This is a genomic window from Klebsiella sp. 10, assembly GCF_018223925.1.
GTDB classification, from domain to species: Bacteria; Pseudomonadota; Gammaproteobacteria; order Enterobacterales; family Enterobacteriaceae; genus Klebsiella; species Klebsiella pneumoniae.
Genome location: NZ_JAGRRB010000001.1, coordinates 171,350 through 571,261, shown reverse-complemented (window position 1 = coordinate 571,261; position 399,912 = coordinate 171,350). Strand labels below are relative to the sequence as shown.

Here is a 399,912-nt window from a genome sequence, read left to right as displayed (position 1 = left end):
CCCCATCCCCGCCGCCGTTCTCCAGAATCAGCGCCATCGCCACCTTCGGATGCTGATAAGGGGCAAACAGGGTGTAGAAGATATGGTCGCGCAGACGCACCGGGATCATTTTGGCGTTATAGGTCTGGTTTTGCTTCAGGCTAAAGACCTGCGAGGTCCCGGACTTCGCCGCGATCTGATACGGCGCAGTATGAAACAGCTTATAGCCGGTGCCGTTGGGCTGATTCGCCATCCCATACATGCCGTTGCGCACAATGCCCCAGTACGGCGATTTCGGATCGCCTACCTGCGGCAGGTTCGCCGGCTGCTGATAACGTTCCACATGGTTGCCCTGCTTCATCGAATAGAGCAGATGCGGATCCTGTACTTTACCATTGTTCAGCAGGGTGGTGAGCGCCTTCACCATCTGAATTGGCGTGGCGATCCAGTACCCCTGGCCGATGCCGACCGAGATGGTGTCCCCCTGATACCAGGGCTTTTTATGCACCCGCTGTTTCCACTCCCGGCTGGGCAGCACCCCGGCGTACTCCTCATTAAGGTCGATGCCGGTGGACTGGCCGTAGCCGAACTTGCTCAGCCATTCATGGATCCGGTCAATGCCCATCTCGAAGGCGACCTGATAGAAAAAGGTGTCCGCTGACTCTTCGATGGCTTTAGTCACGTTGAGCATGCCGTGGCCGGTTTTCAGCCAGTCGCGGTAGCGGCGTTGCGTGCCCGGCAGCGTCCACGTCGGCGCCCCGAAGAAGGTGGTGTTCGGGGTGATGACCCCAGCGGAGAGCGCCGACAGCGCCATATAGGGTTTGACCGTCGAAGCCGGAGGATATAGCCCCTGGGTGACGCGGTTGATCAGCGGCCGGTCCGGATTCTCCAGCAGCGATTTATAGGCCTGATAGCCGATACCTTTGACGAACGGATTAGGATCGTAGCTGGGACTGGAGACCATCGCCAGCACGCCGCCATCCCGCGGGTCGACCACCACCACCGCCGCCCGCTGTCCCTTCAGCACCGACTCAATATACTGCTGGAGATGAAGGTCGAGAGTCAGATAGAGGTTTTTTCCGGCCACCGGCGGCACCTCTTTCAGTAGACGCACCACCCGGCCGTGGTTATCCACCTCCACTTCCTGATAGCCGGTGGTGCCGTGGAGCGCTTTTTCATAATAGCCCTCGATGCCCTGCTTACCGATATTGCGGTCGGCGGCGTAGTTCTCCTCTTCGCCGTTTTTCGCCAGCCGCTGCAGATCGCTGTCGTTGATTTTCGACACATAGCCCACCACGTGCGCCAGCTCTGCGCCGTAGGGGTATTCCCGTTGTTGGTAGCTCTCCACCGTCACGCCGGGGAAACGGAATTCGTTGACCGCGAAGCGGGCCACCTCCACATCGCTGAGGTCTGACTTGAGGGTGACCGCTTTGTAGCGGCTGGTGTGGTGCATATCGTCGCGAAAGCTGGCGATGTCGTCCGGCGTCAGGTCGACGATAGGCGTCAGCTGCTGCAACAGCGCGGCCATATCGGGAATTTTGCTCGGGATCACCTGCAGGCGATACAGGGTGATATTCTGCACCAGCGGAATGCCGTTGCGATCGAATATCAGCCCGCGGCTGGGGGCGATGGGCAGCATTTTGATGTCGTTCTGGTTTGACCGGGTCTGGTAAAAATCGTGCTGCTCCACCTGCAGATGGTAGAGGTTAACGATCAGCACGCCAAAGCAGACCACCACCAGCAGAAAAGCAATTGCGGCCCGGCGGATAAACAGCATCTCTTCCGCGGAGTGGTCGCGAATTTCATCTCTCAAAAGGGGCATTAGCGGTACATCACCTGAATCACTGGAAAAGCCAACGGCGTAACGGCCGGGAAGCATAGCCTTATCGCAGCGCCAGCCCTACTGAAAGGTTGCTAATGATCTGGCAGAAATGTTTCAGCATGTTAGAGGGATCGTTATTCTTAACCTTGCCCGTGACGCGTCAGGCTATATTCACGATGCCCGACGCGTCGGCGCAGCTCACTGTTCTGCGCGGGCCGCCTCGTGGGAGGTAGCCGACTTCCCTGAGGTGTAGATTAAGTACAGCGCGAGGGCCAGACATATCACCGCCGCCAGTCGCGCCGGCGAGAACGCCATCGTGCTATTGCCCAGCCAGCCAAAGTTGTCGATCAGCAGGCTCATCGTCAGCTGGCCAAAGATCACCGCCACGGTAGCCGTAGCGGTGCCTATCCGCTGCACCGCCAGCACCATAATGACGATGTAGGGCACGCCGCAAAAAGCGCCCAGCAGCTGCCACTTAGGCACCTGTAGCAGGTTTACCGACGTCGCTGGAGCAAAAAACAGGATCAGCAATCCCGTCACCAGCGCGCCGGTGGCGAAGGTTAAAAAGGCGCTGCGCAGCACCCCCACCTGGCTGCCAAGACGGCCATTTATCGCCGCCTGGACGCTAAGCAATGCGCCGCCGCACAGTGCCAGAATGATCACTATCGTATCCATTTCCCCTCCTTAACCCAGAGCCACCAGCAGTAACGCCGCCATAATCAACATCAGCGCCATGGCGCGCCGCGGATCGATTTTGCGCCGTGGGCTGCCGAATAACCCGTAATGGTCGATCGCCAGGCTTTTCGCCACCTGACCCGCCAGGATGCCGATCATGGTCATGGCAATACCAATCACCGGCGTCGCCACGGTCAAGATCACCACGTACCCCGCCCCCAACAGACCACCGGTGAGTTGCCAGCCGGGCAGAGAAAAGAACGACGGGCTGCTACGCGGGCTGAAAAAGAGCATCAGAAAAAAGGTTAACACTGCGCCAATCCCAAAGATGCTCATGGTTGCCCACAGATCCCCCACCTGGCTCGCCAGCGGCCCCAGCAGGCCGGCCTCGACCGATAATCCCATGCCGCCGGCAATCACTAATAAAATGAATAATAACGCCATTACTGCGCCTCCTCTGTACAACAGGCGGCTGAGGATAAAACAGCGTGCTGATGCGATAAACGGTATAATGCAGAAAACACTATTGCAGGAATTGCACAGATGGCCGATGCCAGCAGCGTCGATTTTCGCGCCCTTCAGCTTTTCATCGCGGTTTACGATAACCAGAGTTTTTCCGTAGTGGCCCGCCGCGAAGGGGTCTCTCCCTCGCTGATCTCGCGAACCATCCAGCAGCTGGAAGATGCCCTCGGGCAGCAGCTGTTCTACCGCAACACCCGTGCCGTGGTACCGACCGAAGCAGGACGCTTTTTCGCAGCGTCCGCCCGCGAACTGCTGGGACAGTACGCCGACGCGCAACGGGCGTTACAGGATCGGGCACAGGTCCCCGGCGGACTGGTGCGGATCAATGCGCCGGTCTATTTTGGTCAGCGTCATATCGCCCCCTGGCTTCCGGAACTGGCGGCCCGGCATCCCAAACTGCAGTTTGACCTGATGCTGACCGACGATTTTATCGATCCCCATCGCGATGCGACGGATATCCTTTTTCGCATCAGCAGCCTGCCGGACGCGGGCTATCACGCCAGAGTGTTTGGCAGCCAGCGCTATTACCTGACCGCCTCCCCGGAGTATGTTTCACGGTACGGCAGCCCGACTTCGCCGGAGGCATTGCATCAACATCGCACGCTGGTGTATGGCGGTTCGCAGGGAGCCAACCGCTGGCTGTTTCGCCAGCGCGAAGAGGCATGGGTGCACTATCCGTTGACCCCGCTCATGACCTCGAACAATGCCGATGCCCTGCTCACTTCAGCCATCGGCGGGATGGGGATCGTGTTATTTCCCGACTGGATGGTCAGCGGGGCGCTGCACAACGGGACATTAGTCACGCTGATGGATCGCTATTCGGCGGCCATCAGCCACACGCCATCGTATATCGCGGCGATTTATCCTTATACCCGCCATCCCTCTCTCAACGTGCGGACAGTGATTGACTATTTTGCCGACGTGTTTGGATCGCCGCCCTACTGGCAGCGCTAATGCGAGATTCGTAGTAAAACTTGTCATATCTCAAACAATTAGCATTCCTTCGCCCAGCTTGACGCGAATCGTTTCCTTTGCCGCCTCGTTACGGCTATGGTTACTAATGAGGTTAATCTCAATCTCCAGGCCGACACGGTCCCACCAGGGGGTTGCCTAACCCTTCATTGAACGGAAATAGCTATTAAATCCGTAGATTCATTCAAATATCGCTTATTGGTAGCAGTGTATATCGTAACGGCATTCACAAAAGCAAACGGAGCCTGATATGAGCACGTCTAACGACCCATCCAACAATGCATCCGCCGGGAAGTGCCCTTTCCACGCCGAGACGCCAAAACAGAGCGCCGGCAGCGGCACCGCCAACCGCGACTGGTGGCCGAACCAGCTGCGTGTCGATCTGTTAAACCAGCACTCCAATCGCTCCAACCCGTTGGGTGAGAATTTTAACTACAGGGAAGAGTTTAAAAAGCTCGATTACTCCGCGCTGAAGGCTGATCTCAGAGCGCTGCTGACCGATTCGCAAGAGTGGTGGCCGGCAGACTGGGGTAGCTATATTGGCTTGTTTATTCGTATGGCCTGGCACGGCGCCGGCACCTACCGCACCGTTGACGGTCGCGGCGGCGCAGGTCGTGGACAGCAGCGCTTTGCCCCCCTGAACTCCTGGCCTGACAACGTCAGCCTCGATAAGGCCCGCCGTCTGCTGTGGCCGGTGAAACAGAAATATGGCCAGAAAATCTCCTGGGCCGACCTTTACATGCTGGCGGGTAACGTCGCTCTGGAAAACGCCGGCTTCCGCACCTTTGGCTTTGGCGCCGGTCGCGAAGACGTCTGGGAACCGGATCTCGACGTCGACTGGGGCGATGAGAAAGAGTGGCTGGCCCACCGTCATCCGGAAAGCCTGGCGAAACAGGCCATCGGCGCCACCGAAATGGGTCTGATTTATGTCAACCCGGAAGGTCCGAACGCCAGCGGCGAGCCGCTGTCCGCCGCGGCGGCCATTCGCGCCACCTTCGGCAATATGGCGATGGACGATGAAGAGATCGTCGCGCTGATCGCCGGCGGCCATACGCTGGGCAAAACCCACGGCGCCGCAGAAACCAGCCACGTCGGCGCCGAGCCGGAAGCCGCGCCGCTGGAAGCGCAGGGTCTGGGCTGGCACTCCAGCTACGGCAGCGGCGCAGGCGCGGACGCCATCACCTCCGGTCTGGAAGTGGTCTGGACGCAGACGCCCACCCAGTGGAGCAACTACTTTTTCGAAAACCTGTTCAAATACGAATGGGTGCAGACCCGCAGCCCGGCTGGCGCGATCCAGTTCGAAGCCAAAGACGCGCCGGAGATTATCCCGGATCCGTTTAACCCGGAGAAAAAGCGCAAACCGACCATGCTGGTCACCGACCTGACCCTGCGCTTCGACCCGGAGTTTGAAAAAATCTCCCGTCGCTTCCTCAACGATCCGCAGGCCTTTAACGAGGCGTTCGCCCGGGCGTGGTTCAAGCTGACCCACCGTGATATGGGGCCAAAATCCCGTTACCTCGGGCCGGAAGTGCCGAAAGAAGATCTGATTTGGCAGGATCCGCTGCCGGCAGCGACCCATCAGCCGAGCGCGGAAGATATCGCCAGCCTGAAAAGCGCCATCGCCGGCGCCGGCCTGTCGGTCAGTGAGCTGGTCTCGGTCGCCTGGGCGTCCGCCTCCACCTTCCGCGGCGGCGATAAACGCGGCGGCGCTAACGGCGCGCGTCTGGCGCTGGCCCCGCAGAAAGACTGGCCGGTTAACGCCATCGCCAGCCGGGTGCTGCCGACCCTGCAGGCGATCCAGCGCGCCTCCGGCAAAGCGTCGCTGGCCGATATTATCGTGCTGGCCGGCGTGGTCGGCGTTGAGCAGGCGGCCGCTGCCGCCGGCGTCAGCGTCAATGTGCCGTTTACCCCAGGCCGCGTCGACGCTCTGCCTGAGCAGACCGACGTCGAGTCGTTTGATCTGCTGCAGCCGCTGGCGGATGGCTTCCGCAACTATCGCCGTATCGAAGGCGGTGTCTCGACGGAAACCCTGCTGATCGATAAAGCGCAGCAGCTGACGCTAACCGCCCCGGAAATGACCGTGCTGGTCGGTGGCTTGCGCGTACTGGGCGCGAACTACGACGGCAGCAAACACGGGGTGTTTACCGACCGCGTCGGCGTGCTCAGCAATGACTTCTTCGTCAATCTGCTGGATATGGCTACCGTCTGGAAAGCGGCCGATGATAACGCGGAGCTGTTTACCGGCAGCGACCGTAAAACCGGCGAAGCGAAGTACAGCGCCACCCGCGTGGATCTGGTGTTTGGCTCCAACTCGGTACTGCGCGCCCTGGCGGAAGTGTACGCCTGCGCCGACGGGCAGCAGAAGCTGGTGCATGACTTCGTTGCCGCCTGGACCAAGGTGATGAACCTCGACCGCTTCGATCTGTAATCCTCTCGCCCCGGCTCCCGCCGGGGCGTTTTTCTTATACCGCCCGCGGCAGCTGTTGCAGGCGACTCCGCGTTCGTTGAATATCCTCCAGTTCCACCCCTGCCACCAGCGTCTCCAGGTCGCAGCGGGTCACCAACAGCAGGCGGATCTGCTTTTCATACAGCACATCAATCACATTGATAAAGCGCTGCTGGGCCGCCGGCCCCACCGTAGCCAATGGCGGCACCTCGTCCAGTAGCCAGACGGCATAGCTTTCGCAGAGCGTCAGATAGTCCATCACCGCCGTGGCGGCCTGACAAAGCTGGGTAAAGGTGAAGTGCAGCAACGCGGGCGACGCCGCGGCCGCCAGCAGCGTGCGATAGCCTACCGTCAGCGAAACCGGTTCGCCAGGCAGCGACGGCAGGTCATACAGCTGACGCTGTTGTGCATTCGGATTAACCCACATCCGCCCGCTGCAGAAGGCGTTATCCTGGCTCAGATGCCGTTCGCGATAATCCTCCTCGCCGTTCAGCGCCACCACCGTTAGATGGGCGCGGATCAGCGCGATCGACGGTAAAAAGCGATCGTGATACAGCGGATTGGGCAGCAGCATCTCCGGTGGGTAGTTTGAGGTGGCCAGCAGCACGATACCGTGTTGAAAGAGATGTTCCAGCAAGGCTTTAATCAGCATGGCGTCGCCGGGGTCATGCAGATGAAATTCGTCGAAGCATAGCAGGCGGCAACCGGATGTCATCTGCCTCATCACCGTCTGCAGGTCGGGCGCTCCGGGGGCATTCAGCCGCTGGTGCAGTTCGCGGAAGAAGTGATGAAAATGGACCCGCCGCCTGGCGGCGAGCGGCAGGCTGGCGAAAAAGTGGTCGAGGATAAAGCTTTTCCCTCGCCCGGTACGTCCCCAGACGTATACCCCCTGCGGCCTGCCTGTCGTGGACACCAACTGCTGACCGAGGGCGTCAAGGCGGGCGATGAGTGACAGCTGATCGTCGTCCAGCGTCAGACGCGCCCGCGCCGCCTGCTCGGCCATCACGCGGGTAAAACGAAAATCAGCCGTCACCTCTGTGGGACCAGATTCCGAGGGTACACATCCATTATTTAACATTCTTATAACCTCCTGCGAGGAGGCCATTCTAGCCGCTTTCCCGCGGGATGGCGAATCGCGCGACGAGCGGCCGTTTCCGCTGCTCCGCCGCCAGCCCTACGCCTCTCCGACACGCCAGTGCACCGATGTGACGTTCTGCTGAACGCCCATCTGCGCCATAATTTGCGCCAGCGTTTTTTGGTGCTGCTTATGGCTAATCAGCTGCGCGCAAATCTCCAGATGGTCCGCGGTGTCCGCCGCCGCCGACTGCAATCCCTGCAGGGTAAACCGCTGCTGCTGCGCAATATTCAGCAACAGCTGACGTACGGCATTTTCATGTTCGCGCAGACAGGTGACGCGTAAGACATAGCGTTTCTCTTCGTCACCGGCCCCCGGCAAGGCATGAATGCGCTGCGCCGCCTCGCGCAGCAGGATATTGGCGCACAGAATAATCAGCGTAGCCGCCGTCGCGTTCCAGAACTGTCCCAGGCCGCAGAGTACGCCGATCCCGGCCGAACACCACAGCGTGGCGGCGGTATTGAGGCCGCGGACGTTCATGCCATCGCGCATAATCACCCCTGCCCCAAGGAAGCCGATACCGGAGACGATCTGCGCCGCAATACGCCCCGGGCTGTCCGGCGAGGCCGACATCGCGCTGAGAATAAACACCGCCGCGCCGGTGGCCACCAGGGCATTGGTGCGTAAACCGGCCATACGTTGCCGCCACTGTCGTTCCGCGCCGATCAGCGCCCCCAACAACATTGCCGCGAGTAAATGTGTCATATAAGGAAATACCATCGCGCCTTCCTCCAGAAAACAGAAAGCCAAAAAATACAGATGTAGCGCTCAGCCGCGCCGGGCGATTAGCGGGTGGATGATGGTGGAGGAAATAAGGGTCTGGAAAACATAAACATAACGCTGCCTCTCGCGCTCAATGGCGCATAAATTATTGAGGGAGGCAATCCGGAACTGAGAGATTGCTGCCCGCCGGGACGGCAAGCAGCGAAATGATCGCGTTAGCTTGCCGGAAAATCGCAATAAGGGTGACTGTCCAACGTATGACTCCTGAATAAAAGTGGGCACATTATAGCCCGGGGTAATGATGGGTAAAGCACGAAAACGCCGCCGGTGACGATTCGTTTAGTTTGTCTTTCGCGGGTCCTGCGTAGCGTGACATCGCCAGGCGACTAAAATGCCGTCAGCGGTGATTTACTTCAATTCCGTCGCTGGGATGCGGCGAAAACCAGCATGAATATCAACTTTATGTCTCCCCAGCGCGATCTTACGCTAAAGAATGTCGCTAAGGCTAAGGATTAAAAATTTAAAACTATTAACAATCAATTAACATTAGCAGGCAAACCATTCTTCCTGAGGAACACAACACCATGTCTACCACCCAGGTTCTCGGCGAAACGCCCTATGCTTCGCCAGGACAACCGCACGCCAGCTTAACCGGACGCATTGATGCGCTGCCCGCCTCATTTGGGTTATGGTCGTTTATTACCCTGCTCTCACTTGGCGGCTTCTTTGAGCTCTACGATCTCTTCCAGACCGGGTATATCAGCGCGGGCCTGCTGGCGGAGGGCATTTTCCACACCGGACAGGCGGGCATCTTCGGCATCGCCGACCAGGCGGCCTTCGCCTCCGCCACCTTTATGGGGCTGTTTATCGGCGCCAGTCTGCTGGCGCCGCTGGCGGACAAACTGGGCCGCCGCCTGACCTTTATGGTGGCGCTCGCCTGGTACGGTCTTTTTTCGCTGCTGATGGCGACGCAGAGTAGCGCGGAAGGGGTGATCTTCTTCCGCTTTCTGGTGGGGATCGGCCTCGGCATTGAGCTGGTGACCATTGATACCTATCTCAGCGAATGGGTGCCAACCCATCTGCGCAATAAAGCCTTTGCCTTTGCCTTCTTCATCCAGTTCCTCTCGGTTCCGGCGGTGGCGCTGATGTCCTGGATGCTGGTGCCGACCACCCTGTTCGGCCTCAGCGGCTGGCGCTGGGTGATCATCTTTGGCGCACTGTTCTCGCTGGCGATCTGGTTTATCCGTAAAAAGCTACCGGAGTCAGCCCGCTGGCTGGAAAGCAAAGGGCGGCATGATGACGCGCATACGGTGATGTGTGAGATGGAAGCCCGCTGCGGCCTGACGCCGTCGCCAAAGCATGCGCATGCGGCACAGAGCGTCGTCAAACGCGGCACCTTCCGCGAAATCTGGGCGCCGCAGTATCGGCAGCGCACCCTGATGCTGATGGTGATGAACTTCTTCCAGGCGATCGGTTTCTTCGGCTTTGGCAACTGGCTGCCGGCGCTGCTCTCCGGTCAGGGCGCCAGCATCACCCATAGCCTGCTGTACGCCTTCTTTATCACCCTCGCCTATCCGCTGGGCTGTCTGTTCTGCACCCGCTTCGTGCATCGCTTTGAAAACAAGTGGCAGATTGTCCTCTCCGCGCTGATGACCGTTATCTTCGGCACCCTGTTCGCTCTGCAAAACAGTCCGATCCTGTTGGTGATCTGCGGGTTTATGATCACCTGGTCCAACGCCTGGCTGACCATCAGCTACCACGCCTACCAGGCCGAGGTCTTCCCGACCCATATTCGCGCCCGCGCCGTCGGCTTCTGCTACTCGTTCAGCCGGCTCTCGACCGCGGTGACCAGCATTCTGATCGGCATTATTCTGCAATACGCCGGCACGCCGGGAGTAATTAGCTTTATCGTCGTCAGTATGCTGATGGTGATGCTGTCGGTGGGGATCTTCGGCCCGAGAACGCGGGGCATTCGTCTGGAGAATATCTGATGGCGGTCGCCGCCGAGGGTGCCGGCGGCGACATATTTTATCAGTTGTGATGTTGCAGCTGGCGCTGAACCTCAATAAACTCCGCGATCAACTCCCGCGCGAGCATAGAGGTCATTATATGATCCTGGGCATGTACCAGAATAAGATTAACCGGTACTTTGCCACAGCCCTCATCCATACCAATAAGCATGGTTTGTACATCATGCGCGCGTTTTGCGGCATCTGCGGCGTCCTGCATCAGCCTATCAACGTCCTGCCACACTCCTTTTCTGGCGGCTTGCAGCGCCTGCATCGCCAGACTGCGGGACTCACCGGCGTTAATGATGAGTTCCATGACGGTTGCTTCCATATCCATACGGTTTCCCTACTTGTTGAGTGAATGACGGCTGTTGCCATAGTTAATATTTGTGATGTGTACTGCAGGAGGGATAAAAAATTGTCATTAAGGCTTGTAACTTCTGGACAGCATTAAGCGGCGCCGCAATACCACTTTTACCAACGGTCCAGCATCACCGGGGCTATATTGACACTCTCCCATCAGAGGGTCGTTTAGGCATTTTAGTGACAAGCCGCCAGGTCGGCGGCCCGGCCTCAGCCAAATATCCCCTGCGCCTCGGCGAAGCATTTTTCCGCCAGGGTCGAGACTGGTTCCTGCTGGCGCATAATCAGCGCCAGCTGTGAATCAACATGGGTTTCGGCGATCGGCAGAATTTCAAGATTATCGCTTAGCGCTTCGAGGCCGTTGTTAAGCGGCATAATGGCGCAGCAGATCCCCGCCTGCACCGCCTGGATAATCTGAAACGTCGAATCACTTTCAAAGACATACCTTGGCGTTAGCCCTTTGGCCTTAAAGCTGATTTCAATCGATTCCCGGTAATACATCCCCTTGGTCAGAAAGCCGAGGGGCAGCGTCGCCAGCGTCTCCCATCCCGGCGTCCCGGCGCTGAAGTCGAAATGGCGTTTATCGTGCAGGAGCCCCATCCGGGTTTGCGGCAAGCGAGCAATCTTGAACTGACCTTCATCCAGATGCTGCAGATAACAGATCCCCAGATCCAGCTGATTACGGCTGACGCCATCGATAATCTGCTCCGAGGTCATCGACAACAGGCTGAACTGCAGCGCCGGATATTTCTCCGCCAGGGGTTTAATCAACTGCATCGGATTGAGGCTCGCCAGCGGCACCATACCGACCCGCAGCTGGCCGACCATCTGCCCGCGACAGATGGCCGCCTCTGCCGCCAGGCCGTCATGAGCGGCCAGCACCGCCCGCGCCCAGGCCAGGATCCGCTCTCCCTCAGGGGTAAAACCTTCAAAGCGTTGGCCGCGCTGGATCAGCGTCAGGTTCAGCTCCTCTTCCAGGTTACGAATGCGCATGGAGAGCGTCGGCTGGGTAATATGACAGGCCGCCGCCGCCTGGCCAAAATGGCGCGTCTGATCGAGCGCGATCAAATACTTGAGTTGCTTAATATCCATTCTCTTTCCCGTTTGAACCCCGCCGTTCACCCCCGGGGCCGCGCACAGGTTACCAGAATGTTAGTTTCGCTAGCGATAAATTCAAGCGAGGACACCACGAGGTGCTGCGGGGCGCAGGACGGCGCGACGCCGCTCTGCGCTATACCTTTTTAGCGCCCGCCGGCCAGCGGACGGATCTCTTTCGAGCGCAGCGTCAGGCGAACGGGAACCGACTTATACGAAGGGGTGCCGCTCTCTTCATCCAGATAGTTCAGCGGCACCAGCACGTTGGCTTCCGGATAATAGGCGCCGACGGTGCCCGGCGCAATGCCGTAGGCCACCACCGTGATATCTTCCAGCGTCAGCGCGCTTCCCGGCAGCGCGGTATGGATATCCACCCGATCGCCATGCTCCAGACCCTGGGCGGCCATATCCTGCTCGTTCATAAACAGCACGTCGCGGCGGCCAAAGACGCCACGGTAGCGGTCATCCATCGCGTAGATGGTGGTGTTGTACTGGTCATGACTGCGCAGCGTCACCAGGCGCATCACGTCCTCACCCTCCACCACCACGTTCTCATGCACCCCTTTAAATACCGAGAACATGGCTTTACCGGTGGCGGTAGGCCAGATGCGCTCGGTCGGCGGCAGCGGCATGCGGAAGCCTCCAGGATGGCGAATGCGCTGGTTATAATCCTCGAACCCAGGAATGGTCTGTTCGATCAGATCGCGAATGCGATCGTAGTCTTCCACGAGGTACTGCCAGTCCACTTTGCTGGCGGGCAAGGTGGCCTTCGCCAGACCGGCGACAATCGCCGGCTCCGAGCGCAGCATCGGCGAGGCGGGCTTAAGCTTGCCCGACGAAGCATGCACCATCGACATCGAATCCTCGACGGTGATCGACTGCCGGCCGCTGGCCTGCAGGTCAAGCTCGGTGCGGCCCAGACACGGCAGAATAAAGGTCTCTTTCGCCGTCAGGAGATGTGAGCGGTTGAGCTTGGTGCCGACGTGAACGCTGAGCTCAAGGCCGCGCATCGCCGGGAAGGCGCGTTCGTGGTCCGGCATCGCCACGGCGAAGTTGCCCCCAAGGCAGATCAGCGCTTTGGCTTCGCCGGCGATCATGGCCTCCAGGGCTTTTACCGCATCGTGGCCATGATGCCGCGGCGGCGTAATCCCCATCACCCGCTGCAGGCTGTCGAGGAAAGCCGCGGAGGGTTTTTCGCTGATCCCGACAGTGCGGTTACCCTGGACGTTCGAGTGACCGCGCAAAGGACAGATCCCGGCCCCCGGCTTGCCGATATTGCCGCGCATCAGCAGCAGGTCGGCAATCAGACGCACGTTGGAGGTGCCTTTGTTATGCTGGGTGATGCCCATACCGTAGGTGACGATGGTGGCCCTGGATTTGGCGTAAGCCGCCGCAACCTGGGTCAGGGATTCGCGCGTCAGGCCAGACTCCTGTTCGATGTCCTGCCAGCGGGTGGCGTGGAGGTCATCGGCGAAGGCGGTGAATCCCTGGGTATGTTGGGCAATAAACGCGTGGTCGAGCACATTGCCCTGCTCCTCCTCCAGCTGCAGCAGCGCTTTGGCGATCCCTTTCAGCGCCGCCGCGTCGCCGCCGGCCCGTACCTGGTAGTAGGTCGAGGCGATCGGCGTCGAGCGCCGGGTCGCCATCTCCATCACGTTCTGCGGATCGGCAAAACGCTCCAGCGCCCGTTCACGCAGCGGATTGAAAACGATAATCGGCACGCCGCGGCGGGATAGCTCATGCAGGGTGCCCATCATCCGCGGGTGGTTGGTGCCCGGATTATGGCCGATGGAGATCACCAGCTCGGTCTGGTCAAAATCGTCGAGAGAGACTGTGCCTTTACCAATGCCGATCGACTGTGGCAGGCCCACGCTGGTGGATTCATGACACATGTTGGAGCAATCGGGGAAGTTGTTAGTGCCATACTCGCGGGCAAACAGCTGGAACAGCCACGCCGCTTCGTTGGAGGCTCGGCCAGAGGTGTAGAATTCAACCTCATCCGGCTGCAGGCCGCGGAGGATCTTGCCGATACGGGCGAAGGCTTGCTCCCACGCCACCGGGCGCAGGGTATCGCTGTCCCGGTCGTAAACCAAAGGATGGGTTAAGCGGCCGTAGCCCTCCAGTTCAAAATCGCTTTTTGCCAGCAGGGAAGATACGGTATTTGCCGCGAGGAATGCGGGCGTCACCCGTTTGGTGGTCGCCTCCCAGGTCACGGCTTTGGCGCCGTTTTCGCAAAACTGGAAGGTCGATTTATGTTCTTTATCCGGCCAGGCGCAGCCCGGGCAGTCAAAACCGTCCGGCTGGTTGGTACGCAGCAGCGTGGCGGGCGCCTCAAAGGCATCCATCTGGGTGCGCACGGCGATGGCCGTGGCCTTCAACGCGCCCCACCCGCCTGCCGGACCGTCATAGGGGTGAACACCGGGAACCGCGCGTCTTTTATTGGTCATCTCTTTACTCCTGCTGCTCTGTTCTGGCTGTCGCTAGCCGAAAAAGGCGTACGACAACCCCGGCGACGAAGCGTGAATCGCATGGCGTCACCTGAAAAGAATGCTGTTTCTCAAGGATAGTACGATGGGAAAGCGTAGGTACTGCGTTTGTTAACTGAATAATAACATACACCTCAATTCTGTATAATTGATGTTATCTATCAGGTGTTAAATTTAACTTATTTGCAAATTTTGCGGTTTTCACCGCGGTGCTGTGACGGATAAATTGCTACGGAAAGTGATGACCGGGCAGCGAAACCGCCCGGTGGGCCAGGCTCAGGTCAGATTGAAGTAACGGTCCGGACGCAGCGTCTCCGGCAGCGGATGCTGACCGGTCATGTCGAGCAGATTGCGCTCGATGGTATTGCACATCGCGTTCAACGGCAGGTCATTGGCTGCGGTGCCGAACGGATCTTCCAGCTCTTCCGCCAGCGAATCCCACGATAAAAAGGTGTAAGAGATAAAGACCGAGACAAACGGCGTCATGTAGTGCAGATCGCCGACCAGGGCGAACGGCAGCAGCGTACAGAACAGGTAGACGGTACGCTGCAGGATCAGGGTATAGGCGAAAGGCACCGGGGTGGTGGCCAGCCTTTCACAACCGCCCAGCACGTGCGCCAGCTCGTCGAGTTTGTTGTCCATCAGCCCGTAAGTGATGTCGCTGAGCTTGCCCGCCTCCCGCAGCTGGCCAATTTCGTTGCCGGCCAGCAGCAGGATCCGGTTGGTGGGCATTGAGCTGGCGAGGATCTCCGTCACCCTCTCCTCCGGTAGCAACCGCCGCAGGTCAGCCGTCGGATCGGTTTTGCGCAGCTGGTGCTTCAGGCTCCAGCTAAAGGCCACCAGATAGCTGACGATGCGGCGATGTGCATCGTGTTCCGCCGGCAGGATATTGCGCAGCTGACGCACCAGCGTGCGTTCGGCGATAAGCACCGTCCCCCACAGATTGCGCGCCTCGACGAAGCGGCTGTAGCTGGCGCTGTTGCGAAAGCCGAGGAAAATCGCAATCGCAATCCCCAGCAGGCTGAACGGCGCCACGGTTAAGTGGATCCCCAGCTGTTCGTACCATTGATAGCTGATAATGGCGATGATCGACATCAGCACATTTAGCAGCAGGCGAAAGATGATTTTCGACAGCACGGAGCCGTGCCAGTCAAATAGGCGAAGAAACCAGTGTTGTTCTGGCCGAATGATCATTGTCTGACTTCCTGAATTACCGCTCTGGTCATTATCTCTGAATACAGAATAGAGATTATCTATGAGCCGATTGGTTTATTTTATCGTTAACTGCGATGGGCAGATCTGCGCCATTATTTAGCGATGGTAATGGCGTTTTTAGTATGGGCCTTTTTTATATTTCAGGCAATCAATGCGCCAGCAATAATGGCTCAGAAGAAAAAATAACCGCTGAGCCAATTCATTTTTCCGCTTATGCTACCGGGTGTATCAGACCGCTTTCGTCAACCCCTGCGCTTCGCAGGGATCGAGATGCACCATCACATTAAGCACCGGATGCTGCGCCAGCACCCGCTCCCGCGCGTGACGGGCAATCTGATGCCCTTCGGCTACCGACATCTCGCCAGCCACCTCGAGATGGACATCCACCAGCACCAGATCCCCCGCCTTACGGGTTTTCAGATCGTGGAGGCCCGCCACGCCCGGCGTGGTTCGCAGCGTATCGGCGATCGCCTGCTGCATCTCTTCATCAACCGCACGGTCCATTAAATCATGCAGCGCGCTGACGGCGAAACGATAGCCCATGCGCGCAATCAGCAGCCCCACCGCCAGCGCGGCGAGCGGGTCGAACCAGGCGAACCCGGCCAGATTACCGATAATCCCCAGGGCCACCACCAGGGAGGATGCGGCGTCAGAGCGGGCATGCCAGGCATTGGCGATAAGCAGCGACGAATTCAGCCGACTGGCGGCCGCCAGCATATAGCGAAACAGCCCCTCCTTGACGGCCAGCGCCACCAGCGCCATCCACAGCGCCGCGCTGTGCACCGGCGGAATAGTTTGCGGTTGCGCGAGATGGCCCGCCGCGGACCATAGCATGCCACCCCCGACGAGCAGCAGCATCGCGCCGATGATTAGGGAGGCGCCGTTCTCATAGCGCCAGTGGCCATAGTGGTGATCGTGGTCAGACGGTCGACGGCTCTTTTTATTCGCCATCAATACCACGCCATCGGCGACCAGATCGGAAAAAGAGTGCATTCCGTCGGCAATTAATCCCTGAGAGCCGGAAAATATTCCCACGACTACCTGTAAGGCAGAAAGGAAAATATTAACCACCACGCTAACAAGGGTACTCTTTCGCGCCTGCACCGAACGCTCATGATATTTATTATCATTTTCAAAATTATGTTGTGTCATTATTTCTCTCCCTTTGTTAGCGGGAAGAATAAACTGACAAACTGAGTTTATGCTTAACAATATAAAAGCCATTGCCTTGCCGTTTAACGATATCGCGGCGGTCGGTAATGACTATTTACTGTATGTGCCGTTGGAACGCTGCAACCTTGCGCCTATGAACTATCTTTTGAAGGGTGGCCACAGGTCGGGCCACTTTAGCTTAGCCACCACAGGAGTCAGCGATGTCACATAACAAACCATCCCGGCTGCGTTTCGCCATTAATCTGGGCAATGCGGTCCTGGCCCATCTCGGGGAGACAGGAAAGCCCGCGGGCATCACCGTCGAGCTCAGCCATCGGCTGGCGACGCGCTGGGGCGTCAGCGCCGAATTCGTTCCCTATCCTGCCGCGGGTAAAGTGGTGGCTGACGCCGGTGGCGAGCACTGGGATATTGCCTTTCTGGCCATCGATCCGGCGCGGGAAGCCACCCTGCGCTTTACCTCGCCCTATATCACCATCCAGGGTACCGCGCTGGTCAGCGTTGATTCGCCCTGCCAGAGCGTGGCCGACATGGATCGCCCGGCAACCACCATTAACGTCGGACAAAACGCCGCATACGATCTATGGCTAACCCGCCATCTGCAGCACGCCAGCCTGCATCGCCTTCCCTCTTCGCAGGAGGCAATCGACGCCTTCCTCGCCGGTGAAGGGGATATGGTCGCCGGCATCCGCCAGCCGCTGGAGGCGACAGCCCGTCAGCACGCCGGGGTGCGGGTACTGGCGGATAATTTTACCGAGATCCAGCAGGCCATCTGCGTCGCCCGGGCGGACGTGGACCGTTTTCACGCGGTAAACGACGCGCTTAGCGAGTGGCGGGCGGATGGCAGTCTGCAGGCGCTGATTGCCGGTCACCTGGGCCAAGCGAACTGAATCACGCCTCCGTCATCCGGCGCATGGCGCAATGCCAGGCGCCGTTGCGTACCGAGGCGCGCAGTACGCGGGCCACGCCATGCACCATCAGGCGCGTCGTGCGCCGCTGCAGCGGCGTGAGCGACAATCCCAGCATCTCCTGCGCCCATTCCGGCAGGAGGTCAATTCCTGCGTTCATCATCACCCGGCCGACCGGCTGGCTCATCCGCCCCGGCAGACGGGTGGAGAGCAGCACCTCGGCTACCTCCCGGGTACGTTCGTCGCAGCGCAGTCGCGGGCGCATCGCCTCGAGATAGTCCGCCACCTCCTGCGGTGTCTGAGGGATATCCCGAGCCCCCAGCCGCCGGGCGATTTCCGCCGACTCACGAAAATAGTCCTCCTGGCGCTCGGGACTGACCACCGTCCGCTTGTAGCGCAGGTGGGAGGCCATAAAGCAACTGCACTCGGCGACGTGCACCCAGGTTAACAGCGCCGGGTCGCTCGCCTGATACGGGGTTCCGTCCTTATCCACCCCGGCGATCCGCTGATGGATCCCCTGTACTTTGGCGATTAGCCGTTCGGCGTCGGGGGTAGTGGCAAAAGTGGTGGCAGAAATAAACTGGCTGGTGCGGCGCAGGCGGCCCAAAATATCCTCGCGAAAACGAGAGTGATCCCAGACGCCGGCCAGCGCCAGAGGATGCAGCATCTGCAGCAACAGCGCGCTAATGCCGCCGCAGAGCATCGAGGTAAAATCGCCGTGCACCTGCCAGATGGCCGACTGGGGACCAAACAGCCCCGGCTCTCCTTTGGGTCGTTCAAAGTCGATCTCTTTTAGCGCCATGCCGGTCAGGCCGAGCACCTGCGCCTCGATCATCCGGCGAATGCCGATCATGATGGTATCCCTTACGTGCAACTAAAGGACAAAAGATACCACTGTTGGACAGCATTGGGAGAGATATTGCGGAAAGAGTGCCCGCAGCACGCGGGCACGACGGCTTACGGATTCAGCTGGTAATCGAGGGTAATGTTGGCCTTCAGCACCTGCGATACCGGGCAGCCTGCTTTCGCTTTCTGGATGATCTCATCGAACGCCGCCGGAGACACGTCCGGCAGGACGATCTGGCTTTGCAGCGCGATATCGGTAATCGCAAAGCCGCCGTCGGTTTTATTGAGGGTGACCACTGCGGTAGTGTCAATGGACGTTGCGGTATATCCCTCTTCGCTGAGCATCAGCGACAGGGCCATCGAAAAGCAGGCGGCATGTGCAGCGCCGATCAGCTCCTCAGGGTTGGTGCCCTTCACCCCCTCAAAACGGGTGTTAAATCCGTAGGGCTGCTGGCTCAGCGCCCCGCTTTCTGTCGACACGGTGCCTTTGCCATGCTTCAGGTCGCCTTCCCAGTGCGCTAGCCCTTTCTTATGAATCGCCATTTGATTCCTCCTGTAGTGATGTCGAACAAAAAGTATAGTGCGTGATGCCGAAGCTGCGTCTTTTCGCAGCCTCTGGCCCCCACGTTCCCCTGGTTTTCGTGTCGTTGGTGACGCTATCGGCCATCCTGCGGATGCCAGGGATCGGATTTGTCATCCTTGCTGTCGTCCCGTTTACGCGGAACTTCGCCCTGCTCCCCGGGCGCCTCACGGGCAGGTTGCTTACCGCGCTCTTCGTCTTGCGAGTGAGAAAAGGTGCTCATATCGACGTGCTCCGCTTACTTAGGCGACTGCTTGAGCAGACGATCGATTCGCACGACCGGCGGCGTCATTTTGCGATCCAGACTGCCGTTGATATTGACCAGATCGTCTGGCTCTACGTGTTGTTCGTTAAACGCGGCGACCGGGATAATAACGGTGATGGTGCCGCTTTTATCACGAAACTGATAACGGTCATCTCCCTGCCGCTTGAGCAGATTGCCGCGCAGCGAAACGGTCGCGCCATCGTGCATGGTTTTCGCCTGCTCAACGGTCATGATCCGGCCATCCTCGACGCCGCGATAGCCGTCATCGAGTTTGTGCGGCGGCGGCGGCGCTGCATCCTGGCTAAACCCTCCCTTATCGTCCGCCTGCGCGACACCTACGGCAAACAGACATGCCATGGCCAATGCTAGTTTTTTCATCATGCCTCCGTTTTTTGCTGACGATGAGAATAAAGCCTGGCTGAGGCTGGCCATTTTTACAAAGTCAATTGTTCTGATATCGTCTAATATAAGAATGTCCTTATCGTTACGCTCCTGGCGAAACGAAACGCGGGGAAAATATTAATGATTAAGAATCAACAGCCTTGTCCTATCGTCGATGAGAATGAACGCTCCTTACGCTTTGAATATCGCTTCCGCCGCTATGGGATAATTGTTTTGAGTCTCATCATTCTTACCGCGTTAAGCGGCCTGTGGTCCTCCGGTTATTTCAGTGAAACACACCGGGAAACCAGTGGAGGCGAATTAAGCGTCGATTATCAGCGCTATGCCAGGCTGATGAGTGAAACCGAGCTTAATATTCAGATTAAACCGGATACGGCCAGCGACACCATTATCAGCTTCGCCGCCCCGTTATTAACCCGCTACCAGATCGGTGATATCCGTCCGCAGCCGGATAAAATGTATAGCGCCGACGGGAAATTACATCTCGTCTATCAGCGGTCGAACCCCCCTTCACCGATATCTGTGTGGTTAGCCGTTACCCCAAAAACGGCCGGTAATATCTCTCTGCAGGCGGTAGTTAACGATCGCTATTCTGTAACCTGGCAGCAGTTTGTCTATCCGTAGGAGTCGCTATGGAAATGGTCCTTAGAGCCGCAGCAATCTATCTGATCCTGTTGATTATTTTTAAGATTGCCGGCAGAAGAACCCTGATGCAATTAACCAACTTTGACCTGATACTGTTGCTGATTATCAGCGAAGCCACCCAGCAGGCAATGCTCAGCACAGACTATTCGGTTACCGGGTCGATGCTGACTATCGTCACCCTGGTTAGTATTGATATTTTGTTCGGCTATATTAAGAAAAAATTTGCTCAGGCAGAAAATTTTCTCGATGGTACGCCGGTTATCGTGGTGGAAAATGGTGCTGTCATCGACGAGAAGATTAAGCTCGTCAATATCTCTGTCGATGATATCCTGCTGGCGGCCAGGCAGCACCATGGCATTTATGAATTGAAAGCGATCAAATTCGCTATTCTCGAGCGTAACGGCCAGATATCCATTATTCCTGAGCAGGAATAGTATCGGCTTCGCTATTTATCACGCTCCGGTTGTTTATCACCTGATTCCGGAGCGCGAGTGGCGTCATCCTCTTCTTTTTCACCGTTAACAACGTTCAACATTAACATTTTTCCTCCTCGCTGGTTGTCAGGGATCCTACAAATTATAGAACGCCTTCGCCGAAGTATGTAGGATCTGCCGAAACTAACCAGGAGATGCCGCCTGATTCACACTGCGCTTATTCCAGGATATTTCCCACCTCGTCATTGCCGTTGGTGAGAAATAATTAACCGATCCGTACAGTCAATATTGTGAAAGCCAAAACATAATGAGGTCACTATGTCTGTGATGGTTATTACCGGTGGAACCGCGGGAGCGGGCAAAGCTACCGCGCTGCGTTTCGCCCGCGCTGGATATCACGTGGCGCTGATCGCCCGAGACGAAACGGGTTTACAGGAGACGCGACAGGCCTGTGAACGGTTTGGCATTAAAACGCTGGCTATTAGCGCCGATGTCGTCGATGCCGGGGCGCTGCAGCGCGCCGCCGCCGAGGTGGAAACCACCCTCGGGGCAATCGACGTCTGGATCAACAACGCCATGACCACCGTGCTGGCGCCCTTTCGTCAGATGAGCGAGGAGGAGTTTCGCCGGGTGACGGAGGTGACCTATCTCGGGTACGTGAACGGCACCCGCGCGGCGCTGGAGGTCATGATCCCCCGGGATCGGGGGGTGATTATTCAGGCCGGCTCGGCGCTGGCCTGGCGTTCAATCCCACTGCAGTCGGCTTACTGCGGAGCGAAAGCGGCGATCCGCGGCTTTACCGATGCCGTGCGAACCGAACTGATGCATGAGAAAAGCCACATCCAGTTGACCATGGTGCAACTGCCGGGGATGAACACCGCCCAGTTTGGCTGGGCGCGAAACAAAATGGATCAGGCCATGCAGCCGGTGCCCCCGGTCTATCAGCCGGAAGTCGCCGCCGAGGCTATTTACAGCGTCATCCAGCGCCCGGTCAACGAGCTGTGGGTCGGAAAAAGCACCATCCAGTCGATCCTCGGCCAGGTCTTCTTCCCTCGCCTGCTCGATCGGCTGATGGTGAAAAAAGCGTGGGAGGGACAGTTTACCGGTCAGCCAAAGTCGTCAGACCAACAGGACGACCTGTTCACGCCGGTGCGCGGCAATCATCCGGGCCACGGCCCCTTTAACGATGGCGCACGGCGTAAAGCAGTCACCATCAGCGCCGATCTCCCGGGTAAAGTCGCCGCCGGCGTCGGGGTAGCGGTGGCGACGATGGCGCTGCGGGCGTTGTTCCGTCGTTCCGGAAAACGGCGCTAACTCAGGCTGCGGCTGAACCAACGGTAACCATACCCGGAGAGTGCCAGCCGCGCATCTTTCCCGCCGTGCAGCCCATCCTGATAGAACTTATCTTCCAGAATTGGGCTCCAGTAGCCCTCGGCCAGCGGCGGGAGCAGGACCTCTACCGCCTGCTGGCTGCAGTTGGCCAGCATCAGTACTTCCCGCGATTCGCTGCGATAGAGCAAGCCCAGCACCGCGTCGGGCTTTAGAGTAAGGAGAGTAAAAGGGAGGGATCCCGGTTCAGTATATTCCGTGCGCGCCAATACCATATTGCGTACCCGATGCAGCAGCGACCTGGGATGGCGCAGCGCCGTTTCGACATTGATCCGTTGGTAGCGGAACCGCCCGCTGGCCACGGGTTTTACCGGCAAATCATCCCGCGCCGCCCGGGAAAAGCCGGCGTTGGCCGCGGCTGACCACTGCATCGGCGTTCTGACCGCGTAGCGCTCCGGTAAGGAGAGATCGTCACCCATGCCAATCTCGTCGCCATAGCGCATCACCGGCACGCCGGGCAGCGCCAGCAGGATAGCATGGGCTAAGGCTATGCGTCGGGTATCGCCGTCCAGCATCGGCGCCAGTCTTCGGCGTACGCCGCGCTGGTAAACGGACATCGATTTATCAGGGGCAAAGGTGCGGATAACCTGGCGCTTGTTGCGCTCGCCAATCCCCTCAAGATCCAGTTCATCATGGTTGCGCAGCCAGTTGACGAAGCAGCACCCGTCCGGCGGGGTCACCATCGCCTGCAGGGCCTTCACCACCGGCGCGGCGCGCTGCTGCGCCAGGCTGAGGTAGAGGTATTTGTTAAGCCAAAAATTAAGCACCATCTGCAGCCGATCGCCCTGGCCGAAATAATGACGGTAATCTTCTACCGCGACGTCCACTTCACCCAGGAGTATCGCATCGGGATTGAGGCGCTGTACAACCTGCCGGAGATGGGTCAGCAGCGGGTAGCCGCGCGTCTCGTCGCCCTTTCCGGCCTGCTTGACCAGATGTGACGCGGCATCGAGACGAAAGCCAGACACCCCAGCCTGCAGCCAGAAGGTGATAATGTTTTCGATTTCAGCGATCACCGGCGGATGGGCGAGATTCAGGTCGGGCTCGTGGTGATAAAACATGTGGCGATAATATTGCCCAGCCTGTTCGTCCCAGCGCCAGACGCTCTCCTCAACGCCGGGAAACATGGGAGGATCGTCGTTTTCCGGCGGCCGATCGGCCCACAGATAATACGGCCGCCACGGCGACCGGGGATCGCGTCGCGCCGCCTGGAACCACGGGTGCTGCGCGGAGGTGTGCTGGATCACCAGCTCAACGATCACCCGCAGTCCCAGCTCGCGGGCGCGGGCAATCAGCTCAATCACGTCAGCGATAGTGCCGAACCGCGGATCGGGCTGCAGATGATCGCTGATATCATAGCCATCATCCTGCAGAGGAGTGAGATAGAACGGAGTCAGCCAGAGCACCGTCGCTCCGAGGCTGCGAATGTAGTGTAGCTTTTGGCGAATGCCCGCGAGATCGCCAAAACCATCGCCATTGGCATCATAAAAGAGCGAACTGTCAACCTGATAGATGACCGCTCTGTGAAACCACTCTTCCCGTTGCATCACTCTCACCTCGCGTTCTGCCCGTCCCTGTCAGCCGCCTCAGCGCGATCCGGACCCCGCCCTGGCCTTCGCGCGCGGTTTGCCGACAGGCGATACGGGATTGCGTTCCGCTGGTAGCATCCTGTTCGCTACCGCGTCCACCAGCGCCTGCTGCCTGGCGGTTAATACCAGCGGAACCTCTTCCTCGGCGGCGAGGAGCGCGATGGTTTGCCGTTTGACCATAGCGTTCTCCGGCGGCTTAATGCCCGGCCTCAACGCCAGGCATATCGGTATCCATAAGATATTGCCCGGTCAGCGCTGGCAGATAATGGAGCAGCCAATCAGCCATTCCTCTCTCTTCAGCCAGGATACCCTCCAGTGTATGCATCGCGCTGTGGTCGCCTACTCTTTTCGCCGCCGTTAATAAAGCGGTATAGCAGGCGACCTCAAAATGGGCAAAAACGTAGGCAGTGATAATCACTTTAATAACCTCATCACCGGGCAGCATGATGCCAATGGTCTGTCCTAACGCCGCCACCCGGCTCATCGCATCCTTCAGCGCAGAGCGGGAAATATGGTTGCGGGCGATGATATCCTGCAGGGCGGACAATTGCCGTCGGGTTTCATAGAGATGTTGTTCAAGGCGGGTGCGTAACTGCGGTTCATTATCGAGGCGTCTGATGGTGGCCACCAGCAGCGACTCAGCCTGTTTTTCCATGGCATGCGCATCGCGAAGCCAGTTGTGATAATTTTCAATATCCGTCATATACACCTCTGATCATTAACCTTTTATTTTGACGTGGAATCTTCACTCTCTTCCGCCGCCTGGTCAGCTCGCGCTGCGCTATATCCGGATAAATGGCCAACAATATTGGCATAAATACTGATGAGAATGACCCACAGTACGCTGTCTTTCCACCAGATCAACGAGGGTATCGCCAGACCCACCCACATAACGGCGGCGACAAGATGACAGCGCTTAATAAACACTGGCGTCAACTTCATTTTATTACCTTAGGACCGAACAATATTGAGCGACCATTTTATCGACGCTCTGACCGCAGCGTCAGGCGCTAAACCTTACGCTGAAAATGACTTTCTTTTGCCTAAGCATAAAAAAGAAAGTAGCGTTGCGTATTGTCCCGTTCCGTTATTTTCTGTCTTTACCGTCCGGCTAATTTATTGCCGCTGCGGCCGTCTTTTATTGCTAGTGATGCGGCGATTTCCTCCTCACCTTTTAGTTTCCCCACATCGCGGATAATGAATGTCGTTATAGATAAATAAACCCTGAATATGCAGAAACCTGCGGACCATCTGGCCCACAGGTTTTGTCTCAACGCCGATTTGTCGGCGTCACAGCTCATCAGTCGCTAGCTGTCACCGGATTTACGACCGCCGCCATGACTGTTCTTACCACCCTTCTTACCGGCTTCGGATGCACGTTCAGGATCATTTTTAAAGTTCCCGCCGCTGTGCTGTCCGCCTTTACGCCCGGCTTCGGATGCTTTCTCACGATCTTCTGCAAAATTACCTGAACCGCCTCTATGCTCTGCCATAATTTTCACCTTTGGTTTGATCAATATCGGTTGGTAAATGGAAAATGACCCTGTTACAAATCATCGCCCTCGATATCTAACACTAGAGGAATGCCTGCAGGAGTCAAATTAATTTCAGATACCCATCCGCGCACTGACAAAATAAAGCTTTACTAACGAAGCGGTAAGATAAAATATACCTCACACAACTCCTTTATTTGACGTAGGTTATGTTCACCGGCGGGTAAAACAGAAACGTCCAACGGCCGTTTGTAAAAAAATGCAAACGATTTAATGAATAAATATTTCTTTATCCCGCGGAACACAACCCCAGGAATATTACCCCTAAAGAGGTATCAACTTATAGGCCATGGTTTGCGAATGAACATCTTCATCGTTTATTCAGGCAGCACCTTCATCGTAACTTGAGAAAAAGATCATGCGCGTTACGAAAATAGCCCTTGGTCCTTGATTAAGGATGGAATAATCCTAATTTAACGTCAGCAATAATAACGCAACGCTATCCCCCGAAATACGCCAAGGATCAGTCGGTTAAGGCATACCGTTACGCCTACGGTTGGCCATTGACTGCGATGTTGCGAGTCATCCAGGGTCTGTCGCCAGGAGAAGCTGACCTATTCTTAGAGCTGGCCCGTTCTGTCTGAAGGAGATGACTATGCAAGATGAAAAACCGCCAATGAAGAAGTTACCCACCTCCATGTTGCCAGAAGAGACGGCTCCACGTCCGGAGTTCCCGGAGCAAGAACAAACCCCGCCGGGTCTGGATGCGGAAATGGAGCCATCCCCGGACCACGGTGAAACCAGCTACACCGGCTCCGGGCGACTGGCCGGTAAGAAAGCGTTAATTACCGGCGGCGACTCCGGTATTGGCCGTGCGGTGGCGATCGCCTTTGCCCGCGAAGGCGCCGACGTCGCGATAAACTATCTGCCCGAAGAGCAAAAGGATGCGGATGAAGTTATCGCCCTGATCAAAGCCGAAGGGCGCACCGCGGTGGCCCTCCCGGGTGATATTCGCTCCGAATCCTTCTGCCAGTCGCTGGTGGCCGACGCGGTGGAACAGCTGGGAGGTCTGAGCATCCTGGTTAATAACGCCGGGCGTCAGCAATACTGTGAAACCCTTGAGGAACTCACTACCGAAGATTTCGACGCTACCTTTAAAACCAACGTCTACGCGCCGTTCTGGATCACCCGCGCCGCACTGCCTCACCTCCAGGCCGGAAGCGCGATTATCAATACCACCTCGGTGCAGGCGTATAAACCCAGCCCGATCCTGCTCGATTATGCGCAGACCAAAGCCTGTCTCGCGATCTTCACTAAATCGCTGGCTAAACAGGTGGCGAAACGAGGCATTCGCGTGAACGCCGTAGCGCCTGGCCCTTACTGGACGGTGCTGCAATCCAGCGGCGGCCAGCCGGACGAGAAGGTGAAACAATTTGGCAAAGACACGCCGATGGGGCGCCCGGGACAACCGGTAGAGATCGCCCCGCTGTATGTCACCCTGGCATCCGATGCCTGCTCATATACCTCCGGACAGGTGTGGTGTTCTGACGGCGGGGATGGTGTGGTCTAAGCCTCCCGGCATACCGACGCGCGCCAGCGCGCGCCGGTATTTTCCCGGCCAACCCTTGCGGCTATATACTGGCCCCTCGCCTCCCGGTTGCGGCAATTTTTTCTTTCCTCCACTCCGCTACTCTGGCCGCATGCTATGATGTCCGCCCGCCGCTGTGCGCTAACCCTGGCCCCGACGCCACCCCTGAGGACGACAGATGAGTAATGACATCCCCCTGAAATTTTATGACATCGTGGACGAATACGAGACCGAAGCGGCTGCGCCGGTAAAGGATGAAGAACGCGATGCGCTGGCGCGCTATTTCCAACTGCTGATTGCGCGGTTAACTAATAACGAAGAGATTGACGAAGAGGCGCAGCGAGAAATGGCCCGCGAGGCGGCCATTAACGAAGACCGCATTGACGATATCGCTAATTTCCTTAATCAGTGGGGCAACGAATAAAGCTCAACGTCAGCCTACCGGCGGAATTGCCTTCCGCCGGTGCTGTCAGGGCGCGAAGCGCCAAGACTCAGCCGTGGCCAGTCTCCTCTCCCAGACGCCTCTGCAGCGCATCAAGAAATAGCGGTAATCCGTCAGGTTGATAGTCGCGGGAAAGATAGATGCCGTAAACGCTCAACGCCTTCGGCGTCCACTCCGGAAGCACCACCTCCAGCGTGCCGCTGGCAATCGCGCCCCGGGCCTCCAGTTCGGGAAGCATCGCAATGCCGCACCCGGCAACCGCCGCCTCCAGCAGCAATGAAGATATCCCTGCGCTCAGATTACCGTTCACCGCCACCGACGCTTCCCGCCCCTGCGCATCGCTGAACTGCCAGTGCTGGCTGGCGAAATGGCTGTATAGCAGGCAGTTATGTCGTTGCAGATCGTCGGGCGTCGTCAACGGGCCATGCTGGCGCATCCAGCACGGCGCGGCGCAGAGCAGCGAACGGCACACTCCGAGGCGACGAGCGATGGCCCCCGCTTCCGGGTTGTCGGTAATGCGAATAGCCACGTCGATACGCTCGCCGATCAGGCTGACCGGATGGTTATTGATATCCAACTCCAGGCGCAGCAGTGGATAGCGGGCGAGAAAGTCCGGTAGCAGCGGGGAGATCAGCTGCATGGCGGTAAAGTGCGCGCAGGCGACGCGCAGTGTGCCGCTGGGATCGGCCCGCTGACGCTCGCCGGCGATTTCATCGGCGATCCGCGTCAAACCGCGGGTCTTGAGCAATACCTTCTCCCCGGCCGGGGTCAGCGTCAGCCGCCGGGTTGAGCGATGGATCAGCCGGGCGCCGGCCCAGCTCTCCATTTGTTCCAGATAGCGGCTCACCATCGGGCGCGACATCCCCAGCGCCCGCGCCGCGGCGCTAAGACTTCCCAGCTCGCAGATGCGCAGATACACCTGCGCAGCAATCACCCTGTCCATCACTCCCCCTGATCTGCACGTTTTATGAAACTCAGCATCTCTTGTTTCAGGAATTTTATCAAATAGCGAAATCCGTACAATGGAACGCATTCACCTGTTACTGAGAATAAATCATGAAATTATCTGCCCTTGCTGTTGCTACCGCCCTGTTCAGCGGCGCGGTCTTCGCGGCGCCTCTGACGCTGCAAACTTACAACCCGCAGGAAAAAGGACTTTTTGCCGTCAACTCGACCCTCGTTTCCGGTCCGCATGAAGCGGTACTTTTCGACGCGCAGTTCAGCGTCAAAGATGGGGAAAAGCTGGTGGAGATGATCAGGAAAAACGGCAAACCGCTATCGCGGATTGTGATCACCTCTGGCGATCCGGATTTCTATTTTGGTCTTGAGCCGCTGGTAAAAGCCTTCCCGCAGGCGGAGGTGGTCGCCACGCCGGAGGTCGTCAAACATATTGCAGCCACCAAAGCGGCCAAACTGGCGTACTGGGGCCCGCAAATGAAAGACGGCGCGCCGACGCAGGTGTATGTCCCGCAGGCGCTGGAGGCCAACAGCTTTACCATCGATGGCGAGAAAGTGACCATCATGCAGCCGCATGACTACGCGGCGTTCGTCTGGATCCGGGCGAACAAAACGATCCTCGGCGGCACCGGCGTGGCGTGGGGTATGCATCTCTGGACCGCCGACACCCAGACGCCGGCCAGTCGTCAGCAATGGCGTAATACGCTGGACCAGATGATCGCCCTGCACCCGCAGCGGGTGATCCCGGGTCATTATCTCGGCACCCCGCCGGAGGGAGACAGCGCGGTGCGCTTTACAAAAACTTATCTCCAGCAGTTCGAGCAGGCGCTGAAGACGCATTCGGATTCGGCCGGGGTGATCAAGGCGATGGAGGCACAGTGGCCGGGCCTGGCGGAGACCAGCTCGCTGGAGTTAAGCGCCAAAGTTAATACCGGTGAGATGAAGTGGTGACCCCTGCGGCGCGCAAGGAGGACTGTTCTTAATCTGGCTCCCCAGGGTTGCTATTACCGAGAAAATGGACCACCCTACCTGTGGCCGCACAAAAAACGCGCGGCCGACTTTGGGTTACATTTCATCCGGTCATTACCGGGTTTGCCCTTGAAACCAGAACAGGATAAAGGAGTCAGAATGAAATCGAACCATCAGGCACGTCATCTTCTCGGTCTGAACTATAAGCTTTCCCGGCAGAAAAAAGTGGTGCTGGAAGGCGATGAAGAAACCACCATCAACCACATCCATGCTACCGGCCGCAAACGCCGCGGTGGTTAATTTTCAGCCTGAGTGATGATAAACAACACCGTCCTGTTGCCAGGATGGTGTTTTTTTATGGCAATTGACTGCTTGTTTACCCGCTTGAAGACCTTCTGCTCTATACTCTGCCCGCTGCTTTCCACCCGCCCTTCGCTTATCGCCGCGCCGGGACTGTGGTCATGATCAAGGAGTTAGTGCGATGCAATTTACCCATAAGAAAAACCGTTCCCTGTACATCCCCTACGCGGGTCCCGTTCTGCTTGAATTCCCCCTGCTCAACAAGGGAAGCGCCTTCAGTATGGAAGAGCGCAGCAATTTCAACCTGCTCGGCCTGCTGCCGGAAGTGGTTGAAACTATCGAAGAGCAAGCGGAACGCGCCTGGATCCAGTATCAGGGATTCAAAACTGAAATCGACAAACATATTTATCTGCGTAACATCCAGGACACCAACGAAACCCTGTTTTATCGCCTGATCGGCAACCACCTTGAAGAGATGATGCCGGTTATCTATACCCCGACGGTAGGCGCGGCCTGCGAACGTTTCTCCGAGATCTATCGTCGCGCCCGCGGCGTCTTTATCTCCTACCAGAATCGCCATAACCTTGACGACATCCTGCAAAACGTCCCGAACCACAACGTGAAAGTGATTGTGGTCACCGATGGCGAGCGCATTCTCGGCCTTGGCGACCAGGGGATCGGCGGAATGGGGATCCCGATCGGTAAACTGTCGCTGTACACCACCTGCGGCGGCATCAGCCCGGCTTACACCCTGCCTATCGTGCTGGACGTCGGAACAAACAACCAGCAGCTGCTCGACGATCCGCTGTATATGGGCTGGCGCCACCCACGCATTACCGACGACGAGTACTATCAGTTCGTTGACGACGTGATCCAGGCGATTAAGGCCCGCTGGCCGGACGTGCTGCTGCAGTTTGAAGATTTTGCGCAAAAGAACGCCATGCCGCTGCTCAACCGCTACCGCAATGAAATCTGCTCGTTTAACGACGATATTCAGGGCACCGCGGCGGTGACCGTCGGGACGCTGATCGCCGCCAGCCGCGGCGCCGGTAGCCAGCTGAGCGAGCAAAAAATCGTCTTTCTCGGCGCGGGTTCGGCCGGCTGCGGTATCGCTGAACAGATTATCGCCCAGATCGTCCGCGAAGGACTCAGTGAAGAAGAGGCCCGCCAGCGCGTGTTTATGGTTGACCGCTTCGGCCTGTTAACCGACGGCATGCCTAATCTGCTACCGTTCCAGAACAAGCTGGTGCAAAAGCGTGAGCAGCTGCAGAGCTGGGATACCACCAGCGAGGCGCTGTCCCTGCTGGACGTAGTGCGCAACGTGAAGCCGAACATCCTGATCGGCGTCTCGGGTCAGCCGGGACTGTTCACGGAAGAGATTATCCGCGAGATGCACAAGCACTGCCCGCGGCCGATCGTGATGCCGCTCTCCAACCCAACCTCACGGGTGGAAGCGACGCCGCAGAATATCCTGAGCTGGACCGACGGCGAGGCGCTGGTCGCCACCGGCAGCCCATTCTCCCCGGTTACCGTGAAAGGCAAGCAGTATCCCATCGCCCAGTGCAATAACTCCTATATCTTCCCGGGTATTGGACTGGGGGTGATCGCCTCCGGCGCGTCGCGGGTCACCGACGAGATGCTGATGGCTGCCAGCGAAACCCTGGCGCAGCACTCGCCGCTGGTCAACAACGGCGAAGGTCCGGTGCTGCCGGAGCTGAAGGATATCCAGACCGTCTCACGGGCGATTGCCTTCGCGGTGGGCAAGGTGGCCCAGGAGCAAGGCGTGGCGGTGAAAACCTCCGCCGAAGCGCTGCTGCAAGCGATCAGCGATAATTTCTGGTTACCGGAATATCGCAATTATCGCCGCACCTCGATTTAATCACTGTCACCGGGTCGACATATCGGCCCGGTTATTAATAACGTCAGAATAATATCTCCAGCCACGGAAACATCTTTTTCGCCCATATTCATTCATCGTAAAAATAGAAAACAGATAGCATTTGCCGCACGCCCTTTGCTGTGCAAAATAGTTGCCTCTCCCCTCACAACGGAATGTGAAATGCAAAAATTAATCCCAGGCACAAATAAAACAATCGCTATTCTGATCCGTGTTATTTTATTGCTTACGGGCGGGTCCGCCATCATCGCCGGCCTGTGCCTGTTTGGCGGCGATATGTGGATGCTCACCCCGCGGGCTGAACAGTATCAGCCCGCCACCGGCGATCTGGTGGATGTCGTCATCTATGAGCCGAGTAAATTTTTCTTCGCCCTGCTCTACGTGTTTATTATTACCCTGGTCTGGCTACTGGCGGTACGTAAAATCCCCTGGCGGCCGATACAGCATCCTATATTACCGCTGATGGTACTGATTGCCGCCGGGATATTTATTTTCCTCCACCCGGAGGTCACCCCGGGTCGGGATGCCAGTATTCAGTACGGTAAACACAACATTTCTTACACTGCCATTTTCTGGAGCAAAACGAATTCAGATCGACATGTCACTCAACCCTCTAAATATGAAATTTTTGTTGAAGCGAAAGATCCCCGCTGGCTTATCGACAGAAACAATCTTGGCCGCGCCTGGCGCTGTGAAGTCAAGCGGCATACCCAGTTTTACACCCTGTCATTCAATGAGGGCTGGTTTCCGGACGGCGATCCGCAGGTCATGGCCCGCCAGTGTACTCAGGTAAGCGATCTGAATGCGCTCAGTGAAACGGCAATCATGATTGCCCGCCCGATCGCCACCGTCCCTGTGGAGGCACCGTAAATGAGCCAGCAAAAAAATGGTTCTGCAACCATGTTCTGGCAAACACATAAGCCCTCTGCGCCAACCCGGCATCGTAGACAAAGGCGGCGCAGGTGACAGCTGGCGGGGCCCCCTGCCAGTTTTGTCACTGGCGCGCTTTCCCTTTCCCCACTACACTGCCATCACCCATCCACTTACTGAATAAAAAAGGAGGCCCCCCATGCTGTATTGTGAAATGTTTATTGTTTCACATGCCTTAGGCAATTGCGCCAGCTCAAGCGTTATCGGTATCGTGCTGCGATAACTATGGCTTGAGCGAAGACCCTTCACGCAATCCCTTCTCTCCGGCTTACCGGGTTATCGTCAGCGAGTTTTGACGAGGCATTTGCATGCCTGTAACTCTTGAGTAAGTTGACTATGAGTACATTACTAACTGCCCATGCGCTCCACGTGGAGACGGCTTTTGGGCCGCTGTTTAACTCCCTCTCCTTCACCCTGAAGAAAGGCGACCGGATCGGTCTCATCGGCCATAACGGTTGCGGCAAAAGCACCCTGCTGCAAGTGCTGGACGGCACCCTCGCGCCCACCTCGGGCAGCGTCTCGCTCGCCGGTCAGTGTCTGATGGCCCGCGTTGAACAGCATCTGCCGGAGGCGCTGCATACGCAGTCGCTGCTGCAGGCGGTGCTGGCCCCATTACCCGCCGACGCGCGGGAAGCACAGCGCTGGCTGGCCGAGCGCCTGCTGGCGCAGATGGGCTTTACCCCGGCGGTGATGGAGCAGCAGACCGCCACCCTGAGTGGCGGCCAGCACACGCGTCTGCTGCTGGCCCGGGCGCTGATCCGCCAGCCTGATCTGCTCTTGTTGGATGAGCCGGGCAACCATCTCGATCTGCCCACCCTGCTGTGGCTGGAAAGCTTCCTGCAAACCTGGCAGGGGAGCTTTGTACTGGTGTCACACGACAACACCTTACTGGATGCTGTAACTAATGCGAGTTGGATCCTCCGTGACCAGACGCTACATTGCTTCGCCTTGCCCTGCAGCGCTGCCCGTCAGGCACTGCAGGAGCAGGATGAAAGCGCCGCGTTACGTCATAAGGCGGAGCAAAAAGAGATCGACCGGGTCAGCGCCAGCGCCCGGCGGCTGGCCACCTGGGGTCGGGTCTATGACAATGAAGATCTCGCCCGCAAAGCCAAACAGATGGAGAAGCAGGTCGCCCGCCTGAAAGACGAGCAGACCGAGCTCAGCGTCGGCCCGCCGTGGCGCCTGGTGTTACAGGGGGACGCCCTGCCGGCCGACCGCCTTTTGGAGATGGACACCCTTCCCGTCTCGCCCGCGCCGGGTCAGCCATCCCTCTTCACCACCGGCGTGGCGCGCCTGCGCAGCGGCGATCGCGTGGCCATCATGGGACGTAATGGCGGCGGCAAATCGTCCCTGCTGCGCCTGCTGTGGCAGCAGATGAACAAGGCATCGCCTCTCCCGGGGCTGCGCCTGCATCCCCGGTTGCACCCCGGCTACTATGACCAGACGCTGGCGCAGTTGCCGGACGAGGCCAGCCTGCTCGAGGCCCTGACGCCGTTTGCCCCGTCGGCGGACACCCGTAAACGGGCGCTGATCGCCGCCGGGTTTGGCTGGGCGAGACATAGCCAGAAGATCAGCACCCTCAGCGGCGGCGAGCGATCGCGGCTGCTGTTCGTTGGCCTGTCGCTGGCGCGCTACAGTCTGCTGCTGCTGGATGAACCCACCAACCATCTTGATATGGAGGGTAAAGCGGTGCTGGCGCAGACGCTGCGCGATTACCCCGGCGGCGTGCTGCTGGTCAGTCATGACCGCCAGCTGATTAGCGAAAGCTGTAACCGCTTCTGGCTGATTGACAGTGCCGGGCTAACGGAGTGGCACAGCCTGGAGGTGGTCTATGCCCGTCTGCAGGCCGTGGCGCCCGCCCCGGACAGTCGGCTCGCTTTGCAGAGTACACCCGCCGGGGCTGACGATGATGAGGAGGCGCTGCTGGCGCGGCTGATTGACCTGGAGCAGTGGCTGGCTGACGACATGGCCCGCAAGCCAAAACATCAAAAGCCGTCGCTGCAGGCACAGTGGCAAGAGGAGATTGCCCGCCTGCTTAACCAACTGACGTAATCTCCATGTCCCCCCACCGGCTAAGGCGCAACACCCTTAGCCGATGTTTCCGGACCGGGTAAACTGCTGCTCGGTCATTACCTTTCCCCACTGCTCCCCCTGCCATTCGCGGATTAACGTGAAGCCAAAGGATTCATACAGTTTGCGGGCCGCGTCCAACCCTTTAAAGGTCCACAGCTGCACCGCGCTAAACTGGCGACTATCGCAGAAAGCCATCGCCTCGCTGAGGAGCCGCCTGCCAATGCCGGTTCCCCGGCAGCTGTCATCGAGAATGAACCAGCGCAAATGCGCCTCCTGCTGGCCGAGGTCCTCGCCATCGATAGCCAGCGAGCCGACGATTTTCCCTTCGCGGATCGCCAGCCAGATCTGGTTGGCCGGGGAGGAGAGCCGGGTGGCAAATTCCGCTACGCCGCTGGCGACCTTGCCTTCAAAAAAAGCGCCAAAGTCATGATGACGGGCGTAATACTCCCCGTGCATCTGGGCTATCCGGCCGATCATCCCCGGCTGGTAGCCGGTCATCAGCGAAATTTGCGGAGCCGTATCCGCAAGCGCGCTATCCCGACACTGCGCCAGCGCCCGGGCATAGGCCGCCAGTCCAGTGGCGACAGTTTGCTGCTGCGTCTCATCCAGATGGTCTAACGCCTCCACCACCTGACGGGTACCCCAGGCGTTAATTTTCGCCACCGTATCGTGCCCCTTTGCCGTCAGGGCGAGTGATTTCGCGCGCGCATCCTCCGCGCAAGGACGCTCCTCCAGCTCACCAGCCGCCAGCAGACGAGAGACCATCCGGCTGACGCTTGATTTTTCCAGTCCCAGCAACGTGACCAGCTGCGCGGCCGTCATCTCCCCCCTCATTGATACCTCAAGCAGGGTGTGCACCGCCGAAGGTGAATAATGGGTGGCGGCCAGCGTGGTGCTCATAAAGCCCAGCTCGCGCACCATTAACCGCGAGGCGGTACGAATCTGTTGGATTAAGGGGGTATCAGGCATGGCGGCGGGTCCAGAAAATGAAATGGTTGTACAATACAACCATCGCCTTCATCCTGCGTCAAGATGCAATATGGTGGGATAAGCGTTGTCGTGTGACGTGTGACGTGTGATTTTGCCGCCACAGGGATCGTGAAAGCGAATGCCGCGGGCGCCGGACAGCGCCCGCGATGAATATTATTGCGGGTTCTTCGCCTTCCAGGCCTCCCAGGCCGATTTGATCTCCTGCTTCGCGGCCGCGGCGTCATTAAAGCCGGCCAGCTCGACCTTTTTACGCCCCTCCGGCAGTTCTTTATAGACCCGGAAGAAGGCCTCCAGCCGCTGCTGTTCTATTTTCGGCAGATCGGAGATGGTCTTGATGTCGTCGTAGGTCGGGTCAATTTTACTGGCCGGTACGGCGATGATTTTGTCGTCTTTCTCACCGCCGTCTATCATCTTCAGCACACCAATTGCCCGCAGCTTAATCAGCGTGCCCGGGGCCATCGGCGCGCGGGTATAAAACACCACGTCCAGCGGGTCGCCATCCCCGGCCAGCGACTGGGTCAGCGAGCCGTAGTTCGCCGGGTAGGCCACCGGCATCGACTGAAAGCGGTCGGCGACGATAAACCCCGTTTTAGCATCGGTTTCGTACTTAATGATCCCGCCCGTCGGGATCTCAGTGACGGCGTAAAATTCTTCCGGGTTGTTTTCCGGCTGGGGAAATTCCAGCACATTGTGGGCCTGGGCGGCGGCGGACAAAAGCAGACCGGCGGTGAGGATGGTTTTTACCAGATGCATTGTTGTATCACTCTGTTGTTATAAGAAATTGATGCGCAAAACAATAGATTCGAGTGATGACAAAAACATGACCATTCAGCGTCAATATTATTACCTACCAAATATAGCGATATTGTCTGAATTTTGTGCTATCTCTGTAGCAAAAAGCCACATTCTGTACTAAGCGCCTTGTATTTTACCACTCAGCGTCTAATCCTTATTGGGTACTATTGCATTAATTATGTTAATCAATTCCCCCACAAGGAGACAGGCATGAAGGCAGCTGTTGTTACCCACGACCATCAGGTTAACGTCACGGAAAAAACGCTGCGCCCGCTGGAATACGGCGAAGCGCTGTTGAAAATGGAATGCTGCGGCGTGTGTCATACTGACCTGCACGTGAAAAACGGCGATTTTGGCGATAAAACCGGCGTCATTCTCGGCCATGAAGGGATCGGGGTGGTACAAAAAGTCGGCCCGGGCGTCACCTCCCTGAAGCCGGGCGACCGCGCCAGCGTGGCGTGGTTCTTCGAAGGCTGCGGCCACTGCGATTACTGTAACAGCGGCAACGAGACGCTCTGCCGCTCGGTGAAAAACGCCGGCTATACCGTCGATGGCGGCATGGCGGAAGAGTGCATCGTCACCGCCAACTACGCGGTAAAAGTTCCGGACGGCCTCGACTCCGCCGCCGCCAGCAGCATCACCTGCGCGGGCGTCACCACCTACAAAGCGGTCAAGGTCTCCCACATCAAACCGGGCCAGTGGATCGCCATCTACGGCCTCGGCGGGCTGGGTAACCTCGCGCTGCAGTATGCGAAGAATGTGTTTAACGCCAAAGTGATCGCTATCGACGTCAACGACGGACAGTTGGAGCTGGCGGCCTCGATGGGCGCCGACCTGACCATCAACTCCCGCAATGAAGATGCGGCGAAAGTGATTCAGGAAAAAACCGGCGGCGCCCACGCTGCGGTAGTAACCGCGGTGGCTAAAGCGGCCTTTAACTCGGCGGTGGATGCCGTTCGCGCCGGTGGCCGCGTGGTTGCGGTGGGCCTGCCGCCGGAGGCGATGAGCCTCGATATTCCGCGTCTGGTGCTGGACGGCATCGAAGTGGTCGGTTCGCTGGTCGGCACCCGTCAGGATCTGGTGGAAGCCTTCCAGTTTGCCGCCGAAGGCAAAGTGGTGCCGAAAGTCACCCTGCGTCCGCTGGAAGATATCAACGCTATCTTCAAAGAGATGGAGCAAGGTCAGATCCGCGGCCGTATGGTTATCGATCTGCGTAGCTAATCACCCGCGCCTCTCCCGTGCGGGAGAGGCGATCCCCCTGGCACGTCCTCTCGCTTCCCAACCCGGGAAGTAAATGCAATTTCCGCAAATGCTTAGCGCAATTCCTTGGTTCCTTTGTTTTTAGCCGCGCCCGATGATGGCAACACAATAGATAACAAAGGAATTCACCATGCATCGTCATTTTCGCCTGCCCGCGCTGGCCGCGCTGTTTCTCACCGGCGCCTTTTCCGTCTGGGCCGCCGACACGCCGGTTAAAGGCGGCACCTTAATTTATCTGGAGCAGCAACCGCACACCAATCTCTATCCGCCCGCCGGCGGCTTTTACCCGAATGGCGGGATTCTCAATCAGATAACCGACAAGCTCACCTGGCAGAACCCGAAAACGCTGGAGATTGAGCCGTGGATCGCCGAGAGCTGGACCAGCAATGCCGATAAAACCGAGTACACCTTCCACCTGCGCAAAGGGGTCACTTTCTCAGATGGCACACCGCTGGACGCCGCCGCCGTCGCCAAAAACTTCGATACCTATGGTCTGGGAGATAAAGCCCATCGTCTGCCCGTCTCGGAGGTCATCAATAACTACCAGCGCAGCGAAGTGATCGACCCGCTGACGGTAAAATTCTACTTCAACAAGCCGTCGCCGGGCTTCCTGCAGGGAACCGCCACCATCGGCTCCGGTCTGGTATCTCTCAGCACCCTGCAGCGTAATTTTGAAGAGCTGGGCGATGCCCGACATATTATCGGCTCCGGCCCCTTCGTCGTGCAGGATGAAAAACCAGGCCGCGAGCTGACGCTGGTGGCGCGCAAGGATTACCAGTGGGGGCCGAAAAACATTGCCCAGCAGGGGCCCGCTAACCTCGACGGCATCACCTATATTGTGACGCCGGAAGACAGCGTGCGTATCGGCGCGCTGCTGGCAGGTCAGGCGGGCTTTATTCGCCAGGTGCAGGCCTACGATGAAAAGCAGGCTACCGATCAGGGATTTAAGATCTACGCTGCCCCTACCCGCGGGGTCAACGACAGCCTGAGTTTCCGCCCGGATAACCCACTGGTCGCCGACCTGCGGGTGCGTCAGGCCCTGCTCCATGCTACCAACGCCAGGCAGGTGGTGGAGACGCTGTTCTCCGCTAACTACCCGCAAGCCACCTCCGTGCTGGCCAGCTCTGCCGCCGGCTATGTCAATCTCAGCGATAAACTCACCTTCGACCAGGCCAAAGCCCGGCAGTTGCTGGATGACGCCGGCTGGAAGCCCGCCGCCGACGGTATTCGCAGCAAAGACGGTCAGCGGCTGGCGCTGACCGTCTATGAGTCGCTGCCGCAGCCGCAAAATAAGGAAGTGCTGCAGCTGATCGCCCAGCAGTGGCGCCAGGTGGGTGTGGCGTTGACGGTCAAAGCCGGGGATGCCGGTAGCCGTACGCTGGATAACCTCGACCCGCAGAAAACCCCGCTCACCGTCTCAGAAGTGGGCCGCGCCGACCCGGATGTGGTGAAAAGTATGTTCTTCCCCAACAACCGCGATGCGCTGCTGCAGAAAGGCGGCTCCAGCGATAAAGTGCAGCGCTTCCGCGATGATAAGCTCAATGACCTGCTGACCGGCATCTCCGCGGCGGTAGAGCCGCAGCAGCGCTTGCAGTTAACCGGTGACGCCCAGCGCTATCTGATCGATAACGCCTATGTGATCCCTATTTTCGAAGAGCCGCAGGTGTTCGCCGGCGCGCCGTGGGTCAAAGGCGTCAGCTTCGAGGCCGTCGGTCGTCCGTCGTTCTACGGCGCGTGGCTGGACAAGCACTAAGAGGCCGGTTATGAGCGCTTATCTTCTGCGACGATTCGGCCAGGGGCTGCTGGTCCTGTGGGCGGCCTTTACCCTCACCTTTTTCCTGCTGCAGGTCCTGCCGGGGGATGCGGTGCTGATCAAGTTTCAGAACCCGGACCTTGGCCTGAGCCCGGCGCAAATTGCGGAGATGCGGCTGGCCTACGGCGCCGATAGCCCGCTGTGGCGCCAGTACCTGCACACGCTGCTGGCGATGCTGCACGGCGACTTCGGCTATTCCCTGCAGGCGGGTCTGGCGGTCAGCAGTCTGATTGCCAGCAACCTGCCGGATACCTTAAGCCTCGCGCTGCCGGCCTTCCTGCTGGCGGTGGCGCTGGCGTTCGCCCTCGCTTTCGCCTCGCGGCTGCCGGGGCTGCGCTGGCTGAGCAATTTTCTGCAGTCGCTACCGGTGCTGTTTATCTCTCTACCTACCTTTTGGTTGGGTATCGCCCTGATCCAGCTCTTCTCGTTTCAGTTGCGCTGGATCCCGGTGATCAACCCCGGCCCACTGGAAGGACTGATTTTACCGGTTATCGCCGTCGCACTGCCCATTTCCGCCCCACTGGCGCAGATCCTGATGCGCAGCATGGATCAGGTGGCGGTTCAGCCCTTCGTCGCGGTCGCCCGCGCCAAGGGCATGAGCGAAACGGGCGTCCTCTGGCGCCATGTGATGGGGAATGCCCTGCTGCCGGCGCTGAATATTGCCGGGCTGCTGCTCGGCGAACTGATTGCCGGGGCGCTGATCACCGAGACCGTCTTCGGCCGCAGCGGCCTCGGCCAGCTGACCCAGCAGGCGGTCAATAACCAGGATATCGCCGTACTACAGGCGGTGGTGATGATCTCCGCCCTCGGTTTCGTCCTGATCAACCTGCTGGTCGACCTGGTCATGCCGCGACTGGACCCCCGACTCCATTTACAGACCGGAGGTGCGAAATGAGCCTGGTCGACTATACCATCGCGGTTCGCCGCCGCCCGGAGTGGCGTAGAGTGCGCCTGCAGCCTGGCCTGTGGCTGGCGTGGGCGGTGATGATCGCCGCCCTGTTAATGGCCATTGCCCCACAGTGGTTTACCTCCTCTAACCCGCTGGAGGGGATCCCCGGCGCTCAGCGCCTGGCGCCGCAGGCGCACTACTGGCTGGGTACCGACCAGCTGGGGCGCGACCTGTGGACGCGGGTGGTTTACGGCGCGGTGCATTCCCTGTCGGCGGCGCTGATCGCCGTCGCCATCGGCCTGGTGGTGGGTACCGCCCTTGGCACCCTCGCCGGGGCGCTGGCCGGACGCGTGGAATCCACCATCATGCGCCTGGTCGATGTCCTGCTGGCTATCCCCTCCCTGCTGCTGCAGCTCACGGTGATTATTCTGCTGGGTTTCGGCACGGTAAATGCGGCGGTGGCGGTTGGCGTCGCGGCTATCGCCAGCTTCGCGCGCCTGGCGCGAGCAGAAGTGGTACGCGTGCGCCACAGCGATTACGTCGAGGCGGCCCGGGGCAGCGGCGGCACTTTTTTCGCCGTCTTCTGGCGCCATATTCTGCCCAACTCGCTCACTGCGGTGCTTGCTTTCGCGACGCTGCAGTTCGGTCAGGCGATGTTGGCCCTGGCCACCCTCAGCTTCCTCGGCTACGGCACTCCGCCGCCGGTCCCGGAGTGGGGACTACTGATCGCCGAAGGTCGCAATTACCTGTCAACCGCCTGGTGGCTGACCACCTTCCCCGGCCTCGCCGTGGTCGCCGTGGTCCTTGCCGCCAATCGTCTTAGCCGCCAGTGGAGTGGAGTACGCCCATGACCGTTCTGTCCGTTGAAGATCTACGCATCAGCTACCGCTCGCGGGGCGAATGGCGCGAGGTGGTGCACAACATCAGCTTTTCCATCCAGCGCGGCGAAATGCTGGCCTTCGTCGGAGAATCCGGCTCGGGGAAAACCACCACCGCGCAGGCCATTATCGGCCTGCTGGCGGATAATGCCCGCCGGGATGCCGGGCGGATTGTCCTCAATGGCGAAGTGATTAGCGACTGGTCGGATAAACGCCTGAACCGCCTGCGCGGAGTGAGCATCAGCCTGGTCCCGCAGGATCCCGGTAATTCGCTCAACCCGGTAAAAACCATTGGTCAGCAGGTGGAAGAGATCCTGCGGCTGCATCAGTCCCTCTCCGCCGCTGAGCGCCGACAGCAGGTTCTTAACCTGCTCGCTAAAGTCGGTCTCAGCCACCCGGAACAGCGTTTTGACCAGTATCCGCATCAGCTGTCTGGCGGGATGAAACAGCGGGTGCTGATAGCCATCGCCATTGCCCTGCAGCCGGATCTGATTATTGCTGACGAGCCCACTAGCGCCCTCGACGTCACGGTGCAGAAGCGCATTCTCGACCTGCTCGATATCCTGCGTCGCGAGTCGGGTACCGCCGTGCTGTTTGTCACCCACGATCTGGCGCTGGCCGCCGAACGCGCCGACCGGATCATGGTGTTTCGCCAGGGAGAGATTCAGGAACAAGGCGCCACCGAGACGATTGTCCAGCGTCCACAGCATCCTTACACCCGCCAGCTGCTCCACGACCTGCTGGATGCGCCGTTGGGGCTGGCGGCGGCTCGTCACCGGCCGCTGGCCACGCCGGCCATTCGCGTGGAGGGGATCAGCAAACGCTTCTCGCTGGGCAAACAGGCGCTGCAGGCGCTCGACAGCGTCAGCTTTGAAGTCAGACGCGGCAGCACCCATGCGCTGGTGGGCGAATCCGGCTCCGGGAAAACCACCCTGGCGCGGATCCTGCTGGGCTTTGAGCGCGCCGATGCCGGACAGGTCATCATCGACGGTATCGACGCCGGGCATCTCAGCCGCGAGGCACAGCGTCAGCTGCGGCGCAAGATCCAGTTTGTCTACCAGAACCCCTTCGCTTCGCTCGACCCGCGCCAGACGCTGTTTGCGATTATCGAAGAGCCGTTAAAAAACTTTGAGCGCCTCAGCGCGGCGACGCGTCGCCAGCGTGTGGAGAGCGTTGCCGCCCGGGTGGCCCTGGCCCCCGAGCTGCTGTCGCGTACGCCGCGGGAGCTTTCCGGCGGCCAGCGCCAGCGGGTGGCGATTGCCCGGGCGCTGATCCTCGAGCCGGCGATACTGGTCCTTGACGAAGCGACTTCGGCGCTCGACGTCACCGTTCAGGCGCAGATCCTCGCCCTGCTGCAGCAGCTACAGCAGCAGCTGGGACTGAGCTACCTGTTCATTACCCACGATCTGGCGACGGTCAGGCGGATCGCCGACAGCGTCACGGTTCTGCGCGCCGGCCAGGTGGTGGAGCATGGCGACGTAAACCGCCTGTTCGCCGCCCCGCAGCAGGCCTACACCCGCGAACTGATCGCCGCCATTCCCCAGGTTTCCTCCCGCTTAGCACAGGCCCACACGGAGAACGCATAATGCCAAAACGCCTCGGTTTTTTTACCCGTCTGCTCGATCAGGGCTCCGCGCAAACGCGCTACCGGCTGGCGGCCGAACAGATCCGCCACGCGGAGCGTTTGGGCTTCGACAGCGCATGGATTGCCCAGCACCATTTTCATGAACAGGAAGGCGGCCTGCCATCGCCGCTGGTGTTTCTCGCCCACGTCGCGGCACAGACCGACCGGATCCGTCTCGGCACGGCGATTATCACTCTGCCGATGGAAAATCCGCTGCGCGTCGCCGAAGACGCGGCGGTACTGGATTTACTCACCGACGGACGTCTGGAGGTGGGTTTTGGCTCCGGCGGCACGCCAACCTCGTTTCTGCCCTTCGGCCTGACCAGCGAGCAGCGCGGGGCGGCGTTTGCCGACCATCTGCACCTGATCCATAGCGCCTGGCGCGGCGACACGCTAAGCCACCCGGACAACCGTCTCTATCCGCCGGCGCCGCAGTTGGCGGAGCGTATCTGGATCGCCACCTTCTCTGCGGAGGGCGCCATCCGCGCCGGTCAGGCGGGACACGGGTTGATGCTGTCCCGCACTCAGCCACGGCCACCCGGCGAGCCACGTCTGCCGCTGGACGCCATTCAGAACCCGATCATTGACGCCTACCTGGCGGCGCTGCCGGACGGCGTTGCGCCGCGGATCCTCGCCTCGCGCACCGCCTTCGTCGCCGACAGTCACGCCCACGCCCTGCAGGTCGCCGAGCCCGGTCTGCGCAAGCAGGCGACTCAGCACCGGGCGGCGGGTCATACGATAGAAGGTGACAGTGTCACCGACTATCTGCAACAGCTGGATGCCCACGTTGGCGATCCTGAGCATGTTATTGCCTCCCTGGCGCAGGACAGCGTGCTGGCCCGCGCCACCGATATTTCGTTTCAGGTGCACTCGGTCGAGCCTTCGCACCGGGATACGCTGCGTTCCATTGAGCTGATCGCCCAGCATATTGCCCCCCACATCAGATAAGGAGTCCCCATGACGCTGAGTCAGGATATTCTGGCCGAACTGGCGGAGATTACCCCCGGTTCCCCGCTTTATCAGGCGCGCGCCGTCCGCGATGCCGCCACCCGTCACGCCCAGGGAAGTTATGAAGTGCTGTTCCGCCAGCAGGACGCTGACTTTCCTCTTGATGAACGCTTCGCGGTGGCCGCGAAGGTGGCGAAACTGCACCAGGCGGACGCGCTGGCGGCGCACTATGCCGGTTTCGGCCTCGCCGATCCGACCACCGATCGTCTGGTCCCGGCGCTGGCCTTTGCCCGCCTGCTCACCTTCACCCCCGTTGAAGCCACTCCCGGCGCGCTGCACACCTTAACCAGCGCGGGCTGGAGCCTGCGGGGCATCGTCACCCTGGCGCAGCTGGTAGCCTTTGTCAGCTTCCAGAGCCGACTGCTGCTGGGCCTGCGGGCGCTCAACCATAAGCCCATCGTCAGCGCAGATACGCCGCTGGTCGCCGGATACTGGCATACCACCCCGTACGCGCAGAGCGGCAAAGCGGCCCCGGTTCGCTTCACCCGCGACGAGCTGCACTGGGAACCCTGGCTGGCCGATAAACCGCTGGCGGAATTCAACGCTGAAGAACAGGCGATTCTGGCCAAATATGGCCATAGCGACTCCCCCTACTTTCGCCTGCTGGCGCGCAACCAGCCGGTGCTGGAGCAGCGGACCCTGACCGATAAGGGCATTTTCTATACCGCGGGAGGATTGCCGCGCGCCGAACGCGAGCTGGCCGCCACGGTCGCCAGTAAAATCAACGGCTGTATTTACTGCGCCTCGGTGCATGCCCGCAAAGCGGCGCAGCTGGCGAAGGACGAGACCGCCGTCGACACGCTGCTGGCGGTGACGCCGGGAGAGGATCTGCGCGACGGGCAATCGCCGCGCTGGCAGGCGGAAATCGACGCCGCCGCCGCGCTATCGGTGACGCCACCCGCGTTAAACGCCGATCATCTGGCGGCGCTTGATGAGCAGGGCTTAGATACTCTGGCCCAGCTGGATCTGCTGCAGTCCGCGGCCTTTTTCGCCTGGGCCAACCGCCTGATGCTGACCCTGGGCGAACCCTGGCGTGAGTAGGCGTCGTTAGTAAGCTTGTCGCCGCTGATGACAGCCATAGATGAGCAAGGCGCTCATCGCCAGAAACGACAGCGCGGCGGCGGGGAGCGCCACGCTGTTCCAGCCAAAGCCCTGGGCGATCATCATTCCGCCGCAGAAGGCGCCGATGGCGCTGCCGAGGTTAAAGGCGATCTGTCCCCCGGCCGCCCCCAGCATCTCGCCGCCTTTGGCGTTCTGCAGCAGCAGGATCTGCAGCGGCGCTGACAGGGCGAATAGTCCCGCGCAGCAGAGAAACGCCAGCGCCAGCGAAGCGACTTTCTGTTCACCGAAGGCAAAGATCAGCAGCAGCGTCACGGCAATGACCCCGTCGGTCATGGCCGCAATGCGCAGCGGGCTGTAGCGCCCGGAAATTTTGCCGCTGAACAGATTGCCGACCACCATTCCCAGCCCCGCCAGCATCATAATCAGCATCATCTTGCTTTCAGCAAAGCCGGATACATTGAGCATAAAGGGCTTGATATAGCTGAACCAGGCAAACACGCCGGCGTTACCGAACATGGTGGCGGCGAAAATCAGCCACGGCGCCGGGGAGGCAAGAAAACGGAACTGCTCGCGCAGCCGCGTGCTGGCCCGGTCATAAAGCGTGGGCACCCAGCAGAAGATCGCCAGAAATACCGCCACGTTAAATACCGCGATAAGCGCAAAGGTATAGCGCCAGCTGAAGTGATGCCCAAGCCAGGTGCCGCCCGGGACGCCCACCAGGTTAGCGATCGTCATGCCGCCAATCATCCCCGCCACCGCGGCGGTCACCTTCCCCGGCGGCGCGATTTTCGACAGGATAATCGCGCCGACGCCAAAGAACGCCCCGTGGGGAAACCCGGAAACCAGCCGGCCAAGCGCCAGCATGGCGTAGCTACTGGAGAAGGTAAACAGGGTATTGCCGAGAATACACAGGCCAGCCAGGAACAGCATCACCGATTTCAGGGAAAACCGGCTGGAGAGCAGCGCCATGATCGGCGCGCCGATCACCACGCCGAAGGCATACCAGGCAATCATATTGCCGGCGGCGGGTATGGATATTCCGACATCGTGCGCCATATCCGGCAGCACGCCCATAATGCCAAACTCCGCCATGCCAAGTCCAAAGGTGCCCAGCGCCAGTGAAAAAATCGTTTTTTTCATACATCTTATAGGGGTATTGAGAGCCGGCCGGCATTATTTACCATCCCGCCCCGACACACCAGCTAAAAACGCCCGACGGCAGTTTCCTCCATACAACAGCCTGATTCGTTCATGTTCCCCAGCCGCGTGGCATACCGGCGGCGTGGTTTCGTAGAAACAATCCCCTATCAAAATCAGTGAGCTCAAAGAGATAAACACCTCATTGATCTCAAGTTAACTTGAGGTTGTAAAGTCAAAACATCGTTCACCTTGGGAGAATTATCCATGCAAAGTGTTGATGTCGGTTTTACTCATGTCGCCTTTACCGTCCGCTGTCTGGCCAGCAGCATCGATTTTTATACCCGCTATACCGCGATGACCGTCATTCACCAGCGCGAGCCCGACCTCCCCTCGGCGCGAAAAGTGGCATGGCTCAGCGACCGCACCCGGCCTTTCGCCCTGGTGCTGGTGCAAAGTGACGATCCGGCCGATACGCCGCTGGGACCGTTCGGCCATCTCGGCGTCGCCTGCGCCACCCAGGCCGAGATCGATGAGAAAGTGGCCCTCGCACGGCGGGAAGGTGTTTTACGCCGGGAGCCGGAGCAGCTGGGCGATCCGGTGGGCTATTTCGCTTTCTTTGCCGACCCGGACGGTAACACCCTGGAGCTGTCGTGGGGGCAGCGGGTGGGACTGGAAGTCATCCTGGCGGGAAAACCCGGCGAATAATTTTCCACCGCCTCGCCGGGGGAGGATTACACTTCAAAGGGATACCTCGGCAACACGGAGCATGGCGATGGGCAACAAGAAAAGCGGTAATCCGGTCGACACGGCGGCAAAAATCGCGCCGCTCGACAACAAAGCGTACGAGAAAGCGCTGCGCAAACTCCACGTTGAGCTGGTGAAACTGCAGCGCTGGGTAGTGCACAAAGGACTGAAAGTGTGCATTGTCTTTGAAGGCCGGGACGGCGCCGGGAAAGGCGGCACCATTAAGGCCATCACCGAGCGCGTCAGCCCGCGTATCTTTCGGGTCGTCGCCTTACCCTCGCCCACCGAGCGCGAAAAAAGCCAGCTCTACTTTCAGCGCTATATCAAGCATCTCCCGGCGGCCGGCGAAATCGTGATTTTCGATCGCAGCTGGTATAACCGCGCCGGCGTCGAACGGGTGATGGGCTTTTGTACGCCGGAGGAGGTGCAGAAGTTCCTCGACGGCGCGCCGATGGTGGAGCGCGGCATGGTCGAATCGGGCATTATTCTGCTCAAGTACTGGCTGGAGGTCTCTCCGCAGGAGCAGGAGCGCCGTCTGCGGGATCGCATCGACGACGGGCGTAAAATCTGGAAGCTCTCGCCGATGGACATTAAGTCTTTCAACCGCTGGGATGAATATACTGCTGCCCGCGACGCCATGTTCGCCGCCACCGATACCGCCTGGGCGCCGTGGTTCGTCGCCCGCTCGGAGGATAAAAAGCGCGTGCGTCTGAATATCATCACCCATCTGCTGTCGCAGATCCCCTATGAAGCTTTACCGGTGGAGCCTGTGACGCTGCCGAAGCGCAAAATTGGCAAAATGAAACAGACCAATTTTCCTTTCCGCTTCATTCCAGAGAAGTTTTGATTATTTCCCGTCGCGCTGGTTAATGCCAGCGCCAGGTTTATTACTATAACCATGAATATTCCAGGCTGTTACTTCCCTCTGGAAGCTGTCTCGCAAAATAAATATTAAACTTACTGCTGGTATTTATTTTTTAGTGGGTAAAGTAAATAATCACAGAACCAACCGCAAGGAGCCTATGATGAAAAGTAATACGCTACGTAAAAGACCCACTGACGTACCCGTCCAGAAGGCGTCAGAACAGCCAGGTAAGGATTTACGAGAAGCAGATAAACAGCGACAGCACAAGGAATTCATTGCTGCAATGAATGAATTTATTGCAAAAGGAGGCACTCTTACTGATGATGAATTTTTCAGGGTGCTATGATGCTTGAATAATTCAATGTTTATCGAAATTGTTCTGCTCAGACAAATAAAACCCTGCCATATTATATGATCGTGCAGAATGATTATTATGCAGACCTGGCCACGAGAGTCATTATTCCTTTAATGCGACCACAACAGTTACCACGCTGGCATCAGCATGCCGTACCAAGGATAAATATAGAATTTGACAGCTTTTTACTTTGTACGCCAATGAGCAGTAACTTAAATAATAAACGGATCCCGCCACAGGATTTCGTCTGCAATCTGAGTCATGCGCGCCAGGGCGTTATCGATTCAATCGATACACTTATCACGAACTGCTGACTGCCGGGAACCCGCTCCGACATCTCCGGAGCGGGTTTCGCGCCGTGAAGGCTTACTTCATCCCTTCACGATTCTCTTTCATCGCTTCCAGGCGTTCGACATCGCGATACCAGCGCGGGTGGTGTTTCTTCGCCCAGCGGCGGCTCACCTTGCCTTCAATCATTCCCTTAATCGACCCCTTCACCCAGAACGCCATATACATATGGATAAGGATGGCGTGGATCAGAATGATGGCCGACGTCGCATGAATCAGCAGGCTATAGCGAATCACCTGCATCGGGAAATATTCCGCAAAATATGGGCGCCAGATAATCACCCCGGTCACCAGCAGCACAAATATCATGCTCATGATGGTCCAGAACATCATCTTCTGCCCGGCGTTATACTTACCGACGCGCGCCACCTTATGCTCGTTGCCTTTCAGCACCTCGACGATGCCTTTCAGCCACGGAATATCCTGTTTATCAGGGATGTTGTGGTGGACAAAGCGCACGAACATGAACATCAGCGCGACAAAAATCAGCACCCCAAAGAACGGGTGCAGAATACGCCCCATCTGCGGCGTGCCGAAGGTTTCCGTTAGCCACTGTAGCGTCGGAAAGAAGAACGATATTCCCGACAGCGCCACGAGGAAGAAACAGATAACCACCGTCCAGTGACAGGCGCGATCGATAAACGTTGTGCGCACAATCATCTTCGATTTACTCATCATGCTTCTCCTCGTCGTCGTCAACTTCCTTGTTCGGCCCGATACCGATGTAGTGGTAAATCAGCCCGGCGAAGGTGGCGATAAAGCCCGCCGCCGCCAGCGGTTTCAGCGCCCCCTTCCACAGACTGATACTGGTATCGATCTGCGGTTCCTTCGGCAGCTTGTGATACAGCTCCGGCTGGTCGGCATGATGCAGGACGTACATCACGTGGGTTCCGCCGACGCCCGGCGGGTTGTAAATCCCGGCGTTGGCATAACCGCGTTTTTTAAGCTTAGCCACCCGCTCCTCGGCCACCTCCAGCATCTCTTTCTTCGTACCGAAGTGGATCGCGCCGGTAGGACAGGTTTTCACGCAGGCCGGTTCCTGGCCGACGCTGACCCGATCCACGCACAGGGTGCATTTATAGACCCGGTTATCCTCTTTATTGAGGCGCGGGACGTTAAACGGACACCCCGCAATGCAGTAGCCGCAGCCGATGCAGTTTTCCTGCTGGAAATCGACGATGCCGTTGGCGTACTGAATAATCGCCCCGGCGGATGGGCAGGCCTTCAGGCAGCCCGGCTCTGCGCAGTGCATACAGCCATCCTTGCGGATAAGCCACTCCAGTTTGCCGTTCTGTTCGGTCTCGCTAAAACGCATTACCGTCCAGGATTTGGCGCTGAGATCCGCCGGGTTGTCGTACACCCCGACGCAGTGCCCCACGTCATCGCGGATGTCATTCCACTCGGAACAGGCCACCTGGCAGGCTTTACAGCCCACGCAGGAGGAGACATCGATAAGCTTGGCGACTTCCGCTTTATAGTCCCGCGCGCGCGGCGCGGGGGTGATCGGGTTGGTCGCGGAGCGTTTAATAATGTCTTGGGTTTCCATCGCCATTGAATCGCTCCTTACGCTTTCTCGATGTTGACCAGAAACGCCTTGTATTCCGGCGTTTGCGAGTTGGAATCGCCAACGTTAGGCGTCAGGGTGTTGGCGATGTAGCCTTTACGGGCCACGCCTTCAAAACCCCAGTGCAGCGGGATCCCGACGGTCTCCACCTGCTGGCCGTTGACGTTCAGCGTGCGCAGTCGGCGAGTCACCACGGCAACCGCGCGAATGAAGCCGCGCTTGCTGCTGACTTTCACCCAATCGCCGTTAGCGATACCTTTGCTTTTCGCCAGCCCTTCGCTGATTTCGACAAACTGTTCCGGCTGCGCGATGGAATTGAGCAACGCATGCTTGGTCCAGGTGTGGAAATGCTCGGTCAGACGATAGGTGGTCCCGACATACGGGAATTTATCCTTCTTACCTAAGCGAATGGCGTCCTCTTCATACAACCGCACCACCGGGCTGGAGACCACCTTCGGGTGCAGCGGGTTAGTGCCAAGCGGGGTTTCCATCGGCTCGTAGTGCTCCGGGAACGGCCCTTCCGCCAGTTTATCGAGCGCAAACAGGCGACCCAGCCCCTCCTGCTGCATGATAAACGGCCCGGTGTTGCTCCCTGGCGGCGCGGTATTGAAGTCCGGAATATCATTCCCGACCCACTTGCTGCCGTTCCACTGGATCAGCATCCGCTTCGCATCCCAGGGCTTGCCGTTGATATCGGCCGAAGCGCGGTTGTACAGCACCCGACGATTGAGCGGCCACGCCCAGGCCCATCCCAGCGTATTGCCCAGGCCCGAAGGATCGGCGTTATCACGATTCGCCATCTGGTTACCCTGCTCGGTCCAGCTGCCGGTATAGATCCAGCAAGACGACGCGGTGCTGCCGTCATCGCGCAGCAGCGCGAAGCTATTGAGCAGTTGGCCTTTTTTCGCCAGCAAAGTGCCATTTTGATCGTAGAGATCCGCCAGCGCGTAGCCGTTGTTCTCTTTTGCCACCTCTTCCGATTCCGGATGGTCCGGCTGCTTGTAGCGCCAGCTCATCTTCAGCAGGGGTTCCGCGCCCTTCCCGCCTTCGGTGCGGTACAGTTCGCGCAGGCGATGGTAAATCCCGGCAAGGATTTCGCCATCATTGCGCGCTTCACCTGGGGCATCCTGACCTTTCCAGTGCCACTGCAGCCAGCGGCCGGAGTTGGCGATCGAACCGTCCTCTTCGGCAAAGCAGGTCGACGGCAGACGGAAGACTTCGGTCTGAATCGCCGACGGGTCGACATCATTAGACTCGCCGTGGTTCTGCCAGAAGGTCGAGGTTTCGGTCACCAGCGGGTCGATAACCACCATATATTTCAGCTTGCTGAGGCTGCGAACCACTTTGTTTTTGTCCGGGAAGGAGGCAACCGGGTTAAAGCCCTGGCAGATATAGCCGGTGACGTTGCCGTTATCCATCATGTTGAAGTATTTGATAACGTCGTAAGCCTGGTCCCACTTCGGTAACCACTCAAAGCCCCAGTCGTTCTCTTTTTGCGCCGCCTCGCCGTAGAAGGATTTCATCAGGCTAACGAAGAATTTCGGGTAGTTGCTCCAGTAGTTCACCTGCTCGGGCAGGGTCGCCTTCGGCGTGTTGGCGCTGAGGTAGCTTTGCAGATCGGTCTGTTTGTCCGATGGCAGCGTCAAATAGCCCGGCAGACTGGTCGACAGCAGGCCCAAATCGGTCAGCCCCTGAATATTAGAGTGGCCGCGCAGGGCGTTGACGCCGCCGCCGGCCATCCCCATATTGCCGAGCAGCAGCTGGATCATCGCCATGGTGCGGATGTTCTGCGCGCCGACGGTGTGCTGCGTCCAGCCCAGGGCATACAGGAAGGTGGTGGTGCGGTCCGCGGCGCTGGTTGAGGCCAGCACGTCGCACACTTTAAGGAAGTCCGCTTTCGGCGTACCGCAGATGTTTTCGACCACCTCGGGCGTGTAACGGGAAACGTGCTGCTTCAGCAGATTCCACACGCAGCGCGGGTGGGTGAGCGTTTCATCGCGTTTGGCGTAGCCGTTTTCATCGAACTGGTAGTTCCAGGACGATTTATCGTACTGGCGTTTTTCCGCATCGTAGCCGCTGAACAGCCCCTCTTCGAAGGCAAAATCATCCCGCACCAGCAGGCTGGCATTGGTGTAATGCTTAACGTACTCGGCATTGATCTTATTGTTTTCGATCAGGTATAGCAGCACGCCCGACAGGAAGGTAATGTCGGTACCGGAACGAATCGGCGCATAGATATCGGCCACCGACGCGGTGCGCGTAAAGCGCGGGTCGACGACGATCAGCGTGGCGTCGTTATTGTTTTTCGCCTCCATCGCCCAGCGGAAACCCACCGGATGGGCTTCGGCGGCGTTACCGCCCATCACCACCACGACGTTGGCGTTTTTGATATCCACCCAGTGGTTGGTCATCGCACCGCGACCAAATGTTGGAGCAAGACTTGCTACCGTTGGTCCGTGTCAGACGCGCGCCTGGTTGTCTACCGCCAGCATACCCAGCGATCGCACAAATTTTTGCGTTAGCATGCCGGTCTCATTGCTTGCCGCCGAGGCGCACAGCATGCCGGTGGAAAGCCAGCGGTTAACCGTCACGCCCTGTTCGTTCTTTTCAATAAAGTTGGCGTCGCGGTCGGCTTTCATCAGTCGGGCGATGCGGTTAAAGGCTTCATCCCACGAGATGCGCTGCCATTTATCCGAGCCCGGGGCGCGGTATTGCGGATAACGCAGACGGTTTTCGCTGTGGACATAGTCCAGCAGGCCTGCCCCTTTCGGGCACAGCGCGCCGCGGCTCACCGGATGGTCCGGGTCCCCTTCGATATGGTAGATCGCTTCTTTGGCGTTTTTCGCACCGTCGCCGAGGCTATACATTAATAGCCCGCAGCCCACGGAGCAGTAAGTGCAGGTGTTGCGGATCTCTTTCGCACGCAGCAATTTGAAATTGCGTGCCTGAGCCAGCGCCATTTTAGGGGCAAAGCCCAGGGCGGCGGCGGTAGTTCCGGCCATACCGCCTGCGCAGATCTTAAAGAACTTTCTGCGGCTGACGTCCATTGCATTCCTCCATGCAGGATGTTGATTCATCGCGCGGAGGAAACTAACAGCAAAATCCCGGGAAAATTTGCGTCAAATCAAGGAGGAAAACCTTCGCCCCCTTAATCGCCAGCCCTGGCCATTTTCGCTAATCCCTAAGGGTTAGCAACGGCGGAAAATTTCGCCCCTCACCGATAAAAAGATGATATATATGCCGGCTGCATTTGCGTAACCATCAGGAAAAGCATGGAGAAAAAGAGAGCCACGACCATCGGCTTCGCCGCCATTATCTTATGGAGCACGATGGTCGGATTGATTCGCGGCGTCAGCGAAGGACTGGGAGCGGTCGGCGGCGCGGCGATGATTTACAGCCTTAGCGGCCTGCTGCTGATCTTTACCATCGGCTTTCCCAACCTGCGCCAGATCCCGCGTCGCTATCTGCTGGCCGGCAGCGTGCTGTTTGTCAGCTATGAAATCTGCCTCGCGCTGTCGCTGGGCTATGCCGCCAGCCGCCAGCAGGCCATTGAGGTGGGGATGGTCAATTACCTGTGGCCCAGCCTGACGATTTTATTCGCCATTCTCTTTAACGGCCAGAAAAGCAGCTGGCTGGTGATCCCCGGCCTGATTTTCGCCCTGCTGGGCGTTGGTTGGGTGTTGGGCGGTGAGCATGGGCTACAGCCCGATGAGATTATCAGTAACGTCATTTCCAGCCCGCTTAGCTATCTGCTGGCCTTTGTCGGGGCGTTTATCTGGGCCGCCTACTGCACGGTGACGGCCAAATATGCCCGCGGTAAAAACGCCATTACGCTGTTCGTCCTGTTAACCGCCCTGACGCTATGGCTGAAATTTCTCGCCAGCGACCAGCCGCCGATGCTGTTTAGCTGGCCGGTGGTCATTAAGCTGATGACGGTCTCCGTGGCGCTGGGGCTGGCCTACGCGGCGTGGAACGTTGGCATCCTGCACGGCAACGTCAGCCTGCTGGCGGCGGCCTCCTACTTCACGCCGGTGCTCTCCTCTGCGCTGGCGGCGATCCTGCTGAGTGCGACCCTGTCGTGGTCCTTCTGGCAGGGGGCCGGGATGGTATGTCTCGGCTCCCTGCTCTGCTGGTACGCCACCCGCCGTTAGCCGAGATCGCCTCCGGCTACCGGCAGCGTCACGCCGGTGATATAGCTGGCCTCATCGCTGGCGAGAAACAGGATCGCATTCGCCTGTTCCGCCAGCGTGCCGTACCGGTGCAGCAGACTGCTCGCCACCGTCTGATCGACGACCTGCTGATACCACGCCTTTTCCTGCTCGCTCGGCTGCTCTTCGTTACGCGGCGTCAGGCGCGGCGGCGCCTCGGTCCCGCCCGGGGCCACGGCGTTAATCCGAATACCGCTGCCGCTGTACTCCATGGCAATCGAGCGGGTCAGCGCGTTAACGCCGCCTTTCGCCGCCGAGTACGGCACCCGATTCACTCCCGCCGTCGCCACCGACGAAATGTTGACGATGCTGCCTTTGCCCTGCTTCAGCATCCATGGCAGCGCCGCGCGGCAGCCCCACAGCGTGGGGAACAGCGAGCGGCGGATCTCTTTCTCAATCTGCTCCGGCTGATATTCGGCAAAGGGGCGCGCCCAGATGGTGCCCCCAACGTTGTTGATCAGCACGTCGATACGGCCAAAATGAGCGACCCCGGCGGCAAACGCCTGCTCGGTACTTTCCCACGCTTCCAGATCCGCCTCCAGCGCCAGCACCAGACAGCCGGATTGCGCCAGCGTCGCCGCCAGCTCATGGACGTATGACGAGCGATCGATGAGCAGCAGAGCCGCGCCTTCTGCAGCCGCCTGCTCCGCCGTCTGGCGGCCAATGCCCTGCGCCGCGCCGGTGATGACGACGACTTTATCGGTAAAACGCATTTTGTCTCCTTATGCCGCCGCGCTCTGGCTGGCGATAAATTTCTCATACCAGAACCCCGCCGGGGTGATCCCGCGGTCGCGCAACGCCATAGCAACCGCGTTAACCATCGGCGGCGGGCCGCAGAGATAGATGTCCACGTCGCCGTTGTTCAGCATCGCGTCGTCGAGATGGTCGGTGACAAAGCCGCGCTGCGGGCAAGTGCTGTTTTCATCGGCCACCACCGGTAGCCAACGATACCCCGTCAGCTGTTGAATAAAGGTATCCAGCGCGTCGGTTTTCACCAGATCGCAGTCACGAGTAACACCGTACAGCAGCATCACCGGACGCTGGCTGCCCTGTGTCTGCAGGGTATGGAGCATGGAGAGCAGCGGCGCCAGGCCGGTACCGCCCGCCAGCATCAGCAGCGGACGTTCGCCGTGGCGCAGATAGAAGCTGCCCATCGGGCCGCTGAGGGTAAGACGATCGCCGGGCCGCGCCCGCTGGGTTAACCACTGGCTCATCATCCCGCCAGGCACGTTACGGATCAGAAAACGCCCTTCGAGAGAACCCGGCAGCGAGCTAAATGAGTAGGCGCGGACATGAAGCGTGCCCGGCACCTGAATGTTGACGTACTGCCCCGGCAGGAAGGCCAGCGGCTCATCGAGGGCGACCACCAGTTCGATGGCGGTATCGGACAGTAAATTCACCTGTCGTACCTGCGCCCCGAGCGTCGCCAGGGCCGTTTTGCACTGGGCAGCGGCCACCGGCACATCGATCACGCAGTCGCTGGTCGGGACCATCTGACAGGTCAGCACCTGACGATTCTGCGCTTCGTCGTCGCTTAACGCCTCGTCGAGATAATCTTCGCCCAGGTCGTACTCACCGCTGGCGCAGTGGCATTTGCAGGTACCGCAAACGCCGTCCGAGCAGTCCATCGGCAGATTCACCTTCTGGCGATAGGCGGCATCCAGGACTTTCTCTCCGGCATTGCACTGAATAAAACGGGTTACGCCGTCCTCAAAATTAAGAGCAATATTGAAGGTCATAAGCGCCTCTTAAATGTGGTAAACATCAATCACCTGACGGATATAGTCGTTATTCAGGCGCACAGTTTTACGGATGATTTGCGGTCTGCCGTCCTGTTCGATTAGCGTGCAGCAGGTAGAGCCAAAATAGGCATCCGTGTGCTGATAGCGATGGCTCCAGGTGACCCAGCTGTAACGCACCTCCAGACCCTCGTCGCTTTCGCCCATCAGCTCAACGTTGCTGATGATATGGGTGGTCCGCGGCTCTGGCGTACTGGCCCCGGAGCGCTCGGTTTTAATGCGGTAGACGCGATCCTCCAGTCCTTCGCGGTTGGGGTAGTAGATAAGCGAAATCTCTTTTTGCGGGTCTCGGGTCAGCTGGTCATCGTCGCCCCACGCCGGCATCCAGTAGACCACCTGCGGGCTGTAGCAGCTGAGCCATTCGTCCCACTGACGATCGTCCAGCAGACGGGCTTCGTAGTAGAGAAACTGGCGAACCTGTTCGAGGTTAAGCATCAGGCCACCTCCACGCGCTGGGTAATGGACTGGTCGTAACGCTGTTGTTCCTGTTCAATGGCCGCCAGCATCAGCGTCTGCCAGTGGTGGTGATGGGCGATGTACAGCGCTTCGTCCTCCGATTTCACCCCGCTTAACCGCGGCGAAAAGCCGGCATGTTGCGCATGCTCATCCGCGCCATCGACCCAGCGCAGCGCGCCGCGGCTGAGGTCGCTCCATGGCAGATTTTCGCCGAGATAGCCGCGCTGACAGGCGCTGAACTCTTCGAGGTCGTCCGGCGTCCCCATCCCACTGACGTTAAAGAAATCCTCGTACTGGCGGATTCGCAGCGCTCTGGCCTGGTCGGATTCCCCTTTCGGCGCAAAGCACCAGATGGTGACTTCGGTTTTATCCACCGCAATGGGGCGGATTACGCGGATTTGCGTCGAGAACTGATCCATCAGGTAGACATTGGGGTACAGGCACAGGTTGCGGGTTTCGTTGACCATCTGGTCGGCACGGCGTTCGCCAAATTCCGCCTGCAGCCGTTCGCGGTGGGCATAGACCGGGCGCACTTCCGGGTTGAGCGCCCGGGTCCACAACAGCATATGGCCGTTATCAAATCCATAGCCGCCGCCGAGGCTTTTTGACCAACCGTTGGCATCCACCGCGTGCGTCCCTTCCGCTTCATAGTTGCGGCGTGACATGGTAGAGGCGTAGTTCCAGTGGACCACGCTGACGTGATAGCCATCGGCGCCGTTTTCCGCGCCCAGTTTCCAGTTGCCCTCATATACATAGCTCGACGAACCCTTAAGTACCTCGAGCCCCTCCGGCGCCTGGTCGACGATCAGGTCGATAATCTTGCAGGTTTCCCCGAGATAGGCCTCCAGCGGCTGCACGTCGGCATTGAGGCTACCGAATAAGAAACCGCGATAGGACTGAAAACGCGGCAACTTTTGCAGGTCGTGGGAGCCGTCTTGTTTAAAGCTCGGCGGATAGCCGCCAGTGCTCTCATCTTTGGCTTTTAATAATTTGCCGTTATTGCTGAAGGTCCAGCCGTGAAACGGACAGGTAAACGAATTTTTATTCCCGGTTTTGCGTCGACATAACATGGCGCCGCGGTGGGCGCAGCTGTTAATTAGCGCGTGCAGCTCATTCTTTTTATCGCGGGTAATAATAACCGGCTGCCGTCCCAGCGTCAGGGTATAATAATCACCCGGCTGGGGAATTTGACTTTCATGAGCGAGAAATACCCAGTTACCTTCGAAAATATGCTTCATTTCAAATTCAAACAGCTGCGGGTCGGTAAATATAGAGCGGTGGCAGCGGTAAATATAATTTTCACGGTCGACAACTAAGGCATTATTGATTTTGTCTTTGAGCGTCGAGAGCGTTTTTTGCATGAGTCGGTCCCTCCTGCAGGATTCAGGATGAAAGAAACAGGGTGAATTCTTCGTTTTCGAGTGCAATATCTGGCCCGGGCAGTAGCGTGCCCGGGGCCGATAATGCCGCTTACTCTTTGGCGCGCACGCGGATCCCGCGCTGCTCTTCGTCGGCGCTCAGCGCTTTACACAGGGTGAAATCAAAACAAACCTCGGTGTGCTCTCCCTCAAGATTGCGCTGCGCGATGATCTCGCGGTCGGTCACTTTTACCGGATCGGCAATCAGGCCGTCGCGGGTGGCAAAGGCAAAATCGTCCCACAGGTATTTATCGCCATTGAGGTTAATCTGGCTGGTCAGATGTTTATGACCCGGCGCGGAGACGAAAAAGTGAATGTGCGCCGGACGGTTGCCGTGGCGACCCAGTCTGTCCAGCAGTTTCTGGGTTGGGCCATCCGGCGGGCAGCCGTAGCCGGAGGGCATGATGCTGCGCACGCTGTAGCGGCCATCGGCGCCGGTGCGGATCCGCCGGCGCAGGTTGTACTCACTCTGGCCTGGGTCGAAGAAGGAATAATTTCCGAGGGTGTTGGCGTGCCAGATATCAACAATAGCGTTGGCCACTGGCCGGCCTTCGGTGTCTTTGACTTCACCGTGCAGCCACATCACTTCTCCGGCGTCGGCGCCGTCATCCATGCGGGCGTGACCCTCGGCCAGCGGCGCATTAGCCACGTACAGCGGCCCTTCGATGGTGCGCGGGGTGCCGGTTTCCCGATGCGCTGCCGCGTCGATGGCGTCCTGGCGCAGATCGAGGAAATGCTCCAGTCCCAGTCCCGCCGCCAGCAGCGCCGCCTCCTGACGCCCGCCCAGCTCGTGCAAATAGTTTACCGCGTGCCAGAACTCTTCTTCCGTAACGTTATAGTCGTCGATGAGCGTGCAGATATTTTCCAGCAGACGATGAATAATCGCCTTAAAACGTTCATCGCCGCCGGCAACATCTAATCCGGCACTGTCGCGTAATAATTTTTGAATAGCTGGTTGTTGTACGAATACATTACTCATACTGGTTCTCTCTTATATTTTGCAGGGTATACGCCGGTAATACCGGCGTGAGGTCAGATATTATTATTAGCGATCGTCATCGCGAATTGATGACGGATGACGACAGAGGGCTTCCACTTTTATCGCCATAAAGGGATATAGCGGCAATCCCATTAATATTTGATGCAATTCTTCGGCATCTTGAACATCGAAAATACTGACGTTGGCATAAAGGCCGGCAACGCGCCAGATATGTCGCCATTTGCCTTCCCGCTGTAATTGTTGCGAATAGGATTTTTCGCGTTGTTTTATTTCCTCCGCCTCGTTGGCGGGAAAGCCAGGCGGAATATTGACGGTCATCTCCACTTTAAATAACATTTTTTCTCCTGTTCCCCGCTACGGCTGGCGGGTATAAAAATGCAGTTTGTCTTCATCCAGCTCGACGCCAAGTCCCGGCGTTTGCGGCAGCGCCACCTGACCGTCGGCAAAGGTGAGCGGCACGCTGACAATATCGTCTTTCAGCAACAGCGGGCCGAACATCTCGGTACCCCACTGCAGCGGCAGCGTCGACCAGGCGTGCAGAGAAGCCACGGTCCCTACGGTGCCTTCCAGCATGGTGCCGCCGTACAGGCCAATCCCTGCCGCCTGCGCGACGCGGGCCAGCGCCAGCACGCTGTTCGGCCCCCCGGCTTTGGCGATTTTCAGCGCGTAAGCGCCGGTAAAGCCCTGCTGCGCCAGCTGATAACCATCGTAAGCGGTCGCGACCGCTTCATCCGCAAGGATCGCGGTTTCAATTTGCTGGCTTAGCCGCACCAGGGCGGCATTATCGTGGGCGCTGACCGGCTGTTCGATAAGATCGACGCCCATCGCCGCCAGTTCGCGGCAGCCTTTCGCGCCGGTGGCGGCGTCCCAGGCCTGATTGACGTCGACACGGATGCTGGCGCGGTCGCCTAACGCTTCAACGATGGCGCGGGTATGACGCAGGTCGGTGGCGAGTTCACGCGCGCCGATCTTCAGTTTGAACGCCCGGTGGCGGCCTTCGGCCAACAGTTTTTCTCCTTCAGCGATATCTTTCGCGGTATCGCCGCTGGCTAAGGTCCACAGCACCGGCAACGCCGTTTGCAGCGCGCCGCCGAGCAGGGCTGATACCGGCAGACCTAAGGCTTTGCCCTGGGCGTCGAGCAGCGCGGTTTCGATGGCGGACTTCGCAAAGGTGTTGCCTTTAATGGCGCCGTTCATACGGGCGGTCAGCGCATTCAGGTTATCGGCCGACTGCCCTTTCAACAGCGGCGTCAGATAATGGGTGATCGCCGACGAGATGGCCTCGGGGCTCTCAACGCCATAGCTCAAGCCGCCGATGGTGGTGGCTTCGCCGATGCCGCAGATGCCGTCGGAACGGGTAAGGCGCACAATCACCAGCGACTGGCAGCCCATGGTGGTCATCGACAATTTATGCGGCCGGATGGTCGGGACATCCACAATCCAGCTCTCGATTTGCTCTACGGTGGCAGTCATTTTCTGTTCCTGATGAGATATATAACTTTTTGTACCCACATCCATAACGGGGGTCTGTGCCATTGACAATAGGGTTCAGCCTGGCGGATGGTCAACGGCGATAATCGAAATGTTGTGCGATTATCGACGCGTTTGTTAAAAGACGGTTATTAATGTGATCATGGTGGTAAAACCGGCACAATTCAGCGCGCCCCATTTTGCGCAAGGTATAGTGATCTGCCGTGAGCTTTACGCTGCAACGGAGAAGGATGCGATGAGCGACAATATCCCCAATACGCTGAGCGCCAGGCAGGCCGAGCACGACCCTAACTTTATGCTGTCTCTGGCCCGCGGGCTTGAGGTCCTTAACGCCTTCACCCCCCAGCGCCAGCGGCTGACCATTTCCCAGCTCAGCCAGAAAACGCAAATCTCGCGCGCGGCGGTACGCCGCTGTTTGTATACCCTCGCCGCGCTGGGCATGGTGCACAGTCCGGATGGCCGTAGCTATGAACTGCTCCCCCGGGTGCTGGCCGTCGGCCACGCCTATCTGGCAGGCACGCCGCTGGCCAAGGTGGCGCAGACGGCGCTGGATAATCTTGGCAAAGCGCTCGGCGAATCCTGTTCGGCGGCCACGCTCGACGGGGATAACGTGCTCTATATTGCCCGCGCGGCGGTCAATAATTTACTGAGCATCGATCTGGGGCGCGGCAGCCGCCTGCCGGCGTGGGCCACGTCGATGGGGCGGGTGTTGCTGAGCGCGCTGCCGGAGGAACAGCTGGAAGTGACGTTGTCACGAGTTACGCTTATTCGCTACACTCCGCATACCCTGTGCGATTTGTCCGGTTTACGTGCAGAGATCGCCCGGGTGCGCATGCAGGGCTATGCCCTCGCCGACCGGCAGATCGAGGTAGGCTTGTGCTCGCTGGCGGTACCCGTGCTGTCGCGTCACGGTCAGGTGGTGGCCGCCCTGAATGTCGGGGTACCTGCCGCGACGGTCAGCGCCGCGGCGTTAAAAGAGAAGGCTCTCGCCCCGCTACGGCGCGCGGCGATGGATCTGTCGCTGCAGCTATAGCGCCGACTGCGGTTTCGCCACGGTGGCGAGGCTGCGCCAGATCCCGGCGGCCAGCAGCAGAAGCAATACACCCGCCGTCGCCAGCACCAGGCTATGAGCCTGAATAAAAGCCGTCTTCGCCGCCGCCATCAGCGCCTGCGCCACCCCGGCGGGCAGCGCCTGGGACAGACTCACCGCCTCGCCAATCGATGACGCCGCCTGCTGCGCCATGGCGCCACTCAGGCCAGACGGCAGCGCAATAGAGGCGCTGTAGCTGCGGGTCAGGATCAGGCCGAACAGCGCTATGCCGAGACCGGCGCCCAGCTCATAGGCCATGGTTTCAATCGCCCCCGCGGCCGCCGCTTTCTCCTTCGGCGCTGCCGCCATAATCGCGGAACTGGAGGCCAGCAGCGCGCTGGCCACGCTAAAGCCCAGCAGCGTCATCAGCCCCCAGGCCAGCCACTGCTGGGTACTGAAATCGGTCAACGCCAGGCCGAGAAAGCTGAAGGCGCTGAGCAGCATCCCGCCGGTCGCCACCTCGCGCAGCCCAAGCCGCGACACCAGCAGGCCGGCAATCGGGCCGCTGAAGCCGCTGGCCACCATTACCGGCAGCATAAATATCCCCGCCTCGAACGGCGTTTTCTGGTGCACAAACTGCAGCTCCTGGGCCATCAGCAGCTCAAAACCGACCAGGGTAATCAGGGCCGTCATCGCCATCATCACCCCGCTTAAGATTATGCGATGGGTGAACAGGCGCATATCCACCATCGGGCGGGCCGCCGACAGCTGCTTGCGGATAAACCAGGTTAACATCGCCGCCCCGCCGAGCGCCACCAGCGCGGTGAGCCACAGCGCCAGCTGGCCCTTCAGCGCCGATTTCGCGCTAAACACCAGCATCAGGATCGCGGCAATCAAAACGAGCGCCTGCAGTAGATTGAGCGGCTGTTCGCGGCGCGCGGGCTGGCGCGGCACCACTTTCGCATTAATCGCGATAACCACCAGCACGATCGGCACATTGATCAGGAACACCGACCCCCAGTAGAAATGCTCCAGCAGGATCCCGCCCACCAGCGGGCCGAAGGCTGCGCCGCCGGAGCCGACCGCTGCCCACAGCCCCAGCGCCATATTGCGCTGGCTGGCCTCGGCAAAGGTGCTGCGGATCCCGGCCAGCGTCGCCGGGACGATCATCGCCGCCCCCACCGCCAGCAAAGCGCGTGAGGCAATCAGCGTCATGGCCGTCGGCGACAGCGCGGCGCACAGCGAGGCGATGCCAAAAATGGCGCTGCCGAGCAGCAGCAGGCGCTTAAAGCCGATCTTATCGCCAAGGGCGCCCATCGGCAGCACCATGCCGGCCATCACTAATGAGTAGATATCAATGATCCACAACAGCTCATTGCCGCTGCTACCCAGCGCCACGCTGAGGGTCGGCGCGGCCACATGCAACACCGTAGCGTCAATCGCCACCGGAATATAAACCAGCAAAATCGCCATCAGCGTCATCCATTGCCGTGACATAGCTTGTACCTCAATCAATATTGAATATTGGACACACGTCCAGGATGGCGATCCTGCCGGATTGTTGAACACATGTCCAACTTTTTGTTACACTCGGCCAAAGCCAGATGACAGTGGGGTTCTATGCACTATTTACAACGTGATGCGCGACGGGAAGGGATTATGCAGGCCGCCATGCGCCTGGCGCTGCGCGGCGGCTTTGCCGCCATGACCGTGCGGCAGATCGCCCGCGAAGCCCAGGTGGCCGCCGGGCAGCTGCACCACCACTTCACCTCCATCGGCGAGCTGAAAGCGCAGGTTTTCATCCGCCTGATCCGCGAGATGCTCGACATGCCGCTGGTGGCTGAGGACGCCAGCTGGCGCGAGCGCTTGTTCTCGATGATCGGCAGCGAGGATGGCCGACTGGAACCCTATATCCGCCTGTGGCGCGAAGGCCAGGTGCTGGCCGACAGCGATCCGGACATCAAAGCGGCCTACCTGCTGACCATGAATATGTGGCATGCCGAGACCGTCGCCATCATCGAGCAGGGCCTCGCCAGCGGCGAATTTCGGTCGGCTGAGCCTGCGGCGGATATCGCCTGGCGCTTTATCGCCCTGGTGTGCGGCCTCGACGGGATTTATGCGCTGGACGCGCAGGCCCTGGATGAGGCGGCGTTTAGCCGCTATGTAAATAAGATGATTACGCTGGAGTTGTTTTAGGCATATTTACATTTAGTAACAATTAATTCCGCTACGCTTACCACGTGCTCTCTGTCAGCACGTTTTTTTTATCTACGCTTCATAGATAACGCAAATTAAGCGTTATTCACTATCCCCTTGTATTCAGCTGTTGACCTTATTTATTTACTCCTTTCCGGGCAAGTAGAGGGCAATATGTCGGTGCAGAATGATAAAGATAATCATTACCTTTTGAACAACTGGCGGCCTGAAAACAAGGCGTTCTGGGAAAATAAAGGCCAAGCCATTGCGCGAAGAAATCTATGGATATCAGTGACCTGCCTGCTGCTTGCTTTCTGCGTATGGATGTTATTCAGCGCCGTAGCGGTCAATCTCAATAAGGTCGGTTTTCATTTCACCACCGACCAGCTTTTTTTATTAACCGCCCTGCCTTCACTTTCCGGCGCGATATTACGGGTCCCCTACTCCTTTATGGTACCCCTTTTTGGCGGGCGCTACTGGACCGTATTAAGTACCGTTATCCTGATCGTGCCTTGTATTTGGTTAGGGGTGGCAATCCAGAATATTACTACTCCGTTCTGGGTATTTATTATTATTGCGCTGCTGTGCGGTTTTGCCGGAGCGAATTTTGCTTCCAGCATGGGAAATATCAGTTTCTTTTTCCCAAAAGCGAAACAGGGCAGCGCGCTGGGAGTCAACGGCGGCCTTGGCAATCTGGGCGTAAGCGTGATGCAGATGGTCGCCCCGGCGGTCATCTTCCTGCCGCTCTTCACCTTTCTCGGCGTCCATGGCGTCACCCAGCCCGATGGTTCGACAATCACCCTTAGTAATGCGGCGCTCGTCTGGGTACCGCTGCTGCTGCTCGCCACCGTCGCGGCATGGTTCGGCATGAACGATATCGCCGGTTCAAAGGCCTCGATTCGCGATCAGCTTCCCGTGCTCAAGCGACCGCATATGTGGCTGTTAAGCCTGCTCTATCTGGCGACGTTTGGCTCGTTCATCGGCTTTTCCGCCGGCTTTGCCATGCTGGCGAAAACCCAGTTTCCCGCGGTCGATATCCTCAAGCTCGCCTTCTTTGGACCGTTCATCGGCGCGCTGGCGCGCTCGTTCGGCGGGATCATCTCCGACCGTCTCGGCGGCGTGCGGGTGACGCTGGTTAACTTCGTCCTGATGGCGCTGTTTACCGGCCTGCTGTTTCTGACCCTGCCAGGCAGCGGCTCCGGCAGCTTTCTCGCTTTCTACGTGGTGTTTATGGGGCTCTTTTTAACCGCCGGTCTGGGAAGCGGCTCCACCTTCCAGATGATCGCCGTCATCTTCCGCCAGCTCACCATCGACAGCGTAAAACAGCGCGGCGGCAGCGATGAAGAAGCGCAGCACGAGGCGGTCACCGATACCGCTGCCGCGCTGGGCTTTATCTCGGCGATCGGCGCCATCGGCGGCTTCTTTATTCCGAAAGCCTTCGGCACCTCGCTGGCGATGACCGGCTCACCGGTTGGCGCAATGAAAGTCTTTTTTGTCTTCTATGTGGTTTGCGTGCTGGTGACCTGGCTGGTCTACGGCCGCCGTAAACCCGCTTAACCATAACGATTTATCTGCCGGATAGCGGCTTACGCCTTATCCGGCCTTACGAGTTCGTTCGCTCATCCGGCCGGGTGGCACGATGCCGGACATCATCGGAGCAGGAGAAATGTCATGAGTAAACTTCTGGATCGCTTTCGCTACTTTAAGCAGAAGGGCGAGACCTTTGCCAACGGCCACGGCCAGGTCTACAACAACAACCGTGACTGGGAAGATAGCTACCGTCAACGCTGGCAGTTCGACAAAATTGTCCGCTCCACGCACGGTGTGAACTGCACCGGCTCCTGCAGCTGGAAAATTTACGTCAAAAACGGCCTCGTTACCTGGGAAACCCAGCAGACCGATTATCCGCGCACCCGGCCGGATCTGCCAAATCACGAACCGCGCGGCTGCCCGCGCGGCGCCAGCTACTCCTGGTATCTCTACAGCGCCAACCGCCTGAAGTACCCGCTGGCGCGTAAACGACTGATTGAGCTGTGGCGCGAAGCCCTGGCGCAGCATCCCGACCCGGTGCTGGCATGGGATAGCATCATGCAGGATCCGGCAAAAACCCGCAGCTATAAAGCGGCGCGCGGCAAAGGCGGTTTTGTCCGCTCCAGCTGGAAAGAGCTGAACCAGCTCATCGCCGCCGCCAACGTCTGGACCATCAAACACTATGGCCCGGACCGCGTCGCCGGCTTCTCGCCGATCCCGGCGATGTCGATGGTCTCCTACGCCGCGGGCACTCGCTATTTATCGTTGATTGGCGGCACCTGCCTGAGCTTTTATGACTGGTACTGCGATCTGCCCCCCGCCTCGCCGATGACCTGGGGCGAACAGACCGACGTGCCGGAATCCGCCGACTGGTACAACTCCAGCTACATTATTGCCTGGGGCTCCAACGTGCCGCAGACCCGAACCCCGGACGCCCACTTCTTTACCGAAGTGCGCTACAAGGGCACCAAAACTATCGCCATCACGCCGGACTATTCGGAAGTCGCTAAGCTCTGCGACCAGTGGCTGGCGCCGAAGCAAGGCACCGACAGCGCGCTGGCGATGGCCATGGGCCATGTGATCCTCAAAGCCTTCCACCTCGATAACCCGAGCGATTACTTTCTCAACTACTGCCGGACCTACACCGACATGCCGATGCTGGTGATACTCGAGCCGCGCGACGACGGCAGCTATACGCCGGGCCGTATGCTGCGTGCTTCCGACCTGCTTGACGGTCTCGGAGAAAGTAATAACCCGGAATGGAAAACCGTGGCTTATAACAGCGACGGCGAACTGGTGGCGCCGAACGGCTCCATCGGCTTTCGCTGGGGCGAAAAAGGCAAATGGAATCTCGAACAACGGGCAGACGGCAAAGATGTCGAGCTTAAGCTGTCGCTGCTGGATATTCGCGACAGCGTGGTGTCGGTGGGCTTCCCCTACTTTGGCGGCAACGAAAACCCGCATTTTCGCAGCGTAGCGCAGTCACCGGTGACCCTTCACCCGCTACCGGCTAAACAGCTGACGCTGGCCAGTGGCGAAAACGGCCTGGTGGTCAGCGTCTATGACCTGATTCTGGCCAACTACGGTCTGGATCGCGGGCTTGACGATGTCAATGCGGCGAAGGATTTCGCCGAGGTCAAAGCCTATACCCCGGCATGGGCGGAGCAGATCACCGGCGTACCGCGTCAACATATCGAACAAATCGCCCGCGAGTTTGCCGATACGGCGCATAAGACCCACGGCCGCTCAATGATTATCCTCGGCGCCGGGGTGAACCACTGGTACCACATGGATATGAACTACCGCGGGATGATTAATCTGCTGGTATTTTGCGGCTGCGTCGGCCAGAGCGGCGGCGGCTGGTCGCACTATGTCGGTCAGGAGAAACTGCGCCCGCAGACCGGCTGGCTGCCGCTGGCGTTCGCCCTGGACTGGAGTCGTCCGCCGCGGCAGATGAACAGTACCTCTTATTTCTACAACCACGCCAGCCAGTGGCGCTACGAAAAACTGACCGCGCAGGAGCTGCTGTCGCCGCTGGCCGACGCCAGCAAATTTAGCGGCAGCCTTATCGACTTCAACGTCCGTGCGGAACGGATGGGCTGGTTACCCTCTGCGCCCCAGCTCAACGTCAACCCGCTGACCATTAAGCAGCAGGCCGAGGCCGCCGGGCTCTCCCCCGCGGAGTTCACCGTCCAGTCGTTAAAATCAGGCGATATTCGCTTTGCCGCCGAGCAGCCGGATAGCGGCAAAAACCATCCGCGCAACCTGTTTATCTGGCGCTCAAACCTGCTGGGATCGTCCGGTAAGGGGCATGAGTACATGTTGAAATACCTGCTCGGGACCGACAGCGGTATTCAGGGTGATGAACTGGGCGCCAGCGATGAGGTAAAACCTGAGGAAGTCGAGTGGCAGACCGCGGCGATTGAGGGCAAACTCGACCTGCTGGTGACGCTGGATTTCCGCATGTCCAGTACCTGTCTCTTCTCCGATATTGTCCTGCCGACCGCCACCTGGTATGAAAAAGACGATATGAACACCTCGGACATGCACCCGTTTATCCACCCGCTCTCCGCCGCCGTCGACCCGGCCTGGGAGGCGAAAAGCGACTGGGAGATCTACAAGGATATCGCTAAATCCTTCTCGCAGGTCTGCGTCGGCCATCTTGGCAAAGAGACCGATGTGGTGCTGGTCCCGCTGCAGCATGATTCCCCCGGCGAACTGTCGCAGCCGTTCGAGGTGCTTGACTGGCGCAAGGGCGAATGCGATCTGATCCCCGGGAAAACCGCACCGTCCATTGCCCTGGTGGAACGCGACTACGCGGCCACCTGGGACCGCTTCACCTCTCTCGGCCCGCTGCTCGATAAGCTCGGCAACGGCGGGAAAGGCATTGCGTGGAATACGCAAAGCGAAGTCGATTTCCTCGGCAAGCTTAACTACGTCAAGCCCGACGGTCCGGCCAAAGGCCGGCCGCGGATCGACAGCGCCATTGACGCCTCCGAAGTTATTCTTAGTCTCGCCCCGGAAACCAACGGCCAGGTGGCGGTGAAAGCCTGGCAGGCGCTGGGAGAGTTTACCGGCCGCGATCATACCCATCTGGCGCTCAATAAAGAGGATGAGAAGATCCGCTTTCGCGATATTCAGGCGCAGCCGCGCAAAATTATCTCCAGCCCGACATGGTCGGGACTGGAAAGCGAGCACGTCTCCTACAATGCCGGTTATACCAACGTGCATGAGCTGATCCCATGGCGCACCCTCTCCGGCCGCCAGCAGTTGTATCAGGACCATCCGTGGATGCGCGCTTTTGGCGAAAGCCTGGTAGCCTATCGCCCGCCCATTGATACCCGCAGCGTCAGCCAGATGAAGGCCGTGCCGCCAAACGGCTTTCCGGAAAAAGCGCTGAATTTCCTGACGCCGCACCAGAAGTGGGGGATCCACTCCACCTATAGCGAAAACCTGCTGATGCTGACGCTGTCGCGCGGCGGGCCGATCGTCTGGCTTAGCGAAACCGACGCGAAAGAGCTGGGCATTGAAGATAACGACTGGATTGAAGCGTTCAACGCCAACGGGGCTCTCACCGCGCGGGCGGTGGTGAGCCAGCGGGTGCCGCCGGGGATGACCATGATGTACCACGCTCAGGAACGGATTATGAATATCCCGGGTTCGGAAGTGACCGGTCGTCGCGGCGGCATTCATAACTCGGTAACCCGCGTCTGTCCGAAGCCAACGCACATGATTGGCGGCTACGCCCAGCTGGCCTATGGCTTTAACTATTACGGCACCGTCGGATCGAACCGCGACGAGTTCATCATGATCCGCAAAATGAAGAATATTGCCTGGCTGGATGACGAAGGTCGCGATCAGGTACAGGAGGCGAAAAAATGAAAATCCGTTCTCAGGTTGGAATGGTGCTGAATCTGGACAAATGCATCGGCTGTCACACCTGCTCGGTCACCTGTAAAAACGTCTGGAGCAGCCGCGAAGGCATGGAGTATGCGTGGTTCAATAACGTGGAGACCAAACCGGGCATTGGCTACCCCAAAAACTGGGAGGACCAGGATCAGTGGCAAGGCGGCTGGATCCGCGGCATTAGCGGTAAGCTGACGCCCCGCCTCGGCAATCGGGTCAGCGTGTTATCGAAGATTTTCGCCAACCCGGTGCTGCCGGCGATCGACGATTACTACGAACCCTTTACCTACGACTACCAGCACCTGCACAACGCGCCGGAGAGCAAATATCTGCCGACCGCTCGCCCGCGCTCGCTGATCAGCGGCGAGCGTATGGATAAGATTAGCTGGGGCCCGAACTGGGAGGAGCTGCTCGGCGGCGAATTCGAGAAACGCGCCCGCGACCGTAACTTCGAAGCCATGCAAAAAGAGATGTACGGCCAGTTCGAAAATACCTTCATGATGTATCTTCCGCGCCTGTGCGAGCACTGCCTCAACCCGAGCTGCGTGGCCACCTGCCCGAGCGGCGCCATCTACAAGCGTGAGGAAGATGGCATCGTACTGATCGATCAGGACAAATGCCGCGGCTGGCGGATGTGCATCAGCGGCTGTCCGTACAAAAAAATCTACTTTAACTGGAAGAGCGGTAAGTCGGAAAAATGCATCTTCTGCTATCCGCGCATTGAGTCCGGGCAGCCAACGGTCTGCTCAGAAACCTGCGTCGGGCGCATCCGCTATCTTGGCGTACTGCTGTATGACGCCGACCGCATTGAAGAGGCGGCCAGTACCGAACATGAAACCGACCTCTATGAGCGCCAGTGCGAGGTGTTCCTTAATCCAAACGATCCGGCGGTCATCGAGGAAGCGCTAAAGCAAGGGATCCCGCACAACGTCATTGAGGCGGCGCAGAAGTCGCCGGTCTATAAGCTGGCGATGGACTGGAAGCTGGCCCTGCCGCTGCATCCGGAGTATCGCACCCTGCCGATGGTCTGGTACGTGCCGCCCCTGTCGCCGATCCAGTCGGTTGCCGACGCCGGCGGCTTACCGAGCAACGGCAACATCCTGCCGGCGGTTGAGAGTCTGCGCATCCCGGTGCAATACCTGGCGAATCTGCTGAGCGCCGGCGATACCGGACCGGTCTTGCGCGCGCTGAAACGGATGATGGCGATGCGCCACTACAAGCGCTCGCAAACCGTCGAGGGCGTCACCGATACCCGCGCCATTGAAGAGGTGGGCCTCAGCGTTGAGCAGGTCGAAGAGATGTATCGCTATCTGGCGATCGCCAACTACGAAGACCGCTTCGTGATCCCCACCAGCCATCGCGAACTGGCGGAGGATGCCTTTCCGGAACGTAACGGCTGCGGCTTTACCTTCGGCGATGGCTGCCACGGGTCAGATACGAAATTCAACCTGTTTAACAGCCGGCGGATCGACGCCATCGACGTCAGCGGCGTGCGTAAGCATGGGGAGGGCGAGTGATGCGGATCCTGAAAGTGATCGGTCTGCTGCTGGAGTACCCCGACGAGTTACTGTGGGAGAACCGCGACGACGCCCTGGCGCTGATCAGGGCCGATGTCCCTTCCCTGACGCCGTTTGTCGGTGAACTGTTGACGGCTCCGCTGTTGGATCGCCAGGCCGAATGGTGCGAGGTGTTCGAGCGCGGGCGCGCCACCTCGCTGCTGCTGTTTGAACATGTGCATGCCGAATCCCGCGACCGCGGCCAGGCGATGGTCGACCTGATGAATCAGTATCAGCAGGCGGGTCTGCAGATCGATTGTCGCGAGCTGCCCGACCATCTGCCGCTGTATCTGGAGTATCTCAGTATTCTACCTCCCGCGGAGGCTCGGGAGGGGCTGCAGAATATCGCGCCGATTCTGGCGCTGATCGGCGGCCGTCTTAAGCAGCGAGCCTGCCCGTACTACCAGCTGTTTGACGCCCTGCTGGCGCTGGCTAAAAGCCCGCTCACCAGTGACAGTGTCACAAAACAGGTGGCGGGAGAAAAGCGCGACGATACCCGTCAGGCGCTGGACGCCGTGTGGGAAGAAGAGCAGGTGAAGTTTATCGAAGATAATGCGACCGCTTGCGATAGCTCGTCGATGCAAGCTTATCAACGACGCTTTAGTCAGGATGTGGCGCCGCAGTACGTTGACATCCGCGCCGGAGGCCCGAAATGATCCAGTATCTGAACGTCTTCTTTTACGATATCTACCCTTACCTGTGCGGCACCGTCTTTCTGGTGGGCAGCTGGCTGCGCTACGATTACGGGCAGTATACCTGGCGCGCCTCATCCAGCCAGATGCTGGATAAGCGCGGGATGGTGCTATGGTCGAACTTATTTCATATCGGCATTCTCGGCATCTTCTTTGGCCATCTCTTTGGCATGCTGACCCCACACTGGGTCTACTCGTGGTTCCTGCCGATGTCCCAGAAGCAGCTGATGGCCATGATCCTTGGCGGCATCTGCGGCGTGCTGACCCTGGTAGGCGGTATCGGCCTGCTGATGCGCCGCCTGACCAACCCGCGAATTCGCGCCACCTCCACGACCGCGGATATTTTGATCCTGTGCATTCTGCTGATTCAGTGCGCGCTGGGGCTGACAACCATCCCCTTCTCCGCCCAGCATCCGGACGGCAGCGAAATGCTCAAGCTGGTGGACTGGGCGCAGGCGGTGGTCACCTTCCACGGCGGCGCCTCGGCGCATCTGGACGGTGTCGCATGGATTTACCGCGTCCACCTGGTGCTCGGAATGACCATCTTTCTGATCTTCCCCTTCACCCGCCTGGTTCACGTCTGGAGCGCGCCGGTGGAGTATTTCACCCGGCGTTACCAGGTGGTACGCTCCCGGCGCTGAGCGCTGGCGGCGTTTACCATTCATCCTTACCGGTAGCCCGGACGAGGCCTTCGCGCCAAGTCCGGGTATTTATCGTACCTGACTCCAGGCTTTATGCCGGATGGCGGCTACGCCTTATCCGGCCTACAGGGTCCTCTCACAGGCTCAAACCTCGCAGGCCCGCGCAAGCGCAGCGCCGCCGGGCAAGATATCAGACACGGTACCTGTAATTTCGCCGGGTGGCGGCTGTCGCCTGGCCCGGCCTACAGGGTCCTCTCACAGGCTCATACCTCGCAGGCCCGCGCAAGCGCAGCACCGCCGGGCAAGATATCAGGCACGGTACCTGTAATTTCGCCGGGTGGCGGCTGTCGCCTGGCCCGGCCTACAGGGTCCTCTCACAGGCTCATACCTCGCAGGCCCGCGCAAGCGCAGCGCCGCCGGGCAAGATATCAGGCACGGTACCTGTAATTTCGCCGGGTGGCGGCTACGCCTTGCCCGGCCTACAGGGTCCGCTCACAGGCTCATACCTCGCAGGCCCGCGCAAGCGCAGCGCCGCCGGGTAAGATATCAGGCACGGTACCTGTAATTTCGCCGGGTGGCGGCTGTCGCCTTGCCCGGCCTACAGGGTCCTCTCACAGGCTTATACCTCGCAGGCCCGCGCAGGCGCAGCGCCGCCGGGCATGGGGAGATTTACTTCCCGGCTTCCGGATGGGTAGCGAACGCCGCCATCACCGCCGCCAGCGCCGCTTCGCTGAAGCCATGTTTAGGATCGTCCACCACCAGGCCGAAGCGGGTCTGCAGCCCTTCATACAGCGCGGAGACATCGGCAAAATCGATCTTCTCCACCACATGGTTATTCTCCCAGTGGGTAAAGTGGAAGTTGGTGAGGGTCATTTTGCCGCCGTCCGGCAGATGACGACACATCAGCAGATGGTGACGGAAGTGGGACTGCGGCCAGTGCGCCGACCAGAAGTTGCCCATCACATAATCAGATGCATACTGGCGGCCTAAATCGAAATGGTACATCGACTGCCAGTGTTCGTGATGGTTGAACTGCAGCGTCCACTCATCCCCTTCATGCACCAGACGATAGCTGCCGTGCGGCGTTTGCTGTGGGATATCGGCCAGCAGTTTGATCGGCGCGGTCAGCGTCTGGCCGCCGAAGCCGACGTCGGCGATCCAGCGCTCCCCCGCCACCTCCACCAGCAACAGACGGTGAGTACGCGGCGGCATCTGCGGCGGGTTGGCCAGCACCACGCGGCCCAGCAGGCTGCGGACGTTAAAGCCTATCTCGCGCAGCGCGCGCTCCAGCAGGCCATTCTGTTCAAAACAATACCCCCCGCGGCGGGCGGCGATCAGCTTCTCTTCCAGCGCCCCATCGTCAAGGTGGATTTCACGCGGCAGCAGGACGTCGAGGTTTTCAAAGGGGATGGCGCTGTTATGCTGCAGATGCAGTTCCCGCAGGGTATCAATGGAAACATCAGGCTCACCCGTCCAGCTCAGACGGGAAAAATAGGCGCGTAAAAAGGGACTCATCAGGGCCTCCAGCTGTAGGTGTCCGACATTTATAGCCTATTTTTCCGCGCCGACCGTCTTTTTTGTGCGCTTAGCGTTAACCGCGCGTGCGGCGCTGCATCAGCGCCAGCGCCGTCAGCATCAGGACCAGACCGGTCAACAACGTCAGGCTGGCCATCGCCATGCCCTGACCGACGGAACCCTGTTCGAACTGGCGCCAGATAAACACCGCCACGGTTTGCGTACCGGCCGGAGAGAGCAGCAGCGAGGTCACCAGCTCCCGGGAGGCCACCGCGAACACCATCAGCATCGCCGCCAGCAGCGCCGGAAAGACCAGCGGCAGGACAATCAACCGCAGCGCCTGCAGTGGCGACGCCCCGTGCACCCTGGCGGCGGGCTCAAGGTTCGGGCCCAACTGGCGCAGCGCGCTGCCGACATAGCGCACCGGCCAGGGCAACAGCAGGCAGCAATAGGAGAGCAGCAGCATCCACAGCGTGTTATAGGGCGAGCGCGGCCAGAAGGGCTGATTCCACAGCAGGATCAAACCGACCCCCACCACCACGCCCGGCAGCGCCGCCGGCATCAGCGACAGCGCGTCCACCATCCCGCGCCCTTTAATCTTCTGCACCATCACCAGCCAGGCGGCCAGCAGGCCCAGCGCGCCGACGATTAGCGCCGAACCCAGGGCCAGCGACAGGCTGGTGCCGAGGGCCGACAGGGCATCTCCCTGCTGGTCAAACAGCGCCGCGAAATGACGCAGTGTGACATTCTCAACACTCACGCCACCGGAGAGCGTGCCCATCACGCTGGTGAGCATCATCGAGACGGCGGGGACGCCGACCGCCAGGCCGCCTACGGCCGCCATCGCCAGCACGGCGGGCAGCATCATCCAGCCCAGCGATGCCCCGTGGTTCTCCCCCGGCTTACCGGTGACGCTGGTGACCTCTTTCTCCCCCACCAGCCGCCTTTGCAGCCACCAGGCGAACAACGCCACCGCCATCAGCAGCAGCGACAATAGCGCGGCGCCAGGGAGATCCACCGGCCAGTCGGCCAGCTTTTTCTCAATACCGACCGTCAGCATCACCACTCCCGCCCGGCTGCCCAGCGCCGCCGGTACGCCAAACTCCTCGATGGCGAGGGTAAACGCCAGCAGCATCCCCGCCGCCAGCGCCGGAGAGAGCATCGGTAGCGTCACGTGCCAGAAGGCGCGCCAGGCGCTGGCACCATGGACGCGGGCGACCACCGCCAGCCGGGTCCCGCTCGCCAGCAGGCTGCGGGAGACGGCAAAGTAGACCACCGGAAATATGCTAAAGGTCATCACCAGCACGATCCCGCTGCGGCTGAACAGCAGATCGTTCAGCTGCCAGCCGGTCAGCTGCTGCAGATAGCCCTGGCTTTGCAGGGCCAGCATCCAGGAGAGCGCCGAGATATAGGGCGGCGTCAGAAAGGGGATCAAAAACAGGAGATCCCACAGCCGGGGCAGCGGCAGCGAAAACATACCGCGCAGGATGCCGAGCGGCAGGCCAATCATTACGCTGACCAGCGCCACGCCGGCGGCGATCCACAGCGTACCGCCGAGCATCGCCGGCAGCTGAGGGTCGGCCAGCAGCGCCGGGATGCCGCCAAAGGCGTCCCCGAGCGAACCGGCGCTAAAATGGGGAAAAATCGCCTGCAGCAGAATAAACACTAACGGTAACGCGACCAGCATCACCAGGGCGGCAAGGGTCGCGCCGGAAAGGAATGTTTGTTTCACAACCGGTTCCTGAAGCTGAGGGTCCTCCGGCGGCCAGCGCCGGAGAAACGGGATCAATTACTGCGCGTACAGCTGACTGAAGCGGGCGAGCACGGCGCCCCGCTCGCTGCTGCCCTCGCTGGTGGTGGGCAGCACCTTCAGCGCGTCCAGTAGCGGACGTTTAGCCGCCACGTCGCGGCGGGCGGGCATCAGCCAGGCGTCGGCGACCTTCGCCTGACCTTCCGGCGACAGCACGTAATCGATAAAGGCTTTGGCCTCGCCGGGATGCTGGCTGGTTTTGAGGATCATCATCGGGCGCGGGGCAATCACCGTTCCGCTGGCCGGGAAGATCACCTTCAGCGACTCGCCCTGCTGAATATTGCCGTAGGAGACATAATCCACCGCGCCAAACACCGCCGCTTTCGCTCCCTGCATCACCGGCGTCACCGCCTGGGCGTTGGGTCCGCTGACTACCATGCCGTTCTTTTTCAGATCGTCAAACAGTTGCCAGGCCTGGTCGCCCATGCTGTTTTGCAGCCCGATCAGCAAATCCAGCGACGCGCCGGAGAGCGCCGGGTCGGGGGTTGTCACCTTGTCTTTAAACGCTGGCTGGGTGAGATCCCGCCACTCTTTCGGTTCCGGGGTGCCGCTTTTACTGTTCCAGACAATACCCAGGGCGGAGACGCCCTGGGCGATATAGTCCGCCGATTTCAGGTTCGCCGGTACCTGGTCGGCGTTGGCGCTCGCAAAAGGCAACAACCAGCCCCGCTGGTGCAGATCTTCGGCGGTATCCCACGAGGCGGAGATCAGCACATCCGCCTGCGGGTTGGCCTGCTCGGCCTCCAGTCGGGCCATCACTTTGCCGGTGGTGGCCTGAAAAACGGTCACCTTCACCCCGGTCTGTTGTTCAAAACCGCTGGCCAGGCTTTTCGCCAGCGAGCCGGGTCCGGCGGTGTAAACGGTCAGCGCATGGGCGCTGGAGAGCATCATGGCGGAGAGAGCCATCGCGAGTACCACTCCTTTCTTAACGGTCATAACGGTGTTCATGCAACTTCCCCTGAGGTTGGCGTAACGGCGCGGACAGCGGCCACGCGGCCCGCGGATAAATAGACAATCTGGTCGGCTAACAGCTCGGCTTCATGTCGGTCATGGGTGACATACAGGGCGGTGATGCCGAGCTGTCGCAGCAGGCGGCTCATTTCGCCACACAGCGATTCGCGCAGTTCGCTGTCCAGGTTGGAGAGCGGTTCATCAAACAGCAGCACCCGCGGCGCGGCGACGATCGCCCGCGCCAGCGCCACCCGTTGCTGCTGACCGCCGGAGAGGCCTGAAGGCTTACGTTCGGCAAAGCCATTGAGGCCTACCCGCGCCAGCGCCTCGTTGACCCGGCGCTCGCGTTCGCTGCGGGAGACGCCGCGCATGCGCAGCGGAAAGGCGACGTTCTGCGCCACGCTCATATGCGGCCAGAGGGCATAATCCTGAAAAACCATGCCGATATCGCGCTGCTCCGGGGGCAATCCCCATCCTGCGCTGGCGACCAGCCTGTCGCCAAAGCGGATTTCGCCGCTGGCCGGCACGCTCAGCCCGGCCAGCAGACGCAGCAACGTGCTTTTGCCGCAGCCGGAAGGGCCCAGTAGCGCCACGATGCGGCCGGGTTCGATATGCAACGTGAAGCGGTCAAGAATAGGGGTCTCTGCGAAGGCGAAAGAGACCTCCTGCAGGGTGATAGGGGTCAGCGTGCGCATCATCGCCCTCCCTTTCGGGACAGCGAGACCAGCCCGGCGGTCGACATCCGACGGGGCACGCTCACCTGGGATAGCATCAGGGGAGCCAACATATTGTGATCCTCTTTGGGACTTAGTGCTGGCGACTATAGTCAGACGAGATGACGTATTGATTACATTTTCATTGCGGCTTAACGTGTTACCTGCCAACCGACCCATTATTCAAGGAACGCCTATGAGCCGCTTTCGCCACGTTGAACTGCAGTACGCCAGCCGCCTGCTCAACCACGGCCCAACCATTTTGATCACCAGCTACGATGCCCCGTCCGACCGGCGCAACGTTATGGCCGCCGCCTGGTCAATGCCGGTGGAATTCGCCCCGCCGCGGGTGGCTATCGTGGTGGATAAAAGCACCTGGACGCGGGAGATCATCGAGCGCAATGGCACCTTCGGCATTGTGGTTCCCGGCGTCGCAGCCGCCAGCTGGACCTACGCCGTCGGCAGCGTCAGCGGCCGCGATGAGGACAAATTCAATGCCTGGGGGATCCCGGTAGTGACCGGCCCGGAGCTGGGGCTGCCGCTGATCGAGGAGAAATGTCTGGCATGGATGGAGTGCCGGTTGCTGCCGGCGACGGGGGCCCAGACCCAGTACGATACCCTGTTCGGGGAGGTGGTCTCTGCCGCCGCCGATGAGCGCGCGTTTGTCACCGGACGCTGGCAATTCGACGACGATAAGCTCAATACCCTGCATCATCTTGGCACCGGCAATTTTGTCGCCAGCGGCCGTCATGTGCGGGCAAACTCCCTCGACGAATAAGCATGACTTGCCGCGGGCGGCAGGTTTTTCACCTGCCCGGCCTGCGGCCCCCTTTTAACCCGGTGGGCGGCGGCGATCGGCGCTGGGGGTCAGGCCAAACACTTTTTTATACAGGGTGGTAAAGTGGTTGCTGTTGGCAAAGCCGCACAGATAAGCCACTTCGGTAATGGTCATCTCCGTTTCGCGTAATTTGACCCGCGCGGAGACCAGCCGCAGACGTTTCAGATAATTATCCGGGGTTAATCCGGTGGCCTCTTTAATATGGCGAAACGCGGTGCGGGTGGTGAGATGAAATTGCTCCGCCAGCTGCTGCCAGTTATGTTCTTCGAAACAGTGCTCCTGAAGCCAGGTGAGTAATTTATGCAGTTTATAGCGAGTGCTGCTATATTCGGCTTCCGACTCGGCTGTGAGAATGGTGGTCACCAGCTGGAAAAAGAGAGACTCCCGTAGCGGGGTATTATCCGCCGCCCTCAGCGCCGGGGAAAATATCTTTTCCACCAGTTCCCGGCAATAGCTGCGAGTCTCCGGCGCTAGCCAGCCATAGCAGGCGGCGCGCTGCGCGGATAATTGCTGCAGCAATCCCTCCATCTGCTGTAAATAGCCAAAGGCCACCGCCGGATTAATTAAGACATTAATCAGCTTCAGCGTCCCCAGCTCATCATAATAATGCACATCGCCAGGCTGGACGTAAAATACGTCTCCCTGTTGGATATACAGCGGGCGACCATTAATAACGTGTAACCCATGCCCCTCCTCGACGATCACCAGTTCGGCAAATTCATGGCCGTGCTCCTGGCTATTATCCTCCGGGTCACTGGCGTACATGCCGAGCTTATCCTGGGAATGGGTGAAATAATACTCAACGGTCAGTGTCATCATTACAGCAAATCCTGAACAACCTATGGCGCAGGAGCACGATAATCTATTCCGGCCCTCGGCACGCGCCCGATGTGCGGATTTGTGATCGCCAGCGCCCCCACCTCATTATTCCTGCCATTTTCACTGACGGTTTGGCATTGCCAGAGTGGTAGCCGCGCCGGACGACGGCCTATGCTGCGCCTAACCTAACGGAGAGGACGCAGTATGTCACAAGCAATTCAATACAATTCCAGCGTAGCGATGATCCGTCACCCGCGCTTTTTACAGCGTGCGGCCGACCTGACGCCCGCGCTGCAACGCCTGCGCCAGACGCCGCAGGCCATCGTCGAGGCCGTCGCTGAACCAGGAGCGCTGAACGGCTGGCGGGGGAATACCGTCTGCACGCCGGAGCAGTTTTATCAGCAACCGCTCAACGTCGGCGACAGCATCATTATTGATTTTGGCAGCCATTTTGTTGGCTACCTGCAGTTCAGCTGCCGCAGCGTCGGCAGCCCGCCCGATGCCCCGGCCCATCTGCACTTCACCTTCGGCGAGACGCTGAGCGAAGTCTGTGAGCCGTTCAGCGAATACCAGGGATGGCTGAGCAGCAGCTGGTTGCAGCAGCAGGATCTGTGGCTTGACGTCCTGCCCGCCCGGGTCGCTCTGCCACGTCGCTATTGCCTGCGCTACCTGAAGGTGGAGGTCAAAGCGCTGTCGCGCAAGTTTCGTCTGCAGTTCGATGAGATCGCTCTGGAAACCGTCACCTCTGCCGGCAGCCCGCACCCGGCGGTCATCGCCGATCCGCAGTTGAAAGCCATTGATGACGTTGCCGTTCGTACCCTGAAAAACTGCATGCAGGAGGTGTTTGAAGATGGGCCGAAACGCGACCGTCGGCTGTGGCTGGGCGACCTACGCCTGCAGGCGCAGGTGAATGACGTGACCTTCGGCCACCACGATCTGGTCCGCCGCTGCCTGTATCTCTTTGCCGCCCATACCCGGGAAGATGGCATGGTTTCCGCCAATGTCTTTGTTCAGCCAGAGGTACGCGCCGATGACACCTTTCTGTTTGATTACTCATTGTTTTTTGTCGACGTGCTTTATAACTACCTGCAAAGCACCGGCGACACGGAAACCGTCGGTGAGCTGTGGCCTACGGCGCGGCGGCAAATCGAGCTGGCGCTGACCCGCTGCGATTCTCAGGGGCTGGTGCGCGACAGCGATGACTGGTGGGTATTTATCGACTGGCAGGCGGAGCTGAATAAACAGGCGTCGGCGCAGGGGGTGCTCATCTACTGTCTGCAGCGCGCCCTCTGGCTGGCGCAGCGTTTTGAACCGCAGCGGGTACCCGACTACACTGCCACGCTCTGGCAGCTGAAGGAGGCCGCCCTCCACCACCTGTGGGACAACGATCGGCAGGTGTTTATCAGCGGCGCCGTGCGTCAGGTCTCATGGGCGTCGCAGATCTGGCTGGTGCTGGCGGAAGTTGGCACCGCCGGGCAGCGTCAGGCGCTGATGCGCCGCTTGCAGCAGCAGCCGCCCGCCATTGCCATGAACACCCCGTACCTGCGTCATCATCACATTGTTGCCCTGCTACAGTCCGGCCTGCGCGAGGAGGCGGTGGCGGAGATCAAAGCCTACTGGGGGGCGATGGTCGCCTACGGCGCCGACACCTTCTGGGAAATTTTCGACCCCCAACATCCTGACTTTTCCCCGTATGGCAGTAAGCTTATCAACAGTTACTGCCATGCGTGGAGCTGTACCCCGGCCTGGTTTATTCGCCAGTACGGACTTTAACAACAACGATAAGCGAGTGATTTATGGCAGAAACAACGTTTACCCTGTGGCGGCAGCGCCTTGGCTATGGCATTGCCGATCTCTCCTGCAACCTTGTATGGCAGATGATCTCTCTGTATCTGATGTTCTTTTACACCGACGTCATGGGTCTCCCGGCCTATTATGTCGGCCTGATGTTCCTGGTCACCCGGCTGGTAGACGGCGTGGCCGACGTGCTGATGGGGCTGGTGATCGACAATACCACCACCCGCTGGGGGCGCTGCCGCCCCTGGCTGCTGATCGGCGCCCTGCCTTTTGGCCTGCTGTGTATTCTGGCCTTTTATGTGCCGGATTTCGGCACCACCGGCAAACTGCTGTACGCCTTTGTCACCTATCTGTGTCTGTCGTTCCTCTACACCCTGGTGAATATTCCGTTCTGCGCCATGCTGCCGTTTTTAACCAGTGATTCCGCAGAACGCACCACGCTGTCGGCGGTGCGCATTTTGCTGGGCTCCCTTGGCGCCACCATCGTCGCCGTGGCTACGCTGCCGCTGGTCGGCATGCTAGGCAAAGGCAACCAGCAGCAGGGATTCCTCTATACCGCGGTGATTTTTGGCGTACTGGCGGCCTTTTTCCTGCTGGTGAGCTTTCGCAACGTCGAAGAAAAGATCACCCTTACCGGGGAGCGCATGACCCTGAAACGCGCCTGGATTAGTCTGCGCGCCAATCGTCCGTGGTGGGTCTTCGCCAGCAATATCTTTCTGATGTGGGGTGCCTTTTTCTTTCAGACCGGGGCCCTGGTGTACTTCTTCCATTATTACGTCGGGAATACCGAGCTGACGGCGGTTATCGCCGGGATCTCCACCTTCGTTCCCCTGCTCGGCACCCTCACCGTCCCGCTGCTGGCCCGACGCATGAAAAAACGTCATGTCTATCTGGTGGCCAGCGCGGTCAATCTGCTCGGGATGGGGATTATGATGGTGTCTGGCGCCCACGTTCTGGGACTGATCGTCGGGGCCGTGATCCTCTCCCTCGGCGCCGGCCAACGCACGGCTATCTATTTCTCGATGCAGGCCGACCCGGTGGATTACGGCGTGTGGAAAACCGGGATTAATACCGCAGGGATCCTGACCTCGATAAACGGTTTTCTCGGCAAGGTGGCGATGGCTGGTGCCGGGGCTATCACCGGCGTGCTGCTCTCCTCCAGCGGCTATATCGCCAACCACACGCAGAGCGACAGCGCCCTGTTGGCCATCAAGGCCTGCTATCTATACATTCCGGCGCTATTGATCCTCGCCTCGATGCTGTGGATGGGCCGCTTCTACCGCCTCGACGATCAGTATGAGCAGATTCGTGCCGACCTTGATGCCGGACGCGGCGCCTCGCCAGCCCCGGCCCCGACCGCCGGAGAATCCCCCGCCATGTAAGGCGCCCCCGCTGATTTAACCTCTGGATAAATTAAGGATTTTTATGCGTATCTCTGTGATTAGCGCAGCGGTTTGCTGCGCCCTTTTTCCGCTCATCAGCGTCAGCGCCGCCGGCTTGAGCGTGGAGCAACGGCTGGCGCAGCTGGAAGCGCGCCTCAATCTCGCTGAACAGCAGGCCAGCGAGGCCAGCCGCCGCGCGCAGCGGGCAGAACAGCAAACTGCCGCCGCCGAGCAGCGCGCCGCGGCGGCGGAGCAGCAGGTGCAGGCGCTCAGCCAGCAGACCACGGCTCGCGAACAAAAACAGCAGGCCACTAATCAGCAACTGAGCGAGCAGCTGGCGAAGCGCGCCCCGGACGATGGGTTTACCTTTAACGCCTACGCCCGTTCCGGGATGTTAGTCAACAGCCATGGTAAAGGCGCCCGCGGCGGGCCGGGCGTCTCCCCGGCCAGTTCGCTCAACGGCGATGCCCATGTCGGTCGTCTCGGTAACGAAAAAGATAATTACGCTGAGCTGAGCTTTGGCAAAAAGCTCACCTTCAACGATGGTTCATGGGCGCGCTTTAAGACCATGCTCGCCGACGGGGCCACCAACCCCGATCCGTGGGTTCAGGATAACGACAGCCACCATCTGAACATTCGTCAGCTGTACGTCGAGATGGGTAACTTTGCCGAATTCACCGGTCCGTTAAAACGCGCCTCAATTTGGGCCGGCAAGCGCTTTGATCGGGATAACTTCGATATCCACTTTACCGATAGCGACATCATGTTCCTCGGCGGTACCGGCGGCGGGATCAATGATGTCGACTGGGGAAGCGGCCTGCGCGGCGACTATTCGGTGTATGCACGTAACTTCGGCGACCTTGGCAGCGATAATTACGCGGATAATGACATCCAGAATCTGCTGTTCACCGCCAACCATTTTTACGGCAACTGGCAACTGATGACCACGGTGATGACCGCCCAGGGCAACGATGATCTGAAAGATAATACCTCGACCACCGGGAGCTATGCCCTGCGCAGCGATAACACCGCCAAAAACGGCTACTACGCGATGCTGGCCCTGCACGACAAACAACAGTTCTACGGCCTGGCGCCGGGGGTGTCTGAAAGCGCCCTGCAATACGGCGTCGGGCTGGGCGCCGAAGCGCGTCAGCCGGGGAGCGATGGCGATCTGACCGAGAACGCGGCCTCCCTGCGCTTTGCGTCGTATGGCATCCTGCCGTTGGGGAAAAACTGGCAGCTGGCGCCGTCGGTGATAGCCCAGCATAGCGAAGACCGCTATCGCGACGGCGACCGCTACGACTGGGCGACGTTTAACCTGCGGGTATCACAGGGGATCTCCGCTCACTTCGCCCTGCTGTATGAGGCCTCGTGGCAGTATATGGATCTCAATCCGAACGGGCGCAGCTATCGCTATAATGACAACGTTTATCAGTATCAGGCGGTGCGCGGTGATTTCTACAAGCTGACCTTCGCCCCCACCTTTAAAGTGGGTGATGTGCTGGATATCAAGGCGCGGCCGGAAATCCGCTTCTTTGCCACCTGGATGAACTGGGATAAAGCGCTGGATCGCTACGCGATAAATGACGATTTCGGCAGCAAAGGCTTTACCGCTGGCGGGACATGGAACTTCGTCGTGCAGACGGAGATTTGGTTTTAATCAAACGGCCCGTCCGGCTCAAATGCCAGGACGGGTTGATTTAAATACACGCTGTTACTTTGTCACTATGCCAGTGCTGTATGAAGTAATATAAACTTATAAAATAAAAACCATAACAGGCTAAAAAGATAAAGGTTGTTTTTATAATTCCAACAGGTGACTTTCGTTTTTTCTCAACGATGAGAAGATCGTGAAACCTTTCTTGCTGTTGTTCTGGTGTTAAATTATCAACTATTTTATTTTTTATATCATCGTGAATCTTTTTAAACGTTCGCTTTTCACCTGGAAAGCTACCGTGTAGAAGAAACAAAAAAAATAAAGAAAAGCATAACGAACGCTAATATCCGAATACTGGGCTCAGTTACCCCCCAGCATCCAAGGGTAGCAATAAACAACCAGATACCATGAGTGTTTGCTCGTGCTCTAAACCTATCAATATGAGCGCTGTATTTCTTGATTTGTTTCAAAATAGAATCGTTGGTTTCCATACGTAATGCACTCCTTTTTAAAGGCCCCGGTTACGAAAGAGGGCAAACTCTGCCATTTTTCTTGCGAAGAATAATCTTTCAAACAACCTTCAACAAGTTGATAATCAATGGATTACCCTGAAGCAATAAAAGCAGTTTTCTGGCTGCACCGGTTGGGTGACGTCGTTTCGTTTCCCAGCTTTTAACCAACTCGTAGCTAACGCCAACGGCCGCTGCAAAGTCCTGCTGTTTTAAACCTGTGGCTTCACGTATCGCTTTCACGTCAATTTCGCTGAAGGTATGAACGTGCTGCTCCATCAGCATTTGTTCACCTTTCTCGATCCTGACCATTTCTTCTGCACTCGCCAGCAGATCGGCAAACAATTCGTCTTTCATACCCACCTCGGTTGGCTCTCTGGCGCTTAGGATAGATGAACATGCTGTTTCTCTCAGTGCGTCGCCGGAGAAGCCCCTCCCCGGGGGCGGCGCAAAGCGCCTTGCCCGGGCTACGGAACTGCAGACCGCTGAGAACGCGTAGCCCGGACAGATGCGCAGCATCGCCTCCGGGTGCCGGGTTACATGCTATAACCCGGCTGCTTAATCAACTGCGCCATCTGCGGGGCGATCTCACTGTCCCACACCGCCTGCCACGCGTCCGGTTCAAACTGAGTGAGTGCGACGCTGACGGCGCTCTCTTTGCTGTTCAGATGGCGGATCAGCACCTCGGTAATGTCGGCGGCCAGCGCGGTTTTTTGTTCATCAGTCAGTTCACGGGGAAAACATTTAATATCAACATGCGGCATAGCAAAGACTCCTTGTGATGAGAGCCATAACGCTACCACAGAATGGCCGTTCTGGTTGGCATCGCGTGCGTTAAATCAGCTTGTTACGGCGTAGCGCCGCGGCCAGCTCCGGTCGCTGACAGAACGCCCGGGCGATGGCGGCGAATTTTGGCGCGTGGTCGTCAAACCACGCCTGGCGGGGTCCCCAGCGGTACATCGCCGCGATATAGCAATCCAGCAACGTTACCGACGCGCCCAGCGCCCACGGCCCGGCGGCCAGCTGCTGTTCGAACCAGAGATAGAGATTTTTCCGGTACTGGCGACAATTCTCCACCAGCTGCTCCGCGGCGGCGGGCGCCCAGCGTTCCGGGTAATCGGCATAGGTAAAGGTAGGATAGACATTGGCCACCAGCCAGACCAGCAGGCGCTGAAACTGCGGACGCTGTGGCGTCCCCGGCGCGGGGGCCAGATCGGGACGCTGGTCGAGGATCATCAGCGCGATGGCGGCGGTTTCGGTCATGATGCTCCCGTCGGCCAGCCTCAGGGTGGGCACCTGGCACAGCGGATTAATCTGCCGCAGACGCTCGCGCGCCGGACCGGGCTGGTCAAAGCCCTCCACGTCAACCACCTCGTAGGGAATATCGGCCAGGGAGAGCATCAGCTCGCTAATCGTCGAGCCCCATCCCGGCACACCATAAACGGTTATCATGGTCTGCCTCCAGGGTAAAGCCTAAGTGTAGGCAGAAATTTGCCGCTCACCCACCCGGCACACCATGCCCTGAAAAGCCTGGCCTACGCCGATTCTCGTGCCACCAGCTGAAAGCCGATATCTATAATCACCCCGCTTTCTTCTCCCCCTTCGATGCGGTCAGCCAGCAGCGTGGCTGCCCGTTCACCGATGGCATGGCGATCGACGCTGACGGTGGTGATGGCTGGACGATTGCTGGCGGCGAAATCCAGATCGCCAAAACCGATCACCGCCAGATCCTGCGGTACGCGTAGCCCCCGGCTTTCGGCTTCCATAATCGCCCCCTGGGCGAGGGTGTCTGAGCTGCAGATGATCACATCAAACTCGCCGGCGGCCAGCAGCTCCGCCAGACCGCGTCGCCCCAGCGCCAGCGACGCCGGGAGCGGCACTTCAACCTGAGGCGCATCGTCCAGCCCTTTTTTAGCCAGTCGGGCACAGAGCCCCTGCTTACGCAACATCGCGCGCGCATCGCCCGCCCACAGCAGGCCTGGTCGCTGGTAGCCTTTCTCCAGCACGTACTCGCCAATGGTTTCGCCAACTTTTTCATGGGAAAAACCGACCAGCATATCCAGCGGCGTCGGGGTGAGATCCCAGATTTCCACCACCGGCGTGGCGGCGTTAAGAATCGTTTTCTTTAACAGCGGTGCATGCTGGATGCCGGTTAACACAACGCCATCAGGGCGCCGCGAAAGCAAGGTGGAGACCAGCTCGGCTTCGGTCTGCCGGTCATAGCCCGCTACGCACAGCAGCATATGGTAGCCGCGCGCCGCCAGGGTATCGCTCAGCGCCTGGATGGTATCGACAAACATATTGTTATTGATTTGCGGTACCACGACCGCCACCAGCTTGCTGCGCCTGGAGGCGAGGCCGCCGGCCAGCGCATTGGGGATATAGCCCGTAGACTGCACCGCCTGCATCACTTTCTCTACCGTTTTTGGCCTGACCAGTTGGGGCGTATTCAGCGCCCGACTGACCGTCATCGGCGACAACCCGGCGCTGCGGGCCACATCCTCCAGCGTCGGCGCCCGCGTCGGTTTTTTGCTTTTCACGGCTAAGCCCCTGTGTTAAGTCGTTTCCTGTGGGCATTATTGATGATGCCCCACGCAATTGCCAGCGCCCGCCGCGTCTCCCCTAACAGAATCAAAGACCTGCAATACTAAATGTTATCGCTATCATTTTTTCTTGTCACTTTTCACAAACTGTTTTGGATCGTGACTTGGACAACATAATTTACACCTTTATAACGGCCAATTGTGATCGTTTGTACAAATTAAAACCACTAATGTAGCGTCAAAATCATTTCACCATTACAAATGATAGCGCAATCATTTTATTACCAAAAAGGACACCATTATGACCTCAAGCGCCAATTCCGAGTCCGTAACCTACGCCAAAGCTTTCGGCGTCAAAACCGCCGCAGAAACCGGTGACCGCATTGAACACGTCAAGCTGTCGCTGGCTTTTCTGCCGTTGGCCACTCCCGTCAGCGATGCCAAAGTGCTGACTGGTCGCCAAAAACCGCTGACCGAAGTGGCGATTATCATCGCGGAAATTCAATCCCGGGATGGATTCACCGGCGTCGGCTTTAGCTACTCGAAACGTGCGGGCGGCCAGGGCATTTACGCTCACGCCAAAGAGATAGCTGATAATCTGCTTGGCGAAGATCCAAACGACATCGACAAGATCTACACCAAACTGTTGTGGGCCGGAGCTTCCGTCGGCCGTAGCGGAATGGCGGTACAAGCTATCTCCCCTATCGATATTGCCCTGTGGGATATGAAAGCCAAACGCGCCGGTCTACCGCTGGCCAAACTGCTGGGTTCACATCGTGATTCTGTGCAGTGCTACAACACTTCCGGCGGCTTCCTGCATACCCCACTGGATCAGGTGTTGAAAAACGTGGCTATCTCCCGTGAAAACGGCATCGGCGGGATTAAACTGAAAGTCGGTCAGCCTAATACTGCCGAGGATATCCGTCGTCTGACGGCAGTGCGCGAAGTGCTGGGCGATGACTTCCCGCTGATGGTCGATGCCAACCAGCAGTGGGATCGCGAAACCGCCATCCGCATGGGACGCAAAATGGAGCCGTTCAATCTGATCTGGATTGAGGAGCCGCTGGATGCCTATGACGTTGAAGGACACGCGCAGCTGGCCGCCGCGCTGGATACGCCGATTGCCACCGGCGAGATGCTGACCAGCTTCCGCGAACATGAGCAATTGATCCTCGGCAACGCCAGCGACTTCGTGCAACCGGACGCCCCGCGCGTCGGCGGGATCTCCCCGTTCCTGAAAATAATGGATCTGGCCGCGAAGCACGGCCGCAAACTGGCCCCGCACTTTGCCATGGAAGTGCACCTGCATCTCGCCGCCGCCTACCCGCTGGAACCGTGGCTGGAGCACTTCGAGTGGCTGAACCCGCTGTTTAACGAGCAGTTAGAACTGCGCGATGGCCGGATGTGGGTTTCCGAACGCCATGGTCTGGGCTTCACCCTCAGCGAGCAGGCCCGCCGCTGGACCCAGCAAAGCTGCGAGTTTGGAACACGCCCGTAATGTCTTTTCCCGGATGACGGCGTCCACGCCTTATCCGGGCTACCGGTCCGCAGACCACTGAGGACCCGTAGCCCCGATAAGCGCAGCGCCACCGGGGATAAACCTCTGCCCCGTTGTACTCGCAATACACGAAATCCGTCAGCAAGCACCAACGCAGCATGAAAGATGACGTGTCTTCACAACCCTGCAAAGGAGTTGAATAACATGCAACAGCAAATAAAACGCAGCAACGTGCGTTACGGTATATTAGTTTTTTTATTTCTTGCGACCGTATTTAATTATGCAGACCGGGCCACCTTGTCTGTTGTCGCGCCGATTATGAGTAAAGAGTTAGGTTTTGACCCTGAAGCAATGGGCCTGGCCTTTTCGGTGTTTGGTATTTCCTATGTTATTATGCAAATACCCGGCGGCTGGCTGCTGGATAAATATGGTTCGCGGTTGGTCTACGGCTGCGCACTGATTGGCTGGTCGGTCGTCACTATGTTTCAGGGCACTATTTATCTGTTTGCCAGTCCGCTGGTAGTGCTGGTGATCCTGCGTCTGATGATGGGCGCCATTGAAGCGCCCGCTTTTCCGGCCAACAGTCGCCTGAGCGTCCAGTGGTTCCCCAATAAAGAGCGTGGATTTGTCACCTCGGTCTATCAGGCCGCGCAGTATATTTCGCTGGGAATAATTACGCCGCTGATGACCATCATTCTGCATAATTTAAGCTGGCACTATGTCTTTTATTATATTGGCGCTATTGGGGTGGTACTGGGAATATTCTGGCTATTAAAAGTTAAGGATCCTTCACATCACCCTAAAATTAACCCACAGGAGCTCGATTATATTCGTGAAGGCGGCGGCGTACCGGAATTAGGTAGCCAAAAAACGCCGCAAAAATTAACTCTCGCGCAGATTAAAAGTGTCTGCGTCAATCGTATGATGATCGGGGTATATATCGGTCAGTTCTGCGTCACATCGATTACCTGGTTCTTCCTCACCTGGTTTCCGACTTATCTCTACCAGGCCAAAGGCATGTCAATCCTTAAGGTCGGGTTTGTCGCCAGTATCCCGGCGATTGCCGGATTTATCGGCGGCCTGTTGGGCGGCGTATTTTCGGACTGGCTGCTGAAACGCGGTTACAGTCTGACCACCGCCCGTAAGCTCCCGGTGATCTGCGGCATGCTGCTCTCCTGCGTCATTGTCGTCGCCAACTACACCTCTTCGGAAGTGGTGGTGATCGCCGCCATGAGCCTGGCGTTCTTTGCCAAAGGTTTCGGGAATCTCGGCTGGTGCGTGCTGAGCGACACCTCGCCGAAAGAGATGCTCGGTATTGCCGGCGGCGTGTTCAATATGTGCGGCAACCTGGCGAGCATCATTACCCCGCTGGTCATCGGGGTGATCCTCGCCGACACCCACTCGTTTGATTACGCCATCCTCTACGTCGGTTCCATGGGCGTGCTGGGCCTGTTCTCTTATCTGTTTATCGTTGGACCGCTGGATCGCTTGACGCTCACTCCGCGCACCGTTTGATTGATGACCCTGGCGAGCATTCGCCTCCGCTGTTTCGCATCGTACTCCGGCGAAACAGCGGTTTTTTAGTAGGTTATCCCCGGCGGGTTGACCACCGACTGCGCCACCGCTTCGCCCTGCTCCCCCCAACGCGCCAGCACCTGCTGATATTCACCGCGGGCAATCGCCCCGTCGAGAGCCGCCTGCAGGGCATAGACCAGACCGTTGCCTTTTTTGGTGGTTGTCGCCACCCACGCTTTTTTCGGCCCCAGGCCCACCACCCGGGTCTGACCGTTAAGCGCCGCTTTATAGGCTGCCACCGACTGCGGGCCGAAAAAGATATCCGCCCGCCCGGACTGGATATAGAGGTTGCCGGAGGCATCATCGGTCAGGTAGACCGGCTGGGCCTGCGGCCGTCCGGCGGCGCGGTTGTCCTCGTTCCAGCCCAGCAGGATCCGCTCCTGATTGGTGCCGGACCCGACGATCACTTTGCGCCCGGCAAGGTCGGCGGGTCCGTTTACCGCGGCGATATCGCTGGTGGATTTCACCGAGAAGGCCAGGGAGTCCACCCGGTAAGTCGCAAAATCGAACTTCTCTTTGCGCTTCTCGGTTACCGCGATATTGATCAGCGCCACATCGTAGCGGCCGGAGGCGATGCCCAGCGGCCAGTCCTCCCACGCGGTGGGCACCAGCCTGAGCTTCAGGCCAAGGCTTCCGGCCAGCAGGCGGGCTATATCCGGGTCGCTACCGATCCGCGTGCGGTTGTCGCTGGCCAGCAGGGCCAGCGGCGGCGAATTGAGCGCCGAGATCGCCACCGTTAGCGTCCCCGGCTCGACGAAGCGATAGCCCGGCGGAATTTTCGCTATCGCCTGCGGGTCGCGGGTGACCGGCAATGGCTGCTCATTGGCGCGCAGATCCAGCGCCGCGTAAGCGCTCATGGCAAAAGCGCTGAGAACAAGGGTCATTAGCGCTCTGTTCATGACGGCAGCACCCTGGATAAAAACTGCCGGGTACGCGGATGCTGCGGATGGTTGAGCACCTCGTCGCTGCTGCCCTGCTCGACGATCCTGCCGTCGACCATAAACACCACCTGGTCGGCCACCTCGCGGGCAAAGCCAATCTCATGGGTGACCACCACCAGGGTGGTGCCCGATCGCGCCAGCTTCTTGATGACATCCAGCACCTCGCCCACCAGCTCGGGATCCAGCGCCGAGGTGGGTTCATCAAACAGGATCACCCGCGGGTTCAGCGCCAGCGCCCGGGCAATGGCGATACGCTGCTGCTGGCCGCCGGAGAGATGCCGCGACCAGGCGTCGGCTTTATTGCGCAGTCCGACGACGTCCAGTAGCTCATAGGCGCGGGCAATGGCCTCTTTGCGCGTGACCTGCTGGTGGGCGATCGGCGCCTCAATCAGGTTCTCCAGCACCGTCAGGTGCGGAAACAGGTTAAAGTTCTGGAACACGTAGCCGACGTTGATCCGCTGGCGAAGAATTTCCTTTTCTTTCATCTCATACAGCTTGTCGCCTTTGCGGCGATAGCCGATATAGTCGCCGTCAATCTGAATAAATCCCTCATCGACCCGTTCGAGGTGATTTATGGTGCGCAGCAGCGTGGACTTGCCCGAACCGGAAGGGCCGAGGATCACCGTCACCGTGCCCGGGGGGATCTCCAGCGACACATCGTCCAGCGCCTTGTGGCGGCCATAGTATTTGCTGACTCCGGTGATAGAGATATGGCCATTATGAGAGCTGGGCATGAGCGGCCTCCTGCGGCTGTGGTTGACGTGCGGGTTGATTCAGACGGCTGCTGCGGGCGCTGTTTACCGCCGAGCGGCGCTCGCTGCGCGCCAGGCCCCGTTCCACCAGATACTGAAAGGCGGAGAGGACGCTGGTGATCGCCAGATACCAGGCGGCGCCGACCATCAACAGCGGGATCACCTCCTGGGTACGGTTGTAGATCATCTGGATGGTGTAGAACAGTTCCGGCATCGCCAGGACATACACCATCGCCGTTCCCTTGGCCAGACTGATGATCTCGTTGAAGCCGGATGGCAGGATGGTGCGCAGCGCCTGCGGCAGAATAATGCGCAGCGTGCGCCGCCAGGCGGGTAGCCCCAGCGCGGCGGCGGCTTCATACTGCCCGTGGTCGACGCCGAGAAAGCCGCCGCGAATAATCTCCGCGGTATAGGCGCTCTGCACCAGGGTCAGGCCCACCACCGCCGTGGAGAATTGCCCCAGCACGTTAATGGTCTGATAGCTGGCCCAGGTCACGCCGGTAAACGGGATCCCCAGCGACAGGGTGTCGTAGAGATAGGAAAAGTTATAGAGAATGATCAGCACCACAATCAGCGGCAGCGAGCGAAACAGCCAGATATAGCCCCAGGCGAGACTGCTGAGCAGCCACGATGAGGACAAACGGGCCAGCGCCAGCAGGCCGCCGAAGATCACGCTTAGCACCGTGCCGAGCAGGGTCAGGAGCAGGGTTTGCCCCAGCCCCTCGAGGATCACCGGGTCGAAGAACCAGCGGGCGAAGACGCCCCACTCCCAGCGCGGGTTAAAGGCCACCGACTGGATCACCACCGCCAGCACCAGCAGGGCGACCAGAGCCCCGACCACCCGCAGCGGATAGCGCGCCGGCACCACTTTGATCGTTTCAGATGAATGCATAATGCCTCCTCAGGCGCTGTGGCTGTAGGCGCTCACCGCCAGCGCTTTAGTGAACCGCAGCCGGCCATCGTACGGCGGCTGACTGTACTCTTCCGGGTCTCGCGTGAGGTCAAACTGCGCCTCATACCCCTGGCTGAGATAGAGCTTTACCGCCTCCGGCTGACGGAAACCGGTGGTCAGGTAGATATGGCTGTACCCGGCCAGCACCGCCCGTCGCTCCAGCTCCTGGACCACCTTCGCCGCCAGCCCCTGCTGGCGCAGACGGCGGTGCGTCCAGATACGTTTGATCTCTGCGGTGTGGCGATCCTTCGGCTTATACGCGCCGGTGGCGATAATTTCGCCCTCACGCTCAAGGACAATAAACAGCCCCTGCGGCGGCACATACCACTCACTTAACTCCACTTCCGCATCGCGGGAAAAATAGTCGCCGTAGCGGGCGGCATATTCGGCAAACAGCCCGCTAATAATCGGCTGCAGCTCCGGAGCCTCCGGAGAAATATCGCGGAATGCTTCGCTCATCGCGCCTCCTGTCAGTCGCCCAGTCCGGGCGGATTGATTTCCGATTGCGGAATGCTTTCCACCCCTTCGCCCCAGCGGTTAAGCACTTTGGCGTAGTCCCCGCTGGCGATAGCCCCGTTCAGCGCCGCCTGGACGGCATTCACCAGCCCGCTGTCTTTTTTCAGCGTTACCGCGATATGCGCCGCTTTCGGCCAGCCGCCATCGACGCTGCCCACCAGTTTGGTTTTGCCGGTCAGCGCCGCCTTCCACGCGCCAATCACGTTGGGGCCGAAGAAGGCGTCGGCTCGTCCGGTCTGCAGGGCCAGCGTCTGGGCGGCATCATCTTTGGTGTAGACCGGGATAAACGGCTTCAGCCCCTTCTTGACGTTCTCCGCGTTCCACGCCAGCAGGATCGCCTCCTGGTTGGTGCCGGAGCCGACAATAATCTTTAGCCCGGCGATATCTTCCGCTTTGTCAATCTTGCTCAGCGGGCTGGTGCTTTTGACGTAGAAGCCCAGCGAGTCTTTGCGGTAGGTGGCGAAATCGAACTTCTCTTTCCGCTCTTTGGTGACGGTAATATTGCTGATCGCGGCATCATATTTGCCGGAGGTGACCCCCAGCGGCCAGTCTTCCCATGAAGTGGGAACCACGTTTACTTCCAGCCCGAGGCTCTCCGCCACCAGCCGGGCGATATCCGCCTCGCTGCCGAGCAGGGTTTTGTTGTCATCGGCAAAGACCGTCAGCGGCGGAGAGTTCAGGGCCGCCACCGCGACGGTGAATTTCCCCGGCACCGCCAGATGCAGATCTTGCGGCAACAGGGCAATGGCCTGCGGATTTTTCGCTGTGTGAATCGGCGTTTTGTTGGCCTCCTGGCTCACTCCGGTGCCATTGATCTTGACGTCCTGACCCCACGATGAGGCGCTAAATGCCAACGCGACGGCCAGCAAGAGTGTTGTTTTCTGCATAGCGTGATTCTCTTTTATTATTTTTGGAATTGATTAGCGGGTAGCGCCAGACCCAGACTTTCCCGCAGGGTGGTGCCCGGATAGTCGCGACGGAACAGTCCGCGCGCCTGTAACAGCGGAACCACCTCATCCACAAAGCGCGGGAAGGTTTCCGGCGTGCCGCCCTGAATAATGAAGCCGTCCGCCGCGTGCTGCTCGAACCACAGTTGCAGGCCATCAGCGACATCGCTGGCGGTGCCGGTAAAGCGCGGACGCGGGCTGGCTGCCTCCAGAGCCACCTGGCGCAGGGTTAAGCCCCGCTCGCGGGCGTGACGTTTAATCTCGTCGGTGGTACTGCGGAAGCTGTTTTGTCCGAGGTCGCCAATATCCGGGAACGGTTCATCAAGCGGGTACTGCGAAAAGTCATGGTGTTCGAAATAGCGCCCGAGATAATTCAGGGCATCCTCGATGGAGACCAAGGCCGCGGTGGTCTGGTACTGCCGCTCCGCGTCCTCGGCGTCATCCCCGACGATGGCGCTGACGCCCTGGAAAATATGCAGTTGGTCCGGACTGCGCTGATATGCGGCGAGTTGGCTTTTGACATCCCGATAAAATGCCTGCGCCTCGGCCAGCGAGTCCTGATGGGTAAAAATGGCATCGGCGTGGCGCGCGGCTAATTTTTTGCCGTCATCCGACGCGCCGGCCTGGAAAATAATCGGTCGGCCCTGCGGCGTGCGGGCAATATTTAGCGGCCCGGCAACTTTAAAGAAATCACCGTGGTGGTCGAGCGTATGCAGTTTATTTTTATCAAAGAACTGACCAGTCTCCTTATTGCGCACAAAGGCATCTTCTTCCCATGAATCCCATAAGCCTTTCACCACCTGCAGATATTCATCGGCAATGCGATAGCGCAGCGCATGATCCGGATGTTGGGCCCGGGAGAAGTTTTTCGCCGACCCCTCCAGCGGGGAAGTGACCACGTTCCACCCCGCCCGTCCCTGGCTTAAATGGTCAAGGCTGGCGAACTGGCGGGCGGTGGTAAACGGCTCGCTGTAAGAAGTCGATAACGTCCCCACCAGCCCCAGTCGCCGGGTGATCGCGGCCAGCGCGGAAAGTACCGTTAAAGGTTCGAAGCGATTTAAAAAATGGGGAATCGATTTTTCATTGATATATAACCCGTCGGCGACAAAAATAAAATCCAGCTTCCCCTCTTCCGCTTTTAACGCCGTCTGCGTGACAAAGTTAAAATTAATACTGGCGTCCGCCTGCGCCGCCGGATGACGCCAGGCGGACATATTTCCCGATGCGCCATGTAATATCGTTCCCAGACGCAATTGTCGATTTTCAGACATAGCTACCCCTCCCCCTGTCATTCGTTAAATGTGTTGTAACGCTTCTTCCGCGAGACGGGCGAAATAGTGCGCCGCGGGCGCAATCAGCCGTTCATCCGGATTAAATGCCGGATGGTGCAAACCATATTCGCTGGCGCTGCCGATGCTGACGAACGCCCCGGGAATATGCTGAAGATAGACCGCAAAATCTTCGCCGCCGAGATGCAGATCGGCATGATGGGTGCGGTACCCGGCCCGGGCTGCCACCTCGCTGGCGAAGTCGGCCCAGCGGGCGTCGTTGACCAGCGCCGTCGGGCCGGCGTACCAGAAGACGTCAATCTGCGCGCCAAAGGCGCTGGCGAAACCGGCGGCAATCTCGCTGACCCGGGCCTTGACCCGCTGCTGCACTTCACTGCTGTGGGTGCGCAGCGTCCCCTCCAGCTCGACGCTCTCCGGCAGCACGTTCCAGGTATTGCCTCCCTGGATCCGCGTCACGCTGAGCACCACCGAGTCGAGGGTGTTCACTTCCCGGCTGGCCACGCTCTGCAGCACCGTCACCAGCTGGCTGGCCAGCAGGATCGCATCCTTTCCTTCATGTGGGCGGGCGGCATGCGCCCCCTTCCCGGTCACTTTGAAGACGAAGCGATCGACGTTGGCGTAGAACGCGCCGCCGCGGGTGGCAAATTCGCCCACCGGCAGGCCGGGCTCATTGTGCATACCAAAGATCGCCGACACCTCCTCCAGCGCCCCGGCGCGGATCAGGGTTTTCGCCCCGCCAAAATTTTCCTCCGCCGGCTGAAACAGGATCCGCACCCGCCCCGGGAGTTCCGCTTCCCGCTCCTTCAGCAGCAGCGCCGCCCCCAGCATCACGCTGGTGTGAATATCGTGGCCGCAGGCATGCATTACCCCTTGATTCTGCGAGCGGTAAGGCAGACCGGTCGCCTCCTCGATGGGCAACGCGTCGATGTCCGCCCGCAGGGCAATCACCTTGTCGCCGCTGCCGACTTCGGCGACCAGCCCGGTTTTCAGATCGTAGGGCAGCAGGGTCAGCCCGCCGCTCTGCAGCCAGTCGCGGATCCGCGCGGTGGTGGCCACCTCCTGCAGGGAGAGCTCCGGGTTCTGGTGCAGCTCGCGCCGCCAGCTAATCAGTTGTTGTTCAAAGGACATTCAGCACCTCCTTGCCGTAGTGAGCCTGCGCCAGCAGGCGCAGGGAGTGCAGGCGCGCTGGCCCGTCGCTAATGGGGGTATCAATGATGAGTTCATCCAACTGTTCTTCCGCCTGCAGCGCGTCAAGCCGGGCTTTAACCTGTTCGGGAGTACCGGAGATCAGCGAAGATTCACGGCGGGCAATGCGCGTCGGTCGGCTGCCGGCCTGGCGGGCAAAAGCGACGGCCTGCGCCTCACTGCCGACGGTCACCCGCTGGCCGTTCTCCAGCTCGACGCCCCACACCTCGACCTGCTGCGCCAGCGCGGCGGCGGTGGCCGGATCGTCAGCAACCACCACCTGGACGGCGACCATCGCCTCACGCGGGCTGAGCTCGCGCCAGCGGTTGAACACGGCACGGCGCAGCGCGCTGTCGCCATTGAGATGGGCGGCAAAGACAAAGTTCCAGTCAAGGCGGGCGGCCAGTTCAGCACTCTCCAGGCTGGCGCCGAGCAGAAAACCGTCTGCCCGGCGCGGCGGGATCGGCGTGGCGCGTAGGCTCTCCTCTCCCCCGGGCTCAGTCAGCGACAGCCAGTTATCCAGCTGCGCCAGCTGATCGGCAAAGGTCCCTTTCTCCTCTTGATGCAGGCCCTGCTGCAGGGCGCGGGTGGAGAGCGGCAGGCCGCCAGGCGCCTTGCCGACCCCGAGATCGATGCGGCCCGGCGCGAGGGCGGCCAGCAGGTTAAAGTTTTCCGCGACCTTATAGGGGCTATAGTGCTGGAGCATGACGCCGCCGGACCCAAGACGGATCCGCCGGGTGTGGCCCAGCAGCCAGGCGATAACCAGCTCCGGCGAGGGGCTCGCCAGCTGATCGGTATTGTGGTGTTCAGCGACCCAGAAGCGGTGGTAGCCCCAGGCTTCGGCGTGTTGCGCCAGCGTTAATGTACGCGCCAGCGCCTGCGCGGCGGTTTCCCCGGCGGCAAGCGGACTTTTATCCAGAATACTGATTCGATAAGACATTTCGCAGGCTCATATGAAAGTACGTGCCTGCATTATTAAAATCTCTGCTAACTATTGAGAAACAATTAATTCACATGTGTACTGCTGAAAATTAGATATGCCCGGCTGAACGCTGCGCTTCCAGCTCGCGTAGCAGCGCCTCGGCCTGCCGCGGATTGCGCACCCGGACGAAGCGAATATGACGATATTGCGGATCCTGCATATCGGCCAGATAGCGTCGGCGATGCTGCCGCCAGGTTTTCAGCGTCCAGAGGATGATGGATTCCCGGCTGCAGAACGAACGGCGAAAGCTCTCGCAGTTGCCCGTGCCCGGCCACAGCTCCTGATGTCGCCACGCCCGGCTCGCCGCCCGCCATACCGCCTGGCGCAGCGTGCGCCAGAAACCATAATCTACCCAGATCACCAAATCCACCGCACTCCATTTAACGCTGCGGCTGCGATTGTAATTGCCATCCAGCACCCAGCCCGGCGTGGCCGTCGCGGCGGCAATGGCGGCGAAAAATGCCTCATCCGGCGCGCCCTGCCAGTTCGGCCGCCAGTACAGGCGATCGAGCTCGATCCAGGGTAGTCCCAGCCTGTGCGCCAGGCGCCGGGCCAAAGTGGATTTGCCTGAGCCGCTGGTGCCGACCACGTTGATATTCATCTCTGTTTCTCCCCGGTTACCAGACTCTGCCTGGCGATACTCTTGAATCATCTTTCGGGCTGCCGTCCCCCCGGTCATGCCGCGCCAGCGAATGTCGGTTCACCTGGCGCTGGCGTTTTTTGGGCCTACTACAATACCTGCCCTGCACAGAGGAATAAATCATCCGCCATAACCATTCTGCTCCACTGCGTCCGGCCATCAGGCTGGCACAATCCTCAGGCCGGGCATACACTCTGCGTACCTGTGAGCAGTATTCATCAATCCGGAAAGATTATGCTAAAAGAGAACGTAAACGATCTGCTCTCCTTTATGGTGGTGGCGCGTGAACGCAGCTTTACCCGCGCGGCGGCCCAGCTTGGCGTGTCGCAGTCGGCGCTCAGCCATGCCATGCGCCATCTCGAAACGCGGCTCGATGTCCGGCTGTTGACCCGCACCACCCGTAGCGTGGTGCCGACCGAAGCGGGCGAGCGACTGATTCAGCGCCTCGGTCCGCATCTGGAAGAGATCGAGCAGGCCCTGGCTGCATTGCGCGACACCCGAGAACGCCCGGCGGGCAACCTGCGCATTACCGCCGGGGAGCATGCCGCCAGCGCGGTACTCTGGCCGGCGCTAAAGCCATTTATGCTGCAATATCCTGATATTAACATCGAAATCACTGTTGATAATGGGCTCACGGATATCGTGGGTGACCGCTTCGACGCCGGGGTGCGTCTCGGCGAACAGGTGGCAAAAGACATGATTGCCGTGCGCATCGCCCCGGATATGCGGATGGCGGTGGTGGGTTCGCCGGCCTATCTGCAGCGGGCCGGTACGCCGCAAACGCCCTGGGATCTTGCCCAACATCGCTGCATCAATCTGCGCCTGCCGACACGAGGGGGACTTTACGCCTGGGAATTTGCCCGCGATGGCCGGGAGATTCAGGTGCGGGTGGAGGGACAGCTGATCCTCAACAGCCTGCCGCAGCGCATCGACGCGGCGGAGGCGGGCCTCGGGCTGACCTACGTTCCGGATGACTGCGTGGCGGCGGCCTTAGCCAGCGGCCGGCTGGTGCGGGTGCTGGCAGAGTGGACCCCCGCCTTCCCCGGCTACCATCTCTATTACCCCAGCCGGCGCCAGCATACCAGCGCTTTCACGCTGTTACTGGAAACTCTGCGACGCTGATCTCATTGATAAATCTGTCAAATGCTATCGGTAAATGTTTTAGGTGCGTAACTATTAGGTTACGTGTAGGATTCAGCGCCATGTCTGAGCTTATCTCCTACGTCAGAATGATGAGAAAGCCAGCATAATGTGCCAGCCGTCCTCCATTCCGGCTGCAAACATGGGCATTGACAGGAAACTGATACATCAATGAATACGAAACACGAAAATGCAGCGGAGCATCATGCTGCAAAACGCCACTGGCTTAACTCACATGAAGCGGGTTATCACAAAGCGATGGGCAACCGTCAGGTACAGATGATCGCCATCGGCGGCGCCATCGGTACCGGTTTGTTCCTCGGCGCCGGGGCACGTTTACAAATGGCAGGGCCAGCGCTCGCCCTGGTCTATCTGGTCTGCGGCATCTTCTCCTTCTTTATTCTTCGCGCCCTCGGCGAACTGGTCCTCCACCGCCCCTCGAGCGGCAGCTTCGTCTCTTATGCAAGGGAGTTCCTCGGTGAAAAAGCCGCTTACGTGGCCGGCTGGATGTACTTCGTTAACTGGGCGATGACCGGGATTGTCGATATCACCGCCGTGGCGCTGTATATGCACTACTGGGGCGCGTTTGGCGATGTGCCGCAGTGGGTCTTCGCCCTCGGCGCGCTGGCTATCGTCGGCACCATGAATATGATCGGCGTGAAGTGGTTCGCCGAAATGGAGTTCTGGTTCGCGCTGGTTAAGGTGCTGGCGATCGTCGCCTTTCTCGTGGTCGGCACCATTTTCCTCGGCTCCGGTAAGCCGCTGGACGGCAATGCCACCGGCTTCCATCTGATCACCGATAACGGCGGCTTCTTCCCGCACGGCCTCCTGCCGGCGCTGGTGCTGGTGCAGGGGGTGGTCTTCGCCTTCGCCTCCATCGAGCTGGTGGGGACCGCGGCCGGAGAGTGTAAGGATCCGGAGACAATGGTGCCGAAGGCCATCAACAGCGTGATCTGGCGTATCGGTCTGTTCTATGTCGGTTCGGTGGTGTTGCTGGTGCTGCTTCTGCCGTGGAACGCCTACCAGGCCGGACAGAGCCCGTTCGTTACCTTCTTCTCAAAGCTGGGCGTGCCATATATCGGCAGCGTGATGAACATCGTGGTGTTAACCGCGGCCCTCTCCAGCCTTAACTCGGGTCTCTACAGTACCGGGCGTATTCTGCGCTCGATGTCGATGGGAGGCTCCGCGCCGAAGTTTATGTCGAAGATGAGCCGTCACCACGTCCCTTACGCCGGGATCCTGGCGACGCTGGGGGTATATGTAGTCGGGGTTTTCCTCAACTATCTGGTGCCATCTCAGGTATTTGAGATCGTACTCAATGTCGCCTCGCTGGGGATCATTGCCTCCTGGGGCTTTATCGTGGTGTGTCAGATGCGTCTGCGCAAAGCGATCAAGGAAGGGAAAGCGGCAAAGGTCAGCTTCAGAATGCCGGGGGCGCCGTTCACCTCCTGGCTGACGCTGCTGTTCCTGTTCAGCGTGCTGGTGCTGATGGCCTTCGATTATCCGAACGGTACCTACACCATAGGATCAATTCCCCTGCTGGCGGTATTGCTGGTGGCTGGCTGGTTTGGTGTGCGTAAACGCGTGCATGAGATTCACAGCACGGCGCCGACGCTGAGGAAGTAACTGGCAGGACTCCCGGTTTGTCCATCGCGGGCAAACCGGGAGGTCAGAACTTAATTATCTTCAACCAGCTGCGACACATCGCTGCTGTTAATTTCCCGCTTATTACCTGACTCATCGATATAGCTGGTCATCCCCGTTTCTTTATCCAGCTGCGGCTTGCCGTGGGTAACGATAGTTTGACCGCTCTTCGTGGTCATAACGTAGTTTGACGAACAACCTGCCAGCAGCGCCAGTATCGCGCCGGCGCAAATCACCATGAATGGCTTTTTCATTTTATCTCCACTGATTACCACTGCCCGCACGTGGCGGGAAAGGGTTAAGTGTATAACCATCTGGTTTGTCAGGCCAATAGGCGTTTGTAACAGAGGGTGAGTCGCCGGGCCTGGCCCGGCGGCATGCGGAGCGCGACCACCGTTTTCCGGTTTCGTCGCGCTGAGGTCTTACAGGGCGATGCGGATCACATCGTCCGGCGCGGTGGCTTCTTTCTCACGGCTGGAAGCCTGTTTCACGCTAACGTACAGCGTTTTGCCGTCCTCGGAGAGCGCCAGGCTGTTGGGGTGAGTCGGCGTTTTAAAGGTCTTCACTACCTTGTAGCTCTTGCCGTCGATAACGCTGACTTCCCCGGCCTTACGATGCGTCACATAGGCTTCGTTGCGCGCCGGGTTAAACAGCACCGCCAGCGACTCCGGCGCGGCGATTTTCTCCAGCACCTTGCCGTCGCGGGTATCGACCACCAGCACTTCCGGCTGCTTGCTGTCGGTAATAAAGGCACGATGGCCGGCGGTATCGAGACTCAGGTTAAGATAGAAATGCGCTTTGCCGTCATCCTGCAATTTTTTTCGCGACGCAATCGTGTTGCTCTCGCTGTCGATGGTCAGCAGTTCGCCATCGGCGTTGGTGGTATACAGACGCTTAGCCTGCGGATCGATCGCCAGACCCGTCGCCATTGCCCCGGTACCGGTAATGGTCGTTTTCAGCTTCAGGGTCGCGCCATCTACCACCCAAATCACGCTCTCTTTGCCCAGACCGGTAATGTAGACCGTGTTGGTCTGCTCATTGACCGCCAGCTCGCGCGGCTGCAGCGGACGCACGGTTTCGCTGCGTTGACGCTCGTCCAGCACCAGGCGCCCCTTCACGGCGCCGGTTTTGGCGTCAATAGCGGTGACAGTGCTGTCGACGGTATTGCCAAACCACAGCGTGCCGGTGGCATGGTTGATAGTGGCGCCGAACGGCTTCAGATCGTTGTGAATAATCTGCGTCACGTCGAGGGTGGTGGGGTCAAGACGGTAAACCACCCCGCCTTTGTCCAGCGAACGACTCTGTGATGTGGCGACCCATAGCGCATTCTCCTGCTGGCTGTAGGCCATTTCGTAGGCCCCTTTTCCGACGGCCTTGCGCAGCATCTCTTCCGCGGCGTGGGCGCTAAAGCTGCCTGCCAGCAGCAGAGAAGTGACGAGCAGTGAATGGCGCAGACGCGGCGCGGCAAAATGACGTAATGACATGACGACTCCCTTTGATAAACCAGTATGTGCTGACCCGACATCGCTTCCGGCGGTAAAGTCCTGGCTTTACCCTTATTTTTGAATGCGAATAGTAATCATTATTTATCTCAAAGTGGAGCGCTAATTGTTGTTGTGCGGTAAATTCATGCCTGGCGAGCACTATCCGTTAACCAGTAGCAGTTAATAATTTTCAAATATTTTACAAACGAGGTAACATATATACATATGTTCCATTTGGTTCGTTTTGAGTATTATCGATGAAAATCCTGTCCGTGCGTCACGCCGCCCTCCCGGCCCTGCTCTTGCCGCTCATTGCCGCAGCCCAGGCCGCTGATGAACAAACCATGGTGGTGACCGCCGCGCCAACCACGGTTTCTGAACTGGATACCCCCGCCGCCGTCAGCGTGGTGAATGGGGATGAGATGCGCCAGGCCGCGCCGCGCGTCAATCTCTCTGAATCGCTGGGCGCCGTGCCGGGCCTGCAGGTGCAGAACCGGCAAAACTATGCCCAGGATCTGCAGCTGTCGATTCGCGGCTTTGGCTCGCGCTCAACCTATGGCGTGCGCGGACTGCGCATCTATGTGGATGGCATTCCGGCCACCATGCCCGACGGCCAGGGGCAGACCTCAAATATTGATATCGGCAGCGTTGACACCATTGAGGTGCTGCGCGGCCCCTTCTCTGCCCTGTACGGTAACTCGTCCGGCGGGGTGATCAACGTCACCAGCCAGACCGGCACCCAGCCGCCCACCGTGGAAGCCAGCAGCTACTATGGCAGCTTCGGCACCTGGCACTACGGGATGAAAGCCACTGGCGCCGTTGGCGACGGCAGCCACGCAGGCGATGTGGATTACACGGTCTCAACCAATCGCTTCACCACCCATGGCTATCGCGATCACAGCGGCGCGCGCAAAAATCTGGCGAACGCCCGGCTGGGGGTGCGCATCAACGACGTCAGTAAGCTGACTCTGCTGCTGAATAGCGTGGATATCAAAGCCAATGACGCCGGTGGCCTGACCGCCGATGAATGGCGCGATAACCCGCGCCAGTCGCCGCGCGGCGACCAGTATAATACCCGCAAGAATACCCGACAGACCCAGGCCGGCCTGCGCTATGAGCGCCAGCTCAGTGCCCAGGACGATCTCAGCGTTATGATGTACGCTGGAGAACGTGAAACCACTCAGTTCCAGTCGATCCCGCGCGCGCCGCAGCTGAAGCCGAGCCATGCCGGCGGGGTGATCGACCTTACCCGTCACTACCAGGGGATTGATACCCGGCTGACCCATCGCGGAGAGCTGCTGGTGCCCGTCACGCTCACCGCCGGTCTCGACTACGAGAACATGAGCGAGCGGCGCAAAGGGTATGAAAACTTTGTGATGGTCAACGGCGCGCCGCAGTATGGCGAACAGGGCGCGCTGCGCCGTAACGAACGCAACCTGATGTGGAACGTCGACCCCTACCTGCAGACCCAGTGGCAGCTCACTGACAAACTCTCGCTCGATGCCGGGGTTCGCTACAGCTCGGTATGGTTCGACTCGAACGACTACTACATCACCCCAGGCAATGGCGATGACAGCGGTGATGCCAGCTATCACAAATGGCTGCCCGCGGGCTCGCTGAAATATGCCCTGACCGACGCGTGGAACGTCTATCTTTCCGCCGGCCGCGGCTTCGAGACGCCAACCATTAACGAACTCTCCTACCGCTCCGATAACCAGAGCGGCCTCAACTTCGGCCTGAAACCCTCCACCAACGACACGGTGGAGATCGGCAGCAAGACGCGGATCGGCAATGGGCTGTTCACCGCCGCCCTGTTCCAGACCAATACCGATAATGAGATTGTGGTCGACAGCAGCAGCGGCGGGCGCACCAGTTATAAAAACGCCGGCAAGACCCGCCGTCAGGGGATGGAGCTGGGGCTGGATCAGCAGTTTGGCGAGAGCTGGCGTCTGAAGGCGGCCTGGACCTGGCTGGACGCGACCTATCGCACTAACGTCTGCGACGACGCCAGCTGCAATGGCAATCGCATTCCGGGGATCGCGCGCAATATGGGCTACGCCTCCTTTGGCTATCAGCCGGAGCAAGGTTGGTACGCCGGGAGCGATATTCGCTATATGAGCGATATCATGGCCAATGACGAAAACACCGCCAAAGCGCCCTCCTGGACGGTGGTTGGCCTGACGACCGGCTATAAATGGAGCTACGGCAGGATGGATATGGATCTGTTCGGTCGCATCGACAACCTGTTCGACCGGGAGTACGTCGGGTCTGTCATCGTTAACGAGTCTAACGGACGTTACTACGAGCCTGCCCCGGGACGTAACTACGGCATCGGCCTGAACCTCGCCTGGCGCTTCGAATAACGCGCCCCTTCCCCGCCGATGGCTCTCGCGATCGGCGGGCGAAGCGCTTTTCCTTACCGTCTATTCCACCGCCAGGCGGACACCCGCCAACCACCCGCGCTTGACACTCCACCCCCTTCGTAGTCAGATAGCCACCACATAATCACCATGGTTACTATTTATATTGATCGGCACTTTTATCAGCCAGGGAGGGATAAATGGATAATGTCGTTTATGCGGACTGCGTATTGATTAACGGCAAGGTCGCCACGGTGGACGCACATTTTAGTTTTAAGCGCGCCATCGCGGTGAAGCAGGGATGGATTATTAACGTTGGTGAAGACCAGGAGATTCAGCAGCATATTGGTCCCCAGACGCAGGTCATTGACCTTGGCGGCAAACTCATTTTACCCGCCGCGCATGACTCACATATCCATATCGGCTGGCTCGCTGACAGCTGGCATTGCCTGAACTGCCAGGACGTGCGTTCCCTGGCAGTACTGCGGGAAAGACTGCGCGACCAGGCAGCCCGCACTCCCGCCGGGGCATGGATTCGTGTCTGCGGTCTGGATCCAAACGCAATCAAGGAGTGCGCGGCCGAGCAGCGCTCTCTTACGCGCTGGGATATTGACGACGTCACGGCCGATCATCCCACCCTGCTCGCCCTGTGGGACGGTCACTCCTGCATCGTCAACAGCCGGGCGCTGGCCCTCTCCGGTCTTGACGCCAGCACCCCTGATCCCCTCGGCGGACATATGGGGCGAACGGCCAGTGGCGAACTGGACGGCAATTTCATCGACCTGCCCGCCCTGCATCTCGCATCCGGCACGATGCCCCGTCTGACCGTAGCGGCCCTCAAAGAGAACCTTCTGGCAGCCCAGCGCCTGATGAACAGCGAAGGGTATGCCAGCTACACGGAAGGCGCCATGGGTCCGGGGGAAAACACGCGCGAGGTGGGCGCTGCGGGGGATCGCGCCATCGCCGCCTACCGTGAACTGCAGGATGAAGGAAAACTCACCGCCCGGGTATCCATCGCCTTTTACTCTGCCGAGCGGGGGGTTCAATCCTGCGCCACCCTGAAGCGCGATCTGGATAGCTTTGATTTCTCCCAGTTCACCGACCGGGACTGGCTGGACTGTCGGACCATAAAACTGTTCTGCGATGGCGTTCCCACATCGCACACAGCGTGGATGAATCAGGATTACGCCGACCGGCCGGGATATCGCGGACGCTCGGTGTTTGGTGGCCCCGAGGCGACCGAGGAAGCACAAGTTGAGGCGCTACAGCAGATGATTCTGCTGGCTCACCAGCGCGGTTTTCAGGTGGCAGTCCATGCGGTCGGCGATAAGGCGGTAAAAGTCACGATTAACAGCTTCGTGCAGGCGATTCAGCGCTATCCGGGGGAGAGCCGACGGCATTATGTGCTGCACGGCTCAATGGGCGATCGGCAAGATTTCGTGACGGCGGCAAAATACGGCATTCTGCTTTCCGAACAACCCTCACCCGGCGGCCCGGCATATGACTATGAACAGCGCGCCCGCTACTGTGGCATCAAGGGGGAAATCTGCAAAGGGCTACGGGATATCATCGACCTTGGGGTCATCGTCGCCGGCGGGTCAGATGGCATTATGGCGCTGGTGAACTGGCGCAAAATGGTTCAGGCCACGGTCACCCGCAAATCATCTTCCAGCGGCAACGTTATCCGTCCGGAACTGGCAATTAGCGTGGCGGACGGCGTGCGGATGTACACCATCAATGCGGCCTATCAGGAAGGGAAAGAAGCGGTACGCGGATCGATAGAGGTCGGCAAAGTCGCTGATTTTCAGGTGCTGGACCGCGATATTTTCGCCGTAGCCCATGAGGAGATTGGCGCCAGCCGCGTGGTGATGACCATGGTTGGCGGAAACGTCGTCTTTCAAGACTAACCGCGCTCACCCGGCTCTGGTCACCGGGCGGGCAGCGTGCTGCTCCAGCGGAAGGCGTCTGCCCGTCAGGGGCAACGTTCTTCCGCTACAGGAGCGAATTAAAGCAGATTTCGCAGGGATAACTCGAAAATGATCTTTTCTGCCTGGCAGGAGAAGGCGATGGAGAGGTCGAGTTTCACCGCGTCGCCAGCGGCGACGATGGTGTAATCGACCTGCGGCGGTTCACTGGCCGGCGCTGCGGCGGCAGCACGTTCGCGCACGGCGGCTACGGTGGATTCCGCTTCTTCGCGGCTTGGGAACACCTTCTCGGCCCGGTAGACGCAGTCCTCGTTATCAATGATCGTCCCGACATCAATGGCGCAGCCTTTGGTGCTGCATTTATCTACTACATCTTTCATCGTAATAACCTCTTGAGTTTTCTTAAGGATAAGAACCCGCCCGCCGAAAAGCAAACCATTAATATCCGTAAGGATTAGCAATTTTTCTATTATATCGCGCCGCGCCGGTCGCCATCTTGCGCCACCGCAAAACGAGGCGCCATGTTTACGGACGGTCGTGTAACGATACGCGTTGCCTCGCAGCAATCGTGGTCTCCATCACACTATTCTGCACACCATCTCGTCTGCCTCGACTCGCAGCGTTAGTCTGGTCACAGAACATCGCCAACAAGGAGCTGCTATGGCACTGCCGATTATGATTGATTGCGATCCGGGACATGATGACGCGATCGCCCTGGTCCTCGCCCTCGCCTCGCCGGAGCTGGAGGTGAAAGCCGTCACCGCTTCCGCGGGCAACCAGACCCCGGAGAAGACCCTGCGCAACGTGCTGCGTATGTTGACGCTGCTGAACCGGCCGGACATTCCGGTTGCCGGCGGCGCGTGGAAGCCGTTGATGCGCGATCTGATCATCGCCGATAACGTGCACGGCGAGAGCGGACTGGATGGCCCGAGCCTGCCTGAGCCGGCCTTTGCGCCGCAGAACTGCACCGCCGTCGAGCTGATGGCTAGCGTGCTGCGGGAAAGCCAGGAACCGGTGACCCTGGTGGCCACCGGGCCGCAGACTAACGTGGCGTTGCTGCTCGCCAGCCATCCGGAGCTGCACGCGAAGATCGCCCGCATCGTGATCATGGGGGGCGCCATGGGGCTGGGCAACTGGCAGCCTGCGGCGGAGTTTAATATTTACGTTGATCCGCAGGCCGCGGAAATGGTCTTTCAGTCCGGGATCCCGGTGGTGATGGCGGGCCTTGACGTCACCCATAAGGCGCAAATCCTTCCCGCCGATATCGAGCGATTCCGCCAGATTGGCAACCCGGTGTCGACCATCGTCGCCGAGCTGCTCGACTTCTTTATGGCCTACCACAAAGATGAAAAGTGGGGCTTCGACGGCGCGCCGCTGCACGATCCCTGCACCATCGCCTGGCTCCTCAAGCCGGAGATCTTTACCACGATCGAACGCTGGGTTGGCGTAGAAACGGAAGGCAAATATACCCAGGGGATGACGGTGGTCGATTACTACCATCTGACCGGCAATCGGCCCAATACCACCCTGATGCTGGATGTGGACCGCGAAGCCTTTGTGGATCTGCTCGCCCAGCGGTTAGCCTTCTACGCCTGACCTCTATGCCAGGCCCCTTTTCCCTGGCGGGAAAGGGGCCTGTTAAGTCGAAGCCCGCCAGGCTAGTCGTCCGCCGCGACGCGGATCACTACCTTACCGAAGTTCTCACCTTTTAACAGGCCGATCAGCGCCTGCGGCGCCTGGTCCAGACCGTCGATCAGCTGTTCGCGATATTTAATTTTCCCCTCCTGCACCCAGCGCCCCATCTGCTGCTGGAATTCGGCGATCCGATGCCCGTAATCCTGGCCAATAATAAAGCCCTGCATCCGGATGCGCTTTTTGAGGATGGTCGCCATCAGCAGCGGCAGACGATCTGGCCCGTCCGGCAGCCCGGTGGCGTTATAGCCGCTCACCAGCCCGCAGACGGGTACCCGCGCTGCGGTATTCAACAGCGGCAGCACCGCGTCAAAAACCTTGCCGCCGACGTTTTCATAATAAACGTCAATACCCTGTGGGCAGGCCTGGGCCAGCTGTTCGGCAAAATCATCCGCACGATGGTCAAGGCAAAGATCAAAGCCTAACGTCTCAACCGCATAGCGGCATTTTTCCGCGCCGCCAGCGATGCCGACGGTGCGACAGCCCTTAATTTTGCCGATCTGTCCAACCGTGGCGCCAACCGGCCCGGTCGCCGCGGCGACCACCAGCGTTTCGCCCGCCTTTGGCTGGCCGATGTCCAGCAAACCCATGTAGGCGGTGAAGCCGGGCATCCCCAGAACTCCCAGCGACCAGGACGGGTGTTGCGGATTGTTACCCAGCTTCACCAGTCCGCTGCCGTCGGAGAGTTCATAATCCTGCCAGCCGCTGTAGCCCAGCACCCAGTCGCCGGGTTGATAATCGGCATGATTTGAGCTGACCACGCGACTCACGGTCCCTCCCACCATCACCGCGCCAATGGCCACCGGCGGCGAATAGGACGGCGCGTCGCTCATGCGCCCGCGCATATACGGGTCGAGCGATAAATAAACGGTACGCAGCAGCACTTGACCCGGGCCTGGCGTCGGCACTTCGCTCTCTTCCAGGCGGAAATTCTCTGCCGTCGGTTCACCATGGGGACGGGAAGCCAGCACCCAGCGGCGATGGCGTTGCGGTTGATCTGTCATAGCAAACTCCTCTTGTTAGCAGACTGTACTGAGGCTAGCTGCTTTATGCGCAACGTGCTTTACCATTAAGAGCCGGATGGCGATTGATTAAGGCGAACCACCAGATAGACGCAGGTCTCTGCGGATTCATTAATAAAGCGACAATCGTTGGGCGGGCCAAGTTCCAGACAATCCCCCGCCTGCATCTCATGGCGGGTATTGCCTTCGACAAACACCAGCTCGCCCTGTTGCAGCCAGATTAGCTGGCGGGCAAGCGCATAGGACGCGGCGGGCATCGGCACATCGCTACCGGGCGGCAGCTCAATCTGCACCAGATCGATCGGCAAATCGCTGCGCGGCGAAACGTGGCGGCGTAGATAGTGGCTTTGCGGGTCGCGCCATACCGGCTGGCTGGCAAAGCGCAGCAGCTTGCCCTCCTGCATTTCCGCGCGGGCGATCAGGGTCGACATACTGATGCCGAAGGCGCCGGAAAGGCGGCCCAGCATCGAGGCGGTCGGGCTGCTTTCGCCGCGCTCGATTTTATGGATCATCGCCCGCGAGGCGCCGGCCCGTTCGGCGAGGTCGTTCAGCGACCAGCCGCGGGACTCGCGCTCGATGCGGATGCGCGCGCTGATGCGCTGATTGAGGTTGTCTTCTATAGTATTCATAACGTAACACTATAGTGTGCGCCCCCCCATTACACAACCATCCACCGAGACGCGTTATTCCCGGGTTAGCCGTTAAAATTATGCTGAAAACGGATGACAGCGTGACGTTCATTATTGTAATAATATTGTACTACTATAGTGTACGAAAAATTGAGGTTTGCTATGTCTATTCGCCCTGCCATTAAAGACGACTGCGCGGCGATCGCCGAGATCTATAACCATGCCGTCGTCCATACCGCCGCCATCTGGAATGATAAAACTGTGGATACCGACAACCGCATCGCCTGGTTTGAAGCCCGCCAGCTGGCTGGATTTCCGGTACTGGTGAGCGAGGAAGACGGCGTCATTACCGGTTATTCCTCGTTTGGCGACTGGCGGGCGTTTGACGGCTTTCGCCATACCGTGGAGCATTCGGTGTACGTTCATCCCGAACATCAGGGGAAAGGGTTGGGCCGCAAACTGCTGGTCGCCTTGATCGCCGAAGCGCGACGGCTGAATAAACATGTGATGGTCGCCGGCATCGAGTCGCAGAATCACGCTTCGCTGCATCTGCATGAAACGCTGGGCTTTATCACCACCGGGCAGATGCCGCAGGTGGGCACCAAATTTGGCCGCTGGCTGGATCTGACCTTTATGCAGCTGCAGCTGGATGCGCGTCAGGACCCGGACGGCGAAGCATGAACGCGTCGCTCACTCTCGCCTGCCTGATCGCCGCCGGCGTTGGCCTGGTAGTGCAGAACACTCTGATGGTGCGCATCACCCAGTCGGCGTCGACGATCCTTATCGCTATGCTGCTCAATTCGCTGGTCGGGATCGTTATCTTCGTGACGATGTTACTGCTGCGCCAGGGCGTCGCCGGCTTTCAGGAGCTGGCCCTGAGCGTGAAGTGGTGGACGCTGATCCCCGGCCTGCTGGGGTCCTTTTTCGTCTTCGCCAGCATCAGCGGTTATCAAAACGTTGGCGCGGCGACGACCATTGCGGTACTGGTGGCCAGCCAGCTGGTGGGCGGGTTGATCATGGATTTAGTTCGCGCCCACGGCGTGCCGGTGCGGGCGCTGATCGGACCGTTATGCGGGGCGGTGATGCTGGTGGTGGGCGCCTGGCTGGTGGCCAGACGCCAGTTCTGAGCGCATCTTCAGAGGATCGCGCCGCCTTTGGTCAACTGCTCGCGGCGCGCGTCCTGCTCTTCCTGATGCTGTCGCCCATGATGGGCGATGGCGGTGCGCAGACGCTGCTGTTGGATATAGCGTTCCTCACGACTGAGTTGCGCATCATCACTCAGGGCGATTAGCAGCTCATTCATATGCGCGATAACGCCCTCGGCCAGGGTGTCATCGACTTTGACGATAACCTCATCCAGATGTGCCATCCTGTTCTCCTTTCGCTTAATTCAGCTTCGCTTTGGAAAAATCGCTCCCCATCATGCTGACGGTGTAGCCGCTGACGTTGCTGCGCGTCGCATAGAAGGTTTTCCCGGTCGCCAGGGTAATCCATGGCGCCTGCTGATAAAAAATCTCCTGCGCCTGTTCGTAGAGTTTGGCCCGCGCCTGCGGATCGCTCACCAACAGCGCTTTCTTTACCAGCGCGTCATAGGATTTATCACACCAGCGGGCGGCGTTGGAGCCGGTCTGGATATTATCACAGCTGAGCAATGTGCCAGCAAAGTTGTCCGGATCGCCGTTGTCCGACATCCAGCCATACAGGGCGCTGTCGTGCTCCCCTTTACGCATACCGGCAAGGTATTCGCCCCATTCATAGCTGACAATTTTGGCTTTCACCCCCACTTTCGCCCAGTCGTTTTGGATCATTTCGGCAATGCGTTTTGAGTTTGGGTTGTAGGGGCGCTGGACCGGCATTGACCACAGGGTCACTTCCGCGCCTTGCTCCAGACCCGCCTGCTTGAGCAGCGCTTTGGCTTTCTGCGGATCGTAGTCATAGTCCGGGAGATCTTTCTTATACCCGAGCATCGTCGACGGGATCGGTGATTTCGCCACGCTGCCGGAATCGAGGAATACCGCCTTGACGATCGCCTGCTTGTCGGTAGCGTAGTTTAACGCCTGGCGCACCAGCACATTATCAAACGGTTTTTTCTCGGTGTTAAACGCCAGATAGCCGACGTTCAGCGCCTCAACCGCATGCAGCGCCAGATCTTTATTGCCCTTAATCACCGGGAACTGTACCGGCGACGGCGCGGGAATAATCTGGCACTCGTTGGTCTGCAGTTTCGCCAGACGGGTCTCGACGTTCGGCGTAATGGAGAAGATTAAGTGCTTGGTCGGTACCTCGCCTTCCCAGTAGTGGGGATTGGCAATATAGCGGATTTGCGAATCCACTTTATACTGCTGCAGCGCATACGGCCCGGTACCGACAGGCCAGTTATCAACGTTTTCCGGCGTTCCTTTCTTCAGCATCGCCTCACCATACTCTGCCGACAGAATAGAGGCGAAGTCCATGCCCCAGTCGGCAAGAAACGCCGCGTTCGGCTCGTTGAGCTCGAACTGGACATGGTAATCATCCACCTTTTTCACCGATTTAATCAGCTTATCGAGGCCCACGTCGTGGAAGTATTCATAGTTCCCCTGCGACACCTTGTGATAAGGATGCTGAGGATCCATCTGGCGCAGCACGGAGAACAGGACGTCGTCGGCGTTAAAATCGCGGGTCGGTTTGAAGAATTTGTTGCTGTTGAACTTCACCCCCTGACGCAGAGTAAAGGTCCAGGTTTTGCCATCCTCAGAGACGTGCCACTCGGTGGCCAGCGACGGGATCGGCGTATTTTTCACCGGGTCAAAGCTCACCAGACGGTTATACAGTACCTGCGAGCTGGCGACGAACGACGGACCGGAGCTGGCGATCTGCGGATTGAAGGACTCCGGAGAGGCTTCTGAGCAGTAGACCAGAGTGTCATTGCCTGCGGCCCAGGCGGCGCCGGCGGGCAGCAGTGCGCTCAGCAGCAGCGCCAGCGTGGTTTTCCCTGTAGACATGGTTATAAGTCCTGATTATTGATTATAAGAACGGTAATAACAGCACAGCCGCCTGACGGCGGCAAATAATCAATGGCTATCACCTTATGCAAAACGCGTGGAATTTGCTGGTTTAATCGACGTTGCGCTGCTTTTTACGCCAGAGGGCTTCGGGATGTTGTGAGCCACACAAAATTCCTGCAAAAAAATGTGCGATAACCGCCCGGCTCACGCTTCCCGTCAGTGCCGCCCGGTACACTGGGGGAACCGCAGAACAAGAGGTTTCCACCATGACAATCACCTGCAATCTGTACATTAACGGCCAGTGGCACGATGCCGAAGGCCGCCGCACCTTTACCCGACGCCACCCGGCCCACGATGAGGCAGCCTCGGTGGCCGCTGCCGCCAGCCTCGCCGACGGCAAACGCTGCGTCGAAGCCGCGGCCTGCGCCTTTCCGCTGTGGCGCGATACTGCGCCGGCGGAACGACGTCGCTTACTGCTCGAGGCGGCGGAACAGATGCTGTTGCGGGAGGCGAAATTTATCGCCGCCATGGCGGCGGAGACCGGCGCGACCGCGCACTGGGCCGGATTTAACATTCATCTGGCGGCAGATATTCTGCGTGAAGCGGCGGCGCTGACCACCCAGATTGAAGGGCAAATAATTCCGTCCAACGTGCCGGGTAACCTGGCGATGGGCGTCCGCCAGGGGGCGGGAGTGGTGCTGGGCATGGCGCCGTGGAACGCGCCGCTGATTCTGTCCACCCGGGCCCTGGCGACGCCGCTGGCCTGTGGCAACACGGTGATCCTTAAGGGCGCCGAACTTTCCCCCGCCACTCAGGGACTGATTATCGACGCCCTTGACGCGGCGGGCTTCCCGCCGGGCGTGGTGAACTATCTTACCTGTGCGCCTGAAGATGCGCCGGCGCTGGTGGAATCGCTGATCGCCCACCCGGCGGTGCGGCGCGTTAACTTTACCGGCTCCACACCGGTGGGGCGCATTATCGCCCGCACCTGCGGACAGTATCTAAAACCAGCGGTGCTCGAGCTCGGTGGAAAAGCGCCCCTGCTGGTGCTGGACGATGCTGATATTGAGCAAGCGGCGGCGGGCGCTGTTTTTGGCGCCTTCGCCAACGCCGGGCAGATCTGCATGTCCACCGAGCGCATTATTGTCGACAATGCCGTAGCGGAGGCGTTTATCCCGCTGCTGGCCAGGCGCGCCGCCGCCCTGCCTGCCGCCCTCACGGGCCCGGTTGTCGATATGAACACCATCGCCCGCTGCAACGCGCTCATTGACGATGCGTTAGCGAAAGGCGCTCGCCTGCTGACCGGTGGTAAAGCCAACGATACCCATATGAGCCCGACCCTGCTGGACGGCGTGACCCGCGAGATGCGGCTGTGGCGTGAAGAGTCCTTCGGTCCGGTGAAAGCGATTATTCGCGTTCATAGCGAAGAGGAGGCGCTGGCGGTGGCCAACGACAGCGAGTATGGTCTTTCCGCTGCGGTCTACAGCCGCGACAGCGCCAGAGCGTGGAACGTAGCGCAACGTCTGCATACCGGGATTTGCCATATCAATGGCCCAACGGTGCATGATGAGGCGCAAATGCCGTTTGGCGGCTGCAAAGCCTCCGGCTATGGCCGCTTTGGCGGCCGGGCCGGGATCGCGGAATTCACGGAGCTGCGCTGGATAACGATCCAGACCCAACCCCGCGAGCTTCCCTTCTGAGGCCCAGCGCCTCTTAACTATGGCTGGCGATAAGCTGCGCCAGCCCCTGCGGGTTTTCCCACGCCATCGAGTGTCCGGCATGGGGCACGATGCCGACCGGGATCCCTTGTGCCTGAACGAGGTCGCTATCCGCATAAGGGAGCGACCGCTCTCCGACGATCAGCATTTTCTGGCAGCGCAGCTGGCATAGCTGGGTAAACCAGGGCGTGTCGCTGCCGCGTATCAGGCTGCTGGCGGCCCGCCAGACGGCCCAGGGGGCGCTGTTTTGTAAACAACCCGCCCACGGCGAGCGCTCCTCCGCCAGCAGCCTGGCATAGCCGTCAGCGACAAAGGCTGTCTCTGACTGCGCCGCAATGCGCCTGCTGTACTCGCCGCCGCCGGCGAACAGGTTGGGTTCCGAGACCAGCAGCGTGGTCACCCGCTCGCCCAGTAGCCCCGCCGCTTCGATGGCGATGCTCCCTCCCATGCTATGCCCGAACAGCGCGAAGCGCTGCAGGCGCAGGTGGCTGAGGAACTGCTCCAAAACTAAAGCCTGCTCATGTATGTTGTAACTAAACACGCGCGGTTTATCGCTATAGCCGAAGCCCGGCAGATCGATGAGTATTTTGCGCCGTTCGCGGAGCGCGGGATCGCTGGCAATGCGGGGATAATCGTAGGATGACGCGCAGCCAAGGCCGTGGATAAACACCACCGGAAGGCCATCTCCCGGGAAATCGTGCCAGCGCAGCGTGGCGCCAGCGACGGACGAATAAAAACCGTTCACCTGTATGCCTCCATGATAAGGTTACTGTTTTTTTATACAGTAACCTTATCCTTTGTGCTACCCTTTTCTGCCGTCTAGCGCCTGAGGGTTAAAACAGCGAGACGAGCAGCGCCATCGGGAAGCTGAACGGCCAGGTGGCGCCGATCAGCAGGGCCGCCAGCAGGCGGATCATCCGGCTCTCTTTGGTTAAAAACCAGCTAATCACGGCGCATATCACGCCCATAATGGCGTAAAACACCAACATTTTTTGATATAACGTCATTCTTACTTTTTCCTTCCCTGAGGGCGTTCCATGGTGGGATGATTATCTGCCATGACGTCGTGATTCAGAGATACTTGTATAACAAAATCAGAAACGGGCTGAATATTCAGAATAAAGCCTGATTCGTCTTAATCTGATAGCGCAACCGCTGGCGTCGTACTATACCTTTAGGACTTACTCATTAGGGTGGCGCTATGGATGTCTCCAGTAAAACCGTCGTTATGATTAATGTCTGCGCCGCGTTCGCGCTTATCAGCCTGCTGTCCGTAAGATTTGGCTGGTTTTAATCATTTAATTCAGCAACGAAACCTAAAAAAGCAGCCCCGAAGGCTGCTTTTTTACGCGCGAACAACAGAGTTGTTATCTTGCTGTCGGGCGGCGGGGGCTAACTGCGCGGCAGCTATTACCTTATTAAGAGTAGGGTTATAGCGCGGCAGTACGTTGACTTTTTCACTATCCCATTCGGCGGCGGCGCAGACGGCCTGCCCTACGCCCATCTTCTCACAGCTTTGGATTCGTTTCGCCGGGGCATTACCATAGCTCAGCGCCACAGCGCCGATAGCCAGCAGAATAAAAGCAAAAATTTTCACAGCGACATCAACGTCAAAACCTAATATGCCCTAAATGATCGCATGAGCGGCGGCGGAAAGTCAAACCCGGGGCGCGCTACCGGGCGGCATCCGGTATTTGCCTCTGCCTCAGGGCTATAAAATATTCAGAACAAATATCATGCGATAACCGTAAATATTAAAAGCTTATCTCTAGCCGTGAAATACTTTCTGTTCAGGGGAGTTAATTTCGCTAATAAGGAAAATATTTCGCCGTCGGCAAGGGGAAAAGGATCGCCGCCTTCGCCACAGGCGCAATATATCGCGCGGGCCGTCATCGTAAGAAGATAAATGGCGATGGCAAGCCGTTGTAACATAACCTCTTCATCTCCGTCATCACGGATAAGAGCCAGAAATAGCGCTAAATGACAACAAATATCATTTGCCTTCGCGTCAGATAATACTTACATTCATAACCATTGGTAATGCTTTAGCGCAGTTCGCGCTTTGAATTTCGAGGTGGATATGTCCGGAATCATCACGCTGGTCATCGCGCTAATCCTGCTGGTCGCGGCGGTGTATAATCTTATTTCCTACATTCGTGACCGGCGCAGCGCCAGCCTGCCCAGCAAAAAAACCAAGCGCTGAAAGTAATTAAAGCGGTATTCTCGTTACCCCGGCGCGACTGGCCGGCTCATCTCTTCGCTCTTCTGCGAGCACAAAAAAGCCCCTGCCGACAGACAGGGGCCGCAATTCGGTCGCGAACCGCGATGTTGCCGCCCCACCCGCCGGGCGCTGTGCGCCCAGGGTGACTGGCGGACCCCATCCGGCGCTTATCTCCGGCACTCATGATGGCTTAGCTCTTGAAGGGGCATCAGAATAATCTCATATCCCCTGGGTTGAGTTTTGACAATTTTTGCCATTGTGACTATTAGCGGCCTAACACACCCATCGCGCAATAGTCGCCTGGCGCTAAATGATCAATCCTTTAGCTATGCTTAACCATCACATGGCGGACCACGGTATAATCCTCAAGGCCATACATCGACATGTCCTTGCCGTAGCCTGACAGCTTCTGGCCACCGTGCGGCATTTCGCTGACCAGCATAAAGTGGGTATTGACCCAGGTGCAGCCGTACTGCAGCCTGGCGCTAAGACGATGGGCGCGACCGACATCTTTCGTCCATACCGAGGAGGCCAGGCCATACTGAGAGTCATTCGCCCAGCTCAGGGCCTGCGCTTCATCGCTGAAAGGCGTCACGCTGACTACCGGACCAAACACTTCGCGCTGGACAATAGCGTCTTCCTGCCGGGCGCCGGCGAGCAGCGTCGGCTGGAAGTAATAGCCCGCGCCGTCAGCCCGACTGCCGCCGGTGACCACCTTAATGTGCGGCAGCGCCCTTGCGGCTTCCACCGCCGCGCTAACGCGCTCAAGATGGGCCAGCGAGCTCAGCGGACCCAGTTCGGTGGCAGTGTCCTCCGGCGCCCCCATTTTCAGGCTGGCCACCGCCGCCCCAAGTTTCTCCACCAGCTGGTCATAGATACCCTGCTGGGCGTAGATCCGGCAGGCGGCCGTGCAGTCCTGGCCGGCGTTGTAAAAACCGAAGGTCCGCACCCCATCCACCACCGCATCGATGTCCGCATCGTCAAAAACGATCACTGGCGCCTTACCGCCCAGCTCCATGTGGGTGCGTTTAATCGACGAGGCGGTATGGCCGATGATATGGGCTCCGGTGGCAATCGATCCGGTCAGGGAGACCATTCGCACTTTAACGTGGGCGGTCAAGGGGTCGCCCACCGTTTTACCGCGGCCAAACAGCACGTTGATAACCCCCTCCGGGAAGATATCTTTTGCCAGCTCCGCCAGCTTCAGCGCCGTCAGCGGGGTGATCTCCGAGGGTTTTATCACTACGCAGTTGCCCGCCGCCAGCGCCGGGGCCAGCTTCCAGGCCGCCATCATCAGCGGATAGTTCCACGGCGCGATGGAGGCCACCACGCCCACCGGATCGCGGCGGATCATTGAGGTATGCCCTTCGAGATACTCTCCGGCCGCCATCCCCGGCAGGCAGCGAGCGGCGCCGGCGAAGAAGCGGAAGACGTCGGCGATGGCCGGCATTTCATCATTAATCACGCAGTGCAGCGGCTTGCCGCAGTTCAGCGACTCCAGCTGCGCCAGGGTTTCAGCCTGCGCCGAGATGGCGTCCGCCAGCTTCAGGAGGCATTCCGCACGCGTCTTCGGCGTCGTCTGACTCCAGGCATCGAATGCCCGGTCCGCCGCCTCAACGGCGGCATCGACCTGGGCCGCTGTCGCTTCGGCAATCTCCAGGATCACTTCGCCGGTTGCAGGGTTATATACCGGAACCTTCTCGCCTTCACCTGCCACTAACTTACCGTTTATCAATAGGTTGTGTTGCATAGCATTATCCTGTTTCATGGTTTTATTTCCCGTTTCCGGCGTCGTTATCGCCGTCGCGGGTGAGCCACCAGGCCCCTAAGATTGGTATCGTCGTTACCAGCATCACCAACAGCGCGACAACGTTGGTGACGGGCACATCTCGCGGCCGCCCCAGCTGATTCAGCAACCACAGCGGCAAGGTGCGTTCATGCCCCGCGGTAAAAGTGGTAACGATAATTTCATCAAACGACAGAGCGAATGCCAGCATTCCCCCCGCCAGCAGCGCCGACCCCAGATTGGGCAGCACTACGTAACGAAAGGTCTGCCAACCGGTAGCGCCTAAATCCATCGAGGCTTCCACCATACTCCACGAAGTCCGGCGGAAGCGGGCGATGACGTTGTTAAACACCACCACCACGCAGAAGGTCGCGTGCCCCACCACGATCGTCAGCAGGCCAGGCTCAAGGCCGACCGCTTTGAACGCCGTCAGGAGTGCCAGGCCGGTAATGATCCCCGGCAGGGCGATAGGCAGCAGCAGCAGTAGCGACACCGCATTTTTGCCAAAAAAGGCGCTGCGCCACAGGGCTCCTGCAGCCAGCGTGCCAAGCACTAAGGCAATGGCGGTCGACAGGGCCGCGATCTTAAGTGACAGTGTCACTGCCTGCAGAATGTCGCTGCGCCCGGCCGCCTCGCTGAACCAGCGCAGCGTCAGCCCCTGCGGCGGAAAGCTAAAGGCTGCATCTTCCGTATTAAAAGCATAGATGGCGATAATCAGCAGCGGAAAGTGGAGGAATATCACCCCGCCCCAGGTCGCCAGTCGCAGATACCAGGGCGCGCGTTCAGAGTGCATCGAAGGCTCCCAGACGTTTCACGAACGCCAGATAGAGGGCAATCAAGACGATAGGCACCAGGGTAAACGCCGCTGCCATCGGCATATTGCCGATCGCCCCCTGCTGCGAGTAAACCATATTGCCGATAAAGTATCCCGGCGGGCCCACCAGCTGCGGCACGATAAAGTCGCCTAGCGTCAGCGAAAAGGTGAAGATCGACCCAGCGGCGATGCCGGGAATGGCCAGCGGCAGCACCACGTAGCGAAAGGTCTGCCGCGGGGCCGCGCCGAGATCGGCCGAGGCCTGTAGCAACGATCCCGGAATACGCTCCAGCGCCGCCTGCACCGGCAGGATCATAAACGGCAGCCAGATGTAGACGAACACCAGAAAGCGTCCAAGGCCGGAGGTGGACAAGGTATTGCCGCCGACCGCCGGGACGCTCAACAGCGCGTTCAGCGCCCCTTCCAGTCCAAGATGACCGAGGAACCACTGCGCCACGCCATCTTTCGCCAGCAGCAGCACCCACGCATAGGCTTTGACGATATAGCTGGCCCACATTGGTAGCATGACCGCGATATAAAAGAAGGCCTTCATTTTGCCGCTGGTGTAGCGCGCCATATACCAGGCCATCGGCAGCGCCAGCAGCGCGCTGGCCAGCGTGACGCACAGCGCCATCACCAGGGTCCGCACAATAATGTCGTAGTTGGCAGGGTTGAACAGCGCCCGCAGGTTAGCTAGCGTGAAGTCGCTGGTCACCGACATGGTGAAGTCGTCAAAGGTATAAATGCTCTGCCACAGCAGGGTCAGCAGCGATCCCAGATAGACGATGCCAAACCACATCAGCGGCCCGAGCAGCAGTAAAAACAGGCCCAGCGCCGGTCGGCGCCAGAAGATCCCCGATATGCGCCCGGTCTGCGCAGGAATTATTGCCATGGTCATCTCAGCCTCCGCTTTCCAGCGGGGTCATCGCCGAGCGCGACCATGACGCCTGTACTATTTCCCCGGTTCGCGGAACGCTGGCCGCCGCCGCGCCATCGATGTTGGCCTGGCTGACCAGTAGTTTGTCGCCATCCGCGAGGCGGAGCTCGATCCGCGTCGCCGCCCCCTGATACTGCACCGCCTGCACCACACCCTGCACCTGCACCTCGCCGCCGCCCTGCAGGCGAACATGCTCCGGACGCAGCGACCAGCTGCCCGCCATCCCGCACAATCGTCGGGCCGCCTCGGCTGCAAAAACGTTGGCGGTGCCGACAAAACCGGCCACAAATGCGGTCCTGGGGTGCAGATAGAGATCCTGCGGGGCATCCACCTGCTCAATGCGCCCGTTGTTAAACACCGCCACGCGATCCGACATCGACAGCGCTTCGCTCTGGTCGTGGGTCACGAAGATGAAAGTGATCCCCAGCGACTGCTGCAGCTTTTTCAGCTCCACCTGCATCTGCTCGCGTAGTTTCAAATCCAGGGCGCCCAGCGGCTCATCGAGCAGCAGCACCCGCGGCTGGTTCACCAGCGCCCGGGCAATCGCGACCCGCTGCCGCTGGCCGCCGGAGAGCTGGGAGGGCTTGCGATGATGAGCAAAGCCAAGGGCCACCTTCTCCAGCGCCTCCTGGGCGCGGGCATGGCGCGCTTTCTTCGCCATGCCTTTGACCATCAGGCCGTAGGCGACGTTGTCAAGGATCGACATGTGGGGAAATAGCGCGTAGTCCTGGAACACGGTATTCACATCCCGCTGCCAGGGCGGCAGTTCGCTGGCCGGCTGACCAAAGATATGGATGGTTCCGCCGGAGAGCTGCTCAAAACCGGCAATCAGCCGCAGGCAGGTGGTTTTACCCGAGCCGGACGGACCCAGCATCGAGAAAAATTCTCCATCGCGTATGCCAATGCTAACCCCATCCACCGCCCGCACATCGCCATACAGGCGCGATACATTCTGGAACTCGACCGCGTACGTCATTGTTTGCCTCCGATCCTTAGCGGCCGCCCATTATCGCAATATAGTCCTGAGTCCAGCGGCTATAGGGCACGTATTTCCCGCCTTCCGCAACCGGCGTTTTCCAGAAGTGAATGCGGTTAAACTGCTCATAGCCGTTGGTCTCACAGCCTTTATCACCGAGCAGCGCGCTGGCTTTACAGCCCTCAGGCACCACCGGCAGCGAACCGAACCATGCCGCCACATCGCCCTGCACCTTCGGCGTGAGCGACCAGTTCATCCATTTATAGGCGCAGACCGGGTGCTTCGCCTCGCTGTGCAGCATGGTGGTATCCGCCCAGCCGGTTACCCCCTCCTTCGGGAACACGGTGGCGACCGGCTGGCCTTCCGCCTTCAGGCCGTTGGCTTGATAGGGCCACGAACTGGAGGCGGCTACCCCTTCGTTTTTGAAGTCGTTCATCTGTACGGTGGCGTCATGCCAGTAGCGATGGATCAGCGGTTGCTGGTCGCGCAGGACTTTCAGCACCGCGTTGTACTGGGTTTCGGTCAGTTGATAGGGGTCTTCGATCCCCAGCTGCGGCTGGGTGGCTTTGACAAACAGCGCGGCGTCGGCGATATAGATCGGGCCATCATAGGCCTGCACCCGCCCCTGGTTGGTTTTACCATCCGGTAGATCCTGCTTGACGAACACCACGCGCCAGCTGTCCGGCGGCGTCGGGAATACGCGGGTGTTGTACATCAGCAGGTTCGGCCCCCACTGATACGGCGTGCCATAGACTTTACCGCCGACGTTAAACCACGCCCCCTTCGCAATACGCGGATCAAGGGAGCCCCAGCCGGCAATCAGCGCCGTGTTGATCGGCTGCACGCGTTTGCCCATGATCAGGCGCAGCGAAGCATCACCCGAGGCGGTGACCAGATCGTAGCCGCCTTTGGCCATCAGACTGACCATCTCGTCAGAGGTGGCAGCGGTTTTGACATTAACCTGGCAACCGGTGTCCTTTTCGAACTGACTCACCCAGTCGTACTGTTTGTCGGTCTGACCGCGTTCGATATATCCCGGCCAGGCAATAATATCGAGCCGCCCTTCCGGTTTATCCAGCGAGGTGAGCGGCTCTGCCGCCTGAACGGTCAAACAAGCCATACCCAGCACATAAAGGCTGCAACGGGCAATTTTTTTGCTCATCAGGTGTTACTCCTGTCACAAAGGAATTAGCGGCAGCCGTGCCGTAAAAATATCTCCTGAAATAAGGGTAGTCAGCGGATTAACGCCCCCAGGGGAATTTATTCAGGTTGTGACCCGGGACGCATTACGTAAAAATCGCCAACACAAGCAGGACTTTATGGATTATAGACAACGAGTTAGGGAATGAGGAGGGGTATGCATATTTCCTATGGTGAGCGCCGGTAAAATAATGACCGGCCTCGATAAAAATCCTCTTTCGCTTATTTTCGCAGAATGTTTATGATGAGAAAAATAAACGACAGGGTCAGGCAAGCTGTTCGCGAATAAGCTCCCCCAGGCGCTTCACCCCCTGCTCTTCGCGTTCCCCCCAGCCCCAGGCGGTATTAAAACGGAAAAACGAGGTCCAGCTGTCGGAGGTGGAGAACATTTTCCCTGGGGCAATGCTGATGTGCGACGCCAGCGCCCGGGCGCTAAGTGCGCTAGCGTCGGCCCCTTCCGGTAGTTCGATCCACAGAAAGTAGCCGCTGTCGCTGTGGTGGACGACGACCTCCGGCGGCAGATGGCGCAGCAGCGCCTGCCAGGCCTGCTGTTTACGCTCCGCCAGCTGACGACGTAGACGGCGCAGGTGGGCGTCATAGCGCTTGGTGGACAGGTAATCCACCAGGGCTAACTGCATCGGCGAACTGGTGGAAAGCGTACTCATCAGCTGGAGCTGCTGGATCCGCCGCGCCTGTTTGCCGGCCGCCACCCAGCCGATACGAAAGCCGGGTACCAGACATTTTGAGAACGAGCTGCAGTGCAGCGTCATCTCCTGGCGATCCCAGAACTTCGCCGGTAACGGCTTTTCGCGGCCAAAATAGAGCTCGCTATAGACATCATCTTCGATCAACATCACGTTATAGCGCGCCAGCAGCGCCACCAGCGCCGCTTTTTTTTCAGCGCTGAGGGTGAAGCCGAGCGGATTCTGGCCGTTGGTCATCAGCCAGCAGGCCTTCACCGGATAGTTTTGCAGGGCCGCCTCCAGCGCCGTCAGATCAATGCCTTCCCTGACGTCAGTGGCCACCGACAATGCTTTCAAACGCAGCCTCTCCAGCGCCTGCAGGGCGCCGTAGAAGCAGGGGTTTTCCACCACCACCCAGTCTCCCGGCTCGGTCACCGCCTGCAGGCTGAGGTTAAGCGCCTCCAGCGCCCCGGCGGTGATGACGATCTCGTCCGGCGAGACATTCATCCCCTGCAGGGCATAGCGACGGGCAATGGCATGCCGAAGTTCTGCATTGCCCGGCGGCAGATTCTCAATGACGCTCATGGCGGTGGCGGTTTTACTTACCTGCGCCAGCGAGCGGTTGAGCTGCTGCAGCGGGAAGAGACGCGGGTCCGGAAAGGCCGAGGCAAAGGGCAGCATCGACGCCTGGCGGCTGGCCTGGAGCACCTCAAAGATATAGGTATTGATATCGACGGCTTCATCGCGAGTGACCTGGGCAGGCGGCGCCGGCTGGCGGAGCTTCACCGGCTGGGGGGCAACATAATAACCCGACTGCGGACGGGCGACGATGCGCCCCTGGCTTTCCAGCAGCTGATAGGCATGGCTGACGGTCATAAAGCTCATGCCGCTGCTGATCACCTGCTCGCGCAGCGACGGCAGCCGATCGCCAGGCAACCAGACGCCAAGGGCGATCTGCTCGGTCAGTTGCTGCGCCAACTGTTGATACTTTTTCATTGCGGCCGTCCCCGTACGATAACGTCCCATTATCATATATCAGTTTTAAAAAAATCATAGTTTCCTGTAACTGTTATATCTGCAGCGGCGGCCGCGTCGCCGTGATAGCACGGGATGGGTTTAAAATATCACCACCCAGAATAGCGAGATTAAAACAAACCAGAAGATAATCATTACGCCAAGCGTAATGCACAGACTCTGTAATCCTTTTTCAGACATTGGCATTCCCTTTTATTTATTCCCGAGCTCATACAGTACAAATTAGCCGCGGAGCCGACAATTTATTATTATTTAATTTACGATTAACCGGCTCAGCGTTTTTACTTATTCTCATACTAATGAGTGACAATAAATCAGAGTAAAAATCCGTGGCGGATTTCGTAAGCCAAAATATGAGCTACGGCGGGTGGTAAGGATATATTATGCCGACCAGGTGACTACGCCATACCGGCGGCAGGGCCGCGTAGCCAGCCGTTAGCAATAATATGACAGACAGCGGAATAGACGCCTAATCACCTTCCGCAGGGATTAATCAAGGTTGCGCAAGGATATTTTCTCGCCCTGGCAACAGCTGAAAAATCATAACAGCGGCCAACTGTTATGATAAAAAATGGCGTGACTGCCTCTGCCCCTCAGTCGTCACCCCACCTAAAATTGCGCTGAATCAATTTTGTTGTGGAGTCCTGCATGTTCGGTCTTGATGCATTCCATCTGGCGCGAGTTCAATTCGCTTTTACGGTCTCATTTCATATTATCTTCCCCGCCATTACCATCGGACTGGCCAGCTATCTGGCGGTGCTCGAAGGCTTATGGCTAAAAACAAAAAATCCCGTCTGGCGCTCGCTGTACCATTTCTGGTCGAAGATTTTCGCCGTCAACTTCGGTATGGGGGTCGTTTCCGGGCTGGTGATGGCCTACCAGTTCGGCACCAACTGGAGCGGTTTCTCACAGTTTGCAGGCAGCATAACCGGCCCTCTGCTCACCTATGAAGTCCTGACGGCGTTCTTTCTGGAAGCGGGCTTCCTCGGGGTGATGCTTTTCGGCTGGAACCGCGTGGGGCCGGGGCTGCACTTTTTCGCCACCTGCATGGTGGCGCTGGGTACTATCATCTCCACCTTCTGGATCCTCGCCTCTAACAGCTGGATGCAGACCCCGCAGGGGTTTGAGATCGTTGATGGCCAGGTCGTGCCCGTCGACTGGCTGGCGGTGATCTTTAATCCGTCGTTCCCCTACCGATTATTGCATATGACAGTAGCGGCATTTCTCAGTAGCGCGCTGTTTGTCGGCGCCTCGGCGGCCTGGCATCTGCTGCGCGGCAATCAGTCGCCGGCGATCCGTAAGATGTTCTCGATGGCGCTATGGATGACGCTGCTGGTCGCCCCCGTCCAGGCGCTGATCGGCGATATGCATGGCCTGAATACCCTGAAGCACCAGCCGGCGAAAATCGCCGCCATTGAGGGGCACTGGGAAAATCCGCCGGGTGAGCCAACGCCGTTGCTGCTGTTTGGCTGGCCCGATATGGACCAGCAGCGCACCCGCTACGGGCTTGAGATACCGGCCCTGGGCAGTCTGATCCTCACCCACAGTCTTGATAAACAGGTGCCGGCGTTGAAAGAGTTCGCTCCTGAGGAGCGCCCGAATTCTACTGTGGTGTTCTGGTCATTTCGCCTGATGGCCGGGCTGGGCATGTTGATGCTGCTGCTGGGCGTGCTGGCCCTGTGGCTGCGTCGCGGCGACCGGCTATACCACTCGCGGCCGTTTCTGCGTTTTGCCCTGTGGATGGGGCCATCCGGCCTGATCGCTATTCTCGCCGGCTGGGTGACCACCGAGGTGGGCCGCCAACCCTGGGTGGTGTATGGCGTTCAGCGCACCGCCGATGCCGTTTCCGCTCATGGCGATCTGCATATGTCGGTCAGTTTATTGACCTTTATCGTAGTGTACAGCGCCGTCTTCGGCGTCGGCTACAGCTATATGCTGCGCCTGATCCGCAAGGGGCCGCAGGAGATGCTCCCGGCGACAACCGGTACGCCAGCCCGCCCGCTGTCCGCCGCCACTGAAGGTTATCTGCAGAAGGAGTCCCGCTAATGGGTATCGAATTATCGGTGATCTGGTTCGTGATTATCGTCTTTGCCACGCTGATGTACATCGTCATGGATGGCTTTGATCTGGGCATCGGCCTGCTGTTCAGCACGGTGTGGGGCGGCGGGGATCGCGACGTAATGGTCAACAGCGTCGCGCCGGTATGGGATGGCAATGAAACCTGGCTGGTGCTCGGCGGCGCCGGCCTGTTTGGCGCCTTTCCCCTCGCCTACGCGGTGATCATCGACGCCTTGTCGATCCCCCTGACCCTGATGCTGATCGGCCTGATTTTTCGCGGCGTCGCCTTTGAGTTTCGCTTCCAGGCTACGCCGTCGCACCGGCCATTCTGGGATCGCGCCTTTTTTGGCGGCTCCCTGCTGGCAACTTTCAGCCAGGGCGTGGTGGTCGGGTCGGTGATCAACGGTTTCACCGTCAGCGGTCGCGCCTTCAGCGGCGGCATGTTTGACTGGCTGACCCCGTTCAGCCTGTTCTGCGGACTCGGACTGTGCGTGGCCTATGCGCTGCTCGGCGCCACCTGGCTGGTGATGAAAAGTGAAGGCGCGCTGCAGCAGAGAATGCGCAGCGCATCGCGGCAGTTGCTGGGTGCCCTGCTGGCGGTGTTTGCCGTCATCAGCCTGTGGACTCCGCTGGCGCACCCGGCGATTGCTGCCCGCTGGTTCAGCCTGCCGAATCTCTATTTCCTGCTGCCGGTACCGCTGCTGGTGATCCTCGTTAGCGGCTGGCTGTGGCGCACGCTGCATCAGCGCGACCGCCATGTTTCGCCCTTCACGCTGACGCTGGGCCTGGTCTTTCTCGGCTTCAGCGGACTGGGGATCAGCATCTGGCCGCATATTATCCCGCCGGCCATCACGCTGTGGCAGGCTGCCGCTCCCCCGCAAAGCCAGGGCTTTATGCTGGTGGGCGCCCTGCTGATTATTCCGGTCATTCTTGGCTACACCTGCTGGAGCTATTACGTGTTCCGCGGCAAAGTTCAGCCTGGGGAGGGATATCACTGATGCGTACTGCCTGGCCTAAACGTCTGCTGTGGCTGATCGCGCTCTGGGGAGGCAGCGTACTGACGCTGGCCGCCATAAGCCTGCTGTTTCGCCTGCTGATGACCGCCGCAGGGCTAAAAGTCTGAGTGGGATGCAGAGAGGTCCGAAAAGGGACTTCTCCATCTTATCTTCACTTTTGCCTGATGAAATACGGCGATACATCTGAAGAAAGGATATTGCTATGAAGAAGTTAGCTTTACTCTCCGCCGTAATGACGCTGGGAATGTCGTCATGGGCTTTTGCTGCCGACAACCCGCCGCCGCCGCCGGAAAAAGGCGCGCAGCATCAGGGTAAACCGCCGGTGAAAAACGGCCAACACGAAGGTAAGCAAGCGCAATACAACAGCAAACAGCCACAACGAGACGGCAAACAGCCGCAGCACGACGGCAAACAGCCGCAGCACGACGGTAAACAGCCGCAGCACAACGGCAAGCAGCCGCCAAAAGGGAGCGAGCACAGCGGGAAACCGCTGCCGCCGAAAGCGTAACACTCTGGCCTGGCTTCCGCGTCAGGCCTTTTTTCATCCTTCGTCAGCCATCGTTGACAAACTCTTGCCGTTCTTTGAGATGCCCGAAAAAAAGCCTGCATTGCGCCTGACATAGTATGTCCACGCCATTGTTCCGTCGAGAAAAGGTATGTTAAAGAGAAGCATAAGCGCCCTGCTGTTGCTGTGCACATTATTTTCCGGGCATCTGTTGGCCCATCGTCAGGGACACGAGTACTTTCCGGTGCAAAGTCTCGAACAGCAGCTGCTGCACGAAGCGGATAGCGATGAGCTTCGCAGCCAGCACGAGGAGGCCGCCGCAGACCTGCGCGAACATCACCGCTGGCAGGACGACCGTAAACCGCGGGCATCCTGCCAATAGCATCGACTCGAATCAGGCCCCTTTGCGCTTCGGCAGCGTCTTCATCAGATCGTCCGGGCTGACGGAGGCCACAATGCTGCCCGGGTGCGGCATTTTGAGGATATGGTTTTTGATCTTGCCGACCACGTGCATTTCGCACGGACGGCAGTCAAACTTCAGGGTCAGGACCTCATCGCCATGGATCAGCTGCATCGGCGTGGCTTTCCAGCTCTTGATGGAGCCTTTCGCCTGCTTCGGGCAGAGGTTGAAGGCGAACCGCAAACAATGCTTAGTGATCATCACCGGCACATCGCCCTTCTCTTCGTGCGCTTCATAGGCGGCGTCGATCAGCTGTACGCCATAGCGCTGGTAGAACGCCCGCGCCTTGTGGTTATAGACGTTGGCGAGGAAGGAGAGATGGGTCTCAGGGTAGACCGGCGGCGGTACGGAGACCGGCTTGCGGGTGCCGCGCTGCCAGGCGTTGAGGCGCGCTTCATCCAGCATCTCCGCAGTTTCCCGACGCAGCTGGTTGAGCAGGCTGTTGGGCACAAACAGCGGCGGCAGATTAACCTGCACCTCGCGCGCATAGTAGATGGTTTGCCCCAGTTTTGTGACACCGTCACGCAGGTTGGCCAGCGCTTTCTCCGCCTGGTTAGCTTCGGCGAACTCCCCGTCAAGGGTGTGGGTCACGCTGACGCCATCTTCACAGGTCATGGTGAGAACCAGCTGCTCCTGCCAGCCGCTCAACGTCACATCTACCGCGATGCGGCGTTCGCTGGAGGTCTTTAGCAGCGCCTGTTGCCAGTTATGATCGAGGTTGCGGTTGAGCGGCTGATGGGGGCGCACTTTATGCAGATCCGCTGGCATCTCGTTCGGCCATACCCGATAACGGTTTTCGCCGGTTTTTTCCACGGTATTAGCACGGAAGCCCACCACTTCGCGCTTAATCATCACGTTGAGACCATCGCCGTTGGTTAACGGTTCACTGACTTCAACGTCGAGATGGTCTTTGCCTACCTTCAGAACTTCACCTACCGGCAGGCCGATAAATTTCGGCGAATCAAAGGCGCCGATATCGCCTTTGCGGGCATTAACAAAGTAGTCAGTGCTGCCCCGGTGGAAGGTTTTATCCGTGGACGGGATAAAGAAATGCTCAGTGCGTCCAGCCGAGGCGCGCGCCAGGTCGCCGCGATCTTCGATAATGGCATCCAGCATTTGACGGTAGTGCGCAGTGATGTTTTTCACATAACTCATGTCTTTGTAACGGCCTTCAATTTTGAAGGAGCGTACGCCAGCGTCGATCAGCGCCGCCAGGTTGGCGGTCTGATCGTTATCCTTCATCGACAGGAGATGTTTCTCATAGGCCACCACCCGCCCCTGATCGTCCTTCAGGGTATACGGCAAGCGGCAAGCCTGCGAGCAGTCGCCGCGGTTGGCGCTGCGTCCGGTCTGGGCGTGCGAAATGTAACACTGCCCGGAATAGGCCACGCACAGCGCGCCATGGATAAAGAATTCGATGGTGGCGTCAGTGTGGTCGTAAATGGCTTTGATTTGACTGAGGTTCAGTTCGCGCGCCAGCACGATCTGACTGAAGCCGGCGTCGGAGAGAAACTTCGCTTTTTCCACGCTGCGAATATCGCACTGGGTGCTGGCGTGCAGCTCAATCGGCGGCAGATCCAGCTCCATGATCCCCATATCCTGGACGATAAGCGCATCGACGCCTGCGTCGTAGAGATCGGTAATCAGCCGCTGCGCCGGCTCCAGTTCATCGTCATGCAGAATGGTGTTCAGCGTCACAAATACCTTTGCGCCAAAGCGATGAGCGAAAGGCACCAGCCCGGCGATATCGCTCAGACTGTTGCTGGCGTTGTGGCGGGCACCAAAGCCAGGTCCACCGATGTAAACGGCATCGGCACCGTGAAGGATCGCTTCGCGAGCGATACCGGCGTCGCGGGCAGGACTAAGAAGTTCAAGACGATGATTGTGCAGGCGCATACGCGTGTTGTTATCCAGTATAAGGGGGTCGAAATGGCGGCTATTGTAGTCAGAACCGGGCGCAGACGAAAACCTTTTCCGCCGTCACACGACGACGAATTTTCACTTTTCAACAAAGTATTGACGGAAAAGATATTTCCCTCAAATGACGGCGAAGAGTACTGTCATCACGTATTCCGGATTTTCCTCGTCACGTTGTGAGTGGTTATCATCAGTCATCTTGTCTGGCCGCGGGTTCGCTCGCGGTTTTTTCTTTTGGATAATGGATAAGAGAATGGAAATGGGCCGCCTGGGCGCCGCGGTTACGATACGCATGCGTCGCGTCGCCGGCGAAACGCCTACCCTCACCCGCCTGCAGCGAGTGCCACTCCCCTTGTAAGCACAAATCCAGCGTACCACTTATCACTACCACATGCTCAATCACCCCTTTCTCATGCGGCGTTGATTCGCTCAGCGCGCCGGAGGCAAGGGTTATCGAAAAATGGTCAAAGCGCAGCTCGGGATCCCACGGGAATACTGGCGTCACCACCATCGCCTGCTGCTGCGGATCAAACGCGGAGGGCGCGGCGCTGGCGTCCGGGACGATGAACGCCGAAAACGGTACGTTCAGCCCGGTGGCAATCTTCCACAGCGTCGCCACCGTTGGACTTGATTCATTCCGCTCAATCTGCCCGAGCATGGCTTTCGACACCCCGGTCTGTTCCGCCAGTCGCGACAGGCTCCAGCCTCGCTGCTGGCGCAGGGTTTTAAGCGTTGCCGCCAGATGTTGCGCAATATTCATCCTTCCTCCTGTTTTTACTGCGCAAAGTATACCGCCATTTGTCTGATTTTTTCAGGACGTTTAACGGCATCGTACGCCACTGGCGGCGAGTTTTTCTCCCAGGGTAGCTGCGCGAACCACCGCTTGTGCGTTATAACGCACAATGATACAGTGAATGGATGTTATAACGCACATGAGAATCATCGATGCGCTCGTTTAGTCTTCCGCTTCCCACTCTGTTCGCTGGCTTCGTCGCCGTGTTGGTGGGGTACGCCAGCTCCGCCGCCATCATCTGGCAGGCCGCCGCCGCGGCCGGCGCTACCCCCGGGCAGATCGCCGGCTGGATGACGGCTCTTGGCCTCGCCATGGGCATCAGTACTCTCGCGCTGAGCGCCTGGCGGAAAGTTCCTGTGCTCACCGCCTGGTCAACGCCGGGCGCTGCGCTGTTAGTTAGCGGCCTGCAGGGGGTGACCCTCGCCGAGGCCGTGGGGATCTTTATTTTCGCCAACGCGCTGATCGTTATCTGCGGCGCCACCGGACTGTTTGCCCGGCTGATGCAGATCATTCCCCATTCGCTGGCCGCCGCGATGCTGGCTGGGATCCTGCTACGGTTTGGTTTGCAGGCCTTCGCCGGCTTACAGGATCATCTGCCGCTGTGCGGCGGGATGCTCGCCGCCTGGCTGCTGTGTAAAGCGCTGTGCCCCCGCTTCGCCGTGGTGGCCGCGCTGGTGATTGGAGCGCTGATTGCGGCGGCGTCCGGGGATGTGGCTAGCGCCGCCGTGCCGCTAGCATTTGTGACGCCGGAATGGGTCGCCCCGCAGTTTACTCCGGCGCTTTTGCTCAGCGTCGGTCTGCCGTTCTTCCTCGTCACCATGGCCTCGCAGAACGCTCCGGGGTTCGCCACCCTGCAGGCATCAGGCTATACCGTACCGGTCTCCGCACTGATCGTCGTTTGCGGGGGGTTGGCACTACTGCTGGCGCCGTTTGGGGTTTATTCCGTCTGCATCGCGGCGATCACCGCCGCCATATGCCAGAGCCCGGAGGCGCACCCGGATCCGAACCAGCGCTGGCTGGCGGCCATAGCCGCGGGCGGTTTTTATCTGCTGGCCGGTCTGTTCGGCGGGTCAATCACCGCCCTGATGTCGGCCCTGCCGCCGGCGTGGATCCAGATGCTGGCGGGTCTGGCGCTGCTCGGCACCATCGGCGGGAGTCTGTTTCAGGCAGTGCATCAGGCCAGTGAGCGCGATGCGGCGGTGCTAACCTTCCTGGTCACCGCCAGCGGGGTGACGCTGGCGGGAATTGGCTCCGCCTTCTGGGGCGTGGTGCTCGGCGGGGTGAGTTACGGCGTGCTATCCGCGCTGCGCCGCCCGTAGCTGGGAGGGCGTCAGGCCGGTGGCGGCTTTGACCCGATGGCTGAAATGGCTGGGGGAGCTAAAACCACAGGCCAGCGCTATCTCGGTTAACGGCAGCGCGCTATGGCAGATCAGGTTTTGCGCCTTCGCCATTCGCTGCTGCATGACGTACTGATGCGGAGCCATATTTAGCGACTGACGAAACATACGAGCAAAATGAAACTCACTCAGACCCGCCTGCTGCGCCAGGTCGGCCAGGGTCAAGGGCTGATCGAGATGAGCATCGATCCAGGCCAGTACGTGACGCTTTACGCCTGGCGCAAGCCCGCCGGTGACCGTCGGCAAACGCCACTGCACGGTGGAATAGTGCTGGATCAGATGGGTAAGCAGTAAGCTGCTGGCAGCGCTGAGGGTCAGCTGGTTCGCCGGCTGCCGCCAGTCGTTAGCCAGCAAAAACTGACGATACACTGCGGTGATTTTATCATCGCTGGCGAAGGTCTTTTCCTGCAGGGTGAAGTTCGCCGGGCTGCGGTCCCACACCTCCTCGCCGACGCGACGCAGGTGCGCATCGGTACAGTAAAGATGCACAAACGACAGATCGCCGCGGATATCCCATACGCTTTCATCGCCTTTCGGCATCAGACAAAAACGATCCGGGCCGCCGCCATTTTTCCAGCCGTGCGGCGTCTTTTGATAGCTTTCGTAGCCATCAGCCACGTACAGACTTAAAGTATGATGGTCGCTGCGCACCGTCACGGTATCGCAATTGTTATACCAGGCGGCCAGTTGAATACCGGAATTCAGCTCCACGGTTCCCTTCAGCACCGCGTTCTGTCGCCGTAATGTTTCAAATGTCCCGTAACCCATCGTCTTCACACATTGTCTGTAAAAGCCCTAGTCTAGGGAGACTACGGCGCGGTTTCCAGTCCTCACCGCCAGCGGATAGCAAATAAGCGCAAGAATTTGCAAGCCGACAACAAACCGGTGAAAGCCGCAGCAGGCGGCAGCCGGCATACTCCTCCCATCAACAGGTAGAGGAGAACCAGGGTGAACGCATTACTCTATGCACTCGTTGTCGTGATCTGGGGTACAACGTGGATCGCGATTTTTTTACAACAGGGACCGGTGGCCGCGCCGGTATCGATTTTCTGGCGTTTCGCCGTAGCCAGCGTCACGATGCTGGCGATTCTGCTCGTCACACGACGCCTGCGGCCGCTGGGCGCGAAAGATCATCTCTGCTGCCTGCTGCAGGGCTGCTGCGTCTTCTGCTTTAATTTCTGGTGTTTTTATACCGCCGCCGCCTGGATCAATACCGGTCTGGAATCGGTGATCTTTTCGATGGCGGTACTGTTTAACGCCATCAACAGCTTTCTCTTTTTTCGCCAGCAGCCGCCGGGCCGCTTCTGGGCCGCCGCCGCGCTGGGTCTCGCCGGTATCGTCATCCTGTTCTGGGACGACCTGCTGGCCAACGGACTGAACGCCTCGCTGCTGTGGGGGATCGGGCTGAGCGCCCTGGGCACCTACGGTTTTTCGCTCGGCAATATGTTCAGTATTCGCCACCAGCGCCGCGGGCTGGAAACGCTGACCACCAACAGCTGGGCGATGCTCTACGGCACGCTGGTGATGGGGGCGATCGCTCTGCTGCGCGGCGATAACTTTATGCCAGAATGGACCGTCAGCTATCTGGGCGCCCTGCTTTACCTGGCGCTGTTCGGCTCGGTCATCGCCTTTGGCGCCTATTTCACTCTCGTTGGGCGCATCGGCGCCAGCAAAGCCGCCTACAGTACGCTGCTGTTTCCGCTGGTCGCCTTATCCATTTCCACCGTCTATGAAGGGTATGTCTGGCACAGCAGCGCCGTGATCGGGCTGGCGCTGATCCTGCTGGGTAACCTGGTGATGTTTGCCAAACCGGAACAGCTATTGCTGCGCCGAAGGCTGGCCTGAGGAGGCTGAAGAAAACCAGCGCCGTCGTCAGACGGCGCTGGCACGATTAACGCTGAGAGGGATCGAATTTAACGGCGTCGACCGCCATATCATCGATAACCTGCTTCAGGGTATCGACGGTCAGCGGTGTATTCTCATTCGCCAGGGTTTTGCCTTCCCCTTTACGTACGACCTTGATGACCGGCTTATTGGTGCTGGCGTCAATGACCTCCGCCTCAAAGTACAGATCGGTGTCCATGGTACGATGGCCGGTGGCGGCCTGGGTGCCGGCGACAATCATAGCGACCGGGATCACTTCATAGAACTGCAGCCCCTCTTTGCTGGAGTCCACCCCGGTGATCGCCCCGCGGAAGATGAGGCTGCGCTTGCCGGCGGTAGTGGCCAGCGGTTTACGCTCGGAAATAGCCTGTTTCAGCTCTTTGTTGGTGTAGTTAAGAATATCCTGCAGCGCCTTCTCCCCTACCTGGGTGGTCGGCTTCGGTACCGGATAGTAGGTCACCGGGTGATAAACGATATTGTCATAGTTGGCCGGATTGAAGTTCGGATCGATCCAGCGCAGCTCCGGCTTGCCGGAGGCAGAGGTCGTTTCTTTCAAACTGGAATAATCTTTTAAGAAGCCCGAATACTGATCCGGTTGCGCCACTTTCGCCGCACAGCCGGTCAACGCCAATATTCCCGCCAGAGCGGCGACTTTCAGTAAAACGCGAGTACGCATAGAGAGATCCCTGTAAATGCAGTTTTTTTTCGGCAGACGTTATAGCAAATAGGACTCACTAGTTTTGTGACAAAAAAAGGGCTTCGTCAAGGAAGATTTATAAATATTGATGGCCTGAACATTACGTTAATAAATAATCACTTAAAAGGGGTATCGCGCGGTTTTCCAGGCTCATTTTCGCCGCAACGGGTCTCTGTCTTGCCCAGGCTCTGGCGGGGAATGCGGCGCGGGCCATGCTCAGCTTCCCACGCCGCGGCGAATCAGGCAGGCTTGCGCGCCAACAGGGTGGCGAAGCGCAATTTGATGCGATTGCCGTTGGCGTCGGTGCGATGCAGCTCACCGACGTCCTCATTGTATTTCAGCAGCTCCCAGCCCTGGTAATAATCACGAAGCTCATCAGGTTTAAAGGCAAACGGGAAGCCGACGGTGCAGGGATAGTCTTCGGTATCCATCGCCGCCACAATCAGGTTATAGCCGCCGGCGGCGGTGCAGCGCTGCATATTGGCGATCAGGCCGGGGATGGTGTCAGGCTCGAGGAACATCATCACTACGGTGGAGAGGATCAGGTCATACTCGCCGTCAAAGCTCAGGCTGTTGAGGTCTTTCACCGCCGTTTGCAGATTATCCAGTCGCTCGGCGGCGCGAATACTTTCCAGATTGTTGACGCTCATCGGATTTTTATCCCACGCCGTCACCGCGAAGCCGTTCGCCGCCAGATAAAGGCTGTTACGCCCGTTGCCGCAGCCCAGATCCAGCGCCCGCCCCGGCGGCACAATCGTCGCGGCATGCAGCACCTCGGAATGGGTGCGGGTCAGGCTGTATTTTTGACTAAAATAATCCGCGTCACGCTTTGTCATGATCCTTCCTTCTTATTCAGGAGTGTTTCCCGGTCGACCTGGAGCAACAGTTTCCCGCTGACCAACAGCAACGCTGTACGCAGCAGCAGCAGGCCGACAACCAGATTGCTAAAAATAAATAGCGGCATCGCCAGATGATGAAAAAAGCCGTCTCCCCTGGCCTGGCCGAGATGCAGACCGGTGGTGGCCAGCGCGGAAATGCCGAACGAAAAGCTCCAGAAAGAAGCATTGAACGGCTGACGAAGATACCAGGGCATCAGACGGAGCATAAACAGCAGCTGCAGCAGGCCGTAACCAAACAGCAGCTTAGCGAAGGTATCGGCCTCCCCGCCGTTGACGCTGAGCCAGGCGCTGCAGGCCACCAGCGCAGGCGCCAGCTGGATCCCCAGCGAGGTGCGCAGCGGCGTCGGCAGCTCGCCTGCGCTGCGCAGACGCTGGAGGATCGCCGGCTCGAGGCTCAGCCAGGAGAAGACCCCGGCGCCGAGGAACACCAGTCCGGCATCGGAAAATCCCAGCGCGCCGCAGGCCATCGCGCTGATAAAATTATTGGCTACTGTCGGCAGATACAACCCCGGCGTGGTGGCCTCGCGAGGATGGTTCCCCCGCCATAGCCCACCGCTTTGCCAGGCGGCATAGGCGAGCTGCAGCGCCACGCCCGGCACAAACAGCCCGATCGCCAGCGGCCTGCACCAGGGAGCCAAACCAATCGCCACCAACAGCGTGGTGGCCGGAAACAGGCTGACGAAGCTGCTGCTCACCGGATGACGCATCTCCCGCAGCACGCTCGCCGGAAAGCGGATCGCCCGGCTGATAAACGCCATGCTGAGCAGGACCCACATCGCCATCGCCAGCGTCACCAGCCCATCACCAATGCTGCGGCTGACCGGCCAGAGGGTGCTGGCGTAACGCCAGGCGAAGCCCATTCCGATAGTGCCGAGCACCATGCCAAAATAACCCGCCGGCAGGTTTAGCACCTGCCGCGGCGTTTGCGTTTTATTCATTTTATTGATGATATCAATTTAATTTGAAGTTGCATTCTAAAGGAACCTTATCCCGCGCGCTATGGCGATCTTTGCTATGTTTATGTTAACCATAAGTAATAAGGATCGGCCATGCGTAAATACCGTCTCAGCGAACAGACCCGGCAGTATTGTTATGAGGAAGAGCATGGCAAACAAAGCGTCACCCTGCGCCAGATCGTGGCGCTTATTGATTTCGCTGACGTTAAAGCGGGCAGCGAAGGCGGCTGGGTGGATGAGGAATGCGCTCTCAGCCAGCAGGGGGAGTGCTGGATCTACGATGTCAACAGCGTGGTCTTCGCCGGGGCGCGCATCCGCGACGACGCCCGCTTAACCGGGTTCTGCGTGGTCAGCCATGAGGCCACCATCGGCGGACGGGCCTGCATTCACACCTCGCAGATCAGCCATCACGCGCAGATCAGTGACAACGTCACGGTTACGCAGAGCCAGGTGCGCGGTTATTGTCGCCTTGCCGACGAGGCGCGTCTTCTCCCCCACTGCCAGGTGATTGCCGCGCGCGGGTTAACCGCCGATCGCGACAAAGTCCTGCAGATCTATCAGCGAGCCACCGTCAGCGCCTCGCGCATTCTCCACCAGGCGCAAATCTACGGCGATGCCTTCGTTGAGCATGCGTTTGTCGAACATCGGGCGGAAGTGTTTGACCAGGCAAGACTTGAAGGGAACGAAGAAAACGACGTCTGGGTGTGCGATAACGCCCGGGTATACGGGCACGCGCGCCTGATCGCCGGTCGCGGAGAGGATGCCATTCCCACCGTACGCTACAGTTCGCAGGTGGCAGAGAATGCGGTGATTGAAGGCAACTGCCTGCTGAAGCATCGGGCGATGGTCGGCGGCGAGGCGCAGCTGCGAGGTGGTCCGATTCTGCTCGACGACGATGTGCTGATCCAGGGGCGGACAGTCATCATCGGCGATGTGATCGTTGAGCACCAGGTCTCCATCAATGACGAGGTGCAGATTGCCGCACAGGAGGGAGAGGCCATTCATCTGCGCGGCCCGAAAACGCTTGACGGCCAGCAGCACATCACCCGCACGCCGCTGTTAGGCGCGCTTTAATGCCTCATCGCGGTCAATAATGCGGGCGTAGATATTCTGATCGTCATAGCTACCGTTCAGATACTCGGCTTGTCGGAGACAGCCTTCCAGAACAAACCCGTTGCGCAACGCTACCTGGTTGCTGCGGGTGTTCGCCACCCGGCATTTGATCACAAACCGGCGCACCAGCCCGCTGGCGGCATAATGGCGGATAAAGGCCTGTAATGAACGGGAAAGCAGCCCTTGCCCCTGGTGCTCTTCATCGATCCAGTAGCCAATATAGGCCGTTTTATTCTGCGGCTCGATCTGATTGAACGACAGTACCCCGACTAGCTGCTTATCGAGAAACAGCAAAAACATTTTGGCGTAATCCCGCTGATGCAGCATCACGTTACCCTGCACATGGCGGCGGGTCTCGTCTTCGCTGCGCACCTCGGCGGGCCAACTGAGCGACTGCTGTAGCCAGCGCTGGTTTTTGACCACCAGCTGGTGCAGGTCGCTAACGTAGCGCTCATCAATGGCGATTAGCGTCAGCGCGTCGGTTACCGGGATCGACTCAGGTACTGCTGGGATATCTGCGGTCATAGCGCTCTCTTCTGGCCCGCAGGGACTGCCTGCGGGCGTCGGGTGACTCAGGGTTATTTCATGATCCGGTCGTCAACGTAGTTGCGTTTATCTGCTGCCGGCGGGAAATACTGATAGAGCCAGGTTTCGCTGATGGCTTCTCCCTGACAGCGCAGGAACAGACGCATCTCCACCGGGTCGGTTGAGTCGGTGGTCGGATACCAGTCGAAAAGGATCCGGTAGCCATCGAACGGCTCGACGTAGAGGATCTCAATCTGCTTCGCTTCCCCGCTGGAGAGGGTGATCACCGGTTCAATACCGCGCGGCGCGGCCGCCTTCAAATCGCCGCCGACAAAGTCGATGGCAAAACGACGCGCCCACTTATCCGGGTAGTGTTCACCCGGCGCCCATCCCTCGGGGAAGCCCCCCATCCCGGTGCGGGTGGCCAGAACGCGCGCCAGCGGAGTGCTCACCGGCGGCTGCGCGCTCCAGTAAAGACGGTAGCGGAAGTCCAGTTCGTCGCCCGCCTTCACCGCCTTTTCCGGCTGCCAGAAGCAGACGATATTATCCAGCGTTTCGCCGGTAGTTGGGATCTCCATCAGGCTGACCGCCCCTTTGCCCCACTGGTTACGCGGCTCAACCCACAGGCTGGGACGCTTGTTATACCAGCCCATCACATCCTGGTAGTGGGAGAAATCACGGTCCAGCTGCAACAGACCAAAGCCGCGCGGGTTCTTGTCCTGGAAGGCATTGAACTGCAGCTTCTGCGGGTTATTCAGCGGCCGGCAGACCCATTCCCCGTTGCCCAACCACATTGACAGCCGATCGGAGTCGTGGATTTGCGGATGGATGGTGTCGCACATCCGCCGCTCATTATTGCCGCAGCTGAACATACTGGTCATCGGCGCGATACCCAGCTGTTTGATATCCTTGCGGGCGTACAGGTGGTTTTCCACGTCCATGATAACCTGGGTATCCTGGCAGTGGATGGTGAACTTGTAGGCGCCAGTGATGCTCGGGCTGTCCAGCAGCGCGTAAACGGTAAACACCGTGGCGTCCCCTTTGACCGTTTCGAACCAGAACGACGTAAAGTCGGGAAACTCTTCCGGGGTATCGGTAAAGGTATCCACCGCCAGACCGCGGGCCGACAGGCCATACTGATAGGTGCTGTCTACCGCGCGGAAGTAGCTGGCGCCGAGGAACGCCACGATATCGCGGCGCGCCAGCTCCGGCGCTTTAAACACCCGGAACCCGGCGAAGCCGAGGTCAGACTGTCCTTCCAGCTGACGGGTATCCACACCGGCGTCATTGTACTTAAACAGCTCCGGACGGAAGTGGATCTCGCGCGCCTGCTGGGTGCTGGCGTCTAAAGAGAACATCCGCACGCGGCGACGGAACCCCATCCCGACGTGGAAAAACTGGATGTCCAGCTTACGCTCTTCAATATTGTTCCACAGCGAGTGGTTGGCATCATACTGGATGCTGTTATAGGCCTGCGGGGTGAGATTGGCGAGCGTCGGCGGCAGATCGCGCGGGGCGCCGCCCCACGGCTGGCGCGCCAGATCGTGAGCCATCGCCTGCAGAACAGCATAATCAAAACGACGCGTTTGCCCGTCGGCAATGCCCGCGTCTTCGGCAAAAGCGGCCTGACTGAATAAGGAAGCGACTCCTGACGTTCCGCATACGGCGGCAACAGCCATGGAAGATTTAAGAAAACGTCTGCGGTTCATGCCTGAGAAAGCGTCCTTCTGCACGGGTGAATTGATTCGCAACGCGTCATCACGCTGCGTGATAATTTCCGCCCACTCTAGACAAAAACGATTAATAATCCAATTGTTGCCAGCAGAAAAAAGGTAAAAAAGCCCTGTCCAGAGGAACAGCCTGTTTTTTTCATTTCCTCTGACGTGTAGCCTGGGCATACACGCTGCCTGCCGCTTTTTACCCCTGACTATTCAAGGGAAATCTATTCTCCAGTGCTGAATATTCACCCCATGTATCGCTCCTCGCCGCGCGCGTTTTTTAGGCACGATTCGCGCAAATTTCCATCGCGCCTGGTGCTAACTTTTCCCCGATAACCGCTATCTTTCTTCACGTTAGCGGCCAACAGGGGAGAGCCGTTCGGGCTGTCCCGCCACGCTCTCCAGGGAATTCATTCAGGAGTCATGCCATGCAAGTGAAAGCAGCCGTCACGCTGGGCTACCAGCAGCCTTTTGTCATCAAAGACGTCGAGGTCGCCCCGCCGGGGAAGGACGAGATATTAGTGAAAATTGTCGCCACCGGCGTCTGCCATACCGACGCCGTGATGCGCGACAACCCCGGGGTGGTGCCTATGCCGGCGATCCTCGGCCATGAAGGCGCCGGGATCGTTGCCAGCGTCGGCGAGGCGGTTAGCGGCATCAGGGTAGGAGACCACGTGGTGCTCAGCTACGCCGCCTGCCACCACTGCGAAAATTGTTTAAGCAACCACCCTTCGGCTTGCGAAGATTTTAATACGCTTAATTTTGGCGGCCGACGCGAGGATGGCACCACCCCCTACCGGCTGGGAGACCAGGATCTGTCCCTGTTCTTTGGCCAGTCGTCTTTCAGCCAGTATGTGGTCACCCGCGCCAGCAACGCGGTCGTGGTCGACCCGGAGGTTGATCTCACCCTGCTCGGCCCGCTGGGCTGCGGTATCCAGACCGGTAGCGGGACGGTGCTCAACCGCCTGAAACCGGTGGTCGGCGAATCGCTGGTGGTGTTTGGCTGCGGCGCGGTGGGGCTCAGCGCCATCATGGCAGCGAAATTAACCGGCTGTTCACACATTATCGCGGTGGATATCCATGCCAGCCGCCTCGCCCTGGCGGGCGAACTGGGCGCCACCCATCAGATCAACGGCAAGGAACAGGATGCCGTCGCCGTGATTAAACAAATCACCGGTAAAGGCGCCCACTACGCGGTGGAAACGACCGGCGTCTCCGCTATCGTTCTGCAGGCCGTACACGCGGTGAAACCGCTGGGAACGGTGGCGATTGTGGGCTTTACCGGAGATATCACCCTTAACGTGCAGAACGACCTGATGGCGGAGGGAAAATCGCTGGTCGGGGTGATTGAAGGCGACGCCGTGCCGGCGCTGTTTATTCCGCTGTTGGTGCAACTCTATAAACAGGGAAAATTCCCTATCGATAAGCTTATCGCCCGCTATCCGTTGGCCGATATCAACCAGGCCTTCGCCGATTCGGCGTCCGGCAAGGTGATCAAGCCGGTGGTGGTCATGTGAGATAACGTCGCCACCGGTCGGTGGCGACAGTTGCGCATTATGGGATTTATTCCAGCGTCACGTGATGCTTCATCACCCGGCGAAACAGCGCCAGTCTGGCGCGCATAAAGCGGTTCTCCACTTTAAACCCGGCGCGCTTATGCAAGCCAATGCGCAACAGGCGATCCCGCCCGCGCAGGCACGCCGGCCAGCGCACCGCGCCGGAAAGCGTCTGCTCGCCGCTGGCGAGGCGGGCAAACTGCGTCCAGTAGTCAGCGACCTGAGCGGCGAAGGCCAGATCCGCTTCGCTGGCGTACTGCCGCACCGGGTCGGTCAACCGCAGGTTATCAAACACGTAGGGCACCTCGTTGCCATGCCAGGCCCCATGCGGGTAGGCGTCATGCTCCGCTTCCGCGACATAATCAAACCAGTAGCGCCAGCACGGCTGACCCACGCACTGTTGCGCCTGCATCACTACATAACCAAGGGTGGTGAAGGCCATGTCGCGGCATACTTCCCGCCCCAGCGCTTCATCGCCCTTCACGCCGGGATAGAGGAGTTTGATCAGCCCCAGCCCCAGACGGCGCTCTCGGCGCAGCTTCTGGATCTGCCCGGCAATATCGACGCCGAACACGGCCATCACGCTGGCTTCATCGCTATTGGAGCCGATCATCACCGGTATCGGATGCTGGCGGCCGGCAAAGAAGGTCTCCAGCATCGGCTGCGGCAGCACCGCGTCTCCGGCAATAGGCGCAGGCCCGGTATTCAGCGGCGCGGTGAGCGACCAGAAGGCCTCCGCCGGGATCGCCCGCAATTCCTCAGCGCTGGCTTGCGGTAAGGCGAAGTGTTCCGCCAGCAGGCGCCCTTTTTCCAGCGCTTTTTCCCGCGGCAGATCGGGTAGCGTATACCCGCTCTGAATAATCGCTTTATGAAACAGCCCTTTCGCTTTCGGGGAGGCCATTAGCGACAGCACGCTGCGCGCCCCGGCGGATTCGCCAAACAGCGTGACGTTGGCGGCATCCCCGCCGAAGGCGTGGATATTCTCCTGAACCCACTGCAGAGCGGCAATCTGATCGAGCAACGCGAAATTATAGAGACGTTCGCCCGCCTCTTCTTCCAGCGCCGGATGGGCGAAAAAGCCTAGATGGCCCAGCCGGTAGTTAACTGTCACCACCACCACGTCGCGGCTGGCAAGCGCTTTGCCATCGTAAGGCGGCAGGCTGCCGGCGCCGATGGTAAACCCGCCGCCGTGCAGCCAGACCATCACCGGCAGCGGCTGCGCTGCGCTGGCCGGGGCCCAGACGTTGAGATATAAGCAGTCTTCGCTGAAGGCGCCAGGATCGCCGCCGCCGAGCTCGCGGCAGTAGTCAATGTCCTGCCAGCTGGCGGCGGAAAAGGTCTCGACTGGACGTACCCCCTGCCAGCGGGCGGCTGGCTGCGGCGCGCGCCAGCGCAGCGGGCCCACGGGCGGCGCGGCGTACGGAATGCCGCGCCAGATATGAATCCCCTGTTCTGCGCTCCCGGCCAGCGTTCCCTGACGGGTTTTCGCCAACGGTTTCGACGGATGTTGCATAACCTGCTCCCTGTAAGGCTGATGCCAGCAGGGTACTGATTTTACAGCAGACCGCAACGTCGTTTGCTGCGCTCCTCCGCCTGTCGGTATAGTTCAAACTCATCCTGCACCGGGCAGCCCAGAGCTGCCTCAAACGCCTCGCGACTGGCGTTCCCGTGGCTGCGCGCCTGGGTTTCGTTGCCCAGATTGGACTGAAAAATGCCCGCCGCGCTGACCGGTAAAAAATCTTCATAAATAATCGGCTGGGCGACCACCCACCCGCGCTCAATCAGCGGCTGCGGATCGTCGCCCGGGCGAAACGCCTGGCGATGTGCCTCACCCGTGGGCGTCAGGCGGTAGCGAAACCAGGCCAGCCCCTGCTGACGGAGCAGAAATTCGCTGTCGGGAAATTCGCTAAACACCTCCTGTAGATGCTGCTGGTGGCTGAGATTGTCTTTCCCGGTTCCTGCCGCCTGCAGCAGCCGATCGTACAGCGCGCGCCCTTTCGGCGTCAGCGCCACGCCCCGCTGCTCAATTTCGCCAAAGCGGGCGCTATGGGTGCCTCGGTGTTCTCCGGCGAACATCACCGGCTCCTCAAGCGCCTTAAAGCTGGTCTGCCGCAGGAGGATCGGGACCTCCCGGCGCGGTGGCCCTTCAATCAACGCTTTGGGTTCAATACCGCACTCCGGCATCAGGGACTGGACGCGGTCAATATCCAGCGTCCGCGGCGTGAGATGGTTGATATGACACCCCGGGAAACAGACCACATCGGCAATCAGGCGGTGCTCGCGATGCAGAGCATGGTAAGTCTCCTCATCGACGGTGGCTTGCCGGTGCCAGCGGAACGTCTCCAGCGCCTCCTGGACAAACTCGCGCGCGTCGGCAGAGGTGAATTCGCCCTCTGCTTCATACTGCGCAATCAGCGCCAGGCAGCGGGGGGTGAAGATTTTGCGCCGCGCGAGGATCGCCTCGGCCCGCTCGCGCAGGGCGCGATTTTCAATCAGCTCCAGGCGCAGCAGCGAGGTGAAAATCCGAAATGGATTGCGCGCCAGCGCGGCATCGTCGATGGGACGAAACGCCGTGGAGTGGACCGGCACGCCGGCCTGCGAGAGATCGTAATAGCTAACGGGATACATCCCCATGATGGCAAACATGCGACGGAGCGTCGCCAGTTCTTCCGCTGTGCCCACGCGAATCGCGCCGTGGCGCTCCACGTTTAAGCGCGCCAGCTCGTCAGCGTTAGCGAGCTGTTCATGCAGCTGCGGATTATTTTCCAGTACCGCCAGGTTGACGTCAGCCACCAGCTCCAGCAGCGTTCCGTACTGCGGAACTTCCTGCTGGTACATGGCCGACATGGCCTGCGAAAAGTGCTCCCGAATCTCATCAGCCGTGATGGTGTTCGCCATGATGTGTTACCTCCAGTGAATACTTCCTGGAGTGTAGGAAAGCTGCCTCGCCGCGGGGGGAAGAATTTACAAACTGTGATGGCGATAACCTGCCGCCGGTCCAGGTCATTGCGCAAAACATAACCCATAGTTATGAAAAACACCCGGTAATTTCACTTTAAATTAACAATACATTTACACACACTGCTTCTGGCGACATTACAACAATATGCCCCTCTACCGTCTACACGGAGTACCCTATGAACGACAAATGGTCCCCACGTGAGGTTGTCCATCGCGATTACAGTAGCCACCCGCCCGCTTACGCGCCGGGCTATAAAACCAGCGTCCTGCGCTCGCCAAAAAACGCCCTCATCTCTCTGCAGAACTCGCTGTCAGAGATCACCGGCCCGGTATTTAGCCGCGACGACCTCGGCCCTCTGGATAATGACCTAATCCTGAACTATGCCAAAGAAGGCCTGCCTATCGGCGAGCGGATCATCGTCCACGGTTACGTGCGCGATGGATTCGGCCGACCGATGAAAAATATGCTGGTCGAAGTCTGGCAAGCCAATGCTGGCGGTCGCTACCGGCATAAAAAAGATCAGTATCTGGCGCCGATTGACCCGAACTTTGGCGGTTGCGGCCGGGTGCTTACCGATGAAAACGGCTATTACTGTTTTCGCACCATCAAACCCGGCCCCTACCCCTGGCGCAACCAGGCCAGCGACTGGCGTCCGGCGCATATCCATTTTTCTCTCTCGGGCGACGCCTGGGCCCAGCGCCTGATCACCCAGATGTATTTTGAAGGCGACCCGCTGATTAAGCAGTGCCCGATCGTCAGGACTATTAAGAATGACGACGCCGTGCGCACGCTGATCGCCGAGCTGGACATGCACGCCGCCGTACCGCTGGATTGTCTGGCCTACCGCTTCGACCTTGTTCTGCGCGGCCACCGCGCCACGCTGTTTGAAAATCGCACTCAGGGGGCCGCCCGATGAAAGAGTATCTGCCTGAAACCGCCTCGCAGACGGCGGGACCCTATGTTCATATCGGCCTGGCGCCGGACGCCGCAGGCTTTCATATTTTTGAGAAAAATTTTGGCCCGGTCCTCACTACCGCCGATACCGCCGGGGAGCGCATCACCATTGAAGGCCGGGTTATCGACGGCTCCGGGACGCCGGTCCGCGATGTGCTGCTGGAGATCTGGCAGGCCAACGCCGCGGGTCGCTATAACCATCCTGACGATCGTCAACAGCAGAAAGCCGTCGACCCGGCCTTCCGCGGCTGGGGGCGTACCTGCTCTGATTTCACCTCCGGCATTTGGCGCTTTGAAACCATCAAGCCGGGCCCGGTGGTCGGTCGCGATGGCCGGCTGATGGCGCCGCACGTCAACCTGTGGGTGGTGGCGCGGGGGATCAATATTGGCCTGAATACGCGGATGTACTTTGCCGATGAACACGCGGCCAACGCCAGCGACCCGGTGCTGAATCTCATCGAGTGGGAGGTGAGGCGCAAAACCTTAATCGCCGAGCGCGAGGTTCGCGGTACGGAAGTGGTCTATCGTTTTGACATTCATCTGCAGGGCGAGAACGAAACCGTCTTTTTCGATATTTAGCCGTCGCGGTGACCACCACCTTCGCCCCGGTTCTGCGGGGCGAAGGCGTTTTCAACCACAGGGAAAGATCTTGTCATGTAACCAACTCAAATGTTAATAATATTTTGCTATCTGGTTATCAAATTTAAACAAGTCCGCTTGTCTCTTTCACCGCTGTGTTTTTAACATCATCTTACTATGGAAAAAAATGGTCTCTTCAGTCAGCGCATTCGCTTGCGCCATCTACACACCTTCGTGGCCGTCGCTCAACAGGGAACGCTGGGGCGCGCGGCTGAAACATTAAATCTGAGCCAGCCAGCACTCTCGAAAACGCTTAACGAGCTAGAACAGCTGACCGGTACCCGGCTGTTCGAGCGGGGTCGTCTTGGGGCGCAGCTAACCCTGGTCGGCGAACAGTTTCTGACGCATGCCGTTAAGGTGCTTGACGCCCTTAATTCGGCCGGCCAGGCGCTGAACCGCAAAGAGGGCCTGAATAACGACATCGTGCGCATCGGCGCGCTGCCCACCGCCGCGCTGGGGATCCTGCCGACGGTGATCGGCCAGTTTCACAAGCAGCAAAAAGATATCACGCTGCAGGTCGCCACTATGAACAACACCATGCTGCTTGCCGGCTTAAAATCCGGGGAGATCGACATCGGCATTGGACGTATGTCCGACCCGGAGCTGATGAGCGGGCTGCATTACGAACTGTTGTTCCTTGAATCCCTGAAGCTGGTGGTTCGCCCGGGACATCCCCTGCTTCAGGAGACGGTGACCCTTAGTCGGGTGATGGAGTGGCCGGTGGTGGTCTCACCTAAAGGCACCGTGCCGCGGCAAAACGCCGAAGCGCTGCTCCAGAGCCAGGGCTGTAAGATGCCCGCCGGCTGCATCGAGACCCTCTCCGCCTCCCTGTCGCGCCAGCTGACGGTGGATTTTGACTATGTCTGGTTTGTCCCTTCCGGGGCGGTAAAAGACGATCTTCGCCGTGGCGTGCTAACCGCCCTGCCGATCGCCACCCAGGGCGCCGGAGAGCCCATCGGCATTTTAACCCGCGTCGATGCGACACTGACTCCGGGTACGCAGACGCTGCTCAGCGCTATCCGTAAGTCCATGCCTGCCTGACCCCCTTTCTCCCCGGCCCGCAGCGGCCGGGGAACCTGCAAACGCGCCGACGCCGCTCCCCATAACGTTAGACATATTCGGCAAAATAATCATTTAGTGCGAAATTATTTATTAACATTTGCGCAAACTTCTTTAACAGATCTATCATGTCTCGATTTCACCAAATGGTTCACTCGAAATCTAATCAAGCAACAAATACAGTTTTATGAAGGTTAAAACCACTTCATTCAAAAATGATTCAATAGAAACATGTTTCATTTGGTTCACAGTGAGGTGGCTAGTGTGGTTAAGGAGATTACATGGCAACTGGCAATGCGCCGCGCGGATTCCCCCGGATCCTGCAGTGGCTTCTCGCCGGACTGATGCTCATCATCGGTCTGGCTGTGGGTATTCTTGGGGCAAAACTGGCCCTCGTCGGCGGTACACTGTACTTCGCGCTGATGGGCGTGGTCATGGTCATCGCGGCGGTGTTGATTTTCCGCAACCGCCGCGGCGGTATTCTGTTATACGCCGTGGCGTTTATCGCCTCGGTGATCTGGGCGATTAGTGACGCTGGCTGGAACTACTGGCCGCTCTTCTCGCGCCTGTTTGCGCTCGGCGTACTGGCCTTCCTGGCCGCCCTGGTCTGGCCTTTCCTCGCCAGCCCACCGGCGAAAAAAGGCCCGGCCTATGGCGTCGCCGCCGTTCTCGCCGTGGCGCTGGCGGTGAGCTTTGGCTGGATGTTCAAATCCGCACCGCTGGTCAGCGCGACTGAAGCGGTACCAGTCAAGCCCGTCGCGCCAGGCGAACAGCAGAAAAACTGGGCGCACTGGGGTAACACCACCCACGGCGACCGTTTCGCCGCCCTCGACCAAATCAACAAACAAAACGTCAACCAGCTGCAGGTTGCCTGGGTAGCGCATACTGGCGATATCCCGCAGAGCAACGGCTCCGGCGCGGAAGATCAGAACACCCCGCTGCAGATTGGCGATACTCTCTACGTCTGTACCCCTTACAGTAAAGTGCTGGCGCTGGATGTGGACAGCGGAAAAGAGAAATGGCGCTATGACTCCAAATCCTCTTCACCCAACTGGCAGCGCTGCCGCGGCTTAGGGTATTACGCAGATAGCCAGGCGCAAACCGCGCAAGCGTCAGGCACGCAGCCGGCCGCCTGTTCCCGTCGTCTGTTCCTGCCGACCATCGACGCCCGCCTGATCGCCATTGATGCCGATACCGGCAAACTGTGCGAAAGCTTCGGCGATCGCGGTATTGTCGACCTCAGCGTCGGCATGGGTGAAGTGAAAGCGGGTTACTATCAGCAGACCTCCACCCCGCTGGTGGCGGGCAATGTGGTGGTGGTGGGCGGCCGCGTCGCGGATAACTACTCCACTGGCGAACCGCCGGGCGTGGTCCGCGCGTTTGATGTCCACACCGGCAAACTGGCATGGGCGTGGGATCCGGGCAATCCAGCGCTGACCGGTGTTCCGCCGGAAGGCCAGACCTACACGCGCGGTACGCCAAACGTCTGGTCGGCGATGTCCTACGACGCGAAGCTGAATCTGATCTATCTGCCCACCGGCAACGCCACGCCAGATTTCTTTGGCGGCGAACGTACCGCGCTGGACGATAAATACAGCTCCTCTATCGTGGCTGTGGATGCCACCACCGGCCAGGTGCGCTGGCACTTCCAGACCACACACCACGATCTGTGGGACTTTGACCTGCCTTCTCAGCCGCTGCTGTACGATCTGCCTGACGGCAAGGGCGGCACCACCCCGGTGCTGGTGCAGACCAGCAAGCAGGGCATGATCTTTATGCTCAACCGCGAGACCGGCGAGCCGGTGGCCAAAGTGGAAGAGCGTCCGGTGCCGGCGGGCAACGTCAAAGGTGAACGCTACTCGCCGACGCAACCTTACTCGGTAGGGATGCCGATGATCGGCAACCAGACGTTGACCGAGTCCGATATGTGGGGAGCGACACCGATCGACCTGCTGCTGTGCCGTATTCAGTTCAAAGAGATGCGCCATCAGGGCGTCTTTACCCCGCCAGGTGAAGACCGTTCCCTGCAGTTCCCGGGCTCGCTCGGCGGCATGAACTGGGGCAGTGTTTCGCTGGATCCAAACAACAGCCTGATGTTTGTCAACGATATGCGTCTGGGCCTGGCCAACTATATGGTGCCGCGCGCGAAGGTGGCGAAAGACGCCAGCGGGATCGAGATGGGCATCGTGCCGATGGAAGGCACGCCGTTTGGCGCGATGCGCGAACGTTTCCTGTCGCCGCTGGGCATTCCGTGCCAGAAGCCGCCGTTCGGCACCATGTCCGCGGTGGATCTGAAAACCGGGAAACTGGTGTGGCAGGTGCCGGTTGGCACCGTAGAAGACACCGGGCCGCTGGGCATACGTATGCACATGCCAATTCCAATCGGCATGCCGACCCTTGGCGCATCGCTGGCAACGCAGTCCGGACTGCTGTTCTTCGCCGGCACCCAGGATTTCTACCTGCGCGCCTTTGATACCGCGAACGGCAAAGAGATCTGGAAATCGCGTCTGCCGGTCGGCAGCCAGTCCGGCCCGATGACCTACGTCTCACCGAAAACCGGTAAGCAGTACATCATTATCAATGCCGGCGGCGCCCGCCAGTCACCGGATCGCGGCGATTACATCATCGCCTACGCGCTCCCAGACCATCACTGATCGACATACACAAAAGGGCCCATCCGGGCCCTTTTTTTATGGGTGACGATTCGCCTTCAGCGTCGGGGATTACTGGTCTCCAAAGTGGATCACGGTGCGAATCGATTTACCTTCATGCATCAGATCAAAGGCCTCGTTAATCTGCTCCAGCGGCAGGCGATGGGTAATAAACGGATCGAGGCGAATTTTACCCGCCATGGCGTCTTCCACCATGCCCGGCAGCTGACTGCGCCCTTTTACGCCGCCGAAGGCGGAACCGCGCCACACGCGGCCGGTCACCAGCTGGAACGGACGGGTCTTGATCTCCTGCCCGGCGCCGGCTACACCGATGATCACGCTCTCACCCCAGCCTTTATGGCAGCACTCCAGCGCCGCGCGCATCACATTTACATTGCCGATGCACTCGAAGCTGAAATCCACCCCGCCGTCGGTCAACTCAACGATCACATCCTGAATCGGCTTATCGTAGTCGTTCGGATTGATAAAATCGGTCGCGCCCATCTCTTTAGCGAGAGTGAACTTATCCGGGTTGGTATCAACCGCCAGAATGCGCCCGGCCTGCGCCTGCACCGCGCCCTGGATCACCGCCAGACCAATGCCGCCCAGACCAAAGACCGCGACGGTATCCCCGGCCTTGACCTTCGCCGTGTTATGCACCGCGCCGATACCGGTGGTTACGCCGCAGCCCAGCAGGCACACTTTATCCAAAGGCGCCTGCGGATTGACTTTCGCCAGCGAAATCTCGGCGCAAACCGTATATTCGCTGAAGGTGCTGGTGCCCATATAGTGATAGATCGGTTCGCCATTGTACGAGAAACGAGTGGTGCCGTCCGGCATCAGTCCTTTACCCTGGGTGGCACGCACCGCCTGACAGAGGTTGGTTTTACCCGACTTACAGAATTTGCACTCGCCACATTCGGCGGTATACAGCGGAATGACGTGATCGCCCGGCTTAAGGCTGGTGACGCCCTCGCCTACTTCCACGACAATCCCGCCGCCCTCATGGCCCAGCACCGCCGGGAAGACACCTTCCGGATCGTCACCGGAGAGGGTGAAGGCATCGGTATGACACACCCCGGTGTGGGTGATTTTCACCAGAACTTCGCCTTTTTTCGGCGGCGCGACGTCGATCTCAACGATTTTTAACGGCTGACCGGGGCCGAAGGCCACTGCTGCGCGTGATTTCATAACTGTCTCTTCCTCGTCGTGATGTTATTTTAAATAGGATCGTAGCAGATGACCGACCTCTGCCATTCTCGCGGCCCGCTGCTCAGGGGTGGTGTCGCCGCTGACCAGCTCGTCCTGCAGGTGGATCTCCACCATTTCGCCCATCAGGCCGTTCGCCGCCCCGCGAATCGAGGCGATCTGCTGCAGAATAGTCATACAGGGCTCGCCGGACTCCAGCGCGCGCTCAAGGGCTTCGACCTGGCCGCGGATGCGTCTTACGCGGCTGAGCGCCCGTTTTTTATCTTCAGGTGAATGTGGCACGATTACGCCTCCGTATCATATAGGGGGGTATACTATATTCTATTAGCGGTGAAGGCAAAAAAAAAACCCGTCGCGGGACGGGGTCAGGAAGTGAAAGAGGATGATTTAGCGCTTACGAGGCATCATTCGCAGCAGAGTATTATCCTTCCACCAGTAATGATGGAGCAGCGCGGCGAGAGCATGCAGGCCAATCACAAAGTACCCGGCATTGGCCAACCATTCATGGATCGCCTTCAGGGTATCCACCCGCTCAAAATCGCTCTGCGGGGCATACGGCATGGTCAGACCAAAGGCATACCAGGGGTTACCGCGCCAGTACATCATCACCATGCCGATCAACGGCAAGGCAATGAACAGCAAATATATCGCCAGGTGACCAAGATGGGCGAAACCGGTCATCATCGGCGATGGTTTCGGTACGATCGGCGGCGCCGGCGATTTCAGCCGCACCAGCAGACGCGCCACCATCAGCACGAAAATGGTGATCCCGCAGGAAACATGCACCATATTAATCAATGGCCGCTCACTGCGGGGGAAAAAACCGCGCAGCTCCATCGCCGCATAGGCTACTACTACCAGCAAAAAAACCAGCCAGTGAATCCCAATCTGCAGGCCGGAATATTTATCGCGCATGGCATATCCTTTATGGAAAGTATGATGCTGCCAACATAGCGGCGTTCCCTTAAATTTTCATTAACCTTTACGTAGAATTAACAATTGATTACCGCTTTCTGCCGAGCCGCTATACCACGCTTAGCGCACGCTCTTTCCTGGCCGAACGACAAACCGTCCACCGGTCATTACAAAATTACACAGTTTTGTTACTTACCGCGCTACTGCCGCCGCTATAGTACAGAATGTCTGGCAGACCACACGGCCCTGGGAGATAAGAATGAAGGAAATCGGCTTACCGTTATTGCTACTGACCGCGCTGGCCAGTCCGGCTTTTGCTGCAGACTGTCAGCCAAACGGCATTGGCGGCTCTTTTTGCATTAACGATGACGGTACGACTACCGACACGGTGCCTAACGAAGTCAACGGCATGGATACGTACTCGAATAATGGCGGCTATACCAGTTCCCTGCCCGATCGGTCAGGGGCGGATGAAGCACTGGAAGGTTCATCGCTGTCGACGCAGCAAGGCGTCGGCAGCGGACAGAGCGACAGTGCGCTGGCGGGTCGCGACTGGCATTCGCCCGCCAATCTGAATGATGGCGCCGCCACCTCCAGTATGAGCCTGCTGGATAAACCCTGAGGCCAGCGGCTAAGCGAGACTCCAGCCTGCGGCGCCGATGGCGAGGGCGAAAAGCAGGCAGGCCAGCGCCGTCTTGCGTAACAGCATGGTATAGAATGAAATTGCGACGCCAATGAATACCACCAGCAGAATCGGCCACATGCTTAATAACAACAGCAGAAAACCCTCAATATTGTTATGGATTACGCTCTCCACACCCGCATCCTTGCCTCATCGTCGATAAAGTAAGCAGAATTTAATATGTAACATGAATACATTCAAATAAAATATAATTGTAAATGGTTATGCACCGCCTCCTGCAGTTGGCGGTGGGTCACTTTCACGCGTCCGGAGCTTTGGCATCAGAAGCAGTTCGCAAAAAAACACGTCAGGATTGTTCCATGACCCTTTAGCGGTACGCTCGTATTATCGCTGGTATCCTGCAAATTCTTCACGCCATTATTCATTCGGCGCGGGTATCGGACACAATGCGCCGGCGATGACAGTCGCCTGGTTGCAGTTTATCCCCCTGAGCGGAACGCACATCCAGATACTGAAGGGGCTGGCCGTGCGCGTTATCCAGCAGGACCGAATAGGTTTCCCCTTGCTCAAACATATAACGCTCTCCCCATTGCCGCAGCGCCACAACAATGGGAAACACGGAGCGCCCCTTTTCAGTCAGGACATATTCCTTGTATGCGCTGCCATCCGATGCCGGTAAAATCTCGAAAATACCGATATCAACCAGATGCTTCAGCCGCGAGGCAAGGATATTTTTGGCCAGCCCCAAATTTTTTTGAAACTCGCTGAATCTCCGCACATCGTCAAATGCTTCGCGGATAATCATCAGGCACCAGCGTTCACCAATTGATTCCAACGTTCTCGCCACCGGACATTCACTGGTTCTAAGTGATTCATGCTTTGCCATCTGCGCGCTCCTTATCAATTTATCTACTGATCTAGCTTAATCCTCACCTTTACCAGTTGCAAAAAAAAACCAGCAAGGCTAATTCTATAGGTACACTAGTTTTAAAAAGCAACCAGACAGAGGGTCTCTTATGAAATGTAAGGCAAGTAGATGTACCGGCCAAAGGATCCAAACTGCGTCAGTCCCTGACACGATGCTGACCACAGGGATAACGGCGTTGTTTTCACTAACCTGCGCGCTGGCAGTAGCCAATGTTTATTCAGCACAGCCTTTACTCGACTCGATGGCGGTCAGCCTGAAGGTGTCGCCAGGCATGATTGGCAGCGTCATCACCGCTACGCAGGCGGGCTATGCCATTGGCCTGCTGTTCCTGGTTCCGCTCGGGGACTGGTTGAACCGTAAATACGTGGTGATGAGTCAACTGTTGCTTTCAGTAGCGGCGTTAGTCGCGGCAGGGTTATCCCCCAATATAGCAACGCTGCTTGGCGCCATGCTGATCGTCGGCCTGATGGCCGTGGTGGTGCAGGTGCTGGTGGCCTGGGTGGCAATACTGGCGACGCCGCAGAAACGAGGCCAGGCGGTGGGTACCCTGACCAGCGGCATTGTTTCAGGTATCCTGTTATCTCGGTTTATCTCAGGCGCGATAGCCGATATCGCCGGCTGGCGAGCCGTGTATCTCACGGCTGCCTGTCTGATGTTGGTGATTGCAGGGGTCGTCTGGAAAATCATGCCTTCGCCCCCGCAGCAGCCGCAGCCGCAAAAGCCGACTTACCTTTCCTTATTGAAGTCCGTGTTTCAGCTGTACCTCACCGAGCCGCAACTGAGAAAGCGCGGGATCCTGGCGCTATTTATCTTCGCCGCTTTCAGCATGCTATGGACGACCATGGTCATGCCGCTCACCGCCCTTTCCCTCTCGCACACCCAGACGGGGATGTTTGGCTTAGCCGGCTTCGCTGGCATGCTGGCCGCCGCCAGAGCGGGCAAGTGGGCTGACCAGGGATGGGCTCAGCGCACTACCGGCCTGGCGCTGGCGCTGCTGACCATCTCATGGCTTCCTATCGGCTATGCCGAAACCTCTCTGCTTTGGCTGATAGCTGGCGTCATTGCGCTGGACTTTGCGGTACAGGCCGTTCATGTCTCCAGCCAGAGCCTGATCATTGCCGCCAGGCCTGCAGCGGCAAGCCGCCTGGTTGGGGCTTACATGTGTTTTTATTCGCTGGGCAGCGCGACAGGGGCTATCGTTGCCACACAGCTTTATTCCCACTGGGGATGGCAGGCGGTCTGCCTTGCGGGGGCCGCGGTCAGCGCGTGTGCATTTCTGATCTGGTCAGGATCGCGTCAATCATGATATTCGTTCTGCGTTTTAAAGGGGCCAGTCAAAAAGACCGTAACGCTGACCTGATTGCTGCCAGCTATTTGTATCGCATACATTTTTTCAATGCTTTTAAACAGTTATGTTCATGTTGTATAATGACGTGCACTTTAACTAAAAAAGAGTGCGACCATGATTGATTCCTCATTGCCATTAACCGACATTCATCGTCATCTTGACGGTAACATCCGGGCCCAAACCATCCTCGATCTTGGCCGCGAATTTAATATCGCTCTTCCCGCAACCACCCTCGACACGCTGCGTCCCCACGTCCAGGTCACCAGCCTTGAGCCCGATCTGGTTAGTTTCCTCGCCAAGCTCGACTGGGGGGTAAAGGTCCTGGCCTCGCTGGAAGCCTGTCGCCGCGTGGCGTATGAGAACGTCGAAGACGCGGCGCGAAATGGCCTGCACTACGTTGAGCTACGCTTCTCTCCCCGCTATATGGCGATGACCCACCGGCTGCCGGTCGACGGCGTGGTAGACGCGGTAATTGCCGGGGTTCAAGAGGGATGCCGCGATTTCCAGGTCGACGCCCGGCTGATCGGTATTCTGAGCCGCACCTTCGGCGAAGCCGCCTGTCAGGAAGAGCTGGCGGCGCTGCTCGCCCACCGCGAGGGCATCACTGCCCTCGACCTCGCCGGCGATGAGCTAGGCTTCCCGGGTACGTTGTTCCGCAACCATTTTAACCAGGCCCGCGACGCCGGGTGGCATATCACCGTCCACGCGGGCGAAGCGGCCGGCCCGGAAAGTATCTGGCAGGCCATTCGTGAGCTGGGCGCGGAGCGCATCGGCCATGGGGTTAAAGCGGTAGAGGATCCAGCCCTGATGGACTACCTGGCCGAGCACCGCATCGGGATTGAATCCTGCCTGACCTCGAACGTGCAAACCAGCACCGTGGCCTCCCTGGCCCAGCATCCGCTGAAGCAGTTCCTTGAGCACGGCGTGCTGGCGAGCCTCAACACTGACGATCCGGCGGTCCAGGGTGTGGACATCATTCACGAGTATACCGTGGCGGCGCCGGCGGCAGGGCTGAGCCGGGAGCAGATCCGTCAGGCGCAGATCAACGGCCTGACCCTGGCGTTCCTCGGCGAACAGGAAAAAGCCGCCCTCATTCAGCGGGTTGCCAAAGGCTGATAACCGGCCCGGCAGCCGTGCTGCCGGGCTCCTCCTCAGACCAGGCTGAGCGTGGCGCGATGTCTGGCCGACTCGATACCCAACTCAATCAGGGTCATTATCTGAATCGCCTCGCTGGCCGGGACCGGGTTTTCCCCTACGCCGTTAAGCGCGTCGCGGATAGCGGCATAGTAGGCGGGATAATTACCCGGTAGCGTCAGCCATTTCTCCTGACTACGTTCATCCCCTTCGGCGCGGGTCAGGGTACCGTCGCGCATATCATATCCCCAGTCCTCCTGCGGCAGCCGTTCACCGTTTTTTAGCCGCTCCTCCTGCGGGTCAAGACCGTACTTAATATAGCTGGCCCGCGAGCCGTGGACGATAAAGCGCGCGCTCTCCGCGGCGGCGAGTAACGTACCATGCAGTACTACCCGCCGCTGCGGATAGGCCAGCACGGCGTGAAAATAGTCGGTGGATTGCGCGCCGGGCCGAAGCTGCGCGAGGTCCACCGTGATGCTTACCGGCAGGCCAAACAGCACCACGACCTGGTCGAGCAGATGCGGCGCGAGGTCATACCATATGCCGCTGCCAGGACCTGCCTGCTCACGCCAGCGCTGGCGCACCTGTGGTCGGAAGCGATCGAAATGCGACTCGAAGTAACACACCTCCCCCAGCTGACCTTCGTTGATCAACGCGCTGACCGTTAAGAAATCGCTGTCCCAGCGCCGGTTATGAAACACCGAAAGTATCCGACCGCAGTGCTTCGCCAGGCTTTCCAGCTCGCGAGCTTGTGACAGTGTCACGGTAAAGGGTTTATCCACCACAACATGCTTTCCCGCCTCCAGCGCCGCTTTCGCCAGCGGAAAGTGGGTGTCGTTCGGGGGTGGCGATGACCACCAGATCGATATCCGGGTCGTCCAGCAGATCCCCCGGCGCACTCATTACCTTCACGCCAGGCCAATCGGCATGGACCTTATCGGCGTCGCTGCTGGCGACCGCCTTCAGCGCCATACCCGGCGTGCCGCCGATCAACGGCGCATGAAACGTTTTGCTGGCGTAACCGAACCCCACCAGCCCCACCCGGATCGCATCGCTCATCTTACCGCCTCGCTTATGCAACTGATATCAACACCAGGTTAATGAGAATAATTTTACAAACCGTGAGCAAAACTTATCATTCCTTACTTTGCGACTTACATGCAAGGGTGAGAAATCAGACAGATACCCCTTGTGATCTGCTGACCATCGAGTAACATTTCACGCTGTGTTCAAAGGATATTGAAGTGTTATGACAACTGTTTTTACCCGTATTGTAGAACTTATTGGCTGGGTTGTTTTTGGTATTTCGGCACTGCTTTTGGTTATCGCACACCATATAGATAACTATCAGTCCCCACCGCCAACGGATGTGGTGCACACGAAGTAGCTCCGCGTTAAAACAGTGACCCGCCTCGCAACTGTGCAACCGGTTTCAGAAACCGGTTGCACGTATGCTCGCGCTTTTATTACACTCCCTTTATCATCAGACAGGGAGCTTTTTCATGGCCGCTTTTCCGCACAATTTCTTATGGGGTGCCGCTACCGCAGCGTATCAGGTTGAGGGAGGACACGACGCCGACGGTAAAGGACCGTCAATCTGGGATATCTACTCTCATCTGCCGGGTACCACCTTTGAAGGCACCACCGGCGATATTGCCGTCGACCACTATCACCGTTTTCGCGAAGACGTGGCGTTAATGGCCGAGATGGGCCTGCAAAGCTATCGATTCTCCATCTCCTGGCCCCGCCTGCTGCCCGCTGGGCGCGGTAAGGTGAATGAAGCGGGAGTCCAGTTTTACAGCGATCTGATCGACGAACTGCTGGCGCACAATATTGAGCCGATGATCACCCTCTATCACTGGGATCTGCCGCAGGCCCTGCAGGATGAGGGCGGCTGGGAAGCGCGCACTACCGCCGAGGCCTTCGCCGAGTACGCCCGCCTGTGCTATGCGCGCTTTGGTTCACGGGTGAAGCTGTGGGCTACCTTCAACGAAACCATTGTCTTCATTGGGCACGGCTACATTAACGGCCTCCATCCCCCGGCGGTCCGCGATCCGGCGCGCGCCATTCAGGCCTGCCACCACGTATTTATCGCCCATGCGCTGGCGGTGAAGGCCTTTCGCGAGATGGCTGTGGCCGGCGAGATTGGCTTCGTCAACGTACTGCAACCGCATACCCCGCTCACCGACAGCGAGGCGGACATTAAGGCCACCGAACTGGCTGACGCCATCCATACTCACTGGCTGTACGATCCGGTGCTGAAAGGCACCTATCCGGCCGACCTGCTGGCGCAGACCCAGGCGCTGTGGGGGGTACCTCGCTTTGCTCCAGGCGACGACGCGCTGCTCCGTGACAACCGCTGCGACTTTATCGGTCTGAATTACTATCGCCGGGAAACGGTATCTGCCCAGCCGCCTGAGATCGCTACCGGCGGCGAGCCTGGCGTGAAGGGATTATTCTATTTCGTGCGTAATCCCAAGAGTACATATACCGAATGGGGCTGGGAAATCTGGCCGCAGGGGCTAACTGACGGCATTATGATGATTAAGGCGCGCTATGGCGATATTCCGATATATATCACCGAGAATGGCCTCGGCGCGAAGGACCCGATTATTGACGGGGAAGTGGTCGACGACCCGCGGATTGATTATCTCAGCAGCCATATTGGCGCCCTCGAAAAAGCGCTGGCGCTGGGGGCAGATGTGCGCGGCTATTACCCCTGGTCATTTATCGATCTGCTGAGCTGGCTCAACGGCTATCAAAAGCAATATGGTTTTGTCTATGTCGATCACCAGCAAAATCTGGCGCGGAAACGAAAGAAGAGTTTTTATTGGTACAAATCTGTTATTGCCAGTCACGGCGAACAGCGTTAATCTTCTCTTGCGGGCGCCATTCGGCGCCCGGTCTGATTTTAGAATATTCTTAAACTTCTCCCTGCTCTTCAAGGCTGGCTTTGCCCCTTGTCATGGGTTTATATAACCTGATTCATTCCACGCGGCCCCAGCAGAAGGCGCCGTTGGTTGAGAGTAGGTTTAGTGAATGCTGATAATATTCAACGCAATAATTCCGATTATAAAATGGATACGAAAATGACCGTGCTGGACTACTTATTAAAATTTCGCAAAATCAGTTCGCTGGAAAGCCTTGAAAAACTATTTGATCACCTTAACTACTCCCTGACTGACACCCAGGAGATCGTGAATATGTATCGCGCCGCCGATCATCGTCGCGCAGAGCTGGTCTCCGGTGGTAAATTGTTCGATGTGGGCCAGGTTCCTAAATCCGTTTGGCGATTCGTGCAGTAAGGCTGTCATCCTTCACGCCAGTTGCTTATACTTCCCGGCCTGATTTTATTCACTGGCGTTGAATAGGGGAGAAACATGACGTCTCAATCTGCAGAGCGCATCGGCGGATGGCTGCTGGCTCCGCTGGCCTGGTTGCTGGTGGCGCTGCTGAGCGCCTCGTTATCGCTGCTGTTTTTTGCCAATGCGCTGATGTCGCCGCAGACCTATACCCTACTGCGCGCCATGAGCGCGGGCCATATGGCGCTGTGGGTCGCCTCGCTGCTGTTTGCCCTCGCCATGTGGTATTACACGCTCTGGCTGACTATCGCCTTTTTCAAGCGGCGCTCGGTGGTGCCGAAACACTATATTATCTGGCTGCTCATCACCCTGCTGCTGGCGATAAAGGCTTTTGCCTTCTCGCCGGTCTCGGATGTGCTTGCCCTGCGTCAGCTGCTGTTTCCGCTGCTGGCCGCTGCGCTGCTGGCGCCCTATTTTCGCCGTTCGCAGCGGGTAAAACGGACTTTTGTTAATCCGTAATACCCCCACACTTAACCTGTTGTCGCTGGTATCGTTTTATTCGATAATAAGCGGCTTTTTTTCGTTTCAGGTCGCATGATGGCTGATTATTTACTGCTCTTTATTGGTACAGTCCTGGTCAATAACTTCGTTCTGGTGAAGTTTCTTGGTCTGTGCCCGTTTATGGGGGTTTCCAAAAAGCTGGAAACCGCAATGGGGATGGGGCTCGCTACCACCTTCGTGATGACCCTGGCCTCTATTTGCGCCTGGCTGATTGATACCTGGATCCTTATCCCGCTAAATTTGGTTTATTTGCGTACCCTGGCCTTTATTCTGGTTATCGCCGTGGTGGTTCAGTTTACTGAGATGGTGGTGCGTAAAACCAGCCCGGCGCTCTATCGCCTGCTGGGGATCTTTCTACCGCTGATCACCACCAACTGTGCCGTACTCGGGGTAGCGCTGCTGAATATTAATCTGGGCCACAATTTCCTGCAGTCGGCGCTGTACGGCTTTGCCGCCGCCGTCGGCTTCTCGCTGGTAATGGTGCTGTTCGCGGCGATCCGTGAACGGCTGGTGGTGGCCGATGTCCCCGCGCCGTTTCGCGGTAATGCCATCGCGCTGATTACCGCCGGTTTAATGTCTCTGGCCTTCATGGGCTTTAGTGGTTTGGTGAAGTTGTAATGAGCGCAGTCTGGATAGCCGTGATCGCCATCAGCCTGTTAGGGCTGATTTTCGGCTTAATACTGGGATACGCCTCGCGTCGTTTCGCGGTGCAGGACGACCCGGTGGTGGAAAAAATTGATGAGCTATTGCCGCAGAGCCAGTGTGGGCAGTGCGGGTACCCTGGGTGTCGCCCCTATGCGGAAGCAGTCGGCGTACAGGGTGAGAAAATAAACCGCTGCGCGCCGGGTGGCGAAGCGGTGATGTTAAAAATCGCCGCCTTGCTGAACGTCGACCCGCAGCCTGTCGACGGCGACGCACAGGAAGCGGAGCCGGCCCGCATGCTCGCGGTAATTGACGAGCCGAACTGCATTGGCTGTACCAAGTGTATCCAGGCCTGTCCGGTGGATGCCATCGTTGGGGCGACCCGCGCCATGCATACCGTGATGAGCGACCTGTGCACCGGCTGCAATTTGTGCGTCGCCCCCTGCCCGACCCAGTGCATTTCACTCGTTCCGGTGGCCACCACCCCGGAGACCTGGAAATGGGATCTGCATACGATCCCGGTGCGAAATATTCCTGTGGAACAACATGTTTAAGCTATTTTCCGCTTTCCGAAAAGACAAGGTCTGGGATTTCAACGGCGGTATTCACCCGCCTGAAATGAAAACCCAGTCTAACGGCACCCCGCTGCGTCAGGTTTCCCTGCCGCAGCGCTTTGTTATCCCGTTGAAGCAGCACATTGGCGCCGAGGGCGAACTGTGCGTTAAAGTGGGCGACCGGGTGCTGCGCGGCCAGCCGCTGACCCGCGGCTGGGGAAGAATGCTGCCCGTTCACGCCCCGACTTCCGGCACCATTGCCGCCATCGCTCCGCACACTACCGCGCACCCGTCGGCGCTGGCGGAGATGAGCGTGATCATTGACGCCGACGGCGAAGACCGCTGGATCGAGCGCGATGGCTGGAGCGACTATCAGACCCGCACGCGTGAAGCGCTGATCGAGCGTATCCACCAGTTTGGCGTTGCTGGCCTCGGCGGCGCAGGCTTCCCCACCGGCAGTAAACTGCGCGGTGGCGGAGATAAAATTAAAACGCTGATCATTAACGCCGCCGAGTGCGAGCCCTATATCACGGCGGATGACCGCCTGATGCAGGACTGCGCGGCGCAGATTGTCGAGGGTATCCGCATCCTCGCTCATATACTGCAGCCTGAAGAAGTGCTGATCGGCATTGAAGACAATAAGCCGCAGGCCATCTCAATGCTGCGGGCGGTGCTCTGCGACGCCCATGGCATTTCGCTGCGCGTGATCCCCACCAAATATCCCTCCGGTGGCGCCAAGCAGCTCACCCAAATTCTCACCGGCAAACAGGTACCGCACGGCGGTCGTTCATCGGACATTGGCGTGCTGATGCAGAACGTCGGTACGGCTTATGCGGTGAAACGCGCGGTGGTTGACGGTGAGCCGTTAACCGAGCGCGTGGTCACCCTCACCGGCGAAGCGGTAACCAGACCGGGCAATGTCTGGGCGCGTCTTGGCACGCCGGTGCGCCATCTATTGAACGATGCCGGCTTCTGCCCCAGCGCCGAGCCAATGGTGATCATGGGCGGCCCGCTGATGGGCTTTACCCTGCCGTGGCTCGACGTCCCGGTGGTGAAGATCACCAACTGTTTGCTGGCGCCTTCCGCCAGCGAGATGGGCGAACCGCAGGAAGAGAAAGGCTGCATTCGCTGCAGCGCCTGCGCTGACGCCTGCCCGGCCGATCTGCTGCCGCAGCAGCTGTACTGGTTCAGCAAAGGTCAGCAGCACGATAAAGCCACTGCCCATAATCTGGCGGACTGCATCGAGTGCGGCGCCTGCGCGTGGGTATGTCCAAGTAATATTCCGCTGGTGCAGTACTTCCGTCAGGAAAAGGCCGAGATCGCGGCGATTCGTCAGGAAGAGCAGCGCGCTGCGGAAGCCAAAGCCCGATTCGAGGCCCGACAGGCGCGCCTGGAGCGTGAGAAAGCCGCGCGCGCCGAGAGGCATAAAAAAGCCGCCGTTCAGCCTGCCGCCAAAGATCAGGAGGCGATTAGCGCCGCCCTGGCCCGGGTACGGGATAAACAGCGCGATGCCGCGCAGCCGATCGTGATCCAGGCCGGCGCCAAACCTGACAACAGCGAGGCGATTGCCGCCCGCGAAGCGCGTAAGGCTGAGGCCCGGGCGCGCAAAGCGCAGCAGCAGGCCGCGCCGGTGGTAGCCCCGGCCGCCGAACCGGTCGATCCACGCAAGGCGGCGGTGGAAGCCGCTATCGCCCGCGCTAAAGCGCGTAAAGCAGAACAGCAGGCCGCGCCGGTGGACGCCCCGGCCGTCAAACCGGTCGACCCGCGCAAGGCGGCGGTGGAAGCCGCCATCGCCCGCGCCAAAGCGCGTAAAGCCGAACAGCAGGCCGCGCCGGTGGACGCCCCGGCCGCCGAACCGGTCGACCCGCGCAAGGCGGCGGTGGAAGCCGCCATCGCCCGCGCTAAAGCGCGTAAAGCCGAACAGCAGGCCGCACAACAGGATCTCGCGTCAGCCGCAGCCAATGACGACCCGCGCAAAGCGGCCGTCGCCGCGGCTATCGCCCGCGTTCATGCGCGTAAAGCAACACAGCAGGCAGTTAACGAGGAATAAATGGTTTTCAGAATCGCAAGCTCCCCCTATACCCATAACCAGCGGCAGACCTCGCGTATTATGCTGCTGGTGCTGCTCGCCGCTGTGCCTGGCATTGTGGTCCAGACCTGGTTTTTCGGCTGGGGCACCGTACTGCAGATTGTCCTCGCCGCCCTGACGGCTTGGGCGACCGAAGCCGCTATTCTCAAACTGCGTAAACAGCCTGTTGCTGCCACGCTGAAAGATAATTCCGCCCTGCTCACCGGCCTGCTGCTGGCGGTGAGTATTCCGCCACTGGCCCCGTGGTGGATGGTGGTGCTGGGCACTGCCTTTGCCGTAGTCATTGCCAAGCAGTTGTACGGAGGCCTGGGCCATAACCCCTTCAACCCGGCAATGATCGGCTATGTCGTGCTGCTGATTTCGTTCCCGGTGCAGATGACCTCCTGGCTGCCTTCCTATGAGATAGCCGCCCATATCCCGGCATTCAGCGACGCGCTGCAGATGATCTTCACCGGTCATACCGCCGCCGGAGGCGACATGGCCAGTCTGCGGCTGGGTATCGACGGCGTCAGCCAGGCCACCCCGCTGGATACCTTTAAAACCTCCCTGCATGCCGGACATAGCGTTCAGCAGGTGCTGCAATTGCCGGTCTACGGCGGCGTGCTGGCAGGTCTGGGCTGGCAGTGGGTGAATATCGCCTGGCTGGCAGGCGGCCTTTTCCTGCTGTGGCAGAAGGCGATCCGCTGGCATATCCCGGTCAGCTTCCTTGTTAGCCTCGGCCTGTGCGCCACCCTCGGCTGGATTTTTTCGCCGCAGAGCCTGGCCTCACCGCAGATGCATTTGCTCTCCGGGGCGACCATGCTTGGCGCCTTCTTTATCCTGACCGATCCGGTGACGGCCTCAACAACCAACCGCGGCCGTCTGATCTTTGGCGCCCTCGCTGGCCTGCTGGTCTGGCTCATCCGCAGCTTCGGTGGTTATCCGGACGGCGTGGCGTTTGCCGTTCTGCTGGCGAATATTACCGTGCCGCTGATCGATTACTACACGCGCCCGCGCGTATATGGCCACCGTTGAGAGAGCAATGATGTTAAAAACGATGCGTAAACACGGCGTCACGCTGGCGCTGTTTGCCGCCGGTTCCACCGGGCTGACGGCGGCGATCAATGAGCTGACCAAAAGCACCATCGACCAGCAGGCGGCCCTGCAGCAAAAGGCGTTATTCGACCAGGTTTTACCTGCCGACCGCTATAATAACGATCTGCTTAAGAGCTGCTATCTGGTCAGCGCCCCGGCGCTGGGCAAAGGCCAGCATAAAGTGTGGATCGCCAAAAATAACGATCGACCGATCGGCGCGGTGATGGAAGCCACCGCGCCGGACGGCTACTCCGGAGCAATACAGCTGCTGGTTGCCGCCGATTTTAGCGGCACGGTCCTCGGCACCCGCGTAACTGAGCATCATGAAACGCCGGGCCTGGGTGATAAAATCGAACTTCGCCTGTCGGACTGGATTACCCATTTTGCCGGGAAAGTCATCCACGGCCAGGGCGATAGCCACTGGGCGGTCAAAAAGGATGGCGGCGATTTTGACCAGTTCACCGGCGCCACCATCACCCCCCGGGCGGTGGTCAATGCCGTTAAGCGCGCAGGCTTATATGCACAAACGCTGCCTGCGCAACTTCCTGAATTCACCGCCTGTGGAGAATAACCATGAGCGAAGTTAAAGACGTCATCGTCCAGGGCCTGTGGAAAAATAACTCCGCCCTGGTTCAGCTGTTAGGTATGTGTCCTCTGCTGGCGGTCACCTCGACCGCCACCAACGCCCTCGGGCTGGGTTTGGCCACCACCCTGGTGTTAACCCTGACCAACCTGACCATCTCCAGCCTGCGCCGCTGGACGCCGGCGGAGATCCGGATCCCCATCTACGTAATGATTATCGCCTCGGTGGTGAGCGTCGTGCAGATGCTGATCAACGCCTATGCCTTCGGCCTCTATCAGTCGCTGGGGATTTTCATCCCGCTTATCGTGACCAACTGCATCGTGGTCGGCCGCGCCGAAGCCTTTGCCGCCAAAAAAGGGCCAGCGCTGTCGGCACTGGACGGTTTCTCGATCGGCATGGGCGCTACCTGCGCGATGTTTGTGCTGGGCTCCCTGCGCGAGATCCTTGGCAACGGCACCCTGTTTGACGGCGCCGACAGTCTGCTTGGCAGCTGGGCGAAGGTTCTGCGCATCGAGGTTTTCCACACCGACACCCCTTTCCTGCTGGCTATGCTGCCGCCAGGCGCCTTTATTGGCCTCGGCATGATGCTGGCGATTAAATACCTTATCGATGAACGTAGCAAACAGCGGAAGGCGCAAGCGGCCCGGGCCGTCTCTGTCGCCCCGTCCGACGTGACAGGGAAAGCATAATATGAACAAAGCCAAACGCCTGGCGATCCTCACCAGGCTGCGGGAAAACGATCCCCACCCCACCACCGAACTGCATTTCAGTTCGCCATTCGAGCTGCTGATTGCCGTTCTGCTTTCTGCACAGGCCACCGATGTCAGCGTCAACAAAGCGACAGCCAAACTCTATCCGGTGGCCAATACGCCCGCAGCGATGCTGGCCCTGGGGGTGGATGGGGTGAAATCGTATATCAAGACTATCGGCCTGTTTAACAGCAAAGCGGAAAACGTCATCAAAACCTGCCGCATCCTGTTGGAGCAGCACAATGGCGAGGTGCCGGAAGACAGAGCGGCGCTGGAGGCGCTGCCCGGCGTGGGCCGTAAAACCGCCAACGTGGTGCTGAATACCGCCTTTGGCTGGCCGACCATCGCCGTGGACACGCACATCTTCCGCGTCTGCAATCGGACGCAGTTCGCCCCGGGCAAGAATGTTGAACAGGTGGAAGAGAAGCTTCTGAAGGTGGTCCCCGCCGAGTTTAAGGTCGACTGCCATCACTGGCTGATCCTGCATGGGCGTTATACCTGTATTGCCCGCAAGCCGCGCTGCGGCTCCTGCCTGATTGAAGATCTTTGCGAATACAAAGATAAAGTCTACGCCTGACTGTCTCGTCTCTATTGCGGTCATAGCTTAACTCTGGGTTATGGCCCGCATTCATCTATTTCACCGGCCATTAACACCACATAATCATCATGATTATGGATGATTATCCGGTTATATAACAAACAACTAGTTCATTCATTTTTTATCAGCGCAAAATTTCTATGCATTTGTGATCCAGATCATGCTCGCAACTTTATGTTGAATGAATGTTACTGGAATGGAAATAAATGTCAGGCAATACAACGGATGAGTAAAGATTATCAGGATAATGACCCATGATTTTTTAAGATAATGGACCATATCACTATGCTTACGCCAGATCAGTAGAATATATCGCCTTTTCCCGACAAACCGGCGAACCCAAAAGATAAAAATACCAACGATATCGAAACGGTAAAATTTAACGCTGTATAACATTCATATGTCCGGAGCATTATACCACCCTGATTATGTGTAACAGATTATTACAAAAGCCTTGCCTGATGCGCCAGGATAGTGAACATTACTTGCCGTTTTCCCTCCAAGAATAACTATAAAGGCGGCGGTCCAACGAGATTGCGCCCCGAACACCCCCCAGTAAATATGGGATGTAAAAAAAGAGGTATATGTGTCTACTGCAAACAATAAACCAGCAGAAAGCGTGAGTCTGAACGCTTTCAAACAACCACGCGCGTTCTATCTCATTTTCTCGATCGAGTTGTGGGAGCGTTTTGGTTACTACGGCCTGCAAGGGATCATGGCCGTTTACCTGGTAAAACAGCTGGGTATGTCGGAAGCGGATTCCATTACTCTGTTCTCCTCCTTTAGCGCGCTGGTTTATGGCCTCGTCGCCATTGGCGGCTGGCTGGGTGATAAAGTGCTGGGTACCAAGCGTGTCATCATGCTGGGCGCTATCGTGCTGGCGATTGGCTATGCGCTGGTGGCCTGGTCCGGCCATGACGCCGCTATCGTCTATATGGGTATGGCGACCATCGCCGTCGGTAACGGCCTGTTTAAAGCCAACCCGTCCTCCCTGCTTTCTACCTGCTATGACAAAAACGACCCACGTCTGGACGGTGCATTTACCATGTACTACATGTCCATCAACATCGGTTCGTTCTTCTCTATGCTGGCAACCCCGTGGCTGGCCGCACGTTTTGGCTGGAGCGTAGCGTTTGCCCTCAGCGTGGTGGGGATGGTGATCACCATTATTAACTTCGCCTTCTGTCAGAAATGGGTTAAACAGTACGGCTCTAAACCGGACTTTGCCCCGGTACACATGGGTAAACTGCTGGCGACCATCGCTGGCGTGGTGGTGCTGGTCGCTATCGCCACCTGGCTGCTGCACAACCAGGGTATCGCACGTATGGTGCTGGGCGTCGTCGCACTGGGTATCGTCGTGATTTTCGCCAAAGAAACCATAGGCCTGAAAGGCGCTCCGCGTCGTAAAATGATCGTCGCTTTCCTGCTGATGGTAGAAGCGATTGTCTTCTTCGTGTTGTACAGCCAGATGCCGACCTCGCTGAACTTCTTCGCCATCCGTAACGTGGAGCACTCGATCCTCGGTCTCGCCTTTGAGCCGGAACAGTATCAGGCGCTGAACCCGTTCTGGATCATGATTGGTAGCCCGATTCTGGCCGCCATCTACAACAAGATGGGCGACCGCCTGCCGATGCCGCACAAATTTGCTATCGGTATGGTACTGTGCTCTGGCGCATTCCTCGTCCTGCCTTTAGGGGCGAAGTTCGCCAGCGACGCCGGTATCGTCTCGGTCAACTGGCTGATTCTGAGCTACGCGCTGCAGTCTATCGGTGAACTGATGATTTCCGGCCTCGGCCTGGCGATGGTCGCTCAGCTGGTTCCTCAGCGTCTGATGGGCTTCATTATGGGCAGCTGGTTCCTCACCACGGCAGGCGCGGCGATCATCGCCGGGAAAATCGCTAACCTGATGGCAGTCCCGGAGAATGTCACCGATCCGCTGGTGTCGCTGGAAGTGTACGGTCACGTATTCCTGCAGATTGGTATCGTCACCGCGGTTATCGCCGCCCTGATGCTGCTGACCGCGCCGAAACTGAATCGTATGACTCAGGACGACAGCGCGGACATTAAAGCACGCGAAACCGCGGCTGCCTGACGCCGCAGGGAAAACTAATTATTTTTAAGCCGCTAACGTTAGTTTAGCGGCTTTTTTTTTACCCCTGGCAGGACTAACATACAGAAAACTGCAGCCACGAGGAGTCACGCATGAAACTGTTCTACAAACCCGGCGCCTGTTCCCTTGCCTCGCATATTGCCCTGCGCGAAAGCGGTCTGGATTTTACCCTGCAGAGCGTGGATCTGGCCCAGAAACGGCTGGAAAACGGGGAAGACTATCTGCTGATCAACCCGAAAGGTCAGGTGCCGGCGCTGCTGCTGGATGATGATATCCTGCTCACTGAGGGCGTAGCCATCATGCAGTACATCGCAGACCAGGTGCCGGATCGTCATCTGCTGGCGCCGGTGGGCTCGATTGCGCGCTATCAGACTCTCGAATGGCTGAACTATGTGGCCACCGAGCTGCATAAAAGCTTTACCCCGCTGTTCCGCCCGGATACCCCGGAGGACTATAAGCCTGTCGCGCGGGGGCTGCTTGAGAAAAAGCTGCAATACGTTGATGCAGCGCTGGCAGACAAACAGTGGCTGACCGGCCATCGCTTCACCATTGCCGATGGTTATCTGTTTACGGTGCTGCGCTGGGCCTATGCTATAAAACTGGATATGGCTGCCTATGGTCATATCGGCAACTGGATGACGCAGGTGGCAGCGCGTCCGGCGGTGGCGGCCGCACTGGCGGCTGAAGGCTTAAAATAAGGCCTGAACCTGCCCGGCGGACCGTCGGGCAGGCCCTGAGAGTTACAGCCGGGTGGCGCTGAAGCAGTGCTCCGGTACGGCGATGCGATCCTGCGCCGCTACTACCTGCAGTTCGTATTCCTGCATATTTTTGGTGGCGAGCATAATCTCGTACACCGCGGCGGTGACGTGTTCCAGCGCATCGCGCAGACTTGCCCCCTGCAGCAATTTAACCAACAGCAGACCGCTGGTCACATCGCCGACGCCCACCGGCTGACGCAGGCCGAAATCCACCAGCGGCCGACTAATATGCCAGGCTTCTTCGGCCGTCACCAGCAGCATCTCAAAACGATCCATACTCAGACCCGCACGGGCAAGATGCTTAACTAATACCACTTCCGGGCCCTGGGCAATCAGCTCCCGCGCGGCGGCCACTGCCTCGCTGACGCTGGCGACCGGATGACCGCACAGGATCTCCAGCTCAACCAGATTCGGCGCAATAATATCGCTGGCCGGCAGCGCATAGCGCACGTGGAACTCCGCCACGCCCGGCGCGACGATGCAGCCCTTCTCCGGGTGACCCATAACCGGATCGCAAAAATATTTCGCCGCCGGATTGGCCGCCTTAACCTGACGCACGATACCGAGGATATGCTCTCCCTGCTCAGCGGAGCCAAGATAGCCGCTCAGTACCGCATCGCAGGTCTGCAGCTTGTCGATATCGGCAATCCCCTGAACGATCTCCGTCAAATGCGAAGGCGGCATGACGCAGCCGGTCCATTTGCCGTACTGCGTATGGTTAGAGAACTGTACGGTATTCAGGGGCCAGACATTGGCGCCCAGACGGCGCATCGGAAATTCGGCGGCACTGTTGCCGGCATGGCCAAACACAACGTGAGACTGAATGGCGAGGATGTTCTTCATTTTCTTACCACAACCCTAAAAAGAAAAAGGGCGTGGTTTCCCACGCCCTGGCAGTATTTTTTTATTTCCAGCAGACCAGGCAGTAATTTTTCTTACCGCGACGCAGCAAGGTGTAGCGGCCAAACAGGCGATCGCTGTCACTGAATACATATTCCGGGTCGGCCTGTTTTTCGCCGTTGATGGTCACCGCGTTAGAGGCAACGGTTTTACGCGCCTGACCGCGGGACGGCTGCAGCTCGGAATCAACCAGCGCCTGCAGCAGATCGGCGCCTTTTTCCATTTCGATCATCGGCACGCCATCCTGGGCCAGCTGTTCGAAGTCTGCTTCGCTCAGGTCGCTCAGGTTACCGTTGAACAGGCTTTCGGTAATGCGCTTCGCCGCTTCCAGGCCTTCTTCGCCGTGAACAAGGCGCGTCACCTGCTCTGCCAGCACGTACTGGGCGCGCGGCGCTTTACCGCTGTTTTTGTCTTCTTCTTCCAGGGCATTGATCTCCGCAATGTCCATAAAGGTGAAGAATTTGAGGAAGCGATAGACATCAGCATCCGCGGTGTTGATCCAGAACTGGTAGAATTTGTACGGACTGGTTTTCTTCGGATCCAGCCACACGGCGCCGCCTTCGGTTTTACCGAATTTGGTGCCGTCCGCTTTGGTGATCAGCGGTACGGTCAGGCCAAACACCTGGTTCTGATGCAGACGACGGGTCAGATCGATGCCGGAGGTGATGTTGCCCCACTGGTCAGAGCCGCCGATCTGCAGCGCCACGCCGTGCAGCTTGTTCAGGCAGGCAAAGTCGTAACCCTGCAGCAGATTGTAAGAGAACTCGGTAAAGGAGATACCCTGATCGTCACGATTCAGACGCTGCTTCACCGCTTCTTTGTTGATCATCTGGTTAACAGAGAAGTGTTTACCGATATCGCGCAGGAAGGTCAGCACGTTCATGCTGCCAAACCAGTCATAGTTATTCGCCGCGATCGCCGAGTTGTCGCCGCAGTCAAAATCAAGGAACGGAGCCACCTGTTTGCGGATTTTATCCACCCACTCCTGCACGGTATCCTCGGTGTTTAGTTTACGCTCAGCGGCTTTGAAGCTTGGGTCGCCAATCAGACCGGTTGCGCCGCCCACCAGCGCCACAGGTTTATGACCTGCCTGCTGGAAGCGTTTCAGGCATAACAATGGAACAAGATGCCCCAAATGCAAGCTGTCAGCGGTAGGATCGAAGCCGCAATAGAGCGCGATCGGGCCTTGCGCCAGTCGCTCTGCTAACGCTTCCTCGTCCGTCACCTGGGCTACCAGCCCCCGCTCTTGCAATTGTTTAATCAAGTTACTGCTTGCCATCAAATTCTCCATGTATAAACGACTGCACCTCTGCCGGTACACGACTTTTCGCCAGATGCGAAAAGTACATAGAATAAAGCGCCGGCCCTTTCAGCGCCAGCGCTTCGATAACTAATTTCGGCGTTTACGGCGCCAGACGGTCTATTTTCCAGGCGCCGCTATCGCGCTGGTATAAAAAGCGATCGTGCAGACGGTGTTCTCCCCCCTGCCAGAACTCCATCTGCTCAATGCTGACGCGGAATCCGCCCCAGAAGCTCGGCAACGGCACTTCACCCTGCTGGAACTTCTGCTTCAGCTCGAGGAATTTGCTTTCGAGGATGCCGCGGGCTGAGATCCGGCTCGACTGCTTCGAGACCCAGGCGCCAATCTGGCTGTCGCGCGGACGGCTGTGGAAATATTTGACCACTTCCAGCGTCGACAGACGCTCCGCTTTGCCGATTACCATCACCTGGCGCTCCAGCATATGCCACGGGAAAAGCAGGCTGACCTGCGGGTTGTTTTCAATTTGATGCGCTTTACGGCTGCCAAGGTTGGTATAAAACACCAACCCTTTTTCATCGTAGTGCTTCAGCAGCACAATGCGCTGGTAGGGCTGGCCGCGCTCATCGACGGTGGCGACCACCATGGCCGTTGGGTCGGCAAGTTTCGCATCGCAGGCCTGACGCAGCCAGCGTTCAAACAGCGGCAGGGGTTCAGCAGGAAGATCGTGGCGACGCAAACCGCCACGGGTGTATTCACGGCGCAAATGCGCAATTTGCTGGAGTTCGTCGTTATCAGACATGGCCATTGAGGATGTAGTCATAAGGTGGCGTTATTGTGCGCCCCCCGGACAGAAATCTCAACGTTTGGCCGTCTGCAGCTGACAGTTATCAAGGACGATGCGGTCGCGCTTATAGACGGTGGCGGTATCGCCTTTTGACCAGAACACATAGACGCCGTCGGTGTAGCGCGCCCCGGAAGCCGACAGCCCCTCAGACAGGTTCAGTTGCTGATTATCATAGATAAAACTGACCTGCTGGCGTGCGTTATTGCGATGGACCGTCAATGGTTTCTGGTCGCATTGATACTCCAGCGTGTCCGTCTGCATCCGCTCGACAAACTGGTTGTAGTAGCTACAGCCCGCCAGCATAAAAGGTACAACTGCGATAAGAATTTTTTTCATTCGTTTGCCTTCGACTTTCCCGGTCACGGCGGGCACTCCGCCCTCCGCTTAACTTGTCCAGTTTACCGGTCGCGTCGTATTTAAGATTTCAGTTAACTCCGATTCTGCGGCGGGTTAGCCGGAAAAATGGCGCCCAGCACCGAGGCTTCGCTGGCGCCGGTCACGGAGGGCAGATTGCCCGGCAGACCAGCCAGCGTTCGCCAGGCCAGCCAGGCAAAGGCCAGCGCTTCCATATCATCGCCGCTGATCCCCGCCTCATCGGTGGTGGAGACCTCGGTTCCCGGCAGCAGCGCCGCCAGGCGCGCCATTAACAAGGGGTTACGCGCGCCGCCGCCGCACACTAACAAACGCTCGCAGCCGCCGCTTAACAATACCTGCTCACTGATGGTGACGGCGGTCAATTCCGCAAGCGTAGCCTGAACATCCTCCCCGCGTAGCCCCGGATAGCGGGCCATATGCTGCTCCAGCCAGCCGTAATTGAAATATTCCCGACCGGTGCTTTTCGGCGCCGGCAAGGCAAACCACGGATCGCTCAGCATGTCCTGCAGCAGCGGCAGCAGCACTTTACCTTCGCTAGCCCATTGGGCGTCCTTGTCGTACGGTTTGCCCTTCTGGCGCCAGATCCAGGCGTCCAGCAACATATTTCCCGGCCCGGTATCATAGCCGCGCACCGGCTGACCTGGCGCCAGCAGCGACACATTAGCGATCCCGCCGATATTGAGCACCATACGTCGCTCAACGGGGTGGGCCAGCAGCGCATGATGAAAAGCCGGCACCAGCGGCGCCCCCTGCCCGCCTAGCGCCATATCCCGGCGACGAAAATCCCCCACTACGGTTATCCCGGTGTGGGCGGCGATCTGGTTGTTATCACCAATTTGCAGGGTATGCGGAGCCTCTCCCTGCGGTTCATGCCATACGGTCTGTCCATGGCAGCCGATGGCGATGACGTCGGTGGGTTTGAGACTTTCCTGGCGCATCAGCGCCAGTACGGCATCGGCAAACAGCCGTCCCAGACGGGTGTCCAGACGGCCTAGCTGCGAAAGGGTCAGCGACTGCCCCTGGCAAATCGCCAGAATCTCTTCTTTTATCGCGTGTGGAATGGGCCAGGTGAGACTAGCCTGCTGCGCCACCATGTTTTCAGTAATGGTGGCCAAAACGACATCGATACCATCCAGGCTGGTACCAGACATAACGCCAATAAAGCGACCCGATCTCATACGTTTTCCTTCATTCCATGACCCTTGTATACCCTCACTCCATCATAAAGTGTCGGCTAATGCTATGTTGTACTAATACTTTTTAACAATAGAGCGACAAATCAGAGAACATCGTAAAGAACCGGCGTTTAGTTGAGGTTGAAGCACCAGTGTTTATTATTTTTTGTATAGTCCAGGGAGAACCTATGCCCGCCGACGACTAAATGCCATATAATTAACCGTATGGACGTTCAATTGAACACCTTCGGTGAACAGGAGATTCATAAATGATTTTACGTGTTTTGGCTGTATCGATGATTGGTTTTACGCTCGCAGGCTGCGTGAGCAGCAGCGGCCTGTCCGGCGACGTTTATTCCGCATCTGAAGCCAAACAGGTGCAGAGTGTGACTTACGGTACCATCGTGCATACGCGCGCCGTACAGATCCAGAGCGGCGACGATAGCAATGCCATCGGGGCCATTGGCGGTGCGGTACTGGGCGGGTTCCTTGGAAACACCATCGGCGGAGGTACCGGACGCTCTCTGGCTACGGCGGCAGGTGCGGTCGCGGGCGGCGTAGCCGGTCAGGGCGTTCAGGGCGCGATGAATAAAACGCAGGGCGTTGAACTGGAAATCCGTAAGGACGATGGCAATACCATTATGGTAGTGCAGAAACAGGGCAGCACTCCGTTCTCCGTTGGTCAGCGCGTGGCCATTGCCGGCAGCGGCAGCCAGGTCACCGTCTCTCCGCGATAATTTCCCTTACGATGCGGCCGGTTGCGCCGCATCGTATTTTTCAGCCACGTTTATTTCGCCGTAATAAATTCGTAGTAACCATCAGACATCTTTATTTTAATATTCCATGAATCATTGCGCCTGCGCAATATCTTATCTGCCCGCCCCTATTACCCTCAAGAACGTAAATTAGCCCTGGTGACTCATCGTCGCTGCCGTTGCCTTTTATGTGGAATATTGCCTATGCCCGAACATGTGCATCATATCGTTAAACGTCTAATCCTTTATATTTGCATTTGTTTACTGGCCGGGATTGGCATTTCCGGGATGACTGCGTTTTTTCATACCAGCTTCAGTAGTACTTCCTCAATATTATTTCCGCTGCTGACCAGTTTCCTGATGGTTTTTCATATTACCATTGCCTGTTTTATGGGCATGAAATACTGGAGCAGCAAGCGGCGTCTGTACCTTACTCCAGTCTCTTTCGGGTTTGCCTGCTCAGCGCTGCTGATGCTTGGCACGCTCAGCAGCTATCCGGACTGGCTTACCTGCAATCCGGCCCCGGTCGTTAATCAAAATGACGCCGTTATCTATTATTTCTTCCGCAATATAATGATGGCTGTGTTATTCATGTCATCTATTATTTTGTACTATTTTCGCCAGCGCATCATGCATTCGTGGAAAGCACACGTTCTTACATTTACAGCATGTATACTTTTTACGTTGACCATTATTGTTTTATCATGGCTATACTCCAGCCATTCGCCGTGGCTGAGCGTCAATTTTATCGACGATCTGAGCCATACCTTTACCCCGTTGTGGCAAAGTATTATCGGCTGGCTGCTGATGGCAGTTTGGTTCATCACGCTGATTTTATTAATTAGCTTGAGTAAACTGCGTAATATTTTTTGGTTCAGCAGCGCTTTTTTTTGCAGCGCTTATTTGTTCACGCTTTTCCAGCTGCTCTCCACCGCAGGGGAGCTGGATCAGACCTGGTACCAGGCGCGTTTTTTCGAAACGCTATGCACCTTGTTCCTGATTCTGGTGCTACTGGTTGACGTCTTTATCCTCTATCGCGAGTCTAACCACAAATATGTTCATTCGTATCAGAATTCGATCCGCGACCCGTTGACCCGCCTCTACAACCGCAGCTTCTTCTACGACACCCTTAACCAACAGCTGGCGAAGGTGAATGCCCAGCATCCGCTGTCGGTGCTCATCAGCGACCTCGACCATTTCAAACGCATCAACGATAGCTACGGCCATGTCGCCGGCGACAAAGTGATCCAGTTCGCCGCCTCGGTGCTGGAAAGCCATTCGCGGGTAGATGACGCCGCCGCACGCATCGGCGGTGAGGAATTTGCTCTGCTGCTGGTCAACACCGGTGAAAAAGAAGCGCAAGCGATCGCCGAGCGTATCCGCCTGGCGGTCAGTGCCGGGGAGAGCCATTTACCGGAGCGAATGACCATCAGCATGGGGGTGTATACCACCCACGACAATAGCGTGACAGCGGAAGCGTGCGTTCAGCGCGCGGACGAAGCCATGTATGAAGCAAAGAATAACGGACGTAACCAGGTGATCGTCTGGCATCGGCAGGGAGGGTGAAAAAAGGCCCGGATTAGCCCGGGCCGCAAAGAATTAATCTTTAGCCTGGAGATCGAGGATATTTTGTTCAAGTTTACGGATTAAGTGGAGCAAGGTTTCCACTTCCTGCTTCGAGACCCCTGAGAGGATTTCATCACGGGTCTTACCTATCACCTCTTCCATCTCGTTGATCAGCGGTTCGGCTTTTTCCGTCAGCTTGATGCGTTTGGCCCGCCGATCGCTTGCGCAGGTCTGGCGAGAAATGAGCCCTTTCTCCTCCAGCTGATCGAGCGTGCGCACCAGCGACGGCTGTTCAATACCGATAGCTTTCGCCAGCTGGATCTGCGACTGCTCAGGCGGCAGCTGGTGGATGTTATGCAGCGTGACCCAGTGGGTCTGCGTTAACTCCAGAGGTTTCAGGCGATGGTCGATTAGCGCGCGCCAAACGCGAACTAAACGTGCCAGATCAGAACCAAGTGGCGATTCCAATTTCATCTCCTTATAATTAGCTTGCTAAGTTATTATACTGATTTTAGAATAGTGTGCAGCATTTGAATTATCAAAACAAATGAATTACTTGATTCAACAAAAACCAAAACAATGATTTACACTGTTAAAGAGTAGCACGTCCTGAGGTTACCCCTGTAATGGCAAAGGATTTTTGCTTGTGAAACTGAGTCTTAACACATCCGGATTGCCGCTGCAGGACCTGGTGTTCGGCGCATCCGTCTATTTCCCTCCGCTGTTCAAAGCCGTCTTGTTGGGTTTCTTTATCTGGTTGTTTTTACATCGCCAGCTGCGTGACTGGATGTATGCGGGCGACATCTGGCACCCGCTACTAATGGATCTCTCCCTGTTCGCGCTCGCGGTCTGTCTGGCCCTGGTATTGCTCATTGCCTGGTGATCTCCCTGTTATGAAAAGATTAAAATATCTGTCAACGCTGCTGGTCGCGGCCGTCGCCCTGATTGCCGCATGGTTGTTATGGAATTTCTACACTCAGTCACCCTGGACCCGCGACGGCAAAGTGCGCGCCGAGCAGGTTGGGATCACCCCTCAGGTCTCCGGCAGTATTCTGCAGTTGAACGTAACCGATAACCAACGGGTCAAAGCCGGGGAAGTATTGTTTACCATCGACGACACCCCCTATCGCATCGCGGTGCTGAACGCCCAGGCGCAGCTGGCGAAAGCCCAGGCGGAGGTGGCGAAAGCGCAGGCGGAGCAAAGCAAGGCCGCCAGCGAGGCTCGCCGTCGCCGAAGCCTGTCGCAAAATGCCATCTCGGCTGAAGATCTTGAGAACGTCAATACCGCCCTGAATACCGCCACCACCACCCTGGCTGCCGCCAGAGCGGGGGTCGGCGTAACCGAAGCGGCGCTGAAACATGCGCAGTGGCAGCTTAGCCAGACGGTTGTCAAAGCGCCGGTGGATGGCTGGGTGACCAACCTTTCCACCCGCGTCGGTGATTACGCTACCACCGGCCATCCGGTCTTTGCCCTGGTGGACAGCCATTCGTTTTACGTACTGGGCTACTTCGAAGAGACCAAACTGCGCCACATTCGCATCGGCGATCCGGCACAAATTATTCTCTATAGCAATCAGCAGACGCTAAAGGGCCATGTCGCCAGCATCGGCCGCGCGATTGTCGACCAGAGCGTGGAACAGGGAACCGGGCTGGTGGCCAACATCAAACCAAATATCCCCTGGGTTCGTCTCGCCCAACGCGTTCCGGTGCGAATTGCCTTTGATACGCTGCCGGCCGATGTCACCCTGGTCTCCGGTACCACCTGCACTGTCTCAATTGGCGGGCAGTAATGAACCTGCAGACCCTGTCGTGGCGCGCACTCCCCTGGGTTAAAGCCACCCGGCCGCAGTGGCGGTACGCATTGCGCAACGGCATCGCGATGTGTCTTGCGCTGAGTATCGCCTATGCGCTGGATCTTGATGAGCCCTACTGGGCGATGACGTCCGCGGCGGTGGTCAGCTTTCCCACCGTCGGCGGCGTGATCAGTAAAAGTTTTGGCCGCATCGCAGGCAGCCTGCTCGGCGCCTGCGCCGCCCTGCTGCTTGCCGGTCATACACTCAACGATCCCTGGCTGTTTCTGTTCAGTATCTCCGGCTGGCTGGCGCTCTGCACCTGGGCCTGCGCCCTGTTCACCAACAACGTCGCCTACGCCTTTCAGCTGGCGGGCTATACCTGCGCCATCATCGCCTTTCCGGTGATTAACATCAGCGACAGCTACGAGCTGTGGGTCATCGCCCAGTCGCGCGTCTGCGAAGTCATCGTCGGGATCCTCTGCGGCGGGCTAATGATGATGATCCTGCCAAGCACCTCCGACGGCAGCAACCTGCTGACGGCCCTGAAAACCATGCACGCCCGGCTGCTGGAGCACGCCAGCCTGCTGTGGGTGCCGGAGACGACGGATGCCATTCGCACCGCCCATGAGAGCGTGATTGGCCAGATCCTGACCATGAACCTGCTGCGTATCCAGGCCTTCTGGAGCCACTACCGTTTCCGTCGGCAGAATCCTCTGCTGAACTACCTCCTGCATCAGCAGCTCAGAATGACCAGCGTCATCTCCAGTCTGCGACGGATGCTGCTGAACTGGCCTGACGCGCCGGCGAACACTCGCCAGGTACTGGAGTCGCTGCTCGCCGAGCTCGCCACCCCTCATGCCGACAGCTATCACGTTGCGCGGATCCTGGCGCCGCTGGCGCCGCGGCAGGATGCCGATTACCGGCACATCGCTTTCTGGGCGCGATTGCGCTATTTCTGTCGCATTTACCTGGAGAGCAGCCGCTGGATCCGCCGCGTTGAAAATACCTCGGCGATCGCCGAGTTCAATGTGCCCGCCGCCCCGCCGTTAGCCCGCCATACAGATCAGGCGGAGGCGTTGCTCAACGGTGTCCGTACCTTTTGCGCGCTGGTGGCGATTGGCGCATGGGGGATCAGTACCCAGTGGACCAGCTGCGCGGCGGCCCTGACCCTGGCCTCCATCTGCTGCGTGCTCTACTCCGTATCCGCCTCGCCGTTTCGCTCGCTGACATTGCTGATGCAGACTCTGGTCCTGCTGTCGCTATTCAGTTTCGTGGTGAAGTTCGGCCTGATGGTGCAGGTAACCGACCTGTGGCAGTTTCTGCTGTTCCTGTTCCCGCTCCTGACCACCATGCAGTTACTCAAACTGCAGTGGCCCAAATACGCCGGCCTGTGGGGACAGCTTATCGTCTTTATGGGCTCGTTTATCGCCGTCACCAACCCGCCGGTGTACGATTATGCGGCCTTTTTCAATGATAATTTGAGCAAGATTGTCGGGGTAGGCTTTGCCTGGCTGGCCTTTGCGGTACTGAGTCCGGGCTCAGACGCCCGCAAAGGGCGACGCCATATCAGAGCGTTACGGCGTCACTTTGTCGATCAGCTCAGCCGTCATCCTCAGCACAGTGAGCATGAATTTGAATCGCTGGTCTATCACCACGTCAGTCAGCTCAGCCAGAGTAAGGATGCCCTGGCGCGCCGCTGGCTGTTGCGTTGGGGCGTCGTGCTGCTCAATTGCTCGCACGTCGTCTGGCAGCTTCGCGAATGGGAAACCCGCTCCGATCCTCTCGCCCAGGTGCGCGACCTGTGCATCAACCTGTTACGCGATGTGATGAGCGAGCGCGGCGTGCAGCAGCGCCCGCTGGCCTCCACCCTGCAGGAGCTGCAGCGGATCTGCGACGCCCTGAACCACCATCATCAGCCGGCGGCGCGGGAACTGGCCGCCGCGATTTGGCGACTGTACTGCGCCTTGTCGCAGCTGGAACAGGCCCCGGTGGCCGGCACAATTGGCGAAGGAACTACTTAATCACCCCGCAGGCAAACCGTTCGCCGCCGCCGCCCAGCGGCTGCGGACTGTCGGCCATGTTATCCCCGCCTACGTGGACCATCAGCGCTTTCCCTTTCACCTCCGCCAGCGTTTTCAGGCGCGGAGCAATAATCGGCTGGTCGGCTACGCCCGCATCGTTGACCACCAGCAGGGGCAGGTCGCCAAGATGCCCGGCCCCCAACGGCCCTTCGTGTTTGCCGGTATGCTGCGGATCGTAATGTCCGCCCGCCGCCCCGGCGGCCACGGCTTTACCTTCTTTCATCGCCGGCTGGCAGCTGCCTTCGGCATGAATATGAAACCCGTGCTTACCCGGCGGTAGCGCCCGCAGAGTGGGGGCGAACTCGAGTCCGCGGTCGGTTTCGGTGATTTTGACGCTGCCGATGGTCTGACCGACGCCCTGGGTGGTCACGAGATTAAGTTGCACATCTTCACTAACGGCCTGTGCGCCAGCGCAAAATGCGAGGGATAAGATCGCGAGAATACATCGTTGCATAACACCTCCGGATGGCTGTCTCACTGTTAAGTGTAAACCAGGAACGCCTTTCCGGAGGGGAAATGCCCGTTACGGTACGTCGTACCCGAGCGCGGCTTTACGGATGCGGAACCACTGCTGACGGGTCATGCTGAGTTTTTCAGCCACAATCGCCGAGCGCACGCGCTCGATTTTGCCCGAGCCAATAATAGGCAGCGGCTGCGACGGCAGACGCAGCACCCAGGCATAAACTACCTGTTCGATGCTGTCGGCGTTAAGCTCGTGCGCCACCTGCGCCAGCTCATCGCGCAGCGCCTGGAAGCCCTCTTCGTTAAACAGGCGACCACCGCCAAGACAAGACCACGCCATCGGACGAATACGCAGTTGCTGCAGCTGATCGAGAGTACCGTCGAGCAGCAGCGGCTGATGCACCGGTGAAATTTCGACCTGGTTGGTGGCCAGGGTAAACGGCAGACGTGACTGCAGCAAGGTGAACTGGGCGGGGGTAAAGTTCGAGACGCCAAAATGGCGCACTTTACCGCTATGATGCAGCGCGAGAAAAGCTTCGGCTACCTCGTCGGCGTCCATCAGTGGGTCCGGCCGGTGGATCAGCAGCAAGTCGAGATGGTCCGTCGCCAGATTACGCAGCGATTGCTCGGCGCTGAGCACGATGTGATCGCGGTCGGTAATGTAGTGGCCAATGGTGTTCTCAGCGCGCGCCCGGGTGGCGATACCGCATTTGCTGACGATTTCCATCCGGCTACGCAGATGCGGCGCTCGCTTCAGCGCTTCGCCAAAGGCAGCCTCACACTGATAATCGCCATAGATATCGGCGTGATCGACGGTGGTTACGCCTAAATCGAGATGCTGCTCAATAAAGCTGACCAGCTCGCCAGGCGACATTTTCCAGTCCATCAGACGCCAGTAGCCCATCACAAAACGTGAAAATTCCGGCCCCTGGGGAGCCATAGCAATACGCTGAACCATAACCGCTTCCTCAATAAAAAAGTGCTCTGAGTATACGTAATTTTTGGCTTAAAACAGTGAGGGTTGCTGCGGTTCTTCCGCCGGCTCCGGCCTGTTCGCGCGTATTTTGCGCAGCAGCCGTTGGCGGCAAAGACGCAAAACCTCCTGTTTCTGCGCATCGCTCATCGTTTGCCAGTTAAAACGTTCCTCACGGCTGCGGAAACAGCCGCGACAGTAGCCGCGCTCATCGGTCTGACATATTCCCCGGCACGGGCTCTGCACCGGGAAAAATTCTAACTGCTCTGCCACCACACGCCTCCTGTCCCCTAGTCTCCTTTCATTGAAGACGTTTCCCCGCGCTGACGCAAATTTTGTTCACTACGTGCTGCGTCAGCTAACATTTTTCCGCCGACGCTTGCATTAGACCAATCGGTCTACTACAGTGTGCAGCATGAACAGACACAGCGATTGCGATACCCGAGAACATATCCTGGCCACCGGCGAGCAGCTTTGCATGCATCGCGGTTTTACCGGAATGGGCTTGAGCGAACTTCTGAAGACGGCGGAGGTGCCCAAGGGCTCCTTCTACCACTACTTTCGCTCTAAGGAAGCCTTCGGCGTCGCGCTGCTTGAACATCACTACACCGGATATCTGCAGCGCCTGGTGGACCACTTCGATCATGGCGACGGTAACTATCGCGATCGCCTACTGGCCTACTATCAGCACACGCTGAATCAGTTCTGCCAGCAGGGGATTATTAGCGGGTGTCTTACTGTCAAGCTATCCGCGGAGGTTTGCGATCTGTCGGAAGATATGCGCGCCGCCATGGATCGCGGAGCCAGCCAGATTATCGCCCTGCTGGGCGACGCGCTGGAGAAAGGACGTCAGGAAGGCAGTCTCGCATTTGACGGCGAGGCCATGACCCTGTCGCAGGTGCTGTATTCCCTGTGGCTCGGGGCCAACCTGCAGGCCAAAATTACGCGTAGCGCAACGCCGCTGGAAAGCGCCCTTGCCCACGCCAAACAGATTATTGCGGCGCCTGCGGTATAACAGGCGTTTTTATTTCATCAGTTACTAGACGACCGGTCTACTCAGGAGTCACTATGTCGGAAGCAAAATTATTCAGCCCACTGAAAGTCGGTGCGGTCACCGCCCCTAATCGCGTATTTATGGCGCCGTTGACGCGTCTGCGCAGCATTGAGCCGGGCGATATCCCTACTCCGCTGATGGGCGAATACTACCGCCAGCGCGCCAGTTCCGGGCTGATCATCACCGAAGCGACGCAGATCTCCGCGCAGGCCAAAGGCTACGCCGGCGCGCCTGGGCTGCACAGCCCGGAGCAGATTGCCGCCTGGCAGAAAATCACCGCCGGCGTTCATGCCGAAAATGGTCATATCGCCGTCCAGCTGTGGCACACAGGCCGAATTTCCCATAGCAGCCTGCAGCCTGGCGGCGCCGCCCCGGTAGCGCCTTCCGCGCTGAGCGCGGGCACCCGTACCTCACTGCGTGACGAAAACGGCCACGCCATCCGCGTCGACACCTCAATGCCCCGCGCCCTGGAAACCGCAGAGATCCCAGGGATCGTCAACGATTTCCGTCAGGCGGTCGGCAATGCCCGTGACGCCGGCTTCGATCTGGTTGAGCTGCACTCAGCCCACGGCTATCTGCTGCACCAGTTCCTCTCGCCATCGGCGAACCAGCGTACCGATCAGTACGGCGGCAGCGTGGAGAACCGTGCCCGTCTGGTGCTGGAAGTGGTTGACGCCGTGAGTCAAGAGTGGAGCGCCGAGCGCATTGGCATCCGCGTGTCGCCGATTGGCAGCTTCCAGAATGTGGATAATGGCCCGAACGAAGAAGAAGACGCGCTGTATCTGATTAGCGAGCTGGCGAAACGCGGTATCGCCTATCTGCACATGTCCGAGCCGGACTGGGCGGGCGGCAAACCTTACAGTGAAGCTTTCCGTCAGAAAGTCCGCGACCGCTTCCCGGGGGTGATCATTGGCGCTGGCGCTTACACAGTAGAAAAATCCAACGATCTTATCAATAAAGGGCTGATTGATGCCGTGGCCTTTGGCCGCGATTACATCGCCAACCCGGATCTGGTGGCTCGCCTGCAGAAAAAAGCGCCGCTTAACCCGCAACGCCCGGAATCCTTCTACGGCGGCGGCGCGGAAGGCTACACCGATTACCCGACTCTGTAATCCCTCCATTGATAGCGGCGACGTATCGCCGCTATACTCAACGTTCTGATCTATCAAATAAACTGCATAGGGGACATTATGCGCTTACTCCACACCATGCTGCGCGTTGGCGACCTGCAACGTTCTATCGACTTCTATACCAACGTGTTGGGCATGAAGCTGCTGCGCACCAGCGAAAACCCGGAGTACAAGTACTCCCTCGCCTTTGTCGGCTACGGCGAAGAGAGCGAAACCGCGGTAATCGAACTGACCTACAACTGGGGCGTGGACAGCTATGAGCTGGGCACCGCCTACGGCCATATCGCGCTGAGCGTCGATAACGCCGCCGAAGCCTGCGAACGGATCCGTCAGAACGGGGGCAACGTCACCCGTGAAGCCGGGCCGGTAAAAGGCGGCACCACCGTCATCGCCTTCGTGGAAGATCCGGACGGTTACAAAATCGAGCTCATTGAAGAGAAAGATGCCGGCAAAGGTCTGGGCAACTAAAGCTTCCCCACGCTGGCATATTTAATGCCATGGCTCGCCCGGGCGCTACGGCGCCCGTTGTTTTCACCCCTGCCTGCTGCAAGCCGCGGCAAAATTTGCCATAATGCGCGCTACTTTTTTCCAGCTAAGAGAATCTGATGTCCGAGAACGCTCAACTGAATGGTCTGTGCGACCGTTTCCGCGGTTTTTATCCGGTGGTGATCGATGTTGAAACCGCAGGATTTAACGCCAAAACCGACGCCCTGCTGGAGATCGCCGCCATTACGTTGAAGATGGATGAGCACGGCTGGCTGATGCCCGATGAAACGCTGCATTTCCATGTTGAACCTTTCGAGGGCGCCAATCTGCAGCCCGAAGCGCTGGCTTTTAACGGGATTAACCCGCATGACCCGCAGCGCGGGGCCGTCAGCGAATACGATGCCCTGCATGCCATCTTCAAAATGGTGCGCAAAGGGATGAAAGAGAGCGACTGCAGCCGGGCAATCATGGTGGCGCACAATGCCACCTTTGACCACAGCTTCACCATGACCGCCGCCGAACGCGCGGGACTTAAACGCAACCCTTTCCATCCGTTTGTTACCTTCGACACCGCCGCGCTAAGCGGGCTGGCGCTGGGCCAGACGGTGCTGTCGAAAGCCTGTATTGCCGCGGGTATGCCGTTCGACGGCGCGCAGGCTCACTCCGCCCTGTATGATACCGAGCAGACGGCGCAGCTGTTTTGCGAGATCGTGAACCGCTGGAAGCGTCTGGGCGGCTGGCCGCTGCCCGTAGCCACCCCGGAGTGATAAAAAAAGCGACTTCCAGGAAGTCGCTTTTTTACTGATGGCGGGAATTACTCCGCTTTTGGCTCGTCGGTATGGTACTTTGCCGCCGTCTCTTTGATCAGCTGCTGCAGTTCACCGCGCTGGTACATTTCGATGACGATATCGCAGCCGCCCACCAGTTCACCGTCTACCCACAGCTGCGGGAAAGTCGGCCAGTTTGCGTATTTAGGCAGCTCGGCGCGGATATCCGGGTTCTGCAGGATATCAACGTAAGCAAAACGTTCGCCACAGGCGGACAGCGCCTGAACGGCCTGGGCAGAGAAACCGCAGCTTGGCAGCTTCGGCGACCCTTTCATGTACAACAGGATCGGGTTTTCAGCGATTTGGCGTTGGATCTTTTCTAAAGTCGAGTTCATTGTCGTGCTTCCTTAAACTTCTTTCTACGGCAGTAACTTGTCATTGTAGCGTCCTGTAGGCAGGACGGATAATAACATTTTTTTCACTATTCATATTTTATCTTCTGTTGCGCGAAGTTGCCTTAAAAATATCATTTTGCGGTCACAGGCGGGCGCTCATTGCGCATTTTCTGTGCGAGGCGGTCAATGTCTGACGCGTTTTCTTGCAATCGTTAACCAATCGACATTTTTGATACAAAAGAATATTAACTTTCCGGCTTTTTATGCTTTAGAATCATTCCGGTTTGTCATTCATCGTCAGGCATTTGTACATGTCTGTAATTAATCAGGGGATTGCTCAGTGGCGCGGCTAAACAAAATCGCGATATCGCTCTGTGCATTACTGTTCACGTCTATCTCATTCACGCCACTGGCTCAGGCATCAGGGCATACGCACGCCTCCGCTTCGCCAAAAGCGTTGCCCGCGAAAAGTGGCTCAGAGCGCAAGAAAAAAGCAACCAGTCAAAAAACTAAAACCACCGCTAAAACCACCAGTAAAAAGTCCTCGCGCACCCGGCTCCCTACCCGCACTACCGCAGCAAGCCAAACCGCACTTCATCGTCAGGCCGCCGGCGCGACGAAAAAATGCGTGCTGCGTAAAGGTTATAAAAAGCAGTGCGCGAAAACGGTCGCCGCCAGCGCCGAGCCGACCCTGGCGCTAAACAGCGTCAAAAGCAAATGCGTGGTGCGCAAGGGCTATAAAAAACGCTGTAAGCCCGAGGCCAGCGAAGCGAATTTAACGATCGCCGACGCCCACAAGGTCCGGGTGCAAAAAGCGCAAAGTACCGCGATGAACAAACTGATGGGCCAGTTGGGTAAACCCTATCGCTGGGGCGGCACCTCGCCGCGCACCGGGTTTGACTGCAGCGGGCTGGTCTATTACGCCTATAAGGACCTGGTAAAGATCCACATCCCGCGTACGGCCAACGAAATGTACCACCTGCGCGATGCGCGTCCGGTGGATCGTGATGAACTGCAGAGCGGCGATTTAGTCTTCTTCCGCACCCGCGGACGGGGCGCTGCCGACCATGTCGGCGTCTACGTCGGCAACGGAAAATTCATTCAGTCGCCGCGCACAGGTCGTGATATTCAAATCACCTCCCTGAGCGAGGATTACTGGGTTCGCCATTATGTCGGCGCTCGTCGCGTCATGACGCCGAAAACCATTCGCTGATCCCGGTCTGCCGCTGCGGCGGCAGACCGCCTCTCCTGCTCGATCTCCATCCCCACCCGCAAGGGATATTGCATATTGCTCTCTTTGCCCGGCGTATCACGACGATAGCGGGTCGGCGACATGCCAAAGTGACGGTGAAAGGTCCGGCAGAAAGCGGCTTGTCCCTCGTATCCCAGGCACTGAGAAATACTCTGTATCGACGCCTGCGTCTGCGTTAAATAGATTGTCGCAATCGTCATCTTTCGTCGGCTGACGTAGCTCGCCAGCGTGCAGCCCGTTACCATGGCGAATTGTCGCTGGAAGTACCAGTGTGAGTAGCCGGACTTTTTCGCAATCGCGCTCACCGACAGGGTGTCGAAAATATGTGCTTCGATCCAGTCAACAATCCCCTGCACCACCGGGATCATTTTCGCGCTCACCACCTCATCTGTTTTTGCCATCGTCGTCATCCTGGGGAAATTACTGCTGGCGGCTATATTTGTCATACAAATTAAAAAATAGACAATGAATTATTGGCATAGCGACGATTGCCTGAGCGCATATTTTTATTAATCGTTTGATATTAAAGTTTTATTTTTTGTTCAGCGCATTGCGTGACAGCGGCGAAGCAGAGTAGTTAATTGCCATGCGAGTTCGCAAATCCGCAGAGGGCATCTCCTTATACAGGGTTGCAACAATTTTGGCGGCTTATCGGCCACTCCTGCAGAAAACGGTTAAGCCTTCACCACATGCACCGGAGATAATAGCCTTTATCGTTGTAAGGCTTTTCACTGCTTGCGGCAAATGTTAACATTCTCAATACAATAACACGCCCGGGACGCGACAGCGTCGGGCGGTCAGAACACGATTCAGGTGAAAACCTCATCCTGTCAATGTGAGATAAAACAAAAAGTTATAAGGAGAGTAGCAATGTCGTTTGAATTACCTGCATTACCATATGCAAAAGACGCCCTGGCGCCGCACATTTCCGCAGAAACCCTGGAATATCACTACGGTAAACACCACCAGGCGTATGTCACTAACCTCAACAACCTGATCAAAGGCACTGCGTTCGAAGGCAAGTCCCTCGAAGAGATCGTCCGCACGTCTGAAGGCGGCGTATTCAACAACGCAGCGCAGGTCTGGAACCACACCTTCTACTGGAACTGCCTGGCGCCTAACGCCGGCGGCGAACCGGAAGGCGAACTGGCGGCCGCAATCGCCAAATCTTTCGGCAGCTTCGCGGATTTTAAAGCCAAATTTACCGATGCCGCGGCGAAAAACTTCGGCGCTGGCTGGACCTGGCTGGTCAAAAATGCCGACGGCAGCCTGGCTATCGTCTCCACCAGCAACGCCGGCACCCCGCTGACCACCGACGCGAAGCCGCTGCTGACCGTTGACGTTTGGGAACACGCCTACTACATCGACTATCGCAACGCCCGTCCAAGCTACCTGGACCACTTCTGGGCGCTGGTTAACTGGAAGTTTGTTGCGGCTAACCTGGCGGCATAAACGACAAACCGCAGCGGGGTCTCCCCGGCTGCGGTTTTTTTTGCCCTTGCCCAGCCGATGATTACTGGCTGGCGAAAGCCTCTTCCGGCTGCGCTCGCCCGCTAAACCAGACCAGCAGCAGCGCCAGACCAGCGATAATCGCGCCCATCACCGGCACAAACGCATATCCCAGTCCGCCAGAGATCACCGCCCCACCGGCGGCGGCGCCCAGCGCGTTGCCGAGGTTGAACGCGCCGATATTCACCGAAGAAGAGAGCCCCGGCGCCTCATGCGCTACGCGCATAACCCGCATCTGCAGCGGCGGAACCACCGCAAAGGTTGCTGCGCCCCAGACAATCATGCTGATGGCCGCCCCGGCCTGGGATTGCGCCAGCAGCGGGATCGCCAGCATGATCGCCATCAGCAGCAGCAGAAAGCCCTTCAGCGTGCCGGAGACCGACCGGTCAGCAAATTTGCCGCCCAGATAGTTGCCTAGCGAAAAACCGACGCCAATCAGCACCAGCATCGCGGTTATAAACAGCGATGAAGCGTGGGTCAGCGTATTGAGCACTGGCGAAATGTAGGTATATAGCGTAAACATCGCCCCGGCGCCCAGCACGGTGGTCAGTAACGCGGAGAGCACCTGCGGGCGCAGCAGGACAGAAAGCTCTTTTTTGACATCAGGACGTTCCCCCGCGCTGCCCTTCGGCAGGGAGAACCACAGGCTAACCATCGCCAGCAGGCCTAATCCCGCAGTAGCAAGGAAGGACATCCGCCAACCGATGGTTTCGCCAAGCCAGGTGGCCGCCGGCACGCCGCCAATGTTGGCGATGGTCAGGCCCATAAACATAGTGGCTACCGCGCTGGCCTGCTTATGCTTTGGCACGACGCTGGCCGCCACCACCGATCCCAGGCCGAAAAAAGCGCCGTGGTTGAGGCTGGTAATAATGCGCGACAGCAGCAGCGTGGTGTAATCCGGCGCGATGGATGACAACAGGTTGCCGACGGTGAAGATCCCCATCAGAAAAATCAGCGCATTGCGCCGTGCGCGATGCGACAACAGCAGCGTCATCAGCGGTGCGCCGACCATGACGCCGATGGCATACGCACTGATCAGCATTCCCGCTACCGGTATCGAGACGTCCACACCTTTCGCAATCACCGGCAGCAATCCCATCGGGGAGAACTCGGTGGTACCGATGCCAAAGGCGCCGATCGCCAGCGCAAGTAAAGGAAAGTTGATTTTCATTCAATGACTCCATCAGACCGTCAGAGAGGACGGCGTAACATCAGAAGTCAAAAGCATGACATCAATCACAAAAAAACAAAAGTGAACGAAATGACAAAAGATTTTTGCAGAATTGATAATAATAGCGGGATATGGGGAGGAAGCGACGCTCCTCCCTCAGCGAAACATTAGTGCAGTATGGCGGTCAGGCTGAAAGCGACAATCACGCCGAGAGCAATAATCGTGGTGATCAGCGAAAACTTTAAATTGGTATCCATCATTTTTCCCTCTTGTTATCCCCACACCAAAAGTGAGCTTGCTCATTTTTGCACAAAAAATCGCAAAAATCTTCCGGGATTTAGGGCGATGCACATTTTTGCTCTTCCACTTTGCCCCAAGATCGGACAAAATCCCACGCTAATTTAAAAGCGTATCGGCCATTGACCCCTTCCTGTCGTTCTGTGTCGTTTTCCCGACGTGATGCAATGTTGAAAATTGTATTCAGGGTGTGTGTAGGCAAACGTTTACGTATCGATGATCAGGCGATCAGGTCAAGGCATGGAGTGAGATGTAATGGCAACTATTAAAGATGTAGCGAAACGCGCAAACGTTTCCACTACAACTGTGTCACATGTAATTAACAAAACCCGTTTCGTTGCCGAAGAGACGCGTAATGCGGTATGGGCGGCGATCAAAGAGCTGCACTACTCGCCGAGCGCCGTGGCGCGCAGCCTGAAAGTCAATCACACCAAATCGATTGGCCTGCTGGCGACCAGTAGCGAAGCCGCCTATTTCGCTGAAATTATTGAGTCCGTTGAAAAGAGCTGCTTCCAGAAGGGCTATACTCTGATCCTCGGTAACGCGTGGAACGATCTGGAAAAACAGCGCGCCTATCTGTCGATGATGGCGCAAAAGCGCGTAGACGGTCTGCTGGTGATGTGTTCCGAGTATCCGGATTCGGTATTGAGCATGCTGGAAGAGTACCGCCATATCCCGATGGTGGTGATGGACTGGGGCGAGGCGAAAGCCGACTTCACCGATGCGGTGATCGATAACGCCTTCCAGGGCGGCTATATCGCCGGACGCTACCTGATTGAACGCGGCCATCGCGAAATCGGCGTGATCCCGGGTCCGCTGGAGCGCAACACCGGCGCGGGGCGACTGGCCGGCTTCATGCAGGCGATGAAAGAGGCGCATATCAGCGTGCCGGAAAACTGGATTGTGCAGGGCGACTTCGAGCCGGAGTCCGGCTACCGCGCAATGCAGCAGATCCTAAACCAGCAGCACCGCCCGACGGCGGTCTTCTGCGGCGGCGATATCATGGCGATGGGCGCTATCTGCGCGGCGGATGAAATGGGACTGCGGGTGCCGCAGGACATTTCGCTGATCGGTTATGATAATGTGCGCAACGCCCGCTATTTCAGCCCGGCGTTAACCACCATTCATCAGCCGAAAGATTCCCTGGGCGAGGCCGCATTTAACATGCTGTTGGATCGTATCGTCAACAAGCGTGAAGAGTCGCAGTCTATCGAAGTGCACCCTCGTCTGGTTGAGCGCCGCTCGGTAGCGGATGGCCCGTTTGTCGATTATCGTCGTTAAGGCATCTGGCGGGCGCGGATCTCTCCGGCGCCCGCAGCCACTCCCGATTCAGCGTGTCGCTGTCCCCCAGATAGTCAAGCATCCAGTTCAGCGCCGGTGAGGCATCGTTCTGCTGCCACGTCAGGCAGCAGGCGGCATCCGGGAACGGATTTTCCAGCGCCAGCGCAGTCCACTCGCCGCGATCTATCCATGGACGGGCGAAATGGCTCGGCACCATGCCGACGCAGAGTCCTGCCGACAAACAGGTTGCTGATGATTCCCAGTCAGGGACGACTACCCTCTTCTGGTTATCCAGCAACCATGTTGTCCGTTTAGGCAACGAGCGCGAGGTATCCTCCCGCACCAGCGACGGCCAGTTACGCAGGACGTCGTCGCTCAGGGGTCCCTCCATCTTTGCCAGCGGATGATCGCTCGCCACCACGCAGTCCCAGCTCAGCATCCCCATATCGCGGAACGCATAGCGACCGCCGACCGGAATAGATCGCGTTGCGCCAATCGCCAGCTCAACGCGGCCGTCGGCCAGCGCATCCCATACACCATTGAATACTTCCTGAAAGACGATCAGTTCGACGTCGGGAAAATGGCGATAGAAGTCGACGATCATCTGACGCATCCGCGCCGGTTTCACAATATCATCCACTGCGATCGACAACTGTCCGCGCCAGCCGTTCGCAATTTGCTGACACTGCTGGCGGGTGATCTGCATTTTTTTGATAACAGAGCGCCCTTCCTGTAAAAACCAGACCCCGGCGGGGGTCAACTCCACATCACGATGGCGACGCTCAAATAAGGGAACGGCGAGCCACTCTTCGAGCTGACGCACGGTATAGCTGACCGCGGAAGGCACCCGGTGAAGCTCCTGCGCGGCCGCGCTGAAGCTGCCGTTACGGGCGACGGCATCAACCACTTCCAGAGAGTATTCAGACCACATTTTCTGCCTGCAAAATTTTTGAATGCATGTGACAAATATTAGCGTTTCACAAGCCACAATGCACTCCCTACACTCTGCGGCATCGTACCTGTACACCAACTATGAGAACGTTATGTCACAACCCGGGAAAGGATTTTTAGTCTGGCTGGCCGGCCTGAGCGTGCTGGGCTTTCTGGCCACCGATATGTACCTGCCGGCGTTTGCCGCCATGCAGCAGGATCTCAACACCTCCGCCGCCTCCATTAGCGCCAGCCTGAGCCTGTTCCTCGCCGGCTTCGCGCTGGGCCAGCTGTTCTGGGGACCGCTGTCGGACCGCTATGGACGTAAACCGGTGCTGCTGAGCGGCCTGGCGATTTTCGCGGCCGGCTGTCTGGGGATGCTGTGGGTGCACAACGCCACCCTGATGCTGGCGCTGCGCTTTCTGCAGGCGATTGGCGTCTGTGCCGCGGCCGTTACCTGGCAGGCGATGGTCGCCGATTACTATCCTGCCCAGCGCACGAACCGCATCTTCGCCACCATTATGCCGCTGGTAGGACTGTCGCCGGCGCTGGCCCCGCTGCTGGGCAGCTGGCTGCTGGTGCACTTCGAGTGGCAAGCCATCTTCGCCACCCTGTTCGCCATCACTCTGCTGCTGATGCTGCCTGCCCTGCGCCTGAAGGCAGCCGCGAAGTCAGTAGTAGTGACGCAGCAAAAGATCACCTTTCTCGCGCTGCTGCGCTCCCGGGAATACAGCGGCAACGTCCTGATCTACGCCGCCTGTTCCGCCAGCTTCTTCGCCTGGCTTACCGGTTCACCTTTTATCCTGCATGAAATGGGCTATGGCCCAACCGCTATCGGCCTGAGCTATATTCCGCAGACCATCGCCTTTCTGGTGGGAGGCTATGGCTGTCGCGCGCTGCTGCAGAAATGGTCCGGTCAACAGATGCTGCCGTGGCTGCTGGTGATTTTTGCCGTCAGCGTAGCCGCCACCTGGCTGGTGGGCCTGCAAACCCATGCCTCGCTGGTGGCGTTAATGATCCCGTTCTGCATGATGGCGGTGGTCAACGGCGGGATCTACCCCATCGTGGTTGCTCAGGCGCTGAAGCCTTTTCCGCAGGCGACCGGCCGCGCGGCGGCGCTGCAAAATACCCTGCAGCTTGGCCTGTGCTTCCTGACCAGTCTGCTGGTATCCGCGCTGATCGCCACGCCGCTGCTGACCACCACCAGCGTCATGCTGGTTTCGATTGGCTTAGCCGGAATAGGCTATCGCCTGCAGCAGACGCCGGAGCTGACACCCCACCCTTCCCACGCGTAATGCCCGTCGCCAGGGCCCGGACCAGTCGTTAGCATGCTAAGAAATTTTTATTGAAAGCCAGTACTTAGCGTCCTATACTGGATCCGGGTTCACATAAATAGAAAATAGTTACAGATTAACGGATGCAGGATGCCTCCGTTTCACCATGGAAGGCCTTTCGGCAAGGGTTATCTCCCTTCCTCTGTTTACGTCGGATAGCGACTTCACGGATTATCCGTGAGATTTCTCACAAAGCCAAAAAAGCGTCTACGCTGTTTTAAGGTTCTGATCACTTGGGCGTGATGGAGAAGCTATGAGTTCATCGTGTATAGAAGAAGTAAGTGTACCAAATGATGACTGGTACCGGATTGCAGCTGAATTATTAGGCCGTGCGGGAATTGAAATCAATGGCTCCGCGCCGTCCGACCTGCGGGTTAAAAATCCTCTCTTTTTTAAACGGGTTTTGCAGGAAGGTTCGCTGGGTTTAGGCGAAAGCTATATGGACGGCTGGTGGGAATGCGAGCGTCTGGATATATTCTTCCACAAGGTGTTACGCGCCGGGTTGGAAAAGCAGCTCCCACACCATTTCAAAGACACACTCCGCATCGCAGGCGCTCGTCTGTTTAATCTACAAAGTAAAAAACGTGCCTGGATTGTCGGTAAAGAGCACTACGACCTTGGCAACGATCTCTTCAGCCGGATGCTTGATCCCTATATGCAATATTCCTGCGGTTACTGGAAAGAGGCGCAGAGCCTCGAGGCCGCCCAGCAGGCTAAGCTGGATCTCATCTGCCGCAAACTGGAGCTGGAGCCAGGCATGCGGGTACTGGATATTGGCTGTGGATGGGGCGGTCTCGCCGAATATATGGCGCGAAATTATCAGGTCAGCGTCGTGGGTGTAACCATCTCCGCCGAACAGCAAAAAATGGCCCAGGCGCGTTGCGCCGATCTCGATGTAGAGATTCGTCTCCAGGATTATCGCGATCTGCACGACAGCTTTGACCGCATCGTCTCCGTTGGCATGTTTGAGCACGTGGGGCCGAAAAATTACGCTACCTACTTTGAGGTTGCCGACCGTAATTTGAAACCCAACGGCCGCTTTTTACTGCACACCATTGGCTCCAAGGTCACCGACCATAACGTTGACCCGTGGATCGATAAATATATCTTCCCGAACGGCTGCCTGCCTTCCGTGCGTCACATTGCCGAAGCCAGCGAGAAGCATTTTGTGATGGAAGACTGGCACAACTTCGGCGCCGATTACGACACGACCCTGATGGCCTGGTATGAGCGTTTCCTCGCCAGCTGGCCGGAAATTGCCGATAACTATTCTGAGCGTTTCAAACGCATGTTTACCTATTATCTGAACGCCTGCGCCGGCGCCTTCCGCGCCCGCGACATTCAGCTCTGGCAGGTGGTGTTCTCGCGCGGTATTGAACATGGACTGCGCGTCGCCCGTTAAATAACACTCCCCCGCTTATCGGCGGGGGATTTTTTTTCAGGCTTCATTGACCTTAGCCGCCATCTCTTTCGCGGCCAGCACGCGTTCGACCGTATCGACAACCGCCTGGGTCTGCGGATCAATCTCAATATTGACGCGATCGCCCAGTTTTTTCGCTCCCAGGGTGGTCCGCTGCAGCGTCTCCGGAATAAGATGCACGCAGAAACGGGTCGCCGTCACCTCACCCACCGTCAGACTAATGCCGTCAATACCGATGAATCCTTTATAGAGGATGTATTTCATCAGCGTTGGATCCTGCACTTTAAACCAGATCTGACGGTTATTTTCGGAAGTCAGAATCTTCACGATTTCCGCGGTGGTCATAATGTGGCCGGACATTAAATGCCCGCCGATTTCATCACTAAATTTCGCCGCTCGCTCGACGTTCACTTCATCGCCGACCTGAATATCGCCAAGATTGGTAATCCGCAGCGTCTCTTTCATCAGATCGAAGCTGATGCGCGCGCCGTTGATTTCGGTCACCGTCAGGCAGCAGCCGTTGTTGGCTACCGAGGCGCCGGTTTCCAGCCCCTCCAGCATATGTGCCGGTAACTCAACCACGTGAGTGCGAAAATTGGGTTTATCATCAATGGAGACCACTTTCGCGGTTCCCTGAACAATACCAGTAAACATGTTTGGCTCCTGTTGAAAATCATGACGGTATCATTACCGCTTTCGCTATCGGGAACAATAACAGGAGGGCAAAGCGGTTGCCAGCGCGCTTCGTGCCTCGACTCTTTTTTCACTGGCTTAATAGCCAATCCTCGCTACAATAGACTGGAAATTCCTCATTTTTATCCCCTTGCTGCCAGTTACGGCGGCTTTTTTAGTCTCAAAATAACAACAATTCGAAGGTGTTCACGTGCAGAAGTATTTCGTTGAAGCGCGTCAGTTATTAGCTCTGGCTATACCCGTCATCCTTGCGCAGGTGGCGCAGACGGCGATGGGTTTTGTCGATACCGTGATGGCGGGTGGCTACAGCGCCACGGATATGGCCGCCGTGGCCATCGGGACCTCCATCTGGCTGCCGGCGATCCTCTTCGGCCACGGCCTTCTGCTGGCGCTGACCCCGGTGGTGGCGCAACTTAACGGATCCGGGCGGCGAGAGCGTATCGCGCCGCAGGTGCGTCAGGGCTTCTGGCTGGCCGGCTTTGTCTCGGTGCTGATCATGGTCGTGCTGTGGAACGCCGGATACATCATCAGCTCCATGCATAACATCGATCCGCTGTTGGCAGAGAAGGCGGTTGGCTACCTGCGCGCGCTGCTGTGGGGCGCGCCGGGCTATCTGTTCTTCCAGGTCGCCCGTAACCAGTGTGAAGGGCTGGCAAAAACCAAGCCCGGGATGGTCATGGGCTTTATTGGATTACTGGTCAACATTCCGGTGAACTATATTTTTATCTATGGTCATTTCGGCATGCCCGAGCTGGGCGGCGTCGGCTGCGGTGTGGCGACGGCCTCCGTTTACTGGGTGATGTTCGCCAGCATGCTGTGGTGGGTGCGCCGGGCGCGTACGATGCGCGATATCCGCTGCGCCGAGCGCTTCAGCGGCCCTGATTTTGCCGTCCTGTTACGGCTGGTGCAGCTGGGGCTGCCCATTGCTCTGGCGCTGTTCTTTGAAGTCACTCTGTTTGCCGTCGTCGCGCTGCTGGTCTCCCCGCTCGGGATCATTGACGTCGCTGGTCACCAGATCGCGCTTAATTTCAGCTCGCTGATGTTCGTTCTGCCGCTGTCGCTGGCGGCGGCGGTCACCATTCGCGTCGGCTTCCGCCTTGGCCAGGGCTCAACGATCGATGCCCAGGTTTCGGCCCGCACCGGCGTGGGCGTGGGGGTCTGCCTGGCGGTATTTACCGCTATCTTTACCGTCCTGATGCGTAAGCAGATTGCGCTGCTGTATAACGATAATCCCGAGGTGGTGACGCTGGCCTCGCACCTGATGCTGCTGGCGGCTATCTATCAGATCTCCGACTCTATTCAGGTGATCGGCAGCGGCATTCTGCGCGGCTATAAAGATACGCGGTCTATCTTTTTCATTACCTTTACCGCGTACTGGGTGCTGGGTTTGCCGAGCGGCTATCTGCTGGCGCTGACCGATATGATTGTGCCCCGCATGGGACCTGCCGGTTTCTGGTGCGGATTTATCATCGGTCTGACCTCCGCCGCCATCATGATGATGCTGCGGATGCGTTTTCTGCAGCGCCAGCCTTCCAGCATCATCTTAAAGCGCGCTGCGCGCTAACTTGTCTAAGCCCGCCGCTCCGGCGGGCTTTTTCGTTCTTCGCTATAACGGCGCGTTGTACATTCCGTTACTCCCTGACACCAAAGACTCACTGATAGCATCCCGGCAGGCGCTTATAGTGTTGCCAACAGCCCCGCAGTGGGGTTACTCAAGAAACCAAGTCGAGGATTTCAGAATGAAAAAAGTATTAGCTCTGGTCGTTGCCGCTGCTATGGGTCTGTCATCAGTTGCTTTCGCTGCCGATGCGGCAAGCACCACCCCGAGTGCAGCAGCCAGCCATACTACCGTTCACCATAAGAAACATCACAAAGCGGCCGCGAAACCGGCAGCCGAGCAGAAAGCGCAGGCGGCGAAGAAACACCACAAAGCCGCTGCAAAACCGGCTGCTGAGCAAAAAGCCCAGGCGGCGAAGAAACACCATAAAGCCGCTGCTAAACCGGCAGTAGCGCAGAAAGCGCAGGCGGCGAAGAAACACCATAAAACGACGCACCATGCAGCTAAACCGGCGGCATAATGGTCAGGGCGTTAAGGTGATCAACCGGCGCTGAACAGCGCCGGTTTTTTTTCAGGAGGACATCATGCTGCAACGCTATCGCTTCGAATTGCTGCTGTTACTGCTCATCGTCTGCGCGCTGTTTACCCTGCGCTTGATGTTTAAATAGCTGGCTGCTGAACCCATTTTCGGGCCGGCGGCGTATAGTCGCGAAAACCGGCGATAATCTCGTCTGCCGAGGTAGCGAACGGCAGCATCTCCGCGTAGCGCGGGTGCATAAACCCTTCCCGTACCATGTTATCGACCATCGCCTGAAGCGGATCGTAATAACCCTTAATATTCAGGAACGCGCACGGTTTCTCATGGATCCCCAGCTGCGCCCAGGTCCATTGTTCGAAAATCTCCTCGAGCGTCCCCGCCCCGCCCGGCAGGGCAATAAAGCCATCCGCCAGCGCCGCCATTTTGGTTTTCCGCTCGTGCATATCCTCGACCACATGCAGCTCCGTCAAGCCGCGGTGGGCAATTTCCCGCTCCACCAGGCCGCGCGGCATCACGCCGATCACCACACCACCGGCCTCCAGCGCCGCATCGGCGACCGCCCCCATCAGACCAACTTTGCCGCCGCCATAGACAAGCGCCAACCCCTGCTGCGCCAGCGTACGTCCAACCAGACGGGCGGTTTCGAGGTACAGCGGATGTTCGCCAGCTGAAGAACCGCAGAAAATACCAATCGATTTCATCTTCGTTATGACTCCTTCTCTTCTGGTGGCCGATAATTTAACACATCGCCAACCCTTCCGCGCAGGTTTGGACTGCCTGAAAAATAAGAGCCGTGATGCTCGCTGGCGAAGAAATATCCTTGTGGTTCAGTAAAATATATCCGGAATGAGTAAAAGTTCCGCAATCGCATGCAATGTGCAAGAAAAGTGACGTTTACCTCTTGCCACATCCCCTCCCTGCCGCTAATATGCGTCCCCGTTGTCACCACAACATTGCGTTCGTAGCTCAGTTGGTTAGAGCACCACCTTGACATGGTGGGGGTCGTTGGTTCGAGTCCAATCGAACGCACCATAATGCGTTTATAGCTCAGTTGGTTAGAGCACCACCTTGACATGGTGGGGGTCGTTGGTTCGAGTCCAATTAAACGCACCATAATGCGTCTGTAGCTCAGTTGGTTAGAGCACCACCTTGACATGGTGGGGGTCGATGGTTCGAGTCCATTCAGACGCACCAATCATTTTTCCTTCTGTAATTCCTGAATTTTATCACCTGCTCCCCGTTGGTATTGCTGACTTAAAATGTTGTGTATTGGCAAAGCGTTTTCCTTGCATAGTCCATACTAGTCCACATGAGTGCTAAGGAAGCCAACCCTTTTAATGAGCATCAAAAATCGATCAACAGACCACGCCGTTTAATTTCTTAATGATAATCATTCCATTCATCATAAATATATGCATATGCAAATCGATATATCAGATACCCCACCAGGAATTCCACAACTGAAAGTAAACCCCAGAGAAATTTATATTCATTTACTTAGAAAAAAAAGAACCAACCAGCCAGCGCGATACCTGAAGCACCTAATCCCATCCCAGCCCCTCTGATAACACGGGAAAACAGGATGAGTAATGTTCGTTTTATATTCATAATCCACCAAAGAAATATTCACATATTTTGTTAAATTCTGCTGGATTCTTATCACTGGCCATACACGCTGTTTCGAAAGGTTTTACAATATCCTCAACATGAAAATACAGAAGATCCAGATCTCGCAGATTTTGCAGTTTATCATGCAGTACCGGATTTCTGCGCTTCAGATATCGGGACGTGTATATTGCTCTGGATGTTTCAGCTCCAACGGATAATAATAATCCGGCAAGACTTCCTGCAAAAATGCGGTCACTCATCTTGAGGCGTTCCCCTCTTCCTCATCCCGCTCCGCGTCAGGTGCTGCGGCTTCGGTCCTGCCGCCATATGGGTTAACAGTTGCTGATTCAGCAGGCTGTCGATATTGCGACCCCCGGTGAACAACCATCCGGTAGCGTGACTGCCCCGGCGGTTGCTTTACCAAACTGGTTACATCGTTTATCAGCCTGTTCCTCATCGCTTCATTCCATCTTTTCTGGCGTTAAGATTCATCATTACGTCCTCCATTCGTTACCCTTCGCCATCCCACCCACTGGCCGCGCTATCGCACCCGCCTGCTTTCGCGAACGCTACCGCCCGTCGCTGTTCCCTACAGGAACCCAAAGCGCACTGGGTAAGGCAGAACGGTGATCTTTTATTTAACGCCCGGAATAACAGTCGCTCAGCAATACATGCACAAGAAAATCCCGTTCATATCCGCGTACTGCCGGAGTAAATTCAGTTTGAATTCAGTGGCATCTCGGTTCAGATCGGGAGTAACTGCGTAATGCTGAAAAAGACGACAAACAGAATAAAAAAAATAAACTGATAATATTTTGTAAGACGAGAGAAGGAGGCCGTCTGGACGCAGGGCGGAAGCGGTGGCTTCGCAACAACAATATTCCATACTGAAAACTATTCCCTGGCCTAAAAAAGCGAGCGCGCGGTAAAACAGGGAGGAAACCATGGGCGGCGCTAAATGTCTCCCGGCCAGCTCTGACTTAACCTGCCGCAATCTCCGTCTGCAGCCAGCGCTCAAACATCTGCAGCGCTGGCTCCCCCTCCCCGCCGCCGGGTTTGATCAAGCAGAAGCGCTTAGCCAGCGTCGGGGAGCCCGGCCACGGGGCGGCCAGCGTTCCGGCGCGCAGCTCGCTTTCCACATACATCTTCGGCACCAGGGCCACTCCCTGCTGACTTAGTACCGCGGCGATCGCCATCTCATGCAGATCGTAGCGCGGCCCCTGGGCGGGGTTATCCAGCGCCAGACCGCACTCACGGGCATAGTGCAGCCAGGCGTCCGGGTTTTGCCGCCGGTGAATGCGCGTTAGCCGGTTAAGCAGCCCCGGAAGATCGTCATCCGTCAGCAGCGCAGCATGGCAGACCGGCAGCAAATACTCCGCAAATAAAAACGTCACCTCCATTCCGGTCCACGCCGGGTGTTCAAAATGGATAGCGGCATCAAATCCGCTTCCCGGCAGAATGAAGGGATCGCTGCGGGCGGCGATATTGACCACGATATGCGGATGCTGCGCCGCAAAGCGCCCGAGCCGGGGAATTAACCAGCGGCTGGCGAAGGTGGGGAGCACGGCGATCTCCAGGCTGCGGCCATCGACGGGCATCCCGCTGACGTCATGGGTGTCCCGTTCCAGACGAGCGAGGATCTCGCGGACCTGACGAGCATAGCGGGCGCCTGCCGGATTGAGCCGCACCCGGCTCCCCGTCCTGTCGAAGAGTTTACTGTCGAGGAGCGCTTCCAGACGGGCAATCTGCCGGCTGATGGCCCCTTCCGTTAACGCGAGCTCCGCCGCCGCGCGGGCAAAGTTGCCGTGACGAGCCGCGGCCTCAAAAGCCAGTAGCGCAGCGCTGCTGGGGATTTTACGACGCATAGCCAATGCTCCTTGTGCAGGCTCACCGAAAGTCAGTGACAGAATATCACTAAGCCTTGAATTAACATCGTTTTTCAGCGCCATTTTTAGCCGATAGGATGATGAAAACTCACTAAAGCGCCTTGTGCGCCACATCATCTGTTCATCGAGGTCACTATGCTCTATGTCGTCGAATGCGCCTACACCGATCCCCAAAGCGAAGCGGCGTGGAATACCTTTTACAATCAGGAAAAACTACCGGCGCTGGTCTCTGTGCCCGGTTTCTACGCCTCCCAGCGCTTCCGCGCTCTTAGCGAGGGCTGCCCCTGCTACCTGGCGCTGCACGATATCCACGATGCTACCGTCATCGACAGCGATGCCTACCGCCGCAACGGCGGCGGCCATTTTGCCCGCTGGCAATCGGCGATCGCCGACTGGCATCGCCATCTCTATCTAACGAATAATACGCTGCGGGAGGTTGCCCCGGATGAAGTGCTGCTGCTGGGCGATACCGCGGAGGACTTGCCCGTCGCTGCGCCGATACTCCTGCAGCCAGGCGGCCTGGCGACCGAACAAAGCCGGTATGCCGCCATCCTCCCACGAGACAACCTGCATCACCTGGCCACGACTGCCGCCGTCTTTATCTATCAGCCCATCACCGCCCGGTTACGCAACCCGGCGCAGCGCGCGTGAGGTCGCCATGTCACCTGCTCCCTTTTATACGTTGACCGCTGGCGACCTGACGGTGACTGCCGTGAGTGATGGTCTGATGTCAGCGCCGCTGTCCTTACTCTCGGGTATCTCGCGGGAGGAGGCGGAACATCTGCAGCGGCATTCAGGATTAGCCTCGCCGGAGACCATTGCGATTGGCGCCTATCTGATCCGCGGTCGCGGGAACACGGTGCTGGTGGATACCGGCACCGGCGGAGCCAATGGCGTTGGCGGCGAACTTATCGCCAATCTGGCGCGGCTCGGCGTTGGTCCTGAGGAGATCGACGCCATCCTTCTCACCCACGCCCATCCGGACCATATCGGCGGCCTGCTGTCCGCCGCTGGTACGCCAGCGTATCCCAACGCCACGGTGTTCCTGCCTACGCGGGAAAGCGCTTACTGGCTGGCAACATCCACGTTCGACAACGCCAGCGATCGCGGCCGGCGCAACGTGCTGCTTGTTCGCCGTGTACTGGCGAACTGCGCGGCGCAAATCAGCGGGGTTGATGATGAGGAGGTGATCGCCGGGATCCGCCCGTGCCCTCTGCCCGGCCATACGCCCGGGCATACCGGGTATCGTCTCGAAGCGGGCGATACCTCGCTGCTGATCTGGGGGGATATCGTCCATTTCCCGTCCATTCAGTCTGCGCGGCCAGAAGCCTCGGTCGCCTTCGACGTCGATCCTGAACAGGCCCGGCGTACCAGGGAGATCCTGCTGCGCCAGGCCGCCAGCGAACGGTGGTTGATTGCCGGTATGCATCTTGGCCTGCCGGGATTCGCCAGAGTGGAGAACACCGCCTCAGGCTATTGTCTGCGCTCGGTGTGATCGTTGAGCAGAACAATGACCACAGTAAAACCCCGGTCGCGGCATGAGCACGACCGGGGCGTTTTGTCCGGGAAAGTGGACGAGCCGTTAACCGCGACTCTTCCACCCTTTTTTACTTTTGCAGCTGGCTTTGGTGGCGACCCACGGGTGACGTAGCTGAGTCAACTGAAGATCCTGGGAGGCCGGGCTGGCCGACCAGCGTTTGTTGCACAGAGGCTTACGAGTTGCAATGACCATAAAAACGCTCCTGAAAAGTAATGAACCATTCCCTGGGTAGTTCCACAAGTTCAGAATTAGCGTATCACCGCGTAACGGAAGTTATTTCAATCTTTGTTTTAGAATGTAAATGGTCATCGCCCTCTGAAATAGCTTAAATTGATCCAAATCAATTTAAGTGCATTTATTTTTCGATGCCACCTATATTTTCAACCGCTTACCTTCGCCAGCCGCCTGATTAAGACTTTTCCTATACCGCATAATACAACAGAATCAAGCGATATTATCAGATTTTTATTCTAGTTATGTATGGCTATGTGGTTATTTGTTTTGATTATTCTAACTGATAAAATTCACTTGGTCAGTCAGCAGCGGGCAGGTACTCTGCACCGGCAAGAAGAGGATTTGTCAGGGAGTTGTGGATGACTAAAGGCTATAAACTACTTGGCTATAAGTTAGCGGATAATATTTTCTACTGCCTGCATCATCGGGAAATTATCACGCTGCGCGGGACACGGACGCAAGTCCAGCTACGCAGCACCATGGCCTGTTTACTGGAGTACCTGCTGGCGCACGGCAGAGAACGTCTGGTCAGCGATGAAGAGTTAATGATTAACGTTTGGGAAAAAAATAATCTCCGCCCTTCCGCGCAGCGCCTATGGCAGGTTATTCAGAGCTTAAAGTCTCGCTTACACCAGGCTGGCGTGGAGAGCGCGTTAATCATCCGCGTTAAGTGCGCGGGGTATTATATTAATAACGTTTACGTAGCCGAAATTTATTCATACAAACCGCCGGGGATGATGAATTATATAAACACTTCGCCTGCTGATATGAATAAGCTTCTGGTACGCAGCTAACCCCCTCCCCGCGCCGTTTACATCGCCAGCAACAGGGTTTATTCGTTGAATATTTTAATTCACAGCAATAATATTTATTTTAATATCGGTATCGCCCAGTGTTTTCGGGATATTCAGAAAACAGCGCCCGAATTAAAGGTTATTCACTCCCTGCCCCTCAGCCATCTTCCAGAACTGTCCGGGCTGGATGTGATTATTTTGTCACTGGAAAACTATCATGATTACCTGGCTGCCGCTGAAATCGCTCAGCACTTTCAGGGCCTGGTCATTGGCTTTACGTCAGCCGGCAACGTAAGGCGCGGACGCGCCTTTTTCGCGGATACCCTACTGTGGGTCAGCCAGCGCGAAGCGGTACGTGAAGTGAGCCGCCTTCTGCGCTGCCTGGCCGAGCGCCGCTGGCCACTCGTGCCGCGTCACCAACGTCAGAGCGTTTCTTTCCGTCAACGAGCCCCGCTCAACCGCCTGGAGATGCGGATGATTGATGCCACCATGAAGGGTCAGTCGGTTCATCAAATGGCCGCTACGCTGGGGATTAATCGCAAGCGGGTCTATAACGGCCTGGAAAGGATTAAAGTGAATTTCCGCCTGGTCAGTCATAGCCATTTTCATCATTTCATGACCGACAGGCTCTCTTTTAGTCGCCTGTCTGCCGACCTCCGATGCCTGACCACAGCAGCTAATGCAACCCTGCCGCCGCGCGCAGCCTCGCGACCGGCGGAAAATCATTCATATTATTTGAAAGAGTTTCGCAAATTGTTTTGATTTTAAGCCCCAGCAATCAAGCGTATTCTTTATCACATCAGGGCAACAGGCCCTTTATCAGACACCAAATTAAGGAATACGATCATGAAATTCATCAAAACTTTCGTAGCTATTGCTGCGCTGTCTCTGTTCTCTGCTGCCAGCTTTGCTCAGAGCGTCAGCGCCACTGCCTCCACGCTGGACCGCGCGGAAGCTAAAATTGCCGCCCAGGCCGCAGAACAGGGTGCATCCTATAAAATTACCAGCGCCCAGTTTAACAACCGTGTTCATATGACGGCTGAACTGAGCAAATAAACCCTTGCCCCTAAACGTTTCCTAAAGCGCCGCCTGGACGGCGCTTTAGTTTTTCCCCTTCCTGACCTTTCCCGGCAGGTCCATGCGGCATTCGCCGGATCCTGGACAATACTGACACTCAGCACAAAAAAAGCCTGATAACAATAAATACCCGATTGGCTGGATTATCTGCGGCTTGTCGGCGTAAAGCGGAGTGGTCTGTCGCCGCGAATCAGTCGGAGGCCTTCCGCTATCTGCAAAGCGGCGCCCATTTTGGCAAAATTTGCGTGGCGTGGTGAGGGTTTGCAGGGCCTCCGTGCCCTGGAAAGACTTTATTCGAAAAAGACGTCCGGATTTTCCGACAGCGAAACAAAGGATTTCGTGTTTTTATCCAGCGCCTGAATATCGCCGGTTTCGATGTCGTAGAACCAGCCATGCAGGCGCAGGGTATGGTCGCGCAGACCAACCGCCACCGAAGGATGGGTCTTGATGTTATTCAGTTGGGCGATGACGTTTTCCTGCACCATGCCGTTGACCTTATCGGTTTCGCTAGCCCAGGTTTTCTTTTCCACCACCGCTTTCGCGGCATCGGCATAGCGTAGCCAGTGAGACACCGCCGGCATCGGCTCAAGGCACTGGCAGGTGGCGATCGCTTTCATCGCGCCGCAGTTGGAATGGCCGCAGATCACGATATCCGTCACGCCCAGCGCAACCACGGCATATTCGATGGTCGCGGAAACGCCGCCCGGCTCCGGCCCGAAAGACGGCACGATATTCCCGGCATTACGAATGACAAAGAGCTGTCCCGGCTCCTGCTGGGTAACCAGTTCCGGCACCAGACGGCTGTCAGAACAGGAGATGAAAAGCGCTTTGGGATTCTGGCTGGAGGCCAGGCTGCGGAAGAGTTCTTTACGCTGGGGGAAGATCTCTTTCTGGAAGTTGAGGAAGCCCTCAATGATATGTTGCATAGCAGTGTCTCTTCTCTGTAGTTATTACGGTATGACAAAGATCACAGTTATTCAGTTTACCATCGATGACAAGAATGGGAATCGTTATTCAAACAGTTGCGCAGAAAACGCGCGCCGCCAACGCCTGCTTCTCCCCGTCTAATACACACCTTTTTGACGTGCTTTCCTGAACCAGTTTGCTACTCTGTCTGCTCCAACCGTCCACACGTTACCGACCGCCTGCCTGCGGCGGACATAACAGGAGTCGCTATGTTCCTATCCAGCCTGATGGCCATTGCCGCGGTGCTGATCATGGGCGTGATCAGTCCCGGCCCAAGCTTTATTTTTGTCGCGCGCAATGCCGTCGCTCGCTCGCGTCTGCACGGTATGGTGACCGCCCTCGGTACCGGCGCCGGTGCGGCCATTTTCTCCATTATGGCGATGCTGGGCCTGCAGAAGGTGCTCACCGCGGTGCCGGAGCTGTTTATTGGTTTGAAGGTGGCGGGCGGGCTCTATCTGCTGTGGCTGGGCTATAAAATTTTTCGCGGGTCGGCGCAGCCGATGGATTTTTCCGCCAGCGGGATGGCCGGCAACCGCTCTTTGCTGAAGACCTTCCGCGACGGGCTGTATACTCAGCTCAGCAATCCCAAAACGGCGCTGGTGTTCGCCTCAATTTTTACCGCCCTGCTGCCGGCGCAGATCCCCACCGCCTTCTATTACATCGTGCCGCTGATGAGCTTTCTGATCGACGTCAGCTGGTATTCGCTGGTGGCGCTGGTGCTGTCTGCCGACCGCCCGCGGCGCGTCTACCTGCGGCTGAAGCGGCGGATCGACATCGCCACAGCGACGGTGCTGGGGGCGCTGGGCCTGCGGCTTATCGCCACCTCCCTCACCCGCTAGCGGGTTACACGGTATAGATGCGAATATCGTGCTGCTGAAAGGCAACGCGATATTCGCGACTGATATTCTCTTCCACCACCAGCACATCGATATCGCTGCTGGCGGCCACCACAAACCGCGCTGCTGCCGGAATTTTATCCGAAGTCAGACCAACAATAATCTCGCTGCACTGTTTAATGACCGCTTTCTTGAACTCGCAGTCGGCATAGTCAAAGCCGGTCAGGCCCGACTCTGGCGCCATCGCGCAGCCGCCGATAAACCCCTGGTCGAATAACATGCCCTGCACCTGAGCCACCGCCGCGGCGCCGACGCAACCGCCGCTCGCGCGCTGTACCTGGCCGCCAAGCATCACCACGTCATACAGCGGTTTTTTCACCAGTACCGCGGCGATCTCCGGCGAGTTCGTTACCACCGTCAGCGCCAGCTCGGTGGGCAGCGCCTCGGCCATCGCCAGATTGGTGGTCCCGGTATCAATGAAAATAGTGCCGCCGGGCTTCACCAGCCGGGCACACTGTTGCGCGATCCTGAGCTTTATCGCGCGGTTTTTATCTTTCCGCTCACTGTAATCCCCCGCTTCCGGCAGACTCAGCACCGCCCCGCCATACACCTTTTTACAGAATCCCTCGCGGCTGAGCTCATGCAGATCGCGGCGGATGGTATGCTCCGACACCTGAAGACGCGCCGCCAGCTCCGCGCACACCACTCTGCCGTTTTCCTGCAGGATCTGGCAAATCAGCGCTTGTCGCTGTTGAGGGAAAGCAGCATAATCGAGCATAACACAATCCTTGAATGATCAAAACCGAGCAGTAGCAAGCATGATCGTCTGCCCTGCTCTGGTTGTCAACGTTCCTGCCCGGAGGTTTACCATGAAAATTGCCCATTTCGCCCTGTGGACCCAACAGCTCGACGTCCAGGCCCGCTTCTGGGTGGACTTCTTTGCCGCCAGCATCAATGAAAAATACCTTAGCCAGACCAACCCCGGCTTTGCCTCCTATTTTGTTACTATCGACGACGAGGTGGTGATCGAGCTGATGACCAAGCCTGGCCTGCAGCAGGCCTGCGCGAATAATAACCATACCGGCTGGGCGCATCTGGCCCTCTCGGTTGGCGGGGCGGAACAGGTCGATGCCATCGCCCAACGCGCCGGGGCCGCCGGAATACTGATTTCGCCGCCGCGCACCACCGGCGACGGCTATTACGAGGCGGTGATCGCCGATCCCGATGGCAACCTGATCGAAATCGTCGCATAGTCAGCAGAACGCCAGTATTCAGGAGGCATCCATGGCACATTACCGGATTATCGACACCGCATCCTGGCCCCGCCGGGACCATTTCACTTTTTACCGCCAATTCGCCAACCCCAGCTTTAATCTCTGCGTGCCGATAGCGGCGCAGCGCCTGTACGAATGTGCGAAGGACCGTCGGGTCTCGTTTTTTCAGCTCGCGCTCTATGCCCTGCTGCGCGCGGCCAACGGGGTACCGCAGCTACGCCAGCGCGTGTGGAACGATGAGGTGATTGAATATGACAGTCTGGCAGTAATGACGCCGGTGATGACCGTCGGAGAGGGATTCCGTCAGGTGTGGTGCGACAACGCCCCCGAGTTCACCGCCTTCAGCGCCGCGGCCACGCCGAAGATTGTCGCGGCAAGAGAGACATCCCCGGCGCCGCTCATCGTCGATGGCGAGCATTTTATCTGCGCCAGCTGTCTGCCATGGCTCCACTTCACCTCGATGACCCATGCGGAATATGCCGTCGGCGCGGCGGTCCCCGCGCTCACCTGGGGTAAATTGCAGAATGGCGTTATCCCGGTGGCCGGGCGGTTTAACCATGCCTTCGTCGATGGTCTCCACGCCAGCCGCTTTTATGCCCTTGTCGAAGAGGGATTTAATGACCCCGAGCGGCTCTGGTTGCCGCTAACCGAAACCGCACCCTCCCTGCTGCCCCCAGCGGCGAAGGAGCGTTAACGTCTGCCCGGAGCTGACCGCCAGGGAGCCTTACTCCCTACACGGCGGTCGGTACGGGGCCACTATCATCGTTCCCTTTCAGCCGGCGAATACCGCGCAGGTGTGACGCCTGTTCAGAACCTCCCGATTGAAAAACTGGGTCACAGACAGCATGCTGACCAACCATCATCAGACAGCGGAAACCACTGCTTCATAGCCATAAAATGGGATTATATTGCCGATCCTTTGCTAAGGATAATTAGTTATAAATCATAGCGTTTCAGTGTTAGACAGGGAGAAGTGCGCCTCTTATCTTTCGTCATGAATTGTAAATAACCACGCAATCATTTGATGAGGTAGCACTTTTGTCCAGATTACAACAAGGATTAAAAACCAGACAAACCCGCTTCGCCCTGGCGCTAAAAGTGGCCCTGCTCGGCGGCGTGGTAGCATTTTCTTCTGTTGCCCATGCGGAAGTGATCCTGAAAGAAGGTATCACCCCGGCCACTGACGCCAGCCAGATCCCGGCCAGCGCCAAACTGCGCACAGACACGGTGGTGGCCGGGATCTCCGAGCCGCAAGGGATCTTTAACCCCTACTTTTTCGTCAACGGCTGGGATGAGAACGTGACTAACGTCATTTTTTCACGCCTGATCGACTGGGACAGCCAGGGCAAGCTGGTCCCGGGACTGGCGGAGAGCTGGACGGTCAGCCCGGATAACAAAGTCTATACCATCAAATTGCGCCCTGGTCTCACCTTTAGCGACGGCTCACCGCTGACGGCGGAAGATGTCGCCTTTACCCTGACGGTCCTGCTCGACCCCAGCTATGATGGCGATACCGACATCACCCTGGCCAATATCGCCGGCGGGGCGGACTACAAAGCCGGCAAGGCTGACAGCGTCAGCGGCCTGAAGGTCATCGACCCGCTCACCCTGCAGGTGACCACCACGCAGCCAGGCGCCACCACGCTGGCCAAAATTGGCGGGCCTGTACTGTCGAAAGCCTGGTACGGCAAAGGGTATCAGCGGGGGAATCTCGACTATCTGCGCTCACTGCACGGCAAGCCGCTGGGCAACGGCCCTTACGTGTACGACAAATATATTCCCGGTCAGGAAATACGCTTCCATGCCAATAGCCATTTTTACCGTGGGACGCCGCCAACGCCGCGCTTTATCTATCGCGTGACCAATCCGTCGACCAACTTCCAGCTGTTCCAGACCGGGGAAACCGACTACGACGCCTTTACCTCGCGCCCCGACGATATTGAGCAACTGAAGATGCTCGGCTTCGCCAATATTAATCTTTACGGCTCCAGCGACTACAGCCAGGTGGAATTCAACGTGCATCGCCCGGCGCTGCAGGATAAGCGCGTGCGCCAGGCGCTGATTTACGGCCTGGATAGGCAGAAGCTGATCGACGTGGTCTATCAGGGATACGGCAAAGTCGCCATCGAACCGATCGCGCCGATCTCCTGGGCCTTTAACGCTGAAGGCGTCAACCCTTACCCTTACGATCCGGCACAGGCCAAAAAGCTGCTGGATGAGGCTGGCTGGAAACCAGGCGCCGACGGTATCCGCGCCAAAGACGGCCAGCGCCTGGAGCTGACCCTGCTGGTGAGCAAGAAGGTACTCAACGATGCGCTGATCCCCATCGCCAAGGAGAACTGGCGGCAGATCGGCGTGCTGCTTAAGCCGCAGGTGGTGGATTTCAACGCCCTGATGGCGCAGCGCAAAGCCGGAAATTACGATTTGGCCTCGTTCAGCACCAGCACCCTCAACGACCCGCACGACGGGGTATGGGATTTCTACAGCAGCGAAGCTAAAGAGTCCGGCTACCATAACGCGGAAGTCGATAAGCTGATTAACGCCGGCAACGCGGTGCTCGACATCGAACAGCGCAAGCCGATCTACCACCAGCTGTATAAAGTGCTGGCCGACGATCCGCCGGTGATCCTGCTCGGCTATCGCGAGATCCTTTCCGCCAGCAGCGCCCGCGTCAGCGGCTTTAAGCCGGATATCTACAACGGCCTGACCGGCAGCCTGCCGGATGTAAAAATCGTCAAATAAATCCCTGGCCGCCGGGTTAACCGGCGGCTGATGTGAGACCGTCATGAGAAATTTCATCCTGAGGCGCCTGCTGCAAACGCTGCCGATGCTGCTGCTGGCCTCCTTCATTATTTTTTTGCTGTTTGCCAAAACCCCCGGCGACTTTATCGATGGCAATATCACCCTGACCGCTGCCCGCGCCGCGGAGCTGAAGGCGATCTACGGCCTCGACCAGCCGCTGTTGACCCGCTACCTCCACTGGCTGGGACAGTTGCTGCGCGGTGATTTAGGCTTTTCGCTGCAGTATCAGATCCCGGTCAGCCAGTTGCTCAACCAGTACATCTGGAACTCTTTTCTGCTGGCCAGCGTCGCGCTGGTCTTTTACTGGGGCATCGGCCTGGCGGTGGGCGTGGTTTCTGCCCTGCGCCCTGGCTCCTGGTTTGATCATCTGGTGAGCGTCGCGGTGTTTGCCGCCATGTCGTTCCCCACCTTTTTCCTCTGCCTGCTGCTGATTAAATGGTTCGCCGTCGATCTCCACTGGCTGCCGGTAGGCGGGATGACCAATACCGGCAGCGACGAGAGCGGCTGGCAGTATGTGCTGCAGGTGGCTGCCCATCTGGCGCTGCCGGTGCTGGCGCTGGTGATGCTGCAGGCGGGCAGCCTGACGCGCTATGTGCGCGCCAGTATGCTCGACGTGGTGAAAATGGATTTTATCCGTACCGCCCGCGCCAAGGGGTTGCAGGAGCGCACGGTGATCCTCAAACATGCCCTGCGCAACGCCCTGCTGCCGATTATCACCCTGCTGGGCTTCGAGCTGCCGGGGCTGTTCTCCGGGGCGATCATTACCGAAAAGGTATTCAACTGGCCGGGGGCGGGCCACATTCATATCGACTCGCTGGCCGCCCGCGACTATCCGGTACTGATGGGGTTTACCCTGTTTCTGGCGGTGCTGACGATCGTCGGGAATCTGCTTGCCGACGTGCTGTACGCCTGGGCCGATCCGCGTATTCGGGTGAGGTCATGATGATCCTGTCTTACTTAGCTTCCCGTCGCCGCCAGCGGCAGGCGGCTATCCCGGCGCTGGCGCACATTACCCCCTCTCCCTGGCGCCAGGGGTGGCGACAGCTGCGCCGTAACCGGCTGGCCATGTTCTGCCTGCTCCTGCTGGCGGTGATGGCGGTGTGGTGCGTGCTGGGGCCCGTCTGGTCGCCGTGGAGTGATGATGCCACCGACGCCCTGAGCATCAACCAGCCGCCCGGGGCGGAACACTGGCTGGGGACCGATTTCCTCGGTCGCGATGTCTACACCCGCCTGCTGCTGGCCGGGCGCATCTCGCTGGTTATCGGCCTGCTGACCATGGTGATGTCGGTGTGCCTCGGCTACCTGCTCGGCGCCCTCTCGGGTTACGTCGGCGGGTTAACCGACAAACTGATCATGCGTGTGGCCGACCTGGTGATGACTATCCCTGGGTTACCGCTATTGATCGTCGCCGGGGCGATGCTTTCTGAGCTCGATTTTTCGCCGGACTCGCGCATTTATATGGTGGTGGTGATGCTCAGCCTGCTGGAGTGGCCCCGACTGGCGCGGCTGGTGCGCGGGCAATGTCTCTCCCTGCGCGAACGCGATTTTATGCTGGCCACCCAGGTGCTGGGCCTGTCGGCGCGTCGCCGGCTGTTTGGCCACCTGCTGCCGAATACCATTCCGATTCTGGTGGTGATGGCGACCATGGCCGTCGCCAACGCCATTCTCAGTGAATCCGCGCTGAGCTATCTCGGCCTCGGCGTGGTGCCGCCGACGCCGTCGTGGGGCAATATGATGGATGCCGCTAACAGCCTGATCGATTTCCAGCGCCGCCCCTGGCTGTGGATGCCGCCGGGCATCGCCATCTTTATCACCGTGATCGCCATCAACGTGCTGGGCGATGGCCTGCGCGACGCCATGGATCCCAATATGAAACCGAGGCTGAAATGACCACGCCGTTAGTCTCCTTTAATCATCTCTCCGTCTCTTTCGCCGGCGAACGCTCTCGCGTGCGCGCGGTGCAGGAGGTCTCTTTCACCATTCAGGCCGGGCAAACCGTTGGCGTGGTGGGTGAATCCGGCTGCGGCAAAAGCGTCACCGCCATGGCGCTGATGGGCCTCCTGCCGCCGCAGACGGCGCGCATCGACGGCGGCGAGATCCGCTTCGCGGACCGCGATCTGCTGCGGCTGAAAGCCAGACAGATGGCCGATCTGCGCGGCCACCAGCTGGCAATGATTTTTCAGGAACCGATGTCGGCCCTCAACCCGGTGTTGACCATCGGGGAGCAGCTGTGCGAACCGCCGATCCGCCACCTCGGCGCCACGCCGAAAGCCGCCTGGCATCAGGCCATCCAGCTGTTAAGCGAGGTCGGCCTGGCGCGCGGGGACAGCCTGATGACCCGCTATCCTCACCAGCTTTCCGGCGGCATGCTGCAGCGGGTGATGATCGCCATGGCGCTGAGCTGTCGGCCCAAACTGCTGATCGCCGACGAACCCACCACCGCTCTCGACGTGACCGTGCAGGCGCAGATCCTACGCCTGCTGCAGGATCGGGCCCGGGCCAGCCAGATGGCGATGATGCTGATTACCCACGACCTGGGGGTGATCGCGCAGATGGCCGAGCAGGTGGTGGTGATGTATGCCGGACGAATTGTGGAACAAGGCGCCACCGCGGAAGTGCTACGGCATCCTCAGCATCCCTACACGCGGGGGCTGATCGCCTCCCGACCGGTGCCCGGTGAGCGGCGTCGGCGGCTGTACTCAATTCCCGGCCAGGTGCCGGATCTGGCCGCCCTGCCGGCGGGCTGCGCCTTTGCCGGGCGCTGCGAGCGGGCGACGGCGCGCTGCCGGGAGGCGATTCCGCCGCTGCTCGGCGACCGCCAACGTGCTGCCTGCTTTTATAGCGAATTTGCGGAGGTGACAGCATGAGCGAACGCTATGTCATTGAAGTGGATGGACTGAAAAAATATTTTCCGCTACGCGACGGCCTGTTTGGTCAGCAGACCGGCGAGCTTCGCGCGGTGGACGGCGTCAGCTTTAATATCCGTCCGGGCACCATTTTTGGCCTGGTGGGCGAGTCCGGCAGCGGTAAAACCACCGTCGGCCGGACCCTGCTTGGCCTGTACGAGAAGAGCGCCGGCAGCGTGAAATTTCACGGTCAGGAGCTGGCCGACCTGACCGCGCCTGCCCTGCGCGCTATCCGGCCCAGGATGCAGCTGGTGTTTCAGGACCCCTATAGCTCGCTGAACCCGCGGCTGCGTATTGGCGACGCGATTGGCGAAGCCATGCTGCAGCACAAACTGTGCGCCCGCAATGAGCTATATGACCGGGTGATCGACGTGATGAAGATCTGCGGCCTGGCGCCGGAACACTATGCCCGCTTCCCGCATCAGTTTTCCGGCGGCCAGCGTCAGCGGATCGGTATTGCCCGGGCGCTGATCCTCAACCCGGATTTTATCGTCGCCGATGAACCCATCTCGGCCCTTGATGTGTCGATTCAGGCGCAGATCATCAATTTGTTTTCCGACCTGCGCGACAACCGCGGGGTCACGTTTCTGTTTATCTCCCACGACCTCGGGGTGGTGGAGCATTTATGTGACGATGTGGCGGTGATGTATCTCGGGCAACTGGTGGAAAGCGCCAGCCGCGATGCGCTGTTCAACCGCCCCCTCCATCCCTACACCCGCGCCCTGCTGGCTGCGGTGCCGACCCTCGACCCGCACAGTGAACCGCAGGCGCTGGTGCAAGGCGAGATCCCGGATCCGGCCAATCCCCCCGCCGGCTGCCGCTTTTCATCCCGCTGCCCGCTGGCCAGCGAACGTTGCCGCAGAGAGCCTCCGGCGCTGCGCGAGGTGGCCCCGGGCCATCGGGTCGCCTGTCATTGGGTCGCATCCTGAGCGCGGTCAATGGGGTTATTTATTTCTAAACAACCGACCGATTGTGCGCGGCAGCGCCAGGATTTACTATCCGCCCCGTCTTGTGAGACGCGCGATAAATGAAGCGGAACATCTTTGTACTCTTTTGCCCAATGGCTTCGGGCATTTTTTCTCCACGCCCGGGAGCGATCCTCCCGGCAAGATATTTAGCGGGGCGCGGTCGCCCGTCTGTCAAAACGCAGCAATGGAATTGCTCGTCCGCGTCCCGCTACCCTTTTCCCGCCGCTAATTAAATAAGGGCAAAAAAATAAGACAACATGAGATTGCCTGGGGTATAGCTTTATCTTATTTTTTAAGCGTGTACCCCCTCTTAAGGTATCAACATCATGCTTAAGCGTCGCACTCTCAAAACAGCACTGGCGGCGGTTATTTCCCTTGCCGTCATGGCCGCGCCAGCGTATGCCAACCCGGGTAATGGCAATGGCAACGGCGGTGGTAATCACGGGAACAGTGGTAACCATGGCAATAGCGGCAATCATGGTAACAACGGTAACAGTGGCGACCATGGCAATAAAGGGCAAAATAAAGGCCAGTCCACTGAAGATCACGGCAAACGGAAAAACTACGGCAAGCCCGACCACGTCGACAGCGATATTAGCTTCTCACGGGCGCGCTCCCTTGCCGTGAACTACGGTCTGGTCGGCTATCAGGCGCTGCCGCCGGGTATCGCCAAAAATGTCGCCCGCGGCAAACCGCTCCCTCCGGGGATCGCCAAAAAGACCCTGCCAGCTTCTATGATTAACGACCTGCCCTATTATCCGGGCTATGAATGGCGGGCGGTCGGCGATGATCTGGTGCTGGTGGCCCTGAGCACCGCGATCGTCACCGCCGTGATTAACGGTGTGTTTGACTAAATCACCTGCTTATTGAAAAGCCTCGCCTCGGCGAGGCTTTTTTGTGCCTGATGCCGGTGAGTGACGGCTCACCGGCATAACCAGTATGATAACGGTTCAACCAACCCGGGACCGACTATGGACAAAGACACAGTAGTAACGCTGTTGAAATACAAGCGCTGGATTGACCTTGCCACCTTACAGGCGATCCGCGCGATTGACGGAACGGTACATGGCGAAAAGCGTCACCTGACCATCAGGCTGATGAACCATATCCATGTCGTTGATATGATTTTCCGGGCGAACCTGCGCGGCAGGCCGCACGGCTACACCGCGCTGAATACCCCTGAGACGCCAACCGTTGATGAGCTGGAAACGGCCATGACCGCCTGTACGGACGAATACATTCAGTACGTCAGCGCCATGACCCCCGCCGACTTCCACGAACGTATCGCCTTCAAATTTGTCGACGGCGGCGACGGCAATATGACCGCGATGGAGATGCTGAACCACATGCTCTTTCACGGCGCCTATCACCGCGGCGCGGTGGGCTGGATGATTGGCGAATGCGGCGGCGTGCCGCCGAAAGAGGTGCTGACCGTTTTCCTGCGCGACCATCATTCCTGACCGAGCGAAACCATTCGCCGTCGATTACGCGGAGAATCAGCAGGAGCTCTGCCTGATGTCGAGTATGGGTTTTCTGGTACAGGGCGCTAAGGTGGGTTCCGATCGTGGCGATAGATACGCCCAGATGTAAGGCGTCATACCCCGCACCAGCAGCTCCGCCACTGCGTTTTCGGCGGGCTTGACGTTAAACAACTCCATCAAGGCGCTGCCGGTGAGAAACGCCAGTTTCTGCAGCGCCGATTTCCACAAATCAGGATCCAGGGTGGCCATCAGCACCGTTTCCAGAATCTCGATATAAATCCGGTCCGTATCACTCGCCATACCGCCGCCTGTCAGTCACAGTTTCCGTTGCCGGAGCGGCGCATATGGCCGCCCTAATCAGCATAATTCCGTCAGCGAAACAATAACAGTTCCGGTTCGCTGAGCAGACCGGGAAGCGTGACGCCACCGCGCTATCAAGGGGGTTCAGGATCCACTGTCGCGGGTTTGGATAGCGCCCCCCTTCCGGCATAGCGTCAGCCAGATCATCAGGGCGCACAGCAGGGTGACGACCGCCAGCCCGCTAAACAGTAGCGTATAAGCAGAGTCATAGCTCTCGCGCAGCACCCGGAGGGAAAAATCAGGCAAAAGCGCAGCCGCCTGCGGCATATTGCCGGCCCCCAGCCAGCCTGCGGCGCGGTGAATCACCTCGGGGGCATACCCGTGAACGCGACTCTGCAGGGTCAGGGTATTGCTTGCCGTTAATACCGCGGAGACGACCGCCAGGGCGATCCCCTCGCCGGCAACGCGTACGGTGTTGAACAGGCCTGCCGCCATACCGGCTTTGGCGACCGGCACAGCGGATATCGCCAGGCCATCCATCAGTCCCCAGGGAAGCGCCGCCCCCGCCCCACAGAGGATCAGCGCCAGCACCAGTTGCGGGAGGTGGTTACTGTGAAAAGCATCGCCCAGCAACAACAACCCGACGGAGGCCATCATCAGTCCCGCCGTGGACACCTGCCCCGGTGAAAACCAGCGGGTGAGCAGGGCCGCAACGGATGGGAAAACCAGCATCGGCGTGGTCAGCGCCATCAGATACAGTGCGCTCTGCGACTCACTCATCCCCTCTCCGCCCATAAAATGCAGTGGAACAATAATCAGTAGGACCACGTAGCAACAGCAGGTGGCGACAGGCAACAACAGTACGCCGACAAAACGCGGATGACGCAGCAGGGAGAGTTCCAGCACCGGGTTGTTCACCCTCCGGCAGCGTACGACAAACGCCACGAACAGCCCCCCCGACGCGATGAGCAAGGCCAGCGTGGTCAGGGATAAAAAACCGCGGGCCGGAATGACCATAAGCGATGCAGTAAACAGCATCAGGGCCAGCGTAAACAGGGTTAAGCCCAGGTTGTCGGGTGTCCGCGGCTCGCTTTTTTCTGTCGCAGGCAGAGATACCAGGCCTATAAGCAGAACCCCTGCCGAGAGCAGCGCAAACAGGGCGTATACGCCGCGCCAGCCCACCGCGTCGATCATGAAGCCGATCAGCAGCGGACCGAACGCCAGGCCAATGCCGAACACCGTGCCGAGGATGCTGAATGCCCGCGTCCGCTGGGCGCCATCATACAGCTGGGCCAGCGCCGCACTGCCGCTGGCTAAAATCATCGCCGCGGCCAGGCCCTGCAGCGCCCTCAACACGCCTGACAGGAAGAGATTGTGCGTCAGACAAAACAGCAGGCTGCTCAGGCACAACAGCGCGGCGCCGGCGATAAAAATACGTTTTCTGTCGATGGCATCCGCCGTCACCCCTGCGGCCAGCAAAAAGCTGCCGAAAGTCAGCATAAAGCCATTGGTCAGCCACGACAGCGCAGCGGGAGAGCCGCCCAGCGACTGCTGTATCGCGGGGGTGGTCATGACACCGCCGGTAAAACTTAACGGCAGCAGCAAGGCCGCCATAAAGACAGAAAGCGCGGCCAGGGCGCTGGCGTATCGGGAAGGTGTTCTGGCGGTGAGTAACATCGGGCGGCCCTCATCAGTCGGCAAGAAAGAATAAACTGTCGCCATCCTATTGCGGATGTTCTTGCCGATAAATAGACTGAAAATATCTTCTTAAGAGACATAAGGTTTATAATCGATGGACAGCCTCACCTCGCTGACGTCCTTTGTCCGCACCGCCGAAACGCTAAGCTTTGTTCAGGCCGCCAGGCTGCTGGGCATATCTGCCTCGGCGGTGGGTAAGAATGTCGCCCGGCTTGAGCATAAACTGGGGGTCCGGCTGTTCAACCGCAGCACCAGAAACGTCAGCCTGACGGCGGAGGGGGCCGCATTTCTGACCCGCTGTCAGAGTATCCTGGAGCAGATCCAGGAGGCCGAGTCAGAGCTGACCAGCAGTCTCTCACAGCCCACCGGCAAACTGAGGATTTCACTGCCCGTCATTGGCTACCGCCTGTTGCTCCCCGCCCTCACCGCCTTTAGCCGTCTTTATCCGCAGGTTGAACTGGATCTCGACTTTAGCGACCGGCTGGTCAATCTGATCGATGAGGGAGTTGATGTCGCTATCCGCAGCGGTGAATTAGCGGACTCCCGCTTGATCGCCAGAAAGCTGGGAGGTTTTCGTTTTGTGCTCTGCGCCAGTCCGACCTATCTGGCGGAATACGGCGTTCCCGGCTCACCAGCGGAATTGGCGGCACACAAGTGCATTTTTTTCCGCTTCCCCGCGACGGGGCTGATCCAGCCCTGGGAACTGCGCGGTATGCGACTGACGGGAGATTTCAGGGCCGCTGCCGTGATGACGGTCAATAACATTGAGGCCGCCATTCGCTTAAGCGTGGCGGGGATGGGCATCGCTTATGTGCCTGATTTTGTCGTGCGCGAGGCAATGGATGAGGGACAACTGCAGGAGGTGTTGCCCGGCTGTTGCGTCAAGGATGGGCATTTCTCGGTCCTGTGGCCCGCCAGCCGCTATCTGTCACCGCGAATACGCTGTTTTATCGATTTTATGGCTGCGGCAGAGATACCCTTGTCACCCGCATCGGCACCCCCACCCCTTGTATCTAACAATTTGAGGTGATTAGCTACCCCCACTGAAGCAGAGTGTGCCGCCCCCTTCCCTTTAGGTCAGAAAAGTCTGCACCGCTGAATCCTGATCTGCAGCGTATGGCCCTCCGCTTCACCTTTCATACCAGCTCATCTGGGTGAACGGTTAGTGGGTTTGAGGTTTACTCAACCACTACAACGACTTTGCCAACCTGTCCATTTGCTTCCATATAGCGCTGTGCATCCGCAATATCCTCAAGCGGAAATGTTTTATCAATGACAGGTTTCAGTTTGCCGGAACGTAACCCTTCGGTGACGAAGGATTTTGCGCGTGCCATTTTTTCAGGGTCCGTCGTAATTTCAAACAGCTCATATCCACGCAGCGTGAGATGCTTACCGAGAATATCAAAGACAGGCACAAGAAGGTCGCGGCTGTCTAGCGCGCCGTACTGGAAGAACATCCCTTGCGGTGCCATCACCTGGGTCAGTTTTGCCACGTCCGGCCCACCGACAGGATCAAAAACAATATGGGCGCCCATGCCATCTGTCGCATGATTGATTTCCGCAACCATATCCTGCTCAGCGCTAGCGATAACAGTGGCGGCACCCGCTTTAAGAAGCATGTCTCTTTTTTCGGCAGTTCGGGTAAGCGCAATGGGTTTAGCACCCAGCATGTTAGCAATCTGTATGGCAGCCAGTCCTACGCTGCTTGATGCTGCGCGGATCACAACATTCTGCCCAGCCTGAAGGTTGCCATATTCAACCAGCGCGCCATATGCAGTGACATACATCATCCAACTTGCAGCGGCTTCCTCAAAGGAAAGATTTTCAGGATGCTTCACAACAGCGTGCACAGGTGCATTGACCAGTTCGCCGTACATGCCGTATTCATTAAACATAAACGAAGGGATTACGCTGACCAGATCGCCAGTGGTAAACGCCTCAACATTCTCACCTACGGCCTGCACAACGCCAGCCGCTTCATAACCAAGACGTGCCGGAAATTCCGGCTCAATAACATATTGGCCGTTGCGGTACATGATTTCTGCACGATTAAGACCGATAGCCTGCACGCGAATCTGAACTTCACCCGCTGCTGGTGCGGGCACCTCCATATCGACAATTTCCAAAACTTCCGGACCACCGGTGCGGTTAAAGGTAACAACTTTAGACATATTCAGCTCTCGTCAGTTATCAGCACATCTTTCGAATATTGTTGAAGACATGCCCGGTTTATTTACTGACAATCTACGCTGCTATAAACGTACCAAAAATAGCTGACAGGGAACTTCAGTATTAATTATCTGTTAACAATCCATTGGTTTCAGCGGTTCTGCATGGTCAGAACTTCACTGAACCAGTCGATAAAGACCCGTACTTTGGGCGAAAGGTAGTGCCTGTCCGGATACAGCACCGACACAGGCTTAGACACAGAAGGGTATTGCGTCAGAATCTCTTCAAGAGCGCCGGAAGCAATATGTGGAGCAAGGGCGTTAAAGGTGGCCTGGATTATGCCGAGGCCCGCCAGTCCACAGGAGAGCAGAATATCTGAATTATCAACCAGCATGCTGCCTACGGGACGCAACGAAACAATCTTCCCGTCATTAGTAAATTTCCATTCCATCACATCACGACTGTGGTCGCTGAAAAAGTTTATTGCCCGATGCTGATCCAGATCCGCAAGTGTTTCCGGTCGTCCATATTGTTGCAAGTAAGACGGGGCTGCACAGGTGACCATCCTGATGTCACCAAGACGTCTGGAAATAAAACTCGAATCCTGAAGCTCACCCAGGCGGACAAGACAGTCCACACCTTCACTAATGAGATCGGTTTTTTTGTCCGATGAAACCAATATGACATCAATGTCAGGATACAGTGACTGGAAATGTTTGAGATTAGGGATCAGTATGGCGTGAGCCAGCGCCAGCGGGACATCAATCCTGAGCCGCCCCCGAGGTGGAAGGGTAGGTGAAAAGCTCGCCATCATGTCATTAACTTCAGACAATACAAGCCTGGCACGATGATAAAACGCCTCCCCTTCAGCCGTAACGCTCAACTTACGGGTAGTGCGATGGATGAGTTTTACGCCGAGGTCGTCCTCTATCTGCTGTATCGCTTTGCTCACGGTGGGACGATGAATCTGCAGAATGTCAGCGGCCCTTGTAAAGCTGCCCTGCTCAACAACCTGTACGAAAATATTAAGGTATTCAATCATGTTTGAATGCACGTGATCACCTGGCTTTAGTTAGGCTGTTCGTAGCTGGTATTGTAAAGTAAACAATTCCGATGGGCATCAAACTAAGGACTTGATGGCTTTCAAAATGTGCGCTCCTGGCTCGAAGCGGGCGTACTGGGTGAGTTTAAAGTCCGCTGTGAGCGAAGAGCGGATATTCAGACCGACTGATAGCTGATTTTGAGTTGCCAAAAAGAGCGCTCCTATTCAGTACAAAAAAGATGGTAATGTTTCATAAAATCTCTTAGACCTTGCAGGAATGGTTTTGAAATGAATGGATCTTGTTTGTGTGGAACAATTGAATTTGAACTTACTCATAAACCAGCAGTGTTTTATCGTTGTCATTGCTCGCTTTGCAGAAAGCAGAGCGGTGTGGGTTACAATCTCGCCACACTAGTCAAAGACAGTGAGTTTCGCTGGATTAAAGGGGAAAACTGCATTGCTTCATGGTCTAAGCCAACGGGGTACCGTACAGATTTTTGCAATGTATGTGGCTCAACTGTGCCTAACAGTCTGCGAGACGTACCTTATGTCTGGGTTCCTGTTGGTTTAATTGACGAACGTCTTGAAATGGAATGTGCAGGAGACTTCTGCACTGATGATGCAATGCCCTGGGATGAAACCCGCTCACCTAGTTGTCACGCTGGACCTGTCGAGTCGCTAGCCTCGCTTTTAAAGTACCTGAAACTCAATTCCTGAGCGTCAGCATTTGGCACAAAGCAGACGTTAAAACCTACAGCATCGGAAAGCTTCTGAATGCCGCGTCAGCGGCATGGAGGCGCCAGATAAGGTTACATGTGTCTGTGGAGTCAAATGGCGCCGAAAGCCCGGCGTAGCCGGTTACCAGCCTATAAATTCTGCCTCCGCCCTGCCCTGGTTAGCCTGAACCCACTAACAGCAATCAAGAAAGTTAAGGTAATCCCTTTAACCCCGGAGCGCTGGCTTTACGGCGTTTACGACATAAAGGGCGTGATTTCGAGGTCCTTAGTCGAGGTAGCTTGCTGCTGACGCTTAGGGGATATTCTTCAGTTATTTCAACGACACCAGGGAACTTAACACGGTAGCTGAAAAGCTCAGCGCCGGATATCCTGCCGCCCGGCCAGCGAAAGCCGGCGGCAGGTATACCTCTCAAGGCAGCATCTTACCCTTTGGCAAAATTGGCCTGGATCCGCTGCTGCAGATAATCCTCGGCGCTGATGGGCGGGTACTTCCTCTGCGGCCCGAGGATCTCGACATCTTTATTGGCCTGGCAGAAAAACGCCAGGCTGTAGCGCGGCCCCTGATATTCATGGGGCAGCGGATTTCTCACCCGATGGAAGTTAGACGGCAGCTGGTCGTCGCTCCAGCGCATCAGCATATCGCCGATATTACAGGTGATCACCTCCTCGCGCGGCTCAATGCTGGTCCACTGCTGGCTTTCGCGGTCTTTACCGGGACAAACCTGCAGGCCGCCCTGGCCGGGGCGCTGGAACAGCAGCGTCAGGCAGTCAAAATCGGTGTGCGCGCCGGCCCGCCACATCCCCTGCTGCGACTGCTCGGTTGCATAGTAATGCAGCATGCGCAAGGTGCTCTGATAGGTGTCACGCTGCGGATCGTGCGCGGTGGTGAAAAACGATTCCGGAAAACCGAGCTTCAAAGCAAAGCAGGAGAGGATCTTCATCCCCAGCTGCCAGCACTGCGACTCAAACCCGAGCATTGTCTGCTGGAATGTTGGCAACTCCCGATCGCTGGGCCAGCGCCCGGCCATCAGAGGCCGGGTTATCTGATACGACTCTTTTTGATCCGGGGTGCGAGTCGACGGCCGAACCTGCGCTTTGCTTTCCCAGCCGGCGTTACCGGCCAGCGGATACTGGCGCTTCACCTCGTCGGGCAGGTCGAAAAACGCCTCGGTCATGCTGAACGCCTGGCGGATATCCGCCAGCGGAATACCGTGATGGCTGACCTGGAAGAAGCCAATCTCCACCGCCGCCTCCCACAGTTGTTCGGCAATGTCATTTTTTCTTGCGGCAAAGTTCGACAGGTCGATACAGCGCACTTCGCGGGCGAAGATCTCTTCGCCCTCGGCGCCCATCAGCGCCTCTTTTTCCAGTTCCTGTAAGGCGTAGCGTTGATTCTGGGTGGTTGCGTTCATCGTCATTATCCTGTTATCAGTTACACAGCGGCGCGCTGTTGGAGGGTACGGACGGCCGCCAGCGCGTCGTGGCGCATCGCGTCAAGGTCGAGACCGGGAATAGCGTCGTCTTCCACGATGGGTCGGCCATTCAGCAGCAGCGCCTTCAGCGCGGCGCGCCCACCGCAGGCCACCGGCCCAATAGCCATATCGTGCAGGCCGAAGTAGCGCGGATCGTCCAGCCGGTAAATGGCAAGGTCCGCCTGCATGCCGACCTGCAGGGTGCCGCTCTGCGCTAAGCCGAGGATCTGCGCCCCGCCGGCGCTGCCCCAGCGCACTACATCCTCCACCGTGGCCGCATCGGCCCCACCCTCAAAGGTGCCCCCGGCGTAGCGCGGCTGCGCCAGCATCCCCTTGCGCGCGCGCTGCAGCAGCCATGCGGCATGGGCTTCGCTTTGCATATCCGCCGCTTCATTCGAGGCGGCGCCGTCCACCCCCAGCGAGACCGGGACCCCGGCCTGCTCTAACGCCAGCAGATCGGCGATGCCGCTGCCCAGCCGGCCGTTGCTTTGCGGGCAGTGGGCGATGCCGGTTCCGGTACGGCCCAGCAGGGCAATCTCCTCCGGCAGCAGCTTCACCAGATGGGCAAACCACACGTCATTTCCCAGCCAGTCGTGTTCCGCGCAGAACTGCACCGGCGTCATGGCGAATTTCTGCCGCGCGGCGTCGAGATAATCGACGGTTTCCGATAAATGGCTGTGCAACCGGATCCCCAGCTGGCGGGCCAGCTTCGCCATCTCCCGCAGCTGGGCGCCCGGCGCGGAGTGCAGGACGGTAGTGGGCGCCATCACCACCCGGCGCAGAGACTCGGGCCGGGGGTCGTGATAGCGGCTGACCAGCCGTTCGACATCCGCCATATAGCCGTCGAAGGTTTCCGGACGCAGCGCCACCGGCAGATCCTGTTCCACCGCCCGGCTCTGGGTCGCCCCACCCCGGCACAGGACGATGCGCATCCCCAGCGCTTCCCCTTCGCTGAAGACAATCTCCGAGGTATCGAAAGGCATATCCGGCCAGTACAGGTAGTTGTGATCCGCCACGCTGGCGCAGCCCGAGCGCAGAAGCTCCACCAGGCCAATGCGCACCGCCAGACGAAAGGTATGTTCATCGAAAGCCGCGCGAAAGCGGTACGGCGTGGCGCTCAGCCAGGCCGTCAGGCTCTGGTTCAGCCCCTGCGGCTCGCCCTTCAGCAGCGACTGAAAAAGATGGTGGTGCGTGTTCACCCACGCCGGATAGATCACGCAGTCGCGGGCATCGATCTGTCGCTCTTCCGGCAGCGGCGTCAGGCTGCCGATGGCGGCAATCTTGCCGTCGCGGATGCGAATATCCGGCCCGGCCAGCCGCGCCGCCTCTCCGGGCAGACCGCTGAGGATGGCATGGGCATTTTTAATCATTAATGACATGGCGTCGCTCCTCAGGGTTTAACCTGCATGGCCTGAACAAATTCGGTGGTGTAGGCCTGTTTCCAGTCGGTGGCCGCCGCCAGCAGACCGGCGCTGACCATAAAGTCGCGGGTCTTCTGCCAGCGCGCGTCGGTCATCGTCCCCCAGCCCTGGCTGCCGGCATCCCCGCCGTCGATCAGGTGATGCTCACGGATCTGGGTCACGCCCCAGGCGAGCAGATCGTCGGTCATTTTCGGGTTGTCCTGCTTAATCAACGCATTGCCCGGCGCCGGATCCTTGAGATAGCTCACCCAGCCCTCCATTGAGGCGCGGACAAACTTCGCCATCGCTGCTTTACGCTCGGCGATGGTATCCGGGCGGGCGATAAGGATGCCGCCGTAGGGGGGATAGCCGTGTTCGGAAAAGAGGAAGAAGTTCGCCTTCACTCCGGCCTTCTGCACCTGGAACACCTCGGAGCTGACATAGGCCTGCTGGGCGACAGCGTCATCGACGACAAAGGGTTGAATATTGAAGGTATAGGGGCGAACCTGCGCGTCGCTCAGCTGATATTGCGCCTTCAGCCACGGCCACCACGTCGCCTGACCGGAGCTGGAGACCAGCAGGGTTTTGTCTTTCAGCCCCTGCAGGGAGGTGACATCGGCATGGGTCAGCAGCCCCTGGGGATCGTACTGAAAGGGCGCGGCAATGGCCTTTGCCTGGAAGCCGCGCTGAATGCCTTCCAGCAGCTGCAGGTCGTAACCGATGATCACATCGGCCCGCTTCGACAACAGCAACTGCATGCCGTTGACCTGCGGTCCGCCGGAGCGGATCTCGACGTCGAGACCGTATTTTTTGTACAGCCCGGTGGCCTGAGCCTGATAATAACCCCCCTGCTCCGCCTGGGCGTACCAGGAGGTCAGCAGAACGATTTTCTCCTCGGCCTGAACGGCCAGCGAGACACCGCCGAGGGCCATCAGGCCCAGCCAGCGTATGCCCCGGGGAAGGCGTGCGCCTGTTTTCATATCCCTCTCCTCTTTACGCCGGGAGGGGGAGCGAGCGAATGTGGCTCAGCCTCCCATCCCGGTCAACATTGAACCGCGACATGGTGACTGAGCAATGTCCCGTATGGATAACCCGTACTGACCGCTTCTACTCACACTCAGCTATACAAAAACAATGCCAGATTTTATCGCCCGCGAGCGGCCGCGAGAAATCGCCTGCGCCGCCGCCCTTGGGCATGCAACCTTTGATTCATGCCCACAAGAAACGCACCATAATGGTGCGCTAATGAATGATTTTAGTGCCTGCCCGACATTTCACAGCTGGCTGAAGAGCATCTCCAGCTGGTTCAGCATCATCGAGGCGGCAAGGGAAAGCTGGCGGGCGGGCGAGACGCACAGCGCCAGCGTGAAAGGCTTAAGCTGCGGATCGGTTAGCGGCACAAACGCCAGCTGGCCGGACTCAATTTCATCGAGAATATCCAGCCGGCACAGGATGCCGATGCCCATCTGCTCTTTGATCAGGGTGCGGATCATGTGAATGTTATTCGATACCGCCACCTCCTTTACCTCGTTGCCGCTGATGTTCACCAGCGCCTCCACCGGCTCGCTGATCATCAATGGGGCGGACGGCAGGATAAAGGGGTAGTCGAGGCACTGACTAAAGCGCACCGCGCTGCGGCTGGCCAGCGGATGGCCGGTGGGCACCACAATCCCCATATTCATCTCGGCAAACGCCCGGACCTGCAGTTCACGAGAGGTCTGGGGATTGAGCATGATGCCGAAATCCGCCTCGCCGGAGATCAGCGCCTGCTGGATGTGGATATTGTTGATGGTGGTCAATGTAAAAGAGATGTTGGGATAATGTTTATGCACCTCTTTGAGCATCGTCGAAAAGAAATGCCGGTTAATGGCATCGATGGTGGCGATGCGCACATGCCCCCGCCGCAGCCCGCGCAGATCGTCCAGCTGCTCGCAGACCCGGGTAAAGTCCTTTTTCCAGTTATTGGCCGCGTGCAGGAGCAGCTCCCCGGCGGCGGTCAGCCTCAGCCCGGTGGGATGGCGCTCGAAGAGCGGCATCGCCAGCTCCTGTTCCACGCGCAAAATCTGACGGTCGATGGAAGACGCCGACACATGCAGCGCCTCTGACGCTTTACGAAACGATCCCTGACGGGCCACTTCGGTGAAATAGAGCAGAAATCGGGAGAAGGCAAACATGGTTTGGGTGCTCTCTTTTTTGCAACGGGTTGTGCGAATCAAAGCTCTGGACGCAACAGTTTTATCACAATACCGTAGCATTCATAGCGGAGAAACGATCGTTTCACCCATTTTCTTGCATGCCGGACAGTTCACCGCGAAGGGGAGTTATCTCTTCGCCGCCCCTGGCCGCCCTGCAGACAGCGGAATGAGGGAGAGTAAACGGTAATGCACAGCCACGATCTTATTTCGGTCTCGGTCGGGGAAATACGCCCCAACGGACAGGGAAACCTATCCATAATTTTGCAGACGGCGGCCGGGGAAATATTACCGGCCTACTCTGCCGGGGCGCATATCGATATTATTATTCCCGGCGTCGGCTCCCGGCAGTATTCCCTGTGCGGCACGCCTGACCGCAGTAATACTTATGAAATTTGCGTCAGGCTGACTGACACCTCCACCGGCGGCTCACGCTATTTGCACCAGCAGCTCAAAGCCGGCGATCGGCTCGCCATTTCGCCGCCGCGCAACCATTTTCCCCTGCCGCAGGCCGGGCGCTACCTGCTGTTTGCCGGCGGTATCGGCATCACGCCTTTGCTGGCGATGGCTGAAGCGATTGCCGCCAGAAAGGGGGCGCTGGAGCTGCATTATTATGTCGCCAGTTCGCGCCAGACGGCCTTCTCCCCGCGCCTGAACCAGCTGACTGCGAACGGCACGGTGGCCATTCACTGCAGCGAGGAAGGCGCGTCGCTTCGCCAGCGGGTCCCCGAATGCTTAACTGTGCCCCACCCTGATACCGCAGTAATAGCCTGCGGCCCGGAGGGTTTTATTCAGAGACTGCGGTCGGTCATGGAGGAATATCGCTGGTCGCCGTCGCAGTTCGTATTCGAGCGTTTTACTCCCGCGGCGGAAAATAATACTGCGGCGAAAAATGCGTTTTATATTGAGCTGGCCTCCAGCGGGCAGCGCCTGCAGGTGGCCGCGGATCAAACCATTGCTCAGGTATTACAGCACGCCGGGGTGGAGGTAATGCTCTCCTGCGAACAGGGAATGTGCGGCTCCTGTATTACCGGGGTCCTCGACGGGATCCCCGAGCACCGGGACAGCGTGCTGACGGCGGAAGAGAAAGCCGGCAACGACCAGATCACGCTCTGCTGTTCGCGGGCGAAATCGCCGGGTCTGGTTTTGGATCTGTGAGGAGACTGACGATGACGCTCCCCTCCTCTTGCGCGCCGCTCACCGGTATCAGCCGCGCCCGACTCCCGGCCTGGGCGCTGCCCGACGGCTGGCCGACGCGGGCCAACGGTGAGCCGCTGCTGGCGGACCTGGCCTTTCGCGACGGCCGGATTGCCGCATTGACCCCAACCGACCAGCCGACTCCCGGCCTGTGGGACCTGGCGGGAGCCCTGACGCTCCCCGGCCTGGTGGAACCCCATGCCCATCTGGACAAGACATTCACCATTGAACGCTGCCGTCCGACGCAGGCCGGACTGCTGGCGGCGATCCACGCCATGCACGAGGATCGCCGACACTGGACCAGGGCAGATATTCAACGTCGGGCGTCCGCCGCGCTGGCCCGGGCGGCAGCGAATGGCGTGACCCATTTGCGCAGCCATGTCGACTGGTTTACCGCCGACGCGCCGGACGCCTGGCAGGAGATCGCCCGCCTCGATACCGGCGGCATCACCCTGGAGCGGGTGGCGCTGGTCCCGCTGCCCCTGTTTCAGGATCCGGTGGAAGCCGAGGCCATTGCCCGCGCGGTCGCCAACAGCGGGGAGCGCTGCCTGCTGGGCGGCTTCATCCACTCCTCCAACTGGGACGCCGCCGCCATGGAAAATCTGCTGTGCAGCGCGGCCCGCTGGGATCTGGATCTGGATTTGCATATTGATGAGGAGCTCAGCGAAGTGTCTCAGGGGCTGACCTGGCTGGCGGATCATCTCTCCCGCCACCCTTTTCCCGGGCATATCTGCTGCAGCCACGGCTGCGCGCTGGCCGCCGGCAGCGACGAACAGGCGGCGCCGATCCTGCGCCAGCTGGCGGCGCACGGCGTCACCCTTATCGCTCTGCCGATGACCAACCTGCTGCTGCAGGATGCGACGTTCGGCCGCACGCCGCGCCAGCGGGGGATCACTCTGCTGCACGAGGCGCAGGCCGCCGGCGTGGCCACCCTGCTCGGCTGCGACAACGTGCAGGATGCCTTCTGCCCGGCGGGAAGCTACGACCCGCTGGACACCCTGGCCTGCGGCCTGTTCAGCGCTCAGCTCAGCGACCTGTTCGACCGGCAGTCGCGGCTGATCTGCGATCGCGCGGCGCTAACCGGTTCGCCGGCAGACGCGGCGCCCTTTGCCATCGGCGCGGCGGCCAGCGTGGTGATTTTCCCGGGTAGCGACCGTTTTACCTGGCCTTTAAACAGCGCCGCCCGTCTGGTGGTTAACCGCGGCAGGTTAACCCACCGGCGCGTGTGGCAAGAGGAGATGGCACATGAGTCTTGAAGCAGGCGCGGGGGCGCCGCTGGCGCGGTATGCCGCCTGGCGCAGAGCCGGCGATTTTATCTTTCTCTCCGGCATTATTCCGGTCAATCCCCTGACCGGCACCATCGTCAACGGCTTTCAGGATGTGCCTGAGCCGGTGCGGGAGCTGCTGGGGGCGACCGGCGAATTTTCAACCGATGCGAAACAGGGCCCGATCCTCGCCCAGAGCTGGTACGTCCTGGAGAGCATCCGCCGCACCGTGGCGTCCGCGGGAGGGCAAATGAGCGACGTTATCAAACTGGTGCAGTACTTTCGCAACCTTGACCATTTTCCCTATTACAGCCGGGTCAGGAAGCTGTTTTACCCCGACCAGCCGCCCGTTTCCACCGTGGTGCAGGTCAGCGAAATGCTGCCCGACGCCACGGTACTGATTGAAGTCGAAGCGACCGTCTGGTTACCCCCGTCATTTAACTCCGAGGCACCGCGATGATTAACGGTTACATTCCTGCCGCGCGCTTTCTTCCTTTTCTGAGCTGGACGGACGTGGCCGCCCTGCCGGATAAAAGCAATACGGTTATCGTCCTCCCCACCGGGGCGATCGAACAGCACGGCCCGCATCTGCCCTGCTCGGTGGACAGCGTGATATCTTCCGGCGTGGCGGGCCATGCCCTCGCCCGGCTGCCGGCGGCGATCCCGGCCTACGCCATCCCGCCGATCGTCTACGGTAAGTCCGAGGAGCATCTGCATTTTCCCGGCACCCTGACCCTCAGCGGCGATACGCTGCTGCATACCCTGCTGGAGATCGCCGAATCCCTCTATCGGGCCGGTTTTCGCAAGCTGCTGATGATCAACGGCCACGGCGGCCAGCCGCAGATCCTGCAAATCGCCTGCCGGGAAATGCGCCTGCGCCACGGGGATTTCATCGCCATCCCGCACGATGTGTTCAACGTACCCAACTGCGAAAAACAGTTTCTCAGCCCGCATGAACAGCGGATGGCGATGCACGCCGGGCATAGCGAAACGGCGCTGATGCTGGCGCTGGCCCCGGAGTGCGTTCATATGGAGCGGGCGGTCGCCAACTTCCCGCCGGAATTCCCCTGCCCGACCCTGTCGAAAGGCCGCCCGGCGGCGGCGTGGGCGTCCTATGACTTTGGCCCCAGCGGGGTGATTGGCGACCCGACCCCGGCGACGCGGGAGCAAGGCGAAGGGCTTCTCAACTCCCTCGCCGCCAGTTGGGCGCAGGCGATCATCGAGATCCACCGCATGGCCTGGGTCGAACGTCGCGAACCGACCTGGGGCAAACAGCACTGGCACGGCTTTGTGCAGTCCCTACCACCTTCTTTCGCTGCTGAATCCAGGGAGCCCTGATGAATACCAGATTGACGCCCGTTTTTACCCTGCTGACCGTGGCCGCCCTCGCGACCTCAGCCTCCTGCTTCGCGGCGGAGAAGTTTACCTTTCTCACCAACTGGTATGCCCAGGCCGAACACGGCGGGTTTTACCAGGCCCAGGCCACCGGGCTGTATCAACACGCCGGTCTCGATGTCGAAATTAAAATGGGCGGCCCGCAGATCAACGTCATGCAGCTGATGGCGGCCGGTCAGGCGGACTGCACCCTTGGCGACAACGGCCAGGCGCTGGAGACCTGGCAGGCCGGGGTGCACGCGGTGACCGTCGCCACCGTGTTCCAGCACTCGCCGACGGTGTTTATCACCCATGACAAGGTGGAGAACCCGGCGGAACTTAAAGACAAAACCTTCCTGCTCGCCACCGAGGCCTATACCTCCTTCTGGCCGTGGGCGAAAAGCGAGCTGGGTCTGGCTGGTAGCAAAGTGCGCCCCTATACCTTTAACGTTCAGCCGTTCCTCGCCGATAAAAACCTGGTGCAGCAGGGCTACGTGACCTCGGAGCCGTTCTCCGTCGCCAAAGGCGGACAGCCGTTCTATGTCTATCCGCTCAGCGACTGGGGCTACCCGCCCTACGGCAACTCGATTATCTGTATGGCCGACACCATCCGCAAACGTCCGGCGGCGGTGGCGGCCTTCGTCAAAGCCTCCATGGAAGGCTGGAAAAGCTACCTGCAGGATCCCGCCCCCGGCAACAGCCTGATCGGTAAAGCAAATCCGCAGATGGGCGCCGAGCAGATCGCCTTTGGCATTGCCCAGATGAAGCAGTACCAGCTGGTGACCGGCGGCGATGCTAAGTCCGGCGGTATCGGCATCATCACCGAGCCGCGGCTGAAGAAAACCTGGGACATGCTGGTGAAAAACAAACTGATCGACGCCAGCAGGGTGCCGTTTGAGCAGACTTACACCCTGGAGATGGTCAAAGACGCCGGAGTGATGCCATGAATACCGCCCCGAAACTGACCGTGATGAGCGATACCCGCTTTATACCCGCCGCTGCCACCCCGGCCATCGAGGTGCTGTCGGCGGAGAAAATCTACAGCAACGGCACCCGGGCGCTGCTGCCCGTTAACCTGACAATCAATCAGGGGGAGTTTATTACCCTGCTCGGCCCGTCCGGCTGCGGGAAGAGTACGCTGCTGAAGATGGTCGCCGGCCTGGTGGAGCCCAGCGACGGCAAGCTGATGCTGTGGCGGCGCGATAGCCGGGAGAAAGCCCAGCATCCGCTGTCGTTCGTCTTCCAGGAAGCCACCCTGATGCCGTGGAGCAGCGTGCGCAATAACGTCAGGCTGCCGCTGGATCTGGCCGGCGTGCCGCGCGCGGAAGGTAATACCCGGGTGAGTGAAGTCCTTGAGCTGGTGGGGCTGGGCAAATTCGCCGACGTCCTGCCGCGCGAACTCTCCGGCGGCATGCAAATGCGCGTCTCCATCGCCCGCGGCCTGGTCACCCGGCCAAAGCTGCTGCTGATGGATGAGCCCTTCGGCGCGCTCGATGAAATTACGCGTAACAAACTCGACAGCGACCTGCTGCGTCTCTGGCAGGAGCAGAACCTGACGGTGGTGTTTGTCACCCACTCGATCCACGAAGCGGTGTTTCTCTCACAGCGGGTGATCATGATGGCGGCCCGTCCCGGACGGGTGGTGGAAGATATCGCCATCCGGGAGCCGTTCCCGCGCAGCGAGGCGTTCCGCGTCAGTCCGGCCTTTTCCCTGTATGCCCGTCAGCTGCAGGACAGTCTGTTGCAGGCCAGCCAGTCTGGTATGGAGCCATAATATGAAAAACACAACCTCAACGCCGTGGGTCCAGCATCCGCGTTTTCTCAAAATTCTCTATCCGACCCTCGTCGCGGTGGCGATGGTGCTCCTGTGGCAGGGCGCGGTGAGCTATTTCCGTATCCCGGCCTTTCTGGTGCCGTCGCCGCTGGTGATGCTGGAAAGCCTGTGGACGCATCTCACGCCGCTGCTGCTGGCGCTGCTGTTCACACTCAAGATCACCCTGATCTCGTTTCTGCTGTCGATTGTCATCGGCGCCGCGGTGGCGTTTATCCTGGTGCAGAACCGCTTTGTGGAAACCGCCCTGTTTCCCTACATCGTGTTTTTGCAGGTGACGCCGATCGTCGCCATCGCCCCGCTGATCATCATCTGGGTGAAAGATGCCACGCTCTCGCTGGTGGTGTGCGCCACCCTGATGGCGGTGTTTCCCATCATCTCCAATACCACTCAGGGACTGCGCAGCGTCTCCCCCGGCCTGCTGAGCTATTTTCGCCTCAATCACGCCAGCCGCTGGCAAACGCTGGTGCGGCTGCGTATCCCCTCGGCGCTGCCCTATTTCTTCGGCGCGCTGCGTATTTCCAGTGGGCTGTCGCTGATTGGCGCGGTGGTGGCGGAGTTTGTCGCCGGGACCGGCGGGACCAATACCGGGCTGGCCTATCAGATCCTACAGGCCGGCTACCAGCTGGATATCCCGCTGATGTTTGCCGCGCTGCTGCTGATCTCTCTCGCCGGTATCGCGCTGTTTGGCGTGATGTCCTGGGTCTCGCGCCGGGCGCTCAGCGCCTGGCATGAAAGCGAAGCCGTGCAATCTCATTAATGTTCTGCTGACGAACAGGAAAAAGAATGATGACTGATGAACAGCGTCAACACGCGGTCGCGGCGATCCAGCAGGCACTCCCGGCGCTGGAGTGGACCTTACAGCCGGCGAAGATCAAACGGCTCTCCCGCGATTTTCACTGGTTCAGTCCGCTACTCACCGAGCAACTGGCGGGGAAACAGGCGGACGCGGTGGTTCGCCCGCGCGATGAAGAGGAGCTGCGCCAGCTGGTCTGCGCCTGCGCGCAGCACCAGCTGCCGCTGACCCTGCGCGGCAGCGCCACCGGCAACTACGGACAGCTGGTCCCCCTCGAAGGCGGGCTGCTGGTGGATATGACCGGGCTCAACCAGATCGTCGCCCTCGGCAACGGCACAGTGAGGGCCCAGGCCGGCATTCGCCTGGCGGACATCGAAACCGCCGCCCGCCCGACGGGCTGGGAGCTGCGCTGTATGCCATCGACCTATCGACTGGCGAGCCTGGGCGGTCTCTACGGCGGCGGGTTCGGCGGCATCGGCTCCATCAACTATGGGCCGCTGGCGGCGCCCGGCAATGTGCTCAGCGTCAAAGTGATGACCGTCGAGCCGGCCCCCCGCGTGCTGACCGTCCCGGCTCCCGAAGCGCTGCTGCTGCATCACGCCTACGGCACCAACGGCATTATCCTGGAGGTTGAGCTGGCGCTGGCGCCCGTGCACCAGTGGATTGAACGTCTGGACGTGTTTGACGATTTCGCCGATGCGCTGAACTATGCCAACGCCTGCGTCCGCTCGCCGGGGCTGGTGAAGCGCCAGGTGGCGCTGCTGGCCACGCCGATCGCTGACTATTTTAGCCACCTCAACGATCGTTACCGCGCCGGGCAGCATGCGGTTATCAGCCTGATCGCCGAGGAGAGCGAAGGACTCTGCGCCAGCCTGTTACCGCGCCATCACGGGAGCAACGCCATCCGGCAGGCCAGCGAGGAGGCCCGGACGCGCAACGGCTCGTTAATGGAATACTGCTGGAACCACACCACCCTGCATGCGCTCAAGGTGGACAATACGCTGACTTATCTGCAGACGGCGTTTGATCCGCTGCGCTATCCGCAGCAAATTTTACAGATGGAGCAGCACTTCGCCGGGGAGGTGATGTCCCATATTGAATTCCTGCGCGATATCGAGGGCAATCTCACCGCCAGCGGTCTGCAGCTGGTGCGCTATACCACGCCCGAACGTCTTAACGACATCATGCAGATATTTCGCGACAACGACGTCAAGATTAACAACCCCCACGTGCTGCAGGTTGAGGACGGCAAACAGGGCGTGATTCGTCCCGACGTCGTGGCGGTGAAACAGTCTCTCGACCCGGCGGGATTGCTTAACCCCGGCAAGCTGCGCGGCTGGGCGCTGCGCGACCAGCTGGAACTGGACAGCAACCCGCTGACGCGGGCCACCCGCGAAAGCCCCACGACCTGATGGTCCCCGGTCCGGTTGGGCGCTAACGGGTCGCTGGCCCGTTGCCGCCCAACATCATCCTGCGCCGGACAGTCCCGCCATATGGACGATAAAGCCCACCGCGGCGGCGGCCAACGGCGCGGTAAATCCCACTTTATTATGGGTGGTTTCGATAAACGGCCCGCCGGCGAGAATAAAGATAAACGAGGGCAAAAGGTAAACCATGTCACCAGGCACGCCGCCGCGATGCCCCCCAGCAGCACTTCATCAACGCCCAATACCGCTTTGGTGTAACCGCCGACAAACCCGACAAAGGTCACCACCATGATCAACGGTCCGGGGGTCGATTCCCCCAGGGCGAGGCCGTCCATCATCTGCCCTGCGGTCAGCCAGCCATAGTGGGTCACCGCCCCCTGGTAAACGTAAGGCAGGACGGCATACGCCCCGCCGAAAGTCATCAGCGCGGCTTTGGTAAAGAACCCGCTCATCTGGGTCAGCGGATGCGCCCAGCCCAGCATTAGCGCCAGGGCGGCCATCGGCACCAGCCACAGCAGTATCCCGGCGCTGGTGCTGTTCGCCCTGATGGAATGGGGCCACCAGCACGTGCTGCATAGCGCGCCGCCTATTGCATTGGTGGACAGCGCCAGCGGCGAGACCGTCCATCCGGGGTTCGTCACTGCCAGCGGCAGCGTGGCGAGCCCCAGCGCGCTACAGATCGTCAAAGCCGGTACCCATGCCGAAACCTGAGGAATGTATTCCTGGCACTGCTTGCCGGACGCGCGGCCTCGCCATTTTCGACCGGCCACAAAAGCCCTGGGATAGGATGAAATCTGGCTGGAAACGCGCCAGTGAAGAAAGGATATCGTCAGGCGGGCAGCAGCCCCCTGCTGCCCGCCTGACGTGTGAGTGGCGTTAATTCACCCGCGCAGGCAAGGTAATTTGCTGCAGGGCATTCGCCATATTAATCTGAATCAGCTCTTTAAGACCTTCGCGCTTAATAAACTGGCTCCGGTGCTTACTTTTCACCTCTTCAATACTCTTTTTGATCTCTTGCGCCGGCAGTTTATACCAGCCGCGAGCCTGTTTCTCACCGCCCATTTCCAGCCACAGCGATGAATAACTGGCTTTCACCAGATCGCTTTTCACGTGGTAATCAGAATCGATGGCGTAGACCGTGGAGATGTTGAAATATCGCAGCAAACCATACAGCACGCTCATGATGATATTTTTCGGCCGCGCGCCATGCAGCTCTTTAGTCAGCACCTTCACTTCGTCATTGGTGATATCTTTCCCGCCCTGGATGCCGCCGATATAAGCGCGGCCATCGTCGGTGCAGGAAAAACAGACGCTATAGACGCGCCGGTCGCCAAGAAACAGCTGCAGCATCAGCTCCCCTTCCTCCTGAAACGGCGAGGCCAGCAGCTTAACGTCAAGCTTATCGCCATTTTTCAAGGGAATAGAAAACATCTCGCGGCCAAAATCCGCGACATTGTAGAGCTGCGGCAGGATATCAGGGTGAAACGTTTTCTCGATGAAATTCAGTGAACCATGGGCAATATCCAGTTTGCGTCGTTTTGACAGCCGTTTATTGAGATACGCTTTAAACGGTTTATCCTCAAAAGGCACCAGTCCTTTGGTCACCGCGGTCAACCGCGCGCACTGATATTTCGCACAAAGTCCTTGATATTCTCTGTATTTACCTCCTGCGAGCGAGAGCTCTCTGCATTTTCGTAAAATTTTTTTATAGCTTATTTTGACCTGACCGATCACTTTATTATGTTTACGCCATTCTTTGATGGCGCCTGCAACAGTATGTTCCATTGATTAAGATCCATAGATTCATCCATAATCGCGGCCATATTAACATAAAAGCGTTTCGTCAACGCTTAATTACTCCTTCGTTGTCCTTTCATTTAATATTTAGGCAGGAAATTATCCTGGCGACGTTATTTGTCGCTAAACTTATTCTGTCAACGATTATTTATGGTAGGTAACGCCCTCCGCTCAGCGACTTAACGCTCTGTGCCTTCGGCGCGAAGCGCGGCTACATCCGCTGGCGGTTATGCCCTATACTTGACCCTGATTCAAAACCAGCAACGATAGGTAACTTATGGAAATTGATCTCGACAACCTGGTCTTCAGCGGCCTGGATGAAGCGGAAGAGCGCAACGCGGAGCGTCTGGAAGAAGCGGACAAAAAAGCCCAGGCGATCGTTGCCGACGACGACTGCGGCGACGCCTGCAAAATCTGATTGTCAAACCGGCCAGCAGGCCGGTTTTTTTTGACGCCCACACCTCAGGTGGGTAAAAACCCTTTCAGCGTATCCAGCAGCGCCTGCGCCGCCTTCGACAGCGGCAGATGTCCGGCATGGATCGCGCCGACGCACTTCTCAATCGGCGGATCGCTGAGCGGGATGCAGACGGCGCCCAACGATGCCATCTGCGTTTTACACAGCGCCGGCACCGCGCTGCCCCCCAGGCCGCTGGCCACCATTCTCCCCACCGTCACCAACTGATGACTCTCCAGCGCCACGTCCAGCTGACGTCCGCTGCGCGCCAGCGCCTCCTCCAGCATCAGGCGTACCGCCGAGGGGCGCTGCAGGGTAATAAAGTCGAGGGTCAACAGCTCCTGCCAGGTGAGCTGCTTTTTCTTCGCCAGCGGGGATTGTTGGGGAACGATCGCCACGAAGCGGTCCACCGCCAGCGGGGTAAACAGCAGGTTGTGGTTGGGCGATGGCTCGAAAGCGATGCCCATCTCCACCCGCCCCTCGCGCACCATCTCGATCACCTGCTCATTAATCACGTCATGCACAGTGACGTTCACCCCGGCATAGCGGTCGCGAAAGGCTTTCAGCGCCTCCGGCAGAACGTTGGCGGCAAACGACGGCATCGCGGCGACCGAAATTTTCCCCCGCTGCAGGGTAAAGCTCTGACGCATGGCCTCCTCGACGTTATCCCAGTCGGCCAGCAGCTGACGGGCCATCGGCAGAAAGAGTTCCCCCTCCTGGGTGAGGGTCACTTTGCGGGTGCTGCGCTGCAGCAGCGCGCCGCCCAGCGCCTCCTCCAACCCTTTGATGGTCAGGCTGAGAGCTGGCTGCGACAGATTCAGCCTTTCGCTGGCGTGGGCGAAATTCAGAGTGTGAGCTACCGCTAAAAACGCGCGTAACTGTTTGACACTCATTCTCATTTTTCATCCTGTTAACTAATTGAAAAAAATTAGTTAACAGGAAATTAATTAAAATTCCAAATGAGTGAGTCACAAATTCAAAATTATCAAATCAGTCGCCTGCGCCAATGATAAGGCTATCGCAAGGCAGGAGAGACAAGATGGCAGGACTGGATAAACGCGTCGCCAGTTACGAAGCGGCGCTGGAAGGGTTAACGGACGGCATGACGCTGCTCGCCGGCGGCTTCGGCCTGTGCGGCATTCCCGAGAACTTGATCGCCGAGGTGCAGCGTCGCCAGGTGCAGGGGCTGACGGTGGTCTCCAACAACTGCGGGGTCGACGGTTTCGGTCTCGGCATGCTGCTGGAGTCGCGCCAGGTCAGCAAGGTGGTGGCCTCTTACGTCGGGGAAAACGCGCTGTTTGAACAGCTGGTGCTGAGCGGCGAGCTGGCGGTAGAACTCACCCCACAGGGAACGCTGGCGGAAAAAATCCGCGCCGGCGGCGCCGGCATCCCCGGCTTTTACACCGCCACCGGGTATGGCACCCCCGTCGCCGAAGGCAAAGAGGTGCGCCAGTTCGACGGAAGACACTACATCCTTGAAGAGGCGATCCGCGGCGATTTCGCGCTGGTCAAAGGCTGGAAAGCCGACTGGTACGGCAACGTGGTCTATCGCCACACCGCGCAGAATTTCAACCCGCTGATGGCCACCGCCGGGCGCATTACGGTGGTGGAGGTGGAAGAGATTGTGCCGCCGGGCGAACTGCCCCCCTCCGCCATCCATACTCCGGGGATCTATGTCGACCGGCTGATCGTCGGGCAATTCGAAAAACGTATTGAACAGCGCACCCTGCGCGCCGGAGGGCACTGAGATGCTGACCCGTGAACAAATGGCGATGCGCGTCGCCCAGGAGCTGCGCGACGGCGACTACGTCAACCTCGGGATCGGTATCCCGACGCTGGTGGCCAACTACATTCCCGCCGGCATTGAAGTGATGCTCCAGTCGGAGAACGGCCTGCTGGGGATGGGCGAATTTCCCGATGAGGAAACCATCGACGCCGACATGATTAACGCCGGTAAACAAACCGTCACCGCGCAAACCGGGGCGGCGATCTTCGATTCCGCCCAGTCGTTCGCCATGATCCGCGGCGGCCACGTCGACCTGACCGTTCTTGGCGCCTTTGAGGTCGACGTCGCGGGCAACATCGCCTCATGGATGATCCCTGGAAAAATGGTCAAGGGGATGGGCGGCGCCATGGACCTGGTAGCCGGCGCGCGGAACATCATCGTGGTGATGACCCACGCCTCAAAAAACGGCGAATCCAAACTGCTGCCGCAGTGCACCCTGCCGCTCACCGGCGTGGGCTGTATTCGCCGGGTACTCACCGATCTGGCCCTGCTGGAGATTGTCGACGGCGCGTTTGTCCTGCGCGAAGTGGCCCCGGGGGTCAGCCCCGACGAGGTGATACGTAAAACGGCGGGACGGCTGATCGTCGCTGACGACGTGCGCGAAATGCGCTTCAGTTAAGGAGAGACCATGACCGATATTGCCATTGTTGCTGCAGTACGCACCCCGGTAGGCAGCTTTCGCGGCGCCTTCGCCCCTCTTTCCGCCGTCGACCTCGGCGCAGCGGTGGTGCGCGGCCTGCTTGAACGCTGCCAGCTGCCCGCCGCAGCGGTCGACGAACTAATTTTCGGCCAGGTGCTTACCGCCGGCTGCGGGCAAAACCCGGCGCGCCAGACCGCGCTGCGGGCCGGCCTGCCGGTCGACACTCCGGCGGTCACCGTCAATCTGGTGTGCGGCTCCGGACTGAAAGCGGTTCAGCAGGCGGTGCAGGCGATCCGCTGCGGCGACGCCGGGATCGTTATCGCCGGCGGCCAGGAGAGTATGAGCAATGCTCCCTATCTGATGCATGGCGCCCGCGACGGCCTGCGTTTCGGCCACGCCAGCCTACAGGACAGCATGATCCAGGACGGCCTGTGGGACGCCTTTAACGACTACCACATGGGCATTACCGCCGAGAACCTCGCCGACGCCTTCGACATCAGCCGCGAGCGCCAGGACGCCTTCGCCGCCAGCTCCCAGCGCAAAGCGGCGGCTGCTATCGCCGCCGGGCGCTTTCGTGAGGAGATCGTTCCGGTCAGCGTCCCGCAGGGCAAAAAGCCGCCGCGATTCGTGACTGACGATGAGCAACCGCGCCCGGAGACCAGCGAGCAGCAGTTGGCCCAGCTGCGCCCGGCGTTTCGCCCGGCTGACGGCAGCGTCACCGCCGGGAATGCCTCGTCGCTGAACGACGGCGCCGCGGCGGTCCTGCTGATGCGCGTCGATAAAGCGCGCGAGCTTGGGCTGCCGGTGCTGGCGCGCATTGTCAGCTCAGCGGTCGCCGGGGTCGACCCATCGGTGATGGGCATCGGCCCGGTGAGCGCCTGCCGCCAGGCGCTGCATCGCGCCGGCTGGACGCTGGACGAGGTGGACCTTATCGAAGCCAACGAGGCTTTTGCCGTCCAGGCGCTGGCCGTCGGTCAGCTGCTTGAGTGGGATAGCGAGAAGGTCAACGTCAACGGCGGCGCCATCGCCCTTGGACATCCCATCGGCGCCTCCGGCTGCCGGATCCTCGTCAGCCTGGTGCATGAGATGCAGCGCCGGGGCGCCAGCAAAGGGCTGGCAACCCTGTGCGTCGGCGGCGGCCAGGGCATCGCCATGACTCTACAACGTTAACAGGAGCCACTATGTTTACACCACGCCTGGCGGTACTCGGCGCGGGACTGATGGGCGTCGGTATCGCCTGCCATTTCGCCCGCCACGGTCACGCCGTCCGCCTGTATGACACCGATCCGCAGCGTCTCGCCGAGGTTCCGGCAGTGGCCAGCGCCATCCTGTGCGAGCTGGAGGCCAGCGGTCAACAGGATCCCGTCGACCGCGACGCGGTGCTGGCCCGTCTGACCCCCACCCCGACGCTGAATGCCCTGGCCGATGCCACGCTGCTGATTGAAGCGATCCCCGAACGGCTGGCGCTGAAGCACGCCCTGTACGCCGAGCTGGAAACGCTGATCGCCGACGAGGCGATTATCGCCAGCAACACCAGCGGCCTGCCGCCGGATCAGCTGGCGCAGGGCATGCGCCTCCCGGAACGGCTACTGATCGCTCATTTCTGGCATCCGCCGCACCTGATCCCGCTGGTGGAGGTGGTGCCCGGGAGCGCCACGCTGCCTCATCTGGCGCGCGAGGTGAGCGACTTTTGCGCCGCCTGCGCGCTGGAGGCGGTGGTGCTCAACCGCGCCGCGCCGGGCTTTGTCGGCAACCGGCTGCAGTTCGCCCTGCTGCGCGAAGCGCTGCATATCGTCCACAGCGGCATCGCTTCCCCGGAGGTGGTGGACCAGGTGATGCGCGCCTCGCTGGGCCGCCGCTATGCGATGGTCGGCCCGCTGGAGGCTGCGGACATGACCGGCCTGGCGACGGTCCAGGATATCTGCCAGCACCTGCTGCCGGAGCTGGCCAGCGGCACGGAGATGATGTCGCTGGTGGCGGAGAAAGTGGCGCGAGGCGACACCGGCGCCCGCAGCGGGCAAGGCTTTTACCGCTGGGACGAGGCCCGGCACCAGCGCATCCAGTCGCGTCGGGAACACCAGCTGCGCTTCGCCCTGAAACCCTAGTATCGCGTTCTGTACCCCTACAATAACAATGAGAGTGAGACGTCGTGATGAGTGTGATAATAGCCCTGGCCGCGCTGGCGTTACTGATGCTGGCAGCCTACCGTGGATACAGCGTGATCCTCTTTGCGCCGATCGCCGCCCTCGGCGCGGTGCTCCTCACCGACCCGGGCGCGGTCGGCCCGGCCTTTACCGGCCTGTTTATGGAAAAAATGGTCGGCTTTGTGAAGCTCTATTTCCCGGTGTTTCTGCTGGGCGCGGTATTCGGCAAGCTGATTGAGCTGTCGGGATTCTCTCGTTCGATTGTCGCCGCCGCCATCCGCATCCTTGGGCGCCGCCACGCGATCCCGGTGATCGTGCTGGTGTGCGCCCTGCTGACCTACGGCGGGGTGTCGCTGTTTGTGGTGGCCTTTGCCGTCTACCCTTTCGCCGCCGAACTATTTCGCCAGAGCGGGATCCCCAAACGGCTGATCCCCGCCACCGTCGCCCTCGGGGCATTCTCGTTTACCATGGACGCCCTGCCCGGCACGCCGCAGATCCAGAATATTATTCCCACCAGCTTCTTCGGCACCAACGCCTGGGCGGCCCCCTGGCTGGGGCTTATCGGCTCGCTGTTCATTATCATCTTCGGTTTGCTGTGGCTGGAGCGTCAGCGCCGCAAAGCGCAGGCCCGCGGCGAAGGCTATGGGACCGACCTGCAAAATGAGCCGGAGACCCCGGATGACATCGATCTGCCGCATCCGCTAATCGCTATCGCCCCGTTGCTGTTAGTGGGGGTGCTGAATTTGCTGTTCACCCACTGGATCCCGCAGTGGTACGGCGCCAGCCATGAGCTCACCCTGCCGGGCCTGGCGAAGCCTGTCGTCACCGAAGTGGGAAAAATCACCGCCATCTGGGCGGTGCAGGCGGCGCTGCTCTCCGGCATTGTGCTGGTGCTGGTTTGCGGCTATCGCAATATCCGCGGCCGGCTGGCGGAGGGAAGCCGGACGGCGGTGGGCGGGGCTATTCTCGCGGCGATGAACACCGCCTCTGAGTATGGCTTCGGCGCGGTTATCGCCGCCCTGCCGGGTTTCCTTGTGCTGTCAAAAGCCCTCGCGGCCATTCCCAATCCGCTGTTAAACGAGGCGATCAGCGTCACGGTGCTGGCCGGGATCACCGGCTCGGCCTCCGGGGGGATGAGCATCGCCCTGGCGGCGATGTCCGAGACCTTTGTCGCCGCCGCCCACGCCGCCAATATTCCGCTCGAGGTACTGCACCGTGTCGCCGCCATGGCCAGCGGCGGCATGGACACCCTGCCGCACAACGGGGCGGTGATCACCCTGCTGGCGATCACCGGCCTGAGCCATCGCCAGGCCTACGGCGGCATTTTCGCCATCACGGTGATCAAAAGCCTCGCGGTACTGTTTGTCATTGCCACGTTCTATGTGACCGGCATTGTCTGATACCAGATTGAAGGAGTAATACAATGAACTTACACGGTAAAACGGCGCTGGTCACCGGCTCCACCAGCGGCATCGGTTTAGGGATCGCCAAAGTGCTGGCGCAGGCAGGCGCCCAGCTGGTGCTCAATGGCTTCGGCGACAGCAGCCACGCCCGGGCTGAAGTCGCCGCGCTGGGCAAGATCCCCGGCTATCACGACGCCGACCTGCGCGACGTCGGGCAGATCGAGGCGATGATGCACTATGCCGAAAGCACCTTCGGCGGCGTCGATATCGTGATCAATAACGCCGGCATCCAGCACGTGGCCCCGGTGGAGCAGTTCCCGGTGGACAAATGGAACGATATTCTCGCCATCAATCTCTCCAGCGTCTTCCACACCACCCGCCTGGCGCTGCCGGGTATGCGCCAGCGCAACTGGGGGCGCATCATCAACATTGCCTCAGTGCATGGCCTGGTGGCGTCGAAAGAGAAATCGGCCTACGTCGCCGCCAAGCACGCGGTGGTCGGGCTGACCAAAACCGTGGCCCTGGAAACCGCGCGCAGCGGCATCACCTGCAACGCCATCTGCCCGGGCTGGGTGCTAACCCCGCTGGTGCAGCAGCAGATCGATAAGCGCATCGCCGAGGGGGTCGACCCGGAGCAGGCCAGCGCCCAGCTGCTGGCGGAAAAACAGCCCTCCGGGGAGTTTGTCACCCCGCAGCAGCTGGGCGAAATGGCGCTGTTTCTGTGCAGCGACGCCGCCGCCCAGGTGCGCGGCGCCGCATGGAACATGGATGGCGGCTGGGTGGCGCAGTAAGCCGCTGGCGCCGCGAAGATCAGAACATCGCCAGAAAGCGTTTCACCGTACGCGAGCGCTCGAAGCGCCGCCAGGCGATGGCGATATCGGTCTTCAGCGGCGCCCCGCTAAGCGGGTGATAGCTGACGTTCGGCTGCTGGATGCAGGTCATCGACTGCGGAACCAGCGCGAAGCCGAAGCCAGCATTGACCATGCTCAGCGACGACGAAATTTGCGACGACTGCCAGGCGCGCTCCATATCGATCCCGGCGCGCAGGCAACTGTTATACACCAGCTCATACAGCCCGGGGGCCACCTCCCGCGGGAAGAGGATCGGCGCCACGTCGCGCAGCTGCTCCAGGGCCAGGGTCGGCTGCGTCGCCAGCGGGTTATCGCGCGGCAGCGCGATAACCATCGGCTCCTCATCGATAATCCGCAGATTAAAGGCTTTACTGCTCTCGCACGGCAGGCGGACGAAGGCGATATCCAGCTCGGCCTCGCTCAGGGCGGTCATCAGATTGGCCATATTGTCTTCCATCTGGTGCAGGGTCACCCCGGGGTGGTCGAGCTGAAAACGGTGCAGCAGCGTGAAGATTTGCGGATGGAAAGCATCAGAACTGGTAATGCCTAGCGACAGGCTGCCGTTCATCCCGCGCGCAATGCCCTTGGCCTTCTCCAGCGCCGCATCGCTCATGGCGAGGATCTGGCGGGCATCCTCATAGAAAGACTCTCCCGCTTCCGTCAGCTCCACCCCACGGGTTAAACGCCGGAACAGCGGGGTTCCCACTTCGCGCTCAAGCCGCTGAATTTGCTGACTTAACGGAGGCTGTGAAATACCCAGCTCCTTGGCGGCCTGGGTGAAGTGCCGCGTCCTGGCGACGGCGACAAAATAGCGAAGATAACGAAGTTCCATATCGAAAACGTCTCAAACCAGCATGGTTTCTATATTGGAACTGTGAGCTGAATCGGGTCAACATTTATTTAACCTTTCTTATATTTGTTGAACGAGGAAGTGGTATATGAATCATTCTGCTGAATGCACCTGCGAAGAGAGTCTATGCGAAACCCTGCGGGCGTTTTCCGCGCAGCATCCCGAGAGCGTGCTCTATCAGACATCGCTCATGAGCGCCCTGCTGAGCGGGGTTTACGAAGGCAGCACCACCATCGCCGACCTGCTGAAACACGGCGATTTCGGCCTCGGCACCTTTAATGAGCTGGACGGGGAGCTGATCGCCTTCAGCAGTCAGGTCTATCAGCTGCGCGCCGACGGCAGCGCGCGCAAAGCCCAGCCGGAGCAGAAAACGCCGTTCGCGGTGATGACTTGGTTCCAGCCGCAGTACCGGAAAACCTTTGACCATCCGGTGAGCCGCCAGCAACTGCACGAGGTGATCGACCAGCAAATCCCCTCTGACAACCTGTTCTGCGCCCTGCGCATCGACGGCCATTTCCGCCATGCCCATACCCGCACCGTGCCGCGCCAGACGCCGCCGTACCGGGCGATGACCGACGTACTCGACGATCAGCCGGTGTTCCGCTTTAACCAGCGCGAAGGGGTGCTGGTCGGCTTCCGGACCCCGCAGCATATGCAGGGGATCAACGTCGCCGGGTATCACGAGCATTTTATTACCGATGACCGCAAAGGCGGTGGTCACCTGCTGGATTACCAGCTCGACCACGGGGTGCTGACCTTCGGCGAAATTCACAAGCTGATGATCGACCTGCCCGCCGACAGCGCGTTCCTGCAGGCTAATCTGCATCCCGATAATCTCGATGCCGCCATCCGTTCCGTAGAAAGTTAAGGGGGTCACATGGACAAACAGTATCCGGTACGCCAGTGGGCGCACGGCGCCGATCTCGTCGTCAGTCAGCTGGAAGCTCAGGGGGTACGCCAGGTGTTCGGCATCCCCGGCGCCAAAATCGACAAGGTCTTCGATTCACTGCTGGATTCCTCCATTCGCATTATTCCGGTACGCCACGAAGCCAACGCCGCATTTATGGCCGCCGCCGTCGGACGTATTACCGGCAAAGCGGGCGTGGCGCTGGTCACCTCCGGTCCGGGTTGTTCTAACCTGATCACCGGCATGGCCACCGCGAACAGCGAAGGCGACCCGGTGGTGGCCCTGGGCGGCGCGGTAAAACGCGCCGATAAAGCCAAACAGGTCCATCAGAGTATGGATACGGTGGCGATGTTCAGCCCGGTAACCAAATACGCCGTCGAGGTGACGGCGCCGGATGCGCTGGCGGAAGTGGTCTCCAACGCCTTCCGCGCCGCCGAGCAGGGCCGGCCGGGCAGCGCGTTCGTTAGCCTGCCGCAGGATGTGGTCGATGGCCCGGTCAGCGGCAAAGTGCTGCCGGCCAGCGGGGCCCCGCAGATGGGCGCCGCGCCGGATGATGCCATCGACCAGGTGGCGAAGCTTATCGCCCAGGCGAAGAACCCGATCTTCCTGCTCGGCCTGATGGCCAGCCAGCCGGAAAACAGCAAGGCGCTGCGCCGTTTGCTGGAGACCAGCCATATTCCAGTCACCAGCACCTATCAGGCCGCCGGAGCGGTGAATCAGGATAACTTCTCTCGCTTCGCCGGCCGGGTTGGGCTGTTTAACAACCAGGCCGGGGACCGTCTGCTGCAGCTTGCCGACCTGGTGATCTGCATCGGCTACAGCCCGGTGGAATACGAACCGGCGATGTGGAACAGCGGCAACGCGACGCTGGTGCACATCGACGTGCTGCCCGCCTATGAAGAGCGCAACTATACCCCGGATGTCGAGCTGGTGGGCGATATCGCCGGCACTCTCAACAAGCTGGCGCAAAATATCGATCATCGGCTGGTGCTCTCCCCGCAGGCGGCGGAGATCCTCCGCGACCGCCAGCACCAGCGCGAGCTGCTGGACCGCCGCGGCGCGCAGCTCAACCAGTTTGCCCTGCATCCCCTGCGCATCGTTCGCGCCATGCAGGACATCGTCAACAGCGACGTCACGTTAACCGTGGACATGGGCAGCTTCCATATCTGGATTGCCCGCTACCTGTACAGCTTCCGCGCCCGCCAGGTGATGATCTCCAACGGCCAGCAGACCATGGGCGTCGCCCTACCCTGGGCCATCGGCGCCTGGCTGGTCAATCCTGAGCGCAAAGTGGTCTCCGTCTCCGGCGACGGCGGCTTCCTGCAGTCGAGCATGGAGCTGGAGACCGCCGTCCGCCTGAAAGCCAACGTGCTGCACCTGATCTGGGTCGATAACGGCTACAACATGGTCGCTATCCAGGAAGAGAAAAAATATCAGCGCCTGTCCGGCGTCGAGTTCGGGCCGATGGATTTTAAAGCCTATGCCGAATCCTTCGGCGCGAAAGGGTTTGCCGTGGAAAGCGCCGAGGCGCTGGAGCCGACCCTGCGCGCGGCGATCGACGTCGACGGCCCGGCGGTAGTGGCCATCCCGGTGGATTATCGCGATAACCCGCTGCTGATGGGCCAGCTGCATCTGAGTCAGATTCTGTAAGTCATCACAATAAGGAAAGAAAAATGAAAAAAGTCGCACTTGTTACCGGCGCCGGCCAGGGGATTGGTAAAGCTATCGCCCTTCGTCTGGTGAAGGATGGATTTGCCGTGGCCATTGCCGATTATAACGACGCCACCGCCAAAGCGGTCGCCTCCGAAATCAACCAGGCCGGCGGCCGCGCCATGGCGGTGAAAGTGGATGTTTCTGACCGCGACCAGGTATTTGCCGCCGTCGAACAGGCGCGCAAAACGCTGGGCGGCTTCGACGTCATCGTCAACAACGCCGGCGTGGCGCCATCCACGCCGATCGAGTCCATTACCCCGGAGATTGTCGACAAAGTCTACAATATCAACGTCAAAGGGGTGATCTGGGGCATCCAGGCGGCGGTCGAGGCCTTTAAGAAAGAGGGTCACGGCGGGAAAATCATCAACGCCTGTTCCCAGGCCGGCCACGTCGGCAACCCGGAGCTGGCGGTATATAGCTCGAGTAAATTCGCCGTACGCGGCTTAACCCAGACCGCCGCTCGCGACCTCGCGCCGCTGGGCATCACGGTCAACGGCTACTGCCCGGGGATTGTCAAAACGCCGATGTGGGCCGAAATTGACCGCCAGGTGTCCGAAGCCGCCGGTAAACCGCTGGGCTACGGTACCGCCGAGTTCGCCAAACGCATCACCCTCGGCCGCCTGTCCGAGCCGGAAGATGTCGCCGCCTGCGTCTCCTATCTTGCCAGCCCGGATTCTGATTATATGACCGGTCAGTCATTGCTGATCGACGGCGGGATGGTCTTTAACTAATAAAAAAAGCTCTGACATGGCTTGCCCCTGCTTTCGCGCAGGGGCTTTTTTTGGTTTGGGTGTAAGTGTAAGCATCCCGGAGAAACGAAGCATCGATATTTGAGGGCTTCTGGCGTTCTCACTTACGCTTCGACACGACGTGGGCAATCTGACTGGGATGAAGGTCTGATTTGAGCGAGGAGCGGAAGTTCGGGAACGGGATAGCTCCATTGATGACTTTATGCTACGTGTTAAACCACAGGTAATGGAGTTGCTGCCGGAGAAAGTAGTATTCTTTAGACTGAGATCTTTTGAAAGGAACTGTAGTTGCTATAAAATTGAGGAACCAAATTTTTTAGCTTTTAAAAAATAAAATATTATCTCTTTTAGAAATTAGATAAGCAGGAGAAAAGCTATGATATCGATAATAAAGGACCTATTTAGTAACCAAGTGGGTTCCGCAGTCATTCTTACTATCATTGGAGCGATTACAAAAAAGTATATTCAGTTTCATCGCAGAGACTTTTTTTCACGCTCATCCTCCGAGCAGATAAAAGCAGTCGAATGGCTTAGAACCTCTTCTGTACCCATCTCCGATCCGTTAGCAAAGGCGGAACAGCAGTTCCGCCTACAGTCGTTCGGACTGCATAGAGATTGGCTTTTATCTTATAAAATCATATGCTTGAGTTCAGATTATGCACAGTCATTGATTCCGTCCTTGAAGGCAGTCTTGCGTTATCAGGGCATGTACACAATTACTAACGGGAATATATACCCTCATAAATTCCATAAGTGGATAATACCTTTTGTGTTAATATCGTTGCTATTATATATCGGTGCTGAGATATACAGAGGTTCTTCACAGAGTGATGGTATAGAGATTTTGAAATCTCTATACGTCGTTATTGTGGCTTTTATAGTATGGTGTTGGGTCGCTGCTTGTGCTCTGAGAGTATCAAGCATCAGTAAAAAGCTCAATGCCTATATCCCACCCGCAAACGATTTTAAATCCAAGACATACGATTTCAGTTCAATACTCAATAATAGATATCCCTAGCCTGGCTGATCTGCTTCCCGTAAATACTGATACCTGGCAGTAAGCGAGATCCGCTTCTGGCACGGCGCGAACTGTTAACTGAGCCAAAGGTCCGCCATGAGCGAGGAGCGGACATTTTTCTTCGTCCTCTACTTCGTCCATTCTTTATGCAGTAACGCATAGATGTATGTGTCGTCATACCTTGCCTTACCCTCCTCGTTTTCAAAGGAGACAAATTCTTTAAAACATCCTTCACGTCGCATAAGTAGTCGCTCGCATAGTTTTTGAGAGGAGTAATTATAATCTTCCACCCAGGCATACAAACGTCTGGCGCCTTTTACTTTAAATAAATAATCAAACAGTGCAGCAACTGACTCGCTTGCATATCCCTGATGTTCAAAACGTTGATTAAAATGCCAGCCTACTGACCAGGTATTGTTGTCTGGTTCGTTGCTATTGTCCGCAAAAAGATGTCCGATTAACGTATCGGTTTCTTTTAGACAAACGGCAAACTGTGTTGGGTCAGAGGCTCGTTTAGCCACGTCGACCTCTGCCTCAGCGAGTGAATGTAACTTTTCATCCTTAAAGCAAGGAGTACGTGGTGAAGAGAGGTAATCGAAAAGAGCTGCCGCATCCTCTTCCTTAAAATGGCGAATGATTAATCTTTGAGTGGTAATGATGGTCATAATGTCCTTGATAATGTAATGCCAGCCAGTTCAGCAAGAAGTCTGCTTTAAACTGGCCGGTACACAGGGCAGAGATTAGCCGTTCCGGCTATTCCCCAGTCTGTATTTTCGCATGCCTGTAAATCGTGTGATCGTCACGAAAAATACCGGAACAAAGAAAATGGCCAGTAGCGTTCCGCTAATCATCCCGCCGAATACACCGGTACCAATCGCATGCTGCGTGCTGTCGCTGGCTCCACTGGCAAGCATCAGCGGAACAACACCTAATGTGAAAGCCAGAGAAGTCATCAGAATTGGCCGTAAGCGTAGCTTTGCAGCCGTCAATGTCGCGTCAATAAGGCTCTTTCCTTCTTTCATCAATTGTCTCGCGAACTCGATAATCAGAATCGCATTCTTGGCGGAAAGTCCAATCAGGGTTATCAGACCCACTTTGAAAAAGACGTCATTCGTCATATTTGTAACGGATACGGCCAGCACAGCGCCGAGCAGCCCCAGAGGAACAACGAGCATGACCGCGAAGGGAATGGACCAGCTTTCGTAAAGAGCAGCCAGCACCATGAATACCACCAGTACCGAGAGCACAATAAGACCCGGAAGCTGTGATGCAGACTCTTTTTCCTGTAACGAACTTCCCGCCCACTCCCCGGCGAACCCCGGTGGTAAGTGCTTAGCCAGATTGTCCATTGCCGCCATTGCGGTACCTGACGATTTTCCCTGTGCGGAACTCCCGGTTATGCGTATGGCAGGATATCCCTGATAGCGTATCAGTTGCTGCGGTGCAACATTCCACGAAAGCGTCACAAAAGTGGATAATGGAAGCATCTGCCCCAGACGGTTTTTAACAGACAAAGCCAAAAGTTGTTCAGGCTGCATCCGGTATGGCGCATCCGCCTGGACGATAACCTGCTGAACCCGACCATTATTGGTATAGTCATTAACATAATTGGAACCTGCTGCAACGGAAATGGTTTGATTTATTTCATCAAACGAAACCCCCATGGCTTCCGCTTTTTCCCTGTCGACATGCAGGGAAAGGCTTGTTCCCTCACCAAGTCCATCAATATAGACATCGGCAAGGTGAGGATTATGATTTGCCTGTACAATAAGCTCATTGGCCGCCTTTTTGAGTGCCTGATAGCCTTTCCCCCCTCTGTCCTGTAAATAATAAGTGAACCCGGATGAGGTTCCCATATCAGAAATAGCCGGAGGCAGCAGACTCATTGTTACGGCGTCCGGCACGTTTGCCATTTGGGACCGAATATGGTCAGCTTCTTCCTGTGCCGTGGTTCCTTTGCGTTGTCTCCAGTCCTTGAGGGTGGTGAATGCCATGGCCGAATTTTGGCCTGACCCTGAAAAACCAAATCCCAGAATCATAATGTTACTTTCTACCGCCTGCCGATGGGCGATCTCCTCTTCAAATGTATCGACGACCTTAAGCGTCCGCTGCATCGTGGCATCAGAAGGAAGCTGGATTGAGGACATAAAATAACCCTGATCTTCATCGGGTAAAAATGATGATGGTAAGGTGGACAGCCCGGCAAACAATGCCAAACATAATGCAGCGTAGATCATCATCATACGGCCAGTACGCTTCAGTACAAATCCCAGACCAGTGGCGTAAAACGAAGTCAGGCGATGAAAGTGAGCGTTAAACCACGCTGAAAATACGCTGCTTTTACCCTGATGAATACCATGTGGTTTGAGCAGGGTTGCACAAAGCGCAGGCGTTAACGTCAGCGCCAGGAATGCCGACAGTAAAATGGATATCGCCATCGAAATGCTGAACTGTCGATAAATAATACCCACAGAACCGCTGGCAAAGGCCATTGGTATAAACACCGCAGTGAGCACCAGCGTAATACCAATGATTGCCGGCGTAATTTCACGCATCGCTTCTCGCGTTGCATCCTGTGGAGACATTTTTTTGTCTTCCATCAGTCGTTCGACGTTCTCCACCACAACAATAGCATCGTCAACAATAATCCCGATGGCCAGTATCATTCCAAACATGGTTAAAATATTGATGGAATAACCGCTTAATAGCATTACGGTAAATGTGCCGAGCAGCGCCACGGGTGCCACAATCGCAGGAATAAGCGTACAGCGTATCTTGTGAAGGAAAAGCAGCATCACGAAAAAGACCAGAACCATGGCTTCAACAAATGTCTCAACTACCTTCAATATCGATAGCTTTACAAATGGAGCCGTATCGAAAGGCACGGTGAATGTCATTCCCTCGGGAAGCACACCGGACAGTTCTGTTAACCGCGCGCGGATACCCGACGCAGTACTAATCGCATTTGCGCCAGGAGACAACTGAATGGCGGCAGCCGTTGCAGGCACGCCATTTTCACGGATGCCAAATGCGTAACTTTGCAACCCGGATTCCACGCGGGCAACGTCTGCCAGTGTCACCCGGGCGGCTGAGACCTGTGATTTAATCGTGATATTGCGAAATTCTTCAACCGAAGAGAGCTGCCCTTTTACCGTTATTGGATAGGTCACCTCTTGACTGCTCGTCGCGGGTTCATCTCCGGTTCTGCCCGGTGAAACAATCACGTTTTGTTGACTGATGGCGCTTAATACATCCGTAACAGAGAGCCCATAGCTGTGTAATTTCATCGGGTCCAGCCATATGCGGAGTGCCTTTTCTCCGCCAAAAAGCTGGACTTTACCTACACCAGGTACGCGACGGAGTTCATCAGTAACATTCCTTGCAAAATAATCGCTTAAGTCAGCTTCCTGATAGGCTCCGCTTGGCGATTTTAACCCCACCATCATTAAAAAACCGGAATTAGCTGCCTCAACATTTATCCCATTCTGTCTTACCGACTGCGGCAGGCGAGATTCCACAATTTTAATTTGGTTTTGCAGATCCATCTGGGCGAGTTTGATGTCGGTGCCGGGTTTGAAAGTTACCGTAATTGACGCCATCCCTGTCGTGTCACTGGAAGATTCAAAATAGAGTAAATTGTCAACACTCGAAATTTCACGCTCGATCAGAGACACGACGGATGTGTTCATCACTTCCGGGCTAGCTCCAGGGTAACTCACTGAAATGATAATACCGGGTGGCGCAACTTCAGGGTATTGCGCAACCGGTAAACGAGGTATGGACAACAGTCCCGTCAGAACAATAAACAGGGCAATAACCCATGCGAAGATGGGGCGCTCAATGAAAAAGTGCGGCATCAGGTGTACTTCCAGTCAACATACAAAGGGTAAAAGTTCAGCATGGTTTTCCTGATAAAGAGGTCTCATCGTCAGTCGAAACCCGTTTACCGATATCCCTGAGCTGGGAAAATTTCTCAAGAAGTTGTGGTGCGTCATCAAGGCTTGTTGCAAACATCCACATATAGGTCATGACGGAATAAATATGTCCGGCATTAATTCCGGATTCCATGCTCATCCTGATAATGGTCATGGAAAAGAGAGCAGAAACCAGAAGGCCTATTGATAAATATCCCCATGCCTCTCTGTCGGATAACACCACGCGCAGACGAGCAAGTGTGTCATAATGTCGCTTAAGAGCACCAAAAGACGCCTTATTAACATAATCGACCTCTTTCTCAAGGCGATTATTCAGCCGTCTGTAGAATGTCTCATTTTTGCTGGCATAGCTTGAGACAAAACACATCAGTATTGCCACGATGATCAAACAGGCTATACCTGTCCAGAATTCAATCCATAACAGCATAATTGCTGCGCCGAAAAGGGAAATGATCGAGGTGATCAATACGGGCAGGTGCAACTCGAAGAAATCTACAAATTCACGTGATAGAGTGACTCTCGCAGCAATAGTCGAGTGATTAAGTGAATATTTTCGCTGGGATAATACTACAGTCACAGCAAGACTTGCGTAGATACGTGCAAACGTTCGCGTATCGACACTACGTCTGGCGGCTCCCATGCACCACATGAACAGAACCATCAGGCCATAAAGAGCCGCATGTGACGTCTGTCCGCCCAGGATGGCATTTATCGCCATGCCCGCCAGAACGGGGTAGAGCAGGAATGCAACGTTTTCAGCAATAACCAGCATGAAAGTAATGCACAATTTCTTTCTGTGCCGCCAGGCAAGTCTCTTAAGTGAAATAGCAACCCCGGGGGCCATAGGTTTGTCGTTGCCTTTATAAATCATGATAAATTATATTAAACATCTGTGTGTAAAGGGTTCTGCAGTTGGTTTATTATGTCAGCTAAGTGAAACGAGACAGCAGAACAGAGCAGTCATAAATCCATGTGCTAAGTGTAACGTGATGATGTCAATCGTGAATGGATGTTTTATGGAGGATATGTGTACTCACTCCTGAGGTTATGTATCATATTGACATTGCATAATATCAAACCATTCTTATACATAAACATAAAGGTAGTCCGCAAAAGAAAACCATTAAAAAAAATTCATAATAAAAAACAAAATCATAGATATCTGGAAAAGTATTCAAAAGCAGATGTAATACAATGATGGTGTGTATAAACACTAAAACCAGACCGAATGTTATTGCAATGAAGTTTTTAAAAACTCCAGGTTTTTTCTGAATAATAAATGATAATGCTGTAATGATTATCAAAACACGAATCAGTAAAGATGAGGGTAATGTTGATTCTACTTTTTCATTAATTGAATGCACAAGGTAAAGCCAAGTAGATAGCAACCCATATGAAACGATGCAAAATAAAAGTGAGGCCATCAAATTCTCGCGCCGGAAAAAACATTTAGTCAGCACCATAAAACTCCTTAGACAAAGTACATATTGCATGCACCACTTAACCTGGTTGTAGATTATCACTTAGCGATGTTGATTAATTATTTATAAAATGTGTAGTGAATATGGAGAGTGAGTCTGGTAAAATTTTAAGAAAATTTCTTGATGAACTTTTCCAAAAAGTACCTGTCAAAAGACATCAAATTGAAAATTAATGTTTGTAATTGAGTTAAAGAGCTTTAAGCATGACGATAAAAGTGCTTTCAGGGTAAAATGCATGTTGTCATCAGCACTGTGGAAGAAAATATGAACAACAACAATCTGATTATCGTCGCAGAAGACGATGATGACATCGCTGCCATACTGACAGGCTATTTACGTAAGGCAGGTATGAAAACCTTAAGAGCCGAAGACGGTGAGCAGGCAATCAATCTTACCCGTCTGAACAAGCCTGATCTCCTGCTATTGGACATCCACCTGCCCGTGTACGATGGCTGGAATGTTCTCACCACGTTAAGAAAGGAAACGAATGTACCGGTCATCATGGTGACAGCACTGGATCAAGACGTTGATAAACTGATGGGGCTACGGCTCGGGGCTGACGACTATGTGATAAAACCCTTCAATCCATCTGAGGTTATTGCCCGGGTTGAAGCTGTGCTTCGCAGAACCAGACCGGTTGCAGAGTCTACACATTCACGGCCTTTAAGAACGCCTTTTTTAACGATTTATCCTGATGAGTTTTACGTTGAAATCACTGCACAAGGTGAGGTTTCCACGCCAGTATTAACCACCACTGAGTTTAAGCTTTTAACCTATTTGGCGAGAAACCCGAGAAAAGTCTGTTCACGTGAAGAGTTACTCGATGCGTGTTTACCTGAGGGAGACTCGCTGGATCGTACTGTAGACAGTCATATGAGTAAACTTCGGAAAAAGCTTGAACATGCCGGATTGAAGGGCATTCCGGAAAGCATCCGAGGATTAGGCTACCGGTTGGGTGACAAAAAATGAACAAAGAAACGATTCTGAGCCGTCAGATTTTGACATATATGTTGTTGTTAACGTTTGTTATTATTGCCATTGCAATACTCGGTTCCTACTTATTTTATAGTTTCCTGATTTATTACCTGCCGGGTGGAATGAACGAAGGTAGTGAAGATGCTATGACATTCCTTGACTGGATGTGGATTCTGATGGCGTCCATTACCAGTCTGGTCGTTGCACTTTTCTTTACCGTAAAGCTGTCTGCAAGAATATTCAACCCACTGAATGACGTTGCATACAGCCTGAAACAAATCTCTCAGGGAAACCTTAGTGCCAGAGCATTTAACAGCAGTTCTAAGTTGGGAGAGATGAATAGGCTCGTCAATGACTTTAATGAGATGGCTGAAAAGTTACAGACGCTGGATGCGCAGCGAAATTTATGGAATGCTGCAATTGCTCATGAACTCCGGACGCCGGTGACTATCTTACGTGGGAGGCTTCAGGGACTGGTTGACGGTGTTTTCGAACCAGAACCGTCGTTATTCAGAAACCTTCTTAAACAAACTGAAGGTCTGACCAACTTAATTGAAGATCTCCGCGTCGTGAGTTCTTCAGGAGGCGCAGGGTACTCCTTGATGCTGAGTGAAGTCGATCTCAAGGCCACGATTTCAAATGCGCTTGATACCTTTTGGCCGGACTTTGATAAAAAGCATTTCAAAATTGTCACTGAGATTAACCAGCAGTATTGCGTTTGCGATCCCTTACGCATTATTCAGTGCCTCACCGTTCTTTTTGACAATGCCTTAAAATACTCCACATCACAAACGCTGTTAATAAAGAATGGTATTACAGGAAACGATAATTTTATTATCGTTCAGGACCAAGGACCTGGAATTCCTGAAGAACTCCAGAAGTCCTTATTCCAGCCTTTTCAGCGAGGAGAATACGCCAAAAATATTAATCCAGAGGGCTGTGGTTTAGGGTTGTCGGTAGTTAAAGCCATTATGTGCGCCCACGGTGGAGACGTTAGCTATAGTTTAACACCAGAAAATGGCTCACTTTTCAAACTCTCATGGCCTGTTTAAGGGCATGAATACACAGGCTCGATCGAACCTGTTTTAGCAAGAGACAGATCCCACATACTGCCGAGTTTTGCGTCCCAAATTGATGGGGTGATTTTAAGTTTGCCTCTTTTGGGGCTTAATGTTATTTCGCTGAAATAGATATCATCTCCTTTTAGCATAAGATCGACGCGGCAGTAGTCTATTTCTTTTGCTAAGTCCTGGGCGGCAATAACGGATTTATGAAATGATTCTGGTTCATCAACCGGCAATGGCGTGTTTGGGTATTCCATCTGAAAGGGTTGTAAATTCCACGCTCTGTCATAAACGTTAATGAATTCGTTTCCATCGCTGTCAGTAAAGTCGGCCTCGATAAAACATGCCACACCGTGAAAGCAATGTATTCTTATCATTTCCGGAGTTATATTCCGGTGTTTACTGGAAAATAGATCCAGATACATTTCGCATAGGATCACGGGTGGTATGTTTTTATACTGCCATTCTCGGGTCGTATAATACATGTTCTTTTTAAGAGATAGTTTTAATTTGCTTTTAACCTTAGCGGGATCAATATTCGTTTTATCCGTGCATATGACCGCGCTACCACTATCATGATTGCATTTCAAAACAAATTTTGAGGGAAGTTTGTCGAAATCAATATCATCAACTCTATTATAAACACCTACTAAAGGAATAAGCTTAATTAAATTAGTCCGTTTCTCAACATACTGCCTGACCAGAAGTTTATCAGCAAGCAATGTATAAAATGGGTTGTGGATAAATAAAATGCGATGGCAAATTTTCTCATTAAGCGTTACAGGGTTGAGTAAATCCGGATATGTGCCAGATATTTCTCTTAACCTGTCTGCATGAAATGAAATGTCATTAGTCAAAATTGTTCTGCATTTTCTTAACAAATATTCAATGTATTTGATTTGATAGTTTATTTTGTTCATAACGCCTCCGGTTCAGAAAGGAAATTCTGACAGAGGTTTGTTGATTTATTTTTTGCAAATTATGGAGAGTATATGGACCGACTTGCTTCTTTATTAACAGAAATTAATCCGGACCATTGTCCGCGCCTTGCACGAATCGGAAAAGTTAACTGCACTGAAGATCCGCTCTGAACGAAGAGCGGATCTTCAGTGCAAAAGAACAGCAAGGCCCGCCTTTATTATTAATAATGCCTTATCTACAACTGCTGAGTTACCCAGCTACCATTTTCAGCGAAAAATACCGTCGCATCGGCTCCATTGACCAGGGATATTTGAGGAGGTATGTGGCCAATATCAACATCATACAGTACGGGCACGGCAATATTATCAAAAGCAGCTTTAAGGGCATCCAGATAATTATGTTTAGTCGGGTCGCTTACGTCGGGTGCAGCACTTCTGCCGATAAGAACACCATTTAAGTTATCAAACCAACCCTGTAATCGTAAGCTAAATAATGCGCGTGTTAATTCACAGGGAGCCATTTCCACATTTTCAAAATAGAGGATTATTCCTTGAGGGCTATTGCTCGCCTTGAACAAGGGCACATTCCCGAATGGTGTACCTGCTAACCTGGATATTATTTCGAGGCAGCCGCCGATCAGTTTCCCGCTAAATGTCAGAGAAGATGTAACACCATCAAGGCGTTTCCACTGTGTTTTTTGGGTCAGATTGAAACCTCCGTCTGACGCTGTTCCCCATTGATTTTCATCCGCTTGAAATGCTGTTGAAGAGTACTGTTTGATTACAGTTCCCCGATTCGATTCCAGAATTTCCCATACGGCCTGAGTGGTGGCATCTAACTTTTGAGCGCCAAGATCCATGAGGTTCGGCCCATGCAAAGTAGCCCAGCCCGATATCGTCGTCAGTGGGAAATGAAGTGTACTAAGATCTGAAAAGCCCACAAACCATTTTGGTTTAGACCGGGACAACAGATCAAAATCAATCAAATCAAGTAATTCCATCGCCAGATCACCGCCCCAAGGTGGCATAACAGCTTTTATATCTGGGTCAGTAAGATAAGACATTAATTCTTCAACGCGAGAAAATTTAGTTGCGCTTTTATTTTTGTGCTGCGAGCGTAAGCAGCGTCCTTCGCGGACCTGGTAACCTCTTTTCTTTAGGTTTTTTATGGCGAGTTCCAGTCTGGGATGCAGATGTTCAGGTACGCCAGAAGAGGGAGCGGTTACACCAATAACATCTCCTGGAGCAAGCCTGGGTGGAAAGAGGACACTCATGGATAAATCCTTTTCAGAACATATAGAATTCCATAGCACCACGAAGCGGGAGCACAGAGTACGCTGAAGTCACGCGTGAGAAACGCTTTCCCGGGCTGAGAACCAGGAAAACCGATAACCGTATCCGGCAAGAAATCAGGCTCCGAGCCCAACATGTTGCCGGGTGGCGCTTCGCTTACCCGGCCTACAAAGGCTACCCGCGATTTGGCGCTCTATTCGCGCCCTTCGTAGGCCCGCGCAAGCGTAGCGCCGCCGGGCAAGGACAGCGGGCACGGAGCCGATTTGTGCCGGGTGCCGGGTGGCGGCTGCGCCTTACCCGGCCTACAAAACCAGGGCTGACCGTACCGCCCTCGCGGCAGACCCCACGTTCAGCGCCGCCGGGCAGTTATTGTGCCTGCTGCTGCGCTTGCGCCAGCTGGCGGACGATCGCCTCGCGCCGCGCATCCCCTTTCGGTAGCCGGGCCAGTAACGCCTGCAGGGCCGCCACGGCCTCGGGGTAATCTTCATTACGCACCGCGCTCAGGGCCAGCATCTCCAGCACCGGCAGGCTGTTCGGCTGCCGCTGATGCAGGTCGCGCAGCAGCAGCTCGCCCATCCGAACCTGGCCGCTATCTCCCGCCCGTACCAGCGCGCTGGCGTAATCGAAAGCCGCCGCCGGGTCGTCCCCCGACAGAGCATGCGCCCGGCCAAAGGCGCCGATCGCCGTCTCGCCATCGTTTAACAACAGGCCCAGCCGCCCAAGCAGCTGCCAGCCGGCGAGGTCGTTCGGAGTATCCTGCAGGTGGCTGCGCAGGCCAAGCCGCAGCTCCGCCAGCTCATCCATTCGCAGCGGCGCCGCCGTCGGGTCCTTAACCTGCTGCAACAGCGCAGGAAAATGTCGTTCAGCCTGCTGCCAGAGCAGCACCTGACCAATATCGCTGGTTTTCAGATACAGGCCCAGACTCAGGACCACCAGCAGCAGCGCGCCCGGAAGCAGCGCCCAGCAGCTTAGCGGCCGTTCGCCAGGCTGTGCCTGGGGCGGAATATCCGTCAGCAGCGTGCGCTGCAGTTCGACGACCAGCGCCGGGTTGTCCTCGCCGCGCTCCTGCGCCAGCTCCTGCAGGCGCGACTGGTACAGGGCGCGGTTGAGGGCATCGCGGTCTACCGCCCCTTTGCCCGACCACGGGAAGTACAGCAGCCCCAGCGCGCCAGCCAGCAACAGCCCGGCGATAACTACCAACAGGCTCATCGTTCTTTTCCTTCTTGCAATAATGCCGCCAGCCGCTGGCGCTCTTCGGCGCTGAGCGCCGCGTCAGGAATGTCGCGACGGCGCGCGCGGGCGATGATCACTCCCGCGCCCGCCAGCACGAACAGCCCCGGCCCCAGCCACAGCAGCACCGTGCCCGCGGTCAGCGGCGGCTCGTAGCTGACAAAATGACCGTAGCGGGCCACCATATAGTCAACGATCTGCCCTTTCGTTTTCCCCTGCTGCATCAGCTCGTACACCTTCTGCCGCATATCAGCGGCAATCATCGCGTTTGAGTCGGCGATGCTGTTGTTCTGGCATTTAGGGCAGCGCAGTTGGGAGGTGATCTCGCGGAAGGCCTGCTCCTGGGCCTCATCCTTAAACTGCCAGGTATCGATGGCGGCCCACGCCTGGCCGGTCAGCATCAGCGCCAGCAGGATGATTATTACACTTCTCATCAGCCCGCCCTCCGGTTGTATTGATCCCACAGCGGCTGGAGCTCCTCGCGCCACACCCGTTCGTTCAGGTCGCCGGCGTGCCGCCAGCGGATAATGCCCTGACCGTCGATGAGAAACGTCTCCGGCGCGCCATAGACCCCGAGATCCAGGCCAAGCATGCCGTTGCCGTCATAGAGGCTCAGCCTGTAGGGATTACCCAGGCGCTGCAGCCAGCTCATCGCCTTCTGGCGATCGTCTTTGTAGTTCATCCCCACCACCCGCACGCCCTGCTGCGCCAGGCCGTTGAGAAACTGATGCTCGGCGCGACAGGTTGGACACCAGGTGGCCCAGACGTTGAGCAGCAGCGGCTTGCCGTCAATCAGCGTCCGTCGGTCCAGCGTCTGACCGGGGGTATTCAGCGCTTCAAGGCGAAATTCCGGCAGCGGTTTGCCAATCAGCGCCGACTCGAGGGTCGTCGGGTCATCGCCCTCGGCGTTGCGCATCAGTTGCCAGAACAGCGCGGCGGCCAGCGCCAGAAACAGCACCAGCGGGATAAACAGTAGCTTCCGGTTCATGAGGCCTCCTGCAGCTTCTTACGCATCCGGTAGCGCGGATCGAGCATGCAGCACAGACCGCCGAGGGCCATCAGCACCCCGCCGTACCAGATCCAGCGAACGAACGGTTTATAGTACAGACGCACCGCCCAGCTGCCGTCGCTCAGCTCTTCCCCTAGCGCGGCGTACAGATCGCGGGTCAGCCCGCCGCTGATCGCCGCCTCGGTCATCATCATCCGGCTGGCGGTGTAAAAGCGTTTCTCGGCATACAGCGTCGCTTCCGGGCGGCCGTTGCGGGTCACGGCGATAATGCCTTCGCCGCCGGTCCAGTTGGGGCCGACGATATTGCGCACGCCGTTAAACACAAAGTGATAGCGGTCGATATCGATGCTGTCGCCGGGACGCATCCGTACATCGCGCTCCACGCTGTAGTTCTGGCTGAAGGTGATGCCGATAACGGTCACCGCCACGCCGACGTGACCGAGCACCATCCCCCACTGGCTGCGGGTCAGCGTGCGCAGGCCGCGCCAGAAGCCGTGGCGATGAGTGGCCCGTTCGTGAACCTCCAGCAGGGCGAAGATCAGCACCCACAGGGCCATCATCAGGCCTATGACCGCCATGGCGGTGATACGGTCCTGCAGCAGCCACGGCAGCGCCAGAGAAAGTGACAACGTCACCAGCAGAGCGATAATCAGGCGCTTAATCTGCCTGGCGACGTCATCGCGCCGCCAGCGGATCAGCGGTCCCAGCCCCAGCAGCAGCGCAAACGGCGCCATCAGGGCGGTGAACATGGTGTTAAAGAACGGCTCGCCGATGGAGATGCTGCCGAGGCCCAGCTCTTTATGCACCAGCGGCAGCAGCGTTCCGAGGAGCACCACCAGCATCGCGGCCATCAGCAAGATATTGTTGCCAAGCAGGAACGACTCGCGCGACCACAGCGTATGTTCCACCCGCGCCCGCACCCTGCCGCCCTTCAGGGCGTACAGCAGCAGCGATCCGCCGATGGCGACAATCAGCAGTACCAGAATAAACAGCCCGCGCGACGGATCCGAGGCGAAGGCATGCACCGAAACCAGCACCCCGGAGCGCACCAGGAAGGTGCCCAGCAGGCACAGGGAGAAGGCGGCGATGGCCAGCAGCACCGTCCAGGCGCGGAAGCTGCCCCGCTTCTCGGTCACCGCCAGGGAGTGCAGCAGCGCGGTTCCCACCAGCCACGGCATAAACGAGGCGTTTTCCACCGGGTCCCAGAACCACCAGCCGCCCCAGCCCAGTTCGTAGTATGCCCACGCCGAGCCCAGCACGATGCCGAGAGTGAGGAACATCCATGCCGCCTGGGTCCAGGGACGCGACCAGCGCGCCCAGGCAGTATCCAGCCGGCCCGCCAGCAGCGAGGCGATGGCGAAGGCAAAGGCCACCGAGAAGCCGACATAACCCATATAGAGGATCGGCGGATGGAAAATCATGCCGATATCCTGCAGCAGCGGATTGAGGTCGCGGCCATCAATGGGGTACTGCGGCAGGCCGCGGCTGAACGGATTGGAGGTGAAGAGGATAAACAGCAGGAACCCAAAGGCGATCATCCCCATCACCGCCAGCACCCGGGCGACGGCGTCGAGCGGCATACGGCGGCTGAAGATGGCGACGGCGAAGGTCCAGACGCTGAGCAGCAGAACCCACAGCAGCAGCGAGCCCTCGTGCGCCCCCCAGGTCGCCGCTACCCGATACCACACCGGCAGCGCGCTGTTGGAGTTTTCCGCCACGTAGCGGACGGTAAAGTCATTGACCACAAAGGCGTGCACCAGCAGCAGGAAGGCGCCGCCGATACAGGCGAATAGCCCACAGGCCAGCGGCCGCGCCAGGGCCATCAGCCGCCGATCCTGCCGCGCCGCGCCCCACAGGGGATAGACGCTCAGGAGCAGCGCCAGCCCCGCCGCCAGACACAATAAAAAGTTGCCCAGCTCCGGCATCATGGCTGCGCCCCCGTTTTCTCCGGCGTCATGGCGTTTTTCACCTCCGGCGGCGTGTAATTTTCATCATGTTTGGCCAGCACCTGCTGGGCGGTAATATGCCGCTCGCCGTCCAGCACGCCCTGGGCCACCACGCCCTGCCCTTCACGAAACAGGTCCGGCAAAATGCCCTTATAGCTGACGTCCACCACCCCGCGGGCGTCATACAGCTTAAAGCGCACATCGAGGGTTTGCGGGTCGCGCTGCAGGGAGCCCGGCTGAACGTAGCCCCCCACCCGCAGCCGCTGACCGGTATGGGGCAGCGCCCGGGTTTCCGTTTTGCCGTAGATAATTTCCCCCGGGGTGTAGAACAGATCGATATTGCTGCTCAGGGCGTACAGCGTCAGGCTGACGGTTAGCCCGAGGCCGGCGAGCACCGCCAGCACGATATACAGCCGGGTTTTACGACGCGCTTGCATCCGCGGCCTCCTTGTCATGTTCGCGGGCGGCAGCGATCCGCCGCTCGCGCGCCTGCTGGCGTCGCACCTCATGGAACAGCGCCCGCCGCGCCCACAGGGTATGCACCGTCAGCAGGCCAAAGGCGGCGACGGTCACGGCCACCGCCAGCCAGACGTACACGGCATAGCCGCCCATATTCAGGAAGGCGGCGAAAGACGAAAAGGCGGGGCTCATCGGGCGGCTCCTTTATTCACCAGCGCCACCACCCACGGTCGACGGCGCTCCAGCTGCAGGATCAGGTTACGCAGGCGCATCAGGGTCAGGGTGACCGACAGCGTGAGGAAGGCAAAGATGCAGATCCGCAGCGGCAGACGCATGCTTGGGTCGATGGTTTGCTGCAGGTTGGTCGAGCCCTGGTGCAGGGTGTTCCACCAGTAGACCGAGTAATGAATGATGGGCAGATTGACCACCCCGACCAGGACGAGGATCCCGGCCGCGCGCCCGGCCAGCCGCCGGTCGTCAAAGGCGTGCCACAGGGCGATGACCCCGGCATACAGAAACAGCAGCACCAGCTCTGAGGTCAGGCGGGCGTCCCAGATCCACCAGGTCCCCCACATCGGCTTGCCCCATGCCGCGCCGCTGACCAGCGCCACCAGGGTGCAGACCGCCCCCACCGGCGCCAGGGCGGCGATCGCCAGATCGGCCATTTTGATCTGCCAGACCACTCCGACGAAGGCCGCGACGGCCATCGCCAGGTACAGCCCCATCGACCACATCGCCGCCGGGACGTGAAGGTACATGATCCGGTAGCTTTCCCCCTGCTGATAGTCCGCGGGGGCGAAGCCAAAGCCCCACCCCAGGCCGATGACCAGCAACAGCGCGCTCAACGCCGCCAGCCAGGGGATCCAGCATCCGCACAGGCGGTACAGCCGCTCGGGGATCGCCAGTTGATGTAACGCTTTCCACATAGACGCTTACTCACACGGTTATGATGGCCGCGCCCGCAGGCGCAGCGAGTTATCGCACGGTCAGCCGCAGCGCAGCGGCGGTGGCGAACGGACACAGGGTGGCGCTGGCGGTTAAGAACGCCGCCAGCATCGCCAGATAGCCGCCGACCGGGAGCTCGGCGGCGGCCGCCTGGCAGGCCGCGGTGGCGAAAATCAGCAGCGGCACCGCCAGCGGCAGCACCAGCAGGCTCAGCAGGACGCCGCCGCGCTTCAGGCCGACCGTCAGGCCAACCCCCACCGCGCCGAGAAAACTGAGCGTCGGGGTGCCGAGCATCAAGGTCAGCGCCAGCACACCGGCGTCATGCAGACTCATCCCCAGCAGCAGCGCCGCCAGCGGCGAGACGATCAGCAGCGGCAGGCCGCTCATCATCCAGTGGGCAACCACCTTCACCAGCACCACCGCCACCAGCGGCGTCGGCAGGAGCATCAGTTGCTCCAGGGAACCGTCCTGCCAGTCGTCGCGAAACAACCGATCCATCACCAGCAGCGCCGCCAGCAGCGCGGCGACCCACACCACGCCCGGCGCAATCTGCGCCAGCAGCTGCGGCGCGGCGCCTACGCCGAACGGAAACAGGGTGATGACGATCAGAAAGAACCAGAGCGGATTGAGGATCTCCGCCCCGCTGCGCCACGCCAGGCGCAGTTCCCGGGCCAACAGCGCACGCATCATTGCCCGCCTCCAGCCTCGCCGCCGAGGCGCAGGGTGCGCAACGGACAGCCCAACGGCCGCAGCGGCTGGTGGGTGGTGAGGATGGCGCATCCCCCCTGCCGGGCGTGCTGCTCCAGGCGACGGGTCAGGGTTTCCATCGCCGTGGCGTCGAGGGCGGTGAACGGCTCATCGAGGATCCACAGCGGCGCGTCGGTTAACCACAGGCGGGTGAGCGCCACCCGACGCTGCTGCCCGGCGGAGAGCTGGCTCAAGGGGAGGTCTTCATAGCCCGCCAGGCCGACGGCGGCGAGGGCGCTTTCCCGCTGCTGAAGGCGGCTGGCCGGAAAGAAGAAACGCAGGTTTTCATCGGCGGTCAGCGCCGCGTTAACGCCGGGTTTATGGCCCAGCCACAGCAGCTGACGGTGAAATGACTCCCGGACCTTCGCCAGCGGCTGGCCCTGCCAGCTCACCACCCCGCTTTCCGGGCGCGCCAGGCCGCAGAGGATCCGCAGCAGCGAGGTTTTCCCCGCGCCGTTATCACCGGCGACCTGCAGCAGCTCGCCGGCAGCGAGGGACAGCGTCAGCGCCGCAAACAGCGGTCGATCGTCAACGATGCAGGTCAGTCGCTCTGCATGCAGCATGAAGGCAAACTCCTTGATTCAGACAGTATTTTACGTCGTCGCTAAGTATGGGTTGCGTCGCGCGGGCGACGCAACCCTGACGGTTACTGTCCGGCCCCCGGCAGCTTCGAGATATCGGCGTTGCCTAACGCCTTCTCATCGTGCGCCGCGGTCTCCTTACGCACCTTCGCCACATCGCTGGCGCTGACCGCCGGCGCGTTGTTGCCCCAGCTGGTGCGGATGAAATTGACCACATCCGCCACCTGCTGGTCGTCCAGGCGCCAGCCGAACGACGGCATGGTCAGGTTGGAGACCGCATCTTTCACCGCCGGCGTGGTGCTCCCGGTCAGAACGATGTGGATAAGCGAAGTGGCATCTTCCGTCTGGACCACCGGGTTGCCCTTCAGCGACGGGAAGGCGCGTTTATAGCCCGCGCCGTCGGTACGGTGGCAGGCGGCGCAGTTATCGACGTACAGCGCGGCGCCGGTTATGCTGTCGTTACCCTTCCACAGATCTTTCGCCACGCTGTCTTCCACCGGGGCTGGGGTCTGTTTGCCGCCGCGCGGCGGGAGCGACTTCAGGTAGCGGGCGATGGCGGTGATGTCGTCATCAGAGAGATACTGCAGACTATGCTCCACCACATCGCTCATGCCGCCGAAGACCACCGATTTATCGTTGCGTCCGGTTTTGAGGAACTCGGCCAGCTCGGCTTCGCTCCAGGTCCCCAGACCGTCGCGGTTTTCGCCGCGCAGGCTGGAGGCGACCCAGCCGTCAATCGGCGCATTGCTGCCCGCCAGGTAATCATCGCCTTCGCTTTCGCTGAGCGCTTTTTCCTGCATCGTCAGGCTACGCGGGGTATGACAGGCGCCGCAGTGGCCCAGGCCTTCCACCAGATAGCGGCCGCGCTCCAGCACCGGGTCAACCTGCGGGTTGGCGACAAAGTCGCTCGGCGTCGGGGCGAAGATGCCGCGCCAGAACGCCAGCGGCCAGCGCATCGACAGCGGCCATGGGATGTCGGTGTCCTTGTTGGCGACATTCACCGGCTCCACGCCGTGCATAAAGTAGGCGTACATGGCGCGCATGTCCGCTTCGCTGATCCGCGCGAACGAGGGATACGGCATCGCCGGATAGAGCGTGGAACCGTCTTTCCGCACGCCCTTGCGCACCGCGTCGTCGAACTCTTCGAAGGTGTACCCGCCAATGCCGTGTTCTTTATCCGGCGTGATATTGGTGGAGTAGATGGTGCCGATCGGCGTCTCCATCGGCAAACCGCCGGCGAAAGGTTTCCCCGCTTTGCCGTTGGTGTGGCAGGCGACACAGTCCCCCGCCCGCGCCAGATACTCCCCCTGCTTAATCAGATTGCTGTCCGCAGGCGCCTCTTCGGCAAAAGCCGCGCAGCTCAATGCCCCAAGCACCAGGGCCGATAACCATTGCATTTTCATCATCTGCCTTCCTTTATGCCTGCACCAGGGGACCCGGATTTTTCAGATACTGCTCACGGATCGCCTTCGCTGACCAGTAGGCCAGCGCGGCCACCGTGCCGGTTGGGTTGTAGCCCAGCCCCTGCGGGAACGCGGAGGCGCCGATGACGAAGACGTTATGCACGTCCCAGCTTTGCAGATAACGGTTAACGGCGCTGGTTTTCGGATCTTCCCCCATCACCGCCCCACCGTTCATATGGGTGGTCTGGTAGGTGGTGGTATCAAAGTGGCTGTTGGCGTTTTTTGGGCTGCCGAGGATATATTTCGGCTTCATCGCTTTGGCGATCGGCGCCATCTTATCGAACATAAACTGCGCCATCTTGATGTCGTTTTCCTGCCAGTCGAAGGTCATGCGCAGCAGCGGCTGGCCAAAGACGTTTTTGTAGTTCGGATCAAGATCGAGGTAGTTCTGCCGATAGGACTGGTGCGCGCCGTGGGCATCCATCGACAGGTGATGGGTGTAGGTGTCGGCCACCGCCGCTTTCCACTTGCTGCCCCACGCCGGGGTGCCCGGCGGTACCGGGAAACCGGAGATGGGCTTGGTCCCGGCCTGGTTGACCCAGAATGGCGAACCGCCGACAAAGCCCGCCGCGCCGTGGTCGAAGTTGTCGGCGTTGAAGTCGTCGACCCCGACGCCGTTGCCGCCCGCGCCGATAAACGGGTTGGTATAGGTGTCTTTGTCGAAAATGGCCTTGATGGTGGTCATGTTCTGGTAGGCGAAGTTACGCCCCACCACCCCTTCGCCGGTCTCCGGATTGTACGGTTTGCCGATCCCGGAGAGCAGCATCAGGTGCACGTTGTGGAACTGGAAGGCGCCGACAATCACCAGGTCCGCCGGCTGTTCCATTTCGCGCCCCTGGCCGTCGACGTAGGTCACGCCGGTGGCGCGGGATTTGTCGTCGGTCAGGTTGACCTTCAGCACGTTGGCGTTAGTCCGCAGCTCAAAGCGTTTTTCCTGGCGCAGCGCCGGCAGAATGTTCACGTTCGGCGAGGCTTTAGAGTACATGTAGCAGGCGTAGCCGCTGCAGAAACCGCAGAAGTTGCACGGGCCCATCTGCGCGCCGTAGGGGTTGGTATAGGAGTCGGAGGTGTTGGCCGACGGCAGGTTATAGGGGTGATACCCCACTTCCAGCGCCGCTTTTTCAAACAGCTGCGCCGACCAGGTGTTTTTCTGCGCCGGCAGCGGGAAGTCGTCCGAGCGGTCCGGGGCGAAGGCGTTGCCGCCGCGGCCTTTGCCGACGACCTTGCCTTTGATCGACCAGGCGGTCCCGGAGGTACCGAATACTTTTTCCGCTTTATCGAAGAACGGTTCCAGCTCGTCGTAGGTGACGCCGAAATCCTGGATGATCATATCCTGGGGGATGAAGTTTTTGCCGTAGCGTTCTTCATAGTGGCTGCGCATCCGCAGCTCAATGGGATCGACGCGGAAATGGACGCCGGACCAGTGCAGCCCGGCGCCGCCCACGCCGGTACCCGGCAGGAAGGCCGCCAGCTGGCGATAGGGCACCGCCTGTTGGCTGGTGTTATGCCGGATGGTGACGGTGCTTTTCGACAGATCCTGGAACAGCTTGCGGCGGATGTTGTAGGTCAGCTCATCAATCACCTGCGGATAGGCGCCGTCCGGCCAGGTGTCGCGCATCGGGCCGCGCTCCAGCGCGACGACGTTGAGCCCCGCTTCGGTCAGCTCTTTGGCCATGATCGCCCCAACCCAGCCGAAGCCGACGATCGCGACATCGGTTTTTTTCAATACGGTGGCCATGATTACGCCCTCTCCCCATTAATTGATACCGGCGGGAAGGGGTAGCGTTCGCCCCGTTCAACCCAGTCCATAAAGTCGGCGCGCGCGCCGGGAAAATTAATCAGCGTCCAGCCGACCATGCCTTTATTGCCGCCATGGATCGGGTCGCTGAAGAACCCTTCGCGGGTGTTTTGCAGCAGATAGGTGAAGAACAGCGAGGCCGGCAGCTGTTTGAACTCGGCTTTACCCGATTCCCACAGGCCGAGCGCCTCGTCCTGCTGCTCGCTGCTCAGTTCAGCGAAGGTTTTATGATATTTGTCCTGACACCACGCCTCGGCGTCGGCGATCCCGAGGTTATAGATCTGTTTGGGCACCAGCGGCAGCTGATAACCCATCTCTTTCGGCACGTCGGGATTGAAGGGCCCCTGCATATACCAGATGGAGCCGGTGGCGTAAGGGGTATTGAGCTGGCGGTCGATAAACTCCGGGACGCCGGCCTCTTTGGCGCCGGGACCGAGTTCATCCGCCGGGATTAAGCGAGCGACGGCGGCGTTGATAAACGCCCACTCACGATCGTTGAAGAACTGCGGCTTCCAGTCGCTGGCCGCCGCGGTGTTCCCGGAGGCTGGCTCTGAAGCGGGGGCCGCCTGCGCGGTCGCGCTGGTGGCCACGCCAATAGCCCCTGCTCCCGCGCCGCCGATCACCACCGTCGGGATCAGCGCCATCGATTTCACCAGGAAATCACGCCTGGAATTGTTGGTTTTCTCGCTCGACATCATCACATTCCTGTCATTGAAAATTACTGTTTTTGTCGCTGACAAAACCAGTGAATGTCGCGCTGGAACCGATACCATTGCGCTTTTAAACCGCTTAGCGTCTGGCCCGGCCCGGCAAGTCGGATAAAACATCGCCAGAGGCGATATCATTTATAGGGTTATCGTTTGGATAGTAGACGATTCTCAACGAAACGCGGAAAATCGGAGAGAAATTCACCGGTCTGTCATCGTGAGAAGAGTGCTGCCATAACCTTGAGGCGGTAAACCAGCGGCATTCACACCGCGCTGAGCTTACCCATGCGCCAAAAAAGAGTGACTTGTATCACAAATGTTATTTTTTGTTTATGGTACATGGCAGATTAAACGTCTGTAAATACTCGTATTAGGAATAATTAAACATTTTGAGCTGTTAAAAAAGTTAATAACCGTTGTTAACTATCTTGTATCTATTGTCCGGCTAGCGCCTTCAGCTGGTGATGTACCATCCACAGGAGAAGAGAAGATATGTTCGATCATGTGAAATTCGGCGTTAGCGACTATGCCGCCAGCAAAGCGTTCTTTTTGCAGGCCCTGGCCCCGCTTGGCGTAACGCTGGTCGGCGAAGGCGAACCGAGCTACGGCGCAGAGCTGGCCGGCAGCGGCGATGCTTCTCTATGCCTCTATCAAAGTGCGGAAAAACCGGCGCCGCTGCACATTGCCTTTCGCGCCGACAGCCGCGAGCAGGTCGATGCCTTCTGGCAGGCGGCGCTGGCCGCCGGAGGAAAGGACAACGGTGCGCCGGGGCTACGGCCAAACTACCACGCCAGTTACTACGCCGCGTTTGTGATTGCGCCAGACGGGCACAATATTGAAGCCGTGTGCCATCTGGCGGGGTAACGGGCGGCTACCGCTGCGGAAAAATCCACACATCCTCCGCCGGGAGCGTCAGATGGCAGTGTTCGGCATCGCGCAGCGCCGTTCCGTAGGCGCGCAGCGGAAAGTCGTCGCCTTCGGTACGGAACAGGTACTCCCAGCGGTCGCCGAGGTACATGCTGGTCAGCAGCGGTAGCTGGAGGCTATTATCCTGCGCGGCGCCGTCAAGTCGCAGGCGCTCGACGCGGATCACCGCCGTCGCCGGCTCGCCAACGCTAACCCCCTCGCCCGCTCGCCCCCACAGGCTCCAGCTGGCGCCTTCGATCCGCGCCCTGCCGTTCTCCAGCGCCATCACTTTGCCGTGCAGGCGGTTATTGCTGCCCATAAACTCAGCGGCGAACAGCGTCGCCGGGCTGCCGTACATCTCCTGCGGCGTCCCCTGCTGCTCAATGACGCCATTGTTCAGCAGCAGAATACGATCGGAGATGGCCATTGCTTCATTCTGATCGTGGGTGACCATCAGCGCCGACAGGCCCAGCTTAATGATCAGCTCGCGCAGAAACACCCGCGCCTCTTCGCGCAGCTTGGCGTCAAGGTTGGAGAGCGGTTCATCCAGCAGGATCACCGGCGGGTTGTAAACCAGCGCCCGACCGATGGCCACCCGCTGCTGCTGGCCACCGGAGAGCTGGTGCGGATGGCGGTTGCCAAGGTGCCCCAGCCCCAGCTGATCCAGCACACGCTGCACCCGCTCTTTTATCTCCCCGGCGGCCACTTTACGCAGCTTCAGCGGATAGGCCACATTGTCGAACACCGTTTTGTGCGGCCACAGGGCATAGGACTGGAACACCAGGCCGAGGTTACGCTCTTCGGCCGGGATCTCGCTGCGCGGCGTGCCGTCGTACACCGTGCGGTTGCCGATGGCGATCCGTCCGCTCGTCGGTTTTTCCAGCCCGGCCACCGCCCGCAGCAGCGTGGTTTTCCCACTTCCCGAAGGCCCCAGCAGCGACACCACCTCTCCCCGGCCAAGCGTCATGGACACCCCCTTCAACACCGGGTTGTCGCCATAGGTGAGACGCAGATTTTCTACCGATAACTCAATCATGTAATTTCACTCCAAAGCGCAGGGCGATACCCAGGCCAATCACCACCAGCAGAATATTGATAAAGGAGAGCGCCGCGACGATATCGATGGCCCCCGCCGCCCACAGCGACACCAGCATCGAGCCGATGGTTTCGGTACCCGGCGACAGCAGATAGACGCCGGTGGAATACTCGCGCTCAAAGATCAGGAACATCAGCAGCCAGGAGCCAATCAGCCCATAGCGCGACAGCGGAACGGTCACGTGGCGGGTGATCTGCCCCCGCGAGGCGCCGGTGCTACGCGCCGCCTCCTCCAGCTCCGGGCCCACCTGCAGCAGCGTCGAGGAGATGAGCCGCAGGCCGTAGGCCATCCACACCACGGTGTAGGCCAGCCAGACGCTGAAGATGGTGTTGCGCAGGGCGCGCAGCTGCACGATAAGGTGCTCCCGCAGCCAGTCGGCCACCGGCAGCGCCGAGAGCCAGCCGTGCTTCAGCGACTGATCGAGCCACATCGGCACAAACAGGAATACCCACAGGAAGGCCAGGCCGGCCAGCAGCCCCGGTACCGCGCGCGGGACCAGCACGCTGTAGTCGAGAAAGCGGGTGACGTTATCCGCTTTGCGGTGCATAGCGATGCCGACAAACAGATAGCAGATCACCGCCAGCGCGCCGCCGATGATGCCGATAGCCATGGAGTTGACGATCGCCCGCAGCAGGTTGGGCTGCTGCCAGATATTGTGGAACGTCGCCAGCGACAGCTCATCCCACAGCGACACGCCGACGCCCCAGTTGGAGATAAAAGCGCGCAGCGCCACGCCGAGCAGCGGTACGCCGATGGTCACCGTCAGCCAGGCCACCACCACCGCCCCGGCCACCCAGCGCCATTTGCCCAGCGGCAGCGCCCGCGCCTGGGACGCCTTGCCCTTCATGGTGACAAAGCGGTTGGCGGTGCGCATCAGCCTTCGCTGGAGCATCACCAGCGGGATGGTGATGCAGATCAGCACCACCGCCACCGCCGCCATCAGATGGTAGGAGGGGGTGCCGAGCTTGTTAGTCAGCTTGTAGAGATAGGTCGCCAGCACCATGTTGCCCTCGGGGTCGCCCAGCACCAGCATCAGACCGAAGACTTCCAGACCGAGGAAAAAGAGCAACACGCAGGCGTAAAGAATGGATGGCCGCACCATCGGCAGACTCACCGAGGTCATCACCTGCAGCGGGGTAGCGCCGACGGTGCGCGCCGCCTCTTCCACGTCGGAACCGACGCTGCGCAGCGCCGAAGAGATATAAAGATAGGCGTGCGGAACGTGGGTTAAGCCGGCGATGACCACAATGCTGAACATCGAGTAGATATTCCACGGCACAAAGCCGATCAGCTGCTGCGCCCACTGGGAAAAGAAGCCTACCGGCCCGGCGGCCACCACGTAGCCAAAGCCCAGCACCATCGGCGAGACGAAGATCGGCACCAGGATCAGCGGCTCAATGATCCGCCGGCCGGGTAAATCGGTGCGCACCATCAGAAACGCCAAAATACCACCCAGCGGAATGGCAATAATCACTAGGCCAAAGGCCAGAATAAAACCTGACTTTAATGCCAGATAAAAATCCGGGTCGGTAAAAATAAAGGCGAACGCTTCCAGACTCCACGATTTGGAGCGGGAAAAGAATGGCGCGGAGAGAAAACTCTGCACCACAATAAATAACAGCGGGACATAAATCACCAGCGCCGTGATGCACACCACCACGCCGCGCGGCAGCCCCTGCCACTTTCTGCGTAATACATTCATGGTTCATCCCTTCGGTCAGGTGAATAAACCCGCCGGGTGTGAATAGGGGCATCGGCGATGCCCCAGGGGAGGATTATTTCGCGGCGGCGCTGCGCCATTGTTTAATAAACTGCAGACGTTTTTGCGGCTGTAAATAATCGAGCAGCGTTTCGTTGACCGGGATCGGTTTTAACGCTTTGCCCAACAGCGCGGTCATGCCGTCGATATCATTTTTACCTTCAATATCGCGACGAATTGAGGGAATATCCGCCTGGCTGGCGAGGATCTGCTGGCCTTTTTCCGACAAGACATAATCCAGCCACAATTTTGCCGCATTGGGATGTTCGCTCTCCTGGCTAATAAACGAGACGCGGGAGAGCACCAGCACGTAATCTTTCGGATAGGCAATACCTAAAGAGGGATCGTTTTTCGCCCGCGCTTCGGCATAAGAGCCAAGAATGTTATAGCCGATCAGGTTTTCGCCGGAGGAGACGCGCTCCATCATTGTGCCGGTGGAAGACTGCACCGTCAGGCCGCCTTTGGCGATATTCGCCAGGTCGGCAAAATAGTTCGCGTCGGCCTGGCTGTCCTGTACCGCCAGCATAAAGCCGAGGCCCGATTTTTCGATATCGTAGGTGGTGACTTTGCCTATAAATTTATCGGCCTGGCTGGCGATCAGTTTTGCCAGCGCGGTATGCGAATCCGGAACCTCATTCTGCGGGATCAGCCGTTTGTTATAGATAAACACCACCGGCTCATAGGTAGTGCCATAGGCTTTTTGCTGCCAGACCGCCCAGTCGGGTAATTGCTTCACCTCCGGCGAGGCATATTGTTCGGCGTATTCGGTGGCTAATTTCAGCGCGGTATCCATCGATGAGCTCCACACCACATCCCCGCTGCCGCCCCCGGCGGCCTGTTCGCTGATATAGCGGTTATACAGCTCGGTACTGTTCATGTCGTTATATTCGACTTTGACGCCCGGATATTGCGCTTCAAATCCCTTAATTAACGGCCCGGCCGCTTTGGTATCGGTCGTGGAATAGATCACCACCTTGCCCTCTTTTACGGCGGCATCAACCGTTTTTTGATAATCCGCGGGATAGCCCGCAGGCACCTCCGCCCAGGCGGCACAGGCGAAAACGGCCGTCAGTGAAACCACTAAACCACTTATTTTCTTATACATGATACCAACCTTTAATCATCAATTAATAAACACAAATTTAACATATAGTGGTATCAGCTCCCCTTGCAACGACGGGGATGGCTTTTTTCTGGCTTTTGTGACACTGGCAGAATTTAAAAATGTGGTGTTTATGGCGTTAATTAAAACGCGATCCCGGCCCGGTTTTTTATCGTCTGTCGTATGCGCAGGCGCTGGCGCAGCGGCATGTCGCCGGGAGACGCCGCCCTTGACCTTCTGCGCCGGGCGGCGCAGCATAAAACGGCAAACATAACAAAATAACAACAGACTACAGGAGAGAATCAGTGCCTACAGGACACCGCTTTCTGGCGACGGATCTGCATCAGTTTGTCGTCTCACTGTTTACCCATCTCGGCAGTACCCCAGGGGAAGCCACCCTCGTCGCGGACCATCTGATCGCCGCCAATCTTGCCGGGCATGACTCCCACGGCGTCGGGATGATCCCCAGCTACGTCAAATCCCACGCCGGTGGTTTTCTGCAGCTCAACCGCCACGCCACGGTGACCAAAGACGCTGGCGCCGTGGTCACCCTCGACGGCAACGCCGGCTTCGGCCAGGTGGTCGCCCACGAAGCGATGCAGTTAGGCATTGAAAAGGCGAAGCAGCACGGTATGGCGGCTATCGCCCTGCGCAATGCGCATCACGTCGGACGCATCGGCTACTGGGCCGAACAGTGCGCCGCCGCCGGGCTGATCTCCATTCACTTCGTCAGCGTCATCGGCGACCCGATGGTCGCCCCGTTCCGCGGGAAGGACAGCCGCTTCGGCACCAACCCGCTGTGCGTGGTGTTTCCCCGCGCGGGCCATCCGCCGCTGCTGCTGGACTACGCCACCAGCGCCATCGCCTTTGGTAAAACCCGCGTCGCCTGGCATAAAGGCGAAGCCGTGGCCCCCGGCTGCCTGATTGACGCCGAGGGTCGACCCACTACCGACCCGGCGGTGATGCAGACCTCGCCGCTGGGCGCCCTGCTCACCTTCGCCCAGCACAAAGGCTATGCCCTGGCGACGCTGTGCGAAGTGCTCGGCGGCGCGCTCTCCGGCGGGCAAACCACCCATCAGGAGAGCCTGCAGACCAGCGTCGACGCCATCTTTAACTGCATGACCACGGTGATCCTGCGCCCGGATGCGTTCGATGCCCCGGACAGCCAGGCACAGACGGAGGCCTTTATCGCATGGTGTAAGCAGTCGCCGCACGATGCCGATGCCCCGGTGCTGGCGCCCGGCGAATGGGAGGCCGCCAACCGCGAAGCGCGGCTGGCGCAGGGGATCCCGCTGGATGCCGGCAGCTGGCAGGCAATCTGCGCCGCCGCGCGCGACGTCGGCCTGAGCGAATCGCACTTCGACCGCTGCCGCCCTCTCGCCTAGCCGCGTGTTACCCCGCAGAGCGTCTGACGTCGGCGCTCTGCGTCATCGTCATTAGTGACGAGGTCATGCTCCCGTCATCAATCTCTTTTCATTTTTCAATACAGATCAATAGCTTAAATTCTGGCACAAGACCTGCATAGCGCAACAGGCCTGCGTCTGCATCACCACCAGGCGATACCGCGATCGTTGCCCGTCGGGCCCGGCGCGACAGCGATCCTCAGTTCACTGTTAACAGGTCTGTTACTGATGAAAAAAATCACGAGCGTGTGCCCCTACTGCGGGGCGGGTTGCAAACTTAAACTGGTTGTCGACAACAATAAAATCATTCGCGCGGAGGCCGCCGACGGCGTCACCAACCAGAACCAGCTGTGCCTGAAAGGCTACTACGGCTGGGATTTTCTTAACGATACGCAGCTCCTGACGCCCCGTCTTAAACAACCGATGATCCGCTACCAGAAAGGCGGCGCCTTCACGCCGGTCAGCTGGCAGGAGGCGATTCGCTATACCGCCAGCAAGCTCAGGGAGATCAAAGAGAAGCATGGCCCGCGCGCCATCATGACCACCGGCTCCTCGCGCGGCACCGGCAACGAAACCAACTATGTGATGCAAAAGTTCGCCCGCGCGGTGCTGAACACCAATAACGTCGACTGCTGCGCCCGCGTCTGCCACGGCCCCTCCGTCGCCGGGCTACAGCAGGCGCTGGGCAACGGGGCGATGAGCAACTCGATTAGCGACATCGAAAACTCGAAGTGCCTGCTGGTCTTTGGCTACAACTGCGCCGACTCCCATCCCATCGTCGCCCGCCGGGTAATCAAGGCCCGGGACAACGGCGCCAAAATCATCGTCTGCGATCCGCGGCGCATTGAAACCGCGCGCATTGCCGATCGTCATCTGCAGCTCAACAACGGCAGCAACATGGCGCTGGTAAATGCCTTCGGCTATGTGCTGCTGGAGGAGGAGCTGTACAACAAAACCTATGTCGAACGCTATACCGAAGGGCTGGATGCTTACCGCGAGGCGGTGAAGGATTACGCCCCGGAAGCGGTGGAAGGGATTGTCGGGGTCAGCGCGCGGGAAATCCGGGAGGCGATGCGCATGTTCGCCGCCGCCCCATCCGCCACAATTATGTGGGGCATGGGGGTCACCCAGTTTGGCCAGGCGGTGGACGTGGTGCGCGGCCTGGCAAGCCTGGCGCTGCTCACCGGCAACCTGGGACGGCCCAACGTCGGCGTGGGGCCGGTCCGCGGGCAAAACAACGTACAGGGCGCCTGCGATATGGGCGTGCTGCCGAACCTGTTTCCCGGCTATCAGGAGGTCACCGACCCCGCCGTGCGGGCGAAATTCGCCGCCGCCTGGGGCATCGACCCGGCGCTGATGGACGACCAGGTCGGCACCCGCATCACCGAGGTGCCGCATAAAGCGCTGACCGGCGAGATCAAAGCCTATTATATTATGGGCGAAGATCCGCTGCAGACCGAAGCCGACCTCGGCCTGGTGCGCAAAGGCATCGAGGCGCTGGACTTCGTGGTCGTGCAGGACATCTTCATGACCAAAACAGCGGAAATGGCCGATGTCCTGCTGCCGGCCACCTCCTGGGGCGAGCACGGCGGCGTCTTCACCTGCGCCGACCGCGGGTTCCAGCGGTTTGAACAGGCGATCCCTCCGGCGGGAAATGTGAAGCGCGACTGGGAGATCATTAGCCTGCTGGCCAGCGAATTGGGCTATCCGATGCACTATGAGAACAACCAGCAGATCTGGGACGAGATGCGCGAGCTCTGCCCGCTGTTCTACGGCGTGACCTGGGAGAAAATGGGCGATATGGGCCATGTCCAGTGGCCGTGCCCAACCCTCGATCATCCCGGCACGCCGTGGCTGTATAAAGACAACCGCTTCGACACCCCCTCGGGTAAAGGGCAGCTGTTCGCCACCGCCTGGCGCGCGCCGGCGGAGCGCCCGGATGACGAGTGGCCGCTGGTGCTCTGCACCGTGCGGGAAGTCGGGCATTATTCCTGCCGCTCGATGACCGGCAACTGCGCCGCGCTGCAGTCGCTGGCCGACGAGCCGGGACGGGTGCAGATGAATCCCGCGGATGCGCAACGACTGGGGATCGCCGACAAACAGCTGGTGTGGGTCAGCTCCCGGCGCGGGAAGGTGATCTCCCGCGCCGACCTCAGCGATCGCATCAATCCGGGGGCGGTCTATATGACCTATCAGTGGTGGGTGGGCGCCTGCAATGAGCTGACCCAGGATAACCTCGATCCGATCTCCAAAACGCCGGAAACCAAATACTGTGCGGTGAAAGTGGAAGCGATTGCCGACCAGCAATGGGCGGAGCGCTATGCCTGGACGGCCTACAGCGACATGAAAGCGCGACTGAAAGCCGCTGCCGACGTCTGACCTCAGGGAGCGCAGCGCGCTCCCTCTGCCGCTGCCGGTGGGTTACGCCGCCGGCAGCTGTTTCTCCACCAGCCCCACCCACATGGCGACGCCGGGGCCGATCAGCGCATCGTTAAAGTCATAGCTGGCGTTATGCAGCGGCTTCGACGGGGTTTCGCCGTCGGTGCCTATCCAGAAATAGGCCCCCGGACAGGCCTCCAGCATGCAGGCAAAATCTTCGGAGGCCATCGACGGCGCCTGATTCCAGCGCACCGCTTGCGCGCCGAGAGTGGCGACGGCCACCTCGCGCACCTGCTGCGCCTGCAGCGCATGGTTTTTGGTCACCGGATAACCCGGGAACCAGCTAATCTCGCCCTGCACATCGGACACCTGCGGCTGGGTCGCCACATAGCTTTCGATAAGCTCCCGCACGCGGGCGCGAACGCGATTGCTCAGGCAGCGGAAGGTACCGCGCAGCACCACGGTGTCCGGCAGGACGTTGATCGCCTCGCCGCCGTTTATCTGGGTGATGCTGACCACTGCGGAATCCTGCGGCGACAAGCGGCGGGAAGGAATGGTCTGCAGCGCCATTATCAGCTGCGCCGCCGCGACGATCGGATCGGCCCCGCTCTCCGGCATCGCCGCATGACAGCTCTTTCCGCGCAGGGTTATCTCGAAGGCGTCCAGTGAGGCCATCATTGCGCCATCGCTGAGCGCCACTTCGCCAAGAGGGATCCCCGGCCAGTTATGCAGCGCGTAGATGGCGTCCATCGGGAAGCGCTCAAACAACCCCTCCTCCACCATTTTGCGCGCGCCGCCGAGGTTCTCTTCCGCCGGCTGAAAGACAAAGTGGACGGTGCCGCTGAAATGGCGGGTCTGCGCCAGATGGGCGGCGGCCGCCAGCAGCATCGCGGTATGGCCATCGTGGCCGCAGGCGTGCATCACCCCGGGACGGCGTGAACGGTAGCTGACGCTCCCCAGCTCGGTGATCGGCAGGGCGTCCATATCGGCGCGCAGGCCGATAACCGGTCCGGGGCCGTTCTCCAGCGTCGCCACGACGCCGGTGCCAGCCAGCCCGCGGTGCACCTGCAGCCCAAACGAGGCCAGCAGCTCCGCAACGCGGCGCGAGGTCTCCTGCTCCTGATATCCGAGCTCAGGCGCGGCGTGAAATTCACGTCGCCAGCCAACGGCTTCGGCGATCAGTGACGGCGATACGGCCATGTATTACTCCTTTCCTGCATAGCGTAATGCTGAATAATCGGTCATGCGTCGCGTTTTTCCCCGTCGCTCACCGGCGTCGGGGCGCTGCCGCTCCCTCCGTTATATCCTGTCGTTACCACGCTGACAACGTCACGAAATGCGGCGGCGGCGCGGCGTACAGCCCACCTGCCGCCCTGCGGCCCTTTTTTGGTAGTGATTTCAACGGTGACAACGGCCAGGCGATTAATTATTATGCAACTCAGGACGGCAATTTGCCGAAGGATCCACTACTGACCTCTCCGTCATCGGAAATATAATGTTTAACCCAGACCAGAATCGTCTTGCCCCCACGCTGGCGATGATCATGGCCGCGTCGCTTGTGGGATTTATCACCGGCTATACGGTGCCGTTAATCAGTCTTGAGCTGGCGCAGCAGCAGATCGCGCCGCTGTACGTCGGCCTGCTGGCCGCCCTGCCGCCCGCCGGCATGATGATCTCCTCTTTCCTCTCTCCTGCGCTGTGCCGGCGCGTTGAAATGGGCGTGCTGCTGAGCGGCAGTCTGATCCTGCTGGCGCTGGCGACCATCGCCTCATGCATGACTACCGATATGACGCTGCTTTTGCTGCCGCGCCTGCTGACCGGCCTGGCCTCCGGGGTCATTATCGTACTCGGCGAAAGCTGGATCACCGGCGGCGCGGCGGGCAGCCAGCGCGCTACCCTCACCGGTCTCTACGCCTCGGCCTTTACCGGCTGCCAGCTGGCCGGGCCGCTGCTGATCTCCGTCGGCCCAGTCTGGCAGACCTCAGCGCTGATAGCGATTGTCGCGGTCACCGCCGTCTGCCTGCTGATGCTGCGCCATCTGCCCACCGGCACTCGTGAAAGCCTCGGGGAGCGCGCCAGCTGGCGCAGCCTCGGCGCCTTTCTGCCGGTACTGGCCTCCGGGGTCTTCTGCTTCGCCTTCTTTGACGCCAGCATTCTCGCCCTGCTGCCGCTGTACGGCATGGACAAAGGGCTGAATGAAGGGCTGGCGGTGCTGCTGGTCACCGTGGTGCTGACCGGAGATGCGATGTTCCAGACCCCGCTCGGCTGGCTGGCCGACCGGGTCGGGATTCGCCGCGTGCATCTGAGCTGCGCGGTGGTTTTCAGCCTGTCGCTGCTGGCCCTGCCGCTGATGCTCGGCTCGCGCATTCAGCTGATGGCCATTTGTCTGCTGCTGGGCGCCGCGGCGGGCGCGCTTTATACCCTGTCGCTGGTGCGGGCGGGGAAAACCTTCAATGGGCAGAAGCTGATTATGATTAACGCCCTGTTCGGCTTTTTCTGGTCCGCCGGCAGTGTGGCCGGGCCGGTAGTCAGCGGCATGCTGATCGGCATCACTGGTTACGATGGCCTGATCGTCACCCTGGTGGCCAGCGGCGTGCTGTTCCTGTTGATTCAGTGTCTGTGCAAAAACGAGAAAACCCTGCTTGCCAGTGAGCAGGAAGATGACATGGACGAGGCGACGGAGTCCGCACGGTAGTCCTCACGGGCTGGCCTGGCGCCAGCCCTTTTTTATGGCCCTCACCGGAGGGTATCCTGTTCTTGCTGGCTCACTGCTGTTAACCATTGCCGGCCCCCCAGCCGAGAGGAAATCCCATGGAAAGTAATACCTTACATCGTGGCAGATTGATCGATCATATTCTGCTGGTTGTCGAAGACTTTGAGGCAAGCAAAAACTTCTATACCGCCGTACTGTCGGCGCTGGAGATCCCGGTTATCACCACCGCCAATGAATACTTGCTGGCCGACGAACTGGTGGTGGCCTCACGCCACAGCCCGGAGGCTGCCGGGAAACTGACTGGGCGCCACCACCTGGCATTCCAGGCCAGAGATCGTGACATGGTGGACGCTTTTTACCATGCGGCGCTGACCCATGGCGGACGTGATAACGGCGCGCCTGGCGAACGACACTATCATCCTGGTTACTACGCCGCTTTTGTGCTGGATCCGCAGGGGAATAATATTGAGGCGGTGTACCATGGCAAGGCTGAGCGCAGCGCCGGGTCTGTTGCGATCAGCTTCACGCAGTAAGCGGGCGAAAGTCACATTTTCTTACCTGCGCAATTCCCATAACAAATGTGTGTGTTATCATTTCCTTAATGAATAATTCATACCCATAGCTGAGGCGTCGATGCTGGAAAACCTAATCATCTGATAATCAGACTTCCGACCATCACTGGCCGGACTGATTATCACTGCGCTGAAATCGAATGCGGACACTGGCGAGTGTTCGCCTATTTTGCCCATGATGATGACAAAGGTTTCCCGGTATGAATGTTTCCCCTCAGGAGCAAGCGACTTTATTCATTCTCGTCCCCTGCGGACAAACGCTCCACATCCACGCGATGGCAGCGAGACCCCTCCCTCGCATAAGAAACGTCACCCCCAGCCAGTTAACCCGGTGCGTTATCCCTCTGCCATGCTCGATCACTCCCTCTGCATGCCGTTGCGTTGCCTTACCCAATGACAGTCGCCGGGCGAATTTTATCTTTCGGTTTGTCATTCCGCGGCCAGCCTGTGACGACAGCCGCAAGGGATCCACATCAACCAGGCCCCGATACCAGGGAAACCGTCACCGACCAGGGAGTCTTCGCGTATGAAATTAGCGTTGGGACCGTACATCCGTTTTAGCAGAATCTTGTTATTTCCGCTGGCGATGGTTATCTATGATTTTTCTGCTTATCTGACTACCGATCTCATTCAGCCGGGTATTATCCACATCATCCGGGAGTTTGAGGCTGATGTTGCGTTAGCCCCGGCCTCCGTCAGCCTCTATTTAGCCGGGGGGCTGGCATTACAGTGGCTGCTGGGGCCGCTCTCCGACCGCATTGGTCGCCGCCCCGTACTACTGACCGGAGCCATCATCTTTGCTTTGGCCTGCTTCAGCATGATCTTTGTCACGTCGATTGATCAATATCTTATCGCCCGTTTTATCCAGGGAACCAGTATCTGCTTCATTTCGACAGTCGGTTATGTCTCCATCCAGGAGGCTTTTGATGAAAAAGAGTCTATCCGCATTATGGCGGCGCTGACATCCATCGTTTTGCTGGCGCCGGTAATCGGGCCCCTGGCGGGCGCTGGCCTGATGAATTTCCTGCACTGGAAGTTATTGTTTGCGATCATCGGCGCCATGAGCTTGCTGGCCTGGGCGTTACTGATTTTTAACATGCCAGAAACGGTCACCTCTCAGGGCCGGGGGTTTCGTCCGGGAGAGGTATTTTCCGAGTTTGTCCGCGCCTTTAAACAGCCGGTGGTGCTCACGGGCGCGCTGGCGTTGTCATTCAGTAACCTGCCGATAATCACCTGGGTAGCACTCTCTCCGGTGATCCTGATCGATGACGGCGGGATGTCGCGCGGCGCCTATGCCTGGACCCAGGTGCCTGTCTTTGGCGGCGTTATTATTGCCAGCATCATCGTGGCCCGTTTTATCAAGGATCCGACCTCTCCCCGCTTTATCTGGCGCACTATCCCGATACAGCTGACCGGGTTGTTGGTATTACTGGCGGGAAATATTGCATGGCCCCATACCTGGTGGTGGTCCGTTTCAGGAACGAGTCTCTATGCCCTCGGAACAGGCCTGTTGTTCCCCGTATTATTCCGTTTTGCGCTTTTTTCCCACTCCCTGCCGAAAGGGACGGTTTCAGCCACCATCAACATTGTGGCGCTCAGTTTTATGGCGGCCTCGGTGGAAGTAGCGCGCTGGGTTTACTTCCAGGCTGGCGGCAGAATAGCCTTTCACTGCCTGGCGCTGATAGCGGGAATCGTCGTCATCATGCTGGTCTCGCGCTTGTTAAAACTCCGTCAACAACATCTCCTTCAGCCAACCTGAAGGTTTAGGCCTTTTTGCCCGCAACAGGAGAACACTATGTTTTCATACATTATGCTGGGAACGAACGATCTGCCACGCGCCATCAAGTTCTATGACCCGTTAATGGCGCTGCTGGGACACGTCAAAGCCGGCCGTAACGAACAGGGGGCGTCCTGGGGCACCTTCAACGGCAATCACACCTGCGGGCTGTGCGTGGGTGTTCCTTTTGACCAGCAGCCTGCCGGGGTGGGTAATGGAACGATGGTGGCGCTTAACGCCCGCTCCGTCGCACATATTGCGGAACTGCATGCCCTCGCCCTGCAACTCGGCGGACGTGACGAAGGCGGTCCCGGTCACTGGCCGCAGTATGGCGACGGTTTTCACAGCGCCTACGTCCGCGATCCCGACGGCAATAAGCTGGCGTTTGTTTACTATGCGTCTGCAGATTGAATGGCTGCAGCGGAGGTGGCTTATGCAGGCGGAGATAAGGGAGTCAGGACGGCCAACTTCGCCATCCTTATTCACCGAGGAATAAAAAGCCAGCAGCTCAAGCGCTGCGGCTTATCTTCCCGGCAAGTTATCTACCGCAAAGTGATAACGTAATCCGGCGTCGCGCATACAGCGTTTCCGCCGCCAGCTGAAAATCATATTCCATCGCCTTCAGCTTTTTCGTCTTGAGCTGTTTTAGTGGAATACCCTCGATATGCCCTGTCGCGACCAACCACCGGATTTCAGCCGTACTCAGCTTGAGCTGTTTTTTCAGTATTGATAGCAGGCTGATGCGAAATGGCTGACTGACTCTGACGCGCACCGTTATCCGCTGACATGCCATCAACGTAACCGACCATTGCTCGTGAATACGAAAATCAGGTTGCCCCGACGGCTCGGCGCGGTTGCGCTTCAGCGTCGCGAGGTCAGCGGCATAATAGTGAACCATGGCTGCATCGTTCTGCAGCAGGCGCTGAAGCAGTTCACGGTTTATCTTGCTGACGTGCAGCCTGGAAAACAGGGCGATATTCCAGGTGTAATCGCAGTGCGTGCATTTATAGATGCTCCAGATATCCAGCAGCTTCTTTTGCGAATTCACCCGGATGGCGCCGGAAGGCGCGAAGTCGCGTTTTACATTGCAGGCGGGGCAGCGTTTGGCAATGTGCTGATACCCCACGGGCGTGATCGTCCATGTAACTGTCATAACGTACCTTTTTTAACCCATACGAAACCGAGTCCGTCATTAACGGACCATGATTTTTGGCGTATGAAAAATAGTTAATCGCTATTTTTCAGTGGGTTAAAAAAAGATTTCCAACGTTATTTTCCTGGAGAAGTCCTAATCGACACCCTGAGATTAACAAAGGGGTTATCGCGGGATATATGAGCCCTGTCAATGTTTGCGCGGATGATTAAAAGCTTCGTCAATACACCCGGAATGCTCAGCGGGCTGGCATCGCGCCAGCCCGCCCGGTTTACAGCACCTTGCTGAGGAACGCGGCGGTGCGTGGGTTGCTCGGCGCGCTAAAGATCTGCCCCGGCTTGCCCTCTTCCTGAATCACGCCCTGGTCGATGAAGATCACCCGGTCGGCCACTTCGCGGGCAAAGCCCATTTCGTGGGTCACGATCACCATGGTCATCCCCTCGCTGGCGAGGTTTTTCATCACCTCCAGCACGTCGCCCACCAGCTCCGGATCCAGCGCCGAAGTGGGCTCATCGAACAGCATTATCGACGGCTTCATCGCCAGTGCGCGGGCGATGGCTACCCGCTGCTGCTGGCCGCCGGACAGGCTCGAGGGCCAGGCGTCGCGCTTATCGCTTAAGCCCACCTTCGCCAGCAAGGCTTCGGCCAGGTCGATAGCCTGCTGGCGCGGCATATTGCGCAGATTCATCGGCGCCATGATCAGGTTTTCCAGCACCGTCATGTGCGGGAACAGGTTAAAGCGCTGGAACACCATGCCGACGCTTTCGCGCATCTTGTTGAGGTCGGTGGTCCGGTCGTGGGCGGCAAAGCCGTTAACCACCACCTCGCCTTCGCTGACCGTCTCCAGGGCGTTCATGCAGCGCAGGAAGGTGCTTTTCCCCGAGCCGGATGGGCCGATGATGCACACCACTTCCTGCGGTTTAATATCGCAGCTGATGCCGCGCAGCACGTGGCTGTCGCCGAAGCGCTTATGTAAGTTATTAATGTGAATCACTTTTGCCAAACCTCTTTTCCAGACGGTTAACCAGCTGCGCCAGCAGGAAGGTGATCACCCAGTAGACCAGAGAGATGGTCAGGTAGGGTTCCCAGTAGGTGGCGTAGGCGCCGGAGACGGTGCGCGCGGCATAGGCCAGATCGGCCAGGCCAATCGCCGAGGCCAGCGACGAGTCTTTGACAATGGCGATGGCGTTATTGCCCAGCGGCGGCAGAATACGGCGAAACGCCTGCGGCAGGATCACCTTGCGCATGGTTTTCCACCACGGCATGCCCAGCGCGCGGGAGGCCTCCATCTGCCCTTTGTCGATCGACTGGATGCCGGCGCGGAAAATTTCCGACACATAGGCCCCGGCGTTAAGGGTGATCGCCACGATGCAGGAGAGGAACGCCCCGTAGCTGGCGCGCAGCTCGCGGGCAAAGTCGGCGCTCATCAGGCCGCTGGTCACCAGCAGGCCGTCGCGCGGGTTGATAAACAGCGGCACCAGCGCAAAGTGCACCACCATAATCTGCACGAACAGCGGCGTGCCGCGGAAGGCGCTGACGTAAAAGCGCACCGGAAACTGCACCAGGTAGCGGAGAATATATTTCCACGGCCCGTGCTCGGCCTTCGCCATCCGCCCGAGACCGAGAGTTAACCCCCACAGCGTCCCGAGGATCACGCAGATAATGGTACATTTAATCGTCATCAGGGCGCCGTCCACAAACAGCGGGCCGTACTCCTCGATGATCTCCCAACGGAATCCCGTCATAGTCCTTCCCTAAAAAATACGGCTATCGCCTGGGCGATAGCCGTGGTCACTGAAAAAGGTGGATTATTGCGCTGGCAGCGTCGGCACGTTGTCGTCGAACCAGGTTTTATAGATTTTGGCGTAAGTCCCGTCAGCAACGATCTTTTGCAGCCCGGCGTTGATTTTGCCCAGCAGTTCACTGTTGCCTTTCGCCACCGCAATACCGAAATACTGACGCTCAAATTTGGCATCCGGCACCAGCTTGAACTGCTTCTCCGGGTGCTGTTTGATGTAGTACTTCACCACCCCGACGTCGCCAACCGCGGCGCTGACGCCGTCCTCAAACAGCTCCTGGAGCATCAGCGGGGTATTGTCGAAGCGCTTGATCGCGGTGCTGTTTTTACCCAGCACCTCAGAAACCACGATATCGCCGGTGCTGGAGTTCACCACCCCGACCTTCTCGTTTTTCAGGGCCGCCAGCGAATCCACCTGCGAGTCCTGAGCGACGACGATAGACTGTTCGGCCGGGAAGTACGGCGCGGAGAAATCGACCATCTGTTTGCGTTTATCGGTGATGGTGATCCCGGAGATGATGATGTCGCGGTCGCCGGTGTTCAGCGTGGCGAAGATGCCTTCCCATGGGGTATTGACCAGCTTAACGTCAAAGCCTTCGGCTTTGGCGATGGCTTTGATGATGTCGATGTCGAAACCTTCCAGCTGTTTCTGGCTGTTTTCAAATTCAAACGGCCGGTAGGTGCCGCCGGAGCCGACGGTATAGGTTTCCGCAGCCGCCTGTCCGGCAGCCGTCAGCGCGGCTATCATGCAACACGCTTTGAGCAAATTCTTGACCATGAGATTTCCTTTTTATGCATTTATTTTGCATAAAAATACACACACTCACTTTTATATGCAACCGGAAACCTTCCCGCTGGTGAATTATCTTCTCAATGGCCCCGTTTACCGCCGGATTTACCGATAGCCCGATGCAGATCGTTGATTCGTTTCAGGGATTTCACCGTTTTTTGTGGCGTGGTAGAGGCCACCGACAGGACAATCATCTCGAGACAGACCAGCACCGTACCGTGCAGCGGCATCCGGCTACTGTCCCCGCCGCGCGGGACGTCGATCACCACCTGCGCCTCCTGGCTGAAGCGCGAGTCCACCGCCTGGGTCAGCAGGATGGTCGGAATACCCAGCCGCTTCGCCTCGCGCAGGGTGGTCAACCCTTCGCGATGGGGGGATTTTTGCCCCATCATGATCAGCACATCGCCGCGCTGCAGGCCGATAAGCTGTTCGGCAAGGCTAAAGCCCGTGCGGTTCATCACGTACGCCGGCAGGCCAATACGGCTGAACAACCGGGCGGTGTATTCGGCGAGGATCCCCGAGGCGCCGATACCGAAGATCCCCACCTGGCGCGCGTCGCTGAGCAATGCCACCGCCTGAGCCACCGCCGCGCGGTTGTCGGCCCGCGACAGGACCTCGCACACCCGCTGATGGCCTTCAAGCACAAAATCAATACTGGAGTTGACGTCGCTGGAGAGCGCGGTAACCGTCGAGCGCATCTTTTCCGCCGAGGTGACCGAGGTGCCGAACCAGCGCTCCATGGTCTGCTTAAGCTCGCGCAGCCCGGCGAAGCCCAGCGCCTGGATGGCGCGCACCACCGTGGCGTCGGAGGTCTGGGTCGCGGTGGCGATCTCCATCGCGGTATGCTCCAGCACCACCTCGCGGTTGTCGTTGATATAGCTGACCACCGCCCGCAGCCGGGGGGAGAGCTGGTGCGCCCGGGCGCGATAGCGTTCGCCGAACAGATCGACTTTGCCCTTCTCTTTTTTTACCGCGCTTTTCATTTGGCCTCCGCCGGGATCGGCCTGCCGGCAATATGCGACTGCACCTGGGCCACCATCAGAGACAGCGCGGCGTAGGAGTTGGAGATCACCTCTTCCCGCGGCAGTAAAATATAGTGCCCGGTGCGGCAGGCGCGCATAAAGTCGCACCAGCCGGGCATCACGCCCTCCATCGCCTGCAGCTCATCCTGCGGCTTACCGCCGGTATCCGACCGCCAGGTAGCGAAGACAAAATCAGCGTCCAGCTCCGGCAGCTGTTCCGCGCTGACGTCAATGCGCTGACCATCGGGGATCCGCTCAATCAGCGGCGGAAAGCGGAACCCGGCGTCGCGCAGCACCCGGCCCAGCGCATGATACGAATGATGCACCGTGACCTTGCCGTTGTTCGCCTGGATCACTGAGACGCTGTACTGCGGTGGGTTGACCATCGCTTTCAGCTGCTTGATTTGCTCCTGATAGCGGCGCTCGAGGATCGCCAGCCGCGGCTGGGTGCCGGTCAGCTGCGCCAGCTTGCGGTAAATCTCCGGGGCGCTGCCCTGCAGATGGTCGATGCTCACCGTCGGGGCAATCTTCTCCAGTTGCTCCACTGACACGTGGCGGCTGGGCTCAGTGATGATCAGATCCGGCCTGGCGGCGGCTACCGCTTCCAGATCGATATCGGCGGTGCCAATAAAGCGGATATCGCTGTTGTCGAAATCGACGCCGGTGAGCTGGGCGCTGGATCGCAGGTAGTGGCTACCGTCCGGGCGCGTCCGGCCGTGGCTGGCGATCGGCGGCGCCCCGAGCTCAATCAGCGGAATGGTAATATCGAGATCGTGCATCGAAACGATACGCTGCGGATGCAGCGGGACGGTGACGGTGCGGCCTAAATCATCGGTGAAAGTTTGAGTTTGTGGGTCGGCGGCGCTGACGGCCCCCGTCAGCAACAGCAGCAATGAGACGAACCAACGCATACTACCTTCCTGGTTAAAGGGCATCACGGCGACGCCAGAGCAAGATAACGAAGAACGGGCAGCCCACCAGGGCAATGACAATCCCCGCCGGGATCTGCAGCGGGGCAAACGCCAGCCGGCCAAGGGTATCGGTCGCCAGCACCAGCAAGGCGCCAATCAGCGCGCTGCCGCACAGCAGCGATACCTGGCCGCCGCGCAGCACAAAACGCGCCATATGCGGCGCCATCAGGCCCACAAAGCCCAGGCTGCCGACGCAGGAGACGCTGGCCGAGGTCAGCAGCACCGGTGCGAAAAAGCGCAGCACCGTCAGCTGCTGCAGACGTACGCCGAGGCCGACAGCGATCCGGTCGCCCAGCAGTGCCACGTCCGCCGCCCGGGCGGTACAGAACAGGATGATGGCCCCGGGCAGCGCCCAGCAAAAAGCCACCGCCAGCAGCGGCCAGGTGGCGGTCTGCAGGCTGCCCGCCAGCCAGATCATCGCCGTCTGCACGTCGCGTACGTCGGCGGTGGTCATAAAGATGCCGACCGCGGCCGCCAGGCTCCAGGAGACGCCGATGCCAATTAAAATAAAGCGCGGCCGCGAACAGTCGCGGGCCAGCGTCAGGACCAGCAGGGCCACCGCTATGCCGCCGACCATCCCCGCCAGCGGCCGCCAGACCAGGCCTACCGCCGGGAAAAACAGCACCAGCGCCAGGACCACGATGCTGGCCCCCTCTTTGACGCCGATCAGCCCCGGGTCGGCCAGCCCGTTACGGGTGATGCTCTGCATCGCCGCGCCGGCCAGCCCCAGCATGGCCCCGCACAGCAGCGCCATCAGGATCCGCGGCAGGCGGATATCAAACAGAATAAAGCGCGGCTGCTCGCCCATCTCCTGCGGCGCCAGCAGGGCCCGCGCCAGCGTCGACGCGGGCAGCGGATAGCTGCCGCGGCTAAGGCTGTACAGCCCCAGCGCCAGCAGCGTCAGCACTATGCTGGCGGCAATTTTTAACGCCGCAGGACGAAGCAGCAGATGACGGGAGGCGAAAGCCAGCGGCCGAAAACCGGCCCGGTGAACGGCGCGCGTCATTTAAAAAACCTCGCGGCGATAAAGATAAACAACGGCGCGCCCACCAGGGCGGTCATCGCTCCGGTGGCCAGCTCCTGCGGCGCGACCAGCGTCCGGGCGGCGATATCCGCCAGCACCAGCGCCAGCGCTCCCACCGGCGCGGCCAGGGGCAGCGCCAGGCGGATGTCTTCCGTCACCAGACGGCGCACCACGTGCGGCACCACCAGCCCGACGAAGCCGATCGGCCCGGCCACCGCCACCGCCGCGCCGCAGAGCAGCGCAATCGCCAGCAGGCCCAGCAGCCTCGTCTGGACGAGATTAACGCCAAGGCCCAGCGCCACCTTATCCCCCAGCGCCAGCACGTTGAGGCGTGGGGCAATGAGCAGCGCGACGCCAAGGCCGATCAGCGCCGGGACCAGCGCCGTCTGCAGCGTGCTCCAGTTCAGTCCGGCCAGGTCGCCGGCCAGCCAGGTGCGCATCGCCAGCAGCGTCTGTTCATCGAGAATTAATATCGCCGCCGTCACCGCCGACGCAAACCCTGACAGCGCCACTCCGCACAACGTGATACGCAGCGGCGTCGCCCCGCCGCGCCCGGCAGAGGCCAGCGCCATCACGCCACCAAACAGCAGCCCCGCGCCGCAGGCGGCGGTCAGCGGGCGCCCGGCGGGGAAAGCGCCGAAGGACAGGCCCAGCGCCGAGGTCGCCACCACCGCCAGCGAGGCGCCGGCGTTAAGCCCGAGAATATGCGGCTCGCCAAGCGGGTTACGGATCACCGTCTGCAGCAGCAGCCCGGCGACGCCGAGCGCCGCGCCGGTCAGCAGCGCCGCCGCCAGCCGCACCAGACGCAGATCGATGATAATCCGCTGCTCAAAGTTGCGCGGATCGTACTCCAGCAGCGCCTGCAGTACCGTCTGCGGGGCGATCCAGCGGGCGCCTAAGCCAAGATGCACCAGCGAGGCGGCGATAAGCAGCAGCGTTAGCAGAAGCAGCGCCAGCCGGGGGCGGGGGCGACGCCGCGCGGAAAGCAGGATGGCCACGCTCATTGTGCCGCTGCCTGGCGGGCGCGAAACGGCATAAAGAACGGTTTGCCGGTTTGCGGGTTAATCGACATCTGCACGTCAACGTCAAACACGCGTTTAATCAGCTCAGGGCTACAGACATCGTTGTCGCTAATCGTGCCGGCGATGCGCCCCTGTTTAAGGAATACCAGCAGATCGGCGTAGTTCACCGCAAAGTTAAGGTCATGGAGCACCGTCACCACCGTGCGGCCATGTTCGCGGGTGAGGGTCTGGAGCAGCTCGAGGATATCGACCTGATAGCGCAGATCGAGCCAGGTGGTCGGCTCATCGAGCAGAATGGTGGCCGTTTGCTGGGCCAGCGCCATGGCGATCCAGCAGCGCTGACGCTGGCCGCCGGAGAGGCTGTCCACCGGCAGATGGGCGAATTCGGCGGTACCGGTTAAGCGCAGCGCCTCCTCTACCGCCAGCTCATCGGCCTCGGACCACTGGCGCATCAGTCCCTGCCACGGGTAGCGCCCGCGCGAGACCAGCTCGAAAACGGTCAATCCTTCCGGGGTCAACGGCGATTGCGGGAGGATGCCCAGCTGCCGCGAGACGGTCTTCGTCGGCATCTGGTGAATGGCTTGCCCGTCCAGACGCACGCAGCCGCCGAGCGGTTTCAGCATTCTGGCGATAGTCGAGAGCAGCGTGGATTTGCCGGATCCGTTCGCCCCGGCCAGCACCGTCATTTTGCCGGTGGGAATGGTCAGGTTGATATCGTCAACGATCAGGGTCTGGCCGTAGCCGGCCGACAGGGCATCCAGTACGATCCCCTGCTCTGCAGGTTTCACCCGCTGTGGCATAACTCGCTCCTGCGCCGCAGCGTTCCAGGCGATAGCTGGACATTCTGCAGTCAAATCAAAATAAATCTCATTCTCTTTTGATCATGACGGGGATGAATGTAGTAGTCAATACTCGCCCTCGTCTTCAGACGGGGACGCTGACTACAGCGAGGCTGTGCCAACGCAATATAATTAAAATAAAATAATATCAGATAGATAAATACAGAACATTCCCTACTGGAGGTGTTTAAAACGTCCTGTTCCTCGCCGTTGAATTTTTATCTTGCATAACGTTTACTACTACATCCCTTCATGATTGAATGATTCTCAATTACACATCTGAAGGCGCATTCAGACGCTAAACAGAGTGCTTTTATTATTCAGGGCAATGATTTTATTGGCTTAATCTGACCGCAAAGGCAGATTCGTTCACGAGAAACAGATAATGACTCAACCCCATGTCGCCTGCAGGACGTTGCCAGGGCGCGCGCTTTTTTCGCTTCTTTTTTTAGCCTCACCGGGATTAATGGCCGCCGACAATCGCGCGGCGAAAAGTACTAACGACGCGGAAGAGACCATCACCGTAGTGGCCGACGGCGCGCAGCAGAGCGCCACCAGCGGCTATCAGCCGCTCAACTCCGCCACCGCGACGCTAACCTCGATGCCGCTGCTGGATATTCCCCAGGTGGTCAATACCGTCAGCGATCGCGTTCTCGAAGATCAGCACGCCACCTCACTCGATGAGGCGCTGTATAACGTCGCTAACGTGGTGCAGACCAACACCCTCGGCGGTACCCAGGACGCCTTTACCCGCCGCGGCTTCGGCGCCAACCGCGACGGCTCGATCATGACCAACGGCCTGCGCACCGTGCTGCCGCGCAGCTTTAACGCCGCCACCGAACGGGTGGAAGTCCTGAAGGGGCCCGCCTCGACGCTGTACGGTATCCTCGACCCCGGCGGGCTGATCAACGTCATCACTAAACGGCCGGAGCGGCAGTTCTCCGGTTCGGTTTCCGGGACCTCCACCAGCTTTGGCGGCGGCACCGGCAGCGTCGACATCACCGGCCCCATCGAAGGCACAAATCTGGCGTACCGACTGATCGGCGAATATCAGAATGAGGATTACTGGCGCAATTTCGGTAAAAACAAAAGCAGCTTTATCGCCCCTTCCCTGACCTGGTTTGGCAAGCGGGCAACGGTGACCGCGTCCTATTCGCACCGCGACTACAGCGCCCCCTTTGATCGCGGAACTATCTTCGATCTGAATACCGGCCATGCGGTTAACGTCGATCGCAAAACCCGCTTCGATGAAGCGTTTAATATTACCGATGGCTATTCCGATCTCGCTCAGCTCAACGCCGAGTATCGCCTTAACGACGCCTGGACCGCGCGCTTCGACTACAGCTACAGCCAGGATCATTACAACGATAACCAGGCGCGGGTGATGGCCTATGATTCGGCGACCGGCAACCTCACCCGCCGGGTCGATGGTACCCACGGTTCAACGCAGAAGATGCACTCCACCCGCGCCGACCTGCAGGGCAACGTGGTAGTGGGCGGCTTTTATAACGAGCTGCTGACCGGCGTCGCCTATGAGAATTACGATCTGCTGCGCACCGATATGCTGCGCTGTAAGAACGTTAAAGGCTTTAACATCTATCATCCGGTCTACGGCACTCTCGACACCTGTAATACCGTCTCCGCCTCCGACAGCGACCAGCGCATTCAGCAGGAGAGCTATGCCGCATACGTACAGGACGCGCTGTACCTGACCGACAACTGGATCGCCGTCGCCGGCGTGCGCTACCAGTACTACACCCAGTACGCCGGTAAAGGCCGACCGTTTAATGTCAATACCGACAGCCGCGATGAGAAATGGACGCCGAAAGCCGGCCTGGTCTATAAGGTCACGCCGAACGTCTCCCTGTTCGCCAACGTCGCCCAGTCGTTTATGCCGCAGTCGTCGATCGCCAGCTATATCGGCGAGCTGCCGCCGGAAGAGTCAACCTCTTACGAAGTGGGCGCCAAATTCGACCTGTTAAACGGCATTACCGCCAATATCGCGCTGTTTGATATTCACAAGCGTAACGTGCTGTACACCGAGAGCATTGGCGATGAGACGGTGGCCAAAACGGCGGGCAAAGTGCGTTCCCAGGGCGTGGAAGTGGATCTGGCCGGGTCCATCACCGATAACCTCAGCGTGATCGCCAGCTACGGCTACACCGACGCCAAAGTGCTGGAAGATCCGGATTACGCCGGGAAACCGCTGCCAAACGTACCGAAACATACCGGTTCGCTGTTCCTGACCTATGACATTCATAACGTCTATAACAGCAACACCCTGACCGTCGGCGGCGGCGGCCACGCGGTCAGCAAGCGCTCCGGCACCAACGGCGCGGATTATTATCTGCAGGGCTATGCGGAGGCGGATGTGTTTGCCGCCTATAAGATGAAGCTGCAGTATCCGGTGACACTGCAGGTGAATGTGAAGAACCTGTTTGATAAGACCTATTACACTTCCTCGATCGGCACCAATAACCTCGGCAACCAGATTGGCGACCCGCGCGAAGTGCAGTTCACGGTGAAGATGGATTTTTAAGCCGGACCATGGCGTCGCGCCGGATATTCATTGCCGGGCGGCGCTGCGCTTGCGCCGGCCTACCTTTCCGTGACATTTGTCGCAGTTCGTAGGCCCGGTAAGGCGCAGCCGCCACCGGGCAAAAACAGGCGCCTGGCGCCGGATGCCCATTGCCGGGCGGCGCTGCGCTTGCGCCGGCCTACGTTTCCGTGACATTTGTCGCAGCGCCACCGGGGAATGCGTTCAGCTTACCAGTCCGCCTCCTGGCCGAGGATGCGCAATATATCCTGACGATGCTGCAGCAGCTGCGGGTTATCGCGATGACGGGGAAAAGCCAGCGGCAGCGCAAACTCGGCAATAATCCGCCCTGGACGCGGCGACATCACCAGCACCCGCTCGCACAGCAGCAGCGCCTCTTCGATATCGTGGGTCACCAGCAGGCTGGTATACCCCTGCTGCTGCCAGAGGGCGATCAGCTCCCGCTGCATACTGATGCGGGTCAGCGAATCGAGTTTGCCCAACGGCTCGTCGAGCAGCAGCAGACGCGGTTCGTTCAACAAGGCGCGCGCCAGCGCCGCACGCTGCGCCATACCCCCGGACAGCTGCCGCGGCCACGCCTCGCTGAAGGCCTGCAGCCCGATGCGGTCAATCAGCGCGTCTGCCTTCGCCTCCAGCCCCTTTTTGCCCTGCGCCTGCGGGCCCAGCAGCACGTTCTGCCGCACCGTCAGCCACGGATAGAGCGTCGGATCCTGAAACACAAGGATCCGCTCCGGCCCCGGGGCGCCGGGCGCCGCGCCGTCGATCTGCATCTGTCCGCTCTGCGGCGCTTCCAGCCCCGCCAGCAGCCGCAGCAGGGTTGATTTACCGCAGCCGGAAGGGCCCAGCAGCGCCACGCTTTCCCCCGGGCGCAGCTGCAGGCTGATATTCTCCAGCACCGGTACCGTCTGTTTGCCAAGCGTAAACGCATGATGAAGATGGCTGATGGATACCGCCGCGCCGCGCGCTATCGTCTCGGTTACCATTGCATCCCTCCTCGCTGCCAGCTCAGCAGCCGGTCACGCAGCATAAATAATCCGCTTATCAGGCCGGAGCATAACAAGGCCATCACCAGCAGCGCGGCATACATATTCGGATAGGCCGCCCAGCCCTGGGCCCACTGGAGGTAAAAGCCGATCCCCGACTTCACCCCGACCATTTCGGCGACAATCAGCACCGAAAACGACGCGCCGAGCCCCATAAACAGGCCGACAAAGACGTTCGGCAACGCGGCGGGGATCGCCACCCGCAGGATCAGGAAACGCTGGCTGGCGCCGAGGGTCCGCGCCACGTCGTACCACGCCTTATCTATGCCCATCACTCCGGACCAGGTCAGCACCGTGACCGGGAACCAGGTGCTCAGCGCGATCAAAAACACGCTGGCGCCGAAGCTCGAGGGAAAAATAAACAGGCACAGCGGCAGCAGCGCGGTGGACGGCACCGGCCCCAGCAGACGTAACACCGGATGCACCCAGTAGCCAATCCGTTGCGACCAGCCGATGGCCAGACCGGTGATGAACCCGCTGCTGGTACCCAGCAGCACACCGAGCCCCAGCAGCCCCAGGGAGTGCAGCAGGCTGTCGAGCAGGCGCGGCCAGTCGTCGTGAAGCACCTCGATCAGCGCCTGCGGCGGCGCGAAGAATGGTACCGGCAACACGGCAGTTTTGGCGGTCAGCCCTTCCCAGACAGCAAACAGCACCGGCAGCAGCGCCAGCCACTTGCCGGCATGCAGCACACGCGCGCCGCGCGCCCGCCAGTAGCGATAGCTCAGCGCCAGCAGCAGCAAGCCGCCGCCGAGGGTGAATTGCGCCAGCGCCCAGCCTTCGCTAAACGGCCAGCGCCGCCCGGCGTCGGGCCAGGTCAGAGTAAACAGACCACCCAGCAGCCACAGCGCGGCGGCCAGCAGCCCTTCTCCCCACAGCGGCGCGCGGCCGGTGGGGCGCGCCAGAGCCTGCTCAGGCGAATACGTTGGCATAGATACTCTCCGCGAACTGATGGGGATCGGTACCCGGCTTGATCACCTGCACCCGCTGCAGGTCGACCGCATACTGCGTCAGCTCTTTCACGAACGCTTCGCCCACCGCGTGATGGCCGTGGCCCTGCCCGTGGAGGATGCCGCTCACCTCCGCTTCACTGGTATTCAGGGCATGGGCGAGGAAGGATTGCGCCACGCTTTCCGGATGCGCAGCGGCATAGCTGTGCGCCTCAAGGATCGCCTGGGTGAGCGCCGCGGCGGCCGGTTTATGGTCCCGCGCCAGGCTCCCGCTCACCCCCAGCACGCAGCAGCTGAGGTTGGCATAATCCCCGGTCATATTGCTGGCGATCAGCTGATACTTACCGGTCTCCAGCAGACGATAGCTAAACGGCTCGCTGCCGCTGATGGCGGCGATTTCGCGCTTGTCCAGCGCCACGCTGAGCAGATCCGCCGGGTAGACTTTCCACTGCACGTCGCTGATCGGGTCGATACCGTGGCGCTTAAGCAGAATGGCGAAGAAGTTTTTATCCGGTCCGGCCATGTCGGTGACGCCGATGGTTTGACCCTTCAGGCTCTCGAGGCCGCCGAACGGCGAGTCTTTAGCCGTCAGCAGGTTCAGACAGCCGCCGTGGGTCCCGGCGGTGAGCTTGACGTCAAAGCCCTGCTCCAGCGCCTTCAGCCAGCGCAGCGCCATCCCCACCCCGGCGTCGGCCTTACCGGTGGCGATCGCCTCCAGCAGCACATCGGTGGAGCTGCCGAAGTTAACAAACTCAACGTCGAGGTTGTATTTACTGAATATCTTCTGCTGCTCGGCGACGGCGACCGGCGCGAGGCATACCGCGCTTTTGTTGATCGCCAGCTTGATCTTGTAGGGCTCTGGCAGGCGCAGCGCCGGATGGGCATCGCCGCCGGCCATGTCCGCCATATCATGAGCCCACAGCGGCAGAGAGACCCCGGCTAGCGCCAGGCCGCCGCTGAGCTGTAAAAAACGGCGGCGGGAAAAAGGGGTTCTGGTCATGGCGTCACCTCGGCGGCGGGCACGCTAAAACGGCGGTCAAAGGTCGGCTTCACGTCCAGCCGGGTGCGGATCAGGCCGTTGGCGAGATAAAAGTCCGCCGTTGCCTGCTGCTGGGCCACTGTTTCCTCGGCCAGAGGCTGCCACTGCGACTGGCGGTTGGCAAACTGCGCCCGGGCGATCTCCGCCGGAAAGCGGATGATCTCCCCCAATGTTTTGCCGTAGCTGTTGAGATTGGCGTAGGCCCAGCGCTCGGCGCCGGCCAGGCGCTGGAGATAATCCTGCAGCGCGGCGCGTTTTTGCGGATCGTTAAGCGCGGAATCCGTTGCCGCGAGGAAGGTATTCCCCGGCAGCAGCCCTTTGCCGCTCACCAGGATCTGCCCCTCGTTGGTCTTCACCATTTGGGTGGTGTAGGGCTCCCAGGTCGCCCAGGCGTCCACCGAGCCGTTTAGCAACGCCACTTTGGCGTCCACCGGGCCGAGGAACACCCACTGCACCTCCTTCGGTGAAATCCCCGCCTGCTCCAGCGCTTTCAGCGCCACGAAATGACCAATCGACCCTTTACCGGTAGCGATGCGTTTGCCTTTTAAATCAGCGCCGCTTTTTAACGTGCTGCCGGGGGATACCAGCACCGCGGTCCCCGCCGGGTTGCTTTTATCCACGGCAATAGCTTTGACCGGCGCACCGTTGGCCAGGGCGAAGAGCAACGGCGCATCGCCAATGATCCCCGCGTCCACGGCGCCCGCGTTGAGGGCTTCCGCCAGCGGCGCGGCGGCCGGGAACTCGGCCCACTTAATGTCGTAAGGGAGATTTTGCAGGGCGTTGGCCGCCTCCAGCTGCGAACGCATGCCGCCTTTTTGATCGGCGATACGCACGGTAAGCCGCTCCTGCGCTGTCGCGTAGCCGCCCAGCGCCAGCAGCATCAGCGCGGCCGCCAACCGGCCTGAAAATGATAGACGCATCGTGATTATCCTTGTGATTGAAAGGCGAAGTTGCCAGCTGCCAGCCAGGCGCTGTCGCTCTGTGGGGTATGTACCCGTCCGCAGAGCACATTGCGGTAGTGGCGTTCCAGCGGGTTTTGTCGGCTGAGACCATGATTGCCGGTCAGCTCGAGCGCGATATTCACCGCCTGAATGGCGTTGTCGGTGATGGTGACTTTCGCCAGATTGGCCTCGATGGCGGAAAAGCGCAGCGCGGCGGCCTGCTCCAGCAGGCTGCGGCTGACCAGCAGCAGCCCGGCGATCTGCCCGACTTTCTCCTGCACCCGTGGCAGACGAGAGAGCGGATGGCCGAGACCGGCGGGCACCCNNCACCCGCCCCGCCAGCCACTTCACCAGCCAGTCGTGAGCGGCGTGGGCAATGCTGTCATAGATCGCCGCCAGCAGCGCCGTCTGCCGGTTGGCGAACAGGCGAAACGGTTCGGCCTGGGCGGCGGGTGGCGCATCGGTCGGCCAGACATCCACCGCGTGCTCTGCCGCCACCCGCACGTGGTTAAAAATAACTTCATGGCTGCCGGTGGCCCGCATCCCGGCGTGATCCCAGCTCTTCACCACCGTGATACCCGGGCTGTCGCCAGGCACCAGCCAGGTACCCACCAGCGGCGGGTTATCATCGCTTCTGGCCCACACTGCCAGCCAGCGCAGTCCTTCAATGCCGGTGGTATAAATTTTATGGCCGCTGATGTCCCAGCCCTCCGCGCGACGGGTCGCCACGGTGTCCGGCAGGCCGCCCCGCGCCGGGGAGCCCAGCTCCGGCTCGACGCGCAGGCTGTTGATGAGGCCACCGTGTTCGACAGCATCGTGAAAAACCTGCTGGCGCAGCGGCGCGTGCCAGGCGTCGTTTTCCGCCAGCCGCAAATGGTGGAGATACTGCATGCAGACAATCAGCGCTGTCGCCGGCTCTCCCCAGGCGATGGCGGCGATGACCTGCTGCAGCTGGGCCAGACTGGCGCCCGCGCCGCCGCAGGATGGCGGCACGGCGAGACTTAACCAGCCCCCCGCACGCAGATGGTCGATATTACGCCAGGGAAACTCGCCGCTGGCGTCAAGGCTGGCCGCCTGCTCCGCCATCTGCTGGCGAAGCGCCGTCAGCTGCCGGGCCCAGTCGTCGCGCTCAGGATGGATCACGATGCGCGCTCCGCCACTGCACGCCGGGCGGCTTTTTCCCGGGCGATCGGCAACAGCGCCCGGCCATAGTCGGCCGCGTCGTTCAGCGGATCGAAGCCGCGGATCAGGAAGTTACGCACCCCGAGGTCGTAGTAATCGAGCAGCGCATCCGCCACCTGCTCCGGGGTGCCCACCAGCGCGGTGGAGTTATGTCCGCCGCCCACCAGCTGGGCGATGCCGGTCCACAGACGTTTGTCCACCACTCTGCCCTGCGCCGCAGTAGCCCGCAGCCGCTGGGCGCCGATGCTGTCCGGTTTGGCTTTGAACCCGCCTCCGCGCTGCGCCGCCTGCTCGGTGGCGACGTGCAGGATATGCTCGGCTTTCTCCCAGGCTTCGGCTTCGCTGTCGGCGATAATCGGCCGGAACGAGACGCTGAAGCCGATATCACGCTGGTGTTTCGCCGCTTCGGCGCGCACCCGCTGGATGGTCTCGCCGGTTTGCGCCAGCGACTCGCCCCACAGCGCGAAGACGTCGGCATGTTTGCCGGCGACGGCGATGGCCGCTTCCGACGAGCCGCCGAAGTAGATGGGAAGATGCGGCTTTTGCAGCGGGCGAATGGCGGACCAGGCCTGCTCGGCCTGATAGAAATCGTTGTGAATATCCACCGGCTGCTCGCTGGTCCACACCTGGCGCACGGTGTCGAGGAAGGCGTCGGTGCGAGCGTAGCGCTGGTCGTGGTCGAGATAATCGCCATCCCGGCGCTGCTCGGCATCGTTGCCGCCGCTGATGATATGCACCGCCAAGCGGCCCTCCAGCAGGTGCTCAAGGGTAGCGAATTTGCGCGCGGCAAGGGTTGGGGAAACAAAACCGGGACGATGGGCCAGCAGGTACTGAATTTTCTGCGTCGACAGTCCGGCCAGGGCCGTCACCAGAAAGCCGTCGGGTTGATCGGACCAGTGGCCGACCAGCAGACGATCAAACCCGGCGGCTTCATGGGTTTGCGCAAAGCGAACGATATAGTCGCGGTCAAAGATCGGCCCCACCGGGGCAATCGTTTCGGAAGAGAGGCGGTGGCCAATCATGCCGAGAAACTGAATGCTCATGAACAACTCCTTGCGTCAGGGTAATGGAGTGGCCGCGACAGCGGCGCTGGTCATTACCCTATACAGAGCGTGTTAATGAGCAAAATGCATTTTTATCATATCTTAATATGCTTAATTAGCATTAAGCAAAAATGCATAGTGCTTTCAGTCGGATACGGTCAGCTGCTGCATCACTTTGCTGGCAAAAAAGGTCAGCGGCGGCTGCAGGTTCGCCAGATACTGGGCGTAGATCAGCCACAGTGAGACCGCAGGCTGAAAATCGCTGAGGCTGAGGACCGCGACCTCGTCCCGCCACGGGCTGCTGGCCAGCGCCGCCCTCGGCACCAGCCCCAGCCCCAGCCCCTGCGCCACCAGCGCTATCTGCAGCTGCGCGCCCGCGCTCTCGACGTTGAGCGTCAACCGCAATCCCTGGCTCTGCAGCTCGCGAATGAGCCCGGCGCGCAGGCCACAGCCGTCGGGGTTAAGGATCCAGCCCCGTTCGGCGCACTCCCGCAGGGATGACGCGCGCAAATTCAAACGCCGGCCGACGATCGGCACCACCTCCAGGGGACACAGCAGGCGCCCGCTGTAGCCCTCGGCGAAGCTTTGCTGGGCGGGCCCCATCGCCAGCATGCCGTCCAGCTCGCCGTTTTCCAGCCGGCGCTGCAGCTGTCCGCTCCAGCCGCAGGTGATCTGCGGCGACAGTCCGGGAAACTGCTGGCTCAGCGCCGACAGCGCCGCCGGCAGGGCAATCTCGCTGAGACTCTGCGGCACGCCGAGACGCAGCGCGCCGCGCGGCTCGCCTTCCGGATCCAACAGGCTGTAGAGTTTTTTCGTCTCACGCTTAATGCTCAGACACTGCTCGTACACCCGGTGTCCGGCGGCGGTCAGGGTCAGCGGGCGGGTCTGGCGCTCTAACAGCGTGACGTTCAGCTCCTGTTCCAGACGCTGCAGGCGCCGGGTGATGGCCGACTGGGTGATCCCCAGATATTCCGCGGCCTGATTGAGGGAGGAAAACTGCACCGTGGCCAGCAAAGCGTCGATATCGTCAATGCGCATAGGAACCTTATGTGAAATTTGCATATTAATATATGCGTAAATTGCATTTAAATAATATTAACGCCTCTGTTAGCGTTTTGACCAGTCCCTCTGACAGGAACCGCACATGACTGCACCACGACTGGAAAAATTACGCCATTTCATTCATGAGGTAGACCGCCTGCACCGCGAACACCACCAGACCGCCCCGCTGCTTGACGCCGTGGCGCAGCGGCTGGCGGCGCTGGTGCGTTACGACGACTGGCTGCCGGAAGAGTACACCCTGCCGCATCCGCACCATTACCAGCAGTATCTGCTGCATGCCGACTCCGGGGAGCGCTTCTCGATTGTCAGCTTCGTCTGGGGACCGGGGCAAGCGACGCCGATCCATGACCACCGGGTGTGGGGGGCCATTGGGATGCTGCGCGGCGCGGAGGAAAACCAGCGCTACCAGCTGGATGCCGATGGCATACCGCGCGCGCTGGGCGCCGCCACGCTTCTGGAAGCAGGCCAGGTGGAGAAAGTCTCCGCTGACGATGGCGATATTCATCGCGTCAGCAATGCGCTGGCGGATCGCGTCTCTATCAGCATTCATGTCTACGGCGGCAATATCGGCGCGGTGAAGCGCGCCGTGTATACCCCGGAAGGGCAGCAGAAACCGTTTATCTCCGGCTACTCTAACCGCCATTTACCCAATATCTGGGATTCCTCCCGCGAACATCAAGGATAACCACTATGTCCACCTACGCTTATCGCCAGGCCGCCGGGATCCGCCAGGCGCTGCTCGACCGTCGTGAACTGGCGCTGATCGACGTCCGTGAAGAGGCCGATTTCGCCACCGCTCATCCGCTGTTTGCCGTCAATCTGCCGCTCAGCAAACTGGAGCTCGAGGTCCGCCGGCGGATACCGCGCTTCACCACCCCGCTCACCGTCTACGACAACGGCGAGGGTCTGGCGGAGATCGCCGTCGAACGGCTGCGGTCCTGGGGCTATCAGGATGTGGCCCTGCTGGCCGAGGGTCTCGCCGGCTGGCGCCGCAGCGGCGGCGAGCTGTTTCAGGACGTCAACTCCGCCAGTAAAGCCTTTGGCGAGCTGGTGGAAAGCGTGCGTCACACACCGTCGCTCAGCGCCCAGGAGGTTCAGGCGCTCATCGACAGCCGGCAGGAGGTGGTGATCGTCGACGCCCGGCGCTTCGATGAGTACCAGACCATGAGCATCCCCGGCAGCATCAGCGTGCCCGGCGGCGAGCTGGCCCTGCGGGTGGAGAGCCTGACGCCCTCCCCGCAGACGCCGGTTATCGTCAACTGCGCCGGACGCACCCGCAGCATCATCGGCACCCAGTCGCTGATCAACGCCGGCGTGCCAAACCCGGTCCATGCCCTGCGCAATGGCACTATCGGCTGGACGCTGGCCGGCCAGACGCTGGCGCACCAGCAACAGCGGCAATACGATCCCTCCGCCCGCGCCTCCGGCGCCCGGGCCGCTGAGGTGGCGCATTTTGCCGAACGGGCCGGGGTGGCGGTCATCGATGAGGCCACGCTGCAACGCTGGCTGCAGCAGAGCGACCGCACCACCTTCCTGTTTGATGTCCGCAGCCCCGAAGAGTACGCGGCGGGTCACTATCCCGGCAGCCTGAGCGCGCCAGGCGGCCAGCTGGTGCAGGAGACCGACCACTTCGCCAGCGTACGAGGGGCGCGCATTGTGCTGCTGGATGACGATGGCATCCGGGCGGCGATAACCGGCTCGTGGCTGGCGCAGATGGGCTGGGAGACGGCGCGACTGAGCGCGCTGTCGACCAGCCAGTTGAGCGAACGCGGGGTGCCAGCCGCCGAGGTGCCGCCCGGCCCGCAGGCGGAGGAGATAAGCCCGGCGCAGCTGGCGCAACAGCTGGAAGAACCCGGTACGGTGGTGCTCGATTTTACCACCAGCGCCAACTTTGTCGCTCGCCATATCCCCGGCGCGTGGTGGCTAACGCGCTCGCAGCTGCGCCAGGCCCTGGAAGCAATCCCTCCCGCCCAACGTTACGTGGTGACCTGCGGCAGCAGTCTGCTGGCCCGCTACGCGGTGCCGGAGGTGGCGGCCTTGACCGGTAAACCGGTGCAGTTGCTTACCGGCGGGACGCTGGCGTGGATCGCCGCCGGTCTGCCGCTGGCGCATGGCGACAGCGGCCTCGCCGTCGAGCGCCGTGACCGCTATCGTCGTCCGTACGAAGGAACCGATAATTCCGCCGAGGCCATGCAGGCCTATCTGGAGTGGGAGTATGGCCTGGTGGATCAGCTGGCCCGCGACGGCACCCACGGTTTTCGGGTGCTCTAGCGCGAGCCCGCCTCAGGCCTCGCGCATGATCCACGAATACTGAAAGCTCTTCGGCGCCGGAAAATGGGTCCGGCGCCGGTAGGAGCCCAGCGACTGCGGGGTGCAGTAGGTACAACTCCCCAGCCATTCAACGCTCGCCGGCGCCACCCCCGCCTCTGCGAAGATCGCTTCGGCAAAGGCGCGCAGATCAAACCACAGATTATCGCTGCCGCGTGCGGCGGCTTTGAGCGGATCGCTGACCGGGTCCGAACGGGAATGGAACAGCCGCTGGCGATGGCGGGCCACCCGGTCACCGCCGGGCTGGTCCAGCAGTTGCTGATAGAATCCGGCGGAGACTTCGTAACAGCAGGGGTGAATATGCGGCCCCACGGCGATGACCAGATCGGCCAATGCCACCCCCTGCTGGCGAAAACAGGCCAGACTGTTGTCGACAATACCGCTGACCAGCCCCTGCCAGCCGGCATGCACGCTGCAGACGTAGCGACCGTCGCGCGAGGCGATCAGCAGCGGCAGACAGTCGGCGGTCACCACCCCCACCTTTTGCCCGGCTACCGCGGTAAACACCGCGTCGGCGTGCGGGCGCGTCGGCAGCGGCTGCTGATAATGATGAACTTCATTACCATGCACCAGCTTCACCGGAGCCAGCTCGGCATAGGGAAAGGCGGCGGTTTCATGGACATCGAGAAAAGCGTGGCGGATGCCAGGGATCGCATTGAGCAAACGGGAGGTGTAAGCCATAGGGACGATAAGCGTCAGGGAATGATGTCTTACCTTAGGCCAGGGGACGCGGACAGGCAAGGCGGCGGCCCGGCATTTTTTTACCAGACCGCCGGATGCATATCAGACCATGGCCGCGCGCTGCTGGCGATGCATCAGCCAGAACACCGCCACGCCGGCCAGCACAATGCCCGGCGCCGAGGCCGCCATCACCCCGACGGTGCCGGTGCCGAGGGCCAGCATCTTGCCGGCCAGCAGCGGGCCGCTCATCGCCCCAAGACGCCCCACCGCCACGGCGGTGCCCACCCCGGTGGCGCGGATGGCCGCGGGATAAAAAAGCGGCGCCAGAGCGTAAAGCACACTTTGCCCGCCGGTGGCGAACAGCCCGGCGACAAACCCCGCCAGCAGCATGCCAGTCAGCGACGACGCGCTGCCCAGCGCCAACAGCGACGCCAGAATGCCGCTGTAGATCAGGAGCGACATCCGCAGCGGGGTGAGCTTATCCATTAGCGCCCCCAGCAGCAGCGTGCCGCAGGCGGCGCCGATCTGCAGAGAGAACATCACCCCCGCCGCCTGGCTGGCGCGGAATCCCTGGCCCACCAGCAGCATCGGCAGCCAGTTGATCAGCATATAGACCACCAGCAGGGTGAAAAAATAACCCAGCCACAGCAGCAGCGTAGCGGCGGCCTGGCCCGGGGCAAACAGGGTGCGCAGCGGCACGCTGGCCTCCGCGCGCTGAAACGCCTGCGACTCCGGCAGCCAGCGCATCAGCAACGGGATCAGCAGCAGCGGGACAGAAAATAGTCTGCCAGGCCGCGGCGAGACCGGAAAAGCCCAGCGCTGCCGCCAGCGCGGCGCCAATGGGTACGCCGCAGTACATCAGGCTTACCGCCCGGCCGCGGAAACGTGAGCCAGCGGCTTCCGAGGTTAAGGCAATCAGGTTCGGCAATGCCGCCCCGAGCCCGACGCCGGTGAGCAGGCGCGCCAGCAGCAGCGTCGGGAAGCTCCATGCCAGCGCGGTGGCCAGCGAGAACAGGCCAAACAGCAGCACCGACCCCAACAGAATGCGCTTACGCCCGTGGCGGTCCGCCAGCATGCCGCCCACCAGCGCGCCGGGCAGCAGGCCGAGGATCCCGGCGCTGAAGATCCAGCCCATCTGCATTTTATCCAGCGCAAAGGCCTGCGCCATGCCGACGGCGGCGATCCCCGCCGCCTGCAGATCCAGCCCTTCCATCAGGGCCACCATAAAACAGAGCCCGATGGTGACCACCAGGCGCGAGTGGGTTGCAGTCGTTATCTTGGTCATAGGGTACCTTGGCGATAGCCGAACAAACGGAGCAGGTGACTGGCGGCTGATGCTTTGTCAGCCGCACGTTCTTAGTTATTTATTACGGTTAAGCAGATCCAGCGCGACGTCGACGATCATATCCTCCTGGCCGCCGACCATCCGCCGCTTGCCCAGCTCGACGAGAATATCCACCGCGCTGAGGCCATAGCGCTTGGCCGCCGCTTCGCTGTGGCGCAGGAAGCTGGAGTAGACTCCGGCGTAGCCCAGCGCCAGCGTTTCGCGGTCGACACGCACCGGGCGATCCTGCAGCGGCCGCACCAGCTCATCGGCCGCGTTCATCAGGGCGTAGAGATCGGTGCCATGCTGCCAGCCGAGCTTGTCGGCGGCGGCAATAAACACCTCCAGCGGCGCATTGCCCGCCCCCGCCCCCATCCCGGCCAGGCTGGCGTCAATGCGATCGCACCCCTCTTCCACCGCGACGATCGAGTTCGCCACCCCGAGGCTCAGATTATGATGGGCATGCATCCCGGTGGCGGTCTCCGGCTTCAGCACCGCCTTCAGGGCGCGGAAGCGGTCGCGAATGTCGTTCATGTTCATCGCCCCGCCGGAATCCACCACATAGATACAGGTCGCGCCATAAGATTCCATCTTCAGCGCCTGCTGCGCCAGCGCCTGCGGGGAGATCATATGGCTCATCATCAGAAAACCGACGGAGTCCATCCCCAGCTCGCGGGCAAAGGCAATATGCTGCGCGGCGACGTCCGCTTCGCTGCAGTGGGTGGCGACCCGCACCACCCGCGCCCCGGCCTGATACGCCGCTTTCAGATCGTGCAGCGTGCCGATGCCCGGCAGCAGTAAGGTGGCGATTTTCGCCTGGCTCACGACATCCGCTGCCGCTTCAATCCAGGCGATGTCGCTGTGGGCGCCAAAGCCATAGTTGAAGCTGGATCCCTGCAGGCCATCGCCATGGGCCACTTCGATGGAGTCGACCCCGGCCTTATCCAGCGCGCTGGCGATCTGCTGCACCTGCGCCAGGGAATACTGGTGACGAATAGCGTGCATACCATCGCGCAGCGTCACGTCCGAGATATAAAGTTTTTTACCGTTCATGCTGTCGCTCCCGCCGCGCTGTGCATTGCCCCGGCCATTTGCTCCGCCGTCGCCAGCGCCGCCGAGGTCATAATATCGAGGTTGCCCGCGTACGCTGGCAGATAGTGCGCCGCCCCTTCCACTTCGAGGTACACCGCGGTTTTCAGGCCGGAAAAACAGCCGACGCCGGGCAGGTTGACCGGCTTATCCTCGGGGATAACCTCAAACTGCACCTGCTGCTTCAGCCGGTAGCCCGGGACGTAAGCCTGCACCGCTGCCGCCATTTCGGCGATCGAGGCGGCAATCGCCTCCTGCGACGCCAGCTCGCTCAGGACGTAGACGGTATCGCGCATCATCAGCGGCGGCTCCGCCGGGTTCAGTACAATAATCGCTTTGCCCTTACCCGCCCCGCCGACTTTTTCAATCGCCTGCGAGGTGGTTTCGGTGAATTCGTCAATATTGGCCCGCGTGCCCGGCCCGGCGGATTGGCTGGCGATCGAGGCCACAATCTCCGCGTAATGCACCTTCGCCACTCGCGAGACCGCGGCGACCATCGGGATGGTCGCCTGCCCGCCGCAGGTCACCATATTGACGTTGCCCTGGTGGAGGTTGGCCGCGAGGTTGACCACCGGCACGCAGTACGGGCCAATCGCCGCCGGCGTCAGATCGATAACGCGGATCCCCGGCTTCGCTTCGCGCAGCGCGGCATCGTTTTTGATGTGCGCCCCGGCGCTGGTGGCGTCAAAAACAAAATCGATGTCGGCAAATTCCGCCATCTGCATCAGGCCGCCCACCCCTTCGTGAGTGGTCGCAACGCCCAGGCGCCGGGCGCGGGCCAGGCCATCCGACTGCGGGTCGATGCCGACCATCACCGCCATCTCCAGATGCTGGCCGTGGCGCAGGATTTTAATCATTAAATCGGTGCCGATATTCCCGGAGCCGATAATGGCGACTTTACGTTTACGCATCACGATCTCCTTCTCCGGCGGCAACGAAGCGTGCCGCGACTGAGCCAATACCTTCGATATGGGCGGCAAAGCTGTCCCCCTCGTTAATCGTCACCATCGGGCCTAACGCCCCGGTCAGCACGATATCCCCGGCCCGCAGCGGTTCGCCGAGACTCGCCAGCTTGCGCGCCAGCCAGACTGCGGCGTTCAGCGGATGCCCCAGACACTCGCTGCCGCGGCCGCTGGAGACCAGCTCCTGGTTGCGGGTCATGTGCATGGCGCACTGCTTCAGATCCAGTCCCGCCGGGCGCTGCGCCGGGCCGCCAATGACGTACAGGCCGCAGGAGGCGTTATCGGCGACGGTGTCGACAAAGCCGATTGACCAGTCGCGAATGCGGCTGCCCACCACCTCCAGCGCCGGCAATACCCATTCGATGGCGTTATACAGTTCATCAAAAGTGGTATCGGCATGCGGCAGATCCTGCTTCAGCACCAGGGCGATCTCGGCCTCCACCTTGGGCTGCAGCACGCGGCCAAACGGCACCTCGGCGTTGTCGCCGTAGCACATGTCGGCAAACAGGGTGCCGAAGTCCGGCTGATTGACGCCCAGCTGCTGCTGCACTTTGGGATGGGTCAGGCCCACCTTGCGGCCCACCACCCGCCGGCCATGGGCCACGTGGTGCTGGACGTTCAGACGCTGGATGGCATAGGCGGCGTCGGCATTGTCGACGCCGAGAATATCGCGCAGCGGGGCGATCGCCTGGCCGCTCTGTTCCGCGTCGCGGAGCTGCCGGGCCAGCGCGTCAAGAGAAAAAGTCATCATTTACTCCTTAAGCCCGTGCGAGGAAATTGAGCACCAGCTGATTAAAACTGTCGGCATGTTCCCACTGCGCCCAGTGGCCGCAGTCGCGGTAAATATGCAGTTCCGAACCGGCGATCCCGGCGAGCAGGCGCAACCCGGCGTCCATCGGCACGAAGCGGTCATTGCGTCCCCAGACGATCAGAGTTGGCGCGCTGATTTCGCCCAGCCGCGGGCCAAAGTCAGGAAACTGCTTCGGGTTGGCTTCGAGGCTCTTGACGAAGTTGTCCAGATGGTCGCGGCGCGACAGCATATTGTTGAGACGCGCCTCGAACAGCGCCTCGGTGAGGTCGCGGGTGTCGAAGACGAAGATGCTCATCATCTTTTTGAGGTTTTCAATGGTCGGCTCGCGGTACAGGGCGTTCAGCAACTTGATGCCCTCGGTCGGCATCGGCGTGAACAGGCTCATGCCGCCGGTCCCCCCGCCCATCAGCACCAGCTTAGCCACCCGCTCCGGCCAGCTCAGGGTGAAGGCCACCGCGCTATGGCCGCCCATCGAGTTGCCCAGCAGATGGACTTTATCGATCCCCAGCTGATCGACCACGCTTTTCAGAATGCGGGCGTTGAGGTCCGAACGCGAGCCGCTGTTGACGATAGCATCGCTTTTGCCCCATCCCGGACAGTCGAGGAGCAGCACGCGATAGCCCGCCTCGACCAGCGGGTCAATATTGCGGCTGAAGTTGGCCCAGCCGGTGGCCCCCGGCCCGGAGCCGTGCAGCATGACCACGGTCTCTTTCCCGTCGCCGCAGTCATTGATATGGATACGCAGCGTGCGGCCCCCCTCGTCGACATTGAGGAATCGGCTGGTGGCGGCTTCGGTTTGCGGTTGATAGCTCATGTTAGTCTCCCGGTTAATCAAATCTCGGTGGTGGCGCTCAGCGAGCCGAATCCGGCGATCCACTCGGGGATCGGCCGGTAATAGCGGCCTTCACTGCGCCAGCGGCCAAAAGCGGATAGCGCGGCAAAAGCGGCCACCCAGGTCTTAATTTCGTGCGTCGATTTGCCGGCCATCGCCGACAGCTCGTCATTGCCGATCGCGTCCAGTTCGCTCAGCCGCCCCTGCTCCAGCAGGCTCATAAAGCGGTTGTCCCAGACCGGGTTGAGGGGATGGAGCGAGTGCGGGTCTTCGGTAAACCGTCGGGCGGCATTGATCACCCGCTGCTGGCGCCGTTCGCGTTCGTCCGGCGGCAGCTGTTTTCCGCCGCCGAGCAGGCGATCGCGCAGATGGGCGTCGGCCTTCGCCAGCTCCGGCACCGGCGGCTGGTGCGAGAGTCCGCCCGAGCCGAGGATCAGCACCCGCTTATTGAGGGTATTGAGAAAGCGGCCCATCGCCTCGCCCAGCAGCCGGGTGCGTTGAAAACCCGGCAGCGGCGCGGCGACGCCGTTAATAAACACCGGCAGCACCGGCACGTGGTCCAGGCCACCCAGCAGAAACTCCAGCGGCTGGGCGAAGCCATGGTCCACCTGCATGTTGTACGACACCGCCAGGTCGATACCGCTGTTGATGACCGCGTGGGCGCAGGCTTCCGCCAGCTCGGCGGGCACCGGCAGGTCGCCGGCGGCGCTGGCGAAGTCGCCAATCGCGGTGGCGCCGACCCCGAGGCAGAACGGCGGCATCACGTCATAGAAAAAACCGTTGTAGTGATCGGGGGCGAAGAGCACCACCAGCTCTGGATTGAATTCAGCGATCCGCCGCCGGGCGTCGGCAATCACCCCGTTCACTTCATCGAGGACCGCCTGCTCCGGGTCCACGAATCCCACCAGCGGAGTGTGGGAGAGACAGTGCAAATAGGCATGCATATCAGGCCACCTTCTCTTCTGCGTGGGCAGCTTCCTCGATTGCGAGGGTCATTTTTTCCGCCAGGGCGGTCAGCTGCGCGCCGAGGGTCTGCGGGATGGCGAGAGCGGCGACAAAGCGGTCCGGTCTGACCACGGCGATGGCGGTGTTATGCTGAGCAAACCAGCTCTTCAGGCGATTTTGCCTGTCGCCCACCCGCAGCGTGCCGGGGGCGTTATCCTGCTCGCGGTGGATCTGCACCTCCGGCACCACCTGGATAAAGCGCACGCCAATCGCGCGCCAGCGGGCGATCTGCCCGGCGTCGAGCCCCCACTGCGGGTTGCAGCCCCAGCCGATAATGGCGAAATTCGCCCCGATAACCTCGTCGAGCAGCACGCTCTCGCCGCTCTCCAGCGTCACCTGCGGTTGAATAAACATTTTGCCCACCGGCGAGGTCTTGCCGGCGCCGTCGGTCAGCAGCGCCCCCTCGCGGTACTGCGGCATCGGCTTAAAGCGCATCTCGAGGAAGTAGCGTTTCACCGGCGGCAGGTAATTCAGCAGCCAGGAGAGACCGTCGCGCACGGCCCCCTGCCAGCGCTTCGGCGGCGCCAGCACGTGGCCGGCGGTGACCGACAGATCAATCATCGCTTTCGCGTGGTCGCGGCGCTCCTGCTGGTAGCTGTCGAGCAGCGCCTCTCCCGCTTTACCGTTGACCACCAGCGCCAGCTTCCACGCCAGGTTGAAGGCGTCGCGCATGCCGCTGTTGTATCCCTGCCCCTGCCAGACCGGCATGATGTGCGCCGCATCGCCGGCCAGCAGCACCCGGTTAATGCGAAAGCGCTCGGCAAGGCGGGCGTTATGCGTATAGACCCGCTGGCGGATCAGCTCGACGCGGTCCGGGTCCGGCAGCACTTTGCTCAGCAGACGGCGCATATTGTGCGGCTCGCTGAGCTGAGCTTCGGTTTCTCCGGGCATCACCATAAATTCAAAGCGGCGCACGCCGTGGGGCAGCGCGGCGGAAACGTAGGGTCGCACCGGGTCGCAGCACAGATAAACGTGCGGAGTGGCCAGCGGGTCGTTAGCGATATCGATGACGATCCACTGATTCGGCGCGGTCTTACCTTCGAAGGGGATGTTCAGCGTACGACGAATAAAGCTGGCGCCGCCGTCGCAGGCCACCAGCCAGTCCGCGCGCACCGTCTCCCGTTCGCCGTCCGGTCCTTTAAGATTTAACGTGACACTGTCACCGGTCTGGCTAAAGGCTTCCACTTCGCGGGAGAAGAGGCAGCGGACCTGCGGGAAACGCTGCAGACCGTGATACATCACCGCATCGACCTGCGGCTGAATGAAGGCGTTGCGCCGCGACCAGCCAAACTCATCGGTCATCGGCTGGATATCGGCAAAGCAGCGGCCTTTTGGGGTGAGAAAACGCATGGCGTGCCACGGCGTGGTATGCGGCAGCACGTCATTCACCAGCCCCACCGCCTGCATCGCCCGCAGGGATTCATCGTCAATGCCGATGGCCCGCGGGTAATCGATCAGTGTGGCGAGCTTTTCCACCACCAGCACGCTGATGCCCATCTGGCCAAGGTAGTTGGCCATCATCAGACCAACCGGACCGGCGCCAACGATGGCGACCTGAGCGGTATGCTGCACGGCGGGTTGAATATCGGGTGTAGATGTTGTCATTCTCAGCGACCTCACGACTCGGAAACTGCCCGGCTGACAGGCAATTTGTTAATCATGTGTAAACGTATTTTTATAATGGGCTGAGTATAGGGCGGGGGTTTTCGGCTACAATCAAAACATCATCGAATGTGCACCAGGTGCACGACACTGTTTTTAAAGCATTTTAATGGAGGATTTATGCGTGACGATGAGTCCGCAGCGTACAAAACGGTGCGCGGATTAAGCCGGGGTTTATTGTTATTAAAATTGTTAAATAAATTCGACAGCGGCGCGACACCGGACCTGCTGGCGGAGTTTAGCGGCCTGCATCGCACCACCGTGCGCCGGCTGCTGGAGACGCTACAGGAGGAGGGTTTTGTCCGCCGCAGCCGCTCCGATGACAGCTTCCGGTTGACCATTAACGTCCGCCAGCTGAGCGATGGATTTCGTGACGAACATTGGATTTCTGCCCTCGCCACGCCGCTGCTCGGCGAGCTGCTGCGCGAGGTGCAGTGGCCAACGGACATCACCACCCTCGACGTCGACGCCATGGTGGTGCGCGAGACTACCCACCGCTTCAGCCGACTGTCGTTTCACCGCGCGATGGTCGGACGGCGGCTGCCGCTGCTGCTCACCGCCTCCGGACTGACGTGGCTGGCCTTTGCCCCCGACGCGGAACGCGACGCCATCGTCAGCATGCTGGCCGCCCGTCCGGAAGCTGAGTATCAGTTGGCCCGCGAACCGGAACGGCTGGCGGCGATCCTCGCCCGCACCCGCCAGAACGGCTATGGCGAAAACTTCCGCAGCTGGCGGCAGGAGGAGAAAATCGCCTCGATCGCCGTGCCGGTCTGCAGTCAGCAGCGGGTTATCGGCTGCCTGAACCTGGTCTATATCGCCAGCGCAATGACCATTGAGCAGGCGGCGCAGAAGCATCTCCCCGCGCTGCAGAGGGTGGCGAGGCAGATAGAAGCCCGCATGGAGGATGAAGAAGTGTGGTACGAAATGCCCTGATCGTGATGAGGGTAAATGCGATCGCCCATTGCGCCCGGCTTCGTTATATAATTTAATACACAACGAATTTTCACGCCATTCGGGCCACACCATGTCAAAACACCCCTTACTGCTGGGCCTGACGCTGCTCAGCGCCAGCCTGTTCACCGGCCAGGCCTTCGCCGACCGCACCGTCACCGACCAGCTGGGTCGCCAGGTCACCCTCCCCGACCACGTCACCCGCGTAGTGGTTCTGCAGCATCAGACGCTCAACCTGCTGGTGCAACTGCATGCCGCCGAGGATATCGTCGGCGTCTTAAGCAGCTGGCAGAAACAGCTCGGGCCGCAGTTCGCCCGCTTTATGCCGAAGATCGCGCAGCTGGCGACCCCGGGCGATCTTACCCAGGTCAATATTGAAAGCCTGCTGGCGCTGCGTCCGCAGGTGGTTTTCGTCGCCAACTATGCACCGCCGGCGATGATCGCGCAGATCCAACAGGCCGGGATCCCGGTAGTGGCCATCTCGCTGCGCCAGGATGCCGCCGGGGAAAAAAATAAAATGAACCCCACCATGGCTGACGAAGAGCAAGCCTATAACGCCGGGCTGATGGAGGGGATCCGCCTTATCGGCGAGGTGGTCGAGCGCCAGCCCGAGGCCGAGGCGCTGATTCACTACACCTTCGAGGCGCGCAAGCAAGCCAATGCGCCGGTGGCCGATATTCCACCGAACCAGCGGGTGCGGGTGTACATGGCCAACCCCGATCTGAATACCTACGGCGCTGGCAAATACACCGGGCTGATGATGGCGCACGCCGGGGCGCTGAACGTGGCGGCCGCCAGCGTAAAAGGCGCCCGCCAGGTGTCGCTGGAGCAGGTGCTGGAGTGGAACCCCCAGGTGATCTTCGTCCAGGACCGTTATCCGCAGGTGGTCAAACAGATAGAGAACGACCCGCAGTGGCAGACGATCGATGCGGTGAAACATCACCGCGTGTGGCTGATGCCGGAGTATGCCAAAGCCTGGGGTTACCCGATGCCGGAGGCCCTGGCGCTGGGTGAGCTGTGGATGGCGAAAAAACTCTATCCTGCGCGCTACCAGAGCATCGATGTGGACAGTAAAGCCAGGGATTATTATCAGCGTTTTTACCGCGTGGCGTGGACGCCAGATGCCCGCTAACTCTCAGCCCTGGCTGGTGCAGGGAAGCCTGGCGCTGGCGACGCTGGGGATCGCGGTCGCCTCGCTCTGTTTCGGCCAGTACCCGTTAAGCCTGAGCGCCGTTGGCCACACCCTGGTCCATCTGCCGCCAGGTGAAGGGGTGATCGGGCAGATCGTCTGGTCGGTTCGCCTGCCACGCGTGGTGATGGCCCTGCTGGCCGGGGGCGCGCTGGGGCTGTGCGGCGCCACCTTGCAGGGCGTGTTCCAGAACCCGCTGGTGGACCCGCACATCATCGGGGTGACCGCCGGCTCCGCCTTTGGCGGCACGCTGGCGATCCTGTTGGGCGTCGGCAGTCTGCTGATGATGGCCTCGACCTTTTTCTTCGGCCTCGTCGCGCTGGGGCTGATTTACGCCCTCGCCGCCCTGCAGGGGCGGGACAGCACGCTGGGGCTGATTCTGTCCGGGATCATTCTCAGCGGCTTCTTCGCCGCGCTGGTCAGCCTGATGCAGTACCTCGCCGACAGCGAAGAGACGTTACCGAACATCGTTTTCTGGCTGCTCGGCAGCTTCGCGACCGCCAGCTGGCATAAGGTACTGCTTATGTCCCTGCCCCTGGCGGTGGCTGCCGGGGCGCTGTGGAAGCTGCGCTGGCGTATCAACCTGCTGGCCCTGGAGGAACGCGATGCCCGCAGTCTTGGCGTTCCGGTGGCCGCGCTGCGTCGCGGCGTGCTGGTTTGCTGCGCGGTGCTGGTGGCAGCCCAGGTGGCGGTCAGCGGCAGCATCGCCTGGATGGGTCTGGTGGTCCCGCACCTCGCCCGTCTGCTGGTAGGGGCTGACCATCGTCGCCTGCTGCCCACCGCCTTCTGGCTCGGCGCCGCGCTGATGCTGGTGGTGGACGATCTGGCGCGTACGCTGACCCAGGCGGAGATCCCGATCGGGATCATCACCGCCCTGCTCGGGGCGCCGCTGTTTACCGTGTTGCTGGTGCAATCCCGACGCCGGAGTACGACCCGATGAACAGCTCATTATCGCTGCAAGCGCTACGCTACGGCCACCGTCAGCCGCTCTTCGCCCCGCTCACGCTGGCCTGCCGGCCCGGTGAGATCTGGGCGGTGCTGGGCGCCAATGGCCGGGGAAAAAGTACCCTGCTGGATACCCTGACCGGCGTGTTGCCGCCGCTGGGCGGCGAGATGCAGTGCGAGGGCGGCGTGGCCCTGGTTCCGCAGTCGTTTCGTCCCGCTTTTCGCTGGCGCGTGAGCGATGTGGTGCTGATGGGCCGGGCCCGTCACGTGGATCTCTTTGCCCAGCCGGACGAGGAGGATGCCCGGCGGGTTGAGCAGGCGCTGGCGCAGCTGGGGATTGCCGCCCTGGCCGAAGATGACTTCGGCGCCCTCTCCGGCGGCCAGCAGCAGCTGGTGTTGATTGCCCGCGCGCTGGTCAGCGCCAGCCAGAATATCCTGCTGGATGAGCCCTGCTCGGCGCTGGACCTTGGTAACCAGCAGGTGGTATTGCAGCTGATCGGCGATCTCGCCCACCGCCAGGCGCGCACCGTCCTGTTCACCACCCATGATCCCAACCACGCCCTACAGGTGGCCAGCCATACGCTGCTTCTGCTGCCGGAGGGCCGGTGGCTGGCGGGTGAGACCGCCGACGTACTGAGCGAAACGCATCTCCGGCAAGCGTACGGCCTGCCGGTACGCCTGATCCGCCATGCCGCCTCCGCGTTCCCTCTGCTGGCGCCGGGGTTTACGCTGCGTCGCTGAACGGCATAAAACCCGCCTGCCGAAGATACCCCTGGCCAACGTCGCCGAGGATAAAGCGATACAGGGCCAGCGCGGCGGGATCGGCCCTGAGACGCGCCAGCTGGTAATCGCAGCGAATATTCCACGGCGCCGGGATGGTCAGGGTACGCAGATCATCGCAGGTGGCCAGCGCGGGGCCATAGTGCGCATAGCCGATAAACAGATCCGCCAGATTCTGGCGAATAAGCCACGCGCCGGCTATCTCTCCCGGCGGCACGCTCAGTGAGTCTCTGCCGCCGACCAGCTGCTGCGCCCGCCCGGCCATCGCGTTGCCCAACCCTGGATAGCGTGCCTCAATTCGGGCGAACAGCTGCCAGGTATAATCTCCCGACGGATCGCAGCCCGGCGTGGAGGTCGCCAACCGCAGGCGGGGCGTGCTGAGCAGCGCCAGCCAGTCCAGGCCATCGTTATCCGGCGACCGCCGGGCGGTCAGCATCAGCTGGTTGCTGGCAAATCCCTGGCATTCCTGCGCCAGACCCGCCTGCAGCAGCGCCTGCGGGTGCGCCGCGTTGGCGGAAGCAAAAACCGCGCACGGCGACCCGGCTTCGATCCGCTCGCGCAGCAGGCCGGCAGGGCCAAACTGCGCATCGACCGCCAGGCCAGTGTGCTGCCGAAAGTGCGCCACCAGCGGCAGGAAAGCGCTTCTCAGGCTTCCCGCCGCCAGCAGCGTGAGAGTGGTGTTTGTCATAAGAGGTCGCTATAAACCGGATAATATAGCGCTATATTACCCGGTTTGCCGTCGCGTCAGTAGCGAATTTCTGCCAGGGTCCGCAGCTGCTCGGGGGTGGCTACCGGTAGGTCAAAAAAGCGCAGATAGGCAGGGATCATTTCAAACAGCATGTCGGTCCCGCGCTGGATGTGGCACTGTCGTGCCTGAGCGGCCCTCAGCAGCGGGGTGTACTCCTGAGTCATGACGACTTCCCCCACCCAGGCGCCTGGCGCCAGACGGTCAACGTCCAGCGGCAGCGGATCGCTGGCCTTCATCCCCAGCGGGGTGGCATTGACCACCAGCTCGTGTCCGGCAGGATCGGGCTGCATCAGGGTGATATCGAGCTGCGGATAGTGCTGATGCAGCCGCCCGGCGAGGGCGTGCGCCACCTCGGGCCGGGTATCGTACAGGGTCAGGGCGCTGACCCCCGCCGCCGCGAGGGAAGCGGCGATAGCCGATCCCACCCCGCCGCTGCCAACCACCAGCGCCCGCGTCCCCTGCGGGTTAAACCCTTTACGACGCAGGCCCAGCACAAATCCCTCGCCATCGAACATGTCTCCGCTCAGGCTACCGTCAGCCTCGCGGCGGATGGCATTGCAGGCGCCAGCGATGGCCGCCGTCGGGCTCAGGCGCTGCACCAGATCGCAGGTGGCGATTTTATGCGGCATCGTCACCAGCGCGCCGATGATGTTGGTCATCGTAAACAGCGGCGGAATAAACGCGGCGTAGTCCTCCGGCCTGACCCCCATCGGCACCACCTTCACGTCCACCTGCTGGTCAACGAACCACGGGTTGTAGATCATCGGCGCCTTAAAACTGGCGGTCGGATAGCCAAGGTGCGCTATCAGCCGCGTATGCCCACTAATCACCATGCCTTGCTCCTTTGCTTACTGCGATAACTCGATACGTTTGACGTCGCCGAGGATAAACAGATAGGCCACCACGCCCAACAGCGCGGCGCCGCCGATGTAGATCAAGGCGTAGAAGAAATTGCCGAACCCGGCAACGATAAAGCCGATCACCAGCGGGGTGAGGATCCCCGCGAGGTTGGCGCAGAAGTTAAACAGGCCGCCGGTCAGACCGCCCAGCCCCTTCGGGGCGATATCGGAGATCAGCGTCCAGCCGAGACCCACCATCCCCTGGCCAAAAAAGGCAAACGACATCACCAGGATCACCGCCAGGTCGCTCTCCAGCCAGTTGGCGGTGATGATGCAGCTGGCCATCAGCAGGCCGGCAACGATCGGCAGCTTACGACCGAGGTTGGCTGACCCGGTGGCTTTCAGCAGCTTGTCGGAGAGCCAGCCGCCAAACATCACCCCGCCGGCGGCGGCGACAAACGGCAGGATGGAGAAAAAGCCGACCTTCAGCCAGGGCATATGCCGCTCGGTGGCCAGCCAGGTGGGGAACCAGGTGAGAAAGAACACCAGCACGGTATTGCCGGCAAACTGGCCGATACTGGCGCCGATGATCTGCCGTTTGCTCAGCAGCTGGCGGACCAGCGGCCAGCTGAACGCCACCTGCTGGTCGGTCGGGGCGCTGAGGCCGCCGCCGTTTTCGATATGCTCGCGCTCCTGCTGGCTAAGGCGCGGATCTTCATGCGGTTCGCGGTAGCAGCGCCACCACACCAGGGCAAACAGAATGCCGACGGCGCCAACGCTGACGAACAGCACCCGCCAGCCGAAACCGTCCATGATCCAGAACAGCAGCGGCGCAAAACAGGCCAGCCCGAGATACTCCCCCACGGTGTACACCGCCGTGGCCTTCGCCCGCTCCTGCTGTGGGAACCAGGCGCTGACCACCCGGCTGTTGACCGGAAAGCACGGCGCTTCGCTAATGCCGAGCCCGAAGCGGCACAGCAGCAGCGTCTTCAGCCCCACCGCCATGCCGTGGAACAGGGTAAACAGCGACCACAGGGTCAGTGACAAAAAGTAGGTCACTTTGTTGCCAAAGCGGTCGAGAAACAGTCCGCCGGGGATCTGCGCCAGAGCATAGGTCCAGGCGAAGGCGGAGAAGAGGATTCCCATGATCGCCGGGTCGATCCCCAGCTCAGCGGTGAGCTTTGGGGCGGCGATCCCCAGTACGGTGCGATCGAGATAGTTGATCATGGTGCCAATGGCCAACAGCGCAAGAATGCCGATACGCCGCCGGGAGCGGCGCACGGTGACGGCTGGCTGGGCGGCAGCCGTCGGGTTAGGGCTATATGAGCTCATAGTCGGTTCCTGTCTCGGGTACAGAGGGTGTTGTTATTGTGTTTAACGCATAATGAACCATTTGATTCAGGCTAACAATACTGCATCGCCGCCAGACGGACGGCCGCATTCGCTGCGCCATAGAGCGCATAGCCAGCCCGGCGCTCGGTTAACTCAAAGAAAAAGCGGCCGGCGGTAAACGGCCGGGTGTAAAGATGCAGGAAATCTCCCCCCTGCGGATCGCGGTCATAGAGGAGCTGCTGGCGCTGAAGCTGCCCGACGTCCAGCTCGCCGCCAAAGCGCGCCAGCAGATCGTCATAATAATTGGCCGGGATCGGCAGCGTATGGCGGGCAACCTCGGCAAGCTGGTCGCAGGCGGCCGGCAGATCGCGGCAGGCAAAGGCGGCATGCTGCAGCCCCGCCCCCTGGTAGCAAGCGACGGAGCGGGCGATCTGCGTCGCCCGGCTCTGCGAAATATTCAGCGCCAGACGGATATCGCCCTGCGGGCTGCGCACCGCCAGGCTGCGCACCAGTCCATACGGGTCCGGCAGCGTCTGCTCATGCTCAAGGGAAAAACCAAACACCGTACGGAAGAACATCACCCAGTTATCGCGGCTGTCGGCCTCCATTCCCAGCGCCAGATGATCGATACCGAGATAATCCTCGCGCACCGTCACGCCATCACGCAGATGAAAATCGCGCTCGTAGATAGCCTCCCCGGCGTCGATGAGATAGATAAGGCTGCCGTCGGGGGCGCAGATCGCCGGGATCGGCGTTTCGTTCGGCCCGGCGTCGCCCTGCCAGGTGGCATACCCCAGCGCGCGGGCGCGGGCGACAAGCGACGCGCTGTGCTCGACCCGCAGCGCCATCGCGCAGAGCGATACCCCGTGGCGTTGATAAAAATGGTCGGCCCAGCTGTGCGGCTGATGGTTGATGACGATCCGCGCCCCGCCGTTGCGCCACAGCGTCACCTGTCTGGAGCGGTGGCTTCCCTCGTGCTGAAAACCCAGCGCCTGCAGATGTTGCCCCAGGCGCTGCGCCTCGGCGGCGCTGGCGGCAAACTCGATAAACTCCAGCCCGTGATAGACCGGCAGCGGCGGCGGTGAAAACAGATCGGCATCGGACGTCGGGAGCCGACGGCGGGTTTGCTCCTCCAGCCACAGCAGCGAACGATAACCATCTTTGGCCGTCGCGCCGTTCGGCGAGGCGCGAAAACCGTCATTAAAGATCTCCAGCGACCAGGGGCCGCGGTAGCCACAGCGGGTGATCTGCTCGGCAAACGCCTCCAGCGGCAGCTCCCCCTGTCCGGGAAAGCAGCGGAAGTGGCGGCTCCACTCCAGCAAATCCATTTTCATATACGGCGCATCGGCGAGCTGTACAAAGGTGATTTTCTCCACCGGCACCGACGGTAGCGCGTCCAGCGTGTCGCCGCGGGCCAGAATATGGAAGCTGTCGAGCACCAGGCCCAACGCCGGGCTGTCCACCCGCCGCACCCGCTCCCAGGCCTGCTGCCAGCGGTTCACATGGGTTCCCCAGGCCAGGGCCTCATAGCCGATAGCGATCCCCTCCTCTTCCGCCAGCGTGGCCAGCGCCCGCAGGTCCGCGACCTGCAATTCGCTATCCGCCGAGCAGTCCGGCTGTACATTGCTGCACAACAGCAGCGTCTCGCAGCCCAGCTCGCGCATCAGAGCAAACTTGCGCCGAGCGCGGGCCATATTCGCCGCAAACTGCGCCCGACTGGCGCCTTCAAAATCGCGAAAGGGTTGAAAAAGCGTGATTTTTAACCCTAAATCGGCGGCAAGCTGGCGGATTTCCGCCGGCGTCCCCGTATAATAGAGCAGATCGTTCTCGAAAATTTCCACCCCCTGATACCCCGCCGCCGCAATAGCGTGCAGCTTCTCAGGCAGGGTGCCGGAAATCGAAACGGTGGCGATAGAGCGCAGCATAAGGTCCTCGGGTCAACAGCTGACGTAAGCCTTGAATATGTATCATTTGGTTCATTTGCGCCATACTAGGTTGCTAAATTGTGATCATTATGTGTATTTTTTGTCACCCAAGAAAAAGGAGTTGCCATGACCGTCGTTGCCCATGATGAAGCACAATCCCTGAAGGCGCGGATTTTCAGCGCCGCTATCGCTGTCTTTGCTGAACACGGGCTGTCAGGCGCCCGCATGGAGCAGATCGCCACCGAGGCGCAGACCACCAAACGCATGGTGGTTTACTACTTCAAAAGCAAAGAACAGCTCTATCAGGAGGTGCTGCAGCATGTGTATGCGCGGATCCGCGAAACCGAGCAGCAGCTGGGGCTGGAGAATGTGCCGCCGGTGGAGGCGCTGGTGCGGCTGGTGCGCTGGAGCGTGCGCTATCACGCCACCCATGCGGACTATATGCGCGTCATTTGCATGGAGAATATGCAGCGCGGCAAGTGGTTAAAAAGCTCGGGTGAACTGAAGCCGCTGAATCGTACCGCCCTGTCGATACTGGAAGACATTTTACTGCGCGGCCAGCAGCAGGGCGTCTTTCAGGCGGGGCTCGACGCGCGCGATGTCCACCGGTTAATCAGCAGCTTCAGCTTTTATCAGGTGTCGAACTTCTACACCTTCAGCAGCCTGTATCTTGACGATCCGCTACCCGCCATCGACGATGAAGCGATGGTGGCTCACCATTGTGACATTGCCGTCAGGGCGGTGATCCGCTTCGTGATTTCCTGACCCGCCGGCGTAAGGGTTCAGTGCCCGGAAAGCGCATGAATGACTTTCTCCATAGCCTCCACGGTGAGCGGCGAACGCTGGATTTTGCGGTTCGCCAACGAGGTGCGCAGCACACCGGCAATGACAATGTGTTTCGGCTCCTGACCCAGGTCACGCATTTCCAGCACGACTTTACCCACCACGCGGCACATTTCCTGGTACAGGTCGTCGTCTTTCGCTTTATTTCCCATAGAATTTGGCTCGTATTTTATCATTATCAATCAAATCATTATTGATAGATTTCCCGCACAACGCAAACCATCGCCACTTTAAAGGTTCAATGACGCATTTTACCGGCTCATGATGGCGAAATAATCCATTTCTTTTACTCTTTTTCATAGCCGGTGAAGAAAAAGTGTGTTGCGTAGATTTTTGCATAACGTGCCGGTTTTGTTACGCGTTTTGTCCATAATTTGAAACGAGGTTTTTATTTTCCTTTTTGATTTCGGCAGCGTATAATGCGCTTCGATTCTTTCTTGAATGGTTTCAGCGCATTGGACTGCATGATAAAACGCATAACACCTTGCCACATTTCATGGGCTGAACCGCCAGCACACATTCTTCTGCACGCTTCAGGGTTGTCACCTATCCTTAGGGCGTGGCTTAGCAACTTTCGTAATACAGGTTTGGCTCCCCGGCAGTGCGCCCGCGGAGCGAGAATTCCATATCCTTCACAACTTAAAGACTAAAACTGTCATGAAAAAGACCAAAATTGTTTGCACCATCGGTCCGAAAACCGAATCTGAAGAGATGCTGACCAAAATGCTGGAAGCCGGCATGAATGTGATGCGTCTGAACTTCTCCCACGGTGACTATGCGGAACACGGTCAGCGCATCCAGAACCTGCGCAATGTGATGAGCAAAACCGGTAAGAAAGCCGCTATTCTGCTGGACACTAAAGGGCCGGAAATTCGTACCATCAAGCTGGAAGGCGGCAACGACGTCTCCCTGAAAGCAGGCCAGACCTTCACCTTCACTACCGATAAATCCGTCATCGGCAACAACGAAATCGTTGCGGTAACCTATGAAGGCTTCACCTCCGACCTCGCCGTCGGCAACACCGTCCTGGTGGACGATGGCCTGATCGGTATGAAAGTCACGGCTATCGAAGGCAACAAAGTTATCTGTAAAGTGCTGAACAATGGCGACCTCGGCGAGAACAAAGGCGTTAACCTGCCGGGCGTCTCCATCGCCCTGCCGGCGCTGGCTGAGAAAGACAAACAGGATCTGATCTTCGGTTGCGAACAGGGCGTGGACTTCGTCGCGGCCTCCTTCATCCGTAAACGTTCCGACGTCGTCGAGATCCGTGAGCACCTGAAAGCCCACGGCGGCGAAAACATCCAGATCATCTCCAAAATCGAAAACCAGGAAGGCCTGAACAACTTCGACGAAATCCTCGAAGCGTCTGACGGCATCATGGTTGCGCGTGGCGACATGGGCGTGGAGATCCCGGTTGAAGAAGTTATCTTCGCCCAGAAAATGATCATCGAAAAATGTATCCGCGCGCGTAAAGTGGTTATCACCGCCACCCAGATGCTGGACTCCATGATCAAGAACCCGCGTCCGACCCGCGCTGAAGCCGGCGACGTGGCTAACGCCATCCTCGACGGCACCGATGCGGTGATGCTGTCCGGTGAATCCGCGAAAGGTAAATACCCGCTGGAAGCGGTCACCATCATGGCGACCATTTGCGAACGTACCGACCGCGTGATGACCAGCCGTCTGGACTTCAACAACGACAACCGTAAACTGCGCATCACCGAAGCGGTGTGCCGCGGCGCGGTAGAAACCGCTGAGAAACTGGAAGCGCCGCTGATCGTGGTCGCCACCCAGGGCGGTAAATCCGCACGCGCTGTGCGCAAATACTTCCCGGATGCCACCATCCTGGCGCTGACCACCAACGAAACCACCGCTCGTCAGCTGGTGCTGAGCAAAGGCGTGGTACCGCAGCTGGTGGAAGAGATTGCCTCTACCGATGATTTCTATCATCTGGGCAAAGACCTGGCGCTGAAGAGCGGCCTCGCGCGTAAAGGCGACGTAGTGGTGATGGTTTCCGGCGCATTAGTGCCGAGCGGCACGACTAATACCGCTTCCGTACACGTGCTGTAATAATTTACAGGTTAATTGGTTTTTTTTAATAAAGCGCCTCGCGGGGCGCTTTTTTTTATTCATTGATTAGCTCTTCCTATTAAAAATGCAAATCGGAATTTACTATTTAATAAAGGATTATCTAAGATGAATCCGATGGAAGCGCGCTGTTTTCACTCGCCTTTTTCAGCGATTCTGAGCAATTCGATGCTTCTTTGAGCGAACGATCAAAAATAAGTGCGTTCAGGTAAAAAAAATATTCTCATCCCAAAAAACTTTGTGTAATACTTGTAACGCTACATGGAGATTAACTCAATCTAGAGGGTATTAATAATGAATCGTACTAAACTGGTACTGGGCGCGGTAATCCTGGGTTCTACTCTGCTGGCTGGTTGCTCCAGCAATGCTAAAATCGATCAGCTGTCTTCTGACGTTCAGACTCTGAACGCTAAAGTTGACCAGCTGAGCAACGACGTGAACGCAATGCGTTCCGACGTTCAGGCTGCTAAAGACGACGCAGCTCGCGCTAACCAGCGTCTGGACAACCAGGCTCACTCTTACCGTAAGTAAGAGTTCTGGTAATAAAAATGGCGCACTCTGTGCGCCATTTTTTTTGCCCTCAGCATGAGGGCTATTGGGTAAGCAGACCGTTGTCAGACGAACTATTCTGCGCCGACAGCGACGTCGCCGTGCTACCTGCCCCCGCCGACACCACCACCGGATACCCCGCCCTTCTCGACATCGCTTTTTTCAACTGCAGGTCATCCACTGCTTTATCCTCTGCGAAGGCGTGAAACGCCGCTGGCAGCGTGTAAGCGATGGTCCGGGTGTTTTCCCCTTCGGTCTGCGAAAGCGGCCTGTGGACTTCGACATAGCGTTTACCATCCGGCTCGACGGCAAACTTCACCGGCTGATTGATAATCCGTACCGGCGTCCCGGTTTTCACCTGGCTGAACAGCGCTTTGATGTCATCAGCGTTCATCCGCATACAGCCCGAGCTGACGCGCAGACCAACGCTGTCTGGGGCGTTAGTTCCGTGGATGAGATATTCACCGTTACCGTAGGCCAGACGCAGCGCATAGCGGCCCAGGGGATTGTTCGGTCCGGCCGGGACCACCGCTGGCAGCGTCACCCCTTTCTCCAGCGAGCGCGCGCGGATGCCGGCGGTAGGCGTCCAGGTAGGGTTAGGGATCTTCTGCCCCACGCGGGTGGTCATCTCCGGCGTTTCCAGACCTAACTGGCCAATGCCCAGCGGATAGACCTGCACCTGATTCTCTCCCGGCGGGAAGTAATACAGCCGCAGTTCGGCGAGGTTGACGACAATGCCCTCCCTCGGCACGTCGGGCAGCAGCATCTGAGAAGGGATAAGGACCTGAGTGCCGGGCTTCGGCTGCACTGGTGCAATCGTATCGTTGGCTTCGAGGATCAGCATCGCCGCGGTATCGAAATGGCGCGCAATCGCCTGCAGGTTGCGATCTCCCTCCTGGACCGTCCAGTACTGATTCTGACCAATCAGCCGACTGTTGGCGGGAGGAAGCGGGTAATCAACGGCCCAGGCGGCCGTGGAGGCGCCAAGGGCGCTGAGAAGGGCTAAGGTGATCATCGTTTTGCGTTTCATACTGAGATTCCTTCTTTCGCTGATAAAACGCCAGGAGACTGAACGGCGGCAGGGTCAGCGCCCTGCCGGACGTAACAGAATGAAATCTACCTGTTTATTCTAGCTAATATTTGCCGCTTTCGCGCGTATCGCGCGGATCATGGCTTCGAGGCCTTGCGAGCGGGAGGGGGTGAGATGCTGGGTGAGCGCCATTTTTTCAAACCACGGACGCACGTCGAACTCGGTGATGTCCTGAGCGGTCATCCGGTCATAGAGGATAAACACCACCGCTATCAGACCCTTGACGATCGCCGCATCGCTATCGCCGCGCAGGGTGATCACGCCTGTGGGATCCTGGTCCATCACGATCCAGACCTGGCTTTGACAGCCCTGAATAATGTTCTGCACGCTATGTTCTTCCGGGCTTAGCGGCGCCAGACGCTGGCCAAGCTCGATGATATAGAGATACTTCTCTTCCCAGTTGGCGCAACGGCTAAAGTTACGCAACAGTTTGTCTTTGTCCGGTAGTGCCGCCATTGTCCCGTCCTTTACCCTAACAGTTTGCGGATCCGCTGGAGGCCGGCCACCAGGCGGTCCACCTCTTCCGTGGTATTGTACATCGCCAGCGATGCCCGACACATAGCCGGTACCTGATACCGGGCCATCAACGGCATCGCGCAGTGGTGTCCGGTCCGCACGGCGATCCCGTAGTTATCAAGGAAGCTGCCGACGTCATAGGCGTGATGCTGACCGAGGTTGAAAGCAATTACCCCTTTACGCTGCGCCGGGCCGTAAAGGATCAGATCCGGTACCGCGCGCAGGGCATCGAGCGCGTAGCGCATCAGCGTCTGCTCATACTCGGCAATCTGCGTCAGTCCCAGCTGGCTGACGTAGGTCAGCGCCGCGCCGAGGCCAATGATCCCCCCGGTATTCGGCGTGCCGGCCTCAAAGCGCCACGGCGCCTGATTCCAGGTGGTGCCCTCCGTCAGGCTGACGGTGGCGATCATCGACCCGCCCCCTTCCCAAGGCGCCATCGTCTGCAGCAGCTCGGACCGGGCGTAGAGCACGCCGATCCCGGTCGGCCCGTACAGCTTGTGGGCGGAGAAAACATAAAAATCGCAGCCCAGCGCCTGGACGTCCACCGGGTGGTGCATCACCGCCTGGGCGCCATCCACCAGCACTTTCGCGCCATGCTGATGCGCAAGAGCAATCAGCGCCGCCAGCGGGTTTTCCGTCCCCAGCACGTTGGAGACCTCGGTTATCGCCAGCAGGCGGGTGCGCGGGTCAAACAGTCCCGGGACAACATCCAGTTGCAGCGTACCGTCCGGGTTCAGGGGGATCACCCGCAGCTCAGCCCCGACGCGGGCGCAGAGCATCTGCCACGGCACAATATTGGCGTGGTGCTCCATTTCGCTGATGATGATGTTATCCCCGGCGCCGACGTTGGCGTTTCCCCAGCTGTTGGCCACCAGGTTGATACCCTCGGTGGTGCCGCGGACGAACACCACTTCCTCCGCCGACCCGGCGTTAAGGAAGGTGGCCGCCTGTTGACGCACGGCTTCCATCCGCGCGGTGGCTTCCGCGCTGAGGGTATGGATGCCGCGGTGCACCGCCGCGTAGCCGTGGCGATAGAATTCCGCTTCGGCGCCGATCACTGCCTCCGGCTTCTGGGCGCTGGCGGCGCTGTCGAGATAGACCAGCGGCTGACCGTTGACCTCCCGGTTCAGTACCGGAAAATCGGCGCGAACCTGTTCTACTGAAAATGTCATACTGTGCCTCCCGGCAAACGCTGTCCAATACGCGCCAGCACCTGCTCTCTGAGCGCGTCGCTGCGGATAGCCTCGGTGAGCTCGGCGGCGAAGGCGTAGAGGATCATCTGCTGCGCCGCCTGCTGTTCGATACCGCGCGAGCGCAGATAGAACAGCTGCTCTTCGTCAATGCGCCCCACCGTCGCCCCGTGGCTGCATTTCACGTCATCGGCGTAAATTTCCAGCTGCGGTTTGGTGTCGACCTCCGCCAGCCGCCCGAGCAGCAAATTATTGTTGGTCATCTGACCGTCGGTTTTCAGCGCGAGCGGCGCGACGTTGATCAGCCCGTTAAACACCGCCCGCCCCTTATCGCTGACGATGGTTTTGTGCAGCTGGCGGCTGGTGCAGTAGCCGACCTGATGGTCGAGCCAGGTGCGGCTATCGCAGACCTCATTTTTCACCGGCATCGCCAGCGAATTGAGGCGCAGGTTGCTGTTTTCGCCGCCCAGGCGGGTGCTGGTCTGGTGACGCAGCACCTGGCCGCCAAGCAGGAAACTGCTGCTGAAGGCCGAGGCGTCGCGGCCCAGCAGCAGGTCGTTATGGGCGAAGTGATAGCTGCGGGCATTCTCAAATGCCAGCTTGATATGCTGGAGGTGCGCGTTATCGGCCACCGTCATGGTCAATCGCCCGCCGGTGAAATGCGGCTGTTCATTGAGGCTCAGGTAATGCTCGACAATCGTCGCCTCCGCCCCGCTCTCCAGCGCCAGGTGATGGCGATAGTGGGCGGTATTCAGCGCATCGCCGGCCAGGCCACTGGTGATATGCATCAGCAGCAGCGGTTTATCCAGGCGGCGGTTGCGCGGCACGCGAATGCGGGTCACCGTCTGGGCCAGGCTTTCGGTCAGATGGAGAAACACCTCCGGCTGCAGGGCATCCGGCAGATGGTGGCGCTGATTATCGACACTGACCTCCACGCCGCTGGCGGCAAGCTCGTCGCTCAGCTGAGGATGATAGCGGCCATCGATAAACACCAGCCGCCAGGCGTCCAGCGGCAGCGCCAGCGCATCACGCTGTTCAGCACTGAGAGAGGCTCCCTCATCGGCGACAAAGCGACCGTTAAGTAGGGCATCCAGCGGAGTGTATTTCCAGTCCTCGTGCTTGCGCGTCGGCAGCCCAAGGCGCAGCAGCTGCTGCAGATGCTGACTGGCCTCCGGGGTACGCGGGCCGCCCTGCGCTTCAAACAGATGGTGCCACTGCTGCAGCGCGTTACTGCTGTTCGGTAAGCCAGCCATAGCCCTGCTCCTCCAGCTGTTTGACCAGAGTGAAATCGCCCGACTTCACAATCCGCCCCTGATACAGCACATGGACATAGTCCGGCTTGATATAGTCAAGGATGCGCTGATAGTGGGTGACAATGATAAAGGCGCGTTTGCCGTCGCGCAGGGCATTCACTCCCTGCGAGACGATTTTCAGGGCATCGATATCCAACCCCGAATCCGATTCATCGAGAATGCACAGCTCCGGCTCAAGCACCGCCATTTGCAGAATATCGTTGCGCTTTTTCTCACCGCCGGAGAAGCCAACGTTCACCGAGCGGGTCAGGAGATCTTCCGGCATCTGCAGCAGCTTGATCTTTTCTTCCATTAAGTCCTGGAAATCGAAACGATCCAGCGCCTCCTGGCCACGATAGTTGCGCACGGCATTCAGCGCAGTCTGCAGGAAGAACTGGTTGCTGACGCCGGGGATCTCTACCGGATACTGGAAGGCCATAAAGATACCTTCCCCGGCGCGATCTTCCGCAGCGAGTTCGAGCAGGTTTTTGCCCTTAAATTCGACGCGACCGCCAGTCACCTCATAATCTTCACGCCCGGCCAGGGTGGCCGAAAGCGTACTTTTGCCTGAGCCGTTCGGCCCCATAATGGCGTGGACCTCTCCCGGGCGCACGTCAAGGTTCAGCCCGCGCAGGATCGCTTTATCTTCGACGGCGACGTGTAAATCTTGAATACTTAACATCTTTTTTCCTTAATTATCAGCCGACGCTATGTTCAAGGCTAATGGCCAGCAATTTTTGCGCCTCTACAGCGAACTCCAGCGGCAGCTCGGAGAAGACGTCTTTACAGAAACCGTTGACGATCATCGAGATAGCATCGTCTTCGCTGATCCCGCGCTGCAGGCAGTAGAACAATTGATCTTCGCCAATCCGCGAGGTGGTCGCCTCGTGCTCCAGCTGGGCGCTGTTGTTGCGGCATTCAACATACGGGAAGGTATGCGCCCCGCAGTCCGGGCCGATCAGCATCGAATCGCACTGGGTATAGTTGCGGGCGTTGGTGGCGGTCGGCATGATTTTGACCAGCCCGCGATAGCTGTTCTGACTGTGTCCGGCGGAGATCCCTTTCGAGATAATGGTCGAGCGGGTGTTCTTGCCGATATGGATCATTTTGGTGCCGGTGTCCGCCTGCTGATGGCCGCTGGTCAGCGCCACCGAAAAGAATTCGCCGATCGAGTTATCGCCGCGCAGGATGCAGCTGGGGTATTTCCAGGTGATGGCCGAGCCGGTTTCCGACTGGGTCCATGACATTTTGCTGTTCTCCCCTTCACACAGGGCGCGCTTGGTGACGAAGTTGAGGATCCCGCCGGTGTTGTTATCGCCGGGGAACCAGTTCTGCACCGTGGAGTATTTCACTTCCGCGTCTTTATGGATGATGACTTCAACGACCGCGGCATGCAGCTGATAGCTGTCGCGCACCGGCGCCGAGCAGCCTTCAATATAGCTGACGTAGCTGCCTTCATCGGCCACCAGAATGGTGCGTTCAAACTGTCCGGTCTTTTCGGCGTTGATACGGAAATAGGTGGACAGCTCCATCGGGCAGCGGACGCCTTTCGGCACATAGATAAAGGTGCCGTCCGAAGCCACCGCGGCGTTCAGCGCGGCAAAGAAGTTGTCATTACCCGGCACTACGGTGCCCAGATACTTTTTCACCAGTTCCGGATGGTCGTGGATCGCCTCGCCGAAAGAACAGAAGATGATCCCCTGCTCGGCCAGCTTTTCTCGGTAGGTGGTCGCCACCGACACCGAGTCAAATATCGCGTCCACCGCCACCTCGCGCCCTTCGCGTACCGGCACGCCAAGCTGGTTAAAGGCTTCTTCCACCTCGCTGGTCAGAAAGGTATTGGCCCCGGTCTGCTGCACCGCGCCAGGCTCGGAGGCGCAGGTCTCATCGCAGTTGCCGCAGGAGGGCGCGGAATAGTAGCTGTAATCCTGATAATTCAGCTTATCGTAATGCGCTTTCAGCCAGTGCGGCTCCTCCATTTCCAGCCACGCCCGGTAGGCATTCAGACGAAACTCCAACATCCACTGCGGCTCATTGCGGCGAGCCGAGATAGCCCGAACGACTTCTTCATTAATGCCTTTGGCCAGCTCATCGGTTTGCAGGCGAGTAAAAAAGCCCTCTTTGTAGTTGAGCGGGCCGCCGGTCCAGGTTTTGACATCGTCAGTTGCTTCAGTATTACGCGACATAGTTACTCCGCCTGCACCCCAAAACTTTCGCCGCAGCCGCACTCATGCTGCGCTTTCGGGTTATGAAATTTAAAGATTTCATTTAAACCTTCCCGGACATAATCCAGCTCGGTGCCGTCGATGAACGGCATCGCCTGCAGCGGCGCAAACAGCTTCGCCCCGTCAGATTCAAAGAGCAGATCGTCGGGCGCCGGCTCGGCAATCATTTCGAGCACATAGCCAAAACCGGCGCAGCCGCTGGTTTTAATGCCCAGCCGCAGCCCTTTCTTATCCGGCTGCTTGCGCATCAGATCGCGGATATGCGCGGCAGCGGCCGGCGTCATGGTCAGTCCCTGCCAGCTGAAATCGGCGGGATTAAAAGTTCCTGCTTGTACTTCCATCGATAGACCTCCAGGTTGGCGCCATCAAGGCATACCGCCATGTTAGTGATAATGATTATCACTTCAACCCTTCTGCAGCAGGGGTATTGCCTCATTTAGTGCTTTTTATAAGCATAGACCCTCGCCCGGGGATTATCAGGGCGTGCAAATAGAACTTAATCGATTGATTTATAATATGTTATTTTGAAATCATTCTATCTCCGCACGCAATGGCAAAGATGTATCGAAAATACCGATTTATGCAATAGCGGCAGACCACCTTGCTGGTTATCCTTTGCAGGCGAGCATAAAGTGACAACGTAACAGAAAGACCATGCCAGCGCGGGGCGCGGCCCCGGCCATGCGCTAGCAAAAAGCGGGTAGTGAAAGCGCCCGCCGGTAACGCTTCAGGAAAGGGATAAGCGCCGCTCGCCTGGCCGCGTTCGGGAAATAAAAACCAAAATAAAACGGGCAAACGGGGCTGCCAGGCGGGATACCGGCTGGCTAGGTGCCTTTACTCACCAGCCGGGCGGCCTGGACAAAGACCTCATCCTCTACCCCGTCCCCCTTCTGTCTGCCCAGCCTCACCAGTTCATCCACGATACTCCCCTGATTAATCTGCTTTTGTGTAGCCACTAAGCTAATGACCGCCGCGCCGATGGCCATGCCAATCAATGCCGTTTGTTCATCTTTATCTTTCATGGTGTCGCTCCGTCTGCCCTCCTCAGAAAGGCTAGCAAAAGATACCATCTGCTCAATTTCAAATTCATCTTCTTTACACCTCCCGGAAAACGCAGGCGCCGCACTGACCTCTCCTTCCCCCTGGTGGCGATGGCGCAAAGCGCTGTCGCCTCATACCGGGTCTTTATTTTGCCAGCTTCACGTTGCGCGGAAATAAATAAAAATAACGCGCGCGCCGAAGAGTAAAAAAAGGAAATAGCAGCCTCAGCGATAAAACCAGATTATTCCAGCAGGGAATAGCTGGAATGCTAATATTTCATTTCCTCGCCGGTTTTTAGAGGCCTATAGTTTTTTTACCTGCAGAACATCCACTAAGGTTAAAAAACATAAGGACATAATAATGATTGTTTCAGCCCCCAGCGATTATCGCGAAGCCGCTCGTCGTCGTCTGCCCCGCTTCCTTTTCGATTATATTGACGGTGGCGCGGTGGCGGAAAACACCATGAACGCCAACGCCGCCGAGCTTGCCTCGGTAGCTCTTCGCCAGCGCGTACTGTGCGGGGCCGGCGAACCGACGCTGGCGACCACGATCCTTGATGCCCCATGGGCGATGCCCGTGGCGCTGGGGCCCGTCGGCGCCACCGGGATGTACGCCCGCCGCGGCGAAGTCCAGGCGGCCCGCGCCGCCTCCCGCGCCGGGATCCCGTACACCTTATCCACCGTGTCGGTCTGCTCGATTGAAGAGGTGGCGAGCCACGCCAGCGGCGCGCTCTGGTCCCAGCTGTACGTACTCAAAGATCGCGGCTATATGCGTAACGCGCTGGAGCGCGCCTGGGCCGCTGGCATGAAAACCCTGGTATTTACCGTCGATATGCCAATCCCCGGCTCGCGGTATCGCGATAACCGCTCAGGGATGTCCGGGCCGCACGCCACCCTGCGACAATATCTCCAGGCTTGCACCCATCCGCACTGGGCGATGAACGTCGGGCTGGCGGGCAGACCCCTGTCGTTTGGTAATATCGAAGCCTACACCGGCCACAAAATGACCATGGACGACTATATGGGGTTCATCAGCAACAACTTCGACCCGTCCATCGCCTGGCACGATCTGGAGTGGATCCGCGACAGCTGGCAAGGAAAATTAATCATCAAAGGGATCCTCGATGCCGACGATGCGCGCAATGCCGTGCGGCTGGGCGCCGATGGTATTGTGGTGTCAAATCATGGCGGCAGACAGCTCGATGGCGCCATCCCCACCGCCCGGGCGCTGCCCAGGGTGGTGGATGCGGTCGGCGACGATCTGACAGTGCTTGCCGATTCCGGGGTGCGCTCCGGCGTGGACGTTATACGTCTGCTGGCCCTCGGCGCGAAAGGCGTGCTGCTCGGTCGGGCCTATATTTATGCCCTGGCCGCGGCGGGCGAAGCGGGCGTGGCGCATCTGCTGCGCTTATTTGCCGAGGATATGAAGGTTACCATGACCCTCACCGGCGCGACCTCGCCATCGGCCATCAGCCTCGATTGCCTTGATCGCCTCGAACAGGATCAACACCGCACTCATGCGGTGCCGGTATCCTTACCCGCCTGACGCTGCCCGGGACCTGGCCTGGCCATGTGCCTCGCCCAGGTCCGGCAAAGTGGAATTACCTCTGAAGGTGCAACTCTGTCTGCTGTACCGTGTTCTCCGGGCGGATGCGGAACCAGATCGCGTACATGGCCGGCAGGAAGATAAGGGTCATGATGGTTCCCCCCAGCGTCCCGCCAATCAGCGTATAGGCGAGCGTTCCCCAGAAGACCGAATGAGTGAGCGGAATGAACGCCAGGATCGCCGCCAGCGCGGTCAGCAGAACCGGGCGGGCGCGCTGCACCGTCGCCTCCACCACCGCGTGGAACGGATCGAGCCCCGCCTGTTGGTTATGATGGATTTGGCCAATCAGGATCAGCGTATTGCGCATCAGGATCCCCGACAGGGCGATCAGGCCCACCAAGGCATTGATGCCAAACGGCTGATTGAACAGCAGCAGCGTCGGGACCACGCCAATCAGCCCCAGCGGCGCGGTCAGGAAAACCATGACCATCGCCGACAGCGAACGCACCTGCAGGATAATGATCAGCAGCGTGAGGGCGATCATTATCGGAAATAACGGCACCATCGCCCGGGTGGCCTTGCCGGATTCCTCAATCGACCCCGCCGTCTCGATGCGATAGCCAGGCGGCAGCGAGTCGATAATGGGCTGCAGCGGCTTCATCAGCGCGGTGGAGACATCCGGCGGCTGCAGGTTCTCCGCAACATCTCCGCGGACGGTGATGGTCGGCGTGCGGTCGCGACGGCGAAGCAGCGGGTCCTCCATCCTGATCGACACGTCGCCAATCTGTGACAAGGGAACCCGCTGCCCGCCGCTGCCCACCAGGGTGAAGTCGGCGATTTTCGCCGGATCCAGACGGATGTCGCCCGCCGCGCGGCCGATCACCTGCACGGCGCGAATATCTTCCCGGACGGTGGTGATCGGGATCCCTGACAGCAGGAACTGCAGCTGCTGGGCGACGGACTGGGAGCTGAGTCCGCTCGCCTGCAGCCGGTCCTGATTGAGGCTGAAATGCATCACCGGTACCCGCGAACCCCAGTCGGTATTGACGGTGCGCATCAGCGGACTGGCCTGCAGCACCGATTTAACCCGCTCGGCGATGTCGAGCAGAGCGTGCGGATCGGGCCCCATCACCCGCCAGGCGACCGGATAAGGCGAATAAGGGCCAAACACCAGCTGAGTGACGCGCACCCGCGCCTCCGGCGCCAGGCCATTGGCCACCGCCTCCCGCAGCCGCCGCTTGAGCGCCTCGCGGGCACCCTGCCCGTCGGTCAACACCACCAGTTTGGCGAAGGAGGGATCGGGCAATTCCGGAGCCATCGCCAGGTAAAAGCGCGGCGCGCCCTGGCCGATATAGCTGGTGACAATCTTCGCCTCCGGCTGCCGCTGCAGCCAGTGCTCAATTTTCGCCGCCGCGGCGCTGGTCTGGCTAATCGACGACCCGTAAGGCAGCTGCACTTCAACCAGCACTTCCGGACGATCGGAGGTGGGGAAAAACTGCTTTTTCACCACGCTCATGCCCAGGATCGCCACGATAAACAGCGCCACCACCCCGGCGGCCACGCGCCATTTGTGAACAATAACCCGGGTCAGCAGCCGACGGAAGCGCTGATAGCGCGGGGTGTCATACAGCGCGGCGTGGCCGGCCGCCGCGGGTTTTCTGTCCGGCAACAGGTGCACCCCCAGCCAGGGGGTAAAAATCACCGCCACAATCCAGGAGGCAATCAGCGCGATACCGACGATCCAGAACACATTGCTGGCGTACTCCCCGGCGGTGGACTGCGCAAATCCATTAGGCATAAAACCCACGGCCGTCACCAGGGTACCGGCCAGCATGGGCGCCGCGGTATGGCTCCAGGCATAGGCCGAGGCTTTGAGGCGGTCGTACCCCTCCTCCATTTTTACCACCATCATTTCGATGGCAATGATGGCATCATCCACCAGCAGCCCCAGGGCGAGGATCAGCGAGCCGAGAGTGATGCGGTCGAAGTTTTTGCCGGTCGCCTCCATCACCACAAACACCACGGCGAGGGTTAAAGGCACCGCCGCCGCGACCACCACGCCCACGCGCCACCCCATGCTGACAAAGCACACCGTCATCACCACCAGCAGGGCGACAAAGAATTTGATCATGAACTCATCGACCGCGGCGCTGATATTCACCGACTGATCGGTCACCTTGGTCAACGACATGCCGAGCGGCAGGCTCTGATTGATGCTGGCCGTTTCGGCATCCAGCGCTTTTCCCAGCGCCAGACCATTCCAGCCCTCGCGCATCACCACCCCCAGCAGCAGCGCCGGTTCGCCCTGATGGCGGATCAGGAAGGTCGCGGGATCTTCATACCCTCGCTCAACCGTGGCGACATCGGCCAGTTTCAGCGTTCTGCCCCCGGCAATAATCGGCGTGTCGCGGATCTGCTGCAGGCGGTCAAACGCCCCATCGAGGCGGATAAAGATCTGCCCGCCCCGGGTCTCAATGGCCCCGGCGGCGGTCAGCACATTCTGGCTGTTCAGCGCGGCAAAAATCGCCTCTGGCGAAAGGCCCAGGGTGGCGAGACGATCATGAGAAAACGAGAGATAAATGCGCTCCGCCTGTTCGCCGAGGATATTCACTTTTTTCACCCCGGATACATGCAGCAGCTGCTGGCGCAGGGCTTCAGCGTCACGCACCAGCTTCCGCGGCGGCTCTCCCCGCGCCTTCAGGGCAAAGATCGCAAAGGTGACGTCGGCGAATTCGTCATTCATCATCGGGCCGGAGACGCCGGCAGGCAGATTTTTCGCCTCGTCGCCCAGCTTCTTGCGCGCCTGATAAAACTGCTCCGGCACCTCGGAAGGCGGGGTCTGATCCTGCAGCGACAGGGTGATCAACGCCATGCCAGGGCGGGTATAGGTCTCCGTGCGATCGTACCACTTTAACTCCTGGAGCCGTTTTTCCAGCGGCTCGGCGACCTGATCCTGCATCTCCTGCGCGGTGGCGCCGGGCCAGACGGTAATGACCGTCATTTGCTTGACCGTAAAGGGCGGATCTTCCGCTCGCCCGAGTCCGAAGAACGCCACCAGCCCGGCGACGGAGATAAGGATAATCAAAAACAGGGTCACCGACCGCTCGCGGACGGCCAGCGCGGAGAGATTAAAACGCCCGGCGCTCATGGCTGGCTCCCGGCGGCATTATGCTCGCGTCGTTCCGCCAGACGTACCGCCTCGCCCTGGTGCAGAAGATGGGCGCCCAGGGCGACGATCGGCTCGCCGGGCTTCAGCGGGCCGGTCACCCGCGCGGTTTCATCATCCAGGCCGAGCACGGTCACCGGTTGCCAGGAGACGGTGGCCGGACGAGAGGCAATGCGCCAGACGCCAGGGCCGTTACCCGGATCGTAGACCGACGCCAGGGGCACCGCCAGCACCTGGCCTGGCGCCTGGTCGTTGCCGATGCGCAGGGTCACGGTAGACCCCAGCGGGGCATTCGCCAGCGCGCCGTTCAGTACATAGCGCGCTTCAAAGGTGCGGGTGGTGGCGTCAGCCGCGTCCGAAAGCAGGCGCATGGTCGCCGTGACCGGCTGAGATTCGCTGCCATAGCGTGTCGCCAGCGCCTCGCTGCCGACCGCCGGGCGCAGCGTCTCCGGCAGTTGCACCCGCGCTTCGCGCTGCCCCGCCCGCGCCAGGCGGATCACCACCTGCCCGGCGCTGACCACCTGCCCCGGCTCAGCGAGGGTTTCCACTACCACGCCGTCAGCATCCGCCAGCAGTCCGGCATAGCCGGTGGCGTTTTGCGCCACATTGGCCTGCGCCTGGGCCGCGCTGAGGTCGGCTCTCGCCGCCTCTGCTGCCGCGTTAATCTGGTCGAATTCCGCGGCAGAGATGGCGCCGCTCGCCACCAGGCCGCGATAGCGGGCCAGATCGTTGGCCGCCTTTTTGGCTCGCGCCCGCGCGGCATCTACGGCCCGCTGTTGGGACTGCGCCTGCAAGGCTAGATCAGCCGGATCCAGGCGCAGCAGCAGCTGACCGCGCTTGACGCTCTGCCCGGTTTCCACCCGCCGTTCAAGCACTTTTCCCGCCACCCTGAAACCGAGGTCGCTTTGGGTTCGGGCCACTATCACGCCGGTAAAGGCCCGCGAGCCGGCCTCCGCGCGCTCGACGGTCGCCACCCGGACCAGCGGCGGCCGGATGCGGGGGTCGTCATGATCGGCAGGTTCGCCGCAGCCCGCGAGGGCCAGCGGCAGGAGGCAGACGGCAAGATGGACGGCGTTTAGCCTGAGCATGGGTCACCTTAATGAAAAGACCGGATGGTGACCGCATTTTCAGACTAGTGACCAATAAAGTCAATAGTCACTAATCAGGGGGAGAGACTTCTCAGGATCAGGGAGGCAAGCAGCACCGCCGCGGTGGGCGCGGTGTCGAGATTGTATTGCAACTGCACCGGGTTGATGAAAGGACACATCACCATATAGACCGCCAGGGTCGCTTCATCCAGCGGGGTTTTGCGCTCGAACTCACCCGCCTGGCGGCCTTCGACAAGAATTTGACCAATCAGCTGCTGCAGATGACCGGCATACTGTTCCGTTGAAGGCCATTTATCGCGCGCCGCGACGGCGGCGATGTCGTACAGTTTGCGATCCTCGAAAAACAGTTCACTGCCGGCCTCGGTCAGCGCCCGCAACAGGCGGCGCAGTTTCTCGCTGGCGGACGGCGCATCGGCGATGGCCTCGCTGACGGCCACCATGATCTTCTCCAGCCGGCTGGCGCAAATCGCCTCGCCAATCGCCTGCTTGGAGTCAAAGAATTTATAGATATAGGCTTTGGAAAAGCCTATCGCTTTGGCGAGATCGGTGACCGTCGTTTTCTCATAGCCATAGCGACTAAAGTGCGCCATGGCCGCGTCAAGAATCTGGTCCCGAACGCTGTGGTCATGGGGACCACGGCTTGCAGGGGTGGGGGTATTTTTCGTCATTCGTTTAGCTTAATGCGATCGTTATCGTTTGACAACGAGTGACGTTATTATGATTTGGTCACAATAACGCCCCGGTTTGCGATCCGCTTCGCCGCGTCACGCCTCGGAGTTTATCGCGCCGGCGGGCAGACAACCCAGGCCTTGCAGCGTCTGATAAACCGCGCTGTCGAGCGGGGTATGCGGTTCCGCGCCTAAAAAATCAACCAGTTTATCGTTGCGCAGGCGTACCGGTAGACGCCAGAGATAGTGCATCTCGACCATTTCGCGCAGGGTGGCGTTGAAGGGCGCCGCCAGCTTCACCAGCCACCAGGGAAAGGACTTCACTACCGCCCTGCCGCCATAGCGGGCGACCACCCGCTGGATCGCCTGACTCATTTCGCTGCCGTCCGGGTCCCAGTGGCCCTGCATATGAAAGCGGGCGAACGGCTCAAGCTCGCGCCTGCGGGCCAGCAGCGCGGCGATGGTGGCGGCGACGTCGGGCAACCAGGCCCACTGATGCCCCACGCCGATCGCCCCCGGGTAGCTAATGATGCGGGGAAGCTGACCAGGCTTGACCAGCCCCTGCGAAAACCAGTTATTTCCGGCGCGTGGACCAAAAAAATCGCCCGCCCGAACAATCAACGCCCGGCCGCCGCGCTGCACGTAATCCTTCAGCGCCAGCTCCATCGCCACCCGGATGGCGCCTTTGCGGGTCACCGGCTGTTGTGCGGCCTCTTCAGCAATCAGCGGAAAGGCATCCGGTCCATAGTTGTAGACCGTGCCGGGCAGGACTACAAGCGCCCGCTGCCGTTCGGCAGCCTGCAGGGTGTTGCGCAGCATAGGCAGTACTTGTTGCCGCCAGTGCCGGTAGCCCGGCGGATTCACCGCATGGACGATGACGTCGCAACCGGCAGCCGCCGCCGCGACCTGGCCGCCATCCAGCGCGTCGCCGGCTATCCACTGTATGCCATCTTCGGGATCACGTATCTGGGCGCCGCGCTTCAGCGCCCGAACCTGCCAGTTGTCTGCCACCAGCCGGCGCGCCACTTCCCCACCGATGCCCCCGCTTGCTCCCAGAATAAGTACCTTGCCGCTGCTGTTCATCCTCTTTCCCCGTTCGCTAATGGATGCTTGACAGCCTACCTGTGGCTCATATCAAATGAAATTGCATACCATCGTCGAGCGGCTATACATATTTGTATGAATACCTCTATTCCCTGGGAGTGGTACCGAACCTTTCTCGCCGTCCTGCAGGAAGGCTCTTTATCGGGCGCATCGCGTACCCTGAACATCACTCAGCCGACGGCGGGGCGCCATATTGCCGGGCGCTGGAACGCACCGCGGCTAACTTCAGTCGCGACAGAGCCGAGCTGCGTGGCGTGGTGCGGGTGGCCGCCAGCGAGGTGGTCGGCGCCGAGGTGCTGCCGCCGCTGGTTGCCCGGCTCAGGCAGGCGTGCCCGAATATCGTCATCGAACTGATGCTCTCCAATCGGTTTCAGGATCTGCTTCACCGGGAGGCGGATATTGCGGTGCGGATGGTCGCCCCGCAGCAGGAGCAGCTTATCGCCCGCCGTCTCGGCAGGATCGAGCTTGGGTTACATGCCACCGCCGCCTACCTGACGCGCCAGGGCCTGCCCGCGACCCTCGACGATCTGGCCAGCCACGCGCTAATTGGTTTTGATAGCGCCACCCCTCTCGTGCGCCGGGCGCTGCAGGCTTACCCCCGTTTTCAGCGCGAGGCGTTCGCGATGCGGACCGATAGCGACCTCGCCCAGTTGAGTCTGATCCGCGCCGGAGCGGGGATCGGCATCTGCCAGGCGCCTCTTGCGGATGGCATTATTCCCCTGCAGCGAGTGCTGGCGGCCGACTTTTCTCTGTATCTTGATACCTGGCTGGTAATGCATGAGGATCTGCGCCACAGCCCTGCCTGCAAGCGGGTATTTGATTTTCTCGCCCAGGGGTTGCAGGCGTATATTCGTGGCCCACTGGCGAGCTGACCCACCCCATCGCGCGGGCATTTCATTGCCTGCGGAAATAGTCACTCATTGACACTGTAAATATGGCATTGTATAAAACCCCGCCCCAATAATGAGTTTCATTTGCATTACTCCCATTTGCTGGTCATCCACTCGCCTGTTTACAAGGATAGCGTTTAATGAAGAAGGTCCTTTGCGCGTTAGGCTTGATGTTCACCGCCGTCAGTTCCGCGCTGGCAACAACCTACCCCCTGACGATTGAAAACTGCGGCTATCAGGAGACCTTCACCCGGCCGCCGGAGCGCGTGGTCGCGCTGGGGCAAAATACGGTCGAAATTCTGCTGCTGCTCGGGCTGCAAAAGCAGGTGGTCGCCAGCGCCTTCTGGCCGACCAGCGTTTTACCGCAGCTGGCTGAGCAAAACGCGAAGATTAAAACCTTGACGGTGGAAATACCGAGCCTGGAATCGGTGCTGGCGCAAAATCCTGATTTCGTTCCCGCCCAGTTGCCGCTGCTGCTGGGGCCGGAAAGCAAAGTCGCCAGGCGTGAAGATCTCGCCACCGTCGGCGTGAACAGCTACGTCTCACCGGGGATGTGCGCCACCAAAAAGGCCACCGGCGATATGTACGGCAGCCGGCAAAAGCTGTGGGATATGACCTGGCTGTATCAGGAAATTAGCGATTTTTCCCGCATTTTCAACGTCGAAGATCGTGGTCAGGCGCTGATTGCCGATTTCAAAAAACGTGAAGCCGACCTGCGCCAGGAGTTTGGTAAAAGCAAAAAGGATCTCTCCTTCGTCTTCTGGTTCTCCAGCGCCTCACCTTCGGCCGATGCCTATGTCGGCGGCAAAAACAGCGCCTCCGGATTTATCGCCAGCGTGCTGGGCGGACATAATGCGATTACCTCCGAAACCGAGTGGCCCACGGTGAGCTGGGAGAGCATCATTGCCGCCAACCCGGATGTGATCGTGGTCGCCAGTCTGGACCGTAACCGCTGGGCGCTGGATAAGGCCGAGGAGAAGATCAAATTCCTCAAAAGCGATCCCGCCGTCAGCCAGCTGGAGGCGGTGAAAAAAGGCCATATCGTGGTCATGGACGGTCAGGCGATGAATCCGACCATTCGCACGCTTTACGGCGCGGAACAGGTGGGCGAGCAGCTGAGAAAAATGGGGCTTAACTGATGAGCGTCGCCGCGATTGAGACGCGCCGCAGCATACTGCTCACCGGCTGGTGTTTACTGGCCGTGATCGTGCTGGCGCTGGTGATAGCGGTGGGCGTCAGCGTCGGCGAGCTGGCCATCCCGCTGCAGAATGTCTTTTACGCTATCAGCAACAGAACCGGCTTAACCGCTGAGCCTCTCAACCGTATCTATGAGAGCGTAATCTGGGATTTCCGCCTCAGCCGCGCGCTGGTCGCCGCCTGCTGCGGCGCCGGCCTCGCTATCTGCGGCGTCGTGCTGCAAAGCCTGCTGAAGAATGCCCTCGCGGAACCCTACGTCCTCGGCGTCTCCGCCGGGGCCTCCACCGGCGCGGTATCGATCGTGGTGCTGGGCCTTGGCGCTGGCGCAATTTCCCTCTCGGCCGGGGCCTTTGCCGGGGCCTTCGCCGCCTTCGCCTTTGTCGCCTTGCTGACTAACGGTGCGCGCGGCGGTAATGAGCGTACGATTCTGGCGGGCGTTGCCGCATCGCAGTTATTTAACGCCATCACGGCTTACACCATCAGCACCTCCGCCAGCGCGCAGCAGGCGCGCGATGTGATGTTCTGGCTGCTGGGCAGCTTCAGCGGCGTCCGCTGGCCCGAATTCCAGCTGGTCATCGTGGTGGTGCTCGCGGGCCTGGCGGTCTGTCTGTGGTATGCCCGGGCGCTGGATGCGTTCACCTTCGGCGATGATGCCGCCGCCTCGCTGGGGATTGCCGTGCCACAGGTACGCCTGATCCTCTTCACCACCGCGGCGCTGATCACCGCCACCATCGTCAGTATGGCCGGCTCGATCGGCTTTGTTGGCCTGGTGGTGCCGCACGTGATGCGTTTCTTCTTTGGCCCGCTGCACCGAACGTTGCTGATCGCCAGCGCGCTGGCAGGGGCGATATTGATGGTACTGGCGGACATTGCGTCGCGCCTGCTGATTGCCCCGCAAAGTCTGCCCGTTGGGGTAGTAACCGCCCTGGTTGGGGTGCCTTTCTTTGCCGTGATTATCTACCGCTCAAGGAATAAGTGATGAGTATTTGCGCTGAAAATATCACCTGGAAGGCAGGCAAAAAGGTCATCGTCAATAATGTCTCGCTGCGGGTGCCGCGAGGCGAAACGGTCGGACTGCTGGGGCCCAACGGCTGCGGCAAATCCTCGCTGCTGCGCGTTCTGGCGGGCCTGCGCCGCCCGGATGCAGGTCGCGTCACCCTCGACGGCCAGGATATCGCCCGGATGGCGAAAAAGCAGCTCGCCCGCCGCGTGGCTTTCGTCGAGCAACACGGCATGACCGAGGCCAATATGCGGGTGCGCGACGTCGTGCGCCTGGGACGCATTCCCCACCACTCTCCGTTCTCAAACTGGAGCGCTCAGGATGACGAGGCGATTGCCGCCGCGCTGCAGCGGGTAGCGATGCTGGAGAAAAGCGAACAGGGATGGTTAAGCCTCTCCGGCGGCGAGCGGCAGCGGGTGCATATCGCCCGCGCGCTGGCGCAGAGCCCGAGCGAAATCCTGCTGGATGAGCCGACCAACCATCTGGATATACACCATCAGATGCAGTTAATGCAGTTGATCAGCGAGCTGCCGGTAACCAGCATTGTGGCCATTCACGATCTTAACCATGCCGCGATGTTCTGCGATTCGCTGATCGTGATGCAGCAGGGGCAGATCCTCGCCAGCGGGACGCCGGAGGAGATTTTGTCCGAAGGGCTGCTGTGGGACGTTTTCCGGGTGAAAACCAAAATCGAGATCTCCCCTTACCACGGCAAAAAGCACATTCATTTCATCGTTTAGGTTGGGCGGATATGCCTCTTTTCTCCCTGCGCCCTGCGGCAACCCTCTGGCCTCCGGTGTTACTGGGAAGCCAGTTCGTTTTTAATATTGGCTTTTACGCGGTCGTTCCTTTCCTCGCCCTCTTCCTGCGCGACGACATGCTGCTCTCAGGCGGACTTATCGGCCTGATCCTCGGGCTGCGTACCTTCTCTCAGCAGGGCATGTTTATCCTCGGCGGGACGCTGGCCGACCGCTATGGCGCTAAGGCGATCATTCTCGCCGGCTGCGTCGTTCGCGTCGCCGGTTTTCTCCTGCTGGCGTGCGGGGCGTCGCTGTGGCCCATTATCCTCGGCGCCTGCCTGACCGGCGTCGGCGGCGCCCTGTTCTCCCCGTCGATAGAGGCCCTGCTGGCGCGGGCCGGTACCCTCAGCCAGGCCAACGGGAAACGCAGTCGCGCCGAGTGGTTTGCGCTGTTTGCGGTATGCGGTGAACTGGGGGCGGTGATCGGCCCGGTGGCCGGAGGCGTGCTGAGCGGGATCGGCTTTCGGCATATCGCCCTCGCCGGCGCGGGAATATTTCTTCTGGCGCTGGCGGTGCTCTTTTTCTGTCTGCCCGCCGACGGGCACACGACAACAACGCGCAGACGAGTCCCATGGTGGACGCCTTTGCGCCAGCCGCGCTTTGTCGCGTTTATTCTCGCCTACAGCTCATGGCTGTTGAGCTACAACCAACTGTACCTCGCCCTGCCGGTGGAGATCCAACGTTCCGGCGGCCGCGAGCAGGATCTGGCGCCGCTCTTTATGCTGGCCTCGCTGTTGATTATCACCCTCCAGCTCCCTCTCGCCCGCTTCGCCCGGCGAATGGGCGCCGTGCGCATCCTGCCGGTGGGCTTTCTGCTGCTGTCGGCTTCCTTTGCCAGCGTGGCGTTATTCGCCGCCGCCCCACCCGCCGAAGGTTGGCTGCGGTTAATGCCGGCGGCTGGTTTTGTCACGCTGCTCACCCTCGGCCAGATGCTGTTAGTGCCCGCAGCCAAGGATCTGATCCCGCTGTTCGCCGAGGAGTCGACGCTGGGCGCCCACTACGGAGCGCTCGCCACCGCAGGAGGGTGCGCGGTGTTAGCCGGGAATTTACTGCTCGGTCATTTGCTTGACCAGGCGCTCATTCCCTCGCCGCAGGCGGTTTATCCCTGGCTTCTGCTGGCGCTGTTTCCGCTGTGCAGCGCCGTCGCCCTGCGGGCAATCTGTCGCCCGCTGGCGGCAACATGACGCAGAGCGGGCGACAGCCCGCTCTGGAAGGGAACCGACGATAAAGTACACCGCCTGGGGAAGATAACGGGCGCGCCCCGCCTTACTTTGCCGCCAGCTCGCGACGAATAATCTCGGCGCCGGCGCTCAGGGCGTGCAGTTTGCCGGTCGCGACATGGCGCGGCAGCGGCGCCATACCGCAGTTGGTGGACGGGTAGAGTTTGTCGGCATCGACGAACGCCAGCGCCTTGCGCAGGGTTCCAGCCACCTCTTCCGGGGTTTCGATAGCATGGCTGGCGACATCGATCGCCCCGACCATCACCTTTTTACCGCGGATCAACTCCAGCAGATCCATCGGCACGCGCGAGTTGTGGCACTCGAGAGAGATAATATCAAGGGACGATTTCTGCAGCTGCGGGAAAGCCTCTTCATACTGTCGCCACTCGGAGCCCAGCGTCTTTTTCCAGTCGGTATTGGCCTTGATGCCATAGCCGTAGCAGATATGCACCGCTGTCTCACACTTCAGCCCTTCGGTGGCTCGTTCTAAGGCGGCGATCCCCCAGTCGTTGACCTCATCGAAGAAGACGTTAAAGGCCGGCTCATCGAACTGAATAATATCAACCCCCGCAGCCTCTAACTCTTTCGCTTCCTGATTGAGGATTTTAGCAAATTCCCAGGCCAGCTTTTCCCGGCTTTTATAGTGGTTGTCATACAGCGTGTCGATCATGGTCATCGGGCCCGGAAGCGCCCATTTGATCGGCTGACTGGTGAGCTGCCGCAGATAGCGAGCGTCCTCCACGAAGACCGGTTTCTGGCGCTCCACGGCGCCCACCACCGTCGGAACACTGGCCTCATAGCGGTTACGAATTTTCACGATCTCGCGTTTGGCAAAATCCACCCCGCTGAGGTGCTCGATGAAGGTGGTGACAAAGTGCTGCCGCGTTTGCTCGCCGTCGCTGACAATATCGATCCCGGCCCGCAGCTGGTCGTCGAGGGATAACCGCAAGGCGTCGCGCTTGCCGGCCAGTAATTCTTCGCTGGACAGTTTCCAGGGCGACCACAGGGTCTCTGGCTGCGCCAGCCAGGAAGGTTTCGGTAAACTGCCGGCGGTCGATGTCGGAAGCCATGTTTTCATAGTCATTAGCCTTTTATATGGGTTTAGCAAAGCGCGAAATTAGCAGACCATTGCTCAAGCAACGTCTTGTGCGGGTTGATAAAATGTTGTTGTGTAAATTTCCCCTGCTCAATCGCCAACAGGCTGCGCTCTTCCCGGTCATAGACGATTTTTGTTAATGAATGATCCAGGTGGCTGAGATTGGGCTGATAGTATTGCCCCGCCGGGGAGTTGGCATTGTAGATCTCCGGGCGATATATTTTCTGAAACGTCTCCATCGTGCTGATGGTGGCGATCAGTTCCAGGCTGGTGTAATCGCTGAGCAGATCGCCGGTAAAATAAAAGGCCAACGGCGCGACGCTGTTTTTTGGCATAAAATAGCGTACCTGCAGCCCCATTTTGCTGAAATAACGCTCGGTCAGCGAGACGCCTTCCTGAGCATATTCAATGCCGAGGACCGGATGTTCGTTACCGGTGCGATGGTAAACATCTTTACTGGAGACGCTCAGGCAAATCACCGGCGCCTTGCTGAAGTTGGCGCGCCAGGCGCTGGATTGCACAAAATCCTTAAAGATATTGCCGTGCAGCTCGCCAAAGTTTTCCGGTACGCTGAAGCGACTCTGGTCCTTATTATGTTCCAGAAGCAGTACGCTAAAATCGTAATCCCGCACATAGGAGGAGAAGTTATTGCCGACGATACCGGCATGACGCTCCCCGCTCTTTTTATCGACAATATGCGTTTGCAGGATCTCAATCACCGGGAAGCTGGCGCTATCCTGAGCAATATTCATCTCGACAGAAATAATATCCAGTTCCACCGCATAGCGATCGTTATGGGGATTATCCCAGTGGGCCAGGCTATTAAAACGGTTATTCATCATGATTAACGTATTGCGCAGATTTTCCTCACGGTTCACCCCTCTGGCTAAATTAGCGAAGTTGGTGGTAATACGCGTATTTTCCGCAGGGTTATAATTTTCATCAAACCGGGTGCGCTTAATCGTATAGGTAAATTTATTATTCATGGCGATTGTCCATCCTGATGGCGGGCATAAAGCGAACCCGGCGGAATACTCTCCACCAGCCTGGCGACGCGGAGTCAGGCCGGGCGCGCTTCAACCGGTAAATGTTGTTGATTCGTTAATGAACCTATTTTTGCCAGAGTCAGCGCTGGAGGGAAAGCGACTTAAATTCAATGCAACATGAGCCATCCTCATGTTGCTCCAGGCGGTGGCCGATGGCCGACGCAGGCCGACGCAGGCCGACGCAGGCCGACGCAGGCCGACGCAGGCCGACAATATTAGTCAATAAACGTTTGTTCAATGGAAGTAGGCAGGGTACACTCTTTAACCACTATAAGATGGGCTTACCTGCCCGCCGTACCCGTTTAGCTGGAGCTTTTGTCGTACAGAATGATTGTTGATATCAGTATTATGTCGATGTGCATGGCCGTACTGCTGATTATGAGCGTACTGCTGAATTAAGAGGCTCCCGAACGCAATGACACTCGCTCTCATCTGACCTCCACATTCGCGAGGAAAAAAGAAGATTCAGAGGATTCGCGCCGCCTGGGATTGTTCCTCCTGCCGGCACCCTCTACTCTTTTGGGACTTGCTTATTGAGGAATCCCGGATGAAAAAAGCTCTGCTTGCCCTGTTCGCTATCGCCACCGTTACCGCCGCCAGCGCCTTTGCGGCTGATAAAACCGACGTCCCGGCGCCTGTCGTCGATAACGGAGTCCGCCCGCCGATGGAGAGGGATCGTGGCCCCCTGCCGCCGTTCCCGCCGCAGCTTCCGCCGCACAGACCGGTGCTGTTTTCAGCCACGGTAGCAACCGATACGCCAGCGGAAACCATTAACAAACTGACCGCGCTGATCCCCGCCGGCCAGGCGAAACACTACGAAGTGCACGTTGAGGTGGTGCCGGTTGGCGAGGGAACCGACAGACAATAGCCCAGGGGAGAGCTACGCTGTCATCTGTCAGCAATAAAAAAGCTGCCGCATATCGCGGCAGCTTTTATGTACTTATTTACAGCTGAGCAGCTGAAAATTAGCTACGCACTTTCCGGTAAATAAACAGTACCACCAGCGCACCGATAACCGCTACCACGAAGCTGCCGAAATTAAACCCATCGACCTTACCAAAACCAAACAGGGTACTGATCCAGCCGCCGACCACGGCGCCGATGATCCCCAAAATAACGGTCACGATAAATCCGCCGCCATCTTTTCCCGGCATAATCCACTTGGCTAAAATACCGGCAATAAGTCCAAAAATGATCCAGGAAAGAATACCCATGGTTAACCGTCCTCTTGTTACCTTTAAGCATTTAGTATTGAAAAGAGTAGCATAAATAACGAGAGTGGATCGGTAATAATATAAATATTAGATAATTCCCTGCCGACGCCCGGCTGATCTTGTGACAACCTCTCTGGCTCTGGCAGGCCGGCTCTCGCTTATTACCTTAAAAAAAGGGAGGCTATTCGCCTCCCGCCATGCGGCTTATATTACCGCGGTGGTTAGTCGTGATGAACAACATAACCGCGACTGTTCGTCGAAGATTTCAATTTGCCAGACCTGATGGCGCGTCCCGACGTGCAGCGCTCTGCAGACGCCGCGCACCCGGCCCCCGCGCGCCGAACGGATGTGGTTGGCGTTAACCTCCAGCCCCACCACCTTTTGTTCGCCTTCGCTGCACAGATAGCCTGCCACCGACCCCAGGGTCTCCGCCAGCACCACCGACGCTCCGCCGTGCAGCAGGCCAAACGGCTGCTGTGTGCGGCTATCGACCGGCATAGTGGCCTCCAGCGTATCGTCGGTAACGGTCTCAAAGCGAATATCGAGCAGCCCTACCATGTTCCCCTCACCGAGCCGGTTGAGCTGCTCCAGCGTGGCCTGACGTTTCCAAATCATCCGATTATCTCCAGTAACGCCTGCAGCGGGTGGCGAACGCCGCTGCCTTCAATACGCTTCACCTGACTGCGGCAGGAGTAGCCCGTCACCAGACAGCGGTTTCGCGGCAGCCGCTGCATCGCCTGCTGCCAGGAGAGCGCGTAAATGGCCAACGAGTTGGCGTGGTTTTTCACTTCATGACCATAGGTGCCAGCCATCCCGCAACACCCAACGCTGACGTTTTCCAGCTTCGCGCCGAAGTGGGCAAAAATATCTGCCCACTGCTTTGTCGCCGCCGGTAGCGCGGTCACTTCGGTACAGTGACCGAACAGGTACCAGGGCTCACCGCCCAGATCGGGACGGGCGTCGCTGGTTAGGGCCTTCGGCAACCACTCATGGACTAACAGCACCTGGAAATCGCCGCGCTTGTCGCCGAGCGTCAGCTTGTACTCATCGCGGTAGCAGAGCACCAGCGCTGGATCGACGCCCACCAGCGGCATGCCCAGCTGCGCCACGCGGTTGAGGAAGTCCGCCGTCTTCTGCGCGGTGCGCGCGAAGCGGGTGAGGAAGCCTTTGATATGCTGCGCCTTGCCGTTCGGCGAGAACGGCAGGAGCACCGGCTGATAGCCTAAGGCCTCGACCAGACGGATAAAGTCGGCCACCACCTGGGCGTCGTAGTAGCTGGTGAAGGGATCCTGCACCACCAGCACCATCTTCGCTTTCTGCTCGGCGCTCAGCGCTTCGAGCTGCTCAAGGGTCATATTGGCGGAACGGTGGCCGGCCATCTGCTGCTTCAGCGACGGCGCCGAGAGCAGCGGCAGATCGACCATCCCGATATGCTTCTCCGACAGCTTTTTCAGCCACGGCTGGTTAATAAAAAAGTTAAAGGTCTTCGGCGCCTGCGCCATCAGCGGCGCATAAGATTCGACCGAGGCCACCAGATGATCGCGCACCGGCCGCAGATAGCGGCTGTGGTACAGCTGCAGGAAGCGCGAGCGGAACTCGGGAACATCGATTTTGATCGGGCACTGGGTCGAACAGGCTTTACAGGCCAGACAGCCGGACATCGCCTCTTTGACCTCATGCGAGAAGTCATATTCGCCTTTGCGCGCATGCCAGCTGTTGCGCGTGCGCGCCACCAGCGAGCGCAGGCTGACGCCCTGCTCCGGCAGCGCCTTCTCCAGCTGGTTGGGATCGACGCCGCGGTCGGCCAGCAGGCGCAGCCATTCCCGCACCAGCGTCGCCCGCCCTTTCGGCGAGTGGATGCGCTGGTTGCTGACTTTCATCGACGGACACATCGGGCTCTTGACGTCAAAGTTGAAGCACAGCCCGTTGCCATTACACTCCATCGCCCCACGCCAGCTGCTGCGCACCGCGATGGGGATCTGCCGATCCCAGGTGCCGCGCTTCGCCGCATCGACTTTCATCATCGGCGCGTCGATACCTTCCGGAGGACAGATTTTCCCCGGATTCAGGCGGTTATCGGGATCGAAGACCGCTTTGATCTTGCGCAGCTCGGCATACAGCGTCTCGCCAAAGAAGGCCGGGCTGTACTCCGCGCGGAACCCTTTGCCATGTTCGCCCCACAGCAGGCCGCCATACTTCGCCGTCAGCGCTACCACCTCGTCGGAGATCTGCTTCATCAGCACCTCCTGCTGCGGATCGCACATGTCCAGCGCCGGGCGCACGTGCAGCACCCCGGCATCAACGTGGCCAAACATGCCGTAGCTCAGGCCGTGGCTGTCGAGCAGCGCGCGGAACTCGACGATGTAATCCGCCAGATGTTCGGGCGGTACGCAGGTGTCCTCGGCGAAAGGAATAGGCTTGGCGGCGCCTTTGGCATTGCCCAACAGGCCGACGGCCTTCTTGCGCATGGCATAGATGCGCTCCACGCCTTCAAGATCGTGACAGACCTGCCAGCCAATGACGCCCGCCTCGCTGGCGGCCATCAGCTCGTCCAGCCGCTGGCACAGGGTAGTAACCTGCAGGTCAATCAGCGCCGCGTCATCGCCGGCGAATTCGACGATATTGAGCCCGAGCATCTCTTTATCCGGTACGTCGGTGATCAGTTCGCTTACCGAGTGCCAGACGATATCCTCGCGCGCCAGATTGAGAACTTTAGAATCGACGGTCTCCACCGACAGGGCTTTCGCTTCGACCATAAAGGGCGCATTGCGCAGCGCAGAGTCGAAGGAGTCATATTTGACGTTGACCAGACGGCGCACCTTCGGCAGGCGGGTGATATCCAGCCGCGCTTCGGTAATAAACGCCAGCGTCCCTTCCGAACCGGTTAAAATACGGGTCAGGTCGAACTCGCTCATCTCATCGTTAAAGACGTGACGCAGATCGTATCCGGTGAGGAAGCGGTTGAGTTTGGGAAACTTATCAATGATCAGGTCACGCTGCGCCTTGCAGCGCTGGTAGACCGTGTTGTAGATCCGGCCAACCGTCGAGGGGGTATTGCCCAGCGTCTCCGCCAGCGCCACCGGCACCGCCTGGGTATCGAGGATATCCCCGTCCATCAGCACCGCCCGCAGGCCGAGCACGTGATCCGACGTTTTGCCGTACACCAGCGATCCCTGGCCGGACGCGTCGGTGTTAATCATCCCCCCCAGCGTGGCGCGGTTGCTGGTGGATAGCTCAGGCGCAAAAAAGTAACCATAGGGTTTAAGAAACTGGTTCAGCTGATCTTTGATGACCCCGGCTTCAACGCGCACCCAGCCCTCTTCGGGGTTAATCTCGATGATGCGATTCATATAGCGGGACATATCGACGATAATCCCGCCGTTCAGCGCCTGGCCGTTAGTGCCGGTGCCGCCGCCACGCGGGGTGAAAATCAGCGATTTAAAACGCGGTTCGGCGGCAACGCGCGCCAGCAGCGCCACGTCCGCCGTGGATCGTGGAAAAATGACCGCATCCGGCAGCAGCTGATAGACGCTGTTGTCGGTGGCCATCGTTAGCCTGTCGGCATAGCTGGTGGCGGTATCGCCGGTAAAACCCTGTTGCTCCAGTACCTGCAAAAAATTCAGCACCAGTTGAACTACCCCTGGCGCCTGAGAAATTTGTGGGATCATCACGCTTGACCCTGCCTGACTATGTTGTGTTTGAAAATATTGTGTTGGTGCTAACTAAACGTTTGCGTAGCGCATTCAACTTTTTATCACATTTTTTTCATATGCGCCCACGTGTTTTCTGTGCAAAATCAGCCCGGCAAAATTATTGATATTATTATCAGTATATGGATTTACGCGGCGCCAGCTGTTTGGCGCGACTGGAAAGGTAAAATTTCTCTATGATTAATCCCCATCAGCCTCGGGACATTCCGCAAATACTGCTGTCGGTGCTGTTCCTGGCCCTGATTATCATATCCTGCCTGTGGGTTGTGCAGCCGTTTATTCTGTCCTTCGCCTGGGCCGGTACGGTGGTGATCGCCACCTGGCCGGTGCTGCTGCGTCTGCAGCGTGTGCTGTTCGGCAAACGACTGCTGGCGGTGCTGGCGATGACCCTGTTGCTGTTTCTGCTATTCGTTATTCCTATCGCTCTGCTGGTCAACAGCCTGGTGGATAACAGCGTTCCGCTGATCAAACTCATCAGCAGCGGAAATGTGACGCTGCCGGATTTCGCCTGGCTCAACAGCGTACCGCTGGTCGGCGATAAACTGTACTCCGCCTGGCACGGTCTGCTGGATATGGGCGGCTCGGCGATTATGGCCAAGGTTCGTCCCTATATTGGCACCACCACCAGCTGGTTTGTCGGTCAGGCGGCGCACATCGGCAAGCTGCTGGTCTACTGCGGTTTGATGCTGCTGTTCAGCGCGCTGCTCTACTGGCGCGGCGAGCAGGTGGCCTATGGTTTCCGCTACTTCGCCACGCGCCTCGCGGCCAAACGCGGCGACGCCGCGGTGCTGCTGGCCGGCCAGGCCGTGCGCGCCGTGGCGCTGGGCGTGGTGGTCACTGCCCTCACTCAGGCGGTACTGGGCGGGATTGGCCTTGCCGTCTCCGGCGTGCCCTACGCCGCTCTGCTGACCGTGGTGATGATCTTTACCTGTCTGGTTCAGCTCGGCCCTTTACTGGTTTTGGTGCCGTCGATTATCTGGCTTTACTGGAGCGGGGACACCACCTGGGGCACCGTGCTGCTGGTCTGGAGCTGCGTAGTCGGCACCATGGACAACGTTATTCGTCCGGTGCTCATCCGCATGGGCGCCGACCTGCCAATGATCCTTATCCTCACCGGCGTCATTGGCGGCCTGATCGCCTTCGGCATGATCGGCCTGTTTATCGGTCCGGTGCTGCTCGCCGTCTCCTGGCGACTGTATGACGCCTGGGTGCATGAGGTGCCGCCGCCGCCGAAAGACCCTGACGTCGTCCTTGAAGAGCTCAGTGAGCTGGACGCCGGTCGCAAGTAATGCCTGGCAGGCGGGGAGACCCGCCTGTTTCTTTGCCCGCATATTGTTAAGCAAAATTTATTGATCGCCGGCAATGCGCTGGCCCCGCGCGCCCTTCACCTCGCTTTCCTCCCCCGGTCCTTCACAACAATTTAACTATTGAGAGGAATCTGATCGACGGCAAAGGCCCCGCTGCCTACTATTAGCTCACGGTTATAAATCAACACCTTGATTTATAAGCATGGAAATCCCCTGAGTGAAACAACGAATTGCTGTGTGTAGTCTTTGCCCATCTCCCACGATGGGCTTTTTTTTGCCCTGCGCATCACGACACCAGATAGCCTGACACCGGTAAAAAAATCCCCGGCATCGCTGCCGGGGATCGGTCCTGTCAGGGCGAACTTATTTTTTCAGTTCCGCCAGACCTAACCAGGTTTGTACCACGGTATCCGGGTTCAGGGACAAGCTATCAATCCCCTCTTCCATCAGCCAGGCGGCGAAATCCTCATGGTCAGACGGCCCCTGGCCGCAGATGCCGACGTATTTACCCTGTTTCTTCGCCGCGCGGATGGCCATCGACAGCAGGGCTTTCACCGCGTCGTTGCGTTCATCAAACAGCTCAGAAACCACACCGGAATCGCGGTCCAGACCGAGCGCCAGTTGGGTCATGTCGTTCGAACCGATGGAGAAGCCGTCGAAGTACTCGAGGAACTGCTCCGCCAGCAAGGCGTTCGATGGGATCTCGCACATCATAATGATCTTCAGCCCGTTCTCGCCGCGCTTCAGCCCCTGACGCTCCAGCTCTTCGACCACCGCTTTCGCCTGGGCGACGGTACGGACGAACGGGACCATCACTTCAACGTTGGTCAGTCCCATATCGTTACGCACGCGCTTCATCGCTTCGCACTCCAGGGCGAAGCAGTCGCGGAAGCTTTCGGAAACGTAGCGTCCGGCGCCGCGGAAGCCGAGCATCGGGTTCTCTTCTTCCGGCTCATAGCGCTCGCCGCCCACCAGGTTGGCGTATTCGTTCGATTTGAAGTCCGACAGACGCACGATCACCCGTTTCGGATAGAAAGCGGCGCCGAGGGTGGCGATCCCTTCGGTCAGGCGGCCAACGTAGAACTCTCTCGGCGAATCGTAGCCTTTCATCAGCTCGCGGATTTCGTTCTGCAGGCCCGGCTCCTGGTCGTCAAACTCCAGCAGCGCGCGCGGATGAACGCCAATCATACGGTTGATGATAAATTCCAGCCGCGCCAGACCGACGCCTTCGTTCGGCAGGCAGGCGAAGTCGAACGCGCGATCCGGGTTGCCGACGTTCATCATCACCTTCAGCGGCAGATCCGGCATGTCGCCGACGCTGGAGCTCTTGACGCTGAAGTCGAGCAGCTCGGCGTAGACATAGCCGGTGTCGCCTTCGGCGCAGGAGACGGTGACATTCTGATTTTCCTGAATGCGATCGGTAGCATCGCCGCAGCCGACCACTGCCGGGATCCCCAGCTCACGGGCGATAATCGCCGCGTGACAGGTACGCCCGCCGCGGTTGGTGACAATCGCCGAGGCTTTTTTCATGATCGGTTCCCAGTCCGGGTCGGTCATGTCGGTAACCAGTACGTCGCCTGGCTCAATGCGATTCATCTCGCTGATATCATGGATCACCTTGACCGGACCGGCGCCAATGCGGTGGCCGATGGCGCGCCCTTCGGCGATGATCTGCCCCTGAGCGTGGAGGGTATAACGCTCCATCACCTGGCCGCGGGAACGCACGGTTTCAGGACGCGCCTGGACGATAAACAGCTTACCGGTGTGGCCATCTTTCGCCCACTCGATATCCATCGGACGGCCGTAGTGCTTCTCGATCTGCACCGCCTGCTTCGCCAGCTCCTGCACTTCCTCGTTGCTTAACGAGAAAATATCGCGCTGCGCCTGCGGCACATCTTCGATACGCACCTGTTTACCGTGCTCCTGGGTCGGCGCGTAAACCATACGGATCTTTTTCGACCCCATGGTGCGGCGCACGATCGCCGGACGGCCAGCGGCCAGCGTCGGTTTGTGGACGTAGAATTCGTCCGGGTTCACCGCGCCCTGCACCACCATCTCGCCCAAACCCCACGCCGAGGTGATAAACACCACCTGGTCAAAGCCGGATTCGGTATCGATGGAGAACATGACGCCGGAGGAGGCCAGATCGGAGCGGACCATCCTCTGCACCCCGGCGGAGAGCGCCACGCCGCGGTGATCGTAACCCTGATGCACGCGATAGGAGATTGCGCGATCGTTAAACAGCGAAGCAAATACGTGCTTCACGGCAACGAGCACGGCGTCAAAGCCCTGCACGTTGAGGAATGTCTCTTGCTGTCCGGCGAAGGAGGCGTCCGGCATATCTTCCGCGGTGGCGGAAGAGCGCACGGCGAATGAGGCCTCGGCGTCATCGGCGGACAGCAGGTCATAAGCATCGCGAATCGCGTTTTCCAGTTCGCTCTGGAAGGGGGTATCGATGATCCACTGTCGGATCTGCGCGCCCGCTTTCGCTAATGCGGAAACGTCGTCAATGTCGGTTTCATCCAGCAGCGCATAGATGCGCTGGTTAACACCGCTTTGGTCCAGGAACTGATTGAAAGCATCAGCGGTGGTGGCAAACCCGTTAGGTACGGAAACACCCATACCGGACAGATTCGTAATCATTTCACCAAGGGAGGCATTTTTGCCCCCAACTCTGTCTACATCATTCATGCCGAGTTGGTTATACCAAAGCACCAGCGGTGACGAGCCATTGTTGGACATCGAGACAATCCTTTTGTGATTTAATACCAGTGAAAAAAATTTCACGATCGACTGCAGGATTATCCTGACATATTTATGAAGCTGAAAAAAACGGTGAATCGTTCAAGCAAATTATTTTTTCATTTTTCGGACTGTTCCCCCGATATTGCTAACTTGATGATTTTTAGGAATTCTGATGAAAAACGCTGGAAATAACGGCGACAAAAAGAAAATGAACCACCCTTTTCATAAAAAACAAAAATAGCGTTTCAATTTTAACAAGAGACAAATCAAACAGGGATATGCTTAAATTTAATATCCGCTTGCAGGCAATTAAACTCATTATACCGGATGGTCAAAATGGAAAGTGCTGTAGATCGCCACGTATTTTATATTTCTGACGGTACCGCCATCACGGCGGAGGTGCTGGGGCATGCCGTGATGTCGCAATTCCCGGTCGCCATCAGCAGCGTAACCCTGCCGTTTGTGGAAAATATCAGCCGCGCGCGGGCGGTAAAGGAGCAGATCGACGCCATTTATCAGCAAACGGGTATTCGCCCGCTGGTGTTCTACTCCATCGTCATCCCGGAAATACGCGACATTATTCTGCAAAGCGAAGGCTTTTGTCAGGATATCGTGCAGGCGCTGGTGGCCCCGCTGCAGCAGGAGCTCAACCTCGACCCGACGCCGGTGGCCCACCGTACCCACGGCCTCAACCCCGGCAACCTGATTAAATACGATGCGCGTATCGCCGCCATCGATTATACCCTCGCCCATGACGATGGCATCTCGCTGCGCAACCTTGACCAGGCGCAGGTGATCCTCCTCGGCGTCTCGCGCTGCGGCAAAACACCCACCAGTCTGTATCTCGCCATGCAGTACGGTATTCGCGCCGCCAACTATCCGTTTATCGCCGACGATATGGACAATCTGGTGCTGCCGGCCTCGCTGAAACCCCTGCAGCATAAGATGTTCGGCCTGACCATCAATCCGGAGCGTCTGGCGGCGATCCGCGAGGAGCGCCGGGAGAACAGCCGCTACGCCTCACTGCGCCAGTGTCGGATGGAAGTGACCGAAGTGGAGGCCCTGTATCGCAAGAATAAAATCCCCTGCCTGAACAGCACCAACTATTCTGTTGAGGAAATTGCGACAAAAATCATGGACATCATGGGGCTGAATCGCAGGATGTACTAATACACTAGTACATTATTAAAAATTTGTTTATGCTATCGCCCGTGGCCTATACAGGATCATGCCCTACTCTTGCAATAAGCAGGGATTGGTTTATCGTGATGCGCATCACTTCCCGGCATTTTCGCCGCGGAAGAAACAGATTTTTGAGACCCCAATGAATAAAACAGACGAATTGCGTACCGCGCGCATTGAGAGCCTGGTAACGCCCGCGGAGCTGGCCCAGCGCCATCCCGTGACGGCCGACGTGGCTGCCCACGTCTCGGCCTCCCGCCGCCGAATTGAAAAAATCCTCAACGGCGAAGACCGCCGACTGCTGGTGATTATCGGCCCCTGCTCCATTCACGACACCGACGCGGCGCTGGAGTATGCCCGCCGCCTGCAGGGCATGCGCGAGCGCTACCAGCCGCAGCTGGAGATCGTGATGCGCACCTACTTTGAAAAACCGCGTACCGTGGTGGGCTGGAAAGGCTTAATCTCCGATCCGGACCTCAACGGCAGCTACCGGGTCAACCACGGAATTGAGCTGGCGCGGCGCCTGCTGCTGCAGGTTAATGAGCTGGGGGTACCGACGGCCACCGAGTTTCTCGATATGGTGACCGGTCAGTTTATCGCCGATCTCATCAGCTGGGGGGCCATCGGGGCGCGCACCACAGAAAGCCAGATCCACCGTGAAATGGCCTCAGCGCTCTCCTGCCCGGTTGGATTTAAAAACGGCACCGACGGCAATACGCGCATCGCGGTGGACGCCATCCGCGCCTCCCGCGCCAGCCATATGTTCCTCTCCCCGGACAAGCAGGGGCAGATGACGATTTACCAGACCAGCGGCAATCCGTATGGGCATATTATTATGCGCGGCGGCAAACGGCCAAACTATCACGCCGAGGATATCGCCGCCGCCGGCGAGGCGCTACGTGAATTCGATCTGCCGGAACAGCTGGTCGTTGATTTCAGCCATGGCAACTGCCAGAAGCAGCACCGCCGTCAGCTGGAAGTGTGCGCCGATATCTGTCAGCAAATTCGCGCGGGCTCTACCGCCATCGCCGGGATTATGGCAGAGAGCTTCCTGCAGGAAGGCACTCAGAAAGTGGTCCCCGGCCAGCCGCTGACCTGGGGCCAGTCGATCACCGACCCCTGCCTGAGCTGGGAAGACAGCGAAAGATTATTGAGCGAGCTGGCTGCGGCCACCGCCACACGCCTGTAACCGCTCCGCCCGCCGCGCCTGCGGCGGGCAATTCTCTTCGCTGACTCCCCTACCAAATCCGGTAACACGATAAATAACGCTTGCCGTCAAAAACAACATTATTGATAATGATTATCATTGTTGCCTTGATTTTTATTTTGAGAGCTATGACGCGTATGGATAACACTGCCACAGCTGAAAAACCAAAAGACAATGCCCCTTATCCCGTGGCGACGGACAGAGAGATCAGCAGTCGGGTTCTGTTAGGCAGCGAAGGACGAGTAGTGATTGAGCATGGCGGCCAGCGCTATCTGCTGCGCCAGACCCACGCCGGGAAGTTAATTCTGACCAAGTAAGCGCCCCGCTGAACGCGGGGCGAGGCAAGTTAGCTCGAGCAGCTGACTTCCAGACGTTTCCCCCAGTCCGGCGGGCGGCGGACGTAGTCGTCCTCGCGATCGGTAAAGGGGTCTGCCAGCGCGGCATGCAGGCGCTCCAGCTCGCCCATATCGCCCGCCTCAGCCTGCTCGATCGCCCGCTGCGCCAGCCAGTTACGTAACACCAGCGCCGGATTCACGCCCTGCATCCTCTGCTGGCGCTGCGCGTCGTCCACCTGTTCATCACGCAGCCGCGCACGATACCCGGCAAACCAGCTGTCAAAGGCCGCGCGGTCGATAAACTCATCGCGCAGCGGCGATGCGGCGCTGAGCTGTTCGCTGTGGCTCAGCAGGCGGAACGTCCGGGTATAGTCGCTCTTCTCGCGGATCATCAGGGCAAACAGCCCGTCCAGCAGGTCGTTATCCCCTTTCTGCTGGCTGAACAGGCCGAGTTTATCGCGCATCCGCTGGCCATAAGCGGTCAGCAAGGCGTGCTGATACTCATCCAGCGCCGCGTTTAACGCTTCAGCGCTGATAAACGGCGACAGCGATTGGGCGAGACGCTGCAGATTCCACAGCCCCACCGCCGGCTGGTTTTCAAAACTGTAGCGCCCCTGATAATCGGAGTGGTTGCAGATGAAGTCCGGTTGAAAATCGTCAAGGAAGCCATACGGGCCGTAGTCGATGGTCAGACCGAGAATCGACATGTTGTCGGTATTCATCACCCCATGGGCAAAGCCCACGGTTTGCCAGCTGGCGATAGTCTGCGCGGTACGCATGACAATGTCACGGAACCATAACAGGTACTTATCCGCCTCATCCTGCAGCTGCGGCCAGTGGTGGCGAATAACATAGTCGGCCAGTTGCTGGACCTTCTGCGGCTCACGGCGATAGTAAAAATGTTCGAAATGGCCGAAGCGGACATGGCTCTCGGCCACCCGCATCAGCATCGCGCCGGGCTCCACGCGCTCGCGGTAGACCGGGGTATCGCTGGTCACCATCGCCAGGGCGCGCGTCGTCGGGATCCCCAGAGCGTGCATCGCCTCCGACGCCAGACTTTCCCGGATCGTCGAGCGCAGCACGGCGCGGCCGTCCCCCATCCGCGAATAAGGAGTCAGGCCGGCGCCTTTCAGATGCCAGTCGTAACGGCGGCCATCCGCCAGCTGCTGCTCGCCGAGCAGGATCCCGCGTCCGTCGCCCAGCTGGCCGGCCCAGGCGCCAAACTGATGGCCGCTGTATACCTGCGCCAGCGGCGACATGCCCGGAAGCAGCGCTTCGCCGCCCCAGACACCGGCCCCGCTTTCAGGCGCAAACAGGGCGTCGGGCACCCCCAGCTGTTGCGCCAGCGGGGCGTTGCGCCAGATGAGTCGGGCGTTATCCAACGGCGTTGGTGACAGGGAAGTGTAAAAGTCCGGCAGTTCATCCCGCCAGTGGGTGGTAAAAGAAAGGGTCATGGTTCCTCCTCTCTCCAGTGTAGTGCCTGGAACAGCGGATTAACACGGGCGGAGTGCAGGGTTATCGGCATAAAAAAGGGAAGCGTTCGCTTCCCTCTTGCTTCTGAATGACGTCAGATTCGCCGCGCCTGCCAGAACTTTTTGTTCCAGTAGACGTTATCCAGCGAGGAACGGGTGACGCCCTGGCTGGTGGAGGCGTGAATAAACTGGTTGTCGGTATCGTAGATGCCAACGTGCAGGCCGCTCTCCCCTGAGCCGGTTTTGAAGAACACCAGATCGCCGGGCAGCAGATCGCGCTTATCGATGCGGGTGCCGATTTCCGCCTGCTCGCGGGTTTCACGCGGCAGCTGGAGGGCAAATTTATCGCGAAACGTGCGCACCACGAAGCCGGAGCAGTCAACGCCGCGCGGCGTCATGCCGCCGTAGCGATACGGCGCGCCGCGCCAGCTGCGCAGCTGCTCGTTCAGATTCGCCACCACCGTGATGGAGTCAGCCAGCCGAGGATTCGGCGGCGGTGCCCGATGGCTGCTGCAGCCGGCTAAAATTAACGCCGCCGCCAACATGAACCAGAAGCGCATTTCAGATGATCCCTCTGTCCCTAGTCTCTATCGCAATAATTTAGCTTGTTTATCAATATAGTGACAAGATAACTGCGTGCTACTGTGACGCGATGAGCATAATATGACCGGCCACCTCAACGCGCTGGAACGGGATCGCATAGGCGGCGGTTAAATTTTCCTCATTCAGCACCTCGGCGGTCTCCCCGCAGGCGATGGCTTCCCCCTGGCAGAGCAGCCAGCTCTGACCGGCGTGGCGCAGGGTATGGTTGAGATCGTGGCTGCTCATCACCACCGCAATCCCCGCCGCGCTCAGCTCGTGTAACAGCCGATCCAGCGCCGCCTGCTGGGCCACATCCAGACTGTTCATCGGCTCATCCAGCAGCAGCAGCTGACCCGCGGAATTACTCAAGGGATCGATCTGCAGGATCACTGCCGCCAGCCGCACGCGCTGCCACTCGCCGCCCGACAGCTGATTGACCGGACGGCCCAGCTTATTGTCCAGACCAAGCCTGGCCGCGATATCGCTCAGACGGGCGCTATCATCCTGCTGCTGCATATGCAGCGCCAGGTAGTGCCATACCGGCATGGCGAACGGCGGGGTCTGGTGTTGACACAGATATCCGCGACGGCGCGCCAGCTCCCTCGCCGGCCACTCGTCAAGCAGCCGGCCGTTAAAATGAACCGTGCCGGGGCCGTCGGACAGCCCCGCCATGCGGGTCAGCAGCGTGCTCTTCCCTGCGCCGTTCGGCCCCACCAGATGGACAATCTCCCCGGCGCGAAAGGCCGCAGAAAACGGGGCCAGGCGCCCCGCCGCTTCTACATCCTGTAGCTGCATCAGAAACGACATTATTGCGCCAGCGCTCCTTTAATCGCCGCCACCAGCTGCGGATCGTCCGGCGTCATATCCGGAGAGAAGCGCTGAATGACGTTGCCCTGGCGATCGACGAGGAATTTTTCGAAGTTCCACAGAATGTCGTCCACATACAGCGGCGCCCGGCCTTTGCTGGCCATCCGCTCATAAAAACCGCTGCCTTCCGGGGCCACCGCTTTCGGCGCGGCGGCAATCAGTTTTTGATAGAGCGGCGCGCGATGTTCGCCGTTGACGTCAATTTTGCTAAACAGCGGGAAGGTGACGCCGTAGGTAGTGCTGCAGAAGGTCTTAATCTCCTCTTCACTGCCCGGCTCCTGGCCGAGGAACTGGTTGCAGGGGAACCCCAGCACGCTGAAGCCCTCAGCGGCAAACTGCTTTTGCAGATCCTCGAGTTGCTCATACTGCGGCGTCAGGCCGCATTTCGAGGCTACATTGACGATCAGCAGCACCTTGCCGGCAAAGGATGCCAGGGTGGTTTTCTCGCCATCAATGGTCGTCACTTCGGTATTCAGAATGTCATGTTGCATAGCTTGTCCTCAATGGATAAACCGGTTTCCGGTGAAGGTGATCCCTTTCTACTGTAGCGGATTCAGCGCCCGCCATTCTACTGCCATTCCCCCCGAGTTGTCGCATGATGTAACAGCGCTTCGCTGGCCGCCGGCAACATGAAATCCTCTCAATTGGGCCGTCGACCATTTCCGTGTACAGTGTTCCATGAATGTAATATGGTTTCGTTACTTGTTAATTTAAGAGAGTTTTAGTGATGAAGAAGTTGTTTAGCCTGGCGTTAATCGCCACCTCTGTCGCCCTGCTGAGCGCCTGCTCCCCGGATGAAGATAATAAAGTAAAAGTCGCTATCAATACCGGGCCGGACGAAGCCATCTGGAAAGTGGTGGAGCAGGTGGCGAAGGATAAATACCACCTCGACGTCGAAGTGGTCTCCTTCAATGATTATGTGCTGCCCAACGAAGCGCTGAACAACAAAGATGTCGATGCCAACGCCTTCCAGACCCTGCCGTACCTTGAGGCGCAGTCGAAAGAACGCGGCTATAAATTTGCGGTGGTCGGTAAAACCTTTGTCTTCCCTATCGCCGCCTATTCTCACCGGATCAAAAATATCAGCGAACTGCCCGAAGGGGCGACGGTGACCATTTCTAATGAAACCACCACCCTGGGCCGCAGCCTGCTGCTGCTTCAGGCGCAGGGGTTACTCAAGCTGAAACCGGGCGTCGGCTATTTACCCACCACGCTGGATATCATCGACAATCCGAAACAGCTGAAAATTGTTGAAGTGGATACCCCGCAGCTGACCCGTACCCTTGACGATCCGAACGTCAGCCTGTCAATCATTAACACCAACTTCTCCGCCCAGGCGGGCCTGTCGGCCGCCCGCGACGGTCTGTTTATGGAGGGGCCGGATTCCCCATACGTGAATGCGATAGTCGCCCGCGAGGATAATAAGGACAGCAAGAAAATTCAGGAATTAAAAGCCGCCTTCCAGACCAGCGAAGTCGCGGAAAAAGCGAAGGAAGTCTACAAAGGCGACGCGATCAAAGGCTGGTAAGCCTGAACCGGCGCCGTCCCTGCCGACGGCGCCGCGCTATCCCCGCCCCCGCGAACGCAGCAGCAACCAGATAAAGACCGGCGCGCCCAGGGTCGCCGTCACCACGCCAATCGGCAGCTCTGCGGCGGAAAGCGCCAGCCGGGCAATGATATCCGCCCCCAGCAAGGCGCTTGCCCCGGCCAGCATACAGGCCGGGAGCAACACCCGGTGATCGCTCAAGCCGCATAGCCGCAGAATATGCGGGATCACCAGACCGATAAAGCCAATCGCCCCCGCCAGCGCCACGCTAACGCCGACCATCCAGCCGGTCGCCACCACCAGTAATTTGCGCCACAGCCACAGCGGCAGCCCAAGCTGACGAGCGGAGACTTCGCCCAGCGCCAGTAAATTCAGGGGTTGCGACTGCAGACAGACCCAGCAGAGCACCGGCAGGAGGGCTATCATCAGCCACAGCTGTTGCCAGTCGACGCCGCCAAACCCGCCCATCATCCAGTACATTAGCTGACGCAGGTCAAAAGAGGTGGAGAAGTAGACTGCCCAGGTCATCAGGGCGCTGCAGATGATCCCCAGCGCCACCCCCGCCAGCAGCAGACGGCTGGTAGACAGATGGCGGCGGGCAAAACGCAGCAGAATAAAAGTGATCAGCAGCGCGCCAAAGATGGCACACAGGCCGAGCGCCCAGCCGGGCAAGACTCCTTTGCCCAGCAGGACGGCGGCAATCAGCCCGACGCCCGCGCCGTTGGAGACCCCCAGCAGCCCCGGCTCCGCCAGAGGATTTTCAAACAACGCCTGCATAATCGCCCCGGAGAGCGCCAGCGCCGCCCCCACCAGCAGCACCGCCAGGGTTCGCGGCAGGCGGATCTGCCAGATAAACAGCTGACCTTTGGCGCTGAGCCACTCGCCGGGCGGGATCCATTGCTCCCCCGCGCACAGGCTGATCAGCAGGGTGACCAGCAGCAACAGCGTTAATCCGAAGAGCCAACGCCGGCTGCGGCGCTGTTGAAGATGGGCGAGAGTCAGCATAGATTCCATTACGCAGGGGGAACAAGAGGCTGATTTTACGGTGGCTGTCGCGGTGAGAAAAGGAAAACCTCGCGCCCGTTCGTCGACGCGAAGGAAAATCTCCTCCGCGTCTGCGGTCGTTCGTCACACCAGAATCTGAAACAGCAGCGCAAAGAGAATGATGTTCGCCACCACGATTGCCCAGCCGTTATAGAGCATATATTTCAGATGAGTAGACTGCGCCAGCCCCATCTGGCCGAACATATCTGATGAGGGAAACGGCCCGAACCAGTCCACCTGGGATGAGGCCAGCAGCACGGCGGTGGTCCCCTGGGGCGGCACGCCGGCGGCCATCAGCATCGGGCCAAAGATTTTATGAGTAAAGGTCATCTGGGCCACCGCCGCACCGGGCACATGGCCGATAATATTGAACGCGAAGATGCTAAAGCACAGCCAGGCCGGGGAGATCCCCTCCAGCAGCGGTTGGGTATACTCCAGCAGCCCCTGATAGGCGTGCAGGCCATCCATCAGCTCAAGGATCGGGTTGTACAGCCAGTAGAGAATAAACATCCACACCAGACGGCCGCAGCCGTGATACAGGGCCTGAAGGATCTGCGTCGGTCGCAGGCCGCCTACCAGGCCGGTCATCAGGGCCACCAGCAGCATCACGATTATCGCGAAGCTGAAGCCGGCTTTAATCACCACGCCAACGATCGCCATCACGATGATGGTCGCCGCGAAGGCCAGCGCGCTTAATTTACGCCGACGCTGCTGCGCGGCGCTGAGATCCTCTTGCGGCTTTTCCGCGAGATCGACGTCATAGCGCAGTTTGCCTTCGGTCATCTTCTGGATCCGTCCCGCCATTACCCAGCCGGCCAGCAGCGTGACCGCGCTCATCGGCAGACCAACGTACAGCAGATAGTCCGGATAGCTCAACCCACCGAGGCTGAGGATCGTCACTGTACTGGGGGTGAAAGGCCCGGTAAACAGCCCAACGGAACCGGCGGTCATCATCAGCGCGGCGACCGTTGGCGGCGTCAAGCGTACCGCTGCCGCCACCGGAATGATTACTGCCACGATAATGGCATTGCCACCGGCCATAGTGCCCAGCGAACCGCAAATTAAAATCGATGACGCCACAATGCCGAATTTCACCCGCGTCTGACTCGACAACCCGATGCGATGGACGACAAATTTTACCAGCTCAACCGCTGCGCCGGTGCGGGTGGCCACTTCCCCCACGCCGGCGCCGAGCATAATGATAAGCCCAACGGTGGCAATAAATGACCCGGTGGATTTCGCCAGCATCGTGCCCATTTCCGGCAGGCCGGTCGAGGTCATTATCATGGCGATAATAATCGAGGAGATGACCGCCAGCACAATATCAACGCCGATCAGCGATAATATCGCTAGCGCCACCAGCGGCGTAAATCCCAGCAGGCCAAGCTCACTGCCTGGTCGACCGTGGCACCACAGCGCGATCAACACGAACAGCAGCAATAACAGACCAATAAGAACGTTTTTTCGCGTGATATTTCGTCTGACAGGCGCATTGCCTGTGAGCGTTGAGTCACTCATAACACTCCTTAATGCCAATCAATCCGACCATGATGGTCAGGTGGTGTATGGGGGCCTGCTCAGAAAATATCCTCCCTCTTTTTCATTATTGATTGGCCGCGGCCTGAGGGTTTGTTTGGGTACAAAGGAAACGATTCTGAGAGCGTAATATGCCGCCATTGGGCGGGGTCTACAGCACAAGATGTAACCAATGCGCTGATTGGTGATTAAATCTATGTTAACTTAGTGTTAGTAGAAAATGACTTTTTATCGGTAGGCTATAACCCTGAGTTAACTGTTCATGAAACTGCGTCATCTGGAAATCTTCTATGCCGTCATGACCTGCGGCTCTTTATCGCGGGCGGCGGAAGCGCTCAATATCTCCCAGCCCGCGGCCAGCAAAGCGTTAAAAAGCGCCGAAATGAAGCTGGGTTTTACCCTGTTTCAGCGGGTGCGCGGCAAGCTGCTACCGACCAGCGAGGCGATCACACTTTTCGAAAAAGCGCAGAGCATTTATCAGGACCTGGACAACCTGCGCCTGCTGGCCGACAACCTGGCTCGCGATCCGCGCGCCAAGATCACTTTAGGCTGTCTGCCAAGCCTGGGGTTAAGCCTGGTGCCGGAGCTGGTGACCGACTTTTATCAGCAAAACAGCAACCTGGTGATGACGCTCACTACCGAGCACACCGAGACGCTGGTCAAAAAACTGGATTTGCGCGAGATAGATTTGGCGCTGACGCTACAGCCGGTGCAGCAGGGAGAGATCCTGACCACCCTGATTGCCGAAGTACCGCTGGTGTACATCGACCGTCATTATCGTCAGGGGGCGGTGGAGATCGACCAGATCGACCAGCAGCGCTGGATCTCGCCGGGACCGCACTCGCTCTCTGCCGCCATCGCCACCCGTCGCGACTTTTCCACCACCCGGCTAAACGTCCAGACCTACTACATGGCCACCGAGTTCGTGAAGCGCGGCATGGGCTGCAGCATCACTGATATCTTTTCCGCCCAGCACAACCTGGCCCCGGAGATGATCCATCCCATTACGCCGCCGATGGCGATTAACCTCTGTCTGTTACGCCGGGCCGACGTTTCCCTGAGCCCGATGGCGCAAAAGTTCGTCGATTTTCTCTGCCAGCGTCTGCGCCTGCAGCTCAAGGAGATTAACCTGCGGTTATACCCTGACCATAAAAAGTCAATTGCGCCGCTGGGGTAAATGCTTTGACATAACCCGATAAATTTATCAGCGGTGGATATATCGGGTTATGAACAAACGCATTGTCATTATCGGCGGCGGCGTGGTCGGTCTGGCCACGGCCTGGGAACTGATCAAGCGCGGCCATCAGGTGCAATTACTGGAGCGCAATGCCGAACCGGGCAGCGCCACCAGTTTTGCCAACGGCGGACAATTAAGTTACCGCTACGTCGCCCCCCTTGCCGACAGCGGCGTTCCTCTGCAGGGAATGAAATGGATGGGCAAAGCCGATTCGCCGCTGAATATGCGTCTCAGGATGTCTCTCCAGCAGTGGCGCTGGCTGCTGCAGTTTCTGCGCGCCTGTAATAACCAGACCAATAAAATGAATGGCGACCATATTTTACGCCTGTCGCTGCTCAGCCGTCAGGTCATGCAGGCGTGGCGGGATGAGGATAATCTTGCCGATTTCCACTGGCGGCGCAGCGGAAAATTAATTATCCATCGTCGCGAATATGATTTTAATAAAGCAGCAAAAGGGATTGATCCTCAGTATCAGCAGGCGCTGAATGCTGAAGCCTGCCTGCAGCTGGAGCCGGCGCTCAAACATATTAGTCCTTCTCTACAGGGCGGAATCTATTCGCCAGGCGATGAAACGGCAGATTGTCATCAGTTCTGCCTTGCCCTGCTCGACAAGCTCAATGCCAGCAGCGACTTTAGCCTGCTGACCCAGTGTGAGGTGCGGCGACTCAATAAGCTCGGGGGACGCATCAGCAGCCTGGAGACCAGTCAGGGGCCCCTCACCGGCGATGAGTATGTCGTCGCCGCCGGTAACGGCAGTGGTTCTCTGCTTGGGCATTTGGGGGTGCGCGTGCCGCTGTGCGGCCTGAAAGGGTACAGCCTGACCCTGCCCTATCCTGAAAAAGCAGGTATTGCCCCTGACATCAGCGTCACCGACTACGGGCACAAAATCGTTTATGCCCGCCTTGGCCAACAGCTGCGTATCGCGGCGATGGTGGACATCGGCTACGACGGCGACGAACTGCGCGAAAGCCGCATTCAGGCGCTGAAAAACATCGTCGCCCGCAGCTTTCCTGAACTGGAGGGGCTGGACGAGGCCGAAGTCTGGACCGGCATGCGCCCGTCAACGCCAGCTGGCCCGCCGATGCTGGGGCGCGCCGGATACCCCAACCTGTGGATGAACCTCGGCCAGGGTAGCCTCGGCTTTACTCTCGCCGCCGGCAGCGCGGTGGTGCTGGGCGCGTTAATCGACAATCAGATGCCAGACATTTCTTTAGAAGGTCTCACATGGAAACAAACCGCATGACAATTATTCGCAATAATCCACAACCTCGTCTTGCCGCCAGCGTTGCGTATGGCGATCTGCTGTTCCTCTCCGGGCAGACGCCAAAAAGCAATGAAGACGATATCGTTTTACAAACCCGTGAAGTACTGGAGAAGATCGACGCGCTGCTGGCCGCGGCCGGGAGCGATAAGCAGCACATTCTCTCCGCGCAGATCTGGTTGAAAAATATCGAGCGTGACTTTGCCGCATTCAATGAGGTGTGGGTGCAATGGATGCCGGAAGGCTATAGCCCGGCGCGAGCGGCCGTGCAGGCGGAGATGGCGCGACCAGAAATCCTGGTGGAGATCATGCTCACCGCCGTCAAAGCGTAAAGATTGACAGAAAAGAAAAAGGCCGCAATGCGGCCTTTTTAATTAGTTCAGATTATTTGTCTTTCGGCGACGCGTTTTCGACACGGCTTTTCAGCTTCTGACCGGGTCTGAAGGTCACCACGCGCCGGGCTGTAATGGGAATATCCTCCCCCGTCTTCGGGTTACGTCCCGGGCGTTGGTTTTTATCCCGCAAATCGAAGTTGCCGAACCCGGAGAGTTTGACCTGTTCTCCGTTTTCCAGAGCACGACGGATCTCTTCGAAAAACAACTCGACCAGTTCTTTGGCATCCCGCTTGCTAAGCCCAAGCTTATCAAACAGATATTCTGACATTTCAGCTTTTGTAAGCGCCATAGGTTCAATCCCTCAATGATGCCTGGAATCGCTCTTTTAATGCCTCTACACATCTGGCAACGGTAGCGGCAATCTCCTCTTCTTCGAGTGTACGGCTGGTATCCTGCAGGATCAGGCTAATCGCAAGGCTCTTATACCCTTCCGCCACACCCTTACCACGGTACACGTCAAATAAGTTTACGCCAACTACCTGATTTACGCCAACTTTCTTACATTCGGCTAAAACATCGGCGGCAGCCACGTTTTCCGCGACCAGCACCGCGATGTCGCGACGGTTCGCCGGGAAGCGGGAAATATCGCGCGCCTGAGGCACCACGCGGTCTGCGAGCTTGTTCCACTCCAGTTCGAACACCAGAGTGCGACCGTTCAGATCCAGTTTACGTTCCAGCTCAGGATGAACAACCCCAATGAAACCAATGCGTTCACCTTTAAGATAAATCGCTGCGGATTGTCCCGGATGCAGCGCGGTGGTCGCTTCAGCACGGAATTCGATATCCGCTAATTTTCCGGTTAAATCCAGAACGGCTTCCAGATCGCCTTTCAGATCATAGAAATCGACCGTCTCTTTCGCCAGTGTCCAGTGCTCTTCGTAGCGGTTGCCGCAGATCGCCCCGGCCAGCATCACATCCTGACGAATGCCCAGCGGCGCATTGGTGTCCGGCACAAAGCGCAGGCCGCTCTCAAAGATGCGCACCCGGCTCTGCTGACGGTTCTGGTTGTAGACCACGGTGCCCAGCAGGCCGGTCCACAGCGACAGGCGCATCGCCGACATTTCGCTGGAGATCGGGCTTGGCAGGATCAGCGCCTCTTCCCCGGCGTGGATCAGCTGCTGGACTTTCGGGTCGACGAAGCTGTAGGTGATCACTTCCTGATAGCCTTTGTCGTTCAGCAGCGTTTTCACGCGCTTCAGCGACAGGTCCGCTTCGCGGTGGGTTCCCATGATCAGACCCGCCTGCACCGGCTCGTCAGGAATGTTGTTGTAGCCGTAAACGCGAGCCACTTCTTCAACCAGATCTTCTTCGATCTCCATGTCGAAACGCCAGCTCGGCGCAACCGCCTGCCATTCGCCCTCGCCAACCGTCACTTCGCAGCCGAGGCGCTGCAGAATGTCGGTGACCTGCGCGTCAGCGATATGGTGGCCAATCAGGCGATCCAGCTTGCTGCGACGCAGCGTAATGGTGGCGCGTGTTGGTAGATTCTCTTTGCTGGTAACGTCAATGACCGGGCCGGCTTCACCGCCGCAGAGGTCGATCAGCAGACGGGTGGCACGCTCCAGCGCTTTATACTGCAGGGCCGGATCGACGCCGCGCTCATAGCGGTGAGAGGCATCGGTGTGCAGGCCATGACGGCGCGCGCGGCCGGTAATGGACAGCGGGCTGAAGAACGCGCATTCCAGCAGCACGTTTTGGGTTTCGTCGTTAACGCCGGAGTGTTCCCCGCCGAAGATCCCCCCCATCGCCAGCGCTTTGTTATGGTCTGCAATGACCAGCGTGTCGCTGTCGAGCTTTGCTTCAGAGCCATCGAGCAGGACCAGGGTTTCCCCTTCTTTCGCCATGCGCACCACGATCCCGCCTTCAATACGGTCGCGGTCAAAGGCGTGCATCGGCTGGCCCAGCTCAAGCAGCACATAGTTGGTCACGTCAACCACCGCGTCGATGGAGCGGATCCCGCAGCGGCGCAGCTTCTCTTTCATCCACAGCGGCGTCGGCGCTTTGACGTTGATACCTTTCACCACGCGCCCCAGATAGCGCGGGCAAGCCTGCGGCGCGTCAACCTGAATCGGCAGCACGTCGTCAATCGTCGCGGCAACCGGCGTGATTTCCGGCGCGTTCAGCGGCGCTTTGTTCAGGACAGCGACATCGCGCGCCACGCCAATGATGCCCAGGCAGTCGGCGCGGTTTGGCGTGACGCTGATTTCGATGGTGTTATCGTCAAGCTTGAGGTATTCGCGAATATCGGTGCCGATGGGCGCATCTGCCGGCAGCTCGATGATACCGCTATGGTCGTCGGAAATACCCAGCTCGGAGAAGGAGCACAGCATCCCCTCAGACGGCTCGCCGCGCAGCTTCGCGGCCTTAATTTTGAAATCGCCCGGCAGCACGGCGCCGATGGTGGCTACCGCGACCTTTAGCCCCTGACGGCAGTTTGGCGCGCCGCAGACGATGTCCAGCAGGCGTTCGCCGCCGACGTTGACTTTGGTGACGCGCAGTTTGTCGGCGTTCGGGTGCTGACCGCACTCCACCACTTCCCCGACTACGACGCCGTTGAAGCTGCCGGCGACCGGCTCAACGCCATCTACTTCGAGGCCCGCCATGGTGATCTGATCGGAAAGCGCTTCGCTGTCGATCGCCGGGTTAACCCATTCGCGTAACCACAGTTCACTGAATTTCATTGTTCTGTCCTGCCCTTATTTAAACTGTTTGAGGAAACGCAGATCGTTTTCGAAGAACGCGCGCAGATCGGTGACGCCATAGCGCAGCATGGTCAGACGCTCCATGCCCATGCCGAAGGCGAAGCCGGAGTAGACTTCCGGATCGATACCCACGTTACGCAGCACGTTCGGGTGCACCATCCCGCAGCCCAGCACTTCCAGCCATTTGCCGTTTTTACCCATTACGTCAACTTCCGCAGACGGTTCGGTGAACGGGAAGTAGGACGGACGGAAGCGGACCTGCAGATCTTCTTCAAAGAAGTTGTTCAGGAAGTCGTGCAGCGTCCCTTTCAGGTTGGTGAAGCTGATATTTTTATCAACGATCAGACCTTCCATCTGATGGAACATCGGGGTGTGGGTCTGATCGTAGTCGTTACGATAGACGCGGCCCGGCGCGATAATACGGATAGGCGGCTGCTGGTTTTCCATGGTGCGGATCTGCACGCCGGAGGTCTGCGTACGCAGCAGGCGAGTGGCATCGAACCAGAAAGTGTCGTGGTCAGCGCGCGCCGGATGGTGACCCGGAATATTCAGCGCATCGAAGTTGTGGTAATCGTCTTCGATTTCCGGGCCCGTCGCCACGGTAAAGCCGAGCTCACCGAAGAAACTTTCAATACGGTCGATGGTGCGAGTAACCGGATGCAGGCCGCCGTTTTCAATGCGGCGACCCGGCAGCGAGACGTCAATGGTCTCTGCGGCCAGACGCGCATTCAGCGCTGCGCCTTCCAGTTCAGCTTTACGCGCGTTCAGCGCCTGCTGCACCTGCTCTTTCGCCTCGTTGATGACCGCACCGGCTGCCGGACGCTCTTCCGGCGGCAGCTCACGCAGGGTGGTCATTTGCAGGGTCAGATGCCCTTTTTTACCCAGGTATTCCACGCGGACGTTGTCCAGCGCAGCAACATCTGATGCCTCGTTAATGGCTGCCTTGGCACTGGCAACCAGCTCTGCGAGATGTGACATGGTTTTCCTCATTATGTCGGTGCAGACACCGGTTATAGTGAAATTAATATTCCGAATCCATATACGAAAAAAGCCTCCACAGGGGAGGCTTTCTGGCGCTGTTTTCCGTTTCTTCTTTCACGCGCAAGCCCCCTGAGTTCAGGTGCTAAAGTAAAAAAAGAAGCGGAAAATAGCAGCATTCATGCTTGCATTACCTTGTCTGGTAAGAAACGTCAGAGCTGTATTGAAAAGCCTGCGCCGATAAAAGTCAATGTATTGATGGTGTTGAAACGAAAAGAGGGAGACAAGCTCCCTCTTTCAACTGGCTTATGCCAGAGCTGCTTTCGCTTTTTCGACCAGAGCGGTGAACGCTACTTTGTCGAATACAGCGATGTCAGCCAGGATCTTACGGTCGATTTCAACAGAGGCTTTTTTCAGGCCATTGATGAATTTGCTGTAAGAAATACCGTTCTGACGTGCTGCTGCGTTGATACGTGCAATCCACAGTTGACGGAACTGACGTTTACGTTGACGACGGTCACGGTAAGCGTACTGACCAGCTTTGATAACAGCCTGGAAGGCAACGCGGTATACGCGAGAACGCGCACCGTAGTAGCCTTTAGCTTGTTTCAAAATTTTCTTGTGACGTGCACGTGCAATTACACCACGTTTTACGCGAGCCATGTGTGCTCTCCTGTATCTATTCTAAGTTAAAAAAGTTAAACGTTAACGACTTATGCGTACGGCAGGCACGCGATAACCAGGCCCAGATCGCCTTTGGAAACCATGGCTTTCGGACGCAGGTGACGTTTACGCTTGGTAGCTTTTTTAGTCAGAATGTGACGCAGGTTAGCGTGCTTGTGCTTAAAACCACCTTTACCGGTTTTTTTGAAGCGCTTAGCAGCACCGCGTACGGTCTTAATTTTTGGCATTTTAATAACTTCCACTTCGCATTGTTAATAAACGAAACAAAGGCGAACAAAACCAGTGAGCCGAAGCCCACCGGAAATGTTTCTTGATGGCCTTACTGTTTCTTCTTAGGAGCGAGCACCATGATCATCTGGCGGCCTTCGATCTTCGTTGGGAAGGATTCGACTACTGCCAGTTCAACCAGATCGTCTTTCACGCGGTTAAGCACTTCCATACCGATCTGCTGGTGGGCCATCTCACGACCGCGGAAACGCAGCGTGATCTTGGCCTTATCGCCATCTTCGAGAAAGCGAATCAGGCTGCGGAGTTTTACCTGATAGTCACCTTCATCAGTACCAGGGCGGAATTTAATTTCCTTAACCTGGATAACTTTCTGCTTCTTCTTCTGTTCCTTAGAAGACTTACTCTTTTCATAAAGGAACTTGCCGTAGTCCATGATACGACAAACTGGCGGCTCGGCGTTAGGGCTGATTTCAACTAAATCTACTCCAGCCTCTTCAGCCTTTTCGATAGCTTCTCTCAGACTCACAATTCCCAGCTGCTCACCTTCCAGACCTGTTAAGCGAACTTCCTGGGCGCGAATCTCGCCATTAATACGATTCGGACGTGCCGTTTGAACTCGTTTTCCGCCTTTAATACCTTATTCCTCCAGTTGTTGAAGACTGCGGCTGCGAATCTCTTGTTGCAGCTTCTCGATCACTTCATTTACGTCCATGCTGCCGAGGTCTTTCCCGCGACGGGTGCGCACGGCCACTTTGCCGGCTTCGACTTCTTTGTCGCCACAGACCAACATATACGGGACACGACGTAAAGTGTGCTCGCGGATTTTAAAGCCAATCTTCTCATTTCTCAAGTCTGCTTTTACACGAATGCCCGCATTTTGTAGTTTACGCGTCAATTCGTTAACATATTCAGCCTGAGAATCGGTAATATTCATGACCACTACCTGCACTGGTGCAATCCAGGTTGGGAAGAAGCCTGCGAACTCTTCGGTCAGGATGCCAATGAAGCGCTCCAGAGAACCGAGAATCGCACGGTGAATCATGACCGGCACCTGACGCTCGTTGTTTTCGCCCACATAGGAGGCGCTTAAACGCTGCGGCAGAGAGAAGTCCAGCTGTACGGTACCGCACTGCCATGCACGATCGAGGCAGTCATACAGGGTAAATTCAATTTTCGGGCCGTAGAACGCCCCTTCACCCAGTTGATATTCAAATGGGATGTTATTTTCTTCCAGCGCCACCGCCAGATCCGCTTCCGCGCGATCCCAGGTCTCGTCGCTACCGATACGTTTTTCCGGGCGAGTCGACAGTTTGACGACGATCTTCTCGAAGCCAAAGGTGCTATACATATCGTAGACCATACGAATACAGGCGTTCACTTCATCGCGAACCTGATCTTCAGTACAGAAGATATGCGCATCATCCTGGGTAAAGCCGCGCACGCGCATCAGACCATGCAGCGCGCCAGACGGTTCGTTACGGTGGCAGCTACCGAATTCCGCCATACGCAGCGGCAGGTCGCGGTAGGATTTCAGCCCCTGGTTGAAGATCTGCACGTGACCCGGGCAGTTCATCGGCTTGATACAGTATTCACGGTTCTCAGAAGAGGTGGTGAACATCGCATCTTTGTAGTTGTCCCAGTGGCCGGTTTTTTCCCACAGCACACGGTCCATCATGAACGGACCTTTTACTTCCTGATACTGGTACTCTTTCAGTTTAGAACGAACAAACGTTTCCAGTTCACGGAAGATGGTCCAGCCGTCATTGTGCCAGAACACCATCCCCGGCGCCTCTTCCTGCATGTGATACAGGTCGAGCTGCTTACCGATTTTACGGTGGTCACGCTTGGCGGCTTCTTCCAGACGCTGCAGGTAGGCATTCAGCGCTTTTTTATCTGCCCACGCGGTGCCGTAGATACGCTGCAACATTTTATTGTTGCTGTCGCCGCGCCAGTAGGCTCCGGCGGTTTTCATCAGCTTAAAGTGATGGCAGAAGCGCATGTTCGGTACGTGCGGACCGCGGCACATATCGATATATTCTTCATGATGATACAGGCCAGGCTTGTCATCATGGGCAATGTTTTCATCAAGAATAGAAACTTTATAGCTTTCGCCGCGTTTCACGAAGGTTTCACGCGCTTCATGCCAGCTCACTTTCTTCTTGATAACGTCGTAGTTTTTCTCGGCGAGCTCATGCATACGTTTTTCGAGCGCGTCGATATCTTCCTGGGTCAGGGTGTGGTCGAGGTCTACGTCATAGTAGAAACCATTATCGACAACCGGACCGATAGCCATTTTGGTGTTGGGCCATAGCTGTTTGATGGCATGGCCTAACAGGTGCGCGCAGGAGTGACGAATGATCTCCAGCCCTTCTTCATCTTTCGCGGTGATGATAGAGAGAGTGGAATCGGATTCGATCGGGTCACAGGCGTCTACCAGTTCACCGTTTACCCGCCCGGCAATGGTGGCTTTCGCCAGGCCTGGACCGATATCCAGCGCGACATCCATCGGACTAACTGCGTGGTCAAAATGGCGTTGGCTGCCATCAGGAAGCGTAATTACAGGCATTTTATGTCCTTATTTGCAGTGGTGCCCCGCACGAAAGAGCACATACAAAACTATATAATCATAATTATCATCAGGTTAAGGCGCAGTTCCCGCTTCACTCTGCGAAAATAGGAGCACGACCGGAACGATCGCTCCCCCCTGCAGCCGCCTGCTGATAACACCGGGGAGTAGTTTACACATCATTGGTACGTGATTAAAGCCGCAACAGCATAAATGATGGCGGAATGCGGAGAAAACAAGAGGGCCACGGATAAAAAGCAGAATATAAGCGATGTGGCGCGGTAATATTGGCCAATGGCGCCGGACGATATTATTCGGACATGATAAAAGAGAGGTAGAGATATTACCTGCTGAATGTATACCGCGGGCCATTAAACCGGTACCACTTAACCCGGCTTATTAGACCGCTCGCGAAACGATAGCCTGCAATATTAAGACCACTCGCCGGCCATCAGCGTATGCACATTAAAGGCGTCGTTCATGGATTTTCCGGTGGTAGGGGCGCCGGGCGCAATATTCGAACCAGCCTCAACGTCAGTGGCTTTGGCGATACCTACCTGGGTATGATCCTGATGACCCGATGGCGGAACGGGCGTGGCGGCTGATGCGCCAAAAGAAAGCACGCACAGCGCCAGGGCTGCGATGGTATAACGATTGTTTTTCATGATGTTAATTCTCTTATTACGGAAATCAGACCGGGCAATGTCGCCCTCCGGTCAGTGCTTGTTAGTATAGATCCAGATCACATATTTGTCCTTCGAATATTTAGCTATTTGTGTCAAATAGAATGAATATTTGTCAGGCGCTCGTGAATAATGGAGAAAAAATGGAGGGCTATTTCCTTTTTACAAAAAGTAAAACGAACGGCCAGAAAAAATAATATCACTAATTGCTAAAACCAAAACGAACAGGCCGGGGAAAACCCGGCCTGAAATATTACATCTTATACCCGAGGGAGAGCGAGGTCCGGCGATCGGTATGCTCCGGCGCAGACGCAGGCGGCTCAGAGTTCCAGGTCACGTTGTAGGCGACCTTCAGGGCGAAATGGGCGTTAATCGCCACGTTTAACGCGCTCTCTGAGTTGACCGTGGTGTCCTCGGCGCCGAACACCGATACCCCTTGCGAAAATTTGGCGTTATCGGTCATCTGCCAGGCCCAGGTACCCGAAGCATAACCCAACGGCTGGGTATCAGTATCCCCGTCGGTATATTCGTCATAGCGAACGCCAGGACCAAATTCAAACCGCAGACTGTGCACCGGCCCGTTGAGGATCTGACGACCATAGCCCGCCGTCACAACATCGCGCTGTTGATAGCCGTTGTAGCGGTCTGTTAGCCAGCTACCCTGACCAAAGACATAGTTCATATCGGTCAGGTTGTAGCGGCTACGTCCGCCGACAGCATATTTTTCTGAGGATCGCTCATCATTGGACGACGTGTTGCTGGCGTTGCCCCACAGCGACCAGGCGGTGGTATTACCATACCAGGTCAGGGTGGAATCCGCCGTCATCGAAGAGCTCTTGGTGTTGCCGGACTGCGCCAGGTAGCCTGCGTTAACCACCCCTTCGAACGGTTTTTTGGCAGCGGAAGGGTCATCCATGACGGTAAATACAGAATCATCGGCCATTGCGCCAACAGACGCAAAAAGCCCCCCCGCCAGCATAACCGCTGCGGGTACTGTCTTTAAAAGCTTCATTATAACTCTCTAAAATACATTTTTTTAGGACAGTACAAATGATGAACAGGCATAATCTCGCCGGCTCATTGAATTTAGCGTCCGTACAACATAAAAGAGACCAGAGGGTCCCGGAAACTTTCGCGAGGATCGCGGAGTGCAGGTCCTAAGAAAGGTAGCAAATTATAAAAAAGCACGAATAACATAGCAATCACTTACTCTTTCGTTTTTTGAATAAGACAGCTCCGGAAACAATCTTTATTTCATAATGAAAATAGAGGCATCTTTGCAAAACTGTCAGGAACTGGACTTTCCCTCCCCGAGTCATCGTGCCATGCTTAAATTAACGACAGTCGCCGTATTAAGGAGGAGAAGGAATGACCAAAATTTACACGCTCACGCTGGCCCCCTCGCTGGATAGCGCCACGCAAACCCCACAGATCTACCCGGAAGGCAAACTTCGCTGCAGCGCGCCGGTATTTGAACCTGGCGGCGGCGGGATCAACGTGGCCCGCGCCGTGACCTTTCTCGGCGGCAAAGCCACCGCCATTTTCCCGGTCGGTGGCGCTACCGGCGAGCATCTTGCCGCCCTGCTGGCCGATGAGCAGGTGCCGGTCGAGACCGTCGAAACCCGCGACTGGACGCGGCAAAACCTGCACGTCCACGTGGCCGCCAGCGGCGAACAGTATCGCTTCGTTATGCCCGGCGCGGCACTGACGGACGATGAATTCCGCCGTCTGGAAGAGAAGGTTCTGACTATCGAACCCGGCTCTCTGCTGGTGGTCAGCGGCAGCCTGCCGCCAGGTATTAGCGTCGATAATCTGATGCAACTGGTGAAAAATGCGCAACAGCAGGGACTGCGCTGCATCATTGACAGTTCCGGCGATGCGCTGGCCGCCGCGCTGGACGTCGGCAATATTGAGCTGGTGAAACCGAACCAGAAAGAGCTTAGCGCCCTCGTGCAGCGCGATCTCAGCCAACCCGATGACGTGCGCCTTGCCGCTCAGTCGTTGATCCAGTCCGGTAAAGTGCGCCGGGTGGTGGTCTCCCTGGGTCCGCAGGGGGCGTTAGGCGTGGACGCCAGCGGCAGCGTTCAGGTTGTGCCGCCACCGATGAAAAGCCAGAGCACCGTCGGGGCTGGCGACAGCATGGTGGGCGCCATGACCTTGCGTCTGGCGGAAAACGCCAGCCTTGAAGACATGGTTCGCTTTGGCGTCGCCGCCGGTAGCGCCGCGACCATCAACCAGGGCACCCGCCTCTGCTCGCGGGCCAATACGCAAAAAATCTATGATTATCTCTGCGGGCGTTGATCTTCCCGGCCCCCTCCGCGCAGGCGGAGGGGAATCACAATATAAGCAGGATGGTCTATGCTGGAAAGGCCATGCATAACAACGGGGTGTAGAGATGAGCAATGAGATTACCGCCTGGGTCGTCAGCGTGACCTTCCATGAACAGGCGCTGACGGAGATCAATGAGGTAAGCAACCATTTTACCCGTGCCGGGTTTGTACTGACGCTCAATGATGAAGAGGGCACGCCCCATGAGCTGGGTACCAACACCTTCGGCCTGCTGAGCGGCCAGACGGCCGAGGAAGTTAAGGCCCTCAGCGCCGGCCTGGCGGAAGCGGCCCTTGGCCGCCCGGCGGAAATCGCTGTGGCCACATTCGCCGAGTGGTTAAAAGCTCAATAAGTGCGTTTAGCGCAACGGAAAGCGTCAGTTGTGCGTCAGTTCCAGGTTTACCCGGTAGTAATGCGCTAACCTTATGATATGGTGGAAAACATGGGGAGAGACAGCATGTGGCAAGCAATCAGTACTCTTTTACGCGATTGGCATACCGAAGACGCTGAAATCGAACTGAAAACCGAGCTGCCCGGTGGAGAGATCCATTCCGCCTGGCATTTACGCTTCGGCGGGAAAGATTACTTCGTGAAATGCGACGAACGGGAACTTCTGCCTATCTTCACCGCCGAGTCCGATCAGCTGGAGCTGCTGTCGCGAAGCAAAACCGTTCGCGTACCGCAGGTCTTTGCCGTCGGCAGCGATCGCGACTATAGCTTCGTGGTCATGGAGTACCTCCCTCCCCGTCCGCTGGATGCGCACAATGCGTTTCTGCTTGGCCAGCAGCTAGCCCACCTCCATCAGTGGAGCGATCAGCCGCAGTTCGGTCTGGATTTTGATAACGATCTTTCCACCACGCCGCAGCCCAACGCCTGGCAGCGTCGCTGGTCGGTTTTTTTTGCCGAGCAGCGTATCGGCTGGCAGCTGGAGCTCGCGGCGGAGAAGGGATTGCACTTTGGCGATATCGATACCTTAGTCGATATGGTACAGCAGCGACTGGCCAACCATCAGCCGCAGCCTTCGCTGCTGCACGGGGATCTGTGGTCCGGCAACTGCGCCTTAGGGCCGGATGGCCCCTATATATTCGATCCCGCCTGCTACTGGGGCGACCGCGAGTGCGATTTAGCCATGCTGCCGATGCATCCGGAACAGCCCCCGCAAATCTATGACGGCTATCAGTCCGTTTCGCCTCTGCCGTCGGGTTTTCTCGATCGTCAGCCGATTTATCAGCTTTATACTCTGCTGAACAGAGCGATTTTGTTTGGCGGCCAGCACCTGGTAACGGCCCAGCAGGCGCTGGATGATGTATTGATGGAGAAAATGCGTTAAACAAGCTTCACGGCGGACCTTACCGGTCCGCCGCAGCGTTTTATCAGTTAATCTCGACGCCGTTCAGGCGGAATTTGATGGTCATCGTTACGCCGGTACCCGGTCTTCCCTGCTCATAACGCCATCTGCGCATCGCGCTTTTCACCTCGCGTTCGAACATATTCGCCGGCTGAGCAGAGAGGATCTGCAGATTATCAATGCGGCCATCAGGCGAAACGTCAAACTTCACCCGTACCGTCCCTTCAATGCGCAGCGCCTGAGCGCGCGCCGGATAGGACGGCTGAACGCGGCTGATCGCCCGCGGGCCGCTTGGAGCAGTAACGGTGGGTTTAGCCGCTGCTGTCGAGGTGCTTGGCGCTGTACGCGCCGGCGCCGTATTGTTGTTTTCAAACGGCGAGGCCGGACGCGGCTCTGCTGCCGGCTTCACTTCCCGCTTCGGCTGTTCAACCTTTTTCTCCGGCTTAGGCTTGGGTTTAGGTTTGGGCTTCGGCTTAGGTTCCGGTTTATGGATCACCACCGGCGCCTCTTTCGGCGGTTCAGGCACTACCTCTGGCTCCGGCTCAGGTTCGGGTTCAACAACGGGCTCCAAGACAGGCTGCGCCGCCGGAGGCGGCTCAAGATCGGCCGGCGCCACCATTGTGATCTCTATCGGCTGCGTCGGAGAAGGCTGTTCAATAACCTGATGTACCGAGGTATAAAGCAGCCCCGCCACAACGGCACCGTGGATAGCCACGGACAGCAGCGTTGGCCACGGAAAGCGGCGAGGTAAATCAAGGGTCATTGCGCTCATAGTCGTTTCTGTTGAAAAATGATGCTCCGATTTTAAATGCAAATAGCAATCATATTCAATAAGGCGTCTTAACCTGAGTCAATTTTTGCCGCCATTTGCAGAAAAAAGCTGCGTCGGCAGTGCTTTCCACTCCAGAGCGCATCTTTGCATTGCAGTCCATCGCTGTTTAACTTAACGTAATTCGCCTGATTATTGATAAGGAGCTTTGCCGTGCTTTACGTTATCTACGCTGAAGATATCGCCGATTCTCTGGAAAAGCGGCTGTCGGTTCGCCCCGCGCATCTCGCGCGTTTACAACTCTTACACGATGAAGGCCGACTGCTTACCGCCGGGCCAATGCCGGCCGTTGACAGTAACGAACCGGGCGCAGCAGGATTCAGCGGCTCAACGGTGATTGCCGAGTTTGAATCGCTGGAAGCGGCCCAGGCCTGGGCTAATGACGATCCGTATATCGCCGCCGGGGTTTACCGCCAGGTCTCAGTTAAGCCGTATAAGAAGGTTTTTTGAAAATACCCTTTCCTTTTTCTGGCTAACCACAAAAACACCCAGGTCATCAGAATGAAGGGCGCATTTTGGTACACGACATTGAAGTGTCGCCCTTTTTAACCTCGCGAAAGCGTTGACTGTTATCCGCCTGAGAAGCCTGGAAGATGAGCACGCACTTTCTCCTGCTACCCCATCATCGACCATCGCCTCGCTTTTTTCGACAATGGAAAATGCTGACAAAACATCGACGCCACGCGTGATAGTGAATTACTAATACCTTGTGTAAGGCTGTTAGGGAGGATCGCGTTGTTATTTAGCGCTTGCATTTAATGTCAGCACATCCTGATATAGCCCTATAAATCCACAGTGCAATAGAAAGAAAAAAAATAACTGAAAGATAGTTGCTTAACGACAGATATGAAAGCCTGAAAAAAATATTATTGGGCATCCACTGCGGATGCCGCGGAACCGAACGTAGCCCATCTTGCTATATTCAGGACCGTAGCCGCTTGAAAGCACTTGGAAATAACACCCCTGCATACAAAGGTTTACCTGCCTGACATAAAGGGATATTAACTACGCTGCCAGCGTTAAGTTGCTGAGCATCATTTTTAAAGCCTATTAATTTCGTTGCGTAAACTTCACGCAGAGTGATAGTAGGGGCATCACTGCTTGATTAAAAAATTTGAAAGGGAATAACAAATGTTTTCAATAAGCCCTGTATTTTTTTGGGCTAACATTTATGTACCTGCCGATTTTGAGGATTATTGTGTGAATACCCTGAAAAAAACCGCATTGCTTTCTGTACTTGCCTTATATATTCCTGTGTCGCAAGCCGCGGCTAAGGAATACAGTCTTGATCCACAGCATACCTCGGTTGTGATCTCCTGGAACCATTTCGGCTTCTCAAACCCTACCGCCTATATCTCTGATGTTTCAGGCAAACTGGCCTTTGATAAAGAGAATCCGGAGAAATCCTCGGTGAACGTCACGCTGCCAGTGAAAACCATTGACGCTCACGTCAAGGCGTTAACGGATGAGTTTTTAGGCAAAGAGTATTTTGATGTTAAAACGTTTCCCGACGCCACTTTCCAGAGTACCAAAGTGGAAAGCAAAGGCGACAATAAATATGATGTGGAAGGTAATTTGACCATTAAAGGCATCACCAAACCGGTGGTCCTGCATGCCGTCCTGAATAAGCAGGATATGCACCCAATGGTGAAAAAAGAGGCCATTGGATTTGATGCCACCGGGGTGATAAAACGTTCAGACTTTAAGCTTGATAAATATGTGCCGGCGGTAAGTGATAACGTCACCATCACGTTATCCACGGAAGCCTATGCAAAATAAGTAAAAGCTGGCGCAACGATTGCGTTTTATTCAGGATGCTTATTGCATGGCCTCTCTGGATAATATAACAGGCTCAGATTATTCATGGTCAGGATCGGTCGGTTCATTTAGCTTCAACGCGCTGGACCGCTTAATAACCCCCTTGCCTGTCTGAGTCTGTTTTCTCATTCCCTCAGTTCCCGCCTGGTTACCGCAGCTGGCCGGTCATATCATTAAGCATTTAACAACGCCATGCCCTTCCTGAGCGGCAATAAATGCTATCTGACGGTTAATTCCTGTCGCGCCGCAAACGACTTGGCTCTGGATCTTGTCGTCCGTCATTACAAGCCAGGCGTAGCATCTCTCTTTCACTGAGGCGGGAGCTCTGTTTTGTCGTCGCATCGCAGCATGAAAAACCATCATTGCCCTATGGCGATGTGCAACGGGAATTTAGCGCAGAGAGAAAACGACAACGGCACCGCGTACGGTGCCGTTTGCCTGCTCGCTTAGCTGTCAGGGAAGATAAACAGCAGGGCATGACGCTGCCGTTTCACCAGTCCCTTCCTGATAGCGAGGATCCGCATATTGCGGCGCGATTGGGCTTCCAGCCAGCGCGCTTTACGGCGATTCACCTGTCTCAGCATGCGCCAGCGCCCTACTTCCGTTCTACTACGCTTCATTGCAACGACTCTACGAGTGAAAACAGCCCCCATTATAAACCTCTGCCAGCAACTGACTACCGCTTTCGCTGCGTTTTTATTTGCCAGAAAAATACTGATGCGTAAACTCATCACATATCGTCATTCAAAAGGATTTTACATCTATGACAACCTTTTACACGGTGGTGAACTGGCTGGTCATTCTGGGGTACTGGCTGTTGATCGCCGGTGTAACATTACGAATTCTAATGAAACGCCGCGCTGTCCCGTCCGCCATGGCATGGTTGCTGATCATTTATATCCTGCCGCTGGTGGGGATCATCGCCTATCTCTCCTTTGGCGAGCTGCATCTCGGCAAGCGTCGGGCCGAGCGCGCCAGGGCGATGTGGCCCTCGACGGCCAAGTGGTTAAACGACCTCAAAGCCTGCAAACATATCTTCGCGGAAGATAACAGCCCGGTGGCCGAATCCCTGTTCAAGCTGTGCGAACGGCGTCAGGGCATTGGCGGCGTAAAAGGCAACCAGCTACAGCTGCTGACGGAATCTGACGACGTGATGCAGGCCCTGATCCGCGATATTCAGCTGGCCCGTCACAACATAGAGATGGTCTTTTATATCTGGCAGCCCGGCGGCATGGCCGACAGCGTCGCTGAATCCCTGATGGCCGCCGCTCGCCGCGGGGTTCACTGTCGGCTAATGCTCGACTCCGCGGGCAGCGTGGCCTTTTTCCGCAGCCCATGGGCGGCGATGATGCGTAACGCCGGTATTGAAGTCGTCGAAGCTCTTAAGGTTAACCTGATGCGCGTATTCCTGCGCCGGATGGACCTGCGTCAGCATCGTAAAATGGTGATGATCGATAACTATATCGCCTACACCGGCAGCATGAATATGGTCGATCCGCGCTACTTTAAACAGGACTCAGGAGTCGGACAGTGGATTGATCTGATGGCGCGAATGGAAGGCCCGGTGGCGACCTCGATGGGCATCGTCTACTCCTGCGACTGGGAAATAGAGACCGGCAAGCGCATTCTGCCGCCGCCGCCGGACGTCAATATCATGCCGTTCGAAGAGGCCAGCGGACATACTATTCACACGATCGCCTCCGGACCGGGCTTTCCGGAAGATCTGATTCATCAGGCTCTCCTCACCGCCGCCTATGCGGCGAAAGAGCATCTGATCATGACCACCCCCTACTTCGTACCCAGCGACGACCTGCTGCATGCGATCTGTACCGCCGCCCAGCGCGGCGTTGACGTGAGCATTATTTTACCGCGCAAGAACGATTCGCTGCTGGTAGGCTGGGCCAGCCGGGCCTTCTTCACCGAGCTGCTGGCGGCCGGGGTCAAAATCTATCAGTTTGAGGGCGGACTGTTGCATACCAAGAGCGTGCTGGTCGATGGCGAGCTAAGTCTTGTGGGGACCGTCAACCTGGATATGCGCAGCCTGTGGCTCAACTTCGAGATTACCCTGGTCATCGATGACGCCGGTTTCGGCAGCGATCTGGCGGCGGTTCAGGATGATTATATCTCGCGCTCGCGCCTGCTGGATGCCCGTCTCTGGTTAAAACGTCCGCTGTGGCAGCGGATCGCCGAGCGACTGTTTTACTTCTTCAGCCCGTTGCTGTAAAACGTGCCCATCAGATACCGAATGAGTAGCAATCATGGATATGGATTTAAACAACCGCCTGACCGAAGACGAAACGCTCGAGCAGGCTTACGATATCTTCCTCGAACTGGCGGCCGACAATCTCGACCCGGCGGACATCATTCTGTTTAACCTGCAGTTTGAGGAGCGCGGCGGCGCCGAACTGTTCGACCCTTCGGCAGACTGGGAAGAGCATGTGGATTACGACCTCAACCCGGATTTCTTCGCCGAAGTGGTGATTGGTCTGGCGGATACCGACGGCGGGGAAATCAATGATATCTTCGCCCGCGTTCTGCTGTGCCGCGAGAAAGATCATAAGCTGTGCCATATTCTGTGGCGTGAATAACCTTTAACATCCAGTAAAAAGCCTGCCGCGGTTCTCCCGGCAGGCTTTTTTATGTCGCCAGCTTACTTCGGCAAGGCATGACCGCAGGCATGGCAGAAACGGGCGTTATCGTCATGGTCGCCCTGCTGACACTGCGGACACAGGCGCTGCTGTCGTCGACGATTCAGGGCGCTGGTCATATGCGTGGTGATAAGTCCGGTCGGTATGGCAATAATGGAGTAGCCGATCAGGATAAGAATGGAGGCCAGGATGCGACCCAACGGCGTGTGCGGCGTGATGTCTCCGTAGCCGACGGTGGTGATGGTCACGATGGCCCAATAGACCGAGGCGTTAAGCGTGGTAAAGCCGTATTCCGGCCCCTCAATCAGATACATTAACGAGCCGAAAATCACCATCACAATGGCGATAAACGAATAAAACAGGATCAGCTGATGGCGCGCGCTGACAATCGCTCGCCAGAACACGTTGAGCGAAGGCATAAAGCGCAGTAGTTTGAGAATACGCAGCGCGCGGATCGCCCGCATTGCCCGCCAGGCGAATACATAATTGAGGCTAATTTCCGGCCATAGCCACATCACATACAGCGGTAAAATCGTCGCCAGGTCAATCAGCCCCCAAAAGCTGAAAATATAGTGGAGCGGATTGGGCCAGGTAGCGATACGCAGCAGGTATTCCAGGGTAAAGACCGCGGTCACCAGCAGCTCCAGCCAGACGAAAATATGCCATTCATCTAATGTCAGGTGATATTGCGTGCCCAGTCCCGACTCGATAAATATCACCAGTACGCTGAGCAGGGCGAAAAGTCCGCACAGCCCTTCAAAGCGGCGGCCGGAACGTCGGTTCTGATCGAAAAGTAAATGATAAAGCCGCAGACGAGCGGCAGAAAGCATACCCACTTCGTTAACCTCGCAAAAAAAAGGGCTGACCTGCGTCAGCCCCTGAGATTATAACGGGTCTACCTTAAGGCAGGAAACCGCATGGCGGAAACTGCCTTCCAGCACCGGGCGGGTTTTGGCGCACTCCGGTCCGGCAAGCGGACAGCGGGTGCGGAATACGCAGCCTGAGGGCGGATTAATCGGCGAGGGTAATTCGCCTTCCAGCAGTTGGATAGTTTTCGTTTTCTCGAGATCAGGATCGGGGATCGGCACCGCCGACATCAGCGCTTTGGTATAGGGATGCAGCGGATTATGGTACACCTCGTCGTAAGTCCCCAGCTCCACCGCATGGCCCAGATACATTACCAGAACCCGATCGGAGATATGCTTAACCACCGCCAGATCGTGAGCGATAAATATCAGCGATAGCCCCATCTCACGCTGCAGTTGCTGCAGCAGGTTGACGACCTGCGCCTGAATCGACACGTCAAGCGCGGAGACCGGCTCATCGCAGATAATCAGCTTTGGCTCAAGGATCAGCGCCCGCGCGATGCCGATACGCTGACACTGACCGCCGGAGAACTCGTGCGGATAGCGGTTGATCAGGTTGGGCAGCAACCCAACTTTCATCATCATCGCTTTGACGCGATCGCGCACTTCCTGACGGGGCATCTTCGGATGATAGGTACGCAGCGGTTCGGCGATAATTTCTCCGATGGTCATGCGCGGGTTCAGCGAGGCCAGCGGATCCTGGAAGATCATCTGGATATCGCTGCGCACGTCGCGCCACTCTTCCTGCTTCATGCCCAGCAGATCTTTACCCAGCCAGGCCACTTTGCCATCGGTCGCTTTCACCAGACCAATAATGGCGCGGGCGAAGGTCGATTTGCCGCAGCCCGACTCCCCTACCACACCGAGGGTTTCCCCCTCGTATAGGCGCAGCGTCACGCCATCCACCGCTTTCAGCGTTTTCGACGGCTGCCAGAACCACTGCTTGCCATCTTTGATATCGAAGTGCACCTTCAGGTCGGCAATTTCGAGCAGGACTTTTCGTTGTTCAGTTACGGCGTTCATAGCAGATCCCCCACCGGTTTAAAGCAGGCGCGCAGGCGGCCTGGCGCGAACGATTCCAGCGGCGGCGCGCTGCTGCACTGCTCCATGGCATGCGGGCAGCGCGGCTGGAATGGACAGCCTTTCGGCAATCGCAGCAGGTTCGGTGGGTTGCCGGGAATGGTCAACAACGCATCGCCTTCCGCATCCAGACGTGGAACCGCATTCAACAGCCCAATAGAGTATGGGTGCGACGGTTGATAGAAGACATCGCGCGCCTGACCGTACTCCATGGTGCGCCCGGCGTACATCACCAGCACTTTATCGCAGATCCCTGCCACCACCCCAAGGTCGTGGGTGATCATGATAATGGCCGTGTTGAATTCGCGTTTAAGCTCATTCAACAGCGTCATGATCTGCGCCTGCACGGTAACGTCCAGGGCAGTGGTCGGTTCATCCGCAATCAGCAGCCGGGGCCGGCACAGCAGCGCCATGGCAATCATCACGCGCTGACGCATGCCCCCGGAGAACTCGTGCGGGAACATTTTCATGCGCTTACGCGCTTCCGGCATTTTTACCGCGTCGAGCATCTTCACCGACTCTTCAAACGCTTCAGCTTTACTCAGCCCTTTATGCAGCATCAGGACTTCCATTAACTGCTCGCCCACCCGCATATAGGGATTAAGAGAGGTCATCGGATCCTGGAAAATCATTGAGATTTGTTCAGCGCGCAGTTTGTTCAGCTCACGCTCGGGCAAATTGAGGATTTGCCGACCGTTAAAGGTGGCGGAACCCCCGATGCGACCGTTGGCCGCCAGCAGTCCCATCAGGGCGAAGGCGGTTTGCGATTTACCGGAGCCGGATTCGCCCACAATGCCGAGCGTCTCGCCCGCCTGCAGGGTGAAGTTCAGATCATTGACGGCGGTGACGTCGCCATCCGGCGTTTTAAAGGTGACGCGAAGATCTTTCACGTCCAGCAGTAGTCCGCTGTGGCTCTGCGCTTGCGGCGCTTTTGCCGTTTCAATCATGGTCATGGCAGCGCTCCTTAGCGGTCTTTCGGGTCGAGGGCATCACGCAGACCATCGCCGATAAAGTTGAAACAGAACAGGGTCACCACCAGGAAACCCGCCGGGAACAACAGTAGCCAGGGCGAAACTTCCATTGAGTTGGCGCCATCGCTGAGCAATGCCCCCCAGCTGCTGAGCGGCTCCTGCGTCCCCAGTCCCAGGAAACTGAGGAAGGATTCGAAGAGGATCATGCTGGGGACCAGCAGCGAGGCATACACCACCACCACCCCCAGCACGTTGGGGACGATATGGCGCAGCACGATGCTCGCCGTCGAGACCCCGCCGACCTGCGCGGCTTCGATAAACTCTTTGCGCTTCAGGCTCAGCGTCTGCCCGCGCACGATACGCGCCATATCCAGCCAGGACACCATGCCGATGGCGACAAAGATCAGCAGGATATTCTGACCAAAAAAGGTCACCAGCAGGATGACGAAGAACATAAACGGGAAGGAGTTGAGGATCTCCAGCAGACGCATCATCACCGAATCCACTTTGCCGCCGAGATAACCGGAGAGCGAACCGTACAGCGTGCCGAGGATCACCGCCACCAGCGCCGCCGCCACCCCGACCATCAGCGAAATTCGCCCGCCGATCGCTACGCGCACCAGCAGGTCGCGCCCGGAGGAGTCGGTTCCGAAGTAGTGGCCGGAGGCCATATCCGGGGCATTGGACATCATGCCCCAGTCGGTATCGAAGTAGGAGAACGACGACACCATCGGCGCGAAGGTAACGAACAGCGCAATAAGCACCAGCATAATCAGGCTGGTCACCGCGGCGCGGTTATGCATAAAGCGGCGACGCGCGTCCTGCCAGAGGCTACGCCCCTCCACTTCCAGCTTCTCACTGAAGTTTTCCAGCGCCTCGCTATTTTTCTTACTTAACATCATGGCGAACTCCGGCTTCAGTAGCGAATCTTCGGATCGATAACGGCGTACAGCACGTCAACGATGGCGTTGAACAGGATAGTCAGGGCGCCAACGAGGATCGTCAGGCTGAGCACCAGCGAGTAGTCGCGGTTAAGCGCCCCGTTAACGAACAGCTGGCCGATCCCCGGCAGGCCGTAAATGGTTTCAATGACCATTGAGCCGGTGATGATGCCCACGAAAGCTGGCCCCATATAGGAGAGCACCGGCAGCAGCGCCGGCTTCAGCGCATGGCGCAGAATAATGCGACGCATCGGCAGCCCCTTCGCCCGCGCGGTGCGGATAAAGTTAGAGTGCAGCACTTCAATCATTGAGCCGCGAGTAATACGCGCGATGCTGGCGATATAGGCCAGGGAAAGCGCCACCATCGGCAGGATCATAAATTTCAGCGCCCCGCCGTTCCAGCCGCCGCCCGGCAGCCAGTGCAGGGTAATGGCAAAGATCATCACCAGCAGCGGCGCGACCACAAAGCTCGGAATAACCACGCCGGTCATGGCTACCCCCATCACCGCGTAGTCCCAGCGGGTATTTTGCTTCAGGGCGGCTATCACCCCGGCGGCAACGCCGATCACCACCGCCAGTAAAAAGGCGGCGAAGCCCAGTTTCGCTGAAACCGGGAAGCTGGCGGCCACCAGATCGTTGACGGAATAATCTTTGTATTTAAAAGAGGGACCAAAATCGCCATGCGCCAGCTGCTTCAGATAATTGAAGTACTGCGTCATGATAGGGTCGTTTAAATGGTATTTTGCTTCAATATTCGCCATGACTTCCGGCGGTAGCGTGCGTTCCCCGGTAAAAGGACTTCCCGGCGCCAGACGCATCATGAAGAATGAGATGGTGATAAGAATAAATAGCGTCGGAATCGCTTCCAGACAGCGACGTAAGATAAATTTTAACATTGCCCGTACCTTCTGGCGTGTGCCTTTGCACTGCTCTCAAATAAGACACGATGGAGCGAGCCGAGACCCGCTCCACGTATTGCCATTAATGTTTGATAACGTAGAGGTCTTTGGTATAGACGTTATCCATCGGGTCTTTACCGGTATAGCCACCGACCCACGGTTTCACCAGGCGGGCGTTAACGTAGTAATAGACCGGTACGATCGCGCTGTCTTTGTCCAGCTGCTGCTCTGCTTTCGCATAGGCCGCCGTGCGCTGCGCTTCATCGGATGCTTTTACGGATTCAGCCATAATCTTGTCGAACGCCGGGCTCTTATAGTGCGCGGTGTTCATTGAACTGTCAGAGAGCATGGTGTTCAGGAAAGAGGTTGGCTCGTTATAGTCGGCGCACCAGCCCGCACGCGCCACGTCATAGGTGCCCTGATGACGGGTATCGAGGAACGTTTTCCACTCCTGGTTGACCAGCTTCACGTCAATGCCCAGGTTTTTACGCCACAGCGAGGCGGCGGCAATTGCCAGCTTCTTGTGCAAATCAGAGGTGTTATACAGCAGGTTGAAGGTCAACGGTTTATCGGCGCTATAGCCGGCTTCGGCCAGCAGTTTCTTCGCTTCTTCGTTGCGTTTTTCCTGCGACCAGGTAAACCATTCCGGCTCGCTCAGCTTCGCGCCATCGGTATACGGTGGGGTGTAGCCGTAGGCCGGCAGATCGCCCTGTCCTTTCACCTTATTAGCAATAATATCGCGATCCAGACCCAGCTTCAGCGCGGTACGCACGCGCACGTCGGTGAACGGGGCCTTCTGGTTGTTGATTTCGTAATAATAGGTACACAGATAGGGGTCAACGTGCAGCTCGTTGGGGATCTCTTTTTTCAGCTTCTGGAAGAGTTCGATCGGCAGCTGGTTATAAGTCATGTCCAGTTCACCGCTGCGGTAGCGGTTAACATAGGTCACTTCGGAAGAGGTCGGCAGCCAGGTAACGGTGTTAATGACGGTTTTAGCATTATCCCAATAGTGCGGGTTACGCTCCATCACGATCCGCTCGTTGACCACCCAGTCTTTCAGAGTATACGCGCCGTTGGTAACGATATTGCCAGGCTGCGTCCACTTTTCGCCAAATTTTTCGATGGCCGGTTTGTAGACGGGAGACATCGCCGGGTTAACCAGCAGTTTATAAAAATAGGGTACCGGTTCGCTGAGGGTGACTTCCAGCGTGTGGTCGTCAATGGCTTTTACGCCCAGCTCGCTCGGCGCTTTCTTGCCGTCAATGATTTCGTCGACGTTAACGATATGACCATATTGCGGATAGCTGGCATAAGGAGACGCGGTTTTCGGATCCACCAGACGCTGCCAGCTGTATACGAAGTCCTGGGCGGTAACCGGCTCGCCGTTAGACCATTTTGCATCTTTACGCAGATGGAAGGTCCAGACTTTAAAATCTTTATTATCCCAGCTCTCCGCCACGCCAGGGATCGGGTGGCCATCTTTCGGCGAAGTATTCAGCAAACCTTCGAACAGGTCGCGGCTAATATTGGCCTCTGGCACCCCTTCGATTTTATTTGGGTCCAGCGATTGCGGCTCGGCGCCGCTATTACGTACCAGGGTTTGCTTCTCTGCCAGCTGCACACCAGCCGGGACATCCGCTGCCATTGCCATATTGCCGGCGATCAGTGCGGATAGCACTCCCGCGGCGATTAAACGCTTTTTAGTGATGATGGTCATTGTGTTGTAACTCCAGTCATTATAATTACTGGTTTTTTAACCAGCCTGTTTTTCCCGTTTTCGGGTTCTGTCCAACGCAGGAGTTTGCGATTGGCAGATTGCTATCACCGACTTATTTATTACGACCGCTCGAACGGCAGTCTTAACGTCGATTCGTTGCCCTCGCTGGAGGGTCGTTCTGGCGAAATGAGTTAATTAAAAATAATTCTCATTTGCGTACATAATTCAGCAGACGATAACGGCGGAAAGTACCAAAAGGTAAACACCTCCGCCAATGCAATTTGCAAATATGTTACCGAATTCTCTTTTATTGCCGGTTTTGCCAGCGTGACAAGCGTTTGCCATAAAACGTCGATGTAAAAATATTATTATTTATCAGAGCATTACGATAATTTCATCAGCCGACATTCAGAGCAGCGACCACAAGATGGTTTTTTGTACAAAAATTTAACAATAGATTACTTTTTAGCACATTCATCTGCCGCCTTGTTAAAATTACTAATATCATTTCGATGATCCGACAGCAAGTACCAGAGAATGATGTGAGGAAAATAACATCACAGGAGTGGGAGGCGTGAGGAGAATGTTAAGAGAAATATTTCATATCTTAATGAAAAATATGAAATTAATAGCGATATCGCAAAATATTATCCCTACCGCCAGTTCCGCGTTGGCTAATAGGTTTTGCTAATAATCGCGCAGGCGTGAAGCGAGACTCCCCGCCTGCTGGCGACGAACTAACTCAGCAGCCCTGGGAAAAGCGCTTTAATCCCGGTCACAATAAACTCAATGCCGAGAGCCATCAGCAACAGGCCCATAATACGGGTGATGACGTTGATTCCCGTCTGCCCCAGCAAACGGACCAGCCACGGCGCCATACGGAAAATCCCCCAGCAGCAGAGGGCAAATACCGCTATCGCCAGTGAGAACCCGACCAGATGCACCCAGGAGTGGTACCGGGTCCCCCAGACGATAGTTGAACTGATTGCCCCTGGCCCGGCCATTAATGGTAGCGCGAGAGGAACGACGCCGATGCTCTCCCGGACCGCCGTCTCCGACTTTTCCTGCTTGTTCTGCTTATCTTCGCCGAGCTTACCGCTGATCATCGACATCGCGATGGTCACCACCAGGATGCCGCCGGCGATACGGAAGGAGTCAATGGAGATACCGAAAATCTGCAGAATGCCATCGCCGAGGAACAGCGACGTCAGGAGGATGATCGCCACCGACAGGTTGGCGGTGAGGTTGGTCTTATTACGCACCGCAGCCGGCTGATAGCTGGTCATACTGATGAATACCGGAATAATGCCAACCGGGTTAACCAGGGCAAATAAGCCGATGAAAAACTTGAAATATGCAGAAAAATCGAACAGTGATTGAGTCACATTGGGCTCCGCAGCATCATCAAAATTGGCGGTTGACTGTTAACAGCATAAAATAACTGCGCGAAACATACGCTTTTTACCTGCAATATTCATTATAAATATGCATAACCCGGTGATATGTATCGAATGTTAGCCATTTGTATATTTAATGCTAATCGTTTTTTTAATTTCAAAACCCTCCCATCACACTTGATCGAACCGGTCAAAAAGCAGCCAGCTGAAAGGTATCAGCAGCGACAATACTTGATCTAAATCACGTAATTTGTACTCAGAAGTGAGTAATCTTGATGACACCAACAGAGTGGAAGGCAGCAGTACCTGAAAGCGAAAGAGATAAAGCTTTTTTAGTAAATCGGTGAAACAGCGCCCTGATTTTTCTACATAAACATTTACATGCAAGCTGTTAACGGCCTGTCTATAATGTCGAATCGAGCGACTGATTTACTAAAAAAGTTTAACATTATCAGGAGAGCATTATGGCTGTTACTAATATCGCTGAACTGAACGCGCTTGTTGAGCGTGTCAAGAAAGCCCAGCGTGAATATGCCAGTTTCACTCAAGAACAAGTCGACAAAATCTTCCGCGCCGCCGCTCTGGCCGCTGCAGATGCTCGAATCCCTCTCGCCAAAATGGCCGTAGCCGAATCCGGCATGGGCATCGTTGAAGACAAAGTGATCAAAAACCACTTTGCTTCCGAATACATTTACAACGCTTATAAAGACGAAAAAACCTGTGGCGTTCTGTCAGAAGACGACACCTTTGGCACCATCACTATTGCTGAGCCTATCGGCATCATCTGCGGTATCGTACCGACCACTAACCCGACTTCAACAGCCATTTTCAAATCGCTCATCAGTCTGAAAACGCGTAACGCCATCATTTTCTCTCCGCACCCGCGTGCAAAAGAAGCCACCAACAAAGCGGCTGATATCGTGCTGCAGGCTGCCATCGCGGCCGGCGCGCCGAAGGACCTGATTGGCTGGATCGATCAGCCGTCTGTAGAACTGTCTAACGCGCTGATGCATCACCCGGACATCAACCTGATCCTGGCGACCGGTGGCCCAGGCATGGTGAAAGCAGCGTACAGCTCCGGTAAACCTGCTATCGGCGTCGGCGCCGGTAACACCCCGGTAGTCATTGATGAAACCGCCGACATCAAACGTGCCGTAGCGTCCGTACTGATGTCTAAAACCTTCGATAACGGCGTGATCTGTGCTTCTGAGCAGTCCGTTGTGGTGGTTGATTCAGTCTATGACGCGGTTCGCGAACGTTTCGCCAGCCACGGCGGCTACCTGCTGCAGGGTAAAGAGCTGAAAGCCGTTCAGGACATTATCCTGAAAAATGGCGCGCTGAACGCGGCTATCGTTGGTCAGCCAGCGGCCAAAATCGCTGAACTGGCAGGCTTCACCGTGCCGGCCACCACCAAAATTCTGATTGGTGAAGTGACCAACGTTGACGAGAGCGAGCCGTTTGCTCACGAAAAACTGTCTCCGACGCTGGCTATGTACCGTGCAAAAGATTTCGAAGACGCGGTAGCCAAAGCAGAAAAACTGGTCGCCATGGGCGGTATCGGTCACACCTCTTGCCTGTACACCGACCAGGACAACCAGCCGGCTCGCGTGGCTTACTTCGGCCAAATGATGAAAACCGCGCGTATCCTGATCAACACCCCGGCTTCTCAGGGTGGTATCGGTGACCTGTACAACTTCAAACTCGCGCCTTCCCTGACTCTGGGTTGTGGTTCCTGGGGTGGTAACTCCATCTCTGAAAACGTTGGTCCGAAACACCTGATCAACAAGAAAACCGTTGCTAAGCGAGCTGAAAACATGTTGTGGCACAAACTTCCGAAATCTATCTACTTCCGTCGTGGCTCCCTGCCAATCGCACTGGATGAAGTGATTACCGATGGTCACAAACGCGCGCTGATCGTGACTGACCGCTTCCTGTTCAACAACGGCTATGCCGATCAGATCACTTCCGTACTGAAAGCAGCGGGTGTTGAAACGGAAGTCTTCTTCGAAGTTGAAGCTGACCCGACGCTGACCATCGTACGTAAAGGTGCCGACCTGGCGAACTCCTTTAAACCAGACGTGATCATCGCCCTGGGCGGCGGTTCCCCGATGGATGCGGCGAAAATCATGTGGGTCATGTACGAACATCCGGAAACCCACTTCGAAGAACTGGCGCTGCGCTTTATGGATATCCGTAAACGTATCTACAAGTTCCCGAAAATGGGCGTCAAAGCCAAGATGGTGGCGATCACTACCACTTCCGGTACCGGTTCTGAAGTTACGCCGTTCGCCGTGGTGACCGATGACGCGACCGGTCAGAAATACCCGCTGGCAGACTACGCGCTGACCCCGGATATGGCCATTGTCGATGCCAACCTGGTGATGGATATGCCGAAATCGCTGTGTGCGTTCGGTGGTCTGGATGCGGTGACTCACGCCCTGGAAGCTTACGTTTCCGTACTGGCTTCTGAGTTCTCTGACGGCCAGGCGCTGCAGGCGCTGAAACTGCTGAAAGAGTACCTGCCGGCTTCCTATCACGAAGGTTCCAAGAACCCGGTTGCCCGTGAGCGCGTACACAGTGCCGCGACTATCGCCGGTATCGCGTTCGCTAACGCCTTCCTCGGCGTGTGTCACTCGATGGCGCACAAACTGGGCTCCCAGTTCCATATTCCGCACGGTCTGGCCAACGCCCTGCTGATCTGCAACGTTATCCGCTATAACGCGAATGACAACCCGACCAAGCAGACCGCGTTCAGCCAGTACGACCGTCCGCAGGCTCGTCGTCGTTACGCTGAAATCGCCGATCACCTGGGCCTCTCCGCACCAGGCGACCGCACCGCAGCGAAAATCGAGAAACTGCTGGCATGGCTGGAAAGCATTAAAGCTGAGCTGGGTATTCCGAAATCTATCCGCGAAGCTGGCGTTCAGGAAGCTGACTTCCTGGCCCACGTTGATAAACTGTCTGAAGATGCATTCGATGACCAGTGCACCGGCGCTAACCCGCGCTACCCGCTGATCTCCGAACTGAAACAGATCCTGCTGGATACCTACTACGGCCGCGAATTCGTCGAAGGCGAAGCCGGTGCGAAAGCCGAAGTTGCTCCGGTAAAGGCTGAGAAAAAAGCGAAAAAATCCGCTTAACCAACAGCGATAGCATCGCGACAAGCCCCGTCACCTGACGGGGCTTTTTTTATCCCCGCTATCAGCCATTCTTTATCGCCAGCTACGCCAACCTATAGCAGACATTAAAAAGGCGCCCACAGGCGCCTGTACGAGCTTCTGAGGGTATCAGCAGGGACAGTGCTGGTTTTGTACCTTGGTTAACGAACCGACGCTCAGCGCCTCTTTATAATGCTTACGGCAGACCGATACGTACCGCTCATTACCGCCGATGACGACCTGCTCACCCTCATTATAAGGACGCCCCTCCTGATCGAGGCGCAATACCATGCTGGCCTTGCGGCCGCAGAAGCAGATCGTTTTCAGCTCAACCAGCTTATCTGACCAGGCCAGTAAATACTGGCTGCCGGTAAAGAGCTCACCGCGAAAGTCCGTCCGCAACCCATAGCAAAGCACCGGAATATCCAGCGTATCGACAACTTCGGACAGCTCATGAACCTGTTCACGCGTCAGAAACTGGCTTTCATCCACCAGCACGCAGTGAATCGGCTTTAGCTGGTGCTCCGCCGCAATATCGTCAAATAACGAGGTCTGTGGATTATACAATCGGGCCGGCGAGGAGAGCCCGATACGTGAACTGACTTTTCCGGCGCCAAAGCGGTCATCAATCTCAGCGGTATAAACGACGGTACGCATCCCCCGCTCCTGGTAATTGTACGAAGATTGCAACAGAGCGGTCGACTTACCTGCATTCATTGCAGAGTAGTAGAAATAAAGTTGTGCCATCGGCTGCGTGACCCCAATCAAAGTGTTTTATCGCGGCGACGATTGTACCATATTTTATGCGCGCAGCCGCGCTTTCAGCAGGGGTATTGTCGCGAAGCTGAAGGGCCTGCAAACCGAAAGGATTAAGAAGAGGAATTGAATTTTCAGGGCCACTATTTGTACGCCCCGTTACGCTACTGGCGCGGTAACCATTGTCTTTTCGTGCTTATAGACCGGTTGCCCATGGGCTATAAGCAGGGCTGCCGGTTGTTTTATATTAAGCCTTGTAACCAAAAATGCGCTAATACTGACGAGGGTTATTTACCCATGTAAAGGATCATTTCTCTCACTGAACCTCTCAAAAAGCATACCGTCTCAATGTTTTAGCTTGCCTTCGCCTCATCGCTATAAGCGATGAAAGATGTGAAGCGGCACGGGAATTTTAACTTAAATTAATTAATTCTCGCGACAAATAACCAGTAATTTTGAATTCCTTACATTCCCCCCTATTGCACAACGCATTTTATCGCTCTATTATTAGTTCAACAAACCACCCCACAATATAAGTTTGAGATTACTACAATGAGCGAAGCACTTAAAATTTTGAACAACATCCGTACTCTTCGTGCGCAGGCAAGAGAATGCACCCTGGAAACGCTCGAAGAAATGCTGGAAAAATTAGAAGTCGTCGTTAACGAGCGCCGTGAAGAAGAAAACGCTGCCGCGGCAGAAATTGAAGAGCGTACGCGTAAGCTGCAGCAATACCGTGAAATGCTGATTGCTGACGGTATTGATCCGAATGAACTGCTGAGCACCATGGCTGCCGTTAAAGCCGGTACCAAAACCAAGCGTGCTGCACGTCCGGCTAAATATAGCTATGTTGACGAAAATGGTGAAACCAAAACCTGGACCGGTCAGGGCCGTACCCCGGCTGTGATCAAAAAAGCAATGGATGAGCAAGGTAAATCACTGGACGATTTCCTGATCTAATCTCCGTTGATCGCTATAAAAAATCCCGCTGCGGCGGGATTTTTTTTGCCCTCAGGGCCGATATAAAAAAACCGGGAGTCGCAGATGCGCTCCCGGTTTGTACTTTCAACCGCGCGGCGGATTACTTCGCTACCGCCGTTTCCAGCCAGGCTTTAAAATCGTCGCCCAGCGTTTTGTGACGAATACCATATTCGACAAACGCCTGCATGTAGCCAAGCTTATTACCGCAGTCATGGCTCTTGCCTTTCATATGATAAGCTTCAACCGTTTCTTTCTCGATCAGCATATCAATGGCGTCAGTCAGCTGAATTTCATCACCAGCGCCCGGAGGGGTTTTCGCCAGCAGCGGCCAGATATCGGCGCTGAGGACATAACGCCCCACCACCGCCAGGTTGGACGGCGCAACGTCAGCTTTTGGCTTCTCAACCACGCCCACCATCGGTACGCTTTCGCCCGGCTTCAGGGATTCGCCTTTGCAGTCAACCACGCCATAAGCGGTTACGTCTTCGACAGGTTCAACCATAATCTGGCTGGCGCCAGTCTCATCGAAGCGAGAGATCATCTCAGCGAGGTTATCGCGGCTCAGATCGGATTCATATTCATCCAGAATAACGTCTGGCAGAATAACCGCGACCGGCTCATCTCCCACTACCGGATGGGCGCACAGCACCGCGTGACCCAGACCTTTCGCCAGGCCCTGACGAACTTGCATAATAGTCACGTGCGGCGGGCAAATAGACTGCACTTCTTCCAGCAGCTGGCGTTTTACACGTTTTTCCAGCATCGCTTCCAGCTCAAAACTGGTATCGAAATGGTTTTCGATAGAGTTTTTCGACGAGTGCGTTACCAGAACAATTTCAGTAATTCCTGCAGCGATACATTCATTAACAACGTACTGAATTAACGGCTTATCTACCAGCGGCAGCATTTCTTTTGGAATCGCTTTGGTGGCCGGCAGCATCCTGGTGCCTAATCCCGCAACCGGGATAACCGCTTTTGTGACTTTAGAATTAAGGGCAGCCATTGAAATCTCCTGGACTGTTTGTTTTTTAAACTTCTCGTTACAAATAACGTGTCGAGTATATCAGTCAACCGCGTATTTACTGGTCTGAAAAGCTGCCGATAGCCTCGAATTAGGACTTTTACGCATAAAACTGCTCGATGTTACCACCGCTAAAGGGCAAGAGGTAATCCCGTCTGCTTAGATATAAACGCAATTGCTCATTCCGCAGACAACATTAAGCGTAAACGACCGCCAGCCCCCCAAATTTGGCACTGCCACGAGGTGCAGCGTTGGCTAATTTGGTTAAGATAAGCATCACCCAGCGTCCCCAAAGGAACGCCATTACTAATCTGAATTTGATGCTCCCCTGTATTCAGCGTGCCATTAAGTCCCGCTGACACCAGAATTAAATTTTTCAGCCCGCTGTGGTAATACCCTACTAACAGAGGGAACTGGCCCGGAAGATTTGCCTGACGCAGCAGTTGATTCACCTGTTTTAACAAACTTCCCATTTCTGGTAGCCGTTGTCCCTGGTGCGCCAGTTGCTCCTGCAGCAGACCATTAAACAACGCGCGCAGCAATAATGCTGCCAACACGCCATTATCGCCTGCGCGTGTGACATCCAGACAATAGAAAGCCAAATCATTTTCCGAAAGCGGCGCGATATCGAGTACCAGACCGGGCTTGTCTGCCGACACCAGTTGTCGATAATGAACGCGGCAGTGCGACATTTCCTGTTGCACCGGCGGCTGTAATTCCTGCAATAGTCTTGAAGCGGCGATGGGATTACTGACCAGCGCATCCCAGTCCTCAAATAAACGCTCTTCCTCTTCCACGCGCGAACTGAACATCGCGGGATAGAGACAGGCGTAAACGGTCTCGCGCAGGCGATCGAAATCTTTTACTGGCTTTAACAGCACGTCCTGGACGCCAAGTCGCAACGCTTTAGCTATATCCGCCATGTTTTCGGTGGCGGAGATCATCAGGATCGGTAACTGTTCGCCGCGGTTACGCAGCGTTTCCACCAGCTCCAGACCGTTCATTCTCGGCATAGAAATGTCGCAAATCATCAGGTCCGGATGCACCTCCGTCATTTTATGCAGGGCATCCTTGCCATCTTCCGCCTGGAAGGTTGTTGCTCCCAGCGAGGTCAGCCATCCATGCAAGAGTGAGCGGAAAACGGGTTCGTCTTCAACTATCAGAATCTGTTTTCCCGCCAATGGCTGCGTCATGATATCTCCCCTGGCTGACGATAATTCAATAGTGGCACGCTATTCTCACTATCGCCTGTCAGAATTTGCTTAAGTCAGTAACTCGTACGTCAAACGGCTGTACGCACTAATGGTAATAATTCATCCATTTTCTTTTCTACCGCCAGTTGCCCCGCGGCAATCGCCTCTCCGGCGCGATGAAAATCAAGCGTCGAAACTTGCGGACAGTATGGCTGCAACAGGATATCCGGCGGGTCACCCGCCATACGATTGCGTTTAAGACGGTTTTCCAGTACCTGGATAGATGTGGTCATGATCTCCATCGCCGTCGGCGTCACGGCCGTACGGCGGGAACTCATTCGCGTCAAGCGCGCGCGCAGACGAGTATGCCATGGCCCCTCCTTCTCTTCCGCTTCCTGCCGCGGCGTTTCAAGGGAGAACAAATCCTGCTGCATAAGATGGGCATCATGTTGCAGGTCGACGGCAATCACAATATCCGCTCCCATTGCCCGGGTGAGCGACACAGGAACCGGATTGACCACCGCGCCA

General features: G+C 58.5%; 389 protein-coding genes, 3 tRNA genes, 1 other RNA gene, 12 pseudogenes and 1 other annotated feature (1 of these 406 running past the window's edge). Of the genes and pseudogenes, 184 read left to right on the top strand and 221 right to left on the bottom strand.

All coding sequences use genetic code 11. The features are described 5' to 3' along the window. The 3 genes from mrdA to KHQ26_RS02875 form a co-directional block, all read right to left on the bottom strand. Positions 1-1,801, bottom strand: a 1,801-nt coding sequence (gene mrdA, locus KHQ26_RS02885) for a penicillin-binding protein 2 (RefSeq protein ID WP_040173520.1), incomplete at its 3' end; no start/stop codon positions are given. A gap of 198 nt (positions 1,802-1,999) precedes the next feature. Continuing rightward, entirely contained in the window at positions 2,000-2,476 is a 477-nt protein-coding gene (locus KHQ26_RS02880) for a DMT family transporter (RefSeq protein ID WP_004143692.1), read from the bottom strand. Between the two features lie 9 nt (positions 2,477-2,485). After that, positions 2,486-2,920 (bottom strand): DMT family transporter, encoded by a 435-nt coding sequence (locus tag KHQ26_RS02875; RefSeq protein WP_002905764.1) that lies wholly within the window; start codon positions 2,918-2,920, stop codon positions 2,486-2,488. A gap of 99 nt (positions 2,921-3,019) precedes the next feature. Here KHQ26_RS02875 and KHQ26_RS02870 point away from each other — a divergent pair, with 99 nt between their 5' ends. Continuing rightward, positions 3,020-3,952: a LysR family transcriptional regulator gene (locus tag KHQ26_RS02870; RefSeq protein WP_016530119.1), complete on the top strand. Its 933-nt coding sequence runs from the start codon at positions 3,020-3,022 to the stop codon at positions 3,950-3,952. Between the two features lie 268 nt (positions 3,953-4,220). Beyond that, positions 4,221-6,398 carry a catalase/peroxidase HPI gene (gene katG / locus KHQ26_RS02865; protein ID WP_004180028.1) on the top strand — a complete coding sequence of 726 codons (2,178 nt, stop codon included), beginning with the start codon at positions 4,221-4,223 and terminating at the stop codon, positions 6,396-6,398. 34 nt (positions 6,399-6,432) lie between these two features. On the opposite strand, the gene zapE is transcribed toward katG, so the two are convergent. After that, the gene (gene zapE, locus KHQ26_RS02860) at positions 6,433-7,494 is read right to left on the bottom strand and encodes a cell division protein ZapE (RefSeq protein WP_004153572.1); all 1,062 of its coding nucleotides are present in this window, start codon (positions 7,492-7,494) and stop codon (positions 6,433-6,435) included. 96 nt (positions 7,495-7,590) lie between these two features. Beyond that, on the bottom strand, positions 7,591-8,271 hold the full coding sequence (locus tag KHQ26_RS02855; protein ID WP_002906011.1) for an MgtC family protein: 681 nt from the start codon (positions 8,269-8,271) through the stop codon (positions 7,591-7,593). Positions 8,272-8,858: 587 nt separating this feature from the next. On the opposite strand from KHQ26_RS02855, the gene KHQ26_RS02850 reads away from it, so the two are divergent. Beyond that, positions 8,859-10,265, top strand: a complete 1,407-nt coding sequence (locus tag KHQ26_RS02850; RefSeq protein ID WP_004143698.1) for an MFS transporter — start codon at positions 8,859-8,861, stop codon at positions 10,263-10,265. A gap of 40 nt (positions 10,266-10,305) precedes the next feature. On the opposite strand, the gene KHQ26_RS02845 is transcribed toward KHQ26_RS02850, so the two are convergent. The 5 genes from KHQ26_RS02845 to KHQ26_RS02825 form a co-directional block, all read right to left on the bottom strand. Beyond that, a complete protein-coding gene (locus KHQ26_RS02845) occupies positions 10,306-10,620 on the bottom strand; it encodes a PTS lactose/cellobiose transporter subunit IIA (protein WP_020803483.1) in 315 nt (104 codons plus the stop codon). Positions 10,621-10,856: 236 nt separating this feature from the next. Beyond that, positions 10,857-11,738: a LysR family transcriptional regulator gene (locus tag KHQ26_RS02840; RefSeq protein WP_002906016.1), complete on the bottom strand. Its 882-nt coding sequence runs from the start codon at positions 11,736-11,738 to the stop codon at positions 10,857-10,859. A 149-nt stretch (positions 11,739-11,887) separates the two neighbouring features. Further along, a complete protein-coding gene (locus KHQ26_RS02835; protein ID WP_020803480.1) occupies positions 11,888-14,188 on the bottom strand; it encodes an FdhF/YdeP family oxidoreductase in 2,301 nt (766 codons plus the stop codon). Positions 14,189-14,503: 315 nt separating this feature from the next. Next, complete coding sequence (locus KHQ26_RS02830; protein ID WP_004148478.1) at positions 14,504-15,421, bottom strand: bestrophin family protein; 918 nt, start codon at positions 15,419-15,421, stop codon at positions 14,504-14,506. Between the two features lie 249 nt (positions 15,422-15,670). Continuing rightward, a complete protein-coding gene (locus KHQ26_RS02825; RefSeq protein WP_020803491.1) occupies positions 15,671-16,594 on the bottom strand; it encodes a cation diffusion facilitator family transporter in 924 nt (307 codons plus the stop codon). A gap of 49 nt (positions 16,595-16,643) precedes the next feature. Here KHQ26_RS02825 and KHQ26_RS02820 point away from each other — a divergent pair, with 49 nt between their 5' ends. Together KHQ26_RS02820 and KHQ26_RS02815 are read left to right on the top strand one after the other, a co-directional pair. Then, positions 16,644-16,826 carry a hypothetical protein gene (locus KHQ26_RS02820; RefSeq protein WP_004143707.1) on the top strand — a complete coding sequence of 61 codons (183 nt, stop codon included), beginning with the start codon at positions 16,644-16,646 and terminating at the stop codon, positions 16,824-16,826. Continuing rightward, positions 16,816-17,502 (top strand): ABC transporter substrate-binding protein, encoded by a 687-nt coding sequence (locus tag KHQ26_RS02815; protein WP_004184165.1) that lies wholly within the window; start codon positions 16,816-16,818, stop codon positions 17,500-17,502. Before KHQ26_RS02820 ends, KHQ26_RS02815 begins: the two co-directional genes overlap by 11 nt. 1 nt (position 17,503) lies before the next feature. Here the strand turns inward: KHQ26_RS02815 and KHQ26_RS02810 are convergent, their stop codons facing one another. The 4 genes from KHQ26_RS02810 to KHQ26_RS02795 all read right to left on the bottom strand — a co-directional run bounded on the left by KHQ26_RS02810 (position 17,504) and on the right by KHQ26_RS02795 (position 19,589). Beyond that, entirely contained in the window at positions 17,504-18,373 is an 870-nt protein-coding gene (locus tag KHQ26_RS02810; RefSeq protein WP_004176040.1) for an oxygenase MpaB family protein, read from the bottom strand. 104 nt (positions 18,374-18,477) lie between these two features. Further along, on the bottom strand, positions 18,478-18,909 hold the full coding sequence (locus KHQ26_RS02805) for an OsmC family protein (RefSeq protein WP_002906030.1): 432 nt from the start codon (positions 18,907-18,909) through the stop codon (positions 18,478-18,480). Between the two features lie 113 nt (positions 18,910-19,022). Beyond that, complete coding sequence (locus KHQ26_RS02800; RefSeq protein ID WP_002906033.1) at positions 19,023-19,169, bottom strand: hypothetical protein; 147 nt, start codon at positions 19,167-19,169, stop codon at positions 19,023-19,025. Between the two features lie 15 nt (positions 19,170-19,184). Beyond that, positions 19,185-19,589 (bottom strand): YdeI family stress tolerance OB fold protein, encoded by a 405-nt coding sequence (locus KHQ26_RS02795; RefSeq protein ID WP_002906035.1) that lies wholly within the window; start codon positions 19,587-19,589, stop codon positions 19,185-19,187. Positions 19,590-19,733: 144 nt separating this feature from the next. On the opposite strand from KHQ26_RS02795, the gene KHQ26_RS02790 reads away from it, so the two are divergent. From KHQ26_RS02790 to KHQ26_RS02780, 3 genes are all read left to right on the top strand, one after another. Beyond that, positions 19,734-20,237, top strand: a complete 504-nt coding sequence (locus tag KHQ26_RS02790) for a hypothetical protein (protein ID WP_020803468.1) — start codon at positions 19,734-19,736, stop codon at positions 20,235-20,237. An 8-nt stretch (positions 20,238-20,245) separates the two neighbouring features. After that, complete coding sequence (locus tag KHQ26_RS02785) at positions 20,246-20,692, top strand: DUF421 domain-containing protein (RefSeq protein ID WP_004148482.1); 447 nt, start codon at positions 20,246-20,248, stop codon at positions 20,690-20,692. 318 nt (positions 20,693-21,010) lie between these two features. Then, complete coding sequence (locus tag KHQ26_RS02780; RefSeq protein WP_004151245.1) at positions 21,011-22,006, top strand: SDR family oxidoreductase; 996 nt, start codon at positions 21,011-21,013, stop codon at positions 22,004-22,006. On the opposite strand, the gene KHQ26_RS02775 is transcribed toward KHQ26_RS02780, so the two are convergent. The 5 genes from KHQ26_RS02775 to KHQ26_RS02755 form a co-directional block, all read right to left on the bottom strand. Then, a complete protein-coding gene (locus KHQ26_RS02775; RefSeq protein WP_020803469.1) occupies positions 22,003-23,628 on the bottom strand; it encodes an alpha-amylase family protein in 1,626 nt (541 codons plus the stop codon). The two genes, KHQ26_RS02780 and KHQ26_RS02775, sit on opposite strands and share 4 nt — an antisense overlap. A gap of 39 nt (positions 23,629-23,667) precedes the next feature. Further along, positions 23,668-23,850 (bottom strand): hypothetical protein, encoded by a 183-nt coding sequence (locus tag KHQ26_RS02770; RefSeq protein ID WP_020324736.1) that lies wholly within the window; start codon positions 23,848-23,850, stop codon positions 23,668-23,670. A gap of 16 nt (positions 23,851-23,866) precedes the next feature. Further along, the gene (locus tag KHQ26_RS02765; protein ID WP_004151243.1) at positions 23,867-24,373 is read right to left on the bottom strand and encodes a ferritin-like domain-containing protein; all 507 of its coding nucleotides are present in this window, start codon (positions 24,371-24,373) and stop codon (positions 23,867-23,869) included. Between the two features lie 23 nt (positions 24,374-24,396). Beyond that, complete coding sequence (locus KHQ26_RS02760; RefSeq protein ID WP_004143717.1) at positions 24,397-24,612, bottom strand: hypothetical protein; 216 nt, start codon at positions 24,610-24,612, stop codon at positions 24,397-24,399. A 365-nt stretch (positions 24,613-24,977) separates the two neighbouring features. Next, positions 24,978-25,163 (bottom strand): general stress protein, encoded by a 186-nt coding sequence (locus tag KHQ26_RS02755; protein WP_004143718.1) that lies wholly within the window; start codon positions 25,161-25,163, stop codon positions 24,978-24,980. A gap of 655 nt (positions 25,164-25,818) precedes the next feature. On the opposite strand from KHQ26_RS02755, the gene KHQ26_RS02750 reads away from it, so the two are divergent. Continuing rightward, on the top strand, positions 25,819-26,733 hold the full coding sequence (locus KHQ26_RS02750) for an SDR family oxidoreductase (protein ID WP_004151242.1): 915 nt from the start codon (positions 25,819-25,821) through the stop codon (positions 26,731-26,733). 196 nt (positions 26,734-26,929) lie between these two features. Next, positions 26,930-27,175 (top strand): YmjA family protein, encoded by a 246-nt coding sequence (locus KHQ26_RS02745; RefSeq protein WP_002906114.1) that lies wholly within the window; start codon positions 26,930-26,932, stop codon positions 27,173-27,175. Positions 27,176-27,242: 67 nt separating this feature from the next. On the opposite strand, the gene KHQ26_RS02740 is transcribed toward KHQ26_RS02745, so the two are convergent. Beyond that, the gene (locus KHQ26_RS02740; RefSeq protein ID WP_020803487.1) at positions 27,243-28,136 is read right to left on the bottom strand and encodes a LysR family transcriptional regulator; all 894 of its coding nucleotides are present in this window, start codon (positions 28,134-28,136) and stop codon (positions 27,243-27,245) included. A 113-nt stretch (positions 28,137-28,249) separates the two neighbouring features. On the opposite strand from KHQ26_RS02740, the gene KHQ26_RS02735 reads away from it, so the two are divergent. Then, positions 28,250-29,101, top strand: a complete 852-nt coding sequence (locus tag KHQ26_RS02735) for a Vmh family MBL fold metallo-hydrolase (protein ID WP_004151241.1) — start codon at positions 28,250-28,252, stop codon at positions 29,099-29,101. Between the two features lie 177 nt (positions 29,102-29,278). After that, entirely contained in the window at positions 29,279-29,419 is a 141-nt protein-coding gene (gene sra / locus KHQ26_RS02730; RefSeq protein ID WP_004143727.1) for a stationary-phase-induced ribosome-associated protein, read from the top strand. On the opposite strand, the gene KHQ26_RS02725 is transcribed toward sra, so the two are convergent. Then, complete coding sequence (locus KHQ26_RS02725; protein ID WP_002906122.1) at positions 29,416-29,544, bottom strand: hypothetical protein; 129 nt, start codon at positions 29,542-29,544, stop codon at positions 29,416-29,418. The genes sra and KHQ26_RS02725 overlap by 4 nt on opposite strands. A gap of 56 nt (positions 29,545-29,600) precedes the next feature. Between KHQ26_RS02725 and KHQ26_RS02720 the strand changes: the two genes are divergently transcribed. The 3 genes from KHQ26_RS02720 to KHQ26_RS02710 all read left to right on the top strand — a co-directional run bounded on the left by KHQ26_RS02720 (position 29,601) and on the right by KHQ26_RS02710 (position 34,298). Further along, positions 29,601-31,298 (top strand): NAD-dependent malic enzyme, encoded by a 1,698-nt coding sequence (locus KHQ26_RS02720; protein ID WP_002906125.1) that lies wholly within the window; start codon positions 29,601-29,603, stop codon positions 31,296-31,298. Between the two features lie 180 nt (positions 31,299-31,478). Next, entirely contained in the window at positions 31,479-32,186 is a 708-nt protein-coding gene (locus KHQ26_RS02715; protein WP_020803475.1) for a hypothetical protein, read from the top strand. Positions 32,187-32,582: 396 nt separating this feature from the next. Next, on the top strand, positions 32,583-34,298 hold the full coding sequence (locus tag KHQ26_RS02710; RefSeq protein ID WP_032410327.1) for an ABC-F family ATP-binding cassette domain-containing protein: 1,716 nt from the start codon (positions 32,583-32,585) through the stop codon (positions 34,296-34,298). Positions 34,299-34,334: 36 nt separating this feature from the next. Here KHQ26_RS02710 and KHQ26_RS26275 read toward each other — a convergent pair whose 3' ends face one another. Both KHQ26_RS26275 and KHQ26_RS02700 read right to left on the bottom strand, forming a co-directional pair. After that, a complete protein-coding gene (locus tag KHQ26_RS26275; RefSeq protein WP_004184175.1) occupies positions 34,335-35,288 on the bottom strand; it encodes a bifunctional helix-turn-helix transcriptional regulator/GNAT family N-acetyltransferase in 954 nt (317 codons plus the stop codon). A 174-nt stretch (positions 35,289-35,462) separates the two neighbouring features. Then, complete coding sequence (locus tag KHQ26_RS02700; RefSeq protein ID WP_002906218.1) at positions 35,463-36,062, bottom strand: inorganic diphosphatase; 600 nt, start codon at positions 36,060-36,062, stop codon at positions 35,463-35,465. A 252-nt stretch (positions 36,063-36,314) separates the two neighbouring features. Between KHQ26_RS02700 and adhP the strand changes: the two genes are divergently transcribed. The 7 genes from adhP to KHQ26_RS02665 all read left to right on the top strand — a co-directional run bounded on the left by adhP (position 36,315) and on the right by KHQ26_RS02665 (position 44,617). Continuing rightward, on the top strand, positions 36,315-37,325 hold the full coding sequence (gene adhP / locus KHQ26_RS02695; protein WP_002906221.1) for an alcohol dehydrogenase AdhP: 1,011 nt from the start codon (positions 36,315-36,317) through the stop codon (positions 37,323-37,325). Positions 37,326-37,494: 169 nt separating this feature from the next. Further along, positions 37,495-39,117 (top strand): TIGR04028 family ABC transporter substrate-binding protein, encoded by a 1,623-nt coding sequence (locus KHQ26_RS02690; RefSeq protein ID WP_002906226.1) that lies wholly within the window; start codon positions 37,495-37,497, stop codon positions 39,115-39,117. 10 nt (positions 39,118-39,127) lie between these two features. After that, positions 39,128-40,072 carry an ABC transporter permease gene (locus tag KHQ26_RS02685; protein ID WP_002906228.1) on the top strand — a complete coding sequence of 315 codons (945 nt, stop codon included), beginning with the start codon at positions 39,128-39,130 and terminating at the stop codon, positions 40,070-40,072. Beyond that, complete coding sequence (locus tag KHQ26_RS02680; RefSeq protein WP_020324770.1) at positions 40,069-40,917, top strand: ABC transporter permease; 849 nt, start codon at positions 40,069-40,071, stop codon at positions 40,915-40,917. Before KHQ26_RS02685 ends, KHQ26_RS02680 begins: the two co-directional genes overlap by 4 nt. Further along, the gene (locus KHQ26_RS02675; RefSeq protein WP_032410328.1) at positions 40,914-42,530 is read left to right on the top strand and encodes a dipeptide ABC transporter ATP-binding protein; all 1,617 of its coding nucleotides are present in this window, start codon (positions 40,914-40,916) and stop codon (positions 42,528-42,530) included. Before KHQ26_RS02680 ends, KHQ26_RS02675 begins: the two co-directional genes overlap by 4 nt. Then, positions 42,530-43,516 (top strand): putative FMN-dependent luciferase-like monooxygenase, encoded by a 987-nt coding sequence (locus KHQ26_RS02670; protein ID WP_004176005.1) that lies wholly within the window; start codon positions 42,530-42,532, stop codon positions 43,514-43,516. Before KHQ26_RS02675 ends, KHQ26_RS02670 begins: the two co-directional genes overlap by 1 nt. 9 nt (positions 43,517-43,525) lie before the next feature. Continuing rightward, entirely contained in the window at positions 43,526-44,617 is a 1,092-nt protein-coding gene (locus KHQ26_RS02665) for an alkylhydroperoxidase domain protein (RefSeq protein ID WP_020802157.1), read from the top strand. A 6-nt stretch (positions 44,618-44,623) separates the two neighbouring features. Here the strand turns inward: KHQ26_RS02665 and araJ are convergent, their stop codons facing one another. Then, positions 44,624-45,778 (bottom strand): MFS transporter AraJ, encoded by a 1,155-nt coding sequence (gene araJ / locus KHQ26_RS02660; protein WP_002906449.1) that lies wholly within the window; start codon positions 45,776-45,778, stop codon positions 44,624-44,626. A 264-nt stretch (positions 45,779-46,042) separates the two neighbouring features. Here araJ and KHQ26_RS02655 point away from each other — a divergent pair, with 264 nt between their 5' ends. From KHQ26_RS02655 to KHQ26_RS02640, 4 genes and pseudogenes are all read left to right on the top strand, one after another. Beyond that, entirely contained in the window at positions 46,043-46,483 is a 441-nt protein-coding gene (locus KHQ26_RS02655; protein ID WP_002906451.1) for a VOC family protein, read from the top strand. A 67-nt stretch (positions 46,484-46,550) separates the two neighbouring features. Then, positions 46,551-47,369 (top strand): polyphosphate kinase 2, encoded by an 819-nt coding sequence (gene ppk2, locus KHQ26_RS02650; RefSeq protein ID WP_004180084.1) that lies wholly within the window; start codon positions 46,551-46,553, stop codon positions 47,367-47,369. A 178-nt stretch (positions 47,370-47,547) separates the two neighbouring features. Continuing rightward, positions 47,548-47,733 (top strand): hypothetical protein, encoded by a 186-nt coding sequence (locus KHQ26_RS02645; RefSeq protein ID WP_004175994.1) that lies wholly within the window; start codon positions 47,548-47,550, stop codon positions 47,731-47,733. Continuing rightward, positions 47,730-48,056: pseudogene (locus KHQ26_RS02640) on the top strand (CcdB family protein). The gene KHQ26_RS02645 and the pseudogene KHQ26_RS02640 overlap by 4 nt, the downstream one beginning before the upstream one ends. A 52-nt stretch (positions 48,057-48,108) precedes the next feature. Here KHQ26_RS02640 and fdnI read toward each other — a convergent pair. Genes fdnI through fdnG form a run of 3 tightly spaced genes read right to left on the bottom strand, consistent with a single transcriptional unit; the run spans position 48,109 to position 52,701 of the window. Beyond that, a complete protein-coding gene (gene fdnI / locus KHQ26_RS02635) occupies positions 48,109-48,765 on the bottom strand; it encodes a formate dehydrogenase-N subunit gamma (protein WP_004175992.1) in 657 nt (218 codons plus the stop codon). Then, the gene (gene fdxH / locus KHQ26_RS02630) at positions 48,758-49,642 is read right to left on the bottom strand and encodes a formate dehydrogenase subunit beta (RefSeq protein ID WP_004143747.1); all 885 of its coding nucleotides are present in this window, start codon (positions 49,640-49,642) and stop codon (positions 48,758-48,760) included. The genes fdnI and fdxH overlap by 8 nt, the downstream gene beginning before the upstream one ends. An 11-nt stretch (positions 49,643-49,653) precedes the next feature. Further along, a complete protein-coding gene (fdnG, locus tag KHQ26_RS02625) occupies positions 49,654-52,701 on the bottom strand; it encodes a formate dehydrogenase-N subunit alpha (RefSeq protein ID WP_085956052.1) in 3,048 nt (1,015 codons plus the stop codon). Between the two features lie 225 nt (positions 52,702-52,926). On the opposite strand from fdnG, the gene yddG reads away from it, so the two are divergent. Next, positions 52,927-53,805, top strand: coding sequence for an aromatic amino acid DMT transporter YddG (gene yddG, locus KHQ26_RS02620; RefSeq protein ID WP_020803488.1), 879 nt, complete (start codon positions 52,927-52,929; stop codon positions 53,803-53,805). Here the strand turns inward: yddG and benD are convergent. The 7 genes from benD to KHQ26_RS02585 form a co-directional block, all read right to left on the bottom strand. Beyond that, complete coding sequence (benD, locus tag KHQ26_RS02615) at positions 53,802-54,575, bottom strand: benzoate diol dehydrogenase BenD (protein WP_004143751.1); 774 nt, start codon at positions 54,573-54,575, stop codon at positions 53,802-53,804. The two genes, yddG and benD, sit on opposite strands and share 4 nt — an antisense overlap. A gap of 9 nt (positions 54,576-54,584) precedes the next feature. Then, positions 54,585-55,601, bottom strand: coding sequence for a benzoate 1,2-dioxygenase electron transfer component BenC (gene benC / locus KHQ26_RS02610; protein ID WP_020803481.1), 1,017 nt, complete (start codon positions 55,599-55,601; stop codon positions 54,585-54,587). Between the two features lie 9 nt (positions 55,602-55,610). Then, on the bottom strand, positions 55,611-56,096 hold the full coding sequence (benB, locus tag KHQ26_RS02605; RefSeq protein ID WP_004898496.1) for a benzoate 1,2-dioxygenase small subunit: 486 nt from the start codon (positions 56,094-56,096) through the stop codon (positions 55,611-55,613). Further along, positions 56,096-57,478, bottom strand: a complete 1,383-nt coding sequence (locus KHQ26_RS02600; protein WP_032410330.1) for a Rieske 2Fe-2S domain-containing protein — start codon at positions 57,476-57,478, stop codon at positions 56,096-56,098. The genes benB and KHQ26_RS02600 overlap by 1 nt, the downstream gene beginning before the upstream one ends. A gap of 109 nt (positions 57,479-57,587) precedes the next feature. Further along, entirely contained in the window at positions 57,588-58,514 is a 927-nt protein-coding gene (gene catA / locus KHQ26_RS02595) for a catechol 1,2-dioxygenase (RefSeq protein ID WP_004175986.1), read from the bottom strand. 66 nt (positions 58,515-58,580) lie between these two features. Then, positions 58,581-58,871, bottom strand: a complete 291-nt coding sequence (gene catC / locus KHQ26_RS02590) for a muconolactone Delta-isomerase (protein WP_020803479.1) — start codon at positions 58,869-58,871, stop codon at positions 58,581-58,583. Positions 58,872-58,889: 18 nt separating this feature from the next. Continuing rightward, a complete protein-coding gene (locus KHQ26_RS02585; protein WP_020803485.1) occupies positions 58,890-60,053 on the bottom strand; it encodes a muconate cycloisomerase family protein in 1,164 nt (387 codons plus the stop codon). A gap of 115 nt (positions 60,054-60,168) precedes the next feature. Here KHQ26_RS02585 and KHQ26_RS02580 point away from each other — a divergent pair, with 115 nt between their 5' ends. Beyond that, complete coding sequence (locus KHQ26_RS02580) at positions 60,169-61,059, top strand: IclR family transcriptional regulator domain-containing protein (protein WP_009485870.1); 891 nt, start codon at positions 60,169-60,171, stop codon at positions 61,057-61,059. Here KHQ26_RS02580 and kmrA read toward each other — a convergent pair. After that, positions 61,054-62,553: an efflux MFS transporter KmrA gene (kmrA, locus tag KHQ26_RS02575; RefSeq protein ID WP_004175980.1), complete on the bottom strand. Its 1,500-nt coding sequence runs from the start codon at positions 62,551-62,553 to the stop codon at positions 61,054-61,056. The genes KHQ26_RS02580 and kmrA overlap by 6 nt on opposite strands. Before the next feature lie 123 nt (positions 62,554-62,676). Between kmrA and KHQ26_RS02570 the strand changes: the two genes are divergently transcribed. From KHQ26_RS02570 to narI, 6 genes are all read left to right on the top strand, one after another. Next, positions 62,677-63,252, top strand: coding sequence for a TetR family transcriptional regulator (locus tag KHQ26_RS02570; RefSeq protein WP_004888643.1), 576 nt, complete (start codon positions 62,677-62,679; stop codon positions 63,250-63,252). Positions 63,253-63,426: 174 nt separating this feature from the next. Beyond that, positions 63,427-64,809: a NarK family nitrate/nitrite MFS transporter gene (locus tag KHQ26_RS02565; protein ID WP_020803484.1), complete on the top strand. Its 1,383-nt coding sequence runs from the start codon at positions 63,427-63,429 to the stop codon at positions 64,807-64,809. A gap of 114 nt (positions 64,810-64,923) precedes the next feature. Continuing rightward, entirely contained in the window at positions 64,924-68,664 is a 3,741-nt protein-coding gene (locus KHQ26_RS02560) for a nitrate reductase subunit alpha (RefSeq protein WP_020803476.1), read from the top strand. Next, positions 68,661-70,205 (top strand): nitrate reductase subunit beta, encoded by a 1,545-nt coding sequence (gene narH, locus KHQ26_RS02555; protein WP_002906546.1) that lies wholly within the window; start codon positions 68,661-68,663, stop codon positions 70,203-70,205. The genes KHQ26_RS02560 and narH overlap by 4 nt, the downstream gene beginning before the upstream one ends. Continuing rightward, positions 70,205-70,900, top strand: a complete 696-nt coding sequence (narW, locus tag KHQ26_RS02550) for a nitrate reductase molybdenum cofactor assembly chaperone (RefSeq protein ID WP_002906547.1) — start codon at positions 70,205-70,207, stop codon at positions 70,898-70,900. The genes narH and narW overlap by 1 nt, the downstream gene beginning before the upstream one ends. Beyond that, the gene (gene narI, locus KHQ26_RS02545; RefSeq protein ID WP_004175972.1) at positions 70,897-71,577 is read left to right on the top strand and encodes a respiratory nitrate reductase subunit gamma; all 681 of its coding nucleotides are present in this window, start codon (positions 70,897-70,899) and stop codon (positions 71,575-71,577) included. Before narW ends, narI begins: the two co-directional genes overlap by 4 nt. 669 nt (positions 71,578-72,246) lie before the next feature. Here narI and nhoA read toward each other — a convergent pair. From nhoA to KHQ26_RS02525, 4 genes are all read right to left on the bottom strand, one after another. Next, positions 72,247-73,092: an N-hydroxyarylamine O-acetyltransferase gene (nhoA, locus tag KHQ26_RS02540; protein ID WP_020804706.1), complete on the bottom strand. Its 846-nt coding sequence runs from the start codon at positions 73,090-73,092 to the stop codon at positions 72,247-72,249. A gap of 76 nt (positions 73,093-73,168) precedes the next feature. Further along, the gene (locus KHQ26_RS02535) at positions 73,169-74,824 is read right to left on the bottom strand and encodes an ABC transporter permease (protein ID WP_020804709.1); all 1,656 of its coding nucleotides are present in this window, start codon (positions 74,822-74,824) and stop codon (positions 73,169-73,171) included. A gap of 57 nt (positions 74,825-74,881) precedes the next feature. Further along, on the bottom strand, positions 74,882-75,850 hold the full coding sequence (locus KHQ26_RS02530; protein ID WP_004189830.1) for an ABC transporter substrate-binding protein: 969 nt from the start codon (positions 75,848-75,850) through the stop codon (positions 74,882-74,884). Beyond that, positions 75,847-76,551 (bottom strand): ABC transporter ATP-binding protein, encoded by a 705-nt coding sequence (locus KHQ26_RS02525; protein WP_211777843.1) that lies wholly within the window; start codon positions 76,549-76,551, stop codon positions 75,847-75,849. Before KHQ26_RS02525 ends, KHQ26_RS02530 begins: the two co-directional genes overlap by 4 nt. 211 nt (positions 76,552-76,762) lie before the next feature. Between KHQ26_RS02525 and KHQ26_RS02520 the strand changes: the two genes are divergently transcribed. After that, positions 76,763-77,344 (top strand): flavin reductase family protein, encoded by a 582-nt coding sequence (locus tag KHQ26_RS02520; RefSeq protein ID WP_020804704.1) that lies wholly within the window; start codon positions 76,763-76,765, stop codon positions 77,342-77,344. A 54-nt stretch (positions 77,345-77,398) separates the two neighbouring features. On the opposite strand, the gene KHQ26_RS02515 is transcribed toward KHQ26_RS02520, so the two are convergent. Next, positions 77,399-78,223, bottom strand: coding sequence for a helix-turn-helix domain-containing protein (locus KHQ26_RS02515; protein WP_004200067.1), 825 nt, complete (start codon positions 78,221-78,223; stop codon positions 77,399-77,401). 204 nt (positions 78,224-78,427) lie between these two features. On the opposite strand from KHQ26_RS02515, the gene KHQ26_RS02510 reads away from it, so the two are divergent. Genes KHQ26_RS02510 through KHQ26_RS02500 form a run of 3 tightly spaced genes read left to right on the top strand, consistent with a single transcriptional unit; the run spans position 78,428 to position 83,062 of the window. Continuing rightward, a complete protein-coding gene (locus KHQ26_RS02510) occupies positions 78,428-79,996 on the top strand; it encodes a family 78 glycoside hydrolase catalytic domain (protein ID WP_020804708.1) in 1,569 nt (522 codons plus the stop codon). 23 nt (positions 79,997-80,019) lie between these two features. Further along, positions 80,020-81,402 (top strand): MFS transporter, encoded by a 1,383-nt coding sequence (locus KHQ26_RS02505; protein ID WP_004151222.1) that lies wholly within the window; start codon positions 80,020-80,022, stop codon positions 81,400-81,402. A 43-nt stretch (positions 81,403-81,445) separates the two neighbouring features. Then, positions 81,446-83,062: a carbohydrate porin gene (locus tag KHQ26_RS02500; protein WP_211777842.1), complete on the top strand. Its 1,617-nt coding sequence runs from the start codon at positions 81,446-81,448 to the stop codon at positions 83,060-83,062. Between the two features lie 566 nt (positions 83,063-83,628). On the opposite strand, the gene nadS is transcribed toward KHQ26_RS02500, so the two are convergent. From nadS to KHQ26_RS02480, 4 genes are all read right to left on the bottom strand, one after another. Then, complete coding sequence (gene nadS, locus KHQ26_RS02495; RefSeq protein WP_020804705.1) at positions 83,629-83,925, bottom strand: NadS family protein; 297 nt, start codon at positions 83,923-83,925, stop codon at positions 83,629-83,631. Between the two features lie 179 nt (positions 83,926-84,104). Beyond that, positions 84,105-84,332, bottom strand: coding sequence for a tautomerase PptA (gene pptA, locus KHQ26_RS02490; protein WP_211777841.1), 228 nt, complete (start codon positions 84,330-84,332; stop codon positions 84,105-84,107). Between the two features lie 70 nt (positions 84,333-84,402). Then, entirely contained in the window at positions 84,403-85,020 is a 618-nt protein-coding gene (locus KHQ26_RS02485; RefSeq protein ID WP_020804703.1) for a glutathione S-transferase family protein, read from the bottom strand. Between the two features lie 83 nt (positions 85,021-85,103). After that, a complete protein-coding gene (locus KHQ26_RS02480; RefSeq protein ID WP_009307762.1) occupies positions 85,104-86,108 on the bottom strand; it encodes a LacI family DNA-binding transcriptional regulator in 1,005 nt (334 codons plus the stop codon). 304 nt (positions 86,109-86,412) lie between these two features. On the opposite strand from KHQ26_RS02480, the gene KHQ26_RS02475 reads away from it, so the two are divergent. Both KHQ26_RS02475 and KHQ26_RS02470 read left to right on the top strand, forming a co-directional pair. Then, positions 86,413-87,609 carry an L-talarate/galactarate dehydratase gene (locus KHQ26_RS02475; protein WP_211777840.1) on the top strand — a complete coding sequence of 399 codons (1,197 nt, stop codon included), beginning with the start codon at positions 86,413-86,415 and terminating at the stop codon, positions 87,607-87,609. 204 nt (positions 87,610-87,813) lie between these two features. After that, entirely contained in the window at positions 87,814-89,124 is a 1,311-nt protein-coding gene (locus KHQ26_RS02470; RefSeq protein WP_009307760.1) for an MFS transporter, read from the top strand. A 65-nt stretch (positions 89,125-89,189) separates the two neighbouring features. Here KHQ26_RS02470 and KHQ26_RS02465 read toward each other — a convergent pair whose 3' ends face one another. The 8 genes and pseudogenes from KHQ26_RS02465 to KHQ26_RS02425 all read right to left on the bottom strand — a co-directional run bounded on the left by KHQ26_RS02465 (position 89,190) and on the right by KHQ26_RS02425 (position 97,349). Further along, a complete protein-coding gene (locus KHQ26_RS02465; RefSeq protein ID WP_014343117.1) occupies positions 89,190-90,041 on the bottom strand; it encodes a transporter substrate-binding domain-containing protein in 852 nt (283 codons plus the stop codon). Positions 90,042-90,079: 38 nt separating this feature from the next. Then, positions 90,080-90,859, bottom strand: a complete 780-nt coding sequence (locus tag KHQ26_RS02460; protein ID WP_002906697.1) for an amino acid ABC transporter ATP-binding protein — start codon at positions 90,857-90,859, stop codon at positions 90,080-90,082. Continuing rightward, positions 90,843-91,769, bottom strand: a complete 927-nt coding sequence (locus KHQ26_RS02455; RefSeq protein ID WP_020804474.1) for an amino acid ABC transporter permease — start codon at positions 91,767-91,769, stop codon at positions 90,843-90,845. The genes KHQ26_RS02460 and KHQ26_RS02455 overlap by 17 nt, the downstream gene beginning before the upstream one ends. Positions 91,770-91,778: 9 nt before the next feature. Further along, on the bottom strand, positions 91,779-92,288 hold the full coding sequence (locus KHQ26_RS02450) for a GNAT family N-acetyltransferase (protein ID WP_002906702.1): 510 nt from the start codon (positions 92,286-92,288) through the stop codon (positions 91,779-91,781). Positions 92,289-92,299: 11 nt separating this feature from the next. Next, positions 92,300-94,563, bottom strand: a pseudogene (locus KHQ26_RS25945) (NtaA/DmoA family FMN-dependent monooxygenase). 24 nt (positions 94,564-94,587) lie between these two features. Beyond that, positions 94,588-95,709, bottom strand: a complete 1,122-nt coding sequence (locus KHQ26_RS02435) for a M20 peptidase aminoacylase family protein (RefSeq protein ID WP_004200077.1) — start codon at positions 95,707-95,709, stop codon at positions 94,588-94,590. Beyond that, positions 95,699-96,706, bottom strand: coding sequence for an MsnO8 family LLM class oxidoreductase (locus tag KHQ26_RS02430; RefSeq protein ID WP_004151219.1), 1,008 nt, complete (start codon positions 96,704-96,706; stop codon positions 95,699-95,701). The genes KHQ26_RS02435 and KHQ26_RS02430 overlap by 11 nt, the downstream gene beginning before the upstream one ends. A gap of 91 nt (positions 96,707-96,797) precedes the next feature. Beyond that, positions 96,798-97,349 carry a shikimate kinase gene (locus KHQ26_RS02425; protein WP_020802111.1) on the bottom strand — a complete coding sequence of 184 codons (552 nt, stop codon included), beginning with the start codon at positions 97,347-97,349 and terminating at the stop codon, positions 96,798-96,800. A 273-nt stretch (positions 97,350-97,622) separates the two neighbouring features. On the opposite strand from KHQ26_RS02425, the gene KHQ26_RS02420 reads away from it, so the two are divergent. Both KHQ26_RS02420 and ansP read left to right on the top strand, forming a co-directional pair. Next, complete coding sequence (locus tag KHQ26_RS02420; RefSeq protein ID WP_020804473.1) at positions 97,623-98,510, top strand: LysR family transcriptional regulator; 888 nt, start codon at positions 97,623-97,625, stop codon at positions 98,508-98,510. 189 nt (positions 98,511-98,699) lie between these two features. Further along, on the top strand, positions 98,700-100,154 hold the full coding sequence (gene ansP / locus KHQ26_RS02415; RefSeq protein ID WP_002906778.1) for an L-asparagine permease: 1,455 nt from the start codon (positions 98,700-98,702) through the stop codon (positions 100,152-100,154). Between the two features lie 50 nt (positions 100,155-100,204). Here ansP and KHQ26_RS02410 read toward each other — a convergent pair whose 3' ends face one another. Next, a complete protein-coding gene (locus KHQ26_RS02410; RefSeq protein WP_020804470.1) occupies positions 100,205-100,426 on the bottom strand; it encodes a YgdI/YgdR family lipoprotein in 222 nt (73 codons plus the stop codon). Between the two features lie 168 nt (positions 100,427-100,594). Continuing rightward, on the bottom strand, positions 100,595-101,656 hold the full coding sequence (locus tag KHQ26_RS02405; RefSeq protein ID WP_002906780.1) for a YncE family protein: 1,062 nt from the start codon (positions 101,654-101,656) through the stop codon (positions 100,595-100,597). 257 nt (positions 101,657-101,913) lie between these two features. On the opposite strand from KHQ26_RS02405, the gene pqqU reads away from it, so the two are divergent. Together pqqU and KHQ26_RS02395 are read left to right on the top strand one after the other, a co-directional pair. Then, positions 101,914-104,019: a TonB-dependent receptor PqqU gene (pqqU, locus tag KHQ26_RS02400; RefSeq protein ID WP_002906783.1), complete on the top strand. Its 2,106-nt coding sequence runs from the start codon at positions 101,914-101,916 to the stop codon at positions 104,017-104,019. 197 nt (positions 104,020-104,216) lie between these two features. Continuing rightward, a complete protein-coding gene (locus KHQ26_RS02395) occupies positions 104,217-105,923 on the top strand; it encodes an amidohydrolase (protein ID WP_020804589.1) in 1,707 nt (568 codons plus the stop codon). A gap of 98 nt (positions 105,924-106,021) precedes the next feature. Here the strand turns inward: KHQ26_RS02395 and KHQ26_RS02390 are convergent, their stop codons facing one another. Together KHQ26_RS02390 and KHQ26_RS02385 are read right to left on the bottom strand one after the other, a co-directional pair. Next, positions 106,022-106,321 carry a DUF406 domain-containing protein gene (locus KHQ26_RS02390; RefSeq protein ID WP_002906788.1) on the bottom strand — a complete coding sequence of 100 codons (300 nt, stop codon included), beginning with the start codon at positions 106,319-106,321 and terminating at the stop codon, positions 106,022-106,024. Between the two features lie 89 nt (positions 106,322-106,410). Next, a pseudogene (locus KHQ26_RS02385) lies at positions 106,411-106,640 on the bottom strand (hypothetical protein). Here KHQ26_RS02385 and rihA point away from each other — a divergent pair. Beyond that, positions 106,602-107,537, top strand: coding sequence for a pyrimidine-specific ribonucleoside hydrolase RihA (rihA, locus tag KHQ26_RS02380; protein WP_002906791.1), 936 nt, complete (start codon positions 106,602-106,604; stop codon positions 107,535-107,537). The pseudogene KHQ26_RS02385 and the gene rihA overlap by 39 nt on opposite strands. Positions 107,538-107,599: 62 nt before the next feature. Here the strand turns inward: rihA and KHQ26_RS02375 are convergent, their stop codons facing one another. Continuing rightward, positions 107,600-108,637 (bottom strand): NADP-dependent oxidoreductase, encoded by a 1,038-nt coding sequence (locus KHQ26_RS02375; RefSeq protein WP_049256898.1) that lies wholly within the window; start codon positions 108,635-108,637, stop codon positions 107,600-107,602. A gap of 65 nt (positions 108,638-108,702) precedes the next feature. After that, the gene (locus KHQ26_RS02370; protein ID WP_002906794.1) at positions 108,703-109,284 is read right to left on the bottom strand and encodes a helix-turn-helix domain-containing protein; all 582 of its coding nucleotides are present in this window, start codon (positions 109,282-109,284) and stop codon (positions 108,703-108,705) included. Between the two features lie 162 nt (positions 109,285-109,446). On the opposite strand from KHQ26_RS02370, the gene KHQ26_RS02365 reads away from it, so the two are divergent. Then, entirely contained in the window at positions 109,447-109,965 is a 519-nt protein-coding gene (locus tag KHQ26_RS02365) for a GNAT family N-acetyltransferase (protein WP_020804591.1), read from the top strand. Beyond that, a complete protein-coding gene (locus KHQ26_RS02360; protein WP_004180135.1) occupies positions 109,962-110,411 on the top strand; it encodes a DMT family transporter in 450 nt (149 codons plus the stop codon). The genes KHQ26_RS02365 and KHQ26_RS02360 overlap by 4 nt, the downstream gene beginning before the upstream one ends. Before the next feature lie 8 nt (positions 110,412-110,419). On the opposite strand, the gene KHQ26_RS02355 is transcribed toward KHQ26_RS02360, so the two are convergent. Next, positions 110,420-110,653 carry a YdcY family protein gene (locus tag KHQ26_RS02355; RefSeq protein WP_002906801.1) on the bottom strand — a complete coding sequence of 78 codons (234 nt, stop codon included), beginning with the start codon at positions 110,651-110,653 and terminating at the stop codon, positions 110,420-110,422. Positions 110,654-110,669: 16 nt separating this feature from the next. Further along, positions 110,670-112,268 (bottom strand): ABC transporter substrate-binding protein, encoded by a 1,599-nt coding sequence (locus KHQ26_RS02350; protein ID WP_002906804.1) that lies wholly within the window; start codon positions 112,266-112,268, stop codon positions 110,670-110,672. Between the two features lie 269 nt (positions 112,269-112,537). Here KHQ26_RS02350 and KHQ26_RS02345 point away from each other — a divergent pair, with 269 nt between their 5' ends. After that, a complete protein-coding gene (locus KHQ26_RS02345; RefSeq protein ID WP_020804590.1) occupies positions 112,538-113,971 on the top strand; it encodes an aldehyde dehydrogenase in 1,434 nt (477 codons plus the stop codon). 13 nt (positions 113,972-113,984) lie between these two features. Here the strand turns inward: KHQ26_RS02345 and KHQ26_RS02340 are convergent, their stop codons facing one another. Beyond that, entirely contained in the window at positions 113,985-114,734 is a 750-nt protein-coding gene (locus tag KHQ26_RS02340; RefSeq protein WP_020324765.1) for an alpha/beta fold hydrolase, read from the bottom strand. An 88-nt stretch (positions 114,735-114,822) separates the two neighbouring features. After that, on the bottom strand, positions 114,823-114,996 hold the full coding sequence (locus KHQ26_RS02335; protein WP_002906888.1) for a GhoT/OrtT family toxin: 174 nt from the start codon (positions 114,994-114,996) through the stop codon (positions 114,823-114,825). A 194-nt stretch (positions 114,997-115,190) separates the two neighbouring features. On the opposite strand from KHQ26_RS02335, the gene yncL reads away from it, so the two are divergent. Further along, on the top strand, positions 115,191-115,283 hold the full coding sequence (gene yncL / locus KHQ26_RS02330; RefSeq protein ID WP_002906891.1) for a stress response membrane protein YncL: 93 nt from the start codon (positions 115,191-115,193) through the stop codon (positions 115,281-115,283). 51 nt (positions 115,284-115,334) lie between these two features. On the opposite strand, the gene KHQ26_RS02325 is transcribed toward yncL, so the two are convergent. Continuing rightward, positions 115,335-115,586, bottom strand: a complete 252-nt coding sequence (locus tag KHQ26_RS02325) for a hypothetical protein (protein ID WP_020804594.1) — start codon at positions 115,584-115,586, stop codon at positions 115,335-115,337. A gap of 137 nt (positions 115,587-115,723) precedes the next feature. Then, positions 115,724-115,921: a hypothetical protein gene (locus tag KHQ26_RS02320; protein WP_004189776.1), complete on the bottom strand. Its 198-nt coding sequence runs from the start codon at positions 115,919-115,921 to the stop codon at positions 115,724-115,726. Between the two features lie 148 nt (positions 115,922-116,069). On the opposite strand from KHQ26_RS02320, the gene KHQ26_RS02315 reads away from it, so the two are divergent. Next, positions 116,070-116,192 carry a small membrane protein gene (locus KHQ26_RS02315; protein WP_004175940.1) on the top strand — a complete coding sequence of 41 codons (123 nt, stop codon included), beginning with the start codon at positions 116,070-116,072 and terminating at the stop codon, positions 116,190-116,192. 340 nt (positions 116,193-116,532) lie between these two features. Here the strand turns inward: KHQ26_RS02315 and patD are convergent, their stop codons facing one another. The 6 genes from patD to KHQ26_RS02285 all read right to left on the bottom strand — a co-directional run bounded on the left by patD (position 116,533) and on the right by KHQ26_RS02285 (position 123,602). Then, the gene (patD, locus tag KHQ26_RS02310) at positions 116,533-117,960 is read right to left on the bottom strand and encodes an aminobutyraldehyde dehydrogenase (RefSeq protein ID WP_029497244.1); all 1,428 of its coding nucleotides are present in this window, start codon (positions 117,958-117,960) and stop codon (positions 116,533-116,535) included. A 22-nt stretch (positions 117,961-117,982) separates the two neighbouring features. Further along, the gene (locus KHQ26_RS02305; RefSeq protein WP_004143773.1) at positions 117,983-118,789 is read right to left on the bottom strand and encodes an ABC transporter permease; all 807 of its coding nucleotides are present in this window, start codon (positions 118,787-118,789) and stop codon (positions 117,983-117,985) included. Further along, positions 118,779-119,708: an ABC transporter permease gene (locus KHQ26_RS02300; RefSeq protein WP_004189770.1), complete on the bottom strand. Its 930-nt coding sequence runs from the start codon at positions 119,706-119,708 to the stop codon at positions 118,779-118,781. The genes KHQ26_RS02305 and KHQ26_RS02300 overlap by 11 nt, the downstream gene beginning before the upstream one ends. A 1-nt stretch (position 119,709) precedes the next feature. Further along, positions 119,710-120,723 carry an ABC transporter ATP-binding protein gene (locus KHQ26_RS02295; protein ID WP_004184243.1) on the bottom strand — a complete coding sequence of 338 codons (1,014 nt, stop codon included), beginning with the start codon at positions 120,721-120,723 and terminating at the stop codon, positions 119,710-119,712. Positions 120,724-120,739: 16 nt separating this feature from the next. Continuing rightward, positions 120,740-121,885 carry a putative ABC transporter substrate-binding protein YdcS gene (ydcS, locus tag KHQ26_RS02290; RefSeq protein ID WP_002907384.1) on the bottom strand — a complete coding sequence of 382 codons (1,146 nt, stop codon included), beginning with the start codon at positions 121,883-121,885 and terminating at the stop codon, positions 120,740-120,742. A gap of 304 nt (positions 121,886-122,189) precedes the next feature. After that, a complete protein-coding gene (locus KHQ26_RS02285) occupies positions 122,190-123,602 on the bottom strand; it encodes a PLP-dependent aminotransferase family protein (RefSeq protein ID WP_004175937.1) in 1,413 nt (470 codons plus the stop codon). 687 nt (positions 123,603-124,289) lie between these two features. Here KHQ26_RS02285 and KHQ26_RS02280 point away from each other — a divergent pair. The 5 genes from KHQ26_RS02280 (at position 124,290) to KHQ26_RS02260 (ending at position 127,602) form a co-directional block, all read left to right on the top strand. Further along, positions 124,290-125,687 (top strand): cytochrome ubiquinol oxidase subunit I, encoded by a 1,398-nt coding sequence (locus tag KHQ26_RS02280; RefSeq protein WP_004189768.1) that lies wholly within the window; start codon positions 124,290-124,292, stop codon positions 125,685-125,687. Beyond that, entirely contained in the window at positions 125,687-126,697 is a 1,011-nt protein-coding gene (gene cydB, locus KHQ26_RS02275) for a cytochrome d ubiquinol oxidase subunit II (RefSeq protein ID WP_020804085.1), read from the top strand. The genes KHQ26_RS02280 and cydB overlap by 1 nt, the downstream gene beginning before the upstream one ends. Further along, positions 126,697-126,822 (top strand): DUF2474 domain-containing protein, encoded by a 126-nt coding sequence (locus KHQ26_RS02270; protein ID WP_004180143.1) that lies wholly within the window; start codon positions 126,697-126,699, stop codon positions 126,820-126,822. The genes cydB and KHQ26_RS02270 overlap by 1 nt, the downstream gene beginning before the upstream one ends. Before the next feature lie 95 nt (positions 126,823-126,917). Further along, a complete protein-coding gene (locus tag KHQ26_RS02265; protein WP_004148558.1) occupies positions 126,918-127,223 on the top strand; it encodes a hypothetical protein in 306 nt (101 codons plus the stop codon). A 148-nt stretch (positions 127,224-127,371) separates the two neighbouring features. Beyond that, positions 127,372-127,602, top strand: coding sequence for a DUF2554 family protein (locus KHQ26_RS02260; protein WP_020804077.1), 231 nt, complete (start codon positions 127,372-127,374; stop codon positions 127,600-127,602). A 12-nt stretch (positions 127,603-127,614) separates the two neighbouring features. Here the strand turns inward: KHQ26_RS02260 and KHQ26_RS02255 are convergent, their stop codons facing one another. Further along, entirely contained in the window at positions 127,615-129,576 is a 1,962-nt protein-coding gene (locus KHQ26_RS02255) for a peptidase U32 family protein (RefSeq protein WP_002907469.1), read from the bottom strand. Between the two features lie 33 nt (positions 129,577-129,609). Here KHQ26_RS02255 and KHQ26_RS02250 point away from each other — a divergent pair, with 33 nt between their 5' ends. Then, positions 129,610-129,777 (top strand): hypothetical protein, encoded by a 168-nt coding sequence (locus KHQ26_RS02250; protein ID WP_020804090.1) that lies wholly within the window; start codon positions 129,610-129,612, stop codon positions 129,775-129,777. A gap of 10 nt (positions 129,778-129,787) precedes the next feature. Here the strand turns inward: KHQ26_RS02250 and KHQ26_RS02245 are convergent, their stop codons facing one another. After that, the gene (locus KHQ26_RS02245; RefSeq protein WP_020804091.1) at positions 129,788-130,357 is read right to left on the bottom strand and encodes a helix-turn-helix domain-containing protein; all 570 of its coding nucleotides are present in this window, start codon (positions 130,355-130,357) and stop codon (positions 129,788-129,790) included. Positions 130,358-130,542: 185 nt separating this feature from the next. Between KHQ26_RS02245 and KHQ26_RS02240 the strand changes: the two genes are divergently transcribed. Further along, on the top strand, positions 130,543-131,709 hold the full coding sequence (locus KHQ26_RS02240; RefSeq protein WP_020804084.1) for a benzoate/H(+) symporter BenE family transporter: 1,167 nt from the start codon (positions 130,543-130,545) through the stop codon (positions 131,707-131,709). On the opposite strand, the gene KHQ26_RS02235 is transcribed toward KHQ26_RS02240, so the two are convergent. Next, on the bottom strand, positions 131,686-132,555 hold the full coding sequence (locus KHQ26_RS02235; protein ID WP_004151213.1) for an AraC family transcriptional regulator: 870 nt from the start codon (positions 132,553-132,555) through the stop codon (positions 131,686-131,688). The two genes, KHQ26_RS02240 and KHQ26_RS02235, sit on opposite strands and share 24 nt — an antisense overlap. 180 nt (positions 132,556-132,735) lie before the next feature. On the opposite strand from KHQ26_RS02235, the gene KHQ26_RS02230 reads away from it, so the two are divergent. Next, positions 132,736-133,632, top strand: a complete 897-nt coding sequence (locus tag KHQ26_RS02230) for a DMT family transporter (RefSeq protein ID WP_004180146.1) — start codon at positions 132,736-132,738, stop codon at positions 133,630-133,632. Between the two features lie 46 nt (positions 133,633-133,678). Here the strand turns inward: KHQ26_RS02230 and KHQ26_RS02225 are convergent, their stop codons facing one another. The 3 genes from KHQ26_RS02225 to tehA all read right to left on the bottom strand — a co-directional run bounded on the left by KHQ26_RS02225 (position 133,679) and on the right by tehA (position 136,205). Next, positions 133,679-134,347, bottom strand: coding sequence for a DUF3313 domain-containing protein (locus KHQ26_RS02225; protein ID WP_004184252.1), 669 nt, complete (start codon positions 134,345-134,347; stop codon positions 133,679-133,681). A gap of 260 nt (positions 134,348-134,607) precedes the next feature. Further along, positions 134,608-135,204 carry a tellurite resistance methyltransferase TehB gene (gene tehB / locus KHQ26_RS02220; RefSeq protein ID WP_002907481.1) on the bottom strand — a complete coding sequence of 199 codons (597 nt, stop codon included), beginning with the start codon at positions 135,202-135,204 and terminating at the stop codon, positions 134,608-134,610. Then, positions 135,201-136,205 carry a dicarboxylate transporter/tellurite-resistance protein TehA gene (tehA, locus tag KHQ26_RS02215; protein WP_002907483.1) on the bottom strand — a complete coding sequence of 335 codons (1,005 nt, stop codon included), beginning with the start codon at positions 136,203-136,205 and terminating at the stop codon, positions 135,201-135,203. The genes tehB and tehA overlap by 4 nt, the downstream gene beginning before the upstream one ends. A 111-nt stretch (positions 136,206-136,316) precedes the next feature. Here tehA and ydcK point away from each other — a divergent pair, with 111 nt between their 5' ends. After that, positions 136,317-137,297, top strand: coding sequence for a YdcK family protein (gene ydcK, locus KHQ26_RS02210; protein WP_020804082.1), 981 nt, complete (start codon positions 136,317-136,319; stop codon positions 137,295-137,297). On the opposite strand, the gene rimL is transcribed toward ydcK, so the two are convergent. Further along, positions 137,283-137,861 (bottom strand): 50S ribosomal protein L7/L12-serine acetyltransferase, encoded by a 579-nt coding sequence (rimL, locus tag KHQ26_RS02205; protein ID WP_002907487.1) that lies wholly within the window; start codon positions 137,859-137,861, stop codon positions 137,283-137,285. The genes ydcK and rimL overlap by 15 nt on opposite strands. A 53-nt stretch (positions 137,862-137,914) precedes the next feature. Next, a complete protein-coding gene (locus KHQ26_RS02200; RefSeq protein WP_002907489.1) occupies positions 137,915-139,570 on the bottom strand; it encodes a glucan biosynthesis protein D in 1,656 nt (551 codons plus the stop codon). Positions 139,571-140,007: 437 nt separating this feature from the next. Here KHQ26_RS02200 and KHQ26_RS02195 point away from each other — a divergent pair, with 437 nt between their 5' ends. Next, complete coding sequence (locus KHQ26_RS02195) at positions 140,008-141,096, top strand: NAD(P)-dependent alcohol dehydrogenase (protein ID WP_020804076.1); 1,089 nt, start codon at positions 140,008-140,010, stop codon at positions 141,094-141,096. Positions 141,097-141,142: 46 nt separating this feature from the next. Here KHQ26_RS02195 and KHQ26_RS02190 read toward each other — a convergent pair whose 3' ends face one another. Next, positions 141,143-142,648, bottom strand: a complete 1,506-nt coding sequence (locus tag KHQ26_RS02190; RefSeq protein WP_211777838.1) for a carboxylesterase/lipase family protein — start codon at positions 142,646-142,648, stop codon at positions 141,143-141,145. Positions 142,649-142,689: 41 nt separating this feature from the next. Beyond that, on the bottom strand, positions 142,690-144,033 hold the full coding sequence (locus tag KHQ26_RS02185) for a VOC family protein (RefSeq protein WP_002907549.1): 1,344 nt from the start codon (positions 144,031-144,033) through the stop codon (positions 142,690-142,692). A gap of 239 nt (positions 144,034-144,272) precedes the next feature. On the opposite strand from KHQ26_RS02185, the gene pcaH reads away from it, so the two are divergent. The 4 genes from pcaH to KHQ26_RS02165 all read left to right on the top strand — a co-directional run bounded on the left by pcaH (position 144,273) and on the right by KHQ26_RS02165 (position 149,403). Continuing rightward, positions 144,273-145,013, top strand: coding sequence for a protocatechuate 3,4-dioxygenase subunit beta (pcaH, locus tag KHQ26_RS02180; protein ID WP_020804081.1), 741 nt, complete (start codon positions 144,273-144,275; stop codon positions 145,011-145,013). Further along, the gene (pcaG, locus tag KHQ26_RS02175; RefSeq protein WP_004143799.1) at positions 145,010-145,630 is read left to right on the top strand and encodes a protocatechuate 3,4-dioxygenase subunit alpha; all 621 of its coding nucleotides are present in this window, start codon (positions 145,010-145,012) and stop codon (positions 145,628-145,630) included. Before pcaH ends, pcaG begins: the two co-directional genes overlap by 4 nt. Positions 145,631-145,807: 177 nt before the next feature. After that, positions 145,808-146,731: a LysR substrate-binding domain-containing protein gene (locus tag KHQ26_RS02170; RefSeq protein WP_004143800.1), complete on the top strand. Its 924-nt coding sequence runs from the start codon at positions 145,808-145,810 to the stop codon at positions 146,729-146,731. Positions 146,732-147,030: 299 nt separating this feature from the next. After that, positions 147,031-149,403 (top strand): membrane-bound PQQ-dependent dehydrogenase, glucose/quinate/shikimate family, encoded by a 2,373-nt coding sequence (locus KHQ26_RS02165; protein ID WP_020804079.1) that lies wholly within the window; start codon positions 147,031-147,033, stop codon positions 149,401-149,403. Positions 149,404-149,472: 69 nt separating this feature from the next. Here the strand turns inward: KHQ26_RS02165 and KHQ26_RS02160 are convergent, their stop codons facing one another. The 3 genes from KHQ26_RS02160 to cybB form a co-directional block, all read right to left on the bottom strand. Further along, on the bottom strand, positions 149,473-150,591 hold the full coding sequence (locus tag KHQ26_RS02160; protein ID WP_004189749.1) for an S-(hydroxymethyl)glutathione dehydrogenase/class III alcohol dehydrogenase: 1,119 nt from the start codon (positions 150,589-150,591) through the stop codon (positions 149,473-149,475). 24 nt (positions 150,592-150,615) lie between these two features. Then, positions 150,616-150,891: a metal/formaldehyde-sensitive transcriptional repressor gene (locus KHQ26_RS02155; RefSeq protein WP_002907563.1), complete on the bottom strand. Its 276-nt coding sequence runs from the start codon at positions 150,889-150,891 to the stop codon at positions 150,616-150,618. A gap of 105 nt (positions 150,892-150,996) precedes the next feature. Continuing rightward, on the bottom strand, positions 150,997-151,524 hold the full coding sequence (gene cybB / locus KHQ26_RS02150; RefSeq protein ID WP_002907640.1) for a cytochrome b561: 528 nt from the start codon (positions 151,522-151,524) through the stop codon (positions 150,997-150,999). A 259-nt stretch (positions 151,525-151,783) separates the two neighbouring features. Here cybB and KHQ26_RS02145 point away from each other — a divergent pair, with 259 nt between their 5' ends. After that, a complete protein-coding gene (locus KHQ26_RS02145) occupies positions 151,784-152,146 on the top strand; it encodes a hypothetical protein (RefSeq protein WP_004143806.1) in 363 nt (120 codons plus the stop codon). A gap of 9 nt (positions 152,147-152,155) precedes the next feature. On the opposite strand, the gene KHQ26_RS02140 is transcribed toward KHQ26_RS02145, so the two are convergent. Together KHQ26_RS02140 and KHQ26_RS02135 are read right to left on the bottom strand one after the other, a co-directional pair. Continuing rightward, on the bottom strand, positions 152,156-152,341 hold the full coding sequence (locus tag KHQ26_RS02140) for a hypothetical protein (protein WP_002907644.1): 186 nt from the start codon (positions 152,339-152,341) through the stop codon (positions 152,156-152,158). A 247-nt stretch (positions 152,342-152,588) separates the two neighbouring features. Further along, a complete protein-coding gene (locus tag KHQ26_RS02135; RefSeq protein WP_020804087.1) occupies positions 152,589-153,053 on the bottom strand; it encodes a winged helix-turn-helix transcriptional regulator in 465 nt (154 codons plus the stop codon). 193 nt (positions 153,054-153,246) lie between these two features. Here KHQ26_RS02135 and KHQ26_RS02130 point away from each other — a divergent pair, with 193 nt between their 5' ends. After that, on the top strand, positions 153,247-154,401 hold the full coding sequence (locus KHQ26_RS02130; RefSeq protein ID WP_020804078.1) for an MFS transporter: 1,155 nt from the start codon (positions 153,247-153,249) through the stop codon (positions 154,399-154,401). Between the two features lie 156 nt (positions 154,402-154,557). Then, positions 154,558-155,559, top strand: a complete 1,002-nt coding sequence (gene add, locus KHQ26_RS02125) for an adenosine deaminase (RefSeq protein ID WP_020804088.1) — start codon at positions 154,558-154,560, stop codon at positions 155,557-155,559. A gap of 35 nt (positions 155,560-155,594) precedes the next feature. On the opposite strand, the pseudogene KHQ26_RS02120 reads toward add, so the two are convergent. Beyond that, positions 155,595-156,636 (bottom strand): annotated as a pseudogene (locus tag KHQ26_RS02120) (oxidoreductase). A gap of 190 nt (positions 156,637-156,826) precedes the next feature. On the opposite strand from KHQ26_RS02120, the gene blr reads away from it, so the two are divergent. The 13 genes from blr to gstA all read left to right on the top strand — a co-directional run bounded on the left by blr (position 156,827) and on the right by gstA (position 168,537). Continuing rightward, positions 156,827-156,964: a division septum protein Blr gene (blr, locus tag KHQ26_RS02115; protein ID WP_049256905.1), complete on the top strand. Its 138-nt coding sequence runs from the start codon at positions 156,827-156,829 to the stop codon at positions 156,962-156,964. 115 nt (positions 156,965-157,079) lie between these two features. Continuing rightward, complete coding sequence (locus KHQ26_RS02110; RefSeq protein ID WP_020804080.1) at positions 157,080-158,450, top strand: GH1 family beta-glucosidase; 1,371 nt, start codon at positions 157,080-157,082, stop codon at positions 158,448-158,450. A gap of 216 nt (positions 158,451-158,666) precedes the next feature. Further along, the gene (ydgT, locus tag KHQ26_RS02105) at positions 158,667-158,882 is read left to right on the top strand and encodes a transcription modulator YdgT (RefSeq protein WP_002907652.1); all 216 of its coding nucleotides are present in this window, start codon (positions 158,667-158,669) and stop codon (positions 158,880-158,882) included. Positions 158,883-158,957: 75 nt separating this feature from the next. Further along, positions 158,958-159,398: a DUF2569 domain-containing protein gene (locus KHQ26_RS02100; protein ID WP_002907654.1), complete on the top strand. Its 441-nt coding sequence runs from the start codon at positions 158,958-158,960 to the stop codon at positions 159,396-159,398. Between the two features lie 78 nt (positions 159,399-159,476). After that, positions 159,477-160,058 (top strand): electron transport complex subunit RsxA, encoded by a 582-nt coding sequence (gene rsxA / locus KHQ26_RS02095; RefSeq protein ID WP_002907658.1) that lies wholly within the window; start codon positions 159,477-159,479, stop codon positions 160,056-160,058. Then, positions 160,058-160,636 carry an electron transport complex subunit RsxB gene (gene rsxB, locus KHQ26_RS02090; protein WP_004143816.1) on the top strand — a complete coding sequence of 193 codons (579 nt, stop codon included), beginning with the start codon at positions 160,058-160,060 and terminating at the stop codon, positions 160,634-160,636. Before rsxA ends, rsxB begins: the two co-directional genes overlap by 1 nt. Further along, the gene (gene rsxC, locus KHQ26_RS02085) at positions 160,629-162,686 is read left to right on the top strand and encodes an electron transport complex subunit RsxC (RefSeq protein WP_211777837.1); all 2,058 of its coding nucleotides are present in this window, start codon (positions 160,629-160,631) and stop codon (positions 162,684-162,686) included. The genes rsxB and rsxC overlap by 8 nt, the downstream gene beginning before the upstream one ends. Beyond that, positions 162,687-163,739: an electron transport complex subunit RsxD gene (gene rsxD, locus KHQ26_RS02080; RefSeq protein WP_002907730.1), complete on the top strand. Its 1,053-nt coding sequence runs from the start codon at positions 162,687-162,689 to the stop codon at positions 163,737-163,739. Positions 163,740-163,749: 10 nt separating this feature from the next. Next, positions 163,750-164,370, top strand: a complete 621-nt coding sequence (rsxG, locus tag KHQ26_RS02075; protein ID WP_002907731.1) for an electron transport complex subunit RsxG — start codon at positions 163,750-163,752, stop codon at positions 164,368-164,370. Between the two features lie 2 nt (positions 164,371-164,372). Further along, entirely contained in the window at positions 164,373-165,071 is a 699-nt protein-coding gene (locus tag KHQ26_RS02070; RefSeq protein WP_002907733.1) for an electron transport complex subunit E, read from the top strand. 1 nt (position 165,072) lies between these two features. Next, positions 165,073-165,708: an endonuclease III gene (nth, locus tag KHQ26_RS02065; RefSeq protein ID WP_002907734.1), complete on the top strand. Its 636-nt coding sequence runs from the start codon at positions 165,073-165,075 to the stop codon at positions 165,706-165,708. A gap of 607 nt (positions 165,709-166,315) precedes the next feature. Then, positions 166,316-167,821: a dipeptide/tripeptide permease DtpA gene (gene dtpA, locus KHQ26_RS02060; RefSeq protein ID WP_004151206.1), complete on the top strand. Its 1,506-nt coding sequence runs from the start codon at positions 166,316-166,318 to the stop codon at positions 167,819-167,821. 110 nt (positions 167,822-167,931) lie between these two features. Beyond that, on the top strand, positions 167,932-168,537 hold the full coding sequence (gene gstA, locus KHQ26_RS02055) for a glutathione transferase GstA (protein ID WP_004175870.1): 606 nt from the start codon (positions 167,932-167,934) through the stop codon (positions 168,535-168,537). A gap of 42 nt (positions 168,538-168,579) precedes the next feature. Here gstA and pdxY read toward each other — a convergent pair whose 3' ends face one another. From pdxY to anmK, 5 genes are all read right to left on the bottom strand, one after another. Then, on the bottom strand, positions 168,580-169,440 hold the full coding sequence (gene pdxY / locus KHQ26_RS02050) for a pyridoxal kinase PdxY (RefSeq protein ID WP_002907739.1): 861 nt from the start codon (positions 169,438-169,440) through the stop codon (positions 168,580-168,582). Positions 169,441-169,501: 61 nt separating this feature from the next. After that, positions 169,502-170,776, bottom strand: a complete 1,275-nt coding sequence (gene tyrS / locus KHQ26_RS02045; protein ID WP_002907740.1) for a tyrosine--tRNA ligase — start codon at positions 170,774-170,776, stop codon at positions 169,502-169,504. Positions 170,777-170,900: 124 nt separating this feature from the next. Further along, the gene (gene pdxH, locus KHQ26_RS02040; protein WP_002907742.1) at positions 170,901-171,557 is read right to left on the bottom strand and encodes a pyridoxamine 5'-phosphate oxidase; all 657 of its coding nucleotides are present in this window, start codon (positions 171,555-171,557) and stop codon (positions 170,901-170,903) included. Positions 171,558-171,614: 57 nt separating this feature from the next. Beyond that, on the bottom strand, positions 171,615-171,938 hold the full coding sequence (gene mliC, locus KHQ26_RS02035; protein WP_002907744.1) for a C-type lysozyme inhibitor: 324 nt from the start codon (positions 171,936-171,938) through the stop codon (positions 171,615-171,617). A 92-nt stretch (positions 171,939-172,030) separates the two neighbouring features. Next, complete coding sequence (gene anmK / locus KHQ26_RS02030) at positions 172,031-173,155, bottom strand: anhydro-N-acetylmuramic acid kinase (RefSeq protein WP_004143831.1); 1,125 nt, start codon at positions 173,153-173,155, stop codon at positions 172,031-172,033. 266 nt (positions 173,156-173,421) lie between these two features. Here anmK and slyB point away from each other — a divergent pair, with 266 nt between their 5' ends. After that, the gene (gene slyB / locus KHQ26_RS02025) at positions 173,422-173,889 is read left to right on the top strand and encodes an outer membrane lipoprotein SlyB (protein WP_002907749.1); all 468 of its coding nucleotides are present in this window, start codon (positions 173,422-173,424) and stop codon (positions 173,887-173,889) included. Positions 173,890-174,111: 222 nt separating this feature from the next. Beyond that, complete coding sequence (locus tag KHQ26_RS02020; RefSeq protein ID WP_211777836.1) at positions 174,112-175,473, top strand: GGDEF domain-containing protein; 1,362 nt, start codon at positions 174,112-174,114, stop codon at positions 175,471-175,473. A gap of 33 nt (positions 175,474-175,506) precedes the next feature. Here the strand turns inward: KHQ26_RS02020 and slyA are convergent, their stop codons facing one another. Continuing rightward, positions 175,507-175,947 carry a transcriptional regulator SlyA gene (gene slyA / locus KHQ26_RS02015; RefSeq protein WP_004143833.1) on the bottom strand — a complete coding sequence of 147 codons (441 nt, stop codon included), beginning with the start codon at positions 175,945-175,947 and terminating at the stop codon, positions 175,507-175,509. A 172-nt stretch (positions 175,948-176,119) separates the two neighbouring features. Between slyA and KHQ26_RS02010 the strand changes: the two genes are divergently transcribed. From KHQ26_RS02010 to KHQ26_RS02000, 3 genes are read left to right on the top strand one after another with little or no spacing between them, the layout of a single operon-like run. After that, entirely contained in the window at positions 176,120-176,356 is a 237-nt protein-coding gene (locus tag KHQ26_RS02010) for a DUF1656 domain-containing protein (protein WP_002907752.1), read from the top strand. 10 nt (positions 176,357-176,366) lie between these two features. Further along, positions 176,367-177,263, top strand: coding sequence for an HlyD family secretion protein (locus tag KHQ26_RS02005; protein WP_004143835.1), 897 nt, complete (start codon positions 176,367-176,369; stop codon positions 177,261-177,263). Next, on the top strand, positions 177,263-179,287 hold the full coding sequence (locus tag KHQ26_RS02000; RefSeq protein WP_020804618.1) for an FUSC family protein: 2,025 nt from the start codon (positions 177,263-177,265) through the stop codon (positions 179,285-179,287). The genes KHQ26_RS02005 and KHQ26_RS02000 overlap by 1 nt, the downstream gene beginning before the upstream one ends. Here the strand turns inward: KHQ26_RS02000 and sodC are convergent. From sodC to KHQ26_RS01985, 3 genes are all read right to left on the bottom strand, one after another. Further along, entirely contained in the window at positions 179,280-179,801 is a 522-nt protein-coding gene (gene sodC / locus KHQ26_RS01995) for a superoxide dismutase [Cu-Zn] SodC (RefSeq protein ID WP_004184268.1), read from the bottom strand. The genes KHQ26_RS02000 and sodC overlap by 8 nt on opposite strands. 69 nt (positions 179,802-179,870) lie before the next feature. Further along, positions 179,871-180,767, bottom strand: a complete 897-nt coding sequence (locus KHQ26_RS01990; RefSeq protein WP_002907760.1) for an aldo/keto reductase — start codon at positions 180,765-180,767, stop codon at positions 179,871-179,873. 48 nt (positions 180,768-180,815) lie between these two features. Next, on the bottom strand, positions 180,816-181,058 hold the full coding sequence (locus KHQ26_RS01985) for a DUF1289 domain-containing protein (RefSeq protein ID WP_004189722.1): 243 nt from the start codon (positions 181,056-181,058) through the stop codon (positions 180,816-180,818). Between the two features lie 139 nt (positions 181,059-181,197). On the opposite strand from KHQ26_RS01985, the gene KHQ26_RS01980 reads away from it, so the two are divergent. From KHQ26_RS01980 to rnt, 4 genes are all read left to right on the top strand, one after another. After that, a complete protein-coding gene (locus tag KHQ26_RS01980) occupies positions 181,198-181,797 on the top strand; it encodes a TetR/AcrR family transcriptional regulator (protein ID WP_004175857.1) in 600 nt (199 codons plus the stop codon). Between the two features lie 53 nt (positions 181,798-181,850). Further along, positions 181,851-182,948: an alkene reductase gene (locus tag KHQ26_RS01975; protein ID WP_049125072.1), complete on the top strand. Its 1,098-nt coding sequence runs from the start codon at positions 181,851-181,853 to the stop codon at positions 182,946-182,948. 78 nt (positions 182,949-183,026) lie between these two features. Then, entirely contained in the window at positions 183,027-183,434 is a 408-nt protein-coding gene (gloA, locus tag KHQ26_RS01970) for a lactoylglutathione lyase (protein ID WP_002907764.1), read from the top strand. Between the two features lie 137 nt (positions 183,435-183,571). Continuing rightward, a complete protein-coding gene (rnt, locus tag KHQ26_RS01965; RefSeq protein WP_002907766.1) occupies positions 183,572-184,219 on the top strand; it encodes a ribonuclease T in 648 nt (215 codons plus the stop codon). A gap of 47 nt (positions 184,220-184,266) precedes the next feature. Here rnt and KHQ26_RS01960 read toward each other — a convergent pair whose 3' ends face one another. Next, positions 184,267-184,614, bottom strand: a complete 348-nt coding sequence (locus tag KHQ26_RS01960; protein WP_020804611.1) for a Grx4 family monothiol glutaredoxin — start codon at positions 184,612-184,614, stop codon at positions 184,267-184,269. 340 nt (positions 184,615-184,954) lie between these two features. Between KHQ26_RS01960 and KHQ26_RS01955 the strand changes: the two genes are divergently transcribed. Beyond that, complete coding sequence (locus tag KHQ26_RS01955; protein ID WP_004151204.1) at positions 184,955-185,827, top strand: C40 family peptidase; 873 nt, start codon at positions 184,955-184,957, stop codon at positions 185,825-185,827. Here the strand turns inward: KHQ26_RS01955 and KHQ26_RS01950 are convergent. Further along, complete coding sequence (locus tag KHQ26_RS01950) at positions 185,782-186,267, bottom strand: helix-turn-helix domain-containing protein (RefSeq protein ID WP_004184275.1); 486 nt, start codon at positions 186,265-186,267, stop codon at positions 185,782-185,784. The genes KHQ26_RS01955 and KHQ26_RS01950 overlap by 46 nt on opposite strands. Before the next feature lie 469 nt (positions 186,268-186,736). Between KHQ26_RS01950 and sodB the strand changes: the two genes are divergently transcribed. Then, entirely contained in the window at positions 186,737-187,318 is a 582-nt protein-coding gene (gene sodB, locus KHQ26_RS01945; protein ID WP_002907771.1) for a superoxide dismutase [Fe], read from the top strand. Between the two features lie 61 nt (positions 187,319-187,379). Here the strand turns inward: sodB and KHQ26_RS01940 are convergent, their stop codons facing one another. Both KHQ26_RS01940 and KHQ26_RS01935 read right to left on the bottom strand, forming a co-directional pair. Beyond that, a complete protein-coding gene (locus KHQ26_RS01940; RefSeq protein WP_002907773.1) occupies positions 187,380-188,546 on the bottom strand; it encodes an MFS transporter in 1,167 nt (388 codons plus the stop codon). A 167-nt stretch (positions 188,547-188,713) separates the two neighbouring features. After that, positions 188,714-188,806 carry a YnhF family membrane protein gene (locus tag KHQ26_RS01935; protein ID WP_002907776.1) on the bottom strand — a complete coding sequence of 31 codons (93 nt, stop codon included), beginning with the start codon at positions 188,804-188,806 and terminating at the stop codon, positions 188,714-188,716. Positions 188,807-189,098: 292 nt separating this feature from the next. On the opposite strand from KHQ26_RS01935, the gene purR reads away from it, so the two are divergent. After that, a complete protein-coding gene (purR, locus tag KHQ26_RS01930; protein ID WP_002907778.1) occupies positions 189,099-190,124 on the top strand; it encodes an HTH-type transcriptional repressor PurR in 1,026 nt (341 codons plus the stop codon). Here the strand turns inward: purR and punR are convergent. Then, positions 190,051-191,055, bottom strand: coding sequence for a DNA-binding transcriptional activator PunR (punR, locus tag KHQ26_RS01925; protein ID WP_002907780.1), 1,005 nt, complete (start codon positions 191,053-191,055; stop codon positions 190,051-190,053). The genes purR and punR overlap by 74 nt on opposite strands. A 112-nt stretch (positions 191,056-191,167) precedes the next feature. Here punR and punC point away from each other — a divergent pair, with 112 nt between their 5' ends. Together punC and cfa are read left to right on the top strand one after the other, a co-directional pair. Further along, positions 191,168-192,349, top strand: a complete 1,182-nt coding sequence (punC, locus tag KHQ26_RS01920; RefSeq protein ID WP_211777835.1) for a purine nucleoside transporter PunC — start codon at positions 191,168-191,170, stop codon at positions 192,347-192,349. A gap of 292 nt (positions 192,350-192,641) precedes the next feature. After that, complete coding sequence (gene cfa, locus KHQ26_RS01915; RefSeq protein ID WP_002907788.1) at positions 192,642-193,790, top strand: cyclopropane fatty acyl phospholipid synthase; 1,149 nt, start codon at positions 192,642-192,644, stop codon at positions 193,788-193,790. 36 nt (positions 193,791-193,826) lie between these two features. Here cfa and KHQ26_RS01910 read toward each other — a convergent pair whose 3' ends face one another. After that, the gene (locus tag KHQ26_RS01910; RefSeq protein ID WP_002907792.1) at positions 193,827-194,462 is read right to left on the bottom strand and encodes a riboflavin synthase; all 636 of its coding nucleotides are present in this window, start codon (positions 194,460-194,462) and stop codon (positions 193,827-193,829) included. 229 nt (positions 194,463-194,691) lie between these two features. On the opposite strand from KHQ26_RS01910, the gene mdtK reads away from it, so the two are divergent. Both mdtK and asr read left to right on the top strand, forming a co-directional pair. Continuing rightward, positions 194,692-196,065: an MdtK family multidrug efflux MATE transporter gene (gene mdtK, locus KHQ26_RS01905; RefSeq protein WP_211777834.1), complete on the top strand. Its 1,374-nt coding sequence runs from the start codon at positions 194,692-194,694 to the stop codon at positions 196,063-196,065. Positions 196,066-196,240: 175 nt separating this feature from the next. Continuing rightward, complete coding sequence (asr, locus tag KHQ26_RS01900) at positions 196,241-196,579, top strand: acid resistance repetitive basic protein Asr (RefSeq protein ID WP_004175849.1); 339 nt, start codon at positions 196,241-196,243, stop codon at positions 196,577-196,579. Between the two features lie 140 nt (positions 196,580-196,719). On the opposite strand, the gene KHQ26_RS01895 is transcribed toward asr, so the two are convergent. Continuing rightward, positions 196,720-197,298, bottom strand: a complete 579-nt coding sequence (locus tag KHQ26_RS01895) for a TIGR00730 family Rossman fold protein (protein ID WP_004175848.1) — start codon at positions 197,296-197,298, stop codon at positions 196,720-196,722. A 254-nt stretch (positions 197,299-197,552) separates the two neighbouring features. Between KHQ26_RS01895 and KHQ26_RS01890 the strand changes: the two genes are divergently transcribed. The 3 genes from KHQ26_RS01890 (at position 197,553) to KHQ26_RS01880 (ending at position 197,791) form a co-directional block, all read left to right on the top strand. Further along, positions 197,553-197,629, top strand: a tRNA-Val gene (locus tag KHQ26_RS01890). 4 nt (positions 197,630-197,633) lie between these two features. Then, positions 197,634-197,710, top strand: a tRNA-Val gene (locus KHQ26_RS01885). Between the two features lie 4 nt (positions 197,711-197,714). Continuing rightward, a tRNA-Val gene (locus KHQ26_RS01880) sits at positions 197,715-197,791 on the top strand. A 410-nt stretch (positions 197,792-198,201) separates the two neighbouring features. On the opposite strand, the gene KHQ26_RS01875 is transcribed toward KHQ26_RS01880, so the two are convergent. The 3 genes and pseudogenes from KHQ26_RS01875 to KHQ26_RS01870 all read right to left on the bottom strand — a co-directional run bounded on the left by KHQ26_RS01875 (position 198,202) and on the right by KHQ26_RS01870 (position 200,070). Then, the gene (locus KHQ26_RS01875; protein WP_071599329.1) at positions 198,202-198,465 is read right to left on the bottom strand and encodes a hypothetical protein; all 264 of its coding nucleotides are present in this window, start codon (positions 198,463-198,465) and stop codon (positions 198,202-198,204) included. Beyond that, positions 198,458-198,583: pseudogene (locus KHQ26_RS26270) on the bottom strand (hypothetical protein); the annotation flags it as partial. The pseudogene KHQ26_RS26270 and the gene KHQ26_RS01875, both read right to left, overlap by 8 nt. 602 nt (positions 198,584-199,185) lie before the next feature. After that, on the bottom strand, positions 199,186-200,070 hold the full coding sequence (locus KHQ26_RS01870; RefSeq protein ID WP_004180176.1) for a LysR substrate-binding domain-containing protein: 885 nt from the start codon (positions 200,068-200,070) through the stop codon (positions 199,186-199,188). A gap of 156 nt (positions 200,071-200,226) precedes the next feature. Between KHQ26_RS01870 and KHQ26_RS01865 the strand changes: the two genes are divergently transcribed. Further along, positions 200,227-200,742 carry a DUF4286 family protein gene (locus KHQ26_RS01865; RefSeq protein ID WP_020804614.1) on the top strand — a complete coding sequence of 172 codons (516 nt, stop codon included), beginning with the start codon at positions 200,227-200,229 and terminating at the stop codon, positions 200,740-200,742. A 7-nt stretch (positions 200,743-200,749) separates the two neighbouring features. Then, a complete protein-coding gene (locus tag KHQ26_RS01860; protein ID WP_004180178.1) occupies positions 200,750-201,586 on the top strand; it encodes an MBL fold metallo-hydrolase in 837 nt (278 codons plus the stop codon). A gap of 87 nt (positions 201,587-201,673) precedes the next feature. On the opposite strand, the gene KHQ26_RS01855 is transcribed toward KHQ26_RS01860, so the two are convergent. Continuing rightward, complete coding sequence (locus KHQ26_RS01855; protein WP_002907802.1) at positions 201,674-201,823, bottom strand: hypothetical protein; 150 nt, start codon at positions 201,821-201,823, stop codon at positions 201,674-201,676. Positions 201,824-202,224: 401 nt separating this feature from the next. On the opposite strand from KHQ26_RS01855, the gene KHQ26_RS01850 reads away from it, so the two are divergent. The 3 genes from KHQ26_RS01850 (at position 202,225) to KHQ26_RS01840 (ending at position 203,715) form a co-directional block, all read left to right on the top strand. Then, positions 202,225-202,659 (top strand): winged helix-turn-helix domain-containing protein, encoded by a 435-nt coding sequence (locus KHQ26_RS01850; RefSeq protein ID WP_004143863.1) that lies wholly within the window; start codon positions 202,225-202,227, stop codon positions 202,657-202,659. Positions 202,660-202,704: 45 nt separating this feature from the next. Beyond that, positions 202,705-203,421 carry a hypothetical protein gene (locus tag KHQ26_RS01845; RefSeq protein ID WP_020804625.1) on the top strand — a complete coding sequence of 239 codons (717 nt, stop codon included), beginning with the start codon at positions 202,705-202,707 and terminating at the stop codon, positions 203,419-203,421. A gap of 84 nt (positions 203,422-203,505) precedes the next feature. Beyond that, positions 203,506-203,715: a YdgH/BhsA/McbA-like domain containing protein gene (locus KHQ26_RS01840; protein ID WP_004175838.1), complete on the top strand. Its 210-nt coding sequence runs from the start codon at positions 203,506-203,508 to the stop codon at positions 203,713-203,715. A gap of 311 nt (positions 203,716-204,026) precedes the next feature. Here the strand turns inward: KHQ26_RS01840 and KHQ26_RS01835 are convergent, their stop codons facing one another. Continuing rightward, positions 204,027-204,662 carry a carbonic anhydrase gene (locus tag KHQ26_RS01835; RefSeq protein ID WP_002907811.1) on the bottom strand — a complete coding sequence of 212 codons (636 nt, stop codon included), beginning with the start codon at positions 204,660-204,662 and terminating at the stop codon, positions 204,027-204,029. Positions 204,663-204,911: 249 nt separating this feature from the next. Between KHQ26_RS01835 and KHQ26_RS01830 the strand changes: the two genes are divergently transcribed. After that, positions 204,912-205,541, top strand: coding sequence for a LysE family translocator (locus KHQ26_RS01830; RefSeq protein ID WP_002907812.1), 630 nt, complete (start codon positions 204,912-204,914; stop codon positions 205,539-205,541). Between the two features lie 4 nt (positions 205,542-205,545). Here the strand turns inward: KHQ26_RS01830 and KHQ26_RS01825 are convergent, their stop codons facing one another. Next, positions 205,546-206,316, bottom strand: coding sequence for a DeoR/GlpR family DNA-binding transcription regulator (locus KHQ26_RS01825; RefSeq protein WP_004184291.1), 771 nt, complete (start codon positions 206,314-206,316; stop codon positions 205,546-205,548). 91 nt (positions 206,317-206,407) lie between these two features. Between KHQ26_RS01825 and KHQ26_RS01820 the strand changes: the two genes are divergently transcribed. The 9 genes from KHQ26_RS01820 (at position 206,408) to KHQ26_RS01780 (ending at position 214,948) form a co-directional block, all read left to right on the top strand. After that, a complete protein-coding gene (locus tag KHQ26_RS01820; RefSeq protein ID WP_020804617.1) occupies positions 206,408-206,791 on the top strand; it encodes a VOC family protein in 384 nt (127 codons plus the stop codon). Positions 206,792-206,822: 31 nt separating this feature from the next. Then, positions 206,823-207,506 carry a CatA-like O-acetyltransferase, family 1 gene (locus tag KHQ26_RS01815; protein ID WP_020804622.1) on the top strand — a complete coding sequence of 228 codons (684 nt, stop codon included), beginning with the start codon at positions 206,823-206,825 and terminating at the stop codon, positions 207,504-207,506. Positions 207,507-207,850: 344 nt separating this feature from the next. Next, a complete protein-coding gene (locus tag KHQ26_RS01810) occupies positions 207,851-209,554 on the top strand; it encodes an ABC transporter substrate-binding protein (RefSeq protein WP_020804628.1) in 1,704 nt (567 codons plus the stop codon). A gap of 43 nt (positions 209,555-209,597) precedes the next feature. Beyond that, positions 209,598-210,557 carry an ABC transporter permease gene (locus tag KHQ26_RS01805; RefSeq protein ID WP_004175825.1) on the top strand — a complete coding sequence of 320 codons (960 nt, stop codon included), beginning with the start codon at positions 209,598-209,600 and terminating at the stop codon, positions 210,555-210,557. After that, positions 210,554-211,504, top strand: a complete 951-nt coding sequence (opp4C, locus tag KHQ26_RS01800; protein WP_016197619.1) for an oligopeptide ABC transporter permease — start codon at positions 210,554-210,556, stop codon at positions 211,502-211,504. Before KHQ26_RS01805 ends, opp4C begins: the two co-directional genes overlap by 4 nt. Continuing rightward, positions 211,501-212,481, top strand: a complete 981-nt coding sequence (locus tag KHQ26_RS01795) for an ABC transporter ATP-binding protein (protein ID WP_020804610.1) — start codon at positions 211,501-211,503, stop codon at positions 212,479-212,481. The genes opp4C and KHQ26_RS01795 overlap by 4 nt, the downstream gene beginning before the upstream one ends. Further along, a complete protein-coding gene (locus KHQ26_RS01790) occupies positions 212,478-213,449 on the top strand; it encodes an ABC transporter ATP-binding protein (RefSeq protein WP_004151191.1) in 972 nt (323 codons plus the stop codon). The genes KHQ26_RS01795 and KHQ26_RS01790 overlap by 4 nt, the downstream gene beginning before the upstream one ends. 365 nt (positions 213,450-213,814) lie before the next feature. Continuing rightward, entirely contained in the window at positions 213,815-214,342 is a 528-nt protein-coding gene (locus KHQ26_RS01785; RefSeq protein WP_002907918.1) for an anti-virulence regulator CigR family protein, read from the top strand. Between the two features lie 117 nt (positions 214,343-214,459). Beyond that, positions 214,460-214,948 (top strand): DinB family protein, encoded by a 489-nt coding sequence (locus KHQ26_RS01780; protein ID WP_004175817.1) that lies wholly within the window; start codon positions 214,460-214,462, stop codon positions 214,946-214,948. A 36-nt stretch (positions 214,949-214,984) separates the two neighbouring features. Here the strand turns inward: KHQ26_RS01780 and KHQ26_RS01775 are convergent, their stop codons facing one another. Together KHQ26_RS01775 and KHQ26_RS01770 are read right to left on the bottom strand one after the other, a co-directional pair. Next, entirely contained in the window at positions 214,985-215,269 is a 285-nt protein-coding gene (locus KHQ26_RS01775) for a hypothetical protein (RefSeq protein ID WP_004180186.1), read from the bottom strand. 144 nt (positions 215,270-215,413) lie between these two features. Continuing rightward, the gene (locus KHQ26_RS01770) at positions 215,414-216,946 is read right to left on the bottom strand and encodes an MFS transporter (protein WP_020804609.1); all 1,533 of its coding nucleotides are present in this window, start codon (positions 216,944-216,946) and stop codon (positions 215,414-215,416) included. A gap of 115 nt (positions 216,947-217,061) precedes the next feature. Between KHQ26_RS01770 and KHQ26_RS01765 the strand changes: the two genes are divergently transcribed. Then, positions 217,062-217,997, top strand: coding sequence for a LysR family transcriptional regulator (locus KHQ26_RS01765; protein WP_004200156.1), 936 nt, complete (start codon positions 217,062-217,064; stop codon positions 217,995-217,997). A gap of 148 nt (positions 217,998-218,145) precedes the next feature. Here the strand turns inward: KHQ26_RS01765 and KHQ26_RS01760 are convergent, their stop codons facing one another. Continuing rightward, entirely contained in the window at positions 218,146-219,138 is a 993-nt protein-coding gene (locus tag KHQ26_RS01760) for a zinc-dependent alcohol dehydrogenase family protein (protein ID WP_004189630.1), read from the bottom strand. 149 nt (positions 219,139-219,287) lie between these two features. Next, complete coding sequence (locus tag KHQ26_RS01755) at positions 219,288-220,178, bottom strand: LysR family transcriptional regulator (protein WP_029497080.1); 891 nt, start codon at positions 220,176-220,178, stop codon at positions 219,288-219,290. A 288-nt stretch (positions 220,179-220,466) separates the two neighbouring features. Between KHQ26_RS01755 and KHQ26_RS01750 the strand changes: the two genes are divergently transcribed. Then, entirely contained in the window at positions 220,467-220,895 is a 429-nt protein-coding gene (locus tag KHQ26_RS01750) for a GFA family protein (protein ID WP_001554382.1), read from the top strand. A gap of 442 nt (positions 220,896-221,337) precedes the next feature. Here KHQ26_RS01750 and KHQ26_RS01745 read toward each other — a convergent pair whose 3' ends face one another. The 4 genes from KHQ26_RS01745 to KHQ26_RS01730 form a co-directional block, all read right to left on the bottom strand. Then, positions 221,338-222,327 carry an isopenicillin N synthase family dioxygenase gene (locus KHQ26_RS01745; protein WP_020804624.1) on the bottom strand — a complete coding sequence of 330 codons (990 nt, stop codon included), beginning with the start codon at positions 222,325-222,327 and terminating at the stop codon, positions 221,338-221,340. A gap of 20 nt (positions 222,328-222,347) precedes the next feature. Continuing rightward, positions 222,348-223,766: an amidohydrolase family protein gene (locus tag KHQ26_RS01740; RefSeq protein WP_020804615.1), complete on the bottom strand. Its 1,419-nt coding sequence runs from the start codon at positions 223,764-223,766 to the stop codon at positions 222,348-222,350. Positions 223,767-223,777: 11 nt separating this feature from the next. Continuing rightward, positions 223,778-224,767, bottom strand: coding sequence for an ABC transporter substrate-binding protein (locus KHQ26_RS01735; RefSeq protein ID WP_020804608.1), 990 nt, complete (start codon positions 224,765-224,767; stop codon positions 223,778-223,780). Positions 224,768-225,061: 294 nt separating this feature from the next. After that, positions 225,062-225,961, bottom strand: a complete 900-nt coding sequence (locus KHQ26_RS01730) for a LysR family transcriptional regulator (protein WP_002908057.1) — start codon at positions 225,959-225,961, stop codon at positions 225,062-225,064. 207 nt (positions 225,962-226,168) lie between these two features. Between KHQ26_RS01730 and KHQ26_RS01725 the strand changes: the two genes are divergently transcribed. From KHQ26_RS01725 to KHQ26_RS01690, 8 genes are read left to right on the top strand one after another with little or no spacing between them, the layout of a single operon-like run. Beyond that, positions 226,169-227,137 carry a PDR/VanB family oxidoreductase gene (locus KHQ26_RS01725; protein WP_029497079.1) on the top strand — a complete coding sequence of 323 codons (969 nt, stop codon included), beginning with the start codon at positions 226,169-226,171 and terminating at the stop codon, positions 227,135-227,137. Between the two features lie 11 nt (positions 227,138-227,148). Beyond that, a complete protein-coding gene (locus KHQ26_RS01720) occupies positions 227,149-228,432 on the top strand; it encodes an amidohydrolase family protein (RefSeq protein ID WP_020804620.1) in 1,284 nt (427 codons plus the stop codon). Then, complete coding sequence (locus KHQ26_RS01715) at positions 228,422-228,901, top strand: RidA family protein (protein ID WP_002908128.1); 480 nt, start codon at positions 228,422-228,424, stop codon at positions 228,899-228,901. The genes KHQ26_RS01720 and KHQ26_RS01715 overlap by 11 nt, the downstream gene beginning before the upstream one ends. Next, complete coding sequence (locus KHQ26_RS01710; protein WP_020804612.1) at positions 228,898-229,779, top strand: creatininase family protein; 882 nt, start codon at positions 228,898-228,900, stop codon at positions 229,777-229,779. Before KHQ26_RS01715 ends, KHQ26_RS01710 begins: the two co-directional genes overlap by 4 nt. Further along, on the top strand, positions 229,779-230,762 hold the full coding sequence (locus KHQ26_RS01705) for an ABC transporter substrate-binding protein (RefSeq protein WP_020804623.1): 984 nt from the start codon (positions 229,779-229,781) through the stop codon (positions 230,760-230,762). Before KHQ26_RS01710 ends, KHQ26_RS01705 begins: the two co-directional genes overlap by 1 nt. Then, positions 230,759-231,589 (top strand): ABC transporter ATP-binding protein, encoded by an 831-nt coding sequence (locus tag KHQ26_RS01700; RefSeq protein ID WP_014907462.1) that lies wholly within the window; start codon positions 230,759-230,761, stop codon positions 231,587-231,589. The genes KHQ26_RS01705 and KHQ26_RS01700 overlap by 4 nt, the downstream gene beginning before the upstream one ends. 1 nt (position 231,590) lies before the next feature. Continuing rightward, positions 231,591-232,406, top strand: coding sequence for an ABC transporter permease (locus tag KHQ26_RS01695; RefSeq protein ID WP_020804606.1), 816 nt, complete (start codon positions 231,591-231,593; stop codon positions 232,404-232,406). A 26-nt stretch (positions 232,407-232,432) separates the two neighbouring features. Next, on the top strand, positions 232,433-233,854 hold the full coding sequence (locus KHQ26_RS01690) for an FAD-binding oxidoreductase (protein ID WP_020804626.1): 1,422 nt from the start codon (positions 232,433-232,435) through the stop codon (positions 233,852-233,854). A 75-nt stretch (positions 233,855-233,929) separates the two neighbouring features. On the opposite strand, the pseudogene KHQ26_RS01685 reads toward KHQ26_RS01690, so the two are convergent. Then, positions 233,930-234,396, bottom strand: a pseudogene (locus tag KHQ26_RS01685) (chromate transporter); the annotation flags it as partial. On the opposite strand from KHQ26_RS01685, the gene KHQ26_RS01680 reads away from it, so the two are divergent. Then, complete coding sequence (locus KHQ26_RS01680; RefSeq protein ID WP_002908185.1) at positions 234,302-234,580, top strand: hypothetical protein; 279 nt, start codon at positions 234,302-234,304, stop codon at positions 234,578-234,580. The pseudogene KHQ26_RS01685 and the gene KHQ26_RS01680 sit on opposite strands and share 95 nt — an antisense overlap. Positions 234,581-234,745: 165 nt before the next feature. On the opposite strand, the gene KHQ26_RS01675 is transcribed toward KHQ26_RS01680, so the two are convergent. Further along, entirely contained in the window at positions 234,746-235,654 is a 909-nt protein-coding gene (locus KHQ26_RS01675) for a DUF535 family protein (protein ID WP_015874879.1), read from the bottom strand. Positions 235,655-235,943: 289 nt separating this feature from the next. Between KHQ26_RS01675 and KHQ26_RS01670 the strand changes: the two genes are divergently transcribed. Next, positions 235,944-236,084 carry a hypothetical protein gene (locus KHQ26_RS01670; protein WP_002908189.1) on the top strand — a complete coding sequence of 47 codons (141 nt, stop codon included), beginning with the start codon at positions 235,944-235,946 and terminating at the stop codon, positions 236,082-236,084. Between the two features lie 44 nt (positions 236,085-236,128). Here KHQ26_RS01670 and KHQ26_RS01665 read toward each other — a convergent pair whose 3' ends face one another. Further along, entirely contained in the window at positions 236,129-237,019 is an 891-nt protein-coding gene (locus KHQ26_RS01665) for a LysR family transcriptional regulator (RefSeq protein ID WP_004189584.1), read from the bottom strand. A gap of 140 nt (positions 237,020-237,159) precedes the next feature. Between KHQ26_RS01665 and KHQ26_RS01660 the strand changes: the two genes are divergently transcribed. From KHQ26_RS01660 to KHQ26_RS01635, 6 genes are read left to right on the top strand one after another with little or no spacing between them, the layout of a single operon-like run. Continuing rightward, complete coding sequence (locus tag KHQ26_RS01660) at positions 237,160-237,867, top strand: CoA transferase subunit A (RefSeq protein WP_004175762.1); 708 nt, start codon at positions 237,160-237,162, stop codon at positions 237,865-237,867. Between the two features lies 1 nt (position 237,868). Then, positions 237,869-238,525: a CoA transferase subunit B gene (locus tag KHQ26_RS01655; RefSeq protein WP_020804273.1), complete on the top strand. Its 657-nt coding sequence runs from the start codon at positions 237,869-237,871 to the stop codon at positions 238,523-238,525. Between the two features lie 9 nt (positions 238,526-238,534). Continuing rightward, a complete protein-coding gene (locus tag KHQ26_RS01650) occupies positions 238,535-239,716 on the top strand; it encodes an acetyl-CoA C-acetyltransferase (protein ID WP_004175759.1) in 1,182 nt (393 codons plus the stop codon). Positions 239,717-239,727: 11 nt separating this feature from the next. Further along, the gene (locus KHQ26_RS01645; RefSeq protein ID WP_020804268.1) at positions 239,728-240,651 is read left to right on the top strand and encodes a 3-hydroxyacyl-CoA dehydrogenase family protein; all 924 of its coding nucleotides are present in this window, start codon (positions 239,728-239,730) and stop codon (positions 240,649-240,651) included. A 44-nt stretch (positions 240,652-240,695) separates the two neighbouring features. Beyond that, entirely contained in the window at positions 240,696-242,090 is a 1,395-nt protein-coding gene (locus tag KHQ26_RS01640) for a GntP family permease (RefSeq protein ID WP_014907456.1), read from the top strand. Positions 242,091-242,113: 23 nt separating this feature from the next. Next, on the top strand, positions 242,114-242,884 hold the full coding sequence (locus KHQ26_RS01635; RefSeq protein WP_004189574.1) for a 3-hydroxybutyrate dehydrogenase: 771 nt from the start codon (positions 242,114-242,116) through the stop codon (positions 242,882-242,884). Between the two features lie 19 nt (positions 242,885-242,903). Here KHQ26_RS01635 and KHQ26_RS01630 read toward each other — a convergent pair whose 3' ends face one another. Next, positions 242,904-243,776: a LysR family transcriptional regulator gene (locus KHQ26_RS01630; RefSeq protein ID WP_004145376.1), complete on the bottom strand. Its 873-nt coding sequence runs from the start codon at positions 243,774-243,776 to the stop codon at positions 242,904-242,906. Positions 243,777-243,882: 106 nt separating this feature from the next. On the opposite strand from KHQ26_RS01630, the gene budA reads away from it, so the two are divergent. The 4 genes from budA to KHQ26_RS25935 all read left to right on the top strand — a co-directional run bounded on the left by budA (position 243,883) and on the right by KHQ26_RS25935 (position 248,181). After that, positions 243,883-244,662: an acetolactate decarboxylase gene (budA, locus tag KHQ26_RS01625; protein WP_002908205.1), complete on the top strand. Its 780-nt coding sequence runs from the start codon at positions 243,883-243,885 to the stop codon at positions 244,660-244,662. 9 nt (positions 244,663-244,671) lie between these two features. Further along, a complete protein-coding gene (gene alsS, locus KHQ26_RS01620; RefSeq protein ID WP_020804271.1) occupies positions 244,672-246,351 on the top strand; it encodes an acetolactate synthase AlsS in 1,680 nt (559 codons plus the stop codon). Positions 246,352-246,374: 23 nt separating this feature from the next. After that, entirely contained in the window at positions 246,375-247,145 is a 771-nt protein-coding gene (locus tag KHQ26_RS01615; RefSeq protein ID WP_004151179.1) for a (S)-acetoin forming diacetyl reductase, read from the top strand. Positions 247,146-247,539: 394 nt separating this feature from the next. Continuing rightward, positions 247,540-248,181 carry a hypothetical protein gene (locus tag KHQ26_RS25935; RefSeq protein WP_029497077.1) on the top strand — a complete coding sequence of 214 codons (642 nt, stop codon included), beginning with the start codon at positions 247,540-247,542 and terminating at the stop codon, positions 248,179-248,181. 128 nt (positions 248,182-248,309) lie between these two features. Here KHQ26_RS25935 and KHQ26_RS01610 read toward each other — a convergent pair whose 3' ends face one another. The 4 genes from KHQ26_RS01610 to KHQ26_RS01595 form a co-directional block, all read right to left on the bottom strand. After that, a complete protein-coding gene (locus tag KHQ26_RS01610; RefSeq protein ID WP_004189572.1) occupies positions 248,310-248,846 on the bottom strand; it encodes a GNAT family N-acetyltransferase in 537 nt (178 codons plus the stop codon). 75 nt (positions 248,847-248,921) lie between these two features. Next, positions 248,922-252,038 carry a multidrug efflux RND transporter permease subunit KexD gene (kexD, locus tag KHQ26_RS01605; protein ID WP_029497076.1) on the bottom strand — a complete coding sequence of 1,039 codons (3,117 nt, stop codon included), beginning with the start codon at positions 252,036-252,038 and terminating at the stop codon, positions 248,922-248,924. A gap of 37 nt (positions 252,039-252,075) precedes the next feature. Then, complete coding sequence (locus KHQ26_RS01600) at positions 252,076-252,960, bottom strand: ABC transporter six-transmembrane domain-containing protein (RefSeq protein WP_004151176.1); 885 nt, start codon at positions 252,958-252,960, stop codon at positions 252,076-252,078. A gap of 229 nt (positions 252,961-253,189) precedes the next feature. Beyond that, the gene (locus tag KHQ26_RS01595) at positions 253,190-253,579 is read right to left on the bottom strand and encodes a transporter (protein WP_004219658.1); all 390 of its coding nucleotides are present in this window, start codon (positions 253,577-253,579) and stop codon (positions 253,190-253,192) included. A gap of 282 nt (positions 253,580-253,861) precedes the next feature. Between KHQ26_RS01595 and KHQ26_RS01590 the strand changes: the two genes are divergently transcribed. Then, on the top strand, positions 253,862-254,566 hold the full coding sequence (locus tag KHQ26_RS01590; RefSeq protein WP_004151175.1) for a response regulator: 705 nt from the start codon (positions 253,862-253,864) through the stop codon (positions 254,564-254,566). Beyond that, positions 254,563-255,624 (top strand): HAMP domain-containing histidine kinase CrrB, encoded by a 1,062-nt coding sequence (ccrB, locus tag KHQ26_RS01585; RefSeq protein ID WP_004184324.1) that lies wholly within the window; start codon positions 254,563-254,565, stop codon positions 255,622-255,624. Before KHQ26_RS01590 ends, ccrB begins: the two co-directional genes overlap by 4 nt. Here the strand turns inward: ccrB and KHQ26_RS01580 are convergent. The 14 genes from KHQ26_RS01580 to KHQ26_RS01515 form a co-directional block, all read right to left on the bottom strand. Next, a complete protein-coding gene (locus KHQ26_RS01580; protein WP_004148636.1) occupies positions 255,621-256,556 on the bottom strand; it encodes an ATP-grasp fold amidoligase family protein in 936 nt (311 codons plus the stop codon). The genes ccrB and KHQ26_RS01580 overlap by 4 nt on opposite strands. Positions 256,557-256,792: 236 nt before the next feature. Then, complete coding sequence (locus KHQ26_RS01575; RefSeq protein ID WP_020804272.1) at positions 256,793-257,830, bottom strand: S66 family peptidase; 1,038 nt, start codon at positions 257,828-257,830, stop codon at positions 256,793-256,795. 385 nt (positions 257,831-258,215) lie between these two features. Then, positions 258,216-259,058: a c-type cytochrome biogenesis protein CcmI gene (ccmI, locus tag KHQ26_RS01570; RefSeq protein WP_020804511.1), complete on the bottom strand. Its 843-nt coding sequence runs from the start codon at positions 259,056-259,058 to the stop codon at positions 258,216-258,218. Continuing rightward, the gene (locus tag KHQ26_RS01565) at positions 259,055-259,501 is read right to left on the bottom strand and encodes a cytochrome c-type biogenesis protein (RefSeq protein WP_074183001.1); all 447 of its coding nucleotides are present in this window, start codon (positions 259,499-259,501) and stop codon (positions 259,055-259,057) included. The genes ccmI and KHQ26_RS01565 overlap by 4 nt, the downstream gene beginning before the upstream one ends. An 11-nt stretch (positions 259,502-259,512) precedes the next feature. Continuing rightward, a complete protein-coding gene (locus tag KHQ26_RS01560; RefSeq protein ID WP_004189556.1) occupies positions 259,513-260,067 on the bottom strand; it encodes a DsbE family thiol:disulfide interchange protein in 555 nt (184 codons plus the stop codon). Then, positions 260,064-262,016 carry a heme lyase CcmF/NrfE family subunit gene (locus tag KHQ26_RS01555; protein WP_020804509.1) on the bottom strand — a complete coding sequence of 651 codons (1,953 nt, stop codon included), beginning with the start codon at positions 262,014-262,016 and terminating at the stop codon, positions 260,064-260,066. The genes KHQ26_RS01560 and KHQ26_RS01555 overlap by 4 nt, the downstream gene beginning before the upstream one ends. Then, entirely contained in the window at positions 262,013-262,471 is a 459-nt protein-coding gene (gene ccmE, locus KHQ26_RS01550) for a cytochrome c maturation protein CcmE (RefSeq protein WP_004143391.1), read from the bottom strand. The genes KHQ26_RS01555 and ccmE overlap by 4 nt, the downstream gene beginning before the upstream one ends. After that, positions 262,455-262,685, bottom strand: coding sequence for a heme exporter protein CcmD (gene ccmD, locus KHQ26_RS01545; RefSeq protein ID WP_004143390.1), 231 nt, complete (start codon positions 262,683-262,685; stop codon positions 262,455-262,457). The genes ccmE and ccmD overlap by 17 nt, the downstream gene beginning before the upstream one ends. After that, positions 262,682-263,419: a heme ABC transporter permease gene (locus tag KHQ26_RS01540; RefSeq protein WP_002908223.1), complete on the bottom strand. Its 738-nt coding sequence runs from the start codon at positions 263,417-263,419 to the stop codon at positions 262,682-262,684. Before KHQ26_RS01540 ends, ccmD begins: the two co-directional genes overlap by 4 nt. 49 nt (positions 263,420-263,468) lie before the next feature. Then, positions 263,469-264,128 carry a heme exporter protein CcmB gene (ccmB, locus tag KHQ26_RS01535; protein ID WP_020804510.1) on the bottom strand — a complete coding sequence of 220 codons (660 nt, stop codon included), beginning with the start codon at positions 264,126-264,128 and terminating at the stop codon, positions 263,469-263,471. Then, on the bottom strand, positions 264,125-264,748 hold the full coding sequence (gene ccmA / locus KHQ26_RS01530) for a cytochrome c biogenesis heme-transporting ATPase CcmA (protein WP_004898745.1): 624 nt from the start codon (positions 264,746-264,748) through the stop codon (positions 264,125-264,127). Before ccmA ends, ccmB begins: the two co-directional genes overlap by 4 nt. 83 nt (positions 264,749-264,831) lie before the next feature. Further along, positions 264,832-266,172 carry a c-type cytochrome gene (locus KHQ26_RS01525; protein WP_020804508.1) on the bottom strand — a complete coding sequence of 447 codons (1,341 nt, stop codon included), beginning with the start codon at positions 266,170-266,172 and terminating at the stop codon, positions 264,832-264,834. Between the two features lie 10 nt (positions 266,173-266,182). Next, a complete protein-coding gene (locus KHQ26_RS01520) occupies positions 266,183-267,967 on the bottom strand; it encodes a GMC family oxidoreductase (RefSeq protein WP_004189551.1) in 1,785 nt (594 codons plus the stop codon). 2 nt (positions 267,968-267,969) lie between these two features. Next, the gene (locus KHQ26_RS01515) at positions 267,970-268,725 is read right to left on the bottom strand and encodes a gluconate 2-dehydrogenase subunit 3 family protein (protein WP_004175724.1); all 756 of its coding nucleotides are present in this window, start codon (positions 268,723-268,725) and stop codon (positions 267,970-267,972) included. 501 nt (positions 268,726-269,226) lie between these two features. On the opposite strand from KHQ26_RS01515, the gene KHQ26_RS01510 reads away from it, so the two are divergent. Continuing rightward, on the top strand, positions 269,227-269,598 hold the full coding sequence (locus KHQ26_RS01510; RefSeq protein ID WP_002908289.1) for a VOC family protein: 372 nt from the start codon (positions 269,227-269,229) through the stop codon (positions 269,596-269,598). A gap of 7 nt (positions 269,599-269,605) precedes the next feature. On the opposite strand, the gene KHQ26_RS01505 is transcribed toward KHQ26_RS01510, so the two are convergent. The 3 genes from KHQ26_RS01505 to KHQ26_RS01495 form a co-directional block, all read right to left on the bottom strand. Continuing rightward, positions 269,606-270,676 carry an ABC transporter ATP-binding protein gene (locus KHQ26_RS01505; protein ID WP_020804512.1) on the bottom strand — a complete coding sequence of 357 codons (1,071 nt, stop codon included), beginning with the start codon at positions 270,674-270,676 and terminating at the stop codon, positions 269,606-269,608. Continuing rightward, the gene (locus tag KHQ26_RS01500) at positions 270,669-272,438 is read right to left on the bottom strand and encodes an ABC transporter permease (RefSeq protein ID WP_029497075.1); all 1,770 of its coding nucleotides are present in this window, start codon (positions 272,436-272,438) and stop codon (positions 270,669-270,671) included. The genes KHQ26_RS01505 and KHQ26_RS01500 overlap by 8 nt, the downstream gene beginning before the upstream one ends. Before the next feature lie 73 nt (positions 272,439-272,511). Then, positions 272,512-273,600 carry an ABC transporter substrate-binding protein gene (locus KHQ26_RS01495; protein WP_064164770.1) on the bottom strand — a complete coding sequence of 363 codons (1,089 nt, stop codon included), beginning with the start codon at positions 273,598-273,600 and terminating at the stop codon, positions 272,512-272,514. 302 nt (positions 273,601-273,902) lie between these two features. Here KHQ26_RS01495 and KHQ26_RS01490 point away from each other — a divergent pair, with 302 nt between their 5' ends. Both KHQ26_RS01490 and fdhF read left to right on the top strand, forming a co-directional pair. Further along, complete coding sequence (locus tag KHQ26_RS01490) at positions 273,903-274,982, top strand: malate/lactate/ureidoglycolate dehydrogenase (RefSeq protein ID WP_004148647.1); 1,080 nt, start codon at positions 273,903-273,905, stop codon at positions 274,980-274,982. Positions 274,983-275,228: 246 nt separating this feature from the next. Then, positions 275,229-277,379: a formate dehydrogenase subunit alpha gene (gene fdhF, locus KHQ26_RS01485; protein WP_004180308.1), complete on the top strand. Its 2,151-nt coding sequence runs from the start codon at positions 275,229-275,231 to the stop codon at positions 277,377-277,379. Positions 277,380-277,421: 42 nt separating this feature from the next. On the opposite strand, the gene KHQ26_RS01475 is transcribed toward fdhF, so the two are convergent. Further along, on the bottom strand, positions 277,422-278,579 hold the full coding sequence (locus tag KHQ26_RS01475; RefSeq protein WP_019705845.1) for a M20 aminoacylase family protein: 1,158 nt from the start codon (positions 278,577-278,579) through the stop codon (positions 277,422-277,424). A 295-nt stretch (positions 278,580-278,874) separates the two neighbouring features. Here KHQ26_RS01475 and KHQ26_RS01470 point away from each other — a divergent pair, with 295 nt between their 5' ends. The 4 genes from KHQ26_RS01470 (at position 278,875) to KHQ26_RS01455 (ending at position 282,852) form a co-directional block, all read left to right on the top strand. Further along, a complete protein-coding gene (locus tag KHQ26_RS01470) occupies positions 278,875-280,074 on the top strand; it encodes an MFS transporter (RefSeq protein WP_020805120.1) in 1,200 nt (399 codons plus the stop codon). A 116-nt stretch (positions 280,075-280,190) separates the two neighbouring features. Then, on the top strand, positions 280,191-280,625 hold the full coding sequence (locus tag KHQ26_RS01465) for a VOC family protein (protein WP_004175720.1): 435 nt from the start codon (positions 280,191-280,193) through the stop codon (positions 280,623-280,625). A gap of 565 nt (positions 280,626-281,190) precedes the next feature. Further along, positions 281,191-282,423, top strand: coding sequence for a multidrug efflux MFS transporter MdtM (locus tag KHQ26_RS01460; RefSeq protein WP_020802904.1), 1,233 nt, complete (start codon positions 281,191-281,193; stop codon positions 282,421-282,423). Between the two features lie 36 nt (positions 282,424-282,459). After that, positions 282,460-282,852 (top strand): VOC family protein, encoded by a 393-nt coding sequence (locus KHQ26_RS01455; protein WP_020805117.1) that lies wholly within the window; start codon positions 282,460-282,462, stop codon positions 282,850-282,852. Positions 282,853-282,979: 127 nt separating this feature from the next. Here KHQ26_RS01455 and KHQ26_RS01450 read toward each other — a convergent pair whose 3' ends face one another. The 9 genes and pseudogenes from KHQ26_RS01450 to KHQ26_RS01410 all read right to left on the bottom strand — a co-directional run bounded on the left by KHQ26_RS01450 (position 282,980) and on the right by KHQ26_RS01410 (position 291,021). After that, a complete protein-coding gene (locus KHQ26_RS01450) occupies positions 282,980-283,567 on the bottom strand; it encodes a DUF1062 domain-containing protein (protein WP_020805114.1) in 588 nt (195 codons plus the stop codon). 298 nt (positions 283,568-283,865) lie between these two features. Beyond that, complete coding sequence (locus KHQ26_RS01445) at positions 283,866-284,588, bottom strand: amino acid ABC transporter ATP-binding protein (protein WP_020805118.1); 723 nt, start codon at positions 284,586-284,588, stop codon at positions 283,866-283,868. After that, a complete protein-coding gene (locus KHQ26_RS01440) occupies positions 284,575-285,339 on the bottom strand; it encodes an amino acid ABC transporter permease (RefSeq protein WP_004151161.1) in 765 nt (254 codons plus the stop codon). Before KHQ26_RS01440 ends, KHQ26_RS01445 begins: the two co-directional genes overlap by 14 nt. A gap of 63 nt (positions 285,340-285,402) precedes the next feature. Beyond that, complete coding sequence (locus KHQ26_RS01435; RefSeq protein WP_002908376.1) at positions 285,403-286,170, bottom strand: basic amino acid ABC transporter substrate-binding protein; 768 nt, start codon at positions 286,168-286,170, stop codon at positions 285,403-285,405. A gap of 92 nt (positions 286,171-286,262) precedes the next feature. Further along, positions 286,263-287,196 (bottom strand): annotated as a pseudogene (locus KHQ26_RS01430) (MurR/RpiR family transcriptional regulator). After that, positions 287,162-288,139, bottom strand: a complete 978-nt coding sequence (locus tag KHQ26_RS01425) for an ABC transporter substrate-binding protein (protein ID WP_009486104.1) — start codon at positions 288,137-288,139, stop codon at positions 287,162-287,164. Before KHQ26_RS01425 ends, KHQ26_RS01430 begins: the two are co-directional and overlap by 35 nt. After that, entirely contained in the window at positions 288,129-289,181 is a 1,053-nt protein-coding gene (locus KHQ26_RS01420) for a FecCD family ABC transporter permease (protein WP_020805121.1), read from the bottom strand. Before KHQ26_RS01420 ends, KHQ26_RS01425 begins: the two co-directional genes overlap by 11 nt. Continuing rightward, a complete protein-coding gene (locus KHQ26_RS01415; protein WP_004200217.1) occupies positions 289,178-290,203 on the bottom strand; it encodes a FecCD family ABC transporter permease in 1,026 nt (341 codons plus the stop codon). The genes KHQ26_RS01420 and KHQ26_RS01415 overlap by 4 nt, the downstream gene beginning before the upstream one ends. Continuing rightward, complete coding sequence (locus KHQ26_RS01410; RefSeq protein WP_004143331.1) at positions 290,200-291,021, bottom strand: ABC transporter ATP-binding protein; 822 nt, start codon at positions 291,019-291,021, stop codon at positions 290,200-290,202. Before KHQ26_RS01410 ends, KHQ26_RS01415 begins: the two co-directional genes overlap by 4 nt. 505 nt (positions 291,022-291,526) lie before the next feature. Here KHQ26_RS01410 and KHQ26_RS01405 point away from each other — a divergent pair. Then, positions 291,527-293,599, top strand: a complete 2,073-nt coding sequence (locus KHQ26_RS01405) for a TonB-dependent siderophore receptor (RefSeq protein WP_211777833.1) — start codon at positions 291,527-291,529, stop codon at positions 293,597-293,599. Between the two features lie 227 nt (positions 293,600-293,826). Here KHQ26_RS01405 and KHQ26_RS01400 read toward each other — a convergent pair whose 3' ends face one another. From KHQ26_RS01400 to KHQ26_RS01370, 7 genes and pseudogenes are all read right to left on the bottom strand, one after another. After that, complete coding sequence (locus tag KHQ26_RS01400; RefSeq protein WP_004175711.1) at positions 293,827-294,600, bottom strand: ABC transporter ATP-binding protein; 774 nt, start codon at positions 294,598-294,600, stop codon at positions 293,827-293,829. Beyond that, the gene (locus KHQ26_RS01395) at positions 294,594-295,589 is read right to left on the bottom strand and encodes an ABC transporter permease (protein ID WP_004148681.1); all 996 of its coding nucleotides are present in this window, start codon (positions 295,587-295,589) and stop codon (positions 294,594-294,596) included. Before KHQ26_RS01395 ends, KHQ26_RS01400 begins: the two co-directional genes overlap by 7 nt. After that, positions 295,570-296,607 carry an ABC transporter substrate-binding protein gene (locus KHQ26_RS01390; RefSeq protein ID WP_004189530.1) on the bottom strand — a complete coding sequence of 346 codons (1,038 nt, stop codon included), beginning with the start codon at positions 296,605-296,607 and terminating at the stop codon, positions 295,570-295,572. Before KHQ26_RS01390 ends, KHQ26_RS01395 begins: the two co-directional genes overlap by 20 nt. After that, complete coding sequence (locus KHQ26_RS01385; RefSeq protein WP_020805115.1) at positions 296,604-297,566, bottom strand: ABC transporter substrate-binding protein; 963 nt, start codon at positions 297,564-297,566, stop codon at positions 296,604-296,606. Before KHQ26_RS01385 ends, KHQ26_RS01390 begins: the two co-directional genes overlap by 4 nt. A gap of 5 nt (positions 297,567-297,571) precedes the next feature. Beyond that, positions 297,572-298,730 (bottom strand): annotated as a pseudogene (locus tag KHQ26_RS01380) (acyl-CoA dehydrogenase family protein). Further along, positions 298,717-299,812 (bottom strand): annotated as a pseudogene (locus KHQ26_RS01375) (LLM class flavin-dependent oxidoreductase). The pseudogenes KHQ26_RS01380 and KHQ26_RS01375 overlap by 14 nt, the downstream one beginning before the upstream one ends. A 144-nt stretch (positions 299,813-299,956) precedes the next feature. Then, complete coding sequence (locus KHQ26_RS01370) at positions 299,957-300,850, bottom strand: LysR family transcriptional regulator (protein WP_020803587.1); 894 nt, start codon at positions 300,848-300,850, stop codon at positions 299,957-299,959. Positions 300,851-300,956: 106 nt separating this feature from the next. On the opposite strand from KHQ26_RS01370, the gene KHQ26_RS01365 reads away from it, so the two are divergent. Together KHQ26_RS01365 and KHQ26_RS01360 are read left to right on the top strand one after the other, a co-directional pair. Continuing rightward, the gene (locus tag KHQ26_RS01365) at positions 300,957-301,559 is read left to right on the top strand and encodes a cysteine dioxygenase (protein ID WP_002908526.1); all 603 of its coding nucleotides are present in this window, start codon (positions 300,957-300,959) and stop codon (positions 301,557-301,559) included. A gap of 5 nt (positions 301,560-301,564) precedes the next feature. Continuing rightward, positions 301,565-303,145, top strand: a complete 1,581-nt coding sequence (locus tag KHQ26_RS01360; RefSeq protein WP_020803584.1) for a rhodanese homology domain-containing protein — start codon at positions 301,565-301,567, stop codon at positions 303,143-303,145. A 12-nt stretch (positions 303,146-303,157) separates the two neighbouring features. On the opposite strand, the gene KHQ26_RS01355 is transcribed toward KHQ26_RS01360, so the two are convergent. The 8 genes and pseudogenes from KHQ26_RS01355 to KHQ26_RS01320 form a co-directional block, all read right to left on the bottom strand. Continuing rightward, positions 303,158-303,883 carry a polyphenol oxidase family protein gene (locus tag KHQ26_RS01355; protein WP_014907420.1) on the bottom strand — a complete coding sequence of 242 codons (726 nt, stop codon included), beginning with the start codon at positions 303,881-303,883 and terminating at the stop codon, positions 303,158-303,160. 102 nt (positions 303,884-303,985) lie between these two features. Further along, a pseudogene (gene mhpT, locus KHQ26_RS01350) lies at positions 303,986-305,168 on the bottom strand (3-(3-hydroxy-phenyl)propionate transporter MhpT). A 75-nt stretch (positions 305,169-305,243) separates the two neighbouring features. Further along, complete coding sequence (mhpE, locus tag KHQ26_RS01345) at positions 305,244-306,260, bottom strand: 4-hydroxy-2-oxovalerate aldolase (RefSeq protein ID WP_020803590.1); 1,017 nt, start codon at positions 306,258-306,260, stop codon at positions 305,244-305,246. Continuing rightward, positions 306,257-307,207, bottom strand: a complete 951-nt coding sequence (mhpF, locus tag KHQ26_RS01340) for an acetaldehyde dehydrogenase (RefSeq protein WP_004215154.1) — start codon at positions 307,205-307,207, stop codon at positions 306,257-306,259. The genes mhpE and mhpF overlap by 4 nt, the downstream gene beginning before the upstream one ends. Then, entirely contained in the window at positions 307,200-308,006 is an 807-nt protein-coding gene (mhpD, locus tag KHQ26_RS01335) for a 2-keto-4-pentenoate hydratase (RefSeq protein WP_004215152.1), read from the bottom strand. Before mhpD ends, mhpF begins: the two co-directional genes overlap by 8 nt. A 10-nt stretch (positions 308,007-308,016) precedes the next feature. Further along, positions 308,017-308,883 carry a 2-hydroxy-6-oxonona-2,4-dienedioate hydrolase gene (gene mhpC, locus KHQ26_RS01330; RefSeq protein WP_004151837.1) on the bottom strand — a complete coding sequence of 289 codons (867 nt, stop codon included), beginning with the start codon at positions 308,881-308,883 and terminating at the stop codon, positions 308,017-308,019. Positions 308,884-308,900: 17 nt separating this feature from the next. Continuing rightward, positions 308,901-309,845 carry a 2,3-dihydroxyphenylpropionate/2,3-dihydroxicinnamic acid 1,2-dioxygenase gene (gene mhpB, locus KHQ26_RS01325; protein ID WP_020803585.1) on the bottom strand — a complete coding sequence of 315 codons (945 nt, stop codon included), beginning with the start codon at positions 309,843-309,845 and terminating at the stop codon, positions 308,901-308,903. Between the two features lies 1 nt (position 309,846). Next, positions 309,847-311,511 carry a bifunctional 3-(3-hydroxy-phenyl)propionate/3-hydroxycinnamic acid hydroxylase gene (locus KHQ26_RS01320; protein ID WP_020803583.1) on the bottom strand — a complete coding sequence of 555 codons (1,665 nt, stop codon included), beginning with the start codon at positions 311,509-311,511 and terminating at the stop codon, positions 309,847-309,849. A 177-nt stretch (positions 311,512-311,688) separates the two neighbouring features. On the opposite strand from KHQ26_RS01320, the gene KHQ26_RS01315 reads away from it, so the two are divergent. From KHQ26_RS01315 to KHQ26_RS01300, 4 genes are all read left to right on the top strand, one after another. Continuing rightward, positions 311,689-312,501 carry a DNA-binding transcriptional regulator gene (locus KHQ26_RS01315; protein ID WP_020803586.1) on the top strand — a complete coding sequence of 271 codons (813 nt, stop codon included), beginning with the start codon at positions 311,689-311,691 and terminating at the stop codon, positions 312,499-312,501. A gap of 91 nt (positions 312,502-312,592) precedes the next feature. Continuing rightward, positions 312,593-313,651, top strand: coding sequence for an ABC transporter substrate-binding protein (locus KHQ26_RS01310; RefSeq protein WP_020803580.1), 1,059 nt, complete (start codon positions 312,593-312,595; stop codon positions 313,649-313,651). Further along, a complete protein-coding gene (locus KHQ26_RS01305) occupies positions 313,641-314,648 on the top strand; it encodes a FecCD family ABC transporter permease (protein ID WP_016947520.1) in 1,008 nt (335 codons plus the stop codon). The genes KHQ26_RS01310 and KHQ26_RS01305 overlap by 11 nt, the downstream gene beginning before the upstream one ends. Next, entirely contained in the window at positions 314,645-315,394 is a 750-nt protein-coding gene (locus tag KHQ26_RS01300; RefSeq protein WP_004151841.1) for an ABC transporter ATP-binding protein, read from the top strand. The genes KHQ26_RS01305 and KHQ26_RS01300 overlap by 4 nt, the downstream gene beginning before the upstream one ends. Here the strand turns inward: KHQ26_RS01300 and KHQ26_RS01295 are convergent. The 4 genes from KHQ26_RS01295 to KHQ26_RS01280 form a co-directional block, all read right to left on the bottom strand. Then, on the bottom strand, positions 315,378-316,121 hold the full coding sequence (locus KHQ26_RS01295) for a substrate-binding domain-containing protein (protein WP_020803576.1): 744 nt from the start codon (positions 316,119-316,121) through the stop codon (positions 315,378-315,380). The two genes, KHQ26_RS01300 and KHQ26_RS01295, sit on opposite strands and share 17 nt — an antisense overlap. Positions 316,122-316,177: 56 nt before the next feature. Continuing rightward, positions 316,178-317,014, bottom strand: a complete 837-nt coding sequence (locus KHQ26_RS01290) for a shikimate dehydrogenase family protein (protein ID WP_004189497.1) — start codon at positions 317,012-317,014, stop codon at positions 316,178-316,180. Between the two features lie 15 nt (positions 317,015-317,029). Beyond that, positions 317,030-318,352, bottom strand: a complete 1,323-nt coding sequence (locus KHQ26_RS01285; RefSeq protein ID WP_004148701.1) for an MFS transporter — start codon at positions 318,350-318,352, stop codon at positions 317,030-317,032. 71 nt (positions 318,353-318,423) lie between these two features. Further along, positions 318,424-320,277: a bifunctional sugar phosphate isomerase/epimerase/4-hydroxyphenylpyruvate dioxygenase family protein gene (locus KHQ26_RS01280; RefSeq protein ID WP_020803574.1), complete on the bottom strand. Its 1,854-nt coding sequence runs from the start codon at positions 320,275-320,277 to the stop codon at positions 318,424-318,426. Positions 320,278-320,403: 126 nt separating this feature from the next. On the opposite strand from KHQ26_RS01280, the gene KHQ26_RS01275 reads away from it, so the two are divergent. Next, positions 320,404-321,042 (top strand): TetR family transcriptional regulator, encoded by a 639-nt coding sequence (locus KHQ26_RS01275; RefSeq protein ID WP_002908844.1) that lies wholly within the window; start codon positions 320,404-320,406, stop codon positions 321,040-321,042. Positions 321,043-321,059: 17 nt separating this feature from the next. On the opposite strand, the gene fumD is transcribed toward KHQ26_RS01275, so the two are convergent. From fumD to KHQ26_RS01260, 3 genes are all read right to left on the bottom strand, one after another. Further along, the gene (fumD, locus tag KHQ26_RS01270; RefSeq protein WP_004180357.1) at positions 321,060-321,272 is read right to left on the bottom strand and encodes a fumarate hydratase FumD; all 213 of its coding nucleotides are present in this window, start codon (positions 321,270-321,272) and stop codon (positions 321,060-321,062) included. Further along, complete coding sequence (locus KHQ26_RS01265; protein WP_014343172.1) at positions 321,262-321,420, bottom strand: hypothetical protein; 159 nt, start codon at positions 321,418-321,420, stop codon at positions 321,262-321,264. The genes fumD and KHQ26_RS01265 overlap by 11 nt, the downstream gene beginning before the upstream one ends. Positions 321,421-321,508: 88 nt before the next feature. Further along, on the bottom strand, positions 321,509-321,640 hold the full coding sequence (locus tag KHQ26_RS01260; RefSeq protein WP_004217210.1) for a hypothetical protein: 132 nt from the start codon (positions 321,638-321,640) through the stop codon (positions 321,509-321,511). Between the two features lie 137 nt (positions 321,641-321,777). Here KHQ26_RS01260 and pykF point away from each other — a divergent pair, with 137 nt between their 5' ends. After that, positions 321,778-323,190, top strand: a complete 1,413-nt coding sequence (pykF, locus tag KHQ26_RS01255; RefSeq protein WP_020803578.1) for a pyruvate kinase PykF — start codon at positions 321,778-321,780, stop codon at positions 323,188-323,190. 312 nt (positions 323,191-323,502) lie between these two features. Continuing rightward, positions 323,503-323,739, top strand: coding sequence for a major outer membrane lipoprotein (locus KHQ26_RS01250; protein WP_002908860.1), 237 nt, complete (start codon positions 323,503-323,505; stop codon positions 323,737-323,739). A 61-nt stretch (positions 323,740-323,800) separates the two neighbouring features. Here KHQ26_RS01250 and ldtE read toward each other — a convergent pair whose 3' ends face one another. From ldtE to KHQ26_RS01210, 8 genes are all read right to left on the bottom strand, one after another. Beyond that, positions 323,801-324,787, bottom strand: a complete 987-nt coding sequence (gene ldtE / locus KHQ26_RS01245; protein ID WP_004143241.1) for a L,D-transpeptidase LdtE — start codon at positions 324,785-324,787, stop codon at positions 323,801-323,803. Positions 324,788-324,886: 99 nt separating this feature from the next. After that, a complete protein-coding gene (gene sufE, locus KHQ26_RS01240; RefSeq protein WP_002908865.1) occupies positions 324,887-325,303 on the bottom strand; it encodes a cysteine desulfuration protein SufE in 417 nt (138 codons plus the stop codon). 11 nt (positions 325,304-325,314) lie between these two features. Then, the gene (gene sufS / locus KHQ26_RS01235) at positions 325,315-326,535 is read right to left on the bottom strand and encodes a cysteine desulfurase SufS (protein WP_002908867.1); all 1,221 of its coding nucleotides are present in this window, start codon (positions 326,533-326,535) and stop codon (positions 325,315-325,317) included. Next, on the bottom strand, positions 326,532-327,806 hold the full coding sequence (gene sufD / locus KHQ26_RS01230) for a Fe-S cluster assembly protein SufD (protein ID WP_004212487.1): 1,275 nt from the start codon (positions 327,804-327,806) through the stop codon (positions 326,532-326,534). Before sufD ends, sufS begins: the two co-directional genes overlap by 4 nt. Then, entirely contained in the window at positions 327,781-328,527 is a 747-nt protein-coding gene (gene sufC / locus KHQ26_RS01225; protein WP_020803575.1) for a Fe-S cluster assembly ATPase SufC, read from the bottom strand. Before sufC ends, sufD begins: the two co-directional genes overlap by 26 nt. Before the next feature lie 16 nt (positions 328,528-328,543). Next, positions 328,544-330,031 (bottom strand): Fe-S cluster assembly protein SufB, encoded by a 1,488-nt coding sequence (gene sufB / locus KHQ26_RS01220; RefSeq protein WP_002908877.1) that lies wholly within the window; start codon positions 330,029-330,031, stop codon positions 328,544-328,546. A gap of 2 nt (positions 330,032-330,033) precedes the next feature. Then, positions 330,034-330,411 carry a Fe-S cluster assembly scaffold SufA gene (sufA, locus tag KHQ26_RS01215; RefSeq protein ID WP_004143232.1) on the bottom strand — a complete coding sequence of 126 codons (378 nt, stop codon included), beginning with the start codon at positions 330,409-330,411 and terminating at the stop codon, positions 330,034-330,036. 483 nt (positions 330,412-330,894) lie between these two features. After that, positions 330,895-331,092: a hypothetical protein gene (locus tag KHQ26_RS01210; RefSeq protein WP_002908880.1), complete on the bottom strand. Its 198-nt coding sequence runs from the start codon at positions 331,090-331,092 to the stop codon at positions 330,895-330,897. Between KHQ26_RS01210 and KHQ26_RS01205 the strand changes: the two are divergent. Further along, positions 331,091-331,183, top strand: a pseudogene (locus tag KHQ26_RS01205) (hypothetical protein); the annotation flags it as partial. The gene KHQ26_RS01210 and the pseudogene KHQ26_RS01205 overlap by 2 nt on opposite strands. A gap of 288 nt (positions 331,184-331,471) precedes the next feature. Continuing rightward, entirely contained in the window at positions 331,472-332,656 is a 1,185-nt protein-coding gene (lldD, locus tag KHQ26_RS01200; RefSeq protein WP_004175658.1) for an FMN-dependent L-lactate dehydrogenase LldD, read from the top strand. 55 nt (positions 332,657-332,711) lie between these two features. Here the strand turns inward: lldD and KHQ26_RS01195 are convergent, their stop codons facing one another. From KHQ26_RS01195 to KHQ26_RS01180, 4 genes are all read right to left on the bottom strand, one after another. Beyond that, on the bottom strand, positions 332,712-335,804 hold the full coding sequence (locus KHQ26_RS01195; RefSeq protein ID WP_004175657.1) for an efflux RND transporter permease subunit: 3,093 nt from the start codon (positions 335,802-335,804) through the stop codon (positions 332,712-332,714). Beyond that, a complete protein-coding gene (locus KHQ26_RS01190; RefSeq protein ID WP_004175656.1) occupies positions 335,801-336,910 on the bottom strand; it encodes an efflux RND transporter periplasmic adaptor subunit in 1,110 nt (369 codons plus the stop codon). Before KHQ26_RS01190 ends, KHQ26_RS01195 begins: the two co-directional genes overlap by 4 nt. A 74-nt stretch (positions 336,911-336,984) precedes the next feature. Then, on the bottom strand, positions 336,985-337,599 hold the full coding sequence (locus tag KHQ26_RS01185) for a TetR/AcrR family transcriptional regulator (protein WP_004175655.1): 615 nt from the start codon (positions 337,597-337,599) through the stop codon (positions 336,985-336,987). Positions 337,600-337,695: 96 nt separating this feature from the next. Further along, the gene (locus KHQ26_RS01180) at positions 337,696-338,682 is read right to left on the bottom strand and encodes an NAD-dependent epimerase/dehydratase family protein (RefSeq protein ID WP_004175654.1); all 987 of its coding nucleotides are present in this window, start codon (positions 338,680-338,682) and stop codon (positions 337,696-337,698) included. A 96-nt stretch (positions 338,683-338,778) separates the two neighbouring features. On the opposite strand from KHQ26_RS01180, the pseudogene KHQ26_RS01175 reads away from it, so the two are divergent. The 5 genes and pseudogenes from KHQ26_RS01175 to KHQ26_RS01155 all read left to right on the top strand — a co-directional run bounded on the left by KHQ26_RS01175 (position 338,779) and on the right by KHQ26_RS01155 (position 343,774). Further along, positions 338,779-339,575 (top strand): annotated as a pseudogene (locus KHQ26_RS01175) (LysR family transcriptional regulator). Between the two features lie 158 nt (positions 339,576-339,733). Continuing rightward, positions 339,734-340,732: an ABC transporter substrate-binding protein gene (locus KHQ26_RS01170; protein WP_004175650.1), complete on the top strand. Its 999-nt coding sequence runs from the start codon at positions 339,734-339,736 to the stop codon at positions 340,730-340,732. Continuing rightward, on the top strand, positions 340,732-341,769 hold the full coding sequence (locus tag KHQ26_RS01165; RefSeq protein WP_004175642.1) for a FecCD family ABC transporter permease: 1,038 nt from the start codon (positions 340,732-340,734) through the stop codon (positions 341,767-341,769). Before KHQ26_RS01170 ends, KHQ26_RS01165 begins: the two co-directional genes overlap by 1 nt. Further along, entirely contained in the window at positions 341,769-342,530 is a 762-nt protein-coding gene (locus KHQ26_RS01160) for an ABC transporter ATP-binding protein (RefSeq protein ID WP_002909000.1), read from the top strand. The genes KHQ26_RS01165 and KHQ26_RS01160 overlap by 1 nt, the downstream gene beginning before the upstream one ends. 56 nt (positions 342,531-342,586) lie before the next feature. After that, complete coding sequence (locus KHQ26_RS01155; protein WP_020317066.1) at positions 342,587-343,774, top strand: MDR family MFS transporter; 1,188 nt, start codon at positions 342,587-342,589, stop codon at positions 343,772-343,774. 82 nt (positions 343,775-343,856) lie between these two features. On the opposite strand, the gene KHQ26_RS01150 is transcribed toward KHQ26_RS01155, so the two are convergent. Further along, positions 343,857-344,888, bottom strand: coding sequence for a methionine synthase (locus KHQ26_RS01150; RefSeq protein WP_002909005.1), 1,032 nt, complete (start codon positions 344,886-344,888; stop codon positions 343,857-343,859). Between the two features lie 23 nt (positions 344,889-344,911). Further along, positions 344,912-345,892 carry a DUF1852 domain-containing protein gene (locus tag KHQ26_RS01145; RefSeq protein ID WP_002909008.1) on the bottom strand — a complete coding sequence of 327 codons (981 nt, stop codon included), beginning with the start codon at positions 345,890-345,892 and terminating at the stop codon, positions 344,912-344,914. 607 nt (positions 345,893-346,499) lie between these two features. On the opposite strand from KHQ26_RS01145, the gene KHQ26_RS01140 reads away from it, so the two are divergent. Next, the gene (locus tag KHQ26_RS01140) at positions 346,500-346,820 is read left to right on the top strand and encodes a hypothetical protein (RefSeq protein WP_004184563.1); all 321 of its coding nucleotides are present in this window, start codon (positions 346,500-346,502) and stop codon (positions 346,818-346,820) included. 97 nt (positions 346,821-346,917) lie between these two features. Here the strand turns inward: KHQ26_RS01140 and KHQ26_RS01135 are convergent, their stop codons facing one another. From KHQ26_RS01135 to KHQ26_RS01125, 3 genes are all read right to left on the bottom strand, one after another. Next, positions 346,918-347,166 (bottom strand): GlsB/YeaQ/YmgE family stress response membrane protein, encoded by a 249-nt coding sequence (locus tag KHQ26_RS01135; protein ID WP_002909014.1) that lies wholly within the window; start codon positions 347,164-347,166, stop codon positions 346,918-346,920. Between the two features lie 204 nt (positions 347,167-347,370). Next, the gene (menI, locus tag KHQ26_RS01130; protein WP_049125820.1) at positions 347,371-347,781 is read right to left on the bottom strand and encodes a 1,4-dihydroxy-2-naphthoyl-CoA hydrolase; all 411 of its coding nucleotides are present in this window, start codon (positions 347,779-347,781) and stop codon (positions 347,371-347,373) included. Next, a complete protein-coding gene (locus KHQ26_RS01125) occupies positions 347,778-350,834 on the bottom strand; it encodes an FAD-binding and (Fe-S)-binding domain-containing protein (RefSeq protein ID WP_211777844.1) in 3,057 nt (1,018 codons plus the stop codon). Before KHQ26_RS01125 ends, menI begins: the two co-directional genes overlap by 4 nt. A gap of 218 nt (positions 350,835-351,052) precedes the next feature. Here KHQ26_RS01125 and ydiK point away from each other — a divergent pair, with 218 nt between their 5' ends. Continuing rightward, positions 351,053-352,165: an AI-2E family transporter YdiK gene (gene ydiK, locus KHQ26_RS01120; protein WP_020805190.1), complete on the top strand. Its 1,113-nt coding sequence runs from the start codon at positions 351,053-351,055 to the stop codon at positions 352,163-352,165. Positions 352,166-352,353: 188 nt separating this feature from the next. Continuing rightward, an RNA gene (gene rprA, locus KHQ26_RS01115) (antisense sRNA RprA) lies at positions 352,354-352,461 on the top strand. 85 nt (positions 352,462-352,546) lie between these two features. Here rprA and ppsA read toward each other — a convergent pair. Further along, positions 352,547-354,925: a phosphoenolpyruvate synthase gene (gene ppsA / locus KHQ26_RS01110; protein ID WP_002909055.1), complete on the bottom strand. Its 2,379-nt coding sequence runs from the start codon at positions 354,923-354,925 to the stop codon at positions 352,547-352,549. Between the two features lie 75 nt (positions 354,926-355,000). Between ppsA and KHQ26_RS01105 the strand changes: the two genes are divergently transcribed. The 4 genes from KHQ26_RS01105 to hemP all read left to right on the top strand — a co-directional run bounded on the left by KHQ26_RS01105 (position 355,001) and on the right by hemP (position 357,634). Then, the gene (locus KHQ26_RS01105) at positions 355,001-355,120 is read left to right on the top strand and encodes a hypothetical protein (RefSeq protein ID WP_002909058.1); all 120 of its coding nucleotides are present in this window, start codon (positions 355,001-355,003) and stop codon (positions 355,118-355,120) included. A 144-nt stretch (positions 355,121-355,264) separates the two neighbouring features. Further along, complete coding sequence (locus KHQ26_RS01100; RefSeq protein ID WP_002909061.1) at positions 355,265-356,098, top strand: pyruvate, water dikinase regulatory protein; 834 nt, start codon at positions 355,265-355,267, stop codon at positions 356,096-356,098. 154 nt (positions 356,099-356,252) lie between these two features. Then, positions 356,253-357,299: a 3-deoxy-7-phosphoheptulonate synthase AroH gene (aroH, locus tag KHQ26_RS01095; protein ID WP_004180369.1), complete on the top strand. Its 1,047-nt coding sequence runs from the start codon at positions 356,253-356,255 to the stop codon at positions 357,297-357,299. A gap of 155 nt (positions 357,300-357,454) precedes the next feature. After that, entirely contained in the window at positions 357,455-357,634 is a 180-nt protein-coding gene (gene hemP / locus KHQ26_RS01090; RefSeq protein ID WP_014343179.1) for a hemin uptake protein HemP, read from the top strand. A 29-nt stretch (positions 357,635-357,663) separates the two neighbouring features. Here the strand turns inward: hemP and selO are convergent, their stop codons facing one another. The 4 genes from selO to KHQ26_RS01070 form a co-directional block, all read right to left on the bottom strand. Beyond that, positions 357,664-359,106, bottom strand: coding sequence for a protein adenylyltransferase SelO (gene selO, locus KHQ26_RS01085; RefSeq protein ID WP_004184566.1), 1,443 nt, complete (start codon positions 359,104-359,106; stop codon positions 357,664-357,666). A gap of 113 nt (positions 359,107-359,219) precedes the next feature. Further along, positions 359,220-359,684 carry an NlpC/P60 family protein gene (locus tag KHQ26_RS01080; RefSeq protein WP_002909082.1) on the bottom strand — a complete coding sequence of 155 codons (465 nt, stop codon included), beginning with the start codon at positions 359,682-359,684 and terminating at the stop codon, positions 359,220-359,222. A gap of 79 nt (positions 359,685-359,763) precedes the next feature. Next, the gene (btuD, locus tag KHQ26_RS01075) at positions 359,764-360,513 is read right to left on the bottom strand and encodes a vitamin B12 ABC transporter ATP-binding protein BtuD (RefSeq protein WP_020803964.1); all 750 of its coding nucleotides are present in this window, start codon (positions 360,511-360,513) and stop codon (positions 359,764-359,766) included. Continuing rightward, on the bottom strand, positions 360,513-361,064 hold the full coding sequence (locus KHQ26_RS01070; protein ID WP_004898898.1) for a glutathione peroxidase: 552 nt from the start codon (positions 361,062-361,064) through the stop codon (positions 360,513-360,515). The genes btuD and KHQ26_RS01070 overlap by 1 nt, the downstream gene beginning before the upstream one ends. Positions 361,065-361,300: 236 nt before the next feature. On the opposite strand from KHQ26_RS01070, the gene KHQ26_RS01065 reads away from it, so the two are divergent. Beyond that, positions 361,301-362,101, top strand: coding sequence for a MetQ/NlpA family ABC transporter substrate-binding protein (locus KHQ26_RS01065; RefSeq protein ID WP_002909085.1), 801 nt, complete (start codon positions 361,301-361,303; stop codon positions 362,099-362,101). Between the two features lie 36 nt (positions 362,102-362,137). On the opposite strand, the gene btuC is transcribed toward KHQ26_RS01065, so the two are convergent. Continuing rightward, the gene (gene btuC, locus KHQ26_RS01060) at positions 362,138-363,124 is read right to left on the bottom strand and encodes a vitamin B12 ABC transporter permease BtuC (RefSeq protein WP_004151850.1); all 987 of its coding nucleotides are present in this window, start codon (positions 363,122-363,124) and stop codon (positions 362,138-362,140) included. A 123-nt stretch (positions 363,125-363,247) separates the two neighbouring features. Further along, entirely contained in the window at positions 363,248-364,681 is a 1,434-nt protein-coding gene (locus tag KHQ26_RS01055) for a membrane protein (RefSeq protein WP_020803965.1), read from the bottom strand. 280 nt (positions 364,682-364,961) lie between these two features. On the opposite strand from KHQ26_RS01055, the gene KHQ26_RS01050 reads away from it, so the two are divergent. Genes KHQ26_RS01050 through KHQ26_RS01040 form a run of 3 tightly spaced genes read left to right on the top strand, consistent with a single transcriptional unit; the run spans position 364,962 to position 367,529 of the window. Beyond that, positions 364,962-365,876 carry a LysR family transcriptional regulator gene (locus KHQ26_RS01050; RefSeq protein WP_020803962.1) on the top strand — a complete coding sequence of 305 codons (915 nt, stop codon included), beginning with the start codon at positions 364,962-364,964 and terminating at the stop codon, positions 365,874-365,876. 37 nt (positions 365,877-365,913) lie between these two features. Continuing rightward, a complete protein-coding gene (locus KHQ26_RS01045) occupies positions 365,914-367,179 on the top strand; it encodes a D-amino acid dehydrogenase (RefSeq protein WP_322972112.1) in 1,266 nt (421 codons plus the stop codon). Further along, on the top strand, positions 367,176-367,529 hold the full coding sequence (locus KHQ26_RS01040; RefSeq protein ID WP_002909094.1) for a RidA family protein: 354 nt from the start codon (positions 367,176-367,178) through the stop codon (positions 367,527-367,529). Before KHQ26_RS01045 ends, KHQ26_RS01040 begins: the two co-directional genes overlap by 4 nt. A gap of 52 nt (positions 367,530-367,581) precedes the next feature. Here KHQ26_RS01040 and ihfA read toward each other — a convergent pair whose 3' ends face one another. From ihfA to KHQ26_RS00990, 10 genes are all read right to left on the bottom strand, one after another. Then, positions 367,582-367,881 carry an integration host factor subunit alpha gene (gene ihfA, locus KHQ26_RS01035; protein ID WP_002909098.1) on the bottom strand — a complete coding sequence of 100 codons (300 nt, stop codon included), beginning with the start codon at positions 367,879-367,881 and terminating at the stop codon, positions 367,582-367,584. 4 nt (positions 367,882-367,885) lie between these two features. Next, positions 367,886-370,273: a phenylalanine--tRNA ligase subunit beta gene (pheT, locus tag KHQ26_RS01030; RefSeq protein WP_002909101.1), complete on the bottom strand. Its 2,388-nt coding sequence runs from the start codon at positions 370,271-370,273 to the stop codon at positions 367,886-367,888. Between the two features lie 15 nt (positions 370,274-370,288). Then, positions 370,289-371,272, bottom strand: coding sequence for a phenylalanine--tRNA ligase subunit alpha (gene pheS / locus KHQ26_RS01025; protein WP_002909105.1), 984 nt, complete (start codon positions 371,270-371,272; stop codon positions 370,289-370,291). Positions 371,273-371,335: 63 nt separating this feature from the next. After that, positions 371,336-371,460, bottom strand: a sequence feature (Phe leader region). Beyond that, complete coding sequence (gene pheM / locus KHQ26_RS01020) at positions 371,411-371,455, bottom strand: pheST operon leader peptide PheM (protein WP_001386830.1); 45 nt, start codon at positions 371,453-371,455, stop codon at positions 371,411-371,413. It overlaps the preceding feature by 45 nt. Positions 371,461-371,578: 118 nt before the next feature. Continuing rightward, positions 371,579-371,935: a 50S ribosomal protein L20 gene (rplT, locus tag KHQ26_RS01015; protein ID WP_000124850.1), complete on the bottom strand. Its 357-nt coding sequence runs from the start codon at positions 371,933-371,935 to the stop codon at positions 371,579-371,581. 50 nt (positions 371,936-371,985) lie between these two features. After that, the gene (gene rpmI / locus KHQ26_RS01010; protein WP_001124225.1) at positions 371,986-372,183 is read right to left on the bottom strand and encodes a 50S ribosomal protein L35; all 198 of its coding nucleotides are present in this window, start codon (positions 372,181-372,183) and stop codon (positions 371,986-371,988) included. Positions 372,184-372,275: 92 nt separating this feature from the next. Continuing rightward, positions 372,276-372,818, bottom strand: coding sequence for a translation initiation factor IF-3 (gene infC, locus KHQ26_RS01005; RefSeq protein WP_004189469.1), 543 nt, complete (start codon positions 372,816-372,818; stop codon positions 372,276-372,278). Positions 372,819-372,821: 3 nt separating this feature from the next. Further along, complete coding sequence (gene thrS, locus KHQ26_RS01000) at positions 372,822-374,750, bottom strand: threonine--tRNA ligase (RefSeq protein WP_002910026.1); 1,929 nt, start codon at positions 374,748-374,750, stop codon at positions 372,822-372,824. Between the two features lie 431 nt (positions 374,751-375,181). After that, on the bottom strand, positions 375,182-375,415 hold the full coding sequence (locus KHQ26_RS00995; RefSeq protein WP_015958606.1) for a hypothetical protein: 234 nt from the start codon (positions 375,413-375,415) through the stop codon (positions 375,182-375,184). Positions 375,416-375,686: 271 nt separating this feature from the next. Beyond that, complete coding sequence (locus KHQ26_RS00990) at positions 375,687-376,445, bottom strand: DUF481 domain-containing protein (protein ID WP_002910030.1); 759 nt, start codon at positions 376,443-376,445, stop codon at positions 375,687-375,689. A gap of 356 nt (positions 376,446-376,801) precedes the next feature. Here KHQ26_RS00990 and pfkB point away from each other — a divergent pair, with 356 nt between their 5' ends. From pfkB to KHQ26_RS00975, 3 genes are all read left to right on the top strand, one after another. Continuing rightward, positions 376,802-377,734, top strand: coding sequence for a 6-phosphofructokinase II (pfkB, locus tag KHQ26_RS00985; RefSeq protein WP_004145382.1), 933 nt, complete (start codon positions 376,802-376,804; stop codon positions 377,732-377,734). A gap of 94 nt (positions 377,735-377,828) precedes the next feature. Then, on the top strand, positions 377,829-378,113 hold the full coding sequence (gene ghoS / locus KHQ26_RS00980) for a type V toxin-antitoxin system endoribonuclease antitoxin GhoS (RefSeq protein ID WP_002910033.1): 285 nt from the start codon (positions 377,829-377,831) through the stop codon (positions 378,111-378,113). Between the two features lie 105 nt (positions 378,114-378,218). After that, positions 378,219-379,091, top strand: a complete 873-nt coding sequence (locus tag KHQ26_RS00975) for a fructosamine kinase family protein (protein WP_002910036.1) — start codon at positions 378,219-378,221, stop codon at positions 379,089-379,091. 43 nt (positions 379,092-379,134) lie between these two features. Here KHQ26_RS00975 and tonB read toward each other — a convergent pair whose 3' ends face one another. Next, positions 379,135-379,881, bottom strand: a complete 747-nt coding sequence (tonB, locus tag KHQ26_RS00970) for a TonB system transport protein TonB (RefSeq protein WP_020804392.1) — start codon at positions 379,879-379,881, stop codon at positions 379,135-379,137. A 210-nt stretch (positions 379,882-380,091) separates the two neighbouring features. Between tonB and KHQ26_RS00965 the strand changes: the two genes are divergently transcribed. From KHQ26_RS00965 to KHQ26_RS00955, 3 genes are all read left to right on the top strand, one after another. Then, positions 380,092-380,388, top strand: a complete 297-nt coding sequence (locus tag KHQ26_RS00965) for a YciI family protein (RefSeq protein ID WP_002910042.1) — start codon at positions 380,092-380,094, stop codon at positions 380,386-380,388. A 112-nt stretch (positions 380,389-380,500) separates the two neighbouring features. After that, positions 380,501-380,641: a hypothetical protein gene (locus KHQ26_RS00960; protein WP_009485717.1), complete on the top strand. Its 141-nt coding sequence runs from the start codon at positions 380,501-380,503 to the stop codon at positions 380,639-380,641. A 428-nt stretch (positions 380,642-381,069) separates the two neighbouring features. Next, entirely contained in the window at positions 381,070-381,717 is a 648-nt protein-coding gene (locus KHQ26_RS00955; RefSeq protein ID WP_004148751.1) for a YceI family protein, read from the top strand. Positions 381,718-382,202: 485 nt separating this feature from the next. Here KHQ26_RS00955 and KHQ26_RS00950 read toward each other — a convergent pair whose 3' ends face one another. Further along, positions 382,203-382,376, bottom strand: a complete 174-nt coding sequence (locus KHQ26_RS00950; protein ID WP_004194006.1) for a YciY family protein — start codon at positions 382,374-382,376, stop codon at positions 382,203-382,205. A 143-nt stretch (positions 382,377-382,519) separates the two neighbouring features. On the opposite strand from KHQ26_RS00950, the gene cls reads away from it, so the two are divergent. After that, positions 382,520-383,980 (top strand): cardiolipin synthase, encoded by a 1,461-nt coding sequence (gene cls / locus KHQ26_RS00945; RefSeq protein ID WP_002910077.1) that lies wholly within the window; start codon positions 382,520-382,522, stop codon positions 383,978-383,980. 34 nt (positions 383,981-384,014) lie between these two features. Continuing rightward, on the top strand, positions 384,015-384,344 hold the full coding sequence (locus KHQ26_RS00940) for an HI1450 family dsDNA-mimic protein (RefSeq protein WP_002910079.1): 330 nt from the start codon (positions 384,015-384,017) through the stop codon (positions 384,342-384,344). Positions 384,345-384,406: 62 nt separating this feature from the next. On the opposite strand, the gene KHQ26_RS00935 is transcribed toward KHQ26_RS00940, so the two are convergent. The 8 genes from KHQ26_RS00935 to KHQ26_RS00900 form a co-directional block, all read right to left on the bottom strand. Next, positions 384,407-385,234, bottom strand: a complete 828-nt coding sequence (locus KHQ26_RS00935) for an ion transporter (RefSeq protein WP_002910080.1) — start codon at positions 385,232-385,234, stop codon at positions 384,407-384,409. Positions 385,235-385,288: 54 nt separating this feature from the next. Then, the gene (oppF, locus tag KHQ26_RS00930) at positions 385,289-386,293 is read right to left on the bottom strand and encodes a murein tripeptide/oligopeptide ABC transporter ATP-binding protein OppF (RefSeq protein ID WP_002910083.1); all 1,005 of its coding nucleotides are present in this window, start codon (positions 386,291-386,293) and stop codon (positions 385,289-385,291) included. Continuing rightward, positions 386,290-387,303 carry an ABC transporter ATP-binding protein gene (locus tag KHQ26_RS00925; protein WP_004151853.1) on the bottom strand — a complete coding sequence of 338 codons (1,014 nt, stop codon included), beginning with the start codon at positions 387,301-387,303 and terminating at the stop codon, positions 386,290-386,292. Before KHQ26_RS00925 ends, oppF begins: the two co-directional genes overlap by 4 nt. Before the next feature lie 11 nt (positions 387,304-387,314). Then, the gene (gene oppC, locus KHQ26_RS00920) at positions 387,315-388,223 is read right to left on the bottom strand and encodes an oligopeptide ABC transporter permease OppC (RefSeq protein WP_004145396.1); all 909 of its coding nucleotides are present in this window, start codon (positions 388,221-388,223) and stop codon (positions 387,315-387,317) included. Positions 388,224-388,237: 14 nt separating this feature from the next. Beyond that, positions 388,238-389,158, bottom strand: a complete 921-nt coding sequence (gene oppB / locus KHQ26_RS00915; protein WP_002910089.1) for an oligopeptide ABC transporter permease OppB — start codon at positions 389,156-389,158, stop codon at positions 388,238-388,240. A gap of 85 nt (positions 389,159-389,243) precedes the next feature. After that, complete coding sequence (gene oppA / locus KHQ26_RS00910) at positions 389,244-390,878, bottom strand: oligopeptide ABC transporter substrate-binding protein OppA (protein ID WP_004148754.1); 1,635 nt, start codon at positions 390,876-390,878, stop codon at positions 389,244-389,246. A gap of 737 nt (positions 390,879-391,615) precedes the next feature. Beyond that, positions 391,616-392,263, bottom strand: a complete 648-nt coding sequence (locus KHQ26_RS00905; protein WP_002910095.1) for a YchE family NAAT transporter — start codon at positions 392,261-392,263, stop codon at positions 391,616-391,618. Positions 392,264-392,446: 183 nt separating this feature from the next. Then, the gene (locus KHQ26_RS00900; RefSeq protein WP_004145398.1) at positions 392,447-392,662 is read right to left on the bottom strand and encodes a hypothetical protein; all 216 of its coding nucleotides are present in this window, start codon (positions 392,660-392,662) and stop codon (positions 392,447-392,449) included. A gap of 77 nt (positions 392,663-392,739) precedes the next feature. Here KHQ26_RS00900 and adhE point away from each other — a divergent pair, with 77 nt between their 5' ends. Then, the gene (gene adhE, locus KHQ26_RS00895) at positions 392,740-395,415 is read left to right on the top strand and encodes a bifunctional acetaldehyde-CoA/alcohol dehydrogenase (RefSeq protein WP_002910097.1); all 2,676 of its coding nucleotides are present in this window, start codon (positions 392,740-392,742) and stop codon (positions 395,413-395,415) included. A 147-nt stretch (positions 395,416-395,562) separates the two neighbouring features. Here adhE and tdk read toward each other — a convergent pair whose 3' ends face one another. Next, positions 395,563-396,180 carry a thymidine kinase gene (gene tdk, locus KHQ26_RS00890; RefSeq protein WP_020476683.1) on the bottom strand — a complete coding sequence of 206 codons (618 nt, stop codon included), beginning with the start codon at positions 396,178-396,180 and terminating at the stop codon, positions 395,563-395,565. 7 nt (positions 396,181-396,187) lie between these two features. Between tdk and KHQ26_RS00885 the strand changes: the two genes are divergently transcribed. After that, positions 396,188-396,319 carry a hypothetical protein gene (locus tag KHQ26_RS00885; RefSeq protein WP_032410367.1) on the top strand — a complete coding sequence of 44 codons (132 nt, stop codon included), beginning with the start codon at positions 396,188-396,190 and terminating at the stop codon, positions 396,317-396,319. 422 nt (positions 396,320-396,741) lie between these two features. Continuing rightward, on the top strand, positions 396,742-397,149 hold the full coding sequence (hns, locus tag KHQ26_RS00880) for a histone-like nucleoid-structuring protein H-NS (protein WP_002910103.1): 408 nt from the start codon (positions 396,742-396,744) through the stop codon (positions 397,147-397,149). Between the two features lie 121 nt (positions 397,150-397,270). On the opposite strand, the gene galU is transcribed toward hns, so the two are convergent. The 3 genes from galU to rssA all read right to left on the bottom strand — a co-directional run. Further along, on the bottom strand, positions 397,271-398,173 hold the full coding sequence (galU, locus tag KHQ26_RS00875; RefSeq protein ID WP_004175577.1) for a UTP--glucose-1-phosphate uridylyltransferase GalU: 903 nt from the start codon (positions 398,171-398,173) through the stop codon (positions 397,271-397,273). A 197-nt stretch (positions 398,174-398,370) separates the two neighbouring features. Beyond that, entirely contained in the window at positions 398,371-399,384 is a 1,014-nt protein-coding gene (gene rssB, locus KHQ26_RS00870) for a two-component system response regulator RssB (RefSeq protein WP_004175574.1), read from the bottom strand. Between the two features lie 89 nt (positions 399,385-399,473). Further along, a protein-coding gene (gene rssA / locus KHQ26_RS00865; RefSeq protein ID WP_002910108.1) for a patatin-like phospholipase RssA crosses the window boundary here: on the bottom strand, positions 399,474-399,912 show its 3' portion. The gene runs 464 nt beyond the window's last position; only the last 439 of its 903 coding nucleotides appear in the window; its start codon lies off the right edge, out of view — the gene reads right to left on this strand; it ends in the stop codon at positions 399,474-399,476.

Excerpts from the sequence above, each read along its gene's own strand:
- KHQ26_RS02110 (WP_020804080.1), top strand. The coding sequence starts at position 157,080 with ATGGCCGCTTTTCCGCACAATTTCTTATGGGGTGCCGCTACCGCAGCG.
- KHQ26_RS02600 (WP_032410330.1), bottom strand. The coding sequence starts at position 57,478 with ATGCAAAAAACGCTCTCGACGCTCAAAGACAAAATCAATAATGCCTTA.
- KHQ26_RS02520 (WP_020804704.1), top strand. The coding sequence starts at position 76,763 with ATGAGCCGCTTTCGCCACGTTGAACTGCAGTACGCCAGCCGCCTGCTC.
- KHQ26_RS02195 (WP_020804076.1), top strand. The coding sequence starts at position 140,008 with ATGCAAGTGAAAGCAGCCGTCACGCTGGGCTACCAGCAGCCTTTTGTC.
- KHQ26_RS01145 (WP_002909008.1), bottom strand. The coding sequence starts at position 345,892 with ATGAATAATAAATTTACCTATACGATTAAGCGCACCCGGTTTGATGAA.
- cybB (WP_002907640.1), bottom strand. The coding sequence starts at position 151,524 with ATGCGCGATAAATATTCCGGCCTGCAGATTGGGATTCACTGGCTGGTT.
- fdnI (WP_004175992.1), bottom strand. The coding sequence starts at position 48,765 with ATGAGTAAATCGAAGATGATTGTGCGCACAACGTTTATCGATCGCGCC.
- nhoA (WP_020804706.1), bottom strand. The coding sequence starts at position 73,092 with ATGAGTCCCTTTTTACGCGCCTATTTTTCCCGTCTGAGCTGGACGGGT.
- KHQ26_RS02305 (WP_004143773.1), bottom strand. The coding sequence starts at position 118,789 with ATGCACTCTGAACGCGCGCCCTGGTATCTGCGACTGGCGACCTGGGGC.
- catC (WP_020803479.1), bottom strand. The coding sequence starts at position 58,871 with ATGTTATTTAAAGTGGAGATGACCGTCAATATTCCGCCTGGCTTTCCC.
- KHQ26_RS01315 (WP_020803586.1), top strand. The coding sequence starts at position 311,689 with ATGCGTGACGATGAGTCCGCAGCGTACAAAACGGTGCGCGGATTAAGC.
- KHQ26_RS01310 (WP_020803580.1), top strand. The coding sequence starts at position 312,593 with ATGTCAAAACACCCCTTACTGCTGGGCCTGACGCTGCTCAGCGCCAGC.
- ccmE (WP_004143391.1), bottom strand. The coding sequence starts at position 262,471 with ATGCAAGCGCGTCGTAAAACCCGGCTGTATATCGTGCTGGCGGTGCTC.
- KHQ26_RS02670 (WP_004176005.1), top strand. The coding sequence starts at position 42,530 with ATGCCAAAACGCCTCGGTTTTTTTACCCGTCTGCTCGATCAGGGCTCC.
- mhpD (WP_004215152.1), bottom strand. The coding sequence starts at position 308,006 with ATGACTTTTTCTCTTGACGCGCTGGCCCGGCAGCTCCGCGACGCGGAA.
- rsxB (WP_004143816.1), top strand. The coding sequence starts at position 160,058 with ATGAGCGCAGTCTGGATAGCCGTGATCGCCATCAGCCTGTTAGGGCTG.
- KHQ26_RS26275 (WP_004184175.1), bottom strand. The coding sequence starts at position 35,288 with ATGCCTGATACCCCCTTAATCCAACAGATTCGTACCGCCTCGCGGTTA.
- sufB (WP_002908877.1), bottom strand. The coding sequence starts at position 330,031 with ATGTCGCGTAATACTGAAGCAACTGACGATGTCAAAACCTGGACCGGC.
- mliC (WP_002907744.1), bottom strand. The coding sequence starts at position 171,938 with ATGAAAAAAATTCTTATCGCAGTTGTACCTTTTATGCTGGCGGGCTGT.
- sufC (WP_020803575.1), bottom strand. The coding sequence starts at position 328,527 with ATGTTAAGTATTCAAGATTTACACGTCGCCGTCGAAGATAAAGCGATC.
- KHQ26_RS01280 (WP_020803574.1), bottom strand. The coding sequence starts at position 320,277 with ATGCTGCGCTCTATCGCCACCGTTTCGATTTCCGGCACCCTGCCTGAG.
- menI (WP_049125820.1), bottom strand. The coding sequence starts at position 347,781 with ATGATTTGGAAACGTCAGGCCACGCTGGAGCAGCTCAACCGGCTCGGT.
- KHQ26_RS01285 (WP_004148701.1), bottom strand. The coding sequence starts at position 318,352 with ATGAGCTCATATAGCCCTAACCCGACGGCTGCCGCCCAGCCAGCCGTC.
- tyrS (WP_002907740.1), bottom strand. The coding sequence starts at position 170,776 with ATGGCAAGCAGTAACTTGATTAAACAATTGCAAGAGCGGGGGCTGGTA.
- KHQ26_RS02680 (WP_020324770.1), top strand. The coding sequence starts at position 40,069 with ATGAGCCTGGTCGACTATACCATCGCGGTTCGCCGCCGCCCGGAGTGG.
- KHQ26_RS01655 (WP_020804273.1), top strand. The coding sequence starts at position 237,869 with ATGCTGACCCGTGAACAAATGGCGATGCGCGTCGCCCAGGAGCTGCGC.
- KHQ26_RS01475 (WP_019705845.1), bottom strand. The coding sequence starts at position 278,579 with ATGGCCGTATCGCCGTCACTGATCGCCGAAGCCGTTGGCTGGCGACGT.
- KHQ26_RS02750 (WP_004151242.1), top strand. The coding sequence starts at position 25,819 with ATGCAAGATGAAAAACCGCCAATGAAGAAGTTACCCACCTCCATGTTG.
- KHQ26_RS01815 (WP_020804622.1), top strand. The coding sequence starts at position 206,823 with ATGGCACATTACCGGATTATCGACACCGCATCCTGGCCCCGCCGGGAC.
- KHQ26_RS02375 (WP_049256898.1), bottom strand. The coding sequence starts at position 108,637 with ATGACAGATCAACCGCAACGCCATCGCCGCTGGGTGCTGGCTTCCCGT.
- ccmA (WP_004898745.1), bottom strand. The coding sequence starts at position 264,748 with ATGCTGCATGCAGAGCGACTGACCTGCATCGTTGACGATCGACCGCTG.
- adhP (WP_002906221.1), top strand. The coding sequence starts at position 36,315 with ATGAAGGCAGCTGTTGTTACCCACGACCATCAGGTTAACGTCACGGAA.
- kmrA (WP_004175980.1), bottom strand. The coding sequence starts at position 62,553 with ATGTCACGGCAATGGATGACGCTGATGGCGATTTTGCTGGTTTATATT.
- KHQ26_RS01635 (WP_004189574.1), top strand. The coding sequence starts at position 242,114 with ATGAACTTACACGGTAAAACGGCGCTGGTCACCGGCTCCACCAGCGGC.
- KHQ26_RS02460 (WP_002906697.1), bottom strand. The coding sequence starts at position 90,859 with ATGCCCAGCTCTCATAATGGCCATATCTCTATCACCGGAGTCAGCAAA.
- pfkB (WP_004145382.1), top strand. The coding sequence starts at position 376,802 with ATGACCAAAATTTACACGCTCACGCTGGCCCCCTCGCTGGATAGCGCC.
- ydcK (WP_020804082.1), top strand. The coding sequence starts at position 136,317 with ATGCGTAAATACCGTCTCAGCGAACAGACCCGGCAGTATTGTTATGAG.
- KHQ26_RS01855 (WP_002907802.1), bottom strand. The coding sequence starts at position 201,823 with ATGGTCATTGCAACTCGTAAGCCTCTGTGCAACAAACGCTGGTCGGCC.
- KHQ26_RS01150 (WP_002909005.1), bottom strand. The coding sequence starts at position 344,888 with ATGAAAACATGGCTTCCGACATCGACCGCCGGCAGTTTACCGAAACCT.
- KHQ26_RS01895 (WP_004175848.1), bottom strand. The coding sequence starts at position 197,298 with ATGAAATCGATTGGTATTTTCTGCGGTTCTTCAGCTGGCGAACATCCG.
- KHQ26_RS02160 (WP_004189749.1), bottom strand. The coding sequence starts at position 150,591 with ATGAAATCACGCGCAGCAGTGGCCTTCGGCCCCGGTCAGCCGTTAAAA.
- pykF (WP_020803578.1), top strand. The coding sequence starts at position 321,778 with ATGAAAAAGACCAAAATTGTTTGCACCATCGGTCCGAAAACCGAATCT.
- purR (WP_002907778.1), top strand. The coding sequence starts at position 189,099 with ATGGCAACTATTAAAGATGTAGCGAAACGCGCAAACGTTTCCACTACA.
- KHQ26_RS01780 (WP_004175817.1), top strand. The coding sequence starts at position 214,460 with ATGGACAAAGACACAGTAGTAACGCTGTTGAAATACAAGCGCTGGATT.
- KHQ26_RS02790 (WP_020803468.1), top strand. The coding sequence starts at position 19,734 with ATGATTAAGAATCAACAGCCTTGTCCTATCGTCGATGAGAATGAACGC.
- patD (WP_029497244.1), bottom strand. The coding sequence starts at position 117,960 with ATGCAACACAACCTATTGATAAACGGTAAGTTAGTGGCAGGTGAAGGC.
- KHQ26_RS02420 (WP_020804473.1), top strand. The coding sequence starts at position 97,623 with ATGCTAAAAGAGAACGTAAACGATCTGCTCTCCTTTATGGTGGTGGCG.
- KHQ26_RS01960 (WP_020804611.1), bottom strand. The coding sequence starts at position 184,614 with ATGAACTCGACTTTAGAAAAGATCCAACGCCAAATCGCTGAAAACCCG.
- ccmB (WP_020804510.1), bottom strand. The coding sequence starts at position 264,128 with ATGATGCGTGCGCTGTTGGCCCGGGAACTGCGCCTGGCGTGGCGCAGC.
- pheS (WP_002909105.1), bottom strand. The coding sequence starts at position 371,272 with ATGTCACATCTCGCAGAGCTGGTTGCCAGTGCCAAGGCAGCCATTAAC.
- KHQ26_RS00975 (WP_002910036.1), top strand. The coding sequence starts at position 378,219 with ATGTGGCAAGCAATCAGTACTCTTTTACGCGATTGGCATACCGAAGAC.
- ydgT (WP_002907652.1), top strand. The coding sequence starts at position 158,667 with ATGACCGTGCTGGACTACTTATTAAAATTTCGCAAAATCAGTTCGCTG.
- rpmI (WP_001124225.1), bottom strand. The coding sequence starts at position 372,183 with ATGCCAAAAATTAAGACCGTACGCGGTGCTGCTAAGCGCTTCAAAAAA.
- KHQ26_RS02135 (WP_020804087.1), bottom strand. The coding sequence starts at position 153,053 with ATGGCAAAGCATGAATCACTTAGAACCAGTGAATGTCCGGTGGCGAGA.
- KHQ26_RS02510 (WP_020804708.1), top strand. The coding sequence starts at position 78,428 with ATGTCACAAGCAATTCAATACAATTCCAGCGTAGCGATGATCCGTCAC.
- benC (WP_020803481.1), bottom strand. The coding sequence starts at position 55,601 with ATGACCTTCAATATTGCTCTTAATTTTGAGGACGGCGTAACCCGTTTT.
- KHQ26_RS01875 (WP_071599329.1), bottom strand. The coding sequence starts at position 198,465 with ATGAGTGACCGCATTTTTGCAGGAAGTCTTGCCGGATTATTATTATCC.
- KHQ26_RS02355 (WP_002906801.1), bottom strand. The coding sequence starts at position 110,653 with ATGGCACATCTGGATGAGGTTATCGTCAAAGTCGATGACACCCTGGCC.
- opp4C (WP_016197619.1), top strand. The coding sequence starts at position 210,554 with ATGATGATCCTGTCTTACTTAGCTTCCCGTCGCCGCCAGCGGCAGGCG.
- KHQ26_RS01795 (WP_020804610.1), top strand. The coding sequence starts at position 211,501 with ATGACCACGCCGTTAGTCTCCTTTAATCATCTCTCCGTCTCTTTCGCC.
- rsxG (WP_002907731.1), top strand. The coding sequence starts at position 163,750 with ATGTTAAAAACGATGCGTAAACACGGCGTCACGCTGGCGCTGTTTGCC.
- KHQ26_RS02470 (WP_009307760.1), top strand. The coding sequence starts at position 87,814 with ATGCAACAGCAAATAAAACGCAGCAACGTGCGTTACGGTATATTAGTT.
- KHQ26_RS02755 (WP_004143718.1), bottom strand. The coding sequence starts at position 25,163 with ATGGCAGAGCATAGAGGCGGTTCAGGTAATTTTGCAGAAGATCGTGAG.
- KHQ26_RS02850 (WP_004143698.1), top strand. The coding sequence starts at position 8,859 with ATGTCTACCACCCAGGTTCTCGGCGAAACGCCCTATGCTTCGCCAGGA.
- KHQ26_RS01665 (WP_004189584.1), bottom strand. The coding sequence starts at position 237,019 with ATGAGAATGAGTGTCAAACAGTTACGCGCGTTTTTAGCGGTAGCTCAC.
- KHQ26_RS01160 (WP_002909000.1), top strand. The coding sequence starts at position 341,769 with ATGAGTATTTGCGCTGAAAATATCACCTGGAAGGCAGGCAAAAAGGTC.
- KHQ26_RS01805 (WP_004175825.1), top strand. The coding sequence starts at position 209,598 with ATGAGAAATTTCATCCTGAGGCGCCTGCTGCAAACGCTGCCGATGCTG.
- KHQ26_RS02165 (WP_020804079.1), top strand. The coding sequence starts at position 147,031 with ATGGCAACTGGCAATGCGCCGCGCGGATTCCCCCGGATCCTGCAGTGG.
- catA (WP_004175986.1), bottom strand. The coding sequence starts at position 58,514 with ATGAGTAATGTATTCGTACAACAACCAGCTATTCAAAAATTATTACGC.
- KHQ26_RS01165 (WP_004175642.1), top strand. The coding sequence starts at position 340,732 with ATGAGCGTCGCCGCGATTGAGACGCGCCGCAGCATACTGCTCACCGGC.
- KHQ26_RS01690 (WP_020804626.1), top strand. The coding sequence starts at position 232,433 with ATGATGACTGATGAACAGCGTCAACACGCGGTCGCGGCGATCCAGCAG.
- KHQ26_RS02845 (WP_020803483.1), bottom strand. The coding sequence starts at position 10,620 with ATGGATATGGAAGCAACCGTCATGGAACTCATCATTAACGCCGGTGAG.
- KHQ26_RS01865 (WP_020804614.1), top strand. The coding sequence starts at position 200,227 with ATGCTCTATGTCGTCGAATGCGCCTACACCGATCCCCAAAGCGAAGCG.
- KHQ26_RS02295 (WP_004184243.1), bottom strand. The coding sequence starts at position 120,723 with ATGACGTACGCGGTCGAGTTCCAGAATGTATCGCGCCTGTATGGCGAT.
- KHQ26_RS02345 (WP_020804590.1), top strand. The coding sequence starts at position 112,538 with ATGACAATCACCTGCAATCTGTACATTAACGGCCAGTGGCACGATGCC.
- blr (WP_049256905.1), top strand. The coding sequence starts at position 156,827 with ATGACAACTGTTTTTACCCGTATTGTAGAACTTATTGGCTGGGTTGTT.
- KHQ26_RS02745 (WP_002906114.1), top strand. The coding sequence starts at position 26,930 with ATGAGTAATGACATCCCCCTGAAATTTTATGACATCGTGGACGAATAC.
- KHQ26_RS02685 (WP_002906228.1), top strand. The coding sequence starts at position 39,128 with ATGAGCGCTTATCTTCTGCGACGATTCGGCCAGGGGCTGCTGGTCCTG.
- KHQ26_RS01540 (WP_002908223.1), bottom strand. The coding sequence starts at position 263,419 with ATGTGGAAAGCGTTACATCAACTGGCGATCCCCGAGCGGCTGTACCGC.
- KHQ26_RS02815 (WP_004184165.1), top strand. The coding sequence starts at position 16,816 with ATGTCACATAACAAACCATCCCGGCTGCGTTTCGCCATTAATCTGGGC.
- KHQ26_RS01715 (WP_002908128.1), top strand. The coding sequence starts at position 228,422 with ATGAGTCTTGAAGCAGGCGCGGGGGCGCCGCTGGCGCGGTATGCCGCC.
- KHQ26_RS01650 (WP_004175759.1), top strand. The coding sequence starts at position 238,535 with ATGACCGATATTGCCATTGTTGCTGCAGTACGCACCCCGGTAGGCAGC.
- KHQ26_RS02225 (WP_004184252.1), bottom strand. The coding sequence starts at position 134,347 with ATGCGTACTCGCGTTTTACTGAAAGTCGCCGCTCTGGCGGGAATATTG.
- KHQ26_RS01825 (WP_004184291.1), bottom strand. The coding sequence starts at position 206,316 with ATGCTCGATTATGCTGCTTTCCCTCAACAGCGACAAGCGCTGATTTGC.
- gloA (WP_002907764.1), top strand. The coding sequence starts at position 183,027 with ATGCGCTTACTCCACACCATGCTGCGCGTTGGCGACCTGCAACGTTCT.
- rsxA (WP_002907658.1), top strand. The coding sequence starts at position 159,477 with ATGGCTGATTATTTACTGCTCTTTATTGGTACAGTCCTGGTCAATAAC.
- KHQ26_RS01180 (WP_004175654.1), bottom strand. The coding sequence starts at position 338,682 with ATGAACAGCAGCGGCAAGGTACTTATTCTGGGAGCAAGCGGGGGCATC.
- oppF (WP_002910083.1), bottom strand. The coding sequence starts at position 386,293 with ATGAACGCCGTAACTGAACAACGAAAAGTCCTGCTCGAAATTGCCGAC.
- KHQ26_RS01265 (WP_014343172.1), bottom strand. The coding sequence starts at position 321,420 with ATGAAAAAGAGTAAAAGAAATGGATTATTTCGCCATCATGAGCCGGTA.
- KHQ26_RS01125 (WP_211777844.1), bottom strand. The coding sequence starts at position 350,834 with ATGATCCCACAAATTTCTCAGGCGCCAGGGGTAGTTCAACTGGTGCTG.
- KHQ26_RS02505 (WP_004151222.1), top strand. The coding sequence starts at position 80,020 with ATGGCAGAAACAACGTTTACCCTGTGGCGGCAGCGCCTTGGCTATGGC.
- KHQ26_RS01040 (WP_002909094.1), top strand. The coding sequence starts at position 367,176 with ATGACAATTATTCGCAATAATCCACAACCTCGTCTTGCCGCCAGCGTT.
- KHQ26_RS02130 (WP_020804078.1), top strand. The coding sequence starts at position 153,247 with ATGCTGACCACAGGGATAACGGCGTTGTTTTCACTAACCTGCGCGCTG.
- KHQ26_RS01510 (WP_002908289.1), top strand. The coding sequence starts at position 269,227 with ATGTTCGATCATGTGAAATTCGGCGTTAGCGACTATGCCGCCAGCAAA.
- fumD (WP_004180357.1), bottom strand. The coding sequence starts at position 321,272 with ATGGGAAATAAAGCGAAAGACGACGACCTGTACCAGGAAATGTGCCGC.
- slyB (WP_002907749.1), top strand. The coding sequence starts at position 173,422 with ATGATTTTACGTGTTTTGGCTGTATCGATGATTGGTTTTACGCTCGCA.
- KHQ26_RS02280 (WP_004189768.1), top strand. The coding sequence starts at position 124,290 with ATGTTCGGTCTTGATGCATTCCATCTGGCGCGAGTTCAATTCGCTTTT.
- hemP (WP_014343179.1), top strand. The coding sequence starts at position 357,455 with ATGGATAACACTGCCACAGCTGAAAAACCAAAAGACAATGCCCCTTAT.
- pqqU (WP_002906783.1), top strand. The coding sequence starts at position 101,914 with ATGAAAATCCTGTCCGTGCGTCACGCCGCCCTCCCGGCCCTGCTCTTG.
- nadS (WP_020804705.1), bottom strand. The coding sequence starts at position 83,925 with ATGAAAGACGAATTGTTTGCCGATCTGCTGGCGAGTGCAGAAGAAATG.
- KHQ26_RS02435 (WP_004200077.1), bottom strand. The coding sequence starts at position 95,709 with ATGTCCTTTGAACAACAACTGATTAGCTGGCGGCGCGAGCTGCACCAG.
- selO (WP_004184566.1), bottom strand. The coding sequence starts at position 359,106 with ATGACCCTTTCTTTTACCACCCACTGGCGGGATGAACTGCCGGACTTT.
- KHQ26_RS00955 (WP_004148751.1), top strand. The coding sequence starts at position 381,070 with ATGTTTTCAATAAGCCCTGTATTTTTTTGGGCTAACATTTATGTACCT.
- KHQ26_RS01575 (WP_020804272.1), bottom strand. The coding sequence starts at position 257,830 with ATGAGTGTCCTCTTTCCACCCAGGCTTGCTCCAGGAGATGTTATTGGT.
- mhpC (WP_004151837.1), bottom strand. The coding sequence starts at position 308,883 with ATGAGCTATCAACCGCAAACCGAAGCCGCCACCAGCCGATTCCTCAAT.
- KHQ26_RS02285 (WP_004175937.1), bottom strand. The coding sequence starts at position 123,602 with ATGAAAAAGTATCAACAGTTGGCGCAGCAACTGACCGAGCAGATCGCC.
- KHQ26_RS02450 (WP_002906702.1), bottom strand. The coding sequence starts at position 92,288 with ATGAGCGAAGCATTCCGCGATATTTCTCCGGAGGCTCCGGAGCTGCAG.
- KHQ26_RS01105 (WP_002909058.1), top strand. The coding sequence starts at position 355,001 with ATGAAGCTGAAAAAAACGGTGAATCGTTCAAGCAAATTATTTTTTCAT.
- KHQ26_RS01435 (WP_002908376.1), bottom strand. The coding sequence starts at position 286,170 with ATGGTCAAGAATTTGCTCAAAGCGTGTTGCATGATAGCCGCGCTGACG.
- KHQ26_RS02425 (WP_020802111.1), bottom strand. The coding sequence starts at position 97,349 with ATGAATATCAACGTGGTCGGCACCAGCGGCTCAGGCAAATCCACTTTG.
- mhpB (WP_020803585.1), bottom strand. The coding sequence starts at position 309,845 with ATGCATGCCTATTTGCACTGTCTCTCCCACACTCCGCTGGTGGGATTC.
- KHQ26_RS02570 (WP_004888643.1), top strand. The coding sequence starts at position 62,677 with ATGCACTATTTACAACGTGATGCGCGACGGGAAGGGATTATGCAGGCC.
- KHQ26_RS01790 (WP_004151191.1), top strand. The coding sequence starts at position 212,478 with ATGAGCGAACGCTATGTCATTGAAGTGGATGGACTGAAAAAATATTTT.
- pdxY (WP_002907739.1), bottom strand. The coding sequence starts at position 169,440 with ATGAAGAACATCCTCGCCATTCAGTCTCACGTTGTGTTTGGCCATGCC.
- KHQ26_RS02185 (WP_002907549.1), bottom strand. The coding sequence starts at position 144,033 with ATGGCGAACACCATCACGGCTGATGAGATTCGGGAGCACTTTTCGCAG.
- KHQ26_RS02485 (WP_020804703.1), bottom strand. The coding sequence starts at position 85,020 with ATGATAACCGTTTATGGTGTGCCGGGATGGGGCTCGACGATTAGCGAG.
- KHQ26_RS01425 (WP_009486104.1), bottom strand. The coding sequence starts at position 288,139 with ATGCCCTTTAACCAGGAAGGTAGTATGCGTTGGTTCGTCTCATTGCTG.
- KHQ26_RS01470 (WP_020805120.1), top strand. The coding sequence starts at position 278,875 with ATGTTTAACCCAGACCAGAATCGTCTTGCCCCCACGCTGGCGATGATC.
- anmK (WP_004143831.1), bottom strand. The coding sequence starts at position 173,155 with ATGAGATCGGGTCGCTTTATTGGCGTTATGTCTGGTACCAGCCTGGAT.
- nth (WP_002907734.1), top strand. The coding sequence starts at position 165,073 with ATGAACAAAGCCAAACGCCTGGCGATCCTCACCAGGCTGCGGGAAAAC.
- rihA (WP_002906791.1), top strand. The coding sequence starts at position 106,602 with ATGGCACTGCCGATTATGATTGATTGCGATCCGGGACATGATGACGCG.
- KHQ26_RS01300 (WP_004151841.1), top strand. The coding sequence starts at position 314,645 with ATGAACAGCTCATTATCGCTGCAAGCGCTACGCTACGGCCACCGTCAG.
- KHQ26_RS01195 (WP_004175657.1), bottom strand. The coding sequence starts at position 335,804 with ATGAGCGCCGGGCGTTTTAATCTCTCCGCGCTGGCCGTCCGCGAGCGG.
- KHQ26_RS02565 (WP_020803484.1), top strand. The coding sequence starts at position 63,427 with ATGTCGGTGCAGAATGATAAAGATAATCATTACCTTTTGAACAACTGG.
- benB (WP_004898496.1), bottom strand. The coding sequence starts at position 56,096 with ATGCTTAACCTCGAACAGGTTCGCCAGTTTCTCTACTACGAAGCCCGT.
- KHQ26_RS01745 (WP_020804624.1), bottom strand. The coding sequence starts at position 222,327 with ATGAACGCAACCACCCAGAATCAACGCTACGCCTTACAGGAACTGGAA.
- gstA (WP_004175870.1), top strand. The coding sequence starts at position 167,932 with ATGAAACTGTTCTACAAACCCGGCGCCTGTTCCCTTGCCTCGCATATT.
- KHQ26_RS01730 (WP_002908057.1), bottom strand. The coding sequence starts at position 225,961 with ATGTTTGCCTTCTCCCGATTTCTGCTCTATTTCACCGAAGTGGCCCGT.
- KHQ26_RS02645 (WP_004175994.1), top strand. The coding sequence starts at position 47,548 with ATGAAAAGTAATACGCTACGTAAAAGACCCACTGACGTACCCGTCCAG.
- kexD (WP_029497076.1), bottom strand. The coding sequence starts at position 252,038 with ATGCCGCACTTTTTCATTGAGCGCCCCATCTTCGCATGGGTTATTGCC.
- KHQ26_RS02780 (WP_004151245.1), top strand. The coding sequence starts at position 21,011 with ATGTCTGTGATGGTTATTACCGGTGGAACCGCGGGAGCGGGCAAAGCT.
- KHQ26_RS01295 (WP_020803576.1), bottom strand. The coding sequence starts at position 316,121 with ATGACAAACACCACTCTCACGCTGCTGGCGGCGGGAAGCCTGAGAAGC.
- tehA (WP_002907483.1), bottom strand. The coding sequence starts at position 136,205 with ATGAATAAAACGCAAACGCCGCGGCAGGTGCTAAACCTGCCGGCGGGT.
- KHQ26_RS02870 (WP_016530119.1), top strand. The coding sequence starts at position 3,020 with ATGGCCGATGCCAGCAGCGTCGATTTTCGCGCCCTTCAGCTTTTCATC.
- KHQ26_RS01980 (WP_004175857.1), top strand. The coding sequence starts at position 181,198 with ATGAACAGACACAGCGATTGCGATACCCGAGAACATATCCTGGCCACC.
- KHQ26_RS01840 (WP_004175838.1), top strand. The coding sequence starts at position 203,506 with ATGAAATTCATCAAAACTTTCGTAGCTATTGCTGCGCTGTCTCTGTTC.
- punR (WP_002907780.1), bottom strand. The coding sequence starts at position 191,055 with ATGTGGTCTGAATACTCTCTGGAAGTGGTTGATGCCGTCGCCCGTAAC.
- KHQ26_RS01740 (WP_020804615.1), bottom strand. The coding sequence starts at position 223,766 with ATGTCATTAATGATTAAAAATGCCCATGCCATCCTCAGCGGTCTGCCC.
- KHQ26_RS02585 (WP_020803485.1), bottom strand. The coding sequence starts at position 60,053 with ATGGATGTGGGTACAAAAAGTTATATATCTCATCAGGAACAGAAAATG.
- KHQ26_RS02810 (WP_004176040.1), bottom strand. The coding sequence starts at position 18,373 with ATGATCGGCATTCGCCGGATGATCGAGGCGCAGGTGCTCGGCCTGACC.
- KHQ26_RS02240 (WP_020804084.1), top strand. The coding sequence starts at position 130,543 with ATGCGCTCGTTTAGTCTTCCGCTTCCCACTCTGTTCGCTGGCTTCGTC.
- KHQ26_RS01290 (WP_004189497.1), bottom strand. The coding sequence starts at position 317,014 with ATGGTGATTAGTGGGCATACGCGGCTGATAGCGCACCTTGGCTATCCG.
- KHQ26_RS01820 (WP_020804617.1), top strand. The coding sequence starts at position 206,408 with ATGAAAATTGCCCATTTCGCCCTGTGGACCCAACAGCTCGACGTCCAG.
- rimL (WP_002907487.1), bottom strand. The coding sequence starts at position 137,861 with ATGACCGCAGATATCCCAGCAGTACCTGAGTCGATCCCGGTAACCGAC.
- oppC (WP_004145396.1), bottom strand. The coding sequence starts at position 388,223 with ATGATGTTAAGTAAGAAAAATAGCGAGGCGCTGGAAAACTTCAGTGAG.
- KHQ26_RS01355 (WP_014907420.1), bottom strand. The coding sequence starts at position 303,883 with ATGGCTTACACCTCCCGTTTGCTCAATGCGATCCCTGGCATCCGCCAC.
- KHQ26_RS01910 (WP_002907792.1), bottom strand. The coding sequence starts at position 194,462 with ATGTTTACTGGTATTGTTCAGGGAACCGCGAAAGTGGTCTCCATTGAT.
- KHQ26_RS01065 (WP_002909085.1), top strand. The coding sequence starts at position 361,301 with ATGAAGAAGTTGTTTAGCCTGGCGTTAATCGCCACCTCTGTCGCCCTG.
- ghoS (WP_002910033.1), top strand. The coding sequence starts at position 377,829 with ATGAGCAATGAGATTACCGCCTGGGTCGTCAGCGTGACCTTCCATGAA.
- KHQ26_RS02255 (WP_002907469.1), bottom strand. The coding sequence starts at position 129,576 with ATGCGCCTGCACAATCATCGTCTTGAACTTCTTAGTCCTGCCCGCGAC.
- KHQ26_RS01515 (WP_004175724.1), bottom strand. The coding sequence starts at position 268,725 with ATGATGTCGAGCGAGAAAACCAACAATTCCAGGCGTGATTTCCTGGTG.
- cydB (WP_020804085.1), top strand. The coding sequence starts at position 125,687 with ATGGGTATCGAATTATCGGTGATCTGGTTCGTGATTATCGTCTTTGCC.
- KHQ26_RS01695 (WP_020804606.1), top strand. The coding sequence starts at position 231,591 with ATGAAAAACACAACCTCAACGCCGTGGGTCCAGCATCCGCGTTTTCTC.
- KHQ26_RS02735 (WP_004151241.1), top strand. The coding sequence starts at position 28,250 with ATGAAATTATCTGCCCTTGCTGTTGCTACCGCCCTGTTCAGCGGCGCG.
- KHQ26_RS01850 (WP_004143863.1), top strand. The coding sequence starts at position 202,225 with ATGACTAAAGGCTATAAACTACTTGGCTATAAGTTAGCGGATAATATT.
- KHQ26_RS02715 (WP_020803475.1), top strand. The coding sequence starts at position 31,479 with ATGCAAAAATTAATCCCAGGCACAAATAAAACAATCGCTATTCTGATC.
- KHQ26_RS02100 (WP_002907654.1), top strand. The coding sequence starts at position 158,958 with ATGACGTCTCAATCTGCAGAGCGCATCGGCGGATGGCTGCTGGCTCCG.
- KHQ26_RS02020 (WP_211777836.1), top strand. The coding sequence starts at position 174,112 with ATGCCCGAACATGTGCATCATATCGTTAAACGTCTAATCCTTTATATT.
- ccmI (WP_020804511.1), bottom strand. The coding sequence starts at position 259,058 with ATGAGCCTGTTGGTAGTTATCGCCGGGCTGTTGCTGGCTGGCGCGCTG.
- sodB (WP_002907771.1), top strand. The coding sequence starts at position 186,737 with ATGTCGTTTGAATTACCTGCATTACCATATGCAAAAGACGCCCTGGCG.
- KHQ26_RS02855 (WP_002906011.1), bottom strand. The coding sequence starts at position 8,271 with ATGGTATTTCCTTATATGACACATTTACTCGCGGCAATGTTGTTGGGG.
- KHQ26_RS01555 (WP_020804509.1), bottom strand. The coding sequence starts at position 262,016 with ATGATGCCGGAGCTGGGCAACTTTTTATTGTGTCTGGCGGCGGGGCTG.
- KHQ26_RS01660 (WP_004175762.1), top strand. The coding sequence starts at position 237,160 with ATGGCAGGACTGGATAAACGCGTCGCCAGTTACGAAGCGGCGCTGGAA.
- KHQ26_RS02835 (WP_020803480.1), bottom strand. The coding sequence starts at position 14,188 with ATGACCAATAAAAGACGCGCGGTTCCCGGTGTTCACCCCTATGACGGT.
- KHQ26_RS01590 (WP_004151175.1), top strand. The coding sequence starts at position 253,862 with ATGAACAACAACAATCTGATTATCGTCGCAGAAGACGATGATGACATC.
- KHQ26_RS01395 (WP_004148681.1), bottom strand. The coding sequence starts at position 295,589 with ATGCCAACGTATTCGCCTGAGCAGGCTCTGGCGCGCCCCACCGGCCGC.
- ansP (WP_002906778.1), top strand. The coding sequence starts at position 98,700 with ATGAATACGAAACACGAAAATGCAGCGGAGCATCATGCTGCAAAACGC.
- pdxH (WP_002907742.1), bottom strand. The coding sequence starts at position 171,557 with ATGTCTGATAACGACGAACTCCAGCAAATTGCGCATTTGCGCCGTGAA.
- sra (WP_004143727.1), top strand. The coding sequence starts at position 29,279 with ATGAAATCGAACCATCAGGCACGTCATCTTCTCGGTCTGAACTATAAG.
- KHQ26_RS02000 (WP_020804618.1), top strand. The coding sequence starts at position 177,263 with ATGAACCTGCAGACCCTGTCGTGGCGCGCACTCCCCTGGGTTAAAGCC.
- KHQ26_RS02785 (WP_004148482.1), top strand. The coding sequence starts at position 20,246 with ATGGAAATGGTCCTTAGAGCCGCAGCAATCTATCTGATCCTGTTGATT.
- KHQ26_RS02690 (WP_002906226.1), top strand. The coding sequence starts at position 37,495 with ATGCATCGTCATTTTCGCCTGCCCGCGCTGGCCGCGCTGTTTCTCACC.
- KHQ26_RS01940 (WP_002907773.1), bottom strand. The coding sequence starts at position 188,546 with ATGAAAATCAACTTTCCTTTACTTGCGCTGGCGATCGGCGCCTTTGGC.
- KHQ26_RS02250 (WP_020804090.1), top strand. The coding sequence starts at position 129,610 with ATGGCGGCTATTGTAGTCAGAACCGGGCGCAGACGAAAACCTTTTCCG.
- KHQ26_RS01320 (WP_020803583.1), bottom strand. The coding sequence starts at position 311,511 with ATGACAACATCTACACCCGATATTCAACCCGCCGTGCAGCATACCGCT.
- KHQ26_RS01720 (WP_020804620.1), top strand. The coding sequence starts at position 227,149 with ATGACGCTCCCCTCCTCTTGCGCGCCGCTCACCGGTATCAGCCGCGCC.
- mhpF (WP_004215154.1), bottom strand. The coding sequence starts at position 307,207 with ATGCGTAAACGTAAAGTCGCCATTATCGGCTCCGGGAATATCGGCACC.
- KHQ26_RS02525 (WP_211777843.1), bottom strand. The coding sequence starts at position 76,551 with ATGATGCGCACGCTGACCCCTATCACCCTGCAGGAGGTCTCTTTCGCC.
- KHQ26_RS01830 (WP_002907812.1), top strand. The coding sequence starts at position 204,912 with ATGTTCCTATCCAGCCTGATGGCCATTGCCGCGGTGCTGATCATGGGC.
- btuD (WP_020803964.1), bottom strand. The coding sequence starts at position 360,513 with ATGTCGTTTCTGATGCAGCTACAGGATGTAGAAGCGGCGGGGCGCCTG.
- KHQ26_RS01750 (WP_001554382.1), top strand. The coding sequence starts at position 220,467 with ATGAATGGATCTTGTTTGTGTGGAACAATTGAATTTGAACTTACTCAT.
- rsxD (WP_002907730.1), top strand. The coding sequence starts at position 162,687 with ATGGTTTTCAGAATCGCAAGCTCCCCCTATACCCATAACCAGCGGCAG.
- KHQ26_RS01835 (WP_002907811.1), bottom strand. The coding sequence starts at position 204,662 with ATGCAACATATCATTGAGGGCTTCCTCAACTTCCAGAAAGAGATCTTC.
- hns (WP_002910103.1), top strand. The coding sequence starts at position 396,742 with ATGAGCGAAGCACTTAAAATTTTGAACAACATCCGTACTCTTCGTGCG.
- KHQ26_RS02145 (WP_004143806.1), top strand. The coding sequence starts at position 151,784 with ATGAAGGAAATCGGCTTACCGTTATTGCTACTGACCGCGCTGGCCAGT.
- KHQ26_RS01610 (WP_004189572.1), bottom strand. The coding sequence starts at position 248,846 with ATGACCATCATTACCACTCAAAGATTAATCATTCGCCATTTTAAGGAA.
- KHQ26_RS01305 (WP_016947520.1), top strand. The coding sequence starts at position 313,641 with ATGCCCGCTAACTCTCAGCCCTGGCTGGTGCAGGGAAGCCTGGCGCTG.
- KHQ26_RS01405 (WP_211777833.1), top strand. The coding sequence starts at position 291,527 with ATGGCCGCCGACAATCGCGCGGCGAAAAGTACTAACGACGCGGAAGAG.
- KHQ26_RS01860 (WP_004180178.1), top strand. The coding sequence starts at position 200,750 with ATGTCACCTGCTCCCTTTTATACGTTGACCGCTGGCGACCTGACGGTG.
- KHQ26_RS01775 (WP_004180186.1), bottom strand. The coding sequence starts at position 215,269 with ATGGCGAGTGATACGGACCGGATTTATATCGAGATTCTGGAAACGGTG.
- KHQ26_RS02515 (WP_004200067.1), bottom strand. The coding sequence starts at position 78,223 with ATGATGACACTGACCGTTGAGTATTATTTCACCCATTCCCAGGATAAG.
- KHQ26_RS02410 (WP_020804470.1), bottom strand. The coding sequence starts at position 100,426 with ATGAAAAAGCCATTCATGGTGATTTGCGCCGGCGCGATACTGGCGCTG.
- KHQ26_RS01705 (WP_020804623.1), top strand. The coding sequence starts at position 229,779 with ATGAATACCAGATTGACGCCCGTTTTTACCCTGCTGACCGTGGCCGCC.
- tehB (WP_002907481.1), bottom strand. The coding sequence starts at position 135,204 with ATGACAAAGCGTGACGCGGATTATTTTAGTCAAAAATACAGCCTGACC.
- KHQ26_RS02190 (WP_211777838.1), bottom strand. The coding sequence starts at position 142,648 with ATGCAACATCCGTCGAAACCGTTGGCGAAAACCCGTCAGGGAACGCTG.
- KHQ26_RS01365 (WP_002908526.1), top strand. The coding sequence starts at position 300,957 with ATGACTGCACCACGACTGGAAAAATTACGCCATTTCATTCATGAGGTA.
- KHQ26_RS01140 (WP_004184563.1), top strand. The coding sequence starts at position 346,500 with ATGAAAAAAGCTCTGCTTGCCCTGTTCGCTATCGCCACCGTTACCGCC.
- KHQ26_RS02775 (WP_020803469.1), bottom strand. The coding sequence starts at position 23,628 with ATGCAACGGGAAGAGTGGTTTCACAGAGCGGTCATCTATCAGGTTGAC.
- pcaH (WP_020804081.1), top strand. The coding sequence starts at position 144,273 with ATGAACGACAAATGGTCCCCACGTGAGGTTGTCCATCGCGATTACAGT.
- KHQ26_RS01700 (WP_014907462.1), top strand. The coding sequence starts at position 230,759 with ATGAATACCGCCCCGAAACTGACCGTGATGAGCGATACCCGCTTTATA.
- KHQ26_RS01455 (WP_020805117.1), top strand. The coding sequence starts at position 282,460 with ATGTTTTCATACATTATGCTGGGAACGAACGATCTGCCACGCGCCATC.
- KHQ26_RS01100 (WP_002909061.1), top strand. The coding sequence starts at position 355,265 with ATGGAAAGTGCTGTAGATCGCCACGTATTTTATATTTCTGACGGTACC.
- narH (WP_002906546.1), top strand. The coding sequence starts at position 68,661 with ATGAAAATCCGTTCTCAGGTTGGAATGGTGCTGAATCTGGACAAATGC.
- KHQ26_RS02720 (WP_002906125.1), top strand. The coding sequence starts at position 29,601 with ATGCAATTTACCCATAAGAAAAACCGTTCCCTGTACATCCCCTACGCG.
- KHQ26_RS25935 (WP_029497077.1), top strand. The coding sequence starts at position 247,540 with ATGATATCGATAATAAAGGACCTATTTAGTAACCAAGTGGGTTCCGCA.
- KHQ26_RS01735 (WP_020804608.1), bottom strand. The coding sequence starts at position 224,767 with ATGAAAACAGGCGCACGCCTTCCCCGGGGCATACGCTGGCTGGGCCTG.
- KHQ26_RS01725 (WP_029497079.1), top strand. The coding sequence starts at position 226,169 with ATGCACAGCCACGATCTTATTTCGGTCTCGGTCGGGGAAATACGCCCC.
- KHQ26_RS01580 (WP_004148636.1), bottom strand. The coding sequence starts at position 256,556 with ATGAACAAAATAAACTATCAAATCAAATACATTGAATATTTGTTAAGA.
- KHQ26_RS02560 (WP_020803476.1), top strand. The coding sequence starts at position 64,924 with ATGAGTAAACTTCTGGATCGCTTTCGCTACTTTAAGCAGAAGGGCGAG.
- aroH (WP_004180369.1), top strand. The coding sequence starts at position 356,253 with ATGAATAAAACAGACGAATTGCGTACCGCGCGCATTGAGAGCCTGGTA.
- KHQ26_RS02320 (WP_004189776.1), bottom strand. The coding sequence starts at position 115,921 with ATGTTACAACGGCTTGCCATCGCCATTTATCTTCTTACGATGACGGCC.
- KHQ26_RS02740 (WP_020803487.1), bottom strand. The coding sequence starts at position 28,136 with ATGGACAGGGTGATTGCTGCGCAGGTGTATCTGCGCATCTGCGAGCTG.
- punC (WP_211777835.1), top strand. The coding sequence starts at position 191,168 with ATGTCACAACCCGGGAAAGGATTTTTAGTCTGGCTGGCCGGCCTGAGC.
- ppsA (WP_002909055.1), bottom strand. The coding sequence starts at position 354,925 with ATGTCCAACAATGGCTCGTCACCGCTGGTGCTTTGGTATAACCAACTC.
- yddG (WP_020803488.1), top strand. The coding sequence starts at position 52,927 with ATGGAGAAAAAGAGAGCCACGACCATCGGCTTCGCCGCCATTATCTTA.
- KHQ26_RS02405 (WP_002906780.1), bottom strand. The coding sequence starts at position 101,656 with ATGTCATTACGTCATTTTGCCGCGCCGCGTCTGCGCCATTCACTGCTC.
- KHQ26_RS02005 (WP_004143835.1), top strand. The coding sequence starts at position 176,367 with ATGAAAAGATTAAAATATCTGTCAACGCTGCTGGTCGCGGCCGTCGCC.
- KHQ26_RS01440 (WP_004151161.1), bottom strand. The coding sequence starts at position 285,339 with ATGACGGGATTCCGTTGGGAGATCATCGAGGAGTACGGCCCGCTGTTT.
- rplT (WP_000124850.1), bottom strand. The coding sequence starts at position 371,935 with ATGGCTCGCGTAAAACGTGGTGTAATTGCACGTGCACGTCACAAGAAA.
- zapE (WP_004153572.1), bottom strand. The coding sequence starts at position 7,494 with ATGTTAAATAATGGATGTGTACCCTCGGAATCTGGTCCCACAGAGGTG.
- KHQ26_RS02335 (WP_002906888.1), bottom strand. The coding sequence starts at position 114,996 with ATGACGTTATATCAAAAAATGTTGGTGTTTTACGCCATTATGGGCGTG.
- KHQ26_RS02795 (WP_002906035.1), bottom strand. The coding sequence starts at position 19,589 with ATGAAAAAACTAGCATTGGCCATGGCATGTCTGTTTGCCGTAGGTGTC.
- pptA (WP_211777841.1), bottom strand. The coding sequence starts at position 84,332 with ATGCCGCATGTTGATATTAAATGTTTTCCCCGTGAACTGACTGATGAA.
- KHQ26_RS02830 (WP_004148478.1), bottom strand. The coding sequence starts at position 15,421 with ATGATCATTCGGCCAGAACAACACTGGTTTCTTCGCCTATTTGACTGG.
- sufA (WP_004143232.1), bottom strand. The coding sequence starts at position 330,411 with ATGGAAGTACAAGCAGGAACTTTTAATCCCGCCGATTTCAGCTGGCAG.
- yncL (WP_002906891.1), top strand. The coding sequence starts at position 115,191 with ATGGATGTCTCCAGTAAAACCGTCGTTATGATTAATGTCTGCGCCGCG.
- fdxH (WP_004143747.1), bottom strand. The coding sequence starts at position 49,642 with ATGGCGATGGAAACCCAAGACATTATTAAACGCTCCGCGACCAACCCG.
- KHQ26_RS01675 (WP_015874879.1), bottom strand. The coding sequence starts at position 235,654 with ATGGAACATACTGTTGCAGGCGCCATCAAAGAATGGCGTAAACATAAT.
- KHQ26_RS01360 (WP_020803584.1), top strand. The coding sequence starts at position 301,565 with ATGTCCACCTACGCTTATCGCCAGGCCGCCGGGATCCGCCAGGCGCTG.
- KHQ26_RS01185 (WP_004175655.1), bottom strand. The coding sequence starts at position 337,599 with ATGACGAAAAATACCCCCACCCCTGCAAGCCGTGGTCCCCATGACCAC.
- KHQ26_RS02390 (WP_002906788.1), bottom strand. The coding sequence starts at position 106,321 with ATGAAAGATGTAGTAGATAAATGCAGCACCAAAGGCTGCGCCATTGAT.
- KHQ26_RS01755 (WP_029497080.1), bottom strand. The coding sequence starts at position 220,178 with ATGATTGAATACCTTAATATTTTCGTACAGGTTGTTGAGCAGGGCAGC.
- KHQ26_RS01560 (WP_004189556.1), bottom strand. The coding sequence starts at position 260,067 with ATGAACCGGAAGCTACTGTTTATCCCGCTGGTGCTGTTTCTGGCGCTG.
- lldD (WP_004175658.1), top strand. The coding sequence starts at position 331,472 with ATGATTGTTTCAGCCCCCAGCGATTATCGCGAAGCCGCTCGTCGTCGT.
- KHQ26_RS00995 (WP_015958606.1), bottom strand. The coding sequence starts at position 375,415 with ATGAAAAACAATCGTTATACCATCGCAGCCCTGGCGCTGTGCGTGCTT.
- KHQ26_RS01210 (WP_002908880.1), bottom strand. The coding sequence starts at position 331,092 with ATGAAAGATAAAGATGAACAAACGGCATTGATTGGCATGGCCATCGGC.
- KHQ26_RS02350 (WP_002906804.1), bottom strand. The coding sequence starts at position 112,268 with ATGTCTACAGGGAAAACCACGCTGGCGCTGCTGCTGAGCGCACTGCTG.
- pcaG (WP_004143799.1), top strand. The coding sequence starts at position 145,010 with ATGAAAGAGTATCTGCCTGAAACCGCCTCGCAGACGGCGGGACCCTAT.
- KHQ26_RS02700 (WP_002906218.1), bottom strand. The coding sequence starts at position 36,062 with ATGCATCTGGTAAAAACCATCCTCACCGCCGGTCTGCTTTTGTCCGCC.
- KHQ26_RS01370 (WP_020803587.1), bottom strand. The coding sequence starts at position 300,850 with ATGCGCATTGACGATATCGACGCTTTGCTGGCCACGGTGCAGTTTTCC.
- adhE (WP_002910097.1), top strand. The coding sequence starts at position 392,740 with ATGGCTGTTACTAATATCGCTGAACTGAACGCGCTTGTTGAGCGTGTC.
- KHQ26_RS02875 (WP_002905764.1), bottom strand. The coding sequence starts at position 2,920 with ATGGCGTTATTATTCATTTTATTAGTGATTGCCGGCGGCATGGGATTA.
- KHQ26_RS01760 (WP_004189630.1), bottom strand. The coding sequence starts at position 219,138 with ATGTCTAAAGTTGTTACCTTTAACCGCACCGGTGGTCCGGAAGTTTTG.
- KHQ26_RS01670 (WP_002908189.1), top strand. The coding sequence starts at position 235,944 with ATGGAAATTGATCTCGACAACCTGGTCTTCAGCGGCCTGGATGAAGCG.
- slyA (WP_004143833.1), bottom strand. The coding sequence starts at position 175,947 with ATGAAATTGGAATCGCCACTTGGTTCTGATCTGGCACGTTTAGTTCGC.
- KHQ26_RS00925 (WP_004151853.1), bottom strand. The coding sequence starts at position 387,303 with ATGACCATGATTGAAACGGCAAAAGCGCCGCAAGCGCAGAGCCACAGC.
- KHQ26_RS02760 (WP_004143717.1), bottom strand. The coding sequence starts at position 24,612 with ATGAAGTTGACGCCAGTGTTTATTAAGCGCTGTCATCTTGTCGCCGCC.
- KHQ26_RS02880 (WP_004143692.1), bottom strand. The coding sequence starts at position 2,476 with ATGGATACGATAGTGATCATTCTGGCACTGTGCGGCGGCGCATTGCTT.
- KHQ26_RS00940 (WP_002910079.1), top strand. The coding sequence starts at position 384,015 with ATGGATATGGATTTAAACAACCGCCTGACCGAAGACGAAACGCTCGAG.
- KHQ26_RS02820 (WP_004143707.1), top strand. The coding sequence starts at position 16,644 with ATGCTTAACAATATAAAAGCCATTGCCTTGCCGTTTAACGATATCGCG.
- KHQ26_RS01070 (WP_004898898.1), bottom strand. The coding sequence starts at position 361,064 with ATGCAACATGACATTCTGAATACCGAAGTGACGACCATTGATGGCGAG.
- ihfA (WP_002909098.1), bottom strand. The coding sequence starts at position 367,881 with ATGGCGCTTACAAAAGCTGAAATGTCAGAATATCTGTTTGATAAGCTT.
- KHQ26_RS02675 (WP_032410328.1), top strand. The coding sequence starts at position 40,914 with ATGACCGTTCTGTCCGTTGAAGATCTACGCATCAGCTACCGCTCGCGG.
- thrS (WP_002910026.1), bottom strand. The coding sequence starts at position 374,750 with ATGCCTGTAATTACGCTTCCTGATGGCAGCCAACGCCATTTTGACCAC.
- sufE (WP_002908865.1), bottom strand. The coding sequence starts at position 325,303 with ATGGCGGCACTACCGGACAAAGACAAACTGTTGCGTAACTTTAGCCGT.
- KHQ26_RS02500 (WP_211777842.1), top strand. The coding sequence starts at position 81,446 with ATGCGTATCTCTGTGATTAGCGCAGCGGTTTGCTGCGCCCTTTTTCCG.
- ydcS (WP_002907384.1), bottom strand. The coding sequence starts at position 121,885 with ATGAGCAAAAAAATTGCCCGTTGCAGCCTTTATGTGCTGGGTATGGCT.
- KHQ26_RS02260 (WP_020804077.1), top strand. The coding sequence starts at position 127,372 with ATGTTAAAGAGAAGCATAAGCGCCCTGCTGTTGCTGTGCACATTATTT.
- KHQ26_RS01765 (WP_004200156.1), top strand. The coding sequence starts at position 217,062 with ATGGACAGCCTCACCTCGCTGACGTCCTTTGTCCGCACCGCCGAAACG.
- KHQ26_RS01055 (WP_020803965.1), bottom strand. The coding sequence starts at position 364,681 with ATGAGTGACTCAACGCTCACAGGCAATGCGCCTGTCAGACGAAATATC.
- cls (WP_002910077.1), top strand. The coding sequence starts at position 382,520 with ATGACAACCTTTTACACGGTGGTGAACTGGCTGGTCATTCTGGGGTAC.
- KHQ26_RS01630 (WP_004145376.1), bottom strand. The coding sequence starts at position 243,776 with ATGGAACTTCGTTATCTTCGCTATTTTGTCGCCGTCGCCAGGACGCGG.
- KHQ26_RS01785 (WP_002907918.1), top strand. The coding sequence starts at position 213,815 with ATGCTTAAGCGTCGCACTCTCAAAACAGCACTGGCGGCGGTTATTTCC.
- KHQ26_RS01410 (WP_004143331.1), bottom strand. The coding sequence starts at position 291,021 with ATGCCACAGCGGGTGAAACCTGCAGAGCAGGGGATCGTACTGGATGCC.
- narI (WP_004175972.1), top strand. The coding sequence starts at position 70,897 with ATGATCCAGTATCTGAACGTCTTCTTTTACGATATCTACCCTTACCTG.
- KHQ26_RS01460 (WP_020802904.1), top strand. The coding sequence starts at position 281,191 with ATGAAATTAGCGTTGGGACCGTACATCCGTTTTAGCAGAATCTTGTTA.
- KHQ26_RS01400 (WP_004175711.1), bottom strand. The coding sequence starts at position 294,600 with ATGGTAACCGAGACGATAGCGCGCGGCGCGGCGGTATCCATCAGCCAT.
- KHQ26_RS02360 (WP_004180135.1), top strand. The coding sequence starts at position 109,962 with ATGAACGCGTCGCTCACTCTCGCCTGCCTGATCGCCGCCGGCGTTGGC.
- ldtE (WP_004143241.1), bottom strand. The coding sequence starts at position 324,787 with ATGAAACGCAAAACGATGATCACCTTAGCCCTTCTCAGCGCCCTTGGC.
- KHQ26_RS01385 (WP_020805115.1), bottom strand. The coding sequence starts at position 297,566 with ATGCGTCTATCATTTTCAGGCCGGTTGGCGGCCGCGCTGATGCTGCTG.
- araJ (WP_002906449.1), bottom strand. The coding sequence starts at position 45,778 with ATGAAAAAAACGATTTTTTCACTGGCGCTGGGCACCTTTGGACTTGGC.
- add (WP_020804088.1), top strand. The coding sequence starts at position 154,558 with ATGATTGATTCCTCATTGCCATTAACCGACATTCATCGTCATCTTGAC.
- KHQ26_RS01275 (WP_002908844.1), top strand. The coding sequence starts at position 320,404 with ATGACCGTCGTTGCCCATGATGAAGCACAATCCCTGAAGGCGCGGATT.
- KHQ26_RS02825 (WP_020803491.1), bottom strand. The coding sequence starts at position 16,594 with ATGACACAACATAATTTTGAAAATGATAATAAATATCATGAGCGTTCG.
- KHQ26_RS02710 (WP_032410327.1), top strand. The coding sequence starts at position 32,583 with ATGAGTACATTACTAACTGCCCATGCGCTCCACGTGGAGACGGCTTTT.
- KHQ26_RS01250 (WP_002908860.1), top strand. The coding sequence starts at position 323,503 with ATGAATCGTACTAAACTGGTACTGGGCGCGGTAATCCTGGGTTCTACT.
- KHQ26_RS01135 (WP_002909014.1), bottom strand. The coding sequence starts at position 347,166 with ATGGGTATTCTTTCCTGGATCATTTTTGGACTTATTGCCGGTATTTTA.
- KHQ26_RS01595 (WP_004219658.1), bottom strand. The coding sequence starts at position 253,579 with ATGGTGCTGACTAAATGTTTTTTCCGGCGCGAGAATTTGATGGCCTCA.
- KHQ26_RS02300 (WP_004189770.1), bottom strand. The coding sequence starts at position 119,708 with ATGACCATGGCAATAATTCCTGCGCAGACCGGGCGCATATCGGGGATC.
- sufD (WP_004212487.1), bottom strand. The coding sequence starts at position 327,806 with ATGGCTGGCTTACCGAACAGCAGTAACGCGCTGCAGCAGTGGCACCAT.
- KHQ26_RS01990 (WP_002907760.1), bottom strand. The coding sequence starts at position 180,767 with ATGGTTCAGCGTATTGCTATGGCTCCCCAGGGGCCGGAATTTTCACGT.
- KHQ26_RS02070 (WP_002907733.1), top strand. The coding sequence starts at position 164,373 with ATGAGCGAAGTTAAAGACGTCATCGTCCAGGGCCTGTGGAAAAATAAC.
- KHQ26_RS02430 (WP_004151219.1), bottom strand. The coding sequence starts at position 96,706 with ATGTCTTATCGAATCAGTATTCTGGATAAAAGTCCGCTTGCCGCCGGG.
- KHQ26_RS02455 (WP_020804474.1), bottom strand. The coding sequence starts at position 91,769 with ATGCATTCATCTGAAACGATCAAAGTGGTGCCGGCGCGCTATCCGCTG.
- cfa (WP_002907788.1), top strand. The coding sequence starts at position 192,642 with ATGAGTTCATCGTGTATAGAAGAAGTAAGTGTACCAAATGATGACTGG.
- KHQ26_RS01520 (WP_004189551.1), bottom strand. The coding sequence starts at position 267,967 with ATGGCCACCGTATTGAAAAAAACCGATGTCGCGATCGTCGGCTTCGGC.
- KHQ26_RS02365 (WP_020804591.1), top strand. The coding sequence starts at position 109,447 with ATGTCTATTCGCCCTGCCATTAAAGACGACTGCGCGGCGATCGCCGAG.
- KHQ26_RS01190 (WP_004175656.1), bottom strand. The coding sequence starts at position 336,910 with ATGCTCAGGCTAAACGCCGTCCATCTTGCCGTCTGCCTCCTGCCGCTG.
- KHQ26_RS02805 (WP_002906030.1), bottom strand. The coding sequence starts at position 18,909 with ATGGCGATTCATAAGAAAGGGCTAGCGCACTGGGAAGGCGACCTGAAG.
- KHQ26_RS02395 (WP_020804589.1), top strand. The coding sequence starts at position 104,217 with ATGGATAATGTCGTTTATGCGGACTGCGTATTGATTAACGGCAAGGTC.
- KHQ26_RS02770 (WP_020324736.1), bottom strand. The coding sequence starts at position 23,850 with ATGGTCAAACGGCAAACCATCGCGCTCCTCGCCGCCGAGGAAGAGGTT.
- KHQ26_RS01770 (WP_020804609.1), bottom strand. The coding sequence starts at position 216,946 with ATGTTACTCACCGCCAGAACACCTTCCCGATACGCCAGCGCCCTGGCC.
- KHQ26_RS02665 (WP_020802157.1), top strand. The coding sequence starts at position 43,526 with ATGACGCTGAGTCAGGATATTCTGGCCGAACTGGCGGAGATTACCCCC.
- KHQ26_RS01080 (WP_002909082.1), bottom strand. The coding sequence starts at position 359,684 with ATGCGCTTCTGGTTCATGTTGGCGGCGGCGTTAATTTTAGCCGGCTGC.
- KHQ26_RS02465 (WP_014343117.1), bottom strand. The coding sequence starts at position 90,041 with ATGAGCGCTTACGCGGCGCTGGATCTGCGCGCCAATGAGCAGCCATTG.
- katG (WP_004180028.1), top strand. The coding sequence starts at position 4,221 with ATGAGCACGTCTAACGACCCATCCAACAATGCATCCGCCGGGAAGTGC.
- KHQ26_RS01600 (WP_004151176.1), bottom strand. The coding sequence starts at position 252,960 with ATGGCCCCCGGGGTTGCTATTTCACTTAAGAGACTTGCCTGGCGGCAC.
- KHQ26_RS01260 (WP_004217210.1), bottom strand. The coding sequence starts at position 321,640 with ATGTGTGCTGGCGGTTCAGCCCATGAAATGTGGCAAGGTGTTATGCGT.
- KHQ26_RS02200 (WP_002907489.1), bottom strand. The coding sequence starts at position 139,570 with ATGAACCGCAGACGTTTTCTTAAATCTTCCATGGCTGTTGCCGCCGTA.
- KHQ26_RS02580 (WP_009485870.1), top strand. The coding sequence starts at position 60,169 with ATGGTGGTAAAACCGGCACAATTCAGCGCGCCCCATTTTGCGCAAGGT.
- tdk (WP_020476683.1), bottom strand. The coding sequence starts at position 396,180 with ATGGCACAACTTTATTTCTACTACTCTGCAATGAATGCAGGTAAGTCG.
- rssB (WP_004175574.1), bottom strand. The coding sequence starts at position 399,384 with ATGACGCAGCCATTGGCGGGAAAACAGATTCTGATAGTTGAAGACGAA.
- KHQ26_RS02315 (WP_004175940.1), top strand. The coding sequence starts at position 116,070 with ATGTCCGGAATCATCACGCTGGTCATCGCGCTAATCCTGCTGGTCGCG.
- asr (WP_004175849.1), top strand. The coding sequence starts at position 196,241 with ATGAAAAAAGTATTAGCTCTGGTCGTTGCCGCTGCTATGGGTCTGTCA.
- KHQ26_RS01615 (WP_004151179.1), top strand. The coding sequence starts at position 246,375 with ATGAAAAAAGTCGCACTTGTTACCGGCGCCGGCCAGGGGATTGGTAAA.
- fdhF (WP_004180308.1), top strand. The coding sequence starts at position 275,229 with ATGAAAAAAATCACGAGCGTGTGCCCCTACTGCGGGGCGGGTTGCAAA.
- KHQ26_RS02270 (WP_004180143.1), top strand. The coding sequence starts at position 126,697 with ATGCGTACTGCCTGGCCTAAACGTCTGCTGTGGCTGATCGCGCTCTGG.
- sufS (WP_002908867.1), bottom strand. The coding sequence starts at position 326,535 with ATGACATTTTCAGTAGAACAGGTTCGCGCCGATTTTCCGGTACTGAAC.
- KHQ26_RS00935 (WP_002910080.1), bottom strand. The coding sequence starts at position 385,234 with ATGCTTTCTGCCGCTCGTCTGCGGCTTTATCATTTACTTTTCGATCAG.
- KHQ26_RS01710 (WP_020804612.1), top strand. The coding sequence starts at position 228,898 with ATGATTAACGGTTACATTCCTGCCGCGCGCTTTCTTCCTTTTCTGAGC.
- KHQ26_RS01500 (WP_029497075.1), bottom strand. The coding sequence starts at position 272,438 with ATGAATGTATTACGCAGAAAGTGGCAGGGGCTGCCGCGCGGCGTGGTG.
- KHQ26_RS01505 (WP_020804512.1), bottom strand. The coding sequence starts at position 270,676 with ATGATTGAGTTATCGGTAGAAAATCTGCGTCTCACCTATGGCGACAAC.
- KHQ26_RS02235 (WP_004151213.1), bottom strand. The coding sequence starts at position 132,555 with ATGGGTTACGGGACATTTGAAACATTACGGCGACAGAACGCGGTGCTG.
- benD (WP_004143751.1), bottom strand. The coding sequence starts at position 54,575 with ATGCGTTTTACCGATAAAGTCGTCGTCATCACCGGCGCGGCGCAGGGC.
- KHQ26_RS02370 (WP_002906794.1), bottom strand. The coding sequence starts at position 109,284 with ATGAATACTATAGAAGACAACCTCAATCAGCGCATCAGCGCGCGCATC.
- oppB (WP_002910089.1), bottom strand. The coding sequence starts at position 389,158 with ATGTTAAAATTTATCTTACGTCGCTGTCTGGAAGCGATTCCGACGCTA.
- KHQ26_RS01495 (WP_064164770.1), bottom strand. The coding sequence starts at position 273,600 with ATGTATAAGAAAATAAGTGGTTTAGTGGTTTCACTGACGGCCGTTTTC.
- KHQ26_RS01050 (WP_020803962.1), top strand. The coding sequence starts at position 364,962 with ATGAAACTGCGTCATCTGGAAATCTTCTATGCCGTCATGACCTGCGGC.
- KHQ26_RS02840 (WP_002906016.1), bottom strand. The coding sequence starts at position 11,738 with ATGGATATTAAGCAACTCAAGTATTTGATCGCGCTCGATCAGACGCGC.
- KHQ26_RS01465 (WP_004175720.1), top strand. The coding sequence starts at position 280,191 with ATGGAAAGTAATACCTTACATCGTGGCAGATTGATCGATCATATTCTG.
- KHQ26_RS02475 (WP_211777840.1), top strand. The coding sequence starts at position 86,413 with ATGACCTCAAGCGCCAATTCCGAGTCCGTAACCTACGCCAAAGCTTTC.
- alsS (WP_020804271.1), top strand. The coding sequence starts at position 244,672 with ATGGACAAACAGTATCCGGTACGCCAGTGGGCGCACGGCGCCGATCTC.
- ccmD (WP_004143390.1), bottom strand. The coding sequence starts at position 262,685 with ATGAGCCCCGCCTTTTCGTCTTTCGCCGCCTTCCTGAATATGGGCGGC.
- budA (WP_002908205.1), top strand. The coding sequence starts at position 243,883 with ATGAATCATTCTGCTGAATGCACCTGCGAAGAGAGTCTATGCGAAACC.
- KHQ26_RS01390 (WP_004189530.1), bottom strand. The coding sequence starts at position 296,607 with ATGACCAGAACCCCTTTTTCCCGCCGCCGTTTTTTACAGCTCAGCGGC.
- oppA (WP_004148754.1), bottom strand. The coding sequence starts at position 390,878 with ATGACCATCATCACTAAAAAGCGTTTAATCGCCGCGGGAGTGCTATCC.
- sodC (WP_004184268.1), bottom strand. The coding sequence starts at position 179,801 with ATGCAACGATGTATTCTCGCGATCTTATCCCTCGCATTTTGCGCTGGC.
- rsxC (WP_211777837.1), top strand. The coding sequence starts at position 160,629 with ATGTTTAAGCTATTTTCCGCTTTCCGAAAAGACAAGGTCTGGGATTTC.
- ccrB (WP_004184324.1), top strand. The coding sequence starts at position 254,563 with ATGAACAAAGAAACGATTCTGAGCCGTCAGATTTTGACATATATGTTG.
- KHQ26_RS01170 (WP_004175650.1), top strand. The coding sequence starts at position 339,734 with ATGAAGAAGGTCCTTTGCGCGTTAGGCTTGATGTTCACCGCCGTCAGT.
- pheT (WP_002909101.1), bottom strand. The coding sequence starts at position 370,273 with ATGAAATTCAGTGAACTGTGGTTACGCGAATGGGTTAACCCGGCGATC.
- KHQ26_RS01645 (WP_020804268.1), top strand. The coding sequence starts at position 239,728 with ATGTTTACACCACGCCTGGCGGTACTCGGCGCGGGACTGATGGGCGTC.
- KHQ26_RS01525 (WP_020804508.1), bottom strand. The coding sequence starts at position 266,172 with ATGATGAAAATGCAATGGTTATCGGCCCTGGTGCTTGGGGCATTGAGC.
- KHQ26_RS00950 (WP_004194006.1), bottom strand. The coding sequence starts at position 382,376 with ATGAAGCGTAGTAGAACGGAAGTAGGGCGCTGGCGCATGCTGAGACAG.
- KHQ26_RS02765 (WP_004151243.1), bottom strand. The coding sequence starts at position 24,373 with ATGACGGATATTGAAAATTATCACAACTGGCTTCGCGATGCGCATGCC.
- narW (WP_002906547.1), top strand. The coding sequence starts at position 70,205 with ATGCGGATCCTGAAAGTGATCGGTCTGCTGCTGGAGTACCCCGACGAG.
- KHQ26_RS01975 (WP_049125072.1), top strand. The coding sequence starts at position 181,851 with ATGTCGGAAGCAAAATTATTCAGCCCACTGAAAGTCGGTGCGGTCACC.
- KHQ26_RS01950 (WP_004184275.1), bottom strand. The coding sequence starts at position 186,267 with ATGGCAAAAACAGATGAGGTGGTGAGCGCGAAAATGATCCCGGTGGTG.
- KHQ26_RS01415 (WP_004200217.1), bottom strand. The coding sequence starts at position 290,203 with ATGAGCGTGGCCATCCTGCTTTCCGCGCGGCGTCGCCCCCGCCCCCGG.
- KHQ26_RS02800 (WP_002906033.1), bottom strand. The coding sequence starts at position 19,169 with ATGAGCACCTTTTCTCACTCGCAAGACGAAGAGCGCGGTAAGCAACCT.
- ydiK (WP_020805190.1), top strand. The coding sequence starts at position 351,053 with ATGATTAATCCCCATCAGCCTCGGGACATTCCGCAAATACTGCTGTCG.
- KHQ26_RS00990 (WP_002910030.1), bottom strand. The coding sequence starts at position 376,445 with ATGAAGCTTTTAAAGACAGTACCCGCAGCGGTTATGCTGGCGGGGGGG.
- rnt (WP_002907766.1), top strand. The coding sequence starts at position 183,572 with ATGTCCGAGAACGCTCAACTGAATGGTCTGTGCGACCGTTTCCGCGGT.
- KHQ26_RS02530 (WP_004189830.1), bottom strand. The coding sequence starts at position 75,850 with ATGAACACCGTTATGACCGTTAAGAAAGGAGTGGTACTCGCGATGGCT.
- KHQ26_RS01420 (WP_020805121.1), bottom strand. The coding sequence starts at position 289,181 with ATGACGCGCGCCGTTCACCGGGCCGGTTTTCGGCCGCTGGCTTTCGCC.
- btuC (WP_004151850.1), bottom strand. The coding sequence starts at position 363,124 with ATGCTGACTCTCGCCCATCTTCAACAGCGCCGCAGCCGGCGTTGGCTC.
- mhpE (WP_020803590.1), bottom strand. The coding sequence starts at position 306,260 with ATGAACGGTAAAAAACTTTATATCTCGGACGTGACGCTGCGCGATGGT.
- KHQ26_RS02245 (WP_020804091.1), bottom strand. The coding sequence starts at position 130,357 with ATGAATATTGCGCAACATCTGGCGGCAACGCTTAAAACCCTGCGCCAG.
- tonB (WP_020804392.1), bottom strand. The coding sequence starts at position 379,881 with ATGAGCGCAATGACCCTTGATTTACCTCGCCGCTTTCCGTGGCCAACG.
- KHQ26_RS01935 (WP_002907776.1), bottom strand. The coding sequence starts at position 188,806 with ATGATGGATACCAATTTAAAGTTTTCGCTGATCACCACGATTATTGCT.
- KHQ26_RS02655 (WP_002906451.1), top strand. The coding sequence starts at position 46,043 with ATGCAAAGTGTTGATGTCGGTTTTACTCATGTCGCCTTTACCGTCCGC.
- KHQ26_RS02265 (WP_004148558.1), top strand. The coding sequence starts at position 126,918 with ATGAAGAAGTTAGCTTTACTCTCCGCCGTAATGACGCTGGGAATGTCG.
- ppk2 (WP_004180084.1), top strand. The coding sequence starts at position 46,551 with ATGGGCAACAAGAAAAGCGGTAATCCGGTCGACACGGCGGCAAAAATC.
- KHQ26_RS01870 (WP_004180176.1), bottom strand. The coding sequence starts at position 200,070 with ATGCGTCGTAAAATCCCCAGCAGCGCTGCGCTACTGGCTTTTGAGGCC.
- galU (WP_004175577.1), bottom strand. The coding sequence starts at position 398,173 with ATGGCTGCCCTTAATTCTAAAGTCACAAAAGCGGTTATCCCGGTTGCG.
- KHQ26_RS02170 (WP_004143800.1), top strand. The coding sequence starts at position 145,808 with ATGGAAAAAAATGGTCTCTTCAGTCAGCGCATTCGCTTGCGCCATCTA.